At 71.6% G+C, this 461,373-nt stretch carries 334 protein-coding genes, 7 tRNA genes, 3 pseudogenes and 4 CRISPR repeat arrays (1 of these 348 only partly in view); of the genes and pseudogenes, 156 read left to right on the top strand and 188 right to left on the bottom strand.

Annotated features, from left to right (window positions below):
- Positions 1–85 carry the 5' end (the start) of a dipeptidase gene (locus tag WMF39_RS03875; RefSeq protein ID WP_437744196.1) on the bottom strand. It extends 1,475 nt beyond the left edge of the window, so the window shows 85 of its 1,560 coding nt (coding positions 1–85); it begins with the start codon at positions 83–85; the stop codon falls past the left edge of the window.
- Positions 86–964: 879 nt separating this feature from the next.
- On the opposite strand from WMF39_RS03875, the gene WMF39_RS03870 reads away from it, so the two are divergent.
- Complete coding sequence (locus WMF39_RS03870) at positions 965–2,251, top strand: phenylacetate--CoA ligase family protein (protein ID WP_437744195.1); 1,287 nt, start codon at positions 965–967, stop codon at positions 2,249–2,251.
- A gap of 346 nt (positions 2,252–2,597) precedes the next feature.
- Here the strand turns inward: WMF39_RS03870 and WMF39_RS03865 are convergent, their stop codons facing one another.
- Complete coding sequence (locus tag WMF39_RS03865; RefSeq protein WP_437744194.1) at positions 2,598–3,911, bottom strand: glycosyltransferase family 4 protein; 1,314 nt, start codon at positions 3,909–3,911, stop codon at positions 2,598–2,600.
- Positions 3,912–4,568: 657 nt separating this feature from the next.
- On the opposite strand from WMF39_RS03865, the gene WMF39_RS03860 reads away from it, so the two are divergent.
- Both WMF39_RS03860 and WMF39_RS03855 read left to right on the top strand, forming a co-directional pair.
- Positions 4,569–5,015, top strand: coding sequence for a hypothetical protein (locus tag WMF39_RS03860; RefSeq protein ID WP_437744193.1), 447 nt, complete (start codon positions 4,569–4,571; stop codon positions 5,013–5,015).
- A 95-nt stretch (positions 5,016–5,110) separates the two neighbouring features.
- Complete coding sequence (locus tag WMF39_RS03855; protein ID WP_437744192.1) at positions 5,111–6,964, top strand: DEAD/DEAH box helicase; 1,854 nt, start codon at positions 5,111–5,113, stop codon at positions 6,962–6,964.
- 95 nt (positions 6,965–7,059) lie between these two features.
- On the opposite strand, the gene WMF39_RS03850 is transcribed toward WMF39_RS03855, so the two are convergent.
- The 5 genes from WMF39_RS03850 to WMF39_RS03830 form a co-directional block, all read right to left on the bottom strand.
- Positions 7,060–7,287 (bottom strand): DUF5615 family PIN-like protein, encoded by a 228-nt coding sequence (locus tag WMF39_RS03850; RefSeq protein ID WP_437744191.1) that lies wholly within the window; start codon positions 7,285–7,287, stop codon positions 7,060–7,062.
- Positions 7,284–7,520 carry a DUF433 domain-containing protein gene (locus WMF39_RS03845; RefSeq protein WP_437744190.1) on the bottom strand — a complete coding sequence of 79 codons (237 nt, stop codon included), beginning with the start codon at positions 7,518–7,520 and terminating at the stop codon, positions 7,284–7,286. The genes WMF39_RS03850 and WMF39_RS03845 overlap by 4 nt, the downstream gene beginning before the upstream one ends.
- A gap of 215 nt (positions 7,521–7,735) precedes the next feature.
- Entirely contained in the window at positions 7,736–7,978 is a 243-nt protein-coding gene (locus WMF39_RS03840) for an anti-sigma factor family protein (RefSeq protein ID WP_437744189.1), read from the bottom strand.
- Between the two features lie 6 nt (positions 7,979–7,984).
- Positions 7,985–8,725: an RNA polymerase sigma factor gene (locus tag WMF39_RS03835; RefSeq protein WP_437744188.1), complete on the bottom strand. Its 741-nt coding sequence runs from the start codon at positions 8,723–8,725 to the stop codon at positions 7,985–7,987.
- A gap of 90 nt (positions 8,726–8,815) precedes the next feature.
- On the bottom strand, positions 8,816–9,667 hold the full coding sequence (locus WMF39_RS03830) for an alpha/beta fold hydrolase (RefSeq protein ID WP_437744187.1): 852 nt from the start codon (positions 9,665–9,667) through the stop codon (positions 8,816–8,818).
- Positions 9,668–9,971: 304 nt separating this feature from the next.
- On the opposite strand from WMF39_RS03830, the gene bioA reads away from it, so the two are divergent.
- Both bioA and WMF39_RS03820 read left to right on the top strand, forming a co-directional pair.
- Positions 9,972–11,255, top strand: coding sequence for an adenosylmethionine--8-amino-7-oxononanoate transaminase (gene bioA, locus WMF39_RS03825; RefSeq protein WP_437744186.1), 1,284 nt, complete (start codon positions 9,972–9,974; stop codon positions 11,253–11,255).
- Between the two features lie 115 nt (positions 11,256–11,370).
- A complete protein-coding gene (locus WMF39_RS03820) occupies positions 11,371–12,216 on the top strand; it encodes a GFA family protein (protein WP_437744185.1) in 846 nt (281 codons plus the stop codon).
- A gap of 79 nt (positions 12,217–12,295) precedes the next feature.
- Here WMF39_RS03820 and WMF39_RS03815 read toward each other — a convergent pair whose 3' ends face one another.
- From WMF39_RS03815 to WMF39_RS03805, 3 genes are read right to left on the bottom strand one after another with little or no spacing between them, the layout of a single operon-like run.
- Entirely contained in the window at positions 12,296–12,721 is a 426-nt protein-coding gene (locus WMF39_RS03815) for an STAS/SEC14 domain-containing protein (protein ID WP_437744184.1), read from the bottom strand.
- A gap of 10 nt (positions 12,722–12,731) precedes the next feature.
- Positions 12,732–13,568: an acyl-CoA desaturase gene (locus WMF39_RS03810; RefSeq protein ID WP_437744183.1), complete on the bottom strand. Its 837-nt coding sequence runs from the start codon at positions 13,566–13,568 to the stop codon at positions 12,732–12,734.
- 19 nt (positions 13,569–13,587) lie between these two features.
- Positions 13,588–15,081 (bottom strand): B12-binding domain-containing radical SAM protein, encoded by a 1,494-nt coding sequence (locus tag WMF39_RS03805; RefSeq protein WP_437744182.1) that lies wholly within the window; start codon positions 15,079–15,081, stop codon positions 13,588–13,590.
- Positions 15,082–15,613: 532 nt separating this feature from the next.
- On the opposite strand from WMF39_RS03805, the gene WMF39_RS03800 reads away from it, so the two are divergent.
- Positions 15,614–19,051 carry a DNRLRE domain-containing protein gene (locus WMF39_RS03800; RefSeq protein ID WP_437744181.1) on the top strand — a complete coding sequence of 1,146 codons (3,438 nt, stop codon included), beginning with the start codon at positions 15,614–15,616 and terminating at the stop codon, positions 19,049–19,051.
- 50 nt (positions 19,052–19,101) lie between these two features.
- Here WMF39_RS03800 and WMF39_RS03795 read toward each other — a convergent pair whose 3' ends face one another.
- Positions 19,102–20,016 (bottom strand): LysR family transcriptional regulator, encoded by a 915-nt coding sequence (locus tag WMF39_RS03795; protein ID WP_437744180.1) that lies wholly within the window; start codon positions 20,014–20,016, stop codon positions 19,102–19,104.
- A 93-nt stretch (positions 20,017–20,109) separates the two neighbouring features.
- Here WMF39_RS03795 and WMF39_RS03790 point away from each other — a divergent pair, with 93 nt between their 5' ends.
- Positions 20,110–20,982, top strand: a complete 873-nt coding sequence (locus tag WMF39_RS03790) for an oxidoreductase (RefSeq protein ID WP_437744179.1) — start codon at positions 20,110–20,112, stop codon at positions 20,980–20,982.
- Positions 20,983–21,046: 64 nt separating this feature from the next.
- Here the strand turns inward: WMF39_RS03790 and WMF39_RS03785 are convergent, their stop codons facing one another.
- Entirely contained in the window at positions 21,047–21,514 is a 468-nt protein-coding gene (locus WMF39_RS03785; RefSeq protein ID WP_437744178.1) for a hypothetical protein, read from the bottom strand.
- A 73-nt stretch (positions 21,515–21,587) separates the two neighbouring features.
- Here WMF39_RS03785 and WMF39_RS03780 point away from each other — a divergent pair, with 73 nt between their 5' ends.
- Both WMF39_RS03780 and WMF39_RS03775 read left to right on the top strand, forming a co-directional pair.
- Positions 21,588–25,586: a protein kinase domain-containing protein gene (locus WMF39_RS03780; protein WP_437744177.1), complete on the top strand. Its 3,999-nt coding sequence runs from the start codon at positions 21,588–21,590 to the stop codon at positions 25,584–25,586.
- 29 nt (positions 25,587–25,615) lie between these two features.
- Positions 25,616–27,049, top strand: coding sequence for a sigma 54-interacting transcriptional regulator (locus WMF39_RS03775; RefSeq protein WP_437744176.1), 1,434 nt, complete (start codon positions 25,616–25,618; stop codon positions 27,047–27,049).
- A gap of 22 nt (positions 27,050–27,071) precedes the next feature.
- Here WMF39_RS03775 and WMF39_RS03770 read toward each other — a convergent pair whose 3' ends face one another.
- Positions 27,072–27,371 (bottom strand): hypothetical protein, encoded by a 300-nt coding sequence (locus WMF39_RS03770; RefSeq protein ID WP_437715603.1) that lies wholly within the window; start codon positions 27,369–27,371, stop codon positions 27,072–27,074.
- Positions 27,372–27,961: 590 nt separating this feature from the next.
- Here WMF39_RS03770 and WMF39_RS03765 point away from each other — a divergent pair.
- Entirely contained in the window at positions 27,962–28,528 is a 567-nt protein-coding gene (locus tag WMF39_RS03765) for a hypothetical protein (RefSeq protein WP_437744175.1), read from the top strand.
- Between the two features lie 116 nt (positions 28,529–28,644).
- The gene (locus WMF39_RS03760) at positions 28,645–29,301 is read left to right on the top strand and encodes a hypothetical protein (RefSeq protein ID WP_437744174.1); all 657 of its coding nucleotides are present in this window, start codon (positions 28,645–28,647) and stop codon (positions 29,299–29,301) included.
- 91 nt (positions 29,302–29,392) lie between these two features.
- Here the strand turns inward: WMF39_RS03760 and WMF39_RS03755 are convergent, their stop codons facing one another.
- On the bottom strand, positions 29,393–31,978 hold the full coding sequence (locus tag WMF39_RS03755; protein ID WP_437744173.1) for an SUMF1/EgtB/PvdO family nonheme iron enzyme: 2,586 nt from the start codon (positions 31,976–31,978) through the stop codon (positions 29,393–29,395).
- A gap of 240 nt (positions 31,979–32,218) precedes the next feature.
- Between WMF39_RS03755 and WMF39_RS03750 the strand changes: the two genes are divergently transcribed.
- Complete coding sequence (locus tag WMF39_RS03750) at positions 32,219–33,094, top strand: ATP-grasp domain-containing protein (protein WP_437744172.1); 876 nt, start codon at positions 32,219–32,221, stop codon at positions 33,092–33,094.
- A 251-nt stretch (positions 33,095–33,345) separates the two neighbouring features.
- Positions 33,346–36,927 carry a protein kinase domain-containing protein gene (locus WMF39_RS03745; protein ID WP_437744171.1) on the top strand — a complete coding sequence of 1,194 codons (3,582 nt, stop codon included), beginning with the start codon at positions 33,346–33,348 and terminating at the stop codon, positions 36,925–36,927.
- 317 nt (positions 36,928–37,244) lie between these two features.
- Here WMF39_RS03745 and WMF39_RS03740 read toward each other — a convergent pair whose 3' ends face one another.
- Entirely contained in the window at positions 37,245–37,706 is a 462-nt protein-coding gene (locus WMF39_RS03740) for a hypothetical protein (RefSeq protein ID WP_437744170.1), read from the bottom strand.
- A 314-nt stretch (positions 37,707–38,020) separates the two neighbouring features.
- Positions 38,021–39,556 carry a hypothetical protein gene (locus WMF39_RS03735; RefSeq protein WP_437744169.1) on the bottom strand — a complete coding sequence of 512 codons (1,536 nt, stop codon included), beginning with the start codon at positions 39,554–39,556 and terminating at the stop codon, positions 38,021–38,023.
- Between the two features lie 546 nt (positions 39,557–40,102).
- Here WMF39_RS03735 and astD point away from each other — a divergent pair.
- On the top strand, positions 40,103–41,572 hold the full coding sequence (gene astD, locus WMF39_RS03730) for a succinylglutamate-semialdehyde dehydrogenase (protein WP_437744168.1): 1,470 nt from the start codon (positions 40,103–40,105) through the stop codon (positions 41,570–41,572).
- Between the two features lie 258 nt (positions 41,573–41,830).
- On the opposite strand, the gene WMF39_RS03725 is transcribed toward astD, so the two are convergent.
- The 4 genes from WMF39_RS03725 to WMF39_RS03710 all read right to left on the bottom strand — a co-directional run bounded on the left by WMF39_RS03725 (position 41,831) and on the right by WMF39_RS03710 (position 45,954).
- Entirely contained in the window at positions 41,831–43,120 is a 1,290-nt protein-coding gene (locus WMF39_RS03725) for a cytochrome P450 (protein ID WP_437744167.1), read from the bottom strand.
- A gap of 172 nt (positions 43,121–43,292) precedes the next feature.
- The gene (locus tag WMF39_RS03720) at positions 43,293–43,985 is read right to left on the bottom strand and encodes an ROK family protein (protein WP_437531806.1); all 693 of its coding nucleotides are present in this window, start codon (positions 43,983–43,985) and stop codon (positions 43,293–43,295) included.
- A 248-nt stretch (positions 43,986–44,233) separates the two neighbouring features.
- Positions 44,234–45,331, bottom strand: a complete 1,098-nt coding sequence (locus tag WMF39_RS03715; protein ID WP_437744166.1) for a pectin acetylesterase-family hydrolase — start codon at positions 45,329–45,331, stop codon at positions 44,234–44,236.
- A gap of 86 nt (positions 45,332–45,417) precedes the next feature.
- The gene (locus tag WMF39_RS03710; protein ID WP_437744165.1) at positions 45,418–45,954 is read right to left on the bottom strand and encodes a hypothetical protein; all 537 of its coding nucleotides are present in this window, start codon (positions 45,952–45,954) and stop codon (positions 45,418–45,420) included.
- A gap of 419 nt (positions 45,955–46,373) precedes the next feature.
- Between WMF39_RS03710 and WMF39_RS03705 the strand changes: the two genes are divergently transcribed.
- From WMF39_RS03705 to WMF39_RS03680, 6 genes are all read left to right on the top strand, one after another.
- Positions 46,374–47,315 carry an aldo/keto reductase gene (locus tag WMF39_RS03705; protein ID WP_437744164.1) on the top strand — a complete coding sequence of 314 codons (942 nt, stop codon included), beginning with the start codon at positions 46,374–46,376 and terminating at the stop codon, positions 47,313–47,315.
- 5 nt (positions 47,316–47,320) lie between these two features.
- Positions 47,321–48,154: a 3'(2'),5'-bisphosphate nucleotidase CysQ family protein gene (locus WMF39_RS03700; RefSeq protein WP_437744163.1), complete on the top strand. Its 834-nt coding sequence runs from the start codon at positions 47,321–47,323 to the stop codon at positions 48,152–48,154.
- Between the two features lie 6 nt (positions 48,155–48,160).
- Positions 48,161–49,309: an NAD(P)/FAD-dependent oxidoreductase gene (locus WMF39_RS03695; RefSeq protein WP_437744162.1), complete on the top strand. Its 1,149-nt coding sequence runs from the start codon at positions 48,161–48,163 to the stop codon at positions 49,307–49,309.
- Positions 49,310–49,419: 110 nt separating this feature from the next.
- Positions 49,420–50,262, top strand: coding sequence for an SDR family NAD(P)-dependent oxidoreductase (locus tag WMF39_RS03690; protein ID WP_437744161.1), 843 nt, complete (start codon positions 49,420–49,422; stop codon positions 50,260–50,262).
- Positions 50,263–50,483: 221 nt separating this feature from the next.
- Positions 50,484–52,241 (top strand): hypothetical protein, encoded by a 1,758-nt coding sequence (locus tag WMF39_RS03685; protein ID WP_437744160.1) that lies wholly within the window; start codon positions 50,484–50,486, stop codon positions 52,239–52,241.
- A 262-nt stretch (positions 52,242–52,503) separates the two neighbouring features.
- On the top strand, positions 52,504–54,450 hold the full coding sequence (locus tag WMF39_RS03680) for a sigma 54-interacting transcriptional regulator (protein WP_437744159.1): 1,947 nt from the start codon (positions 52,504–52,506) through the stop codon (positions 54,448–54,450).
- A gap of 377 nt (positions 54,451–54,827) precedes the next feature.
- Here the strand turns inward: WMF39_RS03680 and rsgA are convergent, their stop codons facing one another.
- On the bottom strand, positions 54,828–55,892 hold the full coding sequence (gene rsgA / locus WMF39_RS03675) for a ribosome small subunit-dependent GTPase A (protein ID WP_437744158.1): 1,065 nt from the start codon (positions 55,890–55,892) through the stop codon (positions 54,828–54,830).
- Between the two features lie 864 nt (positions 55,893–56,756).
- On the opposite strand from rsgA, the gene uvrB reads away from it, so the two are divergent.
- The 4 genes from uvrB to WMF39_RS03655 all read left to right on the top strand — a co-directional run bounded on the left by uvrB (position 56,757) and on the right by WMF39_RS03655 (position 63,948).
- On the top strand, positions 56,757–58,916 hold the full coding sequence (gene uvrB / locus WMF39_RS03670) for an excinuclease ABC subunit UvrB (RefSeq protein WP_437744157.1): 2,160 nt from the start codon (positions 56,757–56,759) through the stop codon (positions 58,914–58,916).
- Positions 58,917–59,324: 408 nt separating this feature from the next.
- Positions 59,325–60,509 (top strand): phosphoserine phosphatase SerB, encoded by a 1,185-nt coding sequence (gene serB, locus WMF39_RS03665; protein WP_012233298.1) that lies wholly within the window; start codon positions 59,325–59,327, stop codon positions 60,507–60,509.
- Positions 60,510–60,802: 293 nt separating this feature from the next.
- Positions 60,803–61,822 (top strand): LacI family DNA-binding transcriptional regulator, encoded by a 1,020-nt coding sequence (locus WMF39_RS03660; protein ID WP_437549493.1) that lies wholly within the window; start codon positions 60,803–60,805, stop codon positions 61,820–61,822.
- A gap of 188 nt (positions 61,823–62,010) precedes the next feature.
- The gene (locus tag WMF39_RS03655; protein ID WP_437744156.1) at positions 62,011–63,948 is read left to right on the top strand and encodes a glycoside hydrolase 5 family protein; all 1,938 of its coding nucleotides are present in this window, start codon (positions 62,011–62,013) and stop codon (positions 63,946–63,948) included.
- 23 nt (positions 63,949–63,971) lie between these two features.
- On the opposite strand, the gene WMF39_RS03650 is transcribed toward WMF39_RS03655, so the two are convergent.
- The 3 genes from WMF39_RS03650 to WMF39_RS03640 all read right to left on the bottom strand — a co-directional run bounded on the left by WMF39_RS03650 (position 63,972) and on the right by WMF39_RS03640 (position 67,968).
- Entirely contained in the window at positions 63,972–64,655 is a 684-nt protein-coding gene (locus WMF39_RS03650) for an extensin-like domain-containing protein (protein ID WP_437744155.1), read from the bottom strand.
- A 325-nt stretch (positions 64,656–64,980) separates the two neighbouring features.
- Positions 64,981–67,176, bottom strand: a complete 2,196-nt coding sequence (locus tag WMF39_RS03645) for an ABC transporter permease subunit/CPBP intramembrane protease (protein WP_437744154.1) — start codon at positions 67,174–67,176, stop codon at positions 64,981–64,983.
- A 6-nt stretch (positions 67,177–67,182) separates the two neighbouring features.
- On the bottom strand, positions 67,183–67,968 hold the full coding sequence (locus WMF39_RS03640) for an ABC transporter ATP-binding protein (protein ID WP_437744153.1): 786 nt from the start codon (positions 67,966–67,968) through the stop codon (positions 67,183–67,185).
- Between the two features lie 200 nt (positions 67,969–68,168).
- Between WMF39_RS03640 and WMF39_RS03635 the strand changes: the two genes are divergently transcribed.
- From WMF39_RS03635 to WMF39_RS03620, 4 genes are all read left to right on the top strand, one after another.
- A complete protein-coding gene (locus WMF39_RS03635) occupies positions 68,169–68,393 on the top strand; it encodes a hypothetical protein (RefSeq protein WP_157907469.1) in 225 nt (74 codons plus the stop codon).
- Between the two features lie 82 nt (positions 68,394–68,475).
- Positions 68,476–69,696 (top strand): hypothetical protein, encoded by a 1,221-nt coding sequence (locus tag WMF39_RS03630; protein WP_437744152.1) that lies wholly within the window; start codon positions 68,476–68,478, stop codon positions 69,694–69,696.
- A gap of 260 nt (positions 69,697–69,956) precedes the next feature.
- Entirely contained in the window at positions 69,957–70,784 is an 828-nt protein-coding gene (thiD, locus tag WMF39_RS03625) for a bifunctional hydroxymethylpyrimidine kinase/phosphomethylpyrimidine kinase (RefSeq protein ID WP_437744151.1), read from the top strand.
- Positions 70,785–71,055: 271 nt separating this feature from the next.
- Entirely contained in the window at positions 71,056–72,741 is a 1,686-nt protein-coding gene (locus WMF39_RS03620; RefSeq protein WP_157906421.1) for an FHA domain-containing serine/threonine-protein kinase, read from the top strand.
- A 221-nt stretch (positions 72,742–72,962) separates the two neighbouring features.
- Here WMF39_RS03620 and WMF39_RS03615 read toward each other — a convergent pair whose 3' ends face one another.
- The 8 genes from WMF39_RS03615 to WMF39_RS03580 form a co-directional block, all read right to left on the bottom strand.
- Positions 72,963–73,562, bottom strand: a complete 600-nt coding sequence (locus tag WMF39_RS03615; protein WP_437744150.1) for a hypothetical protein — start codon at positions 73,560–73,562, stop codon at positions 72,963–72,965.
- 398 nt (positions 73,563–73,960) lie between these two features.
- Positions 73,961–74,533, bottom strand: a complete 573-nt coding sequence (locus WMF39_RS03610) for a hypothetical protein (protein ID WP_437744149.1) — start codon at positions 74,531–74,533, stop codon at positions 73,961–73,963.
- A 326-nt stretch (positions 74,534–74,859) separates the two neighbouring features.
- Positions 74,860–76,194 (bottom strand): tolB protein, encoded by a 1,335-nt coding sequence (locus WMF39_RS03605; RefSeq protein WP_437744148.1) that lies wholly within the window; start codon positions 76,192–76,194, stop codon positions 74,860–74,862.
- A complete protein-coding gene (locus tag WMF39_RS03600) occupies positions 76,185–77,045 on the bottom strand; it encodes a TonB C-terminal domain-containing protein (RefSeq protein WP_437744147.1) in 861 nt (286 codons plus the stop codon). The genes WMF39_RS03605 and WMF39_RS03600 overlap by 10 nt, the downstream gene beginning before the upstream one ends.
- Positions 77,042–77,545, bottom strand: a complete 504-nt coding sequence (locus WMF39_RS03595; protein WP_437744146.1) for a biopolymer transporter ExbD — start codon at positions 77,543–77,545, stop codon at positions 77,042–77,044. Before WMF39_RS03595 ends, WMF39_RS03600 begins: the two co-directional genes overlap by 4 nt.
- Positions 77,546–77,560: 15 nt before the next feature.
- A complete protein-coding gene (locus tag WMF39_RS03590) occupies positions 77,561–78,301 on the bottom strand; it encodes a MotA/TolQ/ExbB proton channel family protein (RefSeq protein ID WP_437744145.1) in 741 nt (246 codons plus the stop codon).
- A 150-nt stretch (positions 78,302–78,451) separates the two neighbouring features.
- Positions 78,452–79,000 (bottom strand): OmpA family protein, encoded by a 549-nt coding sequence (locus tag WMF39_RS03585; RefSeq protein ID WP_437744144.1) that lies wholly within the window; start codon positions 78,998–79,000, stop codon positions 78,452–78,454.
- Between the two features lie 175 nt (positions 79,001–79,175).
- On the bottom strand, positions 79,176–79,991 hold the full coding sequence (locus WMF39_RS03580) for a hypothetical protein (protein WP_437744143.1): 816 nt from the start codon (positions 79,989–79,991) through the stop codon (positions 79,176–79,178).
- Positions 79,992–80,605: 614 nt separating this feature from the next.
- On the opposite strand from WMF39_RS03580, the gene WMF39_RS03575 reads away from it, so the two are divergent.
- A complete protein-coding gene (locus WMF39_RS03575) occupies positions 80,606–81,040 on the top strand; it encodes a DUF6918 family protein (RefSeq protein WP_437549462.1) in 435 nt (144 codons plus the stop codon).
- Between the two features lie 103 nt (positions 81,041–81,143).
- On the opposite strand, the gene WMF39_RS03570 is transcribed toward WMF39_RS03575, so the two are convergent.
- The 3 genes from WMF39_RS03570 to WMF39_RS03560 all read right to left on the bottom strand — a co-directional run bounded on the left by WMF39_RS03570 (position 81,144) and on the right by WMF39_RS03560 (position 85,202).
- Positions 81,144–82,460 (bottom strand): hypothetical protein, encoded by a 1,317-nt coding sequence (locus WMF39_RS03570; protein WP_437549461.1) that lies wholly within the window; start codon positions 82,458–82,460, stop codon positions 81,144–81,146.
- Positions 82,461–82,470: 10 nt separating this feature from the next.
- Positions 82,471–84,558 (bottom strand): elongation factor G, encoded by a 2,088-nt coding sequence (gene fusA, locus WMF39_RS03565; RefSeq protein WP_437744142.1) that lies wholly within the window; start codon positions 84,556–84,558, stop codon positions 82,471–82,473.
- Positions 84,559–84,734: 176 nt separating this feature from the next.
- Positions 84,735–85,202, bottom strand: a complete 468-nt coding sequence (locus WMF39_RS03560; RefSeq protein ID WP_437549458.1) for a Tudor-knot domain-containing protein — start codon at positions 85,200–85,202, stop codon at positions 84,735–84,737.
- A gap of 235 nt (positions 85,203–85,437) precedes the next feature.
- On the opposite strand from WMF39_RS03560, the gene WMF39_RS03555 reads away from it, so the two are divergent.
- Positions 85,438–85,938, top strand: coding sequence for a YchJ family protein (locus WMF39_RS03555; protein WP_437297724.1), 501 nt, complete (start codon positions 85,438–85,440; stop codon positions 85,936–85,938).
- Between the two features lie 83 nt (positions 85,939–86,021).
- On the opposite strand, the gene WMF39_RS03550 is transcribed toward WMF39_RS03555, so the two are convergent.
- The 14 genes from WMF39_RS03550 to WMF39_RS03485 form a co-directional block, all read right to left on the bottom strand.
- The gene (locus tag WMF39_RS03550; protein ID WP_437744141.1) at positions 86,022–87,263 is read right to left on the bottom strand and encodes a patatin-like phospholipase family protein; all 1,242 of its coding nucleotides are present in this window, start codon (positions 87,261–87,263) and stop codon (positions 86,022–86,024) included.
- A complete protein-coding gene (locus tag WMF39_RS03545; protein ID WP_437744140.1) occupies positions 87,260–88,135 on the bottom strand; it encodes a CPBP family intramembrane glutamic endopeptidase in 876 nt (291 codons plus the stop codon). The genes WMF39_RS03550 and WMF39_RS03545 overlap by 4 nt, the downstream gene beginning before the upstream one ends.
- 83 nt (positions 88,136–88,218) lie before the next feature.
- Positions 88,219–89,901: an L-aspartate oxidase gene (locus tag WMF39_RS03540; RefSeq protein WP_437744139.1), complete on the bottom strand. Its 1,683-nt coding sequence runs from the start codon at positions 89,899–89,901 to the stop codon at positions 88,219–88,221.
- A 955-nt stretch (positions 89,902–90,856) separates the two neighbouring features.
- Complete coding sequence (locus WMF39_RS03535; RefSeq protein WP_437744138.1) at positions 90,857–91,024, bottom strand: hypothetical protein; 168 nt, start codon at positions 91,022–91,024, stop codon at positions 90,857–90,859.
- Positions 91,025–91,093: 69 nt separating this feature from the next.
- Entirely contained in the window at positions 91,094–91,471 is a 378-nt protein-coding gene (locus WMF39_RS03530; protein ID WP_437744137.1) for a hypothetical protein, read from the bottom strand.
- Positions 91,472–92,153: 682 nt separating this feature from the next.
- Positions 92,154–92,585: a hypothetical protein gene (locus tag WMF39_RS03525; RefSeq protein WP_437744136.1), complete on the bottom strand. Its 432-nt coding sequence runs from the start codon at positions 92,583–92,585 to the stop codon at positions 92,154–92,156.
- Between the two features lie 1,165 nt (positions 92,586–93,750).
- Positions 93,751–94,266, bottom strand: a complete 516-nt coding sequence (locus WMF39_RS03520) for a PP2C family protein-serine/threonine phosphatase (RefSeq protein ID WP_437744135.1) — start codon at positions 94,264–94,266, stop codon at positions 93,751–93,753.
- A 1,104-nt stretch (positions 94,267–95,370) separates the two neighbouring features.
- Positions 95,371–96,942 carry a PGRS family protein gene (locus tag WMF39_RS03515; protein ID WP_437744134.1) on the bottom strand — a complete coding sequence of 524 codons (1,572 nt, stop codon included), beginning with the start codon at positions 96,940–96,942 and terminating at the stop codon, positions 95,371–95,373.
- Positions 96,943–96,962: 20 nt separating this feature from the next.
- Positions 96,963–97,892, bottom strand: coding sequence for a PEGA domain-containing protein (locus WMF39_RS03510; protein WP_437744133.1), 930 nt, complete (start codon positions 97,890–97,892; stop codon positions 96,963–96,965).
- Positions 97,893–98,857: 965 nt separating this feature from the next.
- Positions 98,858–100,429: a PGRS family protein gene (locus WMF39_RS03505; RefSeq protein WP_437744132.1), complete on the bottom strand. Its 1,572-nt coding sequence runs from the start codon at positions 100,427–100,429 to the stop codon at positions 98,858–98,860.
- 20 nt (positions 100,430–100,449) lie between these two features.
- On the bottom strand, positions 100,450–101,556 hold the full coding sequence (locus tag WMF39_RS03500; protein ID WP_437744131.1) for a PEGA domain-containing protein: 1,107 nt from the start codon (positions 101,554–101,556) through the stop codon (positions 100,450–100,452).
- Positions 101,557–101,576: 20 nt separating this feature from the next.
- On the bottom strand, positions 101,577–102,764 hold the full coding sequence (locus tag WMF39_RS03495; RefSeq protein WP_437744130.1) for a hypothetical protein: 1,188 nt from the start codon (positions 102,762–102,764) through the stop codon (positions 101,577–101,579).
- A 29-nt stretch (positions 102,765–102,793) separates the two neighbouring features.
- Entirely contained in the window at positions 102,794–105,364 is a 2,571-nt protein-coding gene (locus tag WMF39_RS03490) for a protein kinase domain-containing protein (protein WP_437744129.1), read from the bottom strand.
- Entirely contained in the window at positions 105,364–106,503 is a 1,140-nt protein-coding gene (locus WMF39_RS03485) for a serine/threonine-protein kinase (protein ID WP_437744128.1), read from the bottom strand. Before WMF39_RS03485 ends, WMF39_RS03490 begins: the two co-directional genes overlap by 1 nt.
- Before the next feature lie 397 nt (positions 106,504–106,900).
- Here WMF39_RS03485 and WMF39_RS03480 point away from each other — a divergent pair, with 397 nt between their 5' ends.
- The 3 genes from WMF39_RS03480 (at position 106,901) to WMF39_RS03470 (ending at position 109,013) form a co-directional block, all read left to right on the top strand.
- Complete coding sequence (locus WMF39_RS03480; protein ID WP_437744127.1) at positions 106,901–107,209, top strand: hypothetical protein; 309 nt, start codon at positions 106,901–106,903, stop codon at positions 107,207–107,209.
- Between the two features lie 50 nt (positions 107,210–107,259).
- Entirely contained in the window at positions 107,260–107,898 is a 639-nt protein-coding gene (locus tag WMF39_RS03475) for a sigma-70 family RNA polymerase sigma factor (RefSeq protein WP_437744126.1), read from the top strand.
- Between the two features lie 299 nt (positions 107,899–108,197).
- A complete protein-coding gene (locus tag WMF39_RS03470; RefSeq protein ID WP_437744125.1) occupies positions 108,198–109,013 on the top strand; it encodes a hypothetical protein in 816 nt (271 codons plus the stop codon).
- A 243-nt stretch (positions 109,014–109,256) separates the two neighbouring features.
- Here the strand turns inward: WMF39_RS03470 and WMF39_RS03465 are convergent, their stop codons facing one another.
- Positions 109,257–109,478: a hypothetical protein gene (locus WMF39_RS03465; protein ID WP_437744124.1), complete on the bottom strand. Its 222-nt coding sequence runs from the start codon at positions 109,476–109,478 to the stop codon at positions 109,257–109,259.
- A 323-nt stretch (positions 109,479–109,801) separates the two neighbouring features.
- On the opposite strand from WMF39_RS03465, the gene WMF39_RS03460 reads away from it, so the two are divergent.
- The 3 genes from WMF39_RS03460 (at position 109,802) to WMF39_RS03450 (ending at position 114,739) form a co-directional block, all read left to right on the top strand.
- Positions 109,802–110,629, top strand: coding sequence for an electron transfer flavoprotein subunit beta/FixA family protein (locus WMF39_RS03460; protein ID WP_437744123.1), 828 nt, complete (start codon positions 109,802–109,804; stop codon positions 110,627–110,629).
- A 105-nt stretch (positions 110,630–110,734) separates the two neighbouring features.
- Positions 110,735–111,706 (top strand): electron transfer flavoprotein subunit alpha/FixB family protein, encoded by a 972-nt coding sequence (locus WMF39_RS03455; RefSeq protein WP_437744122.1) that lies wholly within the window; start codon positions 110,735–110,737, stop codon positions 111,704–111,706.
- A 285-nt stretch (positions 111,707–111,991) separates the two neighbouring features.
- A complete protein-coding gene (locus tag WMF39_RS03450) occupies positions 111,992–114,739 on the top strand; it encodes an ATP-binding protein (RefSeq protein ID WP_437744121.1) in 2,748 nt (915 codons plus the stop codon).
- A 193-nt stretch (positions 114,740–114,932) separates the two neighbouring features.
- Here WMF39_RS03450 and WMF39_RS03445 read toward each other — a convergent pair.
- Positions 114,933–115,006 (bottom strand) — tRNA-Pro (locus WMF39_RS03445).
- A 459-nt stretch (positions 115,007–115,465) separates the two neighbouring features.
- Between WMF39_RS03445 and WMF39_RS03440 the strand changes: the two genes are divergently transcribed.
- On the top strand, positions 115,466–116,074 hold the full coding sequence (locus tag WMF39_RS03440; protein WP_012233257.1) for a response regulator: 609 nt from the start codon (positions 115,466–115,468) through the stop codon (positions 116,072–116,074).
- A 73-nt stretch (positions 116,075–116,147) separates the two neighbouring features.
- On the opposite strand, the gene WMF39_RS03435 is transcribed toward WMF39_RS03440, so the two are convergent.
- Positions 116,148–116,864, bottom strand: a complete 717-nt coding sequence (locus tag WMF39_RS03435) for a TlpA family protein disulfide reductase (protein WP_437744120.1) — start codon at positions 116,862–116,864, stop codon at positions 116,148–116,150.
- 65 nt (positions 116,865–116,929) lie between these two features.
- On the opposite strand from WMF39_RS03435, the gene WMF39_RS03430 reads away from it, so the two are divergent.
- Positions 116,930–118,204 (top strand): chorismate-binding protein, encoded by a 1,275-nt coding sequence (locus tag WMF39_RS03430; protein WP_437744119.1) that lies wholly within the window; start codon positions 116,930–116,932, stop codon positions 118,202–118,204.
- A gap of 10 nt (positions 118,205–118,214) precedes the next feature.
- On the opposite strand, the gene WMF39_RS03425 is transcribed toward WMF39_RS03430, so the two are convergent.
- The 4 genes from WMF39_RS03425 to cysS all read right to left on the bottom strand — a co-directional run bounded on the left by WMF39_RS03425 (position 118,215) and on the right by cysS (position 123,937).
- Entirely contained in the window at positions 118,215–119,660 is a 1,446-nt protein-coding gene (locus tag WMF39_RS03425; RefSeq protein ID WP_437744118.1) for a protein kinase domain-containing protein, read from the bottom strand.
- A gap of 418 nt (positions 119,661–120,078) precedes the next feature.
- Complete coding sequence (locus WMF39_RS03420) at positions 120,079–121,158, bottom strand: AgmX/PglI C-terminal domain-containing protein (protein WP_437744117.1); 1,080 nt, start codon at positions 121,156–121,158, stop codon at positions 120,079–120,081.
- Positions 121,159–121,208: 50 nt separating this feature from the next.
- Entirely contained in the window at positions 121,209–122,174 is a 966-nt protein-coding gene (locus tag WMF39_RS03415; RefSeq protein ID WP_437744116.1) for a DnaJ C-terminal domain-containing protein, read from the bottom strand.
- 158 nt (positions 122,175–122,332) lie between these two features.
- Positions 122,333–123,937: a cysteine--tRNA ligase gene (gene cysS, locus WMF39_RS03410; protein ID WP_437744115.1), complete on the bottom strand. Its 1,605-nt coding sequence runs from the start codon at positions 123,935–123,937 to the stop codon at positions 122,333–122,335.
- A 63-nt stretch (positions 123,938–124,000) separates the two neighbouring features.
- Here cysS and WMF39_RS03405 point away from each other — a divergent pair, with 63 nt between their 5' ends.
- The 5 genes from WMF39_RS03405 (at position 124,001) to WMF39_RS03385 (ending at position 128,663) form a co-directional block, all read left to right on the top strand.
- A complete protein-coding gene (locus WMF39_RS03405) occupies positions 124,001–124,777 on the top strand; it encodes a rhomboid family intramembrane serine protease (RefSeq protein WP_437744114.1) in 777 nt (258 codons plus the stop codon).
- 125 nt (positions 124,778–124,902) lie between these two features.
- Entirely contained in the window at positions 124,903–125,463 is a 561-nt protein-coding gene (locus WMF39_RS03400) for a hypothetical protein (RefSeq protein ID WP_437744113.1), read from the top strand.
- The gene (locus WMF39_RS03395; protein ID WP_437744112.1) at positions 125,460–126,413 is read left to right on the top strand and encodes an MlaE family lipid ABC transporter permease subunit; all 954 of its coding nucleotides are present in this window, start codon (positions 125,460–125,462) and stop codon (positions 126,411–126,413) included. Before WMF39_RS03400 ends, WMF39_RS03395 begins: the two co-directional genes overlap by 4 nt.
- 26 nt (positions 126,414–126,439) lie before the next feature.
- Complete coding sequence (locus WMF39_RS03390; RefSeq protein ID WP_437744111.1) at positions 126,440–126,907, top strand: hypothetical protein; 468 nt, start codon at positions 126,440–126,442, stop codon at positions 126,905–126,907.
- A gap of 97 nt (positions 126,908–127,004) precedes the next feature.
- Positions 127,005–128,663: a phytoene desaturase family protein gene (locus tag WMF39_RS03385; protein ID WP_437744110.1), complete on the top strand. Its 1,659-nt coding sequence runs from the start codon at positions 127,005–127,007 to the stop codon at positions 128,661–128,663.
- A gap of 35 nt (positions 128,664–128,698) precedes the next feature.
- Here WMF39_RS03385 and WMF39_RS03380 read toward each other — a convergent pair whose 3' ends face one another.
- From WMF39_RS03380 to WMF39_RS03360, 5 genes are all read right to left on the bottom strand, one after another.
- Positions 128,699–129,115: a YkgJ family cysteine cluster protein gene (locus tag WMF39_RS03380; RefSeq protein WP_437715531.1), complete on the bottom strand. Its 417-nt coding sequence runs from the start codon at positions 129,113–129,115 to the stop codon at positions 128,699–128,701.
- Between the two features lie 284 nt (positions 129,116–129,399).
- Positions 129,400–135,417 (bottom strand): hypothetical protein, encoded by a 6,018-nt coding sequence (locus tag WMF39_RS03375; protein ID WP_437744109.1) that lies wholly within the window; start codon positions 135,415–135,417, stop codon positions 129,400–129,402.
- A complete protein-coding gene (locus WMF39_RS03370) occupies positions 135,414–140,186 on the bottom strand; it encodes a hypothetical protein (RefSeq protein ID WP_437744108.1) in 4,773 nt (1,590 codons plus the stop codon). Before WMF39_RS03370 ends, WMF39_RS03375 begins: the two co-directional genes overlap by 4 nt.
- A 447-nt stretch (positions 140,187–140,633) precedes the next feature.
- Positions 140,634–140,930 (bottom strand): polyhydroxyalkanoic acid system family protein, encoded by a 297-nt coding sequence (locus WMF39_RS03365; protein WP_272097713.1) that lies wholly within the window; start codon positions 140,928–140,930, stop codon positions 140,634–140,636.
- Between the two features lie 56 nt (positions 140,931–140,986).
- The gene (locus WMF39_RS03360) at positions 140,987–141,586 is read right to left on the bottom strand and encodes a peptidyl-prolyl cis-trans isomerase (protein ID WP_437744107.1); all 600 of its coding nucleotides are present in this window, start codon (positions 141,584–141,586) and stop codon (positions 140,987–140,989) included.
- A gap of 274 nt (positions 141,587–141,860) precedes the next feature.
- Between WMF39_RS03360 and WMF39_RS03355 the strand changes: the two genes are divergently transcribed.
- Together WMF39_RS03355 and WMF39_RS03350 are read left to right on the top strand one after the other, a co-directional pair.
- A complete protein-coding gene (locus tag WMF39_RS03355; RefSeq protein WP_437744106.1) occupies positions 141,861–146,228 on the top strand; it encodes a tetratricopeptide repeat protein in 4,368 nt (1,455 codons plus the stop codon).
- A gap of 46 nt (positions 146,229–146,274) precedes the next feature.
- Positions 146,275–146,766, top strand: a complete 492-nt coding sequence (locus WMF39_RS03350; RefSeq protein WP_437744105.1) for an N-acetyltransferase family protein — start codon at positions 146,275–146,277, stop codon at positions 146,764–146,766.
- A gap of 97 nt (positions 146,767–146,863) precedes the next feature.
- On the opposite strand, the gene WMF39_RS03345 is transcribed toward WMF39_RS03350, so the two are convergent.
- Positions 146,864–147,454 (bottom strand): GNAT family N-acetyltransferase, encoded by a 591-nt coding sequence (locus tag WMF39_RS03345; RefSeq protein WP_437744104.1) that lies wholly within the window; start codon positions 147,452–147,454, stop codon positions 146,864–146,866.
- 769 nt (positions 147,455–148,223) lie between these two features.
- Between WMF39_RS03345 and WMF39_RS03340 the strand changes: the two genes are divergently transcribed.
- Positions 148,224–148,898 carry a glutathione S-transferase family protein gene (locus WMF39_RS03340; RefSeq protein WP_437744103.1) on the top strand — a complete coding sequence of 225 codons (675 nt, stop codon included), beginning with the start codon at positions 148,224–148,226 and terminating at the stop codon, positions 148,896–148,898.
- 25 nt (positions 148,899–148,923) lie between these two features.
- Positions 148,924–149,544: a glutathione S-transferase family protein gene (locus tag WMF39_RS03335; protein WP_437744102.1), complete on the top strand. Its 621-nt coding sequence runs from the start codon at positions 148,924–148,926 to the stop codon at positions 149,542–149,544.
- 60 nt (positions 149,545–149,604) lie between these two features.
- On the opposite strand, the gene WMF39_RS03330 is transcribed toward WMF39_RS03335, so the two are convergent.
- Together WMF39_RS03330 and WMF39_RS03325 are read right to left on the bottom strand one after the other, a co-directional pair.
- Complete coding sequence (locus WMF39_RS03330) at positions 149,605–150,780, bottom strand: acyl-CoA dehydrogenase family protein (RefSeq protein WP_437744101.1); 1,176 nt, start codon at positions 150,778–150,780, stop codon at positions 149,605–149,607.
- Between the two features lie 10 nt (positions 150,781–150,790).
- Positions 150,791–151,660, bottom strand: a complete 870-nt coding sequence (locus WMF39_RS03325; RefSeq protein WP_437744100.1) for an isocitrate lyase/PEP mutase family protein — start codon at positions 151,658–151,660, stop codon at positions 150,791–150,793.
- 29 nt (positions 151,661–151,689) lie between these two features.
- Here WMF39_RS03325 and WMF39_RS03320 point away from each other — a divergent pair, with 29 nt between their 5' ends.
- Positions 151,690–152,373: an alpha/beta fold hydrolase gene (locus WMF39_RS03320; RefSeq protein WP_437744099.1), complete on the top strand. Its 684-nt coding sequence runs from the start codon at positions 151,690–151,692 to the stop codon at positions 152,371–152,373.
- Between the two features lie 28 nt (positions 152,374–152,401).
- Here WMF39_RS03320 and WMF39_RS03315 read toward each other — a convergent pair whose 3' ends face one another.
- Entirely contained in the window at positions 152,402–152,641 is a 240-nt protein-coding gene (locus WMF39_RS03315) for a DUF378 domain-containing protein (RefSeq protein ID WP_437549382.1), read from the bottom strand.
- Between the two features lie 142 nt (positions 152,642–152,783).
- Complete coding sequence (locus tag WMF39_RS03310) at positions 152,784–153,593, bottom strand: SIR2 family NAD-dependent protein deacylase (RefSeq protein WP_437744098.1); 810 nt, start codon at positions 153,591–153,593, stop codon at positions 152,784–152,786.
- Between the two features lie 361 nt (positions 153,594–153,954).
- On the opposite strand from WMF39_RS03310, the gene WMF39_RS03305 reads away from it, so the two are divergent.
- The 5 genes from WMF39_RS03305 (at position 153,955) to WMF39_RS03285 (ending at position 160,665) form a co-directional block, all read left to right on the top strand.
- Positions 153,955–155,829, top strand: a complete 1,875-nt coding sequence (locus WMF39_RS03305; RefSeq protein ID WP_437744097.1) for a vWA domain-containing protein — start codon at positions 153,955–153,957, stop codon at positions 155,827–155,829.
- A 35-nt stretch (positions 155,830–155,864) separates the two neighbouring features.
- Complete coding sequence (locus WMF39_RS03300; RefSeq protein ID WP_437744096.1) at positions 155,865–156,710, top strand: ribokinase; 846 nt, start codon at positions 155,865–155,867, stop codon at positions 156,708–156,710.
- Positions 156,707–157,873: a hypothetical protein gene (locus WMF39_RS03295; RefSeq protein WP_437744095.1), complete on the top strand. Its 1,167-nt coding sequence runs from the start codon at positions 156,707–156,709 to the stop codon at positions 157,871–157,873. The genes WMF39_RS03300 and WMF39_RS03295 overlap by 4 nt, the downstream gene beginning before the upstream one ends.
- A 3-nt stretch (positions 157,874–157,876) precedes the next feature.
- A complete protein-coding gene (locus WMF39_RS03290; protein ID WP_437744094.1) occupies positions 157,877–158,935 on the top strand; it encodes a retropepsin-like aspartic protease in 1,059 nt (352 codons plus the stop codon).
- A gap of 272 nt (positions 158,936–159,207) precedes the next feature.
- Positions 159,208–160,665, top strand: coding sequence for a cyclic nucleotide-binding domain-containing protein (locus WMF39_RS03285; protein ID WP_437744093.1), 1,458 nt, complete (start codon positions 159,208–159,210; stop codon positions 160,663–160,665).
- Here WMF39_RS03285 and WMF39_RS03280 read toward each other — a convergent pair whose 3' ends face one another.
- From WMF39_RS03280 to WMF39_RS03260, 5 genes are all read right to left on the bottom strand, one after another.
- Complete coding sequence (locus WMF39_RS03280) at positions 160,666–161,235, bottom strand: hypothetical protein (RefSeq protein ID WP_193790775.1); 570 nt, start codon at positions 161,233–161,235, stop codon at positions 160,666–160,668. It abuts the gene before it with no gap.
- 145 nt (positions 161,236–161,380) lie between these two features.
- Complete coding sequence (locus WMF39_RS03275; RefSeq protein WP_437744092.1) at positions 161,381–163,516, bottom strand: ATP-binding protein; 2,136 nt, start codon at positions 163,514–163,516, stop codon at positions 161,381–161,383.
- 213 nt (positions 163,517–163,729) lie between these two features.
- The gene (locus WMF39_RS03270; protein WP_012233223.1) at positions 163,730–164,818 is read right to left on the bottom strand and encodes a MaoC family dehydratase; all 1,089 of its coding nucleotides are present in this window, start codon (positions 164,816–164,818) and stop codon (positions 163,730–163,732) included.
- A 195-nt stretch (positions 164,819–165,013) separates the two neighbouring features.
- Positions 165,014–166,780, bottom strand: coding sequence for an acyl-CoA dehydrogenase family protein (locus WMF39_RS03265; RefSeq protein WP_437744091.1), 1,767 nt, complete (start codon positions 166,778–166,780; stop codon positions 165,014–165,016).
- A 362-nt stretch (positions 166,781–167,142) separates the two neighbouring features.
- Positions 167,143–168,054: a polyprenyl synthetase family protein gene (locus tag WMF39_RS03260; protein WP_437744090.1), complete on the bottom strand. Its 912-nt coding sequence runs from the start codon at positions 168,052–168,054 to the stop codon at positions 167,143–167,145.
- A 98-nt stretch (positions 168,055–168,152) separates the two neighbouring features.
- Here WMF39_RS03260 and crtD point away from each other — a divergent pair, with 98 nt between their 5' ends.
- Genes crtD through WMF39_RS03245 form a run of 3 tightly spaced genes read left to right on the top strand, consistent with a single transcriptional unit; the run spans position 168,153 to position 171,099 of the window.
- Positions 168,153–169,730 carry a 1-hydroxycarotenoid 3,4-desaturase CrtD gene (crtD, locus tag WMF39_RS03255; protein WP_437744089.1) on the top strand — a complete coding sequence of 526 codons (1,578 nt, stop codon included), beginning with the start codon at positions 168,153–168,155 and terminating at the stop codon, positions 169,728–169,730.
- Positions 169,727–170,611 carry a carotenoid 1,2-hydratase gene (locus WMF39_RS03250; protein WP_437744088.1) on the top strand — a complete coding sequence of 295 codons (885 nt, stop codon included), beginning with the start codon at positions 169,727–169,729 and terminating at the stop codon, positions 170,609–170,611. Before crtD ends, WMF39_RS03250 begins: the two co-directional genes overlap by 4 nt.
- Complete coding sequence (locus WMF39_RS03245; protein ID WP_437744087.1) at positions 170,608–171,099, top strand: beta-carotene hydroxylase; 492 nt, start codon at positions 170,608–170,610, stop codon at positions 171,097–171,099. The genes WMF39_RS03250 and WMF39_RS03245 overlap by 4 nt, the downstream gene beginning before the upstream one ends.
- Positions 171,100–171,163: 64 nt before the next feature.
- Here the strand turns inward: WMF39_RS03245 and WMF39_RS03240 are convergent, their stop codons facing one another.
- The 3 genes from WMF39_RS03240 to crtI are packed head-to-tail and all read right to left on the bottom strand — an operon-like array spanning position 171,164 to position 175,183.
- Positions 171,164–172,642, bottom strand: a complete 1,479-nt coding sequence (locus WMF39_RS03240) for a lycopene cyclase (RefSeq protein WP_437744086.1) — start codon at positions 172,640–172,642, stop codon at positions 171,164–171,166.
- A complete protein-coding gene (locus WMF39_RS03235; RefSeq protein ID WP_437744085.1) occupies positions 172,639–173,595 on the bottom strand; it encodes a phytoene/squalene synthase family protein in 957 nt (318 codons plus the stop codon). Before WMF39_RS03235 ends, WMF39_RS03240 begins: the two co-directional genes overlap by 4 nt.
- Positions 173,576–175,183, bottom strand: a complete 1,608-nt coding sequence (gene crtI / locus WMF39_RS03230) for a phytoene desaturase family protein (protein WP_437744084.1) — start codon at positions 175,181–175,183, stop codon at positions 173,576–173,578. The genes WMF39_RS03235 and crtI overlap by 20 nt, the downstream gene beginning before the upstream one ends.
- A 173-nt stretch (positions 175,184–175,356) precedes the next feature.
- Between crtI and WMF39_RS03225 the strand changes: the two genes are divergently transcribed.
- Positions 175,357–176,271, top strand: coding sequence for a MerR family transcriptional regulator (locus WMF39_RS03225; RefSeq protein WP_437744083.1), 915 nt, complete (start codon positions 175,357–175,359; stop codon positions 176,269–176,271).
- Positions 176,272–176,307: 36 nt separating this feature from the next.
- On the opposite strand, the gene WMF39_RS03220 is transcribed toward WMF39_RS03225, so the two are convergent.
- Positions 176,308–176,889 carry a YtfJ family protein gene (locus tag WMF39_RS03220; protein ID WP_437744082.1) on the bottom strand — a complete coding sequence of 194 codons (582 nt, stop codon included), beginning with the start codon at positions 176,887–176,889 and terminating at the stop codon, positions 176,308–176,310.
- 437 nt (positions 176,890–177,326) lie between these two features.
- Between WMF39_RS03220 and WMF39_RS03215 the strand changes: the two genes are divergently transcribed.
- The 3 genes from WMF39_RS03215 (at position 177,327) to WMF39_RS03205 (ending at position 180,111) form a co-directional block, all read left to right on the top strand.
- Positions 177,327–177,791, top strand: coding sequence for an Hsp20/alpha crystallin family protein (locus WMF39_RS03215; protein ID WP_437744081.1), 465 nt, complete (start codon positions 177,327–177,329; stop codon positions 177,789–177,791).
- An 89-nt stretch (positions 177,792–177,880) separates the two neighbouring features.
- Positions 177,881–178,261 carry an Hsp20/alpha crystallin family protein gene (locus tag WMF39_RS03210; RefSeq protein WP_044967738.1) on the top strand — a complete coding sequence of 127 codons (381 nt, stop codon included), beginning with the start codon at positions 177,881–177,883 and terminating at the stop codon, positions 178,259–178,261.
- A gap of 596 nt (positions 178,262–178,857) precedes the next feature.
- Positions 178,858–180,111 (top strand): hypothetical protein, encoded by a 1,254-nt coding sequence (locus WMF39_RS03205; RefSeq protein WP_437744080.1) that lies wholly within the window; start codon positions 178,858–178,860, stop codon positions 180,109–180,111.
- Positions 180,112–180,242: 131 nt separating this feature from the next.
- Here the strand turns inward: WMF39_RS03205 and WMF39_RS03200 are convergent, their stop codons facing one another.
- Positions 180,243–180,956, bottom strand: coding sequence for a hypothetical protein (locus tag WMF39_RS03200; RefSeq protein WP_437744079.1), 714 nt, complete (start codon positions 180,954–180,956; stop codon positions 180,243–180,245).
- 439 nt (positions 180,957–181,395) lie between these two features.
- On the opposite strand from WMF39_RS03200, the gene WMF39_RS03195 reads away from it, so the two are divergent.
- The 3 genes from WMF39_RS03195 to WMF39_RS03185 all read left to right on the top strand — a co-directional run bounded on the left by WMF39_RS03195 (position 181,396) and on the right by WMF39_RS03185 (position 186,065).
- Entirely contained in the window at positions 181,396–183,150 is a 1,755-nt protein-coding gene (locus WMF39_RS03195; protein WP_437744078.1) for an adenylate/guanylate cyclase domain-containing protein, read from the top strand.
- Positions 183,151–183,274: 124 nt separating this feature from the next.
- A complete protein-coding gene (locus WMF39_RS03190) occupies positions 183,275–185,071 on the top strand; it encodes a glutamate--tRNA ligase (protein WP_437744077.1) in 1,797 nt (598 codons plus the stop codon).
- Between the two features lie 67 nt (positions 185,072–185,138).
- Positions 185,139–186,065 carry a glutamate--tRNA ligase family protein gene (locus WMF39_RS03185; protein ID WP_437744076.1) on the top strand — a complete coding sequence of 309 codons (927 nt, stop codon included), beginning with the start codon at positions 185,139–185,141 and terminating at the stop codon, positions 186,063–186,065.
- 12 nt (positions 186,066–186,077) lie between these two features.
- On the opposite strand, the gene WMF39_RS03180 is transcribed toward WMF39_RS03185, so the two are convergent.
- Complete coding sequence (locus WMF39_RS03180; protein ID WP_437549338.1) at positions 186,078–186,287, bottom strand: hypothetical protein; 210 nt, start codon at positions 186,285–186,287, stop codon at positions 186,078–186,080.
- A gap of 254 nt (positions 186,288–186,541) precedes the next feature.
- Here WMF39_RS03180 and WMF39_RS03175 point away from each other — a divergent pair, with 254 nt between their 5' ends.
- A complete protein-coding gene (locus tag WMF39_RS03175; RefSeq protein WP_437744075.1) occupies positions 186,542–187,825 on the top strand; it encodes an MFS transporter in 1,284 nt (427 codons plus the stop codon).
- 334 nt (positions 187,826–188,159) lie between these two features.
- The gene (locus WMF39_RS03170) at positions 188,160–188,933 is read left to right on the top strand and encodes a hypothetical protein (RefSeq protein ID WP_437744074.1); all 774 of its coding nucleotides are present in this window, start codon (positions 188,160–188,162) and stop codon (positions 188,931–188,933) included.
- Between the two features lie 102 nt (positions 188,934–189,035).
- On the opposite strand, the gene WMF39_RS03165 is transcribed toward WMF39_RS03170, so the two are convergent.
- The 4 genes from WMF39_RS03165 to WMF39_RS03150 all read right to left on the bottom strand — a co-directional run bounded on the left by WMF39_RS03165 (position 189,036) and on the right by WMF39_RS03150 (position 196,272).
- Positions 189,036–190,916: a protein kinase domain-containing protein gene (locus WMF39_RS03165; RefSeq protein WP_437744073.1), complete on the bottom strand. Its 1,881-nt coding sequence runs from the start codon at positions 190,914–190,916 to the stop codon at positions 189,036–189,038.
- Positions 190,917–191,013: 97 nt separating this feature from the next.
- Positions 191,014–192,975, bottom strand: coding sequence for a globin family protein (locus WMF39_RS03160; RefSeq protein WP_437744072.1), 1,962 nt, complete (start codon positions 192,973–192,975; stop codon positions 191,014–191,016).
- A gap of 733 nt (positions 192,976–193,708) precedes the next feature.
- A tRNA-Met gene (locus WMF39_RS03155) sits at positions 193,709–193,785 on the bottom strand.
- A gap of 144 nt (positions 193,786–193,929) precedes the next feature.
- Positions 193,930–196,272: an ATP-binding domain-containing protein gene (locus WMF39_RS03150; protein WP_437744071.1), complete on the bottom strand. Its 2,343-nt coding sequence runs from the start codon at positions 196,270–196,272 to the stop codon at positions 193,930–193,932.
- Positions 196,273–196,621: 349 nt separating this feature from the next.
- Between WMF39_RS03150 and WMF39_RS03145 the strand changes: the two genes are divergently transcribed.
- Entirely contained in the window at positions 196,622–197,125 is a 504-nt protein-coding gene (locus WMF39_RS03145; protein ID WP_437744070.1) for a hypothetical protein, read from the top strand.
- Positions 197,126–197,386: 261 nt separating this feature from the next.
- A complete protein-coding gene (locus WMF39_RS03140) occupies positions 197,387–198,409 on the top strand; it encodes a GHMP family kinase ATP-binding protein (protein ID WP_437744069.1) in 1,023 nt (340 codons plus the stop codon).
- Between the two features lie 26 nt (positions 198,410–198,435).
- Here WMF39_RS03140 and WMF39_RS03135 read toward each other — a convergent pair whose 3' ends face one another.
- Together WMF39_RS03135 and WMF39_RS03130 are read right to left on the bottom strand one after the other, a co-directional pair.
- Positions 198,436–199,575 carry a D-alanine--D-alanine ligase family protein gene (locus WMF39_RS03135; protein WP_437744068.1) on the bottom strand — a complete coding sequence of 380 codons (1,140 nt, stop codon included), beginning with the start codon at positions 199,573–199,575 and terminating at the stop codon, positions 198,436–198,438.
- Positions 199,576–199,663: 88 nt separating this feature from the next.
- Complete coding sequence (locus tag WMF39_RS03130) at positions 199,664–199,996, bottom strand: hypothetical protein (protein WP_437744067.1); 333 nt, start codon at positions 199,994–199,996, stop codon at positions 199,664–199,666.
- Positions 199,997–200,282: 286 nt separating this feature from the next.
- Between WMF39_RS03130 and WMF39_RS03125 the strand changes: the two genes are divergently transcribed.
- From WMF39_RS03125 to WMF39_RS03110, 4 genes are all read left to right on the top strand, one after another.
- Positions 200,283–200,543, top strand: coding sequence for a hypothetical protein (locus WMF39_RS03125; RefSeq protein WP_437744066.1), 261 nt, complete (start codon positions 200,283–200,285; stop codon positions 200,541–200,543).
- 507 nt (positions 200,544–201,050) lie between these two features.
- Complete coding sequence (locus WMF39_RS03120) at positions 201,051–206,237, top strand: protein kinase domain-containing protein (RefSeq protein ID WP_437744065.1); 5,187 nt, start codon at positions 201,051–201,053, stop codon at positions 206,235–206,237.
- Between the two features lie 440 nt (positions 206,238–206,677).
- Positions 206,678–207,136 carry a hypothetical protein gene (locus WMF39_RS03115; protein ID WP_437744064.1) on the top strand — a complete coding sequence of 153 codons (459 nt, stop codon included), beginning with the start codon at positions 206,678–206,680 and terminating at the stop codon, positions 207,134–207,136.
- A 327-nt stretch (positions 207,137–207,463) separates the two neighbouring features.
- Positions 207,464–207,724, top strand: coding sequence for a hypothetical protein (locus WMF39_RS03110; protein ID WP_437744063.1), 261 nt, complete (start codon positions 207,464–207,466; stop codon positions 207,722–207,724).
- Between the two features lie 102 nt (positions 207,725–207,826).
- Here WMF39_RS03110 and WMF39_RS03105 read toward each other — a convergent pair whose 3' ends face one another.
- The 4 genes from WMF39_RS03105 to WMF39_RS03090 form a co-directional block, all read right to left on the bottom strand.
- Complete coding sequence (locus WMF39_RS03105) at positions 207,827–208,258, bottom strand: DUF6968 family protein (RefSeq protein WP_437744062.1); 432 nt, start codon at positions 208,256–208,258, stop codon at positions 207,827–207,829.
- Between the two features lie 1,021 nt (positions 208,259–209,279).
- Positions 209,280–209,870 carry a hypothetical protein gene (locus tag WMF39_RS03100; protein WP_437744061.1) on the bottom strand — a complete coding sequence of 197 codons (591 nt, stop codon included), beginning with the start codon at positions 209,868–209,870 and terminating at the stop codon, positions 209,280–209,282.
- A 76-nt stretch (positions 209,871–209,946) separates the two neighbouring features.
- Entirely contained in the window at positions 209,947–210,072 is a 126-nt protein-coding gene (locus WMF39_RS03095; protein ID WP_437744060.1) for a hypothetical protein, read from the bottom strand.
- A 96-nt stretch (positions 210,073–210,168) separates the two neighbouring features.
- Entirely contained in the window at positions 210,169–210,411 is a 243-nt protein-coding gene (locus WMF39_RS03090; RefSeq protein WP_437744059.1) for a hypothetical protein, read from the bottom strand.
- A gap of 242 nt (positions 210,412–210,653) precedes the next feature.
- Between WMF39_RS03090 and cas3 the strand changes: the two genes are divergently transcribed.
- From cas3 to WMF39_RS03040, 10 genes are all read left to right on the top strand, one after another.
- Positions 210,654–213,443: a CRISPR-associated helicase Cas3' gene (gene cas3, locus WMF39_RS03085; protein ID WP_437744058.1), complete on the top strand. Its 2,790-nt coding sequence runs from the start codon at positions 210,654–210,656 to the stop codon at positions 213,441–213,443.
- An 11-nt stretch (positions 213,444–213,454) separates the two neighbouring features.
- Positions 213,455–215,056, top strand: coding sequence for a type I-E CRISPR-associated protein Cse1/CasA (gene casA / locus WMF39_RS03080; RefSeq protein ID WP_437744057.1), 1,602 nt, complete (start codon positions 213,455–213,457; stop codon positions 215,054–215,056).
- Positions 215,053–215,613, top strand: coding sequence for a type I-E CRISPR-associated protein Cse2/CasB (gene casB, locus WMF39_RS03075; RefSeq protein ID WP_437744056.1), 561 nt, complete (start codon positions 215,053–215,055; stop codon positions 215,611–215,613). The genes casA and casB overlap by 4 nt, the downstream gene beginning before the upstream one ends.
- Positions 215,610–216,857 (top strand): type I-E CRISPR-associated protein Cas7/Cse4/CasC, encoded by a 1,248-nt coding sequence (gene cas7e / locus WMF39_RS03070; RefSeq protein WP_437744055.1) that lies wholly within the window; start codon positions 215,610–215,612, stop codon positions 216,855–216,857. The genes casB and cas7e overlap by 4 nt, the downstream gene beginning before the upstream one ends.
- Positions 216,854–217,585: a type I-E CRISPR-associated protein Cas5/CasD gene (gene cas5e / locus WMF39_RS03065; RefSeq protein ID WP_437744054.1), complete on the top strand. Its 732-nt coding sequence runs from the start codon at positions 216,854–216,856 to the stop codon at positions 217,583–217,585. The genes cas7e and cas5e overlap by 4 nt, the downstream gene beginning before the upstream one ends.
- Before the next feature lie 18 nt (positions 217,586–217,603).
- The gene (gene cas6e, locus WMF39_RS03060) at positions 217,604–218,344 is read left to right on the top strand and encodes a type I-E CRISPR-associated protein Cas6/Cse3/CasE (protein WP_437744053.1); all 741 of its coding nucleotides are present in this window, start codon (positions 217,604–217,606) and stop codon (positions 218,342–218,344) included.
- A 61-nt stretch (positions 218,345–218,405) separates the two neighbouring features.
- Positions 218,406–218,732 carry a hypothetical protein gene (locus WMF39_RS03055; protein ID WP_437744052.1) on the top strand — a complete coding sequence of 109 codons (327 nt, stop codon included), beginning with the start codon at positions 218,406–218,408 and terminating at the stop codon, positions 218,730–218,732.
- A 31-nt stretch (positions 218,733–218,763) separates the two neighbouring features.
- Positions 218,764–218,970, top strand: coding sequence for a hypothetical protein (locus WMF39_RS03050; protein WP_437744051.1), 207 nt, complete (start codon positions 218,764–218,766; stop codon positions 218,968–218,970).
- Positions 218,971–219,146: 176 nt separating this feature from the next.
- A complete protein-coding gene (locus WMF39_RS03045) occupies positions 219,147–219,278 on the top strand; it encodes a type I-E CRISPR-associated endoribonuclease Cas2 (RefSeq protein WP_437747941.1) in 132 nt (43 codons plus the stop codon).
- A 765-nt stretch (positions 219,279–220,043) separates the two neighbouring features.
- A CRISPR array of direct repeats spans positions 220,044–220,441; the repeat unit is 29 nt; unit sequence GTCGTCCCCGCGCACGCGGGGGTGAACCG.
- Between the two features lie 460 nt (positions 220,442–220,901).
- Positions 220,902–222,039: a CRISPR direct-repeat array (repeat unit 29 nt; unit sequence GTCGTCCCCGCGCACGCGGGGGTGAACCG).
- Positions 222,040–222,773: 734 nt separating this feature from the next.
- Positions 222,774–223,169: a CRISPR direct-repeat array (repeat unit 29 nt; unit sequence GTCGTCCCCGCGCACGCGGGGGTGAACCG).
- A gap of 92 nt (positions 223,170–223,261) precedes the next feature.
- Positions 223,262–225,804: a CRISPR direct-repeat array (repeat unit 29 nt; unit sequence GTCGTCCCCGCGCACGCGGGGGTGAACCG).
- Positions 225,805–225,949: 145 nt separating this feature from the next.
- Positions 225,950–227,272, top strand: a complete 1,323-nt coding sequence (locus WMF39_RS03040; protein WP_437744050.1) for an EVE domain-containing protein — start codon at positions 225,950–225,952, stop codon at positions 227,270–227,272.
- A gap of 273 nt (positions 227,273–227,545) precedes the next feature.
- On the opposite strand, the gene WMF39_RS03035 is transcribed toward WMF39_RS03040, so the two are convergent.
- Positions 227,546–228,529 (bottom strand): hypothetical protein, encoded by a 984-nt coding sequence (locus WMF39_RS03035; protein WP_437744049.1) that lies wholly within the window; start codon positions 228,527–228,529, stop codon positions 227,546–227,548.
- Positions 228,530–228,738: 209 nt separating this feature from the next.
- Here WMF39_RS03035 and WMF39_RS03030 point away from each other — a divergent pair, with 209 nt between their 5' ends.
- The 6 genes from WMF39_RS03030 to WMF39_RS03005 all read left to right on the top strand — a co-directional run bounded on the left by WMF39_RS03030 (position 228,739) and on the right by WMF39_RS03005 (position 235,184).
- Positions 228,739–229,284: an RNA polymerase sigma factor gene (locus WMF39_RS03030; RefSeq protein WP_437549309.1), complete on the top strand. Its 546-nt coding sequence runs from the start codon at positions 228,739–228,741 to the stop codon at positions 229,282–229,284.
- Positions 229,284–230,027: a tetratricopeptide repeat protein gene (locus tag WMF39_RS03025; RefSeq protein WP_437744048.1), complete on the top strand. Its 744-nt coding sequence runs from the start codon at positions 229,284–229,286 to the stop codon at positions 230,025–230,027. The genes WMF39_RS03030 and WMF39_RS03025 overlap by 1 nt, the downstream gene beginning before the upstream one ends.
- Positions 230,024–230,731 (top strand): hypothetical protein, encoded by a 708-nt coding sequence (locus WMF39_RS03020; protein ID WP_437744047.1) that lies wholly within the window; start codon positions 230,024–230,026, stop codon positions 230,729–230,731. The genes WMF39_RS03025 and WMF39_RS03020 overlap by 4 nt, the downstream gene beginning before the upstream one ends.
- A gap of 162 nt (positions 230,732–230,893) precedes the next feature.
- Positions 230,894–232,639: a DUF1592 domain-containing protein gene (locus WMF39_RS03015; protein WP_437744046.1), complete on the top strand. Its 1,746-nt coding sequence runs from the start codon at positions 230,894–230,896 to the stop codon at positions 232,637–232,639.
- A complete protein-coding gene (locus WMF39_RS03010; RefSeq protein ID WP_437744045.1) occupies positions 232,636–234,027 on the top strand; it encodes a DUF1552 domain-containing protein in 1,392 nt (463 codons plus the stop codon). Before WMF39_RS03015 ends, WMF39_RS03010 begins: the two co-directional genes overlap by 4 nt.
- A gap of 158 nt (positions 234,028–234,185) precedes the next feature.
- The gene (locus WMF39_RS03005; protein ID WP_437744044.1) at positions 234,186–235,184 is read left to right on the top strand and encodes an AraC family transcriptional regulator ligand-binding domain-containing protein; all 999 of its coding nucleotides are present in this window, start codon (positions 234,186–234,188) and stop codon (positions 235,182–235,184) included.
- A 73-nt stretch (positions 235,185–235,257) separates the two neighbouring features.
- Here WMF39_RS03005 and WMF39_RS03000 read toward each other — a convergent pair whose 3' ends face one another.
- Positions 235,258–236,946: a VWA domain-containing protein gene (locus WMF39_RS03000; protein ID WP_437744043.1), complete on the bottom strand. Its 1,689-nt coding sequence runs from the start codon at positions 236,944–236,946 to the stop codon at positions 235,258–235,260.
- A gap of 91 nt (positions 236,947–237,037) precedes the next feature.
- Entirely contained in the window at positions 237,038–242,674 is a 5,637-nt protein-coding gene (locus WMF39_RS02995; protein ID WP_437744042.1) for a DNRLRE domain-containing protein, read from the bottom strand.
- A gap of 421 nt (positions 242,675–243,095) precedes the next feature.
- Here WMF39_RS02995 and WMF39_RS02990 point away from each other — a divergent pair, with 421 nt between their 5' ends.
- Positions 243,096–245,438: a membrane dipeptidase gene (locus WMF39_RS02990; RefSeq protein WP_437744041.1), complete on the top strand. Its 2,343-nt coding sequence runs from the start codon at positions 243,096–243,098 to the stop codon at positions 245,436–245,438.
- 835 nt (positions 245,439–246,273) lie between these two features.
- Here WMF39_RS02990 and WMF39_RS02985 read toward each other — a convergent pair.
- Genes WMF39_RS02985 through WMF39_RS02975 form a run of 3 tightly spaced genes read right to left on the bottom strand, consistent with a single transcriptional unit; the run spans position 246,274 to position 248,158 of the window.
- The gene (locus tag WMF39_RS02985) at positions 246,274–246,852 is read right to left on the bottom strand and encodes a manganese efflux pump MntP (protein ID WP_437744040.1); all 579 of its coding nucleotides are present in this window, start codon (positions 246,850–246,852) and stop codon (positions 246,274–246,276) included.
- Complete coding sequence (dmeF, locus tag WMF39_RS02980) at positions 246,849–247,868, bottom strand: CDF family Co(II)/Ni(II) efflux transporter DmeF (protein ID WP_437744039.1); 1,020 nt, start codon at positions 247,866–247,868, stop codon at positions 246,849–246,851. The genes WMF39_RS02985 and dmeF overlap by 4 nt, the downstream gene beginning before the upstream one ends.
- Before the next feature lie 11 nt (positions 247,869–247,879).
- Positions 247,880–248,158 carry a metal/formaldehyde-sensitive transcriptional repressor gene (locus WMF39_RS02975; RefSeq protein WP_437744038.1) on the bottom strand — a complete coding sequence of 93 codons (279 nt, stop codon included), beginning with the start codon at positions 248,156–248,158 and terminating at the stop codon, positions 247,880–247,882.
- 342 nt (positions 248,159–248,500) lie between these two features.
- Here WMF39_RS02975 and WMF39_RS02970 point away from each other — a divergent pair, with 342 nt between their 5' ends.
- The 3 genes from WMF39_RS02970 to WMF39_RS02960 all read left to right on the top strand — a co-directional run bounded on the left by WMF39_RS02970 (position 248,501) and on the right by WMF39_RS02960 (position 253,266).
- Entirely contained in the window at positions 248,501–249,682 is a 1,182-nt protein-coding gene (locus WMF39_RS02970) for a hypothetical protein (RefSeq protein WP_437744037.1), read from the top strand.
- A 114-nt stretch (positions 249,683–249,796) separates the two neighbouring features.
- Entirely contained in the window at positions 249,797–252,175 is a 2,379-nt protein-coding gene (locus WMF39_RS02965) for a DEAD/DEAH box helicase (protein WP_437744036.1), read from the top strand.
- Positions 252,172–253,266: a hypothetical protein gene (locus WMF39_RS02960; RefSeq protein ID WP_437744035.1), complete on the top strand. Its 1,095-nt coding sequence runs from the start codon at positions 252,172–252,174 to the stop codon at positions 253,264–253,266. The genes WMF39_RS02965 and WMF39_RS02960 overlap by 4 nt, the downstream gene beginning before the upstream one ends.
- Before the next feature lie 121 nt (positions 253,267–253,387).
- Here the strand turns inward: WMF39_RS02960 and WMF39_RS02955 are convergent, their stop codons facing one another.
- The 22 genes from WMF39_RS02955 to WMF39_RS02850 form a co-directional block, all read right to left on the bottom strand.
- Positions 253,388–253,711, bottom strand: coding sequence for a hypothetical protein (locus WMF39_RS02955; protein ID WP_437744034.1), 324 nt, complete (start codon positions 253,709–253,711; stop codon positions 253,388–253,390).
- A 98-nt stretch (positions 253,712–253,809) separates the two neighbouring features.
- Complete coding sequence (locus WMF39_RS02950) at positions 253,810–254,640, bottom strand: hypothetical protein (protein WP_437744033.1); 831 nt, start codon at positions 254,638–254,640, stop codon at positions 253,810–253,812.
- A gap of 79 nt (positions 254,641–254,719) precedes the next feature.
- Positions 254,720–255,502 carry a hypothetical protein gene (locus WMF39_RS02945; protein WP_437744032.1) on the bottom strand — a complete coding sequence of 261 codons (783 nt, stop codon included), beginning with the start codon at positions 255,500–255,502 and terminating at the stop codon, positions 254,720–254,722.
- Positions 255,503–256,138: 636 nt separating this feature from the next.
- Positions 256,139–259,540, bottom strand: a complete 3,402-nt coding sequence (locus WMF39_RS02940; protein ID WP_437744031.1) for a GAF domain-containing protein — start codon at positions 259,538–259,540, stop codon at positions 256,139–256,141.
- A 104-nt stretch (positions 259,541–259,644) separates the two neighbouring features.
- Positions 259,645–260,490, bottom strand: coding sequence for a lysophospholipid acyltransferase family protein (locus WMF39_RS02935; RefSeq protein WP_437744030.1), 846 nt, complete (start codon positions 260,488–260,490; stop codon positions 259,645–259,647).
- Positions 260,491–260,630: 140 nt separating this feature from the next.
- Positions 260,631–262,088, bottom strand: coding sequence for an Asp-tRNA(Asn)/Glu-tRNA(Gln) amidotransferase subunit GatB (gene gatB / locus WMF39_RS02930; RefSeq protein ID WP_437744029.1), 1,458 nt, complete (start codon positions 262,086–262,088; stop codon positions 260,631–260,633).
- 107 nt (positions 262,089–262,195) lie between these two features.
- Positions 262,196–262,870: a NuoI/complex I 23 kDa subunit family protein gene (locus WMF39_RS02925; RefSeq protein ID WP_437744028.1), complete on the bottom strand. Its 675-nt coding sequence runs from the start codon at positions 262,868–262,870 to the stop codon at positions 262,196–262,198.
- 11 nt (positions 262,871–262,881) lie between these two features.
- Entirely contained in the window at positions 262,882–264,648 is a 1,767-nt protein-coding gene (locus tag WMF39_RS02920; RefSeq protein ID WP_437744027.1) for a complex I subunit 1/NuoH family protein, read from the bottom strand.
- On the bottom strand, positions 264,645–266,327 hold the full coding sequence (locus WMF39_RS02915) for a 2Fe-2S iron-sulfur cluster-binding protein (RefSeq protein WP_437744026.1): 1,683 nt from the start codon (positions 266,325–266,327) through the stop codon (positions 264,645–264,647). The genes WMF39_RS02920 and WMF39_RS02915 overlap by 4 nt, the downstream gene beginning before the upstream one ends.
- A gap of 79 nt (positions 266,328–266,406) precedes the next feature.
- Positions 266,407–267,621 carry an NADH-quinone oxidoreductase subunit D gene (locus tag WMF39_RS02910; RefSeq protein WP_437744025.1) on the bottom strand — a complete coding sequence of 405 codons (1,215 nt, stop codon included), beginning with the start codon at positions 267,619–267,621 and terminating at the stop codon, positions 266,407–266,409.
- 3 nt (positions 267,622–267,624) lie between these two features.
- Positions 267,625–268,278 (bottom strand): NADH-quinone oxidoreductase subunit C, encoded by a 654-nt coding sequence (locus tag WMF39_RS02905; protein WP_437744024.1) that lies wholly within the window; start codon positions 268,276–268,278, stop codon positions 267,625–267,627.
- On the bottom strand, positions 268,275–268,820 hold the full coding sequence (locus tag WMF39_RS02900) for an NADH-quinone oxidoreductase subunit B (RefSeq protein WP_437301525.1): 546 nt from the start codon (positions 268,818–268,820) through the stop codon (positions 268,275–268,277). Before WMF39_RS02900 ends, WMF39_RS02905 begins: the two co-directional genes overlap by 4 nt.
- 26 nt (positions 268,821–268,846) lie before the next feature.
- Complete coding sequence (locus WMF39_RS02895) at positions 268,847–269,203, bottom strand: NADH-quinone oxidoreductase subunit A (protein WP_437744023.1); 357 nt, start codon at positions 269,201–269,203, stop codon at positions 268,847–268,849.
- Between the two features lie 267 nt (positions 269,204–269,470).
- Positions 269,471–270,592 (bottom strand): hypothetical protein, encoded by a 1,122-nt coding sequence (locus tag WMF39_RS02890; RefSeq protein ID WP_437744022.1) that lies wholly within the window; start codon positions 270,590–270,592, stop codon positions 269,471–269,473.
- A 351-nt stretch (positions 270,593–270,943) separates the two neighbouring features.
- Entirely contained in the window at positions 270,944–273,469 is a 2,526-nt protein-coding gene (locus WMF39_RS02885) for an MXAN_6577-like cysteine-rich protein (RefSeq protein WP_437744021.1), read from the bottom strand.
- Positions 273,470–273,716: 247 nt separating this feature from the next.
- Complete coding sequence (locus WMF39_RS02880; protein WP_437744020.1) at positions 273,717–276,611, bottom strand: MXAN_6577-like cysteine-rich protein; 2,895 nt, start codon at positions 276,609–276,611, stop codon at positions 273,717–273,719.
- A 134-nt stretch (positions 276,612–276,745) separates the two neighbouring features.
- Entirely contained in the window at positions 276,746–277,945 is a 1,200-nt protein-coding gene (locus tag WMF39_RS02875; RefSeq protein WP_437744019.1) for an alpha/beta fold hydrolase, read from the bottom strand.
- A gap of 4 nt (positions 277,946–277,949) precedes the next feature.
- Positions 277,950–278,075, bottom strand: coding sequence for a hypothetical protein (locus tag WMF39_RS02870; protein WP_437744018.1), 126 nt, complete (start codon positions 278,073–278,075; stop codon positions 277,950–277,952).
- Positions 278,076–278,765: 690 nt separating this feature from the next.
- On the bottom strand, positions 278,766–279,797 hold the full coding sequence (locus tag WMF39_RS02865) for a TIGR02757 family protein (protein ID WP_437744017.1): 1,032 nt from the start codon (positions 279,795–279,797) through the stop codon (positions 278,766–278,768).
- Positions 279,794–281,485, bottom strand: a complete 1,692-nt coding sequence (locus WMF39_RS02860; protein ID WP_437744016.1) for a sensor histidine kinase — start codon at positions 281,483–281,485, stop codon at positions 279,794–279,796. Before WMF39_RS02860 ends, WMF39_RS02865 begins: the two co-directional genes overlap by 4 nt.
- Positions 281,486–281,497: 12 nt before the next feature.
- Entirely contained in the window at positions 281,498–283,255 is a 1,758-nt protein-coding gene (locus WMF39_RS02855; protein ID WP_437744015.1) for a GAF domain-containing protein, read from the bottom strand.
- Between the two features lie 478 nt (positions 283,256–283,733).
- Complete coding sequence (locus WMF39_RS02850) at positions 283,734–286,157, bottom strand: thioredoxin domain-containing protein (protein ID WP_437744014.1); 2,424 nt, start codon at positions 286,155–286,157, stop codon at positions 283,734–283,736.
- Positions 286,158–286,722: 565 nt separating this feature from the next.
- Between WMF39_RS02850 and WMF39_RS02845 the strand changes: the two genes are divergently transcribed.
- The 7 genes from WMF39_RS02845 (at position 286,723) to WMF39_RS02815 (ending at position 297,887) form a co-directional block, all read left to right on the top strand.
- Entirely contained in the window at positions 286,723–289,023 is a 2,301-nt protein-coding gene (locus WMF39_RS02845; protein ID WP_437744013.1) for a hypothetical protein, read from the top strand.
- Position 289,024: 1 nt separating this feature from the next.
- Positions 289,025–291,409, top strand: coding sequence for a hypothetical protein (locus WMF39_RS02840; protein WP_437744012.1), 2,385 nt, complete (start codon positions 289,025–289,027; stop codon positions 291,407–291,409).
- 134 nt (positions 291,410–291,543) lie between these two features.
- Entirely contained in the window at positions 291,544–291,888 is a 345-nt protein-coding gene (locus WMF39_RS02835; RefSeq protein WP_437297590.1) for an HU family DNA-binding protein, read from the top strand.
- 159 nt (positions 291,889–292,047) lie between these two features.
- Positions 292,048–293,277, top strand: a complete 1,230-nt coding sequence (gene tyrS / locus WMF39_RS02830) for a tyrosine--tRNA ligase (RefSeq protein WP_437744011.1) — start codon at positions 292,048–292,050, stop codon at positions 293,275–293,277.
- Positions 293,270–294,316, top strand: coding sequence for a hypothetical protein (locus tag WMF39_RS02825; protein ID WP_437744010.1), 1,047 nt, complete (start codon positions 293,270–293,272; stop codon positions 294,314–294,316). Before tyrS ends, WMF39_RS02825 begins: the two co-directional genes overlap by 8 nt.
- A gap of 42 nt (positions 294,317–294,358) precedes the next feature.
- Positions 294,359–296,491, top strand: a complete 2,133-nt coding sequence (locus WMF39_RS02820; RefSeq protein WP_437744009.1) for an alpha/beta hydrolase — start codon at positions 294,359–294,361, stop codon at positions 296,489–296,491.
- Positions 296,492–296,549: 58 nt separating this feature from the next.
- Positions 296,550–297,887, top strand: coding sequence for a metallophosphoesterase (locus WMF39_RS02815; RefSeq protein WP_437744008.1), 1,338 nt, complete (start codon positions 296,550–296,552; stop codon positions 297,885–297,887).
- A 36-nt stretch (positions 297,888–297,923) separates the two neighbouring features.
- Here the strand turns inward: WMF39_RS02815 and WMF39_RS02810 are convergent, their stop codons facing one another.
- From WMF39_RS02810 to WMF39_RS02775, 8 genes are all read right to left on the bottom strand, one after another.
- On the bottom strand, positions 297,924–298,535 hold the full coding sequence (locus WMF39_RS02810) for a DUF2914 domain-containing protein (RefSeq protein ID WP_437744007.1): 612 nt from the start codon (positions 298,533–298,535) through the stop codon (positions 297,924–297,926).
- Positions 298,536–298,776: 241 nt separating this feature from the next.
- On the bottom strand, positions 298,777–300,111 hold the full coding sequence (locus WMF39_RS02805; protein WP_437744006.1) for a multicopper oxidase family protein: 1,335 nt from the start codon (positions 300,109–300,111) through the stop codon (positions 298,777–298,779).
- Between the two features lies 1 nt (position 300,112).
- The gene (locus tag WMF39_RS02800) at positions 300,113–301,588 is read right to left on the bottom strand and encodes a TolC family protein (RefSeq protein WP_437744005.1); all 1,476 of its coding nucleotides are present in this window, start codon (positions 301,586–301,588) and stop codon (positions 300,113–300,115) included.
- Positions 301,578–301,928 carry a hypothetical protein gene (locus tag WMF39_RS02795; protein WP_437744004.1) on the bottom strand — a complete coding sequence of 117 codons (351 nt, stop codon included), beginning with the start codon at positions 301,926–301,928 and terminating at the stop codon, positions 301,578–301,580. Before WMF39_RS02795 ends, WMF39_RS02800 begins: the two co-directional genes overlap by 11 nt.
- 201 nt (positions 301,929–302,129) lie before the next feature.
- Positions 302,130–303,695, bottom strand: coding sequence for a L,D-transpeptidase (locus WMF39_RS02790; protein WP_437744003.1), 1,566 nt, complete (start codon positions 303,693–303,695; stop codon positions 302,130–302,132).
- 131 nt (positions 303,696–303,826) lie between these two features.
- Positions 303,827–304,729 (bottom strand): hypothetical protein, encoded by a 903-nt coding sequence (locus WMF39_RS02785; RefSeq protein WP_437744002.1) that lies wholly within the window; start codon positions 304,727–304,729, stop codon positions 303,827–303,829.
- Positions 304,730–304,752: 23 nt separating this feature from the next.
- The gene (locus WMF39_RS02780; protein ID WP_437744001.1) at positions 304,753–306,285 is read right to left on the bottom strand and encodes a S53 family peptidase; all 1,533 of its coding nucleotides are present in this window, start codon (positions 306,283–306,285) and stop codon (positions 304,753–304,755) included.
- Positions 306,286–306,404: 119 nt separating this feature from the next.
- Positions 306,405–307,025: a hypothetical protein gene (locus WMF39_RS02775; protein WP_437744000.1), complete on the bottom strand. Its 621-nt coding sequence runs from the start codon at positions 307,023–307,025 to the stop codon at positions 306,405–306,407.
- 359 nt (positions 307,026–307,384) lie between these two features.
- Between WMF39_RS02775 and WMF39_RS02770 the strand changes: the two genes are divergently transcribed.
- The 3 genes from WMF39_RS02770 (at position 307,385) to WMF39_RS02760 (ending at position 310,344) form a co-directional block, all read left to right on the top strand.
- Positions 307,385–308,314: a homocysteine S-methyltransferase family protein gene (locus tag WMF39_RS02770; RefSeq protein WP_437743999.1), complete on the top strand. Its 930-nt coding sequence runs from the start codon at positions 307,385–307,387 to the stop codon at positions 308,312–308,314.
- A 168-nt stretch (positions 308,315–308,482) separates the two neighbouring features.
- Positions 308,483–309,175 (top strand): glutathione S-transferase N-terminal domain-containing protein, encoded by a 693-nt coding sequence (locus WMF39_RS02765; RefSeq protein ID WP_437743998.1) that lies wholly within the window; start codon positions 308,483–308,485, stop codon positions 309,173–309,175.
- A 497-nt stretch (positions 309,176–309,672) separates the two neighbouring features.
- On the top strand, positions 309,673–310,344 hold the full coding sequence (locus tag WMF39_RS02760) for a hypothetical protein (protein ID WP_437743997.1): 672 nt from the start codon (positions 309,673–309,675) through the stop codon (positions 310,342–310,344).
- Between the two features lie 303 nt (positions 310,345–310,647).
- Here WMF39_RS02760 and purU read toward each other — a convergent pair whose 3' ends face one another.
- The 3 genes from purU to WMF39_RS02745 all read right to left on the bottom strand — a co-directional run bounded on the left by purU (position 310,648) and on the right by WMF39_RS02745 (position 312,805).
- The gene (gene purU / locus WMF39_RS02755; protein WP_437747940.1) at positions 310,648–311,541 is read right to left on the bottom strand and encodes a formyltetrahydrofolate deformylase; all 894 of its coding nucleotides are present in this window, start codon (positions 311,539–311,541) and stop codon (positions 310,648–310,650) included.
- Between the two features lie 97 nt (positions 311,542–311,638).
- Positions 311,639–312,376 carry a histidine phosphatase family protein gene (locus WMF39_RS02750; RefSeq protein ID WP_012233128.1) on the bottom strand — a complete coding sequence of 246 codons (738 nt, stop codon included), beginning with the start codon at positions 312,374–312,376 and terminating at the stop codon, positions 311,639–311,641.
- A gap of 123 nt (positions 312,377–312,499) precedes the next feature.
- Entirely contained in the window at positions 312,500–312,805 is a 306-nt protein-coding gene (locus WMF39_RS02745) for a hypothetical protein (RefSeq protein WP_437743996.1), read from the bottom strand.
- A 339-nt stretch (positions 312,806–313,144) separates the two neighbouring features.
- Between WMF39_RS02745 and WMF39_RS02740 the strand changes: the two genes are divergently transcribed.
- The gene (locus WMF39_RS02740) at positions 313,145–313,750 is read left to right on the top strand and encodes a hypothetical protein (RefSeq protein WP_437743995.1); all 606 of its coding nucleotides are present in this window, start codon (positions 313,145–313,147) and stop codon (positions 313,748–313,750) included.
- Between the two features lie 78 nt (positions 313,751–313,828).
- On the opposite strand, the gene mgtE is transcribed toward WMF39_RS02740, so the two are convergent.
- The gene (gene mgtE / locus WMF39_RS02735) at positions 313,829–315,163 is read right to left on the bottom strand and encodes a magnesium transporter (RefSeq protein WP_437743994.1); all 1,335 of its coding nucleotides are present in this window, start codon (positions 315,161–315,163) and stop codon (positions 313,829–313,831) included.
- A 298-nt stretch (positions 315,164–315,461) separates the two neighbouring features.
- On the bottom strand, positions 315,462–316,079 hold the full coding sequence (locus tag WMF39_RS02730; RefSeq protein WP_437743993.1) for a Maf family protein: 618 nt from the start codon (positions 316,077–316,079) through the stop codon (positions 315,462–315,464).
- Between the two features lie 340 nt (positions 316,080–316,419).
- On the opposite strand from WMF39_RS02730, the gene WMF39_RS02725 reads away from it, so the two are divergent.
- On the top strand, positions 316,420–318,153 hold the full coding sequence (locus WMF39_RS02725; RefSeq protein ID WP_437743992.1) for a right-handed parallel beta-helix repeat-containing protein: 1,734 nt from the start codon (positions 316,420–316,422) through the stop codon (positions 318,151–318,153).
- Between the two features lie 4 nt (positions 318,154–318,157).
- Here WMF39_RS02725 and WMF39_RS02720 read toward each other — a convergent pair whose 3' ends face one another.
- Together WMF39_RS02720 and WMF39_RS02715 are read right to left on the bottom strand one after the other, a co-directional pair.
- Entirely contained in the window at positions 318,158–320,347 is a 2,190-nt protein-coding gene (locus WMF39_RS02720; RefSeq protein WP_437743991.1) for a bifunctional alpha,alpha-trehalose-phosphate synthase (UDP-forming)/trehalose-phosphatase, read from the bottom strand.
- A gap of 99 nt (positions 320,348–320,446) precedes the next feature.
- Complete coding sequence (locus WMF39_RS02715) at positions 320,447–322,153, bottom strand: serine/threonine protein kinase (protein ID WP_437743990.1); 1,707 nt, start codon at positions 322,151–322,153, stop codon at positions 320,447–320,449.
- A 479-nt stretch (positions 322,154–322,632) separates the two neighbouring features.
- Here WMF39_RS02715 and WMF39_RS02710 point away from each other — a divergent pair, with 479 nt between their 5' ends.
- Positions 322,633–323,607 carry a tetratricopeptide repeat protein gene (locus WMF39_RS02710; RefSeq protein ID WP_437743989.1) on the top strand — a complete coding sequence of 325 codons (975 nt, stop codon included), beginning with the start codon at positions 322,633–322,635 and terminating at the stop codon, positions 323,605–323,607.
- 18 nt (positions 323,608–323,625) lie between these two features.
- Here the strand turns inward: WMF39_RS02710 and WMF39_RS02705 are convergent, their stop codons facing one another.
- On the bottom strand, positions 323,626–324,999 hold the full coding sequence (locus WMF39_RS02705; RefSeq protein ID WP_437743988.1) for a hypothetical protein: 1,374 nt from the start codon (positions 324,997–324,999) through the stop codon (positions 323,626–323,628).
- Between the two features lie 386 nt (positions 325,000–325,385).
- Here WMF39_RS02705 and WMF39_RS02700 point away from each other — a divergent pair, with 386 nt between their 5' ends.
- A complete protein-coding gene (locus WMF39_RS02700; protein WP_437743987.1) occupies positions 325,386–326,351 on the top strand; it encodes a hypothetical protein in 966 nt (321 codons plus the stop codon).
- Positions 326,352–326,404: 53 nt separating this feature from the next.
- On the opposite strand, the gene WMF39_RS02695 is transcribed toward WMF39_RS02700, so the two are convergent.
- The 7 genes from WMF39_RS02695 to WMF39_RS02665 all read right to left on the bottom strand — a co-directional run bounded on the left by WMF39_RS02695 (position 326,405) and on the right by WMF39_RS02665 (position 337,539).
- Positions 326,405–327,145, bottom strand: a complete 741-nt coding sequence (locus tag WMF39_RS02695) for a hypothetical protein (protein WP_437743986.1) — start codon at positions 327,143–327,145, stop codon at positions 326,405–326,407.
- A 43-nt stretch (positions 327,146–327,188) separates the two neighbouring features.
- Complete coding sequence (locus WMF39_RS02690) at positions 327,189–329,801, bottom strand: hypothetical protein (RefSeq protein WP_437743985.1); 2,613 nt, start codon at positions 329,799–329,801, stop codon at positions 327,189–327,191.
- Positions 329,802–330,839: 1,038 nt separating this feature from the next.
- Positions 330,840–331,745: a hypothetical protein gene (locus WMF39_RS02685; protein WP_437743984.1), complete on the bottom strand. Its 906-nt coding sequence runs from the start codon at positions 331,743–331,745 to the stop codon at positions 330,840–330,842.
- Between the two features lie 10 nt (positions 331,746–331,755).
- The gene (locus WMF39_RS02680) at positions 331,756–332,613 is read right to left on the bottom strand and encodes a hypothetical protein (RefSeq protein ID WP_437743983.1); all 858 of its coding nucleotides are present in this window, start codon (positions 332,611–332,613) and stop codon (positions 331,756–331,758) included.
- 294 nt (positions 332,614–332,907) lie between these two features.
- Positions 332,908–334,473 (bottom strand): vWA domain-containing protein, encoded by a 1,566-nt coding sequence (locus WMF39_RS02675; RefSeq protein WP_437743982.1) that lies wholly within the window; start codon positions 334,471–334,473, stop codon positions 332,908–332,910.
- 11 nt (positions 334,474–334,484) lie between these two features.
- Positions 334,485–336,047, bottom strand: a complete 1,563-nt coding sequence (locus WMF39_RS02670) for a hypothetical protein (protein ID WP_437743981.1) — start codon at positions 336,045–336,047, stop codon at positions 334,485–334,487.
- Positions 336,048–336,381: 334 nt separating this feature from the next.
- The gene (locus WMF39_RS02665; RefSeq protein WP_437743980.1) at positions 336,382–337,539 is read right to left on the bottom strand and encodes a zinc-dependent alcohol dehydrogenase; all 1,158 of its coding nucleotides are present in this window, start codon (positions 337,537–337,539) and stop codon (positions 336,382–336,384) included.
- A 319-nt stretch (positions 337,540–337,858) separates the two neighbouring features.
- On the opposite strand from WMF39_RS02665, the gene WMF39_RS02660 reads away from it, so the two are divergent.
- The gene (locus WMF39_RS02660) at positions 337,859–338,746 is read left to right on the top strand and encodes a DUF58 domain-containing protein (protein WP_437743979.1); all 888 of its coding nucleotides are present in this window, start codon (positions 337,859–337,861) and stop codon (positions 338,744–338,746) included.
- Position 338,747: 1 nt separating this feature from the next.
- Positions 338,748–340,805 carry a vWA domain-containing protein gene (locus tag WMF39_RS02655; protein WP_437743978.1) on the top strand — a complete coding sequence of 686 codons (2,058 nt, stop codon included), beginning with the start codon at positions 338,748–338,750 and terminating at the stop codon, positions 340,803–340,805.
- A 78-nt stretch (positions 340,806–340,883) separates the two neighbouring features.
- On the opposite strand, the gene WMF39_RS02650 is transcribed toward WMF39_RS02655, so the two are convergent.
- On the bottom strand, positions 340,884–341,399 hold the full coding sequence (locus tag WMF39_RS02650; RefSeq protein ID WP_437743977.1) for a hypothetical protein: 516 nt from the start codon (positions 341,397–341,399) through the stop codon (positions 340,884–340,886).
- A gap of 389 nt (positions 341,400–341,788) precedes the next feature.
- On the opposite strand from WMF39_RS02650, the gene WMF39_RS02645 reads away from it, so the two are divergent.
- On the top strand, positions 341,789–343,636 hold the full coding sequence (locus tag WMF39_RS02645) for an FG-GAP repeat domain-containing protein (RefSeq protein ID WP_437743976.1): 1,848 nt from the start codon (positions 341,789–341,791) through the stop codon (positions 343,634–343,636).
- 171 nt (positions 343,637–343,807) lie between these two features.
- Here the strand turns inward: WMF39_RS02645 and WMF39_RS02640 are convergent, their stop codons facing one another.
- Positions 343,808–344,413: a Uma2 family endonuclease gene (locus WMF39_RS02640; RefSeq protein ID WP_437743975.1), complete on the bottom strand. Its 606-nt coding sequence runs from the start codon at positions 344,411–344,413 to the stop codon at positions 343,808–343,810.
- Between the two features lie 100 nt (positions 344,414–344,513).
- A complete protein-coding gene (locus WMF39_RS02635; RefSeq protein WP_437743974.1) occupies positions 344,514–345,659 on the bottom strand; it encodes a serine/threonine-protein kinase in 1,146 nt (381 codons plus the stop codon).
- A 385-nt stretch (positions 345,660–346,044) separates the two neighbouring features.
- On the opposite strand from WMF39_RS02635, the gene WMF39_RS02630 reads away from it, so the two are divergent.
- The 3 genes from WMF39_RS02630 to WMF39_RS02620 all read left to right on the top strand — a co-directional run bounded on the left by WMF39_RS02630 (position 346,045) and on the right by WMF39_RS02620 (position 350,530).
- Positions 346,045–349,185 carry a VWA domain-containing protein gene (locus WMF39_RS02630; protein ID WP_437743973.1) on the top strand — a complete coding sequence of 1,047 codons (3,141 nt, stop codon included), beginning with the start codon at positions 346,045–346,047 and terminating at the stop codon, positions 349,183–349,185.
- Positions 349,186–349,505: 320 nt separating this feature from the next.
- Positions 349,506–349,871 (top strand): hypothetical protein, encoded by a 366-nt coding sequence (locus tag WMF39_RS02625; RefSeq protein ID WP_437743972.1) that lies wholly within the window; start codon positions 349,506–349,508, stop codon positions 349,869–349,871.
- 11 nt (positions 349,872–349,882) lie between these two features.
- Entirely contained in the window at positions 349,883–350,530 is a 648-nt protein-coding gene (locus WMF39_RS02620; protein WP_437743971.1) for a hypothetical protein, read from the top strand.
- A gap of 10 nt (positions 350,531–350,540) precedes the next feature.
- Here WMF39_RS02620 and WMF39_RS02615 read toward each other — a convergent pair whose 3' ends face one another.
- Together WMF39_RS02615 and WMF39_RS02610 are read right to left on the bottom strand one after the other, a co-directional pair.
- Positions 350,541–351,419: a hypothetical protein gene (locus WMF39_RS02615; RefSeq protein WP_437743970.1), complete on the bottom strand. Its 879-nt coding sequence runs from the start codon at positions 351,417–351,419 to the stop codon at positions 350,541–350,543.
- A 2-nt stretch (positions 351,420–351,421) separates the two neighbouring features.
- Entirely contained in the window at positions 351,422–351,946 is a 525-nt protein-coding gene (locus WMF39_RS02610) for a hypothetical protein (protein WP_437743969.1), read from the bottom strand.
- A 390-nt stretch (positions 351,947–352,336) separates the two neighbouring features.
- On the opposite strand from WMF39_RS02610, the pseudogene WMF39_RS02605 reads away from it, so the two are divergent.
- The 4 genes and pseudogenes from WMF39_RS02605 to WMF39_RS02590 all read left to right on the top strand — a co-directional run.
- Positions 352,337–352,609, top strand: a pseudogene (locus tag WMF39_RS02605) (IS21 family transposase); the annotation flags it as partial.
- A 314-nt stretch (positions 352,610–352,923) separates the two neighbouring features.
- The gene (locus WMF39_RS02600; protein ID WP_437743968.1) at positions 352,924–353,979 is read left to right on the top strand and encodes an AraC family transcriptional regulator; all 1,056 of its coding nucleotides are present in this window, start codon (positions 352,924–352,926) and stop codon (positions 353,977–353,979) included.
- A gap of 82 nt (positions 353,980–354,061) precedes the next feature.
- A complete protein-coding gene (locus WMF39_RS02595; protein ID WP_437743967.1) occupies positions 354,062–355,045 on the top strand; it encodes an alpha/beta fold hydrolase in 984 nt (327 codons plus the stop codon).
- On the top strand, positions 355,042–355,755 hold the full coding sequence (locus WMF39_RS02590) for a hypothetical protein (protein ID WP_437743966.1): 714 nt from the start codon (positions 355,042–355,044) through the stop codon (positions 355,753–355,755). Before WMF39_RS02595 ends, WMF39_RS02590 begins: the two co-directional genes overlap by 4 nt.
- A 242-nt stretch (positions 355,756–355,997) precedes the next feature.
- Here the strand turns inward: WMF39_RS02590 and WMF39_RS02585 are convergent, their stop codons facing one another.
- From WMF39_RS02585 to WMF39_RS02565, 5 genes are all read right to left on the bottom strand, one after another.
- Positions 355,998–356,222, bottom strand: a complete 225-nt coding sequence (locus WMF39_RS02585; RefSeq protein WP_437596559.1) for a hypothetical protein — start codon at positions 356,220–356,222, stop codon at positions 355,998–356,000.
- A gap of 76 nt (positions 356,223–356,298) precedes the next feature.
- A complete protein-coding gene (locus WMF39_RS02580) occupies positions 356,299–356,502 on the bottom strand; it encodes a hypothetical protein (RefSeq protein WP_437743965.1) in 204 nt (67 codons plus the stop codon).
- A gap of 430 nt (positions 356,503–356,932) precedes the next feature.
- Positions 356,933–357,904: a hypothetical protein gene (locus WMF39_RS02575; protein WP_437743964.1), complete on the bottom strand. Its 972-nt coding sequence runs from the start codon at positions 357,902–357,904 to the stop codon at positions 356,933–356,935.
- 119 nt (positions 357,905–358,023) lie between these two features.
- Positions 358,024–359,241 (bottom strand): protein kinase domain-containing protein, encoded by a 1,218-nt coding sequence (locus WMF39_RS02570; protein ID WP_437743963.1) that lies wholly within the window; start codon positions 359,239–359,241, stop codon positions 358,024–358,026.
- 130 nt (positions 359,242–359,371) lie between these two features.
- Complete coding sequence (locus WMF39_RS02565) at positions 359,372–360,175, bottom strand: hypothetical protein (RefSeq protein WP_437743962.1); 804 nt, start codon at positions 360,173–360,175, stop codon at positions 359,372–359,374.
- Positions 360,176–360,605: 430 nt separating this feature from the next.
- Between WMF39_RS02565 and WMF39_RS02560 the strand changes: the two are divergent.
- Positions 360,606–361,290 (top strand): annotated as a pseudogene (locus tag WMF39_RS02560) (phage integrase N-terminal SAM-like domain-containing protein).
- 367 nt (positions 361,291–361,657) lie between these two features.
- On the opposite strand, the gene WMF39_RS02555 reads toward WMF39_RS02560, so the two are convergent.
- On the bottom strand, positions 361,658–361,936 hold the full coding sequence (locus WMF39_RS02555; protein WP_437293727.1) for a helix-turn-helix domain-containing protein: 279 nt from the start codon (positions 361,934–361,936) through the stop codon (positions 361,658–361,660).
- A gap of 43 nt (positions 361,937–361,979) precedes the next feature.
- Here WMF39_RS02555 and WMF39_RS02550 point away from each other — a divergent pair, with 43 nt between their 5' ends.
- Both WMF39_RS02550 and WMF39_RS02545 read left to right on the top strand, forming a co-directional pair.
- Positions 361,980–362,309 carry a hypothetical protein gene (locus WMF39_RS02550; protein ID WP_437743961.1) on the top strand — a complete coding sequence of 110 codons (330 nt, stop codon included), beginning with the start codon at positions 361,980–361,982 and terminating at the stop codon, positions 362,307–362,309.
- A complete protein-coding gene (locus WMF39_RS02545) occupies positions 362,299–363,087 on the top strand; it encodes a hypothetical protein (RefSeq protein WP_437743960.1) in 789 nt (262 codons plus the stop codon). The genes WMF39_RS02550 and WMF39_RS02545 overlap by 11 nt, the downstream gene beginning before the upstream one ends.
- 132 nt (positions 363,088–363,219) lie before the next feature.
- Here WMF39_RS02545 and WMF39_RS02540 read toward each other — a convergent pair.
- Positions 363,220–364,572: pseudogene (locus WMF39_RS02540) on the bottom strand (styrene monooxygenase/indole monooxygenase family protein); the annotation flags it as partial.
- Between the two features lie 628 nt (positions 364,573–365,200).
- On the opposite strand from WMF39_RS02540, the gene WMF39_RS02535 reads away from it, so the two are divergent.
- The 4 genes from WMF39_RS02535 to pyrE are packed head-to-tail and all read left to right on the top strand — an operon-like array spanning position 365,201 to position 367,278.
- Positions 365,201–365,629, top strand: coding sequence for a bactofilin family protein (locus WMF39_RS02535; RefSeq protein ID WP_437743959.1), 429 nt, complete (start codon positions 365,201–365,203; stop codon positions 365,627–365,629).
- Positions 365,630–365,683: 54 nt separating this feature from the next.
- Positions 365,684–365,998 carry a bactofilin family protein gene (locus WMF39_RS02530; RefSeq protein ID WP_012233083.1) on the top strand — a complete coding sequence of 105 codons (315 nt, stop codon included), beginning with the start codon at positions 365,684–365,686 and terminating at the stop codon, positions 365,996–365,998.
- A 3-nt stretch (positions 365,999–366,001) separates the two neighbouring features.
- Complete coding sequence (locus WMF39_RS02525) at positions 366,002–366,703, top strand: bactofilin family protein (RefSeq protein WP_437743958.1); 702 nt, start codon at positions 366,002–366,004, stop codon at positions 366,701–366,703.
- The gene (gene pyrE / locus WMF39_RS02520; RefSeq protein ID WP_437743957.1) at positions 366,700–367,278 is read left to right on the top strand and encodes an orotate phosphoribosyltransferase; all 579 of its coding nucleotides are present in this window, start codon (positions 366,700–366,702) and stop codon (positions 367,276–367,278) included. Before WMF39_RS02525 ends, pyrE begins: the two co-directional genes overlap by 4 nt.
- Positions 367,279–367,339: 61 nt before the next feature.
- On the opposite strand, the gene glyQ is transcribed toward pyrE, so the two are convergent.
- Complete coding sequence (gene glyQ / locus WMF39_RS02515) at positions 367,340–368,281, bottom strand: glycine--tRNA ligase subunit alpha (RefSeq protein ID WP_437743956.1); 942 nt, start codon at positions 368,279–368,281, stop codon at positions 367,340–367,342.
- A gap of 247 nt (positions 368,282–368,528) precedes the next feature.
- Between glyQ and WMF39_RS02510 the strand changes: the two genes are divergently transcribed.
- A complete protein-coding gene (locus tag WMF39_RS02510) occupies positions 368,529–369,095 on the top strand; it encodes a MarR family winged helix-turn-helix transcriptional regulator (protein WP_437743955.1) in 567 nt (188 codons plus the stop codon).
- 61 nt (positions 369,096–369,156) lie between these two features.
- On the top strand, positions 369,157–370,986 hold the full coding sequence (locus WMF39_RS02505) for a chloride channel protein (RefSeq protein ID WP_437747939.1): 1,830 nt from the start codon (positions 369,157–369,159) through the stop codon (positions 370,984–370,986).
- Here WMF39_RS02505 and WMF39_RS02500 read toward each other — a convergent pair.
- Both WMF39_RS02500 and WMF39_RS02495 read right to left on the bottom strand, forming a co-directional pair.
- Entirely contained in the window at positions 370,983–372,197 is a 1,215-nt protein-coding gene (locus tag WMF39_RS02500) for a pyridoxal-phosphate-dependent aminotransferase family protein (RefSeq protein ID WP_437743954.1), read from the bottom strand. The two genes, WMF39_RS02505 and WMF39_RS02500, sit on opposite strands and share 4 nt — an antisense overlap.
- Positions 372,198–372,608: 411 nt before the next feature.
- Complete coding sequence (locus tag WMF39_RS02495) at positions 372,609–372,866, bottom strand: GlsB/YeaQ/YmgE family stress response membrane protein (protein ID WP_437549160.1); 258 nt, start codon at positions 372,864–372,866, stop codon at positions 372,609–372,611.
- Positions 372,867–373,300: 434 nt separating this feature from the next.
- On the opposite strand from WMF39_RS02495, the gene WMF39_RS02490 reads away from it, so the two are divergent.
- Positions 373,301–373,600, top strand: a complete 300-nt coding sequence (locus WMF39_RS02490; RefSeq protein ID WP_437743953.1) for a CsbD family protein — start codon at positions 373,301–373,303, stop codon at positions 373,598–373,600.
- Between the two features lie 128 nt (positions 373,601–373,728).
- On the opposite strand, the gene WMF39_RS02485 is transcribed toward WMF39_RS02490, so the two are convergent.
- Positions 373,729–375,096: a sigma 54-interacting transcriptional regulator gene (locus tag WMF39_RS02485; RefSeq protein ID WP_437743952.1), complete on the bottom strand. Its 1,368-nt coding sequence runs from the start codon at positions 375,094–375,096 to the stop codon at positions 373,729–373,731.
- Positions 375,097–375,485: 389 nt separating this feature from the next.
- On the opposite strand from WMF39_RS02485, the gene WMF39_RS02480 reads away from it, so the two are divergent.
- Genes WMF39_RS02480 through WMF39_RS02470 form a run of 3 tightly spaced genes read left to right on the top strand, consistent with a single transcriptional unit; the run spans position 375,486 to position 378,706 of the window.
- On the top strand, positions 375,486–376,871 hold the full coding sequence (locus tag WMF39_RS02480; RefSeq protein ID WP_437743951.1) for a cystathionine beta-synthase: 1,386 nt from the start codon (positions 375,486–375,488) through the stop codon (positions 376,869–376,871).
- Between the two features lie 34 nt (positions 376,872–376,905).
- Complete coding sequence (locus WMF39_RS02475; RefSeq protein WP_437743950.1) at positions 376,906–377,175, top strand: acyl carrier protein; 270 nt, start codon at positions 376,906–376,908, stop codon at positions 377,173–377,175.
- Positions 377,176–377,185: 10 nt separating this feature from the next.
- Entirely contained in the window at positions 377,186–378,706 is a 1,521-nt protein-coding gene (locus tag WMF39_RS02470) for an AMP-binding protein (RefSeq protein ID WP_437743949.1), read from the top strand.
- Positions 378,707–378,861: 155 nt separating this feature from the next.
- On the opposite strand, the gene WMF39_RS02465 is transcribed toward WMF39_RS02470, so the two are convergent.
- Positions 378,862–380,028 (bottom strand): hypothetical protein, encoded by a 1,167-nt coding sequence (locus WMF39_RS02465; RefSeq protein ID WP_437743948.1) that lies wholly within the window; start codon positions 380,026–380,028, stop codon positions 378,862–378,864.
- A 327-nt stretch (positions 380,029–380,355) separates the two neighbouring features.
- Entirely contained in the window at positions 380,356–380,880 is a 525-nt protein-coding gene (locus tag WMF39_RS02460; RefSeq protein WP_437743947.1) for a hypothetical protein, read from the bottom strand.
- Positions 380,881–381,582: 702 nt separating this feature from the next.
- Between WMF39_RS02460 and WMF39_RS02455 the strand changes: the two genes are divergently transcribed.
- Together WMF39_RS02455 and WMF39_RS02450 are read left to right on the top strand one after the other, a co-directional pair.
- Positions 381,583–385,542, top strand: coding sequence for a serine/threonine-protein kinase (locus WMF39_RS02455; RefSeq protein WP_437743946.1), 3,960 nt, complete (start codon positions 381,583–381,585; stop codon positions 385,540–385,542).
- A 953-nt stretch (positions 385,543–386,495) separates the two neighbouring features.
- Positions 386,496–387,497 carry a squalene/phytoene synthase family protein gene (locus WMF39_RS02450; RefSeq protein ID WP_437743945.1) on the top strand — a complete coding sequence of 334 codons (1,002 nt, stop codon included), beginning with the start codon at positions 386,496–386,498 and terminating at the stop codon, positions 387,495–387,497.
- On the opposite strand, the gene WMF39_RS02445 is transcribed toward WMF39_RS02450, so the two are convergent.
- From WMF39_RS02445 to WMF39_RS02425, 5 genes are all read right to left on the bottom strand, one after another.
- On the bottom strand, positions 387,485–387,853 hold the full coding sequence (locus tag WMF39_RS02445; RefSeq protein WP_012233064.1) for a response regulator: 369 nt from the start codon (positions 387,851–387,853) through the stop codon (positions 387,485–387,487). The two genes, WMF39_RS02450 and WMF39_RS02445, sit on opposite strands and share 13 nt — an antisense overlap.
- Positions 387,850–389,994, bottom strand: a complete 2,145-nt coding sequence (locus tag WMF39_RS02440) for a HAMP domain-containing sensor histidine kinase (RefSeq protein ID WP_437743944.1) — start codon at positions 389,992–389,994, stop codon at positions 387,850–387,852. The genes WMF39_RS02445 and WMF39_RS02440 overlap by 4 nt, the downstream gene beginning before the upstream one ends.
- 286 nt (positions 389,995–390,280) lie before the next feature.
- A complete protein-coding gene (locus WMF39_RS02435) occupies positions 390,281–390,991 on the bottom strand; it encodes a glycosyltransferase family 2 protein (RefSeq protein WP_437743943.1) in 711 nt (236 codons plus the stop codon).
- A gap of 95 nt (positions 390,992–391,086) precedes the next feature.
- Positions 391,087–391,524, bottom strand: a complete 438-nt coding sequence (locus WMF39_RS02430) for a rhodanese-like domain-containing protein (RefSeq protein WP_437743942.1) — start codon at positions 391,522–391,524, stop codon at positions 391,087–391,089.
- A 33-nt stretch (positions 391,525–391,557) separates the two neighbouring features.
- Positions 391,558–392,781 (bottom strand): DUF1015 domain-containing protein, encoded by a 1,224-nt coding sequence (locus tag WMF39_RS02425; protein ID WP_437743941.1) that lies wholly within the window; start codon positions 392,779–392,781, stop codon positions 391,558–391,560.
- A 254-nt stretch (positions 392,782–393,035) separates the two neighbouring features.
- Between WMF39_RS02425 and WMF39_RS02420 the strand changes: the two genes are divergently transcribed.
- The 3 genes from WMF39_RS02420 to WMF39_RS02410 all read left to right on the top strand — a co-directional run bounded on the left by WMF39_RS02420 (position 393,036) and on the right by WMF39_RS02410 (position 398,299).
- Positions 393,036–394,694 (top strand): helix-turn-helix domain-containing protein, encoded by a 1,659-nt coding sequence (locus WMF39_RS02420; protein ID WP_437743940.1) that lies wholly within the window; start codon positions 393,036–393,038, stop codon positions 394,692–394,694.
- On the top strand, positions 394,687–396,219 hold the full coding sequence (locus tag WMF39_RS02415) for an ArnT family glycosyltransferase (protein WP_437743939.1): 1,533 nt from the start codon (positions 394,687–394,689) through the stop codon (positions 396,217–396,219). Before WMF39_RS02420 ends, WMF39_RS02415 begins: the two co-directional genes overlap by 8 nt.
- A 280-nt stretch (positions 396,220–396,499) precedes the next feature.
- Complete coding sequence (locus WMF39_RS02410) at positions 396,500–398,299, top strand: hypothetical protein (protein ID WP_437743938.1); 1,800 nt, start codon at positions 396,500–396,502, stop codon at positions 398,297–398,299.
- Here the strand turns inward: WMF39_RS02410 and WMF39_RS02405 are convergent, their stop codons facing one another.
- Both WMF39_RS02405 and WMF39_RS02400 read right to left on the bottom strand, forming a co-directional pair.
- Positions 398,300–398,602: a hypothetical protein gene (locus WMF39_RS02405; RefSeq protein ID WP_437743937.1), complete on the bottom strand. Its 303-nt coding sequence runs from the start codon at positions 398,600–398,602 to the stop codon at positions 398,300–398,302. It lies immediately after the preceding gene.
- 141 nt (positions 398,603–398,743) lie between these two features.
- A complete protein-coding gene (locus WMF39_RS02400; protein ID WP_437743936.1) occupies positions 398,744–399,769 on the bottom strand; it encodes an OmpA family protein in 1,026 nt (341 codons plus the stop codon).
- A 129-nt stretch (positions 399,770–399,898) separates the two neighbouring features.
- On the opposite strand from WMF39_RS02400, the gene WMF39_RS02395 reads away from it, so the two are divergent.
- The 3 genes from WMF39_RS02395 to WMF39_RS02385 all read left to right on the top strand — a co-directional run bounded on the left by WMF39_RS02395 (position 399,899) and on the right by WMF39_RS02385 (position 403,667).
- Positions 399,899–400,876, top strand: a complete 978-nt coding sequence (locus tag WMF39_RS02395) for a LysM peptidoglycan-binding domain-containing protein (protein WP_437743935.1) — start codon at positions 399,899–399,901, stop codon at positions 400,874–400,876.
- Complete coding sequence (locus WMF39_RS02390; RefSeq protein WP_437743934.1) at positions 400,873–402,129, top strand: serine/threonine-protein kinase; 1,257 nt, start codon at positions 400,873–400,875, stop codon at positions 402,127–402,129. Before WMF39_RS02395 ends, WMF39_RS02390 begins: the two co-directional genes overlap by 4 nt.
- A 95-nt stretch (positions 402,130–402,224) precedes the next feature.
- Positions 402,225–403,667 carry an Ig-like domain-containing protein gene (locus WMF39_RS02385; protein WP_437743933.1) on the top strand — a complete coding sequence of 481 codons (1,443 nt, stop codon included), beginning with the start codon at positions 402,225–402,227 and terminating at the stop codon, positions 403,665–403,667.
- Positions 403,668–403,670: 3 nt separating this feature from the next.
- Here WMF39_RS02385 and ftsH read toward each other — a convergent pair whose 3' ends face one another.
- Entirely contained in the window at positions 403,671–405,530 is a 1,860-nt protein-coding gene (gene ftsH / locus WMF39_RS02380; RefSeq protein ID WP_437743932.1) for an ATP-dependent zinc metalloprotease FtsH, read from the bottom strand.
- 255 nt (positions 405,531–405,785) lie between these two features.
- On the opposite strand from ftsH, the gene WMF39_RS02375 reads away from it, so the two are divergent.
- Both WMF39_RS02375 and WMF39_RS02370 read left to right on the top strand, forming a co-directional pair.
- On the top strand, positions 405,786–406,745 hold the full coding sequence (locus WMF39_RS02375; RefSeq protein ID WP_437743931.1) for a DUF58 domain-containing protein: 960 nt from the start codon (positions 405,786–405,788) through the stop codon (positions 406,743–406,745).
- Positions 406,742–408,910 carry a VWA domain-containing protein gene (locus WMF39_RS02370; protein ID WP_437743930.1) on the top strand — a complete coding sequence of 723 codons (2,169 nt, stop codon included), beginning with the start codon at positions 406,742–406,744 and terminating at the stop codon, positions 408,908–408,910. The genes WMF39_RS02375 and WMF39_RS02370 overlap by 4 nt, the downstream gene beginning before the upstream one ends.
- A 112-nt stretch (positions 408,911–409,022) precedes the next feature.
- Here WMF39_RS02370 and panB read toward each other — a convergent pair whose 3' ends face one another.
- The 18 genes from panB to WMF39_RS02280 all read right to left on the bottom strand — a co-directional run bounded on the left by panB (position 409,023) and on the right by WMF39_RS02280 (position 428,103).
- Positions 409,023–409,970 carry a 3-methyl-2-oxobutanoate hydroxymethyltransferase gene (gene panB / locus WMF39_RS02365; RefSeq protein ID WP_437743929.1) on the bottom strand — a complete coding sequence of 316 codons (948 nt, stop codon included), beginning with the start codon at positions 409,968–409,970 and terminating at the stop codon, positions 409,023–409,025.
- A 207-nt stretch (positions 409,971–410,177) separates the two neighbouring features.
- A complete protein-coding gene (locus WMF39_RS02360; RefSeq protein WP_437743928.1) occupies positions 410,178–410,807 on the bottom strand; it encodes a GNAT family N-acetyltransferase in 630 nt (209 codons plus the stop codon).
- A 21-nt stretch (positions 410,808–410,828) separates the two neighbouring features.
- Positions 410,829–413,066, bottom strand: coding sequence for an HD domain-containing phosphohydrolase (locus WMF39_RS02355; protein WP_437743927.1), 2,238 nt, complete (start codon positions 413,064–413,066; stop codon positions 410,829–410,831).
- Positions 413,067–413,462: 396 nt separating this feature from the next.
- A complete protein-coding gene (gene rpoC / locus WMF39_RS02350; RefSeq protein ID WP_437743926.1) occupies positions 413,463–417,746 on the bottom strand; it encodes a DNA-directed RNA polymerase subunit beta' in 4,284 nt (1,427 codons plus the stop codon).
- A 141-nt stretch (positions 417,747–417,887) separates the two neighbouring features.
- Positions 417,888–422,024: a DNA-directed RNA polymerase subunit beta gene (gene rpoB / locus WMF39_RS02345; RefSeq protein ID WP_437743925.1), complete on the bottom strand. Its 4,137-nt coding sequence runs from the start codon at positions 422,022–422,024 to the stop codon at positions 417,888–417,890.
- Positions 422,025–422,390: 366 nt separating this feature from the next.
- Positions 422,391–422,777, bottom strand: coding sequence for a 50S ribosomal protein L7/L12 (rplL, locus tag WMF39_RS02340; protein ID WP_437743924.1), 387 nt, complete (start codon positions 422,775–422,777; stop codon positions 422,391–422,393).
- Between the two features lie 98 nt (positions 422,778–422,875).
- A complete protein-coding gene (gene rplJ / locus WMF39_RS02335; RefSeq protein ID WP_012233043.1) occupies positions 422,876–423,406 on the bottom strand; it encodes a 50S ribosomal protein L10 in 531 nt (176 codons plus the stop codon).
- 3 nt (positions 423,407–423,409) lie between these two features.
- Complete coding sequence (rplA, locus tag WMF39_RS02330) at positions 423,410–424,120, bottom strand: 50S ribosomal protein L1 (protein WP_012233042.1); 711 nt, start codon at positions 424,118–424,120, stop codon at positions 423,410–423,412.
- Positions 424,121–424,265: 145 nt separating this feature from the next.
- Positions 424,266–424,709, bottom strand: coding sequence for a 50S ribosomal protein L11 (gene rplK, locus WMF39_RS02325; RefSeq protein WP_437743923.1), 444 nt, complete (start codon positions 424,707–424,709; stop codon positions 424,266–424,268).
- Between the two features lie 117 nt (positions 424,710–424,826).
- Entirely contained in the window at positions 424,827–425,357 is a 531-nt protein-coding gene (nusG, locus tag WMF39_RS02320) for a transcription termination/antitermination protein NusG (protein ID WP_437743922.1), read from the bottom strand.
- Between the two features lie 30 nt (positions 425,358–425,387).
- The gene (secE, locus tag WMF39_RS02315) at positions 425,388–426,017 is read right to left on the bottom strand and encodes a preprotein translocase subunit SecE (protein ID WP_437743921.1); all 630 of its coding nucleotides are present in this window, start codon (positions 426,015–426,017) and stop codon (positions 425,388–425,390) included.
- Positions 426,018–426,104: 87 nt separating this feature from the next.
- A tRNA-Trp gene (locus tag WMF39_RS02310) sits at positions 426,105–426,177 on the bottom strand.
- A gap of 29 nt (positions 426,178–426,206) precedes the next feature.
- The gene (gene rpmG / locus WMF39_RS02305; protein WP_437743920.1) at positions 426,207–426,377 is read right to left on the bottom strand and encodes a 50S ribosomal protein L33; all 171 of its coding nucleotides are present in this window, start codon (positions 426,375–426,377) and stop codon (positions 426,207–426,209) included.
- A 9-nt stretch (positions 426,378–426,386) separates the two neighbouring features.
- On the bottom strand, positions 426,387–427,577 hold the full coding sequence (tuf, locus tag WMF39_RS02300; protein WP_012233037.1) for an elongation factor Tu: 1,191 nt from the start codon (positions 427,575–427,577) through the stop codon (positions 426,387–426,389).
- 52 nt (positions 427,578–427,629) lie between these two features.
- A tRNA-Thr gene (locus WMF39_RS02295) sits at positions 427,630–427,705 on the bottom strand.
- A gap of 16 nt (positions 427,706–427,721) precedes the next feature.
- Positions 427,722–427,794 (bottom strand) — tRNA-Gly (locus WMF39_RS02290).
- 73 nt (positions 427,795–427,867) lie between these two features.
- Positions 427,868–427,949: transfer RNA gene (locus WMF39_RS02285), tRNA-Tyr, on the bottom strand.
- An 81-nt stretch (positions 427,950–428,030) separates the two neighbouring features.
- Positions 428,031–428,103: transfer RNA gene (locus WMF39_RS02280), tRNA-Thr, on the bottom strand.
- Positions 428,104–428,841: 738 nt separating this feature from the next.
- Here WMF39_RS02280 and WMF39_RS02275 point away from each other — a divergent pair.
- Entirely contained in the window at positions 428,842–430,635 is a 1,794-nt protein-coding gene (locus WMF39_RS02275; protein WP_437743919.1) for a serine/threonine-protein kinase, read from the top strand.
- 220 nt (positions 430,636–430,855) lie between these two features.
- A complete protein-coding gene (locus tag WMF39_RS02270; protein ID WP_437743918.1) occupies positions 430,856–431,116 on the top strand; it encodes a hypothetical protein in 261 nt (86 codons plus the stop codon).
- A gap of 220 nt (positions 431,117–431,336) precedes the next feature.
- Here the strand turns inward: WMF39_RS02270 and WMF39_RS02265 are convergent, their stop codons facing one another.
- Together WMF39_RS02265 and WMF39_RS02260 are read right to left on the bottom strand one after the other, a co-directional pair.
- Positions 431,337–432,827, bottom strand: a complete 1,491-nt coding sequence (locus tag WMF39_RS02265; protein WP_437743917.1) for an MXAN_5187 C-terminal domain-containing protein — start codon at positions 432,825–432,827, stop codon at positions 431,337–431,339.
- A gap of 5 nt (positions 432,828–432,832) precedes the next feature.
- Positions 432,833–433,585 carry a hypothetical protein gene (locus WMF39_RS02260; protein ID WP_437743916.1) on the bottom strand — a complete coding sequence of 251 codons (753 nt, stop codon included), beginning with the start codon at positions 433,583–433,585 and terminating at the stop codon, positions 432,833–432,835.
- Between the two features lie 215 nt (positions 433,586–433,800).
- Between WMF39_RS02260 and WMF39_RS02255 the strand changes: the two genes are divergently transcribed.
- From WMF39_RS02255 to WMF39_RS02220, 8 genes are all read left to right on the top strand, one after another.
- A complete protein-coding gene (locus WMF39_RS02255; RefSeq protein ID WP_437743915.1) occupies positions 433,801–435,270 on the top strand; it encodes a prolipoprotein diacylglyceryl transferase in 1,470 nt (489 codons plus the stop codon).
- A gap of 3 nt (positions 435,271–435,273) precedes the next feature.
- Positions 435,274–435,963 (top strand): bifunctional phosphoribosyl-AMP cyclohydrolase/phosphoribosyl-ATP diphosphatase HisIE, encoded by a 690-nt coding sequence (gene hisIE / locus WMF39_RS02250; protein WP_437743914.1) that lies wholly within the window; start codon positions 435,274–435,276, stop codon positions 435,961–435,963.
- 267 nt (positions 435,964–436,230) lie between these two features.
- Positions 436,231–437,133: a hypothetical protein gene (locus WMF39_RS02245; RefSeq protein ID WP_437743913.1), complete on the top strand. Its 903-nt coding sequence runs from the start codon at positions 436,231–436,233 to the stop codon at positions 437,131–437,133.
- A 51-nt stretch (positions 437,134–437,184) separates the two neighbouring features.
- On the top strand, positions 437,185–438,801 hold the full coding sequence (locus WMF39_RS02240; protein ID WP_437743912.1) for a BamA/TamA family outer membrane protein: 1,617 nt from the start codon (positions 437,185–437,187) through the stop codon (positions 438,799–438,801).
- Complete coding sequence (locus WMF39_RS02235) at positions 438,798–439,712, top strand: hypothetical protein (RefSeq protein ID WP_437743911.1); 915 nt, start codon at positions 438,798–438,800, stop codon at positions 439,710–439,712. Before WMF39_RS02240 ends, WMF39_RS02235 begins: the two co-directional genes overlap by 4 nt.
- Before the next feature lie 105 nt (positions 439,713–439,817).
- Positions 439,818–440,426 (top strand): precorrin-2 dehydrogenase/sirohydrochlorin ferrochelatase family protein, encoded by a 609-nt coding sequence (locus WMF39_RS02230; protein ID WP_437743910.1) that lies wholly within the window; start codon positions 439,818–439,820, stop codon positions 440,424–440,426.
- Positions 440,427–440,588: 162 nt separating this feature from the next.
- On the top strand, positions 440,589–441,863 hold the full coding sequence (locus WMF39_RS02225) for a PEGA domain-containing protein (RefSeq protein WP_437743909.1): 1,275 nt from the start codon (positions 440,589–440,591) through the stop codon (positions 441,861–441,863).
- A 10-nt stretch (positions 441,864–441,873) separates the two neighbouring features.
- Positions 441,874–442,824 carry a hypothetical protein gene (locus tag WMF39_RS02220; protein WP_437743908.1) on the top strand — a complete coding sequence of 317 codons (951 nt, stop codon included), beginning with the start codon at positions 441,874–441,876 and terminating at the stop codon, positions 442,822–442,824.
- Positions 442,825–442,869: 45 nt separating this feature from the next.
- Here WMF39_RS02220 and hflX read toward each other — a convergent pair whose 3' ends face one another.
- The gene (gene hflX / locus WMF39_RS02215; RefSeq protein ID WP_437743907.1) at positions 442,870–444,738 is read right to left on the bottom strand and encodes a GTPase HflX; all 1,869 of its coding nucleotides are present in this window, start codon (positions 444,736–444,738) and stop codon (positions 442,870–442,872) included.
- 220 nt (positions 444,739–444,958) lie between these two features.
- On the opposite strand from hflX, the gene WMF39_RS02210 reads away from it, so the two are divergent.
- From WMF39_RS02210 to WMF39_RS02175, 8 genes are all read left to right on the top strand, one after another.
- Positions 444,959–446,002, top strand: coding sequence for a homoserine kinase (locus WMF39_RS02210; protein WP_437743906.1), 1,044 nt, complete (start codon positions 444,959–444,961; stop codon positions 446,000–446,002).
- A gap of 168 nt (positions 446,003–446,170) precedes the next feature.
- Entirely contained in the window at positions 446,171–447,064 is an 894-nt protein-coding gene (locus tag WMF39_RS02205; RefSeq protein WP_437743905.1) for a M48 family metallopeptidase, read from the top strand.
- Between the two features lie 44 nt (positions 447,065–447,108).
- Positions 447,109–448,926, top strand: coding sequence for a dynamin family protein (locus tag WMF39_RS02200; RefSeq protein WP_437743904.1), 1,818 nt, complete (start codon positions 447,109–447,111; stop codon positions 448,924–448,926).
- Between the two features lie 108 nt (positions 448,927–449,034).
- Positions 449,035–449,763 carry a GTP-binding protein gene (locus WMF39_RS02195; RefSeq protein ID WP_012233021.1) on the top strand — a complete coding sequence of 243 codons (729 nt, stop codon included), beginning with the start codon at positions 449,035–449,037 and terminating at the stop codon, positions 449,761–449,763.
- Positions 449,760–451,364 carry a sensor histidine kinase gene (locus WMF39_RS02190; RefSeq protein WP_437743903.1) on the top strand — a complete coding sequence of 535 codons (1,605 nt, stop codon included), beginning with the start codon at positions 449,760–449,762 and terminating at the stop codon, positions 451,362–451,364. The genes WMF39_RS02195 and WMF39_RS02190 overlap by 4 nt, the downstream gene beginning before the upstream one ends.
- Entirely contained in the window at positions 451,361–452,350 is a 990-nt protein-coding gene (gene thiL / locus WMF39_RS02185; protein ID WP_437743902.1) for a thiamine-phosphate kinase, read from the top strand. The genes WMF39_RS02190 and thiL overlap by 4 nt, the downstream gene beginning before the upstream one ends.
- A 531-nt stretch (positions 452,351–452,881) precedes the next feature.
- Complete coding sequence (locus WMF39_RS02180; protein ID WP_437743901.1) at positions 452,882–454,453, top strand: AAA family ATPase; 1,572 nt, start codon at positions 452,882–452,884, stop codon at positions 454,451–454,453.
- Between the two features lie 6 nt (positions 454,454–454,459).
- Positions 454,460–455,590, top strand: coding sequence for a hypothetical protein (locus tag WMF39_RS02175; RefSeq protein ID WP_437743900.1), 1,131 nt, complete (start codon positions 454,460–454,462; stop codon positions 455,588–455,590).
- A 126-nt stretch (positions 455,591–455,716) separates the two neighbouring features.
- Here WMF39_RS02175 and WMF39_RS02170 read toward each other — a convergent pair whose 3' ends face one another.
- The 3 genes from WMF39_RS02170 to WMF39_RS02160 all read right to left on the bottom strand — a co-directional run bounded on the left by WMF39_RS02170 (position 455,717) and on the right by WMF39_RS02160 (position 460,974).
- On the bottom strand, positions 455,717–456,505 hold the full coding sequence (locus WMF39_RS02170; protein WP_437743899.1) for a hypothetical protein: 789 nt from the start codon (positions 456,503–456,505) through the stop codon (positions 455,717–455,719).
- A 194-nt stretch (positions 456,506–456,699) separates the two neighbouring features.
- A complete protein-coding gene (locus WMF39_RS02165) occupies positions 456,700–457,092 on the bottom strand; it encodes a hypothetical protein (protein WP_437743898.1) in 393 nt (130 codons plus the stop codon).
- 462 nt (positions 457,093–457,554) lie between these two features.
- Positions 457,555–460,974: a vitamin B12-dependent ribonucleotide reductase gene (locus tag WMF39_RS02160; protein ID WP_437743897.1), complete on the bottom strand. Its 3,420-nt coding sequence runs from the start codon at positions 460,972–460,974 to the stop codon at positions 457,555–457,557.
- Positions 460,975–461,373: the final 399 nt, after the last annotated feature.

Here is a 461,373-nt window from a genome sequence, read left to right as displayed (position 1 = left end):
CGGGCGCCGCGGCGGGCGCGGGGGAACGAACGCAGGCCGCGAGCGACGCGGCGGCGAGCAGCGCGAGCATTGGCGAAGTGCGCATGACCGGATCGTACCATGCGAGCTCGGCGGGAAAGCCAGCCATGAAGGCGGCAGGATCGTGCGTCGGAGCGGCGAGGCAGCACCGCCGCTGGGCGCCGACATATCGGCACAGGTGGCCCCCTGTGCCGCAACGGCCCCCCATGGGAAGCCACCGTGGCATAAAGATGGCGCCACCGGCGGGCGTCGTCTTGCTCTCTCTTGCCTCGTCGACGCGGGCGCCCCGCAGCTCGACCCCCCAACGGGAGCCCGGCCGGCCGGCGAGGACCATCGCGCCGGCCTCCTCTTCAGCCCTCGAAAGGGCCCCGAGGAGAGCGTCGATCATCGGCTCGGACACGGGGTTCGCCCTGCCATCGTCCACGCGCACAACCACGGTCGTGCCTTCGAGTGGTTGTCAGCAGCTCAGTTGCCATGGCGACCACGCCAACGCGAACACCCACCAGCAACCCGAGCCAGCGCAACGTGAACGAGCTTACACGAACAGGCAAGCTTGCTGTGCGACGAAGGCGGCCCCGCTCGGCCACGAGGGTGCGACGCCGCCGTTCCGGCCGAACGCGTGCGACGAGTCGGTCTCCAGCCATAGAATGCACATGAAAAGCATCTTTGTTACGAGCTCTATCAATCACGCGTTCTCCTCGGTGCCCAATCGGGATCTCGACATCGCGCCCCAGACACGCTGCCGCGCCATCTCGGCGGCATGTCACTTGACAAGAAGAGACATCTTGTAATGCTAGAAAGCATGTACGGACCGCTATTTCGACATGTTCTGTTCCCGTTGTACGAAACCCACATACGGAGACGGGCAACCCTGACGCGACTGCATGAGATCGAACAATCGCAGTGGCGCCCGGAGCGCGAAATTCGAGAGCTGTCCTTTCGAAGGATGCTCGACGCGCTCCGCTTCGCCGAGCAGAAGGTGCCTTTCTATCGGCGCCGCTTCGCCGAGCATGGGGTACGTGTAGCAGACGTGAAGGCACCAGAGGATCTCGTGCGGTTCCCCGTTCTGACCAAGGCAGATATCCTCGCCCACGGGCGCGAGCTGCTCGCCGAGGGCTACACGGGCAAACTGATCGCGAGCGCGACGGGCGGCTCCACCGGGGAGTCGCTGCGGTTCTACCTGGACCACGGCACCTACGAGCATCGGATCGCCGCGGCGATGCGGTCGGACGGCTGGGCTGGGGCGAAGGTGGGGGAGAAGGAGCTCCACATCTGGGGGACACCCATCCTCCAGGAGAGCCGCCTCAAGAAGGGGAAGCGCGAGCTGCACGAGGCCATCCTCCGCAAGAAGTACGTGAGCGCGTTCGACCTGTCCGAGCAACGGCTCGCCGCCGTCGTGGACGACATCGTACGCTACCGACCTAACTTGATCATCGGCTATACGAACCCGCTCTACCACACGGCGCGCTTCGCCCTCGAGACGGGCCGCAAGCTGCCGGCGCCCAGAGGCCTCGTGTGCTCCGCCGAGCGGCTCTTCGAGCACCAGCGCAGGACCATCGAGCGCGCCTTCAACGCACCCCTGTTCAACCGATATGGATGCAGGGAGGTGATGCTTCTCGCCTCGGAGTGCGACCGGCACGAAGGGCTGCACATCAACATGGAGGGGGTCTACCTGGAGCTGGTGCACGATGGCCGGCACGCAACGCCTGGCCAGCCTGGCGAGGTGATCGTGAGCGACTTTATCTCCCGGTCGATGCCGCTGCTCCGCTACAAGAACGAGGACATCGCCATCGGGTCCGCGTCGGCGTGCTCGTGTGGGCGAGGTCTGCCGCTCCTCGCCTCGGTCGAAGGGCGGGTGCTCGACATGATCGTGGGACCGGACGGACGGCTCTTGGCGGGCGAGTTTTTCCCCCACCTGCTCAAGGACTACCCGTCGGTGAAGCGCTACCAGGTCCACCAGGATCGGAGCGGAGCCATCACGATCAAGATCGTCCCGGCGAAGGATTACCAGGACGAGCACGCGCGCCTCATCGAGCAAGCCATCCGCAAACAGCTCGGCGACCGAGCCGTCATTCAGACTCGCGTGGTCGACGATATCGCGCTCACCCGCGGCGGCAAGCACCGCGTGACGATCTCCGACGTTCCGAGCAGGCTCGACGCGCGGAGGGATCCACCGCAGGCGAGCACGCTGGCGGCCTCCGCGGGGAGCGGCTTGGAACACCACTCCAACTGATCGACTTTCTTCGGCGCCTCAGCCGGTCAGGCCTTGTGTTCTCATGCAGGACGACAGGGCGCACATCAAGAGCGACGACCGGTTCGCGCGGGTCGTGAGCCGGGCGTGCAGCTCCAGCACGTCCCTCATCCGCCGCCATGGTCCAGCGCGCCCGCCATTCAGACGGCGGACCGCAGACCAGCGCGATGAGCGCGGTGGTCTGTACGCTAGCTGAGCGCGGTCGTCTGTAGGTTATCGAGGAGCGCGGAGCGGAGCGTCAAGATGGGGGGCGCGGAGCGGGTCGCGAAGGTGTCCCGCTGCCTCTCGGATCGCCGAGATCGCCCACGCCCCCTGCGACGAGCTTGCCTCAGGCCACGGCCCGCGCGCTGTCCCCGAATGCCGCCTGCGCGAGCAGCCGCTGCAGCTCGTCCGCGCTCTCCTCCCACGATGGTGGCGCCGCCTCGGCGAACGCGCGCTCGTCCCAGGGCCGCGCAAGCGCCTCGCGGAGCGCCTTGGTGAGCGCCCTCACGTCGCGCGGCGGGACGAGCAGGCCTGTGCGACCGCTGGTGACCACGTCCGGGATGCCTCCGACGCTCGTAGCCACCACCGGACGGCCGACGGCCAGCGCCTCGAGCACCACATTGGGAGTTCCTTCCGCCCAGCTCGGTAGTGTCAGCAAATCGCCGGCGGCGATGTAGCGCGCGACCGAACGGAGCGGGAGCTCGCCAGCCGCGATGATCCGACCGCCCGCGCCCTGAGCGGCCTTGTGGCGCGCCGCGGCCTGGTCGACGGCGGTCCGGGCCGGTCCGGCGCCGACGAGCACGAGGTGGGTGGGCTCGCCCCCCTGCCGGGCGAGCGCATCGAACGCCGCGAGCAGATCCAGGGTGCCCTTCGTCGGCTTGAGGTCACCGACGAAGGTGATGATGCGGCCGCGCTCCGGGAGGCCGAGCTCGCGCCGGGCGGCGAGCCGGTCGCTCGGGTGGAAGATCGCGCGGTCGACACCATTGCGGACGACGACCGCGCGGCCCGGCGCCGCGCCGAACGCGGTGAGCAGCTCGGCCATTGGACGACTCACGGCGATCGCGTACGAGGCGGACCGAACCGCGCTGGCGACGAGCGGGCGCACCGAGCGCCAGCCGGCCACGACGTTCACGTCCGTGCCGTGCGCTTTGACGACGTAAGGAAGGCCGAGCAGCCGCGCGAGCAACGCCGCCGCGCAGGCGTCCGGATACAGCCACGCCCCGACCACGACGTCGAACCGCCCGAGCAGCCGCGGGATGTGGGGCAGCAGCCCCGTGAGGTAGAGCGGCGCGTTCACGGGCGCCAGGAGGCTGCCCGCGCCGGGCAGGTACGGCGCGCGCGGGTGCACCACCGAGATGCCGTCTATCACGTCGCGCTCTGGCACCTCCGCCAGTCGCCCCGTGCGCGTTCGCGCGCCCAGCAGCGAGCTCCCCGGGTGGTAGGGGATCGACGCGAACACCTCGACCGCGCAGCGGCGCGAGAGGGCCGCGAGCTGCTGGCGCTGGAAGGCACAGGCGAACGGCTCAACGCGGTTCGGAAAGAGGCGCGTCACCCAGAGGACACGCGGCCTTCTTGGTCGTCCCTCCCCATTCAGCTTGGAGCTCGGGCTCACTCGAGGGCTCGCATTCGGATTGGGATCCGTGAACAACATATCCAGCATGATGCAACCTTCCTCCAGGGATCGGCGCGAGCTCCGCGGTGCGTCCTGCCGCTCGACGTCGGCGCCCGTGCTGCGTGCGACCGTGCTCACCAGGCGTCTCAGCGCGCAGAACGGCTCCCGTTCGCTGGCAGCGAGCGAGTCGTCCCCCTGCACGAGTGATACCGCATACGAAGCTCGTGTCGAGTGGTTTTTCCAGTGTTGTGAGGTTTCAAGCATTGCTCGACGTGGGATGAGCCGGGCGTCCTGCGTGCTTTCGTGGAGGGCGATCGAGCCTGGTCGGCGTCCCAGACACTCGGATCAGGCGGCTCTCCTTGCGTCCAGACGGCAGGCGGCGTACCGCGGCGCCGGCGCGCGCCACGAAGGCCATCGTCGGTCAGATTCGAGCAAAAGACCTCATGTCGCTATCGAGCTTGGCACCATGGTCGTACCCCTGTGCGAGCCATCATCAACTCCATGCGCTCCTCGACCCTGGCATCCATCATCTTTCCATACCTATCTTGCCGAACGACGAAGGGATTGCCGCTCGTTGCATTCATCGATCGCGCTCTGGATCTCGGCACCAAGCCTGATCGACACGACGGTCTCCTCCCGTTCGACGCGCGCGTGCCGGCACGCGCCACGGAGGCCGCGATCGGCTAGACTCGAACAGGAGACCCTATGTCGCTCAGACAGCGCGATTACATCCTCCGCATGATCGAGCAGCTGGCCGAGGCCATCGGCCGGATCGCCGGGCTCCGGCGCGCCGGCCAGCTCGACGAGGCGGAGCTGCTCGTCCGCACCACCGCCGACGGGCTCTTCGGCCCGATGCGGGACATGCTCGACCGGCTCGACGCCGCGGGCGCGGCCACCCTGCTCGGCGACCACGAGAAGATCGGCGCGTACGCGGCGCTCTGCGCGGAGCAGGGCGAGATCCTCGAGCTCCGGGGCCGGGCCGCGCCGGCGCTCGCGGAGCGCAGGCGCGCGCTCGAGCTCTACCTCGAGGCGGTGAGCCGCGCGCCCGAGGGCAGCCCCGGCGCGCAGGAGGCCGCGCGCGCGCTCCTCGGCCGGCTGGACGCCGCGCGCCTGCCGGAGCGGTACCGCGCCCTCGCCGCGAAGCTCGGCTGATCGGGGCAGCGGGGCTCGCCTGCCGCGCGCGCTGCGCCCCGCACCGATGCCGGTTGCAACGGCGCCGGTGCGCGACCATGACATGGGGAGCCCCTGTGGAGACGACCACCTCGTCCGCCAGCTTCGCCGCGCTCGGCATCGCACCTGCCCTCCTCGGCGTGCTCGCCGAGCTCGGTTACGAGGAGCCCACGCCGATCCAGCGCGAGGCGATCCCGCACCTCCTGACCGGGCGCGACCTGCTGGGGCAGGCCGCCACCGGGACCGGGAAGACGGCCGCGTTCGCGCTGCCGCTGCTCCAGCGCCTCCAGATCGGCGGCGAGCCGCCCGGCCCCCCCCAGGCGCTCGTGCTCGTGCCGACCCGCGAGCTGGCGATGCAGGTGGCCGAGGCGATGCACCGCTACGGCCGCCGGCTCGGCGTGCAGGTGCTGTCCGTGTACGGCGGCCAGCCCTTCGGGCAGCAGCTGCGCGCGCTCCGCCGCGGGGTCCACGTCATCGTGGCCACGCCGGGCCGGACGCTCGACCACATCGGGCGCGGCACGCTCGCGCTCGACGGCATCCGCACCGTCGTGCTCGACGAGGCCGACGAGATGCTCGACATGGGCTTCGCCGAGGCGCTGGAGGAGATCCTCTCGGCCACACCGGCGGCGCGGCAGACCGTGCTCTTCTCCGCGACGCTGCCCCCGCGGATCGCCGCGATCGCCGGCCGGCACCTGCGCGAGCCGGTGCGGGTCAAGATCGCGGGCGAGAAGGCGGCCCCCGGCGAGCTCCCCCGCGTCCGCCAGACGGCGTACATCGTGCCGCGGGCGCACAAGTCCGCCGCGCTGACCCGGGTGCTCGACATGGAGGATCCGTCGTCGGCCATCCTCTTCTGCCGCACCCGCAACGAGGTCGACGAGCTGACCGAGGCGCTGCGCGCCCGCGGCTACGAGGCCCAGGCGCTCCACGGCGGGTTCTCGCAGGAGCACCGCGATCGCGTGATGGCCCGCTTCCGCGCCGGCACGGCCGAGCTGCTCGTCGCCACCGACGTCGCGGCGCGGGGGCTCGACATCGAGCATGTCTCGCACGTCATCAACTACGACGTCCCCTGCGCCCCCGAGGTGTACGTCCACCGCATCGGCCGCACGGGGCGCGCCGGCCGCGAGGGCGCGGCGATCACGCTGGTCGAGCCGCGCGAGCACTACCTGATCCGCAACGTCGAGCGGCTCACCGGGCAGCGCATCGAGGCCGCCACCCTCCCGACCGTGGCCGACCTGCGCGCGCGGCGCCTGGAGCTGACGCGCGCCTCGCTGCGGGAGGCGCTCATCGAGGGCGGCGCCGAGCGGTTCCGGGTCGTGGTCGAGGGGCTCGCCGACGAGTTCGACGTGATGGACATCGCGGCGGCGGCGGTGAAGCTCGCCCACGACGCGACGGAGGGGGAGCGGGAGGACGACGAGGCGGAGATCCCGTCGTTCCGGCCACCTCCGCGCGGGCCGGACCGCGCCCGCGACGACCGCGCGCCGCGCGGGCCCGCGGGGCCGCGCGGGCGCCCGGGCGAGGCGCAGGCGCGACCGCGGCGCGAGGGGCGGGAGACCGACGGCAACATCGCCCGGCTCTACATCAGCGCGGGGCGCGCCGCGGGCATCCGGCCGGCCGATCTGGTCGGCGCCATCGCGAACGAGGCGTCGCTGAGCTCCCGCGACATCGGCGCCATCGAGATCGCCGACGGCTTCTCCACGGTGGAGGTCCCGGCCGACGCGGCCGACGCCGTCATCGAGGCGCTGCGCGCCACACGGCTGAAGGGCCGCAAGGTCCAGGTCCGCCGGGACCAGCACGACGTCCCAGGCGACGCCCGGAGCGGCGCGGCCGAGGCACGGGCGCGGGGCAGCTCGGCCGAGGCACGAAGCGGCGCGGCTGAGGCACGGGATGGCGCTGCGGGTATGGCGCCCCCGCGCCGGCGTCCACGGGCCTGAGATCCACGACAGCCAGCGCCGGCGTCTGCTCCGCTGGAGAGCCGGAGAAGCGGATGTTCATCACGACAGGCAAAGGCGCGCCGGCGGCTCTTGGGTCAGACCAGGATCCCTCGTGGACCGCTGGCGCCGGTTGTAGCGAGGATGATGCTGAAATCGAGGTCGTGCGTGAAGACGATGTACCCGCCCTGGCGTGCCCAGGCCATCAGCTCTCGATCCTGTGCTCGAGGGTCGCCGACTGCAGACCAGTGAACGGCCTCTATCCCTTCGCCCTTCAGGAACGGTGCCCAGGTCGGCGAGAGGTTCATGTCCACCAGAACTTTCATGAGGCCTTCAGCGGGAGCTCAACCTCCTCGACACGCCATGCCGCATAAGAGAGCGCCGCCATCACGTCGTCCCTCTCGAGGTAGGGATAGAGCTCGAGCACCTCCTCGACCGGGTGCCCCGCAGCCAGCAGTCCCAGGATGGTGCCCACCGTCACCCTCATCCCTCGGATGCAGGGCCGGCCCCCCATCACGGCGGGGTCGTGCGTGATCCGCTCCAGCAGCTCCGTCGGCATGCTGGCGAGGCTACCTCATCGTCGGCTCCTCCGCTCCCGTCAGTTGCTTTCTCGGCGAATGCGCGACCGCACCGGCGGGCGGCACGGCCGGCGCCCAAGCTGCCGCGGCCGGTCGCGGTGGCAGTAGCGGCGCGTTCCATGATCACAGCAGCGCGGGCATGGCGCCTCCGCGGCGCTGCCCTCGGGCCTGAGCGCCGCCGCCCGAGGCGTCAGGCTCAGTCGGCGGTGGTCTTCCGCCGCTGGAACTGGGCGAACAGCGCGGCGCGGACGTCGTCGTGCGGCGGCTCGCCCGGGAGCCCCTGGAGCGCGTCGATCGTCAGATCCATCTGCTTCAGGTAGGTGCGGCACCTGTCGCACCACGCGAGGTGCCGCGCGCAGCCCTCCTCCTGCTCGGAGGACAGCTTTCCCTCGCTCCTGTCGGTGATCATCTCGGTCAGCTGACAGCACGTGACGATCATGCGCGCTCACCCCCTCGTCATGTAGCGCTCGAGCGCGGCTCTGAGCTTCGATCGGCCACGGTGCAAGAGGACCCGCTGGTTCGCCTCGCCGATACCCAGGATCTCGCAGACCTCGTCGGACGGACACCCCTCCACGTCGCGCAAGAGGACCACCGCGCGCTGTCCAGGCGCCAGCGTCTCGAGCTCTCGCTGCAGCACGGCGCCTATCTCCTTGCGCAGCAAGAGCACCTCCGGGCTCTGCTCCGTCCACGGAACAGGCGGAGTCGCCCAGTCGCCGATGCTGTCGAATCGGGCCGGATCGACCGCCGGCTCGCCGCCGTGATCCCCGTCCTCCACCCAGGAGACAGGGACCATGCGCTTCTCCCGGGTGCCCCACGTCCTGGCGCGGTTCGTCAGGATCCTGAACACCCATGTCTTCAGCGCGGAGCGCCCCTCGAAGCGCACGAGCCCATCGAAGACCGCCGCCCAGGTCTCCTGGACGACCTCTTGGGCGCCCGCGGGGCCGACGACCGCCCGGGCGAGCCGGAGCATGGGTGTGTGGAGCTGGGTCACGAGCTGCTCGAAGGCCTGCTCGTCGCCCGCGAGCAGCCGGCGGACGAGCGCGATGTCGTCCGCCGACGCCGCGCAAGCGGGCGCAGCCGCGTTGCCCGGCGCGGCGGGCGTGAGGAGCGGGCCTACCTCGGCCGATGCGCGCTGCGCCGTTGCGGCCTGTTTGCCGTCGGCGGCGGCCGAGGGGTCATGGGACACGCGGAGCAGGGTATCACGCCGTCGAGCCCCGCATCAATCGACGCGGCCCCGGGGCGGCGCGCCCCGCGGAGGACGGCGGCCGCCGCCCGGTCACAGTGACGTCAACGCGTCCGCGACCTCCTTCGGCTTCGTCACGAAGGGGGCGTGGCCTGCGTCGATCGAGATGACCCGCTCGCAGGGCAAGGCCGTGTACTGCTGCTTCTGCTCTGCAGGGCTGATGGCGAGATCCTTGAGCGCCTCGATGTAGACCCGGGGGACCCTCCCCCACCTCTCCTCCGTGACATGGATCGGCTCGTCGAACGGCTTCGCGGGCTCCTCGCGCAGGTGGCTCTCGAGACGCGCGACATCGTCCGGAGAGCAATCCTGGCAGAAGGCGTTCGCGGCCCACCCCTCCTTGAAGGTCAGCGTCGTGCCGTCCTCCGAAGGGGCCGCGTACGCCTTGATCGCGGCCCCTTCATCATCGGCCCACTCCTGGCTCAGCGACTGGCCATCTTTGAGCAGGAAGGCGGTCAGGTAGACGAGCGTCTTCACCTTGTCGGGCCGCTGCTCGGCGGCCTGGCTCACCACGGTGCCGCCCATGCTGTGGCCGACGAGGATCACGGGGCGCGAGGCGCTGTCGATGGCCTCCACCACGGCGTCGGTATAGGCCTGCAGGCCGGCGTCCGCGACGGGCGTCTTGTCGTCGCCGTGAGCGGGGAGATCGAGGGCGATCACCTCGTTGCCGCCGGCCTCGAGGAGCGGCACCACCTTGTCCCATGCCCATGCGCCCACGAAGGCGCCGTGGACGAGGACATACGTGTTCTTGTCCGAGCCCTGGGAGCCGCCGCCCCCCGTGCCCCCGTCCGTGTCGCTGCCGCCGCAGCCGGGCAGCGCGGACGACATGAGCGCAGCGGCCGAGATCATGGTGCCAGACCGCAGGACCTTGCGAAGCAGACCGTTCATGGATGTCTCCTCATCGTCGCGAGGCTCTCCTCGAGCGCGACGTCATCGGTATTTCGACGAGCGATGGATGCGCGCGCCCCTGCGCCCGGGCGTGTCCCCGGCGCCGCGACGGCTATCCCGCTACCTGCACAGTCTCGGAGGGGGCCCGAACGTTACAGCCTGATCAAGGAATCGTCCGGAGGGGGCCGGGGCCGCGTCCCGCCAGCGGGACGGCGCCGGGCGCGGAGGCCGCCGGCGCGCCCGGCGGACCTGGTGGCGATGGGCGTTCTGGGCTAGACGCGTCGCCATGCCATCGGAGAGCGCCATGCCTGGCCGAGACGATCTCGTCGCGCGCGACCGCCGCTGCGTGATGCACCCTTACGCCGCGCCCATCTCGAGCGCGCCGCTCTTCGCGGTCGAGCGCGCCGAGGGCGTCCGCCTCACGCTGACCGACGGCCGCGAGCTCATCGACGGCATGTCCTCCTGGTGGGCCGCCATCCACGGCTACGGGCACCCGGCGCTGACGGCGGCGATCAGCGCCCAGCTCGGGCGGATGAGCCACGTGATGTTCGGGGGCCTCACCCATGCGCCGGCGGTCGAGCTGTGCGAGGCGCTGGTGGCGCTCACGCCCGAGCCGTTGACGCGCGTCTTCCTCGCCGACTCCGGATCCGTGTCGGTCGAGGTGGCCATCAAGCTCGCTCTCCAGTTCTTCATCGCGCGGGGGCAGCCCGAGAAGCGCCGCCTGATCAGCGCGCTCGGCGGCTACCACGGCGACACGTTCGGCGCGATGGCGGTCACCGATCCGGTCAATGGCATGCACCACCTCTTCCGCGGCGCGCTCGTGCAGCACCTGTTCGCGGAAGCGCCCGGGCCGGCGTTCGACGCGCCCTGGTCGCCGGACGCCCTGAGCAGCATGGCCGCGCTGCTCGAGCGGCACGCGCACGAGGTCGCCGCCGTGATCCTCGAGCCGATCGCGCAGAACGCCGGCGGGATGCGCTTCTACCACCCGCAGTACCTGCGCGAGCTGCGCGCGCTCTGCGACCGCCACGGCGTGCTGCTCATCTTCGACGAGATCGCGACCAACTTCGGCCGCACCGGGGAGCTGTTCGCGTGCCAGCACGCGGGCGTCGCGCCGGACATCATGTGCCTCGGCAAGGCCCTCACCGGCGGCACGATGACCCTGGCCGCCACGCTCTGCACGGAGCGCGTGGCCGCGACGATCGCCGGCAACGAGCCGCGCGTGTTCATGCACGGCCCGACGTACATGGGCAATCCGCTCGCCTGCAGCGCGGCGCTGGCCAGCGTCCGGCTCCTGCTGGGCTCGCCGTGGCGCGCGCGCGTCTCGGCCATCGAGGCGCAGCTCCGCCGCGAGCTCGCCCCTTGCCGCGCGCTCGACGCGGTGGCCGACGTGCGCGTGCTCGGCGCCATCGGCGTGGTCGAGCTCAAGCAGCCCGTCGACACGGCCCGCGTGCAGCCGGCGTTCGTGGAGCGCGGCGTCTGGTTACGGCCTTTCGGGAAGCTGGTCTATACCATGCCGCCTTACATCATCGAGCCAGCCGACCTATCGCGTATCAGCGAGGCGATCGTGGGCGTGCTGTCGGGGATCTGAGCCGCGGGACAGCGCGCCTCGGGTGAAGGGCGCCCTTGAATCGAACCTGAACGCCCGCCTGGACACCCGGCCGTGCTAGCGTACGCGCGCAAGCCATCCCACGGGAGATACGAACATGACCAAGGGCGCATGTCTTTGCGGAACGGTCCGCTTCGAGATCGACGGTCCGTTCCAGACCATGCTGAACTGTCACTGCTCGATGTGCCGCAAGTTCAACGGCACGGCGTTCACCACGGCCGTCGTCGCGCCGCTGCCCGGCTTTCGCTGGCTCGCCGGCGAGGACGCCATCCGCCCGTCCTGCGCGAGCGATCGCCGCTCCTTCTGCGCCACCTGCGGCTCGGCCACGCCGATGCTCCGCCCCGAGAGGCAGCTCGCCGTGCTCCATGCCGGCAACCTGGAGGGCGATCTCGGGATCGAGCCGAAGTTCCACCAGTTCGTCGGCTCCAAGGCGCCCTGGTACACGATCACGGATTCCCTGCCGCAGTTCGAGGAATGGCGGCCCGAGATGCAGGCGCCGGTCGTCTCGCGCCCCGTGGCCCCGCCGAAAGAGGGCGTCACCCAGGGGAGCTGCCTGTGCGGCGACGTGGCCTTCGAGTTCGACGGCGCGCCCCTCCGCATGGTGAGCTGCCACTGCAAGCGCTGTCGCCTCGGGCGCAGCGCCGCGCACGCGACCAACGTCTTCGTCGCCCTGGACAGCTTCCGCTGGATCTACGGTGACGCGCAGATCGCGAGTTACAAGGTGCCCGACGCGCGGTTCTTCACCGTCGCGTTCTGCAAGCGCTGTGGCGGCGCAGCCCCGCGCCAGTCACCCGAGCGCGGCTTCGCCGTGGTGCCCGCGGGTACGCTCGACACCGATCCCGGCATCCGCCCCGCAGCCCACATCTTCGTCGACTCCAAGGCGAGCTGGTTCCCTATCACGGACGACCTGCCGCGGTTCGCCGAGTACCCGCCCCAGGCCTGACGCCGCGATCAGGCGATCTGCCACGGCACGGTCACCGTGCGAGCTGTCCTGAAGCGCCCCCGTGCGCACGCGCGGTCACTCAGGTACCCGGGCGCCGCGCGGCCCGGAGCGCGTCTCGCCGAGCAAGCAGCCACGTGTGCGCCTCGCCCTCCGTGTCGAAGAACTGCTGCGGGTAGTGCCGTCCCGTGAGCATCTGCACGCCCTTCGCGAGGAGGGTCATGACGACGCGCAGGGAAAAGCTCGCTCCGATGATCGCGACCGCATCGACGCGCGCTCCCCGCATCTCTTCCGTCACCGCCTTACGCACCGGCGCCGAAACAGGGCCCATGTGACGCACGTCGGCGAGCACCAGGACGTCGCAGCCGCTCTCCGCCACGCGCCGGATCACGCCGAGGACAGCGCGCGCTCGGTCTTCCGTGACCTCGCCGTGGATCGCCACCCGCACGATGCCGTCGGGCTCGTCACGAACGTCGGGGCTCGCGTCGTTGGGGCCGAGATCGCTCATGCCAACCATGCTAGCGCCTCGACCGCGCGGCGGGGTGCGTGCTCTCACGGCCCGCCGGGCTCGACTGGATGTCCGAGGCGAGCCCGACCGCCGCGAGCGCGCGGATGAACAGGAAGGCGAGGTCGTGCTGCCCCGGCGCCATCGCTTGCCGGGCGGCGCGGGGGAAGGCGTGGTGGTTGTTGTGCCAGCCCTCGCCGAAGGTCAGGACCGCCACCCAGCCCACGTTGCGGCTCCCGTCGCGGGTATCGAACGCGCGGCTGCCGAAGCGGGCCGCGTGGCAGGCGGAGTTCACCAGGTAGGTCGCGTGCATCCAGCACACGAGCGGCACGAAGAACACGAAGGGCACCGCGGCCCAGCCGAGGGCGAGACCCGCGAGCAGCAACGCCGCGGCCTGCGGGGCGAAGCGCCAGCGGAGCAGCCACTGGTAGTAGGGATCGCCGACCAGATCGCGGCAGTATTTCTCCGGATCGCGGGGGTCGGTCGAGCCATCGTCGAGGATCCACCCGAGGTGGGCGTACCAGAGGCCGCGGCGCGGCGAGTGGACGTCGCCTTCGCGATCGGTGTGGGCGTGGTGCCGCCGGTGCGTGGCCACCCACGCGATGGGGCTGCCCTGGCCGCTGATCATCGCCACCGACACGAGCGCATACTCGACCCATTTCGGGCAGCGGAACGCGCGGTGCGAGAGCAGCCGGTGCAGGCCGATCACGGTGGAGAGCTGGAGCGCCGCGTAGAGCGCGGCGGCGACGACAACGAAGCTCGCCCGGATCGGCAGGAACAGCCCGAGGATGGCGGCGACGTGCACCAGGGCGAAGTAGGCGATCGCGACGAGGCGTGTGCGGCCCTTCATGGCGGATCCCCTCATGGCCTCACGCGGCCGCGCTGGAGCGGCCCGCCCGGCGGGGCCGGATCCGCGCGAGGCCGCGCGGATCCGCTCTGCAGGACGACGCCTCGATGCGCTGCGGCTCGAGGCCGACCTCCCGCATCTTTTCCGCGTCCCAGGCCTCGATGGGGTCGCGCCCGGCGATGTAGCTGCGTGATCGGTTGGCGAGCGGCGCGCGCAGGCTCATCACCTCGGGCGCCGACATGACGACGCACGCCTTGTAACGGGGCAGATCGCTCGTCATCAGCCGATTCCACACGTGGCGGCCCACGTTGTGAAGGCTCCCCAGCGCGCGGCACAGGCGCTGGAAATGGTCGATCACCTCCGAGGGGTGCAGCCGGGGCGGGCGGTGGCAGAGGGTGTATCCATCGAGGTCCCGGCTGATCACCCCGGGAAGGAGCCGGCCCTCGGCCGCCACCTGCGCGAAGAAGGGCGTCTCCGGGTACGGGCAGACGATCCCCAGGAAGGTGGGGCAGTGATCGCCGAGATCATGGAGGTACTCGGGCACCCGCTCGAGGTAGTCGTTGGTGTCCCCGTCCGCGCCCACGAGGAGCCCGAAGGAGAGGACGATCCCGCTCGCGAAGGCCCGCTGGATGACCTCCCGGACCTCGCTCAGCTTGTTCTGGCCCTTGTTCATCGAGCTGATCGACTCGGGGTTCAGCGACTCGAGCCCTGTGTAGACGTAGCGGCACCCTGCCCGCCCCATGAGGCGCACCAGCTCCGGGTCGCGCAGCACGTTGAACGTGAGCGCGCAGCCCCAGATCTTCTTGAGGGGCATCAGCGCCTCGCAGAGCTCGCGCAGGTAGCGGGGCGAGCCCCCCAGGTTGTTGTCGAGGAAGCTGAACACGTTGTTGGTCACCCCGGGAATGCGCTGGTTGAAGATCATCCTGTCGCGGATGTCCCGGATCACGTGGTCGATGGGGCGATAGCGATACTGTTCGTGCCCGGTCAGAACGCAGAAGTTGCAGGAGAAGGGGCAGCCGCGCGACGCCTCGATGCCGGGCAGGCGGACGAGGTTGTTCCGGTAATCGACAAGGTCGTAGCGGTAGGTGGGGATCTGCTCCGGGGGCACCGGCGGGAGCGCATAGACGGGCTGGAGCTCGCCCCGCTGGAAATCGGCGATGAGGGCCGGGAGGTTGGCCTCCGGGTCCTCCGCGACCACGGCGTCGAAGTACTGCAGCGCGTCCGCGCGGAAATGGCTCGCGTGGCGCCCGCCTGCCACGGTGGTCATGCCTTGCCGTCGAAACAGCGTGGAGAGGACCTTGGTGTGCTCGTAATAGGCGTGCAGGTACGAGAAGAACACCAGGTCCCAGTGGCGATCGAGCGGGATGTCCGTTTCCTTCTCGTTGTAGAGCTCGATCTCGGCGTCAGGCGGGCACAGGGCCGCGAGCAGCTCGGGCACGGACGACTGCATGATCGAGCGCTCCTTGCGGAGCAGACGGCTCGGGTGCGTATAGGTCGAGATGATCGCGATGCGCATCGAGGACACTCCTGTTCAGTTCAGGACGTATCACACCCTCGAGGCAAGCAGGACGGAGACAGACGAGGGGGCAAGCTGGAGGACAACGAATGCGCCATGGGGTGGGCAGGGGTCAGCTCAGGGAGCACTCCACGCGACATGAGGACACAGGAGCCACCTCGGCCGGGTCGACGGCGCCACCCCCGCCGTCCCAACCTCGGCGAACGCGACAGCGAACCGCACGAGGATGTGTCGTCTCTGTTGCGATTCCCCGACAAACTTATCCTCGAATCGAAACATCTCCTCGCGCAGCATCCCGGTCTCCGGGGGTCGGCCGGACTGGCCAGTTGCGATTTCATGGAGACGTGACATTCACAATGCACGTTCCGGCGTAGCGTGAGAGTGGCCGCTGCTGTCTGCTTCGGCCATTTCTTGCAATCGTCTTCGAAGGCCAACAGGTGTCATGGTGCTAAAGTCATCCTTGTTCCCGCGCGCCCTCTCGCGCGCGGGGTATTCTCTTCTTCGGCGTGACCGCGTTCGATGGACGGCGGCCATGGCGCTCGCGACCGCCTGGGGCTGCGGCGGCTCGCCGGAGCCCGGCGATCTCGGGACCGCCGAGCTCGCCGCCTCCCTCCCGAGCGGGCGCGTGGTCATCAGCCAGGTGTACGGCGGCGGGGGCAACGCTGGGGCCGTCTACACGCACGACTTCGTCGAGCTGTTCAATCGGTCGAACAGCCCGGTGTCGCTCGCGGGGTGGTCCATCCAGTACGCGAGCGCCAGCGGCACGGGCGCCCTCGGGGCCACGACGACGCAGCTCACGGAGCTGCCCGCGATCACCCTGCAGCCCGGCCAGTACTTCCTCGTCCAGCAGGCCGGGGGCTCTGGCAGCGGCGCGCCGCTCCCCGCCGCCGACCTCGTCGATGCGACCCCCATCAACATGAGCGGCTCGGCCGGCAAGGTCGCCCTCGTCCGGCAGGCCACGGGCCTCGGCTGCAACGGCGGCACCGCGCCCTGCTCGGCGGCCCAGGAGGCGCTGATCGAGGATCTGGTCGGCTTCGGCGGGGCGAGCTACTTCGAGGGCGCCGCGCCGGCGCCGGCGACCGCCAACGCGACGGCGTCGCTCCGGCAGGGCGCTGGCTGCCAGGACACGGGCAGCAACGTCGACGACCTCTCGACCGGGACGCCTACCCCCCGCAACACCTCGACCGCCGCGCTCGAATGCGGCGGCGACACCCCGCCGGCGGTGACCTCGACGGCGCCCGGCGACGGCGCCACGGGCGCCGACCCGACCGCGAGCCTGAGCGTGACGTTCAGCGAGGCGGTGGCCGTCGCGGATGCCTTCGAGCTCTCCTGCGGGGGCAGCGCGCGCCCGTTCGTGGCCAGCGGCGGCCCCCTCGCCTTCACGCTCACGCCGGCCGAGCCGCTCCCCCCGAGCGCCGCGTGCCTCCTCGTCGTGCGGGCGAGCGGCGTGCAGGAGCAGGACCCGGGGAGCAACGGGACGATCGACCCCTTGCCCGCCGACGTGTCGGTCTCGTTCACCACGGCGCAGCCGGCGCAGGCGCTCGCGATCCACGACATCCAGGGGCGCGCGCACCTCTCGCCGCGTTCGGGCGCGGTCGTGAAGACGACGGGCCTCGTGGCGACCCTGCGCAGCAACGGCTTCACCGTGGAGTCGACGGCGCCGGACGGCGATCCGGCCACCTCCGAGGGGCTGCTCGTCTTCACCGGCGCTGCGCCGTCGGTGAGGGTCGGCGACCTTGTCGAGCTCACCGGCGAGATCACGGAGTACCGCGCCGGCTGCGCGGACCCGTGCACGCCCTCCCGCGGCAGCGCGTACCACAACCTGACGGTCACCGAGCTCGCCCGCCCGCAGATCACCGTCCTCTCGAGCGGCCATGCGCTGCCGGCCCCGGTCTCGATCGGCTTCGCGCCCGGCGCGCGCCGCCCCCCGACGCAGATCATCGAGGACGACGCCAGCGGCAGCGTCGAGGCCGTGAACGGCTTCGACCCCGAGTCCGACGGCATCGATTTCTGGGAGAGCCTCGAGGGCATGCGGGTGAGCGTCAACGCCCCGGCCGTCGTGGGCCCCACCCGCGAGTTCCCGAGCTCCGGGACCGCGGAGATCGCGCTGGTCCCGGGCGACCGCGACGCGGCCACGGGCGACGCGGCCGGCCTGCGCAGCGCGCGCGGGGCCGTCGTCGTCAGCCCCGGCGACTTCAACCCGGAGCGGATCCTGCTCCAGATCCCCCTGCGCGCCTCGCCGCCCGCGCTGGACGTGGGCGCCACGTTCGCCGGGCCCATCGTGGGCACGGTCGACTACAACTTCGCCAACTACAAGCTCCTGCCGGTCGACGAGGCGCTCCCCGCGGCGACCTCGACGCTCTCGCGCGAGGTCACGTCGCTCGGACCGCGGACCGCCGACGACCTCGACGTGGCCGCGTTCAACGTCGAGAACCTCGATCCGGGCGATCCGCAGGACAAGTTCGATCGCCTCGCGCGGATCCTCGTCGAGAACCTCGGCAGCCCCGACCTCGTCGCGCTCGAAGAGGTCCAGGACAACAGCGGCCCGACCAACAATGGAGTGGTGGACGCCTCGACCACGTTCGCGCGGCTCATCGCCGCGATCGCGGCCGTGCCGGGCGGGCCCAGCACCTATCAATTCCGCAGCATCGATCCGACCGACGGCACCGACGGCGGGGAGCCCGGCGGCAACATCCGCGTGGGCTTCCTGTTCCGGACCGACCGCGGGCTCGCGTTCGTCGATCGCCCGGGCGCCGGCGCCCTGACGCCGAACGAGGTGCTCGGCGGCGCGGGCGGCGTGTCGCTGCGCTACAGCCCCGGCCGCATCGACCCGGGCAATCCGGCCTTCGCCAGCAGCCGCAAGCCGCTGGCAGGCGAGTTCCGCTGGAACGGACAGCCGCTGTTCGTGGTGGCCAACCACTGGAACTCCAAGGGCGGTGACGAGCCGCTCTACGGGCGCTTCCAGCCCCCGACCCTCTCGAGCGAGGTCCAGCGGCGACAGCAGGCCACCGTGGTGGCCGGCTTCGTGCGGCAGATCCTCGACAGCGATCCTTCCGCCAACGTCGTGGTCCTGGGCGACCTGAACGACTTCCAGTTCTCGGCGCCGCTCGGGATCCTCAAGGACGCCGGGCTGACGACGCTCATCGAGACGCTCCCGCCGGAGGAGCGCTACACGTACGTGTTCGACGGCAATGGCCAGTCGCTCGACCACGTGCTGGTCAGCGCCAACCTGGCCGGGCCGAAGCTCATGGGCTTCGACGTCGTCCATGTCAATGCGGAGTTCGCCGACCAGGCCAGCGACCATGACCCCGGCGTCGCGCGCTTCCGCGTCGCGCCCGCGCCGGACATGGATGGCGACGGCGTGCCCGACGCGAGCGACAACTGCCCGGCCGAGCCCAACGCCTCCCAGGTGGACTCGGACGGCGACGGCCTCGGCAACACCTGCGACCTCGAGTGCGTCAGCGTGCGGCGCGGCGCTTTCGGCGGCGTGCAGGACTCCTTCGTCGAGGGCCCCACGACGGGCTGGGCGTACGGCGCGTATCCCTACCTCATCACCAGCGCGAGCGCGGTCCAGCCGGCGACGGCGGTCCTCGCCTACGATCTGTCGTTCATCCCGGAGGGCTCCAGCGTGACCTCGGCGACGCTATCGCTGTCTTATGCCTGGAAGCCCGCGGGCAGCGTCGTGACCATGCACCGCGTGAACGGCGCCTGGGAGGAATCGACGCTCCATGGGGGCGGGTTCAGCGGGTACAGCCCGGCGGTCGAGGCCTCCCTCGCCACGCTGGCGCAGACCGACGCGTTCGTCACCGCCGATCTGACGTCCCTCGTGCAGGGCTGGGTCGATGGCGCGCAGCCGAACCACGGTGTCGCGCTTGTCGACGCGAACAACAGGACCGACTTCCGCGCGAGCGAGTATCCCGACGCCGCGCGCAGGCCGAGGCTCGACGTCTGCTATCACGCGGGCGAGTGATCCGCCGGATCGACAGCGCCTGTCCGCCCCATCGCTCTCGGTGACATCCCTCAACCGCCGCGCCGCCCGCGGCTCCCGCGCCTGCGCAGGAAGTCGATGAACGCCGAGAGCTTGGGCGGCACGTGCGCCCGGCTCGGGTAGTAAAGGAAGTACCCCGGGAAGGGCGGACAGAAGCCCTCGAGGACGCGGGCGAGGCGCTTGCCGTGGAGCTCGTCCCGCACCGTCGCCTCCAGGACGTAGGCGAGCCCGATGCCGTCGACCGCGGCGCGGACCATGAGATCGGGATCGTTGCACACGAGAGGACCGCTCACCGCGATGTCGAAGTCCTTCCCGTTCTCGGTGAACTCCCACCTGTAGACGTTCTGGCTCGTGATCTGCCGGTAGTTGATGCACGCGTGCGCGTGCAGGTCGCGCGGGTGCTTTGGCTTCGCGCGCGCTGAAAGATACGCCGGCGACCCCACGACGGCGATGCGCTGGTCCTCGCTGATACGGACCGCGATCATCTCGCTGTCGAGCGTCTCGCCGAGGCGGATGCCCGCGTCGAACCCTTGCGCGACGATATCCGCGAGCCCGTCCTCGATCGCCACGTCGACGCGGATCTCCGGGTAGGCCGCGACGAACGCCGCGAGCACCGGCTCGATCACCTGCCGGCACGCGATCCTCGGGACGTTCAGCCGCAGCGTCCCGGCGGGCCTTTCGCGCAGCTCGTCGAGCGCCTCGAACGAGGCGCGGACCTCGGCGAGCGCGGGCCGGAGCCGCTCGAGGAAGCGGGCGCCGGCCTCGGTCAGGCCCACGCTGCGCGTCGTGCGCTGGAGGAGCCGCACGCCGAGCCGCCGCTCGAGCCCGGTGATCGTCTGGCTCACCGCCGAGGGCGTCACGCGCAGCTCCGCCGCCGCTCGGGTGAAGCTCCGCTTCTCGGCCACGACGAGGAGCACCGACAGGCCCGCCAGGTCGTCCTGGATCATGAAGCGCAGCTTAACATCCCGTGCAGATTCACCCCGTTCTTCGGCGCAGCGCCGCGGCGTAGGCTCCCCGTCGAAGGCAGAGGAGAGAGACCCATGAGCACTGCAAACAGCGGATCCAGGATCTGGTTCATCACCGGCGCGTCCTCGGGCTTCGGCCGCGCGATCGCCGAGGAGGCGCTCCGGCGTGGCGACTCGGTCGTGGCGGCGGCGCGCGGCGAGGGCGCGCTCGCGGGCCTCGCGGCCGAGGCGCCAGGGCGCGTCGAGGTCGTGAAGCTGGACGTCACGAAGCCGGACGACATCCGCAGCGGCGTCGCGGCGGCGCTCGCGCGCTTTGGCCGGATCGACGTGCTCGTGAACAACGCGGGCTACAGCCTGGTCGGCGCGGTCGAGGAGACCAGCGAGGAGGAGCTCCGCGCCGCGATGGAGGCGATGTTCTTCGGCGCCGTGGCGCTCACCCGCGAGGTGCTGCCGCACATGCGCGGCCGCGAGAGCGGCGCGATCGTCCAGATCACGAGCATGGGCGGCCTCACGACGGGGCCCGGCTTCGGCGCCTACTGCGCCGCGAAGCACGCGCTCGAGGGGCTCTCGGAGTGCATGGCCGCCGAGCTCGCGCCGCTCGGCGTCCGCGTCCTCATCGTCGAGCCGGGCGCGTTCCGCACGCGCCTCTTCGGGGGCGCCTTCCGGTCGATGCCGGCGCTCGACGCCTACGCGCCCACCGTCGGCGCGACGCGCGCGTACGCGGCCGGGTCCGACGGATCGCAGCCGGGCGATCCAGCGAAGGCGGCGCGCGCGATCGTCGATGCGATCGGCCTCGACCCGATGCCGCTCCGCCTGCCGCTCGGCGCCGACGCGGTGAGCGGCATCCGCGCGAAGCTCGCCCGCGTCGCGGCCGACGTCGACCGCACCGAGGCGATCGCGCTCGACACCACGGTGGACGCCGCGGCGGGCAGCGCGGAAACTTCCTAGCCACCGCAATCATCTCCGGCTCTCGGCGCTCGGTTGTTCGCGCAATGGCAACGAGGCCAGCGCGTCACTTCGCGCCGGCGCGCCGGAGCACCTCGGCGCGCTCGGCGTCGGTCGGCTCGCGCTGGCAGTCCTTCCCGGCGCTCTGCAGGACATCGAGCTGGCGGACGAGATCCTGGGGATCCACGCTCAGGCAACCTTCCTCGAACTCGGAGCACTCGGCGACCGAGAGCGCGGTCCCCGCGACATAGCGGCAATCGGGATCCCCGGGGGGGTACCTCAGGAAGGCGGAGGCGTTCGTGAGGAGACACGCCGCGTCCGACGGCGTATTCGCCTTCTTGCAGCGCGCGGCGGCGATGCGCGCCATCCGGTCCAGCTCGGCCGCCGGATACATGGGTATCCGGGGGCGGGCGGGCTCGGCGCTCGAGGCGCCCGCGGCCCGCGGGCCCGCGGCGGGCTGCGGCGCTCCGGAGCACGCGCCCGCGAGGAGCGCGCATGCGCCGGCGAGGACGAGCAACAACCCCCCAGGCATCATCACGCGAGACGTATCATATCCGCCTCATCACCCGCAATCGAGCCGCCCCGGACCGGAGGCTCGCTGGCCCGACGTGGATCGGGTCGCCGCCCTTGCGGCGGCGGCGAGCGAGGAGGCAAGCTCCTCCTCGATGCTCCCGGACAGCGTGATCGACGGCCGCTTCGAGGTGAACGCGCTGGCCGGCGCCGGAGGGATGGGGACGGTCTACCGGGCCCGCGACCGGGCGAGCGGCGCGACCGTGGCGCTCAAGCTGCTGCGCGAGGCCGACGCGCACTCGGCGGCGCGCTTCGTCCACGAGGCGCACATGCTCTCGGGCCTCGAGCACCCGCACATCGTGCGCTACGTGACCCACGGGACGGCGCCGTCGGGTCAGCCGTACCTCGTGATGGAGTGGCTCGCGGGGGAGACGCTCTCGGAGCGCCTTCTGCGCGGAGCGCTGCGCCTCGAGGAGGCGCTCGCCGTCGTGCGCGCCGCGGCCGGAGCGCTCGGGACGGCGCACGCGCGCGGGATCGTCCACCGCGACGTCAAGCCGAGCAACCTGTTCCTCGTGGATGGCTCGATCGAGCGCGTGAAGGTGCTCGATTTCGGGATCGCGCGCCTGCACGCGGCGGCGACGCGGCTGACGCAGACGGGCAACGTGCTCGGCACGCCCGGGTACATGGCGCCGGAGCAGGCGCGGGGGGACCACGCGCTGCTCGACGCGCGCGCCGACGTCTTCTCGCTCGGCTGCGTGCTGTTCGAGTGCCTGACCGGGCTGCCGGCGTTCCACGGGCAGCACGTGATGGCGCTGCTCGCCAAGCTGCTGATGGAGGAGCCGCCGCGCCTGCGGGAGCTGCGGCCCGAGATGCCCGCGGAGCTCGATCACCTGGTGGCGCGGATGCTGGCCAAGGAGCCGGCCGCGCGGCCGGGCGAGGGCGCCGCGGTGGCGCAGCTCCTCGACGGGATCAGGGACGCGAGCGGCGGCGCGACCCCGGCGGATCGGAGCGTCGCGCCGATCACCGGGGACGAGAAGCGGCTGATCTCGATCGTGGCGATCCAGCCGGTCCGCGAGCGGCCGAGCCCCTTGCAGGAGACCGTGCCGCTCAGCGCGGTGTCCCTCGACGCGCTCGCGCAGGTGCGGTGCGTCGCGGCCCCGCTGGGCGCGCGGGTGGAGCAGCTCTGCGACGGGACGGTGGTGGCGACGGTGACCGGCGCGGGCAGCGCGACCGACGCGGCCTCGCTCGCGGCCCGCTGCGCGCTGCGGATCCACGCGACCCTGCCGACGGGCGCGTGGAACGTCGCGCTGGTGACGGGCCGGGCCGAGGACACGGGGCGCATACCGCTCGGCGAGGTGCTGGAGCGGGCGGCCTCGCTGTTCGAGGCGCCCTCGCGGGCCGGCCGCGCGGACGGGCGCGAGGAGCGCCACGAGGGCGTCCAGATCGACGCGATCACGATGGCGTTGCTCGACATGCGCTTCGACGTTCTGGAGCAAGGGGGAGCGCTCTGGCTGCTGGCGGAGCGCGAGGTCGGCGAGGCGGCGCGCAAGCTGCTCGGCAGGCCGAGCCCCTACGTGGGCCGCGACCGCGAGCTGCGCGGCCTCCTCCAGACCGTCGAGGGGAGCTTCGAGGATCGGCAGGCCGCGGTGGCGCTGGTGACTGCGGCGGCGGGGATGGGCAAGTCGCGCCTGCGCCACGAGCTCTTGGAGCTGCTGAAGCGGCGCTACCCTGCCATGGACCTCGGCGTGGGCCGCGGCGACTCCATCGGCGCGGGCTCGGCGTTCGCGATGCTGGCCGGGGCGCTGCGCAACGCGCTCGGGATCGCGGCGGGCGAGGCCGCCCCGGCGCGCCGCGAGAAGCTCGAGCGAGCCGCGTGCCGCCTCCTCGCCGAGGCCGATCGCCCGCGGGTGGCGGCGTTCCTCGGAGAGCTGATCGGCGCGCCGTTCCCGGACGATGACCGGCCGCTCCTGCGAGCGGCGCGTCAGAGCCCGGCGCTCATGGCGGAGCGCGTCGAGCAGGCGTACCTCGATCATGCGCGCGCGGTGACGGACGCGCAGCCCATGCTGGTGGTGCTGGAAGACCTGCACTGGGGGGACGCACCCTCGGTGCGGATCTTCGATCGGGCGCTGCGTGAGCTCTGCGATCGGCCGTTCGTGGTCGTCGCCTTCGCGCGGCCCGAGGTCCACGACCTCTTCCCCCGGCTCTGGGTGGAGCGGGGGCGCTCGGAGATCCAGCTGCGCCCCCTGCCCGCCCGGGCCGCCGAGCTGCTCGTGCGGAGCGCGCTCGGCGAGGCGATCGACGCGCAGACCGCCGCCACCATCGTGGCGCAGGCCGACGGGAACGCGTTCTACCTCGAGGAGCTGATCCGGGCGGTCGCCGAGGGGCGGGGCGGCGCGCTGCCGGAGACGGTGCTGGGGATGGTGGAGGCGCGGCTCGCGGCGCTGGGGTCGGAGGAGCGGCGGCTGCTCCGGGCCGCGAGCGTCTTTGGCGAGGTGTGCTGGACCTGGGGCGTGCGCGCGCTCTCGGGCTCCCCGGCGCCCGGCGCGCGGGAGAACGACGCCTGGGCCGAGCTCTTCGAGCGCGAGATCCTCGAGCGCCGTCGGACGCCGTGCTTCGCGGGCCAGGAGGAGATCGCGTTCCGGCACGCGCTCCTGCGGGAGGGCGCCTACGCCATGCTCACCGACCGCGACAGGCGCGTCGGGCACAGGCTCGCGGGGGAATGGCTCCTCCAGGCGGGCAAGCAGGATCCGATGGTGCTGGCCGAGCATTTCGAGCGCGGCGGGGAGACGGCGCGGGCGGCGGGGTTCTACCTGCAGGCGGCCGACAAGGCGCGGCTCGCGGCCGATGTGCCGGCGGTGCTCGCGCGCGCCCGGCGGGGTATCGCCTGCGAGCCCGCGGGGGAGGTGCTGGCCGAGCTCCATATCCTGCTGTCGGAGCTGCTGTTCCACCTCGACGACCTGGCGCAGTCCTGCGCGCACGCGCTCGCTGCGCTGGAGAGCTTGTCGCCAGGCAGCGAGCACCACGGGAGGGCCCTGGCGATCGCGCTCCTCGGCGCGGTCTACGCGGGTGACCGGCAGGCCGCCCGCGACCTGATCCAGCGCGCGCCCCCCGCGGATCTCCCCGTCGATCCCCGGCTGGTGCTGGTCACCTGGACCCCCATCACCTTCCACGCCGTGCTCTGGGAGGGGATGCCCGACCTGGCGCGGCGCTACCTGCACAGGATCGAGCAGGACGTCGCGCCGATCGCGGGGGATGATCACATCGCCTGGGCCGCGATCGACATGGTGCGGGCGTGGTGGTGCGCCCACGCCGAGCGAGATGCATGGGGAGCGCTCCAGCGGTGCCGCACCGCGAAGGAGCACATCGAGGCCCTCGGCGATCGCTTCCACATCATGATGGTGCGGCTGTATGCGGCCCAGAACGAGCTGAGGCTCGGCGCTTTCGAGCTCGCCGAGCAGGCCTTCGACGCGCTGCTCGCGGTGGAGCACGCGCCGGCCTACGTCGCGCTGACGGCGCTCTCGTTCCGGATCATGGGGCTGCTGGAGCAGCGGCGGGTCACGGAAGCGCAGGAGCAGGCCGGCACGATGCTCCGCAGAGCCTCGGCCTCCAGCGGGTTCTCTTACACGACGCAGGCGCGCCTGCTCCTCTCGGAATGCCGCCTCGAGCGAGGGGATCTCGCCGGGGCGGAGGAGGAGGTGCGCGCCGTCGGGGATGCCGCCAGGCTGGTGCCCTTCTTTCAGTCCGTGCGCCTCTCGCTGCTCGCCGAGATCCGGCTCCGGCAGGGGCGGGCGGCGGAGGCCGCCGCGCTGGCCCGCGAGGCGTTCGCCCTGGAGCGGTCGACCGCGTGTCTCTTCGTGCTGCGGCAGGAGGTGGTCCCCGCGCTGCTGGCCGAGGCGCTCCACGAGAGCGGCGAGGTCGAGGCGGCCCGTGAGGTCCTCCGCGAGGCGCGCGCCGAGCTGCTCGCCCGCGCCGACAAGATCGCGGATCCCGCCTACCGGCGGAGTTTTCTGGAGGACATCAACGCGCACGTACGCACGCTGGCGCTCGCGCGCGCGTGGCTCGAGACGCGAGCAGACGGGGGCGGCGCGACGAGGTAAAACCAGCCGCAGTGAACAGGGAGAGAACCGTGGCCGCCGCGAAGTCCACCCGGAACGATGTACAGGGCGCCCTGGAGCTCGCGGTGTTCGCCGGGGGCCGCGTGACGCGGCACCCGCTGCCTGCCGAGGGCCGGGTGTCGCTCGGCCGGTCGCCGGAGAACGACGTCCCGATCGACGACAGCTCCGTCTCGCGCCGGCACGCGATCATCCACCTCGGCCCGCCCATCGCGATCGAGGACCTCGGGAGCGCGAACGGGACCCGCCTCCGCCGCGAGCGCAGCGCCGGGCCGACGACCAAGCTCCTGGAGCTCCAGCCCGAGCAGGGCAAGACGATGGAGCTCTCGGTCGGGGACGCGGTGAACCTCGGCTCGACGCTGATCGTGATCCTGCCGCGCGAGGGCGCCGCGAGCGCGGCGCCGGGCCAGGGGCCGGGCCAGCCCATCGTGCTCGACCCGGCCATGGAGCGGCTCTACGCGCTGGCCGAGCGCGTGGCCGGCGCGCCGATCACCGTGATCTTGCTCGGCGAGACGGGCGCCGGCAAGGAGGTGCTGGCCGAGCACATCCACCGGCGCTCGCCGCGCGCGCAGGGGCCCTTCGTGCGGCTCAACTGCGCGGCGCTCTCGGAGTCGCTCCTCGAGAGCGAGCTGTTCGGCCACGAGCGGGGCGCGTTCACGAGCGCGGTCCAGGCGAAGCCGGGCCTCCTGGAGACGGCCGAGAAGGGCACGGTGCTGCTCGACGAGGTGGGCGAGCTGCCGCCCAGCATCCAGGTGAAGCTCCTGCGCGTGCTCGAGGAACGGAAGGTGATGCGCGTCGGGGGCCTGAGCCCGCGGCCCATCGACGTGCGCTTCCTCTCGGCGACGAACCGCGATCTGGCCGCCGAGGTGAAGCGGGGCGCTTTCCGGGAGGATCTGTTCTTCCGGCTGAACGGCATCGCGCTGACGATCCCGCCGCTCCGGGCGCGCATCGCCGAGATCGCGCCGCTCGCGCGCGCGATCGCCGACCGGACCGCGAGCGCCGTCGGGCGCCCGGCGCCTGCGTTCGCCCCCGAGACGCTCGCCGCGCTGGAGGCGCACCGCTGGCCCGGCAACATCCGCGAGCTGCGCAACGTCATCGAGCGCGCGGTCGTGCTCTCCGGCGGGGACACGCTGCTCCCGGAGCACCTCCTGCTCGACGCCGCCGCCGCGCTGCCGCCCTCCGAGGCGCGCCCCGCGGCGGCGCCCGCCGAGGCGCGCCCCGCGGCGGTGCCCGCCGAGGCCACCGCGCCCCCCCCGGCCGAGGGCGGGGGCGGCCTGCGGGGCGAGCTCGACGCGATCGAGCGGCGGCGGATCGTCGACGCGCTGGAGCAGTGCGCGGGGAACCAGACGCAGGCCGCGGCGCTCCTCGGCATGCCCCGCCGCACCTTCGTGGCCCGGCTGAGCGCCTACGGCATCCCGCGGCCGCGCAAGGGCAAGGCCACGCGCTGACGCGCGCCGGGGGCGCAGGGCCTCACTTCGTGCCGAGGAGCTTCAGCAGCTCTGCCCGCTCGGAGTCGGTCGGCTCGCGATTGCAGTCCTTGCCGGCGTTCTGCAGGGCCGCGAGCTGGTGGTCGAGATCCTTCGCGTCCACGCTCTGGCAGCCCTCCTCGAAATCGGAGCACTCGGCGACGGACAGCGCGGTCCCCGACACGTAACGGCAATCCGGGTCCTCGGGCCGGTATTTGAGGAATGGTGTGGCCTCGGTGAGGAGACACGCCGAGTCCGAGGACGCATTCGCCTTCTTGCAACGCGCGGACGCGACGCGGGCCACCCTGCGCAGCTCTTCCAAGGGGTAGCGGCGGCTCCGGGGACCGGCAGGGCCCGCCGCGGCGGTGTCGCCGGCCGGGGCCGCCGGCTGAGCGACGGCCACTACCGGGGCACCGCTTCCCAGGCGCTCCGGCGTCGAGGGCGAGGGCGGCGAAGAGGAGGCGCACCCACAGGCGAGAAACGCGGCAACTGTGATGAGATGAGTTCCCCCAACCTTCATGGGCGACATATATCACACCTTGTCTCGCACTTTCAATGCAGAGCTCACCCGCCGAGCGCCGACCCCACGCATCAAGTGTGAGCAAATATTTACAGCATGAACATCCTGTCGGACGGCGAGGTGAGGTCCACACTCGGGAAGGCTGATTGAGGATGCGCCGCGCGGCGCTCGCGCAAGCGCCGCTCGCGCAGGTCTTGCTCAAGTCGAGCGAGGGTGACCCGACCTGCGGCGCCGCGACGCGAGAGCGCCTCGGATCCTGCACGGATCCTCGTTTCCTCGCGGTGGCACGACGCCTGCTGAAAGGCCAACCGCCGCGCGCAGCGCCGCTATCTCGGCAGGAGAGCGCGCAGGCACACCTCGAAGGGAGCTCTATCATGATGCGTGCACTGTTCGCTTCGCTGTCCTTCTCGTTGCTCGCTGGCTGCGCCGTGACGCCCGCTGGAGAGTCGGCCGCAGAGGATCTCGCCTCGCCGGACGCGGTCGAGCAGTCGGCGGCCAGCGACGCTGTCGCCTTCTCCTCGGCGGTGACGTTTCATTCGGAGACGCCGTTCTACGTCCCGCCGCGCGTCGGTGGTGATGCCGACTTCGGCGGTCACGGGCCGCGCACCACGCTGGAAGTGGAGCTCCACGTCTTCAATGGCAACGAGGTCTGGGCGTCCGTCCATATCGACGCCATCGAGACGAAGAGCGACTGGACGCGCGCCGAGGGGACCGGCTGGTTCCACCTCTACACCGCGCCCCGCGAGATCACCGGGATCCTCGGCCCCACGTACTTCGAGCACGAGTACCTCGACACGAACCACGCCCACGACCTCTTCTCGTTCTCCACCGGCAGCCTGGTCTCGCTGCTCGACTATGTCGGCGACACGAAGGGCAACGAGGCGGGGACCAGGACCGGCGTCCAGGTCTTCTTCCAGCCGATCACCGTGGGTCTCCTGTGAACCCCCGGCGCGAGCGCGCGCCCGGCGAGGTCCGCCCCTCCAGAGGTCGCGCTCGCGCCGGACAGGCCGGCCAACATTCCGAGGTTCCACGCACGAGACGAGGAGTTCATCAAGCCATGAGCATTGGACTAAGCACGGGCGAGCTGGGTGTCACGCGGGGATACGTCTTGCCCACGGGGTCGGATCAGCCGGACCAAACGCAAATCCCCATCGACTCGAAGCTCCGCTTCATCGAGACGAGCACCGGGAACCCGCTCCTCCACTTGGCCGTGACGGGCATGACACCCCCCGGCGGGTACACCGCGAAGACCGAGTACTGGTCGAGGCTCGCCCCCATCAAGTCGAGGTTGATCACCCTGGTCTCGTTCGGGTTCACGAACCGCCCGGGAGCGCCGGATTACCCCAAGGAGTTCCGGGACTGGCTCGTCGGGGGCAGCGTCCTCGCGACGGGCCAGGAGGCGTCGGCGCAGCAGTGGACTCAGGGCATCTACCAGCCGACCTCTCCGGCCAGCGCGCTCTACTGGGCCGTCGATCCGGACGGGCCGCTCGGGCGCCGGATCGGCCTCCTCGTGGAGCTCGGCAGCGCCGGCGAGCTGCGCAACGCGATCTGGTACAAGATGGATCGGCCCCAGAACGGCCTCATCTTCCAGAGCACCCCGAGCAAGGTGAACTTCACGCAGGTGTTCGTGGGGGATACGCCGTCGATCGATCCGCGCCACATCGACCCTCAGGGCGCCTGGCACCACTACCATGGCGTGATGAGGCCCGCGTGAGCGGCCCGCGCGCTGGAGGCCTCGCCCGGGGGCGCCGCCCCAGGCGCGCCCGGGCAGGCCTCCAGCGCAGGGAGGCGGAGCGCTGCGCCGCTCACCCCGGCGCCGGGCGCGCCAGCCGGAACCCGATCCCCCCGAAGCGATCCCCGGGCTTGCCCGCGAAGCGCCCCGCCGCCCGGCAGAGGTTCGGCGACGTCGACCACGCGCCGCCCCGCGCCGCGCGGAAATCCGCGTCGCCGTCGTCCGCCGGATCGAGCAGCACGACCCCCGCTTCGGTCCGGGCCCCCTCGCGCTTCCACGCGTTGATGCACCAGTCGCGCACGTTGCCCGCCGCGCCGCGCAGGCCATAAGGGCTCTCGTCCTGCGGGAAGTCGTCGACGGGCCGCCGGCCGGCGACGCCCTCGTGGCTGCCCAGCATGCAACCCCAGGTCGGCTCCAGGAAATCACCCCAGGGCATGCACCGGCCGTCGACGCCCCGCGCCGCCTTCTCCCATTCGAGCTCGTTCAGGAGGCGCCACGGCGCGCCCGTCCCGGCGGCGTACCACGCCGCATAACGCATCGCCGCCCGCCAGTGGACGAACGCGACGGGCATCCTCGGCTCCTCCTGGACGTCGGTCTGGATGCACCCGAGCCTGAAGCGGCCGTCGTCTCCCCGCTCGAACCGGAGCGAGTCCGGGCTCGATCCCGAGGCGGCGCGGCCGAGCGAGAGGCGCGGGCAACACTCGAGGGCCTCGGCTTCCCGCCCGCTCGCGACGAGCGCGTTGAGGAAGCGGAGGTACTCGGCGTTGGTGACCGGGTGCTTCCGGACGATGAAGCCGTCACACCAGAGCCGCGTCCGCGGGAGGCTGTCCCCCGCGTCCGGATCGCCGCCGGCGAGGAACCAGCCGGCCGGCACGTAGAGGTCGTCCTCGCCGAGCTCGCCGAGGCGAAGGAGGCGCACCGGGTGGGCCCCTTCCCCGCCTGGCCGGACGCCGTCCCAGCGCCGCCCGCGCTCGATGAGCACGGGATACCACGCGTCGTGGTACCCCGGCGCGCGCAGCGTGAGGAGGTAGCTGCCGCGCGGGAGCGCCAGTTCGAGCAGGGGCGTCGGGCCGAGCTCGCGCGCGAGCTCGGGCACGAGCCTCCGGTCGCGCTCGACGTAGCGGTGGAGGGAGACCAGCGCCCCCGCGGGAACGGTCGCCAGCGTGAGCGCCCCGTCGCCGGCGAGCAGCACCGCGTGGCGCCCGCGGTCGTGCTGCCGGAGGAGCGCCTCGGCGCGCGCCGCGCCCCGCGGATCCCGCGCCTCCTCGGCCTGGGCGAGCTCCTCGGCGTAGTGATCGGCCAGCGCCTCGTGCGCCTCGCGGAGATCCGGCGCCTCGTTCAGCGCCGAGCGGAGGACCTGCATCCACTCGACCTGGCCGAGCGACGCCTCCCGCTCCAGGCGCTCCGCCTCGTCCTCGAGCCGCCACCCGCGCGCCTTCTGCTCGGCCGGATCGAACGAGCTCAGGCCGTCGAGGATCGCCCGCGCCTCGTCGCGCAGCGCCCGGGCGCGCGCCCGGGTCGCCTCGATCTCCGGCCGGATCGCGCGGGCATGATCCACGATCGCGAGCGCGCGCTCGCGCCGCCGCGCGCCGTCGAGCCAGCTCCTGACGTCGGCCGCGAGCGCGGCGGCGTCCGGGTGGCGAGCCTCCGGGGCGAGCGCCATCGCGCGGGCGCAGATCGCCGCGAGCTCCGCGGGCACCTCGTGGGGGGCGCTCGCCTCGACCGGCCTGAGCCCGCCGGTGAGGAGCGCGCCCCAGACCGCCGCGGGCTGGCCGCCGTAGGGGTGGCGCCCGGCGAGGATCTCGTAGAGCACGACGCCGAGCGCATAGACGTCGCTCGCCGCGCCGAGGCGATCGCCCTCGCCTCGCGCCTGCTCCGGGGCCATGTAGAGCAGCGTGCCCAGCACCTCGCCGGGCTGCGTGAGCGGGGCCGCCTCGATCACGTCCGCCGCGCCCGCGGCCCCGGGCGAGGCGCGCAGCGGCGCGGAGGGCCGCGCGAGGCCCCAGTCCATCACCAGGACCTCGCCGAACTCGCCGATCATCACGTTGGCGGGCTTGAGGTCGCGGTGCATCACGCCGCGGCTGTGCGCGTACGCCACGGCCTCGCAGACGCGGAGGAACGTGTCGACCGCCCGCCGCAGCGCGACGGGCGAGAGGCTCCCGCCGCCGGCCGCGTACGCCTCGGCGATCACTTCGCCGAGCGTGCGCCCGCGGACCTCCTTCATCGTGAACCACAGCCGCCCGTCGGCGAGCTCGCCGCACTCGTGCACGGGAACGATCCCGGGGTGCTGGAGCGCCGCGGTCAGGCGCGCCTCGGCGAGGAAGCGGGCGCGATCGGGCGTCGCGTCGCGCGTCTCGGCCGACTGGATCTTCATCGCGAGCACGCGCCCCAGGATGCGATCGCGCACGCGGCGCACCTCGCCCATGCCCCCGCGCCCGATGCAGCCGAGGTCCTCGTAGCGCTCCTCCGCGGACAGGCGCTCGGGGGCCGTGACGGAGATGGGCGGCAGCTCGGGCGCCGTGGCGCCCGGGGTCTCGCGCAGCCTGAACGTGACGTCCGACGCCGCGCCGGCCGGCGGCGCGCTCCCCGACTCGGCCGAGGCGGGCACGCCGCATGCGGGCTGCGTCAGCGCCATCCGCTCGCGCTCGCTGAGGCTCATGCGTCGTCCACTCCGCGGATCGCGCCGGGGAGCTCCCCAGGGCCGAGGTCCGCGCCGACTGTATCGTCCGGGCGCGCTGGGCTCAACCCGACAGGCGCTGAAAGACCCGATTTTCGCCCCCGTTGAGTCTATCCTCTCGCAAGCGATCGCTCTTCGCAAGACTGGTTCTTCGCGAACGTGGATCCACCTTGTCCGCCGCGCCGACCCGGACCCGGGCGCGGCGGCACCCAGGAGGACTCCATGAGCGACGTCACCATCCTCTTCGGAAGACCCCATGTCCCTCAGTTCGCCGAGGATCGCTTCGAGATCGACGTGCTGGCCGCCGAGGAGCTCGGCATCGAGTCCTATGCGATCCCGCTCGATCCCGTCGTGAATGGCGAGCCGGAGCGCGCGTTGCGCCGGCTGCCGAGGCCCCGGCACCGGACGTGGCTCTACCGGGGATGGATGTTGAGCGAAGAAGAATACACGGGCCTGTACGAGGCCATGCAGGACCGCGGCGAGGAGCTCGTCGTCGATCCGGAGAGCTTCGCCGAGGCGATGTACATGCCCAATTACGTCCCGCTGCTCGGCGACAAGACGGCGCCCACGCGGTGGACCGAAGGCGAAGACATCCGGGAAGCGTGGGAGGTGGCCCTGGAGCTCGGGCCGCCGCCGTGGGTGGTCAAGGACCACGTGAAATCGGTCAAGGAGCTCTGGCATCGTGCGTGCTTTGTGCCCGAGGGCGCCACGTACGACGATTTCGCCGAGGTGTGCGAGAAGATCCTGGAGCTCCGCGGGGACCGCTTCGAGCGGGGGTTCGTCGTGAGAAAGTACCTCGACCTCGCGACGCTGCCCGGCTGGGCGCCCGGCCAGCGCCGCGTGACCGACGAGCACCGCCTCGTGTTCTGGGAGGGGCGGCTCGTGGCGCACGCGCCGTACTACGACGTGGACTCCACGCTCGATCTTCCGGAGCAATTCGCCCATCTCGGGCAGGTCATCGGCTCCCCGTTCTTCACGGCGGACGTGGCCCGGCTCGAGCGCGGTGGAACTACGGTGATCGAGATCAACGACGGCGGCTGTTCGGTCTTCCCCGAGCAGATGGATCCGCGCGACTTCTACGGGGCGGTGCTGGGCTGAGGCGCCGGCGGTAGTGGAGTGAACGCTCCGCCCACGCGGGTCGCGAGGACTCGCGCGGCACGCGCCGTCGCGGCCGCTCGCTCGGCGAAGGCGGATGGCTTGTGGGCGTGGTGAACGAGTCGATGACGCACATACCGCTCCCGCGGAGCGAGGCGTACAGAGCCTATCGCGACAACGTTACGCAGGGACTGTGCCGGGGCGGGGGAACGGGATTTCGCGGAGTTTGGGCGAGATCGCACGGGGGTGCGACCTTGGATGCCGCACCCGGTGGGAGAGGCGCGCCGTCGGGCGTGCGTCGAGGAGGGGGCGCGACGCCGGGCCTCGCAGGTGGCGGGGGTACTCCGCGAGGCGGTACGGGGCGGGTTCGGGTAACATCGCCTCCCATGGGTCCAGCAGTGTTCCCGGAGGCAGGGGCCGTGTTCGCAGGCAGCTACCGTGTCCTGCGTCCGCTCGGGGGAGGCGGAATGGGCGCCGTCTACGTCGTCGAGCACATCACGACGGGGGCGCAGCGAGCTCTCAAGATCCTCCGGCGGGAGCTCTGCGGCGACGAGCGCCTCGTCCGGCTCTTCCAGCAGGAGGCCCGGATCGGTCACCGCATCTCGAGCGATCATGTGGTCGACGTCATCGATGCCGGCGTCGCGGAGGGGACTCCATGGCTCGTGATGGAGCTGCTCCAGGGTGAGACGCTGGCAGAGCACGTGCGCCACACGGGGCCGCTTCCTCATGCCCGCGCTGCGGAGATACTGGCGCAGATCGCGCACGCGCTCGCGGCGGCGCACGCCGAGGGCGTCGTTCATCGTGACGTCAAGCCCGAGAACGTCTTCATCGCCGCATCGAAGCGGCAGGGTGAGTCTCTGCTCGTCAAGCTGCTCGACTTCGGTGTGGCCAAGGTTCTCGAAGGGGCCCGGCTGGCGGGCACACTCGTCGGCAGTCCGCTGTGGATGGCCCCTGAGCAGCTCACGGGAGCGCCCATCACACCTTCCACCGACGTCTGGGCGCTCGGATTGCTCACCTTCTGGGTGCTCACCGGAACCACATACTGGTCGCTCGAGGATCGAGCGCTCCTGAGGCACCTGATCGAGGTAAGCCATGCGGCGTCCGTGCCTCCCGCGTCGGCCTGCGCCACGAGGAGCGGGCGCGCCGCGCTACTGCCGCCGGGGTTCGACGCGTGGTTCACTCGCTGCGTCGCGCCGTCCCCGCAGGCCCGCTTCGCCGAGGCGGGCGCCGCGTTTGACGCGCTCCGGAGCCTTCTCCGCGATCCAGGGGCGCCGGGCGCCGATCCGACAATTCGCGCGGCTTGTGTGCCGGGCTCGCGTCGCCTCGACCGGCTGGAGGACACGATTCCAGGGATCGCCGCGGCGCCGACGGAGCGCGCGGCCCGCCCGGCTTCGACAGGTGCCGGTGAGCGTGTCGCCGGAAGCGCGCGGCGCGACGCGCCGGTCGGCTATCTCGCGGCCATCGAAAAAGACATCCGTCATCAACCGCTCGGCGTGGACCAGGAGGGCGCCACGCTGCGCCTCCTCGAGGAGGTGTACGTCGAGCTCCGCGTGGCCGACCGCCGGTATATCGAGTGCGCAGACCGCATGCCGCTCGAAGGGAAGCCGCAGACGCTCGAGCGCTTCCTCGACCTGCCGGCGCCGCGTTGCTTCAGCGTGCTCGGCGAGCCGGGAAGCGGCAAATCGACGCTGCTCAAGCACCTCGCGCTGGCGCGCGCGGAACGGACCCGCGGCGTGCTCGAAGCGGGCCGCGATCCGGGAGCGGCCGCCATTCCGGTGCTCATCCGGCTCGCCGAGCTGGACGGGTCGGGCGAGGGGCTGCTTGAGTACGTCGAGCGGACGCGCGGGCGCCTTGGGCTCCCGGCAGGTACCGGCGCGGCGCTCGCGGAGCAGGCGGCCGCGGGCCGGGTGCTCTTCCTGCTTGATGGGCTCGACGAGGTGCCGGGCGATCGCCTCGACGCGCTGCTCGCCCACGTGCGCCGCATCGCGGGCGAGCGCGCGTGGCTCGACGCCGGCTGCCGCGTGGTGGTGACGTCGCGCCCGTTCGGTTATCAGATGCCCGCGGCCCAGTTCGCGGCGCTCGAGCTGCTCCCGCTCACCGCGGCAGCCCAGCGCCTCCTGCTCGACCACTGGCTATCTTCCCGTGAGATCAGCGCGGCGCAGATCGATCGCATCGCAGCAGCCATCCAGTCGCAGCAGAGCCTCCGGACGCTCGCCGGCAATCCATTCCTGCTCACGCTCATGGCGCTCGTCGCGCTGGAGCCACTCCGCACCGGCGCCCCGATCGAGCTACCCGCGCGCCGTGCGCAGCTCCTCGGCGAAGCGATCGACCACCTGCTCCGCGGCAGGCCCCGCGCGTCGCCGACCGCACCGCCGCTGCGCGAGAGGTCCCGCGTCCGTCAGACGCTGGAACAGGTCGCGCTCGACCTGCTCCGGCTCGGCGCGGGGCCATATGAGCTCGAGTGCGTCCTCGACGCTCTGCGCGCGAGCGACGCGTTCTCCCGGCTCGCGAGGGCGCGGCCCGCGTGGGACGATCCCGAGGCGCTGCTCGGAGACGTGGCGCAGGCGACCGGGATTATGATCCCGGTCGACGCTGGCCGGTCGAGGTGGCGGTTCCAGCACCGCGCGCTGCAGGAGCGACTCGCCGCAGCGGCGCTACACAGCGCGGGCCCGCCAGCGTGGCAGGCGCTCGCGCGGCAGCTCGGGCGCGACTCCGCTGCGCTCGGGCAGTGGGCCGAGACGTTCGCGCTTCTTTCCGGTGAGCGAGGCCAGGAGGAGCGGCTCCTCCGCGATCTCGCCGATGTGAACCCGGACCTGGCGATCCGTGCGCTGGGCTCGGCCGGCGACGGCGCCGTGAGGCCAGAGACGCTGCTCGAGCTTGTGGGGCTAGAGGCGGCCCGCGACGCGTGGGAGAAGCGGCGCGATGTTATCCGCGAGCTCGCGGAGCGCGTCGGGCCGACCCGCGACGGTGTCGGCTTGTTGCGCCAGATCCGACGAACGACGACCCACGGCGCGGACCTCTTCTTCGTTCACGAAGCCCTGGAGTCCATCGCCGAAAAGGCGCCTGGGCCCGCGATTGCTGCAGCCGCCAGGGAGGAGCTCTCGTGCTTCTTCGATCATCTCGCAGAGCCGCCGGATCTGGGGCTGGAGCTCGTGGAGCTGCCGGACGGCGTGCGCCTGCCCTGCTGGTGCGAGGTGACGGGGCTAGGGCCGCCATTCAAGATCGGACGCGTGCCCGTGACGAATGCGCTCTACGAGCGGTTCGATCCGGATCACCGCATCGAGCGCGAGTTCGTAGACCGGATTCCATCCTGCGAGCTCGACCACCATCCCGTGGTCAACGTGACCTGGTACGAGGCGGAGATGTTTTGCCTCTGGCTCAGCCAGCGAAACCCCGGTGTGCGGCTACCGTCCGAGGAGGAATGGGAATACGCTGCCACCCAGGGGACGGGCCGAGAGTTCCCTTGGGGACGGGAGGAGCCAACCCCGGATCTCGCCAACTTCGACGAGCACGTGGGTTGCACGACGCGCGTCGGTGCATACGCCAAAGGAGCTGGCCCGGTGGGCACGCTCGACCAGTCAGGCGATGTGTGGGAGTGGTGCCTCGACGCCTGGAATTCCGAGGTGCAGGCGAGGCGCCGAGCCTTCACGCAGAATGATGCGCACATTGACACGGCGACAGACACGGATGTGAACACCAGCGATGTCGTGCGGGTCGTTCGCGGTGGCTCCTGGGCGCGAAGCCCTGGTTTCCTGGCCGCGCACTTCCGTTTTGGGGAGTGGGCCTGGTACCGGCACAACGGCCTCGGCTTCCGGTGTTTGATGCCGGCGGGTTGACCTGACGTGCGCCTCGACGCCTCGGCCGCACGCGAAGGCCTGCGAATGGGGGCCAGCGGGAGCGGTCACGGCTTGAGCCAGCGCGCGCCTGCTAGGAGCTCGATTCACTCGCGCGTCGTCAGCCGGTGACAGGGCTCCGTCATGTGGATGCCACCAAGCACGGGTGCATCGAGACCGCGTGAGTCGGCTCCAACGCCTCGTCATATAGTTGATGGCGTGACCGAGCCTGCTCTCGGGCAAACAGGGGACGTCAACGCACCGCTCTTCGCGACCTGTTGGTGCTGGAGACGCGCGGGACGAGCCAACAGACGGCTCGCTCAGGAAAGATAGAGCGCAAAGACGCTTCCGAAGAATGCCAGCATGCAAATCGCAACCCGCAGCCTGTGCCAATCACCCCAGCGCTCAAGCTCCACCGGCAGGTCCTTGGGGTCGATGGCTGCCTGCGCAAAGGCGGCGTTGGCGTGCTTGAAATAGCCGAAATAGATCGCGACCAGCGAATTCGCCAGCACAGCAACGACCGTCGACACCCATACAGCCCTGCTGGCAGCCAGCCAGGCAAAGACGGCCGCGACGAATGCGGCGGCAGGAGTTATCGCCGTGATCGGCGCAAAGAAGCGAAACAGGCGCGGCGCGTACTGAGGATGCAGACGATAGAACTCTTCAGCCTTCAGGGTCTTCCAGTAGGGCACCAGCAAAGCGCCTTCAGCCCAGAGCGCTCCCGCCAGCAAGCCCAGCAGCACCACGCTCACGACCAGACAGATCTCGAACAGAAAGTTCATTCCAGTCTCGCAAGAACCATGTCATTCGCGAACATGAGCCACGCGCGGCCCGCCGGGGACCGCGGAGCAGCCATCAGGAGCGTGCCCGCGCGATAGCTACCCCGGCGCAGGGGTATGAGGGGCCGCGAGAGACGACATGGTCGGCCTCGACGATGCCCGATACCGCGAAGCGTGTCGAGAGCGACGGAGCCGGGCGCGCCGCGACCGGTGACGTCTCCCTCTTTGCCTTTTGCGGGGTCGTGGGGCCACACATGCCCCTGGCAGGATCCGGCGCCGGATCTGCGGCGCTCGCGCGCAGGATGAGCGCCGGCAGCCTAGCTGCGCAGCGCGGCCGTGGCCTGGGGCCGAAGCGCGGCGGGGCGCGGGCGCTTGGCCATCTCGGCCTTCCTCGGCACGGACGGCCTCGCATCGGCTCTCCAGGGCTGGAACCGCTCGTCCTTCCACATCACGAGGCCGCCCGACAGGGGCGCCTCGGGACCCGCATCGTCCTCGGACCGCAACCAGACGAGCGGGCGCGCCTCGAAGACGGGCTGCGTGCACGCGATGTCCTCGAACGCCGCGGACCAGGAGCCGGTGTTCCCGAAGAACACCCCGCCTTCCCAGCTCCCCTCCGGGTTGTGGGTGTGCCCGAAGATCACGGCCTTGGCGCCGTGCGCCCTGGCCACGGACCGCGCCGCCCGGTTCACGCCCTGCCAGACCGCGTCGAGCGTGGGCTTCGGGACCGTGCACTCGTACGCGACGAGGAGCGTCGGCGCGAGCAACGCCGCCGCCGCGAGCCCCCCCGGCATCCAGCACAGGCACGCGAGCGCCGCGAGGATCCCGACCGCCGCGAGCCCGAGGCGATCCAGCCAGAGCTCGCGCGCCACGCGGCCGAGGCAGTCCTCGGCCGGCCGCGCGAACAGCCGCGCGTGCTTGACCACGGCGGGGAAAGGCGCGCCCGTCTCGCGGGCGGCCGCGGCGAGGTCCGCGCGCCGGAGCGCCCGGCGGCTCGGGTCGCGCCGGCGCACGAGCTCGATCATCGTGCGCAGCGCGCCCACGCCGAAGGCAAGCACGAGGGAGCGGCCAGAGAACAGGTAGTACCGCGTCCAGTGAGAGAGATAGCCGAAGCCGGAGAGCATGAACGACGAGTCGACGTGCGGGTTGAAGTACCCCATCCGCGACACGAGCAGGCGGCTCACGAGCGAGCCCATCGTCGGCTGGATCTCCCCCGGATTCCGGCCGAACGGCGCCATCGGGTAGCGATAAGAGCAGTACGAGTCGTACTGATTGCCGTGCTCGACGATGACGCCGTCGTGCGTGCGGTGGAACCAGGCGCGGAAGACCACCCGCGCCGCGAGCGCCGCGCGGAGCTCCTCGGTCGATCCCGCCGGAAGGCCGCCGTCCCGGGTGGCGAGCTCGTGCATGGCCGCGTCCACGACGCTCCGCTGCACCGCCCCGCGCACCTCGGGCAGCGTGAGCTGGATGTCGTGGTTGCCCGCCACGAAGACCGCGGTGTGCCCGTCCGCGACGATCCGGCCGACGGCCGCGACGAACACCGGGTGATCGCGCAGGATGGCCTCCATCGCCGGCACGGCGTGCTCGGCGGTGCGCGGCAGGTCGTGGACCACGCTCTCGTTGCCGATCACCCGAGGCGCATCCAGGTCGAAGATGTCGCCGTTCAGGACCAGCGTCAGCTCGTCGCGCTCCGCGCCGGGCCCTCCGGAGCTGCCCGTCCCCTTCCGGACCTCTCCCCGGAGCGCGTCGAGCATCACCGCAATCTCCCCGTCCGGGGAGTACGGCGCCTGCCGATAGCGCATCCAGAGACCGTCGGACGGCTCGAGCTCACATAGATGGATGTCTGAGATAGCCACCGTGTGATGCATCGGCGGGAAAACTGACATGAGCACGTCTCCACGCCAGCCACAGGACCGTCAAGACTTGGTGTCACCGGGCGTGGAGAGCGCCCTGCTGCAGTGCGCCCGGAGCGTGATCCAACGCGCAATCACGCTCAGCACACCTGTTCGCCACGGTGCATTCCCGTGAATGTCGCGCGCCCGCCACGAGCGAACTCGGAACGATCGACCACGAAGCGCATTGAGATCTCGGCTCCTGGATTCTCACCAAGAGAGCAACTGGCCGAGCGGCCCCCATCTGGTTGGGGCTCAGTCGCGCCGGAACACATGATGTGGTGGTCCCCCCGGACGCGGCGAAGCCCTGGCGAGCTCGACGAGCGGCCCCATCTTTCCTGGGCGATCGCCGGCGCGATGTTCCGTCCGGAGGCGCGCGAGCCCTGGGGGCGCCGGTCTCTGGTACGATGCACACTGGCGGAGCGAGGTGGACGCAAACCATACTGGGTGGACGGACTGTTGAGCCCGTGTGGTGTTCCGCGGGGGGAGCTCCGCGACAGAGAGGTGACCATGTCGACCCATTTCATCGACGGCAGCTGGGTGACCGGCGCGGGCGAGCCGTTCGCGAGCCGGAACCCCGTGACGCAGGCGGTCGTCTTCGAGGGGCGCGCCGCGAGCGAGGAGCAGGTCGACGCGGCCGTGACGGCGGCGCGCGGCGCGTTCGCTGCGTGGCGCGATCGCGGCCTGGAGGAGCGGGCGGCGCTGGTGAAGCGGTTCGCCGGCCTCCTGGGCGAGCACAAGCCCCGGCTCGCGGACGTGATCGGGCTGGAGACGGGCAAGCCGCGCTGGGAGGCGCTCACCGAGGTCCAGACGATGATCGGCAAGATCGACGTGTCGCTGATGGCCTGGCGCGAACGGACGGGCGAGCGCCAGGCCGAGGCGGGCGACGCGACGGCCGTGGTGCGCCATCGGCCGCACGGCGTGGTCGCCGTGCTCGGGCCCTACAACTTCCCGGGCCACCTGCCGAACGGCCACATCGTCCCGGCCCTGATCGCGGGCAATTGCGTGGTGTTCAAGCCCTCGGAGCTCACGCCGAGGGTCGCGGAGGAGACGGCGCGGCTCTGGGAGGAGGCGGGGATCCCGGCCGGGGTGCTCAACCTGGTCCAGGGGGGGAGGCGCACCGGCGTCGCGCTCGCCGGTCACCCGGGCATCGACGGCCTCTTCTTCACGGGCAGCTCCGGCACGGGCAACGCGCTGCACCGGCAGCTGGCGGGCCAACCGGAGAAGATCCTCGCCCTGGAGATGGGCGGCAACAACCCGCTCATCGTCCAGGACGTCGCGAACACCGAGGCGGCGATCCACCATATCCTTCAGTCGTCCTTCATCTCGGCGGGCCAGCGGTGTACGTGCGCGCGGCGGCTGCTCGTGCCGGCGACGCCGGAGGGCGACGCGCTGTTGGCGCGCCTGGTCGACGCGGCGTCCCGGCTCAAGGTGGGCAGGTACGACGACGCAGAGCAGCCGTTCATGGGCGCGGTGATCTCGCTCGCGGCGGCGGATCGGCTGCTCGCGGCGCAGGCGCGGCTGGTCTCGCTCGGCGGCGAGGTGCTGCTGGAGATGCGCCGGCTCGAGGAGGGAACCGCGCTGCTCTCGCCCGGCATCCTCGATGTGTCGGCGATCAAGGAGCTACCGGACGAGGAGCATTTCGGGCCGCTCGTGCAGGTGCAGCGCTACGGGAGCTTCGATGAGGCGCTCTCGCTGGCCAACCGCACGCGTTATGGGCTCGCGGCCGGGTTGATCTCGGATCGCAGGGAGCTCTACGAGCGGTTCTGGCGGGAATCCCGGGCGGGGATCGTCAACTGGAACAAACCGCTGACGGGGGCGTCGAGCGCCGCGCCGTTCGGTGGGGTCGGGAGCAGCGGGAACCACCGGCCCAGCGCGTATTACGCGGCGGACTACTGCGCGTATCCGGTCGCGGGGCTGGAGGCGACGGCGGTGGCGCTGCCTGGACAGCTGGCGCCGGGGATGCGGCTCAACAACTAGAACCTGGACCAGAGCGCAACGGCCGCCGGGGAGAGGGGAGGGGGCGCGCGGGGGCGAGGGGGGCCCTTCCCGCGGACTCGCGCCTTGTGGTGGCTATGGCCGGCTGTGCGGGAGAGGAAGATCTGGGGGGACTGGCTGCGGAGCGGGCCGGCGCTCGGATCCGCGGGGCCCTTCCCCCTCGCCCCCGCGCGCCCCCTCCCCTCTCCCCGGCGGCTCCATAGTGGAACTGGCGGGTTGGGAACGATTTGACAGGAGGGGTCAGGAGGCAGAGCTCTGCGGGCCTAGCTCTATCGGGAGGGCGGTGAGGCCGCGCATGCCGGGGTTCATCCGCCAGGTCAGCGGCCCAGGGGAGAGCTCGGCGTCGGGGAAACGGCGCAGGAACGTGGAGATGGCAGCCTGGGCCTCGACGCGGGCGAGCGCGGAGCCGGCACAGTAATGAACGCCCACGCCGAGCGAGATGTGACGGATGTCGGTGCGGCGGAAATCGAGCTTGTCGGGGTCGGGGAACTGCGCGGGATCGCGGTTCGCCGCGCCGAGCACCAGGAAGGCGCGATCACCCTTCGGGATCCGCACGCCGTCGAGCTCGATGTCCTCGAGCGCGACGCGGCTCATCCACTGCACCGGAGAGTCGTATCGGAGCAGCTCCTCCACCGCCGGGCCGATCAGCGACGGGGTACCGCGCAGCGCTTCGCGCTCGGAACGGTGGAGAAGGAGCGCGAGCAGGCCATTGCCGATGAGGTTCTTCGTCGTCTCGTGGCCGCCGAAGAGCAGCATGCAACACGTCGAGAGCAGCTCCTGCTCGCCGAGGATCATGCCCTGCTCCTCCGCGAGGATGAGCTGGCTGAGCAGGTCGTTGCCGGGGCTCTGCCGCCGGGCCGCGATCACGCCGCGGAAATAGTCCTCCAGCTCGGCCACGGCGCTCAGCGCGCCCCCCGCGATCTCCAGCGTCGGCCGGCCCGCGCCAAGGAAGCCGCTGAGCGCGTTGGACCAGCCCTTCAGCCGGTGCCGGTCCTCGGCGGGTACACCGAGCACCTCGCCGATCACGAGCAGCGGCAAGAGGTCGCCGAGATCGCGGAGGACATCCATCCGGCCCGCCGGGGCGACCGCGTCGAGCAGCTCGTTGACCAGCGTCTCCACACGGGAGCGCAACCCCTCGACGAGCCGCGGCACGAACGCCTTGTTGATCAGCGAGCGGATGCGCGTGTGCTCCGGCGGATCGAGCAGCAGAGCCCACGACGCCAGGTTGCGGCGCAAGGGCTCCAGCCGCTGCCGCACCTCGTCAGGCAGCTTCGTCACGAAGGCGCTGGAGCGCTTCGCCGACAGGCGCGGGTCACGGAAGCCCGCCGCAACCTGGTCGTAGCGGGTGACGAGCCAGCCGTTGTAAGCCGCGCTGAAGTACACGGGCGCTTCCTGGCGCAACCTGGCGTACACGGGGTACGGGTTCGCGAGGGTCTCCGGCGACTGGAGGCGAAACGGATCGAGATCAGCGTCCGCCGCTGGATTGGCCGCGGGCGGTGCGTCGGGCTTCGGTGCGTCGGGCGAGTTCATCGGGTCAGGGTACGACGGTCACGCCCGCTTGGGAACCGGCGCGACCCACGCCCGCGCAGGCCCGCCCCAGGGTCGGCGCGTCGTCTCAGGCGACAAGGCGGCCAGGCGAGAAGGCCGCGCGGGCGAGGGGACCGGCCTCCCCGCCAGCGCACGGGCGCGCGGCCGCGCTGGGCTAGGCCCAGAGCTTGATTCCGCCGAGCAGGCCAGCGACGTTGTCCACCACGACGACGTTCTCGGGCAGCCGCGAGGCATCGAGCAGGCGCGCGTTGCCGCCGCCGAGGTAGAGCTTGCGGTAATTGAAGATCGGCTCGACCTGCTCGATCATCTTGCGCACGCGCTTGTTCCAGCGCTTCGGGCCGATGCGCTTGCACTCGGCGTCGAACACGCGGTCCTCGTACTTCAGGTCCCTCTTTCCGTACGGATGGTGCCCGAGCTCGAGGTTCGGCACGTAGCGGCCGTCGATGTACAGCGCGCATCCGAGCCCCGTGCCGAAGGTGAGCACCATCTCGAGCCCCTTGCCCTCGATGACGGCGAGCCCCTGGATGCCCGCGTCGTTGGCGACGCGGACAGGCTTGCCGAGGCGGCGCTCGACGGCCTCTCCGAGCGGGTAGCCCTTCCACTTCTCGTTGTCGAGGTGCGGCGCCGTCTTGGTCACGTTCTCCATCACCACCCCGGGGAAGCCGATCGAGACGCGATCGAACTCCCCCTGCGCCCGGGCGATCTCCTCGATGAGGTCGAGGATGGGGTCCGGCGAGGCCGGCTGGGGCGTCGGCACGCGCACGGGATCCGTCATCGGAGTCCCCTGCTCGTCGAGGATGGTGGCCTTGATCCCCGTTCCGCCGATATCGATACAAAGCGTGCGCATGGATCCCTCTGTCTCCCCCCCGGAGCTCTTCCTCCGGGGCCGCCGCGGATGCGCCCACGCGCCCGCGTTCGCGGCGGACATAATCTAGAGCTCTGGCTGCGCGTCAACTGGCGCCGCGACGGCGCACGCCTGAGCGGGCGACCACGCCCCCTGCGCCCGCCCTCGCGCGCACACTCCGCCCGACGCCGACCAGCGCGCACCCCGCCCCTCGGTGCCCGGCCGCCGCGCCGCCCGCCCCCGGGCGACGCTCAAGGCGAGCCGCAAGCGTCGCACGCGACGCTCGGCGGCGGCGCACCGTTCGCGAGCCCGTCGAGCCATTGCACGAGGCGCGCTCCGCGCGACTCGAGGGTGTAAAATTCCGGCCGCCAGAGGATGCAGTGCGCGGAGCCGGCGGCAAGGAACGACCTGAAGTTCGGCGTCGACGCCTCGATTTCGGCGATCTCTGCCCTCATGGCGTCTGACCACGCCTGGGCGTCGCCGCCGCCCATCGCGTTGAAGAAGAAGACCTGGTCCTCATCATAGGCGGTGTTGTACTGCGACAGGCGCATGTCGGGGTAATGGGCGCCGATCTTCTCGTAGAGCACCGACAGCCGCGCGAGCTCGGCCGGGTCGAGGCCAGGTATCCATGTGGGATAAGCGCCCTCGGGCTTCCAGGAAGGAAGGCTGTCCCTGAAGAACGTCTCCGTGATGATCCCTGCCCCGCTGTCTGCGAACTCGATGACCGACGCGCTCTTGTAGTGCTCTCGCAGGTGCGCGGACCAGAGGATGGCGCCATACGCGCCCGCGCTGCAGCCCGTCACGAAGATCTTCTCTGGCGCGGGGACGTTCTCGTAGATCCAGCCGAGCGCCGCGCGGACGTTGACGGCGCCCTTGTGCTGGATGGTGACGGCCTGGCTCCCCTCCCCATACGTGGCCACGTTGTCGCCCCAGTGGACGTCCCCGGTGCAATAGGGGATGTACACATGGTGCCACTCCTTGAAGGGGTTGTCCGGGTTCTCATGATCGTAGATCCCGGTCGTCAGGGCGTCCTCGCCGACCGTCTCCTGGAAGAGCGCTCCCGCGAACGAGCACGTGGTCGCGTCCCAGCACGCGCCGCCGCCGCGGAACTCGACGATGAGGCGATTGACGGTGCCCGGACGGACGAAGTACTTGAAAGGATCACCGCGCGAGCACGTCGTCTCGCCGCCCGGCTCGATGGAGCTCCAGCCGGACGGCAGGCTCAGGATCCCGCCCCGCGGCTCGCTGCTCAGGTCTTCGTGCTCGGCGGACGTGCCGCCACAGCCGAGGACGGCGAGCGGGCAGAGCAGGAGTTGAACCGGAAGGGGCAAAACGATCTTGAATCGCATGGAGGGCAGAGAATACCACTCCATGACGCGCGGGCATCACCCGCCGGTGACGACCCGCTCGGCGCCCGTTCGGCGGTGCCGTCGCGTCATGGCACAGGGGCGTGCTCTGCCCACAGCTGCGCCGCGGCCTCGCCTACAGCGCGGCGGATCGACCCCTCGTCGAGGCGGGCGCGGTCGCGCGGCGCGAGGGCGGCGCAGATGCCGAGCGCGACGAGGTAGAGGGCGCCGATGAGGCCGATCCAGCGCAGGCCGGACGCCCCCAGGCGCGAGATGATCTCGATGGGCACGATCTGCGCGCGGATCTGGACGGTCCCGATCACGAGCACGGCGCGGTCTCCCTCCTGGAGCTCGATGTCGGCCGGGCCCGTCAAGAGGCGCGCGAGCCCGTCCGCGCCGTGAAGGCGCGCCCGCGTCCGCCGCGGGACGTGCAGCACGTAGCGGGCGCCGATCACCTCCGCGATGACCGGGGCCGCTCTGTCGAGCTCCCCCGACGGCACGCGCACGATGGACGCGGGCGTGTCGCCGATGTGCGCGCGCCCCTCCGCGAGCACGTGGCGGACGCCGAGCACGTCTTTGCCTCGGACGGCGACGAGCTCCAGCGCGCGCCGCGCAGAGGAGCTCACCGCGGGCGGCCGCGACCTCCGGTCGCGGATGGGTTCGGCCGCCGACGCCTCATTAGGCCCTTTCGCCATACTCTCCAGCCCCCTTCGTCGGCCATCGGCAGGGCTCGACTCGACATGTCACCTGAAGACCCTGCCCCCCGCGGCGCCGCCCCGCGCGCTTCCGCATCACTCCCCTTCCCTGGCTCTCTGGCATGGAGCGTTCCGTGGCCGAGCGCGCAGGGACGTGGCGGCCCGACGACCCGCGCCGGCGCGTGAGGCTCCGGAGGACGCGCCCTGCCACCGCGCGCCGAGGCGCGACGGGGGACGCCCGCCCCGGGGCAGCTCCGCCGCTCCGAGAGGGCGCGCGACGCGGCGCGCCGTGCCCGGAGCTCCGCCCCTATTTCGTGGCGCCCTCCCGGCGCTGGTGTAGATCGCCGCCCGTGAGGAAGCGCCCCCTCGGCAAGACGACCCTTCAGGTCTCGGAGCTCGCCCTAGGCACCTGGGGACTCTCCGGCGACGGCTACGGTCCCGTCGCCGACGTCGAGATCGATCGCGTCATCGATCGCGCGCTCGCGGTCGGCATCGACCTCTTCGACACCGCCGACGTCTACGGCCGCGGCGAGATGGAGCGCTGCCTCGGCAGGCGGCTCCAGGGCGCCGGCACGACGTTCGTCGTCACCAAGATCGGCACCGTTCGCGACGGCGATCCCCCGACGAAGCGGTTCGACCCGGCCCACCTCCGCACCGCGTTCGAGCGGTCGCAGGAGCGCCTCGCCCGCGAGGTGGTCGACGTCGTCCTGCTCCACAACCCCACCGTGGCCGCGATGCAATCGAAGGAGGCCCTCGCCTTCCTGAAGGAGCTCAAGCAGGCCGGGAAGATCCGCGCCTACGGCGTGAGCGCCGGCTCCGCGGACGTCGCCCGCTCCGCGCTGCGCGACGAGGTCGACGTCATCGAGATCGCCTACAACGCCTTCTTCCCCGGCGACCTCCACGACGTCGCCAGCGACGTCTCCGAGTCCGGCGCGGGCGTCCTCGCCCGATCGGTGCTCGCGCACGGGCTGCTCGCCGGCCAGTGGAGCCCCGAGCGCGAGTTCTACCTCGACGATCACCGCTACCAGCGGTGGACCCGCGACGAGCTCAAGACCCGCATCCGCCAGCTCGACGCGCTCAGGCCGCTGGTCTCGGGCGCCGTCACCTCGCTCCGCTCGGCGGCCCTGCGCTTCGTCCTCGCGAACCGCGTCGTCTCGTCCGCCGTGCTCGGCCCCCGCTCGGTCGCCCAGCTCGACCAGCTCGTCCGCGAGGCCGGCATGCCGCCCTACCTCCAGGACACGGCGCTCACGGAGCTCTCCGCGCGCCTCAAGCAGGCCGGGATCGAGGTGTGAGCAGGATGGACCAGAACGACAGGGAGCTCGACGAGATCGTCCGCATCGCGCGCGCCGCGGCGGCGATCGTGATGGACGTGTACGCGACGCCGTTCGCCGTCGAGATGAAGGGCCCCGGCGACCCGGTGACCCGCGCCGACCGCGAGGCGAACGCGCTCATCTGCAGCGCGCTCGAGGCCGCGTTCCCCGGCGAGGCGATCCTCGCCGAGGAGAGCGTCCCGACCGGCGACGAGCTCGCCTCGCGCCTGCGGAAGGAGCGGGTGTTCTTCGTCGACCCGCTCGACGGCACGCGGGAGTTCGCGGACAGGAACGGCGAGTTCGCCGTGATGATCGGGCTCGCGGACCGCGGCCGCGCGGCGCTGGGCGTCGTGGTGATGCCCACGACGGGCGAGGCGCTGGCCGGTCGCGCCGGCGAGGGCGGCGCCGCCTTCCTCGAGGCGAGGGACGGCAGCCGCAGGCCGCTCCGGGTCTCGGCCGTGAGCGCTCCGGCCGACGCGACGCTCATCGTCTCGCGCTCGCACCGGCCGAAGGAGCTCGAGCCGCTCCTCGCGCGGCTCGGCATCTCGAAGGTCGTCCCCTGCGGCTCGGTCGGCGTGAAGATCGCCCGGATCGCGACCGGCGAGGTCGACCTCTACGTGCACGGCGGCGGCGGCGCCAAGCTCTGGGACAGCTGCGCGCCCGAGGCCGTGCTCCTCGGGGGGGGCGGCAGCTTCACCGATCTCTCGGGCGCGCCCATCGACTACAACGGCCCCGGGCTCAAGCTCGGCCGCGGCATCATCGCCTCGAACGGCGCCCTCCAGGCCGCCGTCGTCGCCGCGGCGAGGTCGGAGCTCGGCTGAGGCGCGATGCGGGGGCAGGCCGAGATCGTCATCATCGGCGCGGGGATCATGGGCCTCGCGATCGCGTACAACCTCGCGCGGCACCACGGCATCACCGACATCGTCGTCGTCGACCGGAGCTACCTCTGCGGCGGCGCCAGCGGGCGCAACGGCGGCGGGGTCCGGGCGCAGTTCTCGAGCGAGGGCAACATCCGGCTCATGCAGGAGAGCATCCGCATCTGCCGGGATTTCGCCCGCGAGATGAAGATCAACATCTGGTTCCGGCAGGGCGGCTACCTCTTCCTCGTGCGCAGCGAGGCGGGCCGCCGGACGCTCGAGAAGAGCGTCGCCGTGCAGAACGCGTGCGGCCTCGGGACGCGGATGCTCACCGCCAACGAGGCGCGCGCGATCGTGCCGCAGCTCTCGACCGACGGCGTCGTGGCGGCGAGCTACAACCCCGACGACGGCGTCGTGTTCCCCTGGCCGTTCGTCTGGGGCTACGCCGAGCGCGCGCAGAAGCTCGGCGTCGACATCGCCACCTTCACGAACGTCCTCGGCTTCCGCACGCAGGGCGCGCGGATCGACGCGGTGGTCACCGATCGCGGCGAGATCCGGACGAACAAGGTCGTCAACGCGGCCGGCGCGTGGAGCCCCGAGATCGCGCGCATGCTCGGCGTGGAGCTGCCCAACCACCCGCACCGCCACGAGATCTGCTCGACCGAGCCGCTCAAGCCCTGGCTCGGCCCGCTCGTCGCGGATCTCTCGAACGGCCTCTATTTTTCCCAGTCGATGCGCGGCGAGATCGTGGGCGGCATCTCCAACGAGGACGTCCCCGACGGCCTCGACATGGGGTCGAGCCACAAGTTCCTCTCCCTGTACGCGCGGGCGCTCGTCGCCGCGTGCCCCCTCCTCGGCAGCGTGAAGGTGCTGCGGCAGTGGGCCGGCTGTTACGACCTCACCCCGGATCAGAACCCGATCGTGGGCGGGGTCGACGAGGTCGAGCACTTCTACCAGGCCTCCGGGTTCATGGGGCACGGCTTCATGATCGCGCCCGTCATGGGCAAGCTCCTCGCGCAGCACATCGCCGAGGGCGCCTCCCTCCCCCTGTTCGATCGCTGGAACCTGCGGCGCTTCAGGGAGGGCCGGCTCCTCAGCGAGGCGATGATCATCGGCTGAGCGCCTGCCCTGACGGCGCGGCGGCGGCGGCGCTTCGACGCGCCGCACGCGCCGCGCGCCCCGCGCTCCCCCGCCGCGTCGCGCTTCGCCTATACTCGCGCCCCTTCGTCATGGGTCACCTCGTCCTCGTCACCGGCTCCTCGAGCGGCATCGGCCTCGCGACCGCGGTCGCGTGCGCGGCCGCGGGCCACCGGGTCATCGCCACGATGCGCCGCCCCGAGAAGGCCGGCGCGCTCCTCGCCGCCGCCGGCGCGCGGGGCGTCACGCTCGAGATCGAGCAGCTCGACGTCGCCGCGGCGAGCGCGCCCGACAGGGTCGGGGAGATCCTTCGGAAGCACGGCCCCGCTTACGCCCTCGTCAACAACGCCGGCATCGCGGTCGGCGGCGCCTTCGAGGAGCAGGCGGACGGCGACGTCCGGGCGCAGTTCGAGACCAACGTCTTCGGGCTGATGGCCGTGACGCGCGCGGTGCTCCCGGCGATGCGCGGCGCGGGGCGCGGCCGCATCGTCAACGTCTCGAGCCTCTCCGGGCTCGTCGGCCTCCCCGGCGTGAGCGCCTACGCGGCCACGAAGCACGCCGTCGAGGGCTTCAGCGAGGCGCTGCGCTGGGAGGTCGCCCCGTTCGGCGTCCATGTCTGCCTCGTCGAGCCCGGCACCTTCAAGACCGAAATTTTCTACGAAAACCAGCGGCGCGGCGCCCACGTCTCGCTCGAAGGCCCTTACGGCGCGATGACCAGGGCGATCGAGCAGATCGTCCTGAAGGACGCCGCCAAGGCGTCGCCGCCCACCCCGGTCGCGGCGGCGATCCTCCGCCTCATCGACGACGCATCGCCGCCTTTCAGGACCCTCGTCGGCCGGGACGCACGGGCGCTCGTCGCGCTGCGCCGTGTCATCCCCGACCGCCTCTTCGCCACGGGGATCCGCCGGCTCGTCTCGGCGCCGCGCTCGCGTTGACACGTTCTCTGGCGGCGAATAGCGTCGGCTTCGCCGTTTCCAATGGCGGAGCGGCGCCACGTCGTGGCCGAAGGGGGGCCGCGCCCCCTGCCGCGCGCTGTTTTTGTCCGCTTTCGTCCCCTCAGGCTAACGAAGGCTAGCCGCTGACCGCCTCTCCTGAAGCGCACCGTGCGACGGCGAGGTCAGGCCGGCAGCATCACCGAGGTCCCGGAGGAAACACCATGTCCCGCTCAGCACGCAGCATCCTGCCGCTCCTTCGCTCGCTCCTCCTGGGGGCCGCCACCGCGTCGTCGATGGCGCTCTCCGCAGGGGTCATCGTCGGATGTGGCGACGAGAACGACCCCGAGACGCACGTCAAGCGGCTCGACGACCCGGCCACGCTCACCGCCTCCGTCAACCGGCTCGTCCAGTTCTTCGAAGACGCGATGACGCGTGACAACAAGGACCGGACCGGCCCGACGGTGAAGCCGCTCCTCGACAAGATCATCGAGCCGATGACGCAGAAGTGCGTGGCCGGCGATCTCGACGAGCGCACGAACTCGAAGCTCATCAAGTTCATCTCCGACACGAGGGACCCGCGCGGCGAGGCCTGCCTCATCAAGGCGCTCAAGGACTACAAGCCCGAGTCCACCGAGGAGGACGTCCGCTGGGCCGTGCGCGGCCTCGGCGCGATGAAGTCGGAGAAGGCCGCCGAGCCGCTCATGGCCGTCTTCTCGAAGCTCCAGCACGGCAAGCCGAAGGGCTCGACGATCTCGCGCGACGTGCACGACGCGATGGTCGACATCAACAGCAAGTCCTGGGAAGACGGGCTCATCACGATGATCGGGCGCCCGATCAACGACCCGAAGGACGTCAGCACGATGCGGAACGAGCTGTTCTGGCAGATCACCGCCGCGGAGCTGCTCGGGTGGCAGCGCAGCGAGAAGGCGGTCGTGCCGCTGCTCAAGGTGGTGCTGTCGCCGTTCAAGGCGGACGCGGCCACGACGGCCATCCTGGCGCTCACGAAGATCGGCAAGCCCGCGATCCAGCCGACGATCGCGCTGCTCCAGGGCGACCAGAAGGAGCTCGTCGAGTACTCGAAGGTCGAGAACCTGAAGGGCGCCGGCGGCGACAAGGCGAACGCGGAGCAGAAGAAAGCCGCGGAGACCGCCCACGTCGCGGCGGCCGCCCTCGTCCTGGCGACGATCGGCCGGCAGGAGTCGTCGCAGCCGCTGCTCGCCGCGCTCGAGAAGGCCGACGACGTGCCGCGCGCCATCATCGCGCGCGAGCTGACCAAGGTGCCGAGGACGCCGGAGACCCTCGCGGCCTTCCAGGCGGCCTACGAGAAGACGCCCGCGGGGCTCGAGATGCCGCCGGCCGGCATCAACGCGCGGGTGATGCTCGCCGAGGCGGCGAGCAACTTCTTCGACGCGAGCCTCGTGCCGTGGCTCGTGAAGACCGGCCTCGAGGCGCGCGGCGAGGAGGACGACGTCGCGCAGATCCGCGACGTCTCGCTGCAGACGGCGCTCAAGCTGATGAAGCCCGACCAGATCGCCGACGTCGATCGGCTCGCGGGCACCCGCACGAGCGGCGGCGGCACGGTCGGCAAGTCGATGGAGAAGGAGATCAAGATCGCGAAGGAGCTGCTCGGGGCCTGCGGCACCAAGCTCGAGTGTTACGTCGGCAAGCTCGGCGATCCGGCGTCGCAGGCGAAGGAGACGCAGTTCCAGGGGATCAAGTCCGCCTACATGGCGGGCGTGCTCGGCACCCCCGAGGTCCGGCAGCAGATCATCGACGCGATGCCGAAGGTCTCGAACGCGGCCGTCCGCTTCGTCTCGGTCTCGGTCATCGACGCCCTCTCGCCGAAGGGCGACGCCGAGGTCGCGACCAAGCTGCAGAAGATCGTCGACGACGGCGAGGCCTCGAAGGATCCCGAGAAGATCGCCGGCAACGCGCCCTTCAAGACGGTCATCTACCGCCTCACCGCCCGCGCGCAGTGACCGCCGCAGCGCCGTGCGCCCCGTCCGCGGTCGGGGCGCACGGGGCGCATGGAGCGCGCAGGCGGGCACATCACCTGGATCCAGATTTTCCTTGATTGGCGCCACCCGGACGCGATGCTTGCCCGAGCTCGCGCGACGCTCGCGCGAAGCTTGCGCGAAGCTCCACTGACGCGCCTGGCTCCTGATTTTTCCTGGCGTCTCCGCCGTCTTGACGGTTTACTCCGGCCCTTGTCACGGGGTCTTCCCAGCTGAAGAACGAACCATGATCGTGCTCGAGGTAACCCAGGGTCTCGCTGCCGGGCGCACCTTCGAGCTCCAGGGCGAGCTGATCACGCTCGGGCGCTCGTCGGACAACCGCGTCGTCCTCGACGATCGCCACGTCTCCGGGGCGCACGCGCGCATCGTGAGCGGCGCCGACGGGGTGATCCTCGAGGATCTGCGCTCGACGAACGGCACGAGCGTGACGCGGCGGGGCGAGCGGCTGGAGCTCGGCGCGGGGCGCAGCGCGCTCGCCCTCCAGACGGGGGACGTCATCGAGCTCGGCTCCGGGGACGCGGTCACCCGGATGGTGGTGAAGATCCCGGAGGAGGCCGACGACGCGCGGGTCGTCTCGATCCGCCGCCTCGACGAGATCGAGCCTGCCGAGGCGAAGATCGAGCGCGACCCGAGCGCGCTGTCCGCGATGTACGCGGCGCAGAAGCGCATCGGTGCGGCGACCGATCTCGACGAGGTGCTCGCCGAGATCGCCGACGCGGTGCTCGCGCTGGTGCCGAGCTCGACCCACGTCACGGTGGTGCTGCGCGACGACGACCAGGAGCCGGGCGCGGCGCCGGCGGCGTTCGTGCCGGTGCTGACGCGGGTCCGGTCCGCGTCGGGCAAAGGGGGGCCGCCTGCAGGGCCGGTCCCGATCACGCGCAGCGTGTACCGGAAGGTGATCAAGGAGCGGGCTGCCGTGCTCGCCGCCGACGCGCCGATCGAGGTCGGGCAGTCCGAGTCGCTGATGGGCGCCTCGATCCGCAGCACGCTCGCCGTCCCGCTCTGGAAGGGCGAGGAGATCATCGGCGTGCTCCAGGCCGACAACCGGAGCGTGCCCGGGATGCTGAACGCCGGCGACCTGGAGACGCTCCTCGTGCTGGCCGCCAACGCCTCGCTCGCGGTGGCGAACGCCCGGCTCATCAAGCGGCTCGTGCTCGCGGAGGAGCGGCTCCAGAAGGAGAACAGCTTCCTCAAGGGGCGCGAGGAGCGCCGCCGGGGCGGCAACGGGGGCGCGGTCGACATCATCGGCAACAGCGACGCGATGCGCAAGGTGATCGGGCAGCTCGACAAGGTGGTCGACACGCGCGTCACGGTGCTGATCGAGGGCGAGACGGGCACGGGCAAGGAGCTCATCGCCGCCGCCGTCCACTACCGCTCTCGCCGCCGCGACAAGCTGTTCGTCGCGCAGAACTGCGCGGCGCTGGCCGAGAGCCTCCTGGAGAGCGAGCTCTTCGGGCACAAGAAGGGGTCGTTCACGGGCGCCACCGAGGAGAAGAAGGGGCTGTTCGAGATCGCCGACGGGGGCACGCTCTTCCTCGACGAGATCACCGAGACGCCGCTATCGCTGCAATCGAAGCTCCTCCGGGCGCTTCAGGAGGGCGAGATCCGCCCCGTGGGCGCGACGAGCCCGAAGCACGTCAACGTGCGCATCGTCGCCGCGACGAACCGGAACCTCGAGGACGAGGTGGCCAAGGGGCGGTTCCGCGAGGACCTCTACTACCGCCTCAAGGTCTTCCCGATCCGCCTGCCGCCGCTGCGAGAGCGGCGCGACGACATCTCGCTTCTCGCGGCGCATTTCCTGGAGCGCTACGCGGACGAGATCGGCAAGCCCTGCGGCGGGTTCAGCCAGCAGGCGATGGAGCTCATGATCGCGTACGACTGGCCGGGCAACGTCCGGGAGCTCCAGAACGAGGTGCAGCGGATCGTCATCCAGCTGGAGCCGGGGGCGTTCGGGACGCCGGAGCTGCTCTCGCCGAGGATCCGGCAGGTCGAGGGGCTCATCGCGCGGGCGGGGACGCCGAAGGGGTCGCTCAAGGAGATGATGGACGCGGTCGAGAAGTTCTTCCTCCTGGAAGCGCTGCGCGGGCACAACAACAACAAGACCAACGCGGCCAAGTCGCTCGGGATCACGCGCGAGGGGCTCCACAAGAAGCTCCGGCAATACGGGATCTGACGGGACACGGGACGGAGAGGGCTCTCCAGGACGCGGGGGAGCCCTCGGGAGGGGGTGTCGCGCGCGGGGCCGGCGGGGGGCCCTTCCCACGAACTCGCGCCTTGTGGTGGCTATGGCCGGCTGAACGGGGGAGGGAGAACCAGGAGCGAGTGGCTTCGATGCGGGCCGGCGCTCGGGTTCGTGGGGCCCTTCCCCCGCCGGCCCCGCGCGCGACACCCCCTCCCGAGGGCTCTTTCCAAGGGATGGGAAAGAGCGGTTACGAACGTGCGCGCAGGCGGGCGGGGGCGGGGGGAGAATGCGGGGGGATTTGCTGGGGTGGCTACGCGGCGTGGCGGGGACGCCGGGGTCTGGCCGCGGGGGCGGGAGGGCGGCTCTGCTTATCGCTTCGGATTGGCGCGCATCTGCTTCGAGATCTGCTTCCAGCGCCGCTTCTCCTCGATCCTCACGCGCACGTCCTGCTGCCCGGCGAGGTGGCGTCGCTCCGCACCCAGCTTGAGGTAGGCGCCGAGACGCTCGGGATCGAGGTCGCCGTCCTTGATGGCACGGAGCACCGCGCAGCCGGGCTCGCCATCGTGCGCGCAGTCCCGGAAGCGGCAGGCCGCGGCGTGGGCCTCGACGTCGTCGAAGCCGGCCGGGGCGCTGCCGCCCGCAGACCAGACGCCGAGCTCCCGTATGCCCGGCGTGTCGATGAGGAGGCCACCGCCAGGGATCAGGAACAGCTCCCGGTGAGCCGTCGTGTGGCGGCCACGCTCGTCCGAAGCCCGGATCGCGCCCTCGAGCTGGACCTCCGCGCCGAGCAGGCGATTGCTGAGCGCGGACTTCCCCACGCCGGACGAGCCGACGAGGGCGATGGTCTCCCCTGCCCCGATCTCGGCGCGGAGCGCGTCGAGGCCGGCGCCGGAGAGCGCGCTGACGAGCGCGATCGGCGCGGCAGGGGCGACGTCCCGCGCCGCGTCGATATACCGCGCCGGATCCGGGCAGACATCGGCCTTGTTGAGCACGAGGACCGGGCGAGCACCGCTGTCGAGGACGGCGTCGATGTAGCGCTCGAGGCGGCGCAGGTTGAAGTCGGCGTTCAGCGACGTGACGATGAACACCTTGTCGATGTTGGCCGCGAGCACCTGGGCCTCCACCGTGGGCCCAGCGGCCTTGCGGCGCAGGCACGTGCTCCGCGCGAACGTGTGCACGATGTACGAAGGCCCGGCGCCGTCGCCAGGCCTGAGCCCCACCCAGTCACCGACGGTGGGGAGCGCCGCGCGATCCGCGGCCTCGTGCGCGAGGCGACCGCTGACCACCGCGAGGCGCGGGCCATCCGCGGTCTGAACGTGGTGCCTGGACGCGGAGGCGAGGACGACGCGCGCAGGCTGCACGGCATCCTCGAGACAGGCGAGCTGGCTCGCGAAGAAGGGAGTCCATCCAAGCCCGACCAGATCGGGCTGCATTTCGTGCTGCGAAGACGGATCAACGAGAGAATCGAGGTGAGTTTGCATGACGGACGAGCGCTCCATGGCGTTCGGCCGCGCCCGAGCTTCGGCGCGCGGCGATCGACGGACAGGGCGCGGCGGCGCACAAGCGCGCACGCGCCGGCCATTCCACGCGCGGGGCCGCCGCGGAGCGGAGCTCGTCGATCGATCAGGACGTCACGCCAGAAGGCACGCCCGGTCAGGGCAGATCCCTGGAAGGGGCACGCGCTCAGGGCACACACGCACCCCTCAGGGCACGCGGGCGACGTCGCGGAGACGTGGAGACGAGCTCAGCCGGCCGCGGCGGAAACGACGGCGGCGGCGCAATGGGTGTGCGATGTGTTGGCACTCATGACCTGACCTCCGCGTTCGGCTCACGTCACCACGACGCGACAGCACCTAGAATCCTATGGCCCCGCGCCGACGTCAAGCGCTCTCGGCTCGGCCCGGCCGTATGGCCAGCGAGCACAGCGCGCGCGTACGGAGCGCGCTTCATCCAACGAGCGTGCGGAGCCCGCTCTGGGGGTGCAACGAGCGCGCGGAGCCCGCTCTGGGGGTGCAACGAGCGCGCGGCGAGGTGCGGCGCATGCGGCGAAGCGGGGGCGAGCGTGGGCCGGACGGAGGGGCGCGGGACGTGGGGCGCCCTCGTTCCAGGTGAACGACAGTGGGTCGACAATTTCCGCTCGGCCGATGGTTGCCAATGGTTGCCGATAGTTGGAAGACCGACGAAGCCGGACGAAGCCGGACGAGACCGCGCCTTCCCAGCGAGGCCACCCCGCCCTCCGGCCCTGACGGCCGCGGAGGTTGCGAGGAGCGCCTCGCCGCACTAGGGTCCTCCGCTCCATGCCCACACACTTCGAGCTCGTCTCCGAATTCAAGCCGTGCGGTGACCAGCCTCGCGCGCTCCAGGAGATCTGCTCCGCTTTCGAGCAGGGCGAGGCCTTCCAGGTCCTCCTCGGCGTCACGGGCAGCGGCAAGACGTTCACCGCCGCCAAGGTGATCGAAAAGCTGCAAAAGCCGACCCTCATCATGGCGCCGAACAAGACGCTGGCGGCCCAGCTCTACGGCGAGATGCGGGAGCTCTTCCCCAACAACGCCGTCCACTACTTCGTCAGCTACTACGACTACTACCAGCCCGAAGCCTACGTCCCGACGAGCGACACGTTCATCGAGAAGGACGCGATCATCAACGACGCGATCGACCGCATGCGCCACGCGGCGACGCACGCGCTGCTCTCGCGGCCGGACGTGATCATCGTCGCCTCCGTGAGCTGCATCTACGGCATCGGCTCGGCCGAGAGCTACCACGGGCTCCTGATCAAGCTCGAGCGCGGCACCGAGATCCGCCGCGACGAGCTCCTGCGGCGGCTCGTCGACATCCAGTACACGCGGAACGACGTCGATTTCCACCGCGGGACGTTCCGCGTCCGCGGCGATGTCGTCGAGATCTTCCCGGCCTACGAGGAGGCGCTCGCGATCCGGGTCGAGTTCTTCGGCGACGAGATCGAGGCCATCAAGGAGGTCGACCCTGTCCGCGGCAAGGTGGTGGGCCAGCTCGATCGTTACGCGGTCTTCCCCGGCTCCCACTACGTCACCGAGCAACAGCAGCTCAGGCTCGCGATCCAGGCGATCCGCGAGGAGCTGCGCGAGCGCATCGACTTCTACGACAAGGCCGTGCGCTTCCTCGAGAAGCAGCGTATCGAGCAGCGCACGATGTACGATCTCGAGATGCTGGAGCAGATGGGGTTCTGCAACGGCATCGAGAACTACTCGCGCCACCTCTCGGGCCGGAAGGCCGGCGAGCCCCCGCCGACGCTGATCGACTATTTCCCGAAGGACTTCCTCCTCATCATCGACGAGTCGCACCAGACCGTCCCGCAGGTCGGGGCGATGTACCGGGGCGACCGGGCGCGGAAGGAGACGCTCGTCGAGTACGGGTTCCGGCTCCCCAGCGCGCTCGACAACCGGCCGCTCAAGTTCGAGGAGTTCGAGCAACACTACGCGCAGGTCCTCTTCGTGAGCGCGACGCCCGGCGATTACGAGCTGCAGAAGTCGGCCGGCTCGGTCGTCGAGCAGATCATCCGGCCGACCGGGCTCATCGATCCGCAGATCCACATCCGCCCGGTGTCCGGTCAGGTCGACGACCTGCTCGCGCGCATCCGGGAGCGGGTCGGCCGCGGCGATCGCGTGCTCGTCACGACGTTGACCAAGCGGATGGCCGAGGATCTGACCGAGTACTACACGGAGCTCGGCATCCGGGTCCGCTACCTCCACTCGGACATCGACACGCTCCAGCGCGTGGAGATCCTCCGCGATCTCCGGCGCGGCGAGTTCGACGTCCTGGTCGGCATCAACCTGCTGCGCGAGGGGCTCGATCTCCCCGAGGTGTCGCTGGTCGCCATCCTCGACGCCGACAAGGAGGGCTTCCTCCGGAGCCCGCGCTCGCTCATCCAGACGATCGGCCGCGCCGCCCGCAACGTGCACGGCGAGGTCGTGATGTACGCCGATCGCATCACCGAAGCGATGAAGCGCGCGATGGACGAGACGAACCGGCGGCGCGCGATCCAGGAGGCGTACAACAAGGAGCACGGCATCACGCCGGCCACGGTGAAGAAGGCGATCCTCGACCTGTCGCCCACCTCGGGCACGCGCGACTACTACGCCGTCCCGAAAGGCCCGGCGAAGCCCGCGGCCGAGGCGGCGCGCGCCGCGATGGATCTGGTCGACCAGATCGACGCGCTCCGGCAGGAGATGTTCGCGGCGGCGGAGAACCTCGAGTTCGAGAAGGCGGCGCGGCTGCGCGATCAGCTCCGGCAGCTCAAGGCACAGCAGGGGGACGGGGACGCCGGCGCGGCGCGCGAGGCGGCCGAGGAGAAGCCGGCGCGGGCTGGGCGGCCGGCGAGCCGGCGCGGTCCGGGCGGCAAGGGGGGCGGGCGGCCAGCGGCGGGCGGCAAAGGGGGCGGACGGGCGGCGGCGGGGCGAGGGGGCGGGCGCTACCGATAGCTACGGAGCCCGCGGGGGAGGAGGCTGCGCGCGCGGGGGGGCGGTGGGCCCTCCCACGAACTCGGGCCTTTTGGGGGGCTGGTGCCGGCTGGACGGGTGAGGGAGGACCGCGCGGAGATCGCTGCGCTGCGGGCCGGCCCTCGGGTTCGTGGGGCCCGCCCACCGCCCCCCCGCGCGCGCAGCCTCCTCCCCCGCGGGCTCTTTGTGGGGGGATGGGGGGATGGGGGGATGGGGGGATGGGGAGGCTGCAGGCGCGGCGGGCCATGCGGAGCAGGAGGTCGCCGGGGCGTGGAGCGCGAGGGGGAACGGTGGTTTGGCAAACGCTCTTCCGGTGAAGCATCGTTTTGCTTCGTGCAGCGATCTATCGGCGTCGACCCTGCCGCGCGGCGCTGTTAAGGGGGCTCCGGCATGACAGTCTCGTCCGATCCGATACTCGTCACCGTCACCGGCAGGGACCACCCTGGCATCACCGCTCGACTTACGGGCATCCTCAGCGATATCGGCGCCACGCTGCTCGATATCGAGCAGGTGGTGGTCCACGGAAACCTGAACCTCGCGCTCCTCGCGCTCTTCCCCGAGACACGCAGCGGACTCAAGGAGCTGCTGTTCGCCGCGAAAGAGCTCGGCGTGACGCTCGACTTCAAGCCCCTCGACGGGGGCGCGCCGCGGCGCGCGCCCGGGAGCCGCTACGTGGTGACAGCCATCGGCCGCGAGCTCGGCGCGAAGCCGCTGCACGACGTGGCCTCCACACTCGCAGCCCACGGCGCGAACATCGAGAAGATCGCGCGGCTGTCGGTCGAACGCCTCTCGTCGGTGGAGATCCAGGTGCTGCTCCAGCGCGAAGAGGAGGCCGACGCCCTCAAGCAGGCCCTCCTCGCCCTCGCGACGCAGAACAGCTTCGATCTCGCGCTGCAACGCGAGGGCCTCTTCCGCCGGAGCAAGCGGCTCGTCGTGATGGACATGGACTCGACGCTCATCCGGATCGAGGTGATCGACGAGCTGGCGCGCGCGAAGGGCGTCGCGGAGCAGGTGGCGAAGATCACCGAGCGCGCGATGCAAGGGGAGATGGATTATGACGAGTCGCTCCGCCAGCGGCTCTCGCTGCTCCGCGGCCTCGACGTCGGCGTGCTGCGGAAGCTCGCCGCAGAGCTCCCCATCACCGAGGGCGCAGAGACGCTCATCCGGGTGCTGAAGCGGCTCGGCTACCGGACCGCGGTGATCTCCGGCGGCTTCTCGATCGCAGCGGAGGCGCTGAAAGCGCGGCTCGGGATCGACTACGCCTACTCGAACGCGCTCGAGGTCGTGAACGGACAGCTGACCGGCCGGGTCACAGGGCCGATCGTCAACGCGCAACGCAAGGCCGAGCTGCTCGAGACCATCGCCCAGGCAGAAGGCGTGTTGCTCGATCAGACCATCGCCGTGGGCGACGGCGCCAACGACCTCCTGATGCTGCAAAGGGCCGGCCTCGGCGTCGCGTTCCGCGCAAAGCCCAAGCTGCGAGAGGCCGCCGACACGTCCCTCTCCGCAAGCGGCCTCGACGCCATCCTCTTCCTGCTCGGCATCACCGAACGCGAGCTCCTCGAGGTGGCGTGAGCAGCGCGACACGGCCCGTCCGCCCAGCAGCGGAGTCCCACGGGACGCAGCGCCGCGCTTGACAGCGGCGCGCTGACCGGGCCCCCGCGGCCGTCCGGCGCGGCGCCTGGCCCGCCCCGCCTGGCCAGGCGACGGTGTGGGAGGGGCTGCGCTGGGCTCGTCGCTCGCTCGCGGCGCTCGGCCCTGCGCGGCGTTCGGCTCGCCAGCGGGCCGTCGTGCTATCCAACCGGGGCCATGCGGCAGAGCGGGTTCACACGGCAGGCGCGCTCCGTCGCCTGGAGCGGAGGTGATGCGTGAAGCGTCCGACGATCACGGACATCGCGTGGCGGGCGGGGGTATCCAAAGGAGCGGTGTCGTATGCGCTGAACGGCAGGCCCGGCGTGTCGGAGCCGACGCGCGAGCGGATCCTGGCCATCGCGGCGGAGCTGGGCTGGCAGCCGAGCAACGCGGCGCGGGCGCTCTCCGACGGCCGCGCCGGCGCCGTCGGCCTGGTCATCGATCGGCCCGCGCACATGCTCGGCATCGAGCCGTTCTTCATGCAGCTCATCTCCGGCATCGAGGCGGAGCTGTCCGAGAAGGCCGAGGCGCTGCTGCTCAAGGTCACGGAGGATCGCGTGGCCGAGGTGGAGACCTACCGCCGCTGGTGGGCCGAGCGGCGGGTCGACGGGGTGATCCTCGTCGACCTCTGCGACGACGATCCGCGCGTGAAGCTCATCGAGGAGCTGAAGCTCCCGGCGGTGGTGATCGGCGGGCCGGCGGGCAAGGGGCAGCTGCCCGGGGTGTGGAGCGACGACGCGAGCGCCATGCGGGCCGTCGTCGACTACCTGGCCGCGCTGGGCCACCGGTCGATCGCGCGGGTCGCCGGCCCGGCCGAGTTCGTGCACACCGCGGTCCGGACCAAGGCGTTCACCGCGGCCGCGCGCCAGCGGCGCCTGGATCGGGTGCAGACGGTCCACGCCGACTACACGGGCGAGGCAGGCGGCCAGGCCACACGGCGGCTCCTGGCCGAGGCCTCGCCGCCGACGGCCATCGTGTTCGACAACGACGTGATGGCCGTGGCCGCGCTCGCGGTCGCCCACGAGATGCGCGTCCCCGTGCCGGAGCGCCTCTCGATCGTGGCCTGGGACGACTCGGCGCTGTGCCAGCTCGTCCACCCCGCCCTGACCGCGGTGCGCCGCAACATCGCCGAGCACGGCTCCCGCGCCGCCGCGCTGCTCCTCCGCCTCGTCGCAGGAGAGCCGGTAACCGACGACGAGTGCAGCGCGCCGACGCTCGCGACGCGGGGCAGCACCGCCCCGCCCCCCCGCGCATGAGCCGGCCTGGCCCGAGCGAGGGCCTGGCCCCCCGCACGGACGCATAGACTGAACCGATTAAGTGACGTAAGCTGAACCGATTAAGTCACCTGCCCGCCGCTCGCGCCTCGAGCGCGCGGCCCGCGCCGCGAGCACGGGGACGGACGGTGTTCGAGAGCGCCGCTCTGCATGACCAGGACGTGAGGACTATGCACCGCAATTTCGCCAAAGTCGCAGTTCGTCAACAGGCGGTCGCCTGGCTGGGGGCCAATTTCTGGTCGCGGCGCGGCGGCCCGCTCATGTGGCAGAGTTATGATCCGTTCGTGGTCCGCGAGGAGCTCCGGGTGCTCGCCGATCACGGCCTGACCATGACCCGGTCGTTCTTCTACTGGCCGCACTTCATGCCGGAGCCGGACCGGATCGACGAGGACTGCGTCGCGCGTTATGCCGATTTCCTCGAGGCGCACGTCGAGGCGGGCCTCACGACGATCCCGACCCTCCTCGTCGGCCACATGTCCGGCGAGAACTGGGACCCGGCGTGGCGGCGCGGGCGGGACCTCTACGGCGACGTGTGGATGGTGGCCCGGCAGGCCTGGTTCGCCGAGCAGATGGCCCGGCGCTTCGCGGGGCACCGGGCGGTGACGGGCTGGCTCGTCTCCAACGAGATGCCGATCTACGGCGAGCGCGAGCGCTCGATCCGCGAGAACGTCACGAGCTGGGCGAGCCTGGTCGTGCAGGCGCTGCGGGCCGGCGGGGCGAGCCAGCCGATCTCGATCGGCGACGGCGCGTGGGGCATCGAGGTCACGGGGAACGACAATGGGTTCTCCGTCCGCGATCTCGGCGCGCTCGTCGACTTCCTCGGCCCGCACGTGTACCGGATGGAGAACGACCTGACGCGCCAGCACTACGGCGCGGCGTTCGTCTGCGAGCTCACGGGCTTCCTCGGCAAGCCCGTCGTGCTGGAGGAGTTCGGCGTCTCGTCGGCTTTCGCGTCCGACGAGAACGCCGCGCACTACTACCGGCAGGTCCTCCACAACACGCTGCTCGCCGGCGCCACCGGGTGGATCGGCTGGAACAACACCGATTTCGATCTCATCGACCAGGATCCCTACAGGCACCACCCCTTCGAGCTCCACTTCGGGCTGACGACCGTCGATGGCCGTCCCAAGCCGCAGCTCGAGGAGATGGCCCGCTTCGCCAAGGTGCTCTCCGACATCGACGTCCTCGGCTGTGAGCGCGAGCCGGCCGACGCGGCGCTGATCGTCCCGTCGTACCTGGAAGGCGCGTTCCCGTTCACGGAGGCCGAGGACCGCAGCTACCTGTTCACGATGCTGCGGCAGGCCTACATCGCGGCGAAGGAGGCGGACCTGCCGGTCGGGCTGACGCGGGAGCGGGACGGGATCGCGGAGGACTGCCGGCTTTACCTGCTGCCGTCGGCCAAGCAGCTGACCGCGCCCACATGGCACCTCCTGGAGCGGCTTTCGTCCGCCGGCGCGGTCGTCTACGCGTCGTACTGCCACGGCACGCACGGGTCGCAGCGCGGGCCGTGGTACGCGCACCTCAACGCGATGTTCGGCGTCGAGCACCAGCTGCGCTACGGGATGATCGATCCGATCGAGGACGATTGCGCGAAGCTCACCTTCGAATGCGAGTTCGGCACGATCGCGGCGGGCACGACGCTCACGTTCCCGGTCTCCGGCACCGAGCACAGCCGCGCTTACCTGCCCGTGCGCCCGAGGGGCGCGGAGGTCGTCGCGGTCGACCAGCGCGGCCGGCCGGCGCTGCTGCGGCGCAAGATCGGGAGCGGCAGCGTCGTGCTCTGCACGTATCCGATCGAGCACTTCGCCGCGGCGACCCCGCGGATCAACCCGGAGCCGACCTACAAGATCTACGACGCGCTCGCCGAGCTCGCCGGCGTGAAGCGACCGGTCACGGTGGACGACCCGCGCGTCGCGGCGGACACGCTGCGCCACCGGGATGGCCGCCGCTTCGTGTTCCTTGTCAGCCAGGCGGATCAGCCGCTCTCGGTGAAGCCCGCCGCGGCCTCGGGGCACCTGACCGAGCTGGGCGGCAAGTCCCCGGTCCACGCCGTGGAGCTCGCGCCGTACGACGTGCGGATCCTCGAGCTGCGGCCGGGGCCGCGGTAAGCGCGGGGCCGCCGGCCGTCTCCTCAGTACCAGCGCGGCGTGCCGCAATCGATGTGCAGGTGGTCCCGGTGGCTCGCGTCGAAGTCCGGGCCGAGGACGCGCGCGGCCGCCCCCTCGGCGCGGAGCCGGCGGGCCACGCCCCGGAGGAAGCGACCCTCACGGGTGCTCGGGTCGTCTCCGTGGAGCACGTAATCGCGGAGCACGCTGATCGCGCGGCCGCGCTTCGGCGAGAAGCGCGCGATATCGAATGCATTGCCGAACGAGTGCTCGCTCAGCCCCTCGCTCCACGGGCGCATCCTGCCGACCACTTCGCGGCAGGCATAGCTCCCCAGGGTGTTGATGCGGACGATCTGCGAGCTCAGGTGCGCCTCGGCCTCTTCCTGGATCACGCGCTCCATATCGCCCAGCCGGAGGGCGAGCGAGCAATCGACTTGCAGCGGCGGCGAGTAAACGATGCCGGTCGGCCCGCGGCTCAGCAGCACGCCGTGGGGGATGCCACACCCCTTCTTGTTGGGCTTCACGGTGTCCGGCAGCGACTGGAACCGCGCCCCCGCCACCTTGAGGGCATCGCGGCAATCCGCCCCCGCGGCCGCGGCGATGTGGTTCCACTGGCGCTGCGCCCGCGGAGGCCGCTCGCGGAGGCCGGCCGCGTCGGCGAGGTGCTCGATCCAGGGGCCGGCCCATCCCGGTGATGTCGGCGGCGTCACGGGTGGACCTGCGGCACCGGTGGGCGCTGCTTCCGCGGAGACCGGCGCGCCCCCGGCCTCAACCGGTGCTGCTCCAGCGACTCCAGCGAGGGCAGGCGCTCCGCCGGGGGCCGGCGCCGCGAGACGGCCGGGCGCGGTTCCTCCGCGCTCCGCGAGCGTAGGACCGCCGTGAGAGCAGGACAGCGCCGAGGTCATCGCCGCCGCAGCGAGCCCCAGAAGAAAGCGTGCGTGCACATCGATGTCCGTACCGCCGCGAGCGGCCGGCGCAAGGTGCGCGATTCCCCTCCACGCGCTCTCGCCCACACCGCTGCCGCGTTCGCCAGCCTCAGCCCTGTGCCGCGCTGCCTCCGCCGGCCGCTCCCCCGCGACGCTCGCGCTCGTCCATCTTCGCCTTCGCTTCCGGTTCCGGTTCCGGTTCCGGCGCGCTCGGCGCCGAGAATCGGAGCAGGAGCAGCCCGGCCAGCGAGACGACCATCCCCGCGAACGTCACGCTCCAGGGCAGGAGCTCGCCTTCGAGGAGGCCTTGCGCCCATGACGGCTTGAAATAGAGGAGCGACACCGCGAGCCCGTTGTTCAGGGCGTGAAGCAGCGCCCCGGGCAAAACGGAGCCGGTGCGGTGGCGCGCGTAGCCGAGCGCCAGCCCGAGCGAGAACGTCGGCAAGAGCCGGTACACCGACCCGTGCGCGAGCCCGAAGAGGAGCGCCGATACGCCGATCGCCACCGCGGGCCCGGCGCGGCGCAGGCCTGCGTAGACGAGGCCGCGGAACAGGAGCTCCTCGCAGACGGCCGGCGTGACGGCGACGAGCAGCAGGACGACCGGGTACGGCTGCCCGCCGAGCAGCACGAGCTCACCCAGCTCACGGGCGAAGGGCTCCGGCGCGGGGAACCACCGGAGGACGGTGCCGCCGATCGCGGCCCACGCCGCGACCCCGAGGAGCAACGCCCCGGCGAGGCCCCGGACCGAGGCCGGCCTGAGGCCGAGCGTCGCCCGCGGCGAGTAACCGAAGCCGGCGACCAGCGCGAGGGTCGGGACCAGGAAGAAGCCGACCTGCGAGACCGCGAGCTGGACCGCCACGCTGGTGCGGGCGATGAGCAGGCTGCCATAGAAGAAGAGCACCTGGACGCCCGCGAACGCCGCCAGCGAGAAGCCCGCCGAGGGCGCCCCGCCGGCCCGGCGCCCCAGGCCGAGCACGGCGCGCGCCGGCTCGTGCCCCCCGAGGAGCACGCTCTCGCGCTCGAAGACGCGCGCGGCGAAGAGGAGCGCGAGGCAGGCATAGAGCGCCGAGGAGACGAGCGCCGTGAAGAGGAGATCGGCCGGCGCCTCTCCGACGAACAGCGCCTTGATCAGCACCGCGATGTTGAGGACCGGGGCGTAGGCCGTCCACGGGTTGAGCTCGACCACCGGCAGGGCCGTGATGCCGGCGAGCAGCGAGAGCGGCAGGTACGCCGGCATGAGCGCGTTCTGACCGTCCTTGAAGTCCTTCGCGAACACGGCGAGCGCGAGGAAAAGCGCCGAGAACAGGAGCGTGACCGGCACGAGCAGCACGAACGTCAGCGCGAAGGTGCCGGGGCCGACGACCATCGCGTCGGGCAGCAACCGGCTCACCGTGAGCGACATGCTCACCACGTTGCCGAGCGCCGTGAGCAGCGAGATGACCCACACGGCCAGGAACTTGCCCGAGATGATCTCGATGGGCCGCACGGGCGCGCACAGCAGCGTCTGCATCGTGCCGCGCTCCTTCTCGCCCGCCGTCAGATCGATCGCCGGGAGGAAGCTGCCGAGGAGCGACATCAGGATCAGCAGCATCGGCATCATCGCGCCGAGGATCTGGCCGACCTTGCGGCTGTCCGCCGCGACGTCGCGCGGCACGACGTCGAACGCGCGCGAGAACCCCTCGGGCAGGCCGCGCTCCGCCTCGCGATCCGCGACGATGGCCCTGCGGGCGCGCTGCAGCGCGCCCTCGAGGCGCGCCTCTGCCGTGGCCGAGTCCGCGCGGACCGAGTCGAAATAGATCGCGACGGCGCCCTTCCCGCCGCGCCCGAGCTCGGCCCCCATCGATGGCCACGGCACGAGCACCGCGTCGACCTTGCGCTCGCTCACGGCGGCGCGCGCCGCGGCGAGCACGGGGTTCTCCGGCTCGATCCACCTCGCCGGCTCGGCCTCGGGGGGCGCCGCCTCGCCGTCGTCCGGCGCGGGCGCCGGCCCCGCCGGCGGCGCGAGCGCCCCGGAGAGGAGCCCCTCGCGCACGTCGGGGGGCGCGCCGGCCCACGGCGCGAGCTCGATCTTGCCCGCCGCGGAGAGCCTCGCCTGCAGGCCCTCGGCGAGCTCTCCCCAGACCGCGATCCTCGACGGGCGCGCCTCACGCGCGGCCGCCTCGACGCCGACGAGCTTGCTCATCGCGAGCGCGAAGAGCGGATAGAGGAGGAGCGGGACCACGACGAGGCGCACGAGCGTGCGCCGATCCCGGAGCGACTCGACGAGCTCCTTGCGGAGGATCGTCCAGACGATGGCGAGCCTCACGGCGCGTCAGCCCCCTGGCGCGGGCGCGCCGGCGCGCTCGGGCGTGTCGCGCGCCGCGCTCGGGCGGCTCCGCTCCACGTGGTGGAGGAAGGCGTCGGTCAGGTTCGTGGTGCCGGACCGCCCGAGGAGCTCGGGCAGGGCGCCGGCGTCGACGACGCGCCCCTCGTGCATGAGGGCGATGCGGTCGCAGAGGTATTCGGCCTCGCTCATGATGTGCGTCGAGAAGAGGATCGCCCTGCCCGCGGCGCGCTCCCGCCGGATCGACGCGACGATGAAGCGGCCGCTGAGGATGTCGAGCGCGGTCGTCGGCTCGTCGAGGATGAGCACCTCCGGCTCGTGGAGGAACGCGCGCGCGATGTTGGCGCGCTGCTTCTGCCCCGTGGAGAGCGTGCCGCACGGCCGCGAGGCGAACGCGTCCATCTCCAGGTCGGCCACGAGCGCGTCGATCCGGCGCGAGAGCGCCGCCTCTTCCATGCCGTACAGCCGACCGAAGTAGCGGAGCACCTCGCGGGGCGTGAGCCGCTGGTAGAGCTGCGTGTCCCCGGAGAGAAAGCCGAGGCGCTGCTTCGCCTCGAGCGGCCTCGCGGCCAGATCGACGCCGCCGACCAGGATCTGCCCCTGGTCCGGCGACAGGATGCCGGCGAGCATCCGCAAGGTCGTCGTCTTGCCCGCGCCGTTCGGCCCGAGCAGCCCGACGACCTCCCCGGCGTACACGGCGAGATCGACCCCGTCCACGGCCGTGACGCCGCCGTACCGCTTCACCAGACGCTCGGCGTACAGGGCGGGGCGCATGGAATCGTCTCCTAGTTCGGTCCGCGGCGCGGCGCAAAGCGCCTGTCGGACGGACCCGCACGCAGCGCGTGCCGCGGCGCGCCGCCCCTCTGCTCGCGCCGCCCGGTCGCCTCCGTCCAGGCGGCGTCGCGGCGCCGCCCGCTCGACGTCCGCCGCGGGCCCCCTAGACTACGCTGACGTCCATGCCAACGAGCCCGTCGATGCCCTATCGCGACCGTACGACGCCCGAGCCGGTCCAGTGCCCCTGCGGCCACGGTCGCGATCATTACATGGTGAGCGCCGAGGCGGAGTACCGCGTCCTCGGGTACATCCAGCTCGCGTTCGGGATCTCGGCCCGGCCGACGAAGGTGAAGTACAGGTGCCGGCGCTGCGACACGGTCTTCGCGACGACGAAGGATCCCGCGGTCCTCGACAAGCATTACTGACGCCGAGGCCTCCAGCGCGATCAGGCACCTCCCCCTGCCGTGGTCGCCTCGCTCGGCGCGCCCTGTGGCATACTCGTCGCCGATGCGGCAACGGCTCTTCGCGATATCGCTCGTGATGCTCGGCGCGGCGGCCCTCCCGGCCGGCTTCCTGGCAGTCGCCTGCTCACCGGCGGAGCGCTCGTTCGGCGACAGCGGCGGCGGCGGGACCGGCGGCGCGTCGCCGACCGGCAGCGGCGGCGCGTCGCCGACCGGCAGCGGCGGCGCGTCGCCGGCCGGCAGCGGCGGCGCGTCGCCGGCTGGCAGCGGGACCGGCGGCGGCGTGAGCGCCGGCGAAGGCGGGGGAGGAGGAACGGGCGCAGCTGGCGGAGGGGACACGCAACCATTGCCCCCGGAGGTCGTCGCCACGGGCCTCGACGACCCGTACTCGATCGCGGTCGACGACCAGAGCGTCTTCATCCTCTCCACCTCCACGCTGCTGCGTTGTCCCCTGGCAGGCTGCCCGGCTCCGGTGGTCCTCGCCGAGGGGCTCGGGCCTCCCTCGGGCGCCGCCATCGCCTCTCCATACCTCATCGCGGTGGATCCGAATTTCGTGCACTGGCTGAGCTCCCCGAACGACGGAGGGTCGCGCCGTTACTACAGATGCCCAGCGGCCGGTTGCTTCGGCAAGTCGCCGGTGGAAGTGTTGGAGTCCATCGTGGGCAACCTGAACCAGATCCAGGTGAGCGATGACGGCGTGGCGCGCATCTCGGACAAGTTCGATGTCCTCGAGTGCGATAACGGCCAATGCCAGCGGATCCGCTGCGTGAGCGCGGACGGGATCCGCTCGTTCGTCATGGATGGGACGACCGTGTACTGGGCCCACGCCACCGATCCAGGAGGCGTCTATTTCTGCGATCCCGGCAATGCCGACGGCGCGATCCAGCTCCACGCCGAGCACGGCGTCGTCATGGCGATCCACGACGGGATTCATTACGTGATGAACGCGGCCAAGAGCACCATTTTCGCGTGCAAGAAGACCGGGTGCGGCGGCAGCCCGACGACCTTCGTCGAGGGCGAGCCGTCATTGACCAGCATGGCTGTCGGCCCCACAGGCGTGTACTGGACCGCTCTCGGCACGGGCATGAGCGCAGACGGCGTCGTCAAGATGTGTCCGCTGGACGGCTGCGGCGGCGGCCCTCGGGTCATCGCCTCGAACCAGGCGCGGCCGACGAGCGTTCGCCTCCGGAACGGCTTCGTCTACTGGTCCAACCGCGGCTTGTCCGGGAGCCCGATGTCGGGTGAGATCGTGCGCGCTGGCCTCTGACGCACGGCCGGGATCGCGGCGCGGGCGCCTCCGCTCGCGGCGGCGAGCAGAGCGCTCGACCTGCCGCCGGCCCGACCTCCGTGGCCGGCGGCCCGCGGCCCTCTCGCGCCGCCAGCAAGAACCCCTCGCCACTCGCTGCATTTCAGGACACCCTGCGCGCTCGCCATGCGCGCCTCTCGCAGCTCGCTCCCCGCTCTCCCAGCGCACCTGCCGCGCGGGGGCCGACCGGCCTCCGCAACTGCCCGCCGCCGGAGCGCGCCATGAAAGGACGCGTCCTCATCGTCGCCGGCTCCGACTCGGGCGGCGGCGCAGGAATCCAGGCCGATCTGAAGGCGGTCACCGCGCTCGACGCGTTCGGCGCGACGGCGATCACCGCGCTCACCGCCCAGAACACCCGCGGCGTCGACGCCGTGTTCCCGGTGCCACCCGACTTCATCGGTCGCCAGATGGAGGTCGTGCTCGACGACATCGGCGCGGACGCCATCAAGACCGGGATGCTCCACTCGGCCGAGGTCATCGACGAGGTCGCGCGCGTCTACGAGCGCCTCGGCCGCGGCGCGCCGCTCGTGGTGGACCCGGTGATGGTCGCCAAGGGCGGCGCCCGGCTGCTGAAGTCCGACGCGGAGGGCGCCCTGCGCGCCCGGCTCCTGCCGCTCGCGGCGCTGCTCACGCCGAACATCCCCGAGGCCGAGGCGCTGACCGGCGTGGTCATCGACAGCGTGGACGCCATGCGCAGCGCCGCAGCGCGGCTGCTCGCCATGGGGCCGCGCGCCGTGCTGCTGAAGGGGGGCCACCTCCCGGGCGCGACGGTCGTCGACGTCCTCCGGGTCGCGCCGGGGCCCGGCGCCTCCGGGATGCCGGAGGGCGAGCAGCTGTTCGAGGACGCGCGCATCGAGACGCGCGCGACCCACGGCACGGGCTGCACGCTCGCCTCGGCCATCGCCGCCGGTCTCGCCCAAGGCCTCGCCCTCGTCCCGGCGATCGGGCGCGCGCGGCGTTACCTCCGCGAGGCGATGCGCTCCGCGCCGGGGCTCGGCCAGGGCCACGGGCCGCTGAACCACGCCCACACGGCGCGGCCGTTCCCCTGAACAGCGCGGCGCGCCGCGCGCGTCTGTGGACGGCCGCGACGACCACGGCGGCCCCGCGCCGCGGGCCCCGCACGGCGGCCTGGCTGCTCTGCGAAGGAGCGGCGGGGCGGTCCCGTAGGGCGCCGAACGGGCCGCGTGCAGCGCTTGTGCAACGACTCGTTGCGCCCGGCGCTCGAATGGACGACCCTGCGCGCAGTCCGTATCGGCGTCCCGGCGCGTCTCCTTCGGCGCCGTCGCGGAGCTCTTCCTCACCCTTCGTGCGCCCGTGGCCGTGACCAAAGATCCCCTCCCTCCCATCGACGTCGGAACGGTCATCAACGACCGCTACGAGGTCCTGAAGAGCATCGGCAAAGGCGGCATGGGCGAGGTGTTCTTGGCCTTCGACCGCCTGACCCAGCAACAGGTGGCGCTCAAGGTGGTGCCCGAGGCCTCCGCCATGCCCGGCGACGACGAGGCGCTGCGGCAGGAGGTGATCCTCGCGCAGAAGGCCCGCCACCCGAACGTCTGCCGCGTGCACGACCTCGCCCCGAGCCCGTGGGGGCCCATCCTCGTGATGGAGTACATCCCCGGGCAGACGCTCCACAACCACATCCGCAAGCGCAAGACGTCGGGCGGGTTCAGCGCCGACGAGTTCCGAAAGATCTCGACCGACGTCTGCGCGGGGCTCGCCGCGATCCACCAGCAGGGGCTCGTGCACGGCGATCTGAAGCCCGGCAACGTGATGGTCGCCGACGATCGGGCGGTCATCCTCGACTTCGGCTTCGCGAAGGAGCGCGCCCGCGCCGCCGTGCGCAAGCCGGGGGCGCCTCCGGACGGCGGCACGCCTCACTACATGTCGCCGGAGCGGCTGCGCAGCGGCGGCGCGAGCCCGGAGGACGACGTCTACGCGGCGGCGCTGACGCTCTGGGAGATGTGGACCTGCCGCGTCCCCGAGCCCGGCTACAAGCCGCGGCTCAAGACGATGAAGCAGCAGATCACGTTCGACGTGCCCGCCGCGCTGACGAACGACGAGATCAGGCAGATCTTCCGCGCGCTGAACCCGGATCCGCAGATGCGCCCGCAGGCGCGGCACATGCGGTTCTTCAACCCGACGCAGACCGCGACCGCGCCGATCCAGCTGCCGCGCGAGCGCATCGATCCCGGCCCCGCGCCTGGGCGAGCCATCAAGACGCAGTTCACGCCGGGCGCGCAGTCGCTGCTCATCACGTACGCCACGAACGCGCCCGACAGCGTCGCCACCCTGTTCCCGCTGCAGAAGCCGGTGCTCTCCATCGGCCGCCGCAGCGATCAGGACCTCGTCCTCGCCGAGGCGACCGTCTCCGGGTCACACGCGCTCCTCCGCTGGCAGACGGGCTCCTGGCTGGTCGAGGATCTCAACAGCACGAACGGCACCTACGCGGACTTCCCCTTCGAGCGCAAAGCGCAGGTCTCGCTGCTCCATGGGGCCGAGGTGCAGCTCGGCGAGTGCCGTCTCATGGTGGTCACGTTCGGGCCCGACTCGCCGCACCACGACAAGGCGAAGCGTTACCTCGCCCGGCGCGACGGCCTCACGGGGCTGCTCGTGCGCGAGCACCTGATGAAGGCGATCGACGAGGATGGCTTCTTCGCCGAGTGGGGCGAGGTGCCGATGCAGATCGCGCGCTTCGAGCTCCGCGGCCAGAACGGCCTCGTGAGCTTGCGACCGACGATCCTCGAGATGCTCGCGCTGCGCAAGGCCGCGCTTCAGGTCGTCGATTTGACCCAGACGTTGCTGCTCAGCCTGACGCCGGCCGCCGCCGGGCGCACCGGCCCGCTCACGTTCGTCGTCTCCATCGTGGGTCCCAACCTGGACGAGGCTCAGCACGTGGTCGAGCAGGTCGTCGCGCAGGTGCAGGGCACGCTCCCCGAGACGCTCGAGCTGACCGCCACGCTCGTGAAGTGCGAGCCTGGCCGCCCCGCGCGCACGCTGATCGACTGAGACAGACCGCCGGGGCGTTGCTCCACCGTCGCTCAACCACCGGGCGGTGGTTCGATCGCGTGTTCCGTCACGACGACACGGAGCCAATCACCAGGCGCACCACGCCGGCAGCACGCCGCGCAGCGCCTGCACCCTGCGAGCGCTCCTGCGCAACGGGCCCGCTCCCAGGCCGGAGCAGCAAGCGGCTACTGGACGGCGAGCGGCTACTGGACGGCGAGCGGCTACTGGACGGCGAGCGGCTGCTGGACGGCGAGCGGCTGCTGGACGGCGAGCGGCTGCTGGGACGGCCCGCTGCAGGCCTCGCCCGGAGCGGCGGCACGATCGAGCACCACCTCGCCGGCCGACTTCCGGACGTCGATCTCGCCCTGCCAGACGAGCTCTGCGCTGCCCTGAGCGTCGACGACGTCGCGCAGCAGCCGCACGTAGACCTTGCGCTGGGCGACCTCGGGGATCGCCACCGCAAAGTCGAACGCGCAGACCGAATCACACCTCGGATTCGCCGCATCGGGCTCGTCCCGCTCGGTGATCTCGTAGATGCTGTCGATCCTGTCGACGTGCATCGCGCGCTGGCCGCAACAGTTCAGCAGGAGCCGGCTGTCCGCGATCTTCAGGGCGCCGCTGGAGTGGTCATAGCGCCAGCGCAGGACCTCGGCCCCGCAGTAGCTCCCCTCCCCCTCGGAGGCGAGCCGCCGCTCCGGCTCCACGAACCCGCCGGCCTCGCTCACGAGCCCCACCTGCGCGGGCTCCGCCTCCAGGCACGCGCTCAGAGCAAGCAGCGACCCCACCGTTGCAAGCGCTCCACAGACCCCCATGTACTTCATGCCCCGATTTCCTTGGCTGTCCCGCGACACTGTCAAAATACGCCCAAAAGGCAAAGAACCAGGGCCTCTAGAAACGCGCTTCACGTGTCCGCTACTTGCGCCTAGGGATTCAGCTGCAAGCCAACGTACATAAGGTGCGCACATGCGCCGCACCCCGGAGCAGCTGCACGCACATTCGAGTGTGATTTACGGGTTTCTGGAAACCTTGTCCAGGCGAAAGTGGCAGAGTTAGCCCGATTCTCTGACCATCAACGTCATGGTCGACCAAGCTCCTCCATCATCCTCCACCATCCCACCCCATGACGCGCCGTCATGCGCGCCGGGACATTCACGAGCTCCCCCTGCCGACCGCGGACGCGAGGTGCTGCGGAGCGATCCGGGGGCGTGTGCTCAGCGCCTCATCGCGCGGCGACCGTCTTGCTGCGCTGGCGCGGGGAGCCCTTCGCCTGGCAGCCGGCTTCCGCGGGGGTTTCGTCGAGGACGACCGCGCCGGCGGAGACCCCCAGATCGAGGGAGCCGCTCCAGATCACGGCCGGGCCGCCCTGCTGATCGACGACGTCGCGCAGCAGCTTCACGTAGACCTCGCCCTGCGGGACGCCGCGCACGCCGACGGACAGATCGAAGGCGCACTGGTCGCTGCAGCGACCTCCGGCGCCGTCCGGCGCGTCCTGCTCGGTGACCTCGAAGAGGCTGTCGATCCTCTCGACGTGGATCGCGCGCTTCCCGCAGCAGTCGAGCATCAAACGGGCATCGGCAAGGCGGAGCGTCGCCGCCGGCTCATCGTACTGCCAGCGCAGCACCTCGGCGCTGCAGTAACCCCCGTCCTCTGCCGCGGCGAGCCGGTGCTCCGGGTTCCTGAACCCCCCCTGCTCGCTGATCCTCGCCTCCTGAACCGCCGCCACCTGGCTGCAGCCACCGGCACAGAAGGCCCAGACGATCGCGATGGCGGTCCAGATACGGCTCGACACCATGCACTTCTCCATTTCCTCTTGGCTGGCTGGCCAGGGCGGTTCGTCCCAATTTCGGTGCAATTTTCCAGCCAACTCTCCCCCTGAGCAGTCCGGAGGCTAACCGCGACCGACGCGGTGGGCCAAGGAAGCGGGGGCTGCTAACGCGCTCTCCCTTCATCGTCGTCGCTCGCAGCAGCGGCGCGGGAGGGCGCGCAGGAACTACCCACGTCAGACGTGCCGGGACGTAAAAAGTTGTCGGAGAGAGAACGCCTGGCTCAGCCACGATGCGGGCGGCCCTCGATCGGACACACACCGGATGTCCGGGCCGTGCCCCGCGGCTCGCCCCGTCAGTTCTTCGCTTCGACGGCCTTGCCGGGCGGAAGAGGATCCCAGCGCAGCGAGTCCCCGAGGAGGTTCGAGATGCGCTTCGGGCGCTGTCCGTCGACGCGCATGACGTAGAGCCCTGGCCCCTCGCCGGAGGTGCGCGTGGAGAAGAACGCCACGAGCCGCCCGTCGGGACTGCAGGCCGGGTACCCGTTCCTGCCCTGATTCTGGGTCAACCGTACGAGGCCGCCGCCCGTCTCCCCCGAGGCGACGAGGTCGGTGTTCTTTCCCACGCCGACGGCATAGACGGCCTTCACGCCGTCGGGGTGGTTGCAGAACGTGGGCGCCGAGGCGAAGAGCCCGTCCGGGGAGATCGCCTTGCCACCGACGTAGATGCGCTGTCCGTACCTGCCCTCGCCGGAGAAGGCGAGCTTGCCGGTCGGCGTGAACACCGGGTGGAGCGCCATCCCCACCTCGGACGCCGGCTTGATGCTCTGGAGATCGGGCCCGGAGAACAGCTTGATCGTCGACCCCACCCCGATGCTGAGGGCGACCTGGGCGCGATCCTTCGAGAACGCGATCCCGTAGACCGAGCCCTTCACGGGCAGCGGGAGCGGGCCGCCGGCGGGCGTGAAGACCTTGTACTCGTCGCCCTTCACGCTCGCCGCGTAGTGGAGCTGCTCGTTCTTCCCGAACGCAGGGGCGATGGCGGTCTGGTCGGGCGGCGAGACGGCCCTGGCGTCATGGCCGTCGGCGTCGATCGTGAAGACACGCCGCAGCGAGCCCGAGCCCGAGGCGAACGTCATGTGGCTGGCGAAACCGCCGTTCTGGCCGGTGAGGGCGCCGATCAGCTGGTCGGCCACCCGGTGCGACTCGAAGCGCACGTCGCGGAGGGGCACGATGAACTTCTTGTCGAACACCGGGGCCTGCCCGCGGTTCACCAGGAACGCCTGGCCGACGAGCTCGACCTTGTCAGCGGCGACCTTCTTGCCGCTCACGCTCACGACCGCCTCGACCCCCTTCGCGGACCACGCCTTCACGTCCACGGGGCTGTCGGAGAGGTACAGTCCGTCGGGCGCGGCGCTGTCGGGCAGCACCTCGAACTCGCCGCACAGCTCGAGGTCGCGCCGGACCACGCTGTGGATCGTCACGTCCTCGGGATCCGAGACGAGCGACGGCAGGACGCCGATCTTCGGGAGCGGGCGCGTCGCGCCGGCCACGACCGTGATGTGGCCGAGCAGCTCGTCCGGGTTGGGCGGCGCCGCCGAGGAGGCCGGCGCCTGCGCAGGAGCAGGGGGAGCAGCGAGCGCGGCGGCGGCGAGCGCCAGGGCGCCGAGGGCATATCGAGCTAGTCGCATGTGGTCTCTCTACAGACGAACGTGACGCTGACCTGCTTCTGCCCGAGGTTGGGATAATTCTCGGGCGGCGGCGGCAGCGCCTGCCCCTTCGCCGCCTCGAGGGTCGCCTGCGCGGCCGCGTCGAAGGCGGGATTCCCGCTCGGCGTCAGCGTGTAGCTCACCATCTGCCCGTCGGACAGGACGATGACCGCGCGCGGCTTGTGCTTCGTGAGCTCCTCCGGCGGGAGCCCCGAGCCGTTCACGCGGAACCTGCTCGAGAACCAGCCCGCGATGCGGGCCAGGTACAGATCCACCGCGCGCGCCTTGAGGGGATCGGTCTCGGTCCCCTCCTTCACGCCGTCCTCGTGGCCCTCCTGGTCGACGTTGGCGGCCGGGGCGGCGTCGGTCTTCGGATCGAGCTCGGTGTCGACCTGCTTCGCGATCTCGGCGTCGGGCGGCGGCGGCGCGGTGCCCGCGTCCGCGATCTTGACCTCCGGGGGCGGGATGTCCGCCTCGGTCTTGCCCGCGCTCGGCGACACGAACGCCTTCTGCTCGACGCGCGGCTTGGGCGTCTGGCGCACCCACCGGTCGGGCAGCTTCATCTTGTCGCGCTTGCCGCCCAGCTTGAGCAGCGGCGTGTCCATGTCGAGCACCGGCACGACCTTCACCGGGACGCTCGGCCCCTTGTCGATCTCGGGCGCCGCAGCGGGCACGGCGAGATCGGCCAGGCTGACCGCGACGGCGGCCCCCGCCTGCACGGCCATCGCCACCGCGACGGCGAGCGCGACGTCCCGCGGGCGGAAGTCGCTCGCCGGCCGACGCTGCCCCGGCGGCGTCCTCGGTCCGGGCGCGCGCGCCGCAGCCGTGCTCACGGCGCCGCACCTCCGGGCCGCGGCGCGGCTCCCCCGGGTCGCGGCGCCGTTCCCCCGGGCGGCGGCGGCGCGCCCTCCGGCTCGATCTCCGGCTGGACGAGGAGGTTCAGCCCCTCGACCCCGGCGGCCCGGGCGGCGGCGACGACCCGCGCCACGGCGCCGTAGCGGGCGTCCTTGTCGGCGCGGATGTAGAGCTCCTTCTCCTTCTGCACGCGCCCGTTCGAGGCGAGCACGGCCTCGATGTCGGCGGTCGCGTCGTCCTCGCCGAAGAGGATCTTCTCTTCCTTCGTGACGGTCACGACGAGCTTCGTGTCCTTCGTCGGCGCCTCCTCGGCGGAGACGTTGGGCAGCTCGACCCGGAGCCCGGCCGTGAGCAGCGGGGCCGTGACCATGAACACAACGAGGAGCACGAGCATCACGTCCACGAGCGGCGTGACGTTGATGTCGCTGAACCCGCCGCCGCCGCGCCGCCTGCGCCCTCCACCGACCGACATGCCCATGATCGGCCCCGCCCCTCAGCCCTTCGGCATCACCGGCGTGGGCCGGTCGCTCGACCGCTGGAGCGCGAGCGGGATGGACTCCTGCATCCCCCGCGCGGAGAGCGACGCGATCTCCACCCAGCCCTCGCTCGCGGCCTCGAGCGCGGAGAGCAGGTCGTCGATGCGCTTGTTGATCCCGTTGTAGGCGATGACCGCGGGGATCGCGGCGAACAGCCCGATCGCGGTCGCGATGAGCGCCTCGCCGATGGCCGGGGCGACGACGGGCAGCGACGCGCTCTTCTGCTGACCGATGCGGAGGAACGCGTCCATGATCCCGTAGACCGTGCCGAACAGGCCGATGAACGGCGACGCCGCCGCGATCGACGAGAGCGTCGGCATGAGCGCGCTCGCGCGCTGCGTCTCGGTCACGATCGCCCGCTTCGCGATCGAGTCGAGGAGCCGGCTCGTCCCGACGCGGCGGCTCAGCTCCATCACGACGCGGGCGCCGGGCGCGTCCGCGTGCCGCTGCGCGAGCGCGAACAGCTGATCGGGCGAGTGGGCGTGCGCCGACTCCTGCTCGAACCGCGCCTGCTGCGAGGCGAGCCGCGCGAGCTGGAGGACCTTGAGGACGGCGATCACCCAGACGAGGATCGCCGCGAAGATCAGCAGCCAGACGACCAGGAAGACCGGACCGGAGGCGTGGAGGACCAGGGAGACGGGATCGAGCTTGATCGGGACCGCCGTCGCCGGCTCGGGGGCGCTTTGCAGGAAGGCCATTTCGATCTCTTCAGGTCAGGGAGTCGGCTCGTCAGGGTTCCGCGCGCGCGGCCCCGTTCAGTGGAGTTTGCGGCCGCGGCCCCCTCTCTCGCCTGGAAGCGCGGCCGTGGCCCTCTTCAAGTTCGCCCAGCGCCGCAAGCGGCGCGGCGCTCAGTCCGCGAGCAGGATGTCGACCTTCCGGTCGCGCGCCCAGCCCTCTTCGTCCGTGCCGGTCGCCTCGAACTCGCCCTTCGACGAGGTCGCGATGCGGCCCTGCTCGAGGCCCTTCTTGCCGAGGTACTCCGCGACGCTGCCGGCGCGCTTCTGGCCGAGGCCCAGGTTGTACTCCGTCTCCCCCCGGGGGTCGGCGTGGCCGATGAGCTTCATCCCCTTGCCCTTGAGCGGACCCGAGACGAAGCAGCGCGCGAGCGCGTCGAGCGCGCCCGCGGCCTCGCCCTCGATCGACGTCGAGTCGAACGCGAAGCGGGCGGTCGGTAGATCGCCGCAGGCCTTGAGGATCTTGTCGTCGATGCGGATCGATCCGCTCGTCGGCTTCGCGGTGTCCTGCTTCGGGGCAGGCGGGGCGGCGGTCTTCGCCACCGGAGGGGGCGCGACGTCGCTGGCGACATTCGCCGGCGGCTGCGGATCGGAGCCGCAGCCGGCCGCGAAGGCGGCAAGGGGCGCCGAGACCACGAGGATCAACGCAGGCAGGTTTGTCATGGGCATGCCGTTACCACGCCGGGAGGCGCGTTGCAGCATTTTGAGCGCCCGCCGGCGAGCCGGCGCGCCTGGATGACAGGCATTCCGTTAAAGTGCCGCGATGCATCGCCCGCTCCAGGCGCGGGAATATTTTGGGCACCAACGGTTGGCCAGCCGCGCGCCCCCTCGACGCTGGCTATTCCTCGCTGGTGTCCGCCTGGCGCTGCGTCTCCGCAGCCGCCGGGGCCGGGGGGTCGGCGACGGCTGCAGCCATCGCGTCGGTGAGCGACATCGGCGCCTGAGGTCGCGACACCTCCTCGGACGCGAGCGAAGGCGACGGCTGACGCTCAGGCCGGGCGCGGGCCCCCGGAGCGGCGGGCGGACGCACACCCGCCCCGGAGGCCTCGCGCGCGCCCGCCTCCGGTGCGGCGCGCGGCTGCGGCGCCGTGGCGGGCTCGGCGGCGCTGGCCTCGTCCTCGTCGGCCGCTCGCGCGCGCGCGTCGAGCCCGCGCAGCGCCGTCCTCCCGGGGCCGGACGCCTCGAGCGGCACGCGCACCTCGCGCGCGATCTCCCCGGCCCGGGACACGCCGCGCTGCGCTGCAGGCGGCACGTCATCCCGCGGCGCACGCGACATCCGGCCGGCGATCAGCGTGAGCCCGACAGCGATCACCAGGGCGCCGGCCACGGTCGCCGCCGCGAGGATGCGCACGCGGGCTCGTGATCGCGCCCGCGAGGGCACCGCGACGGGCACGAGCGCGTCGTGGACGCGCATCACGTCGCTCACGCTCGGCGCATCGAGCACGACCGGCGCCGTACCCGCGAACGCGCTCGAGGCGGTCGCCGCGGTCGACTCCACGCCCCGGATCGCCTGTGGCGTCGTCAGGCCCACCGCCGCCGGAGCGACCGGGCCGCTGCCCGGCGCGACCGAGCCCGCCGCCGACGCGCTCGACGTCGTCGTCGCGGCGGGAAGCGTCGCGATGAACGACTTCAGCGCGAGCGACCGGAGATCCATGATCGTCGGGTCATCGTCGCTCCGTGGCACCGAGGGCGCGCTCGATCGCCGGAGCGGCGGAGGAGGCCGGCTCGATCGCCGGCCGGCGCCTCCCGCCGGGGGCGCTGCCGCACCCCTCCCGTGCGCACGGAGCATCGCACCGCCGCAGACGCTGCACTCGAGCGCAGCCCCGCCGCGCGCGTCGCTCGACACCGTGGTGACGATTCCGCAGATTTCGCAGGTAACGTCCATGAGCCCCCCGCAGGCCTCGCGACACGACAACGGCGAGCGCCCGCCACGCCAGATTGTGATTCAAATTACATCTTGAGTATGGCGCGCGAGGGGCGGCCATGCATGCGGTCTCCGCGCGGCATTTCCGAGAATCGAGCGCGTGACGGCGTTGCGGTGCCATCCCGGACGGTCGACATCGGACGAGAGCCGTCCTGGACCGATGGTTTCCCGGGTGGGCGCTTGCGATGCCGGCCTTCGGGCCGCTGTGGTAAGAGCCGCGCTTCGATGTGGTCGGGAGCGGACCACCGGTCCGCTCGACGTGGTCGCGGCTCCCTGCCGGGGGTCACGCTGACATGGGTCCGGGGGCCGCGACCGGCCTCCGAAGCGCCCGGAGGAGTTCGAGAATGGGTCTCAGCGAAACGCTGCTCGATGCGAACAAGAAATCCAAGGTCGTCGCCGACTGTTGCACGCTGGTCGACGAGGAGGTGGCTTCGAAGAGCGGACTCTCCGGCCTGGCGGTCAAGGCCGGCTACGCGGCCGTGAAGGGCATCAAGCCCGGCTTCATCCAGCAGGTGGTCGAGAAGCTCCTGCCCGAGTTCGCCAAGAAGCTCGATCCCATCTGGACCGAGGCCGCGAGCAGCGGCAACCCGAGCTCCTTCTTCACGTCGAACCGCTCGCGGATCGCCGACGCGCTCCTCAGCATCACCGACGAGAAGGCGAAGTCGTCGTCGAGCGGCGTGGTGCGCGGCACCTACGAGAAGCTGCGCGGCTCAGCGAAGAAGAACGTCGAGGAGGCCGTTCCGCGCCTCGCCCAGCTCATCCAGAAGCACTCAGCCTGAGCGGCTCGGCGCAGCAGGCCCGCTTCGCGCCGGCCTGCTGCGCGCCGCAGCGAGGCGCCCCCGCGGCCGCGTGCGCGGCGGAGGGCGCCCGAGCGATCGGCTCTCAGCCAGGCTCGCCGAAGCTGCGCGCGAAGAGGTCGCGGATCGCGTCGCGGCCGGCGTCGTTGAGATCCTGCGTGCCGATGCCGGCGAAGTTCTCGCAGGTGATGCTCGGCTGCCGCGCCATCTCCCAGGCCGAGCCGCTCCAGCGGAACCAGCCGCGCTTCTCCTGATCGTAGACGAACAGCTGCTTCTTCCAGAGGCGCGCGAGCTCCGCGCCCCAGCCGGTGCCGCCGCGCACGGTGCCGTCCTCCTGGAGCGTGCCCACGACGAAGACCTGGCTCGCCGCGTTGATCTGGTGCCAGATCGTCTGGAGGATGTTGCGCACGAGCGGGATCTCGCTCAGCACGCGGCCGAGGCGCCGCGACACGTAGACGAGGCTGAAGTCGCCCTTGCGCAGCTCGTCGTCCCCCAGCACGACCACGCCGCGCTGGCGCTCGAGGAGCCGGTGGCCCTCGAAGCTGTAGTTCAGCTCCTGCACCCCGTACCGCTCGGCGCACGCCCCGAACTCGGCCTCGGCCCCCTTGGCGCCGCCCGAGTGCACGCGGAAGGTCCGCGGGTCCTTCGGCCGCTCCGAGGGGGGCCGCACGTCCTCGTCGATGACGCGCATCGAGTGGGGATCGAGCCGCAGGTGGAGATCGGCGAGATCCTTGTTGCCGTGGTCCTTCAGCAGCCGCAGGCGAACCACGTCGCGCTCCGGCTGCAGGTAGACGACCACGTTGAGGTGCCGCTCGACCTTCTGGAGCGCGGCAGGCAGCTTGCCGGGAGGGCCCGCCTCGTCGACCTGGGCCGCGACCCAGACCTCGGCGGAGCGCTCCTTCGCGAGCCGCCCGAGCGCCTCCATCGCCTGCTCCGACGCGACCGCCACGTCGAAGCCGTCGACGATGATCACGTCGGGCTCGAAGTGGGCAACGCCGCGCGCGAACGCCACCGTCTCGAGCATCTTCTCGACCCACAGGCGCGCCGCCTCTTCGGGCGCGTCGGCCGACGCCTTCACGTGGCCGAGGTGCGAGTAGATCTGCCGGTGCCGCTCAACCTCGAGCCGGACGGCCTCCGGCTCCTCGAGCCGCATCGACTGCGCGAGATCGTGGAAGATCTCGTCGTAGTACGCGCGGACGTGATCGACCGCGTTCTCGTGCGAGATGTGGAGGACCCGGCGATCCCGCAGCAGATCGTCGAGCGCGATCTGCACGAGCAACGCCGTCTTGCCCACGCCGGGCCGGGAGACGATGACGCCGACGTTGCCGCGACCCAGCCCGCCGTGCATCGACCCCTCGAAGACCCGCATGGGGCTCCGCTCGTTTACCTCTTTGCGGTACATGCCGACCCCCTCACTTGGCCTTCTTCGCCTGCTCTTCCCGGTATTTCTTGATGAGCTCCTCACCAAGCGCCGCCGGAAGAGGAGCATAGCGCGAGAACTCCATCGTGAACTCGGCTTTGCCCTGGGTGGCGGAGCGGAGGACGGTCGAGAAGCCGAACATGTCGGAGAGCGGCACCTCCGCCTCGACGCGGCAGAAGCCGTCTGCCTCGGTCGAACCGACGATGATGCCGCGCCGCTGCATGAGGATGCCGACGATGCCGCCCTGGTACTCGCTCGGCCCTTCGCAGGCGACCTTCATCAGCGGCTCCAGGATCTGCGGGCCGGCCTTGGGGTACGTCTCGCGCCAGGCGCCGCGCGCGGCCTCCTGGAAGGCGATGTCGGACGAGTCGACCGCGTGGGCCGCGCCGTCGTTCAGCGTGACCGACACGCCCGTGACGGGCGCGCCGATGAGCTGTCCCTTGGCGAGCATCGACACGAAGCCCTTCTCGACCGCCGGGATGAACTCGCGCGGGATCGCGCCGCCGACGACCTGATCGTCGAACCGGAACGGCGCCTCCGTCCACGGCTCGATGAAGCCGCCGACCTTGCCGTACTGACCGGAGCCGCCGGTCTGCTTCTTGTGCGTGTAGTTGAAGTCGACGCGGCGCGTGATCGTCTCGCGGTACGCGACGCGCGGCGGGCTCGTGACGACCTCGGCCGCGTACTCGCGCTTCATGCGCTCGATGTAGACGTCCAGGTGGAGCTCACCCATGCCCTGGATGATCGTCTCGCCGCTCTCCGGATCCGCCCCGACGCGGAAGGTCGGGTCCTCCTTGGTGAAGCGGCGCAGCGCCTTCGACATGTTCGCCTGGGCCTTGTTGTCCTTGGGCGTCACGGTGAGCGAGATGACCGGGTCGGGCACGTGCATCGACGTCATCGCGACGCTCAGGGTCCCGTCCGTGAAGGTGTCCCCGGAGTTGCAGTCGATGCCGAACATCGCGACGATGTCGCCCGCGCCCGCGGAGTCGATGTCCTCCATCTCGTCCGCGTGCATGCGGACGAGCCGGCCGACCTTGTGGCGCTTGCCCGTGCGGGTGTTCGTGATCTCGCCCCCGCGGGCCAGGTTGCCCTGGTAGACCCGCAGGTACGTGAGCTGGCCGAAGCGGCCGTCCTCGAGCTTGAACGCGAGCATCACGAGCGGCTTGTCCGAGTCGCTCGACAGGACGACCTCGGCCTCGTCCTTGTCGAGATCCACGGCCTTGTTCGTGATGTCGGCGGGCGTCGGCAGGTAGCGGGTCACGCCGTCGAGCAGGACCTGCACCGCCTTGTTCTTGTAGGCCGACCCCATCATCACCGGGACGATCTGGAGCTTCACGGTCGCCTCGCGGATCGCCGTCTGGAGGAGCTCCTCGGTGACGCGCTCCTCGAGGATCGCCTCCGTGAGCTCGTCGGAGTACATCGAGAGCGCGTCGAGCATCTCCTCGCGCGCCGTCTTCACCTCGTCGGCCATCTCGGCCGGGATCTCGCCGACGACGATCTTCTCGCCGTTCGCCCCCTCGAACCGGTAGGACTTCATCGCGATGAGGTCGACGACCCCCTCGAACTTGTCCTCGAGCCCGATCGGCAGCTGCAGCAGCACCGGGTTCAGGTTGAGCTTCTCGCGCAGCTGCGCGCGGACCCGCAGCGGGTTCGCGCCGGCGCGGTCGCACTTGTTCACGAACGCGATGCGCGGGACGCCGTAGCGGCGCATCTGGCGGTCGACCGTGAGCGACTGGCTCTGCACGCCGGCGACGGCGCAGAGGACCAGGATCGCACCGTCGAGCACGCGCATCGCGCGCTCGACCTCGATCGTGAAGTCCACGTGGCCGGGCGTGTCGATCACGTTGATCTGGTGCCCGTTCCAGAAGCAGTGCGTGGCCGCGGACTGGATGGTGATCCCGCGCTCGCGCTCGAGATCCATCGAGTCCATCTTCGCGCCGACGCCGTCCTTGCCCTTGACGTCGTGGATGGCGTGGATCCGCTTGGTGTAAAAGAGGATGCGCTCGGTCAGCGTTGTCTTGCCCGAATCGATGTGGGCGCTGATCCCGATATTGCGCAGCTTGGACAGTTCGCTGATCACAGAAGGCTCCCCGCCGCGCACCCGTGGGGGCGTGCCCGTGGAGGGCGTGCGGCACGCATCGAACGTCAGCCAGGCGGCGCACTCTTGCGATCGCCCAGTCAGAAATTCGGCGCGGCTCTTAATTCGGCCCCATGGACAGCGCCAGGGGGAAAATGATCGCGCGTGAACATTTCACGCTACTTGGCTTGAATCCTGGAAAGCCCGACCGTCTCGTCCCACTCGGATCCGTAGCCGTCGTAGTGGATGCGGTAGCGCTCTTGCCCCACGATGCCGGTGACGACCGCCGGGTACATCTGCCCGTGCCACTCGACGCGGACCCTGTCGCCGATCTTGTAGACGTTGGTCTGCGACGCCTGCAGCCCCTTGCTCCGGACCTTCGGCGGCGGCGGCGGGTGGACGACATTGCCCTCGACGAGGCCGCGGATCCGTTCACGAGGTACAACTTCGTCCCAGATGTCGTCGTATCCCTGGTAGTGGATCTTGAACTTCGTCGGACCCAGGACCTCGATGACCTCGGCCGGGTAGACGTTCCCTTCCCACGTCACGAGGACGTGATCGCCGATGGCGTATTGGCGCTTGCAGCCCCCCAGAACCAGGGCGAGGGCCAGGAGGAGGGCCGCGGCGTGAGCGCGCGCTGCGGGCATACTTCCCGCCCGCCTTACCGTCCTCGCCGGCGCCCCGCAAGAGGCTTCGCTCAGGGACGCGCGCGGGTCGGCGCTGGACGGCGCGACGGCGCCGGGCCACGCCGTGCCGGGCCGGGCCGTCCTGCCGCAGGCCGCGCCATGCCGTGCCGGGCCGTCCTGCCGCACGCCCGCCGCGCCCCATCTCGACGCCCCCCAGGGCGCTGCAACGGGGCACGAACCCGTGTAGAGAACGCCCATGACCCGAGATGTTCGTCCTGGTACGGGGACCCTCTCCCGCCCGTGCCCGTGCGGCTCGGGGCGCTCGTACCGCGAGTGCTGCGCCCCCTGCCATCTGGGCGATCGCGAGGCGCCCGACGCCGTGGCGCTGATGCGCTCGCGGTACGCCGCGTTCGCCGTCGGAGACACCGCCTACCTCTGGCGGACGCTGCACATGGGCCACATCGACCGCGGGCGCGACAGGGATCAGGTGCTCCGCGAGCTGAAGGTGACGATCCACCACCACCGGTACCGGGGCCTCCAGATCCTCGACAGCCTGCAGAGCGGTGACTCGGCGTCGGTGCTGTTCCTCGCCAAGATCTTCGAGGCAGGCGTCGATCGTTCGTTCGTCGAGCTGTCCGATTTCCTCCACGACGGCGAGGGCTGGCGCTACCTCCACGGCGTCGCCATCCCGCGCGCCCGCATCAGCGTCCCGCCCGACGAGCTGACGATCGCCCGGTTCTCATCCCTCGCCAGCTGACCGGCACTCGCCGGCCGAGCGGGCGCTCGGGCGGCCGATGCGCCCTGGGCCCGCTGACCAGGCCCTCGCGTCGGCGATGCGCCTCAGCCGGCCGACGGGCCCGACGCGCGGGCCTCGTGCCACCCCATCGCCTCGACCACGGCGCGGTTCTTGTCCATCCACACCGCGATGCGCTCGCGCGTCGTCCGGTAGGCGTACTCCAGGATGGCGCGCCGCGCGCGCAGGTTGGCGGGGTTGTGGAGGAACAGCAGCGCGTCGTTCCGCGCGGGCTCGAGCACGAGGACCTGCATCTTGCCCTCGGCGAGCGCGCGCCCCACCGCCTGGTGGAGCCGCGCGTGCGCCCCGATCCGCATCGCCTGGTTGAAGATCCAGAGCATGCCCTTGTCGCGCACGCTCTCGCGCACCCCGTGCCCTGTCGGGACGGGGCGGTGCGCGGTGGAGACGGGCACGAGCGGGCTCACGACGATCGTGAGGTCCACGCCGGCGGCCTGCGCGAGATCGAGGTGCGCCACGTGGCCCAGCCCGCCGTCGAGGTAGTGGCGGTGCTCGACGCGCACCGGCGAGAAGAACAGCGGGAGCGCGAGCGACGCCGCGCAGGCGAGCGACACCGGGACGTGGTCGAACCCCTCGGCGCCGAAGACGACGCGCTCGCCCGAGTCGAGGTCGTGCGCCGGGATGCGCAGCGTCCGCGGCATCGCGCGGAACGAGTTCGGGATGCCGCGCCTCAGGAAGAACTCGCCGAGGAACCGCTCGTAACGATCGAGCTGGAAGAGCCCCGCGGGGAGCGAGTCGTTGAAGCGATCGAGCTGCTCGAACAGGTACTGCTGCGCCGGCGCGTTCGGGGTCGCGTCGCCCCGGGTCGTGAGCCGGACGATCGCGTGGCGGAGCGCGACCAGGCTGGTGCTGAGCGCGCGCCGCCACTCGCCGACGTCGATGTGGAGGAGGTGGCTGCGCTCCAGCGGGAAGAAGTTGTCGACCGGATCGAGCAGGGCGCGGTAGAGCCGCTCGATCGGGATGCCGCCCGCCAGGGCCGCGGCCACCGCGGCGCCGCTGCCGTGTCCGAGGTAGAGCGAGAAGCTCTGGTTGTCGATCCCCTCGACGCCATCCTCGAGCGCCGCGAGCGCGCCGATCTGGTAGAGCGCGCCCGTCAGGCCGCCCCCGGGCAAGCAGAGGCTGACGCGCGCTCGCTTCGCCCCGGCGCGCGGAGCGGCGCGGCCCTGGCCGCTCGCGTCCACGGTCCCGGAGGAGCGGCCCTCGCCGTCCCCCGCTGCGATCTGCGCGGATCGGCTCTCGCCGCCGCCTTGGCTCCCGAACGACGGCATCATGAGAGGTCCTTTTCCCTCGCGCGGGCCGCCCCCTCGGCGCGACGGCCGAGGACGCAGGCGAGCGCGGTCAACACGAGCGCAGAGGCGGAGCTCACCGCCACGAGCCACACCGGGCTCGCCGCGGCGTCGGGCAGCGCGGCGCCGGCGGCCGAGGGCGCGCCGTCGGCGGCCCCCGCGCCCGCCGCGGAGAGGAGCGAGAAGCACTGGATGGCGTTGTAGGTGCCGTGGAGGAGGATGGACGGCAAGAGCGAGCCGCTCGCGACGCGGAGGACGCCGAGGGCCGCGCCGAAGATGCCGATCGGCAGGAACTTCTGCCACCCGACGTGGGCCACCGCGAAGAGCGCGGCCGTGATCGCGATCACGAGCGGCGCGCGGTGCGTCCAGCGCAGCGGGCGGGCGAGCGCTCCCCGGAAGAAGACCTCCTCCAGCGCGGGGCCGAGCACGATGAAGATGAGGCCGAGCGCGGCCCGCTCGGGCGCGCTCGCGTCGACGAAGACCCGGACGAGCTCGGCGTCGTCGATCCCCGACGGCCAGCGCGCCTCGATCGCCGTGTAGAGCGCGGCGATGGGCCCCTCGAGCGCGAAGCCGAGCGCGATCGCGAGCGGATAGAACGCCACGTGCGTCCCGCGCACGCCGAGGAACTGCCGGATCGACGCGCGGGGCGCGTGCACCTGGAGCACGCCGAAGAGCCCGAGCAGGTACGCCGCGGCCTGGCACGCGAAGCTGCCGATGACGTCGAGCTTCGGCGCCGCCCGGAACGAGCCCGCGCCGTCGAGCGCCGGCTCCATCCGGAAGGAGGAGATCAGGCCGAGCAGGAACAGGAACAGCGCGGTGACGCCCACGGTCCAGCCGATGGCCCCGGGGATCGACATCGGTCGCTCCTCGCCGCCTCGCCGGACGAGCGGACCGGGCCCTCCGCCGCTCGGCGGAGGGTCGGGGGTGCCGTGCAGATCGCTCATCGACCTCGCAGATAAGGCAGGACGCCCCGCTTCACGACCGTGTCCGTGCCGAGGCGATCGTTCGTCTCCGGGTAGTCGATCGTCGTGTGCAGCCCCCGGCTCTCGTGCCGGGCGGAGGCGCAGCCGACGATGAGCTCGGCCACGGTGGCGATGTTGCGCAGCTCGAGCAGATCCCGGGTGACAAGGTGCTTCCAGTAGTACTCGCGGATCTCCTCCTGGAGCAGGGAGATCCGCCGGGCGGCGCGCCGGAGGCGGGCGTCGGACCGGACGATGCCGACGTAGTTCCACATGGTGCGGCGCAGCTCGTCCCAGTTGTGGGCGACGACGACCTCCTCGTCGCTGGCGACCGCGTTGCCGACCTGCCACTCGGGCACATCGGGGAACGCGCTCTGCCGGAGCTCGGCGATCTGGGTGCCGAGGCGCGCGGCCGCGCGGTGGCCGAAGACGAGCCCCTCGAGCAGCGAGTTCGAGGCGAGCCGGTTCGCGCCGTGCAGCCCCGTGCACGTGCACTCGCCGATCGCCCAGAGCCCGGGGATCGTCGTCCTGCCGTAGAGATCGGTGGTGATCCCGCCGCACATGTAGTGGGCGGCCGGCACGACGGGGATCGGCTGCGCGGTGATGTCGATGCCGTAGCGCAGGCACTGCGCGTGGATGGTCGGGAAGTGCTCGCGGACGAAGCTCGCGGGCCGGTGGGTGATGTCCAGCAGCACGTAGTCCGAGCCTGTCCGCTTCATCTCGAAGTCGATGGCCCGCGCCACGATGTCGCGCGGCGCGAGGTCCTTGCGCGGATCGTGGCTGGCCATGAAGGCCGTCCCGTCCGGCAGCCGGAGGATGGCGCCCTCGCCGCGCAGCGCCTCGCTCACGAGGAAGCTCTTCGCCTCCGGGTGGAACAGGCACGTCGGGTGGAACTGGTAGAACTCCATGTTCGCGATCTCGGCGCCTGCCCGGTAGGCCATGGCGACGCCGTCGCCCGTCGCGACGTCGGGGTTCGTCGTGTAGAGGTAGACCTTGCCTGCGCCGCCGGTCGCGAGCACGGTCGCCCGCGCGAGGTAGGTCTCGACGACGTGCGGCTTCGAGGCCGGCCGGTGCCGGGGCGCTGGCCGCTCCGAGTCGCGCGGCCGCGGCCTGCCCTGGTTCAGCGCGGCGTCGGTCTCGTCGAGCACGTAGGCGCCGGCGCAGATGTCCGGCCCCCCGAACCGGGAGAGCGGGATGAGGTCGATCGCCGTGTGGTGCTCGGCGAAGCGGATGTTCGGGTTCTGCCGGGCCTGCTCGAGGAGCGCGCGCTCGATCTCGAGGCCGGTCGCGTCGGCGGCGTGCACGATCCGCCGCGCGGAGTGCCCCCCCTCGCGCCCGAGGCGCACCTGGCCGTTCTCGTGATCGAACTGGGCGCCCCGCGCGATGAGCTCGCGCACCCGCTCGGGCCCCTCCCGCGCGCAGATCTCGACGACCACCTCGTGACAGAGGCCCGCCCCCGCCTCGAGTGTGTCGGCGATGTGCGCCTCGGGGGAGTCGTCCGGGGCGAAGACCGCGGCGATGCCGCCCTGGGCGTACTTCGTGTTGGATTCGTCACGCGCGCGCTTGGTGACGATGATCACCTCGCCGTGCTCGGCCGCCTCGAGCGCGAAGGTCAGCCCAGCCACACCGCTACCGATGACGAGGAAATCGGTCGTTATCGCCACGGCCAGCAGGGTAGCAGGAGCGGGGCGCACGGAGGTAGGCCGTGGTGCGCTTCCTGCGTGCGACGGCGCTGCGGCCGGGCGTTCGGGCGGGAGGCCGGTGTGGCCGGGGAGAGCCGAGCGCCGGCGTGAGCCTGCGCGAGGTGTGGGCGCGCGCACGGGCTGATCGCGCTCATGGCGGAGCGCCTCGGCCGTTGCCGACGCGCGCCGGGGCGCACGTCGCGCGCTCGGGCTCGCAGCGCGAGCTCATGAGCGCAGTCCATCCATCAGAAGCCGCGACTCGCGAAGGCGCGACTCGCGCAGCAACTCGCGAGATGCAGCGAGGATGCGAGAGATGCGGTGTTCTGGCACAACACGACAGGTTCCCGGAGAGCCCATCAGAGCCTGCGTCCCCCACACCCTCTGGTCGACTCGCTCGATTCAGCCCCTTCGTGAAGGGGCCTCTCGCTCAAGAGTCCTCGCTTCTGCGGTGCACCGAGGGCACGAGCATCAGCTTGGGGCGACGCTTGCTTCGCGCTTTAGGGCCACCTGCCGGGCGTGGGTTCTTCGCCCACAAGAGGCTCTGCGACGCGGGCAGTCTGGGCCCTGACGGCGGCGCGAGCTCCTCCGCCGCCGCCTCTTCGCGAGCGGCCCGCTCCGCGATGCAGTGCATGCAATACTTCTGAGGATCCCAGTCGATGTCCTCGAGACCCAGCCTCCGTACCCACATCCGCTCCCACTCCCCCATCTTGCTCAAGCTGGGGCGCTTACCAGAGGGAGGGGGGTCGTCTCCGCGGGACCTTCGGCGCTTCGGCATGGGGCTCCTTGAATTCGGGCGGCGCCCATTCTGCCGGCAACGAATGAGCTCGCCAAGGGGTTTCTTCGAATCATCGTTGCCGTTTTGCCGAGTTACGTTCAGCCCTCCGAAATTGCCACGAAATCATACCGTCTCTCATTTTTTCTGCAGCGCTCGCCGCGATCAGCAGTCCAGCGGGCTCTGCTCGCTGCTCCGCCCCCTCCCCGGGCAGTCCACCGCAGCCGCGGGGTTCGCCGCTGCCTCCGCTCGCTCCGGCGCCGGCCTGGCTCCCGGGAAGATCGCCTCCCCACCCTTCGCGCCGTCACCTTCGCCCACAAGAATGCTGCCCACCCCGGCCCGTGCTCGTCCCTCCGGGCCTGCGCGCGCTCCGGCGCTGCTGCACCGCTCCTCCTGACGAGTTCAACCCACAGACCCCGCAACACGTGCCAGGACGCACATTACCTGCTCGGGCTCAAAGGTCACCTGCACGCCGCTCGGTCCCGGCCCCGGACGCTCGTCCTCGGAGCGGCCTGTTCGACGCGGGCTCATCATGAGCCGCACTTCGTCCCGGCACTGCGACGCAATCATCTCATCAGCACCAAGGTCGTCCACGCTGGCTGCCTCGACAGCGGAATGCACCATCTCGATCGCCGTGCGGGAGACGACCTCTCCGCCAAGCCGGCCCGTGACCAGGAAGAGCCCCAGGCAAGGCAACTCACCAGAGCGCTCCTCGTTGCTCGCACGACGCCTCGACACAAGGGCATCCGCCCCTGCCTCGATGGCGATCGTTGGACGCACCATCCTCCACCTCGCACGCTCGTCGCAAGGACGAGCCGAGTCAGCGCGCACCACGCTCGCGGTGCGCCGGTCTCCTGTTCTGTCGCCCAGCGCGCTGCGCTGCGGGGCCGCCGTGCGCCCTCGGCGAGCTCAGGTCGTCAGCGGCTGCTCGCTCGAGCTGGAAACTCGCGACGGGACCTTTTGCTCAAGCGCTCAAAAATCGTCGCGCACGAGGCGCGCCAATCGCACCATCTTCAGCAGCAGCCGCCTACAGCGGCCCTTGCTCCGCCTGCTTCGCCTACCTGCCCTCAAAGGAATCTTCTCCCACCCAGGGCTCAGCCGCAGCTTCGGTCGGTTCCCCGACCGTGATGCAAGCTCCTCCATCACCGCTTCCCAGGCCGCTCGCTTCGCGATGCAGTGCTCGCAGTGCAGCTCGGGGTCCCACTCCACATCCTCGAGGCCCAGCCTGCGCACCCACATCCGCTCCCACTCCCCCATCCCGCTCGGGCTGGGGCGTCTTCCGGAGGGAGGGACATCGTTTCCACTGGAATTCCGGCGCATCGGCAGGGCGCTCCTTGGGATTGAGCGGCGCGCATACTGCCGGCCACGAAAGAGCACGCCAAGCGTTTTCGTCCAGAAATCGATGTCTTTCGATTACTTACGCTCAGCCAGGCCGGGTCATCACAAAATCGTACGGCCGCCCTCACTTTCTCCACCGCTCGCCGGTGGCAGCAGTCCAGCGAGCGCTGCTGGCCGCTGTGCCTGTTGCCTGCGGGAGATGCGTCGCCTCCTCGATGGCGCGTCGCGCGATCGTCGGGGTCGCCTCCGCCACGCTTCGCGGCGGCTGGCGGCCGACGAGGCCGCCCGCCACCTCGTCGCTCACTTGCGGAAACTCCTGCTCCGCGGCCGCCGAGCCTGCCGCGCCCGCGTTGTCCGCCACGGTGTTGCTGCCGCCGGGGCCCCCAGCACCCGGCGTGCCGCGTTGCAGCGTTGTCTCCCCTTCCTGCTCCACCGCCTTGCCTCGGTACGCGATCGCGAACGACGGCCCACCGAGGCCTCCTCCTCCTGGATTGCCGTTGCCTCCTTGCCCTCCCTGCCCACCAGCGCACGCGTGCTTCGACCCGCTGCCCCCCATGCCACCGGCTCCGCCGAGCCCGCCGGCTCCACCGAGCCCACCGGCAGGTACCCCGCCAGCCTCACCTCTAGCCGGTGCTCCCCTGGCTCGACGACCACCTCCCCTTCCAGCTCTTCGCACCACGCTGCTCGCGCTGGGGTGCAGAGCAAGACGGAGAGCAACACCACGATGCCCGTTCCCCGGCCCGTGCTCGGCCCTGCGGGCCTGCGCGCGGTCCGCCCCTCCCAAGTCCCGCGCTCCGCGCGGGACGGGAGGGGTCGCGGCGACGATCGCGGTTCGGGGCCCAGCGCCATCACGCCTCCGCCCCGGCGCCGCACATCGCAGCTCCCCCGCCGCGCAAAAGTGACCTGCTGCCGGACTGCCTTCAGCGACCGTCGGATAACATCCGCGCTCGCGGCCCGACGCAGAAGGGTTCAGCAGGTCAACGGTCCCTCCACCCGCGCCTTGGGCAATCCACTCGATGGTGGTGAGGTTGTCAGCGCCGGGCAGCCCACCGTGTCGCGTCTCCGCGACAAAAGAGTCCCTACCACCCCAGCGCGGGGCACGTCCAATCATTTCTTGTCTCCTCCTTCAGCTCCGCGGCTCGCAGAGCACTGCATTCGTCAGTCGCTCATCCGCATTGCGCTCAGCTCCCGTAAATTCTCATCGTGCTGCTCACTTCACTGACCGCAGCTCGCATTGCCCCGGAAGTCCCGATATTCTCCGCTCACGCCCACCCCGCCGGCGTTTCCACCTGGCGCCAGGCCTCTGCCCTCGCCCGCTGTGCCCCCATGAAGCTCGCCAAGGGCTTTCTTCTGAAATCGAAGCCTTTTCACCCAGTTACGCGCAGCCATACTGGATCGCCACGGAATCGTATGGTCATCTTCACGTTCTCCGTCGCTCGCCGATAGCGGCGATCCACGGGGTTCTGCTCGCCACGTGCCTTCAGCGCCTCCCGCGCCATCACCACACCCCCAGGACGAGCGAGATAACGAGAAGAACACGAAGAAGAAGGGAGAGCTGATGCCCTCCCCCGGTCGGTGCTCGGCGCTTCGCGCCTGCGCGCCGCCCGCCCCTCCCAAGTCCCGCGCTCCGCGCGGGACGGGAGGGGTCGCCTCGACGCAGCCTCGCCGCCCTCCAGGACTTATGCCCCGCTCCTCCTCAGGAGTTCTAACCTTCAGATCCGTCAGATATCGGCAACCCGCGCCAGAATGCACGTCACCAGCTCGGACTCGCCATTCTCATCAGCGCAGTCGACAAGCAGGCTGGCCGCGAGGCGCAGCTCGCGGTGCGCTGCGAGGATGCCGGTGATCCGGCGCTCGGCCACAGCACTCCAGAGGCCGCCCGAGCACACGAGGAAGACGTCGCCCGGCTCCGTGTTCTCGACCTGGGTTTTCATCTCCACCGCCGCCTCGCAACCGAGCGCGCGCGGCGCCGCCTTTGCATGTTGCACCAGCATGGCCAGCGCATCCGGCGAGACGGTTCCATCCGACACGCCACCGTCGAGCGCCGCGAAACCACGCGTTCGCTCCTCCAACCTGCCGCCGCGGAATCGATAGATGCGCATCTCGCCGACGTAGGCGATGTACACCGCCCCCGGCGCGAGCAGCACACCGGCGAAGCTCACCGGCGTGCCGCTCCGGCCCGGCTCCAGACGATCGCCCTCGGGGCGGAAATGATAGGTTCGACGAGGACTCATCATGAGTCGCACTTCGTCCCGACACTGCGGTGCAGTCATCTCACCAGCCCACCCTCCTTCCGCACTACCTTCCAAACATGCGTGTACCACCTCAACAGCAGTACGGGAGACAACCTCTCCGCCGAATCCACCCGTGACCAGGAACAGCCCCAGACAGGGCAGCTCACCAGAGCGCTCCTCGTTGCTCGCACGACGCCTCGACACGGGGGCATCCGCCCCCGCCTCGATGGCGAGCGTTGGACACACCATCGTCCACCTCGCACGCTCGTCGCACGGACGAGCCGAGTCAGTGCGCACCACACCCGCGGTGCGCCGGTTTCTACTCTGTCGCCCAGCGCACCGCGCCGCCGCCGTGCGCCCTCAGCGCGCCCAGTCCGTCAACGCCTGCTCGCTCGAACCGGCCGCTCGTGACGGGGCCTTTCGGTCAAGCGCTCAAACGTCCTCGCGCTCGAGCCGCGCCAGTCGCACCAGCTTCAGCAGCAGCCGCCTGCAATGGCGCCTGCTCCGCTTCATTCGCCCACCCGTCCTGGATGGGCTCGGCTCATGGCTCAGCCGCAGCTTCGGTCGGTTCCCCGACCGTGATGCAAGCTCCGCCATCACCGCTTCCCGAGCCGCTCTCTTCTCGATGCAGTGCTCGCAGGACTCCTCCGGATCCCACTCGACGTCCTCGAGACCGAACCGCCGTACCCACGTCCGCTCCCACTCCACCCTCGCGCTCAGGCTGGGGCGTCTTCCCAAGGGAGGGACATCGTTTCCGCTGGACTTCCGGCGCATCGACAGGGAGCTCCTCGGGATCGCGCGTCGTGCATTCTGCCGATAACGGAAGCGCTCTCCAAGGGCTTTCTTCTGAAATCGATGCCTTTTCGCCCAGTTACGCTTAGCCAAGCGGGATTGTCACAAAATCGTACGATCGTCCTCACTTTCTCCGCCGCTTGTCGGTGGCAGCAGTCCACCGGGCTCTGCTCGCCGCCCTCCGTGTCGCCTACGACACACACCTCGCCCCTTCGATGGCGCTTCGCGCGATCGTCACCACCTCCCTACCGCCGCCTGCCCGCGGCGGCGGAGGGCGGCGCCACCGGCGACGCCGCCCGCTACCTCATCGGTCGCTCACGGAAATTGCTGCTCCACCGCCGCCGTGCCTGCCGCCCCCGCGTTCTCCGACACATTGTTGCTTCCGCCAGGTCCGCCAGTGCCAGGCGTGCCGGGTTGCAGCATCGTCGGCCCTTCCTGCTTCACCGCCTCGCCTCGGTACGCGATCGCGAACGACGGCCCGCCGAGACCTCCTCCTCCTGGACCGCCGTTGCCTCCCTGGCCTCCCTGCCCCCCGGCGCATGCGTTCTTCGACCCTCCGACGCCCATGCCGCCGACTCCTCCGAGCCCGCCGGCTCCGCCCGGCTGAAGGTCGCCGCCGGCACCTCCCTTGCCCCCCTCGCCCGCCTTCAGCACGCAGTCCTTCAGCGTCACCTTCCCCTCCACGCTCGCCAGCGCGATGCTCGCTCCGCCGGCGCCGCCGCCTTGGCCGGGCAGCCCACCGCAGCCACCAGGGCCGCCGCTGCCTCCGCTCGCTCCTGCTCCCGGCATGGCGCCGGAGCAGATCGCCGCGCCGCCCTTCGCGCCGCTGCCTCCGCCCCCACCTTGCCCGGGCGTGCCCGCTTTGCCGGATCCGCCGCTCACGCCCGTGTAGCCGGATGAACTCAGCGAGCCGAGACCACTCGCAGCCTCGCCGACATCACCCGGCGTACCGTCGGCGCCGCCATCGCCCGTTCCGTTCGGTTCAGGACCACCGCAACTCCAAGCCCCTGCCGGTGGTTCTCCGACACCTGCCGCCCCAAATGGCCCACTCTGACCTATCTGGCCGGCATCGCCGTTGTTTACCCTGCCAGCGCCGCCCCCTCCGCCGATCGACAACGCTCCGCCACACGCATTTTCGATCTGGGCTCCTCCCGGTAGCATGCTATCGGGTGCTCCTGAGGTGTCCAGATCAGTGCATGCATCGGTCCCCGCGTTCCCAGGCGATGCCTGGGCCGGCACCTCGCTCGGCGCATCCTCTCCCTCGGCGCCATCCGCTCCGTTCCCCGCCACCAGTTCGCACCGCGCTAGCTCGGCCTCGGTACCCTCCACCAGCACGGCGATCGACGACGCCCCCAGCGTCTGCGCATCCAACGCGCGGACTGACACGTCTTCGATCCTAACCGCGCCCTCGCCCCGCAGCACCTTCAGCGCGATCCCCTCTTCGCCCGGTGCCACGACCGTCTTCGCCGTCTCGCCGATCCAGTTCCAGCCGTTCGTGCAGTCGAGGCCCCCGAAGATCGCCACGCCCGGGGGTACCTCTGCTGCCTCCGCGAACTCCTCCGCGCACGCGTACACCGCGCCACGCTCCTCCGCTGCCCGCGCGATCGCCACGCTCAGCGTCTTCAAAGGCGCCGCCTTTGTCCCTGCGCCATCGTCGTCGCCGTTCACCGACACGAACACGCCGCACGTATCGCTCGCGGCGGACGTCAACTCGCTCGGAATGCACCCTTCGGGCGTGCCGCCGGCATCGCCGCCCAGGAAGTGGCTGCAGGTGAGCAAGTGCTCGCAGTCGTTCGTCAGTCCGAGAGATAGCGCGTCGCAGCCGCCCACAACCATGGAGGCTGCGATACCCCAGCGCGTCCACCTCGCCACCCGCGTCTTCTTCATTGTGCTCATCATCGCCCAGCTCACCATGTCCCCACGACGAGGACACCGCCCCCGCCTGCGTGCGTCTGAGGCAATACACGCACTCCGTACCCCACAGGTGCAGGTTGCCGAGGCCACAGCGCATAGGCGGCTGCTGCAATCGCCAGCGCGCCCGACGCCGCGTAACCGACGACGGATATAGTACCAAAGGTCTCGGCACGCTTCGTGTCGTTTCGAAGCTCGCGACACTGTTGTATCGTATGGCTCGGAGGCTCGATGCACCGTCCGTCTGCGCCCAGAATCGCTTTCGTATGTTCCTCCGAAGACTCACGCGCATTCATTGACAACACCGTCGTCGTGATGCCCACCGCCAACCCCACCGCGCTCGCCCCACCCAGCGCGATCACCGGCACCCAGTTCCTCTTCGGCAGCGGCGGTGGCGGCTCCACCGGCGGCCCCGCCACCGGCCCTCCCGCCCCCGCCCCCACCGCGCTCCCGCCCCCCTCCGTCGTCCCCGCCGCCGTCGCCCCCTCGCTCTTCGCCGCCGCCAGCGCCAACGTCACCGCCGCCGTCGCTCCCTTCGCCACCGTCACCGTCTGGCTCGCCGGCGCATACCCCACCTGCCTCGCCTCCACCTGGTGCTCGCCCGGCTCCACGAACACCTCCCCTTCCAGCGGCGCTCTCCCTACCGCCTTGCCGTCCACCAGTACTTCCGCTCCGGCGACCCCCACCGTCACCGCCACCGCGCCCACCTGCGCTCGCGACTCCGCGAATCGCTGCTCCGCGGTCGGTTTCAGCTTCGCCACCGTCTTCACCAGCGGCCAGTTCCTCAGCGCGAACGACAGATACTTCGCTGCCTCACGGTGCTTCTTCAGCTGGTACTTCGTGTTCCCGAGGTTGTACGCCACGTCGAACGTCGGGTTCAGCGCCCACGCCGACTCGAGCTCCGCTTCGAAATACGGGTCTGACACCGTGCCAGGCGATGACCCGAGTTCTTCGCCCCACGCAGCACGCGCAGGCGCGCAGCACAGAAGAGCAGCGAGAAGATAGATGCCCACCCCCGGCCCGTGCTCGGCCCTACGGGCCTGCGCGCGGTCCGCCCCTCCCTTGCCCCGCGCTACGCGCGGGACGGGAGGGGTCTCGGTCGCGACGGCCACTCCGCTTCCAGCGCAGCGGCGCGTCCGCCCCCTCGCGCCCCGCGGCTCCCCCGCCGCGCAAAAGCGATCTGCTGCCGGGCTGCCTTCAGCGACCGTAGGATGGTATCCGGGGTTGCGGCCCGACGCAGAAACAGTCAGCAGACCAACGGTCCCTCCGCCCGCGCCTCTTGCGATCCACTCCAGGGTGGTGAAGTTTTCAGCGCCGGGCAGCCCACCGTGCCGCGTCTCCGCGACAAAAGACTCCCTACCACCCCGGCGCGGGGTGCGTTCAACCATTTCTTGTCGCCTCCTTCAGCTCAGCTGACCGCGGATCACCGCGTTCGTCCGCCGCTCCTCCGCATTGCGTTCAGCTATGAAGAATTCTCAACCATCCTCGCCGCGCTGCTCACTTCACTGCCCGCAGCTCGCATTGCCCGCGAAGTCCCAACATTCTCCGCTCACGCCTGCCTCGCCGGCATTCCCCCCTGCCGCCGTGCCTCCGCCTTCGCCCGCTGTGCCCCGTGAAGTTCGCCAAGGGCTCTTCTGAAATCAAAACCTTTTCACCCAGTTACGCGCAGCCATGCAGGACTGTGTCAGAATCGTAGGGTCGTCCTCACTTTCTCCGCCGCTCGCCGGTAGCAGCGATCCAGGGGGCTCTGCTCACCGCCCCCCGCGTCATCCGCGGGCACAACTCTCCCCTTCGATGGCGCTTCGCGCGATCGCCAGTTCCTCCTCCCGCTGCGCTTTTCGGCCCCGCGGGCGGCGTCCTCGAGGACGCCGCCCGCTACCTCATCGCGTGCTTACGGAAGCTCCTGCTCCGCCGCCGCCAAGCCATCGGCGCCAGCGTTCTCCGACACGTTGTTGCTGCCGCCGGGCCCCCCGGCGCCTGGCGTGCCGGGTTGCAGCATCGTCTGCCCTTCCTGCTTCACCGCCTCGCCTCGATACGCGATCGCAAGCGACGGCCCACCAAGGCCTCCTCCTCCTGGACCGCCGTTGCCTCCCTGGCCTCCTTGCCCCCCGGCGCACGCAGCCTTCGAGCCACCCACGCCCGTGCCGCCAACTCCGCCGAGACCGCCAAGCCCACCTGGCTGAAGGTCGCCGCCGGCACCTCCCTTGCCTCCGTTGCCCGCCTTCAGCACGCAGTCCTTCAGCGTCACCTTCCCCTCAACGCTCGCCAGCGCGATGCTCGCGCCGCCCGCTCCACCGCCTTGCCCCGGCAGCCCGCCGCAACCGCCAGGTCCGCCGCTGCCGCCACTCGCCCCAGCTCCCCGCATGGCGCCTGAGCAGATGGCCGCGCCGCCCTTCGTGCCGCCGCCTCCGCCGCCGCCTTGACCTGGCTTGCCCGCTTCGCCGGCTCTGCCGCTGACCCCCGTGTAGCCTGATGAGTTCAACGTGCCGAGGCCGGTCGCGGCGACGCCGGCATCGCCCGGGGCGCCGTTCGAACCATCGTCGCCTCGGCCATTGGGTTCCGCTCCGCCACAGTCCCAAGCGCCGGAAAACGGTTCGCCGACGCCACCACGTGCGGTCTCTGCGGTGCCTTGGCTCGTCGCACCGTCGCCGCCATTGGTCACATTACCATCACCACCACCACCGCCGATCGACAGATCGCCACCGCACTCATTGACCACCTGGGCGCCTCCGGACAGCGTCGCGTCTGACCCCGGGGTGCCATCAACATCACTGCATGCATCGGTCCCGGCGTTCCCAGGCGACGCCTGCGCCGGCACCTCGGTCGGCGCATCGTCTCCCTCCGCACCATCCGCACCGTTGCCCGCGACCAGCTCGCACCGCGCTAGCTCGACCTCCGCACCGTCCACCAGCACCGCGATCGACGACGCCCCCAGCGCCTGCGCATCCAACGCGCGTGCCGACACATCCTCGATCCTCACTGCGCCCTCGCCCCGCGTCACCTTCAGCGCGATCCCCTCTTCGCCGGGCGCCACGACCGTCTTCGCCGTCTTGCCAATCCAGACCCAGCCGTTCGCGCAGTCGAGGCCACCGAAAAGCTTCGCGCCCGCTGGCAGTTCAACCGCTTCCTCGAACGTCTCGGCGCACGCATAGACCCCCGTCCCATTCCCGGCGGCGCGCCGCACCCCCTCGGCGAGCGTCGCGACTGGCTCGGTCCGGGTACCTAAGTTCTCGTCGTTGCCTGTCGAAGCCACGAAGACGCCGCACGTCTCGTCCACGGCGCCGTCGATCTCGCTCGGCACGCATCCGGCAGGGACGACTTCGCTGCCCCTGCCCCGGTATTTCTCGCACGTGAGCATGAGCTCGCAGTCGTTCTCGATGTGGTACCAAAGCCCATCGCAACCACTTGCAATCAACACAACAGCGACGGCCGATCCAAGCAGGGTTCGCCCAAGCGTTCTCATCGTTCGTTCTCCGGCTCGACTCACCACGTGCTCACCATCACAACGCCGAGGCCATCAACCCGCGGCGCGGGCAGTACGAGCAGCGCTCTCGACTTCTCGCCGCTCGTCACTGGCCACACGGCGTAGGTAACGGCGGCAGCGGCGAGGACGCCCGACGCGATGTAGCTGCCCAACGCGACATCCCCCAGCAGACCTGCGCGCTCACCCGAGCGATGGAGCTCCGCGCATCTCTCTGCGAACGACGGCGACGCGAGGCAACCTCCGCCCGCGACAAAGATCTGGTCCTTCTGCGCGCGAGCCTCCGAGTTCGCGTTGTTCGACGCCACCGTCGTCCCGATCCCCACGCCGAGCCCCACCACGCTCGCTGCGCCCAGTGCGATCGCCGGCACCCAGCTCTTCCCCGGCAGCGGCGGTGGCGGCGCCACCGGCGCCGGCGGCTGTCCCACCACCGGCCCACCACCCGTCGCCCCCGCCGCGCTCCCGTCCCCCTCCGTCTTCACGCCCGCCGACGCCTGCGGCGCGGCTTTCACCATCGCCATCGACAGCTTCACCTCCGCCGTCGCTCCCTTCGCCACACCGACCATCTGGCTCGCCGGCTCGTAGTCCAGATGCTTCGCCTCCACCCGGTGCTCGCCGGGGTCGACGAACACCTCGCCTTCCAGCGGCGCCCGCCCCACGCCCTTGCCGTCCACAAGCACCTCCGCTCCGGCCATGCTGACGGTCACCGTCACCGCACCCACCTGCGCTCGCGACTCCGCGAATCGCTGCTCCGCGGTCGGTTTCAGCTTCGCCACCGTCTTCACCAGCGGCCAGTTCCTCAGCGCGAACGACAGATACTTCGCTGCCTCACGGTGCTTCTTCAGCTGGTACTTCGTGTTCCCGAGGTTGTACGCCACGTCGAACGTCGGGTTCAGCTCCCACGCTGACTCGAGCTCCTTCTCCGCCTCCACGTACTTCTTGTCCGAGTAGAGACGCAGCCCTCGTCGAAAGAACGCATCGGCACGCGTCACCGCGTCGCCGGCGCTGGCGGGCGCTTCCTGCGGCGCGGCAGGCTGCGCGCTGGCGACGTCCGCGGCGGCCATCACGGTCGCGGCAGTGAACAACACGGCAAGGCTTCGGCAGTTCATCATCATGGCTCCACCCGGCTTCACTCCATCACGTCATCGGCGAGCTGATTCTCGGTGGCGGGCACAGGCGCCGCCGGCGTCTGCGGTCGTTGCGGCGCAGGGCGCACCGGCCGCGCCGGCGCCTGCGGCGCCGTGGCCTCGGGCGCCGGCGGCTCGCTCGCCGATGCGGTGTCGTCGAGGCTCGGCTCGACCGCGTCCGGCGGCGCCGGCGCCCCAGGCGGCAAGAGCTCCGAGGCCTCCGGCGGCACCTGCGTGTTCCGCACGGGCGCCCCGCTCGACGGCAGCGCCGGCTCCTGCTCTTTCGGCGGCGGCTCTGGCCGCAGGATCGTCGCCAGCACGAACGGGCTGCTCACCGCGATGAGCGCGAGCAGCACCATCAGCCAGGTCGGCATCCACTGCCGGCGCTGTCCAGTCGCCGGCGTGGCTGCCGGCGTCTTCGGCACGGCGACCGGCGGCGGCGTCACCGGCAGCAACGACGACGGCAGCAGCGCCTTGTCGATCGGCGGCAGCGCCCGGTCCGCCCACTGGCTCGGCGCCATCGCTCCCGGCTGCTGCACCGGTGCGCTCTGCTGCACCGGCACGCCTTGCTGCTGCACCAGCACGCCCTGCTGCTGCGCCGATGCGCGCTGCGGAGCCGCTGCGCCCTCGAACACCGGCACACGCTGCGTCACCTGCGCCCCCTGCTGCACCGGCGCGCCCGGATGCACCGGCACACGCTGCGTCGCCATCGCGCCGTGGTACGGCGCCGCTGCACCCGGCGGCGCCGCTGCACCCGGCGGCGCCGCTGCACCCGGCGGCGCCGCTGCACCCGGCGGCGCCGCTGCACCCGGCGGCGCCGCGCCCCGCTGCGCGGCCGCCCCGCCGTGCGGATGCGCCACCGCCGCGTGCGCCGCGCCCTGCTGCGCCGCCGTCGCCGGAAACGGCGGCGGCACCGCTTGCACCGGCAGCGGCGTCCGCGCCGCTTGCCCCGGAAACGGCGGCGGCACCGCGGATTGTCCCTTCGCCAGCGCCGGCACCACCGGGAACTGGAACAGCGGCTGCCCCGTCGGCTTCTGCTGCTGCATCTCCGTCAGCGCGCGGTCCAGCTCCGGGTTGTTCAGCGCCTGCTGCAGCTTCCGCTCCGCAACCTCAGGATCCGCCTCCCGCCGGATGCTCTCCAGATCCGGAAGGTACTGCCGGATGTCGTCGCTGTCCTTGTTGCTGCCCATCGAAGACCTCTCTCCTCAGCGACCACACACTAGAACGGCCTGCACCCCGCCGTGGCGCATGGCCCGGCCGGCTTCGCGCCCTGTTGCTTCGCAGGCGCGGCCGGCTTCGCAGGCGCCGCCTTCTTCTGCTCCTCGATCACCCGCAGAAACGACGGCTTCCGAGGCTTCGGCATCGGGTAGAAGTCCTCGTCGTCCTCCGTCTCCGCCGGCGCCGCCTTCACAGGCGCTGCCTTCGCCGGCTCTGCCTTCACCGCCGCCGCTTGCTCCTTGGGAGCAGGCGCCTTGGCCTCCGCTGCCGCCCCCGTCTTCTCCACGGCTCCGGCCTCCAGCGCCGCCTCGGCCGTGCTCGCCGCCGCGCTCGCCTCGGGCGGCGGCGCTGCGACCGCCGCCGCGCTCTCGGCCAGCGCCGCCGCCGGCGCTGCCGCGCTCGCCGTCGCGCTCTCGGCCGGCGCCGCCGATGCCGCCGGCTCTCCTGTCACCGGCTCCGGCGCCGTGCGCAGCCCCAGCACCGCGCCCACGCCTCCCAGCGTCAGCGCCAGCGCCACCAGCGGCGCCAGCACGTACGCCCTCGGCGCTCGCCGCGGCTGCGTCAGCAGCGCCGCCACCGGCGTCATCGGCGTCTCTTTCCGCAACGACTCCGCCGGCCCCGCGCTCGGTGCCGTCACCGAGCTCGGCGCCGCTGGCCGCGCCGCGATCGGCGGCGCCGTTCCCGGACGCGACGCCTCCGTCGCCAGGAGCTGCGGCGTTACGTACGGCAGCTCCACCTCCTGCGGCCGCTGCGGTGCCGCTCGTCGTGCCTCCCTCAATGGCACGGCGTGCTGCGTCTCCATCACCGGCAACGGCGGCGGTCCCCCATACCCCTGCGCCCCCGCGTGATACCCCTGCGCCCCCGCGTGATACCCCTGCGCCCCCACGTGCGACGCCGGCCCGCCGTACGACGGCGGCAACGGCGGCGGTCCCCCATACCCCTGCGCCCCCGCGTGATACCCCTGCGCCCCCGCGTGATACCCCTGCGCCCCCACGTGCGACGCCGGCCCGCCGTACGACGGCGGCATCGGCGGCGGTCCCGCATACGCCTGCGGCATCGGCACCGGCCCACCATACGACTGCGGCATCGGCGCCGGCCCACCATGCGACTGCGGCATCGGTACCGGCCCACCGTGCGACTGCGGCATCGGTACCGGCCCACCGTGCGCCTGCGCCATCGGCACCGGTCCCGCATACGCCTGCGCCCTCACCTCCGCCGGCGGCAACGGCCCAGAATAACTCCCCGCCCTCACCTCCGCCGGCGGCTGCGGCGTCGCCGCCGCCCCCGCTCGCTGCGCCATCCTCTCCGCCCACGCCCCGGACAGCTTCGCCGTCGACTCCAGCGGCTTCAGCGCCGGCAGCGGCTCCGTATGCCCCACCCCCCGCCCTCGCGGCACGCGCGACGACGGCGCAAACGGCAGCGCGCTCGCCGGCGCCACGAACTGCTCCAGCGGCGCCGTCTCCCCGTGCACCACCCGCCGCCCTCTCTTCTTCTCCTCCTCCGCCGCCGCGCTCCCTCGCTCCATCCCGCCCTCCTGCCCCGCCTCCTCCGTCTCCGCCTCGTCCTCCACCGGCGCGCTGTCCTCCAGCGCCACCCCCGCGAACGCCGCCTGCCGCTCCGCCTCCAGCCGCTCCCGCGCCAGCCGCTGCGCCAGCACGTGCCCCGCCGGCACCGTCTCTCTCAAGAGCCCCCGCAGGTCCCGCGCCACATCGTCGAACCTCGGATACCGCTCCTCGCGGTCGATCGCGATGCACTTCGCCACCACCGGCCACACGAACTCGGGGCAATCCGGCACGATCTCGTGCACCGGCTCCGGCGCCGCCACCAGGTGCCCTGTCAGCGTCTCCTCCGCCGTCGCTGGCTCGCTGTCGTCCAGGAACAGGTGCTTCCCCGTCAGCACCTCATAAAAAATCGCACCGAACGCGTAGATGTCCGTACGCCCATCCGGCCTCGCACGCTCCACGCGCTCGGCCTTCCTCGAGCTCGTGTACAGCATCTTCACCTGCTCCGGCGAGATGTACCTCACCGTCCCCACGTCCGGCAGATCATCGGTGTTCATCCCCCCGTCCGCGAACTTCGCTATCCCGAAGTCGAGCAGCCACACGTGCCCTTTCGCGTCCGCCTTCGTCCCCACCATGATGTTCTCGGGCTTCAGGTCCCGGTGCCATATCCCCTTCGAGTGCACGAACGTCATCGCGTCCGCCACCTGCAGCATCACGTGCATCGCGCTTAAGAAATCGAGACGGTACGCCTTGTTCAGCAGCTTCCTCAGCGTCCTGCCCTCGAGGTAATCCATCACGATGTACGCCACGTGATCCGGCGACACACCCGCCTTCTTCATCCTCACGATGTTCGGGTGCTTCAGCTTCGGATAGAACTTGCACTCCTGCCGGAACCGCCTCGCGAAGTCCTCTCTCTTCAGGTGCCGTGGCAGCATGCACTTGATCGCCACGACATCCTCCGAGTAGTCCTCCACTGCCTTGTACACCTCACCCATCCCACCCGCGTCGATCACCTCCGTGATCCGGTAGTCCAGGAACACGTCCCCGGCCTTCAGCGCCTCCCGCGCCATCACCACACCCCCATCCCGCGCAGCACCAGCGCCGCGATCGCCGAGAACACCACCGTGCTCGCAAGCGTCAGCCCCGCGAACAGCCGCGCGTCCACCGGCGCCTCCCCCGCCTCGACCGCCACGCCCCCGCAGGCCCTCGCCCTGCTGCTCCCCTCCGGCCTCGCCTCGAACCACGCCCTGCTCTGCGGCCCCCACCCCGCCTCCGCCTCCGGCATCCGCGCCGCTCTCCCGCTCCCGTCCTCCTCCGCGAGCTCCGCCCCGATCCGCGCCAGCTCCTCCCCGAACGCCTCCGCGCTCTGAAACCGCTCCTCCGGCCGCTTCGCAAGCGCCTTCAGCACCGCACGGTCCAGCGCCGCCGGGATCCGCTGCCCCGCGTACCGCGACGGCGGCGCCGGCGGCTCCACCACGTGCGCCCGCAGCAGCGCCAGCGCGTCCTCGACATGGGCGAACGGACCGTGCCCCACAACAAGCGTATACATCAGCAGCCCCACCGCATACACATCCGCCCGCGCGTCCACAGGCTGGCACCGCGCCTGCTCCGGCGAGGCCGTCCGTGGCGTCCCCACCAGCAGTCCGGCGTCGGTCGGATACGCCGGCCCGTCCACCACAGGCGGCGCCCCCGGCGCCGCGCCGGCCAGGGCGCCGTCGAGCACCTTCGCGACGCCGAAGTCGAGCACCTTCGCGACCCGGGCGCCGCCCGGCGCCGCCGCCCCCGGCGCGCACAGGAACACGTTATCGAGCTTCACGTCGCGGTGCACCAGCCCCACCCGGTGCGCCGCCGCGAGCCCCGCCAGTACCTGCCGCACCAGATCGATCGCCTCGGCCACCGGGAGCGGACCGCGCCGCTGGAGCTCCTCCCCCAGGGTCCGCCCTTCGAGCCGCTCCATCACGAAATACGGGCGCCCCGACGGCGTCTGCCCCAGATCGAGGACCGACACCACGTGCGGCGACGACACAGCCGCCAGCGCCCGCGCCTCCACCTGCAGCCGGTCCGCGAACCGCGGATCGTGCGCCAGCGCGCGGCGGACCAGCTTCACCACGACCCGCTTCCGGAGCGCGCGGTGCTCCGCCTCGACGACCTCCCCCATGCCCCCACGCCCGAGCACCCGGACCGCCCGGTAAGGTGTGCCTTCCAGCACATCCCAGGCACCGCCCGAGCGCCCTGAGCCGTCTGAGGTGCCGCGTTCCACCAGCGAGGTCTCCTGAGATGGAAATCACGACCAGGGCGCCGGTTCAGACAAAGAAAATGCACCGGCGATGCCGATTCCTGAAAAACGACATCAATTCAATCTGTTACCAGCCCTCGCGGCCATGGCCACGACCACGGCCGCGGCGCACCCCGGCGCTCCGGCGCACGGTCCAGCCCTCCAACCGCCCCGGCACCCCGCCCGCGCCCGGCGCCGGCGCGCCTCCGGGGGCGGGCGCGACAAAACGATCCCGGCGTGTCGCTTTCCTTGTCTGAAACGAGCACCCGGCAGTGATTTAGGAGAAGGAACGGGCGCCGCACGCACGCGGGCCCCCCTGCGCGAGGTCCCCATGACGCACGACGCTTCCGACCAGCACGACGACCTGGAGCCGCCCGGCGACGCCGATCCCATCGTGGAGGCCTGTCTCGCCGACGCGCTCGGCCCGTACCTCGGGGTGCTCTCCCCCGAGGAGATCGAGGATTACCGCAGGTACCTCGCGGTCTTCATCACGACCCACCCCACGGCGGCGCCGCTCCACGCTCGCTTGCGGGCGAAGGGCTACGTCCCGGCCGGGAGCGGCGCGATGGCCCGCGAGGGCGGGGGCGCGAGCGAGGAGGCGGCGGCGCCCGACGACGGGACCTCCGGCGGGCGGCATTGATCAGGGACCGGCGTCCTCCTCCCTCACCTCACCCCCCGCGGGAGCGCATCATGGCGGCGCTCCCCCTCGCTCGCCGCGTCGCCAGGGCGACCGCGCGGATCTACGGCGTGCGGACGCGCCAGGGCATCGAGGACTGCGAGCAGACGGCCTACCAGGCCCTCCTGGAAGCCGGGCTCGGCTTCGATGAAACGCGCGGCGTCCCCCTCGGCATCTATGCCTGGAAGCGGGTCGCCGGCGCCGTGATGCGGCAGCTGACCCGCGACGCGCCGATCCGGCGCGCCGGCGCCGCCGCCGCGCTCGACGCGGCGGAGTCGATGCGCGACACCAGCGATCCGTTCAGCGACGACGACGACGACGCGTCGGGCCAGCTCATGGCCCATTGCCGGACGCTCGTCTTCACCCGCTTCGTGGGGGACACGGGCGAGCGGCTCAGGGCGCACCCGGAAGACGCGCTCGCGCGCACGCGCGCCTTCGAGGCGCTCGCCGCGGCGCTCCGCGGCCTCGACGAACGGGAGGCGCGCCTCATCGAGCTGCGATACTGGCAGGAGCTCTCGTGGGCCCAGGTCGCCGCGGCGCTCGGCGTCCACGAGAAGTACGCGACCCGCATGGACGAACAGCTGCGGAAACGCCTTCGGGGCGATCTGCAGACGAGCCACGTCGAGGAGCCGCCGCCGAGCGAGGGGACCTGAAGGGACCTCAGCGCAGGACCACCCGAGCTTCCGGCGCAAAAGGCAATTACAGGCGATAACACCGTCCTCCCCCGCGCGCCCGTCTTGAGCCGCGAATCAGCTGCAATTGAGCCGTAATCGGGCCGTAATCGGGCCGTAATCGGGCCGTAATCGAGCCGCGGCGCCCCTCCCGGACGCGCCGCGGGCCGACTCGAAATCTCGCGCCGCGCAAAAGAGCATTTACAATGCCCATCCTGCCTGAGAGCGTGACGGATGGTGCATTCCCCGGCGCGTCGCCGGAGGACAACCAAGGAGGCACCATGGCCCTCAAAGACCTCTCTCCTCGTCAAATGGTCCAGATCACCGGCGCCTGGCTCGACCCGGAGCGCGAAAGGCCGCGCCTCGTGTCGCTGAAGCGGTGTGCCCCGCTCATCGACGATATCGAGGAGGCGCACGAAGGCGTCTTGAAGTCGCACCGGCGGCAGAAGAAGGCGGACGACCAGATCTCCGAGATCCAGCAAAAGCTGGTCGCGACCGATCAGATCCATGATCGCAAGGCCCGCGGCGCCCATGCGGTGCTCACCGGCTTCGCCGATCTGGCCGACGAGCCCGAGGACGCGGCGATCTACCTCGAGATTCGCGATCAGCTCTTCGCGGATGGGCTCAAGTTCATCGGGGCGAGCTACAGCGATGAGGCCGGCGAGGTGAAGCTCGCGCGCGACCGGCTGACGCCGGAGTCCAAGGCGGCGCTCCGGGCGCTGCCGACGCCGGGGGGCAACCTGCTCAAGGCGGTGCAGGCGTGGTTCGCCGCGGGCGACGAGCTCGGCAAGCTCGACGCGCAGCGGATCCACCTTTCGGCGGAGGACCGGCCGGGAGCGGCCGAGTCGCCCGGCGGGCAACTCCGGGCGCGCAACCGCTGGATCAAGGTGGTGCGCAGCGTCCTCCAGATGCTGGAACTCGAGGAGGCCGGCGAGGAGACGGCGCGCCGGCTGCTCGCGCCGCTCCAGCGGGAGACGGCCAAGGCCGAGCGCCGGCGCTCGGGCGGCAAGGAGGAGACCGACGTGGAAGGCGGCGCGCCGTCCGACGCCGGCGAGAAAGCGATCGACGAGGGAGCCCCGGCGACCGGCGTGGATTGACGGGGCCGCCCCTCCGCCGGGCCCTCCGGGCTGACTCGATCCGTTAACCACCCCCCTCCGCCGGGCCCTCCGGGCTGACTCGATCCGTTAACCACCCCTCCGCCGGGCCCTCCGGGCTGACTCGATCCGTTAACCCCCCCTCCGCCAGGCCCTCCGGGCTGACTCGATCCGTTAACCACCCCCCTCCGCCGGGCCCTCCGGGCTGACTCGATCCGTTAACCACCCCCCTCCGCCACCCCCCTCTCAACGGATCGCATCCGTAAACGCTCCCCTCCCCCGACCATCGGTCACCAGCGGGTCGTGAACGTGGTCGTGAACGTGGTCGTGGTCGTCGACGGCACAGTCGTGAACGTGAACGGCCCCCGGAAGTCGCCGCTCCCATTCGTTGGCCAAGGGTTTCGGCAGAACGTTCACGTCAACGATCGAGCCGTCGACGACCACGACCACGACCACGACCACGTTCACGTTTACGACGCTCTCCTCCCCCTCTCGATGGATCGCCTCCGTTACGCCCCCCTACGCCACCCCCTCACCATGGATCACCTCGCCTCTCCCGCTCCGCGAGACCCCTCACAATGGCTCGCGCCCTTCGAATAGGCCGTCGCGTCTGCTTGACGCACCACGTCGGCGCTGCCATGACCGGCTCCCTCCGCCTCGGGCGTGCTGTTTCAGCCGCGCGCGCCGGGTCCACGCATGGGGCCGCCGGCCCGGCTGCCGCAGGCGTGGCGCGTCCTTGCCGAGGCGGACTACGCTCTGCGTTACCACACAGCAACAGGAGCCACCGAGCCGTGAAGATCCTCGTTCCGCTCAAGCGCGTCGCCGATCCGGATAACGCGAACAAGGTGAAGATCCCCGCTTCCGGGGACAAAATCGAGACGACCGGGCTCGAGTGGAAGCCGAACCCGTTCGACGAGTACGCGCTCGAAGCGGCGCTCCGCCTGACCGAGGACGGCAAGGCGCCGAAGACGCGGGCGGGCGAGGTCGTCGTCGTCACCTTCGGACCGAAGGAGACCGAGCAGACCCTCCGCGCCGCGCTCGCCACCGGCGCCGACAAGGCCATCCGGGTCGACGTCACCGACGACAAGCTCGACGGCGACCTCGTGGCCCGCGCGCTCAAGACGCTCGTCGAGCGCGAGAAGCCCGACGTCGTGCTGATGGGCAAGCAGGCCGTCGACGGTGACTCCAACCAGGTCGGCCAGATCCTCGCCGAGCTGCTCGACTGGCCGCTCGCCACGTTCGCCGCGACCATCAAGGAAGAGAAGGGCGCGCTCCTCGTCGGCCGCGAGGTCGACGGCGGCGTCTCCACCCTCCGCGTGCGCCTGCCGGCCGTCGTCACCGTCGACCTGCGTATCGTCGCGCCGACCAGCGTCTACTCCCAGAAGACGGCGCCCGCGTTCAAGTACAACGACGGCGTCCGCTTCGCGGCGCTCCCCGCGATCATGGCCGCCAAGAAGAAGCCCCTCGCCGAGGTGAAGCTCGCCGACCTCGCCGCGGACCAGGCGCTCAAGGTCCAGTACAGCGCGTTCCAGCCGCCCCCCGCGCGCAAGGCGGGCATCAAGGTGAAGGACGTCAGCGAGCTCGTCTCGCGCCTCAAGAACGAGGCGAAGGCCATCTGACGGGACGCAGCAGGGACAAGACCGGACGCGACAAGAGGTCGAAGACATCGAGGGTGCCGCCGACGCGGACCCCGACCCGCAGCGGCGGGTCGTGCAGGAGGGATCATGGCTGACGTTCTCGTGGTGGCCGAGGCCGCCGATGGAAAGCTGAAGAAGACGACCCACTCCGCTGTCACGTTCGCGAGGCAGGCGGCGGCGGCGCTCGGCGGGACGTACTCGATCCTCGTGATCGGCGACGCCCTCGGCGACGCGGCCGCCGAGGCAGCGACGCTCGGCGCGGCCAAGGTGCTCGTCGCCCAGGCGAGCTCGCTGAAGGACTACGTCGCCGAGCGCTACGTGCCGACCGTCGCGGCGGCCGCCAAGGGCGCCGCCGTCGTCGTGGGCACCGCGAGCGCCTACGGCAAGGACCTGCTCCCGCGCGTCGCGGCGCGGCTCTCGGCAGGGTTCGCGAGCGACATCTCCGAGCTCCTCCCCGAGGGGGGCAAGCTCAAGTACAAGCGCCCCATGTACGCCGGCAACGCGTACGGCGTCTGCACCGTCTCGACCCCCGTCCAGGTCGTGAGCGTCCGCCAGAGCGCGTTCGCCGCCGCCGAGCCCACCGGGTCGACGTCGCCGATCGAGCAGGTCGCGGTCGTCCCGCCGAGCGCGGCGGCCGAGCGCGTCGAGTTCGTCTCCTTCGACCAGGTGAAGAGCGAGCGCCCCGAGCTCACCGAGGCCAAGGTCGTCGTCTCCGGCGGCCGCGCCCTGAAGGAGCGCTTCAACGAGGTCCTCGACCCGCTCGCCGACGTCCTCGGCGCCGCCGTCGGCGCCAGCCGCGCCGCGTGCGACGCCGGCTACGCCGCCAGCGACCTCCAGGTCGGCCAGACGGGCAAGGTCGTCGCCCCCTCGCTCTACGTCGCCGTCGGCATCTCGGGCGCCATCCAGCACCTCGCCGGGATGAAGGGCTCGAAGGTCATCGTCGCCATCAACAAGGACGCCGACGCGCCCATCTTCCAGGTCGCCGACTACGGCCTGGTCGCCGATCTCTTCGCGACCGTGCCCGAGCTCGTGAAGCAGATCCAGGCAGCCCGCAGCTGATCTTCGCGCGACCGTCCTCGCGCGACCGAGACGGCCGACGCAACCAACGCAACGGACGCGACCGACGCGGCCACCACAACCGACGCGGCCACCACAACCGACGCGACCAGCACAACCGACCCCGCCGGGGTGCACCTCGTCCGCCCTCCAGCGATGCGAGCGTACCCCGGCTCACCGGATGAGTCCGTCCAGCGAGAAGTTCACGTTCACGGGCGCGATTTCCGTGTCAGGTCGCGCACGTAGCATCTTGTTCGCGTCCTGCGGCCGTGGGATCCCTTGAGCTCTATGCCCGAACGCCCGGACATGCCGATCGTCGCGGCGCTCGCGCAGGCGCGGGCATTGCTGTACGACACGGCCACGACCACGGAGCAGCGGCGGCTCATCGGCCCGACGGTCATGGAGATCGACCGCGCGATCGTGAGCCTCGATCCGACCGCGAGCGCCTCCTTCGAGCTCACGCCGCTCGCTGCGTCGGTGCCGCCGGTCGACACGGAGATCGAGGCGCTGCGCCGCGAGGTCGAGCGGCTGCGCGTGATCACCCAGCACGAGCGCGGGCTCCTCGACGCGCTCCTCAGCGAGAGCCCTCACGGCATCATCGTCTCCGACAGCCAGGGCAAGCTGATCCTCCAGAACCGCGCCTCCGAGCGGATCTGGGCCGGCAGCTCCACCGCCGAGAACGTCGAGGGCTGGGGGCGCTACCGGGCGTTCCACCCCGACGGGCGGCCGTTCGAGGGCGGCGACTGGTCGATGGCGCGGTGCCTGTCGCGCAGGGAGAGCGTCCCCGCGGAGGAGGTCCACTTCCAGCGCTTCGACGGCACCCACGGGATGCTGCTCGGCAGCTGCGCGCCGCTCTTCTCGCCGGAGGGCGAGATGCTCGGCGCGGTGTCCATCTTCGCCGACATCACCCAGTTCAAGCAGCTCGAGGCGGACCTCCGGGTCAGCAAGACCAAGTTCTCGACCACCCTGAAGAGCATCGGCGACGCGGTGATCTCGACCGACGGCACCGGGCGGATCGACTTCATGAACGCCGTGGCCGAGACGCTGACCGGCTGGACGCTCGATGAGGCGAAGGACCGCCGCCTGTCCGATGTCTTCCGGATCATCTCCGAGCAGACGCGCCACGACCTCGACAACCCGGTCACCGAGGTGCTGCGCCACGGCGGCATCATCGGGCTCGACGACACCACGCTGCTGCTGCGCAAGGACGGCTCGGAGCTCGCGATCGACTCGAACGGCGCGCCGATCCGGAGCGAGGAGGGCGAGCTCGTCGGGCTCGTGCTGGTCTTCCGCGACGTGACCGAGAAGCGGCTCGCCGACAAGCGGCGCTACTTCATCGGCGAGGCGAGCCGGCAGCTCGCGCTGTCGGGCCTCGACTACGAGAGCACGCTGGCCAACGTCGCCCGCCTCGCGGTGCCGCACATCGCCGACGCCACGGTGGTGGACATCGTCGAGCCGGACGGCTCGCTCGGCCGGCTCGCGGCCGTGCACGCGAGCGACACGAAGAAGGCGCTGGGGCGGGATCTCCCGGCCCGCTACCCGACGGATCCCGAGGTGCCGCGCGCGGTGCACGCGGTGCTCCGGTGCGGCGAGTCGCTCCTGCTCCCCGAGGTCGAGGGCATGGCGTGGCAGCGCGCCGCGTCGCTGAAGCCCGGCAACGAGTGCTGGTCCGGCGCGCACGACCCGGCGTACCTCGCGCTGCTCCGGGAGCTCGGCGTCCGCTCGGCGATGATCGTGCCGCTGCGCGCCCGGGACCGGACGCGCGGGGCGATCACGCTGCTCTCGACCGAGCCGAGCCGGCGCTACACCGTCGAGGATCTCGCGCTCGCCGAGGAGCTCTGCAACTTCGCCGCGCTCGCGCTCGACAACGCCCAGCTCTACCGCGAGTCGCAGCAGGTCAACCGCGCCAAGGACGAGTTCCTCGCGACGCTCTCGCACGAGCTCAGGACCCCGCTCACCGCGATCCTCGGCTGGGCGCGCATGCTGCGGCAGGGCTCGCTGAAGCCGGACACGCACGTCCGCGCGCTGGAGGCGATCGAGCGCAACGGCACGCTCCAGGCGCAGCTCGTCGAGGACCTCCTCGACGCCTCCCGCATCATCACCGGCAAGCTGCGGCTCGACGTGATGCTGGTCGACCTGCCGCCGGTCATCAACGCCGCCATCGACGCGGTCCGCCACGGCGCGGACGCGAAGGGGATCGAGCTGCTCGTGCAGCTCGACCCGAACGCGGGGCCGATCTCGGGCGACCAGACGCGGCTGCAGCAGGTGGTGTGGAACCTCCTGTCGAACGCGATCAAGTTCACCCCGCGCGGCGGCAAGGTCTCGATCCTGCTCGGCAGGGCCGAGGGCCTGGCCCGCATCCAGGTGAGCGACACGGGCCAGGGTATCGTGCCGGAGTTCCTGCCGTACGTGTTCGACCGCTTCCGCCAGGCCGACAGCACGAGCACGCGGCCGCACAGCGGGCTCGGGCTCGGCCTTGCGATCGCCCGCCACCTCATCGAGCTCCACGGCGGCACCGTGAAGGCGGAGAGCGCCGGGGACGGCAAGGGCGCGACGTTCACGGTGGACATCCCGCTCGCGCCCCGGGGCGCCATCGCGGCGCTCCGGAGGGCCGACGGGCTGGTCCCCCTGTCCAATGAGCTGGAGCCGACGCTCCAGGGCGTCCGGGTGCTGATGGTCGACGACGAGCCGGACGCGCGGGAGCTCGTGACCACGGTGCTGGAGCGCAAGGGGGCGAGCATCACCGCGGTCGCGACGGTCGACGAGGCGCTGTCCGCGATCGAGCGCGAGAAGCCCGACGTGATCCTGAGCGATCTCGGGATGCCCGGGGAGGACGGCTACAGCCTGATCCGGCGCCTGCGTGCGCAGAGCCCCGAGCAGGGAGGGCGCATCCCCGCCGCGGCGCTGACCGCGTACGCGAGCGCCCAGGACCGTACACGCGCGCTGCTGGCCGGCTTCCAGTCGCACGTGCCCAAGCCGATCGAGGCGTCGGAGCTAGCGGCCGTGATCGCCAACCTGGCGGGCCGCACCGGCTAGGACCGCCCCCGACCACGCCCCCCCAACGTGGTCGTGGACGTCAACGTGGACGTGGTCGTGGACGTAAACGGCCAGACGTCCACGTAGACGCCCACGGCCAGGAAGCCCCCCGCTCCCCGTCTTCCCGTCGGCAGGCCCAAACGACGAAGGGCGGCCATCAGGCCGCCCTTCGTGGATCCCCAGATGAACTGAGTCGGGGCGAGAGGATTTGAACCTCCGACTCCTCGGTCCCGAACCGAGTGCGCTACCAGGCTGCGCTACGCCCCGTTCGCTGCCCCAAGAGCAACGCCCGCTGAACAGCGGGCGCGCAACATCGCCAAGAGCGAGCCGCTTGTCAAGACGAAATGATCAGGGCTCCACGGCCGCACCGCGGGCTCGCACGGCGTCCCCGGGAGCGCCCGCGCACCACATGACCGTCAGATGACAAAAAGTGGCAAGAATTCGCTCACTTCGGGGTCGCCCCGGCGCCCCGGACGTTTCACGAAGCCAAGAATCGTGGGAGCGCAAGAAAAATGTCCCGTCCTGACTTGCTCAGGCCGTGTTAAAGTGTCACTGGAATCCCGATGTTGCCGAAAGGAAGCAGAGAGCGAGGCGTCTGGTGCGCCGGTGAGGGCCTCGCCCCCTGCTCGCGCAACTTGAGCAGGGGACCGCACGGGCGGCCCCTTCCAGAACGGACCAGGGCGACCGGCCGGCTCTCCGGCGGTCGTGACGTGAGAGGAGGAACAGGTGGCAATTGAGCTTCCCGCTGTACGCATTCTGATCGTCGACGACGACCGCGCGATCTGTGACTACATGCAGACGCTTCTCGAGCGCGACGGGTACCAGGTCAAGACGCTGGGCGACCCCACGACCGTGGAGGAAGAGGTCCGCACGGGCGGCTACCACCTCATCATCCTCGACCTGATGATGCCGAAGCTCGACGGCATCGAGGTGCTCAAGCGCATCCGCAAGGTCGACAACGACATCGCCGTCGTCATCTTCACCGGCTTCCCCAACCTCGAGAGCGCCGTCGCGTCTATGAAGCTCGACGCGGTCGATTACATCAAGAAGCCGTTCAACGTGGACGAGTTCCGCGAGGTGCTCGCCCGCGTCATGCGCAAGAAGGGCCTCGCGCGCACGCCCGAGGAGCAGCTCCACCGCGTCATCGGCGACACGATCAGGAACCTCCGCAAGGACAAGGACCTCACGCTGAAGCAGATGGCGCGCCGCACGGGACTCAGCGTGTCGCTGCTGTCGCAGATCGAGCGCGCCGAGTCGTCGGCGTCCATCTCGTCGCTCTACAAGATCGCGGTCGCGCTCGAGTCGCGCATCCAGGACCTCTTCGGCCACTACTGATCCGCTCGCCGAGCGGCGACGCCTGGCCCGCCGCGCGCGCAGCGTGGACGCGCGCGCCCGGGCCAGCGCCGGCTCAGCGCCGCGCGCCGCGCTCGATCGCCGCGTCGAGCTCGTCGAGCGCGAGGCCGGCGATCGCCTCGATCCGCGCGCCCGACGTGTCGAAGACGATCACGTACGGCAGCTTCGAGACCTGCTTCAGGTACCGCCGGGCGAGCGGGCTGTCCCAGTCGACGATGTCGAGCTTGCGGTACGCGACGTCCTTGCGGGCCTCGAGCACCGTGACCATGTGCGCGTCCAGCTTGCGGCAGGGCATGCACCAGGCCGCCACGAAGTCGATGACCGTGACCTTGCCCGGGACGATCTGGGCGCCGAGGTCGGGGATGTCCGCGCCGCCGTCCTCGATCGTCCGGGCGTCCGCGCCCTCGGGGAACGTCGCCCAGCCGAGGTACTGCCCCTGGCCGGCGCCGAGCACCGCCTCGAACCCCTCGTCGGCGGCGAGCCGCTTCACGGTCCCGGCGACGTCGAACGACCGCGACGCGGTGACGGAGATCTCGGCGCGGCGCCTGTCGAAGGCGGCCGAATAGACGCCCGGACGCTCGCGGAGATCCGCGACGAGCTCGGCGCCGCACGCCTCGCAGTCGATCTTCCGCAGCGAGACGACCGTGGTGCTCGCGCCCTCCGGGGCGGGCTGCGCGCCGCCGCAGGCAGCCGCCAAGCTGCCAAAGGCGACCAGCCAGCCGCCGCAGGCAGTCAAACCAAGGGCCGAAGAGAGGGCGTTCGCGCTTCGCACCGCGTCCTTCGAGGTACCTTGCCCGCCTTCTCCGCGCGGCGCAACGTCGTGTAGGCTGGGCTGCGATGAGCTCCGTCGTGACCCGCACCCTGCCGGCCGATCACGTCACGCCGGTCCGCGCCTACGCCGCGCTCCGCGCCCAGTCGCCGGGCCGGTCGTCGTTCATGCTCGAGTCCGCCCTGCCCGGCGAGCGCTGGGGCCGCTACGCGATCCTCGGCTACAGGGCGCGCGCCGAGACCCTCCTCCCGAGCGGGTTCGACCCGTTCGCGACGCTCGCGGACGGGCTCGCGCAAGCCGCGGCGGCGGACACGCGGAATGCGCCGGACGCACAGGGCACGGCGCGCGACCTGGCGGCCCGCGTCTGTCAGGCCTGGGTCGGCTTCCTCGCGTACGATGCGGTGCACCTGCTCCTGGGCGTCGAGCCGTGGCCCGACGAGGCTTACCTCGGACGGATCATGAAGGACGCGACCGTCGTCGTGTTCGACAGCGTGGCGCAGACCATGACGATCGCCGGCCAGTCGCAGGGCGCCGTGAGCCGATGCGCCTGGGAGCTGTCGCACGGGCCAGAGCAGATGAGCCTCCCCGCGCTCGATCCGCACGCCCTGCCAGAGCACGTCGAGACGCCGGTGGCCGACGAGGACTTCGCCGCGAAGGTGGCCGCGGCGCACGAGCGCGTCGCGGCCGGCGAGGCGAAGGAGGTCGTGCTCGCCCGCAGGTTCCGAGCCCCGCTGCGCGGCGCGGATCCGTTCGACGTGTACCGGGCGCTGCGGGTGCTCGCGCCGTCGACCCACCTCTACTTCCTCGACTTCGCGGAGTCGCCGTTCGCGCCGGGGCTCACGGTGGCAGGCGCGTCGGGCGAGACGCTCGTCCGTGTCGAGCGCGATCCGTCGGCGGGGCCGAGCGCAGGCGACGCGTCGCCCGTCGAGGCGCTGCGCGCCGCCTTCGCGCGCGGCAGCGCGGTCGGCGCGCCGGCGGCGCACGCGAGCGGCGTCAGCCGCCGCCTCGAGGTCGGCCCGCGCCAGATCTACGGCGGCTCGGTCGGGTACTTCGGGCCGGAGGGCGCGGAGATGGCGCACACGCTCGGCGCCGTCTGGGTCGAGTCGGGGTACTTCGAGACGATGACCGGCGCGCGCATCGGGAACGGGAGCGACCCGCGCGCGGCGTCGGAACGGACGCGCGGCGACGCGCGCGCGGCGCTGTCGGCAATCCGCGCGGCGCAGGAGGCGCGCAAGGCGAGCGACGCGGCCGCGGAGAAGAGGGCCGCCGCCGAGAAGGCCGCCGCCGAGAAGGCCGCCGCCGAGAAGGCCGCCGCTGACGACGACGCGGTCCGGAGCGCGTAGCGCGCAGCGCTCAGTCGTGCAGCAGGCTCTGGCGCACGCGCGCGCCCGTGGGGGCCGCCCCCGTGGCGGTGCCTGGCCGCGCGAGGCGCGACGAAGCGGCGGCCTGGGGCGCGGTTGCCGCCGCGCGGGCGCCGCGCTGAGGAGGCTCGGGAGGCGCCGGCCGAGCCGGCGGCGAGGCGATCGCCTCGAGCGCGGCGGCGCGCGCCGCCTGGGCCTTGCCGGCGGCGAGCGCCGCCGTGAGCACGGCCGCCCTGGCGCCGGTCGCGGCCATCACAGGCCTCGGGCGCTCGGGCCGCGTGAGCGTCACGAACGTCGCGACGCCCATCAGCGCGACGAGGCCAACGGGGAGGAGCCAGCCCAGGCGCGCGGGCGACGCGAGCCCGCGCAGCACGGTGGCGCTCTCCGCGCCGAGCAGCGTGTCCGGCGGCGTCGTGCGGCTCGCGGTCGGCGGCTCGGAGCCGGCCTCCGGCCCCACGACGGCGCGAGGGGCCGCCGCGTTCCCCTGCGCGAACGCCGCGACCGGCGCCCGCACCGAGGCGATCCCGGAAGCGCGCGCCGACAGGGGCGGGCGCGGGAGGCCAGAGGAGGGCGGCGGCGCGTGCTCCGCGATGCGAGCGAACGACGACACCATCTCCTCCACCGAGCGGAAGCGCCGGGCCCGGTCGCGCGCGAAAGCCTTCTCGAAGAAGCCGTCCAGCGCGGCAGGCAGCCTCGGCGCGAGCCGCGTCGCGATGGGCACCGGCGCGAGCAGGATCTTCGAGGCGACGACGCTGGCGATGTCGCCGGGGAACGGGAGGTGACCGGTCACCGCGCGAAACAGGATCGACGCCAGCGACCAGAGATCGGTCTGCGCGTCGAGGGTCCGCTCCGCCCGGATCTGTTCCGGACTGAGGTAGTGGAGCGCGCCCGCGCTGATCTCCGCCGCGATCTCGCCGACGAGCCGTGGCGCGACCGCCCTCGGGAGGCCGAAGTCGAGCAGCTTCACGACCTCCTCGTCGCCCTCCAGCGCGAGGAAGAGGCTCTCCGGCCGGAGGCCCTGGTGAAGGAGGCCCGCCGCGTGGGCGGCCTGCAGGGCGTCGCCGGCCTGCGCCGCGACGCGCGCGGCCTCGTCCAGCGAGAGCCGGCCGCGCCGGACGAGGCGCGCCGCGAGATCCTCGCCGGAGAGCAGGTCCATCGCCAGGTAGACCACGCCGTCCTCGGTGCCGTGATCGCGCACGCTCACGACGTGCCGCGACGAGAGCTCGGCGGCGGCGCGGACCCAGCGGTCGAGCCAGAGGATCTCCCCCGTGGCGCCGGCGTCGGGGTCGAAGAGCTTCAGGGCGACGCGAACGCCCAGCTGGAGCTCGCGCGCGGCCCAGACAGAACCGCGGTCGCGCGCGATCCGCGCGAACGGACGCGCGAGCTGCCTCTCCAGCAGATACTTCCCCCCAACGATGGTGCCCGGTGAGATATCCATGGGTTACCTGAGCCTCCTCCCCCACCGTAAAGTTGCACATACGCCATGCGGCGCAATTTGGCGTTGCGGGTCGCTGCACGGTTTGCTTGTGCGACCGCCTCGACCGTGCAGGCGGCGGGAGCGTTCGCACCGCACGCCGCGCGCGGAAAGAGGCGAGTCGTATCGCGGAGCACAAGGAGCCCGTCCCGGTTGGGGCAGACCGAACCCGGCCTCCGAGGTCGGTGCAGCGTCAGGCGCGGCGAGGAGCCTTACCTGGCCAGGCGGAACCAGGGCGGTCGCGAAGCGGACACCGGGGCGTAGAACGGGACGTACAACGGAGCGAAGCCCCGAGGAAACAGAGCCGGTTCCGCCCGCGCGACGTCGCCTTGAAGCGGCGCAGAAATCCGGCCAGAGATGGCCGGACTTCTGGCGGGCGGAACTAGGGTGCTGAGGGCTGCGGGTCGGGCGAAAACCGGAGCGGTACGACGAAGCGCAGGTCGCCGCCCTCCGGCGCCGGGAACGTGAGCGCTCGCGCGCGCCGGAGCACGCAGCGGGTGAGCCGTTCGTCCGGGAAGCGCGACTCGGCCTCGAAGGCCTCGTCGACAGCGCCGCTGTCCGTCACGTGGAAGCGGATCGCGAGGCGTCCCCAGAGCGCCGGCGCGCCCGCGAGGGCCTCTTCGTAGCAGCTCCGCCACACGGGCAAGGCCTCGGCCAGGGCGGCGGAGATCGCGTCCGGCTGGAGCTCGCCCGGGCCAGGAGCGAGGACGGACGGCGGAGGCTCGACCGGCTCGTCGCCCGGATAGACCTGCAGCGTGGCCACGACCGTCGAGCCGGCCTTGGCCCCGGGGAGCGGGAGCGACCGCGCGCGCGCGGTGAGGCACGAGACGACGTCCGGCGCGGAGAGCGTGGACGAGGTGGCGCGCGCCCCGGTGACCTTGCCGGCGCGGCTCACCGTGAGCCGCACCGTGGTCTTGCCGTGCAGCGTCGGGTCCCGGTACGCGCGCAGGCGGTAGCACGAGTAGACGTGGATCCAGAGGTGCCGCCGGGCGATGCGCTGCACCTCGCTCGCCTTGAGCGGACCCTTCACGTGGTCGATGTCCACGATGATCCTCGGCAGCGGGTGCCCCTCGGCCGGAGGCGGCGGCGCGGGAGGATCCCCCCTGCCCCCGGCGTTCCAGCGATCCCGCTCCGCCGCCTCGGCCTGGCCGCGAGGCACGAGGTGGCGGCCGAGCTTGTAGGGCGGATCGATCGCGATCGAGGGCCCCTGCGAGGCGCCGCGCGCGTCGCCCTCGGCGGCCGCCGCGGACGGGTCCCCGAGGGAGGCGCCCGGCGCCGCAGGAGAGACCGCCGGAGGCGCGGCCGGGGCGCGCAGCTCAGTGGAGGAGGCGGCGGCCGCCAGCGCGCCCACCCGCCGGGGCGGACGCCCCGGCTGGGCGGCGGCCGGGGCGGAGAGGCCGGCGGCGCGCGGGGCCGGGCGCGGCGGCGCCGGCGAGGCGCACGCGGCGAGCGCGATGGCCATCGCGAGGAGCGGACCGCACGCGCGGCCCGCGCCGCGCCGGGAGGCCGCGCTCAGAACCGGAGATCGCCGCGCGGCGCCTCCACCTTGCCGTCGAGCGCATCGATCGCCTTCGCGACCTCGGGGTCGTCGACGGTGGGGACGTGCACCACGAACTTCACGTAGAGATCCCCGGGCTCCTTCGCCTTGCGGGCGATGCCCTTGCCGCGCAACCGCATCACCTGGCCGGTCTGGGTGCGCGCCGGGATCTTGAGCGTCACCTCGCCGTCGGGCGTGGGGACGCGGATCTTCTCGCCCCGGTAGGCCTCGCCCAGGGTGACGGGGACGTCGAGGTGGAGGTCGTCGCCCTCGCGCTTGAAGAACGGGTGCGGCGTGACGTGGATGTTGAGCAGCAGATCGCCGGGCTCGCCGCCGCCCATGCCCGGCGCGCCCTGGCCGCGGATGCGCAGGCGGCTGCCCTCGGCGGCCCCGGGCGGGACGCGCACCGTGACCGGCTCGGGATCACCCTCGCGCTGGAGCTGGAGCGTCGTGCCGCGCACCGCCGACACGAAATCGATGGTGAGGTTCTGCTCGATGTCGCCGCCGCGGCCGCGCGCCGGCTGCGGGCGGCGGCCTGCGCCGCCCGCGCCGGCGCGGCCACGGCCAAAGAGGTCGCCGAGGATGTCGCTGAGGTCGCCTCCGGCGGGGGCGTTGCCGAAGATCTCCTGGACGTCGAAGCCGCCGGGGCCGCGGCCCCCGCCGCCGGCCCGCGCGTTCGCGTAGCGGCGGTAGGCGCGGGCGCGCTCGGGATCGAAGTTCTGCGAGAGGCTCTCCTCGCCGAACTCGTCGTAGAGCGCGCGCTTCGTCTTGTCGCTCAGCACCTCGTGAGCCTGGTTGATCTCCTTGAACTTCTGCTCGTTGGCCTTCCCCGGGCTCTTGTCCGGGTGGTACTTCATCGCGAGCTTGCGGAACGCCTTCTTGATGCTGTCCTCGTCCGCGTCGCGCGAGACGCCGAGCACGGAGTAGAGATCACGAGCCATGGTCGTCCGTCATCGTTCTGGTCCGCGGGAGGTGCGAGGCGCGCGGACCGCTGCGGGCCTTCATCGGGCCGAAACCTAGATCTCCCGTCGGTCCTCGTCCACTGGGGGCAGCCGCCTGCACGAGCGTCAGCGGTGGAACGCGCGCGGCGCGGCGCGCCTCAGGCGCTCACCCGGAATGTCGTACCGGTGGGAGAGTCGGCAACCTCGATGCCGTCGCGCTCGAGCTCCTTCCGGAGGGCGTCGCCCCGCGCGAAGTCCTTCGCGGCGCGCGCCGCGGCGCGCTCGGCGAGCTTCGCCTCGATCGCCTGCCGGGTCGTGCCGAGGAGCCCGAGGCGCTGCTCCTGCGTGCGGGCCTGGTAGACCGGAGACGGCGTCTGCAGCAGGCCGAGGACGTCGAGCGAGGACCGCAGGGCCGCGTGGAGGCGGCGCGCGAGCGGCGGGGCGGCGCGGGCGACGTCCTGGTCCTTCCCCCGCCGCTGCGCGGCGTCGGCGAGCTCGTTGGCGGCCTTGGCGACCTCGGCGATGATCGAGAGCACGACGGGGGTGTTGAGGTCGTCGTCGAGCGCGGCGGCGGCGCGGCCCGGCGCGCCGTCCGCGAGCGCGGCGAGCGCCGCGAACCCCTTCGGGAGCCGCGCCGACAGCTCCGGCGCGGCGCCCTCGCTGGCAGGCGGGCCGGCGAGCGCGGACGGCGCGGAGAGCGCGGACAGTCGATCGAGCGTCGCATACAGGTAGTCGACGCGGCGCTCGGCCTCGACCACGCCGGGGAACACGACCCGGCCGTCGTCGCGCTTGTGGGTGTCGAACTCGAGCGGACCCCGGTAGTGGACCGTGAGCAGGAAGTAGCGGAGCGCCTCCGGGTCGTTGCGCGCGTAGACGTCGCGGAGCTTGACGAAGTTGCCGAGCGACTTCGCCATCTTCTCCTTGTCGACGTTGACGAAGCCGTTGTGGATCCAGATCGAGGCGAGCGGCGCGCCGTCCGGATGGGCGGCCTCGCTCTGGGCGATCTCGTTCTCGTGATGGGGAAAGACGAGATCCATGCCGCCGCAGTGGACGTCGAAGCCGGCCCCGAGGTAGCGGCCCGCCATGGCAGAGCACTCGATGTGCCACCCGGGGCGCCCCTTGCCCCACGGGCTGTCCCAGCCCCACCCGCCGGGGGCGACCCCCTTCCAGAGCGCGAAGTCGAGCGGATCGCGCTTGTCCTCGCACGGACCGACGCGCGCGCCGACCCGCAGCTCGTCGAGGTTGCGCTTCGAGAGCTTGCCGTAGGAGGGGAAGCTGCGGACCGAGTAATAGACGTCGCGAACGTCGCGAACGTCGCGAACGTCGCGAACGTCGCCGGGCCGCTCGACGACATAGGCCACGCCTCGCTCGATCAGCCGCTCGACGAAGGCGATGACCTCCGGGATGTGCTCCGAGACCTTCGGCTCGACGTCGGGCGTCAGACAGCCGAGGGCGGCGACGTCCTCCTGGTACAGGCGAGCCATCCGCGCCGACAGGTCCATGGGGGGCTCGCCGGACTCGGCCGACCGCTGCAGGATCTTGTCGTCGACGTCCGTGACGTTTCGAACGTAAACGACGCGGAGGCCGCGCGCCCTCAGGTGGCGGACGAGGATATCCGGGGCGAGCGCGGCGCGGCCGTGCCCCACGTGCGCGACGTCGTAGGTCGTCGGGCCGCAGCAGTACATGCGGACCTCGCCAGGCCGCCGTGGGGCGAGCGGGGCGAGCTTCTGGGTCAGCGTGTCGTGGAGGCGCAGGGCGGACATCGGCCGGGGGTCTATCAAGGCAGGCGGATGCTGTCACGGGCCCGCGTGCTTAAGGTGATCGCGATGCTGCCCGTCCGTGACCAACTGCCCACCCGCAAGCTGCCGGCCGTCAACTACCTGCTGATCGCGCTCAACGTCCTCGGTTTCTTCTGGATGCGATCGACGATCGCGGCCGGGTTGCCGCCCGACCGGCTGCTCTCGGCGTGGGGCCTCGTCCCCGAGCAGCTCCTGGAAGCGCCGAGCGACGCGTGGTGGACGGTCTTCAGCAGCATGTTCCTGCACGATCCGACGGGGTGGGCCCACCTCGGCGGGAACATGCTGTTCCTCTGGATCTTCGGCGACAACGTCGAGGACGCGCTGGGCAGCGCCCGCTACGCGGCCTTCTATGTGCTGTCCGGGATCGCCGCCGCGGGCGCGCAGGTCGTCATCGATCCCGGCTCGACGATCCCGATGGTGGGCGCCTCCGGCGCGATCTCGGGCGTGCTGGCCGCGTACGCGTCGCTCTACCCGCGATCGCCGATCACGGTGCTGAACCCGATCTTCCTCCTGTGGTTCATCTTCGGGCTGTTCCTGGAGCTCCCGGCGTGGCTGGTCATCCTCGAGTACTTCGTGGTGAACCTGCTGAACGGGCTCGGCTCCATCGGCGTGCGCGGCGGCGGCGTGGCGTTCTTCGCGCACCTCGGGGGGTTCGTCGCCGGGCTCTTCCTCGTCCGCATCTTCATGACAGGGCGCACCCGGCGCGAGCACGAGCGCTGGCAGCACTTTCGCCCGTCCCCCCGGCACCCCGCTGCCCGCCGGGCCCCGCCGTGGGACGCGCCGCGGCGGCGAGACTCCTGGTGAGGTGCGGCGCCCTGTACGCGGCGCGCGGCGAAAAAGCCGGTGAGATCCGAAGGATCTCGCCGGAACGGCCAGGCTGCTCGCGGTTCGCCCAGGATGCAAAAGCGTGATAGCGTCGGCTCGCAGCGATGCGACGACCCCTTCGAAGGCGCCTCACCGCCGCGGGTTCTGCGGCCGAGGCAGCGCACCCCCGAGCCTGGCTGCTCGCCGTCGCGATCGCGCTCGCCGGCTGCGGAGGGTCGTCGTTCGACGGAACGGTCTACCGCGGCACGGACGTGGCGTTCCGCGTGCCCCCGGCGCCGGCGAGCTGGAAGCGGCTCGAGGTGTCGGACGCGGCGGTGGCGTACCGCGACGACGCGAACGGGGCGACCATCGCCCTCAACGGGCGCTGCCGGAACGAGGAGGACATCCCGCTCGTCTCGCTGACCAACCACCTCTTCCTGCACTTCACCGAGCGCGAGGTGCTGAAGCAGGAGGTCGTGCCGTTCGACGGCCGCGAGGCGATGCACACCGTCATGTCGGCGAAGCTCGACGGGGTGCCGAAGGTCTTCGACATCTGGGTGCTCAAGAAGAACGGCTGCGTGTACGACATGCTCCTCATCGCCGATCCCGCCGGCTACGCCGCCAGCGAGCCGGCGTTCACGCGGATGGTCCGCGGCTTCTCGACCCTGCGCACCGATGACCGATGACGACTGATCGCAAACGGCCCGTGGCGGCGCCGCCGCCCGCCTCGAACGGCCCGCCGGCCGCCTCCTCCGGCGGGGGCTCCACCAGCGTGCCCCCGCAGAGCCTGCCGCCGAACAGCGTGCCCCCGCAGAGCCAGGCGCCGAACAGCCTGCCCCCTCCGCCGCTCCCCCCGCTCCTCGCCCGGATCAACGAGAACGCGGTCGGGTTCGTCGAGCACCTCGGGCAGTTCGGGCGGATGACCTGGGGGGCGCTCAGGTCGATGTTCGAGCGGCCGCTCGAGATCCGCTCGACCCTCTATCAGATGGAGGCGCTCGGCGTCCGCTCGGCCGCCATCGCGTCGGTGACGGCGCTCTTCGTCGGGATGGTCATGGCGGTGCAGTTCGCCATCGGCCTGCAGAAGTTCGGCGGCATGGAGTACACCGGCCGCATCATCGGCCTGTCGTTCTCGCGCGAGCTGGCGCCGACGCTGACGGCGGTGATCGTCGGCGGCCGCATCGGCGCCGGCATCGCGGCCGAGGTCGGGTCGATGGCCGTCACCGAGCAGATCGACGCGATCCGCGCCCTCGGCGCCAGCCCGCTGAAGAAGCTCGTCTTGCCGCGGCTGCTCGCGAGCGTCGTGGTGATGCCCGTGCTCGGCGCGTTCGCGCTCGTGCTGGGCTTCGGCGGGGCGATGCTGGTCTGCGCGACCGAGTTCGGCATCCCCGCCGGCTTCTTCCTGCGGACGGCGCTCGGATCCGTCACGTTCATGGATTACTTCAGCGGGATGTACAAGACGCCCTTCTTCGGGGCGATCATCGCGCTCGTCGGGTGCCACTTCGGGCTGATCACGCGGGGCGGAACAGAGGGCGTCGGCCACGCGACCACGCGCACGGTGGTCGTGACGTCGATCACCATCCTGATCGCCGACTTCTTCCTGACCAAGATGTCCATCCTGCTCTTCCCGACCCGGTGAGCAGGGCCGGTCCGGGAGGCGCCCAGATGCCGCCGCCGACGCCGCAGCGAACGCTGGCCGGGCTCCTGCCGGTGCTGCTGTCCGGGGTGCTGTTCGGGGTGCCGTTCGGGGTGACTGCGTGCCAGGGGGACGCCGGGAAGGAGGGCGGGGTCGCGGAGGCGAGCGACGGCGGCGCCGCGCTCCCGGAGGGCACGCCGGTGCCGCGGCGGCCGACGCGGCACTACCACCTCCGCCGGACGGACGACGGGTGCGAGATCTTCTGGATCGACGGGGATCTCGTCTCCGCGTCCCAGGCGGTCGTGTGCCCGCCCGACCTCGAGGTGGGCGAGCGCCTCCGCCTGACCGGCAAGACATGCCTCCGCGAGTCGGCGCAGACCCCCGCGCGCGCCGTGCCCGTCGTCTGCCCGCTGCCGCTCATGAACATGGAGAAGGCGGACAGGACGCCGCCCGACGCCGGGGCGCCGCCCGACGCCGGCAAGCGAGGCGGCGGGTAAACGACGGGGAAGCGACGAGCGAGAGGCGGGGCCATCGAGGGCACAAGCGCGCAGCCGACCACGTCCCTGGAGCATCGTAGTCCGGAGGGGTAGCGTCATGCGGCACGCGGATACCGTCGTGATCGGATCGGGCGCCGGCGGGCTCACTGCGGCGCTCGCGCTGGCGCGCGCGGGACAGAAGGTGCTCGTCGTCGAGCAGCACTACCTGCCCGGCGGGTGGACGCACAGCTTCTCGTTGAACGGGTACCTGTTCAGCCCGGGAGTCCATTATATCGGCGGGCTCGGTCCGGGGGGCGCCGTGCGGCGGCTCTACGAGGGGCTCGGGCTCTCGGGAGATCTCGAGTTCTGCGAGCTCAACCCGGACGGGCTCGATCACCTGATCATCGGCGACGAGCGGCTCGACGTGCCCAAGGGCCTCGATCGGCTCGTCGCCCGGCTCACGGCGCGGTTCCCGCACGAGGCCGCGGGGATAGCGCGGTACTTCCGTGTCCTGCGCGGGGTCAACGACGATCTCGGGCGGCTCGAGGCGATGCTCGAGTTCCCGAGGGTGCTTCTCGCGCCGTTCAAGGCGCCGAGCCTCGTGCGCTGGGGCCTCCGCACCCAGGAGGATCTGCTGGACGCGACGATCCGCGATCCCCTGCTGCGCGCGTTCCTGTCGGCGCAGGGGGGCGATCACGGGCTGTCGCCGTCGCGCGTGGCGCTGCCTGTCCACGCGGGCATCGTTTGCCATTACATGGATGGCGGGTACTACCCGCGCGGGGGCGCGAAGCGCATCCCGCTCGCGATGATCAGGGCCCTTCGCCGGCTCGGCGGGCAGGTGCGGACGCGCGCGCGGGTGAAGCGCATCCTCGTCGAGCGAGGGAGAGCGGCCGGCGTCGAGCTGGAAGGGGGAGAGGTCCTGCGCGCGGCGAGCGTCGTCTCGAACGCGGACCCGGCGATCACCTATGGAGAGCTGCTGCCGCCCGAGCTGACCGCCCGCGAGCGCCGCAAGGTCCAGCGGATGGAGTACTCGGTCAGCCTGCTCAGCGTCTTCTGCGCGGTGGACATGGACCTCCGGTCGATGGGTTACGACTCAGGCAACTACTGGTGGTACCGCGAGCGAGACGTGGGGCGCCTCTACGAGCGCATGGAGCACCAGCTGCCGCGCGGGGCGGTGGACGGGCTGTTCCTGACCATCACGACGCTGAAGGACCCGGGCCACCCGACCCGGGGCAACCACCACACGATCGAGATGTTCACGTTCGTGCCCCACGGCCCCTTCACGCGCTGGGAAAAGACCCGCACGGGCGAGCGAGGGGCGGACTACGAGGCGTTCAAGGAGTCGATCGGAGATCAGATGATCGCGGCGGCGGAGAACGTCATCCCAGGCATCTCGCGCGCGCTCGTGTTCCGCTCGGTGGCGACGCCGCTGACCAACGACTTCTACTGCGCCACGTACCGCGGCGCCGCCTACGGGACCGCCAAGACGACGTGGCAGCTCGGCCCGCTGTCGTTCTCCATCGGGACGAGGATCCCGGGGCTGTACCAGTGCGGCGCCAGCACGCTGAGCCACGGGGTGGCAGGCGCCGCGATGTCAGGCCTCATGGCCGCGCAGCGGATCACGGGCGCGGCGCGCGCGGAGGATCTGCTCGGGCCGGCCGACGGCTCGCTGCGGATCTACCCCGCCGATCGGCCGGAGGAGTGGCTGCACGAGCGGGGGGAGGCGAGCGCGGCGGCGCAGGCGGACACGGGCGACGAGGTCGACGAGGGGACGTGAGCCGCGCTTGAGCCGCGCTGCCGCCTTATCGAGCGCTAACCGGCCGGCGTCCTGGACCGGAACGTGATCTGCACGAGCGGCATCACGTCGGGATCGTCCTGTGTCTCCCGCTCGAACTGGAGCACGTCGTAATAGCCGCACCGCGGCCTGCCCGGGTAATCGCGGCAGACCTCGGGCCGGGCCTCGTAGATGGTGCAGCCGCGGGTCGTGAGATCGAGGAAGCGGCAGACCCGGCCGAGCACCGGATCCGACTGCCGCCGGAGGATGCGCTCGTCGTTGTAGCGCTTCGTGAAGCGCTCCTCGGCGGCCTCGAGCGTGAGGCCGAAATGGCGGGCGAGCCGCCGCAGGTCGCGCGGCGTGACCTCGACCCGCTCGTAGATGGAGCAGCAGTAGGCCGGGCACTTCGAGCAATCGTAAGAGACGCGGGGCTTGGCCTTGAGGGTCGTCGTCATGGATCGTGAGGGACGTGCAGCCGATGCCGGAGCGAAGAGGCCGAGCGCTCGCTGTCAGGCAGCGGAGCATACGCGGCCGAGCAAGCCTCCGCGACGGCGAAGTGCTCGCCACGGCGCGCGCCCAACATAGCGCCACGGTGCAATCGTGCGATGGGAACGCGATGGGAACGCGATGGGAACGCGATGGGAACGCGATGGGAGCGCGATGCGCGAGGACGGTGGCACGATGACGCGATGAGGCGCGGGCAGCGCGCAGCCACGAGCGCGCGAGCGCCCGCCCGCCTTCACTCGTTGAAGCCGAGCTGCTCCCGCGCCTCGGTCAGGCCGTCGCTCACGGCGAAGACGATGAGGTCGCGCGCCTCCGCGTTGCGCCCGATCCAGGTGACGCGGTCCTTGCCCGCGGCGGGCGGCGCGTTCGTGTTGCCGCCGGACCAGGCGATGCCCGTAAGGACGACGTTGATGTCGCCCACGGCGAGGAACGCGGCCCGGTTCCCCCAGCCGTTGATCGCGGTGTTCAACGTCGAGGCGCGGTTGCCGATCGAGCCGATGACGTCGGCGGCGAGCACGCTGATCTTCGGATCCACGCCGCCCGCCATCACCCGCTCGATGCGGCCGTGGTACTCGCGCAGGCGCCCGGCGTCCGCGCCCTGCGGCGACCACGTCGGGACGAACGCCTTCAGGTAAGCCGCGAGCAGCGGCCAGAGATCGATCGGCGCCGTCCGCGAGAAGGCCGAGGCGTTGGTCTGGAGGATCTTGACGGCGCGGTGGATGAGGGCGACCCGGACGTCCTCGCGCGGCGAGGTGACGAGCGCCTGGCCGAGGACGATCTTGGGCGGGCTCGTGGACGCCGGCACGCAGACGGCGCCGAGCGCGCCCGTCATGTAGACCTGCAGGCCGGGGAGGCCGTACGCCGCGCCGATGCCGCGCGCCAGATCGGTGATCTCGGCGTGCTGGGGCGGCAGCGGCGTCGCGCGGATCGAGTCGAGATCGAACGGCACCGCGGCGTCGAGCAGCGGGCCCGTCTTGAGCAGGAGCTCCCGGAACGCGGGGGTCATGAGCTCCGGCGCGAGGTGGGCGTCGAGGCGGGCCGCGCCGGCGGCGTTGCCCGCGCCGCCCATCGCGGCGTCGCGGCCGTCGAGCGCGTCGACCGTCGCGCGCGCGATCTTCGCGGCGCCGGCGCGGCCGCGGAGCTCCGCGACCGTCGCGACCGTCGAGAAGAGGTAGGGCTCGAAGCGGCCGGTGTTGAGCGCGCGGCGCGCGTCGGCGAGGGCGCGATCGAGCAGCGTGGTCGCCGCGGAGGCCTGCTCGGTGCGCTGGTAGTAGCGGGCCAGCGCGCCGAGCGCGAAGTCGTCCTTCGGCCACGTCTTGCGGGCGGTGAGCAGCGTGGCCTCGGCCTTCTTCGCGTCCCCCATCGCCTCGTAGATCTCGGCGAGCTCCGCGGTGCGGCGGCACTTCTGCTCGGGCGCCTCCGCGGCGTTGATGAGGAGGTTCTGCTGCTCGAGCGCGCGGGCGCCGTCGCCGGCGCGCTTGTAGAGCGAGACGAGGCGCTCGCGCGCGCTCACGTCGCCCGGCGAGCGCTTCAGGATCTCCTGGTACGCGAGCTCGGCGCGCTCCGCGTTCGGGAGGTGCTCGTCGTAGAGCTCGCCGAGTCGGAGGTAGATCGCGACCTGCTTGGCGGGCTCGGGAACGAGGCGCGCGAGGCGGATCCACGCCTGCTCGGCGCCGGCCCAGTCGCCCTCGCCGGCGCAGACGTCGGCGAAGGCGGACAGGGCCTCGACGTGATCGGGGTTCGCGTCGAGCGCGGCGGCGAGCGCGCGCTTCGCGGCCGTCGCGTCGCCGACGTCGGCGAGCGCCCGGCCGCGCAGGACCTCCATCTCGACCCGCTCCGCGGGATCCGTCACCGCCTCGAGGCGGCGCTCGAGGAGCGCGGCGAGCTCGGCGCGCGCCCCCTCGGCGATGTAGATGGCCCTGAGCCGCGAGAAGACGTCGGCGTACGACGGATCGACCGTGGCGACCGCCTCGAGGACGTCGCGCGCCCGCGCGACGTTCTGGACCTTGTCCTGCCAGAGCACGGCCGCGGCGTAGAGCGAGTGCGCGCGCCCCTCGGGGCCGACGCTCGCGCCCGCGGCAGACTCGAGCGCCGCGGCGGCGGCCGCCGGGTCGCCGCCGCGATCGAGCGCGTCGGCGAGATCGAGGTGCGCGACGAGGTAGTGCGGGACGAGCGTGATCGCGTGCCGGAAGAAGGCGACGGCGTCCTCGATCGAGCCCGCGAGCAGGGCGTCCCTGGCGGCGCGCACCGAGAGGGCCGCGGCCTCGGACGGGCGATCGGTGCGCTCGATGAGCTGGCGATCCGCCTCGATCGCGAGGGCGTGATCCGCCTTCGCGCGGGCCTGGGCGGCCATCTGGCGCAGCGCCCAGATGCCGCGGGGCTCGTTCCTGTACGCGATCTGGACCGGCTCGAGCGCCTCCTCCCACGGGAGCACGCGCAGGCGCAGCCGCGCGGACAGGAGCGCGTGGGCGATCGCCTCCGGGCCGTCGAGGACACGCGCGATCTCCAGGGCGATCGGCTCGAGCTCCTCGTCGCGGCCCTCGCCGATGAGGTAGGAGGCGACCCGGCGGAGCGTCGGCAGGTGGTGCGGCGTCTCCTCCAGGATGGAGCGGCGCCAGAGCAGGGCGCTGCCGGCGTCCTTGCGCCCGTGCTCGTCCAGCTCCGCGAGGCGCTCGTAGATGTCGAGGCGCTCCGCCGCGTCCGCCGCCTCGCGGGCGCGCGGGATCAGGGCGTCGACGAGCTCTCCTGTGCCGTGGCCCGCGACGGCCGCGCGGTAGAGGGCGATCGGCGCGAGCGCGTTGTCCCCGGCGGCGATCGCCTGGCGGGCGCACGCGGCGGCCTGCGCGAGGTCGCCGGCGCGCTCGTGGTCGAGGGCGGCCTCGAGCGCGAGGCGAGCAGCCTCGATGCCCACGGCAGCGCGGTCGTCACCCGAGCGGCCCGCGTCGCCATCGCCGCCTGCGTCGAGGGCGCGCAGGAGCTCGGCGGCGCGCTCGGCGCGCCAGGAGGCGCGGTCGGCGGGCGGCTCCGGCGCGAGCCGCTCGAAGAGCTCGCGCAGGCCGATGTCCTGGGGGCGCGAGCGGTGCGCCGTCTCGAGGAGCGACGCCGCGGCCGCGGGGTCGGCCTCGGCGACGAGGAGCGCCTCGCGGACGAGATCGTGAGCCCGCTCGAGGGGGTCGGCCGCGCCCTCGCGGCGCGTCCTGAGCCACTCGAGGAGACCGTCGCGGTCCACCCGGGCGCGCGCGCTCCGCTCGCCGAGGTGGAGCGCGACGGGGAGCTTCGGATCGATCTGGGCGGCGCGCGAGAGCAGGCGCTCGCCCTCCTCGTTGTCGCCGCCGTCGAGCAGGCGGATCGCGGCCTCGGTGACGAGCACCGCGGCGCGCGGCCCCTCGTCGAGCGTGAGCGCGTGCTCCGCGAGGATGCGGGCCGCGCCGACGCCGCTCTCCTGCGCGGCGCGGGCGCGCGCGGCGCCCTCGTGCTGCGGGTCCGCGGCGCGGGCGCGATCGAGATCGCTCATCGCCGCGCGCTGATCGCCCGCGATCTCCGCGAGGACGGCGGCGGCGAGCGCGCTGTCGCGCTCGGACGCGACCTCGCGCAGCGACGCCACGGCCCTGGCGACGCGGGCGCCGCGATCGCCGTCGAGATCGAGCTCGAGCGCGAGCGCCCGGAAGAGCGGGCTCTCCGGCGCGGTGTCGCCGTACGTGACGACCGCGCGGGAGAAGGCGTCGCTCGCGTCGACGCCGCCCTCGGCGGGGACGGCCTCGCGCGAGAGCGCGCGGCCGAGGGCCGCGGCGGCGCGGGCTCTCGGGCCGCCGAGGGGGCGCACACCCCTCGACGCGGGCGCGCCGTCCACCGCGGCGTCGCCGCCGGCGTCGCTCAGGGCGGCGCTCGCCGCGGCGCAGAGCGGCGCGAACTCGGGATCGTCGGCGAGGGCGTCGAGCCACGGGTCGATCTCGCCCGCGGCGCCGCCGGCGAGCGCCGAGAGGACGATGCGATCGGCCGGCGAGAAGGCGCCGCCGTCGTCGAGCGTCGCGTCGCGCACGGCGGCGGCGTCGCCGAGCTCGATCGCCTGCGCCGCGAGGGCGCGGCGCGCCTGGCCGCCGTGCGAGCCGGCGGCGACGCTGCGGAGCGCGCCGAGCGACGCCGGGCGGGTCTCCTTGCGCGCGGCGCTCAGCGCGGCGGTGAGCCACGCGACGGCGGGCGCGAGCGAGGTGCCGCGCAGGGGATCGAGGGTCGCGAGGCCCTCGGCGAGGTCGCCGGCGCCGAGCAGGGCGCGGGCACGGAGCAGCGCCTCGTACGGCGTGGCGGGGGCGGCGCGGCCGCGCGCCGGCCTCGGGGCGCCGCGGTGCGCTGCGACCTGAGTGCTCGCCGCGGCGAGCGGCGCGAGCTCGGGCGCCTCGGGGAGGCGGAACTTCGCGAGCACGGCCGAGGCCGCCGCGTCCGAGTCCGGCGCGGCGAGCGCCTCGCAGAAGCGCTGAACGTGCGCGCGGGGATCGGCGGGGTGCGTCCGCGCCGCGAGCTCGAAGCGTTTGTGGGCGCCCTCGGGATCCGCGAGCGGAATGCGGCAGAGCTCCGCGCCGAGCACGAGGTTGTGGCAGCGCGCGGCCGGCGTGCCGAGGACGCGGGTCTCGCTCTCCAGCGCCTCGAGCGCGGCGGGCAGATCCGCCTCGCGCATCAGGAGGCCGCGGAGCTGGCGGTGCGCGAAGATCAGGCTAGGGGCGAGATCGCGCGCCTCGGCGGCGATGGCGCGGGCGGTGGCGTCCTCCCCGGCCATCACGTAGAGCTCGGCGACGGGAAGCAGCGCGCGCGCTCGAGCCGCGGGGTCCTCGATGAGCTCGGCCTCGGAGCGGAGCCACGCGGCGCGCGCCGCCCACACGTCGCGCTGCTGCGACTGGACGAGGATCGCGCTCGCGTCCTGCTCGCCGTCGAACACCGAGGCGGGCGGCGGGATCGACGGCAGCGGCGGGAGGCTCTCCGGCGCGCGGGAAGGCGACGACGACGGGCCCGCAGGAGGCGCCGACGGGACGCGTGCTGACGAAGACGGGCGCGGCGGCGACGACGACGCGCGCGGCGATGAAGACGGCACGAACGACGACGACGGCACGAACGACGGCGACGGCCGGACGTGGGACGCCGCGAACGGGCGCGGTGGCGACGACGCGCGCGGCGACGACGAGGGGCGCGGCGGCGACGACGACGCGCGCGGCGATGAAGGCGGACGCGGCGGCGTGAAGGCGACGCCGCTGTCGGGTCTCCGGGTCGCGACGCGCGTCTGCGCGAGATCGTCCTCGAGCTCTTCATCGGTCGGCTCGGTCGACCCGCCGATCAGGCTGGACTCGTCCACGAGCTCGCCGGGATCGCTGTCGGCGGCGGGCTGATCCCAGCGGCTGGTGGAGGCGGACGACTGGCCGGTGTACGGCCGGGTCGTGGGCCCAGGCTCGTCGAGGGCGTTCGTCTCCTCGTCGTCGATGCCGTGCGTCTCCTCGTCGTCGATGCCGTGCGTCTCCTCGTCGTCGAAGGCGTGCGCCTCCGCGAACCGGCCGCTGCTGGCGCCGCTGGGCGGCGCAAACTCGAACGGGGAGTCGCCGCCGTCGGGGATGGGCGTCGCGCGGTCGCCCGGCTCGGCGGTGTCCTCCTCGAACACAGGCTCCCGGCGCACCGACGGCGGCGGCAGCGGGGGCGGCGGGGCGGCGGGCTGCGGGCGCGGCGCCGTGAACCTCGCGGACGGGGCCGGCGGCGGGATCTTCGGCGTCCGATCGCCGGGCGTGAGCTCCGCGCCGAGCGAAGCCTTCACGTCGCCCGGCCTGCTGCCCGAGCGGGGCTGGGCGGCGGGGCGGGGCAGCGACGGGGGGCGCGGCGGCGGGATGGGCGCCGGGGGCCGGCGCGTCCCGTGCAACGCCGGCGCCGAGGTCACGACCCCGTCGTCGACGTCCTCGGCGCGCTGATCCTCGAACAGCATGTCGAGCAGCGCGTCGCTCTCTCCGGCGCTCTGCGCGGGCCTCGCGGGCACGGGCACGGGCTCGCGGGAGAACAGCTGCTTCAGGCCGCCTTCGCCGGCGCGCTCGCCCTCCTCGGCGCCGCGGATCGACTGGATGAGCTCCTCGGGGATCTTCGCGAGGAGCGTGGCCTCCTCGACGTCGCCCTCCGAGACCGCCGCGCCGTACATCGCCGGCGGGGGGACCGTGATCTTCTCCTGCGACGGCGCGCCCTCGTCGCCGCCGCCAGAGGAGCCCTTGGATTGCGGATTCTTGCTCACCGGACCCCCATGCCGAGCTTCTTCCGGAGCTCGAGGTAGCTCTGCGAGAGGACGAACGCGACCAGCTGGCGCGCCCGCTCGCTCTCGGCGACGACACCGCCGAGCTGCTCGCGCGGGGTATTGAGGATGTCCGAGAGGACCAGCGAGACGTCGCCCGCGGCGATGACGGCCATGCGGTCGATGCTCCTGCGCGCGGCCTGCGCCCAGCGGAGCGGGTCCTGCTGGCTCGAGACGATGCGCTGGCAGACGTCGGCGATGGCCTTGCGGGTCGCGCGCGACATCTCCTTGTGGATGGCGCGCGAGACCTCGCCGAAGACGGCGTAGGGCGGCTGCGGGACCGTGAAGCCCGCCTCGATGCACGCGGCCGCGACGAGCGAGGCGACGGTGCTGTCGTCCCGCGTCCTGAGCGACGAGATGCCCCGGCGCAGCGCGAACGCCTCGCGCGCGATCGCCGAGCGCGAGGCGGCGTCGAGCGGCGTCGTGATCTCGGGGCCGAGCACGAGCGCCGGCAGCTGGCCGTAGACGCCGGTCGCGCCGCGAGGGCTCGGGCCGCCGACGTAGAGCTCGAAGTCCGTCTCGAAGCTGAGCGCGCCCATCCACTCGGCGACCGCCACGCGCAGCGGGTGGCCGCCGCGCGAGTCGATGCGGTCCTTCTTGCCGACGCCGAGCGACACGAGCGAGGGGCCGAGCGCCATGCAGATGGTCTCGGCCATCTTCGCGAACAGCTCGCCGACGGGCCCGGTGTCGAGCGGATCGGCGATGTCGGCCATGGCCTTGGCGTCGAGGGCGATCTGCGGCCGCGCCGGGACGCGGGCGTCGATCTTCCTGAGCTCCGCGGAGATGCCGTCGTCGATGCGGACGAGCGAGACGAGCGCGCCGAGCGTGGCCTGCCGGAGCGCCGCGTCCTGCCCCGCGCCGGCGATCTTCGCGAGGAGCGCGACCCGGTCCGCGTCGATCGGCTCGGACGCGAGCGCCTGGATCAGCGTCGCCTTGGCGCGGCCGAGCACGCGGGTGCGGAAGGCGGGCTCGTAGTCCGTCGTGAGGACGAGATCGATCGCCTCGCCGTCGTCCGGCGCCTCTTCGAGGAGCTTCGCGACGGCCCGCTCGGCGCGGCGCGGCGCGGCGAGCTGATCCCGGTAGATGGCCATCGCGAGGCGCGCCGCCTCGATCCGCCCCTCGGGGGTGTCGCGCTCGACCATGAGCTCCTCGAGCAGGCGCGTCGCCTCGTCCCAGGAGCCGACCCGGGCGGCGACCCGGACGAGGCGCTCGCGGACGACGAGCGTCGACAGCCCGGCCCGGTGCAGGCCGATCAGCACCTCGAGCGCCCTGTCGTGCTCGCCGAGCTTCTCGTAGGCGTCGACGGCCGTGATCCCCGACATGAGGCGCTGCTCCCCCGGCGCCTTCGCGACGCGCGAGAGCTCGGCGTAGAAGGCGGCCGCCTGGCCGAGGTCGCCCTGCGCCTTCGAGATGTCGGCCGAGAGCGCCAGCGCGCCGATGTGGTCCGGCTCGAGCAGCGTCACGTTCTCGAGCGCGGCGAGCGCGTCGTCGAGCTTGCCCTTCTTGCGGAGCACGCGCGCGCGCTCCCAGAACAGCTTGCAGAGCTCGAGGTCGTTGTCCGCCACGCCGAGCCGCTTCTCGATGATGTCGAGCAGCCGATCGTCCTCGTTGCGCGCGCGGACCCGGCGGAACAGCCGGTCGAAGGCGACGCCGCGCCGCGGGTCGCGCGCGAACGCGCGATCGAAGGCGATCTCCGCGTCCTCGTCGGCCTCGGTGTGCTGGAGGAGCAGGAGCCCAGCGCTCTCCCAGAACCCCGCGCCGCGCGCGTCGTCCTTGCAGAGCGCCCCGAGCTGCGCCGAGGCGAGCGCCGTCGACACGGGGTCGCGCAGCGCCTCGGACGTCGCGCGGACGCCCTCCCAGGCGGCGACGTCGTCGGGCCGCCGCTCGACGACCGCGCGGAACGCGGCGAGCGCGCGCTCGTGATCCCCGGCCGCGAAGTCCGACCAGCCCGCGAGGCCGAGCGCGGTGAGCTGCGCCTCCTCGCCGAGCGCGTCGCCGAGCCCGTGCAGCGCCGCGGCGCGGCGCCGCGGATCGCAGCCGGGGAGCGCGAGCTCGATGTTGGCGAGCTGCGCGGGCGCGTGCTCGCCCGTGAGGAACGGCCGCGGCAGGTTCGGCTGATCGAGCGCGCCGACGATCGCGGCCGAGGCCTCCATCGCGGCGCGGGCCTCGCCCTCCATGTGCCGCGCGAGCGCGCTCCGCGCGGCGACCTCCGCCTCGCGGTCCTCGGCGCCGAGCGCGGCGCCGAGCCACTCGAGCTCTGCGTGCGGGCTCGGGTCGGCCGCGGCCCACGCCGCCGCGCGCGCCGCGGTGCGCGCGCGATCCTGGTCCAGGGTCCGCGCGAGGCGGAAGCGCTCGGCGTGCGCGATCGTCGCGGCGCCGTCGCCGCGCTCCTCGATGTAGTCGAGCGCGCGCTCGACGGCGCTGCGCTGCTCGAGGGCCGGCTGCCAGAGGAGGCGCCCGAGCGCGGCGGCCAGGGCGAGGTCGTCGCTCGCCTGCGACTCCAGCGCCTCGAGCGTCGCGAGCGCCTCGTCGGCGTCGCCGCCCTCGGCCGCGCCGACCTCGAGGCCGAACCGCGACAGCGCGAGCGCCGCCGGGTCCTCGCCCGCCTCGCCGGCGACCTCGAGGGCGCGGCGCCGGCTCTCCAGATCGCCCGCCTCGTGGCCGCGAAGGGCCCAGGTGAGCGCCGTCGCGCCGGCGCGCGGCGCCTTGCCGCGCGCCGCCTCGAGCTCCTCGACGGCGCGCCCGCGCTCGCCGGCGCGCCAGAGCAGGATCGCCGCCTCGATGTGCAGCGCCGCCGAGAGATCGGCGTCGTCGATCGCCGCGGCGCAGGCCGAGAGCGTCGCGGCCGCGGCGGTCGGGCTCCCGGCGCGCCGGTGGAGCTCGGCCAGGAACACCGCGATGACCTCGTCGTCCGCGGATCGCTCGAAGAGCGCGCGGAGCCGGCTCCGCGCGCGATCCAGATCGCCGCCGCGCGCGCTGCGCAGGGCAGCGACGAGCCACAGCCCGCGCGCGGTCTCCTCGCCCTCGACCTCGGCGAGCGCCTCGATGACCGTCGGCGAGCGCCGCGGGCCCGCGGCGCCGGGCTCGTCGCCGCGCTCGCGCCGGCTGCGGACGAGATCGACCGCGAAGGCGCCGAGCGCCCGCCCGAGCCACGCGTTCGGCGTGGCGCCGTCGTCGGCGCCGGCGTCGGCGAGCTCGGCGAAGGCGCCCTCGGCGCCGTCCGCGTCCCCCCGGAGGAGGCGGCTCCGGCCGATCTCGAACCACAGGCTCGCCTTCTCGGCCGGGTCGACGCCCGTCGAGAGCAGCCGCTTCGTCGACTCCTCGTACCAGGCCGCGTCGCCGCGGAGGGCCGCGAACGAGCGGCCGAAGCGCGCGAGCACGCCCGGGTGGACGCCGGCCATGCCGGCCTGCGACAGGGCCGCCTTCGCCGCGCCGACGTCGTCCGTCCGCACCGCCCAGACGTAGGCCGCGAGGAGCAGCGCGCGCCCCCGCGCGTCGTCGCTGGCGTACGAGGCCGCCGTCGCCTCGAGCGAGGCCGCGAACGCGGACGGGTCCTGACCGTCTCCGAGGAGATCGATCTCCAGCGCGCGGGCCGGGATGCACTGCGGGTCGGCCGCGAGCGCGCTCCGGAGCGCCGCGAGCGCGGCCTCGCGATCGCTCGCGAGCGCCGCCGCCTCGGCGACGCGGAGCCACAGGGCCGCGGCGCCGGGCCCGCTCGCGCCGCGCGCGATCTCCTGCTTGGCCAGGCTGGCGGCGGCCTCGGCCTCGCCGGCGGACTCGAGCGCGGCGATGCGCGCCCGGCCGAGCAGCGTCGACTGGGGCAGCCGCTCCGCGGCCCGCTCGAGGAGCGACGCGAAGCCGCCCGTGCCGGCCCGCTGCGTCAGCTCGGCGGCGCGGAGCCACGCGTCGGCCGCGTGCTCCGGCTTGCGTATGGTCCGCGGGACGCCGTTGGCGTCGCCGCTCGCCTCGTCGTCGAGCGCGTCGGCGATGAGCTCCGCCTGCCCCTCGAGGGCGCGCGCGAGCGCGCCGAGGTCCTCCTCGCGCCGGGCGATGACCTCGAGCGCGAGCTGCGACCTGAAGCGCGCCCGCCCCTCCAGCGCGGCGGCCGCGTCGAGCAGCTCGTAGGCGCGCTCCACGTTCTCGGTCGCCGCCGCGAGGTCGGCGAGCTCGATGAAGAGCAGCCCCTTCCACGTCGCGTCCGTCGCGAGCTCCGCGCGGGCCTCCAGCGCGCGCATCCGGCCTGCGAGGTCCCCTTCCTTGGCCGCGATGAGCTCGAGCTCGAGCCACGGGGTCGCGTCCTCCGGGTTGCTGAGCGCCGCCTCCTCGAGCGCCTCCTTGGCCGCCGCGAGGTTCTGCTCGTGGTCCTGGAGGTACGCCGCGCGCTCCCAGAACGAGCGCGCCCGCTCCTCGGGGGTGGCCGCGGCGCGCGTGAGCGCGTCGAGCAGCTTGCCGAGGTTCTTGATCGACTTGCGCCGCGTGAGGATGCGGACCAGCGCCTCGAGCGGCTCGCGGAACTGGGGATCCGCGTTGAACGCGGCGAGGTAGTCGCGCGCCGCCGTGGGCTCCTCGCCGAGCGCCTCCTCGAGCGCGCCGAGCTCGTGCAGCAAGAGCGCCTGGAGCTGCCGCTCCGGTTGCTCGCCTTGCTCCGCGCGGAGCCGCGCGATCAGGGCCGTCATGCTCTCCGCCTGCCCCTCGGGTGCCTGAACCGTCATCTCGCTCGCGACGCCTCCGAACGGGGTCTCATCTGTGCGCACCGCATGACGATGGCGGAGAGTAGCGAACCGAACCTGACGGAGTAAAGCGCGCCGGGCAGGGAGCCGGCTCGAACAGCGTCGAGCCGCGTCGAGTAGCCTGCCTGGCCGCGCGCGTTCGGTAGGTCGAACGGCGGACACGAATGTGCGCGCGCCCGCGCCCGGCGAGGAGATCCGCGGAGCGCGCCGGTCGACCGCGTACGCCGCCGGAACCGCTGGAAAACGAAGAACGGTGGGCGCGCTCGCGCGCGGCGCGACGCGCGCGAGGGGGCGGAGGTCGCTCGCTCGCGAGGAGGAGGCGGGGATGCGGCGCTGAGCAGGAGGGCGCGCGTGTCGGCCGGGGCGCCGCGCGCTGCGGGGCGGCGCGGTCGATCGAGCCGCCGGGGCACGCCTGGCCCGGCTGCCGGGCTAGGCCCTGCCCAGCACGGCGTCGAGCTTGTCGTTGACCTTCGACTCGACCATGCCCTTCATCGCCTTCAGCAGGAACGGGAGATCGATCTCCACATGGACCGCGGACGCCTCGACGCGAACGAGGCCCTTCGTCCCCTTCGCGGCGCCGCCCGGCGCCTCGAACCGGATGACGTCGCCATCCCATCGCCACTGGATGCCGAGCTTGTCTTCCATGCCCCGCGCAAGCTCTTCCGCGCGCTTCCTGGCCTCGTCCTTGGTGAGCGCGTGCTGCCGACGGATGTCGATCGTCGCCATACGGTATCTCCACTCGTTCGCGTCCACGGCGACGCGCCGGGTGCGGTACGCTCTACTTACTCGATCCGACGCGCGATCCAAAAGCCGCGCGGCGTGTCGACCGGGCCGCTCACGCCCCCCTTGGGGAGGCTGAACAGCTCGTACTCCGGCGCGGGCTCGAGCACGCCGCGCGGGATGTAGCCGAGGTCGTCGGTCGACCCCTTGTCGCCCTTCTCGATGGCGGCCTTGAAGTCCGTCTTGGCCACCTCGGCGAGCTCCCTGGCGAGCGCCAGCGCGGCATCCTTGGAGCGCGCGGTCGGCGCCGCGCCCTGCGCGCCGCGGTACTGGATGAGCACGACGCCGAAGCGCACCTTCTTCGGCGCCTCGGCCGGCAGCGAGGGCGGCGCCTCTCCCGAGAGGAGCGTGACGCCCGCGTCGGATCGCCCCGCTGGCTCGGGGCCGCGCTCCTGGACGATGCCCTCGGCGCCGGCGTCGCTCCCCGCGTCGGCGTCGCCCGCCGCGGCCGTCGCAGGCGAGGCGGCGGCGTCGGCGGCGTCGGGGCCTGCGTCGGCGGGCGCGCTGGCCGCGCCGCGCCCCTTCGAGCCGCCTTGCGTGATGACGAACGCCAGCGCGCCCGCGAAGAAGAGCGTGTAGATGACCGCCGTCGAGCGCTGCATGAGCGGCAGCGCGTTAGCACAGGTGGAGGACGCTTGGCGAGGCCGCGATGGGCGACACGCGTCGCCTGCCAGATGGCGTCGCCGCTCCGTTACCGTCCCGCCCGTCCCGCCCGTCCCGCCCGTCCCGCCGTCCCCGGCCGCCCCGCGACTGCGCGCTGTCCGCTTCCTGCTTCCGGACCACGTACGCGACATGCCCGAGGAAGTCGCCGATTTGAGGGCGCCCGGCAGAAGAGGCGATCCTAAGGACCGCAACCCCTGCTAGTAAGGAGAGCGGATGTCGGGGCATCCCGGCCTTTCGCAGGCCGAACGAGCGTGGGGCGCCTGCGAAGGCGCTCGCAGCGCCGGCATCGGGTCGGGAAGCATGATCAAGGTCGAGTGCGACGGGTGCAAATCGCCGTACCAGGTCGACGAGAAGCGTGTCCCCCCTGCGGGGCTCAGGATGCGCTGTCCGAAGTGCGGTACGAGCCTGCTGGTGACCAAGGGGGGCGCAAGCGCAGCGCCCGCGCCGACGCCTGTGCCCACCCCCCCGCCGCGGGCCGGGGCGGGGGGGCTTCAGCTCTCGGAGCGGAGCGCCCCGACGGCGACCGAGGACGCCGATCTGCCCATGGCGGCTCCGGAGGACATCGCATTCCCCGCGGTCGCGCCTCCCCGACGCCCCGGGCCGACGCCGGCGCCGGTACCGACGCCGCCGCGCCGCGCAGCGCCCGCGGTGCCTGCGCCGCCCGCGCCGCCTCCTGAGCCGCCGGGTCCGGAGGTCTTCGGCGAGATCGGCTTGCCGGACGTCCCCGATCGCCCCGCCCCGTCCGATCGGCGGAACGCCAAGACCGTGCCGCAACGGCGCGGCTTCGGAGAGATCGATCTCATGGTCGAGCTCCCGAGCCCGACGGACGCCGAGGTGCAGGGGCTCAACCCGGACGATCTGCCGGTCGTCTACGGCAACGCGCCCGGGGCGTCGGTGGCGCTCCCGGCGCGATCGCGCGCGGAGTCCCGCACCGCCCCGGCGACGCCGACCGCGTTCGCCGGTACCGACCTGCCGGCGCGGGTCGAGCCGCTGCCTCCGAGCAGCCGGCGCACCCTCGGGTTCGGCGAGCGAGAGTCGGCGCCGGGCGCCCCCTCGGGGCCTGGTGCGCGGGACGCCGGGCTCGGCGCGCGAAACGCCGGGGCCACCACGCAGCCCCTCGGTCGCGGGCGCACCCGCGGTGCGGGGGACGCGCCCCCGCGCGTGGCCCCGGAGTACGATTTCGGAGACCTGGACGACGACGCGCCCCCGGCTCCTCCGGCGCGTTCCAGCAGCGGATCCATGTCGTTCGGCTTCGGTGAGCTCGAGCTGCCTCTCGAGGGCGACGGCGACGCCGAGCTGCCCGCGACATCCGCGGGCGACCTGCCCATCGTCGCCGGCGATCTGCCGAGCTCGGCCCCGGCCGTCATCGGCATGCCCGCCCCGTTCTCGAACACGGGCTTGCCCACGCCGGCTTCCGCGCCGCTCCCCTCGCCTGCGCGCGCCGGGCTCCCGACCGCGGCCCAGGCGGGCTTCCCTGCTCCGACCGCCGCGGGCTTCCCCACGAAGGCCACCGGCCCCGCCCTCCCCTCGAAGGCCACCGGCTCCGCCCTCCCCTCGAAGGCCACCGGCTCCGCCCTCCCCTCGAAGGCCACCGGTGCCGGTTCGCCTGTAGGACCGGGGACCATCGTCGGCGCCGAGCTCTTCGACGAGGCCCCGCCGGACTACGACGACTCGCGCGTGGGCGCCGCATTCCAGGCGCCCGGGCCGCGCCCCCTCCCGCCGCAGGCGGCGCCGGAGCCGCCCAGCAGCGGCGCCATGCCGCCCGTCGACTTCGGCGCCGTACCCCCCGCCGACTTCCTCGCCGCGCCGCCCGCCGACGTCCGCGCCGCGTCCACCACCGGCTTCGGCGCCGCGCCCACCGCCGGCTTCGGCGCCGCCGATTTCGGCGACGAGATCGCCCTCGGCGAGAGCGTCACGCAGCTCGCCCCCGGCGCCGCGCCCACCCCTTACGATCCGTCCGACCGATCGGCGAACTTCACGCAATCGCCCGCGGACGCCGACGATCGGGGCATCGAGCTCAGCGAGCCGCACCCCAGCGTCGGGGACGAGGTCGACCTGACCGGCGCGGGCACCGAGATCGGCGACCTGAGCGCCGGTCCCGACGCGCAGGCCGAGAAGCCCGCGGCGACCACGGAAGCACCGCCGCCAAAATCGAAGATCAAGCGCTACGTCGTGGCGGCGCTCGCGGTCGCCGCCGTCAGCGGCGGCGCGCTCGCGCTCGTTCCGGACGTCGGCGCCTTCGGCGTGAACCTCATCAGCGACCGGCTCAACGCCTTCGCGCACGAGGGGGCGCTCGCCGAGCTCCGCCAGCGGACCCAGACGGCCTTCGCGAAGGACACCGCGTCGGCCGCCAACGGAGCGCTGAACGACGCGAACGCCACGCGGATCAATGCGCCGCGCCACCGGGCGACCATGGCCTACGCCGCGTACATCGCCTTCGCGCGGAGCATCCGCTTCGGGCACCGGACCGTCGACGACGCCTTCGGCAAGGAGATGCTCACGCTCGCGAGCTCCCATCCGGGCGACCTGCTCTCCCTCGCCGTCGCGGCGCAGGCCGCGGCCAGCGGCGAGCTCCCGCGCGCGCGACAGGCCGCGCAGGCGCTCGCCGCGCAGCTCAAGGACGACGTCGACCTCGCCGTCCTCTCGGCCGAGATCGAGCTCGCCGCCAGGGACGCCCCCAAGGCGATCGCGGCGTGGCAGCACGCGAGCGGCCTCCAGAAGAGCGCGCGCACGCTCTACGGCCTGGCCCGGGCGCAGCTCCTCGCCGGGGACACCGCGGGCGCCGAGGCGAGCGCCCGCGGCGCGCTCGAGGCCTCGCCCGACCACGTCGGGGCCCGCACCCTGATCGCGTCGGTGCTCTGGCAGACCCCGGGCCGCGAGCAGGAGGCGCTCGATCTGCTCGGCAAGGTCACCGGCGACGGCCCGACCCGGGCCGCCGCGAGCGACCCCGAGATCGTCGACGCGTACACGCTGCTCGGCACCATCCACCTCGCGAGGTCGCGCATGAGCGCGGCGGAGCAGGCCTTCGCCGCCGCGGTGAAGCTCGACCCGCAGGCGGTGCGCGCCCTGATCGGCAACGGCGAGGTCCTCTACAGGTCGGGCCGCTACTCCGAGGCGCAGGCGCGCTTCGAGGCCGCGGCCCGCGCCGACGCCCAGCGCCTCGCCGCGCAGCTCGGCAAGGCGAAGACGTGGCTGGCGCAGGAGCGCATGAAGGAGGCGAAGGACCTCCTGAAGGAGCTGCAGAAGACGCACGCGGCGGCCCCGCAGGTCGCTTACTGGCTCGGGCGCACCGAGCTCGCGCTCGGCAACAAGAAGGAAGCGGAGCAGGCGTACCTCGACGCCGTGAAGTCGACAGAGGACCTCCCGGAGGTCGTCGACGCTTACGTGGCGCTGGCGTCGCTCCTGTCCAGCATGGGCCGCAACGAGGCGGCGGCGGAGAAGCTGTCGGAGGCGACGGCGAAGTTCCCGGACCTGCCCGCGCTGCACAAGGCCAAGGCGGAGGTCGCGCTCCAGACCGGGCGGTACGACGAAGCCCGGCAGGAGCTCGAGCTCGCGCTCGCGAAGGAGGACGACCTCGGCAGCCAGTTCAAGCTGGGCGTGGCGTACCGTCGCCTGCGGCGGTTCGAGGACGCCGCGAAGATCTTCGACAAGGTCACGGCGGCCGACAAGGACTACCCGGGCCTCGCGCTCGAGCGCGGGCTCCTGTTCGAGGAGACCGGCCAGAGCGAGCGCGCGCTGGAGATGTACGCCGACGCGCTCCGCAAGGCGCCGAACGACATCGACCTGAAGCTGCGCGTCGGCTCGACCCAGGTCATGGCGGGGCACGCGAGCCAGGCGGAGCCCATCCTGCGCGACGTGCTCAAGGACCGCGCGAACTCCGCCGAGGCGAACCACTTCCTCGGCCGCGCGCTCCTCGTGCGCGGCACGAACATGGCCGAGGCGCTGCGCTTCCTGGAGCGCGCCGCGGAGCTCGATCCGAACCGCGCCGAGTACCACCTCTACGTCGGCTGGGGCGCCAACGAGACGGCCCAGACCGCGCGCGCGGAGATGGCGCTGAGGCGCGCGCTGGAGCTCGACGCGGAGCTCGGCGACGCGTACTGGCAGCGCGGCGTGCTGCTGCAGAAGCAGGGGGCGAGCCGGGACGCGCTGGCGGATCTGAAGATCGCGCTGGAGAAGCGGCCGTCCCGCTACGAGGCCTACGCCACGATGGCGCTCTGCTACCAGGATCAGGGCAACTGGGCGGCCGCGGAGGAGGCGTGGCGCAAGGCGATCGCGGCCAACGACAAGGTCCCCGAGTGGCACTACCGCCTCGGCAAGATCTACGCGTCACGCGGCAACCGGGCCGGGACCGCGAGCGAGATGGAGCAGGCGGTCGCCCTGGGCGAGGCGCCGGACCGCTCGAGCCCACCGTGGCTGTTCGACGCGCACTTCCTCCTCGCCGAGGCGCTCCGCGCGGCGAACAACCGCGAGAAGGCCATCCACCATTACCAGCGCTTCCTGGAGACGGCGCCGACCGACAACGCCTACCGGCGCGACGCGGAGCAGGCGCTGGAGGGCCTGGGGGCGGGAAAGGGACGCTGAGGACGCTGAGGCGGAGCGAGCGGCCGGCGCTCGGCTATCCTGGCGGATGATCCCCTCCGTCAACGCCCGCCTCGCGGTGCGCGCCGACATGCCCGAGGTGGCGCGCTTCGCGGCGCAGCTCGTCCGCCTGCACCACGCCCTCGATCCGCACCGCTTCATGTGCCTGGAGCCGCTCGAGCCGGGCTACGAGCGGTGGCTCACGAGCGAGCTCGCCGACCCCGACGCCGCGATCGTCGTCGCCGAGAGAGCGGGCGCCGAGCCGGCGCTGGTCGGCTACGCCTACGGCCGCCGGGAGCCGCGCGACTGGAACAGCCTCCTCGACGCCTGCGGCGCCCTCCACGACATCTATGTCGCCGAGCCCGCGCGCCGGCTGGGCGCGGGCGCTATCCTCCTGGAGGCCGTCATCGCGCGCCTCCGGGCCCTGGGCGCGCCGCGCGTCGTGCTCCACACCGCGACCCAGAACGCCGCCGCGCAGCGCCTGTTCGAGCGGTTCGGCTTCCGTCGCACGATGATCGAGATGACGCTCGAGCTCGAGTGACCGCGGCGTCCGCCACGCTATCAGCGCGTCGGCCGCGCCTCGATCCGAACATCCGAATCCGATGGCGCTCCCGGCGCGCTGGCCGAGGGTGATGGACTCACGAGCTCCGGCCTCCCCGGCGCGATCCCGGGAGCTCCGCGGCCGTCTGCGCCCACACCATCGTGTCGCGAGGCTCGCCCGCGGGCGTCAGGGCGTTCGCCTCGAGCGTCGTCACATGCCGGTACCCGAGCCGCCGGGGCACGGCGGCGCTCGCGGTGTTCCGCGGATCGCAGCGGATCTCGACGCGGCTCACGCCGAGCTCCTCGAGCGCGACCCGGGTCAAGCCTGCCACCGCCTCGGTCGCGTAACCGCAGCGCGTCGCCGTCGCCCGGAGCCAGTAGCCTATCTCGATCGCGCCCGGGCCGATCCGCGGGTGGAGCCCCGTACCCCCGAGCACGGCGCGCTCGTCGCGCGTGAAGATGCCATAATGAAAGTCGCGTCCTTCCGTGAAGTCGTCCCGGAACTTCTCGAGGAGCGCGGCGGTCGCCTCCATGGAGGAAGGCTCGTGCACGGCCCACGGCATCCAGGGCCGCAGGTGAGCAAGGCTTGTGTCGATCGCCTCCCTGATCAAAGGCGCATCCTCGGGCCGCCATGCTCGCAGCGTCAGCCGAGCGGTCAGGATGCGGTCCGGCGGGCGTTCACCTGTCATCGCGTCGCTCCATGCCTGTCGCCGTCATGCGCTTGACGACGACAACGCTGTCTTGCCAAGGCCATCGGACCACGCGACGGTCACGTCCCGAACCATGCGAGCCATGGAGTGCTCGGGCGTCGAGGCGAGCAGGCGTCACGGCACGCACCTTACAACGAAGACAGCCCTCGCACATCCGGTCAATCCCAGCCTCCGCAGCGATCATCGCCGTTGCACACCGGTCCACACACCTCTTGCCGAGGACATCGACGCTACCGCGGAGCGTCTTGACATGTCCGTCATAGCAGACTATTGTCCGTCATAGAAGAGTAAGGCGGAAAACATCAGCGCGCCCTCCCGGCACACCGGGAGGAGGTCCACGTCCACGCCCGCGCGTGGACGACGGATGACCGCTCGAGCAGAGGTGCCATTGGCTGAGGTGGCGCGGGCTGCGAACCATGACACGAGGAGGAAGGATGAAGATCTGAGCGCGCCTCATCCCGGCGGACGCGACGTCTCCCGGGTACTCGACAGGGGTCGACCATCCATCAGCAGAGGCCTTCCCTCGCCCCACGCCGGATTCATTGCTGCCTCAGCAGCACATCACAAGCAATCCCTGCTCCCGTCGCAGCAAGCGCGCGGCCAGCGCGAACGATTGTGATCCGTTCCTGCAATAGAGCCCTGGCACGCTCCCTGCTCCCTGCCACGACGACGGCCCGTGAGCTGAGCGCCCCCTCTGCCTGAGAGCAGGAGAGCTCTTCGCACGGCGCACGCCGTCAAGGAGAACAGGATGACGAAGCTGCGACTCTACAGCGCGAAGGCGTGCCCCTTCGCCCACCGCACCCGGCTCGTTTTGCAGGAGAAGGCGATCGACTTCGAGCTGACCGAGGTCGATCTGCAGAACAAGCCGCGGGCGTTCGTCGACGCCTCGCTCTACGGCAAGGTCCCGGCGATCGAGCACGAGGGCCACCGTATCTGGGAGTCGGCGATCATCAACGAGTACCTCGAGGAGGTCTTCCCCGAGCCACGGCTCCTGCCCAGGGAGCCGGGCAGGCGCGCCCTGGCGAGGATCTGGATCGATTACGCGAACACGCGCCTCGTGCCGGCGTTCACCCAGCTGCTGAGGGCCGAGACCCGGAACCAGGAGGCGGAGGGGCGCAAGGCGCTCGGCGAGGTGCTCGCGTTCATCGAGCAAGAGGCGCTGGCGAGGTCGTCGGGCCAGGGGCCCTACTGGCTCGGCGCCGAGGTCAGCCTCGTCGATCTCTCCTTCTATCCATGGTTCGAGCGGCTGCCGGCGGTCGGCCGCCTCCGCGACTTCTCCATCCCCGCGGAGCTCACGCGGCTCCGGGCGTGGATCGAGGCCGTGCAGGCGCGCCCCGCGGCCAGGGCCATCCAGAATCCGGTCGAGTTCTATGTGGAGCGCTTCGCGAAGTTCGTGAAGCCGGCGGCGACGACGGCCGCCTGAGCGGCGCCGAGGGACAAGGGACATCATGTTGAGACTCTGGGGTCACAAGAATTCTTCGAACGTGCAAAAGGTCCTCTGGGCGCTCGACGAGCTCAGGCTCGATTTCGAGCGCATCGACGCCGGCGGACCGTTCGGTCGCGTCAAGGACGCCGACTATCTCACCCTCAACCCGAACGGGCTGGTCCCGACGCTCGAGGACGGCCCGCTGGTGCTCTGGGAGTCGCACGCGATCGTGCGTTATCTGTTCTCGCGCTACGGGTCGCCGCCGCTCCAGCCGAGCGATCTCGCCGACAGGGCGCGCGCCGACGCCTGGACCGACTGGCAGTTCGGGACCCTGTGGCCCCCGATCCGGACGCTCCTCGTGCAGCTCGTGCGCACGCCGGAAGAGCGCCGCGATCAGGGCGCGATCGACGCCGCCCGCAGGTCGGCGCTCGCCGCGCTGGGGATCCTCGACAGGCAGCTGTCACGGCACCCGTGGGCCGCGGGAGAGTACTTCACGTTCGCCGATATCCCCCTCGGGGTCGCGGCGCAGCGGTGGTACAACCTGAAGACCGAGCGGCCCGCGCTGGAGCACGTCGACGCGTGGTACGGCCGCATCAAGCGCCGGCCTGGATTCGAGCGGTGGGTGGATCTGCCCCTGGGATGAGAGCGGGGCGCATCTTCGCGCGCTACGGGCTCATCCGCGTCTCCTCTCGCGGACGGCCCCTCAGAACATCGGCAGCTCGGTGTCCAGCCCGAGGAGCACACGGCCCTGGACCTCGCGCGTGTGCGGGGCGACGAGGGCGTGCTGCGTGACGGCGTGTACGTCGCGGAAGCTGCGCTGAAGAGGGCTCTCCGCGTAGAGCGCCGTGGCGCCGCCCGCCGTGAAGGCCAGATCGACGGCGCGCGCCGCGCCGAGGGCGGCGTTCGTCGCGGCGAGCCGGACGCGCGCCCGCTCCCGCAGCGAGATCGGCCTGCCAGAGACCGCGACGTCCCAGACGGCGCCGACGGCCTCGAAGAGGTAGGCCCTGGCCGCGCCCAGCGTGGCCTCGGCCTCGGCCACGGCGAGCGCCGTCGAGGGCCGCGTCGCGAGCGACGTCGTCATGCCGCTCGGCCGCTTGGTCGCCGCGAGCCGGACCAGCTCATCGATGGCCGCGCGCGCCATCCCGAGCGCGGTCGTCGCGACCGCGCTCGCGAGGAAGCCGAAGAGCGGGAACACGAAGAGAGGCCCTGGATGGGTCGGAGACGTCATCGGGAGCCGGATGCACCGGCTGCTCGGCACGAAGACGTCGACGACCGCGAAATCGTGGCTCCCGGTGCCGGCAAGGCCGGAGACGCTCCACGTATCCAGGATCTCGCACTCCGAGGCGCGGAACATCGGCACGACGGCCTCGGGGACGCCCCCGGGCAGCATGCGCGGGGCCGTCCCGTCGAAGACCACCGCGGTGCCGCCCAGCCAGTCGCAATGATGACAGGCGCTCGCCATCGCCCACCTCCCGGCGACCCGATATCCTCCCTCGACCTCGACGGCGCGCCCGCTCGGCGCGAAGACGCCGGCGGTCACGACATCCGGGCTCGCATGCATCTCTTTGCCCCCCTCCGCCGGGATGTACGCCTCGAACGCGCCGGTCGTGCCGCAGATCATGGCGCACCACCCTGCCGCGCCGTCGGCGCGCGAGAGCTCCTCGATGACCTGCAGCGCCGTGAGGGGGTCGGCCTCGAGCCCGCCCAGCGCGCGCGGACGACACATGCGGAAGATGCCCGACTCCCGGAGCGCCCTCGCGACCGGATCGGGCAAACGGCGCTCGCGCTCTCCCCGCTGGGCGTGCTCCTGGACGAGCGGGACGAGGCTCCGCGCCGCGTCGAGGAGCGACGCGGGGGCGGCAGAGGACATCGTGGTCATGGTGCTCGACTCACCCCTTCCTTGGCGGCTGCGCATAGCGCGCTTCTTCAGCGTAGTACTCGGGGAACCCGACGATCTCCTGGAGCGCCGCGAAGCTCATCCGCGGGTCGGGGTGCCGGCCGGCGCGCAGGGCCGCGAGCGCCTCGCGCATGGCGGCGGCGGCGACCGAGAGCAGGGTGAGCGGATAGGCCGCGATCTTGTAGCCGATCGCCCCGAGCTCGGCCGGCGGCAGCACCGGTGTCCTGCCGTGATCCACCATGTTGGCCATCGTCGGCTTGCGCACCTCGCGGCAGAACGTTCGCATCTCCTCCACGCTCTCGGGCGCCTCCAGAAACACGATGTCTGCCCCGAGATCGGCGAACGCCCGCGCGCGGGCCAGCGCCTCGTCGAAGCCGTGCGTCTGGCGGGCGTCGGTGCGGGCCATGATGAGCACGCCGGCGCCCTCGTCGCGCGCGTCCACGGCGGCCTGGACGCGGGTGAACGCCTCGTCGCGGGGCACGACCTGCTTGCCGCGCGTGTGGCCGCAGCGCTTGGGAGCGACCTGGTCCTCGATCATGACGCAGGCCAGCCCGGCCTGCGCATAACCGCGCACCGTGCGCTTCACGTTCATCGCATTGCCGTAGCCCGTGTCGCCGTCGCCGAGCACCGGAATCGACACGGCGCCGGAGATCGCCCGCGCCTGATCGACCATCTCACCATACGAGATGAGCCCCGTGTCGGGCGCGCCGAGGCGCGCGGCGGAGACCGCGAAGCCGCTCATGAACGAGAGCGAGAAGCCGGCCTGCTCGATCAGCCGCGCCGACAGCGCGTCGAAGCAGCAAGGCATGACGAGGAGGCCGGGCGAGGCGAGCAGATCGCGGAGCTTCTGAGCGGGGGACACGGCGGGGACGATACCGCGATCGGCTGCCCGTGAGGCAAGCGCGAAGGGCCGGGCGCACGGACGCCCCGGGGCTCGGCGCCCTGGACGCCTATGCGCGCTGGCTGGAGCGGCTCCTGGACGAGCTGGGGTTCTCCAGCGCGTGGTGCGTCGGCAACTCCTTCGGCGTCTCGGTCGTATCGAGCTTCGCTAGCCTGTTCGCGGCGCGCTGCCGAGGGCTCGTGTTCGTCAACGGCGTTCCCATCCCCCCGCTGCCGCGCCTCGTCGGCTGGCTCGGAGCGCGGCCGCTGCCCCGCCGGATGCTGCGCGCGTTGATGCGGAAGCAGACCTATGGCCCGCGGGTCCTGAGCCGCGCCTACGCCGATCCCGGCCGCGCCCCGGCTGCCCTGCGGGACGTCCTGGAGAGCGCCAATCCACCTCAGCTGGAGGCGGTGCTCGACGCCGCCATCCACGGAGGTCCCAGGGCCCCGCTCAGCCTGAATCCCCTCCTCGTCTGGGGCGAGGCGGACCAGCTCCTCGGCAACAGCGCGGACGACGCGAAGAAGCTTCACGCTTCGCTGCCGGGGTCGCATCTCACCTTCATCCCGGCGACAGGGCACATGCCGCAGGTGGAGAACCCCGAGGCGTTCGTCGACGCGGTGTCGCGGTTCATCGAGGCGCGCGCGACCGCCGCCCGTCCGCGCGGCTTCGGCGGCCAGGCCAGCCCGGGCGCGTGAGCGCCTGGGGTGCACGGGCGCATCGCCCTCAGGGCATCGTGGTGACCCGAGCGCGCTTTCCGAGCTGGACCGCAGCGTAGAGCAGATAGAGCCCAGCGATCCCGACGAGCACGTAGATGATGCGGCTGAGCGCGCTGAGCCTGCCGAAGAGCGCGGCGACCACGTCGAACTCGAACAGCCCGACGAACCCCCAGTTGACGGCGCCGATCACGACGAGCGTGATTGCCGCCCACGTTAGCCCTGAGATCCCACGGTTGACCTGCTCCATGACCGCGGCAGAAGCACGCGCCGCGCCGCGCGATGCGTGCACCGCGCGCCCGCTGCGGCGCGACCGCGCGTCGCGCTGACGCCGCCGGCCCGCCTCGCCGTGCTGACGCCGCCGGCGCGCCGCGCCCGTCAGGCCGCGGCGCTCACGCCGGCGTGACGTCGAGCAGGGAGGGCAGGATCGCGCCGGAGCCGCCGGTGAACACGACATCGCAGAGGCCGGAGATCGCGCTCGGCTCGACGTTGACCTCGGCGATGAGGGCGCCGTGGCGCTTGGCCATGGGGACGAAACCGGCGGCGGGATACACCACGGCCGACGTACCGACGACGAGCAGGAGATCGCAGCCCTCGACGCCGGCGGCCGCCGCGGCGAGATCGCTCTCCTGGAGGGCCTCGCCGAACCAGACCACGTGCGGGCGAAGGACGCCGCCGCAGCCGCAGCGCGGCAGCTCCGCCGCCGTGAAGCGGCGGGCGGGGGCTTCCGGATCGGGGGAGCCGCTGCCCGCGAAGGCGGGCGTGATGGGCACGTCGCGGTTCTCGGTCACGCTCCCGCACGAGAGACAGCGCACCTGCCACAGCGAGCCGTGGAGGCGCACCGGGCTCCGGGAGCCCGCCTGCTCGTGCAGGCCGTCGATGTTCTGGGTGATCAGGGTGAAGACCCTGCCGGCCTCCCGCCACCGCGCCTCCAACTGCGCCAGCGCGTGATGACCCGGGTTCGGGGCGCAGCCGAGGGCGCGCTCCCGGCGGTGATTGTAGAACTCCCAGACGAGGCCCGGATCGCGCCGCCACGCCTCGGGCGAGGCGAGGCTCGTCGCCTCGTAACGCCGCCACAGCCCCCCAGCGCCGCGGAACGTGGGGATACCCGACTCCGCCGAGACGCCTGCGCCGGTCAGGACGGCGATCTTCCTGGCGCGGCACAGGGTGGACTGGAAGCGCTCGCGGCTCGTTTCGCTCATCACGGACCCCTGAGGATAGATCGAGAGGGAGGCGGGCGGAGGACCCGACCCGAGCTCCCGTCGATTTCGGGTGTAAGCCGGCCGAGACGACCGCGTTTCCCTGGCACTCGGACGCGCCGAGCCCCGCCACAGCGGGCCCCGGCCGCGAGAGCCCCTTCGTCGGCTCGCCGGACGACCGGCGACACGCGGCGTTCACGCAGCAAAAGCGGCGAAGGGCCCGTCTCGCCCGTGGAAAATGCACCATGGGGCAGCCGCGCGTGCGGCCCCCGCAAGGACCTGTGTGTGGCGATCGGCGATGGCCGACCCACGAGAACGTACAGCAGGGATCCGCCCTCGCGATCCCCTTCAAGGAGGACACCTCATGCGCACCCGGCCCCTCGATCTCGTCGCCCCCGCCCTCGTCACCGCGCTGCTCATCGGCTGCGGTGGCTCCACGCCTGCCCCCACGGCGGCGACCGCATCGGCCGCGCCGACCGAGGACCCCGTCGGGCAGGCCATGCAGCCGGAGTTCGACGCGCCGCAAGACGAGGGCCGCACGTCCACCGCCAAGCGCGAGGAGGCCGCGGCGAGCGACGCGGTCGACCGTGACGCCGCGCCCGCGGAGGCCGCGCCGCCGCCGGCCCTGCCCGTGGCGGCCGCCCCTGTGGCGCCCTCGCCGGCCTCGCCGGGGCCCGCGCAGTCACGGGCGACCAAGGCGGGCGCCGCGCCCGGGGCGGACGCGCGCGTCCGCGTGACGGGCGGCGCGCCCGCGCCCAAGAAGGCGCCCACCCCGGCGGCGACCGCCGTGGCGCGCCCCGCGCCCCCGCCCCCGGCCGTCGCCGTCACCGCGCCCGAGCCCCAGGGCAGCGAGACGTACCGGGACTACGGCGTCAACCCGGTCGAGGACCCCGCGAAGGACCGGCTCTCGACGTTCGCGATCGACGTGGACACGGCCTCTTACGCCATCGCGCGCCGCAAGATCATGGATGGCGCGCTGCCCCCGTATCAGGCCGTGCGCGCCGAGGAGTTCCTCAATTACTTCGATTACGGCTACGCGTCGCCCGCGACAGGCCCGTTCGCCGTGCACCTCGCGGCCGCGCCCTCGCCGTTCACGTCGGGCCACCACCTCGTGCGCGTGGCGGTCCAGGGCAAGCGCGTGCCGGTCAAGGAGCGGACCCCGGTGCACCTCGTGTACCTCGTCGACACCAGCGGTTCGATGCAGTCGCCGGACAAGATCGAGCTCGCGAAGAAGAGCCTGAAGATGCTCACCGACACCCTCAAGCCGGGGGACACCGTCGCGCTCTGCACCTACGCGGGCAGCGTGCGAGAGGTGCTCGCGCCGACCGGCATCGAGAGCAAGGGGAAGATCCTCGCGGCGCTCGCCGACCTCACCGCGGGCGGCTCCACCGCCATGTCGAGCGGCATCGATCTCGCGTACAGCCTGGCCGAGCGGACGCTCGTGAAGGGGCACGTCAACCGCGTCATCGTGCTCTCCGACGGAGACGCGAACGTCGGCCCGACCTCCCACGACGAGATCCTGAAGACCATCAAGCGCGCGAGGGACAAGGGGATCACGCTGTCCACCGTCGGCTTCGGCCAGGGCAACTACAAGGATCTCATGATGGAGCAGCTCGCCAACCAGGGCGACGGCAACTACGCCTATATCGACAGCGAGGCGCAGGCGCGGCGGGTCTTCTCCGAGCAGGTCGGCGGGATGCTCCAGGTCATCGCCCGCGACGTGAAGATCCAGGTCGAGTTCGACCCGAGCTTCGTCAAGAGCTACCGGCTCATCGGCTACGAGAACCGCGACGTGGCCGACCGGGACTTCCGGAACGACAAGGTGGACGCCGGCGAGATCGGCGCAGGGCACAGCGTGACGGCCATCTACGACGTCGAGCTCAAGGCCTCCGCGCCGAAGGGCGAGGGCGCGGCGCCGGTCGTCGTGCGCCTCCGCCACAAGGCGCCGCTCGGCTCGAACACGGCCGAGGAGACGCTGGTCAAGATGGCCCCGGGCGCCGTCGCCCCCACCTTCGACGCGGCGCCGGCCGACCTCCGGTTCGCGTCCGCGGTGGCAGGGTTCGCGGAGGTCCTGCGCCACAGCCCGCACGCGCGCTCCTGGAGGCTCGCCGACATCGAGAAGATCGCGAGGGCCGCCGCGTCCAGCAAGGGCGATCAGCAGGAGTTCATCGGCATCATCCGCCGCGCCGGCGCGCTCGCCAATGGCAAGACCGACGCCGTGGCCGTGAACGCCGACTGACGCGCGCGCCGCCTCGTTCGTGGTATGCGGCGGTGATGGGATTGCTCGCGATCTGCGGCTCGATCACCGCCGATCTCATCGGCTACGGCCCGCGGCTGCCGCGCCCCGGCGAGTCGGTGCTGGGCCGCCGCTTCCTCGTCGCGCCGGGCGGCAAGGGCGCGAACCAGGCGGTCGCGGCGGCGCGCTCCGGCGCGCGCGTGCGGCTCGCGGGCGCGCGCGGCGACGACGCGCACGGCGAGCTCTGCGCGGCCGCGCTCGCCGCCGACGGGGTGGAGCTCTCCGCCGTGGCGGTCCACCGCGGCGCGACGACGGGCGTGGCCCTGATCTGCGTCGACGAGGCCGGAGAGAACCAGATCCTCGCGATCCCCGGCGCCAACGCGCTCGTCACGCCGCCCTCGCCGTGCGGGGCCTCGGTCTGGCTCTGCCAGGGCGAGATCCCGGCCGCGGCGATCGACGGCGTGCTCGCGGCAGCGCGGGCCGATGGCGCGCTGTCGATCTGCAATCCGTCGCCCGTCAACGCCATCGATCCCGAGCTCGTCGGCCGGTTCGATCTCGCCGTGGTCAACGAGCTCGAGCACGAGGCGCTGCGCGGCCGCCTCCCGGAGCGCGTGGTGCTCACGCGCGGCGCGCGCGGCGCGGTGCTGCTGCCGTCGGGCGAGGAGTTCCCCGCCCTGCCGGCCCGCGCTGTCGACACGACGGGCGCCGGGGACGCCCTCACGGGCGTGCTCGCCGGGGGGCTCGCGTCCGGGATAGCGATCGAGGCCACACTCCGGTTCGCGATCGCGGCGGCGGGCATGTCGGTCGAGCGCGAGGGGTGTCAGACCTCGTATCCGACGCGCGCCGAGGTGGAGCGCCGCCTCCAGCGCTCCACGGTTCCGTGACGGCCTCTCCTCCCGGCGTCACAGGGCACCTCGCCCATCACGCCCCCTCGCGGCGAGCGCCGCGCCTCCGGGACATGGCGCTGCACCTCGCCTGCAAGGGCGGCTATCCTGGCGGCATGACGAACCTTCGCGGGCCTGCGATAGCAGCGCTCGTCAGCCTCTCGGCCTGCAGCGTCCAGGAGCGCAACTTCGCTGGCGCGGGCGGGTCGGGCGGCGGTGATGGCGCCGGGACGACCGAACATTCCAGCGCGAGCGCCGGCACGAGCGCGACGACCGGCTGCACGCAGGTCGAGGATTGCTTCAATGGCGGCGACGACGACTGCGACGACGCCGTCGACTGCGCGGACTCGGACTGCGCGGAGGGCGCGGTCTGCCTGACGGCCCCCACGAACTTCGAGCTTGGCGTCGTTGTGGACGCGACCGAGCCGTGCCCTGACGGGTTCACCGCGAAGGAGACGCTCCTCTTCCGCGGCCTCTCCGGCAGCGGCTGCGAGGGCTGCGGCTGCACGCCGAACCCCACCGACTGCGCGGCGGATCTCTACCTTTACGCCGACGAGTCGCAGTGCGAGGCCGACGAGGGCGGGACGCGCGGCACGCTCGCGAAGCGGGTCGGGTTCACGTGCGACGCGAAGCCGATCAACAACGGGTTCGTCGACTGGGGCGGCGTGCGCGTGGGCCTCTTCGACGTGATCCAGAGCTGCACCGCGACCGGCACGGCGATCCCCGCGCCGGCGACGTGGACCGAGTCCAGGAAGTTCTGCCACGCGAGCGCCGGCGTGGGCTGCGGCGCCGGCGAGGCCTGCGTCCCGAGGCAGGCCTCGCCGGCGACGCAATGCGCGCTCGTGTCCGGCAGCGCCACCTGCAGCGGCTATGCGCGGCGCGAGAGCGACTGGTTCCGGGGGTACAACGACACCCGGACGTGCTCGTCGTGCTCGTGCACCGCGAGCGGCGGCGACTGCAACTACGTGCGCGTCGAGCTCGGCAACGACTACAGCTGCTTCGATCACGCCCAGATCTCGCAGGGCGGGCGGTACTGCGGGTACGCCTACTCGCCCCCGGCTCACCTCGTCGGCACGCCGACCAGCTCCACCTGCACCGCGCGCACGAACCTCAGCGGCTCGCTGGATCCCACGGGGCAGTCGACGCTCTGCTGCGTCGAGTAGCGGATGCTCGTGCCGCGCGCTCGCAGGCGGCTCCTCGCCGCGCTCTCGGCCGCCGCCGCGGCCGGCGCGCTCGCGGTGGCCGGCTGCGCCGAGCCCGCCGCGGTCCGCGCCGCGCCGGCCTCGCCGCGCAGCGCGGCGTCGACCGGCGCCGGCGACGCGTCCACACCCGCGGGCCCCCCGGCGGCGGGCGCGGGCCCGGCGGCGCCGGCGGCGGGCCCCGAGCGCCGGGCCAGCCTCCATTACCACCTCAACGATCGCGCGTTCCCCTCGCCGCTCATCGACGCCGTCGTGGCGGGCCAGCCGGCCGTGCTGATCGTCGACACCGGCGCCTCCCACCACGTCCTCGCCCGCTGGCTCGCCGACGAGCTCGCGCTGCCCCTCTCGACCGCAGGCGACGTCGCCGTCGACCACGCGGGCAGGCCCCTCGCGGTGTCCCGCCTCGAGGACGCGAGCCTCGCGCTCTCCGGGTGGGGCCGGGTCGAGATCTCCGCGCTGCTCGTCGTCCGCATGCCCGACGTCCTGCAGCGCATCGGCATCGGCGGCATCGTCGCGCCTCAGGAGCTGGCGGGGCCGGGCCGCGCCGTCGTGCTCGACCTGCGCGAGGGCCGGATGACCGAAGCTCCGCGCGACGAGGCCGCACGCACGCTCCGGACGCGGTTCGGCGAGGCCGCCATCGTGGAGCTCGCCCGCTGCGGCGGCCCGAACCAGGGCAGCGAGCTCACCGCCAGGGCGAGCGTCGAGGGGATCGACGTCACGCTGAAGATCGACTCGGGGGCGTCGCAGAGCTCGCTCTTCGCCGTCTCCCCCGCGGGGAAGCGGCTGTCGCGCCGGGCGACCGGCGCCAGGAGCGCCTACGCCGCCTCAGGCAGGCACACCGTTCCCGTCCTTTCGGGCGCTCGCCTCCGGATGGCGGGGTTCGACGCCGCCGCGGATATCGATCTTCTGCCCGGCGAGCGGCGGGCGACCTGTCCGTCGGACGGATTTGCCGGCATGGATGTGCTCCGCACCTGTGTGCTGGTGCTCGCCGAGGACGGCGGCGTCGCGGCCTGCGCCCCGCGGTGACCCGGTGAAGGACCACGCGACGTGCGTTCGGCGCGAGCGCGGCGCGTGATCGACGAGGCGCGCTGCGGCGACCGCGGCGCGGTCAACGAGGCGCCCCGCGGCAACCGCGGCGCGATCGGCGCCGAGCCAGCGGGCGGACCGCCATGCCTCAGCGGAGGCGCGATGCGTCGTGGTAGAAGGGGCGCACGCGTGGACGCCTCTGTCGCCGCGGCGGGGGGGGAGAGATCCGTTCCTCTGCGAGTCCGGGGCGCCCGCGGCGCTCGGGAGGCATCATGACGACAGGTTTCGAGTTCTTGACCCAGGACGACGAGCGGCTGCTGCTGGAGAAGTCGAGCTGCGTCACCTACCGACCGGGCGAACAGATCCTCGAGGAGGGCTCGCGAAGGCAGGGCATCTTCATCGTGCGCAGCGGCCTGGTCGGGGTCGAGGTCGCCCACCTCGGGCGCGGCGTGGCCCTCCGCCAGCTCGGCCCCGGCGCCATCTTCGGCGAGATGTCGTTCCTCGAGAGCGCCGCCGCGAGCGCCTCCGTCGTCGCCCGCGAGGAGTGCACGCTCGACGTCATCGAGGGCCCGTATGTGCACTCGCTCCTCGCCTCCGTCCCCGGGCTCGCGGCGCGCTTCTACCAGTCGCTCGCGATCATGCTCGCCCAGCGCCTCCGCGAGAACACCGCGATGCTCCCGCCGCTCCTCGTCGAGGACGTGCCGCAGGTCAACCGCTTTCACGCCGCGAGGACGGGCCAGGCCGGCACCAACAACATCCCTCCGAAGCTCATCGACACGGTCGAACAGTTCAAGTTCGAGATGATGATCGCCGACAGGATGGTGAAGGAGGCCAAGCAGCCCGAGGCGGAGATCCAGGAGAAGGTGAGCGCCGCGTGCCAGACGATCGTGTCCGCGCTGCGCGAGCACATCGAGCGCGAGCGCCACCTCGAGAAGGGCATCGGCGCCTATGTCTTCCGCGAGACGTTCTCGCTCTTCATGCTGAGCCGCACCGTCGACCGGTGCTACACGAAGCCGCGCGGCTACGCGGGCGACTTCTACACCATCGAGATGATGTACAACGACGAGCCCGCGGGCGACGGCCGCCTCGGCCGCTTCATCGACCAGTGGGGGCTCGCCATCGACGCCTGCCGCGCCGTCAAGAACCGGAGAGGCGTGCTGAGCCGCGCGATCCGGGACGCCTGCAGCGGGCACGCGTCCGGCCCGGTCCACATCACCAGCCTCGCGAGCGGCCCCGCCCGGGAGCTGTTCGACCTCTTCGCGGAGGGGGGCGAGCTGCCCGACATCAAGGCGACGTGCATCGATATCGACAACCAGGCCCTCGCCTACGCCGCCGGCATCGCCGACCAGCTCGGCGTCATGGACCGCTTCAGCTTCGCGCAGGACAACGTGGTGCGGCTGGCCCACGGCCGCGGCAGGACGGTGCTCAAGCCCCAGCACATGATCTACAGCATCGGGCTCACGGACTATCTCCGCGACGACCTGGTCGTGGCCCTCCTCAATTGCATGCACGACAAGCTCCTGCCCGGGGGCGTCGCGGTCGTGGGCAATTTCGGGGTGAACAACCCGAGCAAGGCGTTCATGGACCACGTCCTCGAGTGGGAGCTGATCCACCGCAGCACCGAGGATCTCAGGACGCTATTCGCCCGGTCGAAGTTCGGGAGCACCCCCGTGGAGGTGCTCGCGGAAGAGGCGCAGGTGAACCTGTTCGCCTTCTGCACCAAGTGGTGACTACCTCAGCCAGCGCACTTCGTACTCGCACGTGGGGTGTCCCTCGAAGCGGCACTTCGTGTGGAGGCTCTGGCCGCCGCGCGCGCCCGAGAGCCGGAGCGCGTTCTCCTGCCACGCCGGCACCGCGTCTCTGCAGATCTGGCGCCCCGGGTCGGACTGCGGGTCGACCCCCAGGTAAAGTATCAACCGGAAGAACCGCTCTCCCTCGGCGAGGGGCGCGAGCCGGCCGCCGTTGAAGTACATGCCCCACATCACGCCGGCCTGCCGCATGACGAGCGCGGGCGTGCCGAGCTTGAGCAGCACCTTGTGCGCGAGAGTCAGGTCCTGCTCGGCCACGTAGGCCGCGAGATCGCGGATGACGCCGGACCGGTTGGGCCACCGCGAGATCTCGTCCGCGATCGCGTTCCAGACCGAGATGGGATACCAGCTGTGCGCCGCGAGATCGGGCGCCGTGAAGACCGCCCGCGCAGCGGCGGGCAGCTTGGCGTCCAGGGCGGACATGGCCTGGCTCCCCCACCGCGTCTGCAGGTAGGTCCTCGTGTGCATGAGCGCCGACCCCCGGATCTTCATCGCCAAAGCCGCCCGTCCAGGATAGATGCACCCGGGCGGTGGGGGCCAGCGTGGCGCGCTGCGGGCCGCCGCGCACGGGCGCACACACACCGACGATCGCGCGCGAACGCGCCGCGAGCCCGCCTCCCGCGGCGCACGAGCGCGCTCACTGCAGGCGCTCGGCGGTCGGAGCCGGCGGCGGGGCGTCGCCGGAGCCCTTCGCCCGTCGCGCCTGCGCGGACGCGTCGAGCACGGCGCGCACCGCCTTCGCGAGCTGCGTCGGCGTGTACGGCTTGGCGAGGAAGTGGGCGACCCCGTCGAGCAGATCGGTCTGGAGGAGGGCGTCCTCCGTGTAGCCCGAGGCGTAGAGCACGGGCAGCGGGGCGCGCGCGCGGGCGAGCATCGCCGAGAGCGCGGGGCCGCGCGCGTCCGGCAGGACCACATCGCTCACGAGCAGGTGGATCGGGCCTGGATAGGCGGTCGCGAGCGCGATCGCCTCCTTGCCGCTCCGCGCCGCGAGGACCGAGTAGCCGAAGGAGCGCAGCGCGGCGACGCAGAGCTCGCGCACCTGCGCCTCGTCCTCCACGACGAGCACGGTCTCCACGCCCCCGACGGCGGCCGCGGTCGCCCTCACGGGCTGCTCGCAGGGCACGCCGCGCACGCGCGGGAAGCAGATCGTGAAGCGCGTGCCCTGGCCGGGGGCGCTGGCGAACCCGATGTGGCCGCCGTGCTGCTTCACGATGCCGTGGCACGTCGCGAGCCCGAGGCCCGACCCCTTGCCCGGCTCCTTGGTCGTGAAGAACGGCTCGAACACGTACTTCTGGACGGCGTCGTCGATGCCCTGCCCGGTGTCCGTGACCGTGAGCTCCACGTAGTCGCCGGGCTCGATCTCTGGCCCCCACCCCCCGTCGTCCCCGCCGAGCGCCCTGTTCGCCGTCTCGATCACCAGGCGGCCCCCGCCGGGCATCGCGTCGCGCGCGTTCACGGCCAGGTTCATGAGCAGCTGCTCGAACTGCCCCCGATCGATGTGGATGGGCCAGATCTGGCTCCCCGGCAGCACGACGAGCTCCACGTCCTCGCCCACGAGCGGGCGGAGGAGCGGCTCGACCCCGAAGATCAGCGCGTTCGGGTCGACCACGCTCGGCTGGATCAGCTGCTTGCGCGCAAAGGCGAGCAGCTGCCGCGTGAGCGCCGCGGCCCGCTCCGCGGCGGTGCCGATCTGCGTGAGGTGCTCGGCGACGGGCGACGCCGCCGGCACCTTGCGCACCGCGAGCTCCCTGTGCCCGAAGATCGCGGTGAGCATGTTGTTGAAGTCGTGCGCGACCCCGCCGGCGAGGCGCCCGATCGCCTCGAGCTTCTGGCTGTGCAGGAGCTGCTCCTCGAGGCGCCGGCGCTCGGTGATGTCGAGGCTCGTGCCGACCAGCCCGGTGATCGTCCCGGCGTCGTCCGTGACCAGCTGCGCCGCCATCTGCACGTGGCGCAGCTCCCCGCTGGACGGGCGCACGACGCGGCACTCGACGGGGCTCGCGATGCCGAGCGGCGACGCGGTCTCCGCGCCGCCGAAGACCCGGTGGCGATCCTCGGGGTGGATGAGGCCCGCGAAGAGCTCGAACGTCGGGCGCACCGAGGGATCGACGCCGAGGATGTGGTAGAGCTCCTCGGACCAGCGGATCGTCCGCGACGCGATGTCGTAGGACCAGCTGCCCACGTGGGCGATGCGCTGCGCCTCCTTCAGCATGCGCTCGCTGCGGCGGAGCTCCTGCTCGGCGCGGCGGCGCTCGGTGAGGTCGACGACCGCGCCGAAGAAGCGCGACGGCGGCCCCGCCCCCTCGACGAGGGGCAGGCTGCTCAGCAGGCACTCCCGCACCGTTCCATCCCGGTGGCGCACGCGGAACGCGATCGCGCCCGACCCCTCTCCTGTCTCGTTCGCCAGCTGCAGGCCGGCTTGCAGCCGCTCCCGGTCGTCGGGATGGACGGCCTCGAGAAAGGTCTCCGTCGAGGGCGTATCCGTCTCGGGATCGCGGCCCAGGATCCGGAAGAGCTGCCGCGACCAGATGGTGCTGCTCTGGCCGAGCTCCCAGAGCCAGTTGCCCATCTGCGCCGCCTGCTCGCCCTCGTCGAGCTGCCGCCGCGCCTCCTCGACCAGGGCGGAGCCCCTCGCGCTGCCCGGGTCTCTGGCCGGCGCGTCCGGGCCTCGCGCAGCGGCGCTCCGACCTGGCGCGCGAGCGTGGGCCAGCTCCCGCTCCAGCTCGGCGACGCGCGCGCGGAGCGCGTCCAGCTCACGGCTCCCAGCGGTGCTCATGGCCGTCCCGTTCCTCGCTGGGGCAGAGCGGTGCTCATGGCCGGCCATTGTATGCCGCAGGCGGCCCGCCGGGGACTCCTCATTCTGCGGCCCCCGCCTCGGGCGCGCCTGGTTTCCTCGGGGCTCCGCCCCGCTCCGCACCCCGGCGTCCGCTTCGCGGCCGCCTGGTTCTGTCCGTCAGCAATCCCGCCCAGTGATCGCTGACGCACAGAACTAGCTCCGCCGGCGCAGGAGCAGCGTTCGCGTGATCTCCACGACCTTTTCCTTCACCCTGCCCTCGGCCTTGCCGAGCTCGGGTGTGAACAGGTCGGCGCCCTGCTCGATCAGGGCGCGCGGCGGCGTGTTCTTCACGCCGACGATCCGGAAGGTGACGCTCCCGGCGCCGCTCTTGGCCTCTTCCCTGGCGATCACCTTCGACGCGGCGAACAGCGTGTCGCCCGCGAGCACGCCGCTCGGGTGCGCCCCCTCGTCGAGGCCGAGGTCCCAGACGCCGCACCCGGCCGTGTCGCGGCTCGAGAGCGCGAGCACCCAGGACAGCACGAGCCCCCCGTGGACGACCCGCGTCTTCGCGAAGGAGCTCGACCTGGAGTACTGCTCGTCCACGTGCAGCGGGTGGGAGTTGCGCAGGAGGGTCGCGAGCTGCATGTGCTCGCTGTCCCCGATGGTCCTGCCGACCTCGTGGGTGATCACGTCGCCGACCTCGAAGTCGTCCCACGCGCAGGCGAAGCCGCCCTGGCGCGCCGGCGGCGGCAGCGGGCCGTCGAGCTCCTCCGGGAGGCGCGCCGGCTGCGCGTCCGGCTGCGCGACCGCGTGCGGCGCGTCCGCGGGGCGCTCCGCGACGCGGCCAGGGGGCACGAGCGCCTTGCGCTCGAACGAGCAGACGAGCAGCCCGTCCTGGTTCACCACCTGGGTCCTGACGTGCACGACGCCCTTGTCCCCCGTCGAGACCGGCTTCTTGCCGATGACCAGCGAGCTCGCGCGCAGCGTGTCCCCCGGATAGCAGGCCGCCGGGAACCGGACGTCGGTGTAGGCGAGGTGCGCGATCGCCTGCTCGCTCACGTCGTGCACGCTGAAGGAGATCCCGAGGTTGAGGAGCAAGAGCGGGCTCACCGGCCTGTCCCTGAGCCCCACCGACCGGGCCGCGACGCGGCTGGCGTAGGTCGGGATCGCGTCCTGGAACGAGGCAGCGAAGAGCGCGAGCATCCCCTCGTCCACGGTGACGTCCCAGGGGTGGGCATACACCGCGCCGACCGTGAAATCGTCGAGCTTGCGGCCGTAGCGAGGAGAGCGGACGCGGACCATCGGTCCGCGCGATCATGGCACAGGCGCGCTCGGCTGACGACGGCGCGCACGCGCGCCGCGCCTCCGCGCCGCGCCCACCACGCCACACCGCGCCTCTGCGCACGCGCTCGCTCGCTGGCTCACGCGCCCGGCCGCCCGTTCGCGACCCCCTCCGCCCGTGCCTCCGCGCAGCAGCGCGCCGCGGCGGAGCGCGCCTCAGGGCAGCGGCCCTTCGAGCAGGGCGCGCGCGATGCCCTGCGCGAGCACCTCGTGCGGGCCCAGCTGGAAGAAGAGGCTGCGGGCGTCGAGCAGGAGCCTCGCCGCGGTCGAGCTCTCCGCGTAGCCGCTCGCCCCGTGGAGCTGCATGCAGGCGTCGGCCGCGTCCCAGGCCACGCGGCTGGAGAAGAGCTTCGCCATCGCCGACGTGAGCTCGCACGGCTGCCCCGTGTCCGCCACGTGCGCCGCGGCGCGCGTGAGCTGCCGCGCGGCGGCGACGCGCGCGATGAGCCCTCCGAGCCGGTGCGCCACGCGCGGGAAGGAGATGAGCTGCGACCCGAACTGCACGCGCGTCTTCGCCCGCTCGAGCGCGAGCTCCAGCGCGGCCTGCGCCACGCCCACGCCGCACGCGGCCGCGTAGGTGCGGCCGGTCACGAGCGCCCGCTGGATCTGGGCGATCCCCTCGCCCTCGCGCTCGCCGAGCAGGGCCTCGCGGCCGATCTGGAGCCCCTCGATCCGGAGCTCGTAGTGCCCCATGCCGCGCTGCCCGAGCGCCCGCAGCTCGGTCCCGGCGATCCCGGCGTCCGGGAAGTCGGCGCCTGGCGCGCCGCGCCGCTTCGCGATGACGAAGAGGCTCGGCCCGAGCGGCAGCTGCCCTTGTCCTCCCGGCGTCGTGGTCCTCGCGAGGGTGAGCACCAGGTCGGCGCGGGACGCGCCGGTGACCCACGCCTTCTTTCCGATGAGGAGATAGCTGCCGTCGGCCTGGCGCTCGGCGCGCGTGACGACGCGCGCGAGGTCCGACCCGTACGCCGGCTCCGCGAACGCGAGGGCGCAGCGCGCCTCGCCGTTCGCGATGCGCGACAGCCAGGTCCGGCGCTGGAGGTCCGTGCCGGATCGGGCGAGCAGGTCCGACGCGATGGAGGCCGTCATGGTGAGCACGCCGAAGCCGAGCGAGCCGCGCGCGAGCTCCTCGATGGCGGTCGCCATGGCGCCCACGCCGAGCCCGTCGCCCCCGTGCTCGGGCGCGGTGGCGAGCCGGAACACCCCGAACTGCCCCATGCGGCGGACGATCGACTCGGGGATGAGGCCGTTGCGGCGGTGGATCTCGGGGGCGAGCGGCTCGACGAGGCGCTCGACGAAGTCGCGCATGTTGTGCCGGATCCAGCCGATGCGCTCGTCCTCCGCGCCAGCGCTGGCGGGGATGCCGTGCTCGGCGGCCGCGCGCGCGATCGAGGCGACGGCGGCGCCGGAGCCCGCGTCGCGCGCCCACGCCACGACCGCCGGGTGGCCGATCGCCTTGGCGACCTCGTCGTCGCGGAGCTCGAGCTCGCCGAGCGGCGCGATCTCCCCGCCGCCCAGATCGACGCCGCCGCGCAGCGACAGGAGCAGCGCCCCTGCGTGCGCCTCGGCGACGGCCCTGGCCTCCCCGCCGGCCTCGCAGGCCCAGCTCGCGAGCGAGCGGCAGGCCTCGATCTCCGCGTAGAGGTGGGCGAGCGCGTGGGCGGCGACCTGGTGTCGATCGAGCAGCATCCGCGACACGTGCAGCGGCACGGCGGCGCCCGCCCGGACGAAGCTCGCGCTCCTCGGCGCACCCCGGAGGGCGGCGCCCACCGCGCTCCCGACGTCCACCACCCGGTCGCGGAGGCGCCCGCGCGCGACGCGCGCGAGCTGCTCGGCGGAGGTGATCGCCTCGCGCATCCCCCCGGGACTGTCGGCCTCGAGCTTTCGAGAAACGATCGTGGCGTGTTGCTCCCGAATCGTCCTCATCCCACAATCCCCCCGCTCGCGGACTATGACCCACGCCTCGCTTCACGGGACGCAGGACACAGCGCCTTTACACCGCGCCACAGCCACGCTCCCCGCGGCAGACGCGGAAAGGCCCGCCGAGGATGCCACCCCAAACCGCGTTCGTCGAGCCTGGGCGCAGCCTCACTATCGCGAGGCGACAGCGCATTAAGGCCCTCCCTGAATTTGCCTCACATAGGGTTCACGTAGGGTTCACGTCGGCGTCGCGCGTTCCGTCCCGCGGCCCGCAAACAACCCAGCTCCACTCCCGATCATCAGTCTCAGACGTCCCCAGTCCCCCCGACGGCCGCCCCTCTCGGACGCACGTCAGGCCGCCCGAGCCGTTACATGGAGCTCACGGTCGGAAGCGCCGCCGAAGGCCCCCTGCAGACCCGGAGGAGCCTGTCCCCCAGCTCGACGGCCCACGACCGCACGTCGTCCGCCCGCGGGCACTGCGGCACCGCCTCGACCGCGTCCTGGATGAGCCGCTGCAGCAGCCGGGTCGTGCCGGAGAGCCCGAGCTCCAGCGCCGTGTTCGGGCGCCCGAGCGCCCCGTCGCGCCCCGCCGGCTTGCCCATGTCCTCCGGCTTCCCGACCAGGTCGAGCACGTCGTCCGCGACCTGGTACGCCTCGCCGATGCGCTGCCCGAGATCGCCCCAGGCGGCCCCGTCCTGGCCTGCGGAGAGCGCGCCGAGGGTCGCCGCCGCCTCGAAGAGCGCGCCTGTCTTCGCGCGCCGGTAGGCCGAGAGCGGGACCTTCGCCTCCGACTCCCACGCCTGCCCGGCGATGATCCCCTGCGGCATCCCGACGCCGCCCCCGAGCACCTCGAAGAACCGGACCGCCCTGCGCGCGTCGGTCACGCCGCTCGCCATCGCGTGGAAGGCGCCGCGCGCGAGCGCCTCGAAGGCGAGCACGATGAGCTGATCGCCGGCGAGCACCGCGATCGGCTCGCCGAAGGCCCGGTGGACCGACGGCCGGCCGCGCCGGATCGGCGCGTCGTCGAAGCAGGGGAGATCGTCGTGGACCAGCGACGCGCAGTGGATGAGCTCCACCGCCGCCGCCGCCGCCTCGGCGGCCTCCGGCGCGGGATCGCCGTACGCCGAAGCGACGGCCAGGCAGAGCCGCGGCCGGATGCGGGCGCCTCCAGGGAAGACGGCGTGCTGCGTCGCGGCCAGGAGCCCGGGCGGCGACGCGGGCGAGGAGAGCGGCTCGATGGCGGCGAGGAGGACGCGCTCGATCCGGCGATCGAAATCCATGGGGAGCGAGTCTTGGCGAGCCTCAGGAGCTTGTCAATAGTTTGAACATTAGTTAAACAAAGTATAGACAAACCACCTCCGACGCGTACACTCCGACCATGGCGGACAGGAGAGATCGCGTCGTGGTGATCGGCGGGGGTATCGGCGGTCTGACCTCGGCCGCGCTCCTGGCTTCGAGCGGGCTCGACGTGGTGCTACTCGAGCGGGCGCCGCGCGTCGGCGGAAAGATACGCGAGGCGGTCCTCGGGGACCGCCGCGTCGACGTCGGCCCGACGGCGCTCACGATGCGGTGGGTCTTCGACGAGATCTTCGCGTCGCTCGGGCTCCGCTTCGGGGACCACGTGCCGCTCCGCCGGGCCGAGACGCTCGCGCGCCACGCCTGGCCGGACGGCTCGACGCTCGACCTCTTCGCGGACGTCGAGCGCACCGCGGACGCGATCGGCGCGCTCGCGGGGGCGCGGGAGGCGGACGGGTACCGCCGGTTCTGCCGGTACGCGCGCGAGATCTTCGACGTGGTGGAGGCGCCGTTCCTCCGCGCGGAGCGGCCCACGCTCAAGACGATCCTGAGCACGGCGGGCAACCTGGGCCTCGGCGGGATGATGAAGATCGACGGGCACCGCACCCTCCACCGCGCGCTCGGCGACTTCTTCACGGACGCGCGCCTCCTGCAGCTATTCGGGCGTTATGCGACCTACTGCGGCTCGTCGCCGTACCTCGCGCCTGCGACGCTGAGCGTCATCGCGCACGTGGAGCGCGAGGGCCTCTGGCTCCCCGAGGGCGGCATGAGCCGCGTCGCCGAGGCGCTCGCCGCGGCGGCGGCCCGCGCCGGGGCGACGCTGCGCTGCGGCGCGCACGTCGCCGCCATCGAGGAGGGCCGCGGCCGCGCGACGGGCGTCGTGCTCGAGGGCGGCGAGCGCATCGAGGCCGACGCCATCGTGCTGAACGCCGACCCCGCGGCGCTGCGGGCCGGCCTGTTCGGCCAGCGCGCCGCCCGCAAGGCGCCGGGGAGCGAGCCGCGCTCGCTCTCGGCGGTCACCTGGGCGCTCGTGGCCGAGGCGAGCGGCTTCCCCCTCCTCCGGCACAACGTCTTCTTCTCCGGCGACTACGAGGCCGAGTTCCGCGCGCTGTTCGACCGCGCCGAGCTCCCGCGCGACGCCACGGTCTACGTCTGCGCCGAGGACCGCGGCGACGCGCCGGCGCACGAGCCCGGCGGGCCCGAGGCCGGGGCGCGTCCGGGCGCCCAGGGAGGCGGAGAGCGGCTGTTCTTCATCCTCAATGCCCCTGCGACCGGTGATAAACACACCCCCTCATCCACGGAGATCCACGAATGGGAGCAGCGCGTGTTCCAGCAACTGCAGCGGTTCGGCCTCTCGCTGAAGAGCACGGGCGCCTCCCCGGTGGCGACGACGCCGGCGGACTTCGAGCGGATGTTCCCGGCGACGGGAGGCGCGCTGTACGGGCCGGTGTCCCACGGGTGGAACTCGACCTTCGCGCGCCCGGCCTCGCGCTCGAAGCTCCCGGGCCTGTACTTCGCCGGCGGGAGCGCGCACCCCGGGGCGGGCGTGCCGATGGCGGCGCTGAGCGGCCAGCTCGCGGCGCGGAGCGTGATGGAGGACCTCGCTTCGACCTCGAGATCCCGAGCGGCGGCTACGCCTGGTGGTACCTGGACGCGGTGAGCGACGACGGGCAGAGCGCGATCACGATCATCGCGATGCTCGGGAGCGTCTTCTCGCCCTACTACGCCAAGGCGCGATCGCGCGGCGCCGCGGACCCGCTCATGCACTGCGCGATGAACGTCGCGCTGTACGGCGCGCGCGCCGATCGCTGGGCGCTGACCGAGCGGCCGCGGGGCGCGGTCTCCAGGTCGCCGCGGTCGCTCGCCATCGGACCGAGCCTGATGGAGTGGTCCGGGGGTGAGCTTCGCGTCTCCTTCGACGAGATCACGGCGCCTCTGCCCTCCCGGCTCTCGGGGACGGTGCGCCTCCGCCCGTCCGTGCCCGGGCCCGCGGCGGACGGCGCGCACGATGGCGTCGCCCTGGACGGGCGGGGGCTCCACCGCTGGACGCCCATCGCGCCGATCGCGCGGGCCGAGGTCGAGCTCGCGCACCCCTCGCTGCGCTTCTCCGGCAGCGCCTACCTCGACACGAACGCCGGCGACGAGCCGCTCGACCACGCCTTCGAGCGCTGGACCTGGTCGCGCGCGCTCGGCTCGGACGGGATCGCCCTCACCTACGACGTCCGGCGCCGCGACGGCACGCGCATGCTCCTCTCGCCCGCGTTCGACGCGGCGGGCGGCGCGCGCGAGCTCCCGCCGCTCGCCCCGCGGCCGCTCGGCGACACGCGCTGGGGCATGGCGCGGGAGATCGCCGCCGACCCGGGGTCCGCGCCGCGGCTCCTCCGCACCCTCGAGGACACGCCGTTCTACGCGCGCTCCCTCGCTGCCGCGACGTTCGGCGGCAAGCCGGCGACGGTCGTCCACGAGGCCCTCTCGCTCGACCGCTTCGCCAGCCCCTGGGTGCAGCTCCTCCTGCCGTTCCGCATGAGGAGGGCGCGATGACGCTCGCGATCTGGATCGGCACGGCGCTCGCCGCCTTCGCGATCATGGAGGTGTGGGCCGCGCTCCTCCACGGCAAGGTCTGGCACCACGCGCTCTGGCGCATCCACCGCTCCCACCACACGAAGCGGCGCGGCGCCTTCGAGCCGAACGACGCGCTCGCGTTCCTCCACGCCCCGATCGCCGCCGGGCTCATCATCTACGGCTGCGACGGCGCGCCCGGGCCGCTGCGCGAGGCCGCGTTCGGCTTCGGCCTCGGCATGACCGCCTTCGGCCTCGCCTACGTCCTGGTCCACGACGGGCTCGTCCACGGGCGGCTCCCTGTCTCGGGCCTCGCGCGCATCCCGTACCTCGCGCGCGTCCGCGACGCGCACCGCGTCCACCACGGCACCGGAGGCCCGCCGTACGGCCTGTTCCTCGGGCCCCTCGTCCTCGCGCGGCGCGCCGCCGCGGGCGGCCGCGCCCAGCGCTCCGCGCAGCGGGCGGGGTAGAGCTCCAGCGGGCGGGGTAGAGCTCCAGCGGGCGGGGTAGAGCTCCAGCGGGAGCGGTAGAGCTTCAGCGGGCGCGGTAGAGCTCCCTCGCGAGCCCCGCCCCCCAGCGGCCGATGGCCCGGAGCGGCAGCGCGCTCACGACCTCGCGGTACACCTCGGGCCGCCGCGCCGCCGTCTCCCGCAAGAACCTCACGAAATCGGCCGGCTGCATCTCGTCGCGCAGCAGCGCCGCGTACGCGTCGTTGCCCATCGCGTGGAGCACGGCGAAGGCCGTGTTGAGGAGCGCGTTCATCTCCCCTGCCCTCGCCCCGCCGGCGGGCTTCGCCATGAGGGCCGCGAGCGCGCCGGTGCCCGAGTGCACCGGCGCGTCGCGCGCCGTGGCCAACGTGCGACGCGCGCCCGGCTCCCGGACCGCCCGCGCCAGATCGGCGGCCGTCGCCGCGAGCTCGCGCACGTTCGCGCCGAAGCCGCAGAACGTCAGCGGGGAGTGCCGCGCCGCCGCGTCCCCCACGAGCCGCACCCGGCGCCCCGGCGCGCGCGGCGCGGCCGACAGCCGCGACCAGCCGGGGATGAACCCGAACGTCGGGCGGACGAGGCGCGCGTCGCCCTCCTTGTAGCGCGAGAGGAGCCGGAAGAACCGCGCGTAGAGCGACAGGAGCGCGCCGGGCCCGACGTCCCCGGAGCGCGCGTAATAGAAGAGGTAGACCGTCGTCTCGCCCGGACGCCCCGGGAACGCCTCCCAGAGGTGCTGCCTGCCCTCCTCGACGTCCTCCGTGGTGGCGAGGATCTCGCCGACGTCCGGCCGGATCCGCCGCTCCCCGTCGCCCTCCGAGAGCCCCGTGAGCACGCCGCCGACGGTCGGGCAGAGGAGGTCCGCGGTCGCGTAGGGGCTCGCCGCGCCGCGCGCGTCGACGAGGAGCCGCGCGGACAGCGCGCGCGGCGCGGCGCCCGGCTGCGCCTCGGCCACGGCGAGCGCGACCGCGTCCGGCCCCTCCGCGTGCCCGAGGAGCGCGTGCCCGTCGAGCAGCGTCACCCCCAGCGCCTCGGCCCGGGCCCGCGCCGCGGCGAGCAGCCCCGCCGCGTCGATGGCGTGGTCGAGCACGCCGCGCACCGGGTACGTCCCGCCGCCGTGCCAGCGGCAGAGCCCCTCGACGTAGCGGGCGATGACGAACCGCTCGATCTCGTCCCTCGCGAAGATCCCCGACGCCGACAGCGCGGCCACCTCGGCCGTCCCGGCGTTCCACTCCCGGTGCGCGGCGCCGATCCGCGCCCTGTCGAGCACCGCGACGCGCAGCCCGGCCGACGCGAGCAGCGGCGCGAGCAGGAGCGACAGCCCGCCGCCCGCGACGACCACGTCGTAATCGGCGGTCGCGCCCCGATCCGGCGGCCGCGGCGAGGGTCCCGGCCGAGGCGCCGGGGCGGCCCGCACCGCGTCGAGGTGCTCGAGGCGCGCGAGCAGCGCCTCGCCGCCCGCCTCGCGCACGCGCCCCCGCGCCGCGTCGATCTCCCGCGCGGCTGAGCCCGGCGCGCCGCCGGCGCTCATCGCGCCGCCTCCAGGAGGAAGCGGACCTCGTCGAGCGGCGGCGCCGCGCTGTGCTCGCGGGCCTCCGCGGGCGCGACGGACCTGCGGAGCAGCGCCCGCAGCACGAGCCACGCCTTGCGGCCCGGCGACACCACGGCGCGCGTCGACACCGAGTCGAAGCCGCGGCGCGCGATGACCCGCCCGATGTCGGCGTAGATGAGCCGCGCCGCCTGGATCGCGGGGCGGCAGTCGCGCGGCAGCATCGGGATGCCGGCGCCTGCGCGGAGGTAGAGCACCTCCGCCTCGGCGAGCAGCCGCGCCACGAGCCGCCCCAGCCGGTCGTCGAACACCGGCCGCGCGAGCCACCCGTCCGGCGCGATCCCGGCCTCCCGCATCCAGGCGAGCGGCAGGTAGATCCGCCCGCGCCGCGCGTCCTCGCCGACGTCGCGCGCGATGTTCGTGAGCTGCATGGCGACGCCCAGGTCGCACGCCCGCGCGAGCGCGTCGGGCCCCCGCGCCCCCATGAGCGTCGACATCGTCGCGCCCACGGTGCCCGCGACGCGCGCCGCGTAGGCGTTCAGGTCCGAGAGCGTCTCGTAGCGGCGCCCCTCCGCGTCCCACGCGAACCCCTCGAGCAGCGCCTCGATGAACGCGCGCGGCAGCCCGTGCTCCGCCATCACGTGGGCGAGCGCGCGATCGACCGGGCTATCGTCCGGCCTGCCCGCCGCGGCGCGCGCGAGCCGCTCCCGCAGCGTCGCGACCGCGGCCGCGGCCGCGGACGGCGGCGCGTGCTCCCCGAGCTCGTCGACCGCGTCGTCGGCGACCCTGCAGAACGCGTAGAACGCCGCCGCCGGCTCCCTCACGCGCGCGGGCAGGAGGAGCGCCGCCGCGGCGAAGCTCTTCGACCCCTTGCGCAGCAGGTCCCTGCACGCGGCGAAGTCCGCCGCCGACGCCTCAGGCGAGCTTCGATGCATCCGGGACCACCCGATCCAGCACGCGGGCCGACGAGAGCACCCCGGGCAGACCGGCGCCCGGGTGCGTGCCTGCCCCGACGAGGTAGAGGCGCTCGACGTCCTCGCTCGCGTTGTGGGGCCGGAAGAAGGCGCTCTGCGCGAGCACCGGCTCCGGCCCGAACGCCGCGCCCCGGAACGACAGCAGCCGGTCCTGGAAGTCCTGCGGCGTGAGGAGCCGCGAGCTCGCGAGCGCGCCCTCGAGCCCCGGCAGGATCGTCGCCTCGAGCAGCGCCGAGATGGAGCGCCGGTACCGCTCCTGGGCCGTGGGCCAGTGGGTGCCGCTGAGCAGGTTCGGCACCGGGGACAGCACGTAGAACGCGTCGCAGCCGGGCGGGGCGAGGGCCGGATCGGTCGCGGTCGGGCGGTGCAGGTACAGGCTGAAGTCGTCGGCGAGCACGTGCTTCTCGAAGATGTCCTCGAGCAGCGGCCTGTACCGCGGGCCGAGGAGGATCGTGTGGTGAGCGACGTCCGGGTACTGCCGGCGCGTGCCGAAGTACCACACGAAGAGGCTCATCGAGTAGCGCTGCCGCTCGATGCGCCGGTCGGTCCAGCGCTTCCGCGCCTCGGGGGGCACGAGGTGCCGGTAGGTCCACGCCGAGTCCGCGTTCGAGACGACGACGTCGGCGGCGAGCCGCTCCCCCGACGCGAGCTCCACGCCCCGGGCGCGGCCGCCCTCCACGGAGATGCGCCGCACCTCGGCGCCGCACCGCACGGAGCCGCCGAGCCCCTCGATGAGCGACACGAGCCCCTTCACCAGCGCGCCCGTGCCGCCGATCGGGAAGTGGACGCCCCAGTTGCGCTCGAGGAACGCGATCAGGCTGTAGATCGAGGTCGTCGAGAACGGGTTCCCGCCCACGAGCAGCGGGTGGAAGCTCAGCACCTGGCGCAGGCGGTCGTCCTTCACGTGCTTCGCGACGAGGCCGTACACCGTGCGATAGCTCTCGAGCCGCACCATGTCCGGCACGATGCGCGCCATGTCCAGCCACGACCCGAACGGCACGTGCGCGAGCTCCTCGAACCCGACGCGGAAGATCGCCTCGCTCCGCCGGACGAAGCGCTCGTACCCCTCGACGTCCCCGGGTGACAGGCGCCCGACCTCGGCGCGCATCGCGGCGGCGTCGCCCGTGTAGTCGAACGTCGCGCCGTCGTGGAACCGGATCCGGTAGAACGGCGTCACGGGCCGCATGTCGATGTCGTCGGCCATGTTCCGGCCGCAGAGCTGCCAGAGCTCTTCCAGGAGGAACGGCGCCGTGATGACGGTCGGCCCCGCGTCGAAGGTGAACCCGTCCTGGCGGTGGACGTACGCGCGCCCACCCGGCTGGTCGAGCTTCTCGACCACCGTGACGTCGTAGCCCCGCACCCCGAGCCGCACGGCCGCCGCGAGGCCCCCGAAGCCGCTGCCGATCACGACGGCGCGCGGCGCGCGCGCTCCACGGAGGACGCCGGGCGCGCGCGCCGCTCGCGGGGGAGCGGCCACCTCGTCGCCCGGCGAGGCGTCGGGCCTCGCCGGATGCGCCGGATCCTGCGCCGAAGCGCTGGTGTTTTGCATGACGCGCAGTATAATGTTTGTCCTAGCCTTTGACAAAGGCGAATGACCAAGGTGAAAGACGTCGGCAGGAGGGGGTCTTTCTGGGCCTCGCTGCCCGCCGTTCCGATGCATCCCGGTGCGCCGGGCCGGCGCGGACGGCCGCGGCTCGGCGGGTCCTAGCAAGGTTTATCCAGTTGAGCCGCTACAGAATCCATGTCGTCTCGGAGATGTGTGGCGTGTCCTCGGCGACGCTGCGCGCGTGGGAGCGCCGTTATGGCGTGCCGTCCCCTGCGCGCACGGCGTCGGCGTATCGCCTGTACAGCGACGACGATGTGGCGGTGATCAAGAAGATGCGCGACCACGTGAACGGCGGGATCGCCGCGGCCGAGGCGGCGCGCATGGTGCTCGAGGCCGCGGGGCCTCGCGCGCCGGTGGGCACGAGCGGCGGCGACGCGTTCGCCGGGGCGAGCGAGCGCATCGTCGACGCCGCGGTCCGGTTCGATCCTGACGGCCTCGAGGCCGAGGTGAACCGGGCCCTCTCGCTCGGCCCGGCGGTGACGATCTTCGAGCGCGCGCTCGGCCCGGCGCTCGAGCGCATCGGCGATCTCTGGCACGCGGGGAAGATCACGGTCGCGCAGGAGCACCTCGCCTCGCAGGTCCTCGGCGCGACGCTGCTGCACCTCTTGCGGCTCGCGCAGCCTGGCGAGAGCGGGCGGCGCGTGCTGCTCGCGGCCTTCGCCGACGAGGATCACGTGCTCGGGCTGTTCGGCATCGGCCTGCGCTTCTGCTCGTGGGGCTTCCGCTCCGTCGTGCTCGGCGCGAGGACGCCGCCCGCCGCGATCGCGCGGGCGGTCGAGGCGCTCGCGCCGGACCTCGTCGCGCTGACGGTCGCGATCCCGCCGCTCCCGCCGTCGGCGCGCGAGCTCATCGACGCCTACGCGGACGCGTGCCGGGGCGTGCCGTGGATCGTGGGCGGCGCGGGCGCCGGGGCGCTCCGGCCCTTCATCGAGGCGCGCGGCGGCCTCGTGGCGGCCGCGGAGGCGGCGGAGATCCGCGCGCAGGTCGAGTCCGCGCTGCACGCGCGGCGGCGCCGCAGGGACGGGCGCTGAGCGCGCGCGCCCCGCCGGCCGGGGCGTTCGCTGCGGTCAGCCCTCGACTTCCTTGCGGAGCAGATCGAGGACCCTGCTCTGCGACTCCGGCTTGAGGGCGCCTTCGGCCGCGAAGAGCACGTGGCCGTTCTTGCCGACCACGACGACGTTGCTGACGCCGCGGCGGAGCTTGTAGGCCGTGCGGAAGGAGCCGTCCCAGTCGCAATAGATGGTCCCGCCGACCTTCCTCGACTCCTCCCGGATGGCGTCCTTCACGAAGCCTCTCGCCGGCCAGAAGTCGTAGGAGCTGACGTCGGCGATCGCGGCGACGGCGATGCCTCGCCGGTAGCGGTCGCCCTTCGTGAGCTTCGCCAGCGCGTCCTTGAGCGCCTGGTTCTGGGTCTTCGAGTCCTTGTCCTCGTAGACGATGAGGATCGGCTTGCCTTGAAGCGCCTTGAGCTGGAGCGCGCGGCCGTCCGCGTCCTCGACGCGCGCGTTCGGCGCCCGGTCCCCCTCCGAGGGCAGCGCCAGCGCGGCGCCCGAGATCAGCGCCAGGGACAGCGCCGCCGCGGAGGAGACCGAGCGGAGGCGGGCGGCAAGGACGCCGCGGCGGCGGGAGGCGGGCGGGCAGGGCTGCATGTCCGGGTTTCTAGCGCTTTCCGGGATGCGCTCCCAGGGATGTTCGAGGTGTTCGAGGCGGCAGGCTCCACCGGGCGCCGGCGTGGCTGGCTCCGCCGACTGCCTGCGCTGGCGTGGCTCGGCCTGCGGGGCGGTAGCCGGCGGGAGGCGCATGGAGCTGCTCTGGGGAGCCGGAGAGGTCGCGCTCGCCCGCCTTTCCCTTCGCTCTGACGAGTCCGGTCGCCATCGCCACTCCCGCCGATCTGCCTCGGGGGGACGACGGCGCGCCGTGCTCTTGACACCCCACGTGCCGTGCAAAGATTGGGCGGTGCGAAGAGACCGGCTCTCGGAGCCAAGGTCCCGTAACGCTACAACAAATCGGCCGTCGCGAGCAGGTTGACGGCGCCGCGGGCGGAGCCCCGGCGCGCGCCGCGCGCGGCGGTCATGGAGGATTGACCATGCTGCACCGAACCACGGATTTCGATCGCGCGTTTGCCATGATGGATGAGCTTCGCCGGCGCCTCGATTGGGTGTTCGAGGAGGCGGACGCGCCCCGCGCGTCGCTCCGAGGCGACTTCGACCAGACGTCCCGGTACGTGGGGGGTCCGCGCGTCTACCTGTTCGACACGGGGAGCGCCCTTGTCGTCAAGGCCGATGTTCCGGGTCTGACGGAGAAGGATGTCCAGATCTCGCTGAATCAGGACGTCCTGACGGTGAGCGGCGAGCGCAAGTCGGATGCGCCGGAGGGCTACCTCGTCCACCGCAGGGAGCGGGGCGGAGTGCGCTTCAGCCGGAGCTTCACGCTGCCGAGCAAGGTCGATCCGGAGAAGACGACCGCCGTGCTGAAGAACGGCGTGCTGACGCTCACGCTGAACAAGGCCGCCGAGGCGCAGCCGCGTCAGATCGCGGTGACGGCTCGCTGAGGGAGCTGAGAGCTGAAGAGCGAACGAAGAGGAGAGCGACGATCCTGCGATGAGCGGATCTGGAGTGTACAGAGGAAGGAGCGATGAACATGAGCACCGATCGCAGCTTGACCCACCGTGCCGAGAGCAACCCCGAGAAGATCCAGCAGCGCCCCGCCGTGGCGCCGGCGGTCGACATCTACGAGAGCGCCGAGGAGCTCCTGGTCGTGGCGGATCTCCCGGGCGTGACGCAGGATCGCCTGGCGGTCCGCGTGGAGAAGGGGGAGCTCACGTTCGAGGGCCGGCGGACCGAGGCGGCCGAGCGGGAGCAGGGCGTCGAAGGCCTGCCGGACTTCCGCCGCAGCTTCGTGGTCCCGCAGGGCATCGATTCCGAGAAGATCTCCGCGGATCTCCGGGCGGGCGTCCTGCGGATCCACCTGCCGAAGAGCGCGTCGCTCAAGCCGCGTCAGATCCCGATCAGCGCGAGCTGAGGCGGTGTGCCAGGTGTCGAGGCACCGTGTCGCCGATCACCGACGGCCCCCTCCGGGGCGGCGTCGGGGCGGCGCGCGGTGCCTTTCGCGCGCTCCGGGGCGCCCTCGGCCGAGGAGCCCCTGTCCTGGCGGCGCGGGTTTCGGCTACGGTTCCCGCGTGCCTCTCCTGCGCCATGCCCTGCCCGCGTTCGCGTCGACCGCGCTGCTCGCCTCCGGCTGCGGCGCGCTGATCGGGCTCGACGAGTTCACCGACGCTCCGGCCACCGCCGGCTCCGGGGGGCGGCGATACGACGCCTTGCAAGGAGGGTGGCTCGCGGGCGTGTTACGAGGGAGCGAGCGAGACCGACGGCGTCGGCGTCTGCGAGCCCGGCACGCAGACGTGCGGCGCGGATGGGCGGTGGGGGGACTGCGAGGAGCAGGTGCTCCCGGGCGAGGAGGACTGCAACGAGAGGGGCGATGAGGACTGCGACGGCGTGGGGTGCAGCGACGTCGCGTGGGCCAGGATGTTTGAGGCGGGGTCCTTCGGTTTGGCGACCTCAGTGGCGATCAGCCCGAAGGGCGATCGGATCGCCATAGCAGGTCTCCACGAGGGCACGATGAACTTCGGGCCGGATGCCACCACGGTCCTGCCGGAGCAAGCCGATGAGAGAGGACTCTTCCTTGCTGTGTTCGACAGCGAGGGGAACCATGTATACAGCATCGCGCTGCCGCGCAGCGGGGACAGCGCTGCTGCCGTGGCGCTGGACGCGGAGAGCAACGTGCTATTCGCGACCAAATACACGAGAACCGTGAACCTCGGCGGCAACGATCTCCCGGCCAGCGGGACCACCGACATGCTTGTCGCCAAGCTCGACGCGAACGGCGGACATGTGTGGAGCAGGCAGTTCGGCGGCCCGCAAGGCCAAACCACACCGATCGACATCGCCGTGACGCTGGACGGCGACCCCGTGATCACCGGGAGCTTCAGCGGAGCCGTGACCTTCGGGGGCTCGGCACTCGAGACCGCGGAGGCGTCGGACACCGACGGCTTCCTGGTGCGATTGAGCGGTGAGGACGGCGGCCATGTCTACAGCGTCCGGATCGGGGACCGATCAAGCGACACCCCGGGGTACCAAACGGGTAAGGGCGTCGGGGTCGATGCGATGGGCCGTGCCGTGGTCGCCGGCACGTTCGAGAACTCGGTTGACTTCGGCGCTGGCCACACCCATGGGTCCGCCAGGATGGGACAGTCCGGCTGGGTGGCCAAGTTCGACGCCGAGGGAGTGCCGCTATGGAATACGACCTTCATCCACGGCGACGGCAGCACGCTCGATATCGCCGACGTTGACGTTGACGCTACGGGAAACGCCGGCATCGTCGGGAGCTTCTCCGGTACGGTCACCTTCCAGGGCACGAACAATGGGGTAGACGTGCCACGCAGGACGACCGGCACGGAGGACGACGACCTGTTCGTCGTGCGCCTGTCGTCGACCGGCGCCCACTCGTGGTCGAAGCAGTTCGGAGATGCAACTGCGCAGATGGGCGGCGAACCACGTCTGGGCGTCGCGCTCGACAGCGAGGGCGAGCTCGTCTTCGCGGGCGGCTTCCGCGGAAAGGTGGATTTCGGTGGCGGAGATCTGACGGCCAGCGACTACGACTGGTTCATCGCCAAATTCGACCCTTCGGGGGCTCACCGGTGGAGTCATCGCTATGGCGGCGCCGCGGCGGCCCAGATGGCAACCTCCGCGGCTATCTATCAGGAGACGCGCGAGATCGTCGTAGCCGGCGTAAGCGACGGCACGATCGACCTGGCGGATCCGCCGCTGATGATGGACAATCTCAGCGTGGTGCTAGCGCGAATGTCGCCGTAGATGCGGCGCCTGATGAGGAGCGCTGTCCCGGACGAAGCAAGATCGAGGTGAGCCGGCGCTGATGTGTGGTGCGCACAGGCTCAAGGATCTCTTATGTGCCGGTGACCGGCCTGCGGGCTGCGCGTGCAGGCTTAAGGCTCTATCAACGCCGCATTGTTGCCGAGGAGCGTCAGTGTCCACTTCGCGTCCTCGCCGCACGCGGTACCCTCCACATGCCGCACCTCGAGGATAAACCAGAGCTCATCGGGATCGGCGAAGCGGTCGTTCCACGTCACGTAAAATGATTCGGGCGTGCCCTGCCCTCTGACGCCGGACGCAAAGCAATTCGGTGCATCAACTTCAATTTCCCCTTGGTAAGCGATCAAATCGAAGTTCATCCCCGGCGGAGACTCGAGCGTGGCACGGAAGTGCTCGGAGCTGGCCTCATCTGCATTGTCGACGATCAGGATCTTGAACCACTTCGACGTGGTCCCCGTCACCGTCATCGAATCAGCCTCGACGTCGCCCGAGATACTACCGAGATCCTCTGCTCCCGTGCAGGTATTGGGCGCCGCATAGTCGCACTCGGCCACCGCTCCCCCGCCGCCGTCGCCTCCGTCACCTTCATTGCTTCCGCCGTCGCCGCCCTCGCCCTCAGCACCGCCGACTCCGGTGGAGCCGACGTTCACGCTTGAGCTCGAGCTCGCGGACAGGTGTTCCCCTCTGGCACCGCCGTCACCGCCGAGTCCGCCTCCGCCGGCCTGCTCCTCGTAATAGCCGGGCAGCAGATCGTCGGTGCCGTTGGCGCACGCGGCGAGGGTGAGAAGGACCGCAGGAACGACAAGCAGCCGGCCGGGCGTGTGCATTGCACGCATTCTATCTGCTCTCGCGACAGCGGTCCAAGGAAGCCACGAGGCAACGTGAGATACCGTAGCGTCGTTCATCACCGCCGGAAACGGCGACAACCGTTCAAGTTGTTTTCATTACTACGGACCTGAATTTCCGCGAATATCGATGAGAACTCGGCCCGAAACGAGGGGCTGGAACGTCCACGATACACATCTGGAACTCGATGCCTCGCGTGCCGCCGTAGAACGAGAATGAAACCGCGCCTCCAGACCCGCCCCGGAGACCCCTCCACGCGAGCGCGGCCCGGACCGGGGCAGGGGCACCGCGCCGCACCGCCGCCGCCGCGCCCCCTCCCCCACCCGCCGGAGCCCGCGCCGTCCCGGCTGGCGCCGGCGCGCTTCCGCGCCGTCCCGCATTTCGATAGTCTCGGCGCCGCTGAAGCCCGCCCTCGACGCCTTGCTCTCCCTGCGCGCGAAGACGCTGCTGGCGATCGCCGCCACGCTGCTCGGGCTCAGCTTTGCCTTGTACGGCGTGTCCTCGAGGGCGCTCCTCGCCAACTCGATGGCCGCCGAGGCGCAGGACACCCGCCGTACCGTGCAGGTGGCGCTCAACCTCTTCCGCCAGGCCAGCAGCGACTTCAACGCGCGCTGGACCGACTGGAGCCAGTGGGATGACGCCTACGCGTTCGTGCAGGACGGCAATCAAGAGTTCGTTCGCTCGAACCTCGTCGCCCAGCTCTTCGACATCGCCCGGATCGATCTCGCGGTCTTCGCCGGCGCCGACGGAACGCCCGTGTACAGCACCGGCTACGACCACGCCACGAAGAGCTGGGCCCCCCTGCCGCGCGGCATCGCCGAGCGGCTCCGCCTCGGCGATCTCCTCTTCGGGCGGGACGCGCCCGGCAGCGCCGTCCGAGGCGGCATCGTCCTCCTCCCGGACGGGCCGATGCTCCTCTGCTCCCAGCCGAGCGTCGGCAGCTCCGGCCGCGGACCGGTCGCCGGCACCGTCACGTTCGGGCGCTTCTTGACCGACGCCGAGATCAAGCGCCTCACCGAGCCCGCCGGCCTCTCGCTCGCCGTGCACCGCCTCGACGATCCCCAGCTGCCCGACGACTTCCGCGAGGCGCGCGCCGCCCTGTCCGACCGCGACCCGATCCTCGTCCACCCGCTCGGCAGCGACCGGATCGCCGGATACACCGTGCTCAACGACATCGACGGCAAGCCGGCGCTGCTCGTGCGCGTGGACAACGACCGGGCCATCCTCAGGATGGGCCATGACACGTTGCGTTATCTCGTGCTCGTGACCGTGGTCGTGGGCCTGGTCTTCGGCGGCGTGACGCTGCTGCTCCTGGAGAAGCTGGTGCTGTACCGGCTCGCCCGCCTCAGCCGGGAGGTCACGGAGATCGGCGGCGTCGGCGACCTCTCGGCGCGGGTCGCGATGCCTGGGACCGACGAGCTGTCGCGCCTCACCGGCTCGATCAACGGCATGCTGTCGGCCCTGGAGGCGAACGCGCGGCGGCAGAGCCAGCAGAAGGCGGCGCTCGAGCAGGCGAAGGCGGCGGCCGAGCAAGCTCATGAGCGCTCGGACCGGCTCCTCCTCAACATCCTGCCGAGGACGATCGCCGATCAGCTGAAGGAGCACGAGCAGCTCATCGCCGAGCACTTCGAGGAAGTGACCGTCCTCTTCGCGGACATCGCGGGCTTCACCCCGCTCGCTGCGCGGCTCCCTCCGGCGGAGCTCGTCGGCCTGCTCAACCGGATGTTCTCCTCGTTCGATCAGCTCGCCGAGCAGCACGGCCTGGAGAAGATCAAGACCATAGGAGACGCCTATATGGTCGTCGGCGGGCTGCCGGCGCAGCGCCCCGATCACGCGAGGGCCATCGCGCGGATGGCGATCGCCATGACGCACACCGTGCGCCAGTTCGTCAGCGACGACGGCGAGCCGTTCCAGCTCAGGATCGGCATCAACACCGGGCCTGTCATCGCCGGCGTGATCGGCAAGAAGAAGTTCAGCTACGATCTCTGGGGCGACGCGGTGAACGTGGCGAGCCGCATGGAGTCGAGCGGAGAGCCCGGCCGGATCCAGGTGAGCGAGGCGAGCTATTCCCTGCTCGCGCGAGATTTCCTCCTCGAGGAGCGGGGCCTCGTGGCGATCAAGGGCAAGGGCGCGATGAAGACCTATTGGCTCATCGGCGAGAACACACCGCAGTAGCGCGGCGCGCCGGCGCTCGTTCGCGCTCGTCAGCCCACGATTGACGCGCCCCGGCCGATTGACAAGGCCAGGCGGGCGTGCAATGGCTGCCCGCCCGATGTCAGACCAGGAGCGACGCGCCCTCATGGACAAGCAGGCCCCGAACGAGACGACGCTTCCCGTCACCGTCCGCGAACCGGGCCCCGGAGAGGACCGCGACGAGCTCGTGCGCCTCCTCTTCGGCGACGCCACGGCGTCGGCCAGGCGGCCCGAGGAGTACGAGGCGCGTTATCCCCGGCGCGCGCTGCCCAAAGGCGCGATGGTCACCCGCTACGCGCCGAGCCCGACCGGGTTCATGCACATTGGCGGCATCTTCGTGTCGCTCATCAACAAGCGGCTGTCGCTCCAGAGCGAGGGCGTCTTCTACCTCCGCCTCGAGGACACCGACGTGAAGCGCGCCATCCCCGGCGCGCTCGACACCATCGTCGACTCCCTCGCGCGCTTCGATCTCTCCCCTCAGGAGGGCGTGCTCCGCGAACCGGCGAAGGACGGAGACGCGTCGTCGCGAGGCGAGTTCGTGCAGCAGGGCAGCTATGGCCCCTATATCCAGACGGAGCGGGTCGAGATCTACAGGGATTACGCGATCGATCTCATCCGCCGCGGCTTCGCCTATCCCTGCTTCTGCACGGTCGAGGAGCTCGACGCCATCCGGCAGGAGCAGATGGCCCTCACGGTGAAGCCCGGGGTCCACGGCCGGTGGGCGAAGTGGCGCGACGCGCCGCTCGCCCGGGTGAAGGAGGCGCTCGCGGGCGGCACCCCGTTCGTGCTGCGGCTGCGCGCCCCGGACGACGTCTCCGGCCGCGTCGAGTGGAAGGACGGCGTGAAGGGCGTCATCTCGATGCCCGTCAACGATCTCGACACCATCCTCCTCAAGTCGGACGGCATCCCGACGTACCACTTCGCCCACGCGATCGACGATCACCTGATGCGCACGACGCACGTGATCCGAGGCGACGAGTGGATCTCGTCGATGCCGCTCCACCTGCAGCTCTTCCGCACCCTCGGCTTCAGGCCGGTCGAGTACGCCCACGTCCCGCCGATCCAGAAGCTCGATCGCGTGGAAGAGGTCGACCCGGAGACGGGCGAGACGAAGGTATCGGACGCGCGGCGCAAGCTGAGCAAGCGCAAGGACCCCGAGGCGAACATCGCGTATTACCGGGAGATCGGCGTCCCCGAGACAGGCACCATCGAGTACCTCCTCAACATCGCCAACTCCGCGTTCGAGGACTGGCGCAAGGCGAACCCCGACAAGCCCTATTCCGCCTTCCCCCTCAAGCTCAACAAGCTCGCCCCCGGCGGCGCGCTGAGCGACATGGTGAAGCTGAAGAGCGTGAGCCAGGCGGTCGTGAGCCGGATGAGCGCCGAGGAGGTCTATACCCAGGGCCTCGACTGGGCCAGGGAGCACGACAAGGAGCTCGCCGCGCTGATGGAGCGAGATCCGGAGTACACGAAGCGCGCGCTCGGCATCGAGCGCGGCGGCAAGAAGTCGAACAAGCGCATCACCACCTGGCCCGACCTGCGGCCCCAGCTCTTCTTCTTCTACGACGAGCTCTACGACCGCGTCGACGCGCTCGATTTCCCCGAGAACGTCCCGGAGGGCGATCGCCAGCCGCTGCTCCGGCAGATGCTCGACACGTTCGACCCGGCCGACTCGAAGGAGGCGTGGTTCGAGAAGATCCGGCAGATCGCGGTGGCCTCGGGCTACGCAGGCGAGGTGAAGCAGTACAAGGCCTCTCCCGAGTCGTGGAAGGGCCATGTCGGCGACGTCTCGATGCTCCTCCGGGTCGCGGTCTGCGGGACGAGGAACAGCCCTGATCTGACCGAGGTCATGGCGGTGCTGGGCGAGCCGCGCGTGCGGGCGCGCATCGCGCGCTTCCTCTGAGGCGCGGCGTGACGCGCCCGCGGGCCGCGCGACGAGGGCGCGGCCGGCAGCGGCAGGAGGAAGAGCGATGAGCGAGGTGTGCCGGTTCGCCCCGTCGACCACCGGGCCCGCCCACCTCGGCACGCTCGCCGCGGCGCTGCTCTCCTGGCTGGACGCGCGGTCGCGGGGCGCGCGGCTGCTCCTCCGGCTGGAGGACCTCGATCCCGACCGGTGCCGGCCCGAGTTCGCGCGCGCGATCGAGGAGGATCTCGCGTGGCTCGGGCTCGATTTCGACGAGCGCGTCGAGCAGCACGCGCGGAGGGCGCACCACGAGGCGGCGATGGACCGGCTCGAGGCGCTCGGCGCGCTGTACCCCTGCTCCGCGACGCGCGAGGAGGTGCGCGCGATCGGCCGGCGCGCCCCGGACGGCGGCTTCGCCTACGACAACCGCGCGCGCGGCCGCGCGCTGCCGCCCGGCGGGTGGCGCGCGAGCGTGGAGCCGATCCGGGCGCATCTGCCGGACGGCGTGTTCCGGCCCCTGGACGAGGGCGGGCTCGACCTGTCGCAGGAGCCCGCGCTCGCGATGGGCGATCCCGTGGTTCGCCGGCGCGACGGTGCCTTCTCCTACCAGCTGGCCGTGGTGGTCGACGACGGCGCGGCGGGCGTCACGCGCGTCGTCCGGGGGCGCGACATCGCGCCGAGCACCGCCACGCAGGCGGCGCTCCAGGCGCTGCTCGGGCTGCCAGCGCCGGTCTACCGGCACCACCTGCTCCTCCTGGAGGAGCGCGGCGGCAAGCTGGCGAAGACGCACGGCGCGGCGCGCGGGGCGGCGCTCGCCCGGAGCGCGCCCGCGCTCACCGGCGCGCTCGCCTGCTGCGTCGGCCTGCGGGATCACCCCGATCCGTGCACGCCGACGGAGCTGCTCCGCGAGTTCGACTGGTCGCGCGTCGCGACCGCAGACCGCGTCGTGAGCCTCCGCGACGGCTCGCTCACGCTGACGGCGAGCGGGCCCTGAGCGGCGCGTAGATCAGGCGGGCAGCGGCGAGACGGCGCGTCCCAGCATCGGGAGCCACGTGAGGATCGCGTTCGGCCGCGGGAAATCGTCGTCGTCGTCGTCGTCGCGCCGGCCATCACGCCCACGGCGGGAGCGGCTGCCAAACAGCGTCCAGGCGCGCCACGCCTGCTCGGCGAGGTCGCGCGCCCGTCCCGACGAAGTGTCATGTCCAAGGAGCATCATGTGTGGCTGCCGCTTACCACAGGTCCAAGTCGGCGCGCCAGTGTTCCACGCCGAGGCCACGCGAACGTGACCGTCCCGATGACCGGCCGTGGTGCCCGGACCGTCCCTGCTCTCCCTCACAGTGCCCGGGATGCAACCCCTCCACGGCGCGCGGGGTGCAGCGACCTGGCGCTCGATCTCCCGGCCCGTAACCGCAGCATCGCAGCCTGGCGACCCTCGCTGGAATGCGCCATGAACGTCGCCCGGACTCGTTCATGGCCACCGCCCCCGCCGCCCTGAAGCCGTCGTCGCCCTTCGCCGCCTTCACATCGCGCGATTTTTGCGTCTACGCGGCGGCCCGCCTTCTGGCCACGGTGGCCTACCAGATGCAATCGGTCGCCGTGGGGTATCAGATCTACGACCTCACGCGAGATCCGCTCGCGCTCGGTTATGTGGGGCTCGCCCAGTTCCTCCCTGTCGCGGGGCTGTCCCTCGCGTCGGGGCACGCGGCGGATCGCTTCGATCGGCGGCGGATCCTCGTCCTTTGCTACCTCACCTCGGCGCTCGCGGCGCTCGCGCTCTTCTTCCTCGCGCGCTCGCCGAGCCCGAATTTGCCGGCGATTTACGGGGTCCTCGTGCTCCTCGGCACGGTGCGCGCCTTCCAGGGGCCGGCCGGCTCGGCGCTCCTGCCCACGCTCGTGCCGACGGAGCACTTCCAGAACGCGGTGACGTGGCAATCGACGCTCTGGCAGGTCGGCGCCATCGGCGGGCCAAGCCTGGGCGGGCTGCTCTACGCGCTCTGGAAGGCGCCTGCGCCCGTGTACCTGAGCGCGAGCCTCGCGCTCGCCGCGGCGTGCGCCGGGCCCCTGGCCGTGCGGGCGCCCGCCGGCCGCCTGGAGAGGAAGCCGCCGTCGCTCGCCACGGCGCTCGCCGGGCTGCGCTACGTCTACCGGAAGAAGGTCCTCCTCGCGTCGATCTCGCTCGACTTCGCGGCCGTCTTCCTGGGCGGCGCGGTCGCGCTGCTGCCCATCTACGCGACCGACGTGCTCGGGGTCGGCCCGCAGGGGTTCGGCTTCCTGCGCGCCGCGCCGGCCGTCGGGGCCGGGCTCATGGCCGTGGTCCTCGCCTTCCGGCCCATCACGCGGCGCGCCGGGCCGAGGATGCTCCTCTGCGTCGCGCTCTTCGGGCTCGCCGCGGTGGTGTTCGGCCTGTCGCGGAGCTTCCCCCTCTCGCTCGTCGCGCTCACCGTGATGGGCGCCGCCGACATGGTGAGCGTCGTCGTGCGGATGACGCTGGAGCAGCTCGCCACGCCGCCCGAGATGCGCGGCCGCGTGAGCGCGGTCAACATGGTGTTCGTCGGCGCCTCGAACGAGCTCGGAGAGCTCGAGTCGGGCACCCTCGCGAGGCTCATCGGGACGGTGCCCACCGTGGTGTTCGGCGGCCTCGGGACGATCGCGGTCGTGCTGCTCTGGGCATGGCTGTTCCCCGAGCTGCGCGCGGTCGACCGGCTCGAAGACACGCGCGCGACCTCCGAAGAAGACGCCGCCGAGAAGGCCTGACGCGCGCCTCGCGTCGAGCGCGCGCGCAGCACATCACCGCTCCCAGCCCGGTGAGGGCCAGTCGCTCTCTCGAGGACTGGAGAGGGCCACTCCATTCGTGAGCCCCGCGGCGAGAGCGCGAGACAACTCGGCGCGAATTTGACCGCGAGCACACCCGCAATCTCGCGAAGCCGAGCGCAACAAACGCAACAAACGCAACAAACGCAACAAACGTAACTGAACACAACCGAACACAACCGAACACAAATCCAGTGCGAGCCAGTGCGAAAACGATTGCGCACCACGTACGACGCACCGCTTCCCAGATCATTCGCAATTTGACGAGGACGTTATAATGCACACTGAGCGGCACGCCATCATACAACGCACGACGACAATCCCAGCCAGGCTGTCCGAATTGCTTGACACAGAGGTAGCCCATGACCTTACATGTCTTATGGATACGATTATCGCGTGGGCTGTTGGTATCATGATGACATGGGCCCCGCCTGGGAAGAGCTTCATCAAGGACGCGGTCGAGACGCCCGAGGAAGGCCGCGCGCGCTACCACGAGATCGCGCGCGCGGCGGCGAAGGTTGCCTATGATCCCGCATTGAAGCCGCTCTTCGGCGGCCCGCGCGGTCGAGCCGAGACGATGGCGCTGCTCTTATCGATCGCGTATTTCGAGAGCGGTTACCGTCGCGACGTGGACCTCGGGCTCGGGAAGCTCGCGCGCGGCTCGGGGCTCGACTCCTGTCTGCTCCAGGTCCGCGTCGGCGCCGGCAAGACCCGGGAGGGGTGGTCGCACGAGGATCTCGTCGGGGATCGAGAGAAATGCTTTCGCGCGGGACTCGCGCTGATCAAGGGATCCTTCGGGGCGTGCCGCAAGCAGGAGCCGCGCGACCGGCTCAGCGCATACACGCGCGGCAGGTGCATCGACAACGACAAGCATTCGAGGGCGCGTATTGGACGCGCGCTGAATGTGCCGCGCGCGCCGATGACGGACGCGGCGGTGCTCGCCGCAATGCCCGGGCGCGCCCCCCTCCCCGCCGCGCCGCCGAGCGCGCCGTCCGCGACCGGAGCGGCCAGGACGGTCGCACCAGTCGGAACCGCCGGAAACGACAGCTAACGCGGCGAGGAATGAGGGGGATTGGCCAGCGCGCGAGCGCGTTGCGATCGCCCCGCGCACGACCGCTCCGGCCGCGCCTGACGACCCGCTGGAGGCGCGCGCTCAGCCCCGGATCAGGTTCGTGGCCGCCTCGGCGGTGAGGTAGCTCTTGCTCTTCATTCCCAGGCGGATCGACGACAGGCTCACGTCCGTCTCGCCCTGGAGCGCGGCGATCGTCAGCGCGTTGTGGCAGTAGATGTTGATGAGCTTCGGGCTACCGCCGCTCCTCGCGTGCAGCAGCTGCTGCGACGCGAGGTCCATCTGGAGCCCCCGCCTGCTCCCTCCGACCGAGCACATCCTGAAGTCGATGTATTCGATCATCTCCTGCTGCGTCATGCCGGGCAAGAGGAGCGACTGAGCGCCGGAGTAGAGCTCGCGCGGCACGCCGTTCGAGGCGAGGGTCGCGGGGAGATCGGGGGCGCCCACCAGGATCATCGAGAGCTTGCCCGCCGGGGCGCAGCGCAGGATGTCATGGAGCTCCATCAGGAGCTCGTGATCCTCCGGATCGACGCCGTCGACGACCAGCACCGCGATCGCGTCCGACCCTGCGCGGAGGAGCGCTTGCCCGAGGAACGCGTCGACGAGAAACTGCTGGCTCAGCGTCGGTGTGATGGCCGTCGCCCCCACCTGCCTGCACAGCGACACGAGCGGCCGCGTCCCGAAGAGCAGCTGCGGCTCGACCGAGAAGACATGGATCCGCGGGACCTTGTTCTTGATCATCTCACAGACGAAGGTCCGGCCGCTCCCCGGCTCGCCCACGAGGATCGCCGGGCGCTGCCCGGCCACGATCTGCGACGCCAGCGTCCTCAGGATCCAGGCATAAGGGCCCGCGTCCCAGAAGAAGCTCGGCTGCCGGATGTCGCTGAACGGATAGCCGGTCAGCCCGAAATGATCACGGTAGCTGTACTGGCCGGTGAAGTGCCCGACGGCGGTCGAGCTGTTCACCAGGATCGTGCCCGTCGGCGTCGCGAGCGGGCCCCTCGGCGGCGCTGGGAGCTCGCTTATCCTCGTATCGGAGAGATCCATGGGCGAGCCGAGCAGCGCGCTCTTCGGCTCCGCCATCTCTCGCGGCCTGACGCTGCTGCGCCGGAGCATCAGCATGTCCTCGAGGAACGCCACGATGTGCCCGGCCGACGGCCGCTCCTGAGGCCTCTTCGCCATGCAGCGGCGCAAGAGCTCCGCGAGGAGCGGGTCGATGTCCGGCATCGCCAGCTTCGGATCCGGGACGGGCGCGTGGCAGTGCGCCTGGAAGCAGCCAGCGAGATCCCGCGCCGAGAAGGGCGTCCTGCCCACGAGCAGGTGGTAGAACGTGCAGCCGAGGCTGTAGATGTCCGACGGAGGCGCGATGTCCTGCCCGGTCCATTGCTCCGGGCTCATGTAGAACGGCGTGCCCTCCAGCGTGCGGGCGGCGCTGCCGCCGAGCGGACCGCTCTCCGGATGGGACGCCAGGCCGAAGTCGGCGATCTTGAGCGTCCCCGACGCATTGAGGAGGAGGTTGGCGGGCTTGACGTCGCGGTGGGAGATGCCGAACGACGCCGCGAGCTCGAGCGCCGCCGCGGCCTCGCGCATCTTCTCGATCCCGAACTGCTCCGGCAGGCGGCCGCCATGCTGCTTGGCCGCCTGCGCCATGGTGAGGCCGTGGACGTACTCCATGGCGATGTAGCGGACGTCCTCGTCCTCGCCGACCTGGAAGATCTGCACCACGTTCGGGTGGAGGAGGCGCGCCGCCGCGCGCGCCTCGCGCAGGAAGCGGTCGCGCCGCTCGGGATCGGTGTCCGCGCTCCCCTTCGCGATCAGCTTCACCGCGACGTCGCGCTGGAGCACGCTGTCCCTGGCCAGGTACACGGCGCCCATCGCGCCGATGCCGAGCAGCTGGATCAGCTGGAAGGGTCCCAGCCACTGTCCCGCCAGGTGGGTCAGCGTACTCGCAGGCTCCGCGATCATCGGGCTCTCATTCCCATCTTGCCATCAAACCCGTGCGCTCGCCGGGCGAATGCGTCGGCTTCCAGTCCACGACCCGCTCACGACCCGCACGAGGAGCTCACAGCTGCCCCGCGTCGCTCCGCGCCCGACCCCGCCCCAGGATGTGTCCCATCGTGAACGCGGAGAGGACGAGGACCGTGACGATGATCGGCACGGCGTAGGTCGCGAGGGACGCGATGTTGGGCACGGCGCCCGCGCCGGCCGCGGCGCCCACGCCCGCCGCAGCCTTGTCGGCGCCACCCACCGTCATCAGGATGGCCGTGGCCATCGAGGCGGCGATCGAGAGCAGGGCGATCGCGAGCCCCGCGGCGAGGCCGCTCGGGCCAGTCGGCTCCAGCACGACAGGCGCCGCGACCGCCGGCGACGTAATCCCGGGCGAGGAGACCGGGACCGTCACCAGCGGACCGTCCAGCTTGACGTGGACGTTGACGACCATGTCCTGGCCCGCCCACGGGATGACGAGCCCCTGCGGGCTCGCGCTCGCGACGGCAGGGGGCGCTGCGGATGCCGGGCGCGCCGCCGCCCGGGACTCCTCGTGGTGGATACCGCTGGTCATCATGGCCTCATGGGCAGGGTTGGTCTGGTAGTGCAGCGTGTCGGCGTCCTCGTCGAGCGGGCCCGGGCGCCTCTTCGCCGGCATCACCTCCGTGACGCTCGACGGCGCCGGCGCGCGCTGCTCCGAGAGGGGCGGCCGCTGCGCGGGCGCCCGCTCCCGCGCGGGCGCGGCGTCGGCCTTGCGACCGCCCCCGCTCGCGACGTGATCTGCGGCCGCCTTCTTCATGACGTCCGCGATCACGCCGTAGACCTCGGTCCATGCCGACTCGACGTCGCGCGTGAAGCCGTCGCCCAGCCCTTCGCGCAGCGTCCAGAGCAGCGCCTCGCCCACCACGTCGTAATGGCGATCGACGACCATGTAGCCGTGGTGCCGCACGCCGAGCGCCTGGAGCACCGGCACGAGCCTGCCCAGGTTGTTCAGCCCATCGACGGCCACGGCGAGCGTCTGCATGAGCTTCTTCTTCTGCTCGGCCATGTCGTTCTTGAACAGCGGCCGCACCGACGGTTCGAGCTCGAAGAGGCGGTCGTAGAAGAGCGCCGCCGCGGCGTCCGAGATGGGCATCACCTTCGCCCACGATCGCTGCACGAGCTCGATGGTGCGCAGGCTGATCGGCGCGCCCGCGGGCGCCGCGGCGGGCGCGGGCGGCGGCGGGTCGCCCTGCCAGGGCGGCACGACCCCGACGAGCGTCCGCGAGGCCTTGGTCGACGAGGGCGGCGGCACCGACTTCGGCATCTGCACCGCCTGCTCCACGGGCGCCGAGCGCTGCGCCGGTTGCTGGGAGCCGATCCGCGGGGCCTCCCTCCCGGCCGGCGCCGGCGAGGGGTGCGCCTGCGCGCCGCCCACGGCCGAGTGGGCCGCGGCGGCCTTCTTCATGACGTCCGAGACCACGCCGTAGACCTCTTTCCACGCGGACTCGACGTCGGCCGAGAAGGAGTCGCCGAGCCCCTCGCGCAGCGTCCAGAGCAGCGCCTCGCCCACCACGTCGTAATGCCGATCGACGACCATATAGCCCTGGTGCCGGACGCCGAGGGCCTGGAGCACCGGCACGAGCTTGGGCAGGTTGTTCAGCCCATCGACGGCCACGGAGAGCGTCTGCATGAGCTTCTTCTTCTGCTCGGCGATATCGTTCTTGAACAGCGGCCGCACCGACGGTTCGAGCGTGAACAGCCGCTCATAGAACAGCGCCGCCGCGGCGTCCGAGATGGGCATCACCTTCGCCCAGGACCACTGCACGAGCTCGATGGTGCGCTGGCTCAGGAGCTCCGGCGGCTGCGCGCTGCGCGCCTTGTTGAGGAACTCGGGCGCGCCGTAGGCCCCCGGCCCTCGCTGGGTGGCAGGCCCCGCAGAGGGCAACGCACGCGCCGCGGGCGCGGTGGCGCTGCGTTGCGGCTTGGCAGCATCCCCCGGCGTCGCGGCGCCGCGCGTGTTGGTCGAGGGTGCGAAGGGATCGTTCGGTTTGGCCATCGTGGTTGTCCGCTGGAGGTTACCGGGAATGCGCCGGTGAGGTGCGCGCCGCGGCGCGCGTGTTCAGAGCACAGGAGCCGCCTCTATCGGCATCCTACATCACGGGGCCGGCGCCTGCCTACGGCGCGGCGAGAGGGCTGCGCCGCCGGCGCGAGACGCCCGTGAAAGCGCGCGCCATGCCCACCAACGCCCGACCAAGGCGCAACGAACGCACGACGAACGCGCACAGATCGCGGCGACCTCGCCGGGGGCGCGGCTGCGCGACGAGCGGACCGAGGCCGCGGATGTGGCGCTGGCGAACCGCACCTGTACCGGCCCCGTAGCGCTGCGCACTTCCCGAGCGACACCGCCGACGGACAGGGCATCGGAGCGGCGGCGCGCCGGAGCCGCAGAGAGCGATTGAGTTCACGCCGTCGACGCTCGATGTTCCAGAAGGGGTGTGCCCCTCATCGCCCTTGCGCTCGAGCCGCTCCGCGCCGCCGCGCTCCGATGGAACGACTGGGACCCAGGGCGCGCGAGGCCGCCGGGACGACCAGGACCTCTCCCGAGAGGCACACACCAAGCGAGCAGGCAAAGCGCGCGACGAGCAGCGCTCGCCTGAAGGGACCGGACGGCGGGATCGCTCAGACCGCCTCTCCGGTCTCACGCTCGGCGTCAGCGGACAGACCCTGAAAACGAAAAACGCGAGGTGGCCTTTCCGGCCAATCCTCGCGTCCTCTTGCTACTTGGGTCGTGGTTGCGCGGGCGGGATTTGAACCCACGACCTTCGGGTTATGAGCCCGACGAGCTACCAGGCTGCTCCACCGCGCGAGAGGGAATCTACTCACGGCCTCGCTCCGGTCAAGGATTCTCTCACGGCCCGGTGTCGATTGTGTCCATTCCCCTTTCCGATGCCTTCCGAGGGCGGCGGCACAGCTCGGCTGCGCTCGAGCGGTCCCTTCGTCCCCCTGCCCCTCAGCCCAGCCAGTCCGGCACGAGCGGCGACGGCGCCGCCGTCGAGATCACCCAGAGCTGGTGCGCCGCGCGCGTCGCCCCGATGTGGAGCAGGTGCCGCGACTCGTCGTCGGCCGAGTAGGTCGACGCGTTCACGTCGACCAGCACCACGTAGTCGTACTCGAGGCCCTTCACCTGCCGGACCTCGGTCACCTCGACGCCGGGGCGGAACGCGAACTCGTAGGCGCGCACGCGCCGGAGGTTCGGGATCTCGGCCATCCTGAGGGCGTCGTAGTAGACGTCCGCCTGTTCGGGGTGGCGCGCCAGGATCGCCAGCGTCGCGCGGGGCTCGCGCGCGAACAGCGGGCGGATCGCGTCGGCCAGGAACGCGACGGCCGCGCCGGCGCTCGGGAAATGGTGGTGCTCGACCGGCGCCCCGCTGCGCGGGGCGAGGGGCGGCGTCGGATCCGCCAGCGGGCCCAGCACCGCGCGGGCGAACGCGAGCACCTCGCGCGTCGAGCGGTACGCGATGCGCAGCGGCTCGACGTCGACCCGCGACAGGCCGAGGTCGTCGAGCGTCGCCCGCCAGTCGCGGAAGCCGGAGTCCATGAAGAGCCGCTGCGCCGTGTCGCCCGCCAGCGTCACGCTGCGCGGCTCGGCCACGACGCCGAGCAGCACCGCGAGGTCGATCGGCGCGAGATCCTGCGCCTCGTCCACGAAGAGGTGCTCGTAGACGAGCACGTTCTTCCCCTTGCGGAGCTCGCCCCGGAGCAGCTGGTACGCCCGCAGGAGGAGCGCGTCGTCCTCGGGGTCGAGCACCGCGCGGTCGTCGCTCGAGACCTCGCGCCCGTCCCCGCCCCGGTCGTCGTCGTCGTCCGCGGGCTCGTCGGCCATCGCCGCCTTGCGCTCGGCGCGGTCGCCGGGGTCGAGGTCGAGCACGGCGGGGCAGCGGTCCGCGCACCAGCGCCACGCGCGCTTCACCTGCTCCGGGCCGAACTCGGGGTCGCCCGCCGCCTCGAAGGCGGCCATCACCCGGTCGAGATCGGTGAGCACGTCCGCCCAGAAAGCGAGGGTGCCGCGCGAGTCGCGCCGCGCCCGCGCGTCGTCCTTGAGCTCCGCCGCGCGCTGCTCGAGGAGGTGGAGCATCGCCGGGTGGGTCTTGTAGCGGGTCACGACCGAGGGCGTGTTCTCCTCGATCGGCGCCTCGAGCCACGGGAACGCGCGCTTCCGGGCCGCGCGCGCCCACTCGGAGAACGTCTCGACCGCGATGCCGCCCAGGCCGAGCGCGGGGAGCGCCTCGCTGATGTACGCGCGGAGCGCGGGGCTGCCGACGATGACGAGCATCTTGTCGGCGGTGAAGCGGCGGCCTCCGTTGTAGGAGAGGAAGGCGAGCCGGTGGACGCCGATCGTCGTCTTGCCGCTGCCGGCGCCGCCCTGGATGACCACGATGCCGGCGTCCGGCTTCGAGATGAGCTCGAACTGCCGCGGGTCGAGGAGCGCCGCGATCTCCGGGAGGTGCCGGTCCTCGCGGGCGTGGAACGCCGCCCCGGTCCCGAGCCCGCCGCGCGCGCCGCCCGCCGCCGCGCGCGCGATGTCGCGCATGTCCTCGGGGCGCACCGCGCTGCCCTGCCCGCCGGAGAGCTCGGTCGCCCGCGTCGCGATCTCGCGGAAGCCGCCCGAGGGCCCGCGCACGAGCGTCCCCTGCGGCGCCGAGATGCGATAGAGCTCGCCGTCGTCGATGGTCACGGTGCGCCGCACGAGCACGGTGCCCTCGACGTCGCGCTCGCCGAAGGTCTCCTCGTACTCCGCGCCCTCCTCGTAGCGGTAGTAGATCTGGCTGACCGGGGCGTGGCGCCAGTCGACGATCCGCACGCCCGCGCTCGCGTCGACGAGCGTCGTGCGCCCGATGAGGACGTCGCGCTCGGGGCGGCCCTTCTCCCGGAGGCGCAGGTGGCCGAAGTAAGGCGACTTCGGATCGACGGGCTCGACGACGTTCTCGTTCCGCCGCGCGGCGATCCCTTGCAGGCGCTCCATCTGCTGCACCAGCGCCGGCACGTCCTCCAGCCGCGCCGCCGCGATCTGATCGCGCAGCGAGAGGAGCTGCTCCTCGTAGTTCTCGGCAGGCGGCGGGCGCGACGGCTTGGTCGCGGCGGCGGCGAGGTGCGCGGTGACGCGGGCGAGCAGCGCCTCCTCCTCGTGCACGATCGCCGCGCCGTGCTCGCTCAGCCCGGCGCCGGGCGCGCCGTCCGCAAACGTGGGAGGCGTGGGCGGCGCGGGCCGGGTGGACGTCGTGATGGTGGCCGAGGACGGCGCGGTGGACTGCTCTCGGGTGGGCGTGGGGCTCGTAGAACGATTCGCGGTCACGGGGATGCCGATGCGATGGTGGATGAGGTGACAGGCTGAGCCGGAGCGTCAGCACGCCAGACATCCGTCGCGGCCCGTTGACGCAGGAGGGTCGGACCTATTGACCGATCCGGCACAGCTCCGCAACCGCCGCGTGGGGCCCCCCACGCTATCCGCGCTTCGGCGCGTTTCCACGGGCCGGCGCGCGCCTCGACGGGGCGGTTCGCGCCTCGGCGTGCGCCTCGACGGGCCGGCGCGCGCCACGCGAGCGCCCTCGGTGCGTAACGTGCCCCGCGTCCGAGGGCGGATCCGCCGCGGGCGGTGGCGTTCTGGATTGAGGTCACGTGGGCGGACGCCGTACAAGGCAGCGATGCAAAACTGCGCGACCCGGTCCGACCGGCTCCTCGAGCTGATCCTCTTCTCGCTGCGCGATCGCGGGGCGCTCTGCGCGCTGGTCCTCGCCGCCTACCGGGTCGAGCTGACCAGCCTGCTCGACCGCGTCTCCTCGGGCTCGATCGGGGACGACGACGATCGGGAGGTCGCGCCGCACGCCCGGGGGGATCGCGCTTCCGGATCTCCGGCGCGCGCCCGCGCCGAGGGGCGCCGTACGGAGGCCCGGATCAGCGAGGAGGACGCGTTCCTCATCTACGATCTCGCCGGGTGCATCGCCGAGGCGGCGGGCGCGGCCCGCCTCCCGGTCGTCCGCCGCGACGCGCTCGCCCTCCGGGAGAAGGCGGCCGAGGTGCACGCCGGCGGCGAGCGCGCTGAGCGGGACATGTTCGCGGCCGGGCTCAGGGTGATCGACCGGATCCTCGACGCGGCCCGCGCGCAGCCCTCGCCGCGGAGCGAGCCCGCGAGCAAGGACCTGAACTGAGCGGAACCGAGCGGGACTGAGCGGGACTGAGCGGAACTGAGCGGGACTGAGCGGGAGCGTGCACGCCGGGCGCTCCATCGATGGCCTGCTCCCTGCACCGGGTGCCGCCGCGGGGCGCTCCGCCTCGGTCCCTGGGGCGGGCTCGCGTCCCGGCGGGTCGCGCTCGCGCCGAAGGACAGCATGAGCACCCCCTGCGCCGGCTCCCTCTCCGCGCCGCGAACACTGCGAAGCCCGCTGTGGCGCGCGGCCTCGAGCGCGCCGATGCGCGTCTCCTTCGCCGGGGGTGGCAGCGACCTGCCCGGCATCGCCCGACAGGACGGCGGGCGCGTCGTGGGCGCCGCGATCGATCTGCGCGTGCGCGTGATCGTCGAGCCGTTCGATCGAGGCTGGGTGCGGCTCGAGCTCGCCGCGCGCGGCGAGGGGCGGGCGGAGCCGCGCCCGACCGAGGGCGCCGGCGGCGCCGGCGGCGCCGGAGGGGCGCGCGTCCTCCTGCGGCGCCGCGCGGATCCTCCGCGCGACGATCTCGCGTTCCGCCTGGTCGAGGCGACGCTCTCCGCGGCGGGCGTGGGCGACGGGGTCGCCCTGCGGGTCGAGAGCGAGACGTCGCCCGGGGCTGGCCTGGGCGGCAGCGCGTCGGTGGCGGTGGCGGCGCTGTTCGCGCTGCGCGCCTCGCTCGGAGAGGCCGTGGCGCCGGAGGCTCTGGCGCGCGAGGCGGTCGCGATCGAGCGCGAGCGCCTGTGCAACGCGTGCGGCGCGCAGGATCAGGTGTTCGCGGCGTTCGGGGGGCTGCTCGATCTCGCCTTCGACGCCGGCGGCTGCTCGGGGGTGCGTCCGCTCGCGATCGGCTGCCCGGACCTCGTGCCCGCGCTCTCGGCGGGGCTGCTGCTCGTGGACACGGAGGTGCGGCGCGTGTCGGGCGAGGTGCTGGATCGGATGGACTCCGGCTCGGCGTGCGACGCGAAGGGCGAGCTCGTGGCGGCGGCCGGCGAGGTCGCGCGCGGCTTCGAGATCGGCTCGCTCTCGCTGGTGCTCTCGGGCATGCGCCGGGGCGCGGCCGCGAAGGTGCGCCTCTCGAGGGCGGCGAGCGCGCTCGCGCTTTCCCTGGAGCGGCGGCTCGACGGCCTCGGGGTCGAGGTCCTCCGGGTGTGCGGCGCAGGCGGCGGCGGGCACATCCTCGTGTGGGCGCCCGCCGAGCGCCACGCGCGCATCCTCGAGGCGCTCGGCCCGCGCCTCGTGCGGCGGCCCGCGCTCGGCGCCCCCGGCGTGCGGCTCGACGGGGGCTGACGCGGGCTGACGGCCGCCGCGCGGCGCTAGGCGCTCGTCCTGAGGCGGGCCTTCCGCGCGCCGCGCTCGAGCGCGAGCCCGATGAGGCGCTCGATCAGCTTGCGCGCGGGGATGCCGCTCGCCTCCCAGAGCTTCGGGTACATCGAGATCGCCGTGAAGCCGGGGATGGTGTTGATCTCGTTCACGTAGAGCGCGCGATCGGGCGAGAGGAAGAGGTCGACGCGGGCCATCCCCGACGCCTCCAGCGCGCGGAACGCGCGGAGCGCGACCAGCTGCACGGCGTTCGCCTCGGCCGGGGAGAGGTCGGCCGGGATCCGGATCGTGGCGCCGTCGGCGTCGATGTACTTCGCGGCGTAGGAGTAGAAGCCGTCGGCGTGCCCGACCACGATCTCGCCGGGCACGGAGGCGATGGGGTCGTCGTCGCCGAGCACGGAGCACTCGATCTCGCGCACCCCCTCGATGCCCTGCTCGCAGACGATCTTCAGGTCGAACTCGAAGGCGTGCTCGACGGCCGCCTCGATCTCGGAGCGCGCCTTGACGCGCCGGACCCCGACGGACGACCCGAGGTTCGCGGGCTTGACGAAGATCGGCCCGAAGCCGGCGCTGCCGGCGGAGAGGGCGGCGATCTGCTCGATGCACGCGCCGCGATCGCGGTCCCACGCGGCCCGGCGGAGCGTGACGTGGGGGACGATCGGGATCTCCGCCTCGCGGAGCAGGCGCTTCATCACGTCCTTGTCCATCCCCACGGCGGAGCCGAGCACGCCGGAGCCGACGTACGGGACGCCGGCGAGCTCGAGGAGGCCCTGGACGCAGCCGTCCTCCCCCGTGGGCCCGTGCAGGACGGGGAAGACGACGTCGATCGGGGAGCGCGCGCCGCCCGGCACGGTCAGCGTGGCCTCGCCGGAGGGCCCCGGGTGGGCGTCGAGGGCGATCTCCGGCATCGCCTCGTTCAGCCGGGCGAGGCGGGGGTCGCGCGCGGCGCTGAGGAGCAGCGCCTCTTCCTGGAGCAGCCAGCGGCCGGACTTGTCGATGCCGATGAGCACCGGCTCGAAGCGGTCGCGGTCGAGCGCCTCGACGACGAAGCGGGCGGACAGGAGGGAGATCTCGTGCTCGGCCGAGCGGCCGCCGAAGAGGACGGCGACGCGCACCTTGGCGGGGTTCCGCATGGCGGCACCCTAGCCGCGATCGCGCGCGGGGGTGAAGAAGCCGGCGGCTCGAGCGACCCGAGCGACTCGAGCGACTCGAAGAAGACGGCTACTCGGAGAGGACGCGGAACGACGTGCGGACGGTCGCCATCGCCACGCGCGCGACGTGGCCGTCGGCGAGCTCGACGTCGACGGCGGTGAGCTGGCCCTGGCGCTCGATCAGCCTGGCCACGCTCACCCTGGAGCCCCGGGCGACCTCGGCGCGCGCGACCTTGACGTCCGCGAGCGCCTCCAGCTGAGCGCCGACGGCGATGCCGTTCGCCACCTTTGCCGGCGTCTCCTCGGTCGCCCTCGCCGCTCCGGCGGGGACGACCACGGCGAGCGCCGCGACGACCGCAACGATGAGGCCGCCCGTCGTGCTCCTTCGACTGCAGGTGAGCATCGAGCCCGATTCTACGCGGAAGGAGAGCGATGTCACCTGCGTTGTCACCAGATCGGGTGGTCCGTCCAGGAGGGCCCCTGCGACGACATCGAGCGCGCCTGTCGGCACAGAACGCAGAGGCGCATCGTCCCCTTGGGGCGGCCCGCTGGAGCGGGCACCCCGGGCGGGCGCTCCGCGCGCTGGCGCCGCGGCCGCGCCGGCGAGCTCCGCGACGCGACATCGAGCTCGGCAAAAAGGGTCCCAATGTGCGGTCCTCGCCCGTGTCCGATAAAGGCGAGGAGGCATGATGAAGTCGCGATCGCTTATTTCAGTCACAGCCGCGCTGCTGTTTCTCTGCGTCTCGATCTCCGAGGCCGCTGCGCAGGACAAGACACCGACCAAGCAAGAGAATTACAGCTACACGTTCACCGACGATCTGCTGGATGCCTCGAACAGCTCCGCGACCGGCGCCATGCTCCAGGTCCGACAGCCCGGGCGCCGCGACAGGCTGCTCCGGCCGAGACTCCACTTCATCCCGGAGATGCTCAAGTCGGTCGAAACGATGTGATGGGCCGACTCGCCTCGTCGGCCGCGGGGGGGGGTCGGGTAAGGTGAGCGAGAGACTTCGTCCCCGCGCACGCGGGGTCAACTCCCACGAACACCGCGGCATCGATATCCTCGGGAGGACGCGCGAGCGACGCGCGACGTCGGGATGACATCGAGCGCTCTTCGCTGAACGCGACACCTCGCCCTGGTAACACTTCTGACCGGGAGCCTGAGAGCGGAGCGACCCGTAAGGTGCTGCGCATGTCCCTGCTTTGCCCTGGAGCGATTCAGCGTACAAGGCGCGGCGACATGGCGTATCAGATGAAGTATCCGACGCGGGGAGGCGATGCGTCGGGACAAGCATCAAGGGTGACAGCGAGCCCAACCACGCAGGATCGCCACAGCCATCTGCGCAGCTCGCCTGCTCGGCAAAAGGATTGCAACCCCGATTTCCGAGAGTCGTTGTTCTGTGGGGTGGTCCACCAACAGAGCCGTGGCGTTTCTCCCGAATCCCGGATACGACCTCGACATGCTCTCGAGGACTGGAGAACCCATCGAGGTTTCAGGGGTCACGCTGGACGTGCTCGTCCATCAAGGGATCGAAACGGCTCTGTATCGAGGTCGTCGTCGCGGAGACGGTGCGCCCGTCGCCGTCAAGGTCACACAGAGCGATTACCCGACCTTCCGCCACCTCGCCCGGCTCCGGCGGGAGCACGCGATCTTGCGCGATCTCTCCATGCCGGGTGTGCCGCGGGCGCTCGACCTCCTCCCGCATGGCCGCGGCCTCGCGTTCGTGCTCGAGGACCTCGGCCCGACAAGCCTCGCCGATTTGATCGCGAGGCGCGGGCGCCTCGAGGCGAAGACGACGCTGCGCATCGTGGCGCCGCTCGTGCGCACGCTCGACACGCTCCACCGGCGGCATATCATCCACAAGGACATCAAGCCGCGCAACGTGATGATCGACGAGGCGACGCTCTCGCCGCGCCTGATCGATTTCGGCATCGCCGCCCGCCTGGCCCAGGAGACCCAGGAGGCTTCGGCGATGGAGGGGCTGGAGGGGACGCCTGCGTACATCGCGCCGGAGCAGACGGGCCGGATGAATCGACCTGTCGACCGGCGCTCGGACCTGTATTCGCTCGGCGTGACGCTCTACCACATGCTGACCGGAGCCACGCCGTTCCAGGCCGCGGACGCGACGGAGGCGATTCACGCGCACCTGACGCGGGTGCCGGCGCCGCCGCACGCGGTCGTCAAGGACGTGCCGCGCGGCCTGTCCAACGTCGTGATGAGGCTCCTGGCGAAGGCCCCGGAAGATCGCTACCAGAGCGCGAGGGGGCTCCTTTCGGATCTGGAAGAGTGCCAGCGGCTGCTCGATGCGAGCGGGACCGTGGAGCCGTTCCCGCTGGGCCGGGACGACCTGGTGGAGGACGTCGTGTTGCCCGATCGGCTCGTGGGTCGCGAGGCCGAGCTCGGCGCGCTCAAGGCCGCGCTCGATCGAGCGCGTTCCGGCGCGGCCGCCCTCTCGCTCGTGGTGGGCCCGCCCGGCATCGGCAAGTCGGCGCTCGTGCGCGAGCTCTGTGCGACCCAGGCGCGCGAAGCGTACTTCGCCCCCGGCAAATTCGACGCGATGGCGAGGAGCATGCCGCTCTCGGCCTTCTCGCAGGTGATCCGCGCGCTCGTGCGGCAAGCGTTGGCCGAGCCGCCCGACACCCTCCTGGCGAAGAAGCACGCCATCCAGGCCGCGCTCGGCCAGTACGGGCGGGTCGTGACCGACCTCTGCCCGGATCTCGAGCTCGTGATCGGGCCGCAGCCGGAGCTACCGGCAACCAGCGCGAGCGAGGCGAAGAACCGCGTGGCGCTCCTGATCCGGCGCTTCCTGTCCGTCTTTTCGCGTGAGGACGCCCCGCTGGTCATGTTCTTCGACGACCTGCAGTGGGCAGACCTGGCGTCGCTCGACCTGCTCGGCCGCCTGCTCATGGATATGGATGCGCGCCACCTGTGCGTGGTCGGCGCCTACCGCGACGAGGAGGTGGACGCCGCGCACCCGCTCACCGCGACGATAGGCACGCTGCGCGAGGCGGGGATCGAGCCATTCAAGCTCACGCTGGGGCCGCTGCCGCCCGCGGCAGTGACGGAGATCGTGGCCGAGGCGCTGCATGCGGACCTCGGGCGAGCCGAGCCGCTCGCGGCCCTGATCCGGGACAAGACGCACTCGAATCCGCTCTTCCTCGGCCAGTTCTTGCGTGAGCTAGAGAGCGACGGGCTGCTCCGCTTCGACCCCGAGGCGCGCGGGTTCGTCTGGGACCTCACGCGCGTCAAGGGCGCGATGGTCACCGACAACGTGCTCGCGCTGATGGCGCGCAAGATCGAGCGGCTCGCGCCCGCGACGCGCCGCGCCCTGATGTGCGCGTCGTGCATCGGCCCGTCGTTCGATCTCCGCACGCTCGCGACGATCGTCGAGAAATCGCCCGGGGCCGTCGCCGCGGATCTGCGGGAGGCGCTGCGCGAGGGGCTGGTCCAGCCGCTCGGCGGCAACTACCGGCTCCTCGAAGAGGCCGGGGACGCGCTCGAGCCGACGGACGTCGCGGTCCCGTACCGTTTCCTGCACGACCGGGTGAAGGAGGCCTGCTACGCGCTCGTGCCCGAGGCGGAGCGGCCGGCGGTGCACCTCGCCATCGGCCGGCTGCTCATGGCGCGCGGCGGCGGAGCCCGGGGCACAGCCGGCTTGTCCGGCTCGTCCGGCGGCGCCTCGGATGTCAGCGGGCAGGTGCCGGACGAGGACCTGCTCGAGGTCGTGCGCCACCTGAACCTGGGCGCGCGGGAAATCACGGACGAGACCGAGCGCATGGACATCGCACGGCTCGATCTACGCGCCGGCCGGCGGGCCATGGCCGCCACGGCCTTCGAGGCGGCGGCGAGCCTCTTCGCGGCGGGCCGGGCGCTCGCGTCGGAGAAGGGGTTTTCGCGCGATCACAAGGCGTGCTTCGCGCTCTGGCTCGAGGGGGCCGAGGCGGAATACCTCATCGGCGCGTTCGAGGAGGAGGAGGCGCTCACGGCCGCCGCGCTCGCGCGGGCGGAGAGCGCGAGCGAGCGCGCGAGCGTGCACAGCGTCCGCGCCCGGGCCCTGACCACGCGGGGTCGGTTTGCCGACGCGGTGCGCGCGGGGCTCTCAGGGCTCGCGGAGCTCGGCGTGACGATGCCCGAGGAGCCGGCCGCGCAACAGGCGGCCTTCATGCAGGGCGTGGGAGACGTGGATCGATTGCTCGCGGGCCGCTCCATCGAGGCGCTCGCCCACGCTTCGGTGACCGAGGATCCGGAGGATCGGCAGATCTTCACGCTGATGGCGGAGATCTGGCTGCCCGTGTACTTCGTGAGCAAGGCGCTGTTCGGGCTGGTGATCGTCGAGCAAGTGCGCCGCTCGCTCGCGCGTGGCCAGTCCGAGACCAGCGCGCTTCCGTACGCAGGCTATAGCCTCATCCTATGCGTGATGATGGGGCGGCACGCCGAGGGGCACGCGTTCGGCCGGCTCGCGGTCTCGCTGTGTGAGCGATGGAAGAGCCCGACCATCGCCGCGCGCGTGCACGTCACGTGGGCCACCGCGCTCTACGTGTGCGAGCCGCTCCGCAACGCGGTCGATCACGCGTTGCGGTCGCGGGACGCCGCGCTGGAGGCCGGGGACAATCTCTACCTCGCGATCAACCTGGGCTACTGCCTGCTGCAGTGGCTCATCGCCTCGGGCGTTCCGCTCGAGGAGGTCAAGGCCGAGGCCGACCGGTCCGCCGTCTTGGCGCGACGAACGAAGGACCCGGTCGCGATCGCGGCCGTCACCGTGTCGCGGCAGCTGGTCGCCTGTCTGACCGGACAGACCCGGAGCCGGACGAGCCTGGACAGCGACGGCGTGGTGCTCAGCGAGGAGCTCGCGGCGCTCAACGAGAAGGAGCACGCGATCGCCTTCTATTACAAGCATGTGTACCTCCTCCTCCTGCACGTGCTCTACGGCGAGCACGAAGCCGCGCTCGAGGCGGCTGCGGACGCGGCGCGGTTCGCCGCGGACATGACGGGCCTCTACTGGCCGGGGAACGCGGCCTTCCTCGAGGCCCTGACCCGGGCCGGGCTTGCGCGCGAGGCCGCGGATCTCGAGGCGCGGAAGGAGCACGAGGCCGCCATCACACCGCTGAGGGCCCAGCTCGAGGCGCTCGCCCGGAGCTGTCCGAGCAACTTCCAGCACAAGCTCGCGCTCCTCGACGCAGAGCTCGGCGCGCTACGGGGCGAGCGTTGGGAGGCGATCGAGCAGTACGACCATGCCATCGAGCTGGCGCGCGAGCATGAGTATGCGCAGGACGAGGCGATCGCGAACGAGCGGTGCGGCCGGTTCCTGCTCTCGCTCGGCCGCGAACGGGCCGCCCAGGGGTACCTCGCCGACGCCTTCCGTGGTCATTTGCACTGGGGCGCGACGGCCAAGGCCGAGGCGCTCCTCTTCGAGTTCCCCGGCCTCTCCGCGCGTATCAGCAGGCGCGACGCAAGCTCGCAGAGCAGCACGTCGGAGTCGGCGACGTCCCAGACGACGCTCCTCGGTCGGGCCACGATGGGGAGCCTGCGCGACGCCGCGCTCGTGCTGCGCGCGGTGCAGATGATCGCGGGCGAGGTCGTGCTCTCCCGGGTGGTGAGCCGCCTCATGCAGATCGTGCTCGAGAACTCGGGGGCGGAGCGAGGCATCCTGCTCCTCTCGCGTGACGACCGGCTCTTCGTCGAAGCGGCCTTCCGGGCCTCGCCGGAGTCGATCGAGGTGGGGCAGAGGCGGCTGCTCGAGGACGAGCCGGAGCTCGCGCGGCAGGCGGTGCTCTACGCGTGGCGCACGCGGGAGGCGCTGGTGCTCGACGACGCGGCGGGCGACTCACGCTTCGCGTCGGACCCGTACCTCGCGGAGCGCAAGACGCGCTCGATCCTCTGCATGCCGGTGAGCAGCCAGGGGCGCACGGCGGGGATGCTGTATCTCGAGAACAACGCGACCGCGGGGGTGTTCACCGCGGTGCGGGTGGAGCTCCTCGGGCTCCTCTCGTCACAGGCATCGATCACCATCGAGAACGCGCTGCTCCTCGAACGGATCCAGGAGGCGAACGAGGAAGCCCACCTCGCGAACGCCCGGCTCGAGCGCGAAGTCGAGCAGCGGACACGCGAGCTCGCGCGCTCGAATGCCGAGCTCGCGCGCGAGCTCGAAGACCGGACGCGCGCCGAGGCGGAGCGCGCCGCGCTCCAGGAGCAGGTGGTGGAGGCGCAGAAGGCCCGACTCTCGGAGCTCATGGCGCCGCTGATGCCGATCAGCGAGGACGTGCTGGTGATGCCGATCATCGGCACGGTGGAGGCGGAGCGGGCGGCGCAGATCATGGAGGTGGCGCTCACGGGAGCGCAGCAGACCGGCGCGCGGGCGCTGATCCTGGACATCACCGGGATGCGGTACGTCGACACGGCCGTCGTGAGCGCGCTCGTGTCGGTGGCGAACGCGCTGCGCCTGCTCGGCACCGAGCCGCTGTTCACCGGCATACGACCCGAGGTGGCGCGGACGATGGTGGAGCTCGGCGTGGATCTCCAAGCGATGACGACGCTGTCGACGCTTCGGGCGGGTATCGCGCGCGCACTTTCGGGGTCGGCGATTCCAAGGAGGGGCGAGGGCTCCGGCCCGCGCGCTCAGTTCATTCACACCAGGATCGGCGGGTGACCCGGGGCTTGTTGCTCGCCGTGGTCAACAAGGCTCCCACGGCATCACCGGCGACGACTCCTTCCAGGCCCTGAAGCGCACGGACGGCACCGCCTCGGGCATCCTGACGCTCCCGGCGCTGCTCGCCGTCCAGGCGAAGCCCGCAGAGAGCTCGCCGACCTTCAGCCGCCGCAAGCTCGCCGGCGCCCGACAGACCGCGACGGGAGGACGCGTGGACCTGCCCGTCGTCGACAAGCGTCATCGCGCCTTCTTCAATGCGTCTCCGTCACTCAGGCGCAGGTGCCGCGGAGTGAAACCGCACGTGGCCGCAGAAGCAACCCGACATTCGCGTCGAGACTGGAAGTCGCGGACGGATCCCGTCCAGCCGGAACGAGCGCACGGCACGCGGCCCGGCCTGGACAACCATCCTCGCGCACTGCCTCCCACCGTTCATCATCATTTTGCATTGCCGCATTCCTCCAGCTGCCGCTCATCTATGCGGCGCCCGCAGGCTGGCTGCACCGCGTCCCGGTCATCCACACGAAGCACGGCGTCCTGGAGGAGATGCAAGGCCGGCGATGGCTGCGCAGCGCCGCTTCCGCGTTCGTCAACGCCACGTCGCCGTATCGCGGCCGACCGCCGAGACCCTGGTCAGCCAGGGCCAGATCAGCGCCGAGAAGCTGCACGTCGTCCCGAGCGGCCTCGACCTGTCTCGGTTCGCGCCCGATCCGGTGGCCAGGGCCCGTGTCAGGGCCGAGCTCGGCATCTCGCAGCAGGCCTGGGTCCTCGGGAGCGTGGGGCGCCTCTCTGCCGTGAAGAACCACGCATTGCGCCTGCGCGCGGCCGCGCAGGCGCTGCCGGAGGACGGGCGACTGCTCCGGCGGGGACGACCACGGCGAGCGCCGCGGCGACTGCCATGATGAGGCCGCCCGTCGTGCTCCTTCGACTGCAGGTGAGCATCGCGCCCGATTCTACGCGGAAGGAGCGCGATGTCACCTGCGTTGTCACCGGATCCGGCGGTCCGTCCGGGGAGCCCTCCGCGATGACATCGAGCGCGCCTGTCGGCACAGAACGCAGAGGCGCATCGCCCACCTGGATCTGCCCGCTCGGGCGGGCCCCCCGGGAGGGGAGCTCCGCGCCCTCTCGTCGCGGCCGCGCATGCGTGCTCCGACGCGACATCGAGCGCGCGGCAAAAAGGGTCCCAATGCGCGGACCTCGCTCGTGTCCGATAACAGCGAGGAGGCATGATGAAGTCGCGATCGCTTATTTCAGTCCCAGCCGCGCTGCTGTTTCTCTGCGTCTCGATCCCCGAGGCCGCTGCGCAGGACAAGACACCGACCAAGCAAGAGAATTACAGTTACACGTTCACCGACGATCTGCTGGATGCCTCGAACAGCTCCGCGACCGGCGCCATGCTCCAGGTCCGACAGCCCGGGCGCCGCGACAGGCTGCTCCGGCCGAGGCTCCACTTCGTCCCGGAGATGCTGAAGTCGGTCGAAACGATGTGATGGGGAGCGCCGACTTCTCGACGGAGGAGGAGCCGACGAGGAAAGGATCGCACGGCGGTCGATCGGCCCCGCCCACGGGACGGAACGGGCACCGCGCCGAAGCTAGGCTCCGGTCGATTTCCGGCGCCGCTCGCGCACCTCGCCGAGCTTGAGCACGATCTCGTGCATCCTGCGTTGCTCACTCTCCACCATCTGCTCGAGCTCGCGCTGAAACCATAAGCCGAGCGTGCTCTCGATCGGGCGCGGGAGCCCCAGATCGCCCGGCTCCTCGGTCATCCACAGGAGCTGCAGCCCGGAGGCCTCCAGCTGGTTGCGCGCGTACTGCATCGCGAGTTGGATCGCCTGCACACCGTCGATCCCGTACACGCACTTGCTGCATCCGTCGTCCAGGCCCTCGAAGACGACGGGACACGCCCAGTCCACCCCAGGCGGGCTCACCTCGAACGGCCGTCCAATCTTCAAGATGATTTCTCGCCCAGGCTGACCTTCCACGCTGTAGCGACGCTCCGCGATCGGCGAATCCTTCTCATCCATGCGATGAGGCTAGTACGAGAACTCGACCGTGCAATACACGAGCCAGCCAAGGGAGCTGGCATGCACATTTTCCCAGCACCGGCGGCGCCTGTTCCGTGGCTGCGCTCGGCAGAACTCCTCCCTGGCTTCGTACGAAGCGAGCGCGAGCGTCTTGCAGAGCTCCAAGACGCCGCGTTCGCCTGCGAGCGATTCCGTGGAGGCGGTCGATTCGGCCTCGATCGCTCCTTCGGTCGTGGCGGCAGCGTCCGTCTCCTCGATTGAGGTAACCACGCACGCGGAGAGGCACACTGTCAGACCAGCGACCATGCACGTGCTTCGCATACCCCTTGCGCCCTGCGACATTCGCGCCAGCCTGCTACGCCTTCTCGGACAAAGGCCAAGGATTCCACGGAGCGCCTGCTGACGGCTTCGCAGCTGCCCCGAACCGCTTCGTCGCTGCCCATTTCGCCTCGCACTCCCGGCGCCGCCTCCTCGGGATCGCAAGATGTTCACGACAGACGTGAAGCATCCACACCCACCGGAATGGCCGCGGAGGCGATGCTCCCGACCGTAACGTCTCCGAGATGCACGGAGCGCGCGAGATTGTCGCAGCCATGGACGTCGGCTCCCCTGGCGACAGCGATCGCCGTAGGCACGGACCCGCGATGGACCGGGGCGATGACGGACGGAAGGATCGCCTCCTTTGCACCAGGAGCGCGGCATCCGCCTGCACGCGAGGGCTCGGCGGGGGAGCGGTGCGGAGCCGTGAGGTTCTGAGCCGACAATGCGGTGCTCAAGCTGCACCCACACCCAGGAGGATTGAGCTCAGAAGCGCTTGCGCTGCGTCCCGGTGTCCGTCGAGCGACGGTGAACCCGGGCGCCGCGTGGCTTAGACGAGCCCCCTGCTCATTGTCGCTCAGGAGATGCAGCACAGGCCAGTTGGCAGCGCATCGTCACAGGCTATGCTGCCGAGCTCGTAGAGTCTGTACGCTCGCGGCCTCTCCTGGGGCCGTGTCAGCGCGCTCCCCTGCCCTCGTCGAGGCTACGCGTCTCCGGAGCTCGGCAGCTCGGCCGGGGTCGGCGTGCGGGTCCGCCTCGCGGCGGCCGCGGCGGCGACGTTCTTCCGCATGAAGTCGACGACCGGCGCGAGCACGTCCATGACCTTCCGGTCGGTCTGCGCGTGCGTCTTGGCGATGCGGTAGGCGGCATAGAGCGTCTCGCGGAACTTGACGGCAGTATAGAGCGTCGAGTCGCCGAGCTCGCCGCCCACCGAAGAGAGGCTCGCCGCGACGTCGCTGAAGAGCAGGTGCTTCTCGATCCGCTCGCGGAGCAGCGCCGTCTCGAAGTGGTTCGGGTCCATACCTTCGTCCTGATCGGCCAGCGACTCGAACAGGGCCGGCTTCATGTCGACCACGTCGAGCACCTTGTGCAGCATCGCATGTTCGCCGTCACGCAGCCTCGGTGCGGTCTTCCGCTGCTCCTTGGTGAGCGTCACGAGGCCGGGGAAGAGCTCGTCGAGCTTCTCGACGAACTCGGTGGCGAGGGCCTTGGCCTTCCCGGCCCGCACTCGAAATTCGTCGAGCGGCATGTCTTCCCACGTGGTCCAAGTCGAATCCTTCTTTCGCGGTGCCATGGGTTCCTCCCTCTGATGATGGGGACAAGCTGGTGGGCTTAGCCGCCAGCAGCGAGGTTCGCAAGGCGGGTGGCCTCTAGAGCACGTTCTCGGCGGGCGCGCGGCGCTCTCGCTGGGTCGCGAGCAGGGCCTGCTCGTGGATCCTGGACGCCGGCACGACCCGAACCAGCGAGTCCACCGAGCGCGCGATGGTCGCCGTCACCAGTCGATAGTCGCCGTCACCAGTCGATGGTTGCCATCACCGGTCGATGGTCGCCATCGCCGGTCGATGATTGCCATCACCGGTCGATGGTCGCCATCATCGGTCCACTGTCAGCAAAAGCCGAGCGATGACCGCCAAAAGCCGAGCGATGACCGCCAAGAACCGAGCGATGACCGCCAAAAGCCGAGCGATGACCGCCAAGAACCGAGCGATGACCGCCAAGAACCGAGCGATGACCGCCAAGAACCGAGCGATGACCGCCAAGAACCGAGCGATGATCGCCCTGAGCCGCTCCCCGGCAGCCCTCTTCGCCTCGTACCCTCCGGATGCTGCTCCCACACGACCGCCGCCGAGTGGCGTACGCGTGGAGCAGTCCGGGTCGGGACCACGATACTCATCGCAGAAGTGCGAACGCCAGGGGCGACAGTCCCCGCCCGCGTGCGAGTGGCAAGCAGGTCGATAGGGCGGGACGTCGGCTGGGGTCCGCGATACGCTACCCATCGGGTCGAACAGGCGTGGGATACGCATTTGTTCGTATTGCGCACCTTTTCGATCCATGCTGAAAGTATCCCAAGGACATCATGATGGGCGGTCATACCCCCGCCGAGAACGCTACAAGTGCACGGTTCGACCCTCGCGTCTGGCAGCTCTGGGGAAAAGCCGACCCCACCCGTGCCCGCGAGGGAAGCCCGGATTGGCACCCTCTCCTGTGCCACGTGCTCGACGTTGTCGCGTGCGCCGAGCGCCTGCTGCTCCAGGTGCGTCCCGACCGGCTCGACGCGATGGCCGCAGCCCTCGCGCTACCGCGAGAGGCGGCGCTGCCATGGCTCCTGTTCTTCGTGGCGCTCCACGATCTCGGCAAGGCCACGCCGCCGTTCCAGGCCAAGGTCCCAGGGCGCGTGGTAGCGCTCCGCGCCCTGGGACTCGACTTCCCGGCGCGCGACGAGCCCCACGGCAGCCTCTCTACGGTCCTGGCGACGAAGGCGCTCGCCGATCACGGCGTGCCTCCCAGGCTCGCTCGCTGGGTCGCGCGCTCGGTCGGCGCTCATCACGGCGAGTTCGCCTCCCTCGAGAAGCTGGGCGAGCTCGAGCAGCAAAAGGGGGTCCTGCACCCGAGCTACGCGGGCAACACGGCGCTCTGGGCCCTGCTCCGCGCCCACCTGGTCCTCGCGCTCGCAGGCGCTTGCGGCATCGGCGCGTCGCTGCCGCGCCCCTCCCTCGCCCAGGGAGCCGCGATCCGGCACGCCTTCGTCGCCGACCTGGCCGGATTGACCACGGTGGCCGACTGGCTCGGCTCGAACGCCGACGTGTTCGTCTATGTCGAGCCGCCCACCTCTCCCGCCGATTACCTGACGCTCGCCCGGGATCGCGCGGTGCTCGCGCTCGACGTGGCCGGCTGGCGCCGCCCACCGCACCCTCCCGGCCGGACCTTCCGCGATCTCTTCGACAAGGATCCATGGCCGCTGCACGAGGCCGTCGAGGGGCTCCTCCCCGCGCTCCGCGGCCCATCGCTCGTCGTCATCGAGGCCCCGATGGGCGAGGGCAAGACCGAAGCGGCGCTCACGATCTTCGACGCTCTGGCGGCGCGCGGCGCGAGCGGTCTCTACTTCGCCCTCCCCACCCAGGCCACGAGCAACCAGATCTTCGGCCGGGTCGAGCGCTTCCTCCGCGCCGCATTCCCCGGCGAGACGCACGGCCTCCACCTCGTCCACGGCGACGCAGGCCTCTCCGAGCGCTACGACGGGCTCAAGGCGCGCGCCTTCGCCATGCGCTCCATCGATGGCGTCGCCCGAGGAGAGGGCGGCCCCGTCGCCGACGCGTGGTTCGCCCGGAGCAAGCGGGCGCTCCTCGCCCCGCTCGCGGTTGGCACGGTGGACCAGGCCCTCCTCGGCGTCCTCGGCGTCCGCCACGCCTTCCTCCGGTTGCACGGCCTTGCCGGCAAGGTCGTCGTCGTCGATGAGGTCCACGCCTACGACACCTACACGTCCGAGCTGCTCGACCGGCTGCTGTCGTGGCTCGGCGCGCTCGGCACCACCATCGTCCTCCTCTCCGCGACCCTCCCCGCGGCGCGCCGGGACGCGCTCGTGCGCGCCTTCGGAGCCGCGCCGACCGCCCCTGCGGCCTACCCGCGCATCACGGTCGCCACCGCGGACGCCTCCTCCAGCAGCACCTCGTTCCCGGCCCGCCGGGCGCCCATCCCTGTGTCGCTCGTGTGGCAGCCCGCACTGGCCCTCCCCGAGCGCCTCGCCGAGGCGCTCTCCGGCGGCGGATGCGCCGTGTGGATCGTGAACACCGTCCGCCGCGCTCAGCAGACGTACCTCGCCCTCCGCGCCCTCCGCGACCGCGGGCAGTTGCCGGCAGACCTCGATCTCGGCCTCCTCCACGCGCGCTTCCCCTTCGTCGCCCGCGCCACGCGCGAGCGGAAGGCAGAGGCGTCGTTCGGCCCCGGCGAGGCGAGCCGCCCGCGCGCGGCGATCCTCGTCGGGACGCAGGTCCTCGAGCAGAGCCTCGACCTCGACTTCGATCTCATGATCACCGAGCTCGCCCCGGTTGACCTCGTGCTCCAGCGCGCCGGCCGCCTGCACCGGCACACGCGCGAGCGACCGCGGCCCCCAGCCGTCCAGCGCCCCACCCTGTGGCTCGTTCGCCCCGAGGGTGACGAGCGCCCCGAAGGGCCGGCGTTCGGCACGAGCACCTTCCTCTACGCCGAGTCGATCCTCCTACGGAGCTGGCTCGCCTTGCGCGATCACACACAGGTCGTGCTGCCCACCGACATCGAGCCGCTCATCGAGTCCGTGTACGGAGGCGCCGCGCCGGCGGTCTCTGCCGAGCTGGCCGCGCGCCTCACACAGCTGGATCGCGAGAGCGAAGTGCAGGAGCGCGACGAAGGCGACAAGGCCCGCGCGATCGAGCTCGCCCCGCCGGACGCGAAGGATCCGTTCCACGACCTCGCGCGCCTGTTCGAGGACGAAGATCCGCGCATCCACCGATCCCTGCGCGCGAAGACACGGCTCGGCGAGCCCAGCGTCGAGGTCGTGCCGGTCATCGGCCGCCGCGGGCGGGTCGTGTTGGCCGGCGACCCGGGCGTGACGATCGACCTTGATAGCAAGGATCCACCGCCGCACCGCGCCGTCGTGGCCGCCGCGCGGCAGGCCGTGGGCATCACCCACCGCGGCGTGGTCGACGCGCTGCTCCGTGACCAGGCGCGGGGGCCCGCGTGCTTCGAGGCCAGCGGGCACCTCCGCTTCCATCGCGTCCTCCGCCTCGACGACGCCGGCCGCACGACGATCGCCGGCGTCTCCCTGGCGCTGGATCCGGAGCTCGGTCTCATCGTCGGCTCGCTCGATACCCCCGACAACGCCGCGCTCTAGGAGACCTCCGCATGCCGCCGCCCGAACGCCCCCGCTTCGATTTGACCCGAGAGCCCTGGATCCCTTGCGAGACGCTCGCCGGAGCACGCGTCGAGCTGGGGTTCGAGGAGGTTCTCGCACGCGCGCACGAACTCGCCTGCATCCACGACGAGTCGCCGCTCGCGACGGCCGTCATCTATCGGCTCTTGCTCGCGATCCTCCACCGAGCCGTCGACGGTCCGCGCTCGACCGACGCCTGGGAGGCCCTCTGGAACGAGCCGCGCTTCGACCCCGCCCGTGTGCGCGCGTACCTCGACCGCTTCCGCCACCGCTTCGACCTGTTCGATGCCGAGCGGCCGTTCCTGCAGGTGCCGCGGCTCGCAGAGGTGCTCTTCGCCGAGCGGCAAGGCAAGGAGGCCGAGAGGACGCCCGTGCGGCGCCTCGCGCTGGAGCGGTCCGGCTATTCGGGCTCGGTGCAACTGCTGGAGCACGGCGGAGACGACGCGGGGTTGACCCCTGCCGAGTCCGCGCGCGCGATGCTGGGGTTCCTGGGGTTCGGCCCGGGAGGCCGCATCCTGAACGACTCCGGCTACCCTAGGGCGTGCCCGCTGCGCCCGGGCGCGGTCGTGCTCGCCCGGGGAACGACGCTCCACCGCACCCTCCTGCTCAACCTGCTCATCCTCGAGCGGGACCGGCCGCTCCCGGGCGCAGGCGGCCCCGGCGACCTGCCGGCGTGGGAGCAGGATACGGCGGCCTCGCGCACGGCGCGCGCGGTGCGGGGCTGGCTCGACGCCCTCACGTGGCAGGCGCGCCGCGTGGAGCTGATCCCACACGCGACGGGAGCCGGGGCCGTCGTGCGCGACGTGGTCACGGGCGCGGGCCTCGAGCCCGAGGGCGACTGGATCGAGCCGATGCAGGCGCTCCTGGTCCGCGACGTGAAGCGCGGTGCGGAGCCGCTCCGGTTCGACCCCGGCCGGAGCCTATGGCGCGACGCGACCGCCCTCTTCGAAGCGGCGAGCGCGCGAGAGGAGCACCGTCGCCCGGCGGTCTGCTCGCAGATCGCGTGGCTCGTTGAGGAGGACATCCTCGAGCGAACCGCCGGGCTCGCGCTCGACCTCTACGGCCTGTCGAGCAGCCAGGCGGCGATCGAGCTCTGGCGCGCGGAGCGCGTGCCGCTGCCGGTCCGGCTCCTCACCGACGCGGGGCGGGTCGATGTCCTCCGGCAAGCCCTCCGCGCGGCCCACGATGCGGGGAGCGCGCTGCGGAGCAGCGCCTGGCGGCTGGCCAGCGCGGCGCTCGCGTCGGGCGAGCGGAGCCCGGACAAGAAGGACGTCGGGGCGCTCGTGGAGCGCCTCGCGACGGAGCCGCGTTACTGGAGCACGCTGGGCGCCGCGTTCGACGAGCTGGTCCGGCGGCTCGGAACGGACGAAGACGCGGAGGCGGCCCTGCGCTGGTGGAAAGAGGCCGCGCGCAAGGCCGCCTGGAGCGCACTCGACGGCGGGGCAAGCCAGCTCGGCACGACCTCCCGCGCCTTCCGGGCCCGCGCCCTCGCCGAGCGCACGCTCGGGTACGAGCTCGCCAAGCTGTCTCCCACGACCCCCTCCGCGCCGACCCAGGAAGGAGCCTCCGCATGACCGACGTCCGCAAAGCCGAGGACGATCACGTCGCTCGCTTCATCTCGCACCTCCGTAAGCTCGCCGACAACGAGGATCGAGGGGCCCTCGCCGCCCTCCGCAGGAGCCTCCAGGACCGCACCGGGATGGCCGCCGCCGCGTGCCCTCATGTCGATCCCTGGCTGCCGCGCAGCGAGGACCCCTACCGCGACCGCGCCTTCTTCCTCGTCGGCGCGCTGTTCGCGCTCCACCCCGATCCCGGCGGCGAGGGCGTGAGCCTCGGCCGCGCCTTCCGCGCGATCAACGCCGATCAGGAGGGCCCCGGGGCTGGGGACAACGATAGCTTGCGCCAGCGGTTCGTGGCGCTCCTCGACGCCGACGCCGAGGACCTGCCGAACCACCTCCGCCACGCCGTCTCGCTCGCGCGCAGCAAGGGGAAGCCCCTCGACTGGGAGCGCCTGCTCCGCGACGTGCTCGCGTGGCGCGGCGAGGCGCGCCGCGTCCAGCGCCGGCTGGCTCGGGAGTTCTGGAACACACGTCACGACGCCCTCGAATCCGAAGGAGAGATCTCTCGATGAAGCTCGAACTCCATATCTTGCAGAACTTCGCCCCATCGAATCTGAACCGCGACGACACCGGCTCGCCCAAGGACTGCGAGCTCGGCGGCGTGCGCCGCGCGCGCATCTCGAGCCAGTGCTACAAGCGCGCGATCCGCGAGGCGTTCAAAGCGCACGCGCTCCTCGACGGGGCGGAGCAGGCGACGCGCACGAAGCGCCTCGTCGAAGCCGTCGCCGAGCACGTGGTGGCGGCGAAGAAGGTCGATCCGGAGAGCGCGAAACGCGCGGTCGTCCGCGCGCTCGCCGGCGGTGGGCTGAAGGCGGAGGAGGGCGACACATGGAAGACGCAGTATCTCCTGTTCCTGCCCACGCGCACCATCGAGCGCCTCGCCGCGCTGATCGCCGAGAACCTGGCGGTGCTGGCGGCGTCACCGGCGGAGGCGGCCGCGGAGCCACCGGGGGACAAGGCGGCGAAGGGCAAGGGCGGCAAGTCCAAGAAGCAGGAGAAGTCCGAGGCGAAGGATCAGGTTCCTGGGGCGCTCCGCGAGCAGATCGAGGCGCTGCTCTCGGACGGCTCGCGCACGCCCGAGCTGGGGCTCTTCGGCCGGATGATCGCAGACCAGCCAGGGTGGAACGTCGATGCCGCTTGCCAGGTGGCTCATGCGATCTCGACCCACCGTGTCTCGATGGAGTTCGACTTCTACACGGCGATCGACGACCGCAGGCGCGACGACAGCTCGGGGAGCGACATGATGGGGACGATCCCCTTCAATTCCGCCTGTTTCTACCGCTACCTCGTCGTCGACGTGGACGACCTCGTCCGGAACCTGGGCGCGGACGAGGCCGCGAGGGCGCAGGCGAAGAAGACGCTGGCGGCGCTCCTGCGCGCGGCCGTCCTGGCGATCCCGAGCGGCAAGCAGAACTCGATGGCGGCGCACAACCCGCCGTCGTTCATCCTGACGGACGTGCGGGAGCGCGGGGCGCCGCGCTCGCTGGCGAACGCCTTCGTCAAGCCGGTGTGGCCCACGAGCGGCGAGAACGGCGATCTCGTCGCGGGGTCGATCGTGAAGCTCGGCGAGCTGCTCGCCGCGCTCGACGGCGTGTACGGGGCGGACGGGCGGAAGGATCTGTCGTTCTGCGTGGTCGATCCCGGCGACACGCTGGCAAAGACCTTCGGCGCGCAGGTGCCCTCGGCCCAGCGCCGCGCGTCGCTCCAGGCGCTGATCGACGCCGCGACCGCGGCGGCGTTCGGAGGCGCGGCGTGAAGAGCGTCCTGCTGCGCCTCGAAGGTCCGCTCCAGTCGTGGGGTACGCAGAGCCGCTTCCCCCACCGCGACACGGAGCGCGAGCCGTCGAAGAGCGGCGTGCTGGGCCTGGTCGGGGCGGCGCTCGGCATGCCGCGAGACGACGACGCGCGCCTCGCCGAGCTCGCCGCGGCGAGGATGGGCGTGCGCGTCGATCGCGAGGGCGGGATGCTCGTCGACTACCACACGGCGGGCGCGGGGCGCTTCGACGGGAAGGAGCACCGCGTCTACGGCACGAGCAACCCCGTCATCACGCGGCGCGCTTACCTGAGCGACGCGAGCTTCCTCGTGGCGCTCGGCTACGAGGACGACGCGCTCGCCGCGGCGATCGACGGCGCCCTCGAGTCGCCGCGGTGGCCGCTGTTCCTCGGGCGCCGCGCGTGTCCGCCATCCCTCGCCGTGCGCGCGGGCCTCGTCGCGGCGGAGCCCGAGGCCGCGCTCCGCGCCGCGCCTTGGCCGAGCCCGGCGGCGCCCATGGAACGGGTTCGCCTCGTCGTGGAGTGCGATCCGGACAAGGGGCACCCCCGGCAGGACCAGCCGCTGTCGTTCCGCCTCCACGCGCGGCACTTCGCGCGCCGCTTCGTCTGCACGACGTGGATCGAGCCCGGAGAGCTCGCGTTATCGCCCGAGGACACGCCGCAGACCTCGCTGGTCGCGCGGCGCCCCGAGCTGCGGACTCCCGCCCTCTGACTTGCAAAGGAGCCTCCGATGTACCTGTCCCGAGCCTTGCTGAACCCCATTTCGCGCGCCGTGCGCGCCGATATCGCCGATATCGAGGGTCTCCACCGCACGATCATGCGCGCGTTCCCCGACGACGCCGGGCCGCATCCGCGCAAGGCGCACGGCGTCCTCTTTCGCGTGGACGAGGCGGTCCAGCGCGGCCGGTTCGTCCTCCTGGTTCAGAGCGCGACGCGACCGGACTTCACGCGGCTGCCCAAGGACTACTTCCTGGATATCCAGGAGGATCTGGGCTTTACCGAGCCGAGCCCCATCGAGAACCCGGCGATCCGGGAGGTCGGCAGCGAGCGGGCGCGTATCGGAGCGGGGGATTTCTTCCGCTTCCGCCTGCGCGCCAATCCGACGCGCCGAATCGACACGAAGAGCGGCGACGACGGCAAGCGCCGCAATGGCAGGCGCGTGGAGCTGCGCGACGAGGCGTCGCGGATCGGCTGGCTGCGGCGCAAAGCGGAGGAAGGCGGCTTTGCGCTCTGCGGCGCGGAGGACGGCGCCGGGGCGGGCGGCGTGTCGGCGGTCGAGGAGCGGAAGCTCACCGGTCGTAAGTCGGGCGCGAGCGACGAGCGGCAGCACCTCACGCTGGCGCCGGTGCTGTTCGAGGGGCGGTTGCGGGTGACGGACGCGAGTCGGTTTCGCGAGGCGCTCGCGGCGGGTATTGGACCGGCGAAGGCGTACGGGTTCGGGCTGCTGTCGATAGCGCCAGCGCAGGGCTGAGGGGCGCCCGGCGGCAGGACGGTGGGGGGCGGGCGGGTGCGGGAATGACGTAGGAGATCCGATGATGGGTCGAGGGGGGAGCCTGCTCCGCGATCTGCAGCAGCTGCCGCGCTTCAGCGATGGCTGGACGTTTCTCGACACGGACAGGGTCCGCATCGAGCGAGACGCGGCGCGCGTCGACCCTGATGGCGCAGGTGGAGGCGTGGGCGAGCGCGAAGCGCCGGCGGAGGTGGTCGCCAGGATGTACCGGATGCGGTTCGCGGAGCGGTTCGATCCGGATCTGACTGTGTCATGCGGCGATCGTGTCGATGGGCTTCTCGTCGGCAGTGGGGTTCGTGCACACGGGCAAGATGCGGAGCTTCGCAAGATGCGGAGCTTCGTCTTATAACGTCGCCGACTTGTAGATGGTGGAGGTCACGGTGCCACTCGCGTTCAAGACGGCGGCGATGGGCGCGGGGTCGCTGGAGTCGAACGTGCGTCGCCTGTGCCGGAGCGCGTTCCACGAGGAGCCGCTGATCCAGAGGATCGTGCCGGCTATGCAGCGAGCCTTGAAGCTGAAGGGGAACGCGACGCTGCTCGTGACCCACGCGACGGGGATACGCCAGGGGCGCTGTGGGATCGGGTGAAGGGAGCGTTGCCGCGGGGAAGAACTTCGCGGAGGTCGAGGCGGCCGGGGAGGAGCGGGAGGGGCCTGAGGGGGGAGCGGGCGAGGGTGCGCCAGACCCGGACGGAGGTGTGCCATTCTGACCGTGCTGGTGGCCGAGCGGGCGTCGCCGTCGCTGCGGGGGCACATCACGCCGTGATGCTGAAGGTGCGGGCGGGGGTGTTCGCCGGGACGCTGTCGGCCCGGGTGCGCGAGCTCTTGTGGCAGGCGGTCTGCGCGCGTAATGAGAGCGGAGGATGTGTGTTGGTCCACGCGGCACAGAATGAGTAAGATTTGCCAGGCTGACGCACGGGGACACCAGCCGCACGGTCATTGACATCAAGGGACTTACGCTGGTCCGGAAGGCGTAAGTATACGAAAGGAGAAAGTGTCGTCCCCGCGCACGCGGGGGTGAACCGTGGTTGATCGAGCTTGGAGAACTGTCCGCCCTTACGTCGTCCCCGCGACGCGGGGGTGAACCGCGGTACCGGACCGAGATCCACGCGCGCGGGGTCGTCGTCCCCGCGCACGCGGGGGTGAACTGGCACGTGTGCCACGTCACGACGACGCGCGCACCGTCGTCTCCGCGCACGCAGGAGTGAACCGGCGAGTCGCTGCACGCTCTGGATCGGGCACACGGCGTCCCCGTGCACGCGGGGGTGAACCGGGCCAGGTCACCGTTAGGGCGGGACGATGAGCGTCGTGCCCGCGTACGCGGGGGTGAACCGACGACTCTCGGTGCCGATGCGCCTCGACCGATGTCGTCCCCGCCGGGGTGAACCGACAACTCTCGGGTGGGATCACCGGCATCACGTCGTCCCCGCGCGCGCGGGAGTGAACCGATCTCTGCGTATTGCACGAACCCGGGCGCGTCGTCGTCCCCGCGCACGGGGGGGTGAACCGGTGGGGTGGTACTCGAAGCGCTTCCCGGTCATGTCGTTCCCGCACACGCGGGGGTGAACCGAACGCGACCTGCTCCTTGCCGCCGCTCGGTTACGTCGTCCCCGCGCATGCGGGGTGAACCGGACGAAGCGATCGCGGAAGCGTACGGGGATGAGTCGTCCCCGCGCACGCGGGGGTGAACCGGTCCCAGCCTTGCCGTGATCGGCGAGCGCGGCGGTCGTCCCCGCGCACGCGGGGGTGAACCGTCTGCGCCGAGGTGCTCGAGCTTCATCTCGGCGTCGTCCCCGCGCACGCGGGGGTGAACCGACGCACGCGAGCATGGCCCGAGCGGCGCTCGGGTCGTCGCCGCACACGCGGGGGTGAACCGATCACCGTCTTGCCGCCGCCCGTCGGGACAACGTCGTCCTCGCGCACGCGAGGGTGAACCGCCAAAGCGGCGGAGAAGGCGGAGACTCAAAACAGTCGTCCCTGCGCACGCGGGGGTGAACCGGCGGCAGAGCTCATCAAACATTGGGCCGACATGTCGTCCCCGCACACGCGGGGGTGAACCGTGGACTGAAACCCATTTGGAGCTGGCCAATGGCGTCGTCCCGCGCACGCGGAGGTGAACCGTCGTGCTCGCTCTGCCGGTTCGGGCTGTAGGAGTCGTCCCCGCGCACGCGGGGGTGAACCGGAGAAGACGGGGAAGTCGTCGTTCGCGCGCGTCGTCCCCGCGCACGCGGGGGTAAACCGGAACGACGTAGACGATACACCGGCATCGTCCCCGCGCACGCGGGGTTGAACCGGTCGCCGAATGCGCCGTCATCGTCGGCGTCGCGTCGGCGTCGCGTCGTCCTCGCGCACGCGGGGTTGAACCGAGGATGGGCGTGTCGATGCAGACTGCCGTCGCCGTCGTCCCCGCGCACGCGAGGGTGAACCGACGACCCTCTCGGGCGCCATCACACGCCTCGCGTCGTCCCCGCGCACGCGGGGTGAACCGACGCCCACCATCGACAGCGCCACCGTGCGCGGCGTCGTCCCCGCGCACGTGGGGGTGAACCGAGCCTCGCGGCGAGGTCGGCGTGCTCGGGGGCGTCGTCCCCGAGCACGCGGGGGTGAACCGGAGGCTCTATGCCTCGCACTATCGATCCTGCCGGTCGTCCCCGCGCACGCGGGGGTGAACCGGACGCGCGCGACCTCAAGCAGTGCCGCTCGGTCGTCGTCCCCGCACACGCAGGGGTGAACCGGACATCCGCGACACGCTCCCCCAGGAGTTCCCGTCGTCCCCGCACACGCGGGGGTGAACCGCCACAACGCGGCCCGAGCCTAGCGCAAACGTACAGTCGTTCCCGCGCACGCGGGGGTGAACCGTCCGACCCTGTAGGCGCGAGGATTCGCGGATTGGTCGTCCCCGCGCACGTGGGGGTGAACGGCCACCATGCGCCCGGACTACGCCGCGACGCATGTCGTCCCCGCGCACGCGGGGGTGAACCGTACCCGAGCATCCCGACGTACCACGTGATGGGCTCGTCCCCGCGCACGCGGGGGTGAACCGCGCTGGCAGACCGTCTGCTGCCCAGCCGGGGAGTCGTCCCCGCGCACGCGGGGGTGAACCGAGCGCCGCCGGCTCCTCCCCACGGCACCACACGTCGTCCCCGCGCACGCGGGGGTGAACCGGTGGCGGTGGCGGCCGGCGCAGGTCACGGCGGGTCGCCCCCGCGCACGCGGGGGTGAACCGAGAAGGCCCCACGTGCTCGGAGTTCCTCCACGGGTCGTCCCCGCGCACGCGGAGGTGAACCGAAGCGCCCCAAGTTCAAGCTCCAGCTCTCGCCGTCGTCCCCGCGCACGCGGAGGTGAACCGTCCGTGAGCGTCGCGACGCGCCCGGTCGGAGACGTCGTCCCCGCGCACGCGGAGGTGAACCGTGGCGCGCCATGGGCACCTGGATCGCCGGGGTCCGTCGTCCCCGCGCACGCGGGGGCGAACCGTACAGGTCATCAGGAACGCGCATCGGCGTGCCGTCGTCCGCGCGCACGCGGGGGTGAACCGCAATGGTGTCCGGCGCACCCAAGCCGGCAGGAGTCGTCCCCGCGCACGCGGGGGTGAACCGTGCGTGGCGAGCGTCGCTGCCGATGCGCCAAGCGTCGTCCCCTCGCACGCGGGGGTGAACCGCGGGGCGGAGACGTGAGCGTAGCCTCGAAGTTTGAGGGGGCTCGGAGCACGAATTTTGAGGGATGCACTGCATCGCACATCACAAGCGGATGTTCAGACTTCGCGCCGGAAGTGCGTCGAGTCGCGCCGAACCCGGCTCGCCCGGCGCGATGCTCGCCGTCGGCCCCGCCGCGAAGCGCGGCAGGGCCGCCGTCCGAGCCCTCAAAAAACAAGCTCCTTGACATTCACGTTCCAGCGAATTCGTAGCGTCCCGCGAACTCGTGCTCTTGCTAGCGAGGTCGGGACGATCGACGAGGTGCGTCAATTATCGGGCGACCGTGCGGACGCACAGCGGTATGACGCGGAGCGTCCCTCAATCAATTTGGCGTTGACGGGGCGAAAGTCCCTCCATCCTTATGCTCACGCTCAGACGGACAGCATCGGGCCTCCTCGTCGTCCCCGCGCACGCGGGGGTGAACCGGTGACGCGCGGGTCCGCCACGCTCGGAGCTCCGTCATCCCCGCGCACGCGGGGGTGAACCGAGGTCGTAGATCAGGAACTCCTTGCCGTCCGGTCGTCCCGCGCACGCGGGGGTGAACCGTCAGGAGCTCCCAAGGAGGCGGTGACGGCGAAGTCGTCCCCGCGCACGCGGGGGAGAACCGTTTGCCGCCCGATGCGCCTCATCGGCCAGCGCGTCGTCCCCCGCGCACGCGGGAGTGAACCTGCGGCGCGGGGCCCCTCCAGCAGGAGAGCTCCGTCGTCCCCGCGCACGCGGGGGTGAACCGTTCACCGGCGGCACGGGCACCGCAGACGTCACGTCGCCCCCGCGCACGCGGGGGTGAACCGTCCGCGAGTCTCATCGAGACCAAGGACAAGACGTCGTCCCCGCGTACGCGGGGATGAACCGCGAGGCGTAGAGAAAGCGCGCCTTGTCGCACCGTCGTCCCCGCGCAGGCGGGGGTGAACCGTAGAGGCGCGGGGTGCCTCGCTCCCTCCTTGCATCGTCCCCGCGCACGCGGGGGTGAACCCGACCGCTGCTTTGCGCGCTGCGGCCACAGACCGTCGTCCCCGCGCACGCGGGGGTGAACCGATCAGGTAGAGCGAGACGGGGGCGCTGTGCTTGTCGTCCCCGCGCACGCGGGGGTGAACCGACGATCAAGATCCAGGAGACCGGCCGGCTCCACGTCGTCCGCGCGCGCGGGGGTGAACCGACGGTGGACGCGGAGATGCAGAAGACCGCCGACGTCGTCCCCGCGCACGCGGGGGTGAACCGCTCGTGTTCCGGAAGGCGTGGCTGTCGCTGCCGTCGTCCCCGCGCACGCGGGGGTGAACCGAAAACCTCTCGCGGATGACGAGCAACGTAGACGTCGTCCCCGCGCACGCGGGGGTGAACCGAACTCCAGATCTGAGTCGTCTCGTGATGTGATGTCGTCCCCGCGCACGCGGGGGTGAACCGTGGGCGGCCGAGATCGGCGCTTACATGGCGTAGTCGTCCCCGCGCACGCGGGGGTTAACCGAGCATGGTGCTGGAGTCGAGGTCCCGACCGGTGTCGTCCCCGCGCACGCGGGGGTGAACCGGCTGAGCGGCGCCGGCTCATCAACACGATCCTCGTCGTCCCCGCGCACGCGGGGGTGAACCGCCCACGAGCACGATCGTGCCCGGCCGGCACTCGTCGTCCCCGCGCACGCGGGGGTGAACCGCAGGTCGCGGGGATGCTCGACAGCGCGGCGGGGGTCGTCCCCGCGCACGCGGGGGTGAACCGCCCTAGCCGCTCGCCCGCTTCCGAGGTAGGCCGTCGTCCCCGCGCACGCGGGGGTGAACCGCATTCGCCGTCGTCGCCAGGGACCTTGCGAGTGTCGTCCCCGCGCACGCGGGGGTGAACCGCCGTGACGCCCGCCGACGTAGAGAACATGGCCGTCGTCCCCGCGCACGCGGGGGTGAACCGCCCTGCGCCTGCGGCCGGTGCGACGCCTACACGTCGTCCCCGCACACGCGGGGGTGAACCGCTCCCGGAAACCGCGGATGTGACGGCGGTCTCGTCGTCCCCGCGCACGCGGGGGTGAACCGCCCGCGACAGCGCCTGAGGCGCCTCCGGCCTAGTCGTCCCCGCGCACGCGGAGGTGAACCGGCCACGGACGCGGAGCGGGTCGCCGCAGGCAAGTCGTCCTCGCGCACGCGGGGGTGAACCGATGGCGGACACGTCCTCGGCGGCGGAGCGGATGTCGTCCCCGCGCACGCGGGGGTGAACCGGTCACCGTGGAGCCGTCCGACCTCCTGGATCCGTCGTCCCCGCGCACGCGGGGGTGAACCGCTCGCCCATTACGAATAAGCCAGGAACCGAGGTGTCGTCCCCGCGCACGCGGGGGTGAACCGCCGCTAGAAATCCTCGACAAGGACGCGCGCGAGTCGTCCCCGCGCACGCGGGGGTGAATCGTTCGTCTGCGTCCCATTGACTCTCATCGAGGACGTCGTCCCCGCGCACGCGGGGGTGAACCGAAGTCGCGCGCTTCCTTGCGCGCGCATCACGTCGTCCCCGCGCACGCGGGGGTGAACCGCGCTCGCAGGAGATGCTCCACCCTGCGGCCAACGTCGTCCCCGCGCACGCGGGGGTGAACCGTAGTGCTCGGCGTTCATGGTGCCGACGAACACGTCGTCCCCGCGCACGCGGGGGTGAACCGCTCCGATACCTGCTCTACGAGGAGGGGATCGTGTCGTCCCCGCGCACGCGGGGGTGAACCGTCCCCCCCCGGGCCGATGTCGCCCCGTCATCCAAGTCGTCCCCGCGCAGGCGGGGGTGAACCGTGGATGGTCAGCGCCTCCTCGTCCGCTGAGGCGTCGTCCCCGCGCGCGCGAGGGTGAACCGTCCTGGGCCGCCTTGATCGCCTTCGCCTCCACCGTCGTCCCCGCGCACGCGGGGGTGAACCGGACTTCCTTGGCCACGCGACCCCGGACGGTCTGGTCGTCCCCGCGCACGCGGGGGTGAACCGTGGACCCAGGTGATGCCGAGGGAGAACGTCGTGTCGTCCCCGCGCACGCGGGGGTGAACCGCACTACCGCGGCCCGCACGACGAGCTGATCGTCCGTCGTCCCCGCGCACGCGGGGGTGAACCGCCCTACCGCTGCACCGAGGAGGAGGCGCGCCTCGTCGCCCCCGCGCACGCGGTGGTGAACCCGCCTACGCGCGCCTGCCCGAGGACGGAGCCGACGTCGTCGCGCACGCGGGGGTGAACCGTGCCAGACGTCGCGCGCGCACTCCTCGGTCGTGTCGTCCCCGCGCACTCGGGGGTGAACCGATCGCCCGCCGGCTGAGCCTCCCGACCGCCGAGGTCGTCCCCGCGCACGCAGGAATGAACCGAAACGCACGGTGACCCTCAACACCGGCTGTACACGTCGTCCCCGCGCACGCGGGGGTGAACCGAGCCCCCACGAGCGCAGGCACAGGCCCCAGTCGTCGTCCCCGCGCACGCGGGGGTGAACCGACGGAGACGGGCGACCGGTGGCTGTACGACGCGTCGTCCCCGCGCACGCGGGGGTGAACCGCCTGAGATCCTCGTGCTCGGCGGGACGTGGACGTCGTCCCCGCGCACGCGGGGGTGAACCGACGTCGCGCACCTGGGGCGCCGTCACCGCCGTCGTCGTCCCCGCGCACGCGGGGGTGAACCGTGGGAGCGCCCCGTCGCGACGCTCACGCTCGCGTCGTCCCGGCGCACGCGGGGGTGAACCGAGGCGCACGCCGAAGGAACCGGCGTACTCGATGTCGTCCCCGCGCACACAGGGGTGAACTGAGCAGCGCCGTCAAGACAGAGGCCCCCGAGCGCCATAAAGAGCCTCGCCGCTCGTGGATCGCGTCGCAATCACGTTCGTCTGCGCGCGTGCTCAGAGTACGCTCCTTCCATGCGCGGTGAGCGAAAGCCTGGAGAGCCGTGGAATGTGCAGACCTTCTTCTCGGAGGCAGAAGCCCGGTCGGCGGCCGGTGCTGCGGGCCTCCGGAGCTTGTTCGACGAGGCAATGTCGCTGGCAGGCAACCTCGACGTCGTGTGGGGCAAGGGCAACATGGAGCCACGGTTCATCATCCGACAGGGTGGGAGCTCTGCTGGCGACCTCGTGAGCGGGTGGGCTAGCGGACAGGTCGGGGTTTACGTCGCAGCTCTCCGCGACATTGACGACGGGAAGCAGCGGCTCCTCGACAGACTCGCCGCTGCGCTCGGCGTCCCTGACTGGGTAGAGGCGAAGGAGCCCACCTTCGACGCCGAGCTCCTTGAACGCCGCGAGGTGGCAACGGCGATGCGTAACTTGCTCTTCAGGATGGCCGGACTCGACGGCTCAATGGAGGGGCACCGCTGGGCACTGTTCGCAAGCCCTGACACATACCGCGTCGAGGATGCCGTCCGGGACCGCGAGATAGACACGTGGACCACGGCTGGCCGCCCGATGAAAATCGGCGACCGCGTTCTGGTTTGGCGCGGGAAAGGTCGTGCTGGTCGGCGGGGCGTCGTCGCCTTCGGCGAAGTCGTCGAGGGCCCCCGTGGCATGCCGGATCACGAGAACCCGTACTGGGTGACGCCGCCCGGACCCGGCGACGTGGAAGACCGCGTCCGCGTCCGATATGTCACGCCGCCGCGCCTTCCACTCTGGTTCGACGAACACGAGGACGTGCTCTCCGGCCTGTCGATCGCCCGCGAACGTGGCGGCACGGTCTTCAATGTCACCCCCGAGCAGTGGGAGGCCGTCGTGGCTGCGACCGGCGGATGGCCTCAGCGAGCGCCCGTCCCAGAGGGAACACAGCTCGGCTCTGACTATTGCCCCGCCGACGAAACCAAGGTCCTCACCTCGCGCGCTCCCTTTGATGAAGTAGATTTCGAGAAGTTCGAACGCGGCAATTATGGACACGCGAAAACGCAGAACGCCCTCGCCGACTTCCTTTGGCGCCACGGCCTCCAGCCACGTTCGCCGTCCCCGAGCGAACCGGAGTACGACCTCGCCTGGGAAGTGGGTACCACGATCTTCGTGGCTGAGGTCAAAAGCATCACGGATGCGAACGAGGAACGGCAGCTCAGGCTCGGGCTCGGTCAAGTGCTTTGGTACGCGCATCTGCTCAGGGCCGGAGGGAGGACAATTGAACCTGTCCTCGTCGCAGAGCGGGAGCCGCAGGACCCGAGGTGGAGCGCGATGTGTCGGGCTCTCGGGGTCCGGCTCGTGTGGCCGGATGCGTTCGCAAGCGCGCTCGATCGGCGGAATGTGACCAGCCGATGATGACTGTTCACAGCTCGACTTGGTAGACGCCTCCGACGCTGGTCGACCTGGGGCGCCGCGCGCACGAACTCGACTTGATACGCCGCGCTTCGCCGGTTCGACCTTACAGGTCAGGGCTCTACGGCTCGGCCTTTCGGTCGCTGAGGAACAGCTCGATGTCGATCACGCGCGTGTCGGTGCAGGTCGAGGCGAGGCATTCGGAGGTGCAGAGCGAGCTCAAGGAGGCGTTCAACACGGCCCGCCAGGTGATGGCTTCCCGGCTCCGTGACGCACCTACGGCACCCAGCTCCCGACGCCACGGAGCGACACCAGCGCGCCGACCGGCGGCGACCTGTACGCGACCCCCACGCCATCCACCGAGAAATCGTTGCGCCGGAGCGGCACCAGCGCGGCGGCACCGACCTCGAACCCGAGCGGACCTGCCAGGCTCGCCAGCGACAGCTCGATCGGCACCGCCAGCCACGTCTTCTCGACGGCGTCGTTCCGCGTGAAGCCGCTCGCCGCCGCCTTCAGCCGGCCAGCGAGAACGCCGGAGCACACGTCGAAGCGCAGGACCCCAACGCCCGCGGCCGCGATGCAGGCGCGCACGGCGCCGCCGAGCATCGTCTCGCGGAGCTCGCCCGGCCCGAGCTCCAGCGTCTGCGGGACGAGCCAGAGCGCGCCGATCGCCGCTCGAAATCGCGCACCGCCGATGCCGAGCTCCGCGGAGAGCGCGGGCGCGAAGGGACGCACCACGCCGAACAGGCCGGCAGCGCCCGCCGCCAGCGTGAGCCGCGTGGCGCCACGTCCGGACGTCGGCGCCTCGCGCTCGCCGCCGCCGGCCCCCGCTGGCGCGGGCCGCGCGACCGGCGGCCGCTCCGCCGAGGCGCTGGGCGAAGACGCCGGCGCTGGAGGCGCGGGCGGCGGCGCGTCGCGCGCCTCGACCCCGGGCTCCTGCGGGGACGACGCCTCCCCGTCGGAGTCGAGCAGCAGCGCGAGCGTCACCGCGGTCGCCTGCTCGAGCCCGGCGCAGCTGCGGCTGCGATCGCGCAGCTCGCGCGCGTCGCTCCCGCTGCGGATGGACGCGCGGAAGCCGTCGGTATCCCGGGTGAAGTCGACGAGGTAGGAGCCGCTCGCCCCCGTCTCCGGCCGGCCGCGCAGCTGCTCGACCCGCTCGATGAGGCGCGCCGCGTCCGGGCAGCTCTCGGCGCCAGCGCCGCGCGTCACGCTCAGGAACGGCTCGGTCTGTGCCGTGGCGGTCCCCGAAGCCGCCAGCATCGCACCAAAAACCACGGGAAAAGCGCGACGCCTCCGCATCGGGACGACGCGAGGGTAGCCGCCGCGCGGTGCACGCGCATTTATTTGTGATCGTCTCGGCCCGGCGTCCCCACTAGGTGGCCGAGTGGTATCGTCCCTGCACAATTCCGCGCTCGATCTTGCGGCGTCTGCTCGTCTCGTTCGCTGACAGGTCACCGGGACGTTACGGCATGAGCACACCGGACCCCGAGTTTCGAGCCCTCTACGACGCGCACTTCAACTTCGTCTGGTGCTCGCTCAGGCGCCTCGGGGTGCGCGAGGCGGACGTGCTCGACCTGGCGCAGAAGGTGTTCTTGACCGCGCACTTCAAGCTCCCCGAGTTCGAGGGTCGATCGCTCCTCACGACATGGCTCTTCGGCATCTGCCAGCGTGTTGCGAGCGACTACCGGCGCTCCGCGCGGTTCCGGCGCGAGGTCACGACGGACGCCGCGGAGATGGACCTCTACGGCGGCGCTTCCGAGGAGCTCGCGCTGAGCGCGGAGTCGCGGCAGCGCGCGCAGGCGGCGGAGGCCATCTTGAACAAGCTGCCGGAGCCGCAGCGCCTCGTGTTCGTCCTGTTCGAGCTCGAGGAGAAGTCGGGCCAGGAGATCGCGGACCTGCTGGGCATTTCCGTGGGCACCGTGCGCTCGCGCCTCCGCCTGGCGCGCGAGACCTTCTCGCGAGAGGTCAAGCGCCTCGCGCTGGCACAGGACACGAGCCGAAAGGAGGCCGTGTGATGGGGGATCCTGAACGGCTGCTGAGCATCAAGAGCGGGGCGGACCCGCTCGAGCGGGAGCTCCTGGGAAGCGTGCGCCACGTGGGTCCGCCCGAGGGCGCGAAGGAGCGCGCATGGCGCGGCATCGCGGGCCAGCTGGCGGCGGGGACGGTCGTCGGTGCCACGGCCGGCTCCAGCGCCGCAACCACGAAGGCTGGAGTCGGTTCGCTGTTGCCGTCGGCGCTCTCGGTCAAGGCAGCGGCGGTGCTCGTGGGCGGCGGCCTGGTGCTCGGCGGAGGTTACTGGGCCCTCTCCTCCTCGGGTGAGGCGCCTGCGCCGCCCCGCGCGGCGGCCCCGGAGCGCGCGCCTGCGGAGGTGCCGCAGGCCCCTGTGACGCCTGTGGAGGAGCCCAAGGCACTTCCGGAGCCGCCGCTCAATATACCCACCGAGGTCGAGCCGACCCGGAGGCCGAGCGGACCGAAGCCGACGGAGACCGATCTTCTGCGCGCGGAGAGCGCCCTGCTCACGGAAGCGCGCGCCAAGCTGCGCTCCGGAGACGTGGCGGGAGCGACGGCGCTCCTCGAGCGCCTGCGCGCGCAGTTCCCGAATGGCGTGCTCCGGCAGGAGCGCGAGGTGCTCGCCATCGACGTGCTGGCCGCGCGCGGCAACGCACAGGAGGCGAAGCGGCGCGCTCAGGCCTTCGTCAAGCAGTATCCCAAGAGCCCCCACAGCGCGAAGCTAAGGCGGTTCCTGGATCAGCCGTGAAGCGCTGCTCGGCCGCCCGCATCATGGCGTTCGGCTGCCTTGCGGCCTCCGGGTGTGATGCGGAGATCACCTCGGTCGGAGCCTGGGCGCCGGTCGTTTCCGGATCGTCCTATATCGAGGCGGAGCTCGGAGAGCTGAGCGACGGCTTCACCGTGGGGGAAGACAGCCGCGCTTCCGAGGGCCGCTTCATCGCCCCCCCGGCCGGCGTGCCCTCGGACGACGCGCCGGGGATCGCGCGAGCTCGCTACCGCTTCGAGGCGCCGAGCGGGGCAGAATACGTGATCTGGGGGCGGATCCACGCTCCGGGCGCCCTCAACAACCGCTTCTGGTTCCAGGTGGACAGCGGCCCCTGGTACCTCTGGCGCATCAGCGTCGGCGACATCTGGTTCTGGGACGATCTCCACGACGACACGCGCTATGGCGAGCCGCTCCGCTTCCCCCTCTCGGCCGGAGCGCACGAGCTCGTCCTCGCGGACGCCGTCGAGGGCGTCCAGCTGGATCGGCTGTACTTCACGCCGGACGGCGACGAGCCTCCGGGCAACGACACGCCCTGCGATCCGCCGCATTCGATCGAGGTCGAAGGGGAATGCCTCCCGAGCTGCGGCGCCTTGAAGGGAACCGCGTGCGGCGACGTCCCGTGCGCCGGGCGCGAATTGCTCGAAGCCTACGATTGCGCGGTGTGCTGCAGCATCGAAGGACCGTGAGCCGGCGGCGCTCCCGCCATCGGGTCGGAGCTCGGCGACCGTAGACCCACCTCTTCGTACCAATCGAAACGTCTCCGCGCTTCGACGACGAAAAAGGTGATCGCGCCCGAGCAGGTCTCCCCACCGAGCCGGAGTAGCCAGCAGCGTCGAGCGGAGCCCTGAATGACTACATCATCGATTGAACAATTCAAGTCTCACGGAAGCGTGGGCCTGCTCGCCGCGGCGCTCACGCTGTCGGCGTGCATCGGCAACCTGGGCAGCGAAGACGGCACATCGCCGGCGGAGGGCACGAACGGCACGAGCGGCAGCTCGAGCAGCGGAGGCTCGGGCTCGGGGTCGGCGGGCCCCGGCCAGCCATTGAAGTGCGACGCGAGCACCATCGATCCTGGGCCTTCGCCGATGCGGCTGCTCTCGCGGGAGCAGTACCTGAACACCGTGCGCGACCTCGTCGGCGACGTGCCCGGCCTGGATGCGGCGCTCGGCCCCGCGATCGAGGCGTCGGCGTTCGGCCTCTTGCAGCCGGACGTGACGCAGGTCGAGCTCGAGCATTTCCAGGCCGCGGCGGACGTCATCGCCGCGGCCGTCGCCGGCAGTCCGGCGGCGCTCGACGAGATCGCGCCTTGCGAGGTCGGCGCCGAGCCGAGCGAGTGCGCGCGCCGGCTGGTCGTGGGCTTCGGCGCCCGCGCCTACCGCGCGCCGATCACGGACGCGGCGGACATCGAGCGACACCTTCAGCTCTTCGACGTCGGCGCGGAGACGAGCTACGAGCACGGGGTCGAGCTCCTGCTCCGCGGCATGCTGCAGTCGCCGCGCTTCCTCTACCGCGTCGAGATCGGCACCTCGGAGAAGGTGAGCGAGCGCGCCGTGAAGCTCTCTCCGTACGAGGTCGCCGCTCGCCTCTCCTACATGCTGTGGGGCACCCTGCCGAACGCCAGGCTGAACGAGGCCATCGAAGACGGCAGCCTGACCACGAAGGAGGGCGTCGCGGCGCAGCTCGACTGGATGCTCGAGGACGAGCGCGGCCAGAAGCTGGTCCATCGCTTCCTCGGCAGCTGGACGCACCTGAACGGCCTGAACAGCGTGGTGAAGGACGCGGACGCCTTCCCCGAGTGGCAATCGCGGTCGTTCCGTGAGTCGCTGCGCGGGCAGGCCGACGCCTTCTTCGACCACGTGCTCGACGGCGAGGGAGGCAAGCTGAGCGCGCTCCTCACCTCGACGACGGTCTTCTACAACAAGGATCTCGGCGGGTACTACGGCGTCACCGGCGACGAGTCCTTCCAGGCGCTGAAGCGCACGGACGGCGCCACCTCGGGTATCCTGACGCTCCCGGCGCTGCTCGCCATCCAGGCGAAGCCCGCGGAGAGCTCGCCGATCTACCGAGGGAAGTTCGTGCGCGAGGCGCTGCTCTGCCAGCAGCTACCGGCCCCGCCGGCCAACATCCCCAAGCCGCCCGAGGTCGACCCGAGCAGCTCGACCCGAGAGCGGCTGTCCCAGCACGAGGTGGACCCGAGCTGCGTCGGCTGCCACCAGCTGCTCGATCCGATCGGCTTCGGCTTCGAGCACTACGACGCGATCGGCCGCTACCGCGAGCTCGACGGCGGCGAGCCTGTCGACGCGAGCGGCAAGGTCATCGCCACCCGCGACATGGACGGCGAGTTCGAGGGCGTGGCGGAGCTCGGCGAGAGGCTCGCGGGCAGCGCCGAGGTGGAAGAGTGCGTGGCGCGCCAGTGGTTCCGCTTCGCGATCGCCCGCTTCGAGCAGGACATGGATGGTTGCTCGATGGAGAGCTTGCTCGAGACCTTCAAGGCCGCCGGCCAGGATCTGAACGCGCTCCCCCGCGCCGTCGTGGAGACGGACGCCTTCCTCTTCCGCCGTCCGATCGACGCGCACACGAAGGAGATGCCATGAACCGAAGAGGCCCTATCGACCTCCGCACCCAGATCAGCCGCCGCAAGCTGCTGGGCGGGCTCGGCGCCCTGACCGTCGCGCTCACGAGCCCCGTCTGGCGGAGCGCCACGGTGTTTGGACAGGACGCGAAGCAGCCGGGCGCCAGGCGCTTCATCGGCATCTTCTCGGCGAACGGCACCGTGCCGTCGGCGTTCTTTCCGGCAGGGGACGCGCACGAGGCGCCGCTCTCGCTCGGCCCGATCCTGGCGCCGCTCGAGGAGCACAAGCAGAGGATGCTTGTGCTCAAGGGCGTGCACATGAACTCGACGGTCGAGGACGAGCTCGGCGTCCCGAGCGAGAACAAACCCGGCGGCCCGCACATGAAGGGCCCCGGCGCGATGCTCACGGGCGGCTCCCTGCTCGCCGGCAGCTTCACGGGCGCGGGCGGCCCTGCCGGCTGGGCGGATCGCATCTCGGTCGATCAGCACATCGCGAGTCGCATCGGCGAGAGCAGCCAGTTCCCGTCGCTCGAGTTCGGCGTGCGCATCGAGGGGCAGGAGCCGCTCCGCGTGATCTCGTACCGCGGTCCGAACCAGCCGAACACGGCCGTCGACGATCCATTCCAGATGTATTCGCGCATCTTCGCCAACGCGGATCTCTCCGAAACGGAGCTGCAGCGGCTGATCGCCGAGCGCCAGAGCGTGCTGGACTTCCTCAAGGACGATATCGGCCGCCTGAAGGCGCGCGTCAGCTCCGAGGACAAGGCGCGGCTCGAGGCGCACCTCGGCGGCATCCGCAACATCGAGCAGCGGCTGCAGAGCTCGGCGGTCTCGTGCACGCCGCCCACGATGCCGGAGAAGTTCGACACGCGAGCGATGGAGAACTATCCGAAGGTCGGCCGGCTGCAGACCGACCTGATGCTGCTCGCGCACATCTGCGGCATGACCCGCGTCTCCACGTTCATGTGGGCCAACGCCGATAGCTGGCAGTACTATCCCTGGATCGGGGTGAACGAGGAGCACCACGAGCTCTCCCACGCCGGCGACAACGATGCGGTCGCGAACGAGAAGCTCGTGAAGATCAACGTCTGGCACAGCGAGCAGGTGAAATACGTGCTGGATCAGCTGGCGCTCGCGAAGGAAGTGGACGGCAGCTCGGTGCTGGACAACACCCTGCTGCTCTGGGGCAACGAGCTCGGCGTCGGCAACACGCACACGTACAAGGATATCCCCTGGGTGCTCGCGGGCGGCGCGGGCGGCTACTTCAAGATGGGCCGTTACATGAAATACGCCGACCTGCCGCACAACAACCTGCTCGTGTCGGTATGCAACGCGATGGGCCTCGACGACGTGACCACCTTCGGCATTCCCGGCGTGTGCACCGGGCCGCTGCCGGGCCTCCTGGCCTGAGCCCCCTTTTCGCCTCGCACCCCCGGGCGCCCGCGCACGCCGCGCACGCCGCGCACGCCGCGCACGCCGCCGGACGGGTAGGTGCCCAGCGCCAGGATCCGGGTTGCCCCGGGCGGCTTCGGCCACTACGCTCCGACACATTTGGCTTGTGAGGAACCGTGGTCCATGCGCCAGCCCAGTCCGCGTTCTCTGACTTCGTCCTGCTCCTTCTCTCCGCAGCGCCCAAGCTCGGGCTGCCGATCGACGCGGTCCTGCGCGACGCAGCGCTCCCGCCGGAGGCGCTCCGCCAGCGCGGGTTGCCGATCTCTCTGAGCGTGGCGCGGCAGATATGGTCCTCCGCCGAGAAGATGAGCGGCAATCCGCTGCTCGGGCTGCACGCCGCGGAGGGGCTCGAGGTCGGCTCGCTCGATCTCCTGGACTACCTGACACGCAGCAGCAGCAGCTTTGGCATAGCGTTGGAACGCGTCATCCGCTTCGCTCCGCTGGTCGCCAATGGGGGCGTCCTGAGCCTCGAGGTGACCGGTCGCCGCGCGCATTTCCGCCACCTCTCGCCGGACGGCGTGCCCGCCGTCGCGGATCTCATCGTCAGTTTGATGGTGCTCCGGACGCGGGCGTTCTCGGGCGAGCACATCCGCCCGCTGGCGGTGCGCTTCCGGCACCGCCGCGAGCGCGTCGCAGGCGAGTACGAGCGCGTCTTCGACGCGCGGGTCGAGTTCGATGCCCCCCACGACGAGCTGGTCTTCGATCGGGATCTCCTGGAGCTGCCCTTCCATTCCGCCGAGCCGCGCCTCTGTGAGATCCTCGAGGACTGCGCGGCGGCGCGGCTTCAGGCGCTCGGCAAGGTCGGCGGGGCGCCGGCGACCGCCGCCGGCGTCCCGTCGAGCTTCGTCGATGACGTCCGACAGGCCCTCCAGCTCTGCATCGCTCAGGGCAATCCGAACATCGATCGCATCGCCGAGCACCTCGGCGTGAGCTCGCGGACGCTCCAGCGGCTGCTGCGAGAGCAGGGCACGTCCCACCGCGCCCTCTTGATGGAAGCGCGAACCGAGCTGGCGAACCGCTACCTCGCCTCGTCCAGCCCAACGAGGCGCGCGCTCGCCGCCGGGCTCGGCTATGCGAGCACGCGCTCGGTGTCCCGCGCGCTGCGCCGCCGGTGAGCCGGCGCTCACCGGCGGTCCGCGCGGTCCATGACGAGTCAGCGGCGCGTCGCGCCGAGACCGTCGCTCAGCATCACGGATACCATTGAATCCGAAGCTGCCTGTTGCTCGTCGTGCTCACCTGATAGACAACGTCGTTCGCGGTGCCCGGGAACGGGATCGTGGTCGTCGCGGACCAGCTGTTCGCCGGGGCGCTCTGGGGCGCCCCGCCGTTGACCGACACGCTGACGCCGTTCAGCGGGACGCCGTCCGTCGGGCTCATCTGCAACGTCAGGGTCGCCGGCGTCCAGGCGGTCGGGAGGCTCGACCGATCGATCTGGAAGCAAGAGGTCCCGTTGACCGAAGCGACGATCGCCGTGCTCATCGGCCCGAGGCTCTGGCAGGGGGGCGCGGGGTTCTTGTAGAACCCGAACGTGTGCTGCCGCGTGAACATCGGCACGGTGGCGCTGCCGGCGTGGTCCGCGAACACCGTGACGTCGTGGCTCCCCGTCTCGGCGAACTGGCCGACCTTCAGCGAGTAGACGCCGTCGTTGGCCGTCGTGTCGCCGTGCGCCGCAGCGCCGTCGTCATGGAACGACAGGGGCGTGACCGCGCCGCTCGGGCCGGTCATCTCCGCGCTGACCGTGGCGCCCAGCACCGGGCTGCCCAGGTGGCTCACCTCGGCCTCCACGATGAGCGGCGCCGCCCCGACGTTCAGCGTGCTCGGCGTGACCTGGAGCTCGATCGTGTCGGCCAGGGTCGATACCGCGGAGTAGACGTAGATGGGCTGATCCGAGGTGTTGACGGCGCAGAACTGCCAGGACCCCTCCTCGTGCGCCTGCGTCAGGTTCAGGGAGAAGCGCTTGAAGTTCTCCGCCGAGAAGAAGGTCAGGTCGGAGCCAGACGCGGCGAAGTTCGCCTCGGTGATCTGGGACGTCGGGTCCCACGGGGGAAGCAAGTAGACCTCCGGCGCGGCCGCCCCGACGAAGATCATCGTGAAATCCACGATCTGCGCCGCCGAGACCAGCGTGTCCGCGCACGCGAACGACAGCGGCGACTGCGGCGACGGAGGCGGGATCTGCGTCAGCCCCTGGTCGATCATGCCGCCGTCGCGGCAATCGTTCGCCATGCGGTTGAACGCGCCGATCAGCTCGAGCTGATCGATCGCGGTGTCGCTGTCGGCGCGCAGGTAGAGCCCGGGCGAGAACCCGTAGTTCGCCGCGATGTCGCTCATCATCGCCTCGTCCGCTCCGGACCCGAGCGCGATCGAGTGGACCTCGTCCACGCGACTGAAATAGTCCGCGTAGAAGTCGCTCGGGGCAGGCGGGGTGTTGTGCTGACCGTCGGACAGCAGGATGACGCACTCGCGCGCGCTCTTGGTCGGGCTCTCGGCGATCAACATGTCGAGCGCCTCCTCCAGGCCGGCCCCGATCGAGGTGGAGCCGTCCGCGACGAGCGCGTCGACCGCCGCGTCCAGGCCGGACGCCGGCAGCGCCGTCATGGGGTACGTGATCGACGAGGTGTCGGAGTAGCTCGCCACGCCGAGCAGCTCCGTGAACGACTGCGACGCCGGCACGTTGCTCGATATGAGCGTGTTCCAGTAGATCTTGGCCGCCTTCTTCGCGAGCTCGATGCGGTCGCCGTACATGCTGCCGGACCGGTCGATGATCACCACATGGTTCGTGTCCAGCGGGGCGACCTGGGCCAGCGCCGCGGACACCCCCGCCGCGCTCGCGAGGAGACCGCCGGCGACGCATGCGAACATTCTGAATGACCTTCTCATGTGCTCCAATCCTTCTTGAGTGTCGATCAAAACCAAAGGTCCAGAGCGGGGCGCATCTTCGTATCTGCGCCCCGCCCTGTCGCGCCGGCGTTCAGGGCCTCCGGAACACCACCTCGAGCTTGGGGCGCCGCGCGGCGGTCGCGTGATCGCTCGACGTGAACGAGACCTCTCGCCACTTCACCACCTCGTCCTGGAGCCGCATCAGGAAGCCGTGGTTGTTCGCGGGCGCGCTCAGCATGTCCCGCACGAGCGCCGTCACGTCGACGCGCTCGTAGTCCTGACCGTCCGACGTGCTCTGCGGCAGGAGCACCTGGTTGAGCGTCGTGGTCGTGGGCTGGTTGGCCCAGGTCACGGTGTTCTCCTGCCACGCCGAGGTGACGCGCTGGAGCAGGAAGGCGTTGGAGCCGCCGAGCGTCGCGTGCCCCGGGGAGAGGCCGTTCGAGGTACCCTGGCCGTAGAGGCGCGCGTCGGGATCGGCGTAGAGGCTGAGGCGCGCCCGCTCGATCGTGGAGCCCGCCGGGATGGTCGACAGATCGAAGCGGAAGAGGCTCCGGTTCGTGTATTTGACGTCGCTGGACGTCCACAGCCCCGCGGTCAGGTTCGGGGAATTCCCGTTGTTGGTCCCGGCGCCCGAGCTCAGGCTGGTGATGGTCGCGTCGGCGCCGGCGCTGCCGGGCTGGATCTCCAGCCGCTCCGGCTCGTTCTCGCAGCGGCCGCCTTCGACGAACACGCCGCTCACCGCGTCGCACTGCGCCTCGTAGGTCGGCGTGTGGCAGGTGCCGTCGGGCTCCGTGCACGAGCCGATCGGCGCGGCCCCGCAGGCGTCGATCTCCGCGCAGCTGTAGCCGCTCACGAAGTAGCCGCCGGCCTCACGGCAGCTCGCGCTGGAGCCGATACCGCCCGTGCCGAGATCGGTGCAGGTCTGGGACCGGCAGCACGCGCCCTTCGCCTCCAGGAGGCAGCTCGACGAGCAGCCGTCTCCGCTCTGCGTGTCGCCGTCGTCGCACTGCTCGGACGCCTGCTTCACGCCGTCGCCGCAGCAGCGCTCGACGGTCACGCCCGCGTTCTTCACGACGGAGCACTGGATGACGTCGTCCTCGGGGCCCTGGCACATCCCGCTCACGCACGTCTGCCCCGGTCCCGTCGTGCAATCCGCGTCGTCGATGCACGTGCAAGGCACGGTGTCCTCGGAGTGGTCGTCGAAGCACGCCTCCACCTCGGCGAGCCACGTCTCGGCCAGGGCGCTGCGGTGCACCAGGTTGAACGCCTCGAGCCCATTGCTCGTGTCGTACAGCAGCTTGGTCAGGTCGAACGTGGGCGTCGGGTTGTTGACGACGGCGCCGCTGAAGTCGCCGAGCCGCAGCTGGTTGGAGACGGGGGAGCGCTGCGTGTCGAGGCAGCCCCAGTGCATCAGCAGGTACAGGTGCGCCTCCTGGCACGGGAAATTGAGGTTGCCACGCAAGCCGCTCACCGGTCCGACGTAGGAGCAGGTCCCGGTCACGAACGTCTCGGCGAGCGCGTCCTTGTCCTGCAGCCAGTCCATCATGGGCCGACCGTCGATGCAGAGGTTCTCCATCGTGGACACCTGCTCTCCCAGCGCGAAGCCGAAGTCGATGACCTCCTGCACACTGGCCTTCACGTCGTCCGTGGTGGGGGGCAGCGGGTCCTCCGCGTGGAGCGGCATCTCGTCCTTGCACCACGAGAGGAAGTCGGCGGTCTCCGACGTGATGGCCGCGTAACGGGTCACCTCCTTCTCCTGGTAGTTCGTCACCTCGCCGAGCGACGTGCTGTCCCACTGGTACGTCGCCTCGAGCCCGGGCTGGAACTTGGCCTTGGCGACCGAGCCGATATCCCAGGATCGGCGCCAGTCCCAGAGCGTGAACTTCCTCGGCTTCTTGAAGAGCTTGAACTCGAGGCCGACGTGGATGCCCGCGTTGAGCGCGGCGATCAGCTCGATCTCGCTCATGCCGTAGGTGGCGATCGCGTGGGCAGGCGCCTCGGGGTTCTTGAGGCCCCAGATCACCTGCTCGGCGTACTGGGCGCCGGCCTGCGGCGCGCACGCGCCGTCGGGCGTGCAGACCTGACCGTAGCCGCAGACGGTGTCCGCGGTGGAAGAATCGTAGTTGCAGCGGCGGGTGCACGCGCCCTCGACGCACGTGCGGCCTGGCTCGCTCGCGCAGCTCGGGTTCGGCTCCCCGCTGCACAGGCACGCGACCGGCGTGCCGCCCACGGTGCACAGCTTCTTCACGGCGTCGCAGGTCTCGCCGCTCGCGCAATCGGCGTTCGACGTGCAGCCGCACGCGGACTGGAAGCCGGCCTGGAGCGGGTGGCAGCCGGGGCCCCTCCAGTCGACGACATCGCTCCGGGTCTCGGTCACGCAGCGGTACGCGCCGAAGTTGCCGGGGCACTCGGACTCCGTGACGTCGTACACGACGGCTCCCGGGACCGATGCGTCGCAGTTGCTCCCGAGCTTGCGGACCGTATACGGCAGCGTATCGCTCACATAGATGTCGCCCGACGGCAGCACGGCGAGGCCGCCGGGCAGCTCGAAGACGGCCGTCGTGACCAGGCCGTCCTGCCATACGGTGCCAGGCGCGCCGGCGACCGTGGCCGTGGCGCCGAGCGCCGGGTCGAAGCGCCGGATTCGACCAGGCCTGTTGCCTTCGCCGATGAACACGCTGCCAGCGCCGTCGATCGCCAGCGCCTGCGGCGAGGTGAGCCGGGCGGCCGTCCCGACGCCGTCCGCGGAGCCCGCGGCGCCGTTGCCTGCCACGGTGGTGACCATCGAGGTCGCGATCTCATACCGGCGCAGCGAGTGATTGAACGCGTCGGCGATGTAGAGATTGCCGCGCCCGTCGGCGACGATGCCGGCCGGCTCGGCGAAGCGCGCGGTCGTCCCCACGCCGTCGGCGTTCCCGGACAAGGGCGCCTTGCCGGCGACCGCGATGTTCGCGCCCGTCGCCAGATCGATCCAGATCAGCGTGCGGTTCGCGCTGTCGGTGACGTACAGGTGGCCTCCGACCACGGCCACGTCACGCGGCGTGCCGACCACCGTGCGGTCGGCGATCGTCGTGACCTGGCCGCTGCTCAGCGTGAGCTTGCGGATCGTGCGGCTGCCGCGATCCGCGAGGTAGAGGGCGCCGTCGTGGAGCGTGATGCCCGAGAGGGTGTTGAACCGCGCGGCGGTGCCCACGCCGTCCGCGGTGCCCGAGGCGGTCGACCCCGCGATCGTCGTCACCGCGCCGCTCGCCAGGTCGATGCGGCGGACGGCGGTCCGATCCGCGACGTAGAGCATGCGCGTGGCCGCGTCATAGGCCAGGTCGCCGGCCTGGAGGAAGCGGGCCTGCGCGTAGCTGCCGTTCGTGAGGGCGCGCGACCCGGCCAGGCCGAAGGGCGACGACGCCACGGGGAGGCAGCAGACGCCGTGCTTCTGGCAGCCCGAGATGTCGCGGAGATCGTCGCTCCGCACGTCGGTCACGCAGGTGCCGTCGCTGTCGCACTCGTCACAGGTCTTGTTCGCGTTCCACTTGGCGGTGAAGCCTTGCTGGAAGGCGCTCTTGAGCAGCTTTGCCTTCTTCTCCTTCATGAAGGTGGCGAACAGCTCGTACGAGAGCTTGCCAGAGTCGCACCACTCCTCGGTGATCCCCGTCCAGTCGTCGATGCAGGCGCGGCCGCCGGTGATGAAGGTGAGGCAGCAGGAGTTGTTCGTGTCGAGCGGGGAGCAGCCGAGGTTCAGCTCGGACTCCTCGACGAGCCGGTTCGAGCAGTACGTCTGATCTTTGTGGTTGAAGACGGGCTTGCACTCGAGGTTCTCGTCAGGGTTGCTGTTCACGAGCGCCCGCTCGAGCGAGGTGTTGAGATCGACCACGCCGCCGGAGCCGCTCGGCCTGAGATCCACGGAGAAGCCGATGCTCGCCTCGACGCCGACCTTCAGCCGCTTGCCGAGCGGCACGCCGAGGAAGAGCTTCGCGCCGATCTCCGGCTTCACCGAGACCTCCGTCCCCGCCTCGCCGGTCACGTCCGGCGCCTGGAACGGGTGCATGTCGCGATCGAAATCGACGTCCCCGATCTTGTGGTTCGTGTGCTTGTTGAGCGCCTCCTGCAGGCGCTTGCGCATGAAATAGGCCTCGTCGTACCACTCGACCCCGGCGCCGAGCCGGAAGTACGGGATGAGGAAGGCGCCGGGGACCGGCGGGAGGGGGATCTTCGTCAGCTCCTTCTCGATCGGCTTCATCTGCATATCCAGGTTGAGCGCAGCGGCCATGACGGCGGCGGAGCGCCCCTCCCAGGGCTCGACCGGCTCCGCCGCGTCCCTGGGCCAGGTGGCCGGGCTCGGAGCGCCGCTCGGCGTGTAGTCCGCCGTGTAGGAGAACGGCATGTAGGTCCCGATGAGGAACTCCTGCGGAGCCACCCGGCCGTCGCCGTCGGTGTCGAGCGATTCGACCTGATCCCCGTCCGCGAGGTAGAAGACCCCGTTTCTCTTCGCCGCGGCGAGGCTGAGGCCGCCGCCGCCGGAGTGGCCGAAGGCCTCGATGCCGAGCGGGGCCTCGCGGTTGAACCACTTGTACCCGTCGAGCTGCATGTTGAACTCCATCCCCGGCTGGATGCTCAGCGTCTCGCCGAACGCCGTCACGGCGAAGCCGCCGGTGCGCATCTGGGCGCGTCGCTCCTCGCTCAGGTTGTGCGACGTGTAGCGGCCGCCGATGCCCCACTTGCCGTCGCCGCTCTCGACCATCGTGGCGTACGCGCCATGGCCGGCCCAGGGGATGCACATGTGCAGGTCGGGCCGCTGCTCGGAGTAGCTGCCGAGGTGGTAGCCCTCGGTGTAGAGGTCGATATAACACTGGATCTTCGCGAGCAGCTCGGTGGCGTTCTCGAGCTCGCCGCCGGCCTGCTCCAGGAAATCGGCGAAGCGCCCGTCGGAGATCTCGCCGGCCATCTTGTCGAGCCACTTGAGCGCCTTGCGGGCCCATTTTTCCTTGCCCGCGCTGGTCTGCTGGACGTCGTTGGAGAGCCAGACGAGCACGCCAATGCTGCAGGTGTTCGTCGGCGTCGTGGCCGGATCGCAGAAGTCGGAGCACTCCTCGTAGGTCGTCTGGCTCTTCTGGATGACGTCCGTGCACCCGGCGACCACTTGCTGGGTGCAGATGCACCTCCCCTTGCCGGCGTCCTCGATGGTCTCCGTGTCGGCGGCGTTGATGGCCTCGGCCGTCTTGTTGACGATCGACGAGAGGAGCTGCATCGACTGAAGGACATGGAAGTTCGTCGTGATGTTCTGGAGATCGGCGCCCTTCGGGTTCGGGTTCTCCGGCATCTTGCCGAGCAGGTTCGGGTCGCACGCCTTGGGCTTGAACTCGAAGCCTGAGCCTCCGCCGGCCCCGCTCGCGCTGCTGGCGCTGCTCGACGCGCTGCTGGCGCTGGCGCTGGCGCTGCTCGACGCGCTCGCGGCGCCCGAGCCGGTCTCGAACTCCTCGAAGACGGCGTCCGGCCGATCGGGCTGCTGAGACCACCTCGGCCAGCTCGGTGCGCCGCTCTGGCAGCCCACGTCGCCCGCGGAGCAGAGCGCTTGCTGCACGCTTCCGATGGGCTCGTTTGGCTCGCTCGGCTCGTCGGCGCCGCCTGCGCAGGCCGATGCGACGATGCCCAGGCAAAGGAGGAGCGGGAGGCGCCCCGCGCGCCTGGGATCCGCGAGGGCGTCTCGTGATTGGATGAGCTGACGTATCAGCATGGACCTGAGAGCTGTCATTGAATCAACCCCGACGGCCTGATCGGCCGAGATGAGCGGACGTGACGCGGTCGGCCGCCGTGCCCGCTCGCGGAGCGGCTCGCGGTCTCCCATCGTTGCGTGGATTAGCTGCCTCTGGGCCGGCGGCGAAGGCGACAAACCGCGCCAGGCGCTGACAAAACCCGCCACGCGCCGCGCGGGCCCGGTCCACCGCTTGAAAATGCGGTGGGGACTACCCCAGCTAACCAGGCGTCCTCAGCGCCTGGAACCCCCACGACCGAACCCCCGGACCGCGACACCCATGACCTGCCCCGACGATCGCCTGACACGTGCCCTATCGACTCGACCCGGCCCGGCGCCCCGAGCGCGCCGCTGGCGCTGGCCGCGCCCCTTCGCGACCGCCGCCCTGGCCGCCCTCGCGCTCATGGCGTCCGCGTGCGACCCGGGAGCGCCGTCGCTTCCCGGTGAACAGGGCACGACAGACGATCTCGCGCTCTCTGCTTCGCTCGGCCTCTCCGCCGGCGCCGCGACGGCAGACGGCACCGCGGCGGCGCCCCCGGTCCCCTCCCCGGCGGCGCTCGGCGGAGCCCCGGTGAGCGGGTTCGCGGACCTGCACTTCCACATGATGTCGGAGGAGGCGTTCGGGGGTGGATGGCTCCACGGCAAGCACGACGGCGCCGGCGCCCTGGACGATTGCGACGGCGGCAGTCCAGGGAGCGATCACGCGCGCGTTCGACAGGATCTCAGCGCGCTCCTGGACCGGTGCCCCCAGTCGACGATGCTCGATTTCGCCAGCAACGGCGCGCTGTCAGCGCTGCTCGGCCTGGGCGGCGGCATCGGCGGCTCGGAGGTGATCGGCCAGACGGAGGGGACGAGCGGCGACACCGGGCTCCACCTCGGGCGAAAGCGCTTCTCCGAGGGGTGGCCGCGCTGGGACACCATCGCTCACCAGCAAGGTCACGTGAGCTGGCTGCGCGAGGCCCACGATCGCGGGCTGAGCCTCATCGTCATGTCGGCGGTGAGCTACGACTGGCTCTGCTCGATCCTGCCGGAGCAGAACCGGCAGCGGGCGTGCGACGAGATGGTGGACGTCGATCTCCAGATCCAGATGACCCACGCGCTGGCCGCTCGCAACGCCGGCTGGATGGAGGTCGCGCTCTCGCCGGCCCACGCCCGGCAGATCATCGGCGCGGGCAAGCTGGCGGTGGTGCTGTCCATCGAGGCCAGCCACCTGTTCGGCCGCGACGTCGACGCGGCGAAGATGCACGCGCAGCTCGCCAGGTACCACGCGCTGGGGGTCCGGACGCTCCAGCCGGTGCACCAGGTCGACAACGCCTTTGGCGGGGCGGCGCTGCACAACGCGATCTTCCAGCTCGCGCAGTACACCGAGAACTGCTCCATCGACACCGACTGCGGCGCCACCCTCGCGGGGATCACGCTGGGCATGGATGTCGACGCGAGCTGCCGCAACGTGCGCGGGCTGACGCCCCTCGGCGAAGCGCTCGTCGGCGAGATGATGGACCGGGGAATGCTGCTCGACGTCGCGCACCTCTCGGAGCGCGGCGTGGATCGGGTGTTCGAGCTGGCGCGGGCGCGCGACTATTATCCGATCTACATCTCCCACGGTCACTTCCGGGAGATCATGGCCCCGACGGTGGCGGAAAAAGAGAAGTCCACGCCGGCGCGGGTGATCCGGATGCTCCGGCAGACCGGCGGCATCTTCGGCCTGCGCACCGCGCACGACGAGACCCGGCAGTACAGCCGCAGCTCCGTCGAGAACAGCTGTCAGGGCTCGTCGCGCTCCTTCGCGCAGGCTTACGAGTACGGGCGGCTCGGCCTGAAGGTCCCCATGGCCTTCGGGGCAGATCTCAACGGCTTCATCCAGCAGACCCGGCCGCGCTTCGGCGAGGACGGCGCCTGCTCGGCGGCGTTCCAGGCAGAGGCCGATTGCCAGGCCTGGGAGCAGCGCGAGCAGGGGCCCGGCCCCCTGGGGACGGAGTTCGACGAGAAGGGCCTGGCCCACGAGGGGATGCTGCCCGACCTCGTGGCCGACCTGGATCGCCTGGGCGTGGACACGACCGGCCTGAGATCCTCGACAGAGTCCTTCCTTCGCATGTGGGAGCGCGCCCAGGGGCCGCGGGCCGGGATGGCCGATCCCGCCACCGATCTCGACGAGAGCGGCATCGCGCCCTTCGCGCCCGCGGAGGAGCGGGAATCCGCCTATCCCACGAAGTGCGGCGCGGCCTACTGCCCTGGATTTCAGGTGCTGGGCGGGAGCTGCCGGTTCGATGAGGAGTGCGAGAGCGGCCAGTGCACGGCCGTCGCCTGCAACGCGATCCCGGGCCGCTGCGTCTGCAACGACGACGCCGATTGCGGCGGCGGCCTCCGCTGCGCGCTCAAGACGCCTGGAGTCGGCGGCGACAACGCCTGCGAGCCAAAGAAGGCCGAGCATCAGCTGTGTACGCGCGACAGCGAGTGCGCCTCCGGCCGCTGTGGCGGGCTGATCGCCGGCGCGGGCTTCTGTTACACGCCCGGCTCGAAGGCGATCGGCCAGGGGTGCCGTGTGAACGAGGAGTGCCCCAGCAACCGCTGCGGCGATCTCACCCAGACGTGCCTCTGCCGCTCCGACGCGCACTGCGCGGCGGGCCAGTTCTGCGGGTGGGGCACCAACGAGGGCGAGTGCGTGGACAAGCGCGGCCGGGGAGCGGCGTGCACGAAGGACAACCAGTGCGCATCCGGGAACTGCAGGTTCCTCTTCTGCCGCTGACGCGTCACGCGACACGCCACACGTCGCCAATCTCACTTGCCTGGACGCAGATCGATCGCCGGCGTCCGACTGACCGCGACGGGAGCGATGACGCGTGGACCTGCCCGTCGTCGACGAGCGCCCCCACACCTTCTTCAATGCCTCTCCGTCGCTGAGGCGCTGATTCCGCGCGGCAAAGCCGTATGCGGCCGCGGAAGAGACCCGACATGCGCGCCAAGGCTGGAAGTCGCGGACCGATCCCGTCCAGCCGGAGCGAGCGCACGGCGCGCGGCCCGGCCTGGACAGCAATCCTCGCGCACCGCTGTCTTACCATTCATCACCGTTTTGTATTGCCACATTCCGGGTTCGGCCTATATTCCACACCAATCAACTTTCCTACCGTCCGCCGCGCATCGGCCGCGGCGTGCTGCGGCGCTTGCGCTTCTCAAGCCCAGGACGCTCGTCCATCATCGCTTTGCTGCATCGGCCAGGGAGCGGAGCGCCGCTCCGCCGATCGGAGAAGCCAGATCACGCCTTGAGAAGCCAGGCAGCGCAGCCACGCTGGACGAGCAGCGCGCGTCGACACTGTTCCATTCGTTCGAGGGGGGGCGACATGGATGTTCGTGACATTTACGGCGTGGGAGGCCGCGACCAGAGCAGGGCGGGGCTTCCATGGAAGCTCGCGATCGCGAGGCGCCGGGCGGCGGCTGGGGCGCGCTGCGCAGCGACGCGGCGGCCAGCGCGCGGCCGCGCTCGCCGATCGCGCTGTCGATCTGAGCGAGCGCTGCGGTGCAACTCGGACTCGCCTCGGCCCTGCGCGCTCGGAAGCCGGCGGGCGCGGTCCGCGGGGACACGCCTACGACAGCACAAGGTGTTCGAGGAGAATCTTGAACCCGAGCCCGATGAGCACGACCCCTCCAGCGAGGTCGAGACGCTTGCCGAGCAACGCCCCGAACCGCCGTCCCGCGAAGAGCCCCGCTGCGCTGAGCAGCGCCGTGACGACGCCAATCGTCACGACGGAGATCGCGAACGGGGCGTTCAGCATCGGCAGCGTGATGCCCACGGCGAGGGCGTCGATGCTCGTGGCGATCGCCAACACGAACATCGAGCTCAACGCGAAGGGATCGGCCGTGGTCTCGCCCTCGCCGCCGTCGTCGCCGTCGTCGCCGCGGGCTTCCCAGAGCATCTTTCCGCCGATGAACGCGAGCAGCACGAACGCGATCCAGTGGTCCCACGCTTGCACGCGCGGACCGATCCGCTCTCCGAGCAGCCAGCCGATGACGGGCATCAGGGCCTGAGCGCCGCCGAAGAACCCGGCGACGAGCAGGACATGGCGCGCCCGAATCGCCGGAACAGACAGCCCTCGTGCCGCTGCGACAGCGGTCGCGTCCATCGCGAGCCCGAGCGCGAGGAGCAAGATCGCGCTGAAATTCACGAGCCCCTCCGCGCGTCACCGGCAGAGAGCGGGTGAACCTCGACCGTGACGTGCTGGAGGCTGGCGATCGGGACGAGCGCGTCACGGTAAGCGGAAGGCGCCAGGGGGCTCGGTACCGCGACCGAAACGATGCAGGCGCGCGCGCCGGGACCGATGTCCCACAGGTGGAGATCGACGACGCTCGCTCCTGCGAAGGTAGACTCGATGCGATCGCGGATGCGCTGAGCGAGGGACTCGGAAGGGACGACGTCGAGCAGCTGCCTGGCCGCCTGTCGGCAGAGTCCGTAGCTCCACTTCGCGATGACGAGCCCGCCGACGATGCCCATCGCGGCGTCGAGGAACGTCCAGCCAAGGTAGCGCCCGCCGAGGAGGGCGAGGATCGCGAGCACGCTGGTCAGCGCGTCCGCGAGGACGTGGAAGTACGCCGCACGCAAATTGTGATCGTGCCCGTGGTGGTCGTGGCCATGGGCGTGCTCGTCGTCGGGATCGTCATGGCCAGGGTCGTGGTGATCGTGGTCGGGATGGTCGTCGTGCGCCTCGTGATGGTGCTCGTCCGCGTGGAGGAGCCGCACGCTGACGAGGTTGACCGCGAGACCGACGACGGCGACCGGAAGCGCCTCGGAGAAGGCAATCGACTCGGGATGGAGGAAGCGGCGCAGCGACTCGACGACCATGAGGAGCGCGATGAGCGCGAGCACGACCGCGCTCGTGTACCCGGCGAGGGCGTGCACCTTGCCCGTGCCGAAGGAGAACGCGCTCGACCCGGACTGCTTGCGCGCGAACCAGTACGCGAAGGCCGCCATGCCGAGCGCGCCCGCATGCGTGGCCATGTGCCAGCCGTCCGCCGTGAGCGCGAGCGAGTTCGTCGCGTAGCCGACCACGAGCTCCGCCACCATCATGGCGAAGGTCAGCGCAACGACCCACCGGGTCCTGGCTTCGTGCGAAGACGCGGCGGCGCCGTGATCGTGGGCGTGTCGAAGCTGGGCGAGCCGATCGGATCCCGTGGAGTCGATCATCGTTGCTTCCTTCACTTCACATAGGCGCGGACGATCTGAACCAGCTCCTCCGCGGCCTCCCGCTGGGGTGCCGTTGCACGCCCCCCGTCGATGACGTGCGTGCGGATGTGACCCTCGATGAGCTCGCCCACGAGGCCGTTCAGCGCGCCACGCGCCGAGGTCACCGTCTGCAGGACCTCCGAGCAACCGGCCTCGCCCTCGAGGGCTCGCTCCACCGCTTCGAGCTGCCCGCGGATCCGCCGGACGCGCGCGATGAGCTTCTTCTTGTTCTCGACCGTGTGCACGCACATAATATAGGGGGGTATACTATCTGGATCAAGCGCCGCGCGCTGGCTCCTCTCGGAGGCCGGCGACGGTGGCTCGGTCAGGCGCGAATTCGCCGTCTCCCATCGGGCAGGCAATGCTTCGGGGCAAATCCGGGCCAGTGGCCCCCATGATTCTGCCGAGCACATCGCACACATCACCACATTTCACCAGCATCCACACGCGGCAATGCCGCACGCTTTCGTCCATTTCAACCAAGCGTCCGGGCGCGCGCGAGCGGAAGATGGATGCTTCGAGCAGCGAGCGCCGCTCGAAGCACCACGGTGAACATCGTGGTGTTCACCCCGTTCCCATGGAGGGAAGCGCCTATGCTGGGATGGCTCGGATTTCTCGCGGGCAGCGCCTTCGGCGCGTACGACATCACCTCGGTCGAGGTCACGCGACCGCATCCATCGCTCGAGAGGGTGGTCTACGAAGTGGAGGCCGGGGACAGCCCCCTCGATCGATTCTCGATCATCCACGTGAGCAAGCGCGGGGCCGGCCGCGGCTGCAGCGAGCCCGTGATCCTCTTGAGCCCCTTCACACTTCCGGGCGAATTCTACGAGATCAGCGAGACCGGGAGGTACGCGAAGTCCGCGGCCGGCGAGCTCGCCATGGCCGGTCACGACGTCTGGCTCGTCGGCCAGCGGAGGACCGAGCTCCCGCCCGGCGCGTGCGAGTCCGGCGCCGCCGATTGCAGCGTGATGGCCGACTGGGGCTTCGACACCCTCTCGAACGACGGGCTCTTCGCGCTCGCCCTCGTGCGCTCGCAGAACCCCGGCGCGCGGCCCGTCATCGGAGGATTCTCCGCGGGCGCCAACACGGCCATGGCGCTCGTCAATCACGCGCCCCGCGCCTTCTCGGGCGTGTTTCTCTACGAGGGCACCTTCTACACCGAGGATCCGGAGATCGCCGCGCACAACGACGCGATCTGCAGCAACCTCGAGGGGGCGCTCGCCGCGGGCTCGACCTACGATCCCAGCATCGCCGTCCTCGGGCTCGCGTTGCGCGGCGCCGCCGCGGATCCTCAGGGCGCGTTTCCTCTGCCCATCTTCCCCCCGGGCACGACCAACCAGCTCGCCATGCTGCTCGTCTTCGGCGCCCCGCCCCCTCCGGGCGCGCTCGCCCCGACTCCCTCGTTCGTCCGCGCCGTCGCCGATTTCGAGACGCAGAGCCTCGTCTATAGCGACCAGTCCCGGCTCGAGCTCGTAGGCCCCCTCTTCGACAATTACGGCTCCCTCGCCGCCGTCCGCGATCTCGCGTGCGGGCTCTCGGGGCGCGACGCGAGACACACGTCGAACCTCTCCGCCTTCCGCGGCGACGTGCTCATCTACGTCGAGGGCACCGGCTTCGGCCCCGCCATGTTCGACACCGCAGGCCTCTTCGATCGCGCCGCGTCCGTGACCATCGATCACAACCCCGAGCTCGGCGAAGCGGACGTGTACTTCAACGTCCACTGGAAACGGACCTTCCTAGACCCCTTCACGCGCTGGCTTCGCCAGAAGATCTAGGACGCATTCCGATCAGGGGCGTCAAATTTCCAAAAATAATCGACCTATTTCCACCGTTCTCGCGCCCATGGCACCTCGACATCCCGGAGCCAGAGGGATACACGCGGCCGAGGCATGCAGGTCTCGACGACGCCCATCACGTCGATCTCCGCGAGCGACGTGCGCTGGCTGCTCGCCACGGAAGCGGGCAGCGGGCTGCTCTCCGGCGCTGATCTCTTCACCTTGGCGTTCGCGCTCTCGGGCCGGTCGCATAAGGAGCCGCTGACGCTCGACGAGGCGCGTGACCTGCTCCTCGCGCACGGCCTTCCACAGGCGCTCGCGGGCAGCGCGCTCATCGAGCGGATGCGCGAATCGACGAGCGCGGATCCGGCGTTCCTTGTCTACAACGCGAGCACGTTCTGCATCGACCGCAACGTCGGTATCCCGCGCCGGCTGAGCCAGCTCGTCTTTCGCCACGACGTCCAGCGACTCCTCCTGGCTCATCGCGCGGAGCAGCCGTCGCCCCCGGAGCGCCCTGTCACCCGCGCTCGGACCCGCTCACCCGCGCGGGCTCGGCGGACCGAAGCGCCCACCGCGCCGCCACGAAGTCCCCCCGCCACCCCGACGACCCCGGAACGCCCGCCGCGCGCCCGCGCTGCCGGCCCGCGCGGTACGCCCGCCGCCTCCCGGCCGCCCGCCGCCTCCCGGCCGCCCGCCGCCTCCGGCGCGGCGGAGCCGGCGTCACCGCCCGAGCCGGCTCCTCTGCCGGCTCCGCCGCCCAGGAAGCCGGCGCCGCTCCTGATGTCCGGCCTCGACCGGTCCGAGCTGCTCCAGCGGCTCGCGGGCCCGCCCTCCTCGCTTGCGGCGGTGAGCCACGCGCTGCGCGCCCACCTGCTCGCCTCGGCCGAGCAGTTCGAGGAGCTGCTCGCGCTCGCCGCGCTCACCGGCGTCGAGCCGCACCGCTACCAGATCGAGACCGCGCGCCGCGTCCTCCGCGTGTTCCGCGGGCGCGCGCTGCTCGCGGACGAGGTCGGTCTCGGCAAGACGGTCGAGGCGCTGACGATCCTGCGCGAGTACCAGCTCCGCGGGATGGTCCGGCGGGCGCTCGTGCTCGTCCCTCCTGCGCTCGTCGGCCAGTGGACGGGCGAGCTCGCGGAGAAGGCCGGGATCGCCGCGCGCACGACCGACGACGCCGCGCGCACGGCGGACCCCGAGGCCTTCTGGCAAGAGGAGGGCGTGGTCGTCGCGTCGCTCGCCCTCGCGAGGAGCGCGAAGCACGCGCCGCTCGTCCAGGCCGCCTCGTGGGACCTCGTGATCGTCGACGAGGCCCATCACGTCAAGAGCCGCACGACCGCCGGCTTCAAGCTGGTCGACGGCCTGCACAGCCGGTTCCTCCTGATGCTCACGGCGACGCCGATCGAGACCGATCTCGAGGAGCTCTACAACCTCGTGACGCTGCTCAAGCCCGGGCAGTTCGCGACCCCGGCGGCCTTCCGCGCGCAGTTCGTCGACCCGAAGGACCCGCTGTCGCCGAAGAACCGGGAGCGGCTGCGCGCCCTGCTCGCCGAGGTGATGGTGCGCAACACCCGCGCCGACAGCGGCCTCGCGCTGCCGCCCCGCTATGTGAGCACGGCGCTTGTCGATCCGCTCCTGGAGGAGCGCGAGCTCTACGAGCGCGTCCTCGCCCTCGTGCGCGCGCACGGGGCCGACGCCGGCTCCCGGATGCTGGCCTCGACGCTCCTGCTCGGCGCCGGCTCGAGCCCCGCCGCAGTTCGCGGGAGCCTCGAGCGCATGAGCGCGAGCGAGCGGCGCGTTCCCGGGCTGCGCGCCGCGCTCGCCGCGCTGGCGAAGCTCGCGGCCTCGGTCCGCGCGTCCCGGAAGGGCGGCGCCCTCGTCGATCTCGTGCGCGCTCACGACGAGCAAGTCCTCGTCTTCACCCGGTTCCGCGACACGCTTTCGTACATCGAGGCCGTGCTCCGCGAGGCCGGCGTCGAGCCCGTGGCGTTCCACGGCGGCCTCTCCGCCGCGGACAAGCGCGCGGCGCTCTCGGCGTTCCGCGACGGCCGCGCGCGCGTGCTCGTCTCCACCGACGCCGGCGGCGAGGGGCACAACCTCCACCACTGCCATGTCCTCGTGAACTTCGATCTTCCCTACAACCCCATGCTCATCGAGCAGCGGATCGGGCGGCTGCACCGGATGGGCCAGCGAGAGGAGGTGCGCGTCTACAACCTCTGCGCGCGGGGCACCGCCGAGGAGCGTGTCCTCGATCTGCTCGACCGCCGCCTGCACCTGTTCGAGCTGGTCGTGGGCGAGATGGATATGGTCCTTGGCAACATGGCGGACGAGCGCGATCTGGAGGAGCGGATCGTCTCCCTCTACGCGACGTCGCGCTCGGAGGAGGAGATCGCGAGCGGCTTCGACACCATCGCCGAGGAGCTCGCCGCGGCGCGCGGGCGTTACGAGCAGGTGAAGCGCCTCGACGCCAGGCTCTTTGGAAAGGACTACGAGGCGTGACCGCTGCGCCGGGGATGCTCTCGCCCATGGAGGGGGCGCTGCCCTCTCCGCTCGATTTCGTGGTCGAGGCGCTCGCGGAGGCCGGAGCGCTCGCAGAGCGTGAGGACGCGCGGGCGGTGGCGCTCCTGCCGGCGCAGCTCGCGGCCGAGATCGAGGTCCCGGAGGAGTGCGCCCTCGCGCTCTACCCCGATCGGGACGGGGACGTCGCGTGTGGCCTTGGCTCCACGCTGCTCGAGCGGCTCATCGCGAGGGCGCGCGGGCGGCCGGTGTCCACCTCGGTGCGGCTCGCCGCGGATCCGCCGCGGCCTGCCCACGTGCGGGCCGCCGCGGACCGCTTCGTGCTGCGCAACGGGCTCTGCGAGCCCGGTCAGGTCTCCACGGGCGCGGCGGTCTACGTCGCGGCCATCGTCGCTTATGGGGTCGAGGCCGACGACCGGCGCGAGGGGCTCGTTCGGGTCGTGGTGAACGCACACGACGGCGGCGAGCCGGACGCCGCGGTGGGCGCGCACCTGGATCTCTCCTGGCCGAGCGCCCTCGTACTGCCGAGCGCCGTGCCCCTCTCAACAGACGATCGCGCGGCGGACTGGATCGCGCTCCGCGCCGAACGGGCGGTGCGGACGGCGGTGCAGCCGCTGCTCGGCGAGGTCGAGCGCAGGCACGCGCGGGATCACGATCGGATCGTGTCGTATTTCGCGGACCTGCTCGCGGAGGCGCGGGCGCCGCGGCGGCGCGCGGATCCGAAGGCCGTCGAGGCCAAGGTCGCGCACCTCGTCGCCGAGCGGAACGCGAAGCTCGAGGCCTTGCCCGCGCGGTTCGCGGCGAAGGTGACGTGCTCGGTCGCGGCGCTGGTGAGCGCCGAGGTCCCGGGGGCGCTCGTCAACATGCGTCTCCGGCGGCGCAAGGAGTCGCGGGACATCGTCTTGCGGCTCCCGGCGGGCGCCTCGAGCCTGGACAGGCTCACGTGCGAGGCGTGCGGCGCCGCGACGGCGCGGCCGGCGGCCTGCGACGATCGGATGCACCTGCTCTGCGAGGCGTGCGCGCCGAACGCGCAGGGCCGCATCGCGTGCCCGGCGTGCGCCAAGCGGCGCTGAGGACCTGTCCAGCCGCCGCCGCCAAACCGCTCCACGCTCCGCGGTTTCCTTTTCCGCCTCCGATCCCAGGTGGCCCTGGCGATGGCGCCCTTTTCGCTTCGGTCCCCTGGTGATTCCCGGACTAGCCAGCGGGCGCGTCGAGCACGGGGAACTCCTTCACGGAGCGGCCGCCCGCCTGCTCGACCGTCAATTCGCTCTCCACGTAGAGGACCTGGAGCCTGCTCGGCCCAAGGTTCTGGACGAAGACGACGTTGCCGTTGGGCTGGTAGGTGTCGGTGTGGCCCGTCTGGATGACGACGTCGGTCCAGGCGCCGACGTTGAGAATGGTGATGCTGTAGGTGGTCGCGCCGCCTCCGGGGTTGCCGGTGTTGTAGACGTGCATCGTCCCGGGGATGGGGCCGAGCTTGTAGATGACCTGATTGGGCGGGATATTGACGACGGCCATGGTTGTCTCCTGTCTTGTAACAAGGCACGACGAACAGGTCGTGCCGGTGCAACACGCGATGGCAATGAATAGCAACGTCAATGCCAGGACATCGTCCTTCAGGGGCTCCGGACGACGAGCAGGGGGAGGATGTCCGCGCCGGCCGACACGGCCATGGCCCAGGGCTCGGAGCCCCAGCTCCACCCCGCGTTGATCTCGAACGCGAGCCGGCGGACGCTCTCTTGGCCCAGCTCCACGAGCACGCCTGGTCCTGGCGACGTGGTGGCCGGGTCGCCGGGGCGGAGGCTCGACGCCGCGAAGACGAGGAGCACCGTCTCCATCGGATAGAAGACCTGGCGGGTCTTGCCATAGAGCGGAAAGGAGGCGATGGGCGCGGCGGTCTCGCCGAGGCGCTGCGCGAGGCCACAGGTGAACGGCGTCGACGTGTCGTTCTGTATCGAAATGGCGTTCGCCGGTCCCCCGAGGAGCACGACGCCGGTGCCCGTCGGCTCCTGCACGTACAGCACCTGTCCGGGCTCGATGTCGTACGAGGCCGAGGCGTCCACCCGGGCCGACGGCAGCAGCGTGCGGGTCGCGGTGTAGGCCCGATAAAGCGCCGCCCACGACAGGGTCGTGGTGAGGGAGTAGGTCCTCGATTGGAACCACACGAGCGGCACGCCGGCGGCGTCCTCTGCGCCCACCGCTTTGAAGGCGTACAGCGAAATCTCGGAGGCGGCGAGCGCGCTCGCCGTCTCGGCGCTCATGGAGACGATCAGCCGTCTCTCGGTCGGCGCTGAGGAGGAAATGGGCGGAGCGGCTTCGTCGACGCGCGCGGCCTTCGATGTCGCCGAGCCTGGCCGCTCGTCGGGCGTCCTGAGACCCGTGCCGCACGTGAGGGACAGCAACGACGCGGCGACGAGCGCGGCCTGTCCACGAAGAGGTCGTCGCATGAGGCCTCCTTGCCGCGTCGCGCTCGTCGCCTGACCGCGGAGGGTGAACCGGCAGCCGGTCCGCCCCGCGGGCGCCACGTCAGGCCTGGATCAGGCCGCCATTGCTGCGGGAGGCGTGGCGCGCCTCCGGCGCCGGCGCGTGGGCGCTTTGCGCCGCCAGGATCCTTCGGTTCAGGCTGGCGGACGACTGGAGCAGGAGCGGCGCGAGGTTGGTGCCCGCGGGGACGAGCTGTACGTTCGGGTTGCCGCTGGAATTCCAGCCTGCGTTGATGTCGAAGCTCAACGAGACCTCGGGCTCGCTGGTGAGGTTGATCAGGGCGGCCTGGCTGAACGCCTGGAAGATGACCGTCCCCGTGTTCACCGCCGTCGTGGCGAACTCCAGCAAGACGAGCTGGATTGGCGCGAAGACATCGAGCATGTTGCCGTAGAGCGGGAAGGCGCAGAGAGGCGTCGCCACCGCGCTGCCGCTCACCGACTGCACCTGCGAGATGCCGCAGACCATCTGCGTCGTGGTCTGGTTCGCGATCGAGATCGCGTTCTGCGTTCCACCGGTCACGACGGTGCCCGTGCCCGCCGGGCTCGTGACCTGGAGGATGTCGCCGAGGTTCATGTCGTAGGACGCGCTCGCCTTGATCTTGCCGCCGGGGATGATGGCGCTCTGCGAGGTGTACCCCTGATACTGCTCCTCCCACGAGATGGTGGTATCCAGGGAGAAGTTCTTGGTCTGGAACCACACGAGCGGCGCGCCGCCCTGGATGCTCGTCTGCACCCCCTTGAATCCATACAGAAAAAATCCGCCCGACTCCAGGGCGTTGAAGGTGTTCTGGTCCATAGCAATGTCGATCGAATAGGGCGTGGCCATGGCGATGCTCTCCTCTCAGAAATCCTTGTGCATTCGCCTGGAGCCGCCGGCGCCGCGCATCGACGCAGGTCATGGGATCCGAGCGATGCTGCGTCCAGAATTGCAACAAGAATGCCAATCGAAAACGTGGCATCACGGACGCGCGACCGGAAGAGAGGGCAACAACTTGCCCGGCGGCCCCTCCCCTGACGGCAACCCTTTGCCCAGGGCAACAACTTGCCCTCGCCCCCGAGACAACCATTGACGGCGGACGTGAGGAGCGCGACGTCGGCGCTTGAATGAACGCGGCCGACCGCTCGCTCCCCGAGCGGCTCGGCCCCTACCGAATCAAGCTCGCCCTCGGTCAGGGGGCATGGGCGCCAGGGCCGTGAGCGCCGGGGTGGGGGTGTGCGCGGCAGCGCGCGGGGGGCGCGCTGGAGCACCGAACGAGGTGCCATAAGGTCCCAGCAGGCTCCACGTCCCAGGCGCGCCTTGTGTGGCGCGCAACGGAACGTCTCAGAAGGCAAGACCCGAAGTGAGACATGCCGGGCGGTGTTTCATGCGCAAGCTCTCCCGCCCCCGTCTTGGCGGATGGCCAGCGCCCCCCGCGCGCTGCCGCGCACACCCCCACCCCGGCGCGTGCCCCCGGATCCCCCGTCAGTCGTCCCGGGACCAAGGCATCAGCCCGGTCGCCAGGCATTTCACCGCCGCCGCCAGCTCGATCGGTTCGATCGGCTTGGGCACGTGCATCTGGTAGCCGGCCGCGAGCGCCCGCACCCGGTCCTCGGTCCGCGCGTACGGCGTCAGCGCCAGCGCCGGCGTGCGCCCCACCTTGCGCGGCAGCAGATCCCGCACCCGCCGGATCAGCGAGTAGCCGTCCTCCCCCGGCATCCCGATGTCGACGACGAGCAGCGCCGGCTCCGACGTCTCCAGCAGCTTCAGCGCCTCGTTGCTCGACGTCGCCGTGCTGACCTCGGCCCCGCAGCGCCGCAGCACCGCCGAGAGCATCGCCAGCGTGTCGGGATCGTCGTCCGCGATGAGCACCCGCACCCCGGTGAGCCGCGGGAACGGGTTGCGCGGGTCGGGCGCGATACCCGCGTTCGTGAGCGCCGTCGCGGTCGCGCCCGTCGAGAGCGGCAGCTGCACCGTGCACGTCGTCCCGCGCCCGGGGCCGGCGCTCGTCACGCGCACCATGCCGCCGTGCAGCCCGACGATGTGCCGCACGATCGACAGCCCCAGCCCGAGCCCCCCGTGCCGGCGCGCGCCGCTGTTGTCCTCCTGCCGGAAGCGCTCGAAGACGTGCGGGAGCGAGTCCGCCGAGATGCCCTCGCCGTCGTCGATCACCTTGACCTCGGCGAAGCGCTCGTCCTGCGAGAGCTGCACCTGCACGAGCCCCCCAGGGCGCGCGAACTTCACCGCGTTCGAGAGCAGGTGCCACACGACCTGCTGCAGCCGCGCAGGGTCGCCCTCGACGAACACGCCCTCCGGATCGAGCCTCGTCTCGATCGCCACGCCCTTGCCCGCGGCCGACGGGAGGATCGACTCGACCGCCGTCTGCACCGGCAACGTCAGCTCCACCGCGAGCCGCTCGATCTTCAGCGTGCCCGTCACCACCTGCGACGCGTCGAGCAGCTCGTCGATCAGCGTCACCTGGTGCTCGGCGTTGCGCTCGACCGCCGACAGCGCCCGCGTCTCCGCGACCCGATCGAGCGAGCCCGCCTGCATCATCCTCGCCCAGCCGAGGATCGCGTTGAGCGGCGTCCGCAGCTCGTGCGACACCGTCCCGAGGAACTCGTCCTTCAGGCGGTTCGCGTCCTGCACCTCGCGGTACAGGCGCGCGTTGTCGAGCGCGAGCGCGGCCCGGTGCGCCACCTCCTCCGCGAAGGCGACGTCGGACCGCTCGAAGAACCGGCCCGACTCCGACGACACGAGCGAGATCGCGCCGAGGATCCGCCCGCGCGCCCGGAGCGCCACCACGAGGTACGAGAGCGGCGCGAGCGTCCGGTTGGCCGTGGCCTCCTCGCTCGTCATCGCGTCGTGCAGCAGCACGTCCCCGCGGACGTCCGCGTAGAGCTCCGACCGGCCCGTGCGCAGCACGCGCGCCACCGGGCCCGGCTCGCCGTCGACCCGGCTCGGGTGGAAGTACCGGAGCAGCGGCTCCTTCAGCGGGCTCACGTGCGCGGCCGCGACGTGGCGCAGGCCGAGGCCGTCGTCGATGTCGACCAGGCAGAAATCGGCGAGCACCGGCAGGACGAGCCGCGCGAGCGACTGGAGCGTGGCCGTGAAGTCCAGCGACGCGGCGAGCGCCGTGCTGAGCTCGGCCAGGAACGCGAACCGCCGCGCCGCCTCCTCGGCCTCGGCCCGCGCCGCCTGCACCCGGATCAGCCGGGCGCGCTCCTCCTCGGCCCGCTTGCGATCAGTGATGTCGCGGTGGATGCCGACAAGGAACAGCGGGCGACCCTCCTGGTCGTGGACCGCGTACGCCGTGATCTCGATCGGCACCTCGGAGCCGTCGCGCCGCACGCACGGGACCTCGCCGACGAAGGTGCGCGCGTCCTCGATCTGCTGGAGGATCCGGGCCGTGCTCTCCTCGCGGACGTCGTCGCGGTGGAGGAGCGCCATGCTCTTGCCGACGATCTCCTCGGACAGGTAGCCGAAGATCGACTCGGCCTCGCCCATCCAGTACCGGATGTTGCCCTCGACGTCCGTGACGAGGATGGCCTCGGGCATCTGCTTCAGCACCTCGTGCGAGAGGTGCATGGCCTCCTCCGTCTGCAGCGCGGAGAGGCGCGCCCGCTCGAGCGCCTGCGCGCTCTGCTGGACCAGCGCGAGCATGAACGCCCGGTCGTCCTCGGTGAACGACTGCGGCGCCGAGAAGCCGAACCCCACGGCGCCGAGCACGCGCCCCTCGAGGAAGAGCGGGATCGCGGCGTACGCGCGCTCGCCCGTCGCGACGCAGCACGACGCGAAGCCCGGCTCGAACTCGCCGAAGCGCTCCTCCGACTCGAGGAAGATCGGCTGGCGCTCCCGGACCGCGCGCGCCAGCGGCAGCTCCGCGCCGAGGTCGAAGCTCTTGAAGCGCGCGATCTGCGCCTCGAGGTAGCCCGTCGAGCGCACCGTCTCGAGCTCACCGCCGAGCCCGGCGCGCAGCGCCACCACGCCGGTCATCGCCCCGGCGGCCGCGACGACGTCGCTCGCGAGCACGCGGAGCACCGCGGGCGGCGTGATCGCGTCGGACAGCGCGGCCGTCACCGCGAAGAGCCACGCGGCCCGGTCCGCGCTCCGCTCCGCGGCGTGGCGCGCCTCCTCCGCCTTCCGGTAGAGGTAGGCGTTGTCGAGCGCCAGCGCCACGCGGTGCGCGAGCTCGGCCGCGAGCACGAGATCGTCCGCGGAGTAGATGCGGTTCGACTCCGAGACGCCGAACGACAGCACGCCGAGCTTGCGGCCGCGCGCGATGAGCGGCACCGCCATCGCCGACCGCGTGCCGAGCTGCTCCAGCGCGGCGGCGCGCTCGGCGGCCTCGTCGCTCTTGTCGCGATCGAGCTCGTGCAAGAGCTCGGACTCGCCGCTGTGCAGCACCTTGGCGATGCCGAGGCGCTCCTCGGCGTCGGGCGAGATCGCGCGCAGGAGCCCCTCGCGCTCGGGGTTCACGTGCTTCGCGGCGACGCGGCAGAACCGCCGCCGCGTCGCGCCCGCCTGGCCCGCGCGATCGGAGCCCGCCGGGTCGGAGTCCGCGGCGGCGCGATGGCGCCGGGCCGCGTAGATGCCCGCCACGGGCGCCGGGTCGATCCCGTCCGGCCCGGCCAAGAACGTGGGACCGCCGTCCGACGGCGGCGGCGGCGGCACGGAGCCGACCAGGCCCATGGCGTCCGCGGCGCCACGCTCGATGAGATCGACCGTGCACCAGTCCGCCAGGTAGGGCACCGACAGACGCGCGAGCCGCTCGAGGATCGTATGAGGGTCAAGCGATCCGGTGAGCTGCTCGCTCGCGTCCGCCAGGAACATCAGCTCATTATGGATCGCCCCTCCGCGGGGCGGCTTCAGGACCTGCCATGCCATGGCGGTCTCGCTAGGGTTGCCTTCACGCTCCATGGGGTCGCCGGCGGCCCGCATCGTAGCGAGGGCCGATCGCAGAAGCCAGCGGCGCAGGAGAAAGCGCGGCGCTAACCGTCGGCGGCGAGCCGCGCGCGGGCGCGGTGGACGAGCGCCTGGACGGCGCGGTGCGATTCGTCGCGCACCTCGCCGACGTCCTGGCCTACCGTGGCGATGGGCGCGCCGACCTCGAGCGCTACCGGGATACGTCGCGCACGGCTCACCCGGGCCATGTGCGCCGTGAACGACTCGTCGACGTAGGAGGACTCGGCGCCGCCGTACACGAGCCCCACGGGGACGATCTCCGCGCCAACGCGGCATGCCGCGGTGAAGCCGCCCGCGCGGAACGGCCGCACCTCATCTCCGGAGAACGTGGTCCCTTCGGGGTAGACCATCACACCACGGCCGCCCTTGAGCGCGGAGCACATCGCCTGGACGACCGCAGAGCCGCTGCGCTTGCTGGAACGGTCCACGAAGAGCGTTCCGACGCGGCGCGCCGCCATGCCGATGACCGGCCATCCAGCGAGGTCGGCCCGGCTCACGACCGTGGCCTCGAAGAAGGCGAGCGTGATCATGATGTCGAGCGCGGAGCGGTGGTTCATCACGAACAGCCGGCCGAGCCCAGCGGCGTCGCGTCCAGGGCAGTACCCGGCGCCCGCCGGATCGGCCGCGCCGTCGGCGCGCCCCGCCGCGAGCTCACCCTGGAAGAGCCCGCCCGCGCGCACGTCGAGTCCGTAGAGCTTCAGGAGCGCGCGCCCATACCGGCGCATCCATGTGTGGAGGACCACTTCGCGGTCGGCCGCGGGCGAGATCGCGGTGTCGACCTCGAGCAGGCCGTACATGCCGAAGGTGAGGCCGACGAAGCCGGCCGTGCGGAGAGGGAAGCGGAGGGCGTCGAGGGGGCGAGCGCTGACCATGCGTCGGATGTCCTTCCCGCTCGGGGCGATCGTAGAGCCAGGGCTTCAGCGAGGCGGAGGCGCCGGGCGCGCCCCGGCTCGCGCGGCGAGACGCCGGCCGGCGGCACCCTATTTCACGCTTGCGCTCGGAGAAAGCCCCGTCACCCGCTCGTGGCGGGAGCTCCCTCGAGCAGTCGCTTCAGCACGTCGTTCACGACGGCCGGGTTCGCGCTGCCCCCCGTCTTCTTCATGATCTGGCCGACGAAGAAGCCGAACAGCGCGGTCTTGCCGCCGCGGTACGCCGCCGCCTGCTTCTCGTTCGCGGCGATGACCGACGCGGCGACCGCCTCGATCGCGGCCGCGTCGCTCATCACGGCCATGCCCTTGTCGCGGACGATGTCGCCGGGCGCCCGGTCCGTGCCGGCCATCTCCATGTAGACCTCCTTGGCCTGCTTGCCGCTGATCGCGCCCTCGTCCACGAGGCGGAGCAGCGCGGCCACCTGGCCGGGGGCGACCGGGAACGCCGCGGAGAGCCCCGTCGTCCGGGTGTCGCGCAGCACCTCGCCCTGGACGAAGTTCGCGACCTTCACGGCGTCGCCGTGGAGGCGCGCGGCCTCCTCGAAGAACGCCGCGATCTGCGGGTGGCCGGTCAGGACCGACGCCGCGTACGGGGTGAGGCCGAGCGACTCGGTGAAGCGGCGCCGCTTGTCGACCGGCGGCTCCGGGAGCGCGCCGCGCACGTCGGCGAGGAACGCCTCGTCCACGACGAGCGGCGGCAGATCCGGCTCGGGGAAGTAGCGGTAGCCGGACTCATTCTCCTTGTCGCGGAGGAGGTACGTCTCCTTCTTCTCGGCGTTGTACCCGCGGGTCTGCTGCCGGACGCGGCCGCCCTGCTCGATGAGCGCGATCTGCCGCCGGATCTCGAGGTCGATCGCCTCGGCGACGAAGCGGAACGAGTTGATGTTCTTGAGCTCCGTCCGCGTGCCGAGCTTCGTCTCCCCCACCTTGCGGACCGAGACGTTGGCGTCGCAGCGGAAGCTGCCCTGCTCGAGATTGCCGTCGTTCACGCCGATGAACATGAGGATCTCGCGCAGCCGCTTCAGGTACTCGGCCGCCTCCGCGCCCGAGCGGAGGTCGGGCTCACCGACGATCTCGATGAGCGGCGTGCCGGCGCGGTTGAGATCGACGACCGACAGGCCGCCGATGCCGTGGACGTTCTTGCCGGCGTCCTCCTCCATGTGGACGCGCGTGATCCCCGCCCGCATCTTGCCCGCCTCGGTCTCGATCTCGAGCTGGCCGCGCAGCGCGAGCGGCCGATCGAACTGGCTGATCTGGAAGCCCTTCGGCAGGTCCGGGTAGAAGTAGTTCTTCCTCGCGAAGACGCTGCTCTCCTGGACGGCGCAGCCGAGCGCGAGCGCCGCGCTCACCGCCATCCGGACCGCCTCGCGGTTCAGGACCGGGAGCGCCCCCGGGAGGCCGAGGCAGACCGGGCACGTGTGCGTGTTCGGCGGGTCGCCGAAGCTGGTCGCGCAGCCACAGAACGCCTTGGTCCGGGTGAGGAGCTGCGCGTGGACCTCGAGCCCGATGACCGCCTCGAAGGAGCCGTACGTCGTCGCCATGACCCGCCCTTCTAGCAGAACCTCAGCCGGACGAGAGGCGAGATGCCCGGGCTCCGCCGCCCGGCAGGCGGCACAACGGCACGGCCTACCGGGGGAGGAAGACAGGCTCAGTGATCCGCGTGGTCGCGCGAGAGGCCAGGGTGCGTCGGGTCGCCCGGCTCGTGGCGCTTGTTCGCCGTCAGCCGCGAGCCCGAGCGATCGGAGAGGCTCATGAGGAGATCGCGCCGGTAGATGAACTGCTCGCGCGAGTCGTAGGGCACCGCGTGGAGGCCGGTGTCCATCCGGATGGCGTCGACGGGGCACGCCTCGACGCAGAAGCCGCAGAAGATGCAGCGGAGCTCGTCGATGACGAAGCTGCTCGGGTACCGCTCGTAGCCTTTCCGCCGATCGCCGTCGGGGTACTCGGCCGGCTCGATCGCGATGCACTGCGCCGGGCACGCCGTCGAGCAGCAGAGGCACGCGACGCAGCGGGGCGAGTTGTCCTCGCGCAGCGTGAGCCGGTGGATGCCCCGGAAGCGCTCCGGGTAGGGGCGCTTCTCCTCGGGGTAGCTGATCGTCGTGACGCCCGGCTCGAGCGCGTGCAGCACCGGGTCGGGCTTCTGGCCGAGCACCATCTCCTTCGTGTTCTTGAAGAAGTGCTTCATCGTGATCCCCAGGCCCTTGACCATCTCGGGGATGTAGGCCTGGACGTCAGCGCTCCGGACTGGCCGCGGAATGGGCTTGCCGGCGACCGGCCTTCCGGCCGGCTTCGTCCACGTGGTGCTGGGGGTAGCTCTCGCCATGAGATCCTCCTCTATGCCTGCTGCGGCGACGCCTTGGTGCCCCCCGCCGCGGCCGCGAACCGGGAAGAGGTGGAGTTGACGGTGCGCTGGCGCTCGATCGGCTCGAGCAGGCCGGCGATCAGCGCCACGACCGCCGCGAACCCGCCCAGGGCGACGACCGCGTGGGTGACGTCGGCCGCGACCTGGAGACCGCCGACGAGCCCCGCGGGCGCCGAGTCGACGGCCAGCACGACGATGCCCGTGACCATCATGTTGACGATCGTGAGCGGCAGGAGCTTCGTCCACCCGAGCCGCATCACCTGGTCGTAACGGAAGCGCGGCAACGTCCAGCGGAAGAAGACCTGCACCCACGCCATGAGGATCGTCTTGCCGAAGAACGCCAGCACGTAGGTCAGGCTCACGGCGAAGTGGGTCATCTTGTACTGGAAGAGCGTCGCGTCGCCGAAGGCGATGTTGATGCCGTCGCGGTCCAGGAACGGCAGGTGGTAGCCGCCGAAGAAGAGCGTGACGAGGAGCGCGCTCGACGTGATGAGCTCCACGTACTCGCCCGTCATGAACATGCCGAACTTCATCCCGGAGTACTCGACGAAGTAGCCGGCGACGATCTCGCTCTCGCCCTCGGGCTGATCGAACGGGATGCGCTTCGTCTCGGCCGCGAGGGCCGCGAGGAACAGGACGAACGCGAGCGGCTGGACGAAGATCCCCCACGTGTGCTCGGCCTGCCACTGCACCATGTCGCCGAGCCGGACGCTGCCGTAGATGATGAAGAGGCCGACGACGCTGAGGCCCATCGCGACCTCGTAGCTGACCATCTGGCTCGCGGCGCGCAGGCCGCCGAGCAGCGAGAACTTGTTGTCGCTCGCCCAGCCTGCGAGCGCGGCGCCGATGATGCCGGTGCCCGCCATCGCGAAGATGTAGAGGATGCCGACGTTGAGGTCCGCGACCTGGAGGTTCACGACGTGGCCGCTGCACGTGAACGCCTGGTCGACCGTCCGCTTGAGCAGCGGGAGGTCCCCGAAGCCGAAGACCCCGTCGCCGTTGTCCTCGAAGCAGAGCTTGTCGCCGAACGGGATGACCGCGAACGTCACGAGCGCCGGGAACATCGCGAGCAGCGGCGCGAGCGAGTGGAGGAGCCGGTCGGCGTTCTTCGGGATGAAGTCCTCCTTCCAGATCATCTTGATCGCGTCGGCCGCGGCGTGGAGCGTGCCGAGGAGCCGCAGCGGGATCTTGCCCTCGGGCACGCGCAGCGCCGCGTAGGCGCCCGTCACGAGCAGCAGCGCGCCGAGCAGCACACACGCGATCCGCGCGACGACGGGCGCCGCCGAGAGCGGGACCGCCTGCGTCAGGAAGAAGACCGCGACGTGGGCCATGACGCCCCCGTAGAAGATGTTGCGGGGCTCGACGCGGGCGAGCGCCTCCTCAGCCGGGTTGATCGGGCCGCCGCTGCGGGCCGACGCGCAGAACACGATCAGCCCGAGCCAGGCCACGGCCACCGCGAACTGCGCGGCGGCCACCATCGTCTCGGCCGCGGCCGGCGCGGACGCCGGGCGGGTCGCCGTGAACACGGACAGCGCCGCGAGCAGCGCCGGGGGGAAGAACACGATGCCCCGCACGACCAGGGACGGCAGGTAGACGACCGCCCGGTTCGGGCCGACGCGGTCCTGCACCATCGCGCCCTGGCGCCGGTCGGCCCAGGTGGCGATCGCCGCCATGTTCAGCAGGAACAGGACGACGATGAGGATCTTGACGATCGCGAGAACGAGCTCGACGCTGGTCATGCCGTGGCCTCCGTCTTCTTCGGCTCGACCCGCGCGCCGTCGGCGGCGGCGGGCGCCGGCGCGGCGTGCGCGGAGGGCGCCGCTGCCCCGGCTGGCCCACCAAGCGCCGCGCCGGGCGGCATCGCGCGGCGGAGCTCGGCCAGGGTCTTCCACCCGGTCTCGTACCCGAGCGCGCGCCCGAGCCGGCCGATGAGCTCCCAGGCCGGGCGCGCGTCGCCGTGCGGGAGCAGCGCCCGCTCGCTCCGCTGCGCCAGGCCCTTGCCGTTCACGTACGTCCCCTCGGCCTCGGCCCAGGAGCACGCCGGCAGGGCGACGCGCGCGGCCTTCGCGAGCGGCCCCTCGTGGGCGGCGATCGTCACCACCCCCTTCAGCCGCGAGAACGCCCGCTGCGCCTCGCCCGCGTCGACCTCGAGGTCCGACCCGAGGGCGACCACGTACGCGTAGTGCCCGGACGCGATCCCCTGGATCAGCTCCGCGACCGGGCGCGGCGGGGTCGCCGCCGCGATCTGCACAGCGCCGCGGGTGTTCGGGTTCTTGTCCTCGCTGATGAGGATGTCGTCGCCCTGGCCGAGCGGCTTGCCCGACACGAAGAAGTCGGTCGCGCCGAGGTACGTCGTGGCGAGGTGGTAGAGCGCGAAGTTGTCCTCGTTCGAGTGCTGCGCCGACAGGACGATCGCGACCTTCTGCGGGTCGTCGCCGTGGCCTGCGAGCTGCTCCTTGGCCGCGGCGAGCGCGTCGTCGACGCTCGCGTCGTCGTTGCCGACGAGCGCCGTGAGCAGCCGCCCATCGACCGCGTGCCGGTACGAGAGCATGCCCTCGTCGCACATCCAGTACGTGTTGACCGCCATGTTCTCGCGGGGGCGGTGCCGGTACGGGGTGTTGTTGCGCGGATCGTAGTCGAGGTAGGCGTTGCAGCCCGTCGCGCAGCCCTGGCAGACGGTCCGGGCGCTGCGGAGGAACCAGACGCGCGCCTTGAACCGGAAATCGCGCGACGTGAGCGCGCCGACCGGGCAGACGTGCTCGGTCATGAGCGTGTAGTTGTGGTCGAGCTCGCGCCCCGGCGAGACCGTGATCTCCCCGAGGTTGCCGCGCTCGCGGACGGAGAGCACCGGATCCCGGGCGAGCTCGTTGCAGACGCGGATGCACCGCGTGCAGACGATGCAGCGCTCGGCGTCGTACACGATGGTCGGGCCGAAGGTGACCGCCTTCGGCTTGTGCACCGGCTCCTGCCGCATCCGCTTGCCCTTGCGCTGGTGCTCCAGCCAGTAGTCCTGGAGGCGGCACTCGCCGGCCTGGTCGCAGATCGGGCAGTCGACCGGGTGGTTCAGCAGCAGGAGCTCCTGCACCGCCGAGCGCGCCTCGGACACGTGGTCGCTGTTGTCGGACAGCACCTCCATGCCGTTCGCGCAGGCCATCTGGCAGGCCGGCTGGAGCTTCGGCTTCGCCGCCGGCACGTAGTCCTGCTTCGCCGCGTCCCAGCGGAGGATGTCGAGGCTCATCGCCGGCCGCCCCGGCGGCGGCATCACCTCGACCAGGCACATCCGGCAGTTGGCGGCGACGCTGAGGCCCGGGTGCCAGCAGTAATGGGGGATGTCGATCCCGGCGCGGTGCGCCGCGCGGATGATCGTGTCACCGCTCTCGAAGGGGATCTCCCTTCCGTCGATCTTGATCGTAGGCATCGTGCTCTCGATTCCCGGCGGGGCCGCGGAGGGCCCTTGCTTTCCTAAGTCGATGACGGGAGCGCTCCTCGCGCCGTCGCTAGTGGTCGCACTCCCCGCCGATCATGTTGAGGGAGCCGAAGGTCGGCACGACGTCGGGGATCATCAGCCCGGTGATGAGCTGGGAGAGCCCCTGCGTCGTGGCGAAGCACGGCGGGCGGATGCGCACGCGGTACGGCGTGCCGCTGCCGTCGGACACCAGGTAGAAGCCGAGCTCGCCGTTGCCGGCCTCGGTGTACGAGTAGCACTCGCCCGCGGGCACCTTGATGCCCTCCATGACGATCTTGAAGTGCTGGATGGTCGCCTCGATGGTCGTGTAGACCTCCTCCTTCGGCGGCAGCACGATGCGCGGATCGTCGATGTTGACGGGCCCCTCGTCGGGCATCTGCTCGAGCGCCTGCTCGATGATCCTCCCCGCCTGGCGGATCTCCTCCTGGCGGCACATGAACCGATCGTAGTTGTCGCCCCGCGTGCCGACCGGCACGTCGAAGTCGAAGCGGTCGTAGACCATGTACGGGTTCGCCCGGCGCACGTCGTAGGGCACGCCGGTCGCCCGGAGCACGATGCCGGTCCAGCCGAGCGCGAGCGCGTCCTCCTGCGAGATCTGCCCGACGCCGTCGAGGCGGTCGAGGAAGATGCGGTTCTTGAGGATGAGCTTCTCGGCGTCGTTCACGAGCGCGAGCACGCGCGCGAGGCCCACGCGGACCATCGCCTTGAAGTCGGCCGTGGGCGGCCGCGCCATGCCGCCGACGCGGCCGAAGCTGTGCGTCAGGCGCGCCCCCGTCTCCTCCTCGAAGATCTCCCAGAAGATCTCGCGCGCGCGGCACAGGTAGAGGAACGGCGTGAAGGCGCCGAGCTCCATGGCCATGGCGCCGCTGCAGATCATGTGATCGCAGATGCGCGCCAGCTCGCCGAGGATCACGCGGTAGTACTGGCAGCGCTCGGGCACCGTGACGCCGAGCATCTTCTCGACCGCCAGCGCGAAGCCGACGTTGTTGAGCATCGGCGAGACGTAGTTGAGCCGGTCGACGTACGGGAAGACCTGCGACCACGTGCCGCGCTCGCACATCTTCTCGAAGCCGCGGTGCAGGTAGCCGATCTGCACGTCGGCCTTGTTGATCGTCTCACCGGACAGCTCGAGCACGATGCGCACCGTGCCGTGCATCGCCGGGTGGGACGGCCCCATGTTGAGGAGCATCGGCTCGCTCGGTAGGTCGAGCTCGGCCTCGTCCAGCTCGCGATCCAGGGGTTCCATGGGTCAGCTCCGCTCCTCCAGCGCGCCCGCGCGCTTGCCGTTGCTCACGGCCTCGTCTCCGTCGATCGACGCCCCAGGGCCGTGCAGCGCGAAGTCGTGCGACTGGCGGCCGAAGCTCATGCCCTCGTCGGGGCCGAACGGCGGCAGCTTGCCGGTGTTCGGCACGTCCCGGAACGGGATGAGCGGCTGGATGCGGTCGGCCGGGTAGTCCTTGCGCAGGGGGTGCCCCTCGAACTCCGGGTACATCAGGATGCGCCGGAGATCCGGGTGCCCCTTGAAGACGATGCCGAGCAGGTCGTAGCACTCGCGCTCGAACCAGTTCGCGCCCTTCCACACCGGGACGATCGAGTCGATCTCGGCGCCGTTGCCCTCCTCGTCGCCGACGCGCGCCTTGATCCGGACGCGGTGGTTGCGCTCGAGCGACCGCAGGTGGCAGACCACCTCGAAGCGGGGCACGTCGCCGCGCCAGAGGTAGTCGACCGCGGTCAGGTCGACGAACATGTTCATCAGGGTCCGCGGGTCGTTGCGGAGGAACAGGGCGGCGTCGCGCCACACGGCGGGATCGAGCACCGCCGTGTCGTCGCCGAACTGCGAGTGCGTCTCCAGGACGGCGCCCGGGAACTGCGCCGTGAGGAGCTCTAGGACCTTCTTGCTCATGGCAGGCTCCGCTCCTTGCGCTGGAGGGTGACGAGGTGCTCCGTCGTCTGCGCCGGGTCCTCGCGCGGCTTGACGATCGCCGGCGTGCGATCGCCGCGCGCGATCTTGTCCTGGAGCAGCATGAGGCCGTCGAGCACCGCCTCGGGGCGCGGCGGACAGCCGGGCACGTAGACGTCGCAGGGGATGACCTTGTCGATGCCGGCGACGGTCGTGTAGTTGTCGTAGAAGCCGCCGCACGAGGCGCACGTGCCGAAGGCGAGCACCCACTTCGGGTCCGCCATCTGCTCGTAGATGCGGCGGAGCGCCGGCGCCTGGCGCTGGCTGATGGTCCCCACCACCCAGAGCAGGTCGGCCTGGCGCGGCGAGAAGCGCGGCACCTCGGCGCCGAACCGCGCCATATCGAAGCGCGGGCTCGCCATCGCCATGTACTCCATGCCGCAGCACGCCGTCACGAACGGGTACTGGAACAGCGAGTACTTCTTCGCCCAGTTCAGCAGCGCGTCCACGCGCGTGGTCGCGAAGCCGTGCTCGGAGCCCTCCATCACCCGCGTCGAGGGCCCACCGGCCTTCACTTCTCCCATTCCAGAGCTCCCTTCTTCCACACGTACACGAGCGCCACGACGAGCAGCGCGACGAACGAGCTCATCGTCGCGAGGCCCGTCCACCCGAGGGTCCGGAACTGGACCGACCACGGGTAGATGAGCACCGCCTCGATGTCGAACACGACAAAGAGGATCGCCGTCAGGTAGAACTTCACGCTCGGCTTGACGAACCGCCCGCCCGTCGAGTCGCTGCCGCACTCGTACGGCATCATCTTCTCGGGCGTCGGGTTCTTCGGGCCGAGCAGCGACGTCAGCGTGAACATCGCGAGCGCGATGATCGCGGCGACGAGAAACAGCAGGAACAGGGGGATGTAGGTGGCCATCGAGAGAGCACTCCTACGCGTCGACCCCTGGAGGGGTCGACCATCTCGCCGAGGCGCGCGGCGTCTCGGGGCGAGACCTCGGGGCCCACGGCCCCGAACCATGCAGTCCAAAAAGGTGAGAGCGACGCGGCGATGCTGCCTGAAGCAGCAAAAATCCGAGCGATCCCGGCTTAATCCGCGCCGGATCTAGTCGGCCGCCGCGGGGGTGTCAATGGAGGCGGTCGGCCAACCGGTGGGCAAGCTGCGAGCTACCGGGGGGCCGCAAGTCTAGGAGCGGTTCGCGGCCAGGACCAGCCCTCGCCACGCGGTGAGCGCCGTCCCCAGGCTGGCCTCGATCTCCCGGATCTCCTCCACCATGTCGGCGTCCGCCACGCCCACGCTCCGCGCCTCGCGGACGCAGGCGAGGGCGGCGACGAACTTCTTGCGCTGCACGAACGCCCGCGCGAGCAGCGGCCAGATCTGCTTCGGCGGGGCGCCGAGGTTGGCGGCGCGCCGGAGGGGGCCGATGGCCTCGCCGGCCCGGCCGTCGTCGAGCATGGCCTCGCCCAGCCGGCGGAAGATGTCGCCGGCCGCGGCCCCGTCGTGCGCATACTGGACGGCGAGGCGCATGACCTCCTCGCCCTGGTGCTCCTCGCCGAGCTTGACGCACGCGGTGCCGAGGAGGCCAAGGCCCTTGGCGATCAGGCTGCGGGCGTCCGGCGTGAGCATCTGCCCCTCGGGCGTGCGCAGGAAGATCGCGAGCGGGGCCGGCCAGGTGCCGAGCAGCTGGATCACCTTCGGGAAGTCGCCGCGCTGCGAGGCGACCTCGGCCTCGGCGACCTTCGTGAGATCGATGGCGGAGCGCGCGCCGGCCGAGGCGCGCTCGAGCTCGTCGCGCACGTGCGAGCGGATGCGGGCGCGGAACTCGTTGAGCTCGTGGGTCTCCTCGATGCCGTCGCGCAGGAGGAGGAGGCGCGAGGTCTTCCCCTCGACGGCGAGCTTGCGGAGGCTGTAGCCGTAGAGCGGGGCGAGCAGCAGGTAGCGGACGCCGATGTGGAGCTGGATGCCCTCGAGGTCGGTGTCCCGCTCGGGCGCGGGCGGCGTCGTGTCCTCCGTGAGGAGGGCGCCGACGAGGCGGTGGCGGAAGTCCGCGAGCGTGAGCCGCTGGACGTCGCCGTCGATGTCCTCCTCGCCCGGCGGCGCGATAACGAAGTCGACCAGGGTGTTGTCCGGGTTGCGGCGGTCGACGGTGAGCGCCGTGATGCGGGCGCCCGTAATCATCGAGAAGGCAAAGAACGCCTCGCCCACGATCTCGCAGAGCGCCTGGAAGCTGCCGATACCGTCGCCTATGCGCTCGAACCAGCCGTCGGTCCGAACGGCATCGAGGGAGAACACGCGTTCCTTTGGCATGGTTCGACCCGGATCACAGGGGCGCGTCCCGGACGACGGGCGCAAGTCCCAAGGGGGCCGAGACTCGCACGGGCGGGCGCCGCTCTCAAGAAAACTCCTAGGGCGTGCGCGTCGACACGTCGCCCGCGTCGCTCACCGACGAGAGCGCTGGCCGCCTTCCATGGCTCCCTATCGTTCCATGCCGCTCCACCTGCCCCCACGCGCGCCGATCCGCGCCCCCCTCCCCGGCCCGTGACCCACGAGCCCCGGCCGGGCCCGTCGCGACGGCCGACCCGCCACAGCAGCGGTGCCGCCCCGCTCCCGCGCCCCTCTGCCCGCTGGCCGACGGGTCGCCGAGCGGGCGCGCCCCGCTCAAGGGATCTTTGCGATGTTGAGGGTGAGGTTGCCGGAGGCGGAACGCCGGCTGTCGCCGATGATCGTGATCACCTGCCCTTCGGTGAGGGTCACGGCCACGCGCGAGCTGACCCTGTCCGTGTTGTCGTTGCACGCGAGCTCGGGGCCGGAGCAGCTGTCACCGTCGTGCACGTGAAGGACGGTGTCGAAGTTCGACGACAGCGTGTCGACCACGTAGGTCCCGTTTGCCGGCGCGGTGAAGCGGTAGACCCTGTCGTTGCCGCTCGACGGGACGCAGCTCGGTGTGGCCGAGTCCGGCTGGTACAGGGTGGAGCCCGTCGTCGTCTGCGGGACCGTCGAGCCGAGATCGACGGGGTTCCCGCAGATGCCGTCCCCCTGGAACAGGCTGATGTTGAGCTTGAACGCGCCCGTGGCCTCGGGTTTGGCGCCATCGACCACGACGACGGTCTCCTGCCCCGCGGCGAGCGGCACCACGATCCGCGACTGGACGCCCGTGGCGTTGTCGTTGCAGCCGAGCACCGCGCCGCCGCACGTGCCGGCGTGCACGTGGACGACCGTGTCGAAGCTCGATCCGAACGTATCGAAGACGTACAATCCGTCGGCCGGCGCCGTGAAGCTGTACGCCCTGTCTTCGCCGCCGGGCATGCCGCACGGCGCGCTCACGTAGTCGCCAGCGCCGACGGTCGTCCCCTGCACGGTCTGCGGGACGACCGACTCCAGCGCGTTCTCCGGGCACGGGGGGCCCGGGGTGCCGCTCACGTTGAGCGTGTACGCGCCGTGCTTCCCGGACGCGCCGTCCACGACCACAACCGCCGTCTGCCCCTCCGCGAGGGGCGTGGACACCCGCGATCGGTACGACAAGCCCTCCGCGTCGTCGCTGCACCCCAGCGAGGCGCCCGTGCAGCTGCCGTCGTGAACGTGGAGCACCGTGTCGAAGGTCGAGCCGAGCGTATCGAATGTATACCGGCCGGCGATGGGCGCCGTGAAGCTGTAGCTGACCTCGGGGGAATTCCCCGTGGCGCAGGCCGGCGGGGGCTGGAGGACGCCGTCGAGGCCTGACGTGTGGCCCGTGACCGTCTGCGGGTAGGTGGAGCCGAGATCCACCATGGGGCACGCGGGCGGAGCCCACGCGGCGACGTTCAGCGTATAGGGCCCACGCGCGCCCTCGAAGCCGTCGATCACCGCCACGACCTTCTGGCCGGCGCTGAGCTCCACCGTGGCGCGCGACTGCGACCCTTCTCCCGAGTCGTCGGAGCAGGTGAGCACGTCGCCATCACACGCGCCGTCGTGCAGCTCCAGGATCGTATTGAACCCGGAGCCGAAGGTATCGAATACATACTTCCCGGCCGCCGGCGCCGTGAAGATGTAGCTCGCGTCGGGGCTGTCTGCGCCTCCGCACGTCGGCCTGATCGCGTCGCCGAAGTGCTCGGTGTTGCCGGTGACGGTCGTCGGGAGCGCAGCGTCGATCGCCCACCCAGGGCACTTCGGCGGATCGGCCCTCGCCATGTTGAGCGTGAAATCACCTTCCCCTCCGTCGAAGCCGGTCACCACGATGAGGACCTGCTGGCCCGCCTCGAGGACCGCGCGGACCCTCGATTGGGCGACCCCGGTGGCAATGTCATCGTTGCAGGCGAGCTGAGCGCAGGTGGTCGATCCCAGCACCCCGATGGCCGTATCGAAGGTGGACCCGACGGTATCCAGCGTGTATGTCCCCGCCACGGACGGCGTGAAGCGGTAGACCCGCTCCGACGAGCCGGCGGCCACGCACGCGAGATCGTAGTTCGTCTCGCCGCTGATGGTGGTCCCCGTGATCGTCTGCGGGAACGTGTTGCCGAGCTCATCATACGTCCCGAGGACGCAGGTGCAGGCGCCTGCCTGGCATAACGCCCCTCGCTCGCACGCGACGCCGCAGGCGCCGCAGTGGAGCTGGCTCGTCTGCAGATCGGCGCACGCGCCATCACACGCCGCGAGACCGGCCGGGCAGGTGCAGACGCCGTCGACGCACAGCTGGGCAGGCGCGCAGCTGGATTCACACTCGCCGCAGTTGCGCCTGTCGCTCAGCACATCCACGCAGGCGCCGTCGCACTCCGTGAGATCGCCCGCGCACGCGCAGGAGCCGTCCGCGCAGACGTGCCCCTCCGCGCACTCGACGTCGCAATCGCCGCAGTTCCGCAGGTCGGTCTGGAGGTTCACGCATCTGCCTGAGCAGTCGGTCTGGCCTTCTCCGCACTCCTCCCCGCCCCCGACGCCGGCCCCTATACCGCCGCCGCCCTCACCGCCGCCCCCGCTGCAGCGGCCCTTCACGCAGAGCTGCCCCTCCTCGCAGGCGTCGCCGCACGCGCCGCAGTGCTCGGCGTTCGCCTGGAGCTCGACGCACTCTCCATTGCACCGCGACAGCCCGTCAGGGCACTCGCTCGACGCGTCGGGGCTCTCCGCGCAGGACGCCGCGAGGACGACCCCCGCAGCCAGGAGCAGCGCGGCGGACGACAGGGCGGGCCTGGGGCGCGATCCGGATCTGTTCATAGCCATCCTTGGGGGGTGCGTGGCCGCTCGAGGCGAGCGGATAACGAGGCGAGCGGATAACGAGGCGCGCGCCAGGATACGCCTACGGCCGGCGCATCCGCAACCGGCGGGGGTGCTCGGCTGGCGGCGCGCAGGTCGAGCCGCGGCCCGGACCGCGCTCGCCGCGCCGCGCCGCGGAGAGGCGCCCTCGCGGGCTCGACGCGACAGACACCGTCGCCAGGCAGGCCAGGGCACCTCCAGCGCGGACTCAGAGCTTGGCGATCTTCAGCGTGAAGTCGCCGGACGCTCCATTATACCCGTCGACGACCACGGTGATGGTCTGGTTGGGGGCGAGCTCGATCTGTACCCTCGACGCTTGTGAGCTCGTCAGATCGTCGTTGCATTGTAGCTCGGTGCCGGCGCAGCCACGCGTGTGGACGTGAAGGACGGTGTTGAACGACGAACCGATCGTGTCGATGACATAGGTGCCGCGGATCGGGGCGGTGTAGGTGAACACCGTCTCCGGAGAGGACACGGACGCCGCGGACACGCATTTCGGCCTCACCGCGTCGGGCTGGCCGCGCGTGGTGCCGGTCCTGGTGATCGACAGCGGCGATCCGAGGTGGATCGCCGTCGCGCAGGTCCCCGGGCCGGTGAACCGGTCCACCTGGAGCACGTAGTCGCCGGAGCTCGTGCCGAGGCCGTCGACGACGACGAGGACGGTTTGATTGGCGGCCAGGCGGAGGGCGACACGCGACTGCTGACCGTCCGTGTTGTCGTTGCACCCGAGCGACGTCCCCGTACAGCTCTCCTCCAAGATCTGGAGTATCGTGTCGAAGCTCGATCCGAACGTATCGAAGATGTAGAGCCCGTCCTCCGGCGCGGTGAAGCGGTAGATCATGTCTGGAGCATTCGACGAGGAGCCGCAGGCCGGGCGAACGGACTCGGGCCGCTCCGCGGTGCTCCCTGTCACGAGCTGCGGGACGACGGAGCCGAGATCGATCGCCGTCGAGCAGGTGCCGCCGCCGGAGAACGGCGCAATGCTGAGCGTGAAATCGCCCGACGCGCCCGCGGCGCTGCCGTCCACGAGGAGGACGATCGTTTGCCCCTCGGCGAGCTCCAGCGTCAGCCGCGACTGCTCGCTTCCCGGCGCGTCGTCGCTGCACGCGAGCTCGGCCCCGGTGCAGCTGCCGTCGAGGACGGAGAGGACCGTGTCGAGGCTCGATCCGAACGTATCGGCGATGTAGGTGCCGGCCGCGGGCGCGGTGAAGCGGTAGGTCACCTCGCCGGCGCCGGCGCCGCAGCTCGGGCGCAGGACGTCGGCCACATCCGCGGTGGTCCCCGTCACTGTCTGAGGCACCGTCGAGCCGAGATCGATCAGCGGGCAAGGGAGGACGAAGGTCTGGCTCACGTTGAGCTGGAAGGCGCCGGAGGCGACTGGAGCGTAGCCGTCCACGACGACGGAGATGGTCTCTCCCTCGCGGAGCATCACCTCCACCTGCGATTGCGTGCCAGAGGCGTCGTCGTTGCACGCGACGCTCTCGCCGCTGCATGTCCCCTTGTGGACGTGCAGGACCGTGTCGAAGGAGGAGCCGAAGGTATCGAAGGTGTAGAGTGCGGTCGCCGGCGCGGTGAAGGCATAGGTGGCCTCGGGGCCGCTGTCTCTGGTGCAGGGCGACGGGACGGCGCTCACGCGATCCGGGATAGCCGTGGTGCCCGTCACCGTCTGCGGAAACGTGGCGTCGAGCGTGAGCTCCGGACATGGAGGCGGCACGTACTCGGAGACGTTGAGCGTGAATGGCCCGGATCCGCCGTCGACGCCGTCGACGACCGCGACGACCGTCTGGCCCTCGGCGAGGTTCGCGACGAGGCGCGACGTCTTGGCTCCCATGGCATTGTCGTTGTCGTTGCAAGAGATCACCGTCCCGGAGCAGGACCCCCTGCGCAGCTCGAGGACGGTATCGAACGTGGATCCGGACGTGTCGAAGACGTACCCGCCAGCGCGCGGCGCGGTGAAGCTATAGCTCGCGTCGGAGGTGTCGATTGAACCGCAACGCGTCGAGACGGCGTCGCCGAGCCCCCAGGTGTCCCCGGTGATGCTCAGCGGGAGAGCCGTCGCGAGGGTGTCGAGCGGGCACGCCGGCGGCGCCATCCGGTCGAGGTGAAGGGCGAAGTCGCCTTGCGCGCCGTCGTAGCCCGAGACGACGAGGAGGACGCTCTGCCCTTCCTCGAGGGCCACCGAGGCGCTGCCCGTCGCGGCTCCCCCGCGATCGTCATTGCACGCGAGCTCCTCGCAGGCGTCGAAGTCCAGGACGCCGATGGCGGTGTCGTAGCTCGACCCGGCGGTGTCGAACTTGTACCTGCCGGCCTCCTCCGCCGTGAACCTGTAGACGAACTGGGTCGAGCCGACTCCCATGCAGGCGAGCGGGAAATACGTCTCCGCGCCGACCGTGGTGCCCATCAGGAGCCGAGGGACCGTCGAGCCGATGTCCTCGTAGTCGCCGGCGGCGCACGCGCACGCGCCCTCCCGGCAGAACAGCCCCGGGGCGCACGCCGCGCCGCACGCGCCGCAATGCGCCGGGTCGACGGCCAGATCGACGCACCTGCCGCCGCAGACCGCGAAGCCCTCGTCGCAGACGCATGCCCCCTCCACGCACGTCTCGTGGAGGGGGCAGCGGGCCTCGCAGGTCCCGCAATGCAGCGGATCGCTCTTCACGTCCACGCAGCCGCCGCCGCACGCGGTGAAGCCGGAGGCGCAGCGGCAGGCGCCGCCCTCGCACCGCTGTTCGGCCGCGCATTCCTGGCCGCAGCCCCCGCAATGGGCGGCGTCGGTGGCGAGGTCGACGCAGCTGCCGCTGCACGCCACGAGGCCGGAGGCGCACAGCTCGCCGCCCGCCCCGCCCCCGCCCCCGCCGACGCACACGCCCGCCTCGCACCGCGTCCCGCTCGCGCAGACGCCCTCGCAGCCGCCGCAGTGGTCCGGATCGGCCTGCGTGTCGAAGCACGCTCCCCCGCACGGCGTGAGGCCGTCATCACACGGTGCGGCGGCCGAGTCCTCCGCGCAGGACGCGGCAAGGGCGGCAAGGGCGACAAGCGCCGCGACCGTCAGCCAGAGCGCCATCGACGACGGCTCGAATCTGGCGCGCAATCCGGGGTGACTCATGAACATCCTTCGGCGGACAGGCCGGCCACCGCGTGGCTCCGAGAGATCCGGCGCCGAGGATACGCCTCTTCGCTTTCGCTCCGCAATCGTCGATCACCGCACTTCCACACGCGCGCGTTCGACCTCCACGGGCGTCAGGCGGCCGGGAGATCCGGCATCGGAGCGGTCTCGTCGGATGTCGGCTGACGCGCCTGGATGGCCTCCAGCGCCACAGCGCCCGTCTCGGGCCCCGGCGCGTCTTCGGCCTGCAGATCGGGGCCGAGGAAACGAGCGATGGGCTCGAAGAGATCGACGCCGGTATAGGCGCCGACGGCCAGATCGCCGTGACCGTAATCTTCCCGCGCTCCGAAGTCGCGCCCGAGCACGAGAAAGCGCTTCGGCGTCTCCGGGCGATCGCGCCCCCATGCGTCGAACGCCGCGCGCACCGCCGAGGCGGGGGCTATCCTGTCGGCGCTGCCCGCGATGAACAGGGCCGGCGCCCCGACCGAGGCGAGGCCGTCCAGGACCCTCTCGCCGTCCACGCGGATCTCCCCGTCGCTCGCCATCCACGCGGCGAAGTCGGCGTTCAGCGCTGCAGGGATGTCTTCGATGCAGTTGACGAGCGCGAGCCGCGTGACGCCGGGAGGCACGTTGCGCGGGTTGGCCACGGCGTGATGGATCGGCGTCGGCAGCCACTCCGAGGCGAACGCGACGCTGCGTGCCATGAGGCGGAGCGGGACGCCCGGCAGCAGCCGGCCCGGCAGGAAGCGCATGAGGCGCACCGGCGTGGTGAGCCGGCCAGGCGAGCCGACGATGACGACGCGGCGGACCCGATCGCCGGCGACGCTCCGGCCAAGCGCCGCATAGAGGAGCATGCCCCCCATGGAGAAGCCGACATAATCCAGCGAACGGGCGCCTGTGCGCTCCAGGATCGCCTCGATGGCGCAGGGAAGATCGTACCGGACCATGGCGGAGAACCGGACGCTGCGGCGCTCGGCGCGGGTGAGGAGGCGGCCGCTGCGCAACGTCAGCAACCACACGTCGCGTCCGAGCGTGGCGAGGTGGCGAGCGAGCGAGTAATCGGGGTGGATGTCCTGGTTTCTGTGGTTCGCGGCGAGCCCGTGGACCAGCAGGATCGGCGGCAGGTCCGGCTGCGCCTCCGCGCCGTCCGGGCGCGGGACGCGGCGGATCTCGATCGGCGCGCCATCCTCGGTCCGCAGGACCTCTTCCACGCTGTACTCGAGCGGCAGCGTCAGCCGCTTGACCCAGTAAAGGAGGTGCGCCCACAGCCCGATCGCCGCCAGCACCGCGAGCGCCAGCGCCACCAGGAGCGTTGCCCCGAATGTCCAGACCATACGGTCAATCTACCTGCTGGCGCTGCTTCCGCATGCAGGCAACCTCGACATTCTTTTTCACCAGGATGGACGGAACACAGGCCAGTCGCTCGTCGAGGCCGCAATCCAGCTCGCTCGTCTGGATGATCATGAATCCATGGGAACAGCACGTTTCACGATCATCTCCTGCAGCGCGTGAAAAAGTCACACAGCGTTCCGGAAGCCACTCCACCCCATCGCGCCGGACAGCGCGTGGGGCGACTGCCCCTGGTGGAAACGCACGTTGGCAACGGCTCGTTTTCCCTGGGATTCGCGTCTCGCGGGGACATGACCATGTGCCCAGGCCTACCGCGACGCGAGATCGAGAGCTCCAGCACAGGCGTGCACAAAGGTTCCAGATCTACCAACCCGGAACGTGGCATGCGGATCGCAACACCCCAGGGCGAGGAGAGAGCTGGCAAGGGTCCCGTAAGCACCCGGGAAAGGGGGCACGGCAAGGAGAACGCCGCAGCAGAGCTCGGGGGGGCTCGGTTGCGGCGCTCTTCTTGCCGTACCGTCTGCCGGACGGCCGCGCTCATGCGCTTGCCGGAGACAAAATGAAAAAAGCGCCTCGCGGACCTGGGGGGGGAAGGTCTCCGCGACGGCGCTCGCGTGTCATTTTGCAGGCTCTGTGCCGCCCCACGCAGGATAGAATTTCAAACACTTACACCAAACACAACCAGCCACTGTTGCACGATTGCAAATCACAGTTGCAATCTGATTCAAATTCGAAGGCCTTCACGTTCTCGAACTGATCGGGGCTGTAGCTGTTCCGGACGGAAATCTGCCGTGCGGGGCGTGTTCACTCGTCCCAGTGGCGACAGACCGGCTTCACGCCGCATCCCTGGCAGCGGACCGGATCGCGCCGCGACGGGCATTGCTGGAGCATGCCGAGGTGGCAGAGGGCGAAGTCGTACTTGACCGGGTCGGCTGGATCGAAGCCGCGGAGGGCCGCGGTGATCTCCTCTGCCGTCTTCCAGGTGGCGCCCCTGCGATCGGTGAGCCCGATGTTGTAGCCGAGCTTCTCGATGTGCGTGTCGACCGGGATGAGGAGGGCCGACGGGGGCACCGGCCACAGGCCGAGGTCCACGCCGTCCGCAGGGCGGATCATCCACCGCAGCAGGAGCATGAGCCGCTTGGCGGCGCTGCCCTTCTCGGGATCGGGGAGGATGTGCGCGGCTCCGCGGTCGTCCGGACGCCGGTCGAGGCCGCCGGCGCGTCGGATCGCCCGCACCCAGGCCCCGAGCGCCTGGCGCAGGTCGCCGGTGCGCGAGAGCTCGGCCGCAAAGGCGGCGCCGAGCGAGCCCGAGGCCCGCTGCACCCGCCGCGCGCCGACGATCAGCCCGACGAGGTCGCGATCGCGGTAGATCCGGTGGCGGAAGCCGCGCAGCCGCGCCGAGACGGCCCGGGCGTCGTCGGCGGTGAGGGCGATCTCCGGCCCGAGGCGATCGAGCGCCTCGCCGATCTTGGCGTGCAGCGCCTTCACGTTGCCGAAGGCGAGCGACGCGGCGATGAGCGCCACGAGCTCCTGATCGGCCGGGTCCGTGTAGCGATGGACGAAGGAGACCGGGTCTCGCGCGCGGCGCTCCTCGACGGCGCACCGCGCGCGCACCCCGTCGAGCGCCGCCTTGACCGCGGCGCCCCGCGCGGCGTCGCCCGGCCGGGGCGCCGCCTTGACCGCGGCGTCCCTCCGCCGGGGCGCCGCCTTGACCGCGGCGTCCGTCCGCTGCTGAGGCGCCGCCTTGACCGCGGCGTCCGTCCGCTGCTGAGGCGCCGCCTTGACCGCGGCGTCCCTCCGCCGGGGCGCCGCCTCGCCGCTCCCGCGCGCCCTCACGGCGACCCCGCGTCCGGCGCCGGATCGGTCACGACCGGCTCGGCGTTCGCGGCGCGCTCTTGCGCCTCCCGGTCGTGCTCCAGCGCGGGGAGCGACACGACGAACGCGCTGCCGCGCCCGTCATCGGTGAGCGGGCTCTCGACCCGCACAGCGCCGCCATGGCTCTCGGCGATGTGCTTCACGAGCGCGAGCCCGATCCCGCTGCCGCGCACCTGCCGCTCGCTCGCCCGCCGCCCGCGCGCGAAGCGCTCGAAGATGTGCTTCTGCTCGTCGGGATCGATGCCCGGCCCGCGGTCGCTCACCCGGATGGTGACCTGCCTCGCCTGGCGCGTCAGCGCCGCGAGGCGCCCGCCGCCCCCGCCCTCGGCCTCCACCGCGACGGCGACGCGGCCGCCGTCCTTCGCGTACTTGAGCGCGTTGTCGAGCAGGTTCACGAGGGCGAGCTCGAGCGCGCGCGCATCGATCAGCGCCTCGGGCAGCCCCTCGGCGATCGTGAGCTCGACGGTCATCTCCTCGCGCTCGGCGCGGTAGCGGTACATGTCGACGGCGCGCGTCGCCACCTCGGCGACGCTCCCGCGCGCGAACTCGTAGGCGGCCTTGCCCCGCTCGACGCGGGCGAAATCGAGGACGTTCTCGATGAGCGCGGTGAGCCGCTCGCTCTCGCTCACGATGATCTGCAGGTACTGGCGGCGCTTCTCGTCGTTGGGGACGCGGCCGCCGAGGAGGAGCTCGCCGAACATGCGGACCAGCGAGAGCGGCGTCTTGAGCTCGTGGGACACGTTCGCGACGAAGTCGCTCTTCAGCGCCGCGAGCCGCCGCTCGTTCACGGAGGCGAGCACCACGATCGCGAGCCCGGCCAGCGCCACCAGGGCCGAGAAGCCGACCATCAGGATCTCGATCAGGCGCTGCCGCTCGACCTTCTCGCCGAGCTCCTCGGCCGTGGTGAGCGCCATCTGGAGGCGCCAGTTGTAGAGCGTGGTCGGGAAGGGGCGCCCGACGGTGAACTCGCCGCCGATGATGGGCGGGCCGAACACGATGCGGCCCTCCTCGTCGATGACGTTCATCCGGCTCTTCTCGCGATCGAGGTCGCGGAAGAGCCGGGGCATCACCTCGTGGACCAGGCGTGGCACCTCGTGCCACGCGACGATGAGGCACTTGCGCCCCACGTGCTCGCGCTGCCAGTAGCTCACGAGCAGGCTCTGCTGATCGATGACGTGGTGGAGGTGGCGCAGCTCGGTCGTGTCGCCGGCGAAGTTCATCTGCGGCAGGAGGCGGGCGAGCAGGAGCTTGCGGAAGGCGTCGTCCTCCCGCCCGGACGCGCCGCGCGAGGCGAACGCGAGCACGTCGTGCGCCTCGTTGTCCATGTCGAGGACCAGGATGGCGCGCACGGTCGGCGTCTCGCGGGCCGCCGTGGGGAGCCACCGCCGCGCGATGACCGAGAGGTTCGCCACGTCGACGTGCGCGGCGACGACGTTGTCCTGGGCGATGATCAGCTTGTCGAGCCGGTCGACGCGCTCGTCGGCGAGGGTGAGCGTCGCGTCGAAGACGGTCTGCTGCCGCGCCTTCTCGATCTGCAGCGTCGTGCGCAGGGCGATCCCGCCGAGCACGAGCACGGCGACGACGATGGCGGGGACGAGGGCGAAGTACGGGACGCGATGGCGCTTCCCAGCGGAGGGGAGGAGGTCCATCGCTCGGCTCCGCTAGCGGGCGGCCTTCTTCGCCCCCGCGGTCACGAGGCCGGGCTCGAGGACCACGCCGCGCGCCCCGACGAACTCGGCGAACTGCTGGCCGATGTAGGTGAGCGCGTTGCCGTCGCTCTCGGAGAACGGCTTGCCATCGAGCGGGTTTCCGATCTCGAGGAGGCCGAGGTAGCGGCCCGCGAGCTCGACAGGCGCGCAGATGACGCTCCGGAGCTCGACGCCGATCGCCTTCCACCGCTCGTCCATGACGCGCTCGTCCTTGGCCGCGTCGGGCACCACGACGGCGCGCCTCGACCGCATGGCGGCCAGCGGGAGCGGCGCCCGCTCGGACAGCCTGGCGAGGAGCGCGCTCTTGCCGCCGTACTGCCGGACGACCACGAACTCGCGCCGGTTGATGTCGAACAGCGACACGAGGCCGAGGGCGCACGGGATCTTGTCGAGCGTGAGCGCGAGGATGAAATCGGCGCCCGCGAGGGTGTCCTGGAGGAAATGCAGGTCGCTGCACGCCTCGAACAGCTCGGCGATGAGGTCGTCGCCGGAGAGGCGCCCGTTCTTCGGAGGGAAGGAGGAGCGCCGCCGCGGCGGCGCCGGCGTGGGGGCAGCGACATCGGGCGGCTCCGGGACGAGCTGGAGACGTGGCGGCGCCCCCTGCTGGTCGGCCGGCACGGCGAGCAGCACCACGTCGGCCGGCGGCGTGAGGGCTGGCCGCGGCAGGTCCGCAGAATACGCGGCGGCCGGCGGTGGCACGTCCGCAGGCGGCGCCGCGTCCGCAGGCGGCATGGCCGGCGGCGGCGCCACGTCCACAGGCGGCGCAACGGCCGGCGGCGCCACGTCCGCAGGCGGCGCAACGGCCGGCGGCGCCACGTCCACAGGCGGCGCGGCAGCCGGCGGCGCCACGTCCGCAGGCGGCGCCACGTCCGGCGGCGCCACGTCCGCAGGCGGCATGGCCGGCGGCGGTGCGGTGCCGCCGGTGCGCGGGCGGAACTGGATCTCGGGTTCGGCCGAGCGCCAGTCTTTCCAGGCGAGGGTCGCGAGGGGGCTGCGCTGAGGCCGGCCGTCGAAGACGTGATCGAACACGGCGATATGGATGAACTTGCCCGGTCGCGCGTCGTCGATGCGCTGCCGTGCGCGCTCGAGCCGATCGATCAGCAGCGCGCTGACGAGATCGCGCGGGGTGCCGGTCGCGACCGCATAGACGAACTCTCTGTACGTGAGCGGCGAGCGCTCGGACGGGTTCTCCTCGCGCTGTGAGATCAGCTGATACGGCGGCAGCTCCGCGGGCGCTCGCTCCGGCTCGGCGCCTCGCTCCTGCGGCGCATCCCGCCCCGGCGCCGCCTCCCCGCCTTTCGCCGGTTGCGCCTGGGCGCCCGCTGGCTCCGAGACGAGGAGCGCGGTCCCCATCGAGATGAACGGGACCGTGGGCGCGATCGGGCGCTTCCCTGCGACACGCCCCGCGGGCTCGGCCGGCTTTGGAGAAGCCGCCCCGGCCGGAGAGGCGCCCGCCGGCGTGTCGGTCCCGTCCGTCAGCGCCGCGTCGTCCGGGGCGCGCTGCACGACGTACCGCACGCGCGTCGCCGGATCGATCGCTCGGTAGCCGCTCTCCAGCAGATCCACCGAGAAATTGTTGAGCGGGCCCCCATCGCCGCGGAGCGCCCGGGCCTTCTGCAGCGCGGGCTGCCACTGCGGGGCCTCGACGCACACCTTCCTGCTCGGCGGAGCGTTCTGGCCTAACGACGAGATCTCGACGAACCAACGCATCGTTTGCGGTTCCAATCCGCGCGGGCGCTGACTGGGTGGCGCGCTCTGGCGCGAAGATCGTTCTACTCGACGCGCGCGAGAGGGGTCAACGCGCAGGCCGCACGGGAGCGCGCGGACCCCTTTGGAGGATGGCGCGAAATCTTCTCAACCGGGACCGGCAAGGAGAATCGGGCCTGTCCTGAAATCACGCCGCCCGCGCCGCGAGTCGCCGCGGACGAACCCGTTCGTCCACTGAACGGCCGCCGGGTATCCCCGCGGGAGCAGGAGGTCACCCGCTGTCGAGCCGCGCGCGCCATGGAGCGCGCGGTGAATGGGTGGGGCTACCCCGCGCCGCTCTTCTCCAGGCGATCGCCGTCCTGCGCGCAAGCGGGATACCCGGCGTACATCCGATGCAGGCCGGGGGACGATCCGTGATGCGCAACTCTGCATTTCGCTTCGTGCGCAGCTCGACCCCTGCAAGGGGGTCCGCCCACGCTCGCTATCGGGTCCGCAGGATGATGTGGAAGCCGAACGGCGTCTCCACGACCCCGCTCAGCGCGCCGACAGCGACCTTCTCCACCGCCTGCTCGAACTCGGGCACCATCATCCCCTTCGAGAAGGTGCCGAGGTCGCCGCCGCGCGCCGCCGCCCCCGGCTCGTCGCTGTACTGGGCCGCGAGGTCCTCGAACCTCGCCCCCTGCTGCGCTCTCTTGAGCACCTGCTCGGCGAGCGCGCGCGCCTCGTCCCGCGTGCGAACGACGCGCGCCGGGGCCCGCCGTGACCCCGCATACATGATGAGGAGGTGCTTCGCCCCCATCTGGCCGGCCGTCGCAGGGGGCTGGGCCGGCGCCGGCTGCGCTGCTCCCGGCTGGGCCGGCGCCGGCTGCGCTGCTCCCGGCTGGGCCGCGGGCTTGCCCGCGCCGTGAAGCGACTCCTTCGTGGGGGGATCGTGCGGCCCGAGCGCCCTGTCGACGAGCCGCTTGAAGTGCGCTGTCGGCTGCGCCCCGGCGAGAAAGTAGTCGTTGATGGCGAAGGACGGCGTGCCAGTGATGTGCAGGCGCTCGGCGAGCTTCCGGTCCGCCTCGACCGCCGCGCGGTGCGCTCCCGAGTCGAGCGCGGCGCCGAACTTCGCCACGTCGAGGCCGATCGCGGCCGCGTGGCGCTCGAGCGCCTCGCGGCCGAGCCCGTTCTCGGACGGGTCCTCCCACAGGCGCTGCGCCATCGCCCAGAAGCCGGCGTCGCCCTTCTGCCGGAACGCCTCGATCGACGCCTCGGCGGCGAGGGGCGCGCGCTTGTGGAAGGGGAGCGGCAGGTGCCTGAAGACGACGCGGACCTTGCCCGGATAGGCGGCGATGATCTCGTCGATCGTGGGCTGGACGCGCTTGCAGAACGGGCACTGGAAGTCGGCGAACATCTGGATCGTCACCTTCGCGCCGGGCTTCGCTCCCTTGCCGGGGTTGTCCTTGGTCGGCGCCGGGGCGAGGATCCGCTCGGGCGCGTTGCCAGCCCTCGCTTCCTTCTGCAGCGCGTCGTAGACCTTCGCGGGCGGCGTGCCCGCGGCCACGAGCTTCGCGGCCTGCGCGATCTGCTCATCGATGAGGGCCTCGAACTTCTCCGCCGGCTGGGCGCCGGCGAGACGCCTGCCGTTGATGAAGAAATGGGGTGTCCCCCTCGCCTGGAGGTCGTCGGCGAGGCGCTGATCGCGCTCGATGCGCGCCGCGTGGCGCCGCGCGGCGATGGCCCTCTGCGCGCGGGCCACGTCGAGGCCCAGGGACTTCGCGTGCGCCGCGAGCTCCGCGTCCTCGAGACCCCCGGTCTTCAAGAGCTCGTACGCCTTCCAGAACGCCGCGTCGCCCTTCTGCGCCTTGGCCTCCAGCGCGAGCTCCGCGGCGGGCTCGGCCCGCTCGTGGAAGGGGAGCGGGTTGTGCTTGAAGACGACGCGCAGCTGAGCGCCGTACTTCGTTTCGAGGCCGTCGACGGTCGAGGCGGCCCTGCGGCAGAACGGGCACTCGAAGTCCGAGAACATGACCAGCGTGACCAGGGCGCCCGGGTTGCCCCGGATCGGCGATCCGTCGACAGGCACCTTCCACACGGTCGTGTCCTCGGGGGCCGGGGCCGTGGGCGGCGTCGGGGCCGGAGCGCGCGCCTTGTTCTGCTCGGACAGGGCCGCGTAGATGCGCTCCTGCGGGACGCCGGATCGCCGGAGATCCTCGGCCGCCCGGAGCTGCTCGTTGACGAGGGTCCGGAAGTCCTCGATGGGCCGCGCCCCGCTGACGAACACCCCGTTCACGAAGGTGGCTGGGGTGCCCCTGACGCCCGCGGCCTGGCCGGCCTCGACGTCCCGCTCGATCTTCGACGCGTGCTGCTGCTGCTCGAAGGACGCGCGGAACGCCGCCCGATCGACGCCCGCCTCGGCAGCCCACGACGCGAACGACTCCGGCGCGAGCGAGCGCTGGTTGGCGAACGCGAGCCGATGGAACTTCCAGAACGCCTCGGGCCCGCCGAGCCGGAACACCGTCTGGGCCGCCAGGTGCGCCGGGCGCGCATTTTTGTGGAACGCGAGCGGGAAGTGCCTCCAGACGATGCGCAGCCGCTCGGGGCCGTAGGCCTGCTTCAGCTGCTCCAGCGTCGCCATGTGCCGGGAGGTGAAGGGGCACTCATAGTCGCCCCACACCACGAGGGTGACCGGCGCGAGCGGCTCGCCCCACCACGGATCCGCGCGGGTGACGGGCACGGCGGTGCCCGGCTCCGGCTCCGGCTCCGGCTCGGCCGCTACAGCAACGCTCGGCGCGGGAGCGGGGAGGACCACCGTCTTCGGCCGCTCGACCGCAGACGGGGGCACCGCGCCCGACGCGCAGGCAGCGAGAAAGCACCAGAGGAACTGCAGCAAGAACAGACGAGAAAACGGCGGTAGCGCAGGCATGAGCCCCCTCGAGTGTCGCGGTCCGTGGACGGGATCCTACACGGACGGCCACAGCTCAGGTCGCCCGGGCCGCGGCGAGCCATCGCTGCAGACGGGCGCACGACGGGAGCCCCGGCGAGCACAGACGGCGAGCGCCTGCCAAGAAACACCCGCAGATCCGTCCGCCAGCCATCCGACCAGCGAGGCAACGGAGAAAAAAAAGAGCGCCCGCTCGACGGCGGGGGGGGAGACCGTCACGGGCGCTCTGCACTGCTGATTGAGCAGGATGCGGGCCAGGAGCTTCCCTTCCGAGTTCGGGGACTTTCGTTAGTAAAATGGCTTGCCCATTTCAATCCTGAACAGCCGCTTGCAAACGTGCTGGGCAGAGCTGGCGGCCTCAGCCTTCGCGGGCGGGCTCCTCGGGTCAGGCTGCGTGAAAGTCGTGTAAAAGAGCCGCGTGTCACCGTCCAGCGCCGACCCTGGTTCCCCCTCGCCGCCCGGAAGCGCAGCGCCCCGACCGAGCAGCGCCTCCCACGACGGAACGGACGGAACCGAGACCGCGGCCTCCCGGGGCGCCGGTCCGGCGGTGCCACCCGGCTGGCTCGATCGCCTGGTCGCGGCCTGGCCGCGCGTCGATCCGGTCCTGTTCGCCGCCTACGCCGGCGCATGTGTCCTCTACGCCGCCGTCGCGTTCTACAGCGCGATGCACCAGCAGACGGGCGGCATGTGGTCGGCGCCGCTCGACGACGTCTTCATCCACTTCGATTACGCCCGCGCCACCGCGCGCGGGTACCCGTTCGAGTGGTCCGAGGGCAACGGCTTCTCGAGCGGGAACACGAGCCTGAGCTACCCGTTCGTCCTCGCCCTCGGCTATCTCGTCGGCTTCCGCGGCGTCCTGCTGATGCAGTGGGCGGCGATCGTCGCGTGCACCTCGACGCTCGGCTTCCTGCTCGTCGGCGCGCGGCTCCTCGAGCCCGTCGGGCGCTGGGCGAAGTACCTGCTGCCGCCCGTGGCGCTCTCCATCGGCGCGCTCGACTGGTCGCTGTTCAGCGGGATGGAGAACGCCTTCCACCTCGGCGTCTGGGCGCTCGCCACCCTCGCCGCGCTCTCGGTCGCCCGCGCGGCCGACGCGCCACGCGAGCCGACGGCGCAGGCGACGCGGACGACGCGGACGGCCGATGACACGCGCGCCGCGGCGCCGCCGAAGCGCCTCGCCCACCTCGGCTGGGCCGCCGGCCTCGCCGGCGCGCTCCTTTACGCCACCCGGCCGGAGTCGGTCGTCTGCGTGGCGGCGCTGAGCGTGTACGCGGCCATCGCCGTGAAGCGGGCCCACGGCGCGCGCGCGGCGATCGCGACCCTGCTCCGGACGTCGGTGCCCGGCGCGCTCGCGTGCCTCGCCCAGGCGGTCGCCAACCGCGTGTTCACCGGCGAATGGGCGGCGAGCGGCGCCATCGCCAAGCTGGCGCTGAACAACCCGTACATGACGTCCTCCGAGAAGTGGGACACCTACGAGTTCCTCGCGACGTACGTCGTCGCCCGCAACACCAACCACCACTTCTCGGACGCCCTCCCCTGGGGCTGGCTCGTGCCCGCCCTCGCGCTCATCCCCCTCGCCTCGCGCAGGACCCGCGGGGCCGCGGCGCTGCTCTGGATCCAGGTCGCCGGGTGGCTCGCGCTCGTGGCCCTGAACGGTCAGGTCCGCTGGCAGAACGAGCGCTACACCATGCCCGCGGTCGCCTGGCTGCTGGTGCTCGCGGCGATGGGGCTCGCGCTGCTCGTCGCGCGCGCCGCATGGGCCAACGGCGGCGAGCGCCGCCAGGAGCGGCCAGAGAGCGCCCCGGCCGGGATCAGAGCGCAGCTCGGGGCCCTCGGCGGCATCGCGGCCGCGGCCCGCGGCGGCGCCCTGGCGCGCGGCCTCTGGTGCGCGCGCGTCGCGCTCGCCCTCGCCGTGGCCGCGCTCTTCTGGGCCCACCAGCTGCCCAGGATGCGCGACCAGATCTGGTTCTTCGGCCGCGCCAGCCGCAACATCCGCGATCAGCACCTCGTCGCCGGCAAGCTCCTCGCCCAGCTCGACGTGCGCCGCGTCCTCGTCGGCGACGCGGGCGCGCTCCTCTACGCGTCGGACCGGCCCGGCCTCGACATCATCGGGCTCGGCGGCTACCACGATCTCCCGTTCGCCCGCGCGGGCGTCCACGGCCTGGGCGCCTCGCTGGAGCTCATCGAGCGCATCCCCGCCGACGACCGCCCCGACACGCTGGCCATCTACCCGGGCTGGTGGGGCGACCTCCCGGCCATCTTCGGCAGGCGGATCGCCGCGATCCCCGTCGTCGGCAACGTGATCTGCGGCGGCGCGGAGAAGGTCATCTACCAGGCCGACTGGAGCCCGCTCGCGCACGGCGAGGCGCCCGCGTCGATGCGCGAGGACGAGCGGGTCGTCGACGAGCTCGACGTCGCCGATCTCGTGAGCGAGCGGGAGCACGGCTACGCCTTCCCGCGGCCTCAGGCCGGCTTCGTCGGCTTCAGCGTCCTCCCGGATCCGCGCGGATCAGGGCATGATCGCTTCGACGCGGGGCGCGTCATCCCGGGCGGCAGGAGCGAGGCGGCCCGCCTTCACGCCCCCCGCGAGGGCCAGGGCAGGCTCGTGGTCCGCACCGCCGCGCCCCGCGCCGCCACGATCCGCGCGACGGCGGACGGCCGGGAGATCGGCCACCTCGCGCTCAAGAGGGGCGACGGCTGGACCGAGGCCTCGCTCGACCTCCCCGAGGGCTTGCCCGAGACGTTCACGCTCACGCTCACGCCGGTCGACGGGGAGTGGGTCGATCACCACGTCTGGATCCTCGATCGCCCCGCGCGCGGCGTCGGCGCGCGCCCGCTCGCCGGACAGTGACGTGCGCGCCGGCCTGCCCCGCGACCTCGCGCAATGGATCGCGCTCGCCGTCGCCGCGGCGCTCGCCTGCGCCTGGCTCCTCCGCCGCTCGCCCGCCACCGCGCGGGCCGGCCCCGCGCCTCCACGCCCCGGCGCCGCGCGCTCGGGCCGCGACCCCGCGCCCCGCTCCGGCGCGGCCCTGGGCGCCGCGATCGCCGCGACCCTCTCGGTCGTCGCGGCGCTGCTCTCGGCCGCGTACGTCGCGGTCTACCTGCGGGGCGGCCCCCGCATCATCGACGCGACCAGCTACTGGCTCGAGGCGCGCGCGATGGCGGCCGGCTACCTCGCGTGGCCCCTCGATGAGCCCGCGGCCTCCGTGCTCGGTCGCTTCCTCGTCCGCAGCGACGCGATGGGCGACACGACGGCCGGGCGCGGCGCGGCCGAGGTCGTGGTCCTCTTCCCCCCGGGCTACCCCGCCCTGCTCGCGCTGGGCTTCCTCGCGGGCGCGCCGCTCGCGGTCGGCCCGGCGCTCGCCGCGGCGCTCGCGATCGCCACCTACGACCTGGCCGCGCGGTTCGCGCCGGAGGGCCCGGCCCCGTCCGGGAGCGCCGCGCCGATCCGCTTCGTTCCGCTCGTCGCCGCGCTCTTCTCGGCGCTCTGCGCCGCGCTCCGCTACCACACGGCCGACACGATGTCGCACGGGCTCGCGGCCCTTTGCTTCACCGTCGCGCTCGCGTCGGCGCGGCGCGCGCTCGACGAGGCCCGCGCCGCCGCGTCGACGGGCGCCGCGACGGGGCCCCTCGGTCCGGCGGTCCGCGCCGCCGCGCTCGCCGGGCTCGCCGCCGGCTGGCTCGCGGCGACGCGCCCGCCGAGCGCGCTCGCCCTCGCTGCGACGCTGCCCTTCGTGATCCTGCCGGCGATCGCGCCGGGGAGCGCGGCGGCCGGCCCGCGCGAGGGCGATCCGCCGCCGCGCCCCTCGCCGCGGCTCGCGCGGCTCGCCGCGGCGATGGCGATGGGCGCCCTCCCCGGCCTCGCGCTGCTCGCGGCCCACCAGCGCGCCGCGACGGGCGCCTTCGCCTCGTCGCAGGCCGCGTATTACGCGGTCTCGGACGGCCCGCCCGGCTGCTTCCGCTACGGCTTCGGCGCCGGCGTCGGCTGCCTCGGCGAGCACGGCGACTTCGTCCGTCACAACCTCTCGGAAGGATACGGTTTTCTGGCGGCTGCCGGCACGACGCTGCGCCGCCTGAAGCTCCACCTCGTGGACGCGCTCAACGCCGAGCCGCTCGCGTTGCTCGTGCTCGCCGGCGCCGTGATCGCCTGGCGGCGGCCGCGCTCGCGCGCCCTCGCGATCGCCCCGCTCCTCCAGGTCGCCGCTTACGCCCCCTTCTATTTCGACGGCAACTACCCGGGAGGCGGCGCGCGCTTCTTCGCCGACGTGCTGCCGGTGGAGCACGTCCTCGCCGCCATGGCCGCCCTCGCGTTCGCCGAGCGCGCGGCGACGGCGGCGCACGCGGAGCGCGGCCCCGCGCGCCGGCGTGGCGCGCTCCTCCCGGCGGCGCTCCTCGCGGCGGCGCTCCCGCTCGCCGGCTTCGCCTTCCGCGCGGGCTTCGACCACGCCGCGCTCCGCGATCGCGAGGGCGGCCTGCCCATGTTCGACCCCGGAGCCGTCGCGCGCGCGGGCGTCTCGCGCGGCCTCGTGTTCGTCGACACCGATCACGGCTTCAACCTCGGCTTCGATCCCGCCCCGGAGGACGTCGCGGTGCTGCGCTACCGGGGCGACGCGATCGACCGCATGGCGTGGGAGGCCCGCGGTCGCCCCCCCGCGTACCGCTACCGCTTCGCGATCCCGGACGGAGGCGGCCTCGCCTCGGTCTCGATCACGCCGCTCGTCTTCGACGCCGAGCCGCCCGGCGAGGCCCGCATCGAGGGCGAGTCGCTGTGGCCGCCCCGCGACCAGCGCGGCGCCTTCGCGCTTCCCGAGCACGCCGGCGGCACGTGCGCGTCGGGCGGGCGCCTGCTCGCGGTGCACGCGGCGGGGCGCGGCGAGGCCGTCGTCCGGGTCGGCCTGCCCGCCCCTTGGCTCCGCGGCGCCCGGATCAGCCCGCGCGTGGCGCTCTCGGGCGACGGCGCCGGCGAGGTGCGCCTCCTCGTCGACGGCGCCCTGCTCCACGTCTGGCGGGTCGAGCCCGCCGCGCCGAGCCCCCCGGGCGCGCCGCTCGCCTGCGCCGAGCTCCCGCCGTATCCGATCCCCGAGGGTGCCGTCGGAATCGAGCTCTCCCTCGCCCGCGAGGACGCGGCGGCAACGTGGGAGACCGGGCAGACCGGGCAGACCGGGCAGGGACAAACCGGAGCCCTCTTCGCGCTCGACGCGCTCTCTGTTGTGGGCGGGAATTCGGTTGACCGCTAGTCCCGTAACATGCGAGCTTTTCATAGGATTCTGTTGTCGTGCGGCTCCTGGAGCGGCGCATCCCCTGGAGCTCTGCGGTGGAAAGCGGCAAGTCGAGCGCCGGCGGCGGTCCGCTCGGGTGGGGGAGGTGGACCATGACGAAAAGCGAGCTCATCGACGCGATCGCGGGACGGGGGGAGCTCACCAAGGCTCGAGCGGAGCTCGTGGTGAACTGCGTCTTCGACGCGATGACGCAGGCGCTCCAGCGCAACGAAGGCATCGAGATCCGCGGGTTCGGCAGCTTCACGGTCAGGCCGTACAAGCCCTACAGCGGCAGGAACCCGCGCACGGGCCAGCCGGTGCCCGTGCCCGCCAAGCGCCTTCCGTTCTTCAAGGTCGGCAAGGAGCTCAAGGAGCTCGTCAACGCGAGCCGCGCATACGCGATCTCGGGTGACGACGACGACGAGGACGAGGACGACGAGGAGACCGACGACGAATGAGGCGGCGCGCGGCGCGTCCGTGACGTGACGCGCCCCACGGCGTGGCGGCGTGACGACGTCGCTCGCGGCGCCCTGGTCACTCCCTGCGCCCTCTCCGCGCGCGCCGAGGCGCGTCGCCCCTCTGGCGGGCGCTTCCGCTGCGCGGTAGAAGCGGGCCCCATGGTCCCCGCCGAACGTCAGCTCCAGATCCTCTGCAAGGGTGTCGTCGACCTCCACGTCCGAGCCGAGCTCGAGGAGCGGATCCGCGAGGGCAAGTCGCTGCGCGTGAAGGCCGGCTTCGACCCGACCCGGCCCGATCTCCACCTCGGCCACACGGTGGTGATGCAGAAGATGCGGGAGTTCCAGGAGCTCGGGCACCACGTGGTCTTCGTGGTCGGCGACTTCACGGCGATGGTCGGCGATCCGACCGGCAAGAACGAGCTGCGCCCGCGGCTCTCGCGCGAGGAGGTCGTCGCCGCGGCGGAGACCTACCAGGCGCAGGCGTTCAAGGTCCTCGACAAGAACAGGACCGAGGTCCGCTACAACTCCGAGTGGCTGAACAAGCTCGATCCGACGCAGATGATCGAGCTCTGCGCGAAGTACACCGTCGCCCGCATGCTGGAGCGCGACGACTTCAAGAAGCGCTACGAGGAGGCGCGGCCCATCTACGTGCACGAGTTCATGTACCCGCTCCTCCAGGCCTACGACTCGGTCGAGCTCGAGGCCGACATCGAGCTCGGCGGCACCGATCAGCTCTTCAACCTGCTCGTGGCGCGCGACCTGATGCCCCGCTACGGCAAGCGCGCCCAGATGGTGATGACGATGCCGCTCCTCGAGGGCACGAACGCGCGCGTCGAGGACGGGAAGGTCGTCGGCGCCAAGATGTCGAAGAGCGCGGACAACTACGTCGGCATCACCGAGCCGCCGTTCGACATGCTCCAGAAGCTGATGCTCGTCGATGACGGCGTGATCTGGCGGTACATGGAGCTCCTGTCGTCGCGCCCGCCCGAGGAGATCGCCGCCCTGCGGGGGGCGGTCCTCCGCGGCGAGCAGGGCGTCATCGCGGTGAAGGAGCTCTTCGCGCAGGAGATCGTCACCCGCTTCCACTCGGCGGAGGACGCGCGCGCGGCCCTCGAGCGGCGCCGCAGCGTCGCGGCCGGCGGCCTGCCGGAGAACATCGAGGAGCTCCAGGTGGCGAGCGACCGCGACACGATCCCGATCGGCAACGCGCTGGCGCTGGCGGGGCTCGCCGAGTCGACCTCCGCGGCGCGGCGCCTCGTGAAGGGCGGCGCGGTGCACCTCGAGGGCGAGGTGGTCAAGGACGAGCAGCTCAAGCTCGAGCGTGGGAAGCGCTACCTGGTCCGCGTCGGCTCGAAGAACCGCCGCTTCGCCTACCTCGTCGTTGGCTGACGCGCGCGGGCGAGCGCCTCGCCGGCGCGCCGTGCTCGGCGGCGTCCTGGGCTGCGCCCTCGGCCTCGCGCTGCCCTCGTGCGGCGGCGCGCCGCGGCCGCCCGCCCGGCCGAGCCCGCCGCTGCCGCCGCTCGCCACGGCGGACCTGACGCGCCTCCTGCCGCAGGCGGGGCTCAGGTGGCTGATCCTCGTCCGGCCCCGCGAGGTCGCGGCGGTGCCGTGGCTCATCCCGTCGATCGCGCTCGTGGCGCCCGAGGAGAACCTGGCCCGGCACGCCCGCGCGACCGGCGTCGATCTGCGGCAGGTGCGCGAGGCGGCGATCGCGTCGTACGCGGGCGCGGGGCCGGCGGGCGACGCCACGCTCTACGTGGCGCGCCACAGCGGCGATCCGCGCGCCATCGAGCGCCTCTTCCGGCGGCGGCTCACGGGCAAGGAGCGGCGCGCCCTCGATCGCCCGGACGTCGTGCGCGTGACGGGCGACATCGGCACGAAGCCGCACGCGCTGGTGCTGCTCGGCGAGGACGTGGCCTGCGTGCAGGACGGCGGCAGCCCGCTGCGCGGGCCGGCGCGCGTCGCGTCGCTGTACGCGCTCGGCCGCCTCAAGCGCTCGCCCGCGGCGCTCTCGGGCGGCCCGCTGCGCTCGCTCGAGGCCCGCCTCGGCCCGGCGCCCGTGCGCGCGTTCGCGCCGGGGCCGTTCGACGGGGAGCTCGCCCGCGGCGCGCGGGGGCTGCTCGCGGCGGCGACCGCCGTGGGCGCGGCCGCGAGGCCGAGCGCCCGCGAGGGGATCGCGCTCGCGATCGCGGTGGCGGGCGACTTCTCGACGAGCGGGGAGGCTGCCTCGGAGGAGCTGCTCGCGGCCTGGAACGAGCTGGCGGGCGGCTCGTTCGGCCACCTGCTCGGGCTGGACGCGCCGGTCGAGCCGCCGCTCGCCACCCACGCGCCGGACGCGGTGGCCGTCGCGGTCGAGCTGAACCCGCGGGCGCTCGCCCGGGGGCTCGCGGCGGCGACGGGCGAGCGGCTCGCCGAGATGCTGCGGTAGGCGCGGCGGCGCGTCGCCGGTAAATTGGGTGCCGTCAGCGCCATGCCCACCACGACCAGCGGCTTCTTCCTGCAATGCGCCTCCCGCGGCACGCTCGAGCTCGTCTTGCCCACCGCCGAGGCGCCGTTCGGCGTCGAGCACCACCGCCGCGAGGAGGCCTCCGGGCCGTGGCGTCACGTGGCGACGTTCGCCAGCGGCCTCGGCCCGGTCGAGGCGGTGTCGCTCATCCAGAGCAACTTCGGCGATCCAGGCCACCTCGAGGCGGTGGCGCGCATCGGGGATCGGCTGGCCGCGTTCTGGTGCGCGCCCTCGAGCGAGCCGTCGTGGAGCGAGCCGCGCTTCTTCGCGGAGGGCGCGGCCGGCGACCCCGCCCTGATCCAGGGCGGCTTCGGGGGCAAAGGCAACTTCGAGCTCGTGGTGCCTCACGCGAGCGGCGGGATCGCGCACTACCACCGCGACAACGACACCGCGGAGCTCGGCTGGCGCGGCCCGGTGATCTTCGGCGAGGGGCTCGGTCGATTCGAGGCGGCCGCGATGATCCAGCGCGTGGCCGGCGCGCCGCACGGACCCCACGCGCCCGGCGACCTCGAGGTCGTCGCGCGCGTCGGCGATCGCCTGGTGATGTTCCGGCGCTCTCCCGGGTCCGGGGCTGCGTGGCACGGCCCGGAGGAGGTGGTCTCCGGGGTCCGCGGGACACCGGCGCTCTTCCGGAGCACGATCGGCGGACCTGGGACGCTCGAGCTGTTCTCGCCGCTCGCGCGCGTGGGGCTCGCGCGGTGGAGCCGTGACGACGGCGCCCGCGGGGCGCGCTTCCGCGGTCCGACGGTGTTCGCCACCGATCTGGGCCGGTGCGAGGCGGTATCGGTGATCGAGAGCTGGCCGCTCGGGCGAATCGAGCTCGCCGTGCGCGCCGATGGGCGGATCGTCCACGCGACGCGCGACGGCGCGGTCTGGTCGCAGCGCGCGATCGGCAACACGTCGCCTTCCCCGGCAGATGTCCCCTCTCCGGCGACGCTCCCTCCGCCTGCCACCACGACGAATCGCCCGCCTGCAGCGACGACCTCTCGCCCACCCGCCGCCACGACGAATCGCCCGCCTGCCGCTACGCCCTCTCGCCCGCCTGCCGCTACGCCCTCTCGCCCGCCTGCGGCGACGACCTCTCGCCCGCCCCCCTCGATGAGCTCGCCTCCGCCTGCGCCGCTCCCCACCGGCGCTTCGCCGCGGCTGCGCGCCGGGCCGCACCGGGCGGGGTTCCGGCGCATCGGCGCGCTCTCGCTGTCGGCGGACGCCTGCTACCCCGACACGTGGCCGTTCCAGGGCGCGCTCTACCGATGCCCCGCGCGGAGCGCCGCGCTGCTCTACTACCCCGCGTCCGCGGACGGCGAGGAGGCGCCGCTCTCGCCGGAAGGCCCGTTCCCGGTCATCGCGATCGCCCACGAGCGGCGCCTCGCCACGAGCGCGGCCACCGCCGGGTCGCCCGCGGGTCTTGCCCAGGACTACCGCCAGCTCGCCGGCGTGATGGCGCACCTCGCGCGCTGGGGCTTCGTCGTCGTCGCGCCCGATCTCTCGTGGCTCACGCCCGACGACGCGCCGCTGCGCCGCGCCGCGGTGCTCCGGGACGCGCTCACGCACCTCCGCGCCGGCTCCCGGGGCCCGCTCCTGGCCGACTTCGCTCGGGTGGGCCTGCTCGGCCACGGGCTCGGCGCGCAGGCGGCGCTCGCGCTCGCGCTCGACGCCGCTTGCCCGTTCGATGTCCGCGCCCTCGCGCTCCTCGCGCCGGCGGGCGCCCCCGAGCGCGCGCTGTCCATCGACGCGCTCGCGCCTCGGCCGGCGCTCGTCGTCCGCGGCACCGCGGACCCCATCGCCGCCGCGGTCCCGGCGTCGCTCTACGACCGCGCGCGCGCTCCGAAGCACCTCGTGACCCTGCCCGGCGCGAACCACTTCGGCTACACGACGTCGCTCGGCCTCGCCGAGCCGCTCGACGGCCACGCCGGGCTCTCGCGGCGCGAGCAGCAGGCGATCGCGATGGGCTACCTCGCCGCGTTCTTCAATGGCTACCTCCGGGACGCGCGCGGCGACCTCGACGCGCTCTCGGGCAAGGCGTCGCTCGAGGGGCTCGAAGCACGTGAGATCCCGGTCAGCGCCGAGGTGCCTGACGGAGCGGCTGGCTCCTAGGCGCAGCCGGCGGGGCCGCGGCCGGACGCGCGATCGGCGCAATGCTAGTTTCCGTCGCGTGTACCAGCTCGGCGGCCTCGTCATCACGCTCGTCAACGGCCTCCTCGGCCTGATCCTCTGGCGGCGGCTGCGCGCGGCGTTCCCTCGACATGGAGCGCTGATCAGCGGCCTCTGCGCTGCGGGCCTGCTGCTGGCCGCGCTCCCGGCGCTGCTCATGGCCGCGGCGAGCTTCTCGGGGCTGCGCGCGCTCCAGCGCCACGCGCCAGAGCCGCTGGCGCTGATCGCCATGGGCGCGCAGGTGGGCCTGCTCCTCTACGGGTTGCTCCTCGGGCTCGCCACGCTCGCGTGCGCGGCCGTCCGGGCGCTCCGCCGGCTCCAGCCGCCCCGGAACGCCCGGACGGCGGCCGATGCCCAGCCTGCGACGAGCGCGCAGGCCAGCGCCGGCGCTCAGGCCGATCCAGCCGCTCAGGACATCCGCGTGCCTGCCGATGTCGAGGCCCGGCCGGAGGCCGTCGATGAGCGCCGCCGCCGCCTCGTCGTCGGCGCGACATGGGCGCTTCCCGCGGCGGCGGTCGCGGTGTCGATGGGCGGCGTGCTCGCGTCGCGACAGCGTCCGGCCGTCGTGAGGCTCGCGCTGCCGGTGCGCCGCGAGCTGACGAGCCTGCACGGCGTCACCATCGCGCAGCTCAGCGACGTGCACGTCGGCAGCTTCATGGATGCGGAGCGGCTCGACGAGCTCCGCGACGCCATGAACGCGATCCGCGCGGACATCCACGTCGTCACCGGCGATCTGCTCGATCACCACGTCTCGCAGCTCGAGCTGTCCGCGCGGCTGCTCCGGGGCCTGCGCCCCGCCCGGGGGCAGCTCTTCTTCTGCATGGGCAACCACGAGTACATCGCCGCCCGGTCGGCCAGCGTGGGGACGATCGTGAAGGGCCTCGAGGAAGCGGGCGCCCAGGTGCTCGTCGACGAGGCGCGGGAGGTCCGCCTCGGCGGCGATCGCCTGTGGATGGGCGCCATCGACTACCCGAGCCGCGCGCGCCCAGGAGAGCCCGCCCGGCGCCCGACGCGCGACGGACTCGATCGAGCGCTCGGCCAGATGCGGGACGACGGCGCGCCGCGCGTCCTCCTCAGCCACCACCCGGGCACGTTCCGGGCCGCGCGCGAGCTGCCGTTCGATCTGATGCTGTCCGGTCACACGCACGGCGGGCAGATCTCGCTCGGCCGGATCGGCGATTACGCGCTCACGCCGATGTTGCCCGCCGGGCTCTACCACAACGGGCATTACGAGCACCGGGGCCGTCGCCTCCACGTCAACGCCGGCGCCGGGGGCTGGCTGCCGGTCCGCATCAACTGCCCGCCGGAGATCACGCTCGTCGAGCTCGTGCCCGCCTGACGCCGCAGCCTCGTGGATGCGCCCAGCCGCCCTCGGCTACAGCGTCACCTCGAACGGCGCGCGCGCGAGCTCTTCGCCCGTCTCCGACCGCACGACCGCCGTCCACTCCCCCGCCTTCCGCGCCCCGCGCGTGAACGCCCACGTCCGCCACCTCGGCGACGGTCCGACCCCGAGCGTCACGTTCCCGACCGGCTCCCCGCCGCCCGGCGGGACGAACGCCACCGTCACCTCGCCCTCCACGTCGCTCCGGTTCTCGACCTCCAGGTACGCATAAAGCCGCGGTGTCTCCGGCGCGTGGAACGTCGTCCCCGGCGCCACCGGCTCGCGGTCCTTCACCCCCTCCGCGATCACCAGCCGCTTCACCTTCAGCTCCGCCGCCCCCCTCCCCTTCTCCTTGGCCTCACGGCTCCCCTTGCCCCCCTTGTCCGCCACGACGTTCGCGTCCGGCGCGGGCGCCGTCACCGTCGCGGCCGGCAGGCCTGCGGGCGCCGCCGCCGTGGCGGCTGCAGGCTCGGGGCACTGCGTCGCCGCGGGGCTCGCGGCAGCGGCCGGCGCCGGAGGCCGCGCGTCGTGACGCTCGCCGCAGCCGGCGAGCGAGACCGTGCAAAGCGCCAGAAACGTCATCCGTCGAGCCATCTTCATTGCCATCGAAGCACTCCTCCGCGATCCGGGGCGTCCCGGCCTCGCCACCGGATATGGCAAGGCGTGGACCGCTTCTGGCTCATTGAAATCACTGAAGATTTTGGCTGACCTGTGGTCGCTCGGCCGCGCCCCGTGTGTCCATCGAGACGGCCGACCCGCGCCGCCGCGATCGACCCGAGCCCCAGGCCTCCTCGAGTCGACGCGCGGACGAGATGCCGATCGCGAGCCCTCGCTCACGTCGAGAGATTCACCCGCCCGGCTTCCCTCCAGAAGCGGGGACAATCCCGTCCGCCCGCATCCGCTCGGCGCTCGCCGGCCCGGCCACGGTGCCGGCCGGGTGCACATACCACCCGGCCGGATCCGCCTTGTCCGGATCGTCGCGGACCTTGAGGACGGTGAACATTCCCCCCATGTCGATGTACGAGAACGGCCCGGCCCCGCCGCGCATCGGCAGGCTGTTCGCGGGGATCGGCATGGGCATCTCGCCCATGCCGCCCATCCCCGTGGTCCCCATCGTCATGTAGCCGGGCATCACGCGGCTCATCCGCCGATCGAGCGCGCGGGTCTCGGCGCCGACCATGTTCGGCAGGCCATGGCCCATCTGCATCATCGTGTGATGGGTCATGTGGCAGTGCACCGCCCAGTCGCCCGGCTCCTCGGGGACGAACTCGATGACCCGCGTGCTGCCGACCGGGACCAGGACCGTCGTCTCCGGGTACTGGGCCGACTCGGGGACAAACCCGCCGTCCGTCGCCGTGACCTGGAACGACAGGCCGTGCAGGTGGATCGGGTGGTGATCCATCGGGCCGAGGTTCCCGAGGCGCACGCGCACGCGCTCGCCGCGGCCGACGACGAGCGGCGCCGTCGCGGGGAACGCCTTGCCGTTGAACGTGAGGACGTTGAAGTCGCTCATCGCGTTCGGGTCGGGCCGGCGCGCCCCCGCGTTGATCTTCCACTCGTGCGTCATCAGCACGAAATCCCGGTCCACGCGCGGCCCCCTGGGCCTCCTCGGATGCACGACGAACATCCCCACCGCGCCCAGCGCGATCTGGGTCATCTCGTCGAAATGCGAGTGGTACATGTACGTCCCCGGATACCGCACGACGAACTCGTAAACATACGTCTCGCCGGGCTCGATCGGGCGCTGGGTGAGCCCGGCGACTCCATCCATGCCGTTCGGCAGCACGAGGCCGTGCCAGTGGACCGTGGTGGCCTCCGGCAGCGAGTTCGTCACGTAGATGCGCAGGCGATCGCCCTCGACCGCCTCGATGGTCGGGCCGGGCGTGCTCCCGTTGTAGCCCCACACCTCGCTCTTCAGGCCGGGGGCAATCTCGTGCTCGAGGGGGCCGGCGACGAGGTGGCCGACCTTCACGCCGTCCACGACGCGCAGCGGGAGCGTGCTGCCGTTCGGCGTCACCACGGCGGGCTGCCCCCCGGGCGCCGCGGTCCGGCGAGGCGGGGGCGTAGCGGCGCCCGCGGCGGGCGGCGCGCCAGGGCGCTGCTGCGCATGGGCGAGCCCTTGCGTGAGGATGGCGGCGCCGGCGGCCAGACCGCCCGCGTGGATGAAAGCACGTCGGTCCATGTCAATGCCCTCCTTCGCCGGTGGCCGAGGCCCTCGGCATCGCCGCGGGAGCTCCGGCCCCCGCGGCCTCGACGCGGCGCCCTGCCAGGAGCGCGTCGAACGCAGCCTTCGCCGTCCAGTGCTCGCGCAGCGCCTCGACCGCCGCGAGCTCGGCGTCCAGCTGCTCTCGGCGCGCCGAGAGCAGCTGGAAGACCCCGACCTGCATCGCGTTGTACTGGAGCAACGTCTGCTCCAGCACCCGCTTGCGCGCCGGGAGGATCACGCGCGCGTAGTGCCGCGCGCGCGCGTGCGCGAACAGGAGCCGGCTCTGCGCCTCGCGGACCGCCGAGCGGACGTCGACGGCGCGCCCGTGGTAGCGCTCGAGCAGGCCGTCGAACTCCGCCGCCTGCGCGGCCTCGGCCCCCTGACGCCGATCGAAGAGCGGGAGCGAGAGGCGGACCCCGGCGCCGAGGACCCACGGGTGCTCGTGCGCCTCGCCGCTCGCGCCGAGCTCCCGCTCGCCGTGCACGCCGATCGCCACGTCCGGCACCCAGCCCTCGGCGCGCAAGGCCCCGGCGCGCCCCGCCGCCGCCTCGAGCCGGCTGCGCAGCTCCGCGAGCTCGAGGCTCGCCCGCAAGGCCAGCGACTCCGCGCGCGGCGGCGTCGCGAGCGCCTCGGGCGCCGCAGGGACCGCGCCGGCGATCGTCCAGGAGGTCGCCGCGCCGGAGAGGCCGAGCAGCCGGGTGAGCCGCTCGCGCTGCGAGAGGAGCTCCAGCTCCATCTGCGCGGCCGTGACGCGCGCCTCCTCGTAACCCGCCTCCTGCGTCGCCACGTCGAGCTCCGGGACGTTGCCCGCCTCGAAGAGCGCGCGGGCGGCGTCGCGGGCCGCGGCGAACGCGTCGAGCGCGCGGTTCGCGATGCCGAGGCGCTGCTCCGCCGCCTGCGCGGCGTAGAACGCGGCGCGCACCTGGTAGCCGAGATCGACGACCGCGCCCGCGGCGCGGTAGCGCGCGGCCTCGTGCTCCGACCGCGCCGCCTTCGCGTGGAGCGGCGAGAGGAGCGCCGACGTGAGGTCGATCTCGACCTCGAGCTCGAGGTGCGCGTGCTCGACCCCCTCCTGCAGCGGCGTGACCCCGATCGCGATCTCCGGGTTCGGCAGCTTGCCCGCCTGCTCGAGGTTGCCCCGCGCGACGCCGACCTCCTTCAGCACGGCGCGCAGCTCGCGGTTGTTGAGCAGCGCGATCCGCACCGCGGCGTCCGCGGTGAGCGGCTGCCGCGGCGCCTGGCCGAGGGCGCGCGCGCCCTCGGCCGGCGCCGGATCGACCTCCTCCGACGCCGCGCCCTTCGGGAGCTCGACGCGGGAGAGCTCGCGGATCCGCGCCATGTCGGCGGTCGACGACGGGGCGGCGCAGCCGGCCGCGGAGAGGAGCGCGAGGCCCGCCGCGAGCGGGGTGAGGCGCGCGGCGAGCGCGCGCGAGCGCCGGGGTTCAGTGCGCATGGACGGGCTCCTCGGGCGTGGCAGCCGCCGGGCCGCCCTCCGGCGGCCTCGCCGGCGCCGGGCCGTGATGATGGTGGTGGTGGTGGTGCTGGTGAGGGTCGGCGCCGGCGCCCGCGGCCGCCGCCGGCTCGAGCCCGACCCAGCCCGCGGCGGGCTCGCCGGGCAGCGGAGGCTCCTCCGAGAGGGCGACGCCGATCCGCGGCGAGGGAGCTTCCGCGGCCTGCGGTGAGGCAGCAGAGGACGCAGGGAAGCTCGCGGGAAGGCTGCGCGGCGCGCAGCCGGCGAGCGCAGCGACGAGCATCAGCAGGGCGTTCAGGCCGGCGAGGTGAGGTGATTTCATGGAAGCCGCTCCAGCGTGGCGAGTGCGATCACGTGCGGGGCCCGAGGGCGACCGCGCCCCGCACCGGCTTCATGCCGCATTTGAGCTCGAGCGCTCCAGAGCTCAGCGCAGGAAGTTGGATCGCCAACAGCGTCGTCCCGGGTTGCATGCATGGCCGACGCGCGCGGCCCGGCGGTATTACACGCTCCTGGCCGCGCGCGGTCAGGCGTGGATGTACACGAGCGTCCCGCCCTTGTCGTTGAACGCGGCGTGCCAGCCCTCGGGGACGGGGGGATCGGTCCACGCGAACAGCCACGCCGCGTCGGCGGGCGCGAGGTTCACGCAGCCGCTGCTCCGCACCTTGCCGAACGCGTCGTGCCAGTAGACGCCGTGCAGCGCATAGCTGTTGTGGAAGTACTGGACATAGGGCACGTCCCGCAGGTCGACGGACGACTCGCTGAGCTCGTCGCCGTCCATCGTCGCCGTGACGTGCTTCTCGCGGATGAAGAACGTGCCCTGCACGGTGGCGCTGGTGGTCGCGGGATCGCCGAGCTCGCCCCTGCCCGTCGAGACGAGGGTCGCGAAGACGGGGCGCTCGCCCTCGTAGGCGACCAGCGTCTGGAGCTCGATGGAGATGTCGATCCACTTCCTTCCGCGCGCCGCGTGCCCCCAGAAGTCGCGGCCCAGCCGCGCGACCCGCAGCGCGGACGCGGGGATCCACACGCCCGCGTCGGTCTCCGCATAGGCGCCGCCGGCGGCCGTCTTGCCGGTGAGCACCCAGCCGGAGCGGTGCGCCGCCCAGCCGTCCGGCTTGAGCTCGCCCGAGGCGTCCGGCTTCAGCGTGCGCACCCCGTGGTGCATGACGAACGCGGGCGTCCCCTCGCTCTTCACCTCCACGCCGCGCATCGCCGTGGGGGTGACGGCCGAGGTGCGATCGATCGGGATGAGGTCGAGCTCGGTCGTCAGGCCGAAGCGCCGCCCGGTCCACGTGAAGGTGGAGATCAGGCCGAAGGCCGAGTCGGCCCGCGCGCGCCCGCGGTGCGCGGGGAAGCGGACCTTCTCGGCAGCGCCTACCGGCTTGGGCAGGTCGCGGCGGCTCGCGAAGAAGGGCGTGAGCGGCTCCGGCTCGCCCAGGAGCGCCTCGTCGCGGCGGGACCACGCGGGGGTGCCCTGGGCGCGCGAGCGCCCCTCGACGCGCCGCTGCTCGGCCTCGCTGGGCAGGTGGACATAGAGGTGCGGCGGCGGCTTCCGCGACACGACGTACCGGTACGGATACGGCTCGCCCCGTCGCGGGCCGGCCGGCGTCGCGGCGACGATCTCGTGGTCCAGGTCGAGCGAGGCGCCCTTGCCGACGCACACGAAGCCGCGGGGATGGATGGCGTACCACCCGCCGGCGCACCCCGCGTCGCCCGACGGCGCCGCGGCGCGCTCGACGAGCGCGCCGGCCCGCAGGTAACCGAGCTTGAGCGCGCCACGCTCGGGCGCGGCGTACACGAACGTGCGCATGGCGATGCTCGCGAGCTTGTCGCCGCGCCCGGGCCGCAGCGCCTCCCTGGACGCCGCGGGCTCGGCCTCGACATCCGCGCCGCCGTCCAGCGGCTCCACGACGCCCGCGGCGGCGAGCGCCGGCTCCGGGGCCGCCGGCTGCGCGGCGGCCGAGCGCCCCGGCGGCTCCTCGCCTGGGCCGCAGGCCGCCACGAGCGCCGACGCGGCGAGCGCCGACGCGCGCCGCAGCCGATCCAGACCACCGCGGCGGCGCGCGCGCGCATCCGGGAAAGAGCAAGCCATGACGAGCAACGGGCCTCGTCTAGCTCAGAGCCCGCCCGCCGACCAGATCGCCCGCGCGGCGCGACGTCTCGACCCGCCGAGCAGCCGCGGCAGTTCAACGCGCGCGCTCCCCACCCTCGCACCGCTCAAGTTCACCAGCGCGGATCGCCGTCGATCAGCCAATCCAGCGCTCTTCGGGTCTCTTCGGCGACAGGCCCGTCGTACCGGTGGCCGGCCTCCTTGCTGCGCGCCACGCGAGCGAGCACCCCCGCTTTCTCCAGGCGCGCCGCGGCCGCCGCGGCGGCGCCGCCGCACCCGGCCTGCGCGCAGACGAAGAGGACCCGCTGCCCGCCGCCGTCCGCGAACGCCTTGGCCGTCGCCGGGGTCCACTTGTCGTGTCCGCCCTCGACCAGCACGAGGCGCGGGAAGAGCGCCGCCCGGCGCGCGGCGATCGCAGAGCCCATGATCGCGCCCAGCGAGAAGCCTGTATAGAGCACCGCGCCGGGATCCACGTGCTCGGGAAAGCGCGCCCGCAGCGCCGCGAGCCCCGCGTCGATCTCCTGCTCCAGGCGGGCGTTGCTCTCGTACGTGAAGCGGACGTCGCTCGCCGACGGCGAATCGGGCCGCGCGACGCCCCTCGGGCACAGGACGAAGACGCCGTCTCCCACGATGTCGCGCCACACCTGGCACTGCCACTCGGGCCGATCGTAGTTGCCGTGCGACGCGATGAGCACGGGACGCCGCGCGGTGGCGCCGATCGGCACCGACACAACGGCGCTCGGAAACCCCTCGACAGGGAGCTCCACGAACGGCGCGTCCGCGCGGAGCGGCGCGGCCCCCGCAGCAGCGGCGGCCGCGTCCCCGGCGGCGGCCGCCGGTGTCGCGCCGCCGTCCGCGGCCTGCGCCGCCTCTTCCCGCGCCGGGGCGGGCGCGACGCTGGGCGGCGCGGGCGCCGGACCGGCGGAGCGGCCTGGGCGGTCACAGCCGAGCGCCGCCGCCGCAAGGAGCGGAAGCGACACGAGCGAGAGGAAGAGGAACGCGGCGGGGGGCGCCATCCGACCCAGAGGATGACGCTTTCCTACGGGAGCGCCTCCGCGAGCTTGTCCGCGAGCGGAGCGCCCCAGCCGGTCGGATAGTCCCAGCCGGGCCCCGCGCTGAACCCCTCGGGGGTCTTGCCCTCGGTGATGTCGCGGAACGCGGCCTGCACGCCCGCATCGGTGTAAAGCGCCCGGTTCAGCCACCCGGCGACGGGCTTGCCCTGCGCGATCCGGTGGCTGTTCACCGACGCCATCAGCCCGGCGAACACCGGCGCCGCAAACGAGGTGCCGCCGCGCTGATCCCACTCGCCCAGGAAGTACAGCCAGTACGGGGAGTCCGACGACGCGCTCAGCGCGACGTCGGAGACCGCGCGCGTGCCCTGCGCGTCCGTCACGACGCTCTCCTGCCACCACGGCGTATCGAAGGCGCGCGATCGGCCCGAGCCGGAGCCGCTCCACGCCACCTCGCGCGCGACCTCGCCGCCGTCGCCGAGCTCGAGCACCGTCCCGCCGACGCACGTCACATACGGGCTCGACGACGGCACGTCGGGCCTGCTCGAGTCGCCGCTCGCGACGACGATCGTCATCCCGAGCGCCGCGCCCATGCGCGCCGCCTCGTTGTATTGCTCGCGGATCGGCTGCGCCTCCGTCTCCTCGCGGTGCGCGAACGACGTCGAGAGCACCGACACCTCGCCGGCAGCGATCGCCTCGTTCCACGCATAGAGGATGGAGTGGGTGCGCGCGTCCGGCCCCTGGTACGCGATGAGCTCCGCCATGGGCGCCATCACGCCCGACCATTGCATGTCCAGCGTGCTCTCGACATAACGCGTGGAGATCGGATCCGCGGTGACCACTTCCTCGGGGTTGTCGCGCGAGACGCCGAACGATCGCCAGAACGACTGGAGATCCCGGGTCTTGAACGTCGCCCCGACAACGACGCCGAGCTTCACGCCCTGCCCGCTGTGGCCGGCGGTGTGGAGCGCTTCGGCTCCATAGGCCCGCGCGATCTGCGCGGGCGTGTACCCCTGCTCCGGCTCCGGCGGAGGGTCCGTCTCGATCGCGCCTCCCTCGGCCGGGAGCGGATCGGTGTCGGCGGGGATCTCGACCGAGATGACGCCCGACGCGAGGTCGATGATCCGCTGCGGCGGCCTGAGCGGATCGAGCGCGCCGAACGTGCGGAGCGGCTTGCCGCCGGCCGCGGGGTTCTCGCGCTCGAAGTCGCGGAGCTCGGTGTCAAACGCGGTATTGAACTGCTCGACCGTGCCCGCGAACTCGATCAGGAGCCGGTTTTTGGACCGCCGCCGGATCTCCATCCCCTGCTGGACGAGCCAGTCTTCGACGGCCGCGACGTCGCTCTCGGACGGGGCGTGGCGCTCCATCCAGGTCTCGACCGACATGTACTTCCGGAACGTGTCCGGCTTCCCGGGATCGTACATGTCCTCGATCGCGCTCTCGAGCCCGGGGACATCGCGGGTCGGGAACCCCATCAGCGCGCGGAAGCGGCCCTCCTCCGGCGCCGCGCCGAAGTCCATGTAGATCCCCGCGAGCGGCCGGGGAAGGCCGCTCGGGAGCACGGGGCCGTCTTTTCCGCACGCTGTGCCCCCGAGGGCGACCAGCGCAGCGCACCAAACCGAGAGCGAACGCATCAACGAGGCCCTGCGACCGAGGGGGGAAAGAGTCCGTCAGGCGCGTCTCAGCACCACACGTGCTCGATGAGGTAGCAGGTGTAGGTCCCCGGCTTCCATGTCTCGGGGCGCCCGCCGGTCGTGTTGTCGGTACATACCTCGCAGTAGGCGTGGATGCAGTCGGGGTCGGTGCTCTGCGGCTTCGCCCCGGGGGCCGACGGGGGCTCCTCGGAGTAGAAGAACCCGTCGGTCCTCAGCTGGTCGAGCTCGCTCTCCGACAGCTTCCCGAAGGCGGACTCGTCCGAGGAGATGCTGAACCGATCGTCCGACGCCTCGGTCAGGACGGGCGCCGGGTAGTCGCCGTAGTCCGCCTGCTCGATGGCGGCCATCTGCTCCGAGAGCAAGATCTCCTTGCCGTTGCCGGTGGAGAGCTTGATGCGCGCGTAGTCGATGGCCCCCCCCGAGTAATCGAGGGCGTAGACCGTGTCTCGGCTCATGTCGAGGTTCAGGAACTCGCTCGTCTCGAGGGCCTTCGAGACCTCCGCCTGGGTGATCCGCTCGTGCGCCACCGCGTCATCGACGGGAGCCTCCTCCGACGCGCCGCATCCGGTAAACCCGGCCGCTGCGATGACGCCAAGCGCAACACTGAGAGCGAGCGATTTGGAAGAACGGATGGACTGTCGAATCATGATGGCGTTCCTTTCTTATGGGCTCACTGACGGCGCTCGCCTGGCCTCGCGCGGGCCAGCGGGAGCTCCCCCATGTCGGTCCTGCGTCGCTCCTGCAAACGATCGCTTGCTTGTCGGACCCCACGACTCCGGCGAGTCGAGTGGAATGAGGGGAAGATGAATTCATTTCAACGGTGCCGCAGGCCCCCCATACCTGGCAAGTAATTTCCCGGCGCGAAAGAGATTTCCATCGTTCTTTCTGCCGCACAGTGGTCGGGACGGTGCACCGTGCGGGGCCTCGCTTACCCCGAGCTGCAGACGGGCCATGACCCGACTCAGGGATTGCCGTGGAAGCCGGCCGCGGACATACCGGAGCCTACATGGAGGACGTGGCCAGATCGCCGCTCGGTTCAGCTGCTGTGTCCGCCGAGGCTGCCATCGTGGTCCTCGACGGCCCGCTCGGGACCGAGCTCGCCGCGCGCGGGGTCGAGACGCCGGCGCCGCTCTGGAGCGCCGCGGCCCTGCTCGATGCGCACGGCCACGACGTGGTCCGCGCGATCCATCGGGATTACGCGCGCGCAGGCGCGACGGTGCACACGGCGAACACGTTCCGCACCAGGCGGAGGCAGGCGGGCGCCGCCTGGGCCGAGCTGACCGCGCGCGCGGTCTCGCTGGCGCGTGAGGCCGTGCGCGACGAGGGCCCACGGCACCGGGTCGCCGGCAGCATCGCGCCGATCGAGGATTGCTACCGGCCCGACCTGAGCCCGGCCGACGCGCGGCAGGAGCACCGCGAGCTCGCGCAGGCGCTCGCGAGGGCGGGCGTCGACCTCCTCCTCTGCGAGACGTTCCCGCACATCGGCGAGGCGCTCGTGGCGCTGGAGGAGGCGGTCGCCACGGGCGTCGAAGCATGGGTGTCGTTCACGGCCGGTCCGGGGTCGGATCTGCTCTCGCCCGAGGACATCGGGCTCGCCGCGCGGGAGGCGGCCTCCCGCGGCGCGAGTGCCGTGCTCGTCAACTGCACCCCGGCGACTCGCACGCTCGCGCACATCGAGCGGCTCGCGGCGTGCGGCGTCCCGTTCGGGGCCTACGCGAACGCGGGCGCGGAGGCCGAGGGGCTCGGCTGGGGCGTTGGCGTCGACCAGCGCGGCTCGGCGGCCGCGCGTTATGCGGAGCTCGCGCGCCGCTGGCTCGAGGCGGGCGCCACGATCGTGGGCGGGTGCTGCGGGACGGGGCCAGAGCACATCGCGGCGCTGCGCGCGCTCGTCGACGGGGCGAGGCCCGCGCGCGAACCGACGGGATCGCCGCGCTGAGGCGACGCGCCCAATCGCCGGTTGCTCCCCACGGGGCGACGTGCCACCGATTGTCCGACGAGCCGGGCGACGCCAGCGTGAAGCGGCGCGGCGCCCGGCAGACACGATCCATCGCCTGAGACAGCACGCCGTCGCGATCGGCGACGGCCCACGGACACGGAGCGCAAGATGATCGATCTCTATTACTGGCCCACCCCGAACGGCTGGAAGATCAGCATAATGCTCGAGGAGACGGGCCTCCCCTACAAGCTCGTCCCGGTCAACATCGGGCGGGGCGAGCAGTTCAAGCCGGAGTTCCTCGCGATCAGCCCCAACAACCGGATGCCCGCCATCGTCGATCACGACCCTCCGGGCGGCGGGGCGCCGATCTCCGTGTTCGAGTCGGGCGCGATCCTGCTCTACCTCGCGGAGAAGACGGGCAAGTTCATCCCCTCGGACGTCCGCGGTCGTTACGAGGTGACCCAGTGGCTCATGTGGCAGATGGGCGGCCTCGGCCCGATGAGCGGCCAGGCGGGCCATTTCAATCACTATGCGCCGGAGAAGATCCCCTATGCGATCGAGCGCTATACCAAGGAGGTACGGCGGCTCTATGGCGTGATGGACAAGCGGCTCGCGGACCGGCCTTTCCTGGCTGGCGAGTACTCGATTGCCGACATGGCGAGCTATCCCTGGGCGATGCCGCACGAGCGGTACGGGGTGTCGGCCGACGAGCTCCCGAACTTCAAGCGGTGGCTCGATGCGGTGCGCGCGAGGCCCGCCGTCGAGCGCGGGCTCGCGGTCGGAAATGAGCTGCGGAACGCGAGCCAGCCGATGGACGACGAGGCGAAGAAGTGGCTGTTCGGGAAGAAGCCCGAGGCGTGACCCGCCCGTCCCGCACGCGCAGGGGACGCGCCCCCCGCGATTGCGCGGCGGTGCGCCCTGGGCGCGCGGCGCCTCGCTGACGAACTGCGACCAGGGCGGACAAACCAAGCTCCAACGCGCCGTCCAGCGCGCCAGCGCGCCACGCGCGACGCACCCCAGAGCGTCCTGAGCAGGGCGGGGCCACCAGCGCAGCGCGGCCTGCCGTCAGGGCTTCACCGGGCGCGCCGGGCCGCTGGTGCGCCCTGGCTGGACCCGACACGTCCTTTCGCCGGAGAAAAGGGGAACGAGCGCTCCTCGACGATCCGCTCGGCCCGGATCGCGCGGGCTCCGCTGCGGGGCGCCGCTCGCGCGAGCGCGCTGCATTGACGCCCTCGCGGACGTCAAGCACGCCGGGAGCGGAAACGTCTGCACAGCTCCGCCAGGCACACACTCTGCTCTGCGGTGAGCCGAGATGTCTGGGCCTGGTGGGCCCTCGCGGACATCGGGGGGAAACGATCATGTCGATGCATAGCAAGATGCTGGTGCCTGCATTTCTTTTGGCTGCTCTGGCCGCCGGTTGTGCGGTGAACACGGACGACGCGGACCTCGATCAAAGCGATCTCGGTGACGACGAGATCGGGGCCGTCGAGCAAGCGTTGGAGGAGGAGCGAGGCGGATACCTGGGGATGGGCGCGGCGCAGCTCGCGCCCGGACAGGCCCAGATGGGCCCGAGCAAGGGCGAGATGTTCCCCAGCAAGGGCGCGCTCGGACCGAGCAAGGGCGAGATGTTCCCCAGCAAGGGCGCGCTCGGACCGAGCAAGGGCGAGATGTTCCCCAGCAAGGGCGCGCTCGTGCCGAGCAAGGGCGGGATGTTCCCCAGCAAGGGCGCGCTCGGACCGAGCAAGGGCGCGCTCGGGCCCAGCAAGGGTGAGGTGTTCCCTGGCAAGGGCGCGCTCGTGCCGAGCCAGGCCGGGATGTTCCCCGGGCAGGTGCCGTCCAAGGCCGGGTTCGGCGGTTATTCCGGCCAGCAATCCAGCCAAGGGATCCAGGGCTATGCTGGTCAGCAGGCCGGCCTCGGCCAGGCCGCCATCTCCCAGTCGGGCGCTTATGGCCAGTCGGCCGTCCTCGGGCAGCTCGCGCCCGGCCAGCAAGGCCAGATCACCGCGCCTGGCCAGCAGGGCCGGCCGTAACGCCTCGCGCGCGCGCTCATCGGGCTCCCAGGAGAGCGCGCCCGCCCGCGCGCACCTCCCCCGCGCTCGATCGCCCAGATTGCCCCGACTGCCCCACGGCCTGGGTCGGTCGGGGCATTGTCTGGAGATCTACAGCGGTCTCCGCCCCCCTCTGCACCATCCAGAGCAGAGCGGCAGCAGAGCGGCGGTCACCCGCACAGGAGACGGGCCCAGATCGGCGTTTTCGGCGCGCAAGCGCACTCCTGTGCGCTGAGCACCGAAAACGTCGAGGTGGGCCCGTATCCGAAGCGGGTGACCGTCGCTCTAAAAAACGACGGTGCGGCGGCCTTCGACGATGACCCGCCGCTCCAGGTGCGCCCGGACGGCGCGAGAGAGGACGAGCCGCTCCACGTCACGCCCCATCCGGGTCATCTCCTCGGGGCCCATCTGGTGATTCACGCGCGCCACGTCCTGCTCGATGATCGGCCCCTGATCCAGGTCCCGCGTCGCATAATGCGCCGTCGCGCCGATGAGCTTCACGCCGCGCGCGTGCGCCTGGTGGTAAGGCTTCGCGCCCTGGAACGCGGGCAGGAACCCGTGGTGGATGTTGATGACGGGCGGCGCCTCATCGAGCATCTGCTCGGAGAGGATTTGCATATACCGCGCCAGGACGAGGAGATCGACATGGTGCCTCTTCAGCAGGTGAAGCACCTGACGCTCCTGCTCGCGCTTGGTCTCCGGGGTGATCGGGATGCAGAAGAAAGGGATTCGAAAGCTCTCGGCCACCGCCTCGAGCGTGGGGTGGTTGGAGATCACGAGCGGGATCTCGCAGCGAAGCTCGCCCGCGCGCTGCCGGAGCACCAGATCGTAGAGGCACGCAGGATCCCTCGTGACGAGGATCGCCATCTTCGGGACGTGATCGCTGTATTCCACCGACCATCGCGCCGAGAGCGACGCGGCGAGCTCGCGAAAGGCGGCCTCGATCGCGCCGCGGGTGGCCGAGCCGCCCAGGGCGGCGACGGCGGCCGGCGAGGCGAGGCCGGACAGATCGACGACGAGACGCATGAAGAAGCGCGGGCCCTCGTCCATGAACGCATCGGTGTGGTTGCTCGCGTCGATGATGTTCAGGCCGATGTCATAGAAGAACCCCGCGAGTCGCGCGACGAGACCGGGCTGGTCGGGAGCGGCGATGAGGAAGGTTGCGTGAACGGGACCCATCATACGGGTCATGTAGCTCGCCCCGAGGCGGAGGCGCAAGCGCGAGGGCCGAGAGGGACCGCGGGCGGGCGGCTGCCTGTCTGCCTGGCCGCGCGCGCTAGCGCCCCTCGCCGCTCTCGGAGGACGGCGGCCCAGACGGATCATCCACGAGCCTCGGCGCCAGCGTGGAGAGCTCCGCCCAGGGGATGCGCACGGTCCGCTCGACGTCGCGCAGGTGCGCGCTGTCGTTGTAATAGATGAGGTGCCAGGCCTCGGCCCGACCCCACCGCCGCCTTCGCTGCCAGTGGGTGAGCGAGGTGTGGCGGGTGGCGAAGTGCGCGCTCGGGAAGGCGAGCGCGTTCATCCTGAAGAAGTGGAGGAACGCGACGTCGATGAAGCCGCCGTGGGTGACGACGACGATCGTCCGCCCCTCGTGCTCACGGGTGACGCGATCGAGGGCGACCGAGACCCGCAGCATGAACTGAGCCCAGCTCTCGCCACCGGGGCTCGCCGGCCGGTACGGCTCGCGCTCGAAATCGATCGCGTAGCGCACCATCGCCTCGCCGACCGGCATCCCGTCCGCCTCGCCGGGGCGGAGCTCCTGGACCTCGTCGTCGAGCGTGACGGGCAGCCCCAGGGCGGGGGCGACGATCTCGGCCGTCTGCTGCGCCCGGCGATAGGTGCTGGCGATCAGGACGTCGGCGGGGATCTCGCGCGTCGCGGCCAGGCGATCGCGCAGGCGCTCCGCCTGGAGGACGCCGAGCTGCGTCAGCCCGGTGTCCCCGCGCATCCCGCCCACGATATGGTTCACGTTGACCAGCGCTTCTCCATGCCGGATGAGATAGAGGTTCGTCACGATCTGAGCCTCCGAGGCGCGCGACCTTGTGGGGGGGAGGGCCGCGCGGGGCGGTTCGCGCTCGCTAGGAAGAGCAAGGCCCCCCTCGAATGTCAAGGGTTTGTACCGCCGCCGCGCGGGCGCTCAGGGACAGCCGTGGAAGAGCGCGAAGATGGCCGCGCTCTCGGAGCAGACCTGCTCGTCGCGCAGGGCGCTGCAGAAGTCGTCCTCCGTCAGGAAGGTCTTCTTTCCCGTGCTGCCCTCGATGCAGGAGATCGAATAGGCGAACCGCGAGGCGCCCTCCCCGGGCAAGCCTGGGAGCTCCAGCTCGGAGCCTTCACCCACCTGCGAGCCGCTGCCACCCGCGTCCTCCGGCGGATCGACGCCGAGCAACGGGAGCACCAAGATGGGCAAAATGCTGAAGAGACCGGCTACGAAATTCGGGATCATGGGTTTACCTCCAACGTCGATAGAAAGGCATCCTCGTACGAGGTGGCCATTTCAGCTGTCGAATCCAACATGCATCCGACAGGCCAGCTCCGGTCCTGTCCGCCCATTGCACAGCGCGCGCGAGCGCGGGGCGAGCCCGCGCGCGCCATCGATCGAATGCGCGGGCCGCCTGCCCCGTCCGGGTCGGAGGGGGCGCGCGGGCCGCCGCCGCGTGATCGCCGGACGGGCCCGCCTGGGCGCGGCGCGCCGGACCGGCCCGCCCGGGCGCGGCGCGCTGCGCCGCCCTTGCCAGCTCGCTCGGACATGGCCTACAAGGCGGGCCCTCTGAAGGAGACCCTCATGCACCGTCGCAGCTTCATCGCGGCCGCGCTGCTCGGCTTCGCGGCCCTCGCCGGGTGCGGGCCGCGCTGGCGCGTCGTGACCCAGGCGAGCCCCGACACGTTCGTCGGCCAGCGGTATTTCGCCCTGATGCCCATCGACTACGTGGGCCTCTTCATCCTCGACCAGCGCGAGGACCAGTACCTGGCCGGCAAGGACGCGGACGATCACCAGCGCTTCGTGGCGGACAAGGAGTCCATCAACGAGGAGTTCACGAAGGCCGTGGTCGCCGCCGCCCAGGAGGAGGGCATCGAGGTCGCGCCGTCCGACGGCCACACGTCGGCGCCGTTCGTGATCAAGCCCTATATCGGCTACATGAATCCAGGCTTCTACGCGGTCGTCTCCTCGGCCCCGAGCCAGATCCGGCTGACGCTCCGGCTCACGACGCCGGACGGCCGGGTGCTCGATGAGGTCCAGTTCTCGAGCCGCACGGCGTCGCCCATCCCGAACACGAGCCTGAGCTCCGCGGACGCGGACAAGCTGAAGCCCGGCGGCCGCTGGCGCGAGGACGCGCGCGTGATCGGCGCGTATGTGGCGCGCTACCTGGCGTCCCGCGTCAGCCCCTAGGCCCCCGCCGCCCGGGCGCTCCCCGGCCGCGCGCTTCGGGGAAGCCCCCGGGGAGGGCGCGGGGGGCGCTCGCCCGCTTCACAGCAGCACACCGCGGAGCAGGAGCTCGGCCACGCTGAAGTAGATCACGAGGCCGGAGACGTCGACGAGGGTCGCGACGAACGGGGCCGAGGCGCTCGCCGGGTCGAAGCGGAGCGCCCGGAGCACGAACGGCAGGAGCGCCCCCGCCAGCGTGCCCCAGGTCACGACGCCGACAAGGCTGATCGCGACGGTCAGGGCGAGGAGCGCGTAGTGCGGGCCATAGGCCTCGAAGAGCTTCTCCCAGGCGATGACGCGCGCGAAGCCGATGGCGCCGAGGATCCCGCCGAGCGCGAGGCCCGACGCGAGCTCCCGGCGGCTGACGCGCCAGAAGTCGGCGAGCCGGATCTCGCCGAGCGCCATCGCCCGGATGACCAGCGTCGTCGCCTGAGAGCCGGAGTTGCCCCCGCTCGAGATGATGAGCGGCACGAAGAGGGCGAGCACGACGGCGCGGGCGATCTCGCTCTCGTAGTGCCCCATCGCCGTGGCGGTGAGGAGCTCGCCCACGAACAGCGCGGACAGCCAGCCCGCGCGCTTGCCGAGCATCCTGGAGAGGGGGGTCCGGAGGTAGGGCGCGTCGAGCGCCTGCATACCGCCGAGCTTCTGGATGTCCTCGGTCGCCTCCTCTTCCACGACGTCCACGATGTCGTCTGCGGTGACGATCCCCTTCATCCGACCCTCGCTGTCGACGACGGGTATCGCCACGAGATCGTGCTCCGCGAAGGTCCGCGCCACCGCCTCCTGGTCGGCGTCCTCGTTGACCGACACGACGTCGGTCTTCATGACGTCGCTGACGCGCCGGTCGCCGGGGGCGATCATGAGCTGCCTGAGCGACACCACGCCGCGCAGCCGCTGCTCGGCGTCGAGCACATAACCGTAGTAGATGGTCTCGAGGTGATCCCTGGCCTGCCGCTTGAGATAGCTGATCGCCTGGTCGACCGTCGCCTCCGGCCGCACGCGCGCGAACCACGGGCTCATCAGCCCGCCGGCCTCGTCCTCGGCGTACGCGAGGAGCGCGATCACCTCGCGCCGCGTCGGCTCGTCGAGCAAGGAGAGGAGCTCCGCCTGGTCGGCCGGCGACACCTCGAGGAGGAGGTCCGCCACGTCGTCGGGCGCGAGCAGGCGGAGCCACAGCCTGCGTTCGCCCTTCGTGAGGCCCACGAGGAGCGCGGCCTGGTCGGCCGTGGGGAGACCCTCGAAGAAATCCTCCGCCTCCTCGCGCTGCAGGCGGCGATAGGCCTGCACCCGCTCCTCGTTCTGCAGGGCCGACCAGGACAGCGTCAGATCAGCCGCCGTGAGCGCCTCGGCCGCGTTGAAGGGCGGGCGTTCCATCATCGCCTCACCTCGTCGAGCGCCTGGCCCGCCCCGTCGGCGTCGCCCGGCAGAAGATGCTCATTCGTGAGGGCCCAGCGGCAGGCTCGACCCTGGAACCACGATTAGCAACGGGCGCGCCACGGCCGCCCCTCCCTGGAAGCCCCGGCACGCACATGGCGCCGCAGCCGATAGTGCTCAAATTTGCCCGAAGAGAGTTCACATGAAGGCGGCAAGGCGGGAAGATCATTGATCTTTTCTTCCCGCCTTCCCGCCTTCATGTTCAAATCCGGCCACCACCCGCGCGCGCGGGCCTACGCGCTCAGGCGCGCGCGGGCGGGGCGAGCGGATCGACCCCGAAGCGGCGCAGGAGGCGGCAGAGCGGGACGAGCGGCAGCCCCACGATGGCCGCCTCGTCGGCGTGGCGCACGTCGTCGAACAGCCACGGTCCGTGCTTCTCGAAGAGGTATCCTCCCGCGCTGCCGATCGGCCGATCCAGCTCGACGTAGCGGCGGATCTGCGCGCGGTCGAGCGGGCGGACGCGGAGCTCCACCGAGACGCACTCGGCCAGCGTCCGCGGCTCGCCGGCCGCGAGCGGCACCCCCGGCGGCGCGTGCACCGCGACGGCGGCGTGGAGCGCGTGGACGCGCCCCGCGAGCTGCCCGAGCTGGTCTGCCGCCTCGTCGAGCGAGGCCGGCTTGCGGAGGAGCTCCCCATCGAGCTCGAGCGCCTGATCGGCGCCGATGATCAGGGCGCCTTCCCGCGCGGGCGCGAGGCTCAGCGCCTTCCCCTCCGCGAAGAGGCGGGCGCACGCGAGGGGCGACGTCCCCTCGGGCGCGATCTCCTCGAACGCCGGCGCGACGGCCTCGTAGGCGAGCCCGAGGCGATCGAGGAGCGCCCTCCGGAAGGGCGACGTGGAGGCGAGGACAACCGGAAACATGGTCGGCTCCATGACACGGAACGACGCGCGCGCCGAGAGGAACCGCCCGCCTCGCCCCGCGCGCTCCTCCAGCCCCTCGCGCTCCTCCCGCTCCTCCCGCGCTTCACCCGCTCTTCGCTGCTCTTCACGCTCTTCGCGGCGTTCGCACCGACTTGCTTTTATTTACCAAAATTTATCGAGAAATGGCAGACGGCGAGGATTCTCAGCAATGGTGAAAGCCGCTGGGTACACGGGAATAACGGCAGGAATTCCCGCCGTCAGGTGTCGCCTGAATTACCCATCATGCATTTCATTAAAAAGCAGCTTGCACTCGGACTCTACAGCACGCGACAGTACGCCAATGCAGCAACTCAACACAAGGCACCTCGTCACACTCTCTCTCGTCGCGCCGGGCATCGGGCTCTCCGTGCTGCTCGCCGCCTCGCCGGCGAGCGCAGCGACGTACGAGGTGGGGCGGGGCAAGCCTTATGCGAGCCTCGCGGAGGTCGCCCCTCGCCTCGCTGCCGGGGACGTGGTTCTGGTCGAGGGCGACGCGACCTATCCGGGGGATCTGTTCTTCAAGAAGTCGGGCACCGAGGCGCAGAAGATCACGATCCGCGGCGTTCGCGTGAACGGCCGCCGCCCTGTCCTATCGGGGGGGACGAACACCGTGGTCTTCGCTGGAAATCACTATACCTTCGAAGGCTTCGACATCACCGGCGGCTCGGGCCGCTGCGTGTTCAACAAGGCGCACGACATCACGATCCGCGACTCGGTGGTGCACGATTGCGCCGGGCACGGGATCCTCGGCGCCGACTCCGAGTCGGGATCCCTCACGCTGGAGTACGTCGAGGTCTATGCCTGCGGCTCGGGCGACACCAGGCACCCCATCTACATCGCGACCGACGAGGAGACGCACCTCGGCTCGGTGTTCCGCATGCGGCACTGCTATGTGCACGACGGCAATGGCGGCAACAGCGTGAAGAGCCGCGCGGAGCGGAACGAGATCTATTACAACTGGATCGAGGGCGCGAAATACCACGAGCTCGAGCTGATCGGGCCGGACGGCCAGGACGAGGGGCTCGCGCGCGAGGACTCCGACGTCGTCGGCAATGTCATCGTCAAGACCGGCCAGCACTTCGCCGTGCGCGTCGGGGGCGACGGCACGGGGCAGACGTGGGGTCGCTTCCGGTTCGTCAACAACACGTTCCTGCTCGCCCCCGGGTCGCGGCCGGCGATCAGGATGTTCGACGGGATCGAGAGCGTCGAGCTGAGCAACAACGTGTTCTATCGGCGCGGCGGCGGCGGCGTGGAGGTCTATGTCGACAGGAGCGCGACCTGGAAGACCGGAACGGCGTTGATCTCGGGCGCCAACAACTGGGTGCCCACCGGCTCCTCGGCCATCCCCGCGGCGTGGACAGGCACGGTGCAGAGCACCGACCCCGGCTTTACCAACCTCAGCTCGCTGGACCTCCGCCCGGCGTCGAACAGCCCGCTCGTCAACGCCGGCTCCAGCGCGACGCCGAGCCCGGCAGGGTACCCGTTCCCGAAGCCGCTCACCGCGCCGCAGTCCTCGCCCAGGAGGAGCAGCCGCGGGGCCAGCGGACCGCTGCTGCGGCCGGTCGCTGGCGCGATCGACATCGGAGCCTACGAGTCCGGCTCCAGCCTCGCGGCGTTCGCCATGAGGGCCGCGGACAGCGATCGGGACCTCGACGACGGCGACAGCAGCGCCGCGGAGGAGGCGTGGAACGTCGGCCGCGATGCCGCCCCGAGCGACGGTGAGGCGGACGCCAGCGACACCGACGACGGCGATGCCAGCGACGCCGATGCCAGCGACGCCGATGCCGACGCCGACGCCGACGCGTCCGCCGGCGACTGCGCCGCGGACGGCGACGACACCGCAGCGCGCGCCGCTGCGTGCTCCGAGGCCGCCCAGGGCAACGCGGGCGCTCCGCACGACGCCCACGCCAGCGCGTGCAGCGTCGGCGGGGGGCTCGCGGGCGGCCCGGTCGCCGGCTCGGGGGCTCTCCTCGCCGGGGCGGCGGCGCTCCTCGGCGCCGCCCTCCGGCGGCGCGGTCGCCGCGCCAGGGCGTGAGCCCTCAGGCGACGAGCGCGCGCAGCAAGCGACGCGCAGACGCCGGGTCGGGCAGCTGAAACGCCGCGGAGCTCTCCCCGCCGCCCACGTGGATCGTGAGCGCGGTCGGGGGGAGCGCCGCGAACAGATCCTCGTCGGTCCTGTCGTCGCCGAGCGCGATCACCACCGCGTCGGGCCCCATCATGGCGAGCACCCGCGGCACGATCACCCCCTTGTTGACGCCGCGGAGCCGCACCTCCAGCACCTTCCGGCCCGGGATGAGCTCGAGATCGTGCTCGCGCAGCGCCTCGCCGAGCTCCAGGGGCACCTCGCGGGCCGTCTGGCTGGCGAGCTCCGGGTCGGCGGCCCGGTAGTGCCACGCGATCGAGACCATCTTCTCCTCGATGAAGCTGCCCGCCGTGCGGTCGACGAAGCCCTGGAGGACGTCGCGGACCCTCGGCTTCCAGTCGAGCGCGGCCTCGCGGAGCGCGACCCAGGGCTCTCCGGGCGCGGCGCGCGAGAAGAACCCGTGCTCCGCGTGGAGGCTGATCGGCAGCTCGCCCAGCCACCGCTCGAGGTCCTCGCGCGGCCGGCCGCTCACCACGTGCACCTGCGTCCGCGGGCGCGCCGCGAGCTCGCGCAGCTCGGTGACGAGCGCCTCGTCCGGCTGAGCGAGCTCGGGCATGGCCTCGAGGGGGACCAGCGTGCCGTCGTAGTCGAGCATCACGATCAGCGACGGCGCGCTGCGCGCGCTCGCGATCGTGCTCCCCTGAGGCGCGCCTTCCGGCCGCCGGACGGCCCCCACCGCGGGCAGGACGCCGCCCGCGCGCTCGAGATCGTTCAGGAAGCGGTGCGACCAGCGGTGCGCGTCGTGCGTCACGACGCGGCGCCGGAGCGCCTGCATCCGGACGCGCTGCTCGGACGGCGACATGACGAGCGCCCGCTGGATCGTCGACGCCACCGCGTCGATGTCGTGCGGGTTCACCAGGAGCGCCTCGATCAGCTCGGCGGCCGCGCCCGCGAACTCGCTCAGCACGAGCGCGCCGGTGTCGTCGAGCCGCGAGGCCACGTACTCCTTGCAGACGAGGTTCATCCCGTCGCGCAGCGGCGTCACCATCATCACGTCGGCCGCGAGGTAGAGCGCGACGACCCCGGCCATGGGCATCGACCGGTGCAGGAAGTGGATCGGGACATCGTCGAGCGTCCCGTAGCTGCCGTTGATGCGGCCGACGAGCTCGTTCACGACGCGCCGGAACTCGGCGTAGGCGTCGACGTTCTCGCGCGTCGGCACCGCGAGCTGGATGAACCGGACCTTGCTGCGGAGCTCGGGCTCGCGCTCCAGGAAGCGCTCGATGGCGAGCATGCGCCTCGGGATGCCCTTCGTGTAGTCGAGCCGATCGACGCCGAGCACGATCTTCCGGCCCTGGGCGCTCTCGCGGATGCGCCGCGCCTCGGCACGGACCTCCTCGTCGCGCGCGAGCCGCACGAACTCGTCGACGTCGATGCTGACCGGATAGGCGCCGAGCCGCACCCGCCGCCCCTCGTACGCGAGCGTCTCCAGGTCGGGATCGAGCCCGAGCACGCGCGCGGCGGAGTAGACGAAGTGGTACCGATAGGCCGTCGTGTGAAACCCGACGACGTCGGCGCCGAGCATGCCGCGCAGCACCTGCTCCCGCCAGGGCAGGATCCGGAAGACCTCGGCCGCGGGGAAAGGGATGTGCAGGAAGAAGCCGATCCGCGCGTCGGGGATGCGCCGCCGCAGCATCGCCGGCACCAGCGTGAGCTGGTAGTCGTGGATCCACACCCTGTCGCCCGGCCTGTACCGGGCGACGATGGCCTCGGCGAAGCGCTCGTTCACCTCGCGGTAGCTCTCCCAGCCGTGCCGGGCGTCGAGGTGCAACTTCTCGACGAGGTAGTGGAACAGCGGCCACAGGACGCTGTTCGAGAAGCCGTCGTAGTAACGGCTCACCTCGGCCGAGGTGAGGTGCACCGGGGCCGCGCCGAGCTGCTCGAGCCGATCCTCGACCTCTCGGCGCTGCTCCTCGGTGAGGCGCGCGAGGTCGCCCGGCCATCCGAGCCAGAGGCCGCCGTGGCGCTCGTGGGGGCCCCGGAGCGCGGTCACGAGGCCGCCCGCCGAGGGGACGACGGAGACGTCCCCCTGATCGGCGTGGACGGTCACCGGAAGGCGGTTCGAGACGATGAGCAGGCGGGACATGCGCGGCCAGGAAGCTAGCGCATGGCCCCTGCACCACGCCCTTGAGGCGCGGTGAAATCAGGGACTAGCCGATGGTGCTCGTCGGGCGCGGCCTGATCGCTACCTGTCGATCCGGATCGACGGCGCCGTGTTCTCCGGAGGGCTGGGCTTCGACGTGGCCGTGGGCGCTGCGGGGCGAACGGGGCGGCCCCAGTTTCGCCTGCCGCCCGAGCTCGTGTTGGACGGCGCGTCGTCGGTCTTCGCAGGCGCGGCCACCTGCGCGAGCCGCGCGACGGTCTGCACGGACATCTCCGACGGCCCCTGCACGATGGAGTAGGGCTGGAAGCCTTCCTTCTGCAGGGTCAGCCGGCGAGGCGACGCGCGCACCTGCTCGTTCGCGATCGAGAGCTGGAGCGGCGTCTGCCCGAGCGACTTCCCGTCCTCCAGGACGTCGGCGCCCGGCGGGATCGACTCGATGATCAGCATGAACGAGGGCGCGCCCTTGTGATCGCTGGGCGTGCCGGTCGCCGCGGGCGCCGTCGTGGGCGCGGTCGCGAGCTCGGGCGTGGCCTCGGTCTGAGCGGGCTTGCGGGTCAGCGCGAACGCGCCCGCCGCCACGACGACCACGCCGATGGCGGCGAGGATCACCCCCTTGCGCCCGCCGCCGGAGGGGGCCTCCTGCGCGCCTGTCGCGCCCTTGGACGCGCCCGCCGCGGTCGCGGCGGCGCCCGGGCCCGAGCCGACGCCGGAGGTGCGCCCGCTCGGATCGTCATCAGTCGACGGCGCCGGGAGCGTCACCGCGTCCTTGAGCGCTTGCACCGTGGACGAACGCGACGAGATCTGCACGCCGGGCAGCGACTCGAACGAGGTGATCTGCGTGCCGCCGAACGCCGTCGTCACGCCCATGCCGCGGGCGCACTCGCCGAGGCCCTGGATGAGGGCGTCCATCGTCGCGGGCCGGCCGTCCGGATCCTTCGCGAGACAGCGCATCACGAGCGCCTCGAGCGGCTCCGGGATGTCGACGTCCGGGTTCCGCTCCTTCATGCGCGGCACCGGCTGCTGGAGGTGCGCCATCAGGATCTGGATCGACTTCTCGGACTCGAACGGGACCTTCCCGCAGAGCATCTGGTAGAGGATGACGCCGAGCGAGTAGATGTCGGTCCTGAGATCGACCTTGCCGTGCGAGATCTGCTCGGGCGACATGAAGCGGGGCGAGCCCAGGAACGCGCCCTGCTGCGTGAGCTCCTCCGAGTCGTCGCCCAGCTGCTTCACGAGGCCGAAGTCGAGGATCTTGACCGCCTCCTCCGCGTCCTCGTTGGAGACGAGCATGATGTTCGACGGCTTGAGGTCGCGGTGGACGACGCCGTGCTTGTGCGCCTCGCGCAGCCCGCGCGCGATCTGCCGCGCGATGCGCATCGCCTCGGGCGGCGGCAGGCGCCCCTGCCGGCGCACGCGCCGGAAGAGCGTCTCGCCCTCGAGGAACTCCATCGCCATGAAGAACCGCTCCTGATCGTCGGCCTCGATGCGGCCGTAGTCGAAGACGGTGACGATGTTCGGGTGCTGGAGGCGCGCGAGGATGCTCGCCTCGAGGAAGAAGCGCTTGTGGAAGTTCGGGTCGAGCTGCCGCGAGGCCTGGTTCGGGATCAAGACCTTGATCGCCACCTGGCGCCCGAGCGGGATCTGCTCGCCGCGATAGATCGTGCCCATGCCGCCGGTCGCGAGCTGGGAAAGGATCTTGAACTTTCCGTTGAGCACCTTTCCGAGCAACGGATCGATCGGCTCGCTGCGCGCTACTTCATCGACGACGTTTTCGTTGGCACCACTCATATGAACTCCGTCGCCTTCCCCGTGCGGGCGCGGGCGAGCCCTCCCCTCGGTGACGATGCCTCGCGATGCGTGAGCCTGGACCTCATGATCGTGGGGAGCGTCGGCGCGTGGGGCCGTCGGGGCAGTCTAAACGGAAGAAATGTCCTTGGCGACCTTTCCTCGATCGCCTCCACGATCGCCCCGTTCGTGAGGCAGGGGCCCCCGCTCGAGAGGCCGTTCGGGAGGCCGTTCGGGAGGCGCCGCACCATGCGCCGTGCGCCATAGCCCCGATCGACGGGAACCGCCAGTTGCTGGCATCGAGCGTCTGCATCGCACCTTCGCGCCACGAGATCCTGCGAGCAGAGTACACTGCTCCGCGCCCGCGCGATGCTCTTCCGATCATCCTTGTCGGGTGCCGCCGCCGGACGCCGGCCGGTGCGCGCCGGACGTCCCTGCCGGCCTTCTCGCCCTCCCGGGTGGGGACGAGGTAGTAGAGGAGGATGCGACCGGATCGCGCCGTGCTGCGCTGGTGGAGGGGGAGAGAGTACCGGCGCCTACTCGACGTGGCCGCGTCCGAGCTCGCCGGCTCGCGCCACGCCGACGCGGAGGCGACATGCGCGCGGGCGCTCCGGATCGCCGAGGAGATCTACGGTGACGGGGACGCCGAGCTGACGGCGCCGCTCTACGCGCTGAGCTCGGCGCGGCTCGCGCAGGGGCGGCTGGACGAGGCGCGCGCGAGCTCCGCGAGGGCGATCGCCATCGCCGAGGCGGCGGCGAGCACCGATCCACCGCTGCCGAGGCTGCTCGAGCAGCTGGCCGCCATCCTCGAGCGGCAGGGCGAGCTCGAGGACGTCGAGGCGCTGTTCCGCCGGATGCTCGCGGGCTACGAGCGGATGCGCGACCCCGACCCCATCGAGCTGTCGGCGCTGCTGAACCGGCTCGGCCTGCTGCTCGGCAGGCGGGGGGCCCGCGCCGAGGCGGCGCCGCTCTTCCGGCGGGCGATCGCGCTGCGGGAGGGGGCGCTCGGCGCCCGTCACGCGCTCGTCGCAGAGGCGCTCTACAACGCCGCCACGTTCCTGGAGCTGGAAGAGGACCTCCCGACCGCCGAGCGGGAGGTGATGCTCCGGAGGGCGCTCGAGATCGCCGAGGCGGGGGCGGGCGTGGAGGGGGGCCTCCTCGCGTCGATCCTGCACAACCTGGCGGCCGCCCGGGAGGCGCTCGGGGACACGGCCGAGGCGGCGGCGCTGTACGAGCGCGCGCTCTCCGCGCGGGAGGCGCTGGCCGGGGCCGCCCACCCGTCGCTCCGGCCGACGCTGGTCCGGCTCGCGCAGGTCCACCACGCCGCGGGGCGGCCGTCCACGGCGCTGCCGCTGTACGAGCGGGCGCTCGCGCTCGCCGAGGCGGAGCTGGGGGCGGATCACCCGGTGGCCACGGCGATCGGGGCCTGGATGGCCGAGGCGCGGAGCCGGAGCTGACCCTGCCGCTCCCGTCGATCAGCGCTCGGACGACGGATCGCCGCCTTCGCGCCAGCGCTCGACGAGCTCCGGGAGGACGGTCGAGGCCATCTGGAGCAGGTGCGCCATGTGGTGTTCGGGCGTGTTGCCCCGGAACCCGCGGACATGGAGCTCGCCAACGCTCGCCTCGGTGGTCGGGATCATCTGCTTCTCGAGCTTCTTCGAGACGGCGCCCTCGGCCGCGCGCAGCCGCAGGTGCGGGGGCGCGTCCGACGCGGGCGACCGCTCGACGTGGCGCCCTGCCGCGGCGTCGAGCAGGTAGCTGGCCGTGGCGGAGGAGCTGGCGTACGCGATCGGGTCGATCTCCGAGTGCGTGATGGTGAACAGCAGCTCCTCCGAGGCGGCGAGCTGCGCGGCGCGCGCGAACGAGGCGAGCTGCAGCGGGTTGAGCCCGCTCGGCTGCTCCGGGACGAAGCCGCAGTGGATGCCGTCGGTGACGAGGATCGCGTCGAGGGGCTCGGTGCCGCGGCGGAGCTCCAGGATCTTGGCGACCGCGCCGTAGCCCGCGCTCCACGAGGAGAGGGCGACCCGGCGGAGCCGCGGGGTCGGCAGCCCGCGCTGCGCGAGCGCCCGGTCGATGTCCGCGAGCAGGCTCTCGTAGACGCCCGGCGTCGCGTAGAAGTCCTCGTACGCGCCCGAGCCGATGCCGAGGTTGATGACGGCGACCGCGGCGTTCAGCCCGGCGACCTCGGCGCTCTCGCGGACGAGCTGGGTGTTGCCGTGGAAGTGCAGCAGGAGATCGTAGCTCGACCCGGCGGGCCTGAACGTGTCGGGCGTGAAGAGCACGCCGCCGCGGATCGACGCGTACCCCTCGTGCCGGATCGCGGGCGGCGGCGTCACCGGCGCGGGCGGCGGCGCCGGCGGCTGCAAGCGCGCGAGCCCCTCCGGCGCGACGGCCGCGCTCACCCCGGCGTCCTCGCGCGAGGAGCGCAGCGCGAGCAGCGACGCGCGGTTGACGGGGGTCATGGCGCGGAAGGCCTCGGCGGAGGCGATCGGCATCCGCGCGGCGATCCCGCGCGCGGCGGCGGCGACGACGACGATCACGGTGGCCGCGGCCAGGACGAACGCCCCGAGGGCGCGCCACACGCGCGCGCGGCGCTCGTCCGGCGAGGGCGCGGACCAGGAGCCGTACGGCCCGGCCCCGGCCATGGGGAAGGGCGGCGTCCCCTGCGGCATTGGCGGGGCGAAACCGGGAAGGAACGCTTGCTCCTCCGGCGCGGGGGCCATGCCGAGGGGGGGCAGGTCGAGGGGAAGACCGCGGTCCGGGCAACCCTGGATCACGGTGACGGGCGGCGGCGTGGGCGTCGGCGATAGGTCCGCAGGCGACCCGTCAGCGCGCACGTTTCCCTTCATTTCGATACCCCTCCCTTACAACGGGGATGTAGCGCCCGGCCCTGGCTCGCCAGGCGCTGCGTCTGTTCCGTGAGCGCGCCGCATGGCGGCAGCGCGCTTCGTTTCTGCTCCTGCCGTGAGCCCGGAAGGCGTCGCGGCAGGCGGAGCATCGACCAGTACGGTCTCGAGCTCAAGCGACAACCATTCCGTACGCACATATTTAAGCGTGGCCGTAATACCCTGTCCCCCGCTGGAACACGCGTGGGTGAGCCTGTCGGGCCGCAAAGCGAGGGAGGGGGTGGGGTGTGCCCGGGGCTGCGCAGGTGCGCGCGAACGGGGACGTGAGCACGCCGGCGACGAAACGCGCACTTGCGCCCCTGTCCGGCACCCACCAAGGTGCTCGGCGCTTGCTCTCCCGCGAGGTCCGCTTCCTGCTCGCAGCGACGCTGCTCCATGCCGCCATCCCGCTGCTCGCGCGGATCGCGGGCGCCCCGGGGCCGGTGCTCGAGGCCCGCTCGAGCGGCGCGCGCCGCGAGGTGGAGATCGAGATAGAGCCCGTCGCGCCGCGCGAGGCGGAGCAGGACGAGGCGCGCACGCCGGACGAGGCACGGCCGCGCGAGGCGGAGCCGGTCCTCGGCCGGACGGCGCGCCGCGAGCGGCGGCCGCTCGATCCACCATCAGCGCCGCCGGCGCCGACGGAGGCGCCGGTCGAGCCGCGGGAGGGTCCCGTGGCGCCTCCGGCCCCGGCGCCATCGAGCGAGTACGACGGGCCGCCGACCGCCGAGGCGCCGCGCGGGGTCGCCGGCCTCGGGGGGGCGCCGGTGTGGCAGTTGCCCGGCGTTCTGCCGGATCGCGCGCCGCCGGCGCCGGCGCCGACCACGCCGGCCGCGCCGCGCGAGGTCTCGGCGGACAGGGCCGGCGAGCTGCTGCGCGAGGCGATGCGCGATCGGGACAAGACGCTGGGGCTGGATCTGCCCGCCGCCGGCACGGTCGCGTCCGTGGTGGCGGACGCGGTGCGCTCCGCCGAGACGCCCGCGACGGCGCGCGCGGTGTTCGAGGTGCACCTGAGCGGCGCCGGCGCGGTGCTCGGGGTGCGCGCGCTGTCGTCGACGGCCGGAGCGGCGACGCTCTGGGCGCGGGTGGCGCGCGAGGCGGCGGCGCAGCTCGCCGGGCGCGTGCTCGCGATGACCGCCGCGTTCGCCAAGGGGGCGAAGGTCTACGTCACGGTGAGCTCGTCGGTGCAGATGCCGAGCGGCGCCACGTCGGGCGGGATCCACCACCAGGGCGCGGGCTTCGGGTTCGACGTCGCCGACATCGGGGCCCGGCCCCGCCGCCTGGTCCAGTCGAGCTTTCGCGTCGAGGCGATCGACTGAGGCGATCGCAGAGGCGGAGGCGCGCGACGCGCGACGCGCGCGAGCTCGGGCGATCAGCGGCCCCGGCGCGCCGTCCAGCGCCTGTAGCGCGCGGCGCTCGCGGCGAGGCCGATCCAGAGCAGCCCGAGCAGGCTCAGCGCCGCCGGGACGCCGGTGAGCCAGACGAGCGCTGGCAGCGGCGGGCGCGTCGGACAGGGGCGGCGCGTGTCGAAGCGGCAGGCGTGATGCCGATCGAGCTCCTCCGCAGCGGCGCGGACCTCGGGGACTTCGTCTGGGAGGCCCCGCAGGGCCGCGGAGGCCATCATGTACGCCGCAGAGGCGGCGCGATCGTACGCCGGGTCGGCCGGCACGCGGTCGCGCACGAGCTCGCTCAGCCGGGCGGCGCGCTGCGCCGGCGCCTGCTCGGCCAGCGCTCCGGCGAGGTGCCGAGCGAGCGCCTCGTCGAGCTGCAAGGCGCAGGCGACGGCGCGATCTTCCCCAGGCGTGAGGTAGACCGTCTCGCCCGACGCCGTCTGGCGCGGCTCCGTGCCGGACGCCGCGACCGGCCTGCGCAGCGCCACCCGCGCCCCGCGGACACAGCCCGGGACCCTCGGGAGGGCGCGCAGGTGCACCGCGGCGTAGCGCTGGTATGCGACGCCGGCGATCGCGCCGAGCGAGAGCGCCAGCGCGAGGAGCGCGGCGACCCTGCGCGCGCCGGCGCGCTCTCCGGCGCCGGCGCGCGCTGGCGGCGCGGCGCGCTCCTCGCCGGTCTCCGGCGCGGGGGCCGGCTCGCCGGAGGGCTCTCGGGACGACATGGCCGGCGGTATGGACAGCCGCGACGACGCTGTCAATGCGCCGTCACGAGGGGGGCGCCGCGCCGGCGAGGCGCGCCACCTGCGCCCACGCGTGGGCCGCCTCCTCGTGCCCGGTCGCGGCCGCGAGCTGCGCCAGGAACTGCGCGCACGCCTGCTCGCCGTGGGGATCCTCGGCCTCGCGGGCGCGCGCGAGGGCGCTCAGCGCCTCGAGGAGCGCGCCCTCCGTGCGGCCCGCGGCGGCCAGCGCGACGCCGTACGCGAGCAGCGCCCGGGCCCGCTGCGAAGGCGACGCGTCGGCCTCCGCGGCGATCCGGAAGCGCCGGAGCGCCTCCTCCTTCGCGCCGCGCCCGAGCGAGATCAGGCCGGTCATGCGCTCCGCCAGCTCGAGGTGCTCGCCGGTGCGGCGGAGCTCGCCCACGAGCCGCTCGAGCGTGCGGAGGTCGCCCTGGACGAGCGCCTGCTTGGCCAGCTCGGCGAGGCGGACCGCGATGTCGTTCATCGACAGGACGGGCGACTCCGTGGTCTTCGCGAGCGGATCTCCGGAGGCGTCGCCGCACGGAAGGCCGACGTCCGGGGAGGTCGCGTCGGGAAAGTCGTCGGGCGTGTCGTCCGGCTGCGCCGCGGGCGCGCCGGGGCGGGAGCGCTCGCCGACCGGCGCCGGCGCCGCGCGCTGCGGCTCCGGCGCGTCGCCGACCACCTCGATGGGCGTGCGGTGGGTGGGCGGCTGGCTCGACGAGCTGTCCGGCGCCCCGTCCCGGTGATCGCTCGCGGTCTCCTGCTCGTCGGCGAACGCGAGCAGCTCCGCGGCCGAGCCCTCGAGCAGCGCGTCGCCGGCCGCGCGCCCGGCGCGCCCGGCGAGATCGGCCGCGGAGCGCCGATCGCCCGCCTTCGCGGCGTGCCACGCGGCGTCGGCGAGGCCGAGCACGCTGGCGTGATCCTCGACGACCCGCGCCGCGGCCAGGTGCCACGCGGCGCGCTCGCCCGGCGGGACGCCCGCGAGCAGGGCGTCGCGCAGCGTGCGCGAGGAGAGCCGCAGCCAGCCAGGCTCCGGCCGGAAGACCCAGCCGGCGCCGAGCAGCGCCGCCTGCACCGCGGCGACCTTCGGGGCGCCGGTGCCGTCGCACAGCGCGTCGATCGCCGCGTCCGACGCGTCCCCGCCGAGGGTCGCGAGCGCGGTGAGCACCGTGCGCTGGCCGATCGCGAGCAGGCGCAGGCGGGCCTCGATCGAGCGGAGCGCGGGGGGCGCGGCGAGCTCGGCGCCGGTCATCGTGCGCGGGGGCCTGCCCCGCCCGGCGCTGCGCCGGCGCGGCCCGACGCTCCTGCCGATCCAGCGCAGCGCGCCGCTCTCCAGCGCCTCGCAGAGGAGCTCGCGCACGGCCAGCGGGAACGCGGGCGCGCGCGCGGCCCAGCGGCGCGCGCCCGCCTCGTCGATGCAGCCGTCGAGGAGGCGGCGGACGAGATCCTGCGCGCCCGACGCGGAGAGCGGCCCCAGCGTGACCGTCGCGGCGGGGGTGAGCGCGGTGAGCGGCGCGGGGAGCGGATCCGAGCGCCCGAGCCGGGCGACGGCGCGCGGGCCGCCGCCCGGCGAGAGGGCGAGGGCGATCGCTTCGAGGCTCGCGGCGTCGACCTCGGAGGCGTCGTCGACGGCGAGCAGGCCGACGCGGACGTCGGACGGGGCGAGCCACACGGCGAGCACCTCGGCGGCGATCCTCGGCTCGACGCCCTCGCCGGCGAGGAGCCGGGCGAGCGCGGGCTTCAGCCGATCCGGGAGCACCGGCGCGCGGGCGCGGCTCTTCTCGGCGCGGAGCGCCGCGCGCGCGAGGGCGCGCCGGAGCGCGCCGAACGGCTCGCGCGAGGCCCCGATCGGCGCGACGAAGAGGCTCCGCGACGGCGCGAGCAGCCTCTCCAGCTCGAGGAGCAGCCGCGTGCCGCCGGCGCCGGGCTCGGCCCGGACGATCGCGAGCGAGCCGGGGGGCACGGCCAGCTCGGCGAGCTCGGCGTCGCGGCCGATGAGCGGCGGCTTGCACAGGCGCGCCACGCTCTCGGCGACCTGCCTGCGCAGCGGCTGCTGCGCGTCGAGGCGGAGGCCGCGCACCCGGCGCGCGCCGTCGATGCCGCGGTGGGCGCCGAGGGTCATGAGCTCGCCCGAGATCACGGCGGCGAGCGCGGGATCGAGGAGCACGTCGCCGGGGAGCGCGACGCGGGCGAGCATGACGGCGACGAGCAGCGGCTGCCCCCAGGAGAGCGCGGTGAAGCGCCCCGCCTCGCCGACGTAGGTCATCTCGCCCTGCGCGATGCCGACCGCGAAGCGCGCGTCGGGGTGCACGGCGGCGTCCTCCGCGGCGAGCGCGGCGAGCAGCACGGCCTCCTCGACGTCGTCGGGGGTGAACTCGAACGAGAAGGTCTGCGCGCTCCAGGCGCACAGGGTGGCGCCGAGCGCCTCGGCGCGCTTCTTCAGCGCGAGCGCCCTCGCGAGGTAGCTCTCCTCACCGCGCGCGGCGCCGCCGACGGCGCGCGCGGCGCCCTTCTGGCGCGACGGCGGCGCGAGCGCCCGCGGCGCGCCGCGGCGGCCGGGCCACGGAGCGACCGCGTCCGTGCTGTCTGGCTGCGAGAGGGCCGCAGTACCTCGAAAGGACACGACGATGCGCTCCGGCATTGCGGCGAGTGTAGCGGGGCGCGGAGGGCGCGTGGGCGGTTCTCGGCGCGCGCCGCGGTACGATGGATCCTCGATGCGACCGCCTCCCCCGCGCGCCGTGAGGCCGGGATCTCGCCCGGCGCGCGCCGTCGCGCTCGCCGCCGCGGCGCGCGCCGTCGCGCTCGCCGCCGCGGCGCGCGCCGTCGCGCTCGCCGCCGTCGCGCTCGCCGCCGCGCTCGCCGCCATGGCGCTCCCCTCCCCTGCGGCCGCGAACGGCGTCTTTCCCTCGGCGGACCAGATCGTGTTCGATCCGGCGGATCCAGCGCGCGCCGTCGCCCGGATGACGTACGGCCTGCTGACCACGCGAGACGGGGGCGCGAGCTGGCGCTGGATCTGCGAGGGCGCGGTCGGGTACGACGACACGGCCGGCCAATCTCCGCCCATCGCGGCGGCGGCGAGCGGCCGGGTGCTCGCCGCGCTGGCCGACGGGATCGCGGTCGGCGCCGAGGGCGGCTGCGCCTGGGCGCGCGCCGCGGAGCTCGCGGGGCGGGAGGTGATCGATCTCTCGGTCCGGCAGGGCGCTCCGTCGCACGTCGTCGCGGTGGCCGCGGGGACCAGGCACCGCCTCTGGGCGTCGCGCGACGGCGGCGCGAGCTGGACCGGCGCGGGGGCGCCGCTCCCGGCGGGCTTTGTGGCCCGGACGGTCGACGTCGCGCCGTCGGATCCGCGGCGGGTCTACGTGAGCGGCCTCGCGAGCGAGGGCGGCGCCATCAAGGGGGTGCTCGCGCGCTCGGCCGACGGCGGGGAGACGTGGCAGACCGCGGAGGTGCCGGGGAGCACGACGTCGCGCGAGCCGTACATCGCGGGGGTCGATCCGCTCGACGCCGACGTGCTGGCCCCCCCTCGCGAGGGGGGGCACGTCGATCTGGAACCGAAATCGACGGCCTCGAGGGCCGCTCCGACAGGTCGCGACGTGGCGGCGCCCCCCCCCGCGAGGGGGGCGCGTCGATCCGGAACCGCAGTCGACCCCCTCATGAGGCCGCTCCGACAGATGATGAGTCAGGGAGAGATGACGACCCGCTGCGCGGCCATCGCGACGTCGCCGTTCGGGTCCTCCAGGGCAACCTCGATATCGAGCGCTTGCCCCCGGACGGCCTCGACCGGGAGCCCCCGGTCCACCTGAAAGCGCACGCCATCGATCTCGCAGCGGTCCTCGCCGGCCTTATGCATCGTGACCTGCGCGGTGAAGGGAAGGAGCTCGAACTCCAGCTCGGGGAAGTACCCCTTCACGGTCAGGCGCGAGCCCATCTGCCGGAGGCCCGTCACGCGCAGCGCGAGCCACACGTGATGGCCCCCTTGAGGGCCCGCCTCGATCGGCACCACCTCGCCATGCTCCAGCGAAGCGAACGCGCTTTCCCCCTGCCCGATCACAACCGCAGGGTCGCCAGAGCCCGGCGTCTTGCACGCATCGCTCGCCGACGCGATCCACAGCGGGTCGTAGTCAGTGAGGGCGGAGGGGGCGATGAAGGGCTCGACGCACGCCCCCGCCGCGCAGGTCGCGCTCGCCGCGCAGGTGGTCGCGCAGCACGCCTCGTCGAGCGAGACGGGCAGGAGCAGACTCCGCCCGCCAGCCGCGCGGGTCGCGCCCCTCCGCGTCACGATGGGAGAGGCCTCGCCGTCGCGGAACGCCGCGATGGACAGCTCGATCTCCGCGCCGTCGGGCGCTGGCCCGACCACGAGCTCGGCCGGGAGCGACAGCTCTCCCCCGCCATACGAGAGACGCTCGGTGCCCGTGACGACGCCATCCACCTTCGTGGTCGTCTCGATGTGATCGAACTGGAAGCCGACCGCCATATCCGTGGTGAGGCCGATCACCACGAGCGCGTCAGCCGCCTCGCTCGCACAGCCCGCGGAGCACAGGAGGAGCAGCGCGAGCAGCGTCTCGTGGGTCGGCCGCACGCTCACCTGGGGACGCTCAGCCCGACGTGCGCGATGAGCGCTTGCGGCGCCGCGCAAGCCAGCCTGCCGCCGCGGCGAACACGGCGAGCGGCGCGGTGAGGGAGGCCTTGCTCGCAGGCCTGGCGGCGCACATGCCGGCTGAGAGGTTCCCGTCGATGCCGTCTGGACCGATGGTGACCTCCGCCTCGGCCTTCACGCTGATGCCCTGCGCGAGCAGCGCGTTCACGCACGCCGGGATCTGCGATCCGGAGATGATGTACTTCCCATTGCAGAAGAGCGCGCCGTCGCCGCTGCAGGAAGCGTCGCAGTTCGCGCGGAACTCGTGCTCGCAGTCCTCGAACTGCATGTCCTGGCAGGTGGTCTGGCAATCCATGTTCGCGTCGGCCGTGCACGAGCCCCCGCAGCACTCGATGCAGTGCTGGTAGCAGCCGCCATCCACCGTCACGCACTTGGCGCCGCACTCGCTGTCGCAGTTCGCGTCCCACGTCGCGGCGCACTGGGCGGCGTCGACGGCGCCACTGCACTCGACGTCCCGCGTGGTGGTGCACTCGACGAAGCAGTTGTGGGAGCAGATGACATTGATGCCCCTGTCGCAGTCCGCGCTGCACTGCTCGGTGCAGCTGTCCGTGCAGCCCGCCTCCGCCGAGAGGGTGCACTCCGTCTTGCAGACCGGCACGAGCTTCGTGGCGCACGCGGTCTTGTAGATCCCGAGCTCGCTGCAGCCCGCGGTGCACTCGCCCGTGACGCGCACCTCGCAGTTCGACAGGCCCTCGAAGCGAATGTTGCCGCACTCCGGGACACCCGCGCTCGCCGGGAGAGCGGCCGTGAGACAGACGGTGATGCTCGCCAACCCGAACCACATGGATCTTCGCATAGATGCACTCTCCTCCTCGACGGCCGCGAAAATACGATCCTACACAAGGCGTTCGCCGCGAGGAAGCGACATCGCCGCGGCGCACGTTTGCGGCGCACGGGACGCGTTGTTGTGCACGCGGACACGCGGGCACGCGTTCACGTGGAGCGCATGTGGAGATGTGGAGACGTCGAGACGCGTGTTGAGGGGGATCGACGTGAATGGGGGTCACGGGCGCGGCGCGCTGGTGTCACCTGGCGCGCGTCGCTGTCACCTGGCGCGCGTCGCCGTCACCTGGCGCGCGTCGCGCGGGGCTCAATCGGCGGGCCAGGGGTTCGGCGGATCCGCCGGTGTGTAGGGCTGCACGTTCGCCTCCGCCGTGATGAGGTTCTCGATGAACAGATCGACGTAGCGCAGGTCGTCCTCGACGTCGGGGTCCGGATGATCCGCGAGCCACGCCTCGACGTTCGGCCGCAGCGCCTCGAGCGTGCGCCGCGCGGTGCGGGGGTCGGCGTCCGCGGCGAGCTGGGCGGCGAGCTTGAACCCGGCGAAGAGGTTCAACATGACGAAGCCCTTCTCGACGGTGTCGCCGGAGAAATAGCCGGCCTCCGGCGGCGCGTCGGGCGCGCTCGGCGCCTCGATGTCGACCTCCTGCGCGTGCGCCTCGCCCGTCAGCGGGTGCCGCCACGACAGCGCGAGGCTGCCCACGGCGCGCGGGTCCTCGACGCCTTGCTGGTCGGGCTTCGGCACGAGCTCGAGCAGGATGGCGCCTCCGCCGCCGCGCCGGCCGGAGCCGACGGGCTCCGCGGCGCTCGTCCGGCCGGCGAGGAAGAGGCTCGGGATGTGCACGGCGCCGCCGCGCTCGCCGCCCTGCCAGCCGTTCGTGCCGTACGCTCCGCGCACGACGTAACCGTCGCCCACGGCGACGTCGAGCTCCACGTCGAGCGCCAGGGGCACGAGGAACGTCTTCACCTCCTCGGCGAAGACCTCCTCCACCGCCTTCGGGTCCTCGAGGAAGTAGAAGTTGCCCGCGCCGACCTCGCTGATCCCGCGCATCGCGTCGACGTCGAACTCGGCCCCGACGCCGATGGCCGTGAGGCCGATCCCCTTCTCCGCGTACCCGGCCGCGAGCGACACGAGGCGCTGAGGCGAGGTGAGCCCGGCCGTGGCCACGCCGTCGGACAGGAAGATCACGCGGTTCTGCCAGGCCGGATCGAGGTGCTGCTCGGCGAGCGCGTACGCGGTGAAGAGCCCCTCGTACAGGTTGGTCGACCCCCGCGCGGTCAGGCCCTCGAACGCCGCCGTGAGCGCCTCCCTGTCCGAGCCCTCCGCCTGCTCGAGGACGACCTCGGCCGCGTCCGCGTAGCGGACGAGCGAGATCCGGTCGGTCGGCTGGAGGGCGCCGATCATCTCGACGAGCCCCGCCCTGACGTAGGCGATCGGGTCGCCTTCCATCGAGCCGCTCGTGTCGACGGCGATGACGAGGTGCAGCGGCGGCCGCTCGAGCGCGCCGAGGTCCACGGGCGAGTTCATCCCGATCTGGATGAGCGTGCAGGGCGAGCCGCTGATCATGTTGCCCATGATCCCGAGCAGCCCGTGCATGCACACGTCCTCGCCGCAGGTCGCGGCCGGGTAATCGAGCTTGTGCTCGGCGAAGAAGCCGACGTCGTCGAGCGTGTCCGGCCCGGGGATCTCGCCGTCCTCGAGGATCTGCCGGAACAGGCCGAAGTCCTGCGCGCCGCCCTGGGAGACGCCCACGCTGCCCGGGGGATCCGTGGGTGCGGCGAAGCTGCCCCGTGCGTCACCGGAATCGGCGCAGCCGGCCGCGCCGAGCGCGGCGGCGGCGCCGAGCGCGAGGACATCATGGATTCGGTGCTTCATGGCGTGACCTCCTACGGCGCCGCGGCGGCGGCGACCAAGACCGACTCGAGCAGGCGGGGTTGATCGACGGGAACGGTGAAGCACTCCGCGTCGCGCACGGGCATGTCGTCGGCGCGCACGAGGAAGACCGCGCCGGCGCCCTCGGCGAGCTCCGCGCTCTCGCCGGGCCGCAGCGAGACGACCCCGGAGACGCCCTCGCCGAGGAGCGACGCCTCGAGCGGCGCGACGAGGCTTCCGCACGCGTCGTGGAACGCGTCGCAGCCCGGGAGCGGCGAGAGCTCGGCCGAGAAATCGGCGGCCGGCAGCCGGCCCACCATCGACCAGCGGGCGAGCACGTTGCCTCGCAGCGCGAGCACGGCGTGCGTCGCGCTCTCGATGTGGATGCCGCGCGCGAAGGCGAGCTGGTCCCGCGGGAGCTCCGGGTACCTGCCGCCGTCGATCGCGACGGAGCTCACGCGGAGGACGTCGCCTTCGCTGAACGGGATCGCCTCGGCAGGAGCGCAGAGGAAGAAGGTGTCGCCGCGCTCGAGCGTGAGGGCATGACAGCCGTCCGGAGACGACGTCACGCCGGTGAGGACCCCTGCCCCGGGGACGGGCAGGGTCCAGTCGAGCCCGCTCCCCGCGGCGTACGCGCCGCACGCGCTCACGGGCGACGGCGTCTCGATGGGCGGCGCCGGGAACACCGCCGGGTGCTCGGCGAGCTCGAGCCTGGCCCCGGCGCGCTGCAGCGCGATCATCCGATCCGGCTGCGGGTTCTCCGTCGACGTGACGAGCAGCTGCTCCGGAAACTCCGCCGCGGACCACGCGAGGAGCGTGAGGGGCAGCCCGTCGGCGTCGATCAGGGTGGCGTCGCACCCCGCGTTGCCCAGCGGCAGCGCGCGGCCGGGCGCGATGAGCCAGGTCTCGGCGTTCGCGAACAGATCGCGCGAGAGGGCGCTCGTCGGGTCGTCGAGCACGACGCCGCAGTCGACCCGCACCGACTCCCGCAGGCGCCGCACGCGGATGAGCTGCTCGGTCCCGGTCGTGTTGCCGATCACGAGCGACGCGAGCTCCTGCGGCTGCGGCGGCGCGCACCCCTCGGCCTCGCCGCACGGAGGCGGATCGTAGCTCGTGGCCACGCAGGACAGGCTGCCCGCCATCAGCGCCAGGCGGTGGGCGACCGGGCGCGCGGGCTCCGGCCGCGCCATCGCCTCGGCGAGCACGCGGTACGAGGCGAGGAGGACCGGCAGCGCGATGAGGTCCGTCGGATCGACGGTGATCCGCCACGGAAGCGGCGTGAGCGCCATGAGCCCCTCGACCGCGCGGGCGGCCTCCGGAGCGAGCTTGATGGCCGAGAAGACGACGCCGATGACGACGTGCGCGCCGAGAAATCCCCGGCGCGAGGTCACGCGGAGCAGCGAGGCGAGGACCGCGGGCGCGACCAGGAGCCCCGCGAAGTCGCTGAGCTTCCCGGTCAACCACCCAGGGAGCACACCAGAGCCCTTGAGGGCGTGATCGTTGAGGACGAGGAGCGCCAGGGCTCCTAACCACAAGGGGTGAAGGAGCGTTCGAGTTGAGCGCAGATCTCGGGCCATCGGGAGCTCTCCTTCCGTGCGATAGAGGCCATCGCGGGCGGCCGAGCAAGCGAGCGGGGCGCTCGCCGAGGTTCGGCCCCAAGCAAGCGCCATACCCTGAACAAACAAACATCAATTCAACCAATTACAACGCAACGCGGCCGCGCGCCCCTGACGCCGGTGTCAGGCGTCAGGGCTGCGGCGGGCGATGGTTCGCGTGTCCGCGGCGCCCGAGCCCCTGGGCCGCTCCCCCCGAGCGCCGGATCGACCGGCGGAGCATCGCCCGCCGACGAGGGGGGCGTGGTGGCGGTGTTCGAAGGGAGGAGGGCGCCGGAGGGGCGATCCGCGCGCTGCGTCAGGGCCTGAGGACGACCTTGACGCAGTCGTCGAGCTTCTTGTTGAAGATCTCGTAGCCTTGCGGGGCGCGCGAGAGCGGCAGGCGGTGGGTGATGATGTCGTCCGCCCGGAGGTGGCCGTCCTCGATGTGCTTGAGGATCCGGTCGATGTAGTTGTGCGCCAGCGCCTGGCCGGCGCGGAGCTTCAGGCCCTTGTCGAAGAGCTGGCCCAGCGGGAAGTTGTCGTAGGACACGCCGTAGACCCCCACCACCGGCACGACCCCGCCCCGGCGCACGGCGCTCATGGCGAGCCGGAGGGCCGATATCGTCCCGACCTGGCCGTGAAGGGCGCTGGAGGCCTTCTCGAGGAGGCCGCGGTGCGCCTCCATCCCGACCGCGTCGACGCACACGTCCGCGCCGCGCCCGCCCGTCATCGCGCGGATCGCCTCGACAGCGTCGACCTTGTCGACGTTGACGGTCTCGGCCTTGGCGACCTCGCGGGCCGTCTTCAGGCGGTACTCTTCCCGATCGACGCCGATGACGCGCGCCGCGCCGCGGAGCCAGGCGCACTTCATGGTCGCGAGGCCGACAGGCCCGCATCCGAACACGGCGACCGTCTCTCCACCCTTGAGCTCGGCCCACTCGATCGCCGTCCACCCGGTGGGGAGGATGTCGGTCGTGAAGAGGACCTGCTCGTCGGTGAGGCGCTCAGGCACCCTCCGTGGCCCGAAGTCGGCGTAAGGGACGCGCACGTACTCGGCCTGACCTCCGTCGTAACCGCCGTAGAGGTCCGTGTACCCGAAGAGGGCGCCGCCCTTGCCCTCGAGCGTGCCGCCCTCGGGGCCGTAGTGCTTGGGGTTGGAGCTCTCGCAATGGACGGGGAGCTCCGCCTGACAGAAGAAGCAACGCCCGCACGCGATGGGGAACGGGACAACGACCCTGTCACCCTTCCGCAGCTTCGTGACCTGCGGGCCGATCTCCTCGACGACGCCCATGAACTCATGGCCGAGCACCATGGGCTTCGCCTGGGGAAAGAAGCCGTTGTAGATGTGCAGATCCGAGCCGCAGATCGCGGTCGCGGTGACGCGCACGATGACGTCGGTGGGCTCTTCGAGCCGGGGATCCGGGACGTCCTCGACGCGGACGTCCGAAGGTTTGTGGAAAACCAGGGCCTTCACGGTGCCTCCTTTCGGCTGACACATCGGTACGGGGCGCTCGGCGGCTCCACCGGCCAAGCCGGCGCACGGACAGCGGAACCACAGCGCTGGCTCGCATAAAGCGAGCCACGGAGCAGCGGCGCGCCCGCAGGCGGGGGCCCGTCGGCCACGGCGAGCGCGAACGGGGTGCCCTGCCCCACCGTGGCGGTCTGTCTCGACGCCGGGGAGCGACCGCGGCGACCACGGGCCGGGCGCGGCCGGCGCCCCTGCCGAGCGCGGGCCGCCGCTGCTCCGCGACCCCGCTGGCACCCCCGCCCGCGCCGATGTCTACTGCTCTCCGATGCTGCCCTCGTCCCCCGAGCCGCTCCTCGGCGCGAGCTTCGTCCGCGAGCTCGAGGTGCTCCAGCGCCGGCTCGAGATCCGCGCCCGCTCCGGCGGCGCCGGCGAGCACCTCGCGCGGCGCCGCGGCGGCTCGGCCGAGTTCAAGGAGCACCGGGCGTATGCGCCCGGCGACGACATGCGGCGGATCGACTGGGCCGCGTACGCCCGCACCGGGGAGCCGGTGCTCAAGCTGTTCCGCGCCGAGGAGGACGTCATCGCCCGCATCGTGTGCGACGCGTCGGCGTCCCTCGACTTCGGGGAGCCCACGAAGCTCGACGCGGCCCGCCGGCTCGCGGCCGCGATCGGCTACATGTCGCTCGCGCGCTCCGAGCGCGCGCAGCTCTTCGTGGCGGGCGACGGCATCGCCCGCGAGCACGCGCCGGTGCGCGGGCGCGCCGGGCTCGCCGCGCTGCTCCGCGCCCTCGACGGCGTGAGGGCCTCCGGCGGGACGCACCTCGCGCGCGCCATCGACGCCGTCGTGCGGCAGAGCGCGCGGCCAGGCCTCCTCTGCGTCGTCTCCGACTTCTTCGACCCCGGCCCGGTCACCGCCGCGCTCGGGCGCGCGGCGCAGGCCGGCCACGACGTCGCCGCCCTCCAGGTCGTCGCCGCCGACGAGCTCGAGCCGAGCTTCGAGGGTGACCTGACGCTCGAGGACGCCGAGACGGGGGCGCTCGTCGACGTGACCCTGGACGCCGCGGCCCTCGCCGCCTACGCGGCCCGCTTCGCCGGCCTGTGCGAGGCGCTGCGCGCGTTCGCCCGCCGCCACGGGGCGACGTACGTGCGAGCGCGGAGCGACGAGCCGCTCGAGGGCGCCGTCCGCCGCTTCGTCGCGAGGGGCGTCGACTGACGTGGCCGCCCCGCTCGCCCAGGCCTCCGCGGGCGCCCCGCTCGCGCTGCTCTCGCCCGGCGGCCTGTGGCTGCTCGCGCTGCTCGGCCCGCTCGTCCTGCTCTACATCCTCAAGATCAAGCGGAGCCGCCGGCGCGTCCCCTCGACGTGGCTCTGGGCCGCCGCGCAGCGCGATCTCATGGCGCGCGCGCCCTTCAGGAAGCTCATCGCCCAGCTGCCGCTCGTGCTGCAGGCGCTCGCGCTCGCCCTCCTCGCGCTCGCGCTCGCCCGCCCCGCCTCGCGCGGGCGCGAGCTCACCGGCGATCACGTGGCGATCGTCCTCGACACGAGCGCCTCGATGTCCGCGGCCGCTCGAGGGCCGGCCGGCGAGGCGACGACGCGCGTCGAGCTCGCGAAGCAGCTCGCCAGGGACCTCCTCTCCGGCCTCGCCCCGGGCAGCGACGCGCTGATCGTCGAGGCGGGGCGCGACGCGCGCCTCGTCGCCGCGCTCGATCGCGATCTCGTCCGGCTCAAGGCGGCGATCGACCCCATCGCGGCGCGCGACGTCGAGGGCGACCTCGAGGCCGCGGTGGCGCTCGGGATCGACCGGCTCCGCCAGCTCGGCGGCGCCCGCCGGGTCGTCGCGATCACCGACGGCAACCTCGCCCGCCCCGCCTCGCTGCGCGGCGCGTCGCTGCCAGTGGAGGTCATCACGGTCGGTGATCCGGTCGACAACGCCGCCATCGTCCGCGTCGACGTGCGCTCCGGGAGCGCGGTGGTTGGCGCGAGCGGCGCGGACGGCGAGCGTCCGGAGCATCGCGAGGAGGTGCAGGCCTTCCTCGTGGTCGCGAACTTCGGGGCGCAGCCGCGCGACGTGTACGTGACGATGCGGCAGGACAACGCGTCGGACGTGCTCGGCTCGCGGCGCGTGCTGGTCAAGCCGGGCGAGCGCCTCCCGGTCGTGCTCACGTTCCGCCCGTCGCCCGGCGACTACCGCAAGGGGCTCGTCTTCGAGCTCTCGCCGCGCGACGCGATGCCGCTCGACGACGTCGCCTACGGGCGCGTGCCGGCCGGCGACAAGCTCCCGGTGTTCCTCGCGTCGGCCGGCAAGGGCCAGGGCGGCGACGCCCAGGGCGCGCAGCCGGGAGCGCCCTCCGGCGGCTCCGTCTGGATCGAGCGGGCGCTCGCGTCCGATCCGATGACCTCCGTGACCTCGGGCGCGCTCGCGGACCTGCTCGGGAAGCCCGGGCTCGATCCCGACACGTTCGTGGTGATCGACGGCGCGTGCCCGCCCGATCCTCCGGGGGGCGATCTGCTGATCGTGAACCCGCCGCCCGGGCGCTGCGCCGGCACGCTCGTCGGGCCGACGCTCGAGCGCCCCACGCTCACGTCGTGGGACACGGCGGATCCGCGGCTGCGCTTCCTGACGCTGGACGGCGTGAACCTCCGCGTGGCCTCGTCCCTCAAGCCGGAGGCGGCGACGCAGGAGCTGATCCGCGCCCAGGAGGGCACGATCGCGACCGACATCTCCACCGTTTCGCGGACCGGCACGCTGCTCGGCTTCGACGTGGGCGAGAGCGACTGGCCGCTCAAGGCGTCGTTCGTGCTCTTCGTGCGCAACCTGCTCGAGCAGGCGCGAGCCCACCGCGCCCACGGCATCACCGGCCCCGCGCGCACGGGCGAGCCGCTGCGCGTGAGCGTCCCGGCGACCGCGCGGGACCTCCAGGCCATCGGCCCTGCGGGCGAGCGGCTCGAGGTCGCGCAGCGCGCCGGCGTCGCGGTGATCGCGGAGACGCCCCGCGCCGGCTTCTACCGCCTCGCCTGGCAGGGACCGCAGGCCGGGTCCGTCGTGGTGCCGGCGAACCTCACGAGCGTCGCCGAGAGCGATCTCACGCCGAGGCCGCTCGCCGCGGAGGGAGGCGGCGAGGTCGCCGTCTCCAGCGCGGCGGGACAGCCGGACGCCCACATCGAGTGGACCTGGCTCCTGGCGCTCGCGGCGCTCGGCTTCGTGCTCTTCGACGTCTGGTATTTCACGCGCGTGCCGAGGCCGCTGCGAGGCCCCGGCAGCCCCGCCGCCTAGCGCCGCGGCGGGAAAGCGCCGCGGATCAGCGGAAAGACCGCCGGGGCGCCAAGGCCGCGCCGCGAGGAGCCAGAGGCCCTACCCGGCCATCTCGGCGGATAGGGTTCTCGTCTCGATATCGACCCACAGCTGGAGACTCCCGGCCTCCAGCTCCTTCGCGTAGAAGATCTTCGGGTAGAGCCGACCGTTGAGCCTCATTCCTTGCTTGCAGCTCGCCACGATCGCCGCCCCGGTCGCGGCGAACAACGTGGCCACATTGGTCTTCTTCGCCACCGGGCGGATCGTGACCTGCTCGAGAGCCTGACCGCGCTGGCGCGCACCGGCGAACTCGAGCAGATTGGCGGCCTCCCGGTCGAAGAAGCCCCAGTCCTGCTCGCCGGCGGGCGCCCTCCGCGACGCCAGGTACACCAGCTGATAGCCGCCTCTCAGATACTCGTGAGCCGCGAGGGGGCTCGCTTCGACGACGGAGAGCGCCGCGCCGCCGTGCGCGCCCTCGAAGCGCTGGAGCACGACGTGCGCTTTGTGAGAACGAGCGACGTCGGTGATCGTCTCGAAGAGCACCACCGTCGGAATGAACGCCTCTATCGTCGGCATGCGGCACCTCCAGGGGTGAACGCGTCGACAGCTCCCCTTCGCCTGCCGATTCGCTCGCCCGATGCGGAACAGCGCAAGTACGATCGCCGCCTGGTTGACTTCGCGCAAATCCGCAATGGTTCGCGATGGGTGCCCCCGTCGGTGCGACGACCAGCGGCGGCTTGGCCGTGCACCCTACCACGGTCACCGCGCCGGTCCTAACCACCACGCGCAACGAACCACACTCTACCCTGGACAACCACACACACAGCGACCCCTCGCGGCTCCCCCGCGGGACGGCTCTCGTATCCCCGGCTCTCAAGGTTCCTGGTAATCTCGATGAGCCTGCCTCCTGTCCTTAATTCTGCCAGCGGGCGTCGCCCGCTGGCGGCGCATCCCCCGGAGGACCCATGGTCACCCAGAACTGCCCGTGCCGTTCCGATCGCGGGTTCCCCACCGGATCTCAACACCCGCACGCTTCGCCGTGGACCGCGCGCGCCGGCCTGGGTGCGTGGCCTCTCGGCAGCGCGGCGTCGCTCCTCGCGCTGCTCGCGGCGGCCTGCGCCGGGGGCGAGCTCGGGGGTGGCGCGGGCAGCGGGGCGGGTGGGAGCGGCACGAGCGGCGGCACGGGCGGCACGCGCAACCCGATCTGCGAGGCGGGCACCAGCGCCGGCGAGGTGCAGGCGCCCGAGCACCGGATGGTCCTGCCCGGGCAGACGAGCTGGTACGCGTCGCCGGTGGTGATGGACCTCGACGGCGACGGTAGGAACGAGCTCATCGCCGCTTACTATTCGCTCTTCGTCTTCGATTCGAACGGGAAGGAGCTCGATCGCGCCGAGGCCGGGGAGGACAGGATCTACGCGCCGCACGTGGTCGCCGACCTCGAGGGCGACGGCGCGATCGACATCGTTTATGGCAACGGTCATCAGGTCTTCGCATTCGAGTGGAAGGCCGGGCTCGCGCCGAAAGCCGGGTGGCCGGCGGACACCACGACGGCCGGCAGCGCCCCCGAGGTGCGCGGGCTCGCCGCGGCGGATCTCGACGGCGACAGCACCATCGAGGTGGTGGTGACGACGACGCAGACCGCGACCACCGAGGACGGCGGCGCGCAGGTCTTCGTCTTCAGCGCGGATGGTTCGCTTTATCAGCCCGCACCCGCGGGCGCCGCCTTCGCGGCCTGGCCTCGGTACAACAACCAGAGCGGCCCGGGGAACGACGCCGATCGCAACGGCATGGGGCACTCCGGGTTCGGGTGTTATGGGCTCAACGTCGGCATCGGCGACATCGACGACGACCCGGAGCTCGAGATCCTGGCCACCTACGACAACCACCACATCCAGGCGTTCAACCACGATGGCGTGGCGATCGACGCCGCGCCGTACTTCAAGAATCGCGACGAGGCGTTCGCCGACCAGCCGCTGACCTGGGGCCAGTTCATCCGCTGGGCGGACCCGAAGGTGGAGGGCGACCACGTTCATCTCCATACCGGGACATGGCCGCACCCGAGGTCCGCCGAGTGGCTGCAGTGGACCGCATCACCGCCAAACGTGGTCGATCTCGACGGGGACGGGCGGAACGAGGTCGTCGGCGTGCCGAATGTCGAGATGCACGAGCCTTACGAGACGCAGGCTTATGCGGTGATGGTGCTCGAGGGCGCGCACGGCGACGGCAGCCGATCGGCGATGCGCAAGCCCGGGTGGGAGACGCTCCCGCGCGGCGAGAGGCCGCTCGAAATCGACGGTTATTACCCGCCGAGCGGCGTGCCCTCGCCGACGACGGTGAACATCCAGGGGGACGCGCGGCCCGAGATCATCGTCCCGATGAACGACGGCTATCTCTATGCGTTCGGCCCCGACGCGTCGCTCCTGTGGCGATACAGCTACATGCACGGCAAATCGATCATGTTCGCGACCGAGGCCACCGTGGCCGACCTGAACCAGGATGGATCACCCGAGGTCTTGCTGGCGACCTACGGCGCTCCCGGCGTGCTCGACTCCGGCAACCTCGTGATCCTCGGCGCGAACGGCGCGGTCCTGCACGACGTGCCCCTGCCGAACCCCGGCAGCAACGGCAACGGCAACGGCGCGCCCGCCCCGCCGGCGGTGGGTGATCTCGACGGAGACGGCCAGCTCGAGGTCTTCGTGCAGACCTTCGAGCATGGGATGGATGTCTTCACGATCCCGGGATCGGCGGCGAATTGCATGCTGTGGCCCACCTCGCGAGGTGGCCCGCTGCGCACGGGTCAGCCCTCGCGGTGACCCCCGCTCGCAGGGCCGACGGCAGGCCGTGAGAGGCGCGCTGGCTCGCGGCGGTCCGCGCGGATCGAGCCAGGGCGTCCGCCGCGCCCTCCTGACCTGCCGCAGGCGGGCTCCATGGCCCGATCGGCTCGACCACGAGACGAGCGTAGTCCGCCTCGGTGAGCTGGCGCCTCAGGGCGCGTCGCCCTCGCCCTCGCCCTCGTCGAGCCCTTCCCACCATTCGGCCAGGTCGATCTCGACGTCCTCGAACGGCGCCGCGCGCACCTTCTCGTCTCGTCCGTGCAGCCCCAGCTCGACCCACCGCCCGTTCTCGAGCTGGCTGACCAGCAACGTCCGCCGGACAGGATCCACGTACCAGAGGTGAGGCACGCCGATCTCGGCGTAGAAGCGGCGCTTCACGAGGTTGTCGTAGCCTGCCGTGCGCGGCGAGAGGATCTCGCAGCACCAGTCGGGAACGAGGGAGATGGGTTCCGCGGGCCGCGGCGGCGCGGGCATGCGCGCGCGGCGCCAGCCCGCGACGTCGGGCGATATCTCCGGCGCGCGCTCGATCTGGATGCCAGGCTCGGAGAGGATCCACCACCCTCCCGGACCGCCCCTGCCCCGCTGGTAGGGGTTCTTGAGGTCGGCCGTGATCAGGTCCTCGATGTTCGCGTGAACGAAGCGGGGACGCGGAAAGGCGTACAGCGTGCCGTCGATGATCTCGCCCCGCCAGCCGGGCGGCAGATCGTCGAGGTCGGCGAGCGTGGCGGACCGGACGAGCTTCTCGGCGAGGTTCATGCGCGGCCTGTCGCCAGCGTACACCGCCGCCACTCCCGCCGCTCGACCCGCGTCGCGCTCGCTGCCACCAGGCGCACGCCGACCGCTTCAGGGGGCTCTCTCAAGGGCAGGCCGTCTGCTCGCCAGGAGACCGGCCCCGGTTCATCCGGTGCACCCGGCGGCGCGACGACCACCGGCGGCTCGGCCGGCTCCGCTCCTCCACCCAGGATACGCGCGGCGTCGAGCCATTGCCCGCAGGCACACAGGGCTCCTCGCAAGGAAGCCACTCCCCCTGGAGCGACACGCCGCGCGCGTCCTCCAGGACGCCCCGCGCCCTTAGCCACGCGGCGAGCGCCTCGCCGAGTTCGCGCATGCTCGACCAGCGCGAGGACGGCTCCTTCCGCAGCCCGCGCTCCACGATCGCCCAGAGATCCGCGTCGAGGCCGCACGTGTCGACGAGCGACGGCACCGCGTCCTGCAGCACCGCCCGCAGGCCGTCCAGCGCGTTCCTTGACGAGAACGGGGGCCGGCCGGACAGGAGCTCGTACAGCATCGCGCAGAGCGACCAGATATCGGCGCGGCGATCGATGTCAGGGACGGCGAGCACCTGCTCCGGCGGCATATAGTCGGGGGTGCCGAAGACCTCGAAGCTCGCCGACGCCTGGCTCGCCTCGCGCTCGGAGACGATCTTCGCGACGCCGAAATCGACGATCTTCGGCTGGAGCCGGCCGCCGCCGCGGCGCACCAGCATCACGTTGTCCGGCTTGAGGTCGCGGTGGACGACCCCCTTCTCGTGCACCGCGTGCATCGCGCCCGCGACCGGGAGGAGCAGCGCGATCGCCCGCTCCGGCGTCATCGCCGCCTCGCGCGAGAGCGCGCTCCGCAGCGACTCGCCCTCGATGAGCTCCATCACCAGGTAAGGGTCCCCCGCCGCGGTCTCGCCGAGGTCGAAGATCCGGACGACCTCCGCGTGGTTCAGCCGGCCCGCGGCGCGCGCCTCGCGGACGAAGTACTCCGCGAGCTCCGGCGACCGTAGCTCGGGCCGCATCAGCTTGATCGCGACCTCCAACCCGAGCGCCACGTGCGTCGCGATCCAGACCGTGCCCATCGCCCCCTCGCCGATCCTGCGGACCAGCCGGTACTTGCCCGCGATGAGATCCCCCTCCTGGCAGTGCACGCTGCGCGCGGGCTCGCCGAGGCCCTCGTCGAGATCCCACGCGCCGCCGCCCGTGCCGTTCCAGGTGTCCGTGGTCTCGATGCGCGACATGATCTCTCCTGCCCCGACTGCGCGGCCTCGCCGCGCCCATGACCCGCGCTCAAGCAGACTGCGTGCCATCCCTGACAAACATGGAAAGGTGCTCCGATGCGCCGGAGCGCCCCATGAAACCCGCTCGACACCGACAGAGACGCCCCACGGCGTCGCCGATGGGGCACTCGGCCACACCCGCCGAAGCGGCGTCCCCGGGCCCGCGCAAAGATGATTTACTGCGGCTCCCCCGCATGCGGACCGAACGGAGGCCTCCCTGATCCCGGCGGCCGCGCTGCGCGCCCTCCCCTACGCCGCCACGCTCGCCGGCGCGCTCGTCTTCGCGGCGCTGCTGCGCCTCGCCCTCCGGCGCGGCGCGCTCCGCCGCCCGATCCTGCTCGGCTGGATGGTGGCAGGCGCGCTGCCGGCGCTCTACGTGGGCCTCGTCTGGTGCGGCCTGCTCCCGGACGCCTATCTCCGGCTCGCGCGGCCCTGGGGCGCGCTGCTCGCGCTGGGCGCCACGTCGTTCATCGCGCTCCGGTACCTCGCGCTCGCGCTCGCCTCGGCGCACGCCCGCCGGCAGGGCGCGTGGCGCTCGCGGCTCGGCGACTTCCTTGCCCCCTTCGCCGCGTTCGCCGCGGCGATGGCCGCGGCCGGGCCAGAGCTTGGCCGGCCACTCGACCGGCTCACCGTCCTGGTCGCAATCGATCGCAGCCGCTCGATCGATCTCGTACCGAGCGCCGACCGGCGCGTCGCGCAGGAGCTCTCCGTCGCCGAGCTCGGCATGCGCGAGGACGATCGGATCGCCACCATCGCGTTCGCCGCGGGCGCGGCGACCGAGGATCCGCCGCGCCCGCGCTCGCAGCTCGCGGCCCCGCAGCGGGTCGCGCTCGGCCGGGACGGGACGGACCTCGCCGCCGGCATCCGGCGCGCGCTCGCCGAGGTGCCGCCGGACTCCGCGGCGCGCGTCGTGCTGCTCAGCGACGGCGTCGCGACCCGCGGCGACACGATGGCCGCGGCCGCCGCCGCCGTCGCCGCCGGCCTCCCGGTCGACGTGATCCCGCTGGAGCAGCGGCTCGTCCCCGACGTCCGCGTGGTCGCCCTCCGCGCGCCCGCGCGGGCCGACGAGGGTGAGGCGCTCGACCTGCGGCTCGTCACCTCGTCCCCGTCGCCGGCCGAGGTCGAGATCCGCCTCCGCCGCGACGGCGAGCTCATCGCCCGCACCGAGGCCTCGATCGCCGCGGGAGAAGACGTGCTGCGCATCCGGGAGAAGGCGCCGGGGCCCGGGCTGCACCGCTACGACGTCGAGATCACCGCGAAGGATCCGAGGCTCGACGAGGCCGCCGAGGACAACGCGGCGAGCGCGTTCCTGCGCGTCCGCGGGGCCGCGGCGGCCCTCGTGCTGGAGGGCGACGCCGGGCAGGGCGCGTTCATCGCGCGGGCGCTCGCGGACGGCGCGTTCCGCGTGGACGAGGGCGGTCTGAGCCGCGTCCCCGCCGATCTCGGGGAGCTCGCCGGCTACGACGTCGTGGTGCTCAGCGACATCCGCGCGTCGGATCTGTCGCCGGGCCAGATCGACGCGCTCGCGAGCTACGTCCGCGATCTCGGCGGCGGGCTCCTCCTGATGGGCGGCGATCGGAGCATGGGGCCGGGCGGCTACGCGCGGACGCCGCTCGAGGAGATCTCGCCCGTCGCGTTCGACCTGAAGCAGGAGCGGCGGCGGGCGAGCCTGGCCGAGGTGATCGGCATCGACATCTCCGGGTCGATGGCGGCGACCGCCGGCGCCCACACGAAGCTCGAGCTCGCCAACGAGGCCGCCGCCCGGTCGGCCTCGCTGCTCGGCCCCGGCGATCGGATCGGCGTCGCGCACGTCGACACGGCGGTGCGGTGGAGCGTGCCGCTCGGGCCGGTCGCGGACGGCGCCGCGATCGAGAAGGCGATCCGCGCCGTGGGCCCGGGCGGCGGCGGCATCTACGTCGACATCACCCTCGAGGCGGCCTACCAGGCGCTCGACCGGGACACCTCGAGCCTGAAGCACGTGCTGCTCTTCGCCGACGGCTCGGACGCGGAGAACATGGGGCCGTGCCGCGCGATGGTGGAGGCGGCGATGCGCCGCGGGACGACGACGAGCGTCGTGGCGCTGGGCCAGGGAAGCGACGTGCCGGAGCTCGAGGCGCTGTCGCGCATCGGCGGCGGCCGCTTCTACCTCGTCGAGGACGCCACGCGGCTGCCCGCGGTGTTCACGCAGGAGACCATCATGGCGGCGAAGAGCGCGATCGTGGAGGAGCCTTTCCACGTCGCGCTGGGCGCGCCGTCGTCGATCACCGCCGGCGTGCCGTTCGGCGAGGCGCCGCCGCTCGGGGGCTACGTGGTGACGGTCGCCAAGAGCCGGTCCACGGTGCTGCTGTCCGGGCCGGAGGGCGATCCGGTGCTCGCTGTGTGGTCGGCGGGGCTCGGCCGGGCCGCCGCGTTCACGAGCGATCTCAAGGGCCGCTGGGGCGCCGCGTGGACGCGCTGGCCCGGCGCGGCGCGGATGATCGCGCAGGCCGCGCGCGACGTGACGCGCAAGGAGGAGGATCCGCGCGTGCGCCTGGAAGCGGACGCGTCGGGCGGCGAGCTCTCGGTGCGGGCGAGCGTGATCGGCGACGACGGGCGGGCGCAGTCGTTCCGCCGGCTGGTCGTGCACGTCGCGGGGCCCGACGGCTTCTCGCGAGAGCTGCCGCTGGAGGCGACGGGCGCGGGCGCGTACACGGCGAAGCTGCCGCTGTCGCGGCCGGGGACCTACGTGGCGGTGGCCCGGGACGAGCTCACGGGGGAGGCGGTCGGGACCACGGGGGCGGCGATGACCGCCGGCGAGGAGCTGCGCCCGACGGGCAGCGATCTGTCGCTGCTCCGGCGGATCGCGGAGTTCACCGGGGGCAAGCGGCGCGACACGCTCGCGGGCATCTTCGAGGATCGGGCCTCGAAGCGGTTCGCGTACCGGGACGCGACGCCGAGCCTGGTGTTCTTCGCCGCGCTCGCGCTGCTGCTCGCGGTGGCGGCGCGGCGGCTCGCGCTGCCGGAAGCGGCGGCGGCGTGGCTCGCGCGGGCGGGAGAGCGGCTCCGCGCGGCGCGGTGGGGAGCCGCCGTGGAGCCGGCCGCCGCGGGCGCGACCGTGGGGGCGCTGCTGTCGGCTCGGGAGCGGGGGCGCGAGCGGCGCGAGGGCGCGCAGGCGGGACCGGCGCTGCGCGATGACGGGCGCGGCGGGGGCGAGCCGGCGGGGACGATGCCAGGGAGGACAGCGCCGCCGGCGGGGACGATGCGAGGGAGGACAGCGCCGCCGGCGGGGGCGCCGGGACCTCAACCTGGGTCGGCGGCGTCATGGCCTCAACCTGGGTCGTGGCCTCCACCTGGGCCGACGGTGGGACCCCTACCTGGGTCGGCGGCGGGGCCTCAACCCGCGCCCCCGGGGAGCGGACACGCAACGGGCGCGGGCCGCGCGGCGCCGGAGGGACGACCGCTCACGGCGGCGGAGAAGATCTTGGCGCGGCGTCGTGGGCGGAGGTGACGCGACTCATGACGGAGAACGCCACGAAAACGGGGCACGCGGTTCGTGTTCTGGCAGCGACGGTCTTGCTCGTCCCTGCCTTTGGCTCCGGCGTGCTCGTCGGCAGATCGCTCCTGGACCGGAGTCCGCCGGCGAAGGAGAAGAGCGCGGAGCCGGCTTCGGATCCCTGGATTCGGATGGACCGGGAAGAGCTGGCTGCATGTCGAGAACAGCTGGCAGCTCGTCCGGAGCCGCGAGCGACGGCTCCGGCAGCCGAAGCGCCTCCGGGGGAAGGACGACAAGACGCTCCCGAAAGAGCAGCCACCGTCGATGAGCTCGAGGTGGAGCTGAAGCGGTGCAGGAAGAGCGAAATCCTGGTCAACGCCGAGGTTTGCAGCGCCGCGTCTCGTCAGTTCAGCGCGCTGATGGCTTTGCCGAAGGATGGGTTGATGTGCGGGCCGAAGTCCAGGGCTGCCGATCTCATCGAGCAGAACTTCGAGAGCTGCGCGGCGCTCTCGGACATTCCCGCGGATTTTCGCTCGGGCGACCTCACGAAGGAAGAGTCGAGCCTCGTCGCGGAGGCGATCCGGGTTCGTGAGACGCTCACGGAAGAAGAGCTGCTCCGCAGCCTGAAGGAGTTCGTCTGGACGTGCACGGAGACGCCCCCGAAACTCCCACCGATGATGAAGCAGGCACCGAAGCCGTAGGAGCTTGACACATGAGCAAACGCCCCGAGAGCGCCGGCCTCATGGTTCATCTCCTCATCGCGGTGGCCGTGCTCGGCCTCGTCTTTGGCGGCGGCGTGGTGGTCGGCTGGGCGACGCGGGAGCGCAGACCTCCGGCCATGGAAAAGAGCGCGGCGTCCATCCCTGATGCGGAAGTGACGCGGGAGCTCGCTGCGTGCCGACGCGCAGTGAAAGCGCGCGCGAAAGCCACAGCCATCCCGCCAGCCACGGCGACGTCTCCTCCGGGAGAAACGGACGACGCCGGGGTGGAGAAAGCCACCGCCAAGGTCGAGGCACTGCAAAAAGAGGTAGAAGAATGCAGAGTACGAGAGACCTTGGCCAATGCCTACGTCTGCGGCACCATTACAGATCACAGAAACCTGCTGTTCGTCTTGACATACAACGCGCCATGCGTGGACGAGGCGGGGGTCGGAGAGTTTCTCGTCAACAGCCTCGAAAAGTGCACAAACTTCGATAACTTTCCAGCGCATTTGGACGAAGACGAGCTAACGCAAGAAGAGAAATTCATAATCGCACAGTCAGAACAAAACCGCGCACTCAGAACAAAGAGTGATTTGACCCGCGGCGTGCAAGAGACACTCCGCAGGTGCCGCAAAAGATTCGGACTTCCCTCCGAATGAACGAACGCGTTCATAACGTCGTCTCCCAGACCGTCTGGGTGGGTGGGGCTTCGACGGGTGAACGGACCAGGTCGAAGGAAGACCAGGGCGTTTGCGTGTCGCGCGCGTGGTCGCTCCTCCCATCGTCCAGCTTGTCGAGCGCGAAGGTCAAGGCACCCCAGAGCCGCCACCGAACGGGTATCGGGCCGCCAGAGAACTCGATGGGTGAGCGGAGCTCCAATCCCATCGCGACTTTATGACCCCATATCGCCAGGTCGCTGCCCCGGACCGCGAGCGAGGGGACGGCGTTGACGACAGCATTCTTGCCGCCGACCATGATCCCCAAATTCGCTTGCGCGTGCTTGCCATGAAGAGCATAGAACCGCGCACCGCCGAGATACGCAATCGACAGGGGAACGTCTGAGGACTGCGGCATGATGGCCGCCGACGCCGCCCCCGTGAGCTGGATCAACGGCAGCGCGGTCCCCCAAAGGTTGATGTGACCCGCGGTGGCGGGTGCGCCGGTGATGACACCGCTCAGGGGTTCGCTCGGCCTCTGCGAGCCCTGCCCCTTGGCGGCCATTTGCAGCAGCCACCCGCCGCGCCGGTTGTCGAAGAGAGGTACCCCTACGCTCATGCTCGCTTCGCCGATCCCAAGAGGGAACACGGGCACCCCGCCGGCGCAGGGAGAGTATCGTATCTGCCTGTACGAAAAGCGCGTCGTGGCGAGGATCGGAATTCCCGCCACGCGTTGTCTCACTTGGAGCTGCCCAACGCCCCAGAACCCGTTGAATGGCTCGGGGGCCGCGCAGGGGCCCGCGTGAGCGAACACCTTCGAGGGTCGGACAAAGGCGGAGGCGACGATGATGGCGATCGCGAGGATGCGCGCAGGCATGACCACCACGACCACCCTCACTCCTCGGGGATGAGTTCCACGTCCTCCATGGGCTGCGCCGCTGGCTGTCCCCTCGGCGGGCAGACCAAAAAGCTCAACCCCGCATACACGGGCTGTCCATCGGGCCCGAACTCTTTGATGACGTCGGGGGGATTAACGACCGCGCAGTACCCCGATTCGAAGAAGGCAAAATCCTCAGTGCACCAATTCTGCTCCATCAACATCAAATAAACGTACTCCGAATAAACAGCGCTCTTTTTCCGGATTTCCTCGCACTGACGACCATACCATTTTCTTCCGCGGAGGAGCGGATCACCATTATAATTCCACCCCTGGCAACATTCGAACAAGCACTCCACGGGGATGCAGTTCTGATCGAACCAGTTCCCGACGACGGGCTGAGCTTTCTGCGGGTCATCGCCGAACGTGCAGCCCGCAAGCGCGAGCGCCGCGCCAGCCGCGGCGATGGCCATGGGTGCCGTTCGAACCGCCGTCCGGGTGATCCGGGCATCCACCCAGTTCCTCAATTCCTGGCGCCTCATGAGAAAATCTCCTCGCGGGGGACGACACTCCGGACCTTGGCGCGCGTCGCGAAGGGCCTCTCAACGCGTCCCAGAAGCCCCGGCCGCTTGAGGAAGGCCCCTCCCAGACATAAACTACTGGCTCCGTCGCCGCAACGTTTGCGGCAGGTGTCGTCGAGCTCCTAACGACATCGCCGTCGCGGCCGAGGCACATTTCGCGACGAGCTCGCGTCGTCGCGCGCCGCCGCGTCGGCCGCCACGCGCTCGGCAGCGGTGCCCTACCCCTCGCAGTCTGTGGAGCGCAGACGGAGGCCGGGCACCACAGCCGCTCGCCCCAACGATTTCGTCCAGATAGAATCCTGCATTGTTCGCCTTGCTGCACCCGACGGGGACTCTTCGCCGCCCCGCCCGGACAACCTCAAGGGCGCCGTCGTCGAGCGCCACGGCGACGCGATCCGGTTCCACCCCACGCTGCAGGCCCTGCCGGCGCATTACCACTTCGAGCCGCGGCCCGTCGCCGTCGCCCGCGGCAACGAGAAGGGCCACGTCGAACGCGCCATCCGCTACGTCCGCGAGGCCTTCTTCGAGGCCCGGAGCTGCACCGACGTCGGCGACCTCAATCGACAAGCGACCGAGTGGACCACCTCCGCGGCGCTCGGGTGGCGGCACGGCGGCTCGCGCTGCCGGAGGCGGCGGCGGCGTGGCTCGCGCGGGTAGTGGTCAAATTTGAACATGAAGGCGGGAAGGCGGGAAGAAAACCTTAATGATCTTCCCGCCTTCCCGCCTCCATGTGGACTCTCTCTGGGCAAAGTTGACCACTACCGATGGCGAGAGGGCGAATCGTAAGTAGCCTCGACTTGAACCGTGTTCCAGGTGAACCACGGGATCTCGCTCGGGCGCCTGAACCCGAGCTGCCTGCGCCACGCGAAGCCCACGGGCGTGGTTGACGTCGCTGACAGGCCGTGCGATTTTCACGAATGTCGCGCAGGCCCCGCCTCGTGAGCTCTCGTCGGGGGCTCGACCCGCTCGTGAAGGCGGAGGGCGAGCGCACGCTGAGCGTCGGCGTGAAGGCGCTGCGGAGCGTGCTCGGGGCCGCAGAGGCTGCCGGGATCGACGGGAGCTCGCTCGCCCGAGCGCACGGGCTCACGCCGGAGGAGCTGCGCAACCCCGACTTCCGGCTCTCCTATCGCCGGTGGATCGCGCTCTGGGACGATGTCGTCGAGAGGGCCGGCGATCCGGGCGTCGGGCTCCGCGCCGCGGAGGCGCTCTCGATCGGCCACTGGGATGTGATGGATTACGTCGTCGCGTCGAGCGACACGGTGGGCGACGCCTTCCAGAGGTTCTCGCGGCACTTCGCCGTCATCAGCACGGCCGTGCGCCATGTCCTTCACGTCGATCGCACGGAGGCCCGGCTCGTCCGGGAGCACGTCCCCGGCGCGGCCCCGCACCGGGTCGCGACCGAGTTCGGCTTCGCGAACATCGTCCTTCGCTTCCGCGCGCTCGCCGTCACGCCGTTGTCGCCTTCCTCGATCCAGTTCCGTCACCCGCGCTGCGCCGAGCTCGAGGCGTACACCCGGATCTTCGCTTGCCCGGTTCGATTTCGAGCGCCCGGCGACGCGATCGTCCTCCCGCGCGCGGCGCTCGCGACGCCGATGAAAGGGGCCGCCCCCGAGCTCTGTGCCGTCCTCGAGCGCCACGCCGCCCTCCTCGTGCAAAAGCTCCCGCCCGCCCAGGCGAGCCTCGTGGAGCGCGCGCGGCACGCGCTCGCCCTCGAGCTGCACGGCGGTGCTCCCAAGCTGGCGACGGTGGCGAAGCGGCTCGGGCTGAGCGCGCGCACGCTGCAACGACGCCTCTCGGAGGACGGCTTTCCCTTCCGAGCGCTCGTCGAGAAGACCCGCGAAGAGCTCGCGCTGCGCTACCTGGAGGATCCCGCCCTCGGGCTCGCGGAGATCGGCTCGCTGGTGGGCTTCTCCGATGTGAGCGCGTTCTACAAGGCCTTCCGGCGGTGGACGGGGAGCACGCCGGGCCAGCTCCGCGAGCGCTCCATGGCGTAGCGCGTAGCCGAAGGCACCCCCGGACAATCGATTGGCGTGGCGGCACAATGCCTGGGGCGGCCCGGGTTCGTACGCTCCGGTCATGCGCTCGTTCGCCCGCCGCTGTTGTCTGACGTGCGTCGTGCTCGCCTCGGGCTGTCTGGATCCGGACGCGCCAGGAAACCTCGTCCCGAGGACGGTCGCGGAGGACGACACGCTACCTCGCTTCACCCTCCGCGACGGCGCCCTCATTCACCTTCGCACGCAAGGGGACCCGAAGAACCCCACCCTCATCACGCTGCACGGCGGCCCCGGCGGCGACATGCGCGGCATGCTCGGCCTCGGCGCGCTCTCCGAGCGGTACTTCGTCGTCCACTGGGATCAGCGAGGCACCGGTCTCTCGGAGCGCGTCCCTTCATCGGACTTCACCGCCGAGACGTACGCGGCGGATCTCCACGAGCTCGTCCAGCGCTTCTCCCCCGACGCGCCGGTCACGCTGTTCGGGCATTCGTGGGGCGCCATGTACGCGGCCCTCTACATCCAGAGGCACCCCGACCGCGTCGGAGAGGCCGTCCTCAGCGAGCCGGGCTTCCTGAACGCGGCGATCGCGAACGAGACCGAGCTCTTCACGTTCGGCCTCACCGCCGAGGGGTTGAACGATCTCGGTTGGTCGGAATGGGCCATGAGCCCCGACGGAGATGCGCGCGCAGACTTCCTCCTCTCGTTGGGACAGGGCTGGTCGCAGCCAGGGTATTACGAAGACCCGGACGACCCCGACAACTTCAAGGCCTTCCGCCTGGGCGCGCGCGCGATGCGGGACCTGCAGAGCTCGGCGAAGACGGACGGAGAGTGGGACTTCGATTTCTCTTCCGGCCTCGACCGCTTCTGCAAGCCGGTGACCCTGATCGGAACGACGATCAACACCGTCATCGGGTTCGAGCAACAGGAGAGCCGTCACGCCCCTCTTTTTTGCGACGTCGAGCTCGTCCGCATCGAAGGCGAAGACCACGGCTGGGTGAACAAGCACCCCGATCGTGTCATGGAGGTCCTGCGCGCCCATCTCGGCGCATACGAGGGGGCGAGATGAGGGCCGTCGCCCTCGCCACGGCGATCGCCGCGACGGCGGTCTCCGCGGTCGCGTCGGCCGCGCCCATCAGCGGGTATCAAGGGGAGCAAGAGAACGCGACGCACGTCAATCTCGGATGGAACTCCGCGCCCGCTCTGGAGCTCGCCTACGGGCGAGCGATCCCGGTGGAACGGCTCGTGCGCCGCCTCGACCTCGAGATCGGGCTGACGCTGCCGGTCTTCCTCGTGCCGGCGCTCGACTCCTTCCGCCTGGAGCCGGCGGCGCGCGCGACGCTCTTGCAGCACGGCGGCTGGGGGCTCGCCGGGCGCCTGGGGCTGCCGGTGCAGACGGGCGACAACCAGACGTTTCGGTTCGTGAGCGTGGGCGCGCACCCCGGGCTCGCAGGCGGGTATTTCCAGCGCGGCTGGTTCATCGCGCTGGAGGTGGAGTACACGGCGATCCTGAGCACGTACATCGCGGCAAGCGATCGCGCGCGCGCGACCTACGAGGGCATTCGCGACGGCTTTTACGCGCCCACGGGGGGCTACCTCGACGCGAGCCTCGCGTTCGGGTTGTCGATCGGCCCGAGCGTCGAGCTCGGGCTGCGCGCGGGCTATCGCTCCACCCACGGCCTCGAGCCGCCCCCGCTCGTCCCCTTCCGCGCCGAAGTGGGCGTGTCCTACGCGTTCGGAACCTCGGCGGCGGCGCCGCCCCGAGAGATCACGCAGTAGCGTGGCGCACGGGTGGCCCTCCCCCGCTCGCCTGTGACATGGATCCTCGGCGGGCGCGCGCCGCGAGCGCGCTCGGTGGAAGCGGCGCGCCGTTGCGCGAGGGCTCGCGACTCCGCGCGACGGCGGGCGGCCGGCGAGCCACGCGCGCCGCGCCGCGGCGGTCTCCTTGTGCGGCCGCCGCCCTCGGATCACGAGGCGCGCAGTCGCCCGTGGCGGGCGCGGGCCGAACGAGGCCTTGGCAATCAGCGGCGAGGTGCGGGCGTCGTCGCCTGCGCCTCGTCCGCTGCATTGCCTTGTTGGGCGGCCTCCGGGCCACCGCTACGCGGAACGATCGAGACGTGGTCTGTGGCGCTGCCTGCTTCAAGGCGTCGAAACGCCTTGAACAGCTCGTGAACGTCATAGCCACATTCCTTCGCAATTTCGTCGCGAATTGCGCGAACTTCATCGACGATGGCATCGCGAATCATTTCTCCTCCTGTGGCGACAGCTCGTCTGGTGTGCAGATGACGGGCGGTCGAAACCCACTGTCTCTACACACGGACTCTATGCGTGGCCGCATCGGATCTCATCGGCGAGCTCCGGCTCGTCGGCGAGCAGTCCTAGGAACGGATCGTCCGGTGGGTCCGCCAGCCCCGCCGGCTCGCTCCGGGTGCCGCCCAGCTCCCGAACGATGCGTTCGATGAGCGTGCGCTGCGCATCGGTCGGAAGACTACGGATCTCCTGAAAAATTTGCTCGGCGTCCATCATGCCCAACCTCCACTTCCGCCGCTGTCCAGTCTACCATGTCGCGCCGTTCCCGCCGTTCCCGTCGCTGCAGCCGCTCTGGGGACGCAGGCAGCGCCGGAGGCCGGGCCCCCGTCAAGGGCAGCCTCGGAGCGAACGGTGGCGCAGGGCTCGCAGGAGCAGAGGCTGCAGCCGCGCCCGACTGCACCCCACCCCTGCCCAGTCGAGCGCGATCCCTGGCGGACGGAGCGCCGTCGTACCGAGAGCCGTCGTCATGAGGCCCCGCGCATCCTGGCCGTGGAAGCGGGCCCCGATCGAGAGCGAGGCAGGCGCCGGTGGATTGCGCTCCCGCTGCGCACGTGTCCACGGCTCTCGTTCGTCGGGCCTGGGGAGGCCGCGGTCACGCAGGCCCACCCGTTCAGCATGACGCCCGGCGGCCCAACGTAGCGGGAGTTCAGCTGTGGCGCGAAGCGCCATCAGCTGCAACTCCTTGTTGGGCAGGTGCAGATTCCACGGGCGGCCTCAACGTCGCTAGGTCCAGCCCCCATCGACGTTCCGCGCTCGCGATCGTCTTCAAAAGTCCTACGTACGGATTCGAGGGGAACACTTCCCGATTCTCGTTCACAACGCCCAGAGGCACTACGTCACCGCCCAGCTTCTCGAGAAGAAATTTCATCTCGGAAGACACCGCATCGCTCGTCGCCTGCTGCCATACGCGTGCGAGCAGGTCGAGGAAGACCGTGCCTCGTGGTGTGACTTGGTAGGCTGCCGATCCTAAGGGCGCCGCGACTAGACCTGCCCCCGCTAGCAGCATGAACTTCTCTCGAATCGGTGCAGCACTGACGCCAAGATTGCGAGCCACCATCGAAAAGTTCGTCGGTTCGCCTTTAGCCGCCTCGCACAGGACAGCCAAGTTCAGACCCGGGATCCCGCTGGCCTTGAGAAAGAACGCGACGTCGTCTGCGCTGAGATTTCCGAGAACAACGTTTAGGAGGATATCCTCCACGATCTGCGACTCCAGTACCCGCGCGACCGCCCCTCGCTCAACCTCACTGTCTGCGTCGAAGTCAGATGGAATCCAGAGCACTTTCAGCTTGAAAAGGTCCTGCGCTCGTCCACTCCGACGGTAGTCATGAATAACCTCCTCCAGCGCAAGTCGATGCCGTACTTGATCACTCGCAACATACAGCCAGATGTCAGCCTCGCCGTCAGTGACCATGGTTCGAATGTCCTTCTCTAAGCCCTCGGAGTGCTTCCACAGGACCTGGCCGACAAGAGGACGCTTCCAGTCGCGTTCGAGCATGCATGCAAGATCGAACCGCCTACGACCCGATTCGGTGCAACCGTAGAGGCGCAGGCGGGCAAACCGATTCAGGACAGCGACGGTCTCGGTCTTCAAGAACGCGTGTTCAGGAGCTTCTGCCATGGTGCGCTCCAGTTACACTCTGCCCAACGACTGCGGTTGTTCTGCGGGGCGCCACGCGGAGCGGAGCAAGGCTCGGCGCGCCGTCAGCACCAGCCGCATAGTTGGCCTGTGCTCCGTGCTCAGAACGGGATGTCGTCATCGCCTGGTCCCGGTTTGGTGAATTTGGGCGCCGGGCGCAGCGCCGCACGCCGCGCGGCCACCGCTGCTTTCGCGCGTCCCTTCGTGCAGCAGTTCTGTGCTGTGTCGGTCCCCATGTCGGCGCGTTGAAGCCAGGAGCCGCACGTGGCGCACTCCGGAATCGAGTACCATTCGGCGCCACAATCGCCACAGAACCGGGTGTCTGTATACGCGGTACCGCACTGCTCGCAGTGTCGCTTCAAGGCCTGACCGCATGAACCGCAGTGGTTTGCCTTGGTCTGATCATAGACATTCGGACCGCGGTAGTACCCATGGGGCGACCAGCTTGCACCGGGGCAGCGGGTGTTCACACAGAGTGCGCGGGTCTCGGCGTTGAGCAACGTCGGACGTGCAGAGATCAGCGGTCGAAGGGCGTCTAAGAACTCCTCCGCAGATTGGTAGCGCGCGTCTACCTGCTCGGCGCATGCGCGCTTGACGACGGTTCTTACGCCGAGTGGAAGGTGCGCGAGCTGCGCTTCGATTCGATCCACCAGAAGACGCGGAGTTCCGCTCAGCATTTCAAGCAAAACGATCCCGGCCGCGTAGAGGTCACATCGCTCGTCGACCCGAGCCATGTCACGGCGCTGCTCGGGACACATATAATCAAGCGTGCCGAGACCCTCCCCCGTCGCAGTTGCGCGCGTCGCCCCCGGCAGGTCTTCGAGTGAAACTCCAATCGAAAAGTCAATGAGCACGCAACGCCCACCACTGAGCATGACATTCTCCGGCTTCACGTCGCGATGAATGATCCGTTCGCGATGCGCGGCGCGGAGCGCGTCGAGAACCTCAGCGGCATAACGAAGCGCAAGATCAGGTTCGAACGTGCGCTTCTTGTCGAGTTCATCGCGCAAGCGGTGCCCCTCGATGAACTGAAGCACCGTGTAAGGAACGTCGATCTTCGGGATGGCGCCAGTCGTGAGTACGTATGGAATTGCCGGATGCTGAATATGAGCGAGAAGGACGGCCTCGCGCTCGAAGCGCTTGCGCAGAGCGGGGTTGTTTCGAGCTGCGAGCCCATCAAAGAACTTGACCGCCACGGGGCGACCAAGGCGCGTCTGGATCGCCTTGACAACAGTACCAGAGAGCCCGCTCCCGATCGGGCCCTCCGTGCGGAATCCCTTGGATTCCAGATACTTCGTATATTCCGCAGGAATGTTCATGCCATCAGCCTCGGGTCACATCGGCCCAACGACTGCCGCTGTACCGCGGGCCGGGCTGCCGAGCGAAGCGATGTTGCCCGGGCCGTCGGACACCAGCGGCTTGTTGGGTAGAGCTTCCATTGTGGTCGCGCTACTGCTCCGTGGTCAGTGCCTGCTCAAGCCAACGGCGCACCGACCAGATCGGCGTGGCTCGAATAAGATGCGTTCCGGCTGGGGAGGGGTTGCGTCCCAAGACGATCCCAAGGAGGCAGGGCTGGCGATCCAAGACCATCCACAGGCCGGAGCCGCTGCTTCCCTGGAGGTCGCGAACCCCTCCTGTAGCCACCTCTCCTTTGAGCTGGGGGAAGTCCTTGTCATTGAGAGTCACGATCCTCTTCTCGGCCATGTCGGCGACCAGCTCACGTTCCACCACCTGAACCAGGGGGCCCAGGCCCGTGTAGATCGGAGCTTCAAGATAGACGAGCCCGTCGGGATACTGGTGACCACGGGCCTTATTTCCCAAGAGTCCATAGATGAACGCCGCCACGCCCTCGCTTGCGTCCAACTTCTCGGGAGCGAACCACGAACTGTCAGCGAGAACGTAGGGGGTCTTGCCGGAGCCAGTGTCGTTGGCGTCCGTTCCTTCGAACACGGCGATGTCGAGATCCTGAGTTGCACTCAAGAATCGAAGCGAATGAACCTGGTAGCGCGTATTCTCGTCGATGACGCTGTTCTGCACGCGAGTGGGTGACGTGAAGTATGCGTGCTCAGCCCTGAGTGCGTGATTGCACGTCAGCACCAGTCGCCTGCCGTTCCAATCGATGTGGATGCAGGATGCGAGCGCGGCGTCACCTCCGTCCTTTGGAACTACCAGGATCACGTCCGTGTGAGCACGCGCTGTCGCGCACACAAATTCGAGGAGTCGCTGAGCCTCGTCATCAGAAATTTGAGCCATGGTGGTCTCCTATGGGACCGGGTACGATTCCGCTCTTCTGCCCAACGTCGCAATCAGCTGTGATGCACGACATATCCACGCATTTTCCCATGTAGGCCGCGAACCGTGGTACCCTATCTCCATATTCCCGAGGATAAGTCACAGCCCATCATGGCCTATCTCCGCAATCCTGCAGATAGGCCGCGACCTTCCGCAGCCTATCTGCAGGATTGCGGAGATAGGCCGCTGCTGCGTAACTACGTATTCCCGTTGCTAGGTCCCGGACGGCAACGGCGTGTCGTCGCGCGAGATTCGCGCCGACGGCTGGGTCCCCCGGGCGACCAGAGCCCGGTCGACGTATCCCCCGGTCGCCGCAACTCGCGCCCGCCTCGAGCCGATAAGGGCCAGTGCGGGACCGACGAACCGGCCCTATGCACGCAGGACCATCCACGTGACCCTCATCGAAGCCGTACGCACCACCATACGACGCCTGCATGACTCTCCGCGCACCGAAGCGGCATATGTCCACTGGCTCCGGCAATTCCTCCGCTTCCACAGCGGCAAGCCCCCACGGCAGATGGGCGCGGAAGAGGTCACGGCCTTCCTTGACGAGCTTGCGGTCGCACGCCGCACCGCGGCATCCACGCAGAACCAGGCGCTGTGCGCGCTCCTCTTCCTTTACAAGCGGGTTCTCGACCTGCAGATATCCCGGCTCGAAGCGCTCGAACGCGCACGCCGGCCGGAGCACCTCGCCTCGGTCCGCTCGCGACAGGAGACGCTCACCTTGCTCGAACACTTCGTCCCGCCTTTTCGGCCCATCGGCGAGCTCCTCTACGGAAACGGCCTCCGGCTCCTCGAAGCGCTTTCGATTCGCGTCAAAGACGTCGACCTCGATCGACGACAAATATCGGCATTGCAAAGGGCCGTGCACGATGCCGGACGCGCGGCGGAGCTCGCCAAGCGCGCGACATGCCAACCCCTCCGCCAGAGCTTCGCGTCCCACCTTCTCGAGGCGGGCATCGACATCCGGACGATCCAGACGCTGCTCGGCCACAAAGATGGGCGGACCACGATGTATCGACATCCACATCGTCGACCGCGGCCCTCCCGGCGTCATCGGCCCCCTTGACCGCTGACCGCCGGGTCAGCGGGGAGCGCCTTGAGCTCCGACCCCACCCCGTCGTCCCGGCCCCACCCATCGTGAAAGGTAGCGTACCTGACGGCTGCGCCGCCTTGTCAAGGAGACCAACGCGTGCTCGTGCGGGCTCCACACCGGACGACTCGAGCTCGGCCGGGGCGTCCACGCCGCGCGCTCGCGATGGGCATCCCCCTCGCCGCTCCCGCCATCGTCACGCCCACCGGGGCAGCTCCGTCCCGACGCAGGCGGGCGGCCCAGGATCTGGGCGCCGGCATGCCATGGGTGATGCCGCGCGCCACGCACGTGACGTGGGCGCCGCCTCGTTCCGCAGCGGCCTCGAAGCGCTTGCCCAACGTTCGGGATCACTACGCGCGGGGTCGTGCCTTGCGTGGCCGGCCCCGCTTGACCGGCGGAAGCTCCCGCTGGCGGAACAGCACCCCAGGCCGGACGCCGAGCACGTCGGCCAGCCTCACAAGGACGGCCACCCCGACGTTGGTCTTGGCGCGCTCGACCTTCTGCAGAAATCCGAGGGCGATTCCGGCTGCGCTGGCGAGCTCTTGCTGCGTCATGCCGCGCTTCAGGCGGATCCGGCGGACGTTGGCCCCGATGAAGCCGAGCACCTCCTCCAGCCGGGCATCAGGCATGGCGAAGGCGTCGTCTCTCCTGCGACCTGGAATAGAATCTCCTATGTCTCATTTGTGTTGGCGTGCTCCCGCCGCCGTCGGCCTGACGACGCGCGAGATCGCGGCGGCGCTCGCGATCCCGAGGCCGACGGTGGCCACGCGGCTCCGCCTCGCTCACCCGCGCTCGGAGGTGGCCCCGATGAGCGGCGCTCCCGTCGAGACGGCGGCCGAGATCCCGACCGCGACCGAGGCCGGACTGATCCCCGTCGGCTCCGGGGACGCTGCGATCGTCGGGATGCACATCGCCGGGTTCGTGGTGGCCCCCTTCGACCGGACCTGGTTTCATTCGGTCGGTGACATCGAATCTCAGCTAGGAGTCACCGTTGCGTTTTGATTGGAGCCTCGCCGCGTCCCGACCGCTCGCCGCTTCCCTCCTCCTCGTGGCCGGGTGCAACGCTCGTACACCGGGGAGCGGCGGCGATGCAGCGACCACCGGCGCGAAACCACAGGGAGCCCCGGCCTCGACGTCGGCCGCGCCGTCGTCCTCGAGGCCGGAGGCCGCCCCGGCGGCAAGTCGATCGAGCGATGTCCCTCCCGCCGTTGATCGAGCGGCCTTCAGCCCGGTCACCCTCGAGAAGATCCAGCGCGCGCAGCACAAGATCACCGGGGACCACGCGGTCGGCGTGAACCGGCAGCCCTACTGCGAGCCGGAGGTTCAGGCGCCCGGCAGCACGAGCCCGGTCGGCGAGATGGCATGGCCAGAGCTCCGCGTGACCGACTACCAGCCGCTGCACGATTTGCTCTCGAAGCACCCGTCGTTCATCGGGGTGGTGCCCGAGCGGCAGCGACGGTCGATCGTCGTCGTCTTCGAGCCGGACTTCCAGGATTGGGCATCGATTCAGGCCCACATCCCGGTTCCAAGGCGCGTCCCGGTCGAGCTGCGCCCCGGCTGTCACACGCGGAAGCAGAGGGAGCTCGCGCAGCAAGCGCTCGAGGCGCTCAGGAAAGAGCCGGCGGTCGGCTCGGCGTTGCACGCATGGGCGCCCGATGCCTCGATCGCCGGCCTCCGTGTCTTCGTGCTGCCGGGAGACACGGCGACGGCGGCGCTCGTCGCCGAGCGGCTCGGCTCGATCGCGAACGTCTGGTTCAGCAGGCCCTTCGGGAACCACTGAGCTCCCGCTGCTCGACCGAGGCGCGGACCGCCGTCATCGTCACGCCGAGCGGGCGGTACCACCCCGTCCTGGAGTAGCCATCGCGGAGCCATCTCCGCGACCACGTAGAACCGTGGCGAGCTCCTCCGGATGCCCCGGCGGGAGCCCGAAGCGCTGCCGCACCTGCGCGATGCCGACGCCCACGCCCCCTGCTGCGAGCGCGAGCGGCCAGGGCTTCCCGGTCGTCTGCCGGATGAACGCGCGCACCCGCCCGACGTCCTCGAGGACCGCCGTCAGCCGCGCCGGATCGTTGAAGTTGTTCACGAAGGCGTTCGCGAGCGCCTGCTGCCCGCTCGTGTTGTCCGCCCGCCCGTCGCTGCCGTACTGCGCCATGAGGAGGTGGGCCATCGGAGGCGAAACCCCGGCGAGCAGGATGTTGTTGAACCGGTCGGTGGGCCCGCCGTGCCGCGCGTAGAAGCGATCGAAGGTGCGCGTCATCCAGTCGGCGTCGAACGGGCGCTCGCCGTGCTGCACGATGCACTCGACCAGGTTGCGCGCCATCTTGTTGCCGTTGTTGGCGCCCTGGCCGCCGATCGGATCGATCGACATCGCCGTGTCGCCCAGCGGCGTCACGATCCGGCCGGAGGGCAGCCGTCCGACGGGCTTGCGCACCGCGGGGACGACCCGCCCGTTCTGCCATCCGTGTTTGTCCGACAGCTCGGCTCCCCTGAACCACTCGTAGTCCCAGGGGATGAGCTCCTTCACCAGCCCCTTCGCGATCGCGATGATCTCCTCGCCTGACTTCGCGCCCTGGAACCTGTCCAGCGGCCCGCCGGGCACCGCCTCGACGAGGCAGTTCCAGCTCGGTCCCACGTCCTTGTGGTGGTAGGGCACCCAGAACGCCTCCCCGATGCCCGCGAACAGGTTGAACTTGACCGGGAGCATCGGGATGCCGTCGAACCCGAGCTTCGGGCCGGTCACGCACATCATGACGACGTTGCGCTGCGCCTCCGAGTGGACGCTGCGCGCGGCGTCTCGCTCGAACAGGTTGCACAGATCGCCCCGTCCAGCAGCGACGACGGTGAGATCGTTCTCGGCGGCGATCGCGTCGAGCCGCGCGATCGTGACGGGCTCGATCACGATCTTGCCGCCCCGCCGCTCGAGCTCGAGCATCCACCGGTGGCTCTGGAGCCGGAGATCGATCGCGAAGAAGTGCTGCTCGAGGCGGCCCGCCAGCGTCAGGAGGCGGTTGCCCGGGGTGGCAGACGCGGTCACCTGGGCGCCGTGGCCTCGGGGCGCGGCGTCCTCCCAGAAGGCCAGGCCGAGCTCGCGCTCGAACGCGAGCGCCACATCGAACCGCGCGGCGGTGCCGGTCGGCTTTGACTCGTTGAGCCACTGCTCGGGCGTGCGATCCGAGTAGAGCGTCACCTCGTAGCCGGCCTTCACCAGGGCGTGCGCCGCGAGCAGGCCGGCCTGTCCAGACCCCACGATAGCTATCTTCCGCATGAGGAACCCCCGGGTTGGTTTGGTCTGCGCTCGCCTCACGGGCGACGCGCGCCGAGCCATCCGAGTCGGTTCGCCGTCAGGGCCACAGCAGGCGTCTCGAGCAAGGAAAGCCCAGTCAAGAGAGACCGTATCACCCGAGCCAGCCCCGCAGGAAGCGCCCACCACGCGCGCCCGCATGCTCCGGTGCCGCGCATCGATCCCCGATCCCCGTTCCCCGTTCCCCTCGCGCCGCGCTTCCCGCCGGAGAGAGCCCTCGGGGGGAGGGGGTGTCGCGCGGGGGGCGAGGGGGAGGGCCCCACGAACCCGAGCGCCGGCCCGCATCGCAGCCAGTCCTCATGGACTCGCCAGCTCCGTACAGCAGGCCATTGCCACCAAAAGGCGCGAGTTCGTGGGAGGGTCCCCCTCGCCCCCCGCGCGACGCCCCCTCCCCCCGAGGGCTCCGCTGCAGTCAGTCCACGGAGCGCGCCGCCACCGAGCCCGCCCGCCGGTTGCGAGGCGCAGCCGCTTGGAGTAGCGTCCGCGCCGCCGCGGGGCTGAGCGATCCAGTTCGCCCAGCTCCAGCGGACGAGCCGGGCGTCTGGTGCGCGCCCCGGCTCGCGCGGCTCCCTCCCGCGCACAGGAGACGAGAATGGCCCGAGGTTCGACAACGACGCGCAGCGAATCGGACGCTGCCGAATCGCTCATCGGACGGGGCGCCCGCATCCGCGGGCGCGTCCATGGCGACGGTTCGCTCCGGGTCGAGGGGAGCGTCGAGGGCAACATCCAGCTGGCTGGCGACCTCGAGATCGAGGACGGAGCGACGGTCACCGGAGACGTCGAGGCGAGCTCGCTCGTCGTGTCCGGCCAGCTCACGGGGGACGTCGCGTCGCGCGGCCCCGTCACGATCCGGGCGACCGCGCAGTACGCCGGAAACGTGGGCGGCAGCGAGGTGATCCTCGAGGAAGGCGCGGCGTTCGCCGGCCGCATCGAGGCGGAGTTCGACCTCCCGGCCGAGCTCTCGGAGCGGACGACCGGCGGGCGCGGGCAGGCCCCGCGGCGTGAACCGGCAGGGCGGTAGCGCGCGTTGACGGACGAAGAATCGCGCCGCGAGGGCGCGGCGAGGAGCACGAACGTGGCGGGTACGATCATCGGAAACGGGCTCACGATCGAGGGCGAGATCACCTCCGACGAGGAGGTGATCGTCGCCGGGACGGTGCGCGGGAAGCTCACCGTCGAGGGGCCTCTCACCATCGACGCAGGGGCGCTGATCGAAGCGGACATCGGGGCGGCGTCGCTCCAGGTGGGCGGCAACGTGACCGGCAACGTCACGGCGGCCGATCGCGTCGATCTCCTCGCCGGCGGTCGCCTCGTCGGCGACGTGAAGGCGTCGCGGCTGACCATCGCGGACGGAGCCTCGTTCAAGGGCAACGTCGACATGGACGTGTAGCCGATGACCGCCCAGTCCTCGATCGGGCCGACGACGGCCATCCGCGGCAACGTGCAGGGCGACGGGGATCTCGAGATCCTCGGCCGCGTCGAGGGGAGCGTCGTCATGACCGGCGACGTGACCATCGGCGAGGGCGCGCTCATCCAGAGCGACGTCCGCGGGCGGCGCGTCGTCGTCCGCGGCGCCGTCGCCGGGAACATCTCCGGCGACGAGGCCGTGATCCTCGAGCCCGGCGCGCGCGTCGTCGGCGACCTCGGCGCGCCGCAGATCGGCATCCACGCGGGCGCCCTGGTGCGCGGCAACGTCACCACCGGCGCGCCGCTCGCCGCGGCGGCCGCCCCCGCCCCGGTGCGGGCCGCCGCCGCTGCACCTGCGCCGCGCGCCGCGGCGGCGCGGCCGGCGCGCGCGCTGGCGGAGCAGCGCGCGCCTGCGCCGCCCGCCCGGCCTGCGCCGCGCGCCGCGCCTGCCCCCGCGCGCCCCGCGCCGGCGGCGCGCCCGGTCGTCGAGGCGAGGCCCGCTCCTGCGCCGGAGCCGCGCCTCGCGGCCGTTCACGATGACGAGGAGGCCGATCTGTCGGCCTCGGCCGCCGGCGAGGGTGACGAGCCCGAGGCGGCCGAGAGCGCCGGCGGGCCGCCGCCGCCCGTGGTCCCCGCGCTCCGGAAGGGGGCCGCGAAGGCCTCGCTGCGCAAGCGGGGCGGCCGGTGAGCGCCGCCGGCGCCTCGGAGCGGGAGCGGCTCGTCGCGCTGCTGCGCGAGCGCTCGTTCGAGCAGAAGCGCGTCGTCCTCGCGTCCGGCCGGGAGAGCGACTTCTTCATCGACTGCAAGCAGTCGGTGCTGACCGCCGAGGGCCACGCCCTCGTCGGCTCGCTCATGTTCGAGGCGCTCGGCGCGCTCCCGCGGTGCGAGGCCGTCGCCGGCGTCGAGCTCGGGGGGTGCCCCCTCGCGAGCGCTGTGTCGCTCACGAGCTTCCTGCGAGGCCGCCCCCTCCCCGCCCTCTACGTGCGCAAGGAGGTCAAGGACCACGGCTCGCGGCGCCTCGTCGAGGGCGATCGCGGCCTCGTGCCCGGGATGCCCGTCGCGATCCTCGAGGACGTGATCACGACGGGCGGCTCGACGCTGAAGGCGGTCGAGAAGCTCCGCACCGCGGGCGCCTCCGTGGTCGGCGTGATCGCCCTGGTCGACCGCCTCGAGGGCGGCGCGGAGGCGATCCGCGCCGCGGGGCTGCCGGTCGTCGCGATCTGCACCCGCCGCGACTTCATCCCGGACACCCCGCCCGGCTGAGGCTGCGCGACGCGCAGCCCGGCCGAGGCGACGGCGCGCTGCCCGCCGCCTCGGCTGCGCGCTACTCCGCCGCCTGCGGCTCGCCGAGGAGCGGATAGCCGAGCGCCTCGCGCTGCGCGACGTACGTCTCGGCGACCGCCCGCGCGAGCGCGCGGACACGGCCGATGAAGCGCTGCCGCTCGGTGACGCTGATCGCGCCCCGCGCGTCGAGGACGTTGAAGCGGTGGGCCGCCTTCACGACGAAATCGTAGGCCGGGAGCACCAGCGCCTTCTTCGGATCGATCGCCGCCCCCTTCGCCGCCGGATCCGCGCCCCGGTACAGGAGCCGCTTCACCTCGGCCTCGCAGACGTCGAACGCCGCGAAGTGCTCGGCGATGTCGGCCTCCTCGAAGTTGTAGGTCGACCACTCCCACTCGGCGCGCTGGTAGATGTCCCCGTAGCGCACGATCTTCCCGCCCCTGTCCGAGTAGACGACGTCGTAGATGCTGTCCTTGTCCTGCAGGTACATCGCGATCCGCTCGAGCCCGTAGGTGAGCTCGCCGGACACGGGGCGGCAGTCGATCCCGCCGATCTGCTGGAAGTAGGTGAACTGCGAGATCTCGAGCCCGTCGATCCACACCTGCCAGCCGAGCCCCCACGCCCCGAGCGTCGGCGACTCCCAGTCGTCCTCGAGGAACCGGACGTCGTGATCGAGCGGGTTCGTGCCGATCGCCCGCAGCGACTCCAGGTAGAGGTCCTGGATGTCGATCGGGCTCGGCTTGAGGATCACCTGGAACTGGTGAAACTGCTGCATACGGTTCGGGTTCTCCCCGTAACGACCGTCCGCGGGACGCCGGGAAGGCTCGACGAAGGCCACATTCCAGGGCTCGGGGCCGAGCGCGCGCAGGAACGTCGCCGGGTTGAAGGTGCCGGCGCCGACCTCCGAGTTGTACGGCTGCACGATGAGGCAGCCGCGATCGGCCCAGAACTTCTGCAGGGTGAGAATGAGGTCTTGGAAGGTCATGGGAGGGCCGGTTCTTAGCCTGGATCGCGCGCGCAGGCGACGCCCCGCGTAGCGTCGCCCGCACGGTCCGCCCGGCGCGCTGCCTCCGGGCCCGCGCGCCGCGCGCCGCACCGGCGCCCCCGCCGCCATCCACCGCCGCCCGCGACCCCCCGTCGAGGACGGCCCGCCTCGATCCGCCCCTGCCCCCCGGAGGTCCGCAGACTGCTTGCGGTTGACCGGCGAGCGGCGTAGGTTCCCGCGCAATTATATGGGAGCCCATGGTTCTTCGACGGCGCGCCGGAAGAGCCCCGCGCGGCAGGCCCCCGGCGGGCCCGACGCGCAGCGGGTCATGGATGCGATCCGCGCGATCGTACAGCGCCTGCGCGTCTCGTCGCGCGCGTGCGAGCGGCAGCTCGGCCTGAGCAGCGCGCAGCTGTTCGTGCTGCAGCAGCTCGATCAGGCCGCCGCGTCCTCGATCGCCGAGCTCGCGCAGCGCACGCTGACGCACCAGAGCTCGGTGTCGGTCGTGGTGACGCGCCTGGCCGAGCGGGGGCTGGTCACCCGGCGCGCCTCGCCTGAGGACGCGCGCCGGACCGAGATCTCGCTCACCGCTGCCGGCCGCGCGCTGCTCCGCCGCGCGCCCCGCACCGCGCAGGCCGAGCTCGTCACCGCCGTCGACCGCCTGCCCGCCGACGAGCGCAGCGCGCTCGCGCAGAGCCTCGCCACCCTCGCCCGGGCGCTCGGCGCCGGCGACGAGGCCCCCCCGCTGTTCTTCGAAGGCGAGGAGACCCCCGCCGGAGCCGAACCCGAAGCGACAGACCGCGAGGAGAGCTGAATTGTCCAGATTGAACGCCCCACCCCCACCAGTCACCGAGAGCATCCCGGTCGCCCCCTCGATGGGCCCGACCCTCGAGGACCTCCGCGTCCCCGCGCCCAGCGCCGCCGTCGACCGGCGGGTCGTCCTCGTCAGCGGCCTCGCGATCGCGCTCGGCGGCGTGGCCTTCCTCGCGGCGGAGCTGCTCACCACGCTCATCGCCGTCATCACGAACCTCGCGTTCTTCGGCCGGCTGTCCGCCGCCCCCGCGTCGCCCGCCGAGCACCACCTCGGCCTCCTCGTGCTCGTGGTGCCGATCCTCGGCGCGCTCGTCGTCGGCGTGATGGCGCGCTACGGCTCGCAGGCGATCCGCGGCCACGGGATCCCGGAGGCGATGGAGCAGGTGCTGTTCAACCAGAGCCGCATCCCGCCGCGGATAACGCTGCTCAAGCCGCTCTCCGCGGCGATCGCCATCGGCACCGGCGGTCCGTTCGGCGCGGAGGGCCCCATCATCGCCACCGGCGGCGCGCTCGGCTCGCTGGTCGGGCAGCTGCTCCGGATCACCGCGGACGAGCGCAAGACGCTGCTCGCCGCGGGCGCGGCGGCGGGCATGTCGGCGACCTTCGGCAGCCCGGTGGCGGCCGTGCTGCTCGCGATCGAGCTCCTGCTCTTCGAGTACCGCCCGCGCTCGGTGATCCCCGTCGCCCTCGCCGCGACCACGGCGACCGCGGCGCGCCTCTGCGCGGGCCACACCGCGCCCGCGTTCGAGATGGCGTCCGTGGCGCCCTCGACCGGCCCCGCGCTCGCCTTCTACATCGTGCTCGGCGCGGTCCTCGGCCTCGCGGCGATGGGCGCCACCCGCGCGATCTACGCGATCGAGGAGGCGTTCGAGCGGCTGCCGCTCCACTGGATGTGGTGGCCGGCGATCGGCGCCGTCGCGATCGGCGTCGTGGGTTACTTCGCGCCGCGGACGCTCGGGGTCGGGTACAGCAACATCGACGACATCCTGAGCGGCCGCCTGGCGCTCGCCGCGCTCGTGTCGCTCTCGCTGATGAAGTTCATCTCCTGGTCGATCGCGCTCGGCAGCGGCACCTCGGGCGGGACGCTCGCGCCGCTCTTCACCGTCGGCGGCGGGCTCGGCGCGATCCTCGGCCTGGCCGCGAGCGCGCTCCTCCCCGGGCTCGGCGTGGACGCGCGCGTCGCCGGGCTCGTCGGGATGGCGGCGATCTTCGCGGGCGCGTCCCGGGCGCTCCTCGCGTCCGTCGTCTTCGCCTTCGAGACGACCCGGCAGCCGATGGGGCTGCTGCCGCTGCTCGGCGGCTGCAGCGCGGCCTTCCTCGTCTCCAGCCTGCTGATGCGGCACTCCATCATGACGGAGAAGATCGCCCGCCGCGGCGCGCGCGTGACGGTCGAGTACGCGGCCGATCACCTGGCGCAGATCACCGCCGGCGAGGCCGCCTCGCGCCCCGCCGTGACGCTCGCCGCCGACGATACGGTCGAGGCGGCCCGCGCCTTCCTGCTGTCGCAGGCGGCGGGCTCGCGCCACCAGGGCTTCCCGGTCGTGGACGATCGGGGGGAGCTCGTCGGCGTGGTCACCCAGCGCGATGTGCTCACCGAGCAGGCCGGTACCATCTCGATCCGCCACCTGGTCCGGCGGCCGCCCGCCGTGGTGTTCGAGGACAGCTCCTTGCGCGAAGCCGCCGATCACATGGTCACCGAGGGGGTGGGGAGGCTCCCTGTCGTGTCCAGGCAGGCCCCCCGCAAGGTCCTCGGGATCCTGACGCGCAGCGATCTGCTCGACGCGCATCGGAGCCGTATCGACGCCGGCAAGCGCCGCGAGCAAGCCCTCGCCGCCGCGAAGCGGCGCGGAGGTCCGGCCATCCCGGACCGGGCCACCGTGGGGCAGAGCTAGTCCACGAAGTAATCGCGATCGCCCGCCAGACCCTGCTCGAGCGCGGCCATTCCCTTGGCGACGTCGAGCTTCACGCCCTCTCGCTGGAAGCTCATGCCCATCGCGTAGAGCGTCTTGAACAGGTTGTGCGAGCGGCACTGCTCGCCCATCTGGCCCACACGCACGATGTTGAGGCCGAAGGCGCCCGAGATCTCGACGCGGAAGGCCTTGGTCATGTACTCGCGGATCCGCGCGCTATCGACGCCGGACGGCAGCTTGATGGCGAGCACGCTGTTGAGGCGCACGTCCTTCGACGCGAACAGCTCGAGCCCCATGGCCTCGAGGCCCGCCTGCATGGCCAGAGAGCTCATCTCGTGGCGACGGAACCGCCGCTCGAGCGTCTCCTCGCAGACGAGGCGCAGCGCCTCGTGCAGCGCGAGCACGCCGGGCACCGGCGCCGTGTAGTGGTACTGCTGGTAGCCCCAGAACCGCTGCGCGCGCGTCGCGTCGTAGCACCAGTGCGGGCGCGGCAGGGGGCGCTCCTCGACGACCTTCCACGCGTCCTGCGAGAACGCGCAGGCCGAGACGCCCGGGATCGACGACAGCGCCTTCTGCCCGCCGACGATGCCGACGTCGATGCCCCACTCGTCCATGTGCACCGGCATGGCCGTGAGCGTGACCACCGCGTCGACGATCGTGAGGGCGCCCTGCGTCTTCGCGAGCTTGCAGATCTCCGGCATCTCGACCATGCGGACGCCGCAGGACGTCTCGCCGTGCGCCATCGTGACCACGTCGTAGCGCTGCTTCTTCATCGCCTCCCGCACGTCCGCGAGCGACACGGGCCGCCCGGGCGGCCCCTCGAGGAAGGTGACATCGGCGCCCACGCCGAGCGCCATCTCGCCGAGGCGCCCGCTGAACGTCCCCACCTTCAGGCAAAGCACCTTGCGCCCGGGCCAGCACAGGTTCGCCACGGCCATCTCCATCGCCGCGGACGCGGGCCCGGCGAGGCCGAGGATCTTGTCGCTGCGCGTCTGGAACGCATAGGCCGCCATGTACTTCACGTTCTGGATGACGCGGTCCATGGTGGGGCCGAGGTGATTGATGATGACCCCGTTCGCCTGGGCCACCGCCTGCGGGATGGGCACCGGACCGGCGCCCATGAGCAGCAGCGGCTCGGACGGCAGGATCGCGGCGAGGGGCGTGATCGGCGGGGGCAGGATCGAGAACGACATGGCCAGGACCTTGGGCAAAAGCGCGGAGCCCGCTAGCAAGCCCAAAGCCTCCTGCGGCGTCAAGCGTTACCCGGCGAGCGGACGCGGCGCCGACGGAAATGCGGTGCCGGCGCCGGAGTCCGCGCCGCAGGCCGCCACAGGCCGCCGAAGGCCCTGCTCGTCGTACGACCCCGGGGGGTGGGCCGTGCGACGAGCAGGGCCCCCTCCAGCCTGCCGAGCGAGAGGGGGGCGCGCCGCGCCGCCTGAGCCGAGATCGCGCTCACGGGTCGCGGCGCCTCCTCCGCGCCTCCTGCTCTCGGCCCGAGGTGCTCCCGGACGTTACAGATCGCGGCGGCGGCTCGAGAGCTCCTTCGTGCAGCGCCGTGGGCCGGTATCGGGCGTGGCGCCTCAAGAGAGGATCGCTCGGCCCGCTCATACCACCGTACGGCGCCGCGCGATCGCCTGATAGCCGGCGGTCAGCACGATGGCGCCGATGAGCGACATGAAGAAGCCAGCCGGCTCACCCTCACGGTACATGAACAACATGCGGCCGAGCAGCCCGCCGATGAAGGAGCCGACGACGCCGATGATCATCGAGACGACCCACCCGCCCGGCTCACGTCCAGGGACGATGAGGCGCGCCAGAGCACCGACGACGAGGCCAAACAGGAGAAAGAGAATGAACGACATGATGAACCTCCCAGAAAGGAGCGAAGTGCTCCTCGTTGCTATGCAGGCTGTTCAGCAAGCGCCGCGCCATGCCCTGGAGTCCTGGCTCTCCACAGACGCCCAGCCGAGCTGAACGCCGCGGACAGAGCGCTCGCATCGCCGCATTCACCGCGAAATCCGACCGCAGCGCGGGTGCGCCCCCGGGAGAGCGGGGGCCGTCCGGTCGGACCGTGGGATTGCTTGCTTGGCCGCCGCGTGGCGTATTGCCTCAGGCGAGCCGAGAGGCAGAGCGCGAGCGAGGTAGCCTGCCCCAATCGCCCTTCCGCGTCCTCGAAAAGACCGTTCGGCATGCGATGGCGCACCGGTTGCTAGATCTGGAGGTTGCCAATGCGAGGTCGACGGCGGCGGCGCGCCGCAGAGAGGCTCTGCGGAGGCCACGCCACGAGGAGGATGCAATGAGCGACGCAAGCGATCGCAATGAAGGGGCCGCCGAAGAGATGGGCGGCAAGATCAAGAAGGGCCTCGGCCAGCTGCTCGGCGACGAGCAGATGGAAGCGGAGGGCCGCGCCAAGGAGCTCCGAGGAAAGGTACAAAAGGAGGACGCCAAGGCGGAGGAGCGCGCGAAGGGCGCGGTCGAAGAGGCCGCCGGCGCGATCAAGAACCGAGTCGGCAAGCTGGTCGATAACGAGCAGATGGCCGCCGAAGGGAAGGCCAAGGAGCTCAAGGGAGAGAACCGCCAGAAGGCCAATCAGTAACCAGCGAGAGGGCGCGCCCTGGCGCCGCCCGCCGGAGGTCCGGCGGGGCGGGCCGCCTCCGGCGCCGCCCTAGCCGCTCACCAGGCGCGCGCGCGGCCGTCTCCGGTGCTGGCCCGCGGGCCCGGCCGTCACGCCTCCGTCGCCGAGACGCCGTGCCGCTGGAGGAGCTCGCGCAGGTGGCTGCGGTCCATCCGCGCCGCGCGGGCCGCGCGCGAGAGGTTGCCGCCGTTCGCGCGCACGAGCGCCGTGAGGAACGTGCGCTCCCAGCGCGCCACGGCGCGCTCCTTCGCCTCGCGGAACGACAGGCTGAGCTCGTCGTCCCGGGGCGCCGGGAGCGCCGGGGCGCCGCTGTCCACCCCCTCGGAGCCCATCACGGCTTCGCGGAACAGCGCGGGATCGATCATCAGCACCGCGCGCTCCACCGCGCCGCGGAGCTCGCGGACGTTGCCCGGCCAGTCCTGCCGCATGAAGGCCTCCAGCAGCTCGCCGGGGGGGCTCTGGTCCTGCCCTTGCGCGAGCTGCCGGTAGAAATGCGCGGTGAGCATCGCGATGTCGTCGGGGCGCTCGCGCAGCGCGGGGACGCGGAGGCGGACGATGTTGAGCCGGTAGTAGAGATCCGACCGGAAATTTCCGCGGTTCACCTCCTGGCGGAGATCGCGGTTGGTCGTCGCGATGACCCGGATATCGAGCTTGGTCGGCTCGATCGTGCCGATGCGACGGATCTGCCGCTCCTCGAGCACGCGCAGGAGCTTCGGCTGCATGTCGAGCGGGAGCTCGCCCATCTCGTCGAGCAGCACGGTGCCGCCCCGCGCCGCCTCGAAGGCGCCGGCGCGCGCCGCCTGCGCGCCCGTGAACGCCCCCTTCGCGTGCCCGAAGAGCTCGGCCTCGATGAGCGTCGGCGGGATGGATCCGCAGTCGATCACGACGAACGGCCCCCCAGCGCGCGGGCTGCTCTCGTGGATCGCCTCGGCGAGCAGGCCCTTGCCCGTGCCCGTCTCGCCCTCGATCAGCACCGTCGAGTCCGACGCGGCGATCCGCGGCAGCGCCCCGAAGATGCGGCGCATCGCGGCGCTCTGCCCGAGCACCCGGCCGTACCGCTCCTCGTCGCCGAGCGGCTCGCGGATCTCCTCGGCCAGCGGCTCGAAGCGGAGCGTGGACTGCCCGACCCCGAGCAAGGCGCCCGGCAGGAGATAGGCCGCCTCGACGCGGAAGCCGGAGAGGGTCGTGCCGTTCTTGCTGCCGAGATCGCGGAGAAAGAACCCCCGCGGGGTGACCGAGATCACGCAATGGTGCCGCGACACCGCCCGGTCGGTGAGGATGAGCTGGTTGCCGGGCGCCGTGCCGATCACGAACTCCGTCGCGTCCGACGTCTGGGACGCCCCTGCGTCCGGGCCGGCGGTCACCTGCACGCGGAAGCGGCTGAACGCGATCTCCTTGGAGCGGACCTTGAGGAGCGCCGTCTCGGCGCTCGGGTGGATCTTCGGCTCGGACGCCATTTCGCCAGTCTACCACAGGGAGCGCGGCGCGAGATCGCCCGCCGGTCCGCTCGCCCCGGCGCGCGCAGCAGCGCCGCGTGGCGTTGACGTCAGCGCGCCAGCGCCGCGCCCCGGCGGCTCGCGCCGGAGAGCTCTGGCTCGCCGCCGTCAGGGCCTTTGAATCCGTGACGATAACGTGCCGGATAGGGGCAGTGTGGACCCCCATCGTAAACACAATTTCTTTTGCTTTCTCTTCTAGGAAGGATAGGAAGGATGGCCGACGGCCGGGCCCGGCAGTCACGGCAGGCGCGCGCGCTCGCCAGCGCTGTGGCGAGCCCGCCTCTCGCGGCGCCGCCGCGCGCGCGGACTCCCCTTGTCGCTGCGGCGCGCGGCGGCTAAGAGGTCTCCCCATGATGCGAGGCGCGCGCAGCGATATCACGAAGGCCGTCGGCGACACGCCGATCGTCAAGCTGAACCGGGTCACCGAGGGGCTCGAGAGCGACATCTATGTGAAGTGCGAGTACCTGAACCCGGGCGGCAGCCACAAGGATCGGGTCGCGCTGAACATGATCCGCGACGCCGAGGCGAACGGGCTCAAGCCCGGCGGGACGATCGTCGAGGCGACCAGCGGCAACACGGGCGCCGCGCTCGCGATGGTCGCGGCCATCCGGGGATACAAGTGCGTCTTCGTCATGCCGGACAAGATGTCGCAGGAGAAGATCGCGACGCTGCGCGCGTATGGCGCCCGCGTCGTGGTCTGTCCCACCGCCGTCGAGCCCGACGACCCGCGCAGCTACTACCAGGTGGCCAAGCGCATCGCCGACGAGACGCCGAACTGCTTCTACGCGAACCAGTACCACAACCCGTCGAACCCCGAGGCCCACGTCCAATCCACCGGCCCCGAGATCTGGGCGCAGTGCGGCGACGAGCTCGACGTCTTCGTCGCCGGCATGGGGACAGGGGGCACCCTGAGCGGCATTGGCAAGTTCCTCAAGGAGAGGAAGCCAGAGATCAAGATGGTCGGCGTCGACCCGGTCGGCTCGCTCTATTACGATTACGTGAAGACCCAGCGGATCACGAAGCCGTTTGCCTACAAGGTCGAGGGGATCGGCGAGGATTTCTTCCCGAGCACGATGAACCTCAAGATCATCGACGAGATCATCCGGGTCGACGACAAGGAGTGCTTCCTCATGACGCGGGACCTCGTGCGGCTCGAGGGCCTCTTCGTGGGCGGCTCCGGGGGCGCGGCGGTGGCCGGCGCGATCAAGTATGCGCGGCAGAGCGGGAAGAAGGAGAACATCCTCGTTCTTTTGCCCGACAGCGCGTCCAAGTACATCTCGAAGATCTTCAATGACGACTGGATGCGAGAGAACGGCTTCCTCGAGGAGGACAAGGGCCTCGGGACGGTGCGCGACCTGCTCGCCGTCAAGCCCAGCGGGGCGGTGGTCACCGCCGACGCGAACGCCCGGGTCCGCGAGGTCATCGACATGATGAAATCGCACGGGATAAGCCAGCTCCCGGTGACCCAGGACGGCAAGCTGCGCGGGATGGTCCACGAGATCGACCTGCTCCGGCACCTCGTGACGGGGAGCGGCACGCTCGACTCGAGCATCGGCGGGCTCGTCGAGAGCGACTATGCGACCGTGACGCCCGCGACGAAGGTCGAGCTCCTGAAGGGCGTCCTGAGCGACGCGAAGATCGCGCTCGTCGTCGACAAGGAGACGGTGCTCGGCGTCGTGTCCAAGATCGACCTCATCGACTATCTTGCCCGCAAGGCGACGCCGGCCATCGGCTGAGCGCCCGAGCTCCGGCTGGAAAGGGACCATTGCGGTGACCTACGATCTCGACACGGTGCGGCGCGCGCTGCACGAGCATATCGCGAAGGAGATCCTGCTGCGCAAGGCGCCGCTCGCCCTGGACGAGGATCTCTTCGCGGGCGGGTCCGGCTTCGACTCGATGTCGCTGACGCGGGTGCTCGTGTTCATCGAGCAGCGCTTCGGCGTGCGGATCCCGGACGAGGAGGTGGACCTCGACGCGGTGTCGACCGTGGACAGCATGGCGCGCTTCGTCGCCGGCCGCATCGCGGCCGCGCAGGGCTAGCGGGGAGCGGGTGGCCGGCACGTTCCGCCTGCGCGCCGAGGACCTGGCCGCGCGCGGCGACGCCGTCGCGCTCGCGTCGCGCGGCGCCGCGATGACCTACGCCGAGCTCGCGGCGCGCGCGGCGGCCGTGGGCGCGGCGCTCGGCGGGGCGGGCGTGCGCCCGGGCGACCGGGTGGCGCTGCTCTCGCTGGGCCGGGCGCACGACGAGCCGGTGGCGCTCGCCGGGGTGCTCACGGCCGGCGCCGTGGCGGTCCCGCTCGACGCGACCGCGCCGCCGGCGCGGCTCGGGCGGATCGCGCGGGCCCGGGGGTGCCGGGCGCTCGTGCTCGACGCCGCGGCCGCGGGCCTCGCGGCCGGCATCGACGCCGAGCTCCGCGGGGGCCTGCCGCGCGTGGAGCTCGACGCCGAGGGGCGCACGCTGCGCGGGGCCGCGCGCGCCGGTGCGGACGGCGACGACGGGACGAGCGACGGCGGCGCCCGCGACGACCGCGCGCAGGACGTCGCGTGCATCCTGCACACGTCGGGCAGCACGGGCGAGCCGAAGCCGGTCCCCATCACGTGGGCGGGGCTCGATGCGTTCACGGCCTTCTGCATCGACCTCGTCGGGCTCACGCCGGCGGATCGGGTCCTCCGCGTGGCCGAGCTCGTCTTCGATCTCGCCTGGTTCGACCACCTCGCGACGTTCCGCGCGGGCGCGACGCTCGCGACGATGGCGCGGCGCGACCTCGCCTCGGGCCGCGCGCTCCGCGACGCGGTGAGCGCGCTCGCGCCGACGGTCATCTACGGTGTGCCGTCGATGTTCATGAAGCTCATCGCGGCGCTCCCCGCGGCGGACGCGGGCGCGCCGGCGCCGGCTTTCGCGCTCTCGCCCGTGCGCGCCATCCTCTTCGCCGGCGAGGTCTTCCCGCCGCGCGAGCTCGCGGCCCTGGCGGCGCGGGCGCCCGGCGCGGCGCTCTACAACCTCTACGGCCCGACCGAGACGAACGTCTGCACGTTCCACCGGGTCGACCGCGCGGCGCTCGACGGGGCGAGCGAGGTCCCGATCGGCGTCGCGTGCCCCTACGCCGACTGCACGCTGCGCGCGCTGGACGCGGGCGGCGAGAGCGGCCAGGTCATCGAGGGCCCCGGGACGGGCGAGCTCGTGGTCTCGGGGCCGACGACCGTGGACGGCGGCCCGTACCGGACCCGCGACCGGGTGGAGCGCAAGGCCGACGGGCTCTTCTACTTCCGCGGCCGCATCGACCGGATGGTGAAGATCCGGGGTTATCGGGTCGAGCCGGGCGAGGTCGAGGCCGCGCTGGCGTCGCACCCCGCCGTGCGCCAGGCCGCGGTGATCGCCGTGGAGGACGCGCGCCTCGGCAAGACGCTGCGCGGCTTCGTCGCCCTCGCAGGGGACGCGGACGATCGCTCGCTCAGGCTGTACCTAGCGGAGCGGCTGCCCCCGTACATGGTCCCGGACACGATCGTCGCGATGGACGAGCTGCCGCGGACCTCGACGGGGAAGATCGATTATCGCGCGCTCCCCGGGTGAGCGCGCTCGGGTGGTCATCGAGGTGCCGTTCCACTCACCTCCGTTGAGCTTTATGCCATCGAGCTTCACGCCCTCGCCCCCATCGCGCCGCGGAGCACGCCGCGTCGCTGGGATTGCGGCGGTGACAGGCGCGCCCGTCACCGCCGCGCGTCGCATCAATGTGCCCCGATCTTGGCGCCCGCGCTCGCGCGGGCCGACGCCGACGCCTTGAAGCTCGGCTTGGGGATCGAGATCTTCGGCGCCTTGATCTGCACGTTCACGCTCGGCGGCGTCACGCGGACGCTCGGCGCCTTGACGTGCACGTTGGCCTTCGCGTTGGCCCTGGCAGCGGCGCCGGCCCCCGCGTGGACGTGGACCTTCGGGTCGATGTCGGCCTTCGCCTTCAGGTCGGCGTTCGCGAGCGCGTGGACGCGCGCGTCCCAGTCGGTCTTCACGCGCACCTTCACGCGCGGGGCGCGCGCGTGGACGGCGAACGCCGCCCCGGCTCGGTAGCCGCACAGGGCCACCGCCGAGCGACCCGCGTTCCGCACCGCGATGGTCAGCTTCAGCGGATCGGCGGCGAGCGCGAGCTTGCCGGTCAGGTACGCCCCCGCGGCCACCCCCGCCGCCGCGGTCGCGGCCACGTCCGCGGTCGCGACCGCCGGAGCGAGGACGACCACCTGCGGCGCCTCGGCCACCACGCCGAGCGTGATCTTGCGCTCGCCGAGGTCGATGGGCTTCAGGTCGGCGTCGAGCACATAGACGCGGACCTCGCCTGTCACCTCGTCGACCAGGAGCTCGAGGCGGTCGTCCCCCACGATCTCGATGCGCCCGCCGTGCGGGCCGAGCTTGCCCTCCGGCAGCCCGAGCTCCGCCGATGCCTTGGCGTTGGCGAAGAGCTCGGCGGTGCCGCCGGCGGGCACGTGCAGCGTCCCGTTCCACGGCTTGCCGGCGACGTTGAGCGTGTAGCCGATCTCGGTGAGATCCGCCTCCAGCTTGGGGCCGGCGGCGACCAGGAGGCCGGTCTTCGCGTCGAGCGTGAGCGGCACGCTCTTCTCCCCGGAAGCGTCCTTCCACACCAGCGTGCCGCTGACGTCCTCGCGGATCGGCTTGCCGTCCGGACCCGTGACCGCGGCCTTGACGTTCCCGTCGGCAGCGACATTGAAGGCGGCCTTGCCGCTCTCGTGCTCCTCGACGTAAGCGCCTTCGCCGATCGCCGATTCGGCGGTGGCGGTCACCTCGACCGTCGCGTTCGCCTCAGCCGGCTGCTCGCCCTTGCCGCAAGCAGCCGCGGCGGCGATCAGCAGCAGGGCGAGCACTCCGGAAACCTTGGTGATCTTCATGAAATCCTCCTCTGTGCCAGCGAACCCTCGGCGCGAGCCGCGACTTCGCTTGAGCCGAGACGCCGAGGGTTGAACCTCCCCGGGCGCGCCGGCTGCGGAGCCCATCATACGCCGAGATGCCCTGGAAGGCGCGGACGAGCACGAATATCGGTAGGAATCAAAAGATCCAGGGAAACAGAGGTAGGACAATGGCACTCACGGCCGCCAAGCGGCCGTGTCGTGCCTACCGGCGATTCGTTCAGGCAGCGAGCCGTGCGTCCACGTTGAGCGCGATGATCGATGATCGATCGCCGATGATGGGTGGCCGCCCGCGCCCCGGCGCCGTGTTCAGGGGCTCTCGGCGCCCTGATCTCCGCCCACGTCCAGGATCTGCGGGCACTTGCGCGCCACCGCATCACACTCCGGAGGAGCCGTCTCGAGCGAGCTCAGCGCCGAGTCGCACGTGAGCGCCCGGACCCGCTGCGTCTGGGCGAGCAAGCAGACCTCGTACTCGGCCACCGTGGCGGAGCAGCCGGCGCGGTGCTCGGTCGGAGGCATGCAATCCGCTGCGTGGTCGTCCTGCTCCGCGGCCGCCTCGTCGGCCGTGGAGAGGCACTCGTCCTTCACCGTGCCGCACGGCTGCCCGACGGCGGGAGACGCGACGAGGCCCAGGTACTCACAGGCATCTTCCTTGGAGAGCTTCACCCTCGCCGCGAGCGAATCGCAGGCGGATTGGACGTCATCGGCCGTCAGATCCCTGAGCTGCTTGGAGCTCACGGCGCTGTCCGTCGGGGCGGAATCTGCACCTTCGCCGCCGCACGCAGCGAGGAACAGGACGGTCAACAAGGCCCCGAGATGAGTCGAATGCTTCATTCGTTGGTTCCCTTTCTAAGTGCGGCCGCCAGCGCGGGCCGTGAGTGCACCGGGAGCAAACCGTGTACCGCGAGCTCAGCTGTGCACGATGGGATCGCACGGCACGGTCGAAGCTCGATGAAACGGGACAACGACATCGGAGATGTCGAATCCACCAAGCGGGGAAAGCAGACGATCCCCGGCGGTCCGCTCGCCGCGAGAGACCGAGACGTCCCCGCCCGAGCGCCGCGCGGCTCGGCTCGCCTCGACATCGCGTCTCGACATGCGGCGACGACCGCGGCGGCAGAGCGCGCCTCCGCAGAGTCCCGGGTTCACCGTGTCTCGCGCGGCGCTGGCGTCCAGAGGGCGGCCGCGCGCCGGCGCTCCCTCCGTGCACGCGCCGCGCGGCCGCGCGGCGCGACGACGGCACGGCGCCGCGCGACGGCGCCTCGAGACGCGCCGCGCCTCCGCCCCGGCGCGAGCCTCGATAGCCACGCTCCGCTGGCTCATGTGTAGTCGCCTGTCGGTGCGGCAGCCCCGCCGCGCGGCGTTCGTGCGATGAGCTGGCCTCCACACAGACCTGTTGTACGGTCGGCCGCGCCGTGACATCATCGCGCGCCGTCGGGTGGATGTACTCAGCTCCAGCGTGGATGTCGGGAAGCCGCTTTTGACCTACCACCTGGGGCGAATCCAGGCCCGGGCCAAGGGTGCGTCGGTCCCTCGATGATCACGACGCCGAGCTCGGGACAGGCCAGGCACCCTCCGGATGTCCCGGTGTCCATCGGGCCGTGGCGGGTGCTCGCGCCGCTCGGCCGCGGCGGGATGGGGGTCGTCTACCGCGCTCAGCACGGCGTCACGGGCGCGCTCGCGGCGCTGAAGACCGTCTGCGTGGGCGACGAGAGCCTCGTCTCCAGCATCCGCCGCGAGATCCACGCGCTCCGGGGCGTCGAGCACCCGGGCGTCGTGCGGGTGCTCGACGAGGGGGTCCAGGGCGGGATCCCGTGGTACGCGATGGAGCTGATCGAGGGGCGCACGCTCCGCGATCACAACCAGGAGCGCTGGCGCGCCCGCGGGAGCGTGAGCAGCGAGCCGACCGTGAGCGTCTCCACGGCCATGAACGCGCAGGCCAGCACCGCGACGGCGGAGATCGCGCCCGCCTCGATCATCCCGCGCTCGTACCAGCCCTTCGCGCCGCGCCCGTTCCACCGCGCGGCGGGCGGCGCGCTCCGCCAGGCGCTGACGCTCCTCCGCGCGATCTGCCGGCCGCTCGCGTACGTCCACGGCCGGGGCCTCGTCCACCGCGATCTCAAGCCGGACAACGTGTTCATCCGCCCGGACGGCACGCCGGTGCTCTTCGACTTCGGCCTCGCTTTCCAGTTCGAGGGGCACACCGGGCGCGACGTGCTGCAGGCGGGCGGCAGGCTGATGGGAAGCCCCGACTACATGTCCCCCGAGCAGATCCGCGGCGACCTCGTCGACGCGCGCGCGGACCTCTACGCGCTCGGCTGCATGATCTACGAGGCCGTGACCGGGGGCGTCCCGTTCCTCGGCGACTCGAGCTCCGTCGTGCTGTCCATGCACCTCTACGCCGAGCCGCTCCCGGCCTCGGAGCTCGTCGCCGACGTGCCTCCCGCGCTCGACGCCCTCATCGCGCGGCTCCTGAAGAAGCGCCCCGAGGACCGGCTCGGCTACGCCGACGAGGTCGCGACCGCCCTCGCCGAGCTCGGCGCGGCCGACACGCCGCCGCGCGACTGGAGCGGCGCGGCGCGCGCGCGCGTGCGCGTGCCGAACGCGCAGCCGTACCTGTACCGGCCGCGCCTCGCCGGGCGCGGGGAGGCGCTGCAGCAGATCACCGCGGCGCTCGAGCGCGCCCACGAGCGGCGCCAGGGCAGCCTCGTCGTCGTCGGCGGCGAGAGCGGCGTGGGCAAGACGCGCCTCGCCGTCGAGGCGGCGCACCAGGCGGCGCTCAACCGCATGGCCGTGGTCACGGGCGCGTGCGCGGCCGTGTCCGCCGAGGTCGAGCGCGAGGGCGCGGTTAAGGCCGCGCCGCTGCACCCGTTCCGCCCGCTGCTGCTCGCGGTGGCCGACCGGTGCAACGAGCTCGGCCCCGCGGGCTACGACGCGCTGCTCGGTCCGCGCGGCAGGGTCCTCGCGCCGCACGAGCCGTCGCTCGCCCAGCTCCACGGCCACGACCGCTACCCCGAGCCGCCCGAGCTGCCGCCGGACGCGGCCCGCTACCGGCTGCGGACCGCGCTCGCCGACACGCTCGCCGCGTTCGCCGCGACGCGGCCCGTCCTGCTCGTGCTCGACGACCTCCAGTGGGCCGACGAGAACTCGCGCGCCGTCCTCGAGCACCTCGACGCCGACTACTTCGCGGCCCATCCCGTCGTCCTCCTGTGCGCGTACCGGACCGAGGAGACGTCGCCCGCGCTCTCCTCGCTCCTCGGCGCCCCCTGGGCCTCGCGGCTCGAGCTCGGGCGGCTCGACCGCGGCTCGGTCGGGCGGATGGTGCGCGACATGCTCGCCCTGGACGAGCCGCCGGAGGCATTCGTGCAGTACCTCTTCGAGCAGTCGGAGGGGAACCCGTTCTTCATCGCCGAGTACCTCCGGGCCGCGATCCAGGAGCGGGTGATCTACCGGGACGAGGCCTACGCGTGGCGGATCCGCGCGGGCGCCGAGGGCGCCGCCGCAGAGCGGCTCGCCCGCGCCGCGCGCGGGAGCCAGCCGCCCGCGCCGCTGCCGCTGCCGGGCTCGCTGCGCGAGCTCGTGGCGCGCCGGCTGTCGGGGCTGAGCCACGAGGCGCTCGCGCTCGCGCGGCTCGCCTCGGTGCTGGGCCGCGAGCTCGAGGAGCGCCTGCTGCTCGGCGCCGCGGGCCTCGCCGAGGTCGACGCCATGGACGCGCTCGCGGAGCTCGCCCGCCGCCACGTGCTCGAGGAGACGGAGCCGGGGCGGCTCGGCTTCGTGCACGACAAGCTGCGGGAGATCGTCTACGCGGGCATCCCCGAGTCGGAGCGGCGGGCCCTGCACGCCGCCGCGGCGCGCGCGATCGAGGGGCGCCACCGCGACGCGCCGGGCCTCGCGCTGTCGTACCCGCTCCTCGCCCACCACTATGGAATCGCGGGCGCCGTCCAGGAGACGCTGGAGTACCTCGACAAGGCGGGCGCCCAGGCCCTCGCGACGGGCGCCTCCGGCGACGCGGTGGATTTTTACAAGAGGGCGCTCGACCTCGACGGCGCGCACCCGCCGGAGGAGCGCGCGCCGCCGATCCGGCGCGCGCGCTGGGAGCGGCGGCTCGGCCAGGCCCACTACAACCTCGGCGATCTGCTCGGCGCGGAGCGGCACTGCGCGGCGGCGCTGGAGCTGCTCTCCCGGGACGAGGCCGCGTGGCTCCGCGCGGGGGAGCGCGCGGCGAGCGGCCGCGCGGGCCTCGGGGAGCGGCTGCGCCCGGCGATGGCCTCGCTGAAGCAGCTCGGCCTGCAGCTCGCGCACGTCGCTGGCCTGCCGGCCCCGGTCGCGAGCGACGCGGCCGAGCGCGAGCGCCTCGCCGAGGCGTCGCTCGCGACGGAGAAGCTGTCGGAGACCTACCTGTTCCGCAACGAGCCGACGCTCGCCTTCCTGGCCGCGCTGGCGGCGACCAACGCCGCGGCGCGGCTCGGCCCGTCGCTCGCGCTCGCGCGCGGGTACGCGACCCTGAGCGTCGCGTTCGGGTACGTCCCGTGGAAGGCCGTCGTCGACGCGTACGCCGCGCGCGCGACGGCGGTCGCCGCGGCGCTCGACGACCCGCAAGGCGTCGCGTTCGTCTCGTGCCTGCGCGGGCTGACGGCGCTCGGCGAGGGCCGGTGCCGCGACGCGCGGGCGCTGCTCACCCAGGCCGAGCGGCTGGCCGAGGCGCTGCACGACCGCCGACGCAAGGAGGAGTGCATCACGCTGCTCGCCGGCGCGGCGTACTCCGAGGGCCGCTGGAGGGAGGCGCTCGACCTGTACGGCGCGCTGGTGATCGCGTCGCGCGAGAGCGACAACGCGCAGGGCCACATCTGGGCGGAGAGCGGCCGCGCGCAGTGCCGGCTGCTGCTCGGCGACGGCGAGGGCGCGATCGCCATCTTCGACGCGCTGTCAGCCGAGGTGCAGCGGCTCGGCGACCGCACGCAGCAGATCACGCACGGCCAGGTCGCGCTGGGGCACCTGCTCCGCGGCGCGCAGGGCGAGGCCCGCGCGGCCGCCGAGCGGACGCTCCCCATGCTCCGCGAGGGACAGCCGGCGGGCTACCACTGCCTGTACGGGTACGCCGCGACGTGCGAGGTGCTGCTCGCGCTGCTCGAGGACGCCCCTGGCTCGGCGGAGCGGCGCGAGCTCTCGCACCTCTCCGCGGAGGCATGCCGCGCGCTCGGCCGGTACGCGCGCATCTTCCCCCTCGGCCGCTCGACCTCGCTCCGCCTGCGCGGCCTCGCCGCCTGGCTCGCCGGCGGCCACGCGCGTGCGAGGCGGCTCTGGGCCGCGGCGATCGACGACGCCCTGCAGCGCGGCCTGCCCGTCGAGGAGGCGCGCGCCCGCTTCGAGCTCGCGCGGCACCTCCCGCGCCGCGATCCGGAGCGCGAGCGCCAGATCGCGCGCGCCGCCGCGGTCTTCTCCGCGCTCGATCTCCAGTACTGGCGCGACCGGGTAGCCCGGCTGCGCGAGCGCTAGGACCTCGCGTCCCGGACGAAGAACACAAAAAAGAGCGCCCATTCGACGGCGGGGGAAGCCGTCACGGGCGCTCTGCCCTTCAGCTTTAGCAGGACTCTAGCAGGACACGGGCCAGGGCCCGACCTTGCTCGATTCATGGAATTGACCTTAAGGATGTTCCTGACGTCTTTCGAACCTGAGATTCTCGATTGCAGGTCTGAACACGATGAATGCGCGGGGACGCGGCTCGATCTCCTCTGTCTGGAGCGGACGCCACTCGGGCGCGCCTGGCGCGGATGACCGCTTTGGACCGTGGTCACAGCCACAGATCGGGGCCGTTCACCGCAGCACGCACGGCGCGATGACAACCGCTGAATCCCCCCTCTCACGAGCGCGTCTAGCATCGCGTCCGATCGCGAGTCGGAGCGTTCCCGTCGCGCCGCTCACCGAGGCAGACCGAGCAGCAGAGAGAGAGGCTCGCCCCCGGCGCTCACCCGCCCTCACGTGGGGCGTAGAGGCCATCCACCAGGAACTCCGGAATAATCCATGTGCCTAGAACACGCGACCTACCGCCGAGACGGAGCGAGTAAGGGCCGAGACGTCAGGCGATCACTGACGTTATCCGTTGGACAATGTACCGACCGAGGGTATACACCGACGATCATTGACGGCATGTTCCCAACACACCGGCAAAACACACAGGGAATCCATGCATTATCTCCGGCGCCCGTGCCCTGGACGACGAATTTCCGCGTCGACTGGGGGACGATAAGGCCTCATAAAGGAAGGCGAACAGGCGTCACCGCGCATCTCTCGGAGGATCGGAAAGTTCTACACGGTAGAGAGCCACCATCCATCACCGACGCAGGCGCCCCAAGCAAACAGGGTGAGCTACGTCCATAATCGCCAGTGACCGCGCGAAGCCAGGGCGACACACCGGCGACAAGCACGTTCAACGTGCGGCACTCGACATCGTGAAACCTACTCAACACATCTCCTCTCGACCGCCCTACCTGCCCGCTGCCGCACCGGCATCGGAGCGGACTCCCTACCAACCGATCTCGGCGATCGTCGGCTCATCGCACTATCGCGCCCTGTCGGACGACGCGTTGAAAGACGAGGACAACGCCGCGTGGGTGCTCGGCCTCGCGCCCGACGTGAAGCGGGCGTGGCTCGATCGCATCCGCTGGATCCGGATCGTCGATCGCCTCGCCGAGAACGAGCGCATCGAGCCCCACGCGCGGCGATTCAGCCGCTTCATGGTGGCGTGGAGGCGCGTCCGTTCCTGCGGCTTCGTCGATCCGTGCTGCCCCTTCGCGCGCGAGCTCTCTGCCATCCACGCGCTGTGGCTCCGCCGCCCGGCGCTCGATCGTCCCGACCTGGACGAGATGCAACCGCGCTCGCTCGCCGCCTGGGACGCCTACTTGCTCGCCCTCGCCGACTACCACGCGCCCCGCCTGCTCATCCGCACCCTGAAGGAGCACGACACGATGCTGGTGCGGCTGTCAGGCCATATCTTTCAGCTGGTTCCGTTCCTGACGAAGGAGCACTGGGACGCTGCCGGGGAGTTCGGCCGGCTCGATCAGTTCTTCAACAACCTGAGGGACATGCAGGAGGACGCCGATCGCGGCATCTGCTACCTGCCCGAGGAGGAGCTCGCGCGCCATGGGGTCACGCGCGCTCAGGTGATCTCCGGACGGTGCGTCGACACGCCCGGATACCAGGCCCTGATGCGGAACTGGCTCGATGAGGTCATGCCAGCGCTCTACGCGCGGGCGGCGCCGTTCATCGAGGCGCGCGGCCTCCACCCCTCGCTCCAGATCATGAGGGAGTGGAGCCTGCGCCGTTATGCCCGCATCACACGGGTGTTCCGCGCGACCGGCTTCGATCACCGCCGGTTCCCCGCGCGGTACTGGGCCGAGGTGCGGCGCGACCTCGCCGAGCGGCGGCAGCTCCTCCGCGCTCACCCCGTGTAACGCCTTACCGTCGAGAGGAGCGCGTCCGGCTCGAACGGCTTGCCGAGCCACGCGTCCGCGCCGACCTCGGCCGCCCGCCGGTGCGCGTCCGCCGCGGCGGTGAGCACGACGATGGGCGCCTGACGCCCGTGCCGGACCTCGAGCTCGCGCGCGAACTCCGGGCCGTTCATCACCGGCATCTTCATGTCGAGCAGGATGAGATCCGGCAGGTCGTGCTCCAGCTTGGCCAGCGCCTCGCGGCCGTTGCACGCGATCTTGACCCGGTAGCCGTCCTCCTGGAGCACGAGGGAGACGAGCGCCACGAGATCCGCGTCGTCCTCCACGAGGAGCACCGTCTTTGCGTGTCTGTCGCTCATCGTCGATCGGCCGCGGGGGCCTCGCTGCTGAGTGGAAGGGTGAAATAAAACGTGCTGCCGCTGTCCTCCTCGCTCTCGAACCAGATACGGCCGCCGTGGCGGGTGATCATGTCCTTCGCAAGGAACAGCCCTATCCCCATGCCGCCGTAGTCGTGTCGGGTGTCCGTGTGCGCGCGGAAGAAGCGCTCGAAGATCCGCTCCTGCCTGTGGGCGGGGATGCCGACGCCCTGGTCGCGCACGGACACGACCGCCTCGAAGCGCGGCGCCGCGCCGTGCCGCTGCGAGAAGAGCGCGGCGTCGCAGGAGGACGGCGGCGACGACGCCGGCGCGCGCTCGGCGACGGCGACGGTCACGTCGACGTCGCCGCCGTCGGGCGAGTACTTCACCGCGTTGTCGAGGAGGCTCGCGAGCACCTGGCGCAGCCGCTCCGGATCGGCGCGCACGACGGGCGGCCGCTCGGCGTCGAGCGACAGCCGCACCCGGTGGCGGCTCGCCGACTTCGCGACGCGATCGACCGACTCCTGCACGAGCTCCTTCAGATCGACGTCCTCCTCGGAGACCTGGAGCACGTCGAGCGTGACCTGCGAGATGGCCAGGAGATCGTCGACGATGCGGTTGATCCTGTCCGCGCCGCGGTCGATGGCCTCCAGCATCTTGCGGCGCGGCGCCGGCAGATCGTTCGAGTTGCGCAGGAGCGCGAGCGCGTATCCCTTCATGATCGCGACCGGCGTCTTGAGCTCGTGCGCGCCGACCCGGATGAACTGATCCTTGACGAGATCGAGCTCCATGAGCTCCGTCACGTCGCGGGCGACCGCGACCGCGCCGAGGACCGCCCCGCCCTCGCTGCGGATCGGCGCCGCGCTGGTCCGCAGGAAGACGTCGCGGCCCGCGCGGCCGTCCGCGAGCACCTGCTCTTCCTGCACGATGGTCTCGCCGGCGAGCGCCCGCACCATGGGCAGCTCGTCGCGCGTGAAGGCGCGGCCGTCGCTGTGGCGCACCCGGCCGAGGTCCATCACTTCCTCGATCATCCGGCCGGCCTGCTCCGAGCGGCCCGAGAGGCCGAGCAGCCTGAGCCCCGAGGCGTTGATCATCGTCAGCCGGCCCTGGCGGTCGCACGCGAACACCCCCTCGACGAGGTTGTCCAGCACGGCCCCGAGCTGCGCCGCGCGCTGCGCCGCGTCCTGCAGCAGGCGCTCTCGCTCCGCCAGGTAGCTCCGCGTGCGCCGGGACGACTCCTCCAGGCGATCGACCATCGCGTTGACGCCGCCCGCCAGCGCGCCGATCTCGTCCTTGAAATAGATCGGGATCCGCTCCAGCCGGTCGACCTCGCCGCGCTGGACGATCTTCTGGATGACCGCGGCGACCTGCTGGAGCGGGCCCGCGAGGGCGCCGGCGAGGAAGCCCGCGCAGACGGGCGCCCAGGTGACCGCGACCATCGAGAAGATCGCCAGGGTGAGCTTCAGGCCGGGCTTGGCCGGCCCCGCCGTCTCGCCGAGCACCATCGCCGCCATCCAGCTCGTCGGCGCGATGGCGAGGCAGGCGCCGAGGATCACGAGGCGGACGGCGAGCGAGTATCCCTTGCCGGGCATGGAGAGGCCGCGCTCGCGCGCGATGAGCGAGATCACGCCGGCGGCGGGGGCGAGCAGGCGGCCGAGGATGCTGTAAGCGAGCGGCAGCGCGGCCGCGAACAGGGCCAGCGCGAACAGGGCCAGCGCGACGCCGCGCTGGACGCCGAGGGGGCTCTGGTCCGGCGCGATGAAGTAGAGCGCCATCGTGACCGGCAGGTACAGGAGCCCCCACGACACGGCCCAGACCGTCGCGAACGCGAGCGGGGTGTCGTAGGCGGCGTTCGCCGCGGCGAGGACGACCTCCTCCGGGGGCGCCGCGCCGCCGCTGCTCGTGTCCTCGACGCCCGCGCCGCTCTGGAGGCGATGGGCCACGGCGTACTGCCGCAGGCGCTCGATCGGGCGCAGCATGTGGACGAGAAGCGCGATCAGCCCCCCCGTCTTGACGAGGTACATGAGCCCGATCAGCCCGAGCAGCCGCGCCTGGACCGCCGAGTCCACGACGCCGAGGAGGCGCAGGTGAGCGACCGGGACAAGCAGGCTGTACGGCAGCTCGATGCCGAATGCATAGGCCACGACCCGAGGCGTGAACGACAGAGTCCGCGACCTCCCCGGATTCCAGATTCTAGCCCAGGCGGCTCGGCTGATGGCCACGTCCGTCACCCCCCTTGTTGAAGCATGGCCGCGGGGTTCGCGCCTCTGGAGGCCCCTCCGCGCCAAGTTGATGAGTCAGGTCGCCAGGCAGCTTTGCTATGAGACCAACGAGCGAGTTGTCGACCGTTTTGCGCAGCGGCTCGTGTCGATTCGATCGACTCCCACTCACACGTTCCGTCCGCGCGCGGGCGTTCTGCGATTTTCCTGATCAGCTCAGGGACTGCCTTATGGCGTTCCTGGCAATCAGGAAAAGGATGGTGAGCACGTGGCGCGCGCGCAGGCCGCTCGCCTCACCGCGGTAGACGGGACGCACGCTGACCTCGCAGACGCGGAGCCGGCGAGCCGCGAGGGCGGCGAGCAAGTCGTTCGGATAGCCGTAGCGGGGCCAGAGGCCGTCGAGGTCGAGCGCGTCGATCGCGCGGGCCGAGATGGCGGTGTACCCGCACTGGCTGTCGGAGAGGGCGTCGAGCCCCGCCGCACGGCGGGTGAGCGCGGCGAGCGCCGCCGTCGCGGCGAGCCGCTGGAGAGGCATGACGCGCCACACGTCGGGGTGGCGCAGCCGATCGCCCTTCACGTAATCGGCTTCGCCCGAGGCGATCGGGGCGACGACGCGCGGGAGATCACGCGGATCCATCTGCCCGTCGCCGGCCATCACCGCGACGGCCGAGGCGCCGAGCGCGCGAGCGCGCCGGTAGCCAGCGACGATCGCCGCGCCGACGCCGCGGCACTCCGGGTGGACGAGCACCTCGAGGCGCTCGTCCCCGATCGCGCGCGCCATCTCGGCCGTGCCATCTCGACTGGCATCGTCCACGACGATCACGTGGTCGACGAAGGCGGGGACCGACGCCGCCGCCTCGGAGATCCATCGCGCCTCGTCCCGCGCGGGGATGACCACTGCGACGCGCGCACCGTGGAGCACGCGGATTCCTAGCGGAGCGAGCGGTCTCCGGCAACGCGATCGACGCCGCGACAACACGCTCGGCGCCGCGCCGCGGGCCGTGCGCGCCGGACGTATTACCTGCCAGCGCTCTTGCGGAGCTCGGCGTAGGAGCCGCCAGGCGTGGCCGTCTCGACGGGCAGCCCTGCCGGCCCCCACCCCGGCTCGGTGATCGCGCCGAACGCGTCGCGCGGCCCCTCGAAGCCGGCGCGTTGCTCGATGACGGCCGTGTAGCCGGCCGACACCATGGCCTCGGCCGCGCGCATCGAGCGCTGTCCGGACTTGCAGCCAACGATGATCTTCGCGTCTCTGGGATAGAGGGCGCCGACCACATCGAGGAAGTCGGGGTTCTGCTTCATGCCGCCGGCGCCGGCGTGCATGAGCGGCACGTTGTGCGCGCCGCTCGGGTGCCCGGCCGCATACTCGGGCTCGCTCCGGACGTCGAGGTAGAGATACCCCTCCTCGTCGATGAGCTTCTTGGCCTGCTGGGGGGATACACGCTTGATGTCCGCCATGGGGCGCAGTCTACCCCCGGCGCGGCGCGCTCGTCAGAACGTATGAATGAAGAGCCCGCTGCGGAGCTTCGGCTCGAACCACGTGCTCTTCGGCGGCATGAGCAGCCCAGCGTCGCTCACCGCGAAGAGCTCGTCGATCTGCGTGGGATAGAGGTGGATCGCCATCGTGAACGCGCCCGAGTCGACGCGTCGCTCGAGCTCGGCGACGCCGCGGATGCCGCCGACGAAATCGACGTGCTTGTCCCGGCGGGGGTCGCTGACGCCGAAGATCGGGCCGAGGATCTGGTCCTGGCAGATGGAGCAGTCGAGCGAGGCCACCGGGTCGTTCGCGTCGAACGACCCCGGGCGGACCCTGGCGGTGTACCAGCGGCCGCCAAGGTAGAGCCCGAAGGCCCGCGGCTCGGCCGGGGTGGCGGCCGCGCCGTCCCTCGCCGGCGCGACGTCGAGCCGCTCGCCGAGGGCTGCGAGCAGCGCCTCCGCGCTGCGGCCGGCGAGGTCCCGCACGACGCGGTTGTACGGCATGATGTTCATCTGGTCGTGCGGGAAGACCACGGCCAGGAAGACGTCGTGCTCGCCGCCGTCGCCGCGCAGCTTCCTGTGGACGCGCGCCGCCGCGGCGCTGCGGTGGTGGCCATCGGCGACGTAGAGCGTCGGGATCGCCTGGAAGCGCTCCTCGAGGTCGGCGGTCGCCGCGCGGCCGAGGACCCAGAGCTTGTGCGCGACGCCGTCGGCGGTCGTGAAGTCGTAGATGGGCGGCGACTGCAAGGCCTCCGCGACGGCGCGGTCGATGCCCGCGTCGGCGCGGTACGTGAGGAACACCGGCTCGTCGTGGGCGCCGAGCTCCTCGATGTGGCGGGTGCGGTCGTCCTCCTTGTCGGGGCGCGTCTTCTCGTGCTTCTTGATGACGTCCTGCTCGTACTCGGCGACCGCGGCGCAGCCGACGACGCCGATCTGCCGGTGATCACCCATCCTCTGGGCGTAGAGGTAGAGGTGCGGCTCCGGGTCCTGCGCGAGGTCGCCGCTCGCGATGAGATCGGCGAGGTTCTGCGCGCCGCGGGCGTAGACGGCGTCGTCGTGCTCGTCCGTCCCCTCGGGCAGGTCGATCTCGGGGCGGGAGACGCGGAGGAAGCTGTGCAGGCCTCCCGCCGCGAGGACGCGCGCCTCGGCGGTGGAGATGACGTCGTACGGCGGGCTCGCGACGCGAGCCGCCTGGGCCTGGGGGGGTCGGTAAGCGCGGAAAGGTCGGACGGTAGCCACGGGGAGCGACTAGCCCAGCGGCCTGGGCGCGTCGAGGCGGCTCGCGCGCCGGGAGCGGCTGCGACGGGGCGGGCAGACCGCGCGGCCCTCGTCGCCGGCGCGGAGCCCTCGGCACCGGCGCGGAGCTCCGGCGACGGCGGCGCTCATGGCCGCGCGCGGCGCGTGCTAGGAGGGACTCGCGCCGCGAGCCGCTCGCATCCGCTCGCCGCCGCACCACCCCGCCCGCGCAGCCGCGCGCCGCACGAAGAGGAACCTTGTCCAGCTCCGGTGAGTCCTACCCTCCGCCGCGCTATTCGACCCTCCCGCCCGGCTCGGCGGACGACGATCTCCCTCTGCCGGGCGAGATCACCTCGTTCTCCAGCTCGCGATCCCGCCGCGTGATCGCCGTGGGGGGCGGCCGCGGGGGCGTCGGCAAGGCGACGCTCGCGGTCAACCTGGGGGTGTACTTCGCGCAGCTCGGGCGCGACGTGATCATCATCGACACCGACGCTTACAGCCCGGGGCTGCACGCCGCGCTGGGGATCGAGGCGCCGCCGCTCGTCACGCGCGAGGACATCGAGGAGGGCAAGGCCGAGCCGATCGCGACCACGGTGCCCGGGCTCCGGCTCGTCCCGACCGCGTACGACCCGATGACGGCCACGCCGCTCCGGCCGAGCCGCGCCGCCTACTGGATGAAGATGATCCAGGAGCTCGACGTCGACTACGTGATCGTCAGCCTCGGCGCGGCGACCGGCTCCTCGACGCTCGACCTCTTCCTGCACGCCGACGTCGGCATCTGCGCCACCACGCCCGAGCCGCTCGCGGTCGAGCACTCCTACCGCTTCTGCCGCGCGCTCTACCAGCGCACCTTGCGCCGGGCGCTCATGAAGGAGCGCTTCAAGATCCGGCTCGTCGAGAAGGTGGCCGCGTCGCTCCCGGCGCTCGCGACGCCGCGCGACTTCATCATGGAGGTGAAGCGGTTCGACGAGGGGGTCGCGTCGCTCGCGGCCGCGCAGCTGCCGCGGGTGAAGCCGCACCTCGTGGTCAGCCAGACCCGGCACCGCTCGGACCTGGAGCTCGGCCCCGCGATGAGCGCCGTCTCGGAGCGCTTCCTCGGCATCTCCCTCGACTACCTCGGCCACATCGAGCACGACGACGCGGTGTGGCTGACCGCGCGCCGGCGCCAGCCGCTCCTCATCGACAGCCCGACGTCGAAGAGCGCGCGCAACCTCGAGCGCGTGGCCCGGCGCATCCTCGCGCTGCTCGCCGCGCGCGACTCCCGCCCGGCCGAGGCGCACGCCCGCGCCCTCGCCGCCGCCTCGAAGAGCGCCGCGCCGCCGACGCTCTACGAGGCGCTCGGCCTCGCGCGGACGGCCGCTGACGACGAGATCCGGCGCGCCTACAAGCGCCAGCGCGACACCTACCGGGAGGGGAGCCTGCCCGTGGTCAGCGTGCTGAGCCCCGCGGTGCTCCAGAAGGAGCAGGCGCGCATCGAGGAGGCGCACGACACCCTCCTCGATCCGGTGCGCCGCCGCGCGTACGATCTCTCGACCTACCCGGACGATCCGCGCACGCAGCTCGGCCCGGTGCGCGCCGAGAACGCCGCCGCCGCGGCCGAGCTGGCCATGCTCCAGGCCGAGCTCGCGCGCGAGATCAACGCCGAGACGCAGTTCAGCGGCGCGCTGCTCCGCAAGGTGCGCGAGTCGCAGGGGGTCGAGCTCACCGACATCTCGCAGCGGACCAAGATCTCGCTGGCGCACCTCCAGGCGATCGAGAACGAGGCGATAGGCGACCTGCCAGCCACCGTCTACGTACAGGGATTCATTCAGGAAATTGCCAAATACCTGCGGCTCGATCCGGCGCAGGTGGCGAAGACCTACATGCGTCGCCTGCGCGAGATCTCCGCCGGCTCACGCGCCAAGCCGCATGGCTGAGGCGGCGCGCGGAAGCGACGGGGCGGCGCGGATCGGAGGCGGGCGCGGCACGTGCCGCACGTCAGCACGCGCCGGCGGGGATCTCGCGTTCTCGGCGCTCGCGTTCGCGCTCGCGCTGCTGCCGCGGCTCTACGTGGCGATCGCGTGGGCGCGCGAGCCCGTGTGGGACGGCCATTACTACGATTTCGGCGCGCGCCGCATCGCCGCCGGGCTCGGCTACTCGGACGATCTCATCGTCGGGGGCCAGGCGGTATGGCACCCGTGGTGCCATTATCCGGTCGGCTACAGCGGGTTCCTCGCCCTCGTCTACCGGCTGTTCGGCGCCGGGCCGCACGCGGCGACCGTCGCGAACGCGGTGACCGGCGCGCTGCTCGTCGTCGTGGTCCACCGCCTCGCCCGGTACGCGACAACGCCGGCGCGCGCCCGCGTGGCGGCGCTCCTCGCGGCGCTCTCGCCGGGGCTCATCGTCTATGCGGCGCTCGTCATGACGGAGCCGCTCGCGGCGCTCGGCCTGGTGACGGCGCCCTGGCTGCTCGCGCGCGACGCCGCGCGCGGTCGCCCGGCCCGCGGCGCGGTCCTCGCGGGCGTGGCGCTCGGGCTCTCGGCGCTGGTGCGGCCGCAGAGCCTGCTCTGCGCGCCGGCGCTCGCGCTGCTGGCCATGCGCGGCCCGGAGGCGTCCGCGCCCGGAGGAGCGGCGGCGACAGCGTCTGGAGGGGCGGCCGCGTGGAAACGCGGCGCGCTCGCGGCGGCGCTCGCGGCCGCGACGGCCCTCGCGGTGGTGGCGCCGTGGACGATCCGCAACTGCCGCGTGATGGACGGCTGCGCGCTCGTCTCGACGAACGGCGGCTGGAACCTCGCCATCGGCGCGTTCCCGCGCGCGACGGGCCGCTTCGAGACGCTGCGCGCGGGCGACGGCTGCCCGATCGCGCGCGGCCAGGTGGCGCAGGACCGCTGCTGGATGGCCGCGGGGCTTCAGTGGATCAAGGATGATCCAGGTCGCTGGCTGGCCCTGATCCCGAGGAAGCTGGGCTTCACCTTCGATCACGAGTCGTTCCCGATCGGCTACCTCGGCGAGGCGAACCCTGCGGCGTGGCCCGAGGAGCGGCGCGCGGCGGGGCGCCGCGTGCTCACGGCGTCGCACCTCGGCCTGCTGTCCGCCGCGGCGCTCGGGGTCGTGGCGATGCCTCGGCGGAGGCCGCGGCGGGAGCTCGTCGCGCAGCTCCTTGCGCTCGCGGCGGTGCTCGGGCTGGTCGCGCTCGGGGTGCTCGGCGACGGGCACGCGTTCTGGCCGCTCGCGGTGGCGATCCCGCTGATCGCCGCGCTGCCGCTGCCGGGCCGGCCCGCGAACGGGGGTGTCGTCGGCTACCTCGCGTTCGCGGTTGCGTCGGTGGCGCTGACGCACGCCGCGTTCTTCGGCGAGGACCGGTATCACATGGTCGTGACGCCGGCGCTGTGCATCCTCGCGGCGTGCGCGCTGCGGCGAGGGGAGACGGCGCCGGTGGCGGAGCGACGGAAAAAACGGTGAGCCTGAAAAGGCGGATTGGACGTCGTCTCCGGTACCCCAGCAATAAGCCGGAGGACAAAGATGAAACGTGGCGGAGCGCGGCCTACATGCAGGGTACGAAGACAGGCCGCGCGTTACAACCTATGGCATATGGGGCCGAGAGAGTCCGGCACGAACCTGTTCTTGACAACGGCGGGCGATGCGCTATCCTCCACTTAGGATTTAGATCCGCTCTCTAGTAAGGCCGTCCTGTTGGTCGCTTCGGCTTCCAACTTGTTCGGCCTTCAGTTATTTTGTCCCTATGTCGAACGGACATGAAGGGGAGCGTACGGCGCTGCTATTCATCGAGCGCTGGCTTGAGCAGTTACGCACCACCTTTGTCCCACGCCGTGCTCGCACATTGTGCGCGCACGCAGCGCTCGACGAAGTGCTTGCGCTCGCCGAAAGTTTCGTTCGATCGGGTGGAAGCACCCGCCCTGCCATCGAACCCGCCGACGGTGGACACGGGGTCCATATGCTCGGCGACGTCGCGCTCGAAGCCGCGCATTACGTCAGTGGCGACGAGGTCCTAAGCGCGATTTACCCGAAACGCAAGCAGGTCCTACACGACCTTGTTTTGGGGATGAAAGCGAAGGAGAACGTGACCCAAGATGCGGTCGAACTCTTGCGCGCCCTCGTTAGCCCATTGAGGCGCACCGCGCTTCGTGACTCGTTTGACAGAGTACTTCGGACTATCGAGAAGTCTCCCAAAGAGCATGAAGCAATATGCACGCTCTCCGAAACCATCGTATCCGAGTTGCGTGCATTAGGCTGGAGTGATGAGGCACTGGATGAGGCTGGAGCAGCAGCAGAGGCCGATATTCGCACACGCGGTTCGGCAGGGATAGAACAATTGGGGCGAGCGCTAACCGTTCCTCCCGGTGAGTTCATTTGCTTCGTCGCTGTCTCATTACCCGCGACGCGTCCTCCATTTCCCTCCGATGACCCAACTTTGACGCTAGTTGACAAACTTCCGGAATTAGAACGGCATGGTCGCCCGACTAAAGGCGGTCCGTTCCTGCGCGCCGTGGTGCAGGCATTCGATAGCCATGGTGCCGCAGCTATCGCGCATCGACGAGTACTGTCTACCCTTGGGGCCTTAACAGTATTTCTCCCAGGCGCCCACATCGAAGTCGCGAGTGACATCGTGGCCGTTCTAACCGGCGACGCGCTGAAGATGGTCGAACTCCAGGAAAAGTTGGTTGAGGAAAAACGAAAGGCGGATCGCAGCGAGCAAGCGCGGATACTAAAATCCGCTTGGGAGGCTAGTCGCTCCAGTATCGCCGACCCACTACACGACGCGCTCCGATTACGTCACCGCGCGCTGATGGCGAGGGATAGCGAAAGCAGGCTCCTCTTGTTGTGGAGCAGCTTGGAGCGCATGACCGCTGGCGCTCGAGGTTACGATGGGGCCCTCAGCGCAGCGAAGGATCTGATCTCATACGCAGTAACGTTTGGAAAGTTGAGACGAGACATTGGCGATCTTATCGGTTGCATCACTCACACAATCGCAAAAGACGACACGCTTAAGGCTCGATTCATTGAACTCGTAGGAGGGAAAGCCGATAAGCCATGGAATGAGGTGGATCGCTTTAAAATTCTTAGCATTTTGCTCGGTGACAACACGGAGCTACGAAAGCTCACATCCTTAATATATGACCTGTCACCTCTGCTGAGTTTCCGCTGCCACGAGCTATGGAAAGCTCTTGGGTCCGGTAAGGAAGCTGATCGCGGCAAGCATTTGGCTAATTATTTTGAGCGCTCCCGGGAGCGAGTCTCTCGTCAAGTGGGTCGCATATACCGTGCTCGCAACCGGATTGCGCACGTCGGAGCCGGCGCGGAGCGTGTGAGGGACCTCGTTTGGCACGCGCATTTTTATTTGACTCAGCTGATTGCTATTTGCGTCCATTACACGGAGTCTCAACCACGCCGAGCCCAGGATATTCTCCTGGAAAGAGCGGGGCAGTATCGCGCATTTCTGCGCTTGCTTCAGCAAGGAGACCCGACCGCAATGTCTCCGCAAGTACTGCTGCGCCCATCCCTCGCAGTCGGGAGACAATGATCACCTGCCCAACAAGGCGTGAAGCGGGTGACGCTTCACGCCGCCATTTGTGTACCGGTCGTTATCTGGAGGGTGTAGGCCGCGCTCAACAGCGTAATCACGGGCTGGTTCACGCAGCCGATTGAACTCGGCGTGCTCGGCTTCGTTCTGCGCCCGCTCGTGCTCCGTCGTGACAGAATTCCAGTCGTGGCGGCTCAGGATCGTGACGAGGAGCGCGTCGAGGAAGCTGTCCGCGCTCTCTTGACCATACTTCCAGACGCGGCACGCGAGCGCGTGCTCGCCCAGTAAGGATCCGGAACGCATCGAGCACTGACTCGCGAAGACTTCAACCGCGGCCGCGCACAGATGTGGTCGACGAACCGAGGAGGTAAGGACAGGCGGATACGGGCCGTCCCAGGCTCTCGCCGTCGGACACGCATGACGCTACCCCTGAATCTCAATCCATCACGGCGCTGTCACCGCTCCGGTCTCGCCGGCTGCCTTCCCCGCCTTCTCCGCCTCTTCCTGTTCCGCGACCAGGCCGATCTCGATCCGCCGGTTCTTCGCCCGCCCCGCCTTCGTGGCGTTCGTCGCCGCCGGCGCGAACTCACCATATCCTGCGGCCGACAGGCTCCGCGGCGCCATTCCCGCCTCGATCAGCGCCTTGACGACCGCCACCGCGCGCGCCGACGAGAGCTCCCAGCTCGACGGGAACCTCGCGCTCTTCCCCCTCGTGCGCCCGTCATCAGCGCCGTCATCGGTGTACCCGGCGACCTGGAACCTGCGGTCCGGCATGCTCCGGAGCACCCTGGCGATCTCGACCAGCACCGCCCGGCCCTCCCGTTTGACGTCGGCCTTCCCGGCGTCGAAGAGCACGTCGCTCGGCACCTCTACCAGCAGCTGTCCCCCGCGGAGCCCGACATGGACCTTCCCGGCGTGGACCATGCCCTGGAGCCGGGCCACCACATCGCGGATCCCGGCCGCGCGCGCCTCCGCCGCCGCCTGCTTCCGGCGCAGATCGTCGAGCTTGGCCCGCGTCTCCGCGAGCTCTGCCGACAGGCTGCCCCGCTCCCCGGCGAGCTGCCCCACGCTCTGCCCGGCGCTCCGGAGCCGCGCCGACAGCTCCTGGTTCATGGCGGCGAGCTCGTCGAGCCGCCGCGCGAGCCCTGCCTCGGCCGTCGTCGCCTCGGACAGCCTGAGATCGCGCGCCCGGAGGTCGTCCGAAAGGCGCGCCAGCTCCTCCTCGATGGCGGCGACCTGCGCGGACCGCTGCGCGGCCTCGGCGCGCGCGCTCTGGGCCTCGGCCCGCGCTCTGTCACCCGCGTCGCGCTCTCTCCGGATCTCCGCGCGCGCCTCGTCGTACAGCCCCTGCCGGACGAGGCAGCCCGGCGTCGCCAGCCCGAGCAGGCCGGCCGCGAGGAGCCGCGCCGCCGCAGGCGAGCGCCGCGAGAGCCACGTCGGGATCCTGCCGGCCGTCGTCGTGTCTTTCATGCGTGGCGCGCACTCTGGCACGAAACCACGGGCGCGACGAAATCGTGGCAAACGTTCCCCGCGCGCCGCCGCGCGAGCGGTCGCGAGCCGTCCCACAGCGCGCGATCCCCTGGTACCCTCGGCGGCGTGATGTCTCGGCGAGCTTGGTTGTCCGTGGGCGCCCTCGCGGCGACGACGCTGGTCGGCAGCGCCGCGGCGGCGTTCCCGCACGTCGTCCGCGAGGGCGAGACGCTCGCGCAGATCGCGGAACGCACCTACGGGCGCGTGCAGATGGAGCAGGTGCTCGTCGCCGCCAACGCGCTCGACGCGGGCGCCGGCGTGCCGATCATGCCCGGCCTGCGGCTGGAGGTGCCCGCGCTGGGCCACCACCGCGTCACCGCGGGCGAGACCTGGGCGATCCTCGCGGAGCGGCTGCTCGGCACCGCCGACCGGAGCGACGTCCTCGCGCTCTCGAACGACACGTGGCCCTGGCTCGAGCCGACCGACGGGCAGGAGATCATCGTGCCGTACAACCTGCGGTACGTCGTCGGCCAGCACGACACGTTGCTCACCATCGCCTATCGCTTCCTGGGCAAGCGGGACCACGCGTGGATGCTCGACAAGTACAACCACCTCAAGCAGGACCCGCTGCGCCGCGGCATGGTGATCCTCGTCCCGCTCACGGATCTGCCGCTCACGACCCAGGGCAAGGCCGAGGCCGCGAGCTCCGGCGCGCTGGTGCGCTCCGAGGGGGCCGGCCGCGCGCGCGACGCCCAGCGCCGGGTCGACGCCGAGCTGCCGCAGCTCGCCGGCGACGTGCGGAGCGGCCGCTACATCGACGCCGTGGCGCGGGCGAGCCGCCTGCTCGGCTACGGCGATCTCGCCCGGGTGCAGATCGCCACGGTGCAGCGGCACCTGCTCGAGGCCTACGTCGCGCTCGACGCCACAGGGCTCGCCGAGACCGCGTGCGCCGCGTGGCGCGAGGCCGACCCCGCCGCGCGGCTCGATCCCATCGAGCTCAGCCCCAAGATCGTGCGCGCCTGCACCTCGTCGACGGAGCTGCACCTCAGGGCGCCTTCGCCGGATCCCGCGCCGCCGATCCCCGCGGACGCGGGCGGTGGGCGGTGACCTCGCAGCAGCCCGCGCCCGATCGCCTGCCCGCCGGGCACGGCGTCGCGTCGCGGTACACCGTCGAGTCCGTCATCGGCGAGGGGGCCTCCGGCGTCGTCTACCGCGCCACCCGCGACGAGGACGGCCAGCGCGTCGCGCTGAAGGTGATCCACAGGCACCTCTCGGGCACGCCCCAGATCTTCAGGCGCTATCACCGGGAGGCCGCCATCCTGGAGCGCGTCGAGGGCCCTCACGTCGTCCGGATGCTCGACTTCGTCGAGGAGGGCGGGCTCCTCGTGATCGCGCTGGAGCACATCGACGGCAGCTCGCTCGAGGAGCTCCTGCGGGACCACGCGCCGATCGAGATCGACCTGGCGATCGAGATCGCCCTGCAGATCTGCGCCGCGCTGGAGACCGCGCACGCGGCGGGCGTGGTGCACCGCGATCTCAAGCCGGCCAACGTGCTCATCGAGCGCCCGCACGGGCACGCGGGCGCCGCGCCGTCACCCTTCGCCGGCCGCGTCCGCGTGGTCGATTTCGGGCTCGCCAAGGTGGTGCACGGCGAGCAGCAGACGACCGGGCTCACCGAGAAGGACATGATCTTCGGGACGCCGGAGTACATGGCGCCGGAGCAGGTGCGCGGGGAGGACGTCGACCCGCGCAGCGACATCTACGCGCTCGGCTGCATCCTCTACGAGATGGCGGTCGGCGCCGTGCCGTTCAGCAAGCGGACGCCCATCGCCGTGATGACGGCGCAGATCGCCGAGCAGCCGCTGCCGCCGCGCGCCAGCGAGCGCTCCGGGCTCATCTCGGCCGGCCTGGAGGCCGTCATCCTGAGGGCCCTCGCCAAGAGCCCTTCCGAGCGGCACCCGTGCGCCAGGGCATTCGCCGACGCCCTGCGCGCCTGCCGGGAAGAACGGCGCGTCGTGCACCACACCCCCGCGAGCCTCGCGGACGCCGTCTCGATCACCGATCTCGCGCTCGAGCGGACCGGCCTGGATTACGCCGCGCCCCTCCAGGACGGTGCTTCCGCCCCGGGCGTCGGCCATGTTGGCCACGTCGGCCATCCGGTCACGCGTCCGGAGAGCGCGGTGGCGAGCGCGGTGAGGAGGGCGCTGCCCGAACGCACGGCCGCGGTGGTCCGCGAGACGCCCGCTAACCCTGCGCCGCCGGCAGGCGGCACCTCGCGTGAGCTCATCCTCTGGACCGTGGTGGCCATTCTCTGCGCGGCCGCCGGCATCGTGGTCGGCACGCTGTTCGGGGCGCGCTAGGACGCCGCAGGAACGCAGCTGGGACGTGCCTGGCGCGCCGCCATCGGGGGGCTGCGGCCATGGCGTGGAGCGCGAGGATCGTGGTAATCGTTCTCATGCGTTCCTTGCTGTCCGACGGCGCTGCCCTCGCGGCCTTCCGCTCTGCTCGGCCCCGGCGGCGGCGCGCTCTCCCCTGCGTCGCCGCCGCGCTCGCCCTCCTCGCCCCCGCGGCCGCTTCGGCCTATGACTCGCTCGCCGTGCCGTGCGCGGACGACCCGCTCCAGTGCGCGCGGGGACCGCTCACGTTTCAGCGCAAAGACGCCATCCCGCTCGAGCTCGACTTCGATACAGGCTGGGTCCCGCCGGGCTCACCGCTCCAAGTCAGCCTCGGGGCGGCGGTCTACGCCGATACCCAGGTCTCGTTGAACGGAGCGCTCGAGGCGTCGTGGCCAGAGGCGCTCGCGCTCAAGGCGCCAGGCGCCCCGGATGGAGGCGCGTTCAGCTGCGATGTTGGACTCGATGTCAGCGCACAGGGACGCATCAGCGTTTCCGTCCTGGGCCAGGACTTCGACTGGACGGGGGATATCCCCTATGTGCCCCAGATCGATTTCCAGGTGCACGCGCGAGAGCAGTTCGACGCCTGGGGCTGGGAGCCGGGCATCACGCTGGAGAGCTCCACCGCGCTGCAGCGCGTTGCGTCCGTATCGCTCGGCGACCTCATCGGCGGCTCGATCCCCGGAATCGACGGGAGGTTCGAGCTCGACATCGCGATGGACGTCGCGGCCCGCTACACGACCCATCGCGTGGCCATCGAGACGCTCGATCAGGCGACGGTGAGCGGAGGCGACATCACCTCCGAAGGCGGAGCCTCCTCCGTGGACTACCTGGGAGGCCCGTCGGTCGAGCTCAACGTTCGTCCGGAGGGCTCGGTGCGGTACGACGGCACGCTCCACCTCGTCCCCGCGTTCAGCGTCAGCCTGCTGGGCCGCTCGTGGTCGATCCCGCTCGCCGACATCCCGCTCGCCTTTCCGCTCACCGAGCGGGAATGGGTCTTCGAGAGCGAGCGCGTCCATGTGCCGCTCCCGGACCTCGCGCTGGACAAGCAGGAGATCGATTTCGGCGCCGTGGAGGTGGGGCAGGCCAACGTGGAGCTCGTCCGGCTGTCGAACGCGGGGGAGGCGCTGCTCGATGCCGTCGTGACGACCGACGACCCGGAGAGCTTCGAGCTCGCGGACGCGGCGCTCGGGATCGACCCAGAAACGGAGATCGACTTCGCGATCCGCTTCGCGCCGAAGGCCAGCGGCGAGCTCGCGGCGACCGTCCTCGTCGAGTCCAACGACCCCGACCGACCCGTGCAGATGATCGCGGTGCGAGGGATCGGCGTCGGCGAGCCGGAGGCCCCGGCAGGCGGCGAGCTCGCGGAGGAGGACGGCGGCTGCGCCTGCCGCGCGGCCGGGGGCGCGCCGCGCGGGAGCGCCGGCGGCCGGGCGTGGGCGGCCGCCGGCCTGTCGCTCGCCGCGCTCGCGGGCGGCCTCAGGCGCCGGCGGCGCGCGGCCTGAGGCTCACGCCGCGCTCGGCGGGCCCACGGCGATCTTCCGCCGCGTCGACACGGCCGCGACCTCCTCCAGCTCCTCGCCGCGCAGCGTCTCCTTGAGCACGAGCGCCTCCGCGACCGCCTCGAGGCCCTCGCGGCGATCGACGAGCAGCTGCTTGGCCTTCAGGTACATCTCGCCGAGGCGCTCCCTCACCTCCTCGTCGACCTCGCGGGCGGTCTCCTCGCTGCACGTGCGCTCCTCCTGGAGCACGCCGAGCATCGGCGCGCCGACGGTGCGCGCGAGCGCGGCCAGCCCGAGGCGCCGGCTCATCCCGAGGCGGGTCACCATCTCGCGGACGAGCGCCGTGGCGCGCCCGAGATCGTCGTGCGCGCCGCTCGACACCTGCCCCAGCGCGAGCTCCTCCGCCGCCCTGCCGCCGAGCATCACCGTGACGCGCGACTCGATCTCCTGCTCGGTGACCAGCTGGCGCTCGTCGCGGGGCACCTGGATCGTGACGCCGAGCGCGCCGATCGTGCGGGCCACGATAGACACCCGCTCTACCGGATCGGCGGCCGGCAGCGCGAGCGCGACGAGGGCGTGCCCGGCCTCGTGGTAGGCCACGCGCCGCCGCTCCTCCGCGGTCATGATCTGCCCGCGGCGCCGGAGCCCGAGCTGCGAGCGATCGAGCGCCTCGTCGAAATCGGCCTGTCCGATCTCGCTCGCGCCGCGCCGCGCCCCGGCCAGCGCGGCCTCGTTGACGATCTTCGCGAGATCGGCGCCGACCATGCCCGGCGTGCGGCGCGCCACGAGCCCGAGATCGACGTCGCTCGCGAGCGGCACCCGCCGCGCATGGACGGCGAGGATCGCCTCGCGGCCCCGCAGATCGGGCCGATCCACGATGACCTGGCGATCGAAGCGCCCGGGCCGCAGGAGCGCCGGATCGAGCACCTCGGGGCGGTTGGTGGCGGCCATCAGGATCACGGTGGTGCGCGCGTCGAAGCCGTCGAGCTCGGCGAGGAGCTGGTGGAGCGTCTGCTCTCGCTCGTCGTGGGTCGCGAGGGCGCCGAGGCCGCCCCGGGTCCTGCCCACGGCGTCGATCTCGTCGATGAACACGATGCTGGGCGCGCTCTTGCGCGCCTCCTCGAAGAGCTCGCGGACCCGCGCGGCCCCGAGCCCCACGAACATCTCGACGAACTCGCTCGCGTTCAGCGAGAAGAACGGCACGTTCGCCTCGCCCGCCACCGCCCGCGCGAGCAGCGTCTTGCCGGTGCCCGGCGGCCCGATGAGCAGGAGGCCGCGCGGGATCCGCCCGCCCAGCGAGCGGTACCTCGAGGGCTCCTTGAGGAAGTCGACGACCTCGACGAGCTCGTCCTTGGCCTCATCGACGCCGGCGACGTCCGGGAAGCGCACCGGATCCTGCCTGGATCGATCGTAGATCTTCGCCTTGCTGCGCAGGAACCCGAGCGGCCCGCCGGCCCCCTGCCCCGCCCGCCGCAGCATCATGAAGAACGCCGCGTTGATGAGGAGGAGCGGCAACATCCAGATCGCCACCTGCATCCACACCGACGTCTGGGGGCTCTTCGCCTCGATGCGGACCTGCTTGTCGAGCAGCGCCCTCACGAGCGGCTCGTCCTCGACGCCGGGCAGCCGCGTCACGCGGACGCGCTCCTCCGGTCGTTGCGGGCTCTCGCGGCGGATCAGCTCGATCTCGTCGGGCTTCACGATCGCCGCGGAGATCTCCCCGCGCCGCACCTCGGCGACCGCCTCGTCGTACGGCACGAGCGGGCGCCCTCGTGACCTGACGATCCCGGAAAGGACCAGGATCCCGACCGCGATCAGCAGGTACCCGAGCCACGCGCGCGACGCCGGCCTCTTCTCGTCAGCCATTCCACGGAGCTGATGTGCGGCGGGCGTCGCCTCGGCAAGCCCTCGCCCCCGGAAGAACGGGAAAGCCCACGAGAAAGCCGCGCGAGGGAGGGAGCCCAGGAGCGTCCCCGAGCGCGGCTCGGCGCGCCGCCGGCGCTCGGCAGCCGCGCGTCCACCGACAGCGCCGACGCACGGCTGCAGCGCGTCCACCCGCAGCGCCGACGCGCCGCTGCCGCGAGGTGATCGCCCGGTGGATCCAGGCTAAGAAGCGACACCGTGCCGCTCGCCTCCGACCGCGCCTCGCTCGCAGCGTTCCCCATCGACTGGGGCGGGCTCGCCCCGCTCCGCCTCAAGTCGCGCGCCGTCGCCGAGGGCGTCTACGCCGGCATGCACCGGAGCGTCCGCAAGGGCGCGGGGGTCGAGTTCGGCGGTCAGCGGCCCTATGTGCCCGGCGACGATCTCCGCTTCTTCGATCGCCGCGCCCTGCTCCGCCACGATCGCCTCATGGTGCGCGAGTTCGAGACCGAGACCGATCGCGCCCTGTGGCTGTGCGTCGACGCGACCGCCTCGATGTCCTACCGCGGCCGGCGCGCGCCCGGCGCCAAGCTGGCCTACGCGGCGCTCATCGCCGCGGCCATGGCCCGCGTCGCGCTCGCCACCGGCGACCCGGTGGGGCTCGCCTGGCTCGGCGGCGCCGGCACCCACGGCCTGCCCGCGATGGCGGGGCGCGAGGCGTTCGAGCGGATCGTCGGCGCCCTCGAGGCCACCTCCGCCGCCCAGGATTGGAGCGGCGACGCCGGCGCCGTCGAGCGCGCGCTCGCGCCCATCGCGAAGAAGGCCCGCCGCGGCGCCGTCGTCCTCCTCATCTCAGATCTCATCGATCTTGCTCATGAGTCCGGCGCGGCCCCGTCGGGCGCCGATCGCGCGCTCTCGGCGTTCACGTCGCTGAGCACCGGCGGCCGCACGCTGATCGCGCTCCAGGTCCTCGATCCCAGCGAGGCGACGCTCGACTTCGAGGGCAACGTGCGCCTCCGCGCCCTGGAGGGCGGCGCGGTCGTGGAGGCCGACGCGGGCGCGGTCCGCGCGCAGTACCAGGCGCGCCTCGCCGCCCTGGCCGAGGCCTGGTCGCGGGCGCTCGCGTCGCGCGGCGGCCGCCTGCTCCGCGCGACGAGCGCCGATCCTCCGACCGACGTCGTCCGCTCGCTCGTGCAGGCGATCGCCGAGGTGCGCCGATGAGCTTCGTCACGCTCGGCGCGCTGCTGGTCGCGCTGCTCGTCGGCGCGCCGGTCGCCGCGCACCTCCTGCGCCGTCGCCGCGCCGAGGAGCGGCCGTTCCCGCCGGCGCGCCTGGTCCCGCCCACGCCGCCGACGGCGCGGCGCCGGAGCCTCCTCGAGGACCGCGCCCTCTTCGCCACCCGGGCCGTCTCGGTGATCGCGCTCGCGGTGCTCGGCGCGACGCCGCTCCTGCGCTGCTCGCACCTGTCGCTCAGCCGCAGGGCCGGCGCGTCGGTCGCGCTCGCCATCGTCGTCGACGACTCGCTCAGCATGCGGGCGCGCACGGACGGCGCCGAGGGCGCCGCGCGCGACGGGCGGTCGATCGACGATTCCTCGCACGATTCCTCGCACGATTCCTCGCATGCGCCCTCGCGGTTCGAGCGCGCGCTCACGGCCGCGCGCGAGCTCGCCGGCGGCCTCGCTCCCGGCGACGCCGCGGCGCTCGTCCTCGCGGGCGCCCCGGCCCGCGTCGCCCTCGCGTCGACCACCAACCTCGCCGCCGTCAGCGAGGCGCTCGCCGCGGCGGCGCCGTCGGACCGCGCCACCGACATCGACGGCGCCCTCGCGCTCGCCCGCGATCTGCTCCGTGGGCTGCCTCAGAGCGACAAACGCATCGTGCTCCTCAGCGACCTCGCGGACGGCACGCCCAACGCCCCGCCCATCTCGGGCACCCCCGACATCGCCACGTGGGTGCCGCTCCAGGAGCTCGAGGCGACGGGCCAGGACTGCGGGATCGTGCGCGCCGATCGATCCGGCCAGAAGGCGCGCGTCCGCGTCGTCTGCACCGCCGCGTCGACCGCGGCGCGCGGGCCCGACGTCGCCGTCGCGCAGCGAGACGGCGGCGCGGACGCGCCGCCCGCGGCGGGCGCCGCCGCAGGCGCCTCGGCGACAGGCGCCTCCGCGGCGGCGGGGCGAGCCCTCGAGGTGCGCGCCGGCGACGCCGTGCTCGGCAAGGTCGCGCTCGATCCGGCCCTGCGCGCCGAGGAGCTCTCGATCGACCTCCCGGCCGCGGCGCCCGAGATCCTGATCGCCGCGCTCACCGGCGGCGACGCGATCGCCGAGGACGACCGCGCCCCGATCATCTCCGCCGGCGGCCCGCTCTCGATCGCGGTCGTGGTCGACCCCGCGACCACGCACGTCGAGACGGGCGGCCCGCCGCCGCTCGAGCAGGCCCTCTCGGCGCTCGACCTGGACGCGCAGATCAGGCCGCTTCCCTCGGTCCCGGAGCACGCGGACGAGCTGGCCGCGCATGCGGGGCTCATCGTCGACGACGCGCCCGGCTTCACGCCGGAGGTGCGCCGCTCGCTCGCCGCGTGGGTCGAGCGGGGCGGCGTCGCGCTGCTGACGCTCGGCCAGCGCGCGGCCGCGGCGCCGCTCGGCGCCGGGTTCGAGCCGCTGGTCCCGGGCGTCGTCCGCTGGTCGGCCTCCCCGGTGCCCGGCGTGGACCCGGCGACGGCAGGCTGGCTCGGCCCGTCCGCGCCCAGCCTCGCCGACGTCGCCCCGCGCGGCCGGGCGACGCTGGGCGCGGAGGCCTCGGAGGGCGCCGAGGTGCTCGCCCGGTGGGCGGACGGCGCCCCGTTCCTCGTGCGCCGCCCGCTCGGGCGCGGCGTGGTGCTGTTCATGACGCTGCCCCTCGGCACGGAGGAGAGCGACGTCGCGCTGCGGCCCGCGTTCCTGTCGTTGCTCGACGGCTTCGTCGGCGCCGCGCGCGCCCGCGGCGACGCGCGGCGCCTCGCCGCGGGCGAGCTGTGGACGTTCGACGGCTACCACGACGTCAAGGTCGAGCGCGTGCGGGTCGACCGCGACGGGGCCTCGCAGTCACGCGAGGCGCTCCCCGTCGCCGAGGTCGAGCGGCGCCTGCGCGTGTCTCCGCCGCTCGCCGGCCTCTACGAGCTCACCCTGGACGGCGAGCGCTCGACGCGCGTCGTGTCGGTCCCGGAGCGCGAGATCGACCTCCGCCCGAGGCGCGTCGCCGAGAGCGCCCGCGCGGCAGAGCTGGGCGGCATGGCCGCATCCATCGACGGGTCGCCCTACGTCGCGCTCCTGCTGCTCCTGTTGCTCGCGGTCGAGCTCTTGCTGCGCGCCATCGGAGGGCGGCAGGAGCCGGCGGAAGGCCAGGCGAGCTGAGGCCGGCCCCCTCCGGCGCGCTTGCCCGCGCGGAGCGCGCGCCTGCCGGCGCGGAGCAGCCGGCGTCGAGTCGAGTCGAGTCAACCGGCCGCGCCACGCCGCGCTGCCGCGCTCAGTGCGTCTGCCAGTGCGGGGGGATCTCGTCGGCCGGCGCGAACTCGGTCTTGGCCGGCGCAGCGGGCACGCTGGCGGCCCGGCGAGGCCCGTTCGGCTTGAAGCTGTGCTCTGCAGCGGGGAACGCGCGCGACTGCACCTCGTCCACGTAGGCGCGCGTCGCCTCCACGATCTGATCGCCGACCTCGGCGAAGCGCTTCGCGAACTTCGGCGTCAGCTCGCGGAACATCCCGAGCAGGTCATAACAGACGAGCACCTGCCCGTCGCAGCCGGCCCCGGCGCCGATCCCGATCGTCGGGACGGAGACCGCGGCCGTCACCTCCTCCGCGAGATCCGGCGGGATGGCCTCGAGCACGATCGCGTAGACGCCCGCCTCGTCGAGGATGCGCGCGTCGGCGATGAGGCGCTCGGCCGCCTCGTCGCCCTTGCCCTGCACCTTGAACCCGCCCATCGCGTGCACCGACTGCGGCGTGAGCCCGAGGTGACCCATCACCGGGATGCCCGCGGCGACGATCCGGCGCACGTGCTCGGCGATCTCCTCGCCTCCCTCGAGCTTGATGCTCTCGAAGCTGCCCTCCTTCATCATGCGCCCGGCGTTCTCGAGCGCGTGCATCGGAGAGAGCTGGAAGCTCATGAACGGCATGTCGCCCACGACGTGGGCCCGCCGCGCGCCGCGCACCACCGCGCGCCCGTGGTAACAGATCTCCTCGACCGTCACGGGGAGCGTCGTCGTGTGCCCCTGCACGACCATCCCCAGCGAGTCGCCGACGAGCAGCAGATCGGCGCCGCCCTCGTCGAGCAGCCGCGCCATCGTGAAGTCGTACGCCGTCACCATCGCGATCGGCGAGACCCCTTTGCGGGAGCGGATCTCGGGGACCGTGACCTTCGTCGAGCGCTGCGCTGGCCTGCGTGCGCTGCCGCCACCGTTGCCTTGCGGACCGTACATGTGCCTCCGGGTCGCGGCCGCACTCGCGGTCCACGCCTCGGGACAAGCTAGGGCGGCGCCCGCTGCGGGGCAAGACGCGGCGCGCGGCGGTCGCGGGGCGGTAAGCCGCAATCTTCAGCGTTCTCGCCTGGTTGCCGGCCGGTCGCCGGCCGGCAGGGGCGTGCGGCCAGGACGCCGCGCGGCGGCGCGATCCCAGGAGCGGCCGGATCAACCGTGGCGGGGGCCGGCGCCGCGGACGGGGTGCGCTGCCCCCGTCGTTCGCGAGCCGCCCGGAGGCGCGGACCTCGGGTTGGTCAGCGCGGTCAGGACGTGATCGCGCCACGCACCATCGATGAACAGGTAATCGCGCGCATACCCCTCGACGGCGAAGCCGAGGCGCCGGAGCAGCCGGCCGCTGCGCTCGTTGTGCGGCAGGTAGTTCGCCATCACCCGGTGGAAGCCGAGCGTGTCGAACATGTACGCGATCGCCGCCTCGATCGCCTCGAACATCAGGCCTGAGCCAACGGCGCGCTGGTCGAGCGAGTAGCCGAGGGTCGCGGCCTGGAAGGCGCCGCGGACGAACTGCGTGAAGTTGCAGACCCCGATCACCTCGCCGCCGGGGGCGCCGCGCGACTGCAGCGCGAGCCGGAGCGCGCGATCCGCGGCGAAGTCCTCGTGGTCGCGGAGGAGGCGCTCACGCCAGAACGCCTCGGTGTAGAAGCCCTCGGGGCGCGGCGGATCCCACCGCGCCAGGTGGTCGCGGTTGCGCTCGAAATAGGCGAGGTAGCGGCCAGCGAACTCGACGGGAGGGATGAAGAGGCGCAGCCGCGGGGTCTCGATGCAGACGGGGCTCTTCAAGGGGTCTCCAGCGCGACGCGCCTAGGACAGGGTCCCTTCATCGAGGCGTCGCATCCCTTCGAGGAGCAGCGCCTCGGGTGACGCGGTGATGCTGCGGGTGCTGGGCGAGAAGCTCGGGTCGAGGCGGAAGTCGCCCTCCCGGAGCGTGAGCATCCGGTAGAACGCGTCCTCGCCCAGCGCGCCGGCCCAGAGCGCATGGACGACCTGTCCATCGGCGAAGTGGATCTCGCCGGCCATGGAGTTCGCCTGGATCTTGAGCGCGCACGTCTTCCGGCCGTGCCAGAGGATCTGGATCATGTCCGGCAGGCCCATCTCGGCGAGCGAGCCGGACACGCCGCGGGGGACGGAGGTCGTGGAGCGCCGCTCGATGAGCTGGCGGAGCTTGGCGGCCATGACGTCGGTCGACGCCGGCTTCGAGACGAAGTCGTCGACGCCGAGATCGAAGGCGCGCTGGGCGGTCTGCCGGTCCGTCTTCGCGGTGAGGATGACCCACGTCTTGTCGCGGCCGAAGCCGAGCTTCAGCGCGTCGGAGCGGAGCGTGAGGCCGGCGTCGGGCTCCTCGAGGTCGATCTCGCTGACGACCACCTCGATGTCCTTCGTCTCGAGCTCGCGGCGCGCCTGCGCCACGTTGCGCGCGATCGAGACCTCGAAGCCCTGCTCGAGCAGGCGCAGCTCGAGCACCGTCGTCTCCTCGGGATCCGGGTCGACGATGAGCGCCTGGTGCCGATCGGAGAGCAGCTTCGCGCGCATGTCGTCGCCCGTCATGACCTGGCGGAAGAGATCGACGATGTTCGGATCGAAGATGGTGGCGCGGTACTGGGCGAGCACGTCGCAGGCCTCCGGCGGGCGGAGCGCCTTGCGGTACGGGTTGCGCGGGTTCTGCGTGAGATCGGCGTAGGTGTCCGCGACCGCGAGGATGCGCGCGCCGAGCGGGATCTCCTTGCCAGACAGGCCATCGGGGAAGCCGCTGCCGTCGTAGCGCTCGTACATCATGCTGATCGCCGAGACGACCTCCTGCGGCAGCCCCACCGACTCCATGAGGTGCGCCGGAAGATCGACGCTCTTCGTCGCGGCGAGCCGGTGCCCCTCGTACTCGGCGACGTTGAGCGCGGTGAGGTGGTACGGGCCGTTCTTGCCGAGGTCGTGCAGGTAGGCCGAGGCCACGTAGCTCGCGACCGTCGTCGGCGGCAGGCCGATGCGCTCGCAGAGCTTGCGGACGATGCGGGCGACCGTGGAGGAGTGGCCTCGAAGGTCTTGCCGCGCGTTCTCGAGCAGGCTCACGAGGACGTTGAGCGTCTCGACGTACGCGTGGGTCGTCGTCGGATGCGGCGGCGGCGGGGGCGGCGCCGCGGCGACCGGCGCGGAGATCGGCGCCGGAGCGACGTGCTGCTGGGGGGGCGGCGATGGGGGCACCGGCGTGGGCGGGGGCCCGGCCGGGGCCACTCGGGGCGGCGCGGAGGGCGCCCGCATCACCGCGGGCACCTGCGGCGCCGTGACGAGCGGCGCAGGCACCGGCGCCGCCTGCGTGGGCGCCGCGTGCGCCGGCTGCACGTGCATCGCCTGCGGGTGCATCGGCGCCGCCTGCGTGGGCGCCGCGTGCGCCGGCAGCCCGTGCATCGTTTGCCCGTGCGCCGGCTGCGGGACCACCGCCGGCACGTGCGTCATCGACGCGCGCTCGTGCGTGATCGATGCGCGCTCGTGCGTCATCGACGCGCGCTCGAACGGGTTATTGCTGTTGGTGTAGAGGATCTCGTCGAACGAGTTGACCGGGCGCAGAAGCGAGCTGAACGCGGTCGTGTCGCCCCGGTAGTGGTACGCGATGGCCGCGCGGACCGCCGCCGGCCTGGCGACGATGGCGCGTACGTCCCGCACGCCCGCGGCGAGCCGGATCTCGTGCAGCGCGACGTCGTTGTCGGGATCCGCCGTCGCGACCGAGAGCGTCGTGTTCCGATCGTCGAGCAGCACCGGGAAGACACCGTGCAACGTCGCGGTGATCGCCGAGACCTTGGCGAGCACGCGGGGCTCGATGATCGCCTTCGAGAGCTTCTCGGTCGAGACGAAGCGGGTGTTGTGGACGGTCGCGATGAACTTCAGGAGCTCGGCCTCGTTGACGATGTCGAGCTCGATGATGGCGTCCTCGATACGGCCGCGCGTACGCATCGCGTACTCCACCGCACGACGGTGATCGTCCGGGGTGATGCGCCCCTCGAGGACGAGGCGATCGGCAATCCGCTGGTTCAATCCTTGAACGGAAGCCATCGAAACCCTGATTCTACCCAGAAATTGGAGGTGGCGCGCCCAAGAACCCTCGCGGAACGGGAGCACGCGGGGAGAGCTGGCCAGCCGCTCGCGGCGTATGCAGCCATGGGGTGCGCTCGAGGAATGAGAGCAGAGCTCGGCGCGGCGCGCGAGCCCCGTGAGCATTCCAGCCGACGCCGGTTGGCTGGCGATGCCCGCTCGACCCGATACGCTGCGACGTGGAAGTGAAGACTGGCTCCGGGTAGGCGCGCGCGCCACGTCCGGCGCGGCTCGCCAGGCTGGTCACCTTGGGGCGACGGGCAAAACGCCTCCCGAGCGCTGCGAGCGCGCTTCGGGAGATGGGCGGCGCGCCCGGGGTCGGGGTTGAATCCCGCCCTGGGCGCGCCTGCAGGTCGGCTACTCCTCGTTCACGGCCGTGAGCGTCTCCTCGGGACGCGGCCTGGGGGCGACGTACGGCGCTTGCGCCACCGGCTCGCCCTCGACCACGACCTGGAGGCGCTTGTAGGCGGGCAGCCCCGTCCCGGCCGGGATCAGGCGGCCCATGATGACGTTCTCCTTGAGACCGCGGAGATCGTCCGTCTTGCCGTTGATCGCGGCCTCGGTGAGCACCTTGGTCGTCTCCTGGAACGACGAGGCGCTGATGAACGACTCGGTCGACAGGCTGGCCTTGGTGATGCCGAGCAGGAGCGCCTCGGCGATGGCGGGCTTGCCGCCGCGCTCGAGCACGGTCTCGTTCTCCTTCTCGAAGATGTGCTTCTCGACCTGCTCGTCCACCAGGAAGTTCGTATCGCCGACCTCGCGCACCCGGACCCGCCGGAGCATCTGCCGGACGATGACCTCGATGTGCTTGTCGTTGATGCCGACGCCCTGGAGCCGGTAGACCTGCTGGATCTCGTTCACGAGCCAGGCCGAGAGCTCCTTCTCGCCCTTCACCCGGAGGATGTCGTGCGGGTTCGGCGGGCCGTCCTGGAGGGGGTCGCCCGCGCGCACCCGGTCACCCGGCTGCACCTGGATGTGCTTGCCCTTCGGGATCAGGTACTCGCGCGCCTGATCGCCGAGCGCGTGCCCGTCCGGCGAGTACGGCGTGATGATGACCTTCCGCTTGCCCTTCGTGTCCTTGCCGAACGTGACCTCGCCGTCGATCTCGCTGATGATCGCGTGATCCTTCGGCTTTCGGGCCTCGAACAGCTCGGCGACGCGGGGCAGACCGCCGGTGATGTCCTGCACCTTCGTCGTGTCGCGCGGGATCTTGGCGATGACCTCGCCGGCCTCGATGAGATCCCCCTCCTGCGCGACGATGTGGGCGCCGACAGGGAGCAGGTAGCGCGCCTCGAGCTCGCTGTTCGGGAGCTTCAGCGTCTTGCCCGACTCCGGGTCCTTCAGCGAGATGCGCGGGCGGACGTCGGCCGCCTTCGACTCGATGACGACCTTTCGCGAGAGGCCCGTCACCTCGTCGAGGCGATCCTGCACGCTGACACCCTCGATGAGGTCGCCGAACTTCACCACGCCGGAGACCTCGGTGAGGATCGGCGTCGCGAACTGGTCCCACTCGGCGAGCAGCTCGCCGGGCTTGGTGCGCTCGCCGTCGGCCTTCTTGAGGATGGCGCCGTAGACGAGGCGGTTGTGCTCGCGCTCGCGCCCCGTCTCGTCGACGACCACGATCTCGCCGTGGCGGTTCATGACCACCATGGTGCCGTCCTTCTTCTTCTGGACGACCGCGCGGCGGAGGCGGACGGTGCCCTCGGTGCGGGCCTCGAGGTAGCTCGCCTCGATCTTGCCGCGCGCCGCGGTGCCGCCGATGTGGAAGGTGCGCATCGTGAGCTGCGTGCCCGGCTCGCCGATCGACTGGGCGGCGATGATGCCCACCGCCTCGCCGATGTTGACCCGGTAGCCGCGCGCGAGGTCGCGCCCGTAGCACAGCGCGCAGACCCCGCGGCGGAGCTGGCACGTGAGCACCGAGCGGATGACGACCTCCTCGATGCCGGCGTCCTCGATGGACCGCACCGCCTGCTCGTCGAGCTCGGTGTTCGCCGTGATCAGCACCTCGCCGGTGAGCGGGTCGACGACGTCCTCCAGCGCGACGCGGCCGAGGATGCGGTCGCCGAGCGGCTGGATGACCTCGCCGGCCTCCTCGAGCTTCGCCACGCGGATGCCGTCGAGCGTGCCGCAGTCGAACTCGGAGATGACCGCGTCCTGCGCCACGTCGACGAGCCGCCGGGTGAGGTACCCGGAGTTCGCCGTCTTGAGCGCCGTGTCGGCGAGCCCCTTCCGGGCGCCGTGTGTCGAGATGAAGTACTGGAGCACGCTGAGACCCTCGCGGAAGTTCGCGGTGATCGGCGTCTCGATGATCTCGCCGGACGGCTTGGCCATCAGGCCGCGCATCGCGGCCAGCTGCCGGATCTGCTGCGTGGAGCCGCGCGCGCCGGAGTCGGCCATGATGTAGATGGGGTTGAAGCTCGGCTCGATCGACTCCTTGCCCGTCTCGTGGTCGACGACCGTCTCCTTGCCGATGCCGGCCATCATCTCGGTCGTGACCTGGTCGGCGATGCTCGCCCAGATATCGACGATCTTGTTGTACCGCTCGCCGTCGGTGATGAGCCCCTCCTGGTACTGCTCGACGACGCGCTCGACCTCCTTCTGCGCCTCGCCGAGGAGGACCTTCTTGGCCGCCGGGATCACCATGTGATCCATGCAGATCGAGATACCGGCCCGCATCGCGTGGTCGAAGCCGAGCGTGCGGAGCCGGTCCGCGAGGAGGACGGTCTCCTTGTTGCGGTGGATGCGGTAGCAGACGTCGATGAGCGCCGAGAGCGCCTTCTTGTCGAGGGTCTTGTTCGCGTACTCGAACGCGACCCCCTTCGGGAGGACCTCGGAGATGATGACGCGGCCCACCGTGGTCTCGACGATGCGGCGCTTCACGTGGCCGAACTCGTCGAGCTGCGGGTTGCCGTCGTCGTCGATGATCGGGACGCGGACGCGGATGCCGGCGTGCAGCGCGACCTCGCCGTTGTCGTACGCCATCCGCACCTCCTCGAGGGAGGCGTAGATGCCGCGCAGGTAGCCCTGCGCCACGCCGTCCTCGCCGAAGGCGAGGGTGTCCGCGCGGTACGACCCCTTCTCGAACTTCCGCTCGCGGGTCGCGTAGTAGAGCCCGAGCACGATGTCCTGGGTCGGGTTGATGATCGGCTTACCGCTCGCGGGCGAGAGGATGTTGTTCGTGCTCATCATGAGCACGCGCGCCTCCATCTGCGCCTCGACCGACAGCGGCACGTGGACCGCCATCTGGTCGCCGTCGAAGTCGGCGTTGAACGCCGCGCAGACCAGCGGGTGCAGCTGGATCGCCTTGCCCTCGATGAGGACCGGCTCGAACGCCTGGATGCCGAGGCGGTGGAGCGTCGGGGCGCGGTTCAGGAGCACCGGGTGCTCGCTGATGACCTCCTCGAGGATGTCCCAGACCTCCGGGCGCTCCTTCTCCACCATCTTCTTGGCGCTCTTGATGGTGTTGACGTAGCCGCGCTCTTCCAGCTTGTTGTAGATGAACGGCTTGAAGAGCTCGAGCGCCATCTTCTTGGGCAGGCCGCACTGGTGCAGGCGCAGGGTCGGGCCCACGACGATGACGGAGCGGCCCGAGTAGTCGACGCGCTTGCCGAGCAGGTTCTGGCGGAACCGGCCCTGCTTGCCCTTCAGCATGTCGGAGAGCGACTTGAGCGGGCGCTTGTTCGGGCCGGTGATCGTCTTGCCGCGGCGGCCGTTGTCGAACAGCGCGTCGACCGCCTCCTGCAGCATCCGGCGCTCGTTCCGGATGATGATCTCCGGCGCGTTCAGCTCGAGGAGCCGCTTCAGGCGGTTGTTGCGGTTGATGACGCGGCGGTAGAGGTCGTTGAGATCGCTGGTCGCGAAGCGGCCGCCGTCCAGGGGGACGAGCGGGCGCAGATCCGGCGGGAGCACCGGGATCACGGTCAGCATCATCCACTCGGGCCGGTTGCCGCTCTCGCGGAACGCCTCGACGACCTTGAGCCGCTTCGCGAGCTTCTTCCGCTTGGCCTCGCTGGTCGCGGCGCGCATCTCCGTCCTGAGCAGCTCCGCCAGGCCGTGGACGTCGACCTGCTTGAGCATCTCGAGGATCGCCTCGCCGCCCATGCCGGCGCTGAACTTGTCGTCACCGTACTCGTCGAGGAGCTGCAGATACCGCTCCTCGCTCAGGAGATCGCCCCGCATGAGGCCAGTCTCCTTGGGATCGATGACGATGTACGCCTCGCAATAAAGCACCTTCTCCAGGTCCTTGAGCGTGATGTCGAGCATGTTGCCGATGCGCGACGGCAGGCTCTTCAGGAACCAGATGTGGGCGACCGGCGTGGCCAGCGAGATGTGCCCGAGCCGCTCGCGCCGGACCTTCGACTGGATGACCTCGACGCCGCACTTCTCGCACACGATGCCACGGTGCTTCATGCGCTTGTACTTGCCGCAGTTGCACTCGTAGTCCTTCACAGGCCCGAAGATCTTGGCGCAGAACAGACCATCGCGCTCCGGCTTGAACGTCCGGTAGTTGATGGTCTCCGGCTTCTTCACCTCGCCGTGCGACCACTCGCGGATCTTCTCCGGGCTCGCGAGCGAGATGCGGATGGCGCTGAACGACAGCGGGTCCTTGGGCTTCTCGAAGAAGCTGAAGATGTCACGCATGGAGACCTCCGGAGACAGAAACGAAACCGATGAACCTGTCCGCGCCGACTGCTTGAGTCTTCGGGAGCGCGCCGCCCGCGCGGCGCGCCTCCCCTGCCGTCACCGAGAAGGCGCGCGGCGCTCGTGACGTGACGAACTGCATCACTCCTCTTCCTCCGCGGCCGACGCCTCCACCCCTGCGCTCGTCTCGACCAGCTCGACGTTGAGGCACAGCGACTGGAGCTCCTTGATGAGCACGTTGAAGCTCTCCGGCAGCCCCGCCTCCAGGGTGTAGTCCCCCTTCACGATGGCCTCGTACATCCGGGTGCGGCCCATCACGTCGTCGCTCTTCACGGTGAGGAACTCCTGCAGCGCGTAGGCCGCGCCGTAGGCCTCCATCGCCCAGACCTCCATCTCGCCGAGCCGCTGCCCGCCGAACTGCGCCTTGCCGCCGAGGGGCTGCTGCGTGACGAGCGAGTAGGGCCCGATCGAGCGAGCGTGGATCTTGTCGTCGACCAGGTGGTGGAGCTTCAGCATGTACATGATGCCCACCGTGACGTTCTGATCGAACGCGTCGCCCGTGCGCCCATCGAAGAGGATCGCCTGGCCCGAGGTCGGGAGACCCGCGAGATCGAGGGCGCCCTTGATGTCCGACTCGTGCGCGCCGTCGAACACCGGCGATCCCATGAACACGCCCTCATCGACCGTCTTGACGAAGCGCTTGACGTCGCCGTCGTCGAGGTTGTCGAAGAAGCCGTTCATCGTCTCGTCGCCCGCATAGATGGCCTTCAGGTGCTCCTTGATCTCGGCGCTCGCCCGCTGCTGCTCGATCATCCGCTGCAGCTGGTTGCCGAGCTCGAAGGCGCCCCACCCGAGGTGGATCTCGAGGATCTGACCGACGTTCATGCGGCTCGGCACGCCGAGCGGGTTCAGCACGAGATCGACCGGCCTGCCGTCCTGCAGATACGGCATGTCCTCCTCGGGGAGGATGCGGCTGATGACACCCTTGTTGCCGTGGCGGCCTGCCATCTTGTCGCCGACCTGGAGCTTGCGCTTGATGGCGATATAGACCTTCACCATCTTGATGACGCCCGGCGGCAGCTCGTCGCCCTTGGAGAGGCGATCGATCTTGTCGCGGAAGTGCTCCTCGCGCGTGCGGACGAGCTCCTCGAGGTCGCGCAGGATCTGCTGGACCCGATCGGCGTCGTCGACGGGGATCTCCCCCCAGTACTTGCGGGGGATCTCGGCGAGCGAGGGCTCGTCGATGATGGCGCCCTTCTGGAAGAGCACCTTGCCCTTGTCGTCGACGAGCTTGCCTGTCGCCTCCTTGCCGAGGAGGAGCTCGCGGATGCGGCGGAAGAACGAGTCGCGGAGGATCTTGATCTCCTCGTCGCGCGTCCGCTCGATCCTGGCCCGCTCCTGATCCTCGATGTCCCGCGCGCGGTCGTCCTTCTCGGTCCCCTTGCGCGAGAACACGCGGGCGTTGATGACGATCCCGCCGACGCCGGGCGGCACCTTGAGCGAGCTGTCGCGGACGTCGCCGGCCTTCTCGCCGAAGATCGCCCGGAGCAGCTTCTCCTCGGGCGAGAGCTGGGTCTCGCCCTTCGGCGTGATCTTGCCGACCAGGATGTCGCCCGGCCGCACCTCGGCCCCGATGCGCACGATGCCGGAGTCGTCGAGGTCCTTGAGCGCCTCCTCGCCGACGTTCGGGATGTCGCGGGTGATCTCCTCCTTGCCGAGCTTCGTGTCGCGGGCGACGCACTCGAACTCCTCAATGTGGATCGAGGTGAACACGTCGTCCTTGGCGATGCGCTCGGAGACCAGGATCGAGTCCTCGAAGTTGTAGCCCTGCCACGGCATGAACGCGACGAGCACGTTCTGGCCGAGCGCGAGCTCGCCCATGTCGGTCGACGGGCCGTCGGCGAGCACGTCGCCCTTCTTCACCACCTCGCCCGTCCTGACGACCGGCTTCTGCGTGTAGCAGGTCGACTGGTTCGAGCGCTGGAACTTCATGAGGTGGTAGATATCGGGCACCTCGGCGCCCTCGCCCTCGGCGCGGACGACGATGCGCGTCGCGTCGACGCTCTCGACGACCCCGGGGCGCCGCGCGATGACGCAGACGCCGGAGTCGCGGGCGAGCCGCTCCTCCATGCCCGTGCCGACGAGGGGCGCGTGCGACACGACGAGGGGCACGGCCTGACGCTGCATGTTGGCGCCCATGAGCGCGCGGTTCGCGTCGTCGTGCTCGAGGAAGGGCACGAGCGCGGCGGCGACCGACACCATCTGGTTCGGCGCGACGTCCATCAGCTCGACCATCTCGGGCGTGACGATCTTGAACTCGCCGTTGTAGCGGGCCGAGACCAGCGACTCCTTGAAGCGGCCACCCTCATCGAGGTTCACGGTCGCCTGCGCGATGTACTTGCCCTCTTCTTCGAGCGCCGAGAGCCAGATCACGTCCTCGGTCACCCGGCCGTTCTCGACCTTCCGGTACGGCGTCTCGACGAACCCGAACTCGTTCACGCGGGCGAACGTCGACAGCGACGCGATGAGGCCGATGTTCGGCCCTTCCGGCGTCTCGATCGGGCAGATACGGCCGTAGTGGGTCGCGTGGACGTCGCGCACCTCGAACCCGGCGCGCTCGCGGGTCAGGCCGCCCGGGCCGAGCGCCGAGAGGCGGCGCTTGTGGGTGACCTCCGAGAGCGGGTTGGTCTGGTCCATGAACTGCGAGAGCTGGGAGCTCCCGAAGTACTCCTTCACGACCGCGCTGACCGGCTTCGCGTTGATCAGATCGTGGGGCATGAGCGTGTCGATCTCCTGCGACATGCTCATGCGCTCCTTGATCGCGCGCTCCATGCGGACGAGGCCGATGCGGTACTGGTTCTCCATCAGCTCGCCGACCGCGCGCACGCGGCGGTTGCCGAGGTGATCGATGTCGTCGACCGAGCCGCGCCCGTTCTTGAGCTCGATCAGGTGACGCACGGTCTCCAGGATGTCCTGCGGCGTGAGCACCGTGAGGTCGAGCCCCGGCCGCTCGTCCTCGGGGACATCCCGGTAGAACTTGTAGTTCAGCTTCAGCCGGCCGACCTTCGAGAGGTCATAACGCTCGGCGTTGAAGAACAGATTGTGGAACAGGGTCTTGGCGGTCTCGAGCGTCGGCGGATCGCCCGGCCGCAGCCGCCGGTAGATCTCCAGGATCGAGTCCTCCATCGTCTTCACCTTGTCGGTGAGCAGCGTGTCGCGGAGGTACGAGCCGACGTTCAGGCCGTCGATGAAGAGGATGCGGAACTGCTCGATGTTCGCGTCGCGCAGCCGCTCGAGCTTCGCCTCGGTCAGCTCCTCGTTCACCTCGACCACGACCTCGCCGGTCTCCGGGTCGACGATGTCGTGCGCCGCGACCTTCCCGACGAGCTCCTCCGGCTCGAGGCTGAGCCGCTCGAGCTTCGCCTCCTTCATCTTCCGGATGGCAGCGCGGGTGAACTTGGTGTTCTTCTTGACGATGACGTCGTTGCCGATCTTGATGTCGCGCGTCGTCCGCTGACCGGCCAGGAGATCGTACTCGATGCTCTTCGCGTACTTGCCACCCTTCTCGAGGTAAACGGTCTCGGTCGAGTAGAAGTAGTTCAGCAGGTCCTGCGTCGAGTACCCGAGCGCGCGCAGCAGCACCGTCGCGTGCATCTTCCGCCGGCGATCGATGCGGACATAGATGATGTCCTTCGGGTCGAACTCGAAGTCGAGCCACGAGCCGCGGTACGGGATGACGCGCGCGGAGTAGAGCAGCTTGCCGCTCGAGTGCGTCTTGCCCTTGTCGTGATCGAAGAAGACGCCGGGGCTGCGGTGCAGCTGGCTGACGACGACGCGCTCGGTCCCGTTGATGATGAACGTGCCCGTCTCGGTCATCAGCGGGAGCTCGCCGAAGTAGACCTCCTGCTCCTTGATGTCGCGCACGATCCGCTCCCCGCCGTCGCGGGTGTCGTAGATCATCAGCTGGTTCGTGACCTTGATCGGCGCCGAGTAGGTCATACCGCGCTGGCGGCACTCATCGACGTCGTACTTCGGCGGCTCCAGGTTGTACGAGACGAAGACGAGCTCGCTCGTGCCGTTGAAGTCTTTGATCGGGAAGACCGAGCGGAACACCGCCTGCAGCCCGACCTCCTCCCGCTCGTTCGGCGGAACGCTCATCTGGAGGAATTTGTCGTAGCTCGACTTCTGGATGTCGATCAGGTTGGGGACGTCGATGATGCGACGAACGCGACCCAGGTTCTTACGGACGCGGAAGTTGGATTGGACGACCGACGGCATCGATTTCCTCCGGCTCACACGAGCAGTGCGGGGCGGGCGCACGGCTCGAACCGAGCAACGAACACGAAGCTACGCACGAATGGCGAGCGAGCGTCCCCAGGGAATGAGGACCCAAAACATCTTGGTTGTGGGGGCAGAGCGGACCGCGTGGCGACCCATTGAGCTCCGACGTTGGCCGAGGACCCGCACCCGCGGTCCTCTTCAGGATTGACCGAGGACCCGTACTCGAGGCCCTCTTCAGCGTTGCGCGAGGGCCCGCAAACGCGGTCCCGTTCATCAGACAAAAGCGGGACGTGCGGCAGGGACGACCGCCCCTGCCGCCGTCCGCCGGCGGATCCCGATTTCCCTTGCAGGGAGCGGTGATCGTTACTTGAGCTCGACGGTAGCACCTGCCTCGACGAGCTTCTTCTTCATCTCCTCCGCGTCCGCCTTGGAAACCTGCTCCTTGACGGTCTTCGGCGCGGCCTCGACCAGGTCCTTCGCCTCCTTCAGGCCCAGACCGGTGATCTCGCGGATCGCCTTGATGACGCCGATCTTGTTGCTGCCCGCGTTCGCGAGGATGACGTCGAACTCGGTCTGCTCCGGGGCCTTCTCGGCCGGAGCGGCGGTCGCGGGGCCGGCCGCGACGGCGACAGCCGCGGGGGCAGCCTTGACGCCCCACTTGTTCTCGAGGTCCTTGATGAGCTCGGCGATCTGGATGACAGGGAGGTTGGAGAGGTAATCGACGACCTGCTCGCGCGTGATCTCAGCCATTGCAAGACTCCTTCAAACTCTTCTGCGCGCCCCGGGGAGGGGGCGATGTAAACCAAAACCAGACGGGCGCAAGGCCCAATTGATACGAAAGCACCCTCTCAGGCCTGCTTACCCGCTTCCTCTTCCTTCGCCTTCAGGAGATAGGCGAAATTCTGGAGAGGCGCGTTGAGCTGCTGCACGAACTGCTGGAGCGGCGCCTGCAGCGTCGCGAGCAGCGTGGCACGAAGCTCATCCTTGCCGGGCATCGTCGCGAGCTGCGTCTCGACGGCGTCCCCCGAGAGGATCTGCCCCTCGATGAGCCCCGCCTTGATCTGCAGCTTCTGGTTGTCCTTGCGGAACGCCTTGACGACCTTGGCTGCCGCGCTCGGATCCTCGTAGCTCCAAGCCACGCCGGTCATGCCGGTCAGGCTCTTCGAGAGGGTCTTCGCCCAGGGGTGCTCCTTGATGGCATGGCGGACGAGCGTGTTCTTCACGACCCGGTACTCCACGCCGGACTTCCGGAACTCATCGCGAAGCTTGGTGACCGCTTCGACGTTCATCCCCTTGAAGTCCAGGAAGACCGCGGAAGACATCCGCTCGAACTTCTGCCGGACGGAGCCGATCAGCACTTCCTTCTGGGACCGTTCCATGGGCTACGCCTCCTCCGTCTTGCCGATGAAGTGGACCGGGTCGATGCGAACCCCGGGGCCCATCGTCGAAGACATCGTGATGCTCCGGAGGTAGATGCCCTTGGCCGTCGCCGGCTTGGCCCGGACGAGCGCCTGGATCAGCGCGTCCGCGTTCACGTGGAGCGCGTTCTCCGCGAAGGAGACCTTGCCGATCCGCGCGTGCACGATGCCCGCCTTCTCGACACGGTACTCCACCTTGCCGGCCTTCGCCTCCGAGACGGCCGTCTTCACGTCGAACGTCACGGTCCCGACCTTCGGGTTCGGCATCAGGCCGCGCGGACCGAGGATACGGCCGAGCTTGCCCACCAGACCCATCATGTCGGGCGTGGCGATCACGCGATCGAAGTCCATGAAGCCTTCCTGGACCTTGTTCACGAGATCCGCCTCGCCGACGAAGTCGGCGCCGGCCGCCTCGGCCTCCTTGGCTTTTTCGCCCTTGGCGAACACCAGGACCCGAAGCGACTGCCCCGTCCCATGCGGGAGCACGACGGCGCCACGGACCATCTGGTCTGCGTGCCGCGGGTTGACACCCAGCCGGACCGCGAGGTCCACCGTCTCGTCGAACTTGGCGGGCGCCGCTTGTTTCACGAGCGCGCACGCCTCCTGCAATGTGTACTTTCGAGCGCGGTCGACGACTGCCCGCGCTGCGACCTTCTTCTTGGCGACTTTCGGCACATGCCCTCCTTCTTAACGGCTCTCGCCTCCCACGGTGCGCCTCAAACTACCGTGGTAAATCTTGCTTCTGGCCCGCTGGGCGCCGCTCTCGGGGCGCCCGGCGCGGCGGGGCGCATCCCCGATGGCGGGGAGCGCCACGACCACCTCAGTCGACGACGTCGATGCCCATCGAGCGCGCCGTGCCCGCCATGCTGCGCATCGCGGACTCGAGGTTCGTCGTGTTCATGTCCTGCATCTTGAGCTGGGCAAGCTCCTTCAGCTGCTTCTGCGTGACCTTGCCCACCTTGACCTTGTTGGGCTCCTTGGAGCCCGCGCCCGGCTTCTTCTTCGTCTCGAGCCCCGCCGCCTTCTTGAGGAGCACGGAGGCCGGCGGCGTCTTCATGATGAACGTGAACGAGCGGTCCGAGTAGACCGTGATCACCACCGGGATGATCATGTCCCCCTGCGTCGCCGTCCGCGAGTTGAAGTCCTTGCAGAACGCCATGATGTTGACGCCGTGCTGGCCGAGCGCCGGACCGACGGGGGGCGACGGGTTGGCCTTGCCCGCCGGAAGCTGCAGCTTCACGTACCCTGTGACTTTCTTCGCCATGATGAATCTCGCACCCTATCGAACCGCCGCCCGACGGGCGGTCTACTATTCAGAGAAACAGCGAAGCACCGCGGAGGCGCGGTGCTCGCCCGCAGGTTTGCAGCCGTCCGTTCCTGGCTAGCGCTTCTCCACGGCTGAGAAGTCGAGCTCAACGCTGGTGGGTCGGCCGAAGATGCTGACCTTCACCTTGAGCTTCTGCTTGTCCATCTTCACGTCATCGACCGTGCCGGTGAAGTTCGCGAAGGCGCCGTCGAGGACCCGCACCTCCTCACCCACCTCGAACGTGAGCCGCGGCTTCGGCTTGACCGCGCCTTCGACGATCCCCCGCCGGAGGTTGTCGATCTGAACGATCGGGACCTCCTGCGGCGTTTGGTTGCCGATGAAGCCGGTCACCTTGGGCGTGTCCTTGACCAGGTGCCAGACCTGCTCGTTCATCTCCATCTCCACGAAGATGTAACCGGGCAGACTGAGCTTCTGACGAATGCGGGTCTTACCGCCGGGACGGTTCTCCGTGACCGTCTCGCTCGGGATGAGGATCTCGCCGAACCGATCTTCCAGGCTGTACTGCTTCACGCGCTGCTGGAGCGCGTCGCGCACCTTCGCCTCGTATCCCGAGTAGGTATGGATGACGTACCACTTCTTGGCCATGGCGCTTGATTCCCTCAGGGTCTCCCTGCTTCAGCTTCCATCGCCGTAAACGATGTTGGTCACGAATGCCCAGAAGCGGTCGAGCAGCGCCAGGTAGAGGGTCGCCACGGTGGTCGTCGCGATGACGACGAACGTCGCATTCGTCACCTCTTTCTTGGTCGGCCACTTCACCTTCGCCAGCTCGGCGGCGACCTCGTCGCTCCAGGCGCGAAGCTCGGCGTTGCGGAATGCGCGCAACACGACGACCAGCGCGACGACGCCGCCGATGACCATGCCGTACGTCGTCTTGTCGTCGTCACCCACCGCGGAGAGCGCCGGCAGCGCCCGGCTGAACCAGTCCTTGTTGGCGAGGGTCGCCCAGACGCCATGGACGACCTTGCCGAGCAGGTAGGCGAGCAGCATCCCCGCGGCGAAGAACCCGGCGAGCACATAGCGCTCCGAGCCAAGCTGAGCGGCCGCGACCTCCTCGCCCTCGGCCTCATCGGCGTCGTTCGATTCATCGGCACGCGGCGCCTCGGCGTCCTTCGCGTCAGCAGCCCCCGTCCCCTCGCTCTGCGTCACGAGGGACGAGTCCTCGGCAGGCGAGCTCGGTCCGGATTCTTCCGGCTCCTCGTCCTCCGCGACCTTCGTCGGCGGCTTGTCTTTTTGACCCTTCGCCATAACAACACCAAACGCGCCGACCCGCGGCAGACAATGGCCTGCTCGGTGAGGATCCAGGGGCGGCCCTGAGGCGCCCACATCCCCCGGCAGGGGCAGAGAGGCTCGAACTCCCGACCTGCGGATTTGGAATCCGCTGCTCTACCAACTGAGCTATACCCCTAGAATCGCTGCGCCTTCCTGAGCACTCGTTCACTTCGTCTCGTCGTGAACCGTGTGCTTCTTGCACTGCTTGCAGAACTTCTTGAGCGACACCAGCTGGTCCGGCGCCTTCGTGGTCTTGTAGTTCCGCGACTTGCACTCGCGGCAGGCCAGTGAGACGGCGATGCGCGCCGCACGCCACCCACCGGCCTGCTCGCCCACGTCGGCCTCCTACGCGAGGATCTTGGTGACGACGCCGGCGCCCACCGTCTTGCCGCCCTCGCGGATGGCGAAGCGCATCTGCTCCTCCAGCGCGACCGGGGCGATGAGCTCGATCGTCATCGTGATGTTGTCGCCCGGCATCACCATCTTCACCCCCTCGGGGAGGTTCACCGTGCCGGTCACGTCCGTCGTCCGGATGTAGAACTGCGGCCGGTAGTTGGTGAAGAACGGCGTGTGGCGCCCGCCCTCCTCCTTCTTGAGGACGTACACCTCACCGGTGAACTTCGTGTGCGGCGTGATCGACCCGGGCTTCGCCAGCACCTGGCCGCGCTCGATCTCTTCCTTCTCCACGCCGCGGAGCAGACACCCGACGTTGTCGCCCGCCTGCCCCTGATCGAGCAGCTTGCGGAACATCTCGACGCCGGTCACGACCGACTTCTTCGTGTCCTTGAAGCCGATGATCTGCACCTCGTCGCCGACCTTGATCACGCCGCGCTCGATGCGGCCCGTGGCCACCGTGCCGCGGCCCTTGATCGAGAACACGTCCTCGATCGCCATCAGGAACGGCTTGTCGATGTCGCGCACCGGCTCGGGGATGTAGCTGTCCAGCGCGCTGAGGAGCTGCTGGATCGTCTCCTCCCACTTCGGGTCACCCTGCAGCGCGGGCAGCGACGCGCCACGGACCACCGGCGCGTTGTCTCCGTCGAACTTGTACTTCGACAGGAGCTCGCGGACCTCCATCTCGACCAGGTCGAGCATCTCCGGGTCGTCCACCGCGTCGCACTTGTTGAGGAACACGACGATGTGGTTCAGGCCGACCTGCCGGGCGAGCAGCACGTGCTCGCGCGTCTGCGGCATCACGCTGTCGAGCGACGACACGACGAGGATCGCCCCGTCCATCTGCGCCGCGCCGGTGATCATGTTCTTGATGTAGTCGGCGTGCCCGGGGCAGTCGACGTGCGCGTAGTGGCGGTTCGCCGACTCGTACTCGACGTGCGCCGCCGCGATGGTCACCGTCTTGGTCTCGTCACGGACCGTCCCGCCCTTCGCGATGTCGGCGTACGAGATCGCCTTCGCCAGGTTGCGCTTCGACTGCACCTTGACGAGCGCCGCCGTGAGCGTGGTCTTGCCGTGGTCGATGTGGCCGATGGTGCCCACGTTCACGTGCGGCTTCGTACGAGTGAATTTCTCCTTGGCCATCGAGATGTCTCCTGCCGAAATGAAGTTCGCGACTGCGTTTCGCTGTCCTCGTTGGAGCCCACCATCGGGATTGAACCGACGACCTCGTCCTTACCAAGGACGTGCTCTGCCAACTGAGCTAGGTGGGCAAACGACCGACCACGGAGCGGGCGACCGGGTTCGAACCGGCGACGTTCAGCTTGGAAGGCTGACGCTCTACCAACTGAGCTACGCCCGCGGGCTTCCGTCGGGAGTGACCCGGCGGATCTGGTTCCTGGTCGGACCGCCTTCGGAGCGAAACGTCGCTCCGGTGGAGGGTGATGGATTCGAACCATCGTAGGCATTGCCGGCAGATTTACAGTCTGCTCCCTTTGGCCGCTCGGGCAACCCTCCAGATTTTCTCTACTTATTAGATTTTGCCGACTTTGTCTCTGCCCTGACCTCCCGAACCACCGACCGGTCGCCTTGCATCGGAGCTGACGAGGGGACTTGAACCCCTAACCCCCTGCTTACAAGGCAGGTGCTCTACCGATTGAGCTACGCCAGCGGCATCCACCCGCTGCCCGTCCCCGGGCTCCGGGAAACGTGCGTGCTGACCTAGCGAAATGTCCCAAGACCGATCACTTCTGTGCGAGCAATCAACTCCCGGCCCTGCTGGACCGCCTGCCTGCACGGTTCGGAGTGTCCCGACCGGGCTGGACCGCAGCGAGGTGAAGCTGTTGGTGCCGCTCACGTCGCTCCGAAGGTAGACGAGTCCCGCGAAGGGAGGAGGCTCTTAGCCCCCTGCAAGAGACGTGTCAAGCGGTGTGCATCGTTTTCGTCCGTTTCGCTGGAATCGGCTGGGAGAGCGCGGTCTGGCCGCGCGGTCGAGCGGGGCGCTCCAGAGCACCGGCGTCCTCAGACGGCGCCGATCTCGCTCGAGCGCTCCCGGTTTTCAAGTGCGGACGTCGAGGAGCACGCTCCCGCGGCGCGCGGAGCGCAGCGGCGAGGCGCTCACGCAGCTGCGCTCCGCGCGCCGCGTGCCCGCGCCGAACGCCGCGCGCAGCGACGGCGCGCCTCGGACGAGCAGCCGCGTGAGCGCGAACGCAAGCGAACGTGAACGAGGGGGCGAAGACGAGGGCGACGAGGGCGCGCGTCGGCGGCGCCTCGGGCGAGCGAGAGGTCCCTTGCGCTCCGCTCACGGCTGCTGCGATCCTGCCCGGCGCACGCTCGCCCGGGCGCGCCGCGGAGCGGCCCGACGCGACGATCGCGTTCCGTCATGCTTCGGGGGTAGAGGTTCGATCGCATGGAATGTCCCGCTTGCCATCAGCCAAACATCGATGGGGCGCGCTTCTGCGCCACGTGCGGCGCGCTCCTCCCTGTCGCGCCGGTGGAAGCAGACCCGCTCATCGGCGCCATCGTCGGCGGCCGGTTCCGCATCATCGGCGTGCTCGGCGAGGGCGGGATGGGCCGCGTCTACAACGGCGAGCAGCCGATGGGCACGTCGGTGCGGAAGGTCGCCATCAAGACGCTCCTCTCGCAGCACGCGAAGGATCCGCAGGTGGTCGCGCGCTTCATGCGGGAGTGCGGCACGGTCAGCGAGCTCGAGCACCCGAACACCATCAAGGTCTACGACTTCGGGCAGACGAACACCGGAGAGCTCTACATCGCGATGGAGCTCCTCAACGGGCAGTCGCTGGAGACGGCGCTCGAGCGGGGCGGCGCGCTCTCTCCCGAGCGCGTCGATCGCATCATCGCGCAGACGTGCGGGTCGCTCCAGGAGGCCCACGAGAAGGGGATCGTCCACCGCGACCTGAAGCCCGCCAACATCTTCTTGACCAGGCGCGCCGGCGAGGAGGACTACGTCAAGGTCCTCGACTTCGGCATCGCGAAGCGCGACGAGCGCAGCGCCAAGGCCGAGCAGAAGCTGACCCAGCAGGGGACGGTGCTCGGCACCCCGCCGTACATGAGCCCCGAGCAGTTCACGGGGACCGAGCTCGACGCGCGGAGCGACGTCTACTCGCTCGGCGTGCTGACCTACGAGATGCTCACCGGGCGCTTGCCGTTCGACGCCGACACGCCGTGGGCATGGGCGACGCAGCACATGACGGCGCAGCCGTTCCCGTTCGAGGCCGTGCCGATGGGCGCCGCGGCCCCGCCGAAGATGAAGGCGGCCGTCATGAGAGCCCTCAGCAAGAGGCGCGAGGACCGGCAGCAGTCGGCGCGGGAGTTCTACGAGGATCTCACGATCGGCGCGGGCGCCCGCCTCTCGGTGCTCGCGGCGGCGCCGCGCACCCTCGTCGGGAGCGACGCGCCGACCAGCGGGACGGCGCTGATGCCGTCGCGCTCGGGTCAGACGCAGCTCGGGGAGCCGCTGTTCGTCGCGGGGCCGCCCACGGGATCGGGACAGGTGAGGACCGTCGTCAACCATCAGGCCCATCAGGCCGCGACGGTCATGGATCAGGCTGCCGTGCCGGCGCACCCGGCCGTGCCCACGGGCAGCGGCCAGGTGTTCCCCGCGCCGCCGCCGGCGCCGCAGAAGAGCAAGGCAGCTCCGATCCTCGCCGCGGTCGCGGCCGTCGCGGTGCTCGGCGTCGTGGGCGTCGTCATGATGACGAAGGGGAGCGGCGGGAGCACGACGGAGGAGAGCACGTCGACCGCGATCCCGCTGCCCACCGGCGCGCCGTCGGTCACCGTGGCGTCGGATCCCGTGGGCACGCCCACGAGCACGCCCACGACCACCCCGGAGCCTCCCCCGCCCGAGCCCACCGGCCCGGACAAGGCGGCTCCGGACACCCCGAAGAACACGTCGACTCCGACCGCGACCACCGCGCCCAAGGTCCCGCCGCCCGGCAACGAGAAGGCGGAGCAGGAGTGCAGGGCCGCGATCAACCTGGCGAACGGCGGCAACACGGATCTCGCCGTGAAGCGCTTCGCGTCCTGCGATGGCCCCAAGAAGGCCGAGGCGAGGGCCGCCATCAGCGCGAGCGCCAAGCGGGCGGTCGCGTCCAAGGGGTGCGCGGCGAAGTCCCACGCCTTGGCCGCCGCGCGGATCGGGGCGGGCGAGGCGATGTCCCAGCTGCCAGCGCAATGTCGATGAAGGAAGTGGGCCGGATCGGACACAACGCTCAGCGGGTCCGGGCTGTTCCAGGCTTGCCTTGACGCCCGATTTTGACCGGTGCTAGATCCTGCCCCGACAGTTCTGAAAGTTCAGTGCACGCCGCGCCCTGGCTTTGTTTGGTCGGCGCTTGACTTTGGAACATGGGGGAGAAGGTCGCTCACGGGAAATGGGCAGTAAGATTCGTTTGGTCGCGCCTCGAATGAGCTGGCGCGACATATGTCGATCGAAAGAGTTCGCTGGGCGATGGATCGCCCTTGACAATGTCAAATACATTCAAGGCTGTTCCCAGCCGGCCGAAGCCGACGTTGTGGACGCCGACGATGACCTGGCCGACTTATGCGCGAGGATGCGCGAGGCCGACCGCACGGCGTGTGCGATCCTCTTCGTCGAGGACGACGCCGGAGTACCTGCGCGGGTCCAGCGACTGCCGCAGCTTTGGCGCCGCGTCGCGCATCACTGATCCGCCGGAACATCCTCATCCGCCCCGTCCGACCGTCTGACGACGCGAGCGCCCTCGGGAGCGTCTCAGCGAACCGAGCCTGGCTCGGCGAGCTCACGCTCCTGGCGTTCGCCGCCGAACGTCGGTCGCGCATCGGTCCCCGACTTGGGACGTCGCGTCCGCCCTGCCGCCAGCCGATCTTCGGCTCCTTGCCGATCTTCGGCTCCTTGCCGATCTTCGGCTACTTGAGGATCGGCTTCAGCAGGGTCTTGCCGTCCTTGACGACGACATCGTAGTCGACGGACTTGGCCGGGTTCGTCGCACGCAGCTTCGCTGCCTGCGCGCGGAGGCTCTCGGCCAGGCGCTCGTAGGTGACGCCGGCCGTCGACTCACGCGCGGCGCGCTTCGTCTCGACGTACTTCGCGTAGATCTGACGCAGCCGCTGCTCCGGGAGCTCGTCGTCGCGCGCAGCAGAGCGCTGCGGGGGCGCGGGTCGCGCGCGCACCGCGGCGTCGAGGCCGGCGCGCGCGGCCTCCGGGGGGCGCGACGGCGTCCGCGGCGCCGTATGCCGGGCGCCGCTCGCCGCGCCGGTCTCCGCGGCAGGCGGCGCGGTGGAGCGACGGCGCCGGGCCGACGGCGGGCGCTCCGAGTGGACGCGCTCCTGCCGCCTCGCTCCGGTGCCCTTCGCTTCGCCCGCCGCGGCGGCCGCAGCGACCGCTGGGGCTTCGGCCGGAGCGCCAGGAGAAGGCTTGACGGGGCTCGGGGGCGGCGGTCGCCTCGGAGCAGGCGGAAGCTCGGGCGCGACGTCCGTCAACGCGTCTGGAGGCCCGGCCGCGGCCTTCGCCGCGTCGCCGGTCTTGGTGCGCTGAGCGCGCATCTCCGCCGCGAGCTCGGCGAGCCGCTGACGGCTGTTCGCGCCCGCTGCAGGCTGAGCCTTGTCGACGGCAGGGCGCGCCGGCGACTTCGCGCCTGCTGGCGACGCCTCGGCCGGCTTCGCCTCTGCCGGCTTGCTCTCCGCCGGCTTCTGCTGGGGCCTGGTCAGGCCGAGCCCCCGGGGCAGCCCTCCCAGCGGCGCGGGCTTCACGGCCGCGGCGGCCTGCGGCATGGCAGGCGGCGCGAGCGCAGGACGCACCGGCGAGCTGGCCGGCGCCGCGCTCGACGCCTCCGGTGCGGTCAGCGGCGCGACCGCGGCGCGAGGCGCGGCCTCCTCGGCGGCCAGCGCGGCCAGCGATCGCTTTCCCAAAAGCGACGCGGCGGGCAAGGGCGGGGGCGCCAGCGTGACCGCCTCATCGTCGACGTCGATCTCCTCGTGACCGCCGCTGTCATCGGCGCGGTGGACCGGCTCGCGCGCCGTCTCCTGCTGCTCGGCGAGCTCCGCGTAACGCTCTGCCCGCTTGCGGCCGACGATCGTGAGCGCTTCCTTCGCTCCGACCCGCTTCGCTGCGCGGATGACGTCGCGGCGGTACGTGCCGTTCTCGATCTCGCGCGAGATGCGGCCCCAGTACTGCTGGAACGTGTTGTAGCGCTGGATCAGCATCTGGAACTTGAACCGGAGCCCGGTGTTCCTGATCTGCTCCCGCCGCATCACCCAGATGCGACGCTCGACGTCCTTGCGCGGGATGAGCGGCTCCAGCCGTTCGATCCCCATGAAATACTGCTCGTAGAGCGCGCGCAGCCGCTCGATGCGCGTCTCCAGCTCCTCGAGCTCCCGTTCGACCTCACCCGATTCCATCGCGGCTAGAGGGGCGTGATGCGCAGGTTGTCGAAGCAGACCGGCGCATCCCATGCGTTGAAGCCCATGTGCTCGTGCCCTGGACCGGAGAGCGGAGCAGGGTCGCTGAGCTCCAGGTACTCGACGTCGTTCACCGACCAGGAGAGGGTCCTGCCGTCACGACGCTCTATCCGGAAGCGATACGGTTGCCCCGGCGCGACCGGCCGCGCGCGGTCGTCGTCGCTGTCCGGGTCCACGTCGATCTCCAGCCGTTCGGCGCTGTGCTCGTCGAGGCGCGCGAGCACGTGCTTCGTGTTCTTCCATCCCCCGAGGATCACGAGGTAGCTCGTCGCGTTCGTGTAGCTCGCCGCCGTCGCCCCGCTCCGACCGTCTCCCCAGAGCTCGGCCTTGAGATCGCCATCTGGGGCCTCGGCGATGGCGTCGAACTCGATCCGGGCGTTCTCCGGCAGCGGCCGCTTCAACCACACGCCGCGGTTCCTCGCGGCGCGCACGCAGAGCTGCCCCTCGTCGATGGCCCACTTGGAGCTCAAGGCGTTCCAGTCGGGGCCGAGCGCCGGCCGGTTGAAGTCGTCCTCGAACACGCCCGCCCCCTGCGCTCCCGGAGCGGCGCCCGCGGTCGGCGAGGAGACCGACGACGCGACCGTCCCGGCTGGCCGCGCGCTCGCGTCCCCCGTGGCCGGCCCTTCGGGAACACACGCCGCGCTCACGAGCAGCCCAGGCACTGCGAAGACCCCGACGGTGGCACGGCCAGAGAGCACGGAATCGATGCTAGCAGCGGCGCGCGCGGACTTCGAGAGCCGCTTCGCGGGCGCCGTCGACAGGGTGGGGAGAACTTCGCGCTGCGCTGACGGCCCGGGCACATCGAGATCGCCCGGCGCGGTTGGACCAGCGTCAGCGAACGCTTTGGCTCGCTGCGTCATGCGCGAGAGACGATGCTTGATGGTCCCCAAGCCCAGGCGTAAGGAGAGGCGCCATGCATCCCATCCTGTTCCGCGTCCCGCTGCCCGCCTGGACCGTGCCCCTTCTCTGGGTCTTCCTGATCGCTGCGGGCATCGCTTTCGCGGGCGCGATCGGGCTGCTCATCGCGAAGAACAAGCCAGGCGCGACGGCCGCGGGCATCGCAGGCGTCGCGCTCGCGGCGATCGCCTCCCAGGTCAAGGAGCAGACCTACACCCTGGGTCCGCTGCCCATCTACAGCTACGGTGTCATGCTCGGGCTCTCGCTCGTGGTCGGCTGGTACCTGACGCTCGGGCTCGCGGAGCGCGACGGCCTGCCGAAGGAGACGATGGCCAACTGCTACGTCGTCACCGCCGGCGCCGCGGTCGTCGGGTCGCGCGTGCTCTACATCCTCACGAACCTCGACGAGTTCGACTCGTTCGGCGCGATGTTCGACATCCGCCGCGGCGGGCTGGTGGCGTACGGCGGCTTCCTGGGCGGCTTCCTGGGCTCGTACCTGTTCCTGCGCTCCCATCGCATCCCGCTGCTCCCCTGGGCCGACGTCGCCGTCCCGAGCCTCGCCTCGGGCCTGATGATCACGCGCATCGGGTGTTACCTCTTCGGCTGCGACTTCGGCCGGCCGCTCGGCGAGACGGCGCCCGCCTGGCTGAAGAAGCTCGGCACGTTCCCGCGCTGGGCCGAGGGCACGCTGGACCACGGCAGCGGGTCCCCGGCGTGGGTGCAGCACGTCAAGGAGCGCGGGCTGGATCCGAGCTCCGAGGCGTCGCTCGCCGTGCACCCGACGCAGATCTACGAGGCGCTCGTCGGCGCCGGGCTGCTCGCGCTCCTGCTCCTCGCGCGCCGCCGGCAGAAGTTCCGTGGCGAGATCTTCCTCATCTTCACGTTCTCCTACGGCGTCTGCCGCTACCTGCTCGAGCTCCTCCGCGACGACGCGGAGCGCGGCTCGATCCCGCCGTCGCTCCCGGAGCACGTGTTGCTCCCGGCCGGCCTCGTGATCTTCGCCGTGGGGTACACGATCGGGTTCTCCCACCTCCTCCGCGACAACATGGTGCGCAAGGTGACGCAGGTGCTCTCCTTCGTCCCCGCGGTCGCGCTGTACCTGGCCCTCAGGCCCGAGACGTTCGCCGCCTCCGCGACCCTCCAGTACTCGACCTCCCAGGCCGTCGCGCTGGCGACCGGGCTCGCGGCGTCGATCGCGTTCGCGGTCTATCATAAGGCCGCCCTGGACCACCCGGAGCAGGCGATGGCGCTCAGCCTCCCGGAGAGCCCCGCCGCGGCCGCCGACAAGCAAGCAGATGGCGACGACGACGGCGAGGACCAGGACGACGAGGACGAGGACGACACGCCGAGAAAGAAGCGGAGCGCGCCGCCGAAGGCCGGCGACGCGCCGTCGCGGGCCAGGCGCGGCAGCGCAAAGGACGAAGGCCGGGCGACGGCCCGCGAAACCGGCGCCGCCGAGGCGCCCGACACCACCGGAGAGGCATAGACCGTGAAGATCGCATTCGGAGAGGGCAAGCTCGTACCGGCCGTCGTGCAGGATCGGCTGACCGGGCAGGTCCGGATGCTCGCGTACATGACGCGGGAGTCGCTCGCCAGGACGCTCGAGACGGGGCGCGCCACCTTCTTCAGCCGATCGCGCGGCGAGCTCTGGGAGAAGGGGGCGACGAGCGGCAACACGCTCGCGGTGACGAGCGTCCACGCCGACTGCGATGGGGATGCGCTCCTGATCCTCGCGGAGCCCCGCGGCCCGACGTGCCACACGGGGAGCGCGAGCTGCTTCTTCCGGCAGGTCGATGCCCGCGGCGACGGGGAGCCCGAGGCCGCCGACGAGGGGCAGGACGCCTCCGCGCTGCTCGAGTCCCTCGAGCGAGAGATCGAGGCGCGCAAGGCGTCCTCGGCGACGAAGAGCTACACCCGGAAGCTGCTCGACGGAGGCGCGCCGCTCCTCGGCGCAAAGCTCCGCGAGGAAGCCGGCGAGCTGGCCCAGGCGATCGCCGGGGAGAGCGACGAGCGCGTCGCGTCCGAAGCGGCGGACGTCATCTACCACCTGCTGGTCGGCCTCGCGTCGCGCGGCGTCCCGCTGCGCGCGGTGCTCTCGGCGCTCGCGTCACGCATGGGCACGAGCGGCCTCGCCGAGAAGGCATCGCGGGCACAGAAGGACAGCCCGGGGAAGCCGTGATGCGCCGCGCGTCGCTGCCTCGATGTGGCGGCGGCTCACGCTTCGTGATCCGCCGCGCTGCGCTGTCCGCGGCGCTGCGCTGTCAGCAACCGCAGAGCCCGTCGTAGACGGACGAAGCCCTGTCACCGCAACCGGGCTGCCGATCAGGATCACCCCGATGGCGGTGGCGCCCGCGAGAGCGAGGCGGCAGACGGCGAGGCTCCGCCGCCGCAGCTGCGCGCCGGCCCCCGCCCTCCGTGAGGGCGGCGGATGGGCTATTCTGGATGGGTGAGCCCGTTCCGTGAGCCGCCCGGCATCGAGCTCGGCCCGCTGGAGGTCGGCCTCGGGCGCGCGGCGCGGCGAGCCATGGTGGGCCTCATCCCGAGCGGAGGACGGCTCATCGCGCCGGACGGCTACGCGCGGACCCTCCACGGCGAAGACGGCTCCTGGCGCGGCCGCTCGCACACCGCAGGCGCGCTGGGCTCCCTGGGGCTCCTGCTGGCGTCGGCCTGCGCCTTCGTCGCGGCGACCGGCGGCTGGAAGCTGCACGGCCTCGAGGCGACGGCGGTGACGGTCGCGCTGGTGATCGCGGGCGGGGTCTCGCTGGCCGCGGTGCTGCGCGCCATCGATGCGCCGCGCGAACGGCTCACCGTGCACGGCGCGGTGGTCGGCAGGGCGGCGAGGCGCGCGCTCCGCAGGGCAGGGCGCCTCGCGCGCCACGCGGAGCGCGCGCCGGACAGGTTCGGCCCTCGCCGCGTCACCGCGCTGCGCAAGACGTTAGCCATGCTCGCGGATCCGCTCATCGCGGACTGGATCCCCGCGGACGTGCGCGGCCGCGCCGAGCTCCTCCTTGCCCGCGCCATCGCCGCGAGCGTCGGCGCGCGCTGGGCGCGCGAGGCCAGCGTCCGGACCGAGGTCCGGGCGCTGCTGCTCGCCGCGGCCGATCACCTGATCGAGCCGACGCCGGCCCGGCTGGATCTGCTCGTGCTGGCAGAGCGCACCGAGCCCGCCCCGACGCCGCGCGATGCACGTTGGCCACAGCGCGTGACCGCTGCGGCGCAGATCCGCTGCAGGGCGCCGTCGCCCCCTGTCCCCTCCGACGCCGTCGCCGAGGACGCCGCGGCGGGGGTCGATCTCGACGCGACCGATTCCTCCGGCGAGGAGATCGATCGTGCTAGGGTGCGCTGCTGAAGGGCGCGTCGCCGACGCCTCGGGAGGCTTCGGCGGCGTTGCAGGAATCCCGTGAATCCACCTCGATTCCGGAGCTCTTCACGCTCCCGGGCCATCCCCCTGCCCCCTGCGCTCGGCCGCGCCCACCTCGCGCTCTGGTGCGCGTTGCTCCTGGGGACGTGCCCGAGGCGCGCGCTCGGGCAAGGCGCGGTGGCCGCCGGCGCAGAAGCCACGGCGCAGGAGCGAGCGCCGCACGCTTCCGCGCCCCCGCTCGCGGCGGCGCCGTCGCCCGGCGCGGCGCTCCAGGAGAGGCATCGCGTCCGGTACACCCTCGACGGCATCGAGATCCGAGGCAACGTGCGGACCGCCGCGCGCGTGATCCTCCGCTACGTCAGGTTCCGCGCGGGGGACCTGCTCGACGTCGAGGATCCGGAGATCGAGCTCACGCGCTACCGCCTCCTCGGGACCGGGTTCTTCGCCTCGGTCGGTTTCTCGCTCCGCAAGGGGGTCGAGCGCGGGAGCGCGACGCTCGTGATCGACGTCGTCGAGCGCAACACGTTCGTCGTGCAGGACCTCTGGCTCGGCATCGCGGCCGACGAGGACACCGCGGGCAACGCGAAGCCGCTCTCCGCGTTCACTGGCGTGCAGGTCGCCGAGACCAACCTCGCCGGCACAGGGATCACGCTCGGCGCCGGCGTCGGGCTCGCGGCCGACCAGCTCGCGCTGAGGACCCGCTTCGTCGACCCCGCGTTCGTGGGGACCCGCTGGTCGGCCACGGTGACGGTGCTCTACAACGACGCCCGTGACTTCTTCGGCAACCGGGACGTCGTCTTCGAGTCCCCGTTGCTCGAGCAGCGCGAGGTCACGGGCTACGCCGTCGTCGCCTACAAGCGGTTCGGCGCGACGCTCGGCACAGGTCACGACGTCTCCTCCTCCTCGCGGCTGTCGCTCGACTACCACCTGGAGCAGATCGACGCGACCGTGCCCACGGTCGCCTCGCACATGCGCGGCAACAGCCGCGAGCCCATCGAATTCGACATCCTGGGCGGCAAGACGGTGCTCTCGTCGCTGCACGCCGCGATCGATCACGACACGCGCGACGCGCCCTTCCTTGCGACGCAGGGCACGCTCGCGTCGGTCTCGGTCACGGTGGGCGTACCGCCGTTCGGCAGCGACTACGGCTACCAGAAGTTCGAGTTCGGCGCGCAGCGCTGGTTCCGCCTGCCGCTGCGGCACGTGCTCCGCGTCGAGGCGTTCGCCGGCGCGATAGCCGGGGACGCGCCTTTCTTCGAGAAATTCTACGTCGGCGATCTCACCGACCTCCTGCCGGATCGGCTGCTCGACCTCGCGCCCGATCGGAGGCAACCGCCGAACTTCCTCAGCACGGACATCATCGAGGTCCGGTACGGGGACTTCGCCGCGAAGCTGGAGGCGGAGTACCGGATCCCGGTCTACGCCGGCCGCGGCTCCATCTACGGCGTCGATCTCTTCGGCGCCGCGGGCCTGTACGGCCTCGCGACGCGCCGCGAGTTCACCGATGCGCCGACCGGATACGAGGGCTTCGCCCGCGTGCCCGTGGACGTCACCTACAACCTCGGTCTGCGGGTCGACACGGCGGTCGGCGGGGTGACGCTCGCGTTCTCGAACCTGCTCGGGCTGATCCCGGCGCGGCGCGGTGAGCGGAAATGATCTGCTCGATCTGCTCGACCTGCTCGATCTGCTCGATCTGCTCGATCTGCTTCAATGCACATCGCGGACCGAAGCGCGCGACGCGCGATGCGCGGCGCGCGGGCGGTGGCCGCCGTGCCTGGCACCTCCGAGAGGCGCGGCGAGCGCTCGTGGCGCTCGGCCGCGGAGCGGCGCGCTGGCTCGGGATCGCGCTGCTCGCGACGCTCGCCCTCCGAGCGAGCTGGTCGATGGCCCAGGAGGGGCCGGGGCCCAAGGAGATCGCTGACGCGGACGCGCAGCAGGCGCTCGGCGCGCCGGCCGCGCTGCCCACCCGGGTGGCGAGCTTGACGCTCGACAAGACGATCGTGCAGCTGACCGTGGGCTTCCGCGACGTCGTCGACGGCGAGATCTCGAAGAAGCTGCTGAGCGGGCTCCCCACCGTCATCACGATGCGCGGCTACCTCTTTCACGAGAGCGGAGGCAACCCTGTCGCGCTCGCCGCCAAGAGCTGCCGGATCGTCTACGACCTCTGGGATGAGGTGTTCCGGATCCAGCTGATCCAGGCCGGAGGTCAGTCGAGCACGGTCGCGATCAACGTCGAGGGCGTGCTCCGCAACTGCGCCGAAGCCCGGCGGCTGCCGCTCGTGGAGCGATCGGTCGTCCGCGACGGCAGCCGCTATTTCGTCGCCGTGCTGGTCGAGGTGAACCCCATGAGCGCCGAGATGCTCGATCGCATCAAGCGGTGGGTGACCCGGCCGCCCGGCTCGACGGCGATCGGGCCGGGCGACTCGCTGTTCGGCTCCTTCGTCGGCCTGTTCGTGACGCGCATCGGCAACGCCGACCGGAGGCTCGCCTTCCGCACGCAACCCTTTTTGCCGCCGGTGCCACCGCCCAGCCCGCCTCCTCCTCCCCAGAGGTCTCCCGGCCGCTGAGCCACGCGCGCGGCGGCCTCGCTCGACGTCACGCCCTCGCCCGCCGGGCGGCGCGTCGGTCTACACTCGTCGCGCGGACGCTCTGTTCGTGTCGGCTCCACCCCCATGCGCCTCTTTCCCATCGCGCTCGATCTCAACGGCCAGCGGGCGCTCGTCATCGGCGCGGACGGCGACGCGCCGTACACGGTGGAGCGCCTCCTCTCGGCGGGCGCTCGCGTCTCCGTCGTCGCGCCAGGGCAGGTCGACGGGTCCATCGAGCAAGCCAGCCGGGAGGGGCGGCTCGATCTGCACCGGCGAGCATTCCTGGACGGCGACCTCGCCGGGGCGGCGATCGTGTTCCTCGTGCCGGGCGACGAGGCGCTCTCGCGGCGCCTCCACGGAGAGCTCGCGGGCGCCGGGCGCCTCGTCTGCACGCTGGATCGCCCGGAGGTGTCGAACTTCGTCAACCCTTCGGTGGTCTCTGCCTCCGGACTGACGATGAGCTTCAGCAGCCATGGCGTCAGCCCTGGAACGATACGGCGCATCCGGGAGGACCTCGGCGCCCTCTTCTCGGATCCTCGGTTCGCCCGCTACATCGAGGCGCTGCGCAGGCTCCGCGAGAGCCTCCCTCGGGGCCCCGAGCGGGCCGCGCGCATGCGCCGGGCGACCCTGGGCTTCGGGCTGGAGGCGAGGCTTCGGTTCCCTGCATGGCTGGAACGAGGCGACGAGCCTTGATGTCCGAGGAGGCCGCGCCAAAGCGGCGGGGGCGCGGCGGGGGCGCGGGCCTGGGCCGAGGCGCACGCGCCCCCGGATGAACGCGAAACCCCTTGTGTAGAGCGGCCTTCAAGGCTTAAGTGGGCGCCCACGCGACACTATCCGCGGAGGAGGGCTTACGGTATGCGTTCACGATCGGGCCGGCTGACGATGTTGACCTCGGCGGCGATGGTCTCTGGGCTCCTGACGCTGACGAGCGTCAGTCCGGCATCTGCGCAGACGGATGCCAAGCCGGCAGCGCCCCCGGCAGGTAAGCCGGCCGCCGCGGCGGCTCCTGTGAAGCCAGCCGCATCCGCGGCGCAGGCGCCCACCCCCGCTGCGACGCCGCCCGCGGCCGGCGCGACGCCGCCCGCGACCGGGACGCCCGCTGCGGCTCCCGCGAAGGCGGGCACGCCCGCGACGGCGGCTCCCGCGAAGGCCGGTGAGCCCGCGACGAAGGTGACCACCACCAAGCCGAAGAAGGCGCTGACCGAGAAGCAGAAGAAGGACGAGGCGAAGAAGCTCTACAAGGAGGCCGAGGCCAGGTTCGACAAGGGCGAGTACACCGTCGCGGCCGACCTGTACCGCCAGGCGGACGAGCACGTGCCCGGCGCCGCACCGAAGTACAAGCTCGCCCTCTCGCTCGACAAGCAGGGCCTCGTCACCGAGGCCGTCGCGGCCTGGCAGGCGTTCCTCGATTCGAAGCCGGACGCCGAGAAGTTCAAGGAGAAGATCGCCGAGGGTCAGGCGCGCGTCGAGGCCCTGAAGAAGACGCCGGCGAAGGTGAAGGTCGCGACCGTCCCGGAGGCGCCGCCTGGCCTCAAGGTCGCGGTCGACGGCGTGGCCCAGACCGGCAAGGAGCTCTCGGTCCCGCCCGGCAAGCACACCCTCACCGTCTCCGCCGAGGGGTTCGCCGACGCGAGCCAGGAGCTCGAGGTCACCTTCGCCGAGGCGCGCGAGGTCAACGTCACGCTGACGCCGCAGGCGCCGGCGCCGGTCGCTGCGACGCCGGCCCAGCCCCCCACCCCGCCGCCGCCCGCCGACGTGCCGCCCGCGCAGCCGCCGCCGCCGTCAGCGCCGATCGAGCCGCGCTCTCCGGTGCCGGCCTACGTCACCCTCGGGCTCGCGGGCGCCGGTGTGGTGGTCGGGACGATCTTCGGCATCCAGGCGCTCGGCGCGAAGAGCGACTTCGATGACGCCCCGACGACCAAGACCGCGGACAAGGTCGATCGCTTCGCGCTCATCGCGGACATGTCCTTCGCGGTGGCGCTCACGTTCGGCGTCACCGGCGCGGTCCTGCTCCTCAGCGACGACCCGGCCCAGGCGAAGGCCGCAGCGTCGAGCGTGACGAAGAAGGCGTTCGTCACTCCGTTCGTCAGCCCGACAGGCGGCGGCGCCGCCGCGCGGTTTACCTTCTAAGGGGACTACTATGTGGAAGAAACAGCATCTTCTCGCGATGGCGCTCTGCGCTGGCGCGCTCTCGGCTCTCGGGATGGGCTGCGAGCTCATCGCCTCGGTCGATCGCTCGCGCATCCCGGGGGACGAGGACGTCCCCGACGACGGATGTTCTGACGGCACGAAGAACAACGAAGAGACCGACGTCGACTGCGGCGGTTCCATCTGTCCGAAGTGCGACACCGCCAAGGCGTGCACCGCAGCCACGGACTGCGCGAGCGGCTTCTGCGCCGACGACGTCTGCTGCGACGCCGCCTGCAACGCGGAGTGCGACGCCTGCACCGCCGCGCTCAAGGCGTCGGGCGACGACGGCAAGTGCGGCCCCTCGAAGGCCGAGACCGAGTGCGGCGAGCCGACGTGCTCCGAGGGCGTCGAGACGAGCCGCGGCACCTGCGACGGGGAGAGCGTGGAGTGCGGGCCCGGCGAGGAGAAAGCGTGCGAGGAGTTCGCCTGCGATCCGGAGGCCGACGCCTGCTTCACCGAGTGCACGGAGGACACGCATTGCGCGAAGTGCCACGAGTGCGCAGACGGCGCCTGCGAGCTGGCCGCGGCCGGCGCGGAGGGCCTGGGCTGCGACGAGGGCCAGGCGTGCGACGCCGCAGGCGAGTGCAAACCCGCGAACGGCGTGGAGTGCACGGAAGCGAGCGAGTGCGCCACCGGGCTCTGCGTTGACGGCGTCTGCTGCAACGCCGCCTGCGACACGGCGTGCATGGCCTGCAACGTCGCGGGGTCGGAGGGTACGTGCTCGAACATCCCGCTCGGCAGCGAGGACGGGGCGGACTGCAGCGGCATCAACGCCTGCGATGGCAAGGGCGCTTGCAAGCTGGTGGGTGGCGAGGAGTGCACCACCAACGAGCAGTGCGCGAGCGGCAAGTGCCTCCCCAGCCCCCTCTTCACGTGTGAGGAGATCCCGGAGACGCCTTGAGCTCTCTCCGGCTCCCGCCGGGCTCCCCAGGGAGCCCGGCGGAGCTCACGCCTCGAACGTCCCTCTCACACGCGCGCTGATCTCTCCTGCCCCGGAGCTCGAAGGCGGGCCCAGCACCGTCATCGACTCGGCTTCTCCCTCGAACAGCCCGCCGTCCCCGAGCTCGTCCTCCGCGGCTTCCGCCTCGTAGGCAGGCACCATCGCGGCCTCTTCCCAGCGGCTCTTGAGCCGCTCCGCGAGCTTCGCGAGCAGCTCCCGCGTCGTCTCCCGGTCCGTGGCGGACAGGACCACCGCATCCGGGTGCCCGAGGAGCAGCCGCCGCCCCTCCGCCGGGGCGATCAGGTCCGCCTTGTTGAACACCACGATGCGGGGGATGCCGATGAGATCGAGCTCGGTCAGCAGCGCCTCGGTCGTCTCGATGTGCTGGTCGCGTGCGGGATCGCTCGCGTCCACGACGTGGAGCAGGAGGTCGGCGTCGGCGGCCTCCTCGAACGTCGCCCGGAAGGCGGCGAACAGGTCCTTCGGCAGCTCCCGGATGAAGCCGACGGTGTCGGTGATCACCACCTCGCGCTCCTCGGGGAAACGGAGCCGCCTCGAGCGGGTGTCAAGGGTCGCGAACAGCTTGTTCTCGGCGAGCACGTCGGCGCCGGTCAGCGTGTTCAGCAGCGTGCTCTTGCCGGCGTTCGTGTAACCGACGATCGAGACCACCGGCACGCCGAGCCGGGTGCGGCGGCGGCGGCGCTGCTCGCGCTGGCGGGAGAGCCGCTTCAGCTGCGCCTCCAGGAAGCTGACGCGCTCCTTCGCGCGGCGGCGCCCGATCTCGAGCTTCGTCTCGCCCGGACCGCGCCCGCCGATGCCGCCCGTCAGGCGAGACAGGGAGTCGTCCTTCTGCCCGAGGCGAGGGAGCGTGTACTTCAGCTGGGCCAGCTCGACCTGGAGCTTGCCGTCCGACGACTCGGCCCGCTGGGCGAAGATGTCGAGGATGAGCTGCGTCCGGTCGAGCACCTTGAGATCCGTGTGCTTCGCGATCGCCGAGGCCTGGGAGGGGGTCAGATCCCGGTCGAAGACCAGCGTCTCCGCGTCGAGCTCCGAGGCGCGCAGCACGACCTCGTCCAGCTTGCCCTTGCCGAGCACGAGCCGCGGGTCGAGCCGATCGCGCAGCTGGAGGACCGTGTCCGCGACGTCGACGCCCGCGGTGCCGGCGAGCTCGGTCAGCTCGCGCAGGCTCTCCTCGGCCCGGGCGAGCGCCCCCACCTTGGATTTCTCGGCGACGTGGACGAGGATCGCGCGGCCGTCCTTCGCCGCGACCGACCGCGTGCGCGACCGCTTCGTGAACTCGTCCTCGAGCGCCTGGATGAGCGCGCCGAAATCGACGTCGGCGCGGCCGATCGCGACGGGGCCCACGGTCCGATACGGCAGCGCCGCCTCCCCGCGGCTGTCGCCGCGTCCCTCGGCCTCGTCCACGGTCACCGTGACCGCTTCCTTCCCGTGGACCGGCACGTTGTACGCGTACTGGAGGGTCCGCGGCTCGCCCTGCGGGGTGAGCTGCACGGCCGCGACCAGGTCGAGCCGGAGACGGACGAGATCCACGAGATCGTCCCGGGTGAGCGGCTCGTTGAAGAGGTGTGTGTGGACGAGCCGCAGCGCCCTGAAGCGGCCCTGCGCGGCGCGGAGGCGCCCGATGTCCGGCAGCATCAGCCGGGTCGCGTCGCCGACGATGACGTAGTCGATCTCGCCCGAGCGGTGCACCAGCGCGCCGACCTGGCGCCCCGTCTCATGCGACGCCTCGGCGAGCGCCTTGATGAGCTCGGGCGTGGCGATGCTGGCGAGCGGGACCTTGCGGCGGTAGATGCGCTCGAGGGTCTTGGTGGCCTGGGGGCTGAGTCCGGTGGTGTTTCCGTAGAGGGTGGGCATTCGATAATCGAAGGGGGATGTCGCTCCCGCTCACTCGATTTCATAACGCACGCGGGGCCGGTCCGCGACCAGGGGCACCGCGGATCTTCGTGTGGAGCGCGCATTTTCTCACCGCTCGTCCCCCTTCCGTTGCCTCCCCGTCCCTCCTCGCCTCCCGCTCGGCGCGCTCCTCCAGGTTCCTGTAGAGACCGCGGGCGAGGCGAGGCTACCCTGCGCCGCGATGGCCATCCTGACCCCCCTCTCGCTCGCGGATGCCCGCCGCATCGGCGCGCTCTACGGCCTGGAGATCGCCGACGTGCGCGGCCTGCTCGCCGGGAGCGTCAACTCCAACTTCGCGTTGGCGCTCGCCGACGGCCGCGGACAGGTGTTCCTGCGGGTCTACGAGGAGCAGCAGCTCGGCGCGGCGTCACGCGAAGCCCGCATGCTCGAGCACCTCGCGGCCGGGGGCGTCGCCACCCCGCAGCCGCTCCGGCGCCGCGACGCGGCGCCCTCCGACACGGACGCCGCGTCGGAGGGCGCCGCGTTCGTCGCGGAGCACGCTGGAAAGCCGGTCGCGCTGTTCCCGTGGGTCGAGGGAGCGTCGCTCTGCCAGGCGCGCGTCACGCCGGACGCGACCCGCCGCGTCGGCGCGGCCCTGGCGCGGGTGCACCTCGTCGGCGCCTCGTTCGAGGGGGCGAACGCCAGCCGGTTCGACCTCGACAGCCTCGACCAGCGGCTCCGGGGGCTCCGTTCCCCTGCGGGCGCGAAGTCGACGGCCCCCGCTCCCGCCCCGGCCCTCCCGCCCGACGTGGCCGCCGCCGTCGACGAGCTCACCGGCCGGCTCGAACGGATCCGCGCCGCGGCGCCGCGGACACCCGGCCCCCAGACGCTGATCCATGGCGACCTCTTCCGCGACAACGTGCTCTGGGAGGCCGGCGAGATCTCGGCGCTGCTCGATTTCGAGAGCGCCTCGCGCGGGAGCGCCGCGTTCGACCTCGCCGTCACGATGCTCGCGTGGTGCTTCGGCGACGATCTCGACCCGGATCTCGCGGCCGCGCTCGCCGCCGGCTACACGGCGGTGCGGCCGCTCTCAACCGAGGAGCGCGACCGTTTGTTCCACGAGAGCGTGATCGCGGCGCTGAGGTTCTCCATCACGCGCATCACCGATTTCGAGCTCCGCCCGAAGGGCAGCGGTGTCTACAAGGACTTCCGGCGCTTCCTTGCGCGGCAGCGGACGCTCGAGCGCCTCGGCCCGGAGGGGCTCCTCGCTCTGCTCGGCGTCTGATCCGCGTCGACTCGCGCCGACGTCCTCCGCTGTCTGATCACCGTCTGCTTGGCGCCTTCGCCGACTGATTCAGATGTGAGCGGAGGTCGTCTGTGATTTTGCGTTAACTTCGCTGCGCGTGGCGATGGCGGCGTTGCGCGGTCCCGGCTAGGCCGTTACCTTCGCCGAATGGCACAGGTCGGAACGCTCGATTTCAAGGGCTTCATCGAGAGACGGAAGGGCCAGCGCGCGGGCGGCGGGGACGGCGCGGGCAACGCGTATGCCTACGTGTCCGACAAGAACACGCGCCTCGCCTTCGAGAAGATGCGTCCGGTCGAGCTCGCCGTGACCGCCGCGGTCAGGCTGTTCAAGACGGTCGGCAAGAACGAGCTGCTCGGCCACGCCGTCAAGGTCGGCCCCGCGCAGTTCCCGCGTGTCCACAAGCTCGCGGTCCACTGCGCCGAGACGCTCGGGATCGCGACCCCGACGATCTACATCGTCAACAGCCCCACCCTCAACGCGGCCACCTACGGGACGAACGACGACTCGTTCATCATGGTGCACTCGGCGCTGGTCGATCATTTCACCGACGACGAGCTGCTCAGCGTCATCGGCCATGAGTGCGGCCACATCCACAACAGCCACGTGGTCTACCTGACCGCCATGCACTACCTGACGCGGATGGCGTCGGTCTTCGTGAAGTGGATCGTCGGCCCGGCGATGCTCGCGCTCTCCGGCTGGTCGCGCCGGGCCGAGGTCACCTGCGACCGCGCCGGCCTGCTCTGCGCGAAGAGCCTCGACGTCTCGACGCGCGCGCTCACCAAGCTCGCGCTCGGCTCGACCAAGCTGTACGAGGAGCTCAACCTCGAGGCGTTCATCGCCCAGCACGAGGAGGGCAAGGGCGGCGTCGGCAGGTTCGCCGAGTTCACGGCCAGCCACCCGTGGCTGCCGAAGCGCGTCCTCGCGCTCCGGGCCTTCGCCGAGAGCGAGCTCTACAAGCGCCACGCCGGGCTCGGCGCGGGCGGCCTCTCCATGGAGGAGGTCGACGAGAAGGTGCACGAAGTCATCAAGATCTGGGGCTGAGGGGCTCCCGCTCCTGGCAAGGCGCAAGGCCGAGGTAGACGCACATGCTCGAATCCTTCCACAGCCGCAAAGACGACGTGACCGGGGCGCTCAGGGATCTCGTGACGTTCGCCGAGGCCCTCGGCGCCAAGAGCGTCGCGACGCGCATCACGAACGATCTCGTGAAGAAGCTCGACGCCGATCGCTTCCACCTCGTCGTGGTCGGCGAGTTCAACCACGGCAAGACGACGTTCGTGAACGCGCTGCTCGGCGCCTCGATCCTCCCCGTCGGCGTGACGCCCACGACGGCGGTGATCCACCACCTCGAGTACGCGGTCGATCCGCGCGCCGAGGTGGTCTACGCGTCGGGCGAGCGCACCGGCCTGCCGTTCGAGGACGTGCGGGCCTTCACCGTCGGCGGCGAGCGCTCGTCGAGCGCCGGCGAGGTGAAGTTCCTCGAGGTGGGGTACCCGGCCGAGCTCCTGCGCGAGCGCGTGGTCCTCGTCGACACCCCCGGGGTGAACGACCTCTCGCTCCAGCGGGCGGACATCACCTACAGCTACATCCCGCGGTCGGACGCCGTGCTGTTCCTCATCGACGCCGGCCAGCCGCTCAAGGAGAGCGAGCGGGTCTTCCTCCAGGAGAAGCTGCTCGGGCAGTCGCGCGACAAGATCCTGTTCGTCGTGACGAAGCGCGACATCTGGAGCCAGGACGAGGAGGTCGAGGCGCTCGCGTACATCCGGAGCGAGCTCGGGAAGCTCGTGAAATCGCCCGTGGTCTTCCCGATCTCGAGCGAGCGGGCGCTGGAGGGTGATCGGCCCGGCAGCGGGATGCCGGAGCTGCTCGATCACCTGACCCGTTTCCTCGCCGAGGAGCGCGGGCGCATCCTGCTCGACAACGCGCTCGGCGAGGGCCTCGAGTCCGCGCGCCTGCTCGGCAAGGGCGTGGACGCGCGGCGGCGGGCGACCGCGATGTCGCGCGAGGAGCTCAGCCGCCGCATCGAGATGATCGAGAAGGATCTGGCCGGCCAGTCGCGCACCATCGAGGAGCGGCGCGCCGGCATCCGCGAGGAGGTGAGCGCCATCCGGGCGTGGGTGCATCGCGACCTCGATCGCTTCGTCGACGATGTGCTCCGGCAGCTCCCGGCGATCATCGACGAGGCCCACACCGACGAGATCAAGGTCTACCTCGGGGCGTTCCTGGAGCGCACGTTCGCCGAGTGGGCGCAGGCCGAGACGAAGGAGATCGCCACGGCGCTCGAGGCGCTCGCCGAGAAGACGATCGCGCTCGTGCGCGAGGACGCGCACGACGTGGCGAAGCGGGTCAGCGAGGCGCTCGGCGGCGACGTGAAGCCGCCGAACGTCGAGGTCGACACGTTCGGCTACGATGTCGGCGTCTTCGCGCTCTTCACCATCGGCCTCGGCGTGATGTTCACGAACGCCCTGCTCGGCGGGATCCTGGCGCTCGCGGCGCCTGTCCTGGCCGTGTACGTGAAGGAGAAGGTCGAGGCCGAGACCCGCAAGAAGGCGAAGGAGATGGCGCCGATCGCGCTGCGCGAGGCCGCCACCCGGATCGGGCCGAAGCTCGACGAGATGATCCAGGAGTTCGCGAGCCGGCTCGACGCGTGGGTGGTCACGGCCGGCCAGGAGCTGCACCGGGAGGTCATCGAGGTCCTCAAGGCGGCGCGCGAGGAGCGGGTCCAAGCCGAGCCGAGCAGCGAGAGCCAGCTCAAGGCGTGCGACGCCCAGGCCGAGGCGCTCCAGGCGCTGACGTCGCGCCTGGAGGGGCTGCGGAGCGCGCTCTGGACCGTCGAAAACGGCGAGAGCAGGCCGATCCCTCCGCCCGTGTCCAGCGTGCCCAACGCGCCGGGCGGCTCGGCCTGAGCGGGGCGCACGCCTCCTGACAAGGGAGGAGACCCGGCCCAGCCCGGCCTCCTCCGCCATGCGCCGTGGCCATATCCAATCGTCGGGCGCTCATGCGAGAATGCGGCCGTGCAGCTCGACTTCGCAGCCCGTGAAGTGACGATCAAGCTCGTCTATTACGGCCCGGCGCTCAGCGGCAAGACGACGAACCTCGTCTCGCTGCACGGCCTCGCCGGGTCAGACGCTCGCGGACGGCTGATGACGCTCGAGACGCAGGACGATCGCACGCTGTTCTTCGATCTCCTGCCGCTCACCTTCCGCGCGAAGGACGGCGACGTCTCGCTCCGCATCAAGCTGTTCACCGTGCCCGGCCAGCCGATGCACGCCGCCACCCGGAGGCTCGTGCTCCAGGGCGCGGACGGGGTCGCGCTGATCGCCGACTCGCAGATCTCCGAGACGCAGCGCAACGCCGAGGCGTTCTTCGATCTCCGCCAGAACCTGCGAGAGAACGGCCTCGATCTCGCGAGGATGCCGCTCGTCATCCAGTTCAACAAGCGCGACCTGCCCGACATCCGGAGCGACGAGGAGCTGGCGCGGCTCGCCGCGCGGGGCAAGGAGCCGGTGTACAAGGCCGTCGCGACCCGCGGCGTGGGCACGGTGGAGACGCTCATGGGTCTTCTCCACCTCACGTGGGAGACGCTCGATCAGACGCATCAGCTCTCGAAGCGGCTGTCGATCAGCGGCGAGGAGCTCCTGAACAGCGCGGCGCGCCAGCTCGGGGTGACGAGCTCGGTGAACGACCTCCTCGCGAGGCGAATGGGCGGCAGCCTCGAGAAGAGCTCCCGGATCGTTCCATGAGGCCCGACGCCCACAAGGGGACGCCGGCGGATTTCGGTCTCGACGACGAGGATCTCCTCAGCATGCCGGGCTCCGCGCCGATGCCGTCGGCGCGCGTCGCGGACGGGCCCGGCTCCTCGAAGCGCGACGGCGCGTCCAGCGCCCCTGAGCCCTCGACGCTGCCTCCCCCCGCGGCGGCGCCGGTGGTCGACCTGGTCGGCATCGGCCCCCTCTCGCTCGAGGATCTCGTGGATCGCCAGGCACTCGGGGAGATGGCGGCGTCATTTCACAAGCTGTTCGGCTTGCCGATCCGGATCCAATCGATCAACGGCGCCACGCTCGCGGAGTCGGGCGCGCTCGCGCCGCTCCCGCCGCTCGGCGGCCTGACCGGCGAGCAGGAAGGCCGGCGGGCGAGCGTGGCGCCGGCGGATCGGACGGCAAAACAAGGCGCGTCGGCCAGCAGCGAGGTCGCGGATCCCTGCTTCGAGGGCGCGCTCTACCAGGTGTTCCCGATCGAGTACGACGGGCGTGCGATCGGCCGGTCGATCCTGGGCCCCTACCTGCCCGACGGCCTCGACGATCTCCCTGTCGCGCAGATCGAGGCGGCGTCCCAGCTCGATCTCGCGCCTGCGGCGGAGGGGCGGCTGCGGATGCCGCGGCTCCGGCCGGAGCGGCTCGGCGCGATCGCGGACCACCTCCGCTCGGTCCTCGATCTGATCCTGTTCAGCGGGCACAAATCGCTCCTCACCTCGACGATGCACGTCGCGTCGATCCGCGAGAGCTTCCGTGAGCTGTCGCAGAAGAACGCGGAGCTGGAGCAGGCGTACGAGCGGCTGAAGGAGCTCGACCGGCTCAAGTCGAACTTCCTGGCCACGGTGTCGCACGAGCTCCGGACCCCGCTCACGTCGATCATGGGGTACAGCGAGATGCTCGCCGAGGGCATCGGCGGACCTCTGACCGATGAGCAGCGCGAGTTCATCGATACGATCCGGTCGAAGAGCGAGCAGCTGCTCGGGCTCATCATGAGCCTCCTGGACCTCTCGAAGCTGGAGAGCGGCACGTTGATCGTGCATCGCACCGAGGTGGCCGTCGGCCCGGTGCTCGTCGAGGCGGCGTCGACCATCGCGCCAGCTGCCTCGAAGAAGGGCGTCGAGCTCCGGATCCAGGCCGAGGACGATCTCCCGCCGGTGCTGGGGGACGGCGACCGGCTGCGCCAGGTGTTCATCAACCTCGTCGAGAACGCGGTGAAGTTCACCGAGGCGGGGGGCGAGGTGCTGCTCGTCGCGCGCGCCGTGAGCGAGGACATGGACGACCTCCCCGGGCTGGTGCTCGTCGCGCCTCTCCAGCAGGCGGTCGAGATCCGCGTCGTGGACACGGGCATCGGCATCCCTGCCGGCGAGCGGCTGAAGGTATTCGACCCGTTCTACCAGATCGATCAGAGCTCGACGCGGGAGCACGGCGGCACGGGGCTTGGTCTCTCGATCGTCAAGCGCCTGGTCGAGGCGCACAGCGGCACGGTGCGCATCGAGCCGAACGAGCCGCGCGGCACGGTGTTCGTGGTCAAGCTGCCGACGGTCGCTGGCTCGCCGGCGAACAGCGTCCTGCCGCCCATCTTCCAATGAGCGGGCGCTCCGAGTGGAAGCGCATCGACATGCTGCGCGCCGTGCTCGGGGGTGCGGCCGGCGATCATGTTCTGTGCGGCATCGGCGATGACGCCGCGATCCTCGCGCCCCTGGCCCCGGGGGGCGGCGCCCTCCCGGGCGCCCCGGAGCCGCTCGTCTGGACGGTCGACAGCGCCGTCGAGGGCGTCCATTTCCGGCGCGATCTCCTGGGCTTCGAGGATCTCGGCTACCGCGCGACGATGGCCGCGGCGAGCGATCTCGCGGCGATGGGGGCGCGCCCTGTCGGCCTGCTGGCCGCGCTGGTGCTTCCTCCGAGCGTGAGCGACGACGAGCTCGGCGCGCTGGCGAGGGGTCAGCGCGCCGCGTGCGACGAGATCGGCACGGCGGTCATCGGCGGGAATCTCTCGCGGGGCGGCGAGATCTCGATCACCACGACGGCGCTCGGCGTCGCGGCTCTGCCGCTCAGGCGCGACGGCGCGCGGCCCGGCGACGCGCTCGCGCTGGCCGGTCCGGTCGGCCTCGCCGCGGCCGGTTTTGCGCTGCTCGATCGCGGCATCGCGCCGGCCAGCGCCGCGGCCGAGCAGGCGATCCGCGCGTTCCGCCGCCCGGTGGCGCGCATCGACGCGGGCCTCCGCGCGGCGGGGCGCGCCCGCGCGGCGATCGACGTCTCCGACGGGCTCGTCGCGGATGTGGCGCACCTCGCGCGCGCGAGCGGCGTGCGCGCGCTGCTCGATCCTGCGGCGCTCGTGAGCGCCGACCTCCGCGACGCCGCCGCGCTGCTCGGCGTGGACGCGCTGGATCTCGCGCTGTACGGCGGCGAGGACTACGCGGTCGTGGTCGCGGGCCCCGACGTCGGGGAGCTCGCCGGCTTCGTGGCGATCGGCCGCTGCGTGCCGCGCGAGGAGGGCGCGAGCGACGTGGCGTTGCTCGGACCGGGCGGGCAGCTCACGGACCTCGTGGCGCGGGGGTACGACCACTTCGCCTGAGTCTGTCTGTTCCAGCAACAGCGCTCGCGATCCCGCCTGGCGTTCTCCCAGCCGCGTCCGCGGCGCTCGCGAGCGCTCCTGGGGCGCTCCCAGCCACGTCCGCGGCGCTCGCGAGCGCTCCTGGGGTTCTCCCAGCGGCGTCCGCGGCGCTCGCGAGCGCTCCTGGGGTTCTCCCGGCCGTGTCCGCGGCGCTCGCGATCACGCCTGGAGCAGGACACGGCCAGCAGCGAAGCAAGGAGCAGGGACGCGACGCATGCTCACGGGGCCGCACGGCGTCTCGCCGATCCCCTTCGACGCACGGGCCCAACCTTGCGCGCCGTGCCCGTCGGGCGCTGCCCGTGCCACGCTTCGTTTTCCGGGCGTTCCTTCCCGTTGCGGCGACGGTGCGCCGGCCGAGCCCGAAACAGGCGAGGCGCCCGCGGGCGACCAGGTACCGGGCCAGCGGAGGCAGGCGGCGCGCGGCACCGCTCGATCCCGGGCGCCCCCTGCCCCGTTCTTGACCGCTTGCGACCCGTTCGCTACCCGAGTCAGGTGAGCCTCGAAGCGTTCGGCGTGAAGAACCTGCGGTGCCTGACGGACACCGGCCTCGTGCCGATCCGGCCCATCACCGTCCTGGTCGGCCGCAACAGCTCGGGCAAGAGCACATTCCTTCGAGCGTTCCCGCTGCTCCGGCAGAGCGTGGAGACGCCCCGAGACAGCCCGATCCTCTGGTATCACGAGCGGTATGTGGATTTTGGCTCGCTGAAGGACGCCGCCTCCAGTCGGCTCGACGAGCCGGAGGTAACCTTCCAATTCCGGCTGCGGCTGCCAGAGCAGGCAGAGGTCGCTCTCGGCGACCCTGCCTTCGACATCGCGGTGACGCTCGCCGGAGGCGAGACCCCTCATGTGAGGGGCTACGAAATTGGCGCCGAGGGCCATGTCGTCCGATGGGAGCTCGACGCCACGGGCCGGCTCCTCAGGCTCGTTGCGAACGACGAGACCATCCAGACCGAAGCGCCTCTCTCGCTGGGAACGAAGTCGTACCTGCTGCCGACCTTGCAATCAGGCACGGAGCCGACGCTGAGCTACCACCAGGTGCCGGAAGGGCTCGTACACGACGAGATCGACTACCAGACGAAGGCAGATACGGTCCTGCTCAAGCCGCTCGCCGCGTTGCTCGTTCCTTTTTTTCACGGCAACACGTCGGCGGCTACGATCGACGCGGTGGCCTACGCGATGCTCCTTGGCAAGCGGAGCGCCATGCTGAAACAGCTCGCCACCCTCTCGGCTCACGCTCAGTTTCAGAAGAGAGTGATTCAGAAGAGAGGCGGCGGTCTCGGGCCCGGCGACGACGAGTTCGAGCGCATCGCCTCCGCGGCAGCGGCACGCATCTCGCCCTACATCATCGAGGCAGCCGATCTCGTCCTCGCCGACCTCATGAGCCGCGTCGCGTACCTCAAGCCCCTCCGCGTGAGCCCGGAGCGCGCCTACCGCATCCAGAACCTCGCCGTCGATGAGGTGGATCCCGACGGCAAGAACCTCCCCATGTTCCTGCGCTCGCTCTCCACCCCCGAGGCGGAGGACTTCGCCCGCTTCACCCAGACCACGCTGGACTTCGAGACGAAGGTCCGCACGACCGGGATCCACGCCGAGATCCTCGTCAAGGAGGGCCCGGCCAAGGGCTTCGTCAACCTCGTCGATGTGGGCTTCGGCTACTCCGAGGTCCTCCCGCTGGCCGCCGCCCTCTGGGCGGCGTGCATCCGCCCCCGCATGCAGAAGCGGGCCCCCGCGCCGCTCGTCGCGATCGAGCAGCCCGAGCTGCACCTCCACCCCGCCGCCCAGGCGAAGCTCGCGCGAATGCTCGTGGAGGCGGTGTCCGGAAGCGGCTCGAAGATCATCGTGGAGACGCACAGCGAGTCGCTGATCAACGGCCTCGGCAAGCTGATCCATGAGGGCCATCTGAAGGCCGAGGACGTGCAGATCGTCCTCTTCGACAAGGACGAGGAGACCGGCGAGGCCGAGGTGCGCCTCGCCGGCTACCGCGACAGCGGCGCCCTCCACGACTGGCCCTACGGCTTCCTGTCCCCCGTCGCCGACCGACGTGTACGCTCCGCGGCGGAGTGACGCGCGGTGCTTCTCCACCTCCACGAGTCCGCGGCGGCGGATGCGCTCTCGAACAGCGCCACCGCGCGAAGCTCGCACGCGTCCATCGAGAACCTGCTCCTCGCGCACTTCGATGGCAATCACGTGATCTCGCTGCGCCCCGAGGACACCGAGGCGCTCCTCGGTTCGGCGCACGGCTGGTCCCCGCGCGCGCGGCGAGCCCTCCAGCACGTGGACGAGAACTTCGCCCAGATCGCCGGCCTGCGTGACGAGGTCCCCTGGTCGATCGAGCTGGGAATCGGCGCGGCGTTCGACGGGACGGCGCGCGAGGTTCCAGGCGGCCGGAAGGTGATCCGCGCGCCGCTCTCGGCTTTCGACCGGACCCACAAGACGGCGTGCTGCGTGCTCCTCGGCGAGAACCGGACCGACGCGGGCCTGTTCGCAGAGCTCGGCATCATGATGCTGGCCCAGCGTCACTGGGAGGCGATCGACATGGTCCACGAGGCTCGCGGCGGCGGCGGAGACACGATCGCGAGCGAGTTCGGAAGCCTCGCTGATCAGGGTCGCATCGTGCTCGCCATCGGAGATACCGATCAGCGACACCCGGGTGGCGCCGTCGGCGGCACGTACCGCAAGCTGGCCGAGGCCGCCAGGGACCGTCCGACCTACCAGCGCGCCCGCCCGCTCCACGTGCGCACGGCAGAGGCGCTGGTGCCGCTCGCGATCTACCGCGAGGTGCTCTCGTCCCCCGAGCGCCTCACCCGCATCGACAGGATCGCCCAGCTGCTCCGCTCCGCGCCGGCCGACGTCCTCCGCTATGCGCACCTCAAGGACGGGCTCCGGCTCCACCAGATCGACAACCCGAGGACGCCGGAGGAGGGCAAGTACTGGCGCCCAATCGCGAAGAACTGCGGGCGTGACCGCTGCAACCAGGCATCCTGCGAGCAGTGCACGAAGCGGGAAGAGTGCAAGTGCTACGTCGTCGACGCGCTCGGCGCGGACGCGCTCTCCGACGTCGTGAGCTGGGTGCAAGCCCGCAAGTCGAAGCGAGATCTCGCCAAGCGCTTTCACCTGCTCGAGGACGAGGACGCCGCCCTGAAAGAGCTCGCCGACGAGGTGCTGGCCTTCGGCCTCGCGCTCGCGCCGCTCTCGACGTGAGATCCGAGCGCCTGCTGTCCCGAGAGGCGCTCCCGGCCGCGTCCGTGGCGCTCGCGAGCGCTCCTGGGGTTCTCCCGGCCGCGTCCGCGGCGCTCGTGCTCGCGCCCGTCGCCGCGGCGACGGCGCTCACCCGCCGAGCGGCGCGGCCTCCTCGGGCGCCACCGGGGCCTCGCCACCCGGCTCCGCCGGCGGCGCGTCGGCCTCGATCTGGCCGGGACGCCGCGAGGACGGGCGCACCCGCGCGGCCAGCTCCGGGTGACCGGCGAGCCGGAACAGCCCCACGAGGAACGTCGCGGCGCGGCTGAACCGCTCGTCGTACGCCGCGATCGCAGCGGTCTTGGCGAGCAGCGTCGCCTCGGCCTCGCGCGCCTCGCGGGCCACATCTTTCAGGTGGCCGCGGAGCGCGCCGCGCAGGCCCTCGATCCGGAGCACCGTCTCCTCGGCGTCCCAGCGGATCCCCTTGCGGCGCGGCTTCGGCAGGTCCCTGGCGCCGAGCGCGCGCGCCACCTCGCCGGCGAAGCGCTCCAGCTGCGCCGGGTCGCGCGGCGTCGCGTCCGTGAAGCCGAGGCGCGCCAGCGCCGCGGCGCCGTACAGGCCGGTGAGCCACTCGCGGAGCTCGGTCAGCTCGGTGTACAGCGCGGCGGCGGCCTCGTCGCGGGCCTCCCGCGGGGCCGCGTCGTCGGCGAGCTCCGCCTGGTGCGCCTCGTCGGCCGCCACCATGCGATCGCGCGCCTCGGCGAGGGCGCGCGCGACGATGTGCGTGAAGAGCGAGACGTCCGGCATCTTCTCTCCCTTGCGCAGGTGCGGAGAGAGCAGCGCCTCGAGCTCCGCGGCGATCCGGCCGGCGTGGGTCTCGCCGGACGCGACGACGGAGTTGGCGCTCTTCTGACGATCGGTGACCAGCTTCGAGGGCATGACAGCTCCTTCCCATGAGGATCGATGCGCGGCGGCGGGCGCCATCGCCCGCCGCTGCGGCGCGGACGAACGCCGCGCGACCACACATGGTACGGAGTCCGGCCGCGCGCCCTAAAGCAGCCGGCAGGGTTCCGGCTCTCGTGCTCGCCGGATCGGGGCGGGGTGCCGGTACCCGGGACGAGACGTCGCCCGGCTCAGTTGCACTCGGCGGGCGGCGTGGTCCCGCCGAGGCTCGCTCGGATCTGGGTGAGCGCCTTGGCGCGCGGGGTCTTCCCGCTCTTCACGAGCTTCTCGATCCCGGCGCAGAGATGCGATGCCGTCGCCGCCTTCGACTTCGCTTCCGGCGACTTGCCCGACTTGGTGGCGACGGCGTGGAGCGCCGTGCAGCACGCCTGGATGGAGGCGCCTCCCCCCCGTGACGTCGTCGCCCCTGTCGCTCCCTCGGCCGTCGCCGCCCCTGCATCGGCCACCGCAGCCCCGGCGGAAGCCGCTCCCGCGGGCTCCTGGCCCGCCGCGGGCTCCTGCGTCGCCGCCGCCGTCGGGGTCGCAGCGGGCGTCGGGGTCGCCGGCACCGGATCGGCCGCCACGGGCGCGACCGTCGGTGTAGGCGCGGGGATCGTCTCCGGCTCTGCTTCTTCTTTCCGGCAGGAGCTAGACAGGATGCTGCAGACAACAACGACGAAGGCGATGGACGAACGCGACCGGATCATGCCTCCGTCTTCTACAGAGCTTCTCCGAGCGCATCCATACGGCTGCCCGAGTACAAGCCCGTACGGCCCCACCCGCAGCGCTCCCGCGCCCGCCTCCCCCCAAACGCTCCGCGATCACCCCCACCCTCCCCTTCCCCCCGAGTCGGCGGGGGTGGGGGTGACGAGGGAGGGGCCGGCGGGGGAGGGCCCCACGAACCCGAGCGCCGGCCCGCATCGCAGCGAGTCGCTGCAAGCCCAGCTCTCCCCGTTCACGAGGCAGCAGCCACGAAAAGGCGCGAGTTCGTGGGAGGGCCCCCCGCCGGCCCCTCCCTCGTCACCCCCACCCCCGCCCGTCGCAGCTCAGCTGCACCCCATGCTGTTGCCGCAGTTGAGGCACTTGTAGCAGGCCCCGTTCCTCACGGTGATGTGCCCGCAGCCGTCGCAGACCGGCGCGTCGCCCATCATGTCCTCGAGCTGCGCGTCGAGCGCGCTCGCCGTCCGTCCGCCGCCCTCGACCAGCGCCACCGCGGCCGGCGCGGTTGGCGAGAACGACGCCGCGCCGCTCTCCTGCGCCCGCGACTCGACAGGGTCCTCCATGGCCGAGGTGACCGGCTGGACGTGCGCGAGATCGTAGCGGTTCAGGTACTCGACTCCGAGCACGCGGAAGAGGTAGTCCACGATCGACGTCGACATCTTCACGTAGTCGTGCCCCTCGACGATGCCCTGCGGCTCGAAGCGGGTGAAGGTGTACTGCTCGACGAAGGTCTCGAGCGGCACGCCGTACTGGAGCCCGATCGACACCGCCATCGCGAAGCAGTTCATCATCGAGCGGAACGCGGCGCCCTCCTTGTGGAGGTCGATGAAGATCTCGCCGAGCGTCCCGTCGTCGTACTCGCCGGTGCGGAGGTAGATCTTGTGCCCGCCGACGCGCGCCTCCTGCGTGAAGCCCTTGCGCTTCCTGGGCAGGCGGAACCGCTCGGGCGCCGCCGCCGAGGGCGAGCGCGGGCGCGCCTGGCTCGCCAGCGCGGTCGCTGCCTGGACGATGGGCGCGGCGACCTCGGCCTTGTCGGCCTTGCCCTTGCTCTCCTTGCTGTCGCTCGAGCTCGAGGTCGACGAGAGCGGCTGCGACGCCTTGCAGCCGTCGCGGTAGAGCGCGACCGCCTTGAGCCCGAGGCGCCACCCCTCCTCGTAGATCCGCTGCACCTCCTCGACCGTCGCGTCGTTCGGCAGGTTCACTGTCTTCGAGATGGCGCCGGACAGGAACGGCTGCGCGGCCGCCATCATGCGGACGTGCGCCATCGGCGCGAGGTACCGCCGGCCCTTCTTGCCGCAGCGGTTGGCGCAGTCGAACACCGCGTAGTGCTCCTCGCGCAGGTGAGGCGCCCCCTCCACCGTCATGCGGCCGATGATCGTCTCGTTCGCCTCCTCGATCTCCGCGGCCGAGAAGCCGAGGTGCTGGAGCAGCGAGAAGCCGAAGCGCGCCCGCGACTCCTTGGAGACGCCGAGCCTGTCATAGGCCTCCTCGCCGAGGATCCAGGGGCCGAAGGCGAGATCCAGATCGAAGACGCCGGGGATCGCGGCCTCGACCTTCGCGAGGTCGTCGCTCGTGAGCCCCCGCGCCTTGAGCGACGCCCGGTTCACGTGCGGCGCCGCCAGGAGCGTGTTCGTGCCGGAGACGTAGGCGACGATCTCTTGCACCTCGGCCTCGGGGTAGCCGAGCCGCCGGAGCGCCTCGGGCACGGACTGGTTCACGATCTTGAAGTAGCCGCCGCCGGCGAGCTTCTTGAACTTCACGAGCGAGAAGTCGGGCTCGATGCCCGTCGTGTCGCAGTCCATCAGGAGGCCGATGGTGCCGGTCGGGGCGAGCACCGTCGCCTGGGCGTTGCGGTAGCCGTGCTCCTGCCCGATCCGGACCGCCTCGTCCCAGTCGGCGCACGCGGCCCGCCAGAGCGACTCCGGGCAGCGGTCGCGGTCGATCGCGTAGGCGGCGTCCCGGTGCATGCCCATCACCCGGAGCATCGGCTCGCGGTTCCTGGCGAAGCCGGCGAACGGCCCCTTCGCGGCGGCGATCTCCGCCGAGACCCGGTAGGCGTGGCCGCAGAGGATCGCGGTGAGCGCGCCCGCGACCGAGCGCCCCTGATCGGAGTCGTACGGGATGCCCTGCAGCATGAGCAGGGTGCCGAGGTTGGCGTAACCGAGCCCGAGCGGGCGGTAGTCGTGCGAGTTCTTCGCGATGCCGCGGGTCGGGTACGCCGAGAAGTCGACGAGGATCTCCTGCGCGACGAAGAACACCCGCACCGCGTGGCGGTAGCCCTCGATGTCGAACGAGCCGTCCTCGCGGAGGAACTTGGTGAGGTTCAGGCTCGCCAGGTTGCAGGCCGAGTCGTCGAGGAACATGTACTCCGAGCACGGGTTCGAGGCGTTGATGCGCGCCGTGTTCGGGCAGGTGTGCCAGCGGTTGATGGTCGTGTCGTACTGCACGCCCGGATCGGCGCAGCCCCACGCCGCCTCGGCGATCTGGCGCCAGAGATCCTTGGCGCTCAGCGTGTCGACGACCTCGCCGGTCGTCCGGGAGCGCGTCTCCCACGCCGCGCCCGTCGCCGCCGCGCGCATGAACTCGTCGCTCACGCGCACGGAGTTGTTCGAGTTCTGCCCGCTCACCGTGTGGTACGCCTCGCCGTTGAAGTCGGAGGGGTACCCCGCGCCGATGAGCGCCATCGCCTTCTTCTCCTCGCGGACCTTCCACTGGATGAAGTCGACGATCTCCGGGTGGTCCATGTCGAGGCAGACCATCTTCGCGGCGCGTCGCGTCGTGCCGCCGCTCTTGGTCGCGCCGGCGGCGCGGTCGAACACCTCGAGGAAGCTCATGAGCCCCGAGCTCGTCCCGCCGCCCGAGAGCTTCTCCTGCTTCCCGCGGATCGAGCTGAAGTTTGTCCCCGTCCCCGACCCGTACTTGAACAGCCGGGCCTCGCTCTTCACGAGGTCGTAGATGCTCATCAGGTCGTCCTGGACCGCCTGGATGAAGCACGCGGAGCACTGCGGCCGCTCGTAGGCGTTCCGGGTCTCGACGATGTCGTCGACCGCGCCCGCCCCGTTCGTTCGAGGCGCCGACGCCTTCCCGTTGGCGCTCCCGTTCCCCGCGTCGGCCGAGGCCTCGTTCCAGGCGTAGTTGCCGCCCGACCCCTCGATGCCGTACCGGTGGTAGAGCCCGCAGTTGAACCAGACGGGCGAGTTGAACGCGCCGTACTGATGGACGAGCAGGTAGGCGAGCTCCGCCTCGAAGGTGTCCGCGTCCTTCGCCGAGGCGAAGTAGCCACCGAAGTGCTCACCCGCTTCGCGGATGGTGCGCGCTAGCCGGTGGACGACCTGGCGGACGCTCGTCTCGCCGAGCTCCTTCTTGCCGTGGATCCCCGCCTTGCGGAAGTACTTGGAGACGACGATGTCGGTCGCTAGTTGCGACCAGCCGGCGGGGATCTCGGCCCCTTCCATCTTGAAGACGACCGAGCCGTCGGGGTTGGTGATGACGCTCGATCGGCGCTCCCAGGTGACCTCATCGAGCGGATCCGCGGCCCGGTGCGTGAACCGCCGGTCGAACCCGAGCCCGCGCGGGCGCGAGGCCCCTTTCTTCGTGCCCTTCTTCGAGGCTGCGCCGTCGACCTGCGCCTTGGCGGCCCCCCCGGTCACCGGACGAGCCCCCCCCTCTTCCTTCGTCCGTGCCGCCATCTTGCCGTTCCCGGCGGGGAGCTTACCGCCGTCACCCACAACTGCCGACTGGGCCATTTCCAAGTCCTCCTGTGAACCACCGCACCTGGCGGTGACCCGGGTCCTACCGAAAGCACAAAGAGTTCCCTGGAGAACTCCGAGGCCTCATCGCCTCGATCTCCACAGGTCTCGTCGCTTCTCCCCTACTACCTGCTCAAACGTTCCGTCTTCAGACCAGTGAGCATAGTTTCAGGTGCCATGCCTGAAAGGCGTGCGCCGACATGCGGGAGCGCCTGACCGCTTGCTATCCAAACTCGCGAACGGTCCGTGCGTCAAGGAGAACCGCTACATGTTGGGATCTCCCTCCGAACAGGGCCCACATATAGGGCCTCTCTGTCCGGTACGGGATTCCTAGCGATCCGTGATCAGTTCTGAACAGGTGCTACCCACCGGGCGCACAGATTACGCACAGCTTCT

The sequence above is a fragment of the Sorangium sp. So ce1504 genome, from assembly GCF_051521635.1.
GTDB classification, from domain to species: domain Bacteria; phylum Myxococcota_A; class Polyangia; order Polyangiales; family Polyangiaceae; genus Sorangium; species Sorangium cellulosum_B.
The sequence above is the reverse complement of the archived record's forward strand: the minus strand, read 5'-3'. Positions and strand labels throughout refer to the sequence as shown.

Coding starts and splice junctions, on each gene's coding strand:
- WMF39_RS02670 (WP_437743981.1), bottom strand. CDS start 336,047: ATGGCCCGAGATCTGCGCTCAACTCGAACGCTCCTTCACCCCTTGTGG.
- WMF39_RS03785 (WP_437744178.1), bottom strand. CDS start 21,514: ATGATGCCTGGGGGGTTGTTGCTCGTCCTCGCCGGCGCATGCGCGCTC.
- WMF39_RS03205 (WP_437744080.1), top strand. CDS start 178,858: ATGAACTTCGGGCCGGATGCCACCACGGTCCTGCCGGAGCAAGCCGAT.
- WMF39_RS03355 (WP_437744106.1), top strand. CDS start 141,861: ATGTCGGGGCATCCCGGCCTTTCGCAGGCCGAACGAGCGTGGGGCGCC.
- WMF39_RS02720 (WP_437743991.1), bottom strand. CDS start 320,347: ATGTCCCGCCTGCTCATCGTCTCGAACCGCCTTCCGGTGACCGTCCAC.
- WMF39_RS02480 (WP_437743951.1), top strand. CDS start 375,486: ATGATGCGAGGCGCGCGCAGCGATATCACGAAGGCCGTCGGCGACACG.
- WMF39_RS03615 (WP_437744150.1), bottom strand. CDS start 73,562: ATGAAGTACATGGGGGTCTGTGGAGCGCTTGCAACGGTGGGGTCGCTG.
- WMF39_RS03870 (WP_437744195.1), top strand. CDS start 965: ATGCTCGACGCGCTCCGCTTCGCCGAGCAGAAGGTGCCTTTCTATCGG.
- WMF39_RS03245 (WP_437744087.1), top strand. CDS start 170,608: ATGACGCTCGCGATCTGGATCGGCACGGCGCTCGCCGCCTTCGCGATC.
- WMF39_RS03715 (WP_437744166.1), bottom strand. CDS start 45,331: ATGCGATTCAAGATCGTTTTGCCCCTTCCGGTTCAACTCCTGCTCTGC.
- WMF39_RS03575 (WP_437549462.1), top strand. CDS start 80,606: ATGGGTCTCAGCGAAACGCTGCTCGATGCGAACAAGAAATCCAAGGTC.
- WMF39_RS02920 (WP_437744027.1), bottom strand. CDS start 264,648: ATGACCAGCGTCGAGCTCGTTCTCGCGATCGTCAAGATCCTCATCGTC.
- WMF39_RS03795 (WP_437744180.1), bottom strand. CDS start 20,016: ATGATCCAGGACGACCTGGCGGGCCTGTCGGTGCTCCTCGTCGTGGCC.
- WMF39_RS03110 (WP_437744063.1), top strand. CDS start 207,464: ATGAAGTCGCGATCGCTTATTTCAGTCCCAGCCGCGCTGCTGTTTCTC.
- WMF39_RS03400 (WP_437744113.1), top strand. CDS start 124,903: ATGCGACGACCCCTTCGAAGGCGCCTCACCGCCGCGGGTTCTGCGGCC.
- WMF39_RS02355 (WP_437743927.1), bottom strand. CDS start 413,066: ATGGCTTCCGTTCAAGGATTGAACCAGCGGATTGCCGATCGCCTCGTC.
- WMF39_RS02430 (WP_437743942.1), bottom strand. CDS start 391,524: ATGGCGGACATCAAGCGTGTATCCCCCCAGCAGGCCAAGAAGCTCATC.
- WMF39_RS03165 (WP_437744073.1), bottom strand. CDS start 190,916: ATGATCGCGGAGCCTGCGAGTACGCTGACCCACCTGGCGGGACAGTGG.
- WMF39_RS02785 (WP_437744002.1), bottom strand. CDS start 304,729: ATGGCGCCCCCCGCCGCGTTCCTCTTCCTCTCGCTCGTGTCGCTTCCG.
- WMF39_RS02580 (WP_437743965.1), bottom strand. CDS start 356,502: ATGATGGACGCCGAGCAAATTTTTCAGGAGATCCGTAGTCTTCCGACC.
- WMF39_RS03100 (WP_437744061.1), bottom strand. CDS start 209,870: ATGGCACCGCGAAAGAAGGATTCGACTTGGACCACGTGGGAAGACATG.
- WMF39_RS02835 (WP_437297590.1), top strand. CDS start 291,544: ATGACGAAAAGCGAGCTCATCGACGCGATCGCGGGACGGGGGGAGCTC.
- WMF39_RS02725 (WP_437743992.1), top strand. CDS start 316,420: ATGCAGCAACTCAACACAAGGCACCTCGTCACACTCTCTCTCGTCGCG.
- WMF39_RS02585 (WP_437596559.1), bottom strand. CDS start 356,222: ATGATTCGCGATGCCATCGTCGATGAAGTTCGCGCAATTCGCGACGAA.
- WMF39_RS03345 (WP_437744104.1), bottom strand. CDS start 147,454: ATGACAGGTGAACGCCCGCCGGACCGCATCCTGACCGCTCGGCTGACG.
- WMF39_RS02640 (WP_437743975.1), bottom strand. CDS start 344,413: ATGAACCTCGCCGAGAAGCTCGTCCGGTCCGCCACGCTCGCCGACCTC.
- thiD (WP_437744151.1), top strand. CDS start 69,957: ATGAAAGGACGCGTCCTCATCGTCGCCGGCTCCGACTCGGGCGGCGGC.
- WMF39_RS03545 (WP_437744140.1), bottom strand. CDS start 88,135: ATGTCGATCCCCGGGGCCATCGGCTGGACCGTGGGCGTCACCGCGCTG.
- WMF39_RS03605 (WP_437744148.1), bottom strand. CDS start 76,194: ATGCGACTAGCTCGATATGCCCTCGGCGCCCTGGCGCTCGCCGCCGCC.
- WMF39_RS03685 (WP_437744160.1), top strand. CDS start 50,484: ATGTCCCGCTCAGCACGCAGCATCCTGCCGCTCCTTCGCTCGCTCCTC.
- WMF39_RS03470 (WP_437744125.1), top strand. CDS start 108,198: ATGGCCCTCAAAGACCTCTCTCCTCGTCAAATGGTCCAGATCACCGGC.
- WMF39_RS03335 (WP_437744102.1), top strand. CDS start 148,924: ATGTTGAGACTCTGGGGTCACAAGAATTCTTCGAACGTGCAAAAGGTC.
- WMF39_RS03105 (WP_437744062.1), bottom strand. CDS start 208,258: ATGGATGAGAAGGATTCGCCGATCGCGGAGCGTCGCTACAGCGTGGAA.
- hflX (WP_437743907.1), bottom strand. CDS start 444,738: ATGCCCACCCTCTACGGAAACACCACCGGACTCAGCCCCCAGGCCACC.
- WMF39_RS03680 (WP_437744159.1), top strand. CDS start 52,504: ATGATCGTGCTCGAGGTAACCCAGGGTCTCGCTGCCGGGCGCACCTTC.
- mgtE (WP_437743994.1), bottom strand. CDS start 315,163: ATGATGGAACGCCCGCCCTTCAACGCGGCCGAGGCGCTCACGGCGGCT.
- WMF39_RS02740 (WP_437743995.1), top strand. CDS start 313,145: ATGCACCGTCGCAGCTTCATCGCGGCCGCGCTGCTCGGCTTCGCGGCC.
- WMF39_RS03130 (WP_437744067.1), bottom strand. CDS start 199,996: ATGCTCACCTGCAGTCGAAGGAGCACGACGGGCGGCCTCATCGTTGCG.
- WMF39_RS02970 (WP_437744037.1), top strand. CDS start 248,501: ATGCTGGGATGGCTCGGATTTCTCGCGGGCAGCGCCTTCGGCGCGTAC.
- WMF39_RS03860 (WP_437744193.1), top strand. CDS start 4,569: ATGTCGCTCAGACAGCGCGATTACATCCTCCGCATGATCGAGCAGCTG.
- WMF39_RS02975 (WP_437744038.1), bottom strand. CDS start 248,158: ATGTGCGTGCACACGGTCGAGAACAAGAAGAAGCTCATCGCGCGCGTC.
- WMF39_RS02235 (WP_437743911.1), top strand. CDS start 438,798: ATGATCTGCTCGATCTGCTCGACCTGCTCGATCTGCTCGATCTGCTCG.
- WMF39_RS02915 (WP_437744026.1), bottom strand. CDS start 266,327: ATGCCTACGATCAAGATCGACGGAAGGGAGATCCCCTTCGAGAGCGGT.
- WMF39_RS03215 (WP_437744081.1), top strand. CDS start 177,327: ATGCTGCACCGAACCACGGATTTCGATCGCGCGTTTGCCATGATGGAT.
- WMF39_RS03265 (WP_437744091.1), bottom strand. CDS start 166,780: ATGAGGACGATTCGGGAGCAACACGCCACGATCGTTTCTCGAAAGCTC.
- WMF39_RS02875 (WP_437744019.1), bottom strand. CDS start 277,945: ATGGTCTGGACATTCGGGGCAACGCTCCTGGTGGCGCTGGCGCTCGCG.
- WMF39_RS03655 (WP_437744156.1), top strand. CDS start 62,011: ATGCACCGCAATTTCGCCAAAGTCGCAGTTCGTCAACAGGCGGTCGCC.
- WMF39_RS02550 (WP_437743961.1), top strand. CDS start 361,980: ATGTCTCATTTGTGTTGGCGTGCTCCCGCCGCCGTCGGCCTGACGACG.
- WMF39_RS03720 (WP_437531806.1), bottom strand. CDS start 43,985: ATGCGCACGCTTTGTATCGATATCGGCGGAACGGGGATCAAGGCCACC.
- uvrB (WP_437744157.1), top strand. CDS start 56,757: ATGCCCACACACTTCGAGCTCGTCTCCGAATTCAAGCCGTGCGGTGAC.
- WMF39_RS03420 (WP_437744117.1), bottom strand. CDS start 121,158: ATGGCCATCGCGCTCGCCGCGTGCGCCTCGCCGGCGCCGCCGCGCCCG.
- WMF39_RS03390 (WP_437744111.1), top strand. CDS start 126,440: ATGCCGCCGCCGACGCCGCAGCGAACGCTGGCCGGGCTCCTGCCGGTG.
- tuf (WP_012233037.1), bottom strand. CDS start 427,577: ATGGCCAAGGAGAAATTCACTCGTACGAAGCCGCACGTGAACGTGGGC.
- WMF39_RS03350 (WP_437744105.1), top strand. CDS start 146,275: ATGATCCCCTCCGTCAACGCCCGCCTCGCGGTGCGCGCCGACATGCCC.
- WMF39_RS03290 (WP_437744094.1), top strand. CDS start 157,877: ATGCTCGTGCCGCGCGCTCGCAGGCGGCTCCTCGCCGCGCTCTCGGCC.
- WMF39_RS03200 (WP_437744079.1), bottom strand. CDS start 180,956: ATGCACACGCCCGGCCGGCTGCTTGTCGTTCCTGCGGTCCTTCTCACC.
- WMF39_RS03820 (WP_437744185.1), top strand. CDS start 11,371: ATGACCAAGGGCGCATGTCTTTGCGGAACGGTCCGCTTCGAGATCGAC.
- WMF39_RS03055 (WP_437744052.1), top strand. CDS start 218,406: ATGATGGGTCGAGGGGGGAGCCTGCTCCGCGATCTGCAGCAGCTGCCG.
- WMF39_RS03475 (WP_437744126.1), top strand. CDS start 107,260: ATGGCGGCGCTCCCCCTCGCTCGCCGCGTCGCCAGGGCGACCGCGCGG.
- WMF39_RS02410 (WP_437743938.1), top strand. CDS start 396,500: ATGTCGAACGGACATGAAGGGGAGCGTACGGCGCTGCTATTCATCGAG.
- WMF39_RS02710 (WP_437743989.1), top strand. CDS start 322,633: ATGCGACCGGATCGCGCCGTGCTGCGCTGGTGGAGGGGGAGAGAGTAC.
- WMF39_RS03555 (WP_437297724.1), top strand. CDS start 85,438: ATGACCCGAGATGTTCGTCCTGGTACGGGGACCCTCTCCCGCCCGTGC.
- WMF39_RS03030 (WP_437549309.1), top strand. CDS start 228,739: ATGAGCACACCGGACCCCGAGTTTCGAGCCCTCTACGACGCGCACTTC.
- WMF39_RS02510 (WP_437743955.1), top strand. CDS start 368,529: ATGGGAGCCCATGGTTCTTCGACGGCGCGCCGGAAGAGCCCCGCGCGG.
- WMF39_RS03430 (WP_437744119.1), top strand. CDS start 116,930: ATGAGCTCCGTCGTGACCCGCACCCTGCCGGCCGATCACGTCACGCCG.
- WMF39_RS02820 (WP_437744009.1), top strand. CDS start 294,359: ATGCCCACCACGACCAGCGGCTTCTTCCTGCAATGCGCCTCCCGCGGC.
- WMF39_RS03455 (WP_437744122.1), top strand. CDS start 110,735: ATGGCTGACGTTCTCGTGGTGGCCGAGGCCGCCGATGGAAAGCTGAAG.
- WMF39_RS02385 (WP_437743933.1), top strand. CDS start 402,225: ATGCGTTCCTTGCTGTCCGACGGCGCTGCCCTCGCGGCCTTCCGCTCT.
- WMF39_RS03500 (WP_437744131.1), bottom strand. CDS start 101,556: ATGAACTGCCGAAGCCTTGCCGTGTTGTTCACTGCCGCGACCGTGATG.
- rplL (WP_437743924.1), bottom strand. CDS start 422,777: ATGGCTGAGATCACGCGCGAGCAGGTCGTCGATTACCTCTCCAACCTC.
- WMF39_RS03270 (WP_012233223.1), bottom strand. CDS start 164,818: ATGGTCCGCGTCCGCTCTCCTCGCTACGGCCGCAAGCTCGACGATTTC.
- WMF39_RS02850 (WP_437744014.1), bottom strand. CDS start 286,157: ATGCCTGCGCTACCGCCGTTTTCTCGTCTGTTCTTGCTGCAGTTCCTC.
- WMF39_RS03010 (WP_437744045.1), top strand. CDS start 232,636: ATGAACCGAAGAGGCCCTATCGACCTCCGCACCCAGATCAGCCGCCGC.
- WMF39_RS03815 (WP_437744184.1), bottom strand. CDS start 12,721: ATGAGCGATCTCGGCCCCAACGACGCGAGCCCCGACGTTCGTGACGAG.
- bioA (WP_437744186.1), top strand. CDS start 9,972: ATGCCTGGCCGAGACGATCTCGTCGCGCGCGACCGCCGCTGCGTGATG.
- WMF39_RS03160 (WP_437744072.1), bottom strand. CDS start 192,975: ATGGCCAAACCGAACGATCCCTTCGCACCCTCGACCAACACGCGCGGC.
- WMF39_RS03740 (WP_437744170.1), bottom strand. CDS start 37,706: ATGAACTTTCTGTTCGAGATCTGTCTGGTCGTGAGCGTGGTGCTGCTG.
- WMF39_RS02590 (WP_437743966.1), top strand. CDS start 355,042: ATGAGGGCCGTCGCCCTCGCCACGGCGATCGCCGCGACGGCGGTCTCC.
- WMF39_RS03185 (WP_437744076.1), top strand. CDS start 185,139: ATGAGCGAGGTGTGCCGGTTCGCCCCGTCGACCACCGGGCCCGCCCAC.
- WMF39_RS02200 (WP_437743904.1), top strand. CDS start 447,109: ATGCTCGAATCCTTCCACAGCCGCAAAGACGACGTGACCGGGGCGCTC.
- WMF39_RS02950 (WP_437744033.1), bottom strand. CDS start 254,640: ATGCGACGACCTCTTCGTGGACAGGCCGCGCTCGTCGCCGCGTCGTTG.
- WMF39_RS03385 (WP_437744110.1), top strand. CDS start 127,005: ATGCGGCACGCGGATACCGTCGTGATCGGATCGGGCGCCGGCGGGCTC.
- WMF39_RS03595 (WP_437744146.1), bottom strand. CDS start 77,545: ATGGGCATGTCGGTCGGTGGAGGGCGCAGGCGGCGCGGCGGCGGCGGG.
- cysS (WP_437744115.1), bottom strand. CDS start 123,937: ATGTCCGCCCTGCGCCTCCACGACACGCTGACCCAGAAGCTCGCCCCG.
- WMF39_RS02945 (WP_437744032.1), bottom strand. CDS start 255,502: ATGGCCACGCCCTATTCGATCGACATTGCTATGGACCAGAACACCTTC.
- WMF39_RS02910 (WP_437744025.1), bottom strand. CDS start 267,621: ATGGAACCCCTGGATCGCGAGCTGGACGAGGCCGAGCTCGACCTACCG.
- WMF39_RS03515 (WP_437744134.1), bottom strand. CDS start 96,942: ATGAAGAAGACGCGGGTGGCGAGGTGGACGCGCTGGGGTATCGCAGCC.
- serB (WP_012233298.1), top strand. CDS start 59,325: ATGACAGTCTCGTCCGATCCGATACTCGTCACCGTCACCGGCAGGGAC.
- WMF39_RS02570 (WP_437743963.1), bottom strand. CDS start 359,241: ATGAACATTCCTGCGGAATATACGAAGTATCTGGAATCCAAGGGATTC.
- WMF39_RS03045 (WP_437747941.1), top strand. CDS start 219,147: ATGCTGAAGGTGCGGGCGGGGGTGTTCGCCGGGACGCTGTCGGCCCGG.
- WMF39_RS03790 (WP_437744179.1), top strand. CDS start 20,110: ATGAGCACTGCAAACAGCGGATCCAGGATCTGGTTCATCACCGGCGCG.
- WMF39_RS03725 (WP_437744167.1), bottom strand. CDS start 43,120: ATGAACTCGCCCGACGCACCGAAGCCCGACGCACCGCCCGCGGCCAAT.
- WMF39_RS02660 (WP_437743979.1), top strand. CDS start 337,859: ATGCTGCCCTCGTCCCCCGAGCCGCTCCTCGGCGCGAGCTTCGTCCGC.
- WMF39_RS03490 (WP_437744129.1), bottom strand. CDS start 105,364: ATGGCGCGGGAGGCGCTGAAGGCCGGGGACGTGTTCCTGGACTACCGG.
- WMF39_RS03025 (WP_437744048.1), top strand. CDS start 229,284: ATGGGGGATCCTGAACGGCTGCTGAGCATCAAGAGCGGGGCGGACCCG.
- WMF39_RS02575 (WP_437743964.1), bottom strand. CDS start 357,904: ATGGCAGAAGCTCCTGAACACGCGTTCTTGAAGACCGAGACCGTCGCT.
- WMF39_RS03175 (WP_437744075.1), top strand. CDS start 186,542: ATGGCCACCGCCCCCGCCGCCCTGAAGCCGTCGTCGCCCTTCGCCGCC.
- WMF39_RS03585 (WP_437744144.1), bottom strand. CDS start 79,000: ATGACAAACCTGCCTGCGTTGATCCTCGTGGTCTCGGCGCCCCTTGCC.
- WMF39_RS02935 (WP_437744030.1), bottom strand. CDS start 260,490: ATGGTCAGCGCTCGCCCCCTCGACGCCCTCCGCTTCCCTCTCCGCACG.
- WMF39_RS02790 (WP_437744003.1), bottom strand. CDS start 303,695: ATGGCTTGCTCTTTCCCGGATGCGCGCGCGCGCCGCCGCGGTGGTCTG.
- WMF39_RS03640 (WP_437744153.1), bottom strand. CDS start 67,968: ATGCGCCCCGCCCTGTACGCCGAGCGTCTGGTGAAGCGGTACGGCGGC.
- WMF39_RS03235 (WP_437744085.1), bottom strand. CDS start 173,595: ATGCATCGAAGCTCGCCTGAGGCGTCGGCGGCGGACTTCGCCGCGTGC.
- WMF39_RS02990 (WP_437744041.1), top strand. CDS start 243,096: ATGGCGTCCGCGTGCGACCCGGGAGCGCCGTCGCTTCCCGGTGAACAG.
- WMF39_RS02885 (WP_437744021.1), bottom strand. CDS start 273,469: ATGAACAGATCCGGATCGCGCCCCAGGCCCGCCCTGTCGTCCGCCGCG.
- WMF39_RS02905 (WP_437744024.1), bottom strand. CDS start 268,278: ATGAGCAAGAAGGTCCTAGAGCTCCTCACGGCGCAGTTCCCGGGCGCC.
- dmeF (WP_437744039.1), bottom strand. CDS start 247,868: ATGATCGACTCCACGGGATCCGATCGGCTCGCCCAGCTTCGACACGCC.
- WMF39_RS03135 (WP_437744068.1), bottom strand. CDS start 199,575: ATGCGGAACCCCGCCAAGGTGCGCGTCGCCGTCCTCTTCGGCGGCCGC.
- WMF39_RS02595 (WP_437743967.1), top strand. CDS start 354,062: ATGCGCTCGTTCGCCCGCCGCTGTTGTCTGACGTGCGTCGTGCTCGCC.
- WMF39_RS02270 (WP_437743918.1), top strand. CDS start 430,856: ATGAGCTGGCGCGACATATGTCGATCGAAAGAGTTCGCTGGGCGATGG.
- WMF39_RS03700 (WP_437744163.1), top strand. CDS start 47,321: ATGGACCAGAACGACAGGGAGCTCGACGAGATCGTCCGCATCGCGCGC.
- panB (WP_437743929.1), bottom strand. CDS start 409,970: ATGTACGGTCCGCAAGGCAACGGTGGCGGCAGCGCACGCAGGCCAGCG.
- WMF39_RS03015 (WP_437744046.1), top strand. CDS start 230,894: ATGACTACATCATCGATTGAACAATTCAAGTCTCACGGAAGCGTGGGC.
- WMF39_RS02485 (WP_437743952.1), bottom strand. CDS start 375,096: ATGGCGTCCGAGCCGAAGATCCACCCGAGCGCCGAGACGGCGCTCCTC.
- WMF39_RS02265 (WP_437743917.1), bottom strand. CDS start 432,827: ATGGAATCGGGTGAGGTCGAACGGGAGCTCGAGGAGCTGGAGACGCGC.
- WMF39_RS03180 (WP_437549338.1), bottom strand. CDS start 186,287: ATGATGCTCCTTGGACATGACACTTCGTCGGGACGGGCGCGCGACCTC.
- crtI (WP_437744084.1), bottom strand. CDS start 175,183: ATGCAAAACACCAGCGCTTCGGCGCAGGATCCGGCGCATCCGGCGAGG.
- WMF39_RS02210 (WP_437743906.1), top strand. CDS start 444,959: ATGGCCATCCTGACCCCCCTCTCGCTCGCGGATGCCCGCCGCATCGGC.
- WMF39_RS03365 (WP_272097713.1), bottom strand. CDS start 140,930: ATGGCGACGATCGACATCCGTCGGCAGCACGCGCTCACCAAGGACGAG.
- WMF39_RS03450 (WP_437744121.1), top strand. CDS start 111,992: ATGCCCGAACGCCCGGACATGCCGATCGTCGCGGCGCTCGCGCAGGCG.
- WMF39_RS03805 (WP_437744182.1), bottom strand. CDS start 15,081: ATGCGCATCGCGATCATCTCGACCTATACGCACCCGAGCCGTCTGCTC.
- WMF39_RS03865 (WP_437744194.1), bottom strand. CDS start 3,911: ATGCTGGATATGTTGTTCACGGATCCCAATCCGAATGCGAGCCCTCGA.
- WMF39_RS03285 (WP_437744093.1), top strand. CDS start 159,208: ATGACGACAGGTTTCGAGTTCTTGACCCAGGACGACGAGCGGCTGCTG.
- WMF39_RS03810 (WP_437744183.1), bottom strand. CDS start 13,568: ATGAAGGGCCGCACACGCCTCGTCGCGATCGCCTACTTCGCCCTGGTG.
- cas6e (WP_437744053.1), top strand. CDS start 217,604: ATGTACCTGTCCCGAGCCTTGCTGAACCCCATTTCGCGCGCCGTGCGC.
- gatB (WP_437744029.1), bottom strand. CDS start 262,088: ATGGCGACGACGTACGGCTCCTTCGAGGCGGTCATCGGGCTCGAGGTC.
- WMF39_RS02690 (WP_437743985.1), bottom strand. CDS start 329,801: ATGCCGGAGCGCATCGTCGTGTCCTTTCGAGGTACTGCGGCCCTCTCG.
- WMF39_RS02800 (WP_437744005.1), bottom strand. CDS start 301,588: ATGCGCACTGAACCCCGGCGCTCGCGCGCGCTCGCCGCGCGCCTCACC.
- WMF39_RS02645 (WP_437743976.1), top strand. CDS start 341,789: ATGGTCACCCAGAACTGCCCGTGCCGTTCCGATCGCGGGTTCCCCACC.
- WMF39_RS02160 (WP_437743897.1), bottom strand. CDS start 460,974: ATGGCCCAGTCGGCAGTTGTGGGTGACGGCGGTAAGCTCCCCGCCGGG.
- WMF39_RS02730 (WP_437743993.1), bottom strand. CDS start 316,079: ATGTTTCCGGTTGTCCTCGCCTCCACGTCGCCCTTCCGGAGGGCGCTC.
- rpoB (WP_437743925.1), bottom strand. CDS start 422,024: ATGCCGTCGGTCGTCCAATCCAACTTCCGCGTCCGTAAGAACCTGGGT.
- WMF39_RS03845 (WP_437744190.1), bottom strand. CDS start 7,520: ATGCCGACGGAGCTGCTGGAGCGGATCACGCACGACCCCGCCGTGATG.
- astD (WP_437744168.1), top strand. CDS start 40,103: ATGTCGACCCATTTCATCGACGGCAGCTGGGTGACCGGCGCGGGCGAG.
- WMF39_RS03300 (WP_437744096.1), top strand. CDS start 155,865: ATGGGATTGCTCGCGATCTGCGGCTCGATCACCGCCGATCTCATCGGC.
- casA (WP_437744057.1), top strand. CDS start 213,455: ATGCCGCCGCCCGAACGCCCCCGCTTCGATTTGACCCGAGAGCCCTGG.
- purU (WP_437747940.1), bottom strand. CDS start 311,541: ATGGGTCCCGTTCACGCAACCTTCCTCATCGCCGCTCCCGACCAGCCC.
- WMF39_RS02880 (WP_437744020.1), bottom strand. CDS start 276,611: ATGAGTCACCCCGGATTGCGCGCCAGATTCGAGCCGTCGTCGATGGCG.
- WMF39_RS02765 (WP_437743998.1), top strand. CDS start 308,483: ATGATCGATCTCTATTACTGGCCCACCCCGAACGGCTGGAAGATCAGC.
- WMF39_RS02190 (WP_437743903.1), top strand. CDS start 449,760: ATGAGGCCCGACGCCCACAAGGGGACGCCGGCGGATTTCGGTCTCGAC.
- WMF39_RS02535 (WP_437743959.1), top strand. CDS start 365,201: ATGGCCCGAGGTTCGACAACGACGCGCAGCGAATCGGACGCTGCCGAA.
- WMF39_RS03275 (WP_437744092.1), bottom strand. CDS start 163,516: ATGAGCACCGCTGGGAGCCGTGAGCTGGACGCGCTCCGCGCGCGCGTC.
- WMF39_RS03525 (WP_437744136.1), bottom strand. CDS start 92,585: ATGGGGGGCAGCGGGTCGAAGCACGCGTGCGCTGGTGGGCAGGGAGGG.
- WMF39_RS03370 (WP_437744108.1), bottom strand. CDS start 140,186: ATGACGGTTCAGGCACCCGAGGGGCAGGCGGAGAGCATGACGGCCCTG.
- WMF39_RS02255 (WP_437743915.1), top strand. CDS start 433,801: ATGCATCCCATCCTGTTCCGCGTCCCGCTGCCCGCCTGGACCGTGCCC.
- WMF39_RS02925 (WP_437744028.1), bottom strand. CDS start 262,870: ATGGCGAGAGCTACCCCCAGCACCACGTGGACGAAGCCGGCCGGAAGG.
- WMF39_RS02460 (WP_437743947.1), bottom strand. CDS start 380,880: ATGAAGCATTCGACTCATCTCGGGGCCTTGTTGACCGTCCTGTTCCTC.
- WMF39_RS02965 (WP_437744036.1), top strand. CDS start 249,797: ATGCAGGTCTCGACGACGCCCATCACGTCGATCTCCGCGAGCGACGTG.
- WMF39_RS03310 (WP_437744098.1), bottom strand. CDS start 153,593: ATGAGCGAAACGAGCCGCGAGCGCTTCCAGTCCACCCTGTGCCGCGCC.
- WMF39_RS03755 (WP_437744173.1), bottom strand. CDS start 31,978: ATGAGCCTCAGCGAGCGCGAGCGGATGGCGCTGACGCAGCCCGCATGC.
- secE (WP_437743921.1), bottom strand. CDS start 426,017: ATGGCGAAGGGTCAAAAAGACAAGCCGCCGACGAAGGTCGCGGAGGAC.
- cas7e (WP_437744055.1), top strand. CDS start 215,610: ATGAAGCTCGAACTCCATATCTTGCAGAACTTCGCCCCATCGAATCTG.
- WMF39_RS03405 (WP_437744114.1), top strand. CDS start 124,001: ATGCTGCCCGTCCGTGACCAACTGCCCACCCGCAAGCTGCCGGCCGTC.
- WMF39_RS02395 (WP_437743935.1), top strand. CDS start 399,899: ATGTCTCGGCGAGCTTGGTTGTCCGTGGGCGCCCTCGCGGCGACGACG.
- WMF39_RS02635 (WP_437743974.1), bottom strand. CDS start 345,659: ATGTCGCGCATCGAGACCACGGACACCTGGAACGGCACGGGCGGCGGC.
- WMF39_RS03125 (WP_437744066.1), top strand. CDS start 200,283: ATGAAGTCGCGATCGCTTATTTCAGTCACAGCCGCGCTGCTGTTTCTC.
- WMF39_RS02415 (WP_437743939.1), top strand. CDS start 394,687: ATGGCTGAGGCGGCGCGCGGAAGCGACGGGGCGGCGCGGATCGGAGGC.
- WMF39_RS03480 (WP_437744127.1), top strand. CDS start 106,901: ATGACGCACGACGCTTCCGACCAGCACGACGACCTGGAGCCGCCCGGC.
- WMF39_RS03850 (WP_437744191.1), bottom strand. CDS start 7,287: ATGAAAGTTCTGGTGGACATGAACCTCTCGCCGACCTGGGCACCGTTC.
- WMF39_RS02955 (WP_437744034.1), bottom strand. CDS start 253,711: ATGGCCGTCGTCAATATCCCGCCCAATCAGGTCATCTACAAGCTCGGC.
- WMF39_RS02555 (WP_437293727.1), bottom strand. CDS start 361,936: ATGCCTGATGCCCGGCTGGAGGAGGTGCTCGGCTTCATCGGGGCCAAC.
- glyQ (WP_437743956.1), bottom strand. CDS start 368,281: ATGACCTTCCAAGACCTCATTCTCACCCTGCAGAAGTTCTGGGCCGAT.
- WMF39_RS02500 (WP_437743954.1), bottom strand. CDS start 372,197: ATGTCGTTCTCGATCCTGCCCCCGCCGATCACGCCCCTCGCCGCGATC.
- WMF39_RS02225 (WP_437743909.1), top strand. CDS start 440,589: ATGCGTTCACGATCGGGCCGGCTGACGATGTTGACCTCGGCGGCGATG.
- WMF39_RS02695 (WP_437743986.1), bottom strand. CDS start 327,145: ATGTCGTCCCGAGAGCCCTCCGGCGAGCCGGCCCCCGCGCCGGAGACC.
- WMF39_RS03145 (WP_437744070.1), top strand. CDS start 196,622: ATGCAAAACTGCGCGACCCGGTCCGACCGGCTCCTCGAGCTGATCCTC.
- WMF39_RS02680 (WP_437743983.1), bottom strand. CDS start 332,613: ATGCGAAGATCCATGTGGTTCGGGTTGGCGAGCATCACCGTCTGTCTC.
- crtD (WP_437744089.1), top strand. CDS start 168,153: ATGGCGGACAGGAGAGATCGCGTCGTGGTGATCGGCGGGGGTATCGGC.
- rplJ (WP_012233043.1), bottom strand. CDS start 423,406: ATGGAACGGTCCCAGAAGGAAGTGCTGATCGGCTCCGTCCGGCAGAAG.
- WMF39_RS02525 (WP_437743958.1), top strand. CDS start 366,002: ATGACCGCCCAGTCCTCGATCGGGCCGACGACGGCCATCCGCGGCAAC.
- WMF39_RS03695 (WP_437744162.1), top strand. CDS start 48,161: ATGCGGGGGCAGGCCGAGATCGTCATCATCGGCGCGGGGATCATGGGC.
- WMF39_RS03340 (WP_437744103.1), top strand. CDS start 148,224: ATGACGAAGCTGCGACTCTACAGCGCGAAGGCGTGCCCCTTCGCCCAC.
- WMF39_RS03220 (WP_437744082.1), bottom strand. CDS start 176,889: ATGCAGCCCTGCCCGCCCGCCTCCCGCCGCCGCGGCGTCCTTGCCGCC.
- WMF39_RS02860 (WP_437744016.1), bottom strand. CDS start 281,485: ATGGACCTCCTCCCCTCCGCTGGGAAGCGCCATCGCGTCCCGTACTTC.
- WMF39_RS02565 (WP_437743962.1), bottom strand. CDS start 360,175: ATGGCTCAAATTTCTGATGACGAGGCTCAGCGACTCCTCGAATTTGTG.
- WMF39_RS03120 (WP_437744065.1), top strand. CDS start 201,051: ATGCTCTCGAGGACTGGAGAACCCATCGAGGTTTCAGGGGTCACGCTG.
- WMF39_RS02230 (WP_437743910.1), top strand. CDS start 439,818: ATGCGCCTCTTTCCCATCGCGCTCGATCTCAACGGCCAGCGGGCGCTC.
- WMF39_RS02220 (WP_437743908.1), top strand. CDS start 441,874: ATGTGGAAGAAACAGCATCTTCTCGCGATGGCGCTCTGCGCTGGCGCG.
- WMF39_RS02370 (WP_437743930.1), top strand. CDS start 406,742: ATGAGCTTCGTCACGCTCGGCGCGCTGCTGGTCGCGCTGCTCGTCGGC.
- WMF39_RS02405 (WP_437743937.1), bottom strand. CDS start 398,602: ATGCGTTCCGGATCCTTACTGGGCGAGCACGCGCTCGCGTGCCGCGTC.
- WMF39_RS02675 (WP_437743982.1), bottom strand. CDS start 334,473: ATGAAGCACCGAATCCATGATGTCCTCGCGCTCGGCGCCGCCGCCGCG.
- WMF39_RS02455 (WP_437743946.1), top strand. CDS start 381,583: ATGATCACGACGCCGAGCTCGGGACAGGCCAGGCACCCTCCGGATGTC.
- WMF39_RS03560 (WP_437549458.1), bottom strand. CDS start 85,202: ATGCCCGCAGCGCGCGCTCACGCCGCGGCCCTCCTCCTGGCCCTCGCC.
- WMF39_RS02810 (WP_437744007.1), bottom strand. CDS start 298,535: ATGGCAATGAAGATGGCTCGACGGATGACGTTTCTGGCGCTTTGCACG.
- WMF39_RS03635 (WP_157907469.1), top strand. CDS start 68,169: ATGCCCTATCGCGACCGTACGACGCCCGAGCCGGTCCAGTGCCCCTGC.
- WMF39_RS02490 (WP_437743953.1), top strand. CDS start 373,301: ATGAGCGACGCAAGCGATCGCAATGAAGGGGCCGCCGAAGAGATGGGC.
- WMF39_RS02805 (WP_437744006.1), bottom strand. CDS start 300,111: ATGGACCGACGTGCTTTCATCCACGCGGGCGGTCTGGCCGCCGGCGCC.
- WMF39_RS02940 (WP_437744031.1), bottom strand. CDS start 259,540: ATGGCATGGCAGGTCCTGAAGCCGCCCCGCGGAGGGGCGATCCATAAT.
- WMF39_RS02775 (WP_437744000.1), bottom strand. CDS start 307,025: ATGATTCGACAGTCCATCCGTTCTTCCAAATCGCTCGCTCTCAGTGTT.
- WMF39_RS03800 (WP_437744181.1), top strand. CDS start 15,614: ATGGCGCTCGCGACCGCCTGGGGCTGCGGCGGCTCGCCGGAGCCCGGC.
- WMF39_RS03750 (WP_437744172.1), top strand. CDS start 32,219: ATGAGCGACGTCACCATCCTCTTCGGAAGACCCCATGTCCCTCAGTTC.
- WMF39_RS03840 (WP_437744189.1), bottom strand. CDS start 7,978: ATGATCGTCACGTGCTGTCAGCTGACCGAGATGATCACCGACAGGAGC.
- WMF39_RS02610 (WP_437743969.1), bottom strand. CDS start 351,946: ATGAGGCGCCAGGAATTGAGGAACTGGGTGGATGCCCGGATCACCCGG.
- WMF39_RS03765 (WP_437744175.1), top strand. CDS start 27,962: ATGATGCGTGCACTGTTCGCTTCGCTGTCCTTCTCGTTGCTCGCTGGC.
- tyrS (WP_437744011.1), top strand. CDS start 292,048: ATGGTCCCCGCCGAACGTCAGCTCCAGATCCTCTGCAAGGGTGTCGTC.
- WMF39_RS03760 (WP_437744174.1), top strand. CDS start 28,645: ATGAGCATTGGACTAAGCACGGGCGAGCTGGGTGTCACGCGGGGATAC.
- WMF39_RS02400 (WP_437743936.1), bottom strand. CDS start 399,769: ATGAAAGACACGACGACGGCCGGCAGGATCCCGACGTGGCTCTCGCGG.
- WMF39_RS03280 (WP_193790775.1), bottom strand. CDS start 161,235: ATGAAGATCCGGGGGTCGGCGCTCATGCACACGAGGACCTACCTGCAG.
- WMF39_RS03590 (WP_437744145.1), bottom strand. CDS start 78,301: ATGGCCTTCCTGCAAAGCGCCCCCGAGCCGGCGACGGCGGTCCCGATC.
- WMF39_RS03330 (WP_437744101.1), bottom strand. CDS start 150,780: ATGACCACGATGTCCTCTGCCGCCCCCGCGTCGCTCCTCGACGCGGCG.
- WMF39_RS03190 (WP_437744077.1), top strand. CDS start 183,275: ATGGACAAGCAGGCCCCGAACGAGACGACGCTTCCCGTCACCGTCCGC.
- WMF39_RS02650 (WP_437743977.1), bottom strand. CDS start 341,399: ATGCCGACGATAGAGGCGTTCATTCCGACGGTGGTGCTCTTCGAGACG.
- WMF39_RS03395 (WP_437744112.1), top strand. CDS start 125,460: ATGACGACTGATCGCAAACGGCCCGTGGCGGCGCCGCCGCCCGCCTCG.
- WMF39_RS03495 (WP_437744130.1), bottom strand. CDS start 102,764: ATGGGCAGCAACAAGGACAGCGACGACATCCGGCAGTACCTTCCGGAT.
- nusG (WP_437743922.1), bottom strand. CDS start 425,357: ATGGCCAAGAAGTGGTACGTCATCCATACCTACTCGGGATACGAGGCG.
- WMF39_RS03000 (WP_437744043.1), bottom strand. CDS start 236,946: ATGAGAAGGTCATTCAGAATGTTCGCATGCGTCGCCGGCGGTCTCCTC.
- WMF39_RS03140 (WP_437744069.1), top strand. CDS start 197,387: ATGCGCGTCTCCTTCGCCGGGGGTGGCAGCGACCTGCCCGGCATCGCC.
- WMF39_RS02630 (WP_437743973.1), top strand. CDS start 346,045: ATGGTGGCAGGCGCGCTGCCGGCGCTCTACGTGGGCCTCGTCTGGTGC.
- WMF39_RS03505 (WP_437744132.1), bottom strand. CDS start 100,429: ATGAGAACGCTTGGGCGAACCCTGCTTGGATCGGCCGTCGCTGTTGTG.
- casB (WP_437744056.1), top strand. CDS start 215,053: ATGACCGACGTCCGCAAAGCCGAGGACGATCACGTCGCTCGCTTCATC.
- rsgA (WP_437744158.1), bottom strand. CDS start 55,892: ATGCAGCCCGATCTGGTCGGGCTTGGATGGACTCCCTTCTTCGCGAGC.
- WMF39_RS02505 (WP_437747939.1), top strand. CDS start 369,157: ATGGGCCCGACCCTCGAGGACCTCCGCGTCCCCGCGCCCAGCGCCGCC.
- WMF39_RS03305 (WP_437744097.1), top strand. CDS start 153,955: ATGCGCACCCGGCCCCTCGATCTCGTCGCCCCCGCCCTCGTCACCGCG.
- cas3 (WP_437744058.1), top strand. CDS start 210,654: ATGATGGGCGGTCATACCCCCGCCGAGAACGCTACAAGTGCACGGTTC.
- WMF39_RS02620 (WP_437743971.1), top strand. CDS start 349,883: ATGAGCAAACGCCCCGAGAGCGCCGGCCTCATGGTTCATCTCCTCATC.
- WMF39_RS02795 (WP_437744004.1), bottom strand. CDS start 301,928: ATGAAATCACCTCACCTCGCCGGCCTGAACGCCCTGCTGATGCTCGTC.
- WMF39_RS03035 (WP_437744049.1), bottom strand. CDS start 228,529: ATGCTGGCGGCTTCGGGGACCGCCACGGCACAGACCGAGCCGTTCCTG.
- WMF39_RS03260 (WP_437744090.1), bottom strand. CDS start 168,054: ATGGATTTCGATCGCCGGATCGAGCGCGTCCTCCTCGCCGCCATCGAG.
- WMF39_RS02855 (WP_437744015.1), bottom strand. CDS start 283,255: ATGCGTTGGTTCGTCGAGATCTCGTCGTTAGGCCAGAACGCTCCGCCG.
- WMF39_RS02205 (WP_437743905.1), top strand. CDS start 446,171: ATGGCACAGGTCGGAACGCTCGATTTCAAGGGCTTCATCGAGAGACGG.
- ftsH (WP_437743932.1), bottom strand. CDS start 405,530: ATGGCTGACGAGAAGAGGCCGGCGTCGCGCGCGTGGCTCGGGTACCTG.
- WMF39_RS02870 (WP_437744018.1), bottom strand. CDS start 278,075: ATGATCATCCAGACGAGCGAGCTGGATTGCGGCCTCGACGAGCGACTG.
- WMF39_RS03425 (WP_437744118.1), bottom strand. CDS start 119,660: ATGGATATCTCACCGGGCACCATCGTTGGGGGGAAGTATCTGCTGGAG.
- WMF39_RS03630 (WP_437744152.1), top strand. CDS start 68,476: ATGCGGCAACGGCTCTTCGCGATATCGCTCGTGATGCTCGGCGCGGCG.
- WMF39_RS02715 (WP_437743990.1), bottom strand. CDS start 322,153: ATGAGTGGTGCCAACGAAAACGTCGTCGATGAAGTAGCGCGCAGCGAG.
- WMF39_RS02445 (WP_012233064.1), bottom strand. CDS start 387,853: ATGAGCGACAGACACGCAAAGACGGTGCTCCTCGTGGAGGACGACGCG.
- WMF39_RS03360 (WP_437744107.1), bottom strand. CDS start 141,586: ATGCAGCGCTCGACGGCGGTCATCTACACGCTCTTCTTCGCGGGCGCG.
- WMF39_RS02495 (WP_437549160.1), bottom strand. CDS start 372,866: ATGTCGTTCATTCTCTTTCTCCTGTTTGGCCTCGTCGTCGGTGCTCTG.
- WMF39_RS03210 (WP_044967738.1), top strand. CDS start 177,881: ATGAGCACCGATCGCAGCTTGACCCACCGTGCCGAGAGCAACCCCGAG.
- WMF39_RS03520 (WP_437744135.1), bottom strand. CDS start 94,266: ATGATGAGTCCTCGTCGAACCTATCATTTCCGCCCCGAGGGCGATCGT.
- WMF39_RS02465 (WP_437743948.1), bottom strand. CDS start 380,028: ATGAAGATCACCAAGGTTTCCGGAGTGCTCGCCCTGCTGCTGATCGCC.
- WMF39_RS02745 (WP_437743996.1), bottom strand. CDS start 312,805: ATGATCCCGAATTTCGTAGCCGGTCTCTTCAGCATTTTGCCCATCTTG.
- WMF39_RS03315 (WP_437549382.1), bottom strand. CDS start 152,641: ATGGAGCAGGTCAACCGTGGGATCTCAGGGCTAACGTGGGCGGCAATC.
- WMF39_RS02760 (WP_437743997.1), top strand. CDS start 309,673: ATGTCGATGCATAGCAAGATGCTGGTGCCTGCATTTCTTTTGGCTGCT.
- WMF39_RS02275 (WP_437743919.1), top strand. CDS start 428,842: ATGGAATGTCCCGCTTGCCATCAGCCAAACATCGATGGGGCGCGCTTC.
- WMF39_RS02890 (WP_437744022.1), bottom strand. CDS start 270,592: ATGCCAAAGGAACGCGTGTTCTCCCTCGATGCCGTTCGGACCGACGGC.
- WMF39_RS03550 (WP_437744141.1), bottom strand. CDS start 87,263: ATGATGCCGTCGTTCGGGAGCCAAGGCGGCGGCGAGAGCCGATCCGCG.
- WMF39_RS03830 (WP_437744187.1), bottom strand. CDS start 9,667: ATGAACGGTCTGCTTCGCAAGGTCCTGCGGTCTGGCACCATGATCTCG.
- WMF39_RS03170 (WP_437744074.1), top strand. CDS start 188,160: ATGCACACTGAGCGGCACGCCATCATACAACGCACGACGACAATCCCA.
- rpoC (WP_437743926.1), bottom strand. CDS start 417,746: ATGCGTGACATCTTCAGCTTCTTCGAGAAGCCCAAGGACCCGCTGTCG.
- WMF39_RS03690 (WP_437744161.1), top strand. CDS start 49,420: ATGGGTCACCTCGTCCTCGTCACCGGCTCCTCGAGCGGCATCGGCCTC.
- WMF39_RS02900 (WP_437301525.1), bottom strand. CDS start 268,820: ATGGAGGGCTCCGAGCACGGCTTCGCGACCACGCGCGTGGACGCGCTG.
- WMF39_RS03570 (WP_437549461.1), bottom strand. CDS start 82,460: ATGTACCGCAAAGAGGTAAACGAGCGGAGCCCCATGCGGGTCTTCGAG.
- WMF39_RS02170 (WP_437743899.1), bottom strand. CDS start 456,505: ATGCCCTCGAAGCTGGTCACCGATCGTCAGAAGAGCGCCAACTCCGTC.
- WMF39_RS03240 (WP_437744086.1), bottom strand. CDS start 172,642: ATGAGCGCCGGCGGCGCGCCGGGCTCAGCCGCGCGGGAGATCGACGCG.
- WMF39_RS03380 (WP_437715531.1), bottom strand. CDS start 129,115: ATGACGACGACCCTCAAGGCCAAGCCCCGCGTCTCTTACGATTGCTCG.
- WMF39_RS02770 (WP_437743999.1), top strand. CDS start 307,385: ATGGAGGACGTGGCCAGATCGCCGCTCGGTTCAGCTGCTGTGTCCGCC.
- WMF39_RS02705 (WP_437743988.1), bottom strand. CDS start 324,999: ATGAAGGGAAACGTGCGCGCTGACGGGTCGCCTGCGGACCTATCGCCG.
- WMF39_RS02895 (WP_437744023.1), bottom strand. CDS start 269,203: ATGGCCACCTACATCCCCCTGTTCCTGCTGTTTCTCGTCGCCGCGATC.
- thiL (WP_437743902.1), top strand. CDS start 451,361: ATGAGCGGGCGCTCCGAGTGGAAGCGCATCGACATGCTGCGCGCCGTG.
- WMF39_RS03415 (WP_437744116.1), bottom strand. CDS start 122,174: ATGGCTCGTGATCTCTACTCCGTGCTCGGCGTCTCGCGCGACGCGGAC.
- WMF39_RS03580 (WP_437744143.1), bottom strand. CDS start 79,991: ATGGATCTCCGGTCGCTCGCGCTGAAGTCGTTCATCGCGACGCTTCCC.
- rplK (WP_437743923.1), bottom strand. CDS start 424,709: ATGGCGAAGAAAGTCACAGGGTACGTGAAGCTGCAGCTTCCGGCGGGC.
- WMF39_RS02995 (WP_437744042.1), bottom strand. CDS start 242,674: ATGCTGATACGTCAGCTCATCCAATCACGAGACGCCCTCGCGGATCCC.
- WMF39_RS03610 (WP_437744149.1), bottom strand. CDS start 74,533: ATGGTGTCGAGCCGTATCTGGACCGCCATCGCGATCGTCTGGGCCTTC.